Origin of the sequence: Devosia sp. UYZn731 (assembly GCF_040546795.1) — a bacterium.
Taxonomy (GTDB): Bacteria; Pseudomonadota; Alphaproteobacteria; order Rhizobiales; family Devosiaceae; genus Devosia.
Map to the genome: position 1 here is coordinate 109,693 of NZ_JBEPOL010000006.1, position 329,418 is coordinate 439,110.

General features: G+C 62.8%; 331 protein-coding genes, 6 tRNA genes and 3 pseudogenes (1 of these 340 only partly in view). 207 read left to right on the top strand and 133 right to left on the bottom strand.

Features of this window, described 5'->3' with window-relative positions:
* The 3 genes from ABIB57_RS15770 to ABIB57_RS15780 all read left to right on the top strand — a co-directional run.
* Positions 1–796 carry the 3' portion of a M24 family metallopeptidase gene (locus tag ABIB57_RS15770; protein ID WP_354042061.1) on the top strand. Its footprint begins 611 nt before the window's first position, so only the last 796 of its 1,407 coding nucleotides appear in the window; its start codon lies off the left edge, out of view; its stop codon occupies positions 794–796.
* Complete coding sequence (locus ABIB57_RS15775) at positions 796–1,467, top strand: flavin reductase family protein (RefSeq protein ID WP_354042062.1); 672 nt, start codon at positions 796–798, stop codon at positions 1,465–1,467. The genes ABIB57_RS15770 and ABIB57_RS15775 overlap by 1 nt, the downstream gene beginning before the upstream one ends.
* 252 nt (positions 1,468–1,719) lie before the next feature.
* Positions 1,720–2,205, top strand: a complete 486-nt coding sequence (locus tag ABIB57_RS15780; protein ID WP_354042430.1) for an amino acid--tRNA ligase-related protein — start codon at positions 1,720–1,722, stop codon at positions 2,203–2,205.
* A 104-nt stretch (positions 2,206–2,309) separates the two neighbouring features.
* Here ABIB57_RS15780 and ABIB57_RS15785 read toward each other — a convergent pair whose 3' ends face one another.
* On the bottom strand, positions 2,310–3,251 hold the full coding sequence (locus tag ABIB57_RS15785) for a serine hydrolase domain-containing protein (RefSeq protein WP_354042063.1): 942 nt from the start codon (positions 3,249–3,251) through the stop codon (positions 2,310–2,312).
* A gap of 210 nt (positions 3,252–3,461) precedes the next feature.
* Between ABIB57_RS15785 and ABIB57_RS15790 the strand changes: the two genes are divergently transcribed.
* Both ABIB57_RS15790 and ABIB57_RS15795 read left to right on the top strand, forming a co-directional pair.
* On the top strand, positions 3,462–4,022 hold the full coding sequence (locus ABIB57_RS15790; protein ID WP_354042064.1) for a transposase: 561 nt from the start codon (positions 3,462–3,464) through the stop codon (positions 4,020–4,022).
* 76 nt (positions 4,023–4,098) lie between these two features.
* Positions 4,099–4,758 (top strand): transposase, encoded by a 660-nt coding sequence (locus ABIB57_RS15795; RefSeq protein WP_354042065.1) that lies wholly within the window; start codon positions 4,099–4,101, stop codon positions 4,756–4,758.
* A 356-nt stretch (positions 4,759–5,114) separates the two neighbouring features.
* Here the strand turns inward: ABIB57_RS15795 and ABIB57_RS15800 are convergent, their stop codons facing one another.
* The 3 genes from ABIB57_RS15800 to ABIB57_RS15810 all read right to left on the bottom strand — a co-directional run bounded on the left by ABIB57_RS15800 (position 5,115) and on the right by ABIB57_RS15810 (position 8,281).
* The gene (locus tag ABIB57_RS15800; RefSeq protein ID WP_354042066.1) at positions 5,115–5,573 is read right to left on the bottom strand and encodes a GyrI-like domain-containing protein; all 459 of its coding nucleotides are present in this window, start codon (positions 5,571–5,573) and stop codon (positions 5,115–5,117) included.
* Between the two features lie 587 nt (positions 5,574–6,160).
* The gene (locus ABIB57_RS15805) at positions 6,161–7,993 is read right to left on the bottom strand and encodes an autotransporter outer membrane beta-barrel domain-containing protein (protein ID WP_354042067.1); all 1,833 of its coding nucleotides are present in this window, start codon (positions 7,991–7,993) and stop codon (positions 6,161–6,163) included.
* A gap of 72 nt (positions 7,994–8,065) precedes the next feature.
* Entirely contained in the window at positions 8,066–8,281 is a 216-nt protein-coding gene (locus ABIB57_RS15810) for a hypothetical protein (protein WP_354042068.1), read from the bottom strand.
* 744 nt (positions 8,282–9,025) lie between these two features.
* On the opposite strand from ABIB57_RS15810, the gene ABIB57_RS15815 reads away from it, so the two are divergent.
* The 7 genes from ABIB57_RS15815 (at position 9,026) to ABIB57_RS15845 (ending at position 22,234) form a co-directional block, all read left to right on the top strand.
* Positions 9,026–11,428: a glucan 1,4-alpha-glucosidase gene (locus ABIB57_RS15815; protein ID WP_354042069.1), complete on the top strand. Its 2,403-nt coding sequence runs from the start codon at positions 9,026–9,028 to the stop codon at positions 11,426–11,428.
* A gap of 14 nt (positions 11,429–11,442) precedes the next feature.
* Positions 11,443–12,453 carry a phosphogluconate dehydrogenase (NAD(+)-dependent, decarboxylating) gene (gnd, locus tag ABIB57_RS15820; RefSeq protein WP_354042070.1) on the top strand — a complete coding sequence of 337 codons (1,011 nt, stop codon included), beginning with the start codon at positions 11,443–11,445 and terminating at the stop codon, positions 12,451–12,453.
* Between the two features lie 2 nt (positions 12,454–12,455).
* On the top strand, positions 12,456–13,832 hold the full coding sequence (gene zwf / locus ABIB57_RS15825; protein ID WP_354042071.1) for a glucose-6-phosphate dehydrogenase: 1,377 nt from the start codon (positions 12,456–12,458) through the stop codon (positions 13,830–13,832).
* Positions 13,833–13,842: 10 nt separating this feature from the next.
* Positions 13,843–14,523, top strand: a complete 681-nt coding sequence (locus ABIB57_RS15830) for an ROK family protein (RefSeq protein ID WP_354042072.1) — start codon at positions 13,843–13,845, stop codon at positions 14,521–14,523.
* Positions 14,524–15,182: 659 nt separating this feature from the next.
* Positions 15,183–19,724, top strand: coding sequence for an autotransporter domain-containing protein (locus ABIB57_RS15835; RefSeq protein ID WP_354042073.1), 4,542 nt, complete (start codon positions 15,183–15,185; stop codon positions 19,722–19,724).
* A gap of 726 nt (positions 19,725–20,450) precedes the next feature.
* Positions 20,451–20,930: a GNAT family N-acetyltransferase gene (locus ABIB57_RS15840; RefSeq protein WP_354042074.1), complete on the top strand. Its 480-nt coding sequence runs from the start codon at positions 20,451–20,453 to the stop codon at positions 20,928–20,930.
* A gap of 206 nt (positions 20,931–21,136) precedes the next feature.
* Complete coding sequence (locus ABIB57_RS15845; RefSeq protein WP_354042075.1) at positions 21,137–22,234, top strand: DUF4037 domain-containing protein; 1,098 nt, start codon at positions 21,137–21,139, stop codon at positions 22,232–22,234.
* A 318-nt stretch (positions 22,235–22,552) separates the two neighbouring features.
* On the opposite strand, the gene ABIB57_RS15850 is transcribed toward ABIB57_RS15845, so the two are convergent.
* On the bottom strand, positions 22,553–23,422 hold the full coding sequence (locus ABIB57_RS15850) for a LysR substrate-binding domain-containing protein (RefSeq protein ID WP_354042076.1): 870 nt from the start codon (positions 23,420–23,422) through the stop codon (positions 22,553–22,555).
* A gap of 120 nt (positions 23,423–23,542) precedes the next feature.
* Between ABIB57_RS15850 and ABIB57_RS15855 the strand changes: the two genes are divergently transcribed.
* Genes ABIB57_RS15855 through ABIB57_RS15870 form a run of 4 tightly spaced genes read left to right on the top strand, consistent with a single transcriptional unit; the run spans position 23,543 to position 28,969 of the window.
* A complete protein-coding gene (locus ABIB57_RS15855; protein ID WP_354042077.1) occupies positions 23,543–24,493 on the top strand; it encodes an extracellular solute-binding protein in 951 nt (316 codons plus the stop codon).
* Positions 24,493–25,590 carry an ABC transporter ATP-binding protein gene (locus tag ABIB57_RS15860; protein WP_354042078.1) on the top strand — a complete coding sequence of 366 codons (1,098 nt, stop codon included), beginning with the start codon at positions 24,493–24,495 and terminating at the stop codon, positions 25,588–25,590. The genes ABIB57_RS15855 and ABIB57_RS15860 overlap by 1 nt, the downstream gene beginning before the upstream one ends.
* On the top strand, positions 25,587–27,722 hold the full coding sequence (locus tag ABIB57_RS15865; RefSeq protein ID WP_354042079.1) for an ABC transporter permease: 2,136 nt from the start codon (positions 25,587–25,589) through the stop codon (positions 27,720–27,722). The genes ABIB57_RS15860 and ABIB57_RS15865 overlap by 4 nt, the downstream gene beginning before the upstream one ends.
* The gene (locus ABIB57_RS15870) at positions 27,722–28,969 is read left to right on the top strand and encodes an aminotransferase class III-fold pyridoxal phosphate-dependent enzyme (RefSeq protein WP_354042080.1); all 1,248 of its coding nucleotides are present in this window, start codon (positions 27,722–27,724) and stop codon (positions 28,967–28,969) included. Before ABIB57_RS15865 ends, ABIB57_RS15870 begins: the two co-directional genes overlap by 1 nt.
* Positions 28,970–29,537: 568 nt before the next feature.
* Here ABIB57_RS15870 and ABIB57_RS15875 read toward each other — a convergent pair.
* The 5 genes from ABIB57_RS15875 to ABIB57_RS15895 all read right to left on the bottom strand — a co-directional run bounded on the left by ABIB57_RS15875 (position 29,538) and on the right by ABIB57_RS15895 (position 32,220).
* The gene (locus ABIB57_RS15875; RefSeq protein ID WP_354042081.1) at positions 29,538–30,227 is read right to left on the bottom strand and encodes an outer membrane protein; all 690 of its coding nucleotides are present in this window, start codon (positions 30,225–30,227) and stop codon (positions 29,538–29,540) included.
* A gap of 131 nt (positions 30,228–30,358) precedes the next feature.
* Positions 30,359–30,442, bottom strand: a tRNA-Leu gene (locus ABIB57_RS15880).
* Positions 30,443–30,507: 65 nt separating this feature from the next.
* Entirely contained in the window at positions 30,508–31,125 is a 618-nt protein-coding gene (locus ABIB57_RS15885; RefSeq protein ID WP_354042082.1) for a hypothetical protein, read from the bottom strand.
* Positions 31,126–31,199: 74 nt separating this feature from the next.
* Positions 31,200–31,508 carry an AzlD family protein gene (locus ABIB57_RS15890; protein WP_354042083.1) on the bottom strand — a complete coding sequence of 103 codons (309 nt, stop codon included), beginning with the start codon at positions 31,506–31,508 and terminating at the stop codon, positions 31,200–31,202.
* The gene (locus ABIB57_RS15895) at positions 31,498–32,220 is read right to left on the bottom strand and encodes an AzlC family ABC transporter permease (RefSeq protein ID WP_354042085.1); all 723 of its coding nucleotides are present in this window, start codon (positions 32,218–32,220) and stop codon (positions 31,498–31,500) included. Before ABIB57_RS15895 ends, ABIB57_RS15890 begins: the two co-directional genes overlap by 11 nt.
* Positions 32,221–32,490: 270 nt before the next feature.
* Here ABIB57_RS15895 and ABIB57_RS15900 point away from each other — a divergent pair, with 270 nt between their 5' ends.
* On the top strand, positions 32,491–33,846 hold the full coding sequence (locus ABIB57_RS15900; RefSeq protein WP_354042086.1) for an MATE family efflux transporter: 1,356 nt from the start codon (positions 32,491–32,493) through the stop codon (positions 33,844–33,846).
* Here the strand turns inward: ABIB57_RS15900 and aac(3) are convergent.
* The 3 genes from aac(3) to ABIB57_RS15915 form a co-directional block, all read right to left on the bottom strand.
* On the bottom strand, positions 33,830–34,609 hold the full coding sequence (aac(3), locus tag ABIB57_RS15905) for an aminoglycoside 3-N-acetyltransferase (RefSeq protein WP_354042087.1): 780 nt from the start codon (positions 34,607–34,609) through the stop codon (positions 33,830–33,832). The two genes, ABIB57_RS15900 and aac(3), sit on opposite strands and share 17 nt — an antisense overlap.
* A 3-nt stretch (positions 34,610–34,612) precedes the next feature.
* A complete protein-coding gene (locus tag ABIB57_RS15910; protein ID WP_299725112.1) occupies positions 34,613–35,029 on the bottom strand; it encodes a winged helix-turn-helix transcriptional regulator in 417 nt (138 codons plus the stop codon).
* Positions 35,030–35,197: 168 nt separating this feature from the next.
* Positions 35,198–35,767 carry a DJ-1/PfpI family protein gene (locus ABIB57_RS15915; protein ID WP_354042088.1) on the bottom strand — a complete coding sequence of 190 codons (570 nt, stop codon included), beginning with the start codon at positions 35,765–35,767 and terminating at the stop codon, positions 35,198–35,200.
* A gap of 355 nt (positions 35,768–36,122) precedes the next feature.
* Here ABIB57_RS15915 and ABIB57_RS15920 point away from each other — a divergent pair, with 355 nt between their 5' ends.
* Positions 36,123–37,244, top strand: coding sequence for a D-alanyl-D-alanine carboxypeptidase family protein (locus ABIB57_RS15920; RefSeq protein WP_354042089.1), 1,122 nt, complete (start codon positions 36,123–36,125; stop codon positions 37,242–37,244).
* On the opposite strand, the gene ABIB57_RS15925 is transcribed toward ABIB57_RS15920, so the two are convergent.
* Complete coding sequence (locus ABIB57_RS15925; protein WP_354042091.1) at positions 37,234–37,470, bottom strand: sulfurtransferase TusA family protein; 237 nt, start codon at positions 37,468–37,470, stop codon at positions 37,234–37,236. The two genes, ABIB57_RS15920 and ABIB57_RS15925, sit on opposite strands and share 11 nt — an antisense overlap.
* On the bottom strand, positions 37,460–37,948 hold the full coding sequence (locus ABIB57_RS15930) for a CAP domain-containing protein (RefSeq protein WP_354042092.1): 489 nt from the start codon (positions 37,946–37,948) through the stop codon (positions 37,460–37,462). Before ABIB57_RS15930 ends, ABIB57_RS15925 begins: the two co-directional genes overlap by 11 nt.
* Before the next feature lie 490 nt (positions 37,949–38,438).
* Between ABIB57_RS15930 and kdpF the strand changes: the two genes are divergently transcribed.
* The 7 genes from kdpF to ABIB57_RS15965 all read left to right on the top strand — a co-directional run bounded on the left by kdpF (position 38,439) and on the right by ABIB57_RS15965 (position 47,025).
* Positions 38,439–38,528 carry a K(+)-transporting ATPase subunit F gene (gene kdpF / locus ABIB57_RS15935; protein WP_299725096.1) on the top strand — a complete coding sequence of 30 codons (90 nt, stop codon included), beginning with the start codon at positions 38,439–38,441 and terminating at the stop codon, positions 38,526–38,528.
* 18 nt (positions 38,529–38,546) lie between these two features.
* On the top strand, positions 38,547–40,250 hold the full coding sequence (kdpA, locus tag ABIB57_RS15940) for a potassium-transporting ATPase subunit KdpA (RefSeq protein WP_354042094.1): 1,704 nt from the start codon (positions 38,547–38,549) through the stop codon (positions 40,248–40,250).
* An 83-nt stretch (positions 40,251–40,333) separates the two neighbouring features.
* Positions 40,334–42,406, top strand: a complete 2,073-nt coding sequence (gene kdpB / locus ABIB57_RS15945) for a potassium-transporting ATPase subunit KdpB (RefSeq protein WP_354042095.1) — start codon at positions 40,334–40,336, stop codon at positions 42,404–42,406.
* 72 nt (positions 42,407–42,478) lie between these two features.
* Entirely contained in the window at positions 42,479–43,048 is a 570-nt protein-coding gene (gene kdpC / locus ABIB57_RS15950) for a potassium-transporting ATPase subunit KdpC (protein ID WP_354042097.1), read from the top strand.
* A 64-nt stretch (positions 43,049–43,112) separates the two neighbouring features.
* Positions 43,113–45,818, top strand: a complete 2,706-nt coding sequence (locus ABIB57_RS15955) for a DUF4118 domain-containing protein (RefSeq protein WP_354042098.1) — start codon at positions 43,113–43,115, stop codon at positions 45,816–45,818.
* On the top strand, positions 45,815–46,543 hold the full coding sequence (locus ABIB57_RS15960; RefSeq protein WP_354042100.1) for a response regulator transcription factor: 729 nt from the start codon (positions 45,815–45,817) through the stop codon (positions 46,541–46,543). Before ABIB57_RS15955 ends, ABIB57_RS15960 begins: the two co-directional genes overlap by 4 nt.
* Positions 46,540–47,025, top strand: coding sequence for a PTS sugar transporter subunit IIA (locus ABIB57_RS15965; protein WP_354042101.1), 486 nt, complete (start codon positions 46,540–46,542; stop codon positions 47,023–47,025). The genes ABIB57_RS15960 and ABIB57_RS15965 overlap by 4 nt, the downstream gene beginning before the upstream one ends.
* A gap of 25 nt (positions 47,026–47,050) precedes the next feature.
* On the opposite strand, the gene ABIB57_RS15970 is transcribed toward ABIB57_RS15965, so the two are convergent.
* Positions 47,051–47,127, bottom strand: a tRNA-Arg gene (locus ABIB57_RS15970).
* A gap of 194 nt (positions 47,128–47,321) precedes the next feature.
* Here ABIB57_RS15970 and ABIB57_RS15975 point away from each other — a divergent pair.
* Both ABIB57_RS15975 and ABIB57_RS15980 read left to right on the top strand, forming a co-directional pair.
* Positions 47,322–48,131, top strand: coding sequence for a thermonuclease family protein (locus tag ABIB57_RS15975; RefSeq protein WP_354042102.1), 810 nt, complete (start codon positions 47,322–47,324; stop codon positions 48,129–48,131).
* Complete coding sequence (locus tag ABIB57_RS15980; protein WP_354042104.1) at positions 48,128–49,606, top strand: M48 family metalloprotease; 1,479 nt, start codon at positions 48,128–48,130, stop codon at positions 49,604–49,606. The genes ABIB57_RS15975 and ABIB57_RS15980 overlap by 4 nt, the downstream gene beginning before the upstream one ends.
* 9 nt (positions 49,607–49,615) lie before the next feature.
* On the opposite strand, the gene ABIB57_RS15985 is transcribed toward ABIB57_RS15980, so the two are convergent.
* The 5 genes from ABIB57_RS15985 to lnt all read right to left on the bottom strand — a co-directional run bounded on the left by ABIB57_RS15985 (position 49,616) and on the right by lnt (position 54,637).
* Positions 49,616–49,813 carry a Flp family type IVb pilin gene (locus ABIB57_RS15985; RefSeq protein WP_354042105.1) on the bottom strand — a complete coding sequence of 66 codons (198 nt, stop codon included), beginning with the start codon at positions 49,811–49,813 and terminating at the stop codon, positions 49,616–49,618.
* Between the two features lie 91 nt (positions 49,814–49,904).
* A complete protein-coding gene (locus ABIB57_RS15990; protein WP_354042106.1) occupies positions 49,905–50,312 on the bottom strand; it encodes a (deoxy)nucleoside triphosphate pyrophosphohydrolase in 408 nt (135 codons plus the stop codon).
* On the bottom strand, positions 50,309–51,058 hold the full coding sequence (locus ABIB57_RS15995; protein ID WP_354042107.1) for a GNAT family N-acetyltransferase: 750 nt from the start codon (positions 51,056–51,058) through the stop codon (positions 50,309–50,311). The genes ABIB57_RS15990 and ABIB57_RS15995 overlap by 4 nt, the downstream gene beginning before the upstream one ends.
* 1 nt (position 51,059) lies before the next feature.
* Positions 51,060–52,295, bottom strand: a complete 1,236-nt coding sequence (gene argJ / locus ABIB57_RS16000) for a bifunctional glutamate N-acetyltransferase/amino-acid acetyltransferase ArgJ (RefSeq protein ID WP_354042431.1) — start codon at positions 52,293–52,295, stop codon at positions 51,060–51,062.
* Between the two features lie 734 nt (positions 52,296–53,029).
* Positions 53,030–54,637: an apolipoprotein N-acyltransferase gene (gene lnt, locus ABIB57_RS16005; protein WP_354042108.1), complete on the bottom strand. Its 1,608-nt coding sequence runs from the start codon at positions 54,635–54,637 to the stop codon at positions 53,030–53,032.
* 265 nt (positions 54,638–54,902) lie between these two features.
* On the opposite strand from lnt, the gene tsaB reads away from it, so the two are divergent.
* The 5 genes from tsaB to ABIB57_RS16030 all read left to right on the top strand — a co-directional run bounded on the left by tsaB (position 54,903) and on the right by ABIB57_RS16030 (position 57,554).
* A complete protein-coding gene (gene tsaB, locus ABIB57_RS16010) occupies positions 54,903–55,511 on the top strand; it encodes a tRNA (adenosine(37)-N6)-threonylcarbamoyltransferase complex dimerization subunit type 1 TsaB (RefSeq protein WP_354042109.1) in 609 nt (202 codons plus the stop codon).
* On the top strand, positions 55,508–55,987 hold the full coding sequence (rimI, locus tag ABIB57_RS16015) for a ribosomal protein S18-alanine N-acetyltransferase (protein ID WP_354042111.1): 480 nt from the start codon (positions 55,508–55,510) through the stop codon (positions 55,985–55,987). Before tsaB ends, rimI begins: the two co-directional genes overlap by 4 nt.
* Before the next feature lie 89 nt (positions 55,988–56,076).
* On the top strand, positions 56,077–56,469 hold the full coding sequence (locus ABIB57_RS16020; RefSeq protein WP_354042432.1) for a Fur family transcriptional regulator: 393 nt from the start codon (positions 56,077–56,079) through the stop codon (positions 56,467–56,469).
* Positions 56,466–57,272, top strand: a complete 807-nt coding sequence (locus ABIB57_RS16025; RefSeq protein ID WP_354042112.1) for a lysophospholipid acyltransferase family protein — start codon at positions 56,466–56,468, stop codon at positions 57,270–57,272. The genes ABIB57_RS16020 and ABIB57_RS16025 overlap by 4 nt, the downstream gene beginning before the upstream one ends.
* A gap of 102 nt (positions 57,273–57,374) precedes the next feature.
* Positions 57,375–57,554, top strand: coding sequence for a hypothetical protein (locus ABIB57_RS16030; protein ID WP_354042113.1), 180 nt, complete (start codon positions 57,375–57,377; stop codon positions 57,552–57,554).
* A 5-nt stretch (positions 57,555–57,559) separates the two neighbouring features.
* On the opposite strand, the gene ABIB57_RS16035 is transcribed toward ABIB57_RS16030, so the two are convergent.
* From ABIB57_RS16035 to ABIB57_RS16045, 3 genes are all read right to left on the bottom strand, one after another.
* Entirely contained in the window at positions 57,560–57,805 is a 246-nt protein-coding gene (locus ABIB57_RS16035) for a hypothetical protein (protein WP_354042115.1), read from the bottom strand.
* Positions 57,806–57,930: 125 nt separating this feature from the next.
* Entirely contained in the window at positions 57,931–59,238 is a 1,308-nt protein-coding gene (gene pncB, locus ABIB57_RS16040) for a nicotinate phosphoribosyltransferase (protein ID WP_354042116.1), read from the bottom strand.
* A gap of 336 nt (positions 59,239–59,574) precedes the next feature.
* Positions 59,575–60,726 carry a winged helix-turn-helix domain-containing protein gene (locus tag ABIB57_RS16045; protein WP_354042117.1) on the bottom strand — a complete coding sequence of 384 codons (1,152 nt, stop codon included), beginning with the start codon at positions 60,724–60,726 and terminating at the stop codon, positions 59,575–59,577.
* A 135-nt stretch (positions 60,727–60,861) separates the two neighbouring features.
* On the opposite strand from ABIB57_RS16045, the gene ABIB57_RS16050 reads away from it, so the two are divergent.
* On the top strand, positions 60,862–61,206 hold the full coding sequence (locus ABIB57_RS16050; RefSeq protein WP_354042119.1) for a VanZ family protein: 345 nt from the start codon (positions 60,862–60,864) through the stop codon (positions 61,204–61,206).
* 71 nt (positions 61,207–61,277) lie between these two features.
* Here ABIB57_RS16050 and ABIB57_RS16055 read toward each other — a convergent pair.
* Together ABIB57_RS16055 and ABIB57_RS16060 are read right to left on the bottom strand one after the other, a co-directional pair.
* Positions 61,278–61,353, bottom strand: a tRNA-Ala gene (locus ABIB57_RS16055).
* A gap of 139 nt (positions 61,354–61,492) precedes the next feature.
* A complete protein-coding gene (locus ABIB57_RS16060; RefSeq protein WP_354042120.1) occupies positions 61,493–61,903 on the bottom strand; it encodes a TIGR02300 family protein in 411 nt (136 codons plus the stop codon).
* Between the two features lie 194 nt (positions 61,904–62,097).
* On the opposite strand from ABIB57_RS16060, the gene ABIB57_RS16065 reads away from it, so the two are divergent.
* The 14 genes from ABIB57_RS16065 to ABIB57_RS16130 all read left to right on the top strand — a co-directional run bounded on the left by ABIB57_RS16065 (position 62,098) and on the right by ABIB57_RS16130 (position 76,400).
* On the top strand, positions 62,098–62,742 hold the full coding sequence (locus tag ABIB57_RS16065; RefSeq protein ID WP_354042122.1) for a (d)CMP kinase: 645 nt from the start codon (positions 62,098–62,100) through the stop codon (positions 62,740–62,742).
* A 221-nt stretch (positions 62,743–62,963) separates the two neighbouring features.
* On the top strand, positions 62,964–64,649 hold the full coding sequence (rpsA, locus tag ABIB57_RS16070) for a 30S ribosomal protein S1 (RefSeq protein ID WP_502914417.1): 1,686 nt from the start codon (positions 62,964–62,966) through the stop codon (positions 64,647–64,649).
* Positions 64,650–64,666: 17 nt separating this feature from the next.
* Complete coding sequence (locus ABIB57_RS16075) at positions 64,667–65,227, top strand: GNAT family N-acetyltransferase (protein ID WP_354042124.1); 561 nt, start codon at positions 64,667–64,669, stop codon at positions 65,225–65,227.
* Between the two features lie 47 nt (positions 65,228–65,274).
* A complete protein-coding gene (locus tag ABIB57_RS16080; protein ID WP_354042126.1) occupies positions 65,275–65,565 on the top strand; it encodes a BrnT family toxin in 291 nt (96 codons plus the stop codon).
* Positions 65,546–65,878 carry a BrnA antitoxin family protein gene (locus tag ABIB57_RS16085; protein WP_354042127.1) on the top strand — a complete coding sequence of 111 codons (333 nt, stop codon included), beginning with the start codon at positions 65,546–65,548 and terminating at the stop codon, positions 65,876–65,878. Before ABIB57_RS16080 ends, ABIB57_RS16085 begins: the two co-directional genes overlap by 20 nt.
* Positions 65,879–65,942: 64 nt before the next feature.
* Positions 65,943–66,902, top strand: a complete 960-nt coding sequence (sppA, locus tag ABIB57_RS16090) for a signal peptide peptidase SppA (RefSeq protein WP_354042128.1) — start codon at positions 65,943–65,945, stop codon at positions 66,900–66,902.
* 37 nt (positions 66,903–66,939) lie between these two features.
* Positions 66,940–67,221, top strand: a complete 282-nt coding sequence (locus ABIB57_RS16095; protein ID WP_299727988.1) for an integration host factor subunit beta — start codon at positions 66,940–66,942, stop codon at positions 67,219–67,221.
* Positions 67,222–67,252: 31 nt separating this feature from the next.
* Entirely contained in the window at positions 67,253–67,615 is a 363-nt protein-coding gene (locus tag ABIB57_RS16100; protein ID WP_354042130.1) for a lipopolysaccharide assembly protein LapA domain-containing protein, read from the top strand.
* 36 nt (positions 67,616–67,651) lie between these two features.
* The gene (locus ABIB57_RS16105; protein ID WP_354042131.1) at positions 67,652–68,299 is read left to right on the top strand and encodes a phosphoribosylanthranilate isomerase; all 648 of its coding nucleotides are present in this window, start codon (positions 67,652–67,654) and stop codon (positions 68,297–68,299) included.
* Positions 68,300–68,461: 162 nt separating this feature from the next.
* Positions 68,462–69,685: a tryptophan synthase subunit beta gene (trpB, locus tag ABIB57_RS16110; RefSeq protein ID WP_354042133.1), complete on the top strand. Its 1,224-nt coding sequence runs from the start codon at positions 68,462–68,464 to the stop codon at positions 69,683–69,685.
* Positions 69,682–70,506, top strand: coding sequence for a tryptophan synthase subunit alpha (gene trpA, locus ABIB57_RS16115; RefSeq protein ID WP_354042134.1), 825 nt, complete (start codon positions 69,682–69,684; stop codon positions 70,504–70,506). The genes trpB and trpA overlap by 4 nt, the downstream gene beginning before the upstream one ends.
* 595 nt (positions 70,507–71,101) lie before the next feature.
* Positions 71,102–72,079, top strand: a complete 978-nt coding sequence (gene accD / locus ABIB57_RS16120) for an acetyl-CoA carboxylase, carboxyltransferase subunit beta (RefSeq protein ID WP_354042135.1) — start codon at positions 71,102–71,104, stop codon at positions 72,077–72,079.
* A 226-nt stretch (positions 72,080–72,305) separates the two neighbouring features.
* Positions 72,306–74,813 carry a methyl-accepting chemotaxis protein gene (locus tag ABIB57_RS16125; RefSeq protein ID WP_354042137.1) on the top strand — a complete coding sequence of 836 codons (2,508 nt, stop codon included), beginning with the start codon at positions 72,306–72,308 and terminating at the stop codon, positions 74,811–74,813.
* A gap of 294 nt (positions 74,814–75,107) precedes the next feature.
* Positions 75,108–76,400, top strand: coding sequence for a bifunctional folylpolyglutamate synthase/dihydrofolate synthase (locus ABIB57_RS16130; RefSeq protein ID WP_354042138.1), 1,293 nt, complete (start codon positions 75,108–75,110; stop codon positions 76,398–76,400).
* Positions 76,401–76,583: 183 nt separating this feature from the next.
* On the opposite strand, the gene ABIB57_RS16135 is transcribed toward ABIB57_RS16130, so the two are convergent.
* The 3 genes from ABIB57_RS16135 to ABIB57_RS16145 all read right to left on the bottom strand — a co-directional run bounded on the left by ABIB57_RS16135 (position 76,584) and on the right by ABIB57_RS16145 (position 81,393).
* The gene (locus ABIB57_RS16135; protein WP_354042139.1) at positions 76,584–79,298 is read right to left on the bottom strand and encodes a DNA translocase FtsK; all 2,715 of its coding nucleotides are present in this window, start codon (positions 79,296–79,298) and stop codon (positions 76,584–76,586) included.
* Between the two features lie 335 nt (positions 79,299–79,633).
* Entirely contained in the window at positions 79,634–81,031 is a 1,398-nt protein-coding gene (locus ABIB57_RS16140) for an ammonium transporter (RefSeq protein WP_354042140.1), read from the bottom strand.
* 23 nt (positions 81,032–81,054) lie between these two features.
* Complete coding sequence (locus ABIB57_RS16145; RefSeq protein ID WP_046134535.1) at positions 81,055–81,393, bottom strand: P-II family nitrogen regulator; 339 nt, start codon at positions 81,391–81,393, stop codon at positions 81,055–81,057.
* Between the two features lie 265 nt (positions 81,394–81,658).
* Between ABIB57_RS16145 and ABIB57_RS16150 the strand changes: the two genes are divergently transcribed.
* From ABIB57_RS16150 to ABIB57_RS16160, 3 genes are all read left to right on the top strand, one after another.
* On the top strand, positions 81,659–82,882 hold the full coding sequence (locus ABIB57_RS16150) for an FAD-dependent monooxygenase (RefSeq protein ID WP_502914405.1): 1,224 nt from the start codon (positions 81,659–81,661) through the stop codon (positions 82,880–82,882).
* A 255-nt stretch (positions 82,883–83,137) separates the two neighbouring features.
* The gene (locus tag ABIB57_RS16155; protein ID WP_354042141.1) at positions 83,138–83,557 is read left to right on the top strand and encodes an Hsp20 family protein; all 420 of its coding nucleotides are present in this window, start codon (positions 83,138–83,140) and stop codon (positions 83,555–83,557) included.
* Positions 83,558–83,572: 15 nt separating this feature from the next.
* Positions 83,573–83,860 carry a DUF1150 family protein gene (locus tag ABIB57_RS16160; protein WP_354042142.1) on the top strand — a complete coding sequence of 96 codons (288 nt, stop codon included), beginning with the start codon at positions 83,573–83,575 and terminating at the stop codon, positions 83,858–83,860.
* Between the two features lie 221 nt (positions 83,861–84,081).
* Here ABIB57_RS16160 and ABIB57_RS16165 read toward each other — a convergent pair whose 3' ends face one another.
* From ABIB57_RS16165 to ABIB57_RS16205, 9 genes and pseudogenes are all read right to left on the bottom strand, one after another.
* Complete coding sequence (locus ABIB57_RS16165) at positions 84,082–84,549, bottom strand: PTS sugar transporter subunit IIA (protein ID WP_354042143.1); 468 nt, start codon at positions 84,547–84,549, stop codon at positions 84,082–84,084.
* Between the two features lie 46 nt (positions 84,550–84,595).
* Positions 84,596–85,171, bottom strand: coding sequence for a ribosome hibernation promotion factor (locus ABIB57_RS16170; protein WP_354042144.1), 576 nt, complete (start codon positions 85,169–85,171; stop codon positions 84,596–84,598).
* A gap of 403 nt (positions 85,172–85,574) precedes the next feature.
* Positions 85,575–87,083: an RNA polymerase factor sigma-54 gene (gene rpoN, locus ABIB57_RS16175; protein ID WP_354042145.1), complete on the bottom strand. Its 1,509-nt coding sequence runs from the start codon at positions 87,081–87,083 to the stop codon at positions 85,575–85,577.
* Positions 87,084–87,457: 374 nt separating this feature from the next.
* Positions 87,458–88,189 (bottom strand): annotated as a pseudogene (gene lptB / locus ABIB57_RS16180) (LPS export ABC transporter ATP-binding protein); the annotation flags it as partial.
* 23 nt (positions 88,190–88,212) lie between these two features.
* Positions 88,213–88,674, bottom strand: coding sequence for an LptA/OstA family protein (locus ABIB57_RS16185; RefSeq protein ID WP_354042147.1), 462 nt, complete (start codon positions 88,672–88,674; stop codon positions 88,213–88,215).
* Positions 88,671–89,309: a hypothetical protein gene (locus ABIB57_RS16190; protein ID WP_354042148.1), complete on the bottom strand. Its 639-nt coding sequence runs from the start codon at positions 89,307–89,309 to the stop codon at positions 88,671–88,673. The genes ABIB57_RS16185 and ABIB57_RS16190 overlap by 4 nt, the downstream gene beginning before the upstream one ends.
* A gap of 6 nt (positions 89,310–89,315) precedes the next feature.
* Complete coding sequence (locus ABIB57_RS16195; RefSeq protein WP_354042149.1) at positions 89,316–89,933, bottom strand: ribonuclease D; 618 nt, start codon at positions 89,931–89,933, stop codon at positions 89,316–89,318.
* Positions 89,934–90,105: 172 nt separating this feature from the next.
* A tRNA-Leu gene (locus ABIB57_RS16200) sits at positions 90,106–90,190 on the bottom strand.
* Positions 90,191–90,272: 82 nt separating this feature from the next.
* Complete coding sequence (locus ABIB57_RS16205) at positions 90,273–90,635, bottom strand: GFA family protein (RefSeq protein ID WP_354042150.1); 363 nt, start codon at positions 90,633–90,635, stop codon at positions 90,273–90,275.
* Positions 90,636–90,774: 139 nt separating this feature from the next.
* On the opposite strand from ABIB57_RS16205, the gene ABIB57_RS16210 reads away from it, so the two are divergent.
* The 6 genes from ABIB57_RS16210 (at position 90,775) to ABIB57_RS16235 (ending at position 99,897) form a co-directional block, all read left to right on the top strand.
* Positions 90,775–91,758: a complex I NDUFA9 subunit family protein gene (locus ABIB57_RS16210; RefSeq protein ID WP_354042151.1), complete on the top strand. Its 984-nt coding sequence runs from the start codon at positions 90,775–90,777 to the stop codon at positions 91,756–91,758.
* A 165-nt stretch (positions 91,759–91,923) separates the two neighbouring features.
* Positions 91,924–92,673 (top strand): PadR family transcriptional regulator, encoded by a 750-nt coding sequence (locus ABIB57_RS16215; protein WP_354042152.1) that lies wholly within the window; start codon positions 91,924–91,926, stop codon positions 92,671–92,673.
* A gap of 280 nt (positions 92,674–92,953) precedes the next feature.
* Positions 92,954–94,921, top strand: coding sequence for an NAD(P)-binding protein (locus ABIB57_RS16220; RefSeq protein WP_354042153.1), 1,968 nt, complete (start codon positions 92,954–92,956; stop codon positions 94,919–94,921).
* Positions 94,922–95,160: 239 nt separating this feature from the next.
* The gene (locus tag ABIB57_RS16225) at positions 95,161–98,082 is read left to right on the top strand and encodes an FAD-binding and (Fe-S)-binding domain-containing protein (RefSeq protein WP_354042154.1); all 2,922 of its coding nucleotides are present in this window, start codon (positions 95,161–95,163) and stop codon (positions 98,080–98,082) included.
* A gap of 78 nt (positions 98,083–98,160) precedes the next feature.
* Positions 98,161–99,357 carry a class I SAM-dependent RNA methyltransferase gene (locus ABIB57_RS16230; RefSeq protein WP_354042155.1) on the top strand — a complete coding sequence of 399 codons (1,197 nt, stop codon included), beginning with the start codon at positions 98,161–98,163 and terminating at the stop codon, positions 99,355–99,357.
* Positions 99,358–99,462: 105 nt separating this feature from the next.
* Positions 99,463–99,897: a hypothetical protein gene (locus tag ABIB57_RS16235; protein ID WP_354042156.1), complete on the top strand. Its 435-nt coding sequence runs from the start codon at positions 99,463–99,465 to the stop codon at positions 99,895–99,897.
* Between the two features lie 76 nt (positions 99,898–99,973).
* On the opposite strand, the gene ABIB57_RS16240 is transcribed toward ABIB57_RS16235, so the two are convergent.
* From ABIB57_RS16240 to ABIB57_RS16250, 3 genes are all read right to left on the bottom strand, one after another.
* Entirely contained in the window at positions 99,974–100,792 is an 819-nt protein-coding gene (locus ABIB57_RS16240; RefSeq protein WP_354042157.1) for a sugar phosphate isomerase/epimerase family protein, read from the bottom strand.
* The gene (locus tag ABIB57_RS16245; RefSeq protein WP_354042158.1) at positions 100,789–101,958 is read right to left on the bottom strand and encodes a dihydrodipicolinate synthase family protein; all 1,170 of its coding nucleotides are present in this window, start codon (positions 101,956–101,958) and stop codon (positions 100,789–100,791) included. Before ABIB57_RS16245 ends, ABIB57_RS16240 begins: the two co-directional genes overlap by 4 nt.
* A 158-nt stretch (positions 101,959–102,116) precedes the next feature.
* Positions 102,117–103,241, bottom strand: a complete 1,125-nt coding sequence (locus tag ABIB57_RS16250; RefSeq protein WP_354042434.1) for a Gfo/Idh/MocA family protein — start codon at positions 103,239–103,241, stop codon at positions 102,117–102,119.
* A gap of 187 nt (positions 103,242–103,428) precedes the next feature.
* Between ABIB57_RS16250 and ABIB57_RS16255 the strand changes: the two genes are divergently transcribed.
* From ABIB57_RS16255 to ABIB57_RS16305, 11 genes are all read left to right on the top strand, one after another.
* A complete protein-coding gene (locus tag ABIB57_RS16255; protein ID WP_354042159.1) occupies positions 103,429–104,133 on the top strand; it encodes a TetR/AcrR family transcriptional regulator in 705 nt (234 codons plus the stop codon).
* 255 nt (positions 104,134–104,388) lie between these two features.
* Positions 104,389–105,687, top strand: coding sequence for an ABC transporter substrate-binding protein (locus tag ABIB57_RS16260; protein WP_354042160.1), 1,299 nt, complete (start codon positions 104,389–104,391; stop codon positions 105,685–105,687).
* Between the two features lie 4 nt (positions 105,688–105,691).
* Positions 105,692–106,645, top strand: coding sequence for a carbohydrate ABC transporter permease (locus tag ABIB57_RS16265; RefSeq protein ID WP_354042162.1), 954 nt, complete (start codon positions 105,692–105,694; stop codon positions 106,643–106,645).
* A 109-nt stretch (positions 106,646–106,754) separates the two neighbouring features.
* A complete protein-coding gene (locus tag ABIB57_RS16270; RefSeq protein WP_354042435.1) occupies positions 106,755–107,528 on the top strand; it encodes a carbohydrate ABC transporter permease in 774 nt (257 codons plus the stop codon).
* Positions 107,529–107,643: 115 nt separating this feature from the next.
* Entirely contained in the window at positions 107,644–108,663 is a 1,020-nt protein-coding gene (locus tag ABIB57_RS16275) for a Gfo/Idh/MocA family protein (RefSeq protein WP_354042163.1), read from the top strand.
* Positions 108,660–109,748, top strand: a complete 1,089-nt coding sequence (locus ABIB57_RS16280; RefSeq protein ID WP_354042165.1) for a Gfo/Idh/MocA family protein — start codon at positions 108,660–108,662, stop codon at positions 109,746–109,748. The genes ABIB57_RS16275 and ABIB57_RS16280 overlap by 4 nt, the downstream gene beginning before the upstream one ends.
* A 9-nt stretch (positions 109,749–109,757) precedes the next feature.
* Positions 109,758–110,837: an ABC transporter ATP-binding protein gene (locus ABIB57_RS16285; RefSeq protein WP_354042166.1), complete on the top strand. Its 1,080-nt coding sequence runs from the start codon at positions 109,758–109,760 to the stop codon at positions 110,835–110,837.
* Positions 110,838–111,338: 501 nt separating this feature from the next.
* Positions 111,339–112,943, top strand: a complete 1,605-nt coding sequence (locus ABIB57_RS16290; RefSeq protein ID WP_354042167.1) for an OpgD/OpgG family glucan biosynthesis protein — start codon at positions 111,339–111,341, stop codon at positions 112,941–112,943.
* Positions 112,940–113,077 (top strand): hypothetical protein, encoded by a 138-nt coding sequence (locus ABIB57_RS16295; RefSeq protein ID WP_354042168.1) that lies wholly within the window; start codon positions 112,940–112,942, stop codon positions 113,075–113,077. The genes ABIB57_RS16290 and ABIB57_RS16295 overlap by 4 nt, the downstream gene beginning before the upstream one ends.
* Before the next feature lie 40 nt (positions 113,078–113,117).
* The gene (gene mdoH / locus ABIB57_RS16300; RefSeq protein ID WP_354042169.1) at positions 113,118–114,884 is read left to right on the top strand and encodes a glucans biosynthesis glucosyltransferase MdoH; all 1,767 of its coding nucleotides are present in this window, start codon (positions 113,118–113,120) and stop codon (positions 114,882–114,884) included.
* A complete protein-coding gene (locus ABIB57_RS16305) occupies positions 114,877–116,094 on the top strand; it encodes an OpgC family protein (protein WP_354042170.1) in 1,218 nt (405 codons plus the stop codon). The genes mdoH and ABIB57_RS16305 overlap by 8 nt, the downstream gene beginning before the upstream one ends.
* 12 nt (positions 116,095–116,106) lie before the next feature.
* On the opposite strand, the gene ABIB57_RS16310 is transcribed toward ABIB57_RS16305, so the two are convergent.
* Positions 116,107–116,292, bottom strand: coding sequence for a hypothetical protein (locus ABIB57_RS16310; protein WP_354042171.1), 186 nt, complete (start codon positions 116,290–116,292; stop codon positions 116,107–116,109).
* A 165-nt stretch (positions 116,293–116,457) separates the two neighbouring features.
* Positions 116,458–116,532, bottom strand: a tRNA-Gly gene (locus tag ABIB57_RS16315).
* Between the two features lie 198 nt (positions 116,533–116,730).
* Between ABIB57_RS16315 and trxA (ABIB57_RS16320) the strand changes: the two genes are divergently transcribed.
* Genes trxA (ABIB57_RS16320) through ABIB57_RS16335 form a run of 4 tightly spaced genes read left to right on the top strand, consistent with a single transcriptional unit; the run spans position 116,731 to position 119,474 of the window.
* A complete protein-coding gene (gene trxA, locus ABIB57_RS16320) occupies positions 116,731–117,681 on the top strand; it encodes a thioredoxin (protein ID WP_354042172.1) in 951 nt (316 codons plus the stop codon).
* A gap of 9 nt (positions 117,682–117,690) precedes the next feature.
* Positions 117,691–118,359, top strand: coding sequence for an LON peptidase substrate-binding domain-containing protein (locus tag ABIB57_RS16325; RefSeq protein ID WP_354042173.1), 669 nt, complete (start codon positions 117,691–117,693; stop codon positions 118,357–118,359).
* Positions 118,359–118,586 carry a Trm112 family protein gene (locus ABIB57_RS16330; protein ID WP_299746514.1) on the top strand — a complete coding sequence of 76 codons (228 nt, stop codon included), beginning with the start codon at positions 118,359–118,361 and terminating at the stop codon, positions 118,584–118,586. Before ABIB57_RS16325 ends, ABIB57_RS16330 begins: the two co-directional genes overlap by 1 nt.
* A 24-nt stretch (positions 118,587–118,610) precedes the next feature.
* Entirely contained in the window at positions 118,611–119,474 is an 864-nt protein-coding gene (locus ABIB57_RS16335) for a glycosyltransferase family 2 protein (protein WP_354042174.1), read from the top strand.
* Between the two features lie 34 nt (positions 119,475–119,508).
* On the opposite strand, the gene ABIB57_RS16340 is transcribed toward ABIB57_RS16335, so the two are convergent.
* Together ABIB57_RS16340 and ABIB57_RS16345 are read right to left on the bottom strand one after the other, a co-directional pair.
* Positions 119,509–119,823 (bottom strand): hypothetical protein, encoded by a 315-nt coding sequence (locus ABIB57_RS16340; protein WP_354042175.1) that lies wholly within the window; start codon positions 119,821–119,823, stop codon positions 119,509–119,511.
* 295 nt (positions 119,824–120,118) lie between these two features.
* Positions 120,119–120,433, bottom strand: coding sequence for a hypothetical protein (locus tag ABIB57_RS16345; protein WP_354042176.1), 315 nt, complete (start codon positions 120,431–120,433; stop codon positions 120,119–120,121).
* 295 nt (positions 120,434–120,728) lie between these two features.
* Here ABIB57_RS16345 and rpmI point away from each other — a divergent pair, with 295 nt between their 5' ends.
* The 12 genes from rpmI (at position 120,729) to ABIB57_RS16405 (ending at position 135,912) form a co-directional block, all read left to right on the top strand.
* Positions 120,729–120,929 (top strand): 50S ribosomal protein L35, encoded by a 201-nt coding sequence (rpmI, locus tag ABIB57_RS16350; RefSeq protein ID WP_299728768.1) that lies wholly within the window; start codon positions 120,729–120,731, stop codon positions 120,927–120,929.
* A gap of 23 nt (positions 120,930–120,952) precedes the next feature.
* On the top strand, positions 120,953–121,357 hold the full coding sequence (gene rplT / locus ABIB57_RS16355; RefSeq protein ID WP_354042177.1) for a 50S ribosomal protein L20: 405 nt from the start codon (positions 120,953–120,955) through the stop codon (positions 121,355–121,357).
* A 110-nt stretch (positions 121,358–121,467) separates the two neighbouring features.
* Positions 121,468–122,598 carry a phenylalanine--tRNA ligase subunit alpha gene (gene pheS, locus ABIB57_RS16360; RefSeq protein ID WP_354042179.1) on the top strand — a complete coding sequence of 377 codons (1,131 nt, stop codon included), beginning with the start codon at positions 121,468–121,470 and terminating at the stop codon, positions 122,596–122,598.
* A gap of 1 nt (position 122,599) precedes the next feature.
* Positions 122,600–122,890: a hypothetical protein gene (locus ABIB57_RS16365; protein WP_354042180.1), complete on the top strand. Its 291-nt coding sequence runs from the start codon at positions 122,600–122,602 to the stop codon at positions 122,888–122,890.
* Positions 122,887–125,313: a phenylalanine--tRNA ligase subunit beta gene (pheT, locus tag ABIB57_RS16370; RefSeq protein ID WP_354042181.1), complete on the top strand. Its 2,427-nt coding sequence runs from the start codon at positions 122,887–122,889 to the stop codon at positions 125,311–125,313. The genes ABIB57_RS16365 and pheT overlap by 4 nt, the downstream gene beginning before the upstream one ends.
* 122 nt (positions 125,314–125,435) lie before the next feature.
* Positions 125,436–126,128 carry a nucleotidyltransferase family protein gene (locus tag ABIB57_RS16375; protein WP_354042183.1) on the top strand — a complete coding sequence of 231 codons (693 nt, stop codon included), beginning with the start codon at positions 125,436–125,438 and terminating at the stop codon, positions 126,126–126,128.
* A complete protein-coding gene (addB, locus tag ABIB57_RS16380; protein WP_354042184.1) occupies positions 126,125–129,124 on the top strand; it encodes a double-strand break repair protein AddB in 3,000 nt (999 codons plus the stop codon). Before ABIB57_RS16375 ends, addB begins: the two co-directional genes overlap by 4 nt.
* On the top strand, positions 129,121–132,555 hold the full coding sequence (addA, locus tag ABIB57_RS16385) for a double-strand break repair helicase AddA (RefSeq protein ID WP_354042185.1): 3,435 nt from the start codon (positions 129,121–129,123) through the stop codon (positions 132,553–132,555). The genes addB and addA overlap by 4 nt, the downstream gene beginning before the upstream one ends.
* A gap of 81 nt (positions 132,556–132,636) precedes the next feature.
* Positions 132,637–132,960: a thioredoxin gene (trxA, locus tag ABIB57_RS16390; RefSeq protein WP_299746541.1), complete on the top strand. Its 324-nt coding sequence runs from the start codon at positions 132,637–132,639 to the stop codon at positions 132,958–132,960.
* 160 nt (positions 132,961–133,120) lie between these two features.
* Positions 133,121–133,444 (top strand): thioredoxin, encoded by a 324-nt coding sequence (trxA, locus tag ABIB57_RS16395; RefSeq protein WP_354042187.1) that lies wholly within the window; start codon positions 133,121–133,123, stop codon positions 133,442–133,444.
* Between the two features lie 65 nt (positions 133,445–133,509).
* Entirely contained in the window at positions 133,510–135,180 is a 1,671-nt protein-coding gene (locus ABIB57_RS16400; RefSeq protein WP_354042188.1) for a glycoside hydrolase family 3 protein, read from the top strand.
* Between the two features lie 96 nt (positions 135,181–135,276).
* The gene (locus ABIB57_RS16405; RefSeq protein ID WP_354042189.1) at positions 135,277–135,912 is read left to right on the top strand and encodes a LolA family protein; all 636 of its coding nucleotides are present in this window, start codon (positions 135,277–135,279) and stop codon (positions 135,910–135,912) included.
* A gap of 134 nt (positions 135,913–136,046) precedes the next feature.
* Here the strand turns inward: ABIB57_RS16405 and ABIB57_RS16410 are convergent, their stop codons facing one another.
* Positions 136,047–136,853 (bottom strand): undecaprenyl-diphosphate phosphatase, encoded by an 807-nt coding sequence (locus ABIB57_RS16410; protein WP_354042191.1) that lies wholly within the window; start codon positions 136,851–136,853, stop codon positions 136,047–136,049.
* Between the two features lie 135 nt (positions 136,854–136,988).
* On the opposite strand from ABIB57_RS16410, the gene ABIB57_RS16415 reads away from it, so the two are divergent.
* Genes ABIB57_RS16415 through ABIB57_RS16440 form a run of 6 tightly spaced genes read left to right on the top strand, consistent with a single transcriptional unit; the run spans position 136,989 to position 140,879 of the window.
* Entirely contained in the window at positions 136,989–137,666 is a 678-nt protein-coding gene (locus ABIB57_RS16415; RefSeq protein ID WP_354042192.1) for a glutathione S-transferase family protein, read from the top strand.
* Between the two features lie 38 nt (positions 137,667–137,704).
* On the top strand, positions 137,705–137,989 hold the full coding sequence (locus ABIB57_RS16420) for a BrnT family toxin (protein WP_354042193.1): 285 nt from the start codon (positions 137,705–137,707) through the stop codon (positions 137,987–137,989).
* On the top strand, positions 137,979–138,230 hold the full coding sequence (locus ABIB57_RS16425) for a CopG family antitoxin (RefSeq protein ID WP_354042195.1): 252 nt from the start codon (positions 137,979–137,981) through the stop codon (positions 138,228–138,230). The genes ABIB57_RS16420 and ABIB57_RS16425 overlap by 11 nt, the downstream gene beginning before the upstream one ends.
* Positions 138,227–139,360 carry a tRNA epoxyqueuosine(34) reductase QueG gene (queG, locus tag ABIB57_RS16430; RefSeq protein ID WP_354042196.1) on the top strand — a complete coding sequence of 378 codons (1,134 nt, stop codon included), beginning with the start codon at positions 138,227–138,229 and terminating at the stop codon, positions 139,358–139,360. Before ABIB57_RS16425 ends, queG begins: the two co-directional genes overlap by 4 nt.
* Positions 139,360–140,226, top strand: a complete 867-nt coding sequence (locus ABIB57_RS16435) for an NAD-dependent epimerase/dehydratase family protein (protein ID WP_354042198.1) — start codon at positions 139,360–139,362, stop codon at positions 140,224–140,226. The genes queG and ABIB57_RS16435 overlap by 1 nt, the downstream gene beginning before the upstream one ends.
* Positions 140,223–140,879, top strand: a complete 657-nt coding sequence (locus ABIB57_RS16440; protein WP_354042199.1) for a GNAT family N-acetyltransferase — start codon at positions 140,223–140,225, stop codon at positions 140,877–140,879. Before ABIB57_RS16435 ends, ABIB57_RS16440 begins: the two co-directional genes overlap by 4 nt.
* A gap of 161 nt (positions 140,880–141,040) precedes the next feature.
* On the opposite strand, the gene ABIB57_RS16445 is transcribed toward ABIB57_RS16440, so the two are convergent.
* A complete protein-coding gene (locus ABIB57_RS16445) occupies positions 141,041–141,814 on the bottom strand; it encodes an alpha/beta hydrolase (RefSeq protein WP_354042200.1) in 774 nt (257 codons plus the stop codon).
* Positions 141,815–141,988: 174 nt separating this feature from the next.
* Here ABIB57_RS16445 and infC point away from each other — a divergent pair, with 174 nt between their 5' ends.
* Positions 141,989–142,525: a translation initiation factor IF-3 gene (infC, locus tag ABIB57_RS16450; protein WP_354042436.1), complete on the top strand. Its 537-nt coding sequence runs from the start codon at positions 141,989–141,991 to the stop codon at positions 142,523–142,525.
* Between the two features lie 69 nt (positions 142,526–142,594).
* Here the strand turns inward: infC and ABIB57_RS16455 are convergent, their stop codons facing one another.
* From ABIB57_RS16455 to ABIB57_RS16470, 4 genes are read right to left on the bottom strand one after another with little or no spacing between them, the layout of a single operon-like run.
* Entirely contained in the window at positions 142,595–143,497 is a 903-nt protein-coding gene (locus ABIB57_RS16455) for a ribokinase (protein WP_354042202.1), read from the bottom strand.
* Positions 143,494–144,015 carry a DUF1697 domain-containing protein gene (locus ABIB57_RS16460; RefSeq protein ID WP_354042203.1) on the bottom strand — a complete coding sequence of 174 codons (522 nt, stop codon included), beginning with the start codon at positions 144,013–144,015 and terminating at the stop codon, positions 143,494–143,496. Before ABIB57_RS16460 ends, ABIB57_RS16455 begins: the two co-directional genes overlap by 4 nt.
* A complete protein-coding gene (locus tag ABIB57_RS16465) occupies positions 144,012–144,620 on the bottom strand; it encodes a YdeI/OmpD-associated family protein (RefSeq protein WP_354042204.1) in 609 nt (202 codons plus the stop codon). Before ABIB57_RS16465 ends, ABIB57_RS16460 begins: the two co-directional genes overlap by 4 nt.
* Entirely contained in the window at positions 144,621–145,454 is an 834-nt protein-coding gene (locus ABIB57_RS16470) for an arylamine N-acetyltransferase family protein (protein WP_354042205.1), read from the bottom strand. It abuts the gene before it with no gap.
* 98 nt (positions 145,455–145,552) lie between these two features.
* Between ABIB57_RS16470 and ABIB57_RS16475 the strand changes: the two genes are divergently transcribed.
* A complete protein-coding gene (locus ABIB57_RS16475; RefSeq protein WP_354042206.1) occupies positions 145,553–146,068 on the top strand; it encodes a hypothetical protein in 516 nt (171 codons plus the stop codon).
* 3 nt (positions 146,069–146,071) lie between these two features.
* Here the strand turns inward: ABIB57_RS16475 and ABIB57_RS16480 are convergent, their stop codons facing one another.
* From ABIB57_RS16480 to irrA, 3 genes are all read right to left on the bottom strand, one after another.
* Positions 146,072–146,422: a type II toxin-antitoxin system PemK/MazF family toxin gene (locus tag ABIB57_RS16480; RefSeq protein ID WP_354042208.1), complete on the bottom strand. Its 351-nt coding sequence runs from the start codon at positions 146,420–146,422 to the stop codon at positions 146,072–146,074.
* Positions 146,416–146,676 carry an AbrB/MazE/SpoVT family DNA-binding domain-containing protein gene (locus tag ABIB57_RS16485; RefSeq protein WP_354042209.1) on the bottom strand — a complete coding sequence of 87 codons (261 nt, stop codon included), beginning with the start codon at positions 146,674–146,676 and terminating at the stop codon, positions 146,416–146,418. The genes ABIB57_RS16480 and ABIB57_RS16485 overlap by 7 nt, the downstream gene beginning before the upstream one ends.
* 76 nt (positions 146,677–146,752) lie before the next feature.
* The gene (irrA, locus tag ABIB57_RS16490) at positions 146,753–147,199 is read right to left on the bottom strand and encodes an iron response transcriptional regulator IrrA (RefSeq protein WP_354042210.1); all 447 of its coding nucleotides are present in this window, start codon (positions 147,197–147,199) and stop codon (positions 146,753–146,755) included.
* Positions 147,200–147,383: 184 nt separating this feature from the next.
* Here irrA and fabA point away from each other — a divergent pair, with 184 nt between their 5' ends.
* Positions 147,384–147,890 (top strand): 3-hydroxyacyl-[acyl-carrier-protein] dehydratase FabA, encoded by a 507-nt coding sequence (gene fabA / locus ABIB57_RS16495; RefSeq protein ID WP_299728844.1) that lies wholly within the window; start codon positions 147,384–147,386, stop codon positions 147,888–147,890.
* Positions 147,891–147,994: 104 nt separating this feature from the next.
* Complete coding sequence (gene fabB, locus ABIB57_RS16500) at positions 147,995–149,221, top strand: beta-ketoacyl-ACP synthase I (protein WP_354042211.1); 1,227 nt, start codon at positions 147,995–147,997, stop codon at positions 149,219–149,221.
* A 177-nt stretch (positions 149,222–149,398) separates the two neighbouring features.
* On the opposite strand, the gene moeB is transcribed toward fabB, so the two are convergent.
* The 6 genes from moeB to ubiE form a co-directional block, all read right to left on the bottom strand.
* Complete coding sequence (moeB, locus tag ABIB57_RS16505; RefSeq protein ID WP_354042212.1) at positions 149,399–150,136, bottom strand: molybdopterin-synthase adenylyltransferase MoeB; 738 nt, start codon at positions 150,134–150,136, stop codon at positions 149,399–149,401.
* Positions 150,136–150,873, bottom strand: a complete 738-nt coding sequence (locus tag ABIB57_RS16510; RefSeq protein ID WP_354042213.1) for a DUF2259 domain-containing protein — start codon at positions 150,871–150,873, stop codon at positions 150,136–150,138. Before ABIB57_RS16510 ends, moeB begins: the two co-directional genes overlap by 1 nt.
* Positions 150,854–151,306, bottom strand: coding sequence for a dUTP diphosphatase (gene dut / locus ABIB57_RS16515; RefSeq protein ID WP_354042214.1), 453 nt, complete (start codon positions 151,304–151,306; stop codon positions 150,854–150,856). The genes ABIB57_RS16510 and dut overlap by 20 nt, the downstream gene beginning before the upstream one ends.
* Complete coding sequence (locus ABIB57_RS16520) at positions 151,303–151,911, bottom strand: hypothetical protein (RefSeq protein WP_354042215.1); 609 nt, start codon at positions 151,909–151,911, stop codon at positions 151,303–151,305. The genes dut and ABIB57_RS16520 overlap by 4 nt, the downstream gene beginning before the upstream one ends.
* An 86-nt stretch (positions 151,912–151,997) precedes the next feature.
* Entirely contained in the window at positions 151,998–153,536 is a 1,539-nt protein-coding gene (gene ubiB / locus ABIB57_RS16525) for a 2-polyprenylphenol 6-hydroxylase (protein ID WP_354042216.1), read from the bottom strand.
* Between the two features lie 6 nt (positions 153,537–153,542).
* Entirely contained in the window at positions 153,543–154,343 is an 801-nt protein-coding gene (ubiE, locus tag ABIB57_RS16530) for a bifunctional demethylmenaquinone methyltransferase/2-methoxy-6-polyprenyl-1,4-benzoquinol methylase UbiE (RefSeq protein WP_502914408.1), read from the bottom strand.
* A gap of 59 nt (positions 154,344–154,402) precedes the next feature.
* Here ubiE and mutM point away from each other — a divergent pair, with 59 nt between their 5' ends.
* From mutM to dnaA, 3 genes are all read left to right on the top strand, one after another.
* Complete coding sequence (gene mutM, locus ABIB57_RS16535; RefSeq protein WP_354042218.1) at positions 154,403–155,290, top strand: bifunctional DNA-formamidopyrimidine glycosylase/DNA-(apurinic or apyrimidinic site) lyase; 888 nt, start codon at positions 154,403–154,405, stop codon at positions 155,288–155,290.
* A 314-nt stretch (positions 155,291–155,604) separates the two neighbouring features.
* Complete coding sequence (gene rpsT / locus ABIB57_RS16540) at positions 155,605–155,871, top strand: 30S ribosomal protein S20 (RefSeq protein ID WP_299728868.1); 267 nt, start codon at positions 155,605–155,607, stop codon at positions 155,869–155,871.
* Between the two features lie 907 nt (positions 155,872–156,778).
* Complete coding sequence (dnaA, locus tag ABIB57_RS16545; RefSeq protein ID WP_354042219.1) at positions 156,779–158,227, top strand: chromosomal replication initiator protein DnaA; 1,449 nt, start codon at positions 156,779–156,781, stop codon at positions 158,225–158,227.
* A 145-nt stretch (positions 158,228–158,372) separates the two neighbouring features.
* Here dnaA and ABIB57_RS16550 read toward each other — a convergent pair whose 3' ends face one another.
* The gene (locus ABIB57_RS16550; RefSeq protein WP_354042221.1) at positions 158,373–159,215 is read right to left on the bottom strand and encodes an SDR family NAD(P)-dependent oxidoreductase; all 843 of its coding nucleotides are present in this window, start codon (positions 159,213–159,215) and stop codon (positions 158,373–158,375) included.
* A 216-nt stretch (positions 159,216–159,431) separates the two neighbouring features.
* Here ABIB57_RS16550 and dnaN point away from each other — a divergent pair, with 216 nt between their 5' ends.
* From dnaN to ABIB57_RS16585, 7 genes are all read left to right on the top strand, one after another.
* Positions 159,432–160,553 carry a DNA polymerase III subunit beta gene (gene dnaN / locus ABIB57_RS16555; RefSeq protein ID WP_354042222.1) on the top strand — a complete coding sequence of 374 codons (1,122 nt, stop codon included), beginning with the start codon at positions 159,432–159,434 and terminating at the stop codon, positions 160,551–160,553.
* A gap of 7 nt (positions 160,554–160,560) precedes the next feature.
* Complete coding sequence (locus ABIB57_RS16560; protein ID WP_354042223.1) at positions 160,561–160,791, top strand: hypothetical protein; 231 nt, start codon at positions 160,561–160,563, stop codon at positions 160,789–160,791.
* 85 nt (positions 160,792–160,876) lie between these two features.
* On the top strand, positions 160,877–162,007 hold the full coding sequence (gene recF, locus ABIB57_RS16565; protein WP_354042224.1) for a DNA replication/repair protein RecF: 1,131 nt from the start codon (positions 160,877–160,879) through the stop codon (positions 162,005–162,007).
* 101 nt (positions 162,008–162,108) lie between these two features.
* Complete coding sequence (gene gyrB / locus ABIB57_RS16570) at positions 162,109–164,535, top strand: DNA topoisomerase (ATP-hydrolyzing) subunit B (protein WP_354042225.1); 2,427 nt, start codon at positions 162,109–162,111, stop codon at positions 164,533–164,535.
* A 31-nt stretch (positions 164,536–164,566) separates the two neighbouring features.
* On the top strand, positions 164,567–164,899 hold the full coding sequence (locus ABIB57_RS16575; RefSeq protein ID WP_354042226.1) for a hypothetical protein: 333 nt from the start codon (positions 164,567–164,569) through the stop codon (positions 164,897–164,899).
* Between the two features lie 228 nt (positions 164,900–165,127).
* Entirely contained in the window at positions 165,128–167,818 is a 2,691-nt protein-coding gene (locus ABIB57_RS16580; RefSeq protein WP_354042227.1) for a PBP1A family penicillin-binding protein, read from the top strand.
* Between the two features lie 2 nt (positions 167,819–167,820).
* Positions 167,821–168,282 (top strand): GNAT family N-acetyltransferase, encoded by a 462-nt coding sequence (locus ABIB57_RS16585; protein ID WP_354042229.1) that lies wholly within the window; start codon positions 167,821–167,823, stop codon positions 168,280–168,282.
* 6 nt (positions 168,283–168,288) lie between these two features.
* On the opposite strand, the gene ABIB57_RS16590 is transcribed toward ABIB57_RS16585, so the two are convergent.
* Together ABIB57_RS16590 and ABIB57_RS16595 are read right to left on the bottom strand one after the other, a co-directional pair.
* Complete coding sequence (locus tag ABIB57_RS16590) at positions 168,289–169,017, bottom strand: M48 family metallopeptidase (protein WP_354042230.1); 729 nt, start codon at positions 169,015–169,017, stop codon at positions 168,289–168,291.
* 216 nt (positions 169,018–169,233) lie between these two features.
* A complete protein-coding gene (locus tag ABIB57_RS16595; protein WP_354042231.1) occupies positions 169,234–169,719 on the bottom strand; it encodes a DUF2852 domain-containing protein in 486 nt (161 codons plus the stop codon).
* Between the two features lie 158 nt (positions 169,720–169,877).
* Between ABIB57_RS16595 and ABIB57_RS16600 the strand changes: the two genes are divergently transcribed.
* Both ABIB57_RS16600 and ABIB57_RS16605 read left to right on the top strand, forming a co-directional pair.
* Positions 169,878–171,188 carry an ActS/PrrB/RegB family redox-sensitive histidine kinase gene (locus ABIB57_RS16600; RefSeq protein ID WP_354042438.1) on the top strand — a complete coding sequence of 437 codons (1,311 nt, stop codon included), beginning with the start codon at positions 169,878–169,880 and terminating at the stop codon, positions 171,186–171,188.
* A 141-nt stretch (positions 171,189–171,329) separates the two neighbouring features.
* Positions 171,330–171,881 (top strand): ActR/PrrA/RegA family redox response regulator transcription factor, encoded by a 552-nt coding sequence (locus tag ABIB57_RS16605; RefSeq protein WP_299728353.1) that lies wholly within the window; start codon positions 171,330–171,332, stop codon positions 171,879–171,881.
* Here the strand turns inward: ABIB57_RS16605 and ABIB57_RS16610 are convergent.
* Entirely contained in the window at positions 171,878–172,225 is a 348-nt protein-coding gene (locus tag ABIB57_RS16610) for a DUF1428 domain-containing protein (RefSeq protein ID WP_354042233.1), read from the bottom strand. The genes ABIB57_RS16605 and ABIB57_RS16610 overlap by 4 nt on opposite strands.
* 158 nt (positions 172,226–172,383) lie before the next feature.
* Here ABIB57_RS16610 and ABIB57_RS16615 point away from each other — a divergent pair, with 158 nt between their 5' ends.
* Positions 172,384–174,042 carry an MBL fold metallo-hydrolase RNA specificity domain-containing protein gene (locus tag ABIB57_RS16615; protein WP_354042234.1) on the top strand — a complete coding sequence of 553 codons (1,659 nt, stop codon included), beginning with the start codon at positions 172,384–172,386 and terminating at the stop codon, positions 174,040–174,042.
* 176 nt (positions 174,043–174,218) lie between these two features.
* On the opposite strand, the gene ABIB57_RS16620 is transcribed toward ABIB57_RS16615, so the two are convergent.
* The 5 genes from ABIB57_RS16620 to ABIB57_RS16640 form a co-directional block, all read right to left on the bottom strand.
* Entirely contained in the window at positions 174,219–174,680 is a 462-nt protein-coding gene (locus ABIB57_RS16620; RefSeq protein ID WP_354042235.1) for an MmcB family DNA repair protein, read from the bottom strand.
* Positions 174,673–175,854, bottom strand: coding sequence for an MFS transporter (locus ABIB57_RS16625; RefSeq protein WP_354042236.1), 1,182 nt, complete (start codon positions 175,852–175,854; stop codon positions 174,673–174,675). The genes ABIB57_RS16620 and ABIB57_RS16625 overlap by 8 nt, the downstream gene beginning before the upstream one ends.
* Positions 175,851–177,017, bottom strand: a complete 1,167-nt coding sequence (locus ABIB57_RS16630) for an MFS transporter (protein ID WP_354042238.1) — start codon at positions 177,015–177,017, stop codon at positions 175,851–175,853. Before ABIB57_RS16630 ends, ABIB57_RS16625 begins: the two co-directional genes overlap by 4 nt.
* Positions 177,018–177,175: 158 nt before the next feature.
* Positions 177,176–177,727, bottom strand: coding sequence for a response regulator (locus tag ABIB57_RS16635; protein ID WP_354042239.1), 552 nt, complete (start codon positions 177,725–177,727; stop codon positions 177,176–177,178).
* A gap of 109 nt (positions 177,728–177,836) precedes the next feature.
* Positions 177,837–178,715, bottom strand: a complete 879-nt coding sequence (locus ABIB57_RS16640) for a LysR family transcriptional regulator (RefSeq protein ID WP_354042240.1) — start codon at positions 178,713–178,715, stop codon at positions 177,837–177,839.
* A 177-nt stretch (positions 178,716–178,892) separates the two neighbouring features.
* Between ABIB57_RS16640 and ABIB57_RS16645 the strand changes: the two genes are divergently transcribed.
* Positions 178,893–179,114, top strand: a complete 222-nt coding sequence (locus ABIB57_RS16645) for a DUF1127 domain-containing protein (protein ID WP_354042242.1) — start codon at positions 178,893–178,895, stop codon at positions 179,112–179,114.
* A gap of 16 nt (positions 179,115–179,130) precedes the next feature.
* Positions 179,131–180,003: an aldo/keto reductase gene (locus ABIB57_RS16650; RefSeq protein WP_354042243.1), complete on the top strand. Its 873-nt coding sequence runs from the start codon at positions 179,131–179,133 to the stop codon at positions 180,001–180,003.
* Positions 180,004–180,052: 49 nt separating this feature from the next.
* Here ABIB57_RS16650 and ABIB57_RS16655 read toward each other — a convergent pair whose 3' ends face one another.
* The gene (locus tag ABIB57_RS16655; RefSeq protein WP_354042244.1) at positions 180,053–180,409 is read right to left on the bottom strand and encodes a septal ring lytic transglycosylase RlpA family protein; all 357 of its coding nucleotides are present in this window, start codon (positions 180,407–180,409) and stop codon (positions 180,053–180,055) included.
* A 461-nt stretch (positions 180,410–180,870) separates the two neighbouring features.
* Here ABIB57_RS16655 and ABIB57_RS16660 point away from each other — a divergent pair, with 461 nt between their 5' ends.
* The 5 genes from ABIB57_RS16660 (at position 180,871) to ABIB57_RS16680 (ending at position 183,408) form a co-directional block, all read left to right on the top strand.
* Entirely contained in the window at positions 180,871–181,242 is a 372-nt protein-coding gene (locus ABIB57_RS16660) for a DoxX family protein (RefSeq protein ID WP_354042245.1), read from the top strand.
* A 78-nt stretch (positions 181,243–181,320) separates the two neighbouring features.
* On the top strand, positions 181,321–181,827 hold the full coding sequence (locus ABIB57_RS16665; protein WP_354042246.1) for an RrF2 family transcriptional regulator: 507 nt from the start codon (positions 181,321–181,323) through the stop codon (positions 181,825–181,827).
* Between the two features lie 11 nt (positions 181,828–181,838).
* Positions 181,839–182,303 carry a carboxymuconolactone decarboxylase family protein gene (locus ABIB57_RS16670; protein WP_354042247.1) on the top strand — a complete coding sequence of 155 codons (465 nt, stop codon included), beginning with the start codon at positions 181,839–181,841 and terminating at the stop codon, positions 182,301–182,303.
* Between the two features lie 25 nt (positions 182,304–182,328).
* Positions 182,329–182,700 (top strand): DoxX family membrane protein, encoded by a 372-nt coding sequence (locus ABIB57_RS16675; RefSeq protein ID WP_354042248.1) that lies wholly within the window; start codon positions 182,329–182,331, stop codon positions 182,698–182,700.
* 75 nt (positions 182,701–182,775) lie between these two features.
* Positions 182,776–183,408, top strand: coding sequence for a LuxR C-terminal-related transcriptional regulator (locus ABIB57_RS16680; RefSeq protein ID WP_354042249.1), 633 nt, complete (start codon positions 182,776–182,778; stop codon positions 183,406–183,408).
* Between the two features lie 38 nt (positions 183,409–183,446).
* Here ABIB57_RS16680 and ABIB57_RS16685 read toward each other — a convergent pair whose 3' ends face one another.
* Together ABIB57_RS16685 and ABIB57_RS16690 are read right to left on the bottom strand one after the other, a co-directional pair.
* The gene (locus ABIB57_RS16685; protein ID WP_354042250.1) at positions 183,447–184,049 is read right to left on the bottom strand and encodes a dihydrofolate reductase family protein; all 603 of its coding nucleotides are present in this window, start codon (positions 184,047–184,049) and stop codon (positions 183,447–183,449) included.
* A gap of 76 nt (positions 184,050–184,125) precedes the next feature.
* Positions 184,126–184,833, bottom strand: a complete 708-nt coding sequence (locus tag ABIB57_RS16690) for a TetR family transcriptional regulator C-terminal domain-containing protein (RefSeq protein ID WP_354042251.1) — start codon at positions 184,831–184,833, stop codon at positions 184,126–184,128.
* Positions 184,834–184,963: 130 nt separating this feature from the next.
* Between ABIB57_RS16690 and aptA the strand changes: the two genes are divergently transcribed.
* From aptA to ABIB57_RS16740, 10 genes are all read left to right on the top strand, one after another.
* Positions 184,964–186,289 (top strand): omega-aminotransferase AptA, encoded by a 1,326-nt coding sequence (gene aptA, locus ABIB57_RS16695; RefSeq protein ID WP_502914409.1) that lies wholly within the window; start codon positions 184,964–184,966, stop codon positions 186,287–186,289.
* Positions 186,289–187,782 (top strand): CoA-acylating methylmalonate-semialdehyde dehydrogenase, encoded by a 1,494-nt coding sequence (locus ABIB57_RS16700; RefSeq protein WP_354042253.1) that lies wholly within the window; start codon positions 186,289–186,291, stop codon positions 187,780–187,782. The genes aptA and ABIB57_RS16700 overlap by 1 nt, the downstream gene beginning before the upstream one ends.
* A 23-nt stretch (positions 187,783–187,805) precedes the next feature.
* Positions 187,806–189,056, top strand: coding sequence for a Zn-dependent hydrolase (locus tag ABIB57_RS16705; RefSeq protein ID WP_354042254.1), 1,251 nt, complete (start codon positions 187,806–187,808; stop codon positions 189,054–189,056).
* 136 nt (positions 189,057–189,192) lie between these two features.
* Entirely contained in the window at positions 189,193–189,636 is a 444-nt protein-coding gene (locus ABIB57_RS16710) for an endonuclease domain-containing protein (protein WP_354042256.1), read from the top strand.
* Positions 189,633–191,084: a dihydropyrimidinase gene (gene hydA, locus ABIB57_RS16715; protein ID WP_354042257.1), complete on the top strand. Its 1,452-nt coding sequence runs from the start codon at positions 189,633–189,635 to the stop codon at positions 191,082–191,084. The genes ABIB57_RS16710 and hydA overlap by 4 nt, the downstream gene beginning before the upstream one ends.
* 147 nt (positions 191,085–191,231) lie before the next feature.
* Positions 191,232–192,050 (top strand): ABC transporter ATP-binding protein, encoded by an 819-nt coding sequence (locus tag ABIB57_RS16720; RefSeq protein ID WP_502914410.1) that lies wholly within the window; start codon positions 191,232–191,234, stop codon positions 192,048–192,050.
* Positions 192,047–192,943, top strand: a complete 897-nt coding sequence (locus tag ABIB57_RS16725) for an ABC transporter permease (RefSeq protein ID WP_354042260.1) — start codon at positions 192,047–192,049, stop codon at positions 192,941–192,943. The genes ABIB57_RS16720 and ABIB57_RS16725 overlap by 4 nt, the downstream gene beginning before the upstream one ends.
* Before the next feature lie 245 nt (positions 192,944–193,188).
* Positions 193,189–194,034 (top strand): ABC transporter permease, encoded by an 846-nt coding sequence (locus tag ABIB57_RS16730; RefSeq protein ID WP_502914418.1) that lies wholly within the window; start codon positions 193,189–193,191, stop codon positions 194,032–194,034.
* A 29-nt stretch (positions 194,035–194,063) separates the two neighbouring features.
* Positions 194,064–195,056 carry an ABC transporter substrate-binding protein gene (locus tag ABIB57_RS16735; protein ID WP_502914411.1) on the top strand — a complete coding sequence of 331 codons (993 nt, stop codon included), beginning with the start codon at positions 194,064–194,066 and terminating at the stop codon, positions 195,054–195,056.
* A gap of 322 nt (positions 195,057–195,378) precedes the next feature.
* On the top strand, positions 195,379–196,269 hold the full coding sequence (locus ABIB57_RS16740) for a hypothetical protein (RefSeq protein ID WP_354042263.1): 891 nt from the start codon (positions 195,379–195,381) through the stop codon (positions 196,267–196,269).
* Positions 196,270–196,412: 143 nt separating this feature from the next.
* Here the strand turns inward: ABIB57_RS16740 and truB are convergent, their stop codons facing one another.
* The 4 genes from truB to ABIB57_RS16760 form a co-directional block, all read right to left on the bottom strand.
* Positions 196,413–197,315 carry a tRNA pseudouridine(55) synthase TruB gene (truB, locus tag ABIB57_RS16745; protein WP_354042264.1) on the bottom strand — a complete coding sequence of 301 codons (903 nt, stop codon included), beginning with the start codon at positions 197,313–197,315 and terminating at the stop codon, positions 196,413–196,415.
* Positions 197,312–197,722 (bottom strand): 30S ribosome-binding factor RbfA, encoded by a 411-nt coding sequence (rbfA, locus tag ABIB57_RS16750; RefSeq protein ID WP_354042265.1) that lies wholly within the window; start codon positions 197,720–197,722, stop codon positions 197,312–197,314. Before rbfA ends, truB begins: the two co-directional genes overlap by 4 nt.
* Before the next feature lie 31 nt (positions 197,723–197,753).
* Complete coding sequence (locus ABIB57_RS16755) at positions 197,754–198,413, bottom strand: hypothetical protein (protein WP_354042266.1); 660 nt, start codon at positions 198,411–198,413, stop codon at positions 197,754–197,756.
* A gap of 154 nt (positions 198,414–198,567) precedes the next feature.
* A complete protein-coding gene (locus tag ABIB57_RS16760; RefSeq protein ID WP_354042267.1) occupies positions 198,568–199,593 on the bottom strand; it encodes a 2-hydroxyacid dehydrogenase in 1,026 nt (341 codons plus the stop codon).
* 95 nt (positions 199,594–199,688) lie between these two features.
* Between ABIB57_RS16760 and ABIB57_RS16765 the strand changes: the two genes are divergently transcribed.
* Positions 199,689–200,270 carry an SH3 domain-containing protein gene (locus tag ABIB57_RS16765; protein WP_354042269.1) on the top strand — a complete coding sequence of 194 codons (582 nt, stop codon included), beginning with the start codon at positions 199,689–199,691 and terminating at the stop codon, positions 200,268–200,270.
* A gap of 42 nt (positions 200,271–200,312) precedes the next feature.
* On the opposite strand, the gene ABIB57_RS16770 is transcribed toward ABIB57_RS16765, so the two are convergent.
* On the bottom strand, positions 200,313–200,972 hold the full coding sequence (locus ABIB57_RS16770) for an aquaporin (protein ID WP_354042270.1): 660 nt from the start codon (positions 200,970–200,972) through the stop codon (positions 200,313–200,315).
* Positions 200,973–201,217: 245 nt separating this feature from the next.
* Between ABIB57_RS16770 and ABIB57_RS16775 the strand changes: the two genes are divergently transcribed.
* The gene (locus ABIB57_RS16775; protein WP_354042271.1) at positions 201,218–201,646 is read left to right on the top strand and encodes a TadE/TadG family type IV pilus assembly protein; all 429 of its coding nucleotides are present in this window, start codon (positions 201,218–201,220) and stop codon (positions 201,644–201,646) included.
* Positions 201,643–203,313 carry a TadG family pilus assembly protein gene (locus tag ABIB57_RS16780; protein ID WP_354042273.1) on the top strand — a complete coding sequence of 557 codons (1,671 nt, stop codon included), beginning with the start codon at positions 201,643–201,645 and terminating at the stop codon, positions 203,311–203,313. The genes ABIB57_RS16775 and ABIB57_RS16780 overlap by 4 nt, the downstream gene beginning before the upstream one ends.
* Here the strand turns inward: ABIB57_RS16780 and ABIB57_RS16785 are convergent.
* From ABIB57_RS16785 to ABIB57_RS16820, 7 genes are all read right to left on the bottom strand, one after another.
* Entirely contained in the window at positions 203,310–203,954 is a 645-nt protein-coding gene (locus ABIB57_RS16785) for a hypothetical protein (protein WP_354042274.1), read from the bottom strand. The two genes, ABIB57_RS16780 and ABIB57_RS16785, sit on opposite strands and share 4 nt — an antisense overlap.
* Before the next feature lie 47 nt (positions 203,955–204,001).
* On the bottom strand, positions 204,002–204,370 hold the full coding sequence (locus ABIB57_RS26850; RefSeq protein WP_502914412.1) for a YegP family protein: 369 nt from the start codon (positions 204,368–204,370) through the stop codon (positions 204,002–204,004).
* Between the two features lie 34 nt (positions 204,371–204,404).
* Positions 204,405–204,698 (bottom strand): Rdx family protein, encoded by a 294-nt coding sequence (locus ABIB57_RS16800; protein WP_354042275.1) that lies wholly within the window; start codon positions 204,696–204,698, stop codon positions 204,405–204,407.
* Positions 204,695–205,156 (bottom strand): Crp/Fnr family transcriptional regulator, encoded by a 462-nt coding sequence (locus tag ABIB57_RS16805; protein WP_299726451.1) that lies wholly within the window; start codon positions 205,154–205,156, stop codon positions 204,695–204,697. The genes ABIB57_RS16800 and ABIB57_RS16805 overlap by 4 nt, the downstream gene beginning before the upstream one ends.
* Positions 205,157–205,180: 24 nt before the next feature.
* The gene (locus ABIB57_RS16810) at positions 205,181–205,645 is read right to left on the bottom strand and encodes a glutathione peroxidase (RefSeq protein WP_354042277.1); all 465 of its coding nucleotides are present in this window, start codon (positions 205,643–205,645) and stop codon (positions 205,181–205,183) included.
* A 359-nt stretch (positions 205,646–206,004) separates the two neighbouring features.
* Complete coding sequence (locus ABIB57_RS16815) at positions 206,005–206,502, bottom strand: hypothetical protein (protein ID WP_354042278.1); 498 nt, start codon at positions 206,500–206,502, stop codon at positions 206,005–206,007.
* A gap of 78 nt (positions 206,503–206,580) precedes the next feature.
* On the bottom strand, positions 206,581–206,985 hold the full coding sequence (locus ABIB57_RS16820) for a VOC family protein (RefSeq protein WP_354042279.1): 405 nt from the start codon (positions 206,983–206,985) through the stop codon (positions 206,581–206,583).
* 303 nt (positions 206,986–207,288) lie between these two features.
* Here ABIB57_RS16820 and ABIB57_RS16825 point away from each other — a divergent pair, with 303 nt between their 5' ends.
* From ABIB57_RS16825 to ABIB57_RS16855, 7 genes and pseudogenes are all read left to right on the top strand, one after another.
* Positions 207,289–207,621, top strand: a complete 333-nt coding sequence (locus ABIB57_RS16825; protein ID WP_354042280.1) for a hypothetical protein — start codon at positions 207,289–207,291, stop codon at positions 207,619–207,621.
* A complete protein-coding gene (locus ABIB57_RS16830; protein WP_354042281.1) occupies positions 207,618–207,962 on the top strand; it encodes a hypothetical protein in 345 nt (114 codons plus the stop codon). The genes ABIB57_RS16825 and ABIB57_RS16830 overlap by 4 nt, the downstream gene beginning before the upstream one ends.
* Positions 207,962–208,303 carry a hypothetical protein gene (locus tag ABIB57_RS16835; protein WP_354042282.1) on the top strand — a complete coding sequence of 114 codons (342 nt, stop codon included), beginning with the start codon at positions 207,962–207,964 and terminating at the stop codon, positions 208,301–208,303. The genes ABIB57_RS16830 and ABIB57_RS16835 overlap by 1 nt, the downstream gene beginning before the upstream one ends.
* A 10-nt stretch (positions 208,304–208,313) precedes the next feature.
* Positions 208,314–208,628 (top strand): hypothetical protein, encoded by a 315-nt coding sequence (locus tag ABIB57_RS16840; RefSeq protein WP_354042283.1) that lies wholly within the window; start codon positions 208,314–208,316, stop codon positions 208,626–208,628.
* The gene (locus tag ABIB57_RS16845; RefSeq protein WP_354042284.1) at positions 208,625–209,044 is read left to right on the top strand and encodes a hypothetical protein; all 420 of its coding nucleotides are present in this window, start codon (positions 208,625–208,627) and stop codon (positions 209,042–209,044) included. The genes ABIB57_RS16840 and ABIB57_RS16845 overlap by 4 nt, the downstream gene beginning before the upstream one ends.
* 116 nt (positions 209,045–209,160) lie before the next feature.
* A pseudogene (locus tag ABIB57_RS16850) lies at positions 209,161–209,241 on the top strand (HNH endonuclease); the annotation flags it as partial.
* A gap of 57 nt (positions 209,242–209,298) precedes the next feature.
* On the top strand, positions 209,299–209,604 hold the full coding sequence (locus tag ABIB57_RS16855; RefSeq protein WP_354042447.1) for a hypothetical protein: 306 nt from the start codon (positions 209,299–209,301) through the stop codon (positions 209,602–209,604).
* 380 nt (positions 209,605–209,984) lie between these two features.
* Here the strand turns inward: ABIB57_RS16855 and ABIB57_RS16860 are convergent.
* Positions 209,985–210,180, bottom strand: a pseudogene (locus tag ABIB57_RS16860) (elongation factor 4); the annotation flags it as partial.
* A gap of 162 nt (positions 210,181–210,342) precedes the next feature.
* Between ABIB57_RS16860 and ABIB57_RS16865 the strand changes: the two are divergent.
* Entirely contained in the window at positions 210,343–210,768 is a 426-nt protein-coding gene (locus ABIB57_RS16865; protein ID WP_354042286.1) for an OsmC family protein, read from the top strand.
* Between the two features lie 185 nt (positions 210,769–210,953).
* Here the strand turns inward: ABIB57_RS16865 and lepA are convergent, their stop codons facing one another.
* On the bottom strand, positions 210,954–212,759 hold the full coding sequence (lepA, locus tag ABIB57_RS16870; protein ID WP_354042287.1) for a translation elongation factor 4: 1,806 nt from the start codon (positions 212,757–212,759) through the stop codon (positions 210,954–210,956).
* 134 nt (positions 212,760–212,893) lie between these two features.
* Between lepA and ABIB57_RS16875 the strand changes: the two genes are divergently transcribed.
* Positions 212,894–213,367 (top strand): DUF1203 domain-containing protein, encoded by a 474-nt coding sequence (locus tag ABIB57_RS16875; protein WP_354042288.1) that lies wholly within the window; start codon positions 212,894–212,896, stop codon positions 213,365–213,367.
* Positions 213,368–213,401: 34 nt separating this feature from the next.
* Positions 213,402–214,427 carry an extensin family protein gene (locus ABIB57_RS16880; RefSeq protein WP_354042289.1) on the top strand — a complete coding sequence of 342 codons (1,026 nt, stop codon included), beginning with the start codon at positions 213,402–213,404 and terminating at the stop codon, positions 214,425–214,427.
* Between the two features lie 86 nt (positions 214,428–214,513).
* On the opposite strand, the gene ABIB57_RS16885 is transcribed toward ABIB57_RS16880, so the two are convergent.
* Both ABIB57_RS16885 and ABIB57_RS16890 read right to left on the bottom strand, forming a co-directional pair.
* Positions 214,514–214,912, bottom strand: coding sequence for a hypothetical protein (locus ABIB57_RS16885; RefSeq protein ID WP_354042290.1), 399 nt, complete (start codon positions 214,910–214,912; stop codon positions 214,514–214,516).
* A 73-nt stretch (positions 214,913–214,985) separates the two neighbouring features.
* Positions 214,986–215,144, bottom strand: a complete 159-nt coding sequence (locus ABIB57_RS16890; RefSeq protein WP_354042292.1) for a hypothetical protein — start codon at positions 215,142–215,144, stop codon at positions 214,986–214,988.
* A 105-nt stretch (positions 215,145–215,249) separates the two neighbouring features.
* Here ABIB57_RS16890 and ABIB57_RS16895 point away from each other — a divergent pair, with 105 nt between their 5' ends.
* Positions 215,250–216,206, top strand: coding sequence for a LysR substrate-binding domain-containing protein (locus ABIB57_RS16895; protein WP_354042293.1), 957 nt, complete (start codon positions 215,250–215,252; stop codon positions 216,204–216,206).
* Positions 216,207–216,472: 266 nt separating this feature from the next.
* On the opposite strand, the gene ABIB57_RS16900 is transcribed toward ABIB57_RS16895, so the two are convergent.
* Complete coding sequence (locus tag ABIB57_RS16900) at positions 216,473–216,763, bottom strand: GIY-YIG nuclease family protein (RefSeq protein WP_354042295.1); 291 nt, start codon at positions 216,761–216,763, stop codon at positions 216,473–216,475.
* A gap of 306 nt (positions 216,764–217,069) precedes the next feature.
* On the opposite strand from ABIB57_RS16900, the gene mbfA reads away from it, so the two are divergent.
* Both mbfA and ABIB57_RS16910 read left to right on the top strand, forming a co-directional pair.
* Positions 217,070–218,050: an iron exporter MbfA gene (mbfA, locus tag ABIB57_RS16905; RefSeq protein WP_354042297.1), complete on the top strand. Its 981-nt coding sequence runs from the start codon at positions 217,070–217,072 to the stop codon at positions 218,048–218,050.
* 12 nt (positions 218,051–218,062) lie between these two features.
* Positions 218,063–218,863 carry an alpha/beta fold hydrolase gene (locus tag ABIB57_RS16910; RefSeq protein WP_354042298.1) on the top strand — a complete coding sequence of 267 codons (801 nt, stop codon included), beginning with the start codon at positions 218,063–218,065 and terminating at the stop codon, positions 218,861–218,863.
* On the opposite strand, the gene ABIB57_RS16915 is transcribed toward ABIB57_RS16910, so the two are convergent.
* Entirely contained in the window at positions 218,860–219,378 is a 519-nt protein-coding gene (locus ABIB57_RS16915) for a DUF6622 family protein (protein ID WP_354042299.1), read from the bottom strand. The genes ABIB57_RS16910 and ABIB57_RS16915 overlap by 4 nt on opposite strands.
* A 110-nt stretch (positions 219,379–219,488) precedes the next feature.
* On the opposite strand from ABIB57_RS16915, the gene ABIB57_RS16920 reads away from it, so the two are divergent.
* Positions 219,489–220,265, top strand: coding sequence for a LytTR family DNA-binding domain-containing protein (locus ABIB57_RS16920; RefSeq protein ID WP_354042301.1), 777 nt, complete (start codon positions 219,489–219,491; stop codon positions 220,263–220,265).
* On the opposite strand, the gene trhO is transcribed toward ABIB57_RS16920, so the two are convergent.
* Entirely contained in the window at positions 220,262–221,284 is a 1,023-nt protein-coding gene (gene trhO / locus ABIB57_RS16925; RefSeq protein ID WP_354042442.1) for an oxygen-dependent tRNA uridine(34) hydroxylase TrhO, read from the bottom strand. The two genes, ABIB57_RS16920 and trhO, sit on opposite strands and share 4 nt — an antisense overlap.
* A 105-nt stretch (positions 221,285–221,389) precedes the next feature.
* Here trhO and ABIB57_RS16930 point away from each other — a divergent pair, with 105 nt between their 5' ends.
* Complete coding sequence (locus ABIB57_RS16930) at positions 221,390–222,412, top strand: aldo/keto reductase (protein WP_354042302.1); 1,023 nt, start codon at positions 221,390–221,392, stop codon at positions 222,410–222,412.
* 150 nt (positions 222,413–222,562) lie between these two features.
* On the opposite strand, the gene ABIB57_RS16935 is transcribed toward ABIB57_RS16930, so the two are convergent.
* Both ABIB57_RS16935 and ABIB57_RS16940 read right to left on the bottom strand, forming a co-directional pair.
* Positions 222,563–223,453 (bottom strand): NAD(P)/FAD-dependent oxidoreductase, encoded by an 891-nt coding sequence (locus ABIB57_RS16935; protein ID WP_354042304.1) that lies wholly within the window; start codon positions 223,451–223,453, stop codon positions 222,563–222,565.
* A 3-nt stretch (positions 223,454–223,456) separates the two neighbouring features.
* A complete protein-coding gene (locus ABIB57_RS16940) occupies positions 223,457–223,894 on the bottom strand; it encodes an Rrf2 family transcriptional regulator (protein WP_354042305.1) in 438 nt (145 codons plus the stop codon).
* Between the two features lie 114 nt (positions 223,895–224,008).
* Between ABIB57_RS16940 and ABIB57_RS16945 the strand changes: the two genes are divergently transcribed.
* Entirely contained in the window at positions 224,009–224,614 is a 606-nt protein-coding gene (locus ABIB57_RS16945; RefSeq protein ID WP_354042307.1) for a hypothetical protein, read from the top strand.
* Positions 224,615–224,651: 37 nt separating this feature from the next.
* On the opposite strand, the gene ABIB57_RS16950 is transcribed toward ABIB57_RS16945, so the two are convergent.
* On the bottom strand, positions 224,652–225,059 hold the full coding sequence (locus ABIB57_RS16950) for a VOC family protein (protein WP_354042308.1): 408 nt from the start codon (positions 225,057–225,059) through the stop codon (positions 224,652–224,654).
* 73 nt (positions 225,060–225,132) lie between these two features.
* Between ABIB57_RS16950 and ABIB57_RS16955 the strand changes: the two genes are divergently transcribed.
* A complete protein-coding gene (locus tag ABIB57_RS16955) occupies positions 225,133–225,720 on the top strand; it encodes a TetR/AcrR family transcriptional regulator (RefSeq protein WP_354042309.1) in 588 nt (195 codons plus the stop codon).
* Positions 225,721–225,955: 235 nt separating this feature from the next.
* On the opposite strand, the gene ABIB57_RS16960 is transcribed toward ABIB57_RS16955, so the two are convergent.
* From ABIB57_RS16960 to ABIB57_RS16970, 3 genes are all read right to left on the bottom strand, one after another.
* Entirely contained in the window at positions 225,956–227,023 is a 1,068-nt protein-coding gene (locus tag ABIB57_RS16960; protein ID WP_354042311.1) for a DUF2793 domain-containing protein, read from the bottom strand.
* Between the two features lie 207 nt (positions 227,024–227,230).
* Positions 227,231–228,568, bottom strand: coding sequence for an Nramp family divalent metal transporter (locus tag ABIB57_RS16965; RefSeq protein ID WP_354042312.1), 1,338 nt, complete (start codon positions 228,566–228,568; stop codon positions 227,231–227,233).
* Positions 228,569–228,789: 221 nt separating this feature from the next.
* Positions 228,790–229,683, bottom strand: a complete 894-nt coding sequence (locus tag ABIB57_RS16970) for an aldo/keto reductase family oxidoreductase (protein ID WP_354042314.1) — start codon at positions 229,681–229,683, stop codon at positions 228,790–228,792.
* A 92-nt stretch (positions 229,684–229,775) separates the two neighbouring features.
* Here ABIB57_RS16970 and ABIB57_RS16975 point away from each other — a divergent pair, with 92 nt between their 5' ends.
* On the top strand, positions 229,776–230,678 hold the full coding sequence (locus ABIB57_RS16975) for a LysR family transcriptional regulator (protein WP_354042315.1): 903 nt from the start codon (positions 229,776–229,778) through the stop codon (positions 230,676–230,678).
* Positions 230,679–230,693: 15 nt separating this feature from the next.
* Here ABIB57_RS16975 and ABIB57_RS16980 read toward each other — a convergent pair whose 3' ends face one another.
* Complete coding sequence (locus ABIB57_RS16980; protein WP_354042316.1) at positions 230,694–231,299, bottom strand: NADPH-dependent F420 reductase; 606 nt, start codon at positions 231,297–231,299, stop codon at positions 230,694–230,696.
* Positions 231,300–231,437: 138 nt separating this feature from the next.
* Between ABIB57_RS16980 and ABIB57_RS16985 the strand changes: the two genes are divergently transcribed.
* Genes ABIB57_RS16985 through ABIB57_RS17010 form a run of 6 tightly spaced genes read left to right on the top strand, consistent with a single transcriptional unit; the run spans position 231,438 to position 236,658 of the window.
* Positions 231,438–232,604, top strand: a complete 1,167-nt coding sequence (locus tag ABIB57_RS16985) for an ROK family transcriptional regulator (RefSeq protein WP_354042318.1) — start codon at positions 231,438–231,440, stop codon at positions 232,602–232,604.
* Complete coding sequence (locus ABIB57_RS16990; protein ID WP_354042319.1) at positions 232,601–233,377, top strand: ATP-binding cassette domain-containing protein; 777 nt, start codon at positions 232,601–232,603, stop codon at positions 233,375–233,377. Before ABIB57_RS16985 ends, ABIB57_RS16990 begins: the two co-directional genes overlap by 4 nt.
* 49 nt (positions 233,378–233,426) lie before the next feature.
* Entirely contained in the window at positions 233,427–234,443 is a 1,017-nt protein-coding gene (locus ABIB57_RS16995) for a sugar ABC transporter substrate-binding protein (protein ID WP_299723257.1), read from the top strand.
* A 60-nt stretch (positions 234,444–234,503) separates the two neighbouring features.
* Positions 234,504–235,499, top strand: a complete 996-nt coding sequence (locus ABIB57_RS17000) for an ABC transporter permease (protein ID WP_354042320.1) — start codon at positions 234,504–234,506, stop codon at positions 235,497–235,499.
* Complete coding sequence (locus tag ABIB57_RS17005; protein ID WP_354042322.1) at positions 235,496–236,272, top strand: SDR family NAD(P)-dependent oxidoreductase; 777 nt, start codon at positions 235,496–235,498, stop codon at positions 236,270–236,272. The genes ABIB57_RS17000 and ABIB57_RS17005 overlap by 4 nt, the downstream gene beginning before the upstream one ends.
* A 17-nt stretch (positions 236,273–236,289) precedes the next feature.
* Positions 236,290–236,658: a YciI family protein gene (locus ABIB57_RS17010; RefSeq protein WP_354042323.1), complete on the top strand. Its 369-nt coding sequence runs from the start codon at positions 236,290–236,292 to the stop codon at positions 236,656–236,658.
* Between the two features lie 194 nt (positions 236,659–236,852).
* On the opposite strand, the gene ABIB57_RS17015 is transcribed toward ABIB57_RS17010, so the two are convergent.
* Positions 236,853–237,275, bottom strand: a complete 423-nt coding sequence (locus ABIB57_RS17015; RefSeq protein WP_354042324.1) for an organic hydroperoxide resistance protein — start codon at positions 237,273–237,275, stop codon at positions 236,853–236,855.
* Positions 237,276–237,411: 136 nt separating this feature from the next.
* On the opposite strand from ABIB57_RS17015, the gene ABIB57_RS17020 reads away from it, so the two are divergent.
* Positions 237,412–237,879 (top strand): MarR family winged helix-turn-helix transcriptional regulator, encoded by a 468-nt coding sequence (locus ABIB57_RS17020; RefSeq protein WP_354042326.1) that lies wholly within the window; start codon positions 237,412–237,414, stop codon positions 237,877–237,879.
* Positions 237,880–238,010: 131 nt separating this feature from the next.
* On the top strand, positions 238,011–240,242 hold the full coding sequence (locus ABIB57_RS17025) for an ATP-binding cassette domain-containing protein (RefSeq protein WP_354042327.1): 2,232 nt from the start codon (positions 238,011–238,013) through the stop codon (positions 240,240–240,242).
* 142 nt (positions 240,243–240,384) lie between these two features.
* Here the strand turns inward: ABIB57_RS17025 and ABIB57_RS17030 are convergent, their stop codons facing one another.
* From ABIB57_RS17030 to ABIB57_RS17040, 3 genes are read right to left on the bottom strand one after another with little or no spacing between them, the layout of a single operon-like run.
* On the bottom strand, positions 240,385–241,275 hold the full coding sequence (locus ABIB57_RS17030; RefSeq protein WP_354042328.1) for a hypothetical protein: 891 nt from the start codon (positions 241,273–241,275) through the stop codon (positions 240,385–240,387).
* Positions 241,272–242,174 (bottom strand): ABC transporter ATP-binding protein, encoded by a 903-nt coding sequence (locus ABIB57_RS17035; protein WP_354042330.1) that lies wholly within the window; start codon positions 242,172–242,174, stop codon positions 241,272–241,274. Before ABIB57_RS17035 ends, ABIB57_RS17030 begins: the two co-directional genes overlap by 4 nt.
* The gene (locus tag ABIB57_RS17040; RefSeq protein ID WP_354042331.1) at positions 242,171–242,542 is read right to left on the bottom strand and encodes a GntR family transcriptional regulator; all 372 of its coding nucleotides are present in this window, start codon (positions 242,540–242,542) and stop codon (positions 242,171–242,173) included. The genes ABIB57_RS17035 and ABIB57_RS17040 overlap by 4 nt, the downstream gene beginning before the upstream one ends.
* Positions 242,543–242,738: 196 nt before the next feature.
* Here ABIB57_RS17040 and ABIB57_RS17045 point away from each other — a divergent pair, with 196 nt between their 5' ends.
* The 3 genes from ABIB57_RS17045 (at position 242,739) to ABIB57_RS17055 (ending at position 245,085) form a co-directional block, all read left to right on the top strand.
* Complete coding sequence (locus ABIB57_RS17045) at positions 242,739–243,527, top strand: transporter substrate-binding domain-containing protein (RefSeq protein WP_354042332.1); 789 nt, start codon at positions 242,739–242,741, stop codon at positions 243,525–243,527.
* A gap of 173 nt (positions 243,528–243,700) precedes the next feature.
* On the top strand, positions 243,701–244,516 hold the full coding sequence (locus ABIB57_RS17050; protein ID WP_354042334.1) for an amino acid ABC transporter permease: 816 nt from the start codon (positions 243,701–243,703) through the stop codon (positions 244,514–244,516).
* 62 nt (positions 244,517–244,578) lie between these two features.
* Positions 244,579–245,085 carry a CreA family protein gene (locus tag ABIB57_RS17055; protein ID WP_299723145.1) on the top strand — a complete coding sequence of 169 codons (507 nt, stop codon included), beginning with the start codon at positions 244,579–244,581 and terminating at the stop codon, positions 245,083–245,085.
* A gap of 47 nt (positions 245,086–245,132) precedes the next feature.
* Here the strand turns inward: ABIB57_RS17055 and ABIB57_RS17060 are convergent, their stop codons facing one another.
* Positions 245,133–245,444 carry a hypothetical protein gene (locus tag ABIB57_RS17060; RefSeq protein ID WP_354042335.1) on the bottom strand — a complete coding sequence of 104 codons (312 nt, stop codon included), beginning with the start codon at positions 245,442–245,444 and terminating at the stop codon, positions 245,133–245,135.
* Between the two features lie 325 nt (positions 245,445–245,769).
* Here ABIB57_RS17060 and ABIB57_RS17065 point away from each other — a divergent pair, with 325 nt between their 5' ends.
* Both ABIB57_RS17065 and ABIB57_RS17070 read left to right on the top strand, forming a co-directional pair.
* On the top strand, positions 245,770–246,405 hold the full coding sequence (locus ABIB57_RS17065) for a peroxiredoxin (protein ID WP_299723141.1): 636 nt from the start codon (positions 245,770–245,772) through the stop codon (positions 246,403–246,405).
* 128 nt (positions 246,406–246,533) lie between these two features.
* Complete coding sequence (locus tag ABIB57_RS17070; protein WP_354042337.1) at positions 246,534–248,321, top strand: hypothetical protein; 1,788 nt, start codon at positions 246,534–246,536, stop codon at positions 248,319–248,321.
* On the opposite strand, the gene ABIB57_RS17075 is transcribed toward ABIB57_RS17070, so the two are convergent.
* Genes ABIB57_RS17075 through ABIB57_RS17090 form a run of 4 tightly spaced genes read right to left on the bottom strand, consistent with a single transcriptional unit; the run spans position 248,293 to position 250,050 of the window.
* Positions 248,293–248,682, bottom strand: coding sequence for an MmcQ/YjbR family DNA-binding protein (locus tag ABIB57_RS17075; protein ID WP_354042338.1), 390 nt, complete (start codon positions 248,680–248,682; stop codon positions 248,293–248,295). The two genes, ABIB57_RS17070 and ABIB57_RS17075, sit on opposite strands and share 29 nt — an antisense overlap.
* Positions 248,679–249,038: an MmcQ/YjbR family DNA-binding protein gene (locus ABIB57_RS17080; RefSeq protein ID WP_354042340.1), complete on the bottom strand. Its 360-nt coding sequence runs from the start codon at positions 249,036–249,038 to the stop codon at positions 248,679–248,681. Before ABIB57_RS17080 ends, ABIB57_RS17075 begins: the two co-directional genes overlap by 4 nt.
* Position 249,039: 1 nt before the next feature.
* Entirely contained in the window at positions 249,040–249,693 is a 654-nt protein-coding gene (gene msrA / locus ABIB57_RS17085; protein ID WP_354042341.1) for a peptide-methionine (S)-S-oxide reductase MsrA, read from the bottom strand.
* A 33-nt stretch (positions 249,694–249,726) separates the two neighbouring features.
* On the bottom strand, positions 249,727–250,050 hold the full coding sequence (locus tag ABIB57_RS17090) for a hypothetical protein (RefSeq protein WP_354042342.1): 324 nt from the start codon (positions 250,048–250,050) through the stop codon (positions 249,727–249,729).
* A 235-nt stretch (positions 250,051–250,285) separates the two neighbouring features.
* Here ABIB57_RS17090 and ABIB57_RS17095 point away from each other — a divergent pair.
* Positions 250,286–250,375: transfer RNA gene (locus ABIB57_RS17095), tRNA-Ser, on the top strand.
* Between the two features lie 413 nt (positions 250,376–250,788).
* On the opposite strand, the gene dgoD is transcribed toward ABIB57_RS17095, so the two are convergent.
* The 3 genes from dgoD to ABIB57_RS17110 all read right to left on the bottom strand — a co-directional run bounded on the left by dgoD (position 250,789) and on the right by ABIB57_RS17110 (position 253,956).
* Positions 250,789–251,964, bottom strand: coding sequence for a galactonate dehydratase (gene dgoD / locus ABIB57_RS17100; RefSeq protein ID WP_354042344.1), 1,176 nt, complete (start codon positions 251,962–251,964; stop codon positions 250,789–250,791).
* A 68-nt stretch (positions 251,965–252,032) separates the two neighbouring features.
* Positions 252,033–253,193, bottom strand: coding sequence for a mandelate racemase/muconate lactonizing enzyme family protein (locus ABIB57_RS17105; protein WP_354042345.1), 1,161 nt, complete (start codon positions 253,191–253,193; stop codon positions 252,033–252,035).
* A 49-nt stretch (positions 253,194–253,242) separates the two neighbouring features.
* On the bottom strand, positions 253,243–253,956 hold the full coding sequence (locus tag ABIB57_RS17110; RefSeq protein WP_354042443.1) for a GntR family transcriptional regulator: 714 nt from the start codon (positions 253,954–253,956) through the stop codon (positions 253,243–253,245).
* A gap of 201 nt (positions 253,957–254,157) precedes the next feature.
* Here ABIB57_RS17110 and ABIB57_RS17115 point away from each other — a divergent pair, with 201 nt between their 5' ends.
* From ABIB57_RS17115 to ABIB57_RS17145, 7 genes are all read left to right on the top strand, one after another.
* Positions 254,158–255,639, top strand: a complete 1,482-nt coding sequence (locus ABIB57_RS17115; RefSeq protein ID WP_354042347.1) for an ABC transporter substrate-binding protein — start codon at positions 254,158–254,160, stop codon at positions 255,637–255,639.
* 62 nt (positions 255,640–255,701) lie between these two features.
* Complete coding sequence (locus tag ABIB57_RS17120) at positions 255,702–256,661, top strand: carbohydrate ABC transporter permease (protein WP_354042348.1); 960 nt, start codon at positions 255,702–255,704, stop codon at positions 256,659–256,661.
* Between the two features lie 2 nt (positions 256,662–256,663).
* On the top strand, positions 256,664–257,539 hold the full coding sequence (locus ABIB57_RS17125) for a carbohydrate ABC transporter permease (RefSeq protein ID WP_502914414.1): 876 nt from the start codon (positions 256,664–256,666) through the stop codon (positions 257,537–257,539).
* 11 nt (positions 257,540–257,550) lie between these two features.
* On the top strand, positions 257,551–258,648 hold the full coding sequence (locus ABIB57_RS17130) for an ABC transporter ATP-binding protein (protein ID WP_354042351.1): 1,098 nt from the start codon (positions 257,551–257,553) through the stop codon (positions 258,646–258,648).
* 40 nt (positions 258,649–258,688) lie between these two features.
* A complete protein-coding gene (locus ABIB57_RS17135) occupies positions 258,689–259,429 on the top strand; it encodes a ribonuclease activity regulator RraA (RefSeq protein WP_354042352.1) in 741 nt (246 codons plus the stop codon).
* A 53-nt stretch (positions 259,430–259,482) separates the two neighbouring features.
* Positions 259,483–260,610, top strand: coding sequence for a 4-hydroxybutyrate dehydrogenase (gene gbd, locus ABIB57_RS17140; protein WP_354042353.1), 1,128 nt, complete (start codon positions 259,483–259,485; stop codon positions 260,608–260,610).
* An 89-nt stretch (positions 260,611–260,699) separates the two neighbouring features.
* Positions 260,700–261,857, top strand: a complete 1,158-nt coding sequence (locus ABIB57_RS17145; RefSeq protein WP_354042355.1) for a mandelate racemase/muconate lactonizing enzyme family protein — start codon at positions 260,700–260,702, stop codon at positions 261,855–261,857.
* A gap of 525 nt (positions 261,858–262,382) precedes the next feature.
* On the opposite strand, the gene ABIB57_RS17150 is transcribed toward ABIB57_RS17145, so the two are convergent.
* From ABIB57_RS17150 to ABIB57_RS17160, 3 genes are all read right to left on the bottom strand, one after another.
* Positions 262,383–262,607, bottom strand: a complete 225-nt coding sequence (locus tag ABIB57_RS17150; protein WP_354042356.1) for a hypothetical protein — start codon at positions 262,605–262,607, stop codon at positions 262,383–262,385.
* An 81-nt stretch (positions 262,608–262,688) separates the two neighbouring features.
* Positions 262,689–263,855: a hypothetical protein gene (locus ABIB57_RS17155; protein ID WP_354042357.1), complete on the bottom strand. Its 1,167-nt coding sequence runs from the start codon at positions 263,853–263,855 to the stop codon at positions 262,689–262,691.
* A gap of 11 nt (positions 263,856–263,866) precedes the next feature.
* Positions 263,867–264,838 carry an aldo/keto reductase gene (locus ABIB57_RS17160; RefSeq protein WP_354042359.1) on the bottom strand — a complete coding sequence of 324 codons (972 nt, stop codon included), beginning with the start codon at positions 264,836–264,838 and terminating at the stop codon, positions 263,867–263,869.
* A gap of 191 nt (positions 264,839–265,029) precedes the next feature.
* Here ABIB57_RS17160 and ABIB57_RS17165 point away from each other — a divergent pair, with 191 nt between their 5' ends.
* The 10 genes from ABIB57_RS17165 (at position 265,030) to ABIB57_RS17210 (ending at position 276,120) form a co-directional block, all read left to right on the top strand.
* Positions 265,030–266,034 (top strand): GntR family transcriptional regulator, encoded by a 1,005-nt coding sequence (locus tag ABIB57_RS17165; RefSeq protein ID WP_354042360.1) that lies wholly within the window; start codon positions 265,030–265,032, stop codon positions 266,032–266,034.
* A gap of 27 nt (positions 266,035–266,061) precedes the next feature.
* On the top strand, positions 266,062–267,597 hold the full coding sequence (locus tag ABIB57_RS17170) for an ABC transporter substrate-binding protein (protein WP_354042361.1): 1,536 nt from the start codon (positions 266,062–266,064) through the stop codon (positions 267,595–267,597).
* A gap of 63 nt (positions 267,598–267,660) precedes the next feature.
* A complete protein-coding gene (locus tag ABIB57_RS17175; protein ID WP_354042363.1) occupies positions 267,661–268,833 on the top strand; it encodes a M24 family metallopeptidase in 1,173 nt (390 codons plus the stop codon).
* On the top strand, positions 268,833–270,005 hold the full coding sequence (locus ABIB57_RS17180) for a M24 family metallopeptidase (RefSeq protein WP_354042364.1): 1,173 nt from the start codon (positions 268,833–268,835) through the stop codon (positions 270,003–270,005). The genes ABIB57_RS17175 and ABIB57_RS17180 overlap by 1 nt, the downstream gene beginning before the upstream one ends.
* A 48-nt stretch (positions 270,006–270,053) precedes the next feature.
* Entirely contained in the window at positions 270,054–271,034 is a 981-nt protein-coding gene (locus ABIB57_RS17185; protein ID WP_354042365.1) for an ABC transporter permease, read from the top strand.
* A 5-nt stretch (positions 271,035–271,039) separates the two neighbouring features.
* A complete protein-coding gene (locus ABIB57_RS17190) occupies positions 271,040–271,894 on the top strand; it encodes an ABC transporter permease (protein WP_354042367.1) in 855 nt (284 codons plus the stop codon).
* Positions 271,895–271,911: 17 nt separating this feature from the next.
* Positions 271,912–272,856, top strand: a complete 945-nt coding sequence (locus ABIB57_RS17195; protein WP_354042368.1) for a succinylglutamate desuccinylase/aspartoacylase family protein — start codon at positions 271,912–271,914, stop codon at positions 272,854–272,856.
* Between the two features lie 54 nt (positions 272,857–272,910).
* Entirely contained in the window at positions 272,911–273,915 is a 1,005-nt protein-coding gene (locus tag ABIB57_RS17200; RefSeq protein ID WP_354042370.1) for an ABC transporter ATP-binding protein, read from the top strand.
* Complete coding sequence (locus ABIB57_RS17205; RefSeq protein ID WP_354042371.1) at positions 273,905–274,879, top strand: ABC transporter ATP-binding protein; 975 nt, start codon at positions 273,905–273,907, stop codon at positions 274,877–274,879. Before ABIB57_RS17200 ends, ABIB57_RS17205 begins: the two co-directional genes overlap by 11 nt.
* Positions 274,880–274,887: 8 nt before the next feature.
* Positions 274,888–276,120, top strand: a complete 1,233-nt coding sequence (locus ABIB57_RS17210) for a metal-dependent hydrolase family protein (protein ID WP_354042372.1) — start codon at positions 274,888–274,890, stop codon at positions 276,118–276,120.
* Positions 276,121–276,191: 71 nt separating this feature from the next.
* Here ABIB57_RS17210 and ABIB57_RS17215 read toward each other — a convergent pair whose 3' ends face one another.
* The 8 genes from ABIB57_RS17215 to ABIB57_RS17250 form a co-directional block, all read right to left on the bottom strand.
* A complete protein-coding gene (locus tag ABIB57_RS17215; protein WP_354042374.1) occupies positions 276,192–276,722 on the bottom strand; it encodes a hypothetical protein in 531 nt (176 codons plus the stop codon).
* Complete coding sequence (bla, locus tag ABIB57_RS17220) at positions 276,719–277,558, bottom strand: class A beta-lactamase (protein WP_354042375.1); 840 nt, start codon at positions 277,556–277,558, stop codon at positions 276,719–276,721. The genes ABIB57_RS17215 and bla overlap by 4 nt, the downstream gene beginning before the upstream one ends.
* 72 nt (positions 277,559–277,630) lie before the next feature.
* Complete coding sequence (locus ABIB57_RS17225) at positions 277,631–277,912, bottom strand: hypothetical protein (RefSeq protein WP_354042376.1); 282 nt, start codon at positions 277,910–277,912, stop codon at positions 277,631–277,633.
* 267 nt (positions 277,913–278,179) lie between these two features.
* A complete protein-coding gene (locus ABIB57_RS17230; protein WP_354042377.1) occupies positions 278,180–280,240 on the bottom strand; it encodes a prolyl oligopeptidase family serine peptidase in 2,061 nt (686 codons plus the stop codon).
* A 92-nt stretch (positions 280,241–280,332) separates the two neighbouring features.
* Positions 280,333–280,992 (bottom strand): TetR/AcrR family transcriptional regulator, encoded by a 660-nt coding sequence (locus tag ABIB57_RS17235; RefSeq protein ID WP_354042378.1) that lies wholly within the window; start codon positions 280,990–280,992, stop codon positions 280,333–280,335.
* A 77-nt stretch (positions 280,993–281,069) separates the two neighbouring features.
* A complete protein-coding gene (locus ABIB57_RS17240; protein ID WP_354042379.1) occupies positions 281,070–282,068 on the bottom strand; it encodes an aldo/keto reductase in 999 nt (332 codons plus the stop codon).
* Between the two features lie 25 nt (positions 282,069–282,093).
* Positions 282,094–282,750 (bottom strand): Gfo/Idh/MocA family protein, encoded by a 657-nt coding sequence (locus ABIB57_RS17245; protein WP_354042444.1) that lies wholly within the window; start codon positions 282,748–282,750, stop codon positions 282,094–282,096.
* Positions 282,648–283,196 carry a Gfo/Idh/MocA family protein gene (locus ABIB57_RS17250; RefSeq protein WP_354042380.1) on the bottom strand — a complete coding sequence of 183 codons (549 nt, stop codon included), beginning with the start codon at positions 283,194–283,196 and terminating at the stop codon, positions 282,648–282,650. Before ABIB57_RS17250 ends, ABIB57_RS17245 begins: the two co-directional genes overlap by 103 nt.
* A 278-nt stretch (positions 283,197–283,474) precedes the next feature.
* Between ABIB57_RS17250 and ABIB57_RS17255 the strand changes: the two genes are divergently transcribed.
* The 3 genes from ABIB57_RS17255 to ABIB57_RS17265 all read left to right on the top strand — a co-directional run bounded on the left by ABIB57_RS17255 (position 283,475) and on the right by ABIB57_RS17265 (position 285,184).
* Positions 283,475–284,422 carry an AraC family transcriptional regulator gene (locus ABIB57_RS17255; RefSeq protein WP_354042382.1) on the top strand — a complete coding sequence of 316 codons (948 nt, stop codon included), beginning with the start codon at positions 283,475–283,477 and terminating at the stop codon, positions 284,420–284,422.
* Between the two features lie 57 nt (positions 284,423–284,479).
* Positions 284,480–284,692, top strand: coding sequence for a hypothetical protein (locus ABIB57_RS17260; RefSeq protein ID WP_354042383.1), 213 nt, complete (start codon positions 284,480–284,482; stop codon positions 284,690–284,692).
* 174 nt (positions 284,693–284,866) lie between these two features.
* Positions 284,867–285,184: a hypothetical protein gene (locus ABIB57_RS17265; RefSeq protein ID WP_354042384.1), complete on the top strand. Its 318-nt coding sequence runs from the start codon at positions 284,867–284,869 to the stop codon at positions 285,182–285,184.
* 10 nt (positions 285,185–285,194) lie between these two features.
* Here the strand turns inward: ABIB57_RS17265 and ABIB57_RS17270 are convergent, their stop codons facing one another.
* A complete protein-coding gene (locus tag ABIB57_RS17270; RefSeq protein ID WP_354042385.1) occupies positions 285,195–286,094 on the bottom strand; it encodes a LysR family transcriptional regulator in 900 nt (299 codons plus the stop codon).
* Between the two features lie 123 nt (positions 286,095–286,217).
* Between ABIB57_RS17270 and ABIB57_RS17275 the strand changes: the two genes are divergently transcribed.
* The 4 genes from ABIB57_RS17275 to ABIB57_RS17290 all read left to right on the top strand — a co-directional run bounded on the left by ABIB57_RS17275 (position 286,218) and on the right by ABIB57_RS17290 (position 289,705).
* Positions 286,218–287,123, top strand: a complete 906-nt coding sequence (locus tag ABIB57_RS17275; protein WP_354042386.1) for an arginase family protein — start codon at positions 286,218–286,220, stop codon at positions 287,121–287,123.
* 118 nt (positions 287,124–287,241) lie between these two features.
* Positions 287,242–287,568, top strand: a complete 327-nt coding sequence (locus ABIB57_RS17280) for a hypothetical protein (protein WP_354042387.1) — start codon at positions 287,242–287,244, stop codon at positions 287,566–287,568.
* Positions 287,569–287,641: 73 nt separating this feature from the next.
* A complete protein-coding gene (locus ABIB57_RS17285; RefSeq protein ID WP_502914419.1) occupies positions 287,642–288,298 on the top strand; it encodes a L,D-transpeptidase in 657 nt (218 codons plus the stop codon).
* Positions 288,299–288,811: 513 nt separating this feature from the next.
* Entirely contained in the window at positions 288,812–289,705 is an 894-nt protein-coding gene (locus ABIB57_RS17290) for an SDR family oxidoreductase (protein ID WP_354042390.1), read from the top strand.
* A gap of 407 nt (positions 289,706–290,112) precedes the next feature.
* Here ABIB57_RS17290 and ABIB57_RS17295 read toward each other — a convergent pair whose 3' ends face one another.
* A complete protein-coding gene (locus ABIB57_RS17295; protein WP_354042391.1) occupies positions 290,113–291,117 on the bottom strand; it encodes a LacI family DNA-binding transcriptional regulator in 1,005 nt (334 codons plus the stop codon).
* Positions 291,118–291,473: 356 nt separating this feature from the next.
* Here ABIB57_RS17295 and ABIB57_RS17300 point away from each other — a divergent pair, with 356 nt between their 5' ends.
* Genes ABIB57_RS17300 through ABIB57_RS17325 form a run of 6 tightly spaced genes read left to right on the top strand, consistent with a single transcriptional unit; the run spans position 291,474 to position 298,091 of the window.
* Positions 291,474–292,589: a glycoside hydrolase family 172 protein gene (locus ABIB57_RS17300; RefSeq protein WP_354042392.1), complete on the top strand. Its 1,116-nt coding sequence runs from the start codon at positions 291,474–291,476 to the stop codon at positions 292,587–292,589.
* A complete protein-coding gene (locus ABIB57_RS17305; RefSeq protein ID WP_354042393.1) occupies positions 292,589–293,587 on the top strand; it encodes an ABC transporter permease in 999 nt (332 codons plus the stop codon). The genes ABIB57_RS17300 and ABIB57_RS17305 overlap by 1 nt, the downstream gene beginning before the upstream one ends.
* Before the next feature lie 4 nt (positions 293,588–293,591).
* Positions 293,592–294,431: an ABC transporter permease gene (locus ABIB57_RS17310; RefSeq protein ID WP_354042394.1), complete on the top strand. Its 840-nt coding sequence runs from the start codon at positions 293,592–293,594 to the stop codon at positions 294,429–294,431.
* Positions 294,428–295,252 carry an ABC transporter ATP-binding protein gene (locus ABIB57_RS17315; RefSeq protein ID WP_354042395.1) on the top strand — a complete coding sequence of 275 codons (825 nt, stop codon included), beginning with the start codon at positions 294,428–294,430 and terminating at the stop codon, positions 295,250–295,252. Before ABIB57_RS17310 ends, ABIB57_RS17315 begins: the two co-directional genes overlap by 4 nt.
* Positions 295,249–296,148 carry an ABC transporter ATP-binding protein gene (locus ABIB57_RS17320; protein ID WP_354042396.1) on the top strand — a complete coding sequence of 300 codons (900 nt, stop codon included), beginning with the start codon at positions 295,249–295,251 and terminating at the stop codon, positions 296,146–296,148. Before ABIB57_RS17315 ends, ABIB57_RS17320 begins: the two co-directional genes overlap by 4 nt.
* 17 nt (positions 296,149–296,165) lie before the next feature.
* Positions 296,166–298,091 carry an ABC transporter substrate-binding protein gene (locus tag ABIB57_RS17325; protein WP_354042397.1) on the top strand — a complete coding sequence of 642 codons (1,926 nt, stop codon included), beginning with the start codon at positions 296,166–296,168 and terminating at the stop codon, positions 298,089–298,091.
* A 48-nt stretch (positions 298,092–298,139) separates the two neighbouring features.
* Here ABIB57_RS17325 and ABIB57_RS17330 read toward each other — a convergent pair whose 3' ends face one another.
* Positions 298,140–298,400 carry a hypothetical protein gene (locus ABIB57_RS17330; RefSeq protein ID WP_354042399.1) on the bottom strand — a complete coding sequence of 87 codons (261 nt, stop codon included), beginning with the start codon at positions 298,398–298,400 and terminating at the stop codon, positions 298,140–298,142.
* A 366-nt stretch (positions 298,401–298,766) separates the two neighbouring features.
* Between ABIB57_RS17330 and ABIB57_RS17335 the strand changes: the two genes are divergently transcribed.
* On the top strand, positions 298,767–301,844 hold the full coding sequence (locus ABIB57_RS17335) for an AfsR/SARP family transcriptional regulator (protein WP_354042400.1): 3,078 nt from the start codon (positions 298,767–298,769) through the stop codon (positions 301,842–301,844).
* On the opposite strand, the gene ABIB57_RS17340 is transcribed toward ABIB57_RS17335, so the two are convergent.
* A complete protein-coding gene (locus ABIB57_RS17340; RefSeq protein WP_354042401.1) occupies positions 301,841–302,365 on the bottom strand; it encodes a hypothetical protein in 525 nt (174 codons plus the stop codon). The genes ABIB57_RS17335 and ABIB57_RS17340 overlap by 4 nt on opposite strands.
* 317 nt (positions 302,366–302,682) lie before the next feature.
* Here ABIB57_RS17340 and ABIB57_RS17345 point away from each other — a divergent pair, with 317 nt between their 5' ends.
* Genes ABIB57_RS17345 through ABIB57_RS17360 form a run of 4 tightly spaced genes read left to right on the top strand, consistent with a single transcriptional unit; the run spans position 302,683 to position 307,767 of the window.
* Positions 302,683–303,981 carry an ABC transporter substrate-binding protein gene (locus ABIB57_RS17345; RefSeq protein ID WP_354042402.1) on the top strand — a complete coding sequence of 433 codons (1,299 nt, stop codon included), beginning with the start codon at positions 302,683–302,685 and terminating at the stop codon, positions 303,979–303,981.
* Positions 303,982–304,038: 57 nt separating this feature from the next.
* Positions 304,039–304,923: a carbohydrate ABC transporter permease gene (locus ABIB57_RS17350; protein WP_354042403.1), complete on the top strand. Its 885-nt coding sequence runs from the start codon at positions 304,039–304,041 to the stop codon at positions 304,921–304,923.
* Between the two features lie 2 nt (positions 304,924–304,925).
* Positions 304,926–305,756, top strand: a complete 831-nt coding sequence (locus ABIB57_RS17355; protein ID WP_354042404.1) for a carbohydrate ABC transporter permease — start codon at positions 304,926–304,928, stop codon at positions 305,754–305,756.
* Positions 305,757–305,778: 22 nt separating this feature from the next.
* Positions 305,779–307,767, top strand: coding sequence for a LamG-like jellyroll fold domain-containing protein (locus tag ABIB57_RS17360; protein WP_354042405.1), 1,989 nt, complete (start codon positions 305,779–305,781; stop codon positions 307,765–307,767).
* A 46-nt stretch (positions 307,768–307,813) separates the two neighbouring features.
* On the opposite strand, the gene ABIB57_RS17365 is transcribed toward ABIB57_RS17360, so the two are convergent.
* Positions 307,814–308,587 carry a GntR family transcriptional regulator gene (locus ABIB57_RS17365; RefSeq protein ID WP_354042406.1) on the bottom strand — a complete coding sequence of 258 codons (774 nt, stop codon included), beginning with the start codon at positions 308,585–308,587 and terminating at the stop codon, positions 307,814–307,816.
* Positions 308,588–308,701: 114 nt separating this feature from the next.
* On the opposite strand from ABIB57_RS17365, the gene ABIB57_RS17370 reads away from it, so the two are divergent.
* The 3 genes from ABIB57_RS17370 to ABIB57_RS17380 all read left to right on the top strand — a co-directional run bounded on the left by ABIB57_RS17370 (position 308,702) and on the right by ABIB57_RS17380 (position 312,499).
* Positions 308,702–309,787: an ABC transporter ATP-binding protein gene (locus tag ABIB57_RS17370; RefSeq protein ID WP_354042407.1), complete on the top strand. Its 1,086-nt coding sequence runs from the start codon at positions 308,702–308,704 to the stop codon at positions 309,785–309,787.
* Between the two features lie 15 nt (positions 309,788–309,802).
* Positions 309,803–310,837 (top strand): L-idonate 5-dehydrogenase, encoded by a 1,035-nt coding sequence (locus ABIB57_RS17375; RefSeq protein ID WP_354042409.1) that lies wholly within the window; start codon positions 309,803–309,805, stop codon positions 310,835–310,837.
* 63 nt (positions 310,838–310,900) lie between these two features.
* Positions 310,901–312,499, top strand: a complete 1,599-nt coding sequence (locus tag ABIB57_RS17380; RefSeq protein ID WP_354042410.1) for a glycoside hydrolase family 43 protein — start codon at positions 310,901–310,903, stop codon at positions 312,497–312,499.
* On the opposite strand, the gene ABIB57_RS17385 is transcribed toward ABIB57_RS17380, so the two are convergent.
* A complete protein-coding gene (locus ABIB57_RS17385) occupies positions 312,468–313,556 on the bottom strand; it encodes a LacI family DNA-binding transcriptional regulator (RefSeq protein WP_354042411.1) in 1,089 nt (362 codons plus the stop codon). The two genes, ABIB57_RS17380 and ABIB57_RS17385, sit on opposite strands and share 32 nt — an antisense overlap.
* A 221-nt stretch (positions 313,557–313,777) precedes the next feature.
* Here ABIB57_RS17385 and ABIB57_RS17390 point away from each other — a divergent pair, with 221 nt between their 5' ends.
* The 5 genes from ABIB57_RS17390 (at position 313,778) to ABIB57_RS17410 (ending at position 320,406) form a co-directional block, all read left to right on the top strand.
* Positions 313,778–316,159 carry an alpha-L-rhamnosidase gene (locus tag ABIB57_RS17390; protein ID WP_354042413.1) on the top strand — a complete coding sequence of 794 codons (2,382 nt, stop codon included), beginning with the start codon at positions 313,778–313,780 and terminating at the stop codon, positions 316,157–316,159.
* 56 nt (positions 316,160–316,215) lie between these two features.
* Positions 316,216–317,514, top strand: a complete 1,299-nt coding sequence (locus tag ABIB57_RS17395; RefSeq protein WP_354042414.1) for an ABC transporter substrate-binding protein — start codon at positions 316,216–316,218, stop codon at positions 317,512–317,514.
* A 78-nt stretch (positions 317,515–317,592) separates the two neighbouring features.
* Complete coding sequence (locus tag ABIB57_RS17400) at positions 317,593–318,489, top strand: carbohydrate ABC transporter permease (protein ID WP_354042415.1); 897 nt, start codon at positions 317,593–317,595, stop codon at positions 318,487–318,489.
* Complete coding sequence (locus tag ABIB57_RS17405; protein WP_354042417.1) at positions 318,486–319,313, top strand: carbohydrate ABC transporter permease; 828 nt, start codon at positions 318,486–318,488, stop codon at positions 319,311–319,313. Before ABIB57_RS17400 ends, ABIB57_RS17405 begins: the two co-directional genes overlap by 4 nt.
* Before the next feature lie 34 nt (positions 319,314–319,347).
* Positions 319,348–320,406, top strand: coding sequence for an ABC transporter ATP-binding protein (locus ABIB57_RS17410; protein WP_354042418.1), 1,059 nt, complete (start codon positions 319,348–319,350; stop codon positions 320,404–320,406).
* On the opposite strand, the gene ABIB57_RS17415 is transcribed toward ABIB57_RS17410, so the two are convergent.
* Complete coding sequence (locus tag ABIB57_RS17415) at positions 320,380–321,723, bottom strand: NtaA/DmoA family FMN-dependent monooxygenase (protein WP_354042419.1); 1,344 nt, start codon at positions 321,721–321,723, stop codon at positions 320,380–320,382. The two genes, ABIB57_RS17410 and ABIB57_RS17415, sit on opposite strands and share 27 nt — an antisense overlap.
* A gap of 326 nt (positions 321,724–322,049) precedes the next feature.
* Positions 322,050–322,454, bottom strand: coding sequence for a VOC family protein (locus tag ABIB57_RS17420; protein ID WP_354042421.1), 405 nt, complete (start codon positions 322,452–322,454; stop codon positions 322,050–322,052).
* 279 nt (positions 322,455–322,733) lie between these two features.
* Here ABIB57_RS17420 and ABIB57_RS17425 point away from each other — a divergent pair, with 279 nt between their 5' ends.
* Together ABIB57_RS17425 and ABIB57_RS17430 are read left to right on the top strand one after the other, a co-directional pair.
* Complete coding sequence (locus tag ABIB57_RS17425) at positions 322,734–322,949, top strand: cold-shock protein (protein WP_299723032.1); 216 nt, start codon at positions 322,734–322,736, stop codon at positions 322,947–322,949.
* A gap of 131 nt (positions 322,950–323,080) precedes the next feature.
* Complete coding sequence (locus tag ABIB57_RS17430; protein WP_354042422.1) at positions 323,081–323,284, top strand: hypothetical protein; 204 nt, start codon at positions 323,081–323,083, stop codon at positions 323,282–323,284.
* Here ABIB57_RS17430 and ABIB57_RS17435 read toward each other — a convergent pair.
* Positions 323,281–323,742, bottom strand: coding sequence for a MarR family winged helix-turn-helix transcriptional regulator (locus ABIB57_RS17435; RefSeq protein ID WP_354042423.1), 462 nt, complete (start codon positions 323,740–323,742; stop codon positions 323,281–323,283). The two genes, ABIB57_RS17430 and ABIB57_RS17435, sit on opposite strands and share 4 nt — an antisense overlap.
* Before the next feature lie 122 nt (positions 323,743–323,864).
* On the opposite strand from ABIB57_RS17435, the gene ABIB57_RS17440 reads away from it, so the two are divergent.
* Positions 323,865–325,586, top strand: a complete 1,722-nt coding sequence (locus tag ABIB57_RS17440; protein ID WP_354042424.1) for an MFS transporter — start codon at positions 323,865–323,867, stop codon at positions 325,584–325,586.
* A 44-nt stretch (positions 325,587–325,630) separates the two neighbouring features.
* On the opposite strand, the gene ABIB57_RS17445 is transcribed toward ABIB57_RS17440, so the two are convergent.
* From ABIB57_RS17445 to ABIB57_RS17455, 3 genes are all read right to left on the bottom strand, one after another.
* Positions 325,631–325,816 carry a hypothetical protein gene (locus ABIB57_RS17445; RefSeq protein WP_354042425.1) on the bottom strand — a complete coding sequence of 62 codons (186 nt, stop codon included), beginning with the start codon at positions 325,814–325,816 and terminating at the stop codon, positions 325,631–325,633.
* Between the two features lie 35 nt (positions 325,817–325,851).
* The gene (locus tag ABIB57_RS17450) at positions 325,852–326,307 is read right to left on the bottom strand and encodes a hypothetical protein (RefSeq protein WP_354042426.1); all 456 of its coding nucleotides are present in this window, start codon (positions 326,305–326,307) and stop codon (positions 325,852–325,854) included.
* Between the two features lie 65 nt (positions 326,308–326,372).
* Positions 326,373–326,741: a hypothetical protein gene (locus ABIB57_RS17455; RefSeq protein WP_354042427.1), complete on the bottom strand. Its 369-nt coding sequence runs from the start codon at positions 326,739–326,741 to the stop codon at positions 326,373–326,375.
* Between the two features lie 184 nt (positions 326,742–326,925).
* Between ABIB57_RS17455 and ABIB57_RS17460 the strand changes: the two genes are divergently transcribed.
* The 3 genes from ABIB57_RS17460 to phnN all read left to right on the top strand — a co-directional run.
* Positions 326,926–327,630: a DUF1045 domain-containing protein gene (locus ABIB57_RS17460; RefSeq protein ID WP_354042428.1), complete on the top strand. Its 705-nt coding sequence runs from the start codon at positions 326,926–326,928 to the stop codon at positions 327,628–327,630.
* 10 nt (positions 327,631–327,640) lie between these two features.
* Complete coding sequence (locus ABIB57_RS17465; protein ID WP_354042446.1) at positions 327,641–328,777, top strand: alpha-D-ribose 1-methylphosphonate 5-triphosphate diphosphatase; 1,137 nt, start codon at positions 327,641–327,643, stop codon at positions 328,775–328,777.
* The coding region (gene phnN / locus ABIB57_RS17470; protein WP_354042429.1) for a phosphonate metabolism protein/1,5-bisphosphokinase (PRPP-forming) PhnN at positions 328,774–329,418 on the top strand (645 nt) is incomplete at its 3' end. The genes ABIB57_RS17465 and phnN, both read left to right, overlap by 4 nt.

The window sequence follows — 329,418 nt, forward strand, 5'->3', positions numbered from 1 at the left end:
GCAACTGATTTCGATTGGCACGCAGGCCGCCTATCATGTCGCCCGGCCTGGCGTGACCGATGCCGAAATCTATGCTGCCTTTACCTGGGCGCAACTGGCGCGCGGTGGCGAGACTGGCGATGGCTACCAGATCGGCATCAACGAATATGGCACCCATTGCGGCAAGCCCTATGGCCACGTGGTGCGGCCCGGCGACCTCATCAATCTCTACATCTCCAATGTCACCTATCGCGGCTATACGGCCCAGACCGCCCGCATGATTGCTGTCGGCGAGATCACCAAACACCAGGAAGACGTGCTTGCCGCCTGCACCGATGGCGTCAAGCGCGCCGAAAAGCTGATCAAGCCGGGCGTGCTGATCAGCGACGTCAATAACGCGGCCTTCGGGCCCTATATCGAGCGCGGCTTTCTCACCGCTCCCGACGCCCGAACCATGCCCTATAACTGGGCCGCAGCAGATGATGGCGGGCCCCGGCTCATCCAGTCCCAATACGTCAAGGACATTGACTGGGAGGCCCAGGGTCGCACGCTCAACCACGTCTATCCTGCAACCTCCGGCCCGCATAATCCGAACCTGGGCCACTCCGTCGGTATGGCCGGATCGCAGAACAGCTTCAACGTCTCCTCGCACAATTACGACCGGCTCGAAGAAGGCATGATCTTCGTGCTGCACACGCAATGGCTCGAACCGCTATCGGCTGGCTGCAATATCGGCGATTGCTATCTGGTCACTGCCGACGGCTTCGAGAATCTCAGCCGCCATACGCCGCTCGAAACCCACCGGATCGCGGTCTGATGGGCGAGATCAAGGACCACACCCATTTCGACTTTGGCACCCTCACCGAGCGCGAAAAATACAAGCTGCTGATCGGCACGGTCATTCCGCGCCCCATCGCGCTCGTCACCACGGTCGACCGCAATGGCCGGCCCAATGCCGGGCCGTTCAGCTTTTTCAACGTGCTGACGCACGATCCGGCCATCGTGGCGATCGGCGTCGAGAACTATGCCGACATGCGGTTCAAGGACACCGCCCGCAACATCCGCGAAACCGGCGAATTCACCGTCCATATCTGCGATGACGCCATGGTCGAGGAAATGGAAATCTGCGCCATCAAATTCGGGCAGGAGGTCAACGAGCTCGAGCAGGCGGGCCTGCACACTGTGCCCGGCACCATGGTCAGGAGCCCGCGCATCCTCGAGGCCCCAGCCGCCCTCGAATGCCGGCGCTACATGACGCTGGAACTGGGTCCGGCGCGTGAGATCATCCTTGGCCAGGTCGTCGGCGTCCACGTCCGCAGCGACGCGGTCAACCCCGGCAACCTGCACATCGACCAACTCAAAATGGACGCCATCGGCCGCCTCGGCGGCCACACTTACACCCGCACCAGGGACCAGTTCGACAAGGTTACGCAGTCACCCGCGCAATGGGACGAGAGGGTTGGCGTGGTGACGTCCGAAAAGGTGTAGGCTCAGAAGCCGACGCTCCGATCCAGCCTACGTAACCACTAGTTTAGAGCGGCAAAGAAGGATTCACTCGTCTACTACGCCGTGTAGGGAGCCGAAAGGTTCTACCCAGCGACCCGATTAGTTCAGCGCAATCAACTGCATATTGCAAATGCTATCACCTGTTCTGCGCGATCTAAGACCATCGGCGCTGTCGCCGCTTTCCACGGTGCTGCGATAAAGAGGCATTTTGGCGTCAACATCACGCTGCCCAGCCTGCCATTTCCAAAGGTCGCCTTTGAGGAGGCGCGGGACATACTTCGTAAGCCGGGCCACGTACCCGCCAAGCCTGACGATCTAGATGCAGAAGGCGAGCGTATTCTTGCCGAGTATGTGGCAGCGGAAACGGGGCACGAATTCCTGTTCATCACCGATTGCCCGGCAAGCAGTCGAGCGTTCTATCATATGCGCCAGGTTGCCCGTCCCGACCTGACGAAGGGCTTTGATCTTCTGTGGCGTGGGATGGAAATCACGACCGGTGCCCAGAGGGAACATCGCTATGAACGTTTAGTGGAACAGGCCACCGGGCGCGGACTGAAGCTTGATACGCTTTCCGACTACCTTGAGTTCTTTAGATTTGGCTGTCCGCCACACGGGGGGTTGGGCGTGGGACTAGCCCGCATCTTGATGCGATTGCTAAACACCGCCAGTATAAGAGAGGTGACTCTGCTCAGCCGCACGCCGAAGCGGCTGCGTCCCTGATTTGCGGCAACGGACGTATAGGACCGACGGCGCGCCTGGGCGCGCTGTCCAAGAGCCTCATTGCAGGCGCCCGTGTCGTTACGGCTCCATGTGGCTGAGCGTCATTAGCCACCGATCCACTCCTCCAGCACCGCTTCGATCAGGGCAGTCAGTTCTCCCATGGATGCGCCGCTCGACATCGCAGCGATAGCTATGCCGGTGGATGGGCTGCGGACCGCCTTGGCGGCGGAGCCAGTCCACTCGCCGCCATGGATGAAGAGCGATTGTCCATTGCGCCGGCGGAGCCCCAAGCCCCACCCGTAGTCAACCAGGTCGCCGCTGATCAGTTTGCCCGGGGCCGTGACAAGATCGGCGATGCCGAGCGTGTCGCGGTTCTGATGGTGTAGCCATTTCGAAAACGCCCCGGCCGTTGCCCAGACCCCGCCATCGCCCATCGTGAGCGGCTGGCTCGGCCCCATCAGAGAAGCCTGAGGAAAATTGCTGATAGCATGCTCCACAAATCCTATGTCATCCAAACCAAGCGGTTCAAATAGGCGAGTTGTGGCGAAACGCGGGAAGGCGCACCCGGCCGCTCGCGCGATTACGTGCGCCAGTATGACATAGCCGAGATTGGAATAGAGATAGGCTGTGCCGGGCGCGGAGACGAGCTCGGGGAGGCGCTGCAGGGCTGCCAGAACGAGTGCATCCGTCCAGTCACCCTCGGCAGGCTCGACTTGCCCCGCGGCCGGCAGGCCTGCGGTATGATGGGCCAGATGACGTGCCGTGATGTCGCCAGCCCATTCCGGCATGTCCGGAAGGTAGTGAGCGACAGGCAAGTCTGGATCAAGCCGGCCCTCGCGTACCAAGACCGCAGCGGCCGCACCCGTGACCTGTTTTGCGAGGCTTGCTGCATAGAAGCGATCAGTGATGCGGACCAATCTCCCGTCTGGCCACCTCCCCCGTGAGACCTCATCAACCTTGCCAGCGCCATTGCACACAGCGATCGCCAGCGGCACCTCGGAAGCCAAAGCGCTCTGATCAACAAGTCGGGCGAGTTCGTCCACCATCTGACCTGTTTAGCATACGGTGGTGCTCGAACGGCCGGTTTCGGGACTTCTCCATTTATTTTCGAACGGCGGCAATGGGGTCGAGGCTGTGTGAAAACCCATTGATTATGCTATGATCTGACACTGCTTCAGAGGTGCCATATGGGTGGTTTCGTTGAAGGTGCTGACCGTCATCAGGCGAGCTTTCTGCCGGCGTGTCTCGAAGATTATTTGGATGCTGACAACGCGGTTCGCATCATCGACGCTTTTGTCGACGAACTCGATCTGGCCGTGCTCGGCTTCGGGCGTGTCCAGCCGGCATCGACCGGCAGACCCGGCTACGCGCCAGGCACGATGCTAAAGCTCTACGTCTATGGATACCTTCACCAACTGACCTCGAGCCGGAAGCTGAAGCGGGAAGCCGGTCGCAATATCGAGCTGATGTGGCTGACCGGCAAGCTGGCACCAGACTTCAAGACCATTGCCGACTTCCGCCATGGCAATGCTGGTGCGATCCAGATCGCCTGTCAGCGCTTCGTTGCCATCTGCCGCGCCAGTGGTCTGGTCGGTGGTGGCATGGTCGCCATCGATGGCTCACGCCTGCGCGCGGTGAACACACACGAGAAGAACCACACCGAGGGCAAGCTGGCGCGGCGGAGGGCCCATGTTGAGGAGAGCATCGCGCGCTATCTGGCCGAGCTTGAGCAAGCCGACAGTGCCGAGACCGGCCCGGCCACGCCGCGCATCGCGCACCTGACCTATACTGGCATCACTGCGCGGGCGTCTTGGTGAACTCGAGGCCATCGGCCGGCAGCTGGAAGCCTCCCCTGACGGGCAGCTCTCGCTCACCGATTCAGACGCCCGGGCGATGGCGACCGGCAGCGATCACCGCGGCGTCGTCAGCTACAATGTGCAGGCGGCCGTCGACACCAAGCACCATATTGTGGTGGCCAATGCGGTGACCAACCGGGGCCATGGTCGCTCGCATCTGCTGGAGATGGCAAAGGCCGCACATGCAGAGGTCGGCGGTTCCGAGATGATCGCCCTTGCCGACCGCGGTTACTATGAGGGTGAGCAAATCCGCTCCTGCGCGCAAACCGGCATCGTCCCCATGGTGCCCAAGCCCAACACCTCACCGGCACAGGCGCGCGGCTTCTGGGGCAAGCCCGCGTTCGTTTATCAGCCTGAGACCGATGCCTATCGCTGCCCTGTCGGTGAGCAACTTCAGAAGCGCCATACCACTGTTGAGGCCGGCAAGCTCATCAATGTCTATTACAACCAGAAGGCTTGCGGTGCCTGCCCATTCCGCCCCCTCTGCACGACCGGCAAGGAGAAGCGCATCCGACCATGGGAGCATGAAGCGGTGCTCGATGAGATGGAGCGTCGGTTGGAAGCGATGCCGGACGCAATGGCCGTCCGCCGCTGTACCGCCGAGCATGTCTTCGGGACCATAAAAGGCTGGATGGGGGCTACCCACTTCCTAACGCGCGGAACGCAGATCGGCCTCACTTATCCCGGCGAGCGATAGTGGTAAACATCTGCGGCCAAACCCCGGCCCGCAAGACCGCATTCACGCTTCTAAACAATATCGGCGTGCCAATGACCGCTTTCTGGATATTGGCTTTCTGCATTGAACGACAGAAATGGGGTCGGAAGCCGCCAGTCGGCAACGCGCCTATTTCAGCCGTTGAGGCCGAGATTTCGATTTCTCTAAAGCGGTCGGACCGCTCAGGTTCTGGCAACGTCAAGAACGGGGTGGGAAAAAGACTGTCGGCTTTCGGAGGATCGCAAAGGAAAAGCAGACATTGGCAGGTTGACGAATTCGGGGCGGTTCGCCGACTGAGGGCTGCGGGATTTGCTCTCGGATTGGCTTCGAGCCTGTCTTCAGTATGCCAGACCGAATTGGATTTCTATCTTATGGTAGCCAGCCTTTGGCCCGTCATAGTGGTGGTAGAGCTCTCTGCTTTCGCCCGAAAATTCATGGCGAGACGCCTCTATTTCTCGCACAAGGTGAGCATAGCCTTGTGTGAAGAGTGTGCGGATTGGACCTTGATGCATATAGGTCGCCACCATAATTGGCTCCAGATGCAAGAGTTCACATCGGCCCTCGTAGTCCGTGGGTCTGGAGACAGGTCGGCAACACCGCCAGTCAAACAGCGTTTTCCCATCTTTGGGCAGGTTATGGGACAAGAAAATCCATGGACCCGTTCCGATCATCCCTGAGCGTTCAATCTCGAAATCGATCTGAGGACACATTTCGGCTGCAGCGGCTTTCACCTGCGGAATTGTCAAACGGCGGCTTCGGACAAGGACCCAGAGGTCCTCAGTTTCAATGATCTTCATGGCGCACCTCTGGACGCCAAATTACGTGACGCCCAGATTGCTGACAAACCAAACTGCAGTAATTTATACTAAATCTCTGATGTTCATCTGCTAATCTGGAGAATTTTGTCCAAAAATAACGATCATGTGTCCGCTTTTGTGAAATTTTGGTGTTCCTCCCTACGACCGAAATGAGGTCGGAAGCCGCCAGTCGGCAACGCGCCGCATTTCCGGTCGTTCGAGCCGCGTTTGCGATTTCCCGAAAGCGGCCGGTCCGCTCATCCTATTCGAGCGTCGGCAATGGGGTGCCCCATTCCGGCCGTTCAGGTCAGTGCAATCAAGTCCCGAAGCGGCCATTCCCAAGGTGAGCGTCCGGCGACCGGATTGGGGCGGGAAACGGGCTGTCAGCTTTGGTGCGCCGGTCGCAGAAGGAAACATTAGGAGGTCGGCAGTTTTGGGCCGCCGGCGGAGTGACCGCTTTTTGGACACGGCTTTTCGAACAGCGGCCATCGGCGCCTGACGCGCCCCTTTTCAGCCCCCTGTCAGTCCGGACGCCCTGGCTCAACGTCCCCATCGGCAACGTCCCGGCGCTAAAGAGCTGGTGAGAGTTAGAAATTCAGTTTGAATTGCAGGCTTGCCTGCGCGCCCAGCAACTTGCTCGGGGACCCGGTACCTTCTAGGTCACCAATAATCGACCACCTGTCGGCAACACGATGTTCGAGCTGCGCCCCGGCGGATAGCGTCAGGGCAGGCCCCGAGCTTGCATTGAAGCTAACGGGAGTACCAGCGAGCGAGCCGGTCACGACTTGATCGCCATACTGCGTCGAGCCATCGATGCCTATGCGTGGCGTGAGGCGTATGGTGGTACCGGCGTCGCTGTGAAGCAAGAACGGCGTGGCAAGAGATACCTTGGCCGTGAGTTGGTGCACGCTACGCGGATCAATGGTCAGGCTGCCGTCTGGACCGGTTTCACTATACCCCTCGAGGAACATGCCTGCATATTGAAGGCTACCCCGCACTTCCAAGGCTTGCCCCCCCAGATCAAAATCGCGACTCAGGCCAAGTTCGGGCGAGACGAAAAAGCCGTTGTAATCGGCATTGGCCGTAGTCACACCACCGGGCAAGGTGTTGTCGATAACGGACCGCACGCCGCTATAGTGCGTTCCACCCAGAACCAGGGCCATATCGAGCGCGTACTGGTCAAAATGATGCTCACTGTAGAAGCCGGCAAACCCGGAATTTTGCGTGATATCCGCGCTACCAGCCGACGTAGAACCCGTAGCGCCACCCAGGAAAAAGCCCGCCGTGTCCAATTGGGTGAGTGGCATCTCGATCCCGGCTATTAGGCCTCCCATTTGGCTGGACGCCTGCACGCCCGTGGGCAATTCCAGTTTGCTAACGCCACCAAAGAGCTTCAGCCAAGCACTTGGCTGTGCCAGGCTCTGCGATTCATCGAGGAAAGCGAAAGCCTCCGGACCCCGCCGCTCGGCGCTGTAGCCAAGCGGATCGAGCGGCGCGGAATCGCCCGTGGCGCGATTGTTGAGTGAAGAAAAGACGCTATCGAGCAAGGCGTCGACGTCGAGGCCACTGACCTTGGCAGAAGAGGCGTCTGCCGCCACCACCTTGAGAGCGGACTGGTCCACGCTCACGATCAAACCGTTGGCATGGACATTGGCGGGCACCGCTCCCGTGAAGGTCAAAGAAGCGCCCACGCCCCCCTCGATATTGAGTATGCCGGACGCGGCGGCGCCAGAAGTGTAGTTGATAACGCCCTGGATGGATGATCCCGGAAGCAGGGTGAGAATGCTCTGATTACCTTGGAAATCAATGGCACGGCTATTTGTGCCCTGCGCTGAAATCGTCCCACTGTTTGTGATGGAGTCTCCGGTGCCACCGGCAAAGATGCCGATAGCATTCAAGCCGGTGACCGAGATCGAACCGGTGTTTGTCGATGCTCTGTTAGAATTGCCAGCATAAGCGGCAATGCCGATGACGTCGGTTCCGACCGCGGTGATCGACCCCGAGTTGAAAATCTGAACATCGTTGGCTTGCGTCTCTACGCCGTAGGAGGCAGTTTGGTATACCGAAATCGTGCCCGTATTGATAATTGTGCTGTCATCACCGGTAGCAGCTAGGGCTCTGCTGAATTCGGCATCCCCTGTTATCCTACCATTGTTGATGACCACAGAGCGGGCACCATCGGAACTGAGGAGGTAGCCGCCTTCACTCGTTGACGAACTACTGCCGTAGTTTCGGATGATGGAGTTTGCACCGCCGGAATACATAGCGCTCGAAAAGAGCGGACCTATAGCAATGTTTCCGTAGTTTACGAGCGTACTATCAACGCCGTAAGCCGCCATTGCATGGGCGTAAGCGCCCTTCGTTGTGATGGCACCGAAATTCTCGATCGTGCTATTGTCACCATCTGCATGAATGGCCACGGAAAAGTTGCCCGCTGTCGATACCGTGCCATAGTTCGTAATCTTGGTTCCTGCGCCCAGAGCGCGAATGGCTCATGTGTTAAAGGTCGATGTGGAAACCAGGCCGGAATTAACGATCGTTGCATAAGGCCCATTGGCAACGATTGCCTGGACCCCGCCCGCGGTCGTCTTGATCGCACCGCCGGCCTTGACGATGCCGACTTCGGACGCCCCCGCCATGGTTTTGGTGGTGGTGACGGTCTGGCTGTCTTCGATAACGAAGCTTTGGGAATATGCTGATGAAGTCATTGCGATTGTCATCAAGACCGCAGAAACCAAACCCAGAAAGCGCATATATAGACCCCAGACCCGGAGAGGTGTGGCCACCCAACCGTGCATTGCTCACCAACACATTCGCCTTAGCGGGAAAACGGCGATGCGACGATACGGATCTGAGTTTAGGCGCGTTTTTGATCCGGCCACCGTGATCATGACGCGGCGCTCCCGAAGGCCACAATGCCGCAAACAGGATGCGCCCGTTCGCGCCGGACTACGGGTGACAGCGTCCGGCTGCAGATGATGGCGCAGGAAAGCGAGCGCCACCCCGACCCATTCAGAATGGCCTTCGCGGAGCGCGTCGGTGGATGTGTTGTGCCGTTCTGAATGGACAGGAACCCCATCTCCACCCCTGTCGCAACGAGCTGCGTCACCTGACTCTTCGTGAGACCAAAACGCTTCGCTGCCTCCGCGCGACTGGGAAAAGGCAGATCGTCTGAGGCGGCTCGCTGCCCTCGTCGCCATGGTGATCAAGAGATGGGTAGCGTACCCTACGGTCTATGAGCGCCGACAAGGGCGCCTGAACCTTCAAAATACACCAACCAGTGTTGGCCGAAGCGAATTTGGAGCGGTGCGTTCAATGCGTTGCCGACCGCCGTCTGCATCGCCATTTGGGAGCGGCCCGCGCGATCTGAAACTGCGTCCGAAACCGTTTGACCGAGAACCGCCACAATGCGGTACCTTCTGTTAGAGCCACGCTTGCGAACGGATCACGAATTGGCCACGCTTATCGATTTTGCCGCTGGCGCCCCCGGCATTCCGGCTCGTTGGACATCTAGCGCCAAGAGTGGGGTTGGAACCGCATTATCTGCAAGCTCGCCGGTGTGGTTCACCTTGAGCCATGGCATTCTCAACGAGGTTTACTACCCCCGCTGCGACAACGCCTGCATCCGCGATCACGGCCTGCTGATCACTGGCCCTGACGGGTACTTCTCCGAAGAAAAGCGCGACTGTACCACAGTAACGAGCCAACTCGAAGTTGGAGTTCCGGCCTTTCAACTGGTCAACACATCCAATGACGGCCGCTATCGCATCGACAAGCAAGTCATTTCCGATCCTGCCCGCGCCAGTGTGCTGCAGCGCATCACCTTCACCCCGCTGGTGGGCAAGCTGTCCGACTATCTCGTCTATGCGCTGCTGGCGCCGCATCTGGTGAATGCCGGAATGAACAATTGTGCCTGGATCGGCGAACAGCGCGACGTGCCCTTGCTTTTCGCCAGCGGTCGCTCACGCTATCTCGCGCTGGGATGTTCCCTGCCGTGGCGGACGCGCTCAGCCGGCTATGTCGGGCAATCGGACGGCTATCATCAATTGTCCAATAACGGCGTGATTGATCCGCAATATCAGCGCGCCGACGATGGCAATGTGGCCCTGATCGGCGAGATCGGCTTTTCCGAGGGCAAAAATACTGCCGTGCTGGCGCTTGGCTTCGGCCAGTCTGAAACCGAAGCAGGCTCGCATGTACTGGCCAGCCTGCGCGATGGATTTGACGCCGCCTTGCAGGCCTACTCAGCCAATTGGCAGGCGTGGCAGGAGAGCCTGCAACCGCTGGACCGGCAGCGGGGCGGCAAGGCTTATCGCGTGTCCACCGCCGTGCTGGCGACCCATCGTGCGGCCGACCGGCCAGGTGCGGTAGTGGCAAGCCTGTCCATTCCCTGGGGGGCGAGCAAAGGCGATGACGACCTGGGGGGGTATCATCTGGTTTGGCCGCGCGATCTGGTTGAGACCGCAGGAGGATTTTTGGCAGCCGGCGATGACCGGGAAGCGCTGGCCATCCTGCAATATCTGCGCGAAGTACAACTGGTGTCCGGACGCTGGCCGCAAAACCTGTGGCTGGACGGTCGGCCATACTGGTCGGGCGTGCAAATGGATGAATGCGCCTTTCCGATCCTGTTGGCGGACCTCTTGCATCGTCGCGATCATCTGACCGGCAAATTGCTCGATCGCTTCATCCCAATGATCCGGCGCGCCGCAGGCTATATTGTCGCCAATGGACCAGCGACCAATCAGGATCGCTGGGAAGAAGACGGCGGCTATAGCCCGTTCACGCTTGCTGTCGAGGTCGCAGCATTGCTCGCAGCGGCCGACTTGCTCGAACAAAGCGGTGACGCTGCGGCTAGCCAGCATCTGCGCGAAACGGCCGATTGCTGGAACGAGCAGATCGAGGATTGGACCTATGCCGGTGACCCCGACATTTGCGCCGCTGCCGGTGTCGCGGGCTACTATGTGCGCATCAGCGGCAATGACATTACCGACGTGGCGGGCGCCAACGAGGGGCAAACGCCGATCCGCAACCAGATCACCGACAAATCCAGGCTCCCAACGCGCGACGTGCTGAGCCCCGATGCACTGGCGCTTGTGCGCTTCGGCCTGCGCGCTCCGGACGATCCGCGTATCTTGGATACGATCAAAGTCATCGACCGCACCTTGCGGGTGGAGTTGCCGCAGGGCCCGCTCTGGTATCGCTACACGGGCGATGGCTATGGCGAAAATCCTGACGGCAGCCCCTTCGATGGCATTGGCCAGGGCCGCGCCTGGCCGCTGCTGGCGGGGGAGCGGGCGCATTACGAACTCGCGGCGGGCCGCCCTGAAGCTGCCGAAAAGCTGCTTGCGACGCTCGAAGCTTCGGCAAGCGTCGAAGGGCTGCTGCCCGAACAGAGCTGGGATGCGGCCGACGTGCCGGAGCGCGAACTGTTCTGGGGCCGCCCCACGGGCAGCGCCATGCCGCTGGTCTGGGCGCATGCCGAGCATATCAAGCTGCTGCGCTCGCTGGCCGACGGGGCCGTGTTCGACATGCCGCCGCAGACTGTGGCCCGCTATGTGACGCGCAAGACGCCCTCGACACTGCGTATCTGGCGCTTCAACAACCAGCTATCCCACATCCCCCAAGGCAAGATGCTCCGGCTGATCGTGGCCGAACCCGCCATTGCGCATTGGAGCCTCGATGGCTGGAGCAGCGCAACGGACACGCCGACCAGCGAGACGCGCTTTGGCAGCCACGTGCTGGATCTCGACACGAGCTTGCTCGCGCCGGGCGGCGCTGTGGTGTTCACATTCCAGTGGCGCGATGGACAGCGCTGGGAAAACACCGACTTTGAGGTCCACGTCATCGCCAAATAGAACAGGAGTTGCCAATGCAACTGGGAATGGTCGGGCTGGGTCGCATGGGCGCCAATATGGTGCGGCGGCTGATGAAGGCGGGGCATCAATGCGTGGTCTATGACGTCAATCCGCAAAGCGTGGCGGCTCTGGTGGCCGAGGGCGCCATCGGAGCGGCCAGCTATGCCGAGCTTATGGGCAAGCTGACCCTGCCCCGCGCGGTCTGGCTGATGCTGCCGGCCGCCATTACCGGGCGTATCGCGCGCGAACTGGCTGGGCAGATGAGCGCTGGCGACATTCTCATCGATGGCGGCAATTCCTACTACCGTGATGCCGTCGATCTCGGTGCAGAGCTTGGCCCGCGCGATATCGCCTTCGTCGATGTCGGCACCAGTGGCGGCGTCTGGGGGCTGGATCGCGGCTATAGCCAGATGATCGGCGGTTCCAAGGCCGCGGTGGAACGGCTAGACCCGATCTTTGCCGCGCTGGCGCCCGGCGCGGATGGTGCCGGCGCCGTCCCTGGAACCGCGCAAACTGCCGGACAAGGCTATCTGCATTGCGGCCCCACTGGCGCCGGCCACTTCGTCAAGATGGTCCATAATGGCATCGAATATGGCATGATGGCTGCTTATGCGGAGGGGCTCAATATTCTGAAGGCCGCCGATGCGGGCAATGAGACGCGCGAAGCGGACGCCGAAACCGCGCCGCTGCACGACCCGCAATATTACCGCTTCGATCTGGATCTGGCGGCTGTCACCGAAGTATGGCGCCACGGCAGCGTCATCGGGTCCTGGCTGCTCGATTTGACGGCCACGGCCTTGAAACAGGACCCCGAGCTGTCCAGATTCGGCGGCCGGGTTTCGGATTCCGGCGAAGGCCGCTGGACGTTGCGGGCCGCCGTGGAAACCGGTGTGCCGGCGCCTGTCCTGTCCTCGGCGCTATTTGGCCGGTTCGCCTCGCGCGATAACGATGAGTTCGCCAACAAGCTGCTGTCCGCCATGCGCTATTCATTTGGTGGCCACACCGAAAAACCTGAAGGGAAGTGATCATGGCCGTCAAGCGATCCGACGCGTTGGTGGTGTTCGGCGCCACCGGTGACCTGGCGCACAAGATGATTTTCCCATCGTTGTACCAAATGGTACGGCGCGGCCATCTGAGCGAGCCGGTCATTGGCGTGGCGCTGGATGATTGGGACGTCGAGCGCCTGGCAGAGCGGGCACGAGACGGCATCGCCAAGCAGTTTGGCACCATCGATGAAGCGATTTTCGTCAGGCTCAAGGCCCTGTTGCGCTATGTCAGCGGCGACTACAAAAGCGCGGCCACCTTCGCCACGCTGCGCGAAACACTCGGCAAGGCAAGCCGCCCTCTCTACTATCTCGCCATTCCGCCGAGCCTTTTTGGTACGGTGATCGATGCGCTCAAGGCGGTCGGGATTGCCGAGACGGCGCGCTTGATGGTGGAAAAGCCGTTCGGCCGCGACCTGGCGTCGGCCAAGGCGCTGAACGGCGTCCTGCGTGCGGTGTTCGAAGAAGACATGGTCTTTCGCATCGATCATTTCCTGGGCAAGGAGGCCGTCCAGAACCTGATCTATTTCCGTTTCGCGAACGCGTTTCTCGAACCGGTATGGAATCGCACCCATGTCGAAAGCGTGCAGATCACCATGGCCGAGGATTTTGGCATAACCGGGCGCGGCAAATTCTACGACGAGGTGGGATGTATCCGCGACGTAATCCAGAACCATCTGGTGCAAGTGCTGCTGCTGCTCGCCATGGAACCACCAGTCAGCAGCGAGTCCGACGATCTTAGCGACGAAAAGGTGCAGATTCTCAAGGCCATTCGCCCGCTCACCCGGAGAAATCTGGTCCGCGGTCAGTTCAAGGGCTACCGCGACGAGCCGGGCGTGGCGCCAGGATCGACTGTCGAGACCTTCGCAGCCGTGCGGCTGTTCGTCGACACCTGGCGCTGGAAGGACGTGCCCTTCTATATCCGCGCCGGCAAGAACCTTCCCGTGCGCGCCACCGAAGTCGTCGTGCGCTTCCGTCGGCCACCTGTCGCTTTGTTCGACGATGTGCCCACGAGCGACGCCAATTATGTCCGCTTCCGCGTCGGTCCGCAGGTCGGCATCGGCATCGGCGCGCGCCGCAAGGCCCCCGGCGGCGAGATGACAGGCGAGAATGTAGAACTCGATGCTGTCGACGACACGACCGACGACATGATTCCTTATGAAAGGCTGATCGGCGACGCCATGAACGGCAGGCGGCAGTTGTTCACCCGGCAAGACGCTGCGGAGCTCGCCTGGCGCGTGTTCGACCCCGTCCTTGACCTCACAGACCAGCCCGCCCCCTACGCCCCTGGCACTTGGGGACCGGCCGATTCCATGAAGGACTTTGCCCCGCCCGGCGGCTGGGTCGATCCACAACCTTAGGAACTGAACCATGGATGACGAAGCTAAAATCGTCCTCGCCATCGATATCGGCGGCTCGCACGTCAAGATCATGAGCAGCGCTGGCGGCGGCGAGCGCAAAGCCGATTCCGGGCCGGGCATGGACGCCCTAGCCATGGCCGACGCCGTCGAAAAGCTGTCGGAGGGCATGCAGTACGACGTCATCGCCATGGGCTATCCAGGTCCAGTCATTCACAACCGCATACTCGCCGAACCGCACAATCTGGCTCCGGGCTGGATCGGCTTCGACTTTGCCAAGCGCTTCGGCAAGCCCATTCGCATCGTCAACGACGCGCTGATGCAGGCCATCGGCAGCTACGAAGGCGGGCGGATGCTGTTTCTGGGGCTTGGCACGGGCCTGGGTGCCGCGATGATCGTTGACAACGTCGTCCAGCCGATGGAACTGGCGCACCTGCCATACCGCAGCGGTCGAACCTTCGAGGATTATCTGGGCGAAGCCGGGCTGCTGAAACGCGGCCACGCCAAGTGGGAGAAGCACGTTTTCGCAGCAGTGGAACAACTGACAGTGGCTCTCGAGCCCGACTACGTGATGATCGGAGGCGGCAATGTCACGGAGCTGAAAAAGCTCCCGCCAAAAGCGCGCCGTGGCGACAACGCCAACGCCTTCAAAGGCGGCTTCTCCCTATGGCTGGATAAAGACCTCAAGGTTTAGGATAGTATCCAGCAGGCCCCAATAATTTACAGCGAAGCTTTAGGCTAACACGTTTGGGCGTTGGCTAAACTTGACCATATTTTCGTAGACGTGAGCAAGGGCAGGATAGGCATCCTTGGCCCGCGTAAAGGCCGACTGCTGTTGGCGGACCTCGACCAAGCCTGCGTCGCCCTCCGCAGCGCCTGCGCACATGAGAGGGACCACTCCTGTAAAAACTCTCGATATTGATGTCATGCTGACATCTCCTCAATGGCACCGGGAATGTCTAGTTCCAGCATTGAGCGTTTCGAGTTCCAATGACTGAATGGGGTCGGCTACTGACTGGCATTTTGAGGGTGTAAGGCCAACTGACGGCTTTTGGTGGGCCCGTCGGAAAAGCGGACATTACGCAACTTGCATCTTGGGGCTGATAGCTGCCTGGCAGGTTACGCCGTCCAAAGGGGCGATATAGGGCGTTCAGCCAAGGGCAAGCCTTCAGTGTGGAACAGGTACTCTAGGAGCTTTTCGTGGGGGACACGCAGGTAGCTCTTACATTGTGCAAATAGACCGCCTAGCGTCTGTTAACGAATCGTTTCGCAATGTGCGTGACGCCGACGCGGTACCCTCTGGAAATGCTCAATATAGATCGATCGACCGCGGCTCGCGCTAGCTGTGGTGGTGTGGCTGCACGCCGCCAAAACCCGCTGTTCTCGCTGTCGCTTGGCGTGGCTACGGCAGCGCTGCTGGCCAGCGCGAGCGCGGTCGTCGCGGAGGATTTCACCTGGGCGGGCCTGCCGGGTACGAAAGACGTAAATGAGTGGGACGATGCCACCAGATGGCTGTCCCATGGGGTGACTGCCGTGCGGGCTCCAACGGCCGGAGACACCGCGACGATCTCTTCGGGCAATGGCTCGATGGGAACGGAGATGGCAATTGATACGCTAAACCATAGCGGCGGCAATACCGCGATAGGTCACTATGGCGTTGTCAACGTTTCGACGTTCAACCTGAGCGGCGGAACCTACAAGCAGAGTGCGGGAGGACTAGCGCCGATATTTTTGAACGGCCCGCCCGGTATCACCAATGTCTCTCGACTGCTCAACATTACCGGCGGCACGCTGTCTGGCCAGGGCGAAGTCAATATCGCTTCCGGTGGCACGGTTTCGCAATCCGGCGGGACAGTCGCTGGCACCGTAAGCATCACAACGCCGATCTACCAGCAGAGCGGTGGCGCTATGAAGGGCACGGTCAATCTGGACACGCTTTACACGCTCAGCGGCAATGGCTCCCTCGAGGGAAGTGTGCATGGCGATGGCAGCGCCGCAATGATTCAGTCCGGCGGCACAATGAGCGGCTCGGTCGACGGGATCGCCGCCTATACCCAGTCTGGCGGGACGATGGGCGGGAACGTTGCCACAGGCATCTATAGCGTGTCAGGCGGCAGCCTGGCAGGGCGGGTCGATTTCACCGAACTGTTTGCCCTCTCGGGCGACGATACCACGGTCGAATGGATGGACCTGGTCGGAACGCGCGACGCGGTGATGACGCAGTCCGGCGGCACCATGGATGGCCACGTTTACAACGAGTCCAGCGACCACTCTACCGGCATCGCGACCTACAGCCAGTCGGGCGGGACGATGGGCGGCGTGGTCGTTGCCGATGCCTATGAACTGTCGGGCGGCTCCGTGGGCGGGTCCGTCGAGTTTGCCGATCTATTCGCCTTGTCTGGAAACGGCGTTGCGCAGGGCGAACTCCGCGGCGACGGCGACGCGACGATCACTCAATCGGGTGGTAGCATGGAGGCCGAGATCACCGGTGCGGCCAACTACATCCAGTCCGGCGGCACGATGAACAGCACGCTTGCCGTCGACAAGTATACCCAGTCGGGCGGCACCATTGTCGGGACTGTCAATACCAACACCTACGAATTGGCGGGCGGCACCGGGGACGGATTCCAGAACGTCGCCATTGCCAATACGCTGCTTCAGTCGGGCGGCACTTTGAACCGCAATGTCACCGTGCCGATCTTTACCCATTCAGGCGGAGCGTTCTCCGGCACCGTCAGCGCCCAGACCTACAATCTCACCGGTGCACACGCGACGTCGACCGGCGGCAGCATTACCGCGTCGGACCTGTTCAATCTAGCGCCCACCAGCGGTACAGCCATTGTCGATGGCCAGCTCAGTGGCGGCGGCAACCTCGTCAAGTCGGGTGCCTCGCGGGTTGTGTTGACCAATGGTACCAATGATTTTACCGGCGCCGTGAGCGTCAACGCAGGCGTGCTTGAGGTTGTCGACCATGCATTGCCCGACGCAGCGGCGGTCAGCATCGCCGCGGACGCGGCACTGCAACTGACGACCAATGTCGATACGCTGTTTACCGGCGCGATGACCGGCGTCGAAGGCGATCTGATCAAGGCCGGTGCCGCCACGGCGACACTCAGTGGCGCAATCGATCTGGGCGACCTTTGGCTCGACGCCGGCCGGCTCAATATTGGCACTGGCACCTCGACCAATGAGGCGTCGTTCGAGACAGCGGTCATCGCCAGGGATGCGATGCTCTACATCGCCAAGGGCGCGACACTGACCATCCGCCTGCCCAAGCACATCATCAACAACGGTACGCTGATTAATGATGGTACCGTGCACGACGACCTCGACAACAACGGGACTTTTGCGAACAACCAAGCTTACAATGCCAATGTCGCGAGCAATACCGGCCTGATCAACAACAACACGCCGGGCGCATGGGTCGGCAATGTCCTGACCAACGCTGGCACGATCAACAATAGCGTCGGCTCGACCTGGACCGGCACAGTGGTGAGCAATTCGGCCGCCATCAGCAACAATGGCGTATGGACTGGCACCGTCAAGAGCAACGGCGTCCAAGGCGTGGACTCGGGCCTCAACTTCGGCAAGATCATCTACAACGACTACACGGCCCATTGGACCGGCGATATCGAGAAGAATTACGCCTGGATCTTCAACCAAGGTGGCACCTGGACAGGCGACGTGTTGTCCAACAATGGCCAGATCTGGAACGACAATCGGTACGGCGAGATCGGCATCGGCTACTGGATCGGCGATGTCGTCGGCAATGCCAGCATGATTTTCAATGGCGGCGGCGGCGATTGGCATGGCAACGTGCTTGGCAATAGCCGCTACGGCTACATCAAGAACGACGCCCCGGCAGTCTGGGCCGGCAGCGTGTTCGGCAATGACGGGATAATAGAGAATCGCGGCCTGTGGACCGGCGATATCGTCGGCAATTCCTTCGTCGTCATCAACGAAAAGACCTGGAACGGAGCAGTCGTCGCGGCTGGAACGGTGACCTCTGCGGATACCGGCAACGTTCCCAATCGTGGCAATACCGGTCTGCTGATCAATGCGAACGCCGACGCAGTTTGGACGGGAGCGGTGCAGGACAACAGCGGCACCGTGGACAATCGCGGCGGGCGGTGGAACGGCAACGTGCTGGCCAACAACGGCGGCATCGTCAACGGGGCGGGAACACTGAACGGCGTTGCCACCGGCAACTCGACCTGGACCGGCGATGTTCAGACCAATGCGGGCTCGATCGAGAATGCTGCCGGCAGCAGCTGGAATGGCAATGTCCTGTCCAACGCGGGTGCCATCACCTCGAACGGCACCTGGACGGGCAACTTCGCCAGCGCTGGCACGGTCAATGCGCAAGGCATCATCAATGGCGCGTTCAACAATAGCGGGCTGCTGCAGGTGACTGGAGCGCTGTCGGGCATTACTGCGCTGACCAATACCGGCACACTCGACCTGCGCGGCGGGGGTGCCGCGCAGACATTGAGCGTGGGCACCGCCAGTTTCGGCACGGGTTCGACTATTGCGGTCGATGTCGACGGCAATGGCGGCAGCGACCGAATTGTGGTTGCGGGCAATGCCAGCCTTGGCGGCACCCTGCGCGTGGCCGCCGCTACGGGTGCCCATGGCAGCGTGGGTAGCTATACCGCCCTCACGGCCGGCAGCATCACCGGCAGTTTTGACGATGTCAGCACCGACCTCGTTTTCCTCACGCCTCATCTCAGTTACGACGCGACCAACGCCTATGTCACCGTGCTGCGCAACAACGTTGGCTTCGCCAGCACAGGCACCAGCGCCAACCAGCGCAGCGCCGGCGCGGCTGTTGAGGCGCTAGGCGCGGGCAATGCAGTCTACGATGCCCTACTCTGGCTTACGCCGGCGGAGGCTCAGGACGCGTTTGATCAACTCTCGGGCGAGGCCTATGCGTCGGCGGGGAGTGCATCGATCCAAAGCGCCAACATGATCCAGGGGGTGATGCAGTCGCGGATCGACCAGGCATTCGGGGCGCTGGGTGACAGCGGCGACGCCGTTTCCGGCTATGCGGGGGACATTCCTCCGCTTGGCGATACACAGGGCAACAGGAGTGTGTGGGGCCAGATTTATGGTGCCACGGCCAGCAGTTCCGCGGACGCTGCACCGCTCAGTGCTCAGACAGGGGGCCTCGTCGCAGGAACCGACGGCATGCTGGCCGACTGGCGGGCTGGCGCCATGCTGCAACTGGGTGCTACCTCCAGTTCGGTGCCGTCCCTAAATTCGTCCGTCAACAGCACCGACTACGGCGCAGGCGCTTATGCCAGTACGCAATGGGGCGCAACGCAACTCTCGCTCGGCGGGACCTATACGCTGCAAGACACCAAATCGGCTCGAACCGTGGCCTTTCCGGGGTTCTCCGATACTCTAACCGGCAATTACCTGGCTGGCACGGCTCAAGCGTTTGCCGAACTGTCCCATGAATTCGATTTCGGCGCCGTGTCGCTGAGGCCCTATGCTGGACTGTCGCACGTGCGCTATGCGAGCGACGGCTTCATCGAGGCGGGGGGAGCTGCATCCTTGAGCCGGGCAGCGCAGGTGATAGACGCCACGTTTGCCACGCTGGGTGTTGGCTTCGACCACGGCTTCGTGGTTGGCGGGGACATGCTGCTGACGGCTAAGGCATCACTGGGTTGGCGACATGCCTTCGCCAGCGATCCCGACAGCGTCAGTTCGCTCGCGAGCGGACCGGCATTCTCGGTCACCGGTGCGCCTGTGGCCACTGATCTGGCTGTCCTCAGCGCCGGACTAGCGCTGGACGTCAATTCCAGCACCAATCTCGACCTGTCTTATGACGGCCAACTCGGCCAGACCACGCAAACGCACGCACTCAAGGCCACCTGGGCCATGCAGTTCTAGCGATCGCCGACATCATGACACCTGCCACTCGACGCCTAGGCGGCGCCTTTCGGCTACCCTTTCATCATCGAAGATAGCTCGCGCTGCCGCTCAAGAGCAGCGCGAGCGTGACCAGAAACCTGAATTTCGCCGGAGGGATCGCCTAGATTTTTCCCTTGATCGATGCGAGAAAGTCGGCGAGCGCTTCAGCGGCTCGGAGTTCGTCACCTATGCAGGGTCACGTTGCGGCTCGACGTGATGCTCGCGCTGCCATCGGCAAGCGAAAGCTGTGGAATCGGCTCTTCGGCTGGGCTCAACGGTCGCTTTGGCCACGCGGTTGTCCGCGTCCGCTGCGAGCACGACGTCCCGCACCGCCTCTTTCACGAACGATATCTTTGCGGCCGGCAAGACGGGTAGCGTCTCCATCACGCCAAGGTGCGACTGCGGCCGGTATCCCTGCAGACTGCGATCTCGTAGACGTTCGTTCCGCCCCCCCGAATTCGCTAACCGATGTCTGCCTTTCTCGAAGGCTTTCCAGAGGCTGCCAGTCTCTTTCCACCCCGATGTTGTCGTTCGCTGGGCCGGGCGCCGACGTCTGCTTTTGGGAGTTCGCGAAGGTAGGTTGAACGGCCGGAATGGGGTCGGGAGCCGACCGGCACCTGCAGGTTGGTTTCTTGGCTGTCGGATTTTGGGCAAGATAATGGGTAAAGCGGACATCAGCTATTATTTTGGGGGATTAACTGCTGAATGTTTCACGTAAGGACAGCCACTCGGGACGACGCGCCAAACCTGATCGCGGTTTGGCGGGAAACGTGGCCAGCGACATACGCTGCCACCCTCGGTGCCCATGCCGTGGAAGCTATGCTTGACGATCTGGATCGCCACGGAACCGCAAGCCTTTTTCCGCAGGTAGGCGCAGCAGGTTTGTGCCTTCTGGATGGAGACGAAGTCGTGGGGACCGCTATCCATTCTGTCGGTCGGTCCGTGGTCTACCTTTGGGGCATGTACGTCATGCCACGACATCAGCGTTTCGGTGCTGGCACTTTACTCTACCGAAGCGTCCGGGAAGCTGCCGGGGAACAATCCGTCGAAGTTCGCGTGGTGCAGTCCAGCCACCAGGCAGTGAACTTCTATCGGAAACTGGGATTTCAAACGGTTGGACAAGGTGCGACCGAGATCATGCCGCAGGTCAAAGCCGTTTGCCTTACGTTGCGGCACCCCGCCTGAACCATATCCTCGGGTGCCACGGTAGTGGCTCCTTGGTCTTCTGAACTGGCGTGGTTTCCAGACTGACCGCTTCCAAAAGCCGGATATTGAAAGCAGGATGCCGCCGAAGACTGCCTGAGCTATTCTCCTGCGGAGTAACGGGTTTCAGTGGTCTAATTGGTCGGACATAAGACCTTCTGCGCGGCTGCGAGCATTTGGGGGTTGAGATGCAGAGCGGAATGGGACTTAAGCTTTCGCAGCGGTTCTACGAGCAGGTCATCGCACCAACGCTGGAGCGAGCCTTCCCGGCACTTCCTTATGCTGCCGCCAGAATTGGGCTGGGCTCGGAGGTGCTTGGTTACGATACCAAAATGTCTGCCGATCATGACTATGGACCGTGTGTCCAAATCTTCCTGCCGCCGAGCGCTTTTCCCGAGACAGCTCGTGCGGTCATGAAGGTACTGGACAGCTCAATGCCGTTGAGTTTCGACGGGTTCACTGTCCATTATCCCACGGCTACTCGTCCCCAAAAAGGCGAGGCCGGGGACATCCTGGGTTCGGACCACGGCGCCGAGCTCTACACGTTGGCTGCGTGGCGAGACAGATTTCTTGGACCTGACTTCGACAGTAGGCTCTCGCACCTGGGTTGGCTGTCCTACCCAGAGCATCTCTTCCTGATTGTTACCGCCGGTGCTGTGTTCCGCGATGACTTAGGCGAGCTCTCTACAGTTCGCCGGGCGCTTCAATATTTCCCGCGAGACGTTTGGCTCTATAAGATTGCGGCTCAGTGGAACCGCATTGCCGAAGAGCGAGCATATGTGGGCCGCACGGCCGAGGCCGGGGACGAGCTAGGCTCTCGGGTCATTGCTGCCAGAATGTCGCAAAACATGATGCGGCTCGCCATGCTGCTGGAGCGCCAATACGCTCCGTATCCAAAGTGGTTTGGAACCGCCTTCTCCCGGTTGCCGTGCGCAGCGAATCTCGCTCCGCTATTGGAACAAGTTCTATCCGCGTTGGATTGGCGAGAGCGTGAGGAGCACATAATGTCGGCCGTTCGTTTCTTGGCTGAACTGCAGCTCGCCCGGAAAGTGCCCGGAGCACGCGCTCCAGAGGAAGGGGCGTTACTCGATAGGCCGTTCCGATTCATTGACACTGTGAAGCTCTCTGATGGGATACTGGCTGAGATTGACGACGAGCAATTGCGCAGACTTCCCAAATTCGGCGGGGCCGACCAATTTCTCGGAAATTTCGTCTTAGCAGTCCCCTTATGGTCCAGTGTTGCAGCTTCGGCACTGTTCGAAACGGCCCTTAGGTCAGGGCAGTAGCGCATGAAGTATGGAGCGGTTATAGCCTTCGCGCTGTTCGCCAGCTGCTATCTTGATGGCATGGGCATAATTGCGCGATCGGTGGAGAGGTTTTCTTCTTGTCACCCAAACGGGTTTCACACCTACAACAACAGAAAGACCTGTCCACCCCGGTCGTTATCCGTATCGTGCACCTGCCACCGGCAGCTTTCGGGTTCGACCATCTCGGTATTTAAGGTTCGATATGGGGTCGGGAGCGGCCGATCGGCCTTGCGCCCCATACCAGCCGTTCAAATCGAGGCGATCTCTTCCAGAAAGCTGCAATTGCTGGACGAACCGCTATTTGACGATCAGCTGTAGGGACGAGGCAATAAATTCGCGAACGGCGCCCAGTTCGCTGACCTCAGGGTGGACGATCAGGTATTCGGCGGCGTACAGGTCAGCGCCAGTTAGCTTGACGCCGACGAGCCGGGTGTCGTGGCCGAGCTCCTTGTCGAGTACCACCCCAAGGCCCAGGCCAGCCGCTACGGCCTCCTTGACGGCTTCTCGGCTCGACAGGACCAGTTCGGTCTGAATGCCAACTCCCCTCTCCTCTAGGGCTTTCTCGAAAATCCGCTGCGTCATCGAGCCTTGCTCGCGGGTGACGAAAGCCTGGCCTTGGAGTTCGGCGATATCGATCTCGGCGCGTTCGGCCCAATCGTGCACCGCAGGCACCAGCAGCAGTACTTCCTGATCGGCCAGCAGATGGCAAACCAGATCGTTGACTGGAGCCGTGAGAGTGACAACGGCCAAGTCGACACGCAACTGCGCGACGAGTTCCAGCAACAGGCTGCTATTGTGCATGCGCGTATCGATGCGAATTCCCGGATGGGCAGAACGGAAGTGTCGGATCAGCGGCATTGCCACATGGGGACCGCAAAGGCCGATCGCCAAATGGCCAGTGCGCAGATGTTTGCCGTTTTCGAGCCGCGCCGAGACATCCTCCAGACCCTTTATGATCTGGTGCACATGCGGCAAAAGGTCATCGCCATCGGCGGTTAGTTCGATACCGGTACCGCGGCGATGGAACAGGCGGCTCCCCATCGCTTCTTCCAGTGCCCGCACGTTTTGCGTAACGGCGGGTTGACTGATGTTCAGCACATGAGCTGCGGCCGAGAAAGTGCCGTGTTTGGCCACGGCGTGGAAGGCGCGCAGTTGGGCTAGGTTCATTCCGGCTTCACCGTCACATAAGTTTCACTTAAATCGAACATGGTCTGCATACAAGAAACTTATAACGGTTGTGCAACGCCGCCGGCAATAGCCGCACCGGACAATTACAAGGAGACAGTGATGCGCCAAGTTCTTTTCACCACGGCGGCCGCGATCGGCCTGCTGATGGCCGCCAGTGCCCACGCTCAAGACCTGGTGGTCTACGATGCGTCCGAAGACGTTGGGGCGGCATTGACCGCCGCGTTCAGCGCCAAGCATCCCGAGATCAAGCTACAGGTCGTGTCCGGCTCCACCGGGCCGATCGCCGAGCGCGCCATTGCCGAAATGGGCAATCCACAGGCCGACGTCATCTACCTGGTCAATAACGTGGCCCTCGAGCAACTCAAGAATGCCGGCGTTTTTGAACCTTATGCACCGGGCGGCACCGACATCCGCGATGACTTCCGCGATCCGGACGCCTTCTACACCCGCTATTTCGCCACCACCATGTGCATGGTGGTCAATCGCGACCGTCTGGCCGATAAGGGCCTGCCCATGCCGACGACTTGGGAAGACCTCATCAAGCCGGTCTACAAGAATGAAATCGCCATGCCTTCGCCCATGCAGTCTGGCACCGGCAGCACGATCCTCTCCACCTTCGTAGATGCCTTTGGCTGGCCCTTCGTCGAGAACCTGAACGAAAACGTTTACCAGTATTCCGACGGCGGCTCGGGTGGCGCGCAGCTTGCCGGTACCGGTGAAGTCACCATCGGCCTGTCCTACGACACCACCTGCTACGCCACTCAGTCCTCGGGTCGTCCGGTCGACGTGGTCTTCGGCCGCATCACGCCCAATACCAGCGAAGGCGGCGGCCTGGTTGCTGGTGCGCCACATCCCGCAGAAGCCAAGATCTTCCTCGACTGGATGGCCAGCAAGGATGCTGCCAAGGTCTTGGGCGGTCTGGTTGGAGCCACCGCGGTGCCAGGCTTCGGCCTGGTCAACCTTGACGATGTGACGACCTGGACCATGCGCCGCCCTGTCGACATCGAGGCCTTCCGTAAGGAATGGGCCGAGAAGTTCGTCAACAACTGATGCTCGGGCAGACCAAAAACAAGACCGAAGCGCGGATCACCCAACAGGGTGGTCCGCATCTTCGCGTCGAGACGCTTAGCAAGAGCTTCGGGGATGTCCGCGCCGTCGATGCGGTGGACCTCAGCATTGCCCAAGGCGAATTCGTGACGCTGCTAGGCGATTCCGGATGCGGCAAGACCACGCTGCTGCGCATGATCGCCGGCTTCACCGCGCCCGACCGCGGGCGCATCTGGCGGCAGGATGTTGATGTCACCCACGCGCCTCCCGCAGGACGGCGCATGGGGTTCGTGTTTCAATCCTACGCCCTGTTTCCCACCAAGACCGCAGCTCAGAATATCGCCTTTGCGCCCCGCATGGCGCGCAAGCCGCGCGCCGAGGTCAAGCATCGCGTTGAGCAACTGGCGGCCCTGGTGGAGATCGATCGCCTGCTCGACCGTTATCCGCACGAACTCAGCGGCGGGCAACAACAACGCGTGGCATTGGCGCGTGCGCTTGCCGCCGAACCGGAAATCCTGTTGCTCGACGAGCCGATGTCGGCGCTCGATGCACGCATTCGCGCCAAGTTGCGCACGGAACTGCGTGGTTTGGTCGATCGGCTGGGGATGACGGCGCTGTACGTAACCCATGACCAGGAAGAGGCCCTGGCGCTTTCGGATCGCGTTGCGGTCATGCGCGGCGGCCGCATCGAGCAGATAGGGCCGCCGGGCGAGATTTATCATCGACCACGCTCGCGTTTCGTCGCCGAATTCATCGGCACGTCCAACCTGCTGGTCGGCACGGTCGAACCAGGTGGCCTGCGTATCAATGACGTTGTGTGGCCGATGGCGATGGCGGGCAACCGGACCGGTGATCTTATGACGATCTTGGTGCGCCCCGAGCATCTCATGATCGAGCCGCTGGAGCGAAGCGGGGCTATGGCCGGTACGGTCACCGCGACCACCTTCCTCGGCGCCACGCGCCGGCTCACGGTACAGTGCGACAATGGCCTTTATCTGCTGGTCGAAGAACCCTCGACGAACCCGCTACCCAACGGCCGCGTGTTCGTGCGACCCGACCATGCCCATGTGGTCCCGCTGGATCAGGGCAGCACACCATGAATCCGCTCGTGCGCAAGTTGCCTGGCGGCATCGCCGCGACCCTAGTCGCACTCTTGTTGCTGGTCTTCATTGCAGTGCCGGTCGGGCTTGTGCTCATCAAGAGCTTCGACAATAGCGGGCCGTTGCCGCATTGGCGGCTGGCGGCTTTGACGCAGGAAGCGCTGGCCTTGCTGCCAGAGGACCAGCGCCAAGAATCGATCGACAGGTGGGTGGCGGCGTCGACCTTGTCGGAGCGCGTCGAAGCCTCCGCTGTAGCCTATGAGCTAGCCGGACTGGAGCCGTCCTGGAACACGAAGGACCCTTTCGAGCATCAGGCGGCCGCGATCGAAACCGCGATGCTGGCGCTGCCCGCTGGCGAACGCCAGGCAGTGGAAGATGCCTTTCCCGTCGCTCATATCATGCTGCACAAGCGCATCGCCTTGGCCTTTGCCGTCAAAGCCCAGATGCCGCCTGCGGATTTCAACCGGCTACGCGCCGCCACCGACGAGCGCTACGGCTTTGCCAACTACCTGGCGGTGGTCGCTGATTCCTATCTTCGCAAGGCCGCTGTCAACAGCGTGACCCTGGCGCTGATCGCCGTGCTGACGACGGTCAGCATCGCGTACGCCATAGTCTATGGCCTTAACCGCGGTGGCATCGCCAACCCGACGCTCACGCGCAATATTCTGCTCTTGCCACTGGTCGCACCGCCAATCCTGGTTGCCACGGCAACCACCATGCTATTTGGACGACGGGGCCTCATAACCTATAGCCTGTTCGAGCAAACCCTGGGCATCAGCGATGCCGACACCTTCAACGTCTATGGACCGTTGGGCATCATTATCGCCCAAACCCTGTCGTTCCTGCCGACGACGCTTATCGTGCTGGACAACGCGATGCGCCGCCAGGACGGGCGCCTCGAGGAGGCGGCGCTGATGCTTGGCGCGGGACGTCTGGCGCTGTTCCGCAATATTACCCTGCCCTTGAGCTGGCCCGGACTGAAGCGGGCCGTCGTGCTGGTCTTCATCCAGAGCCTTACTGATTTCGGCAATCCCATGATCCTGGGCCGCGATACCCCAGTGCTGGCAGGCGTGATCTACAACGAGATCACCGGCTTTCAGAACACCCCGCTGGCCTCGGCCATTTGTCTGTGGCTGATCGTGCCATCCTTGATGCTCTACCTCGGTCTCGAGCAGTTCGGACGGCGCAAGCGCTACGTCAGCAACGATGCCGGCACTCCCGCCGAACATAAGCAACCAATGGCGGTCAGAGTGGCGTTGAACGGGTTGGCGGGGTTTTTCTGTCTCCTCATCGTGGCGATCTATCTGGTGATGATCCTGGGCTCGATCACCCGTATCTGGGGCGTCGATTGGACCTTCACGCTGGCATATTTTACCCCAGAGGGACTTGCCGCCGGCATGGAGGGCACCGGCTATGGTTCTCGCGATGGCGGCCTGTCCGAGGTCTGGAACAGCGTTCGCGTTGCGGCAATCGCCGCGCCGATCGGCGGACTGCTGGCCTTGGCCATCGGCTACGTGGCCGAACGCTTGCGTCCTGCGGCGCTTGGCGATGCCATTGCCTTTCAGGCACTGATCCCGGCAATCTTGCCCGGCATCATATTCGGCGTTGGCTATGTAATCGCCTTCAACGCGCCGTTCGGGATCAAGCAACTGTCGTTGACCGGCACAGAGGCGATCATCGTCATCAACATCATGTTCGGCAATCTCTATGTCGGGGTCCTTGCAGCCCGCGCAGCCTTGCAGCGCATCGACCAATCGGTGGATGAAGCGGCCGAAAGCTTGGGCGCAGGCATGGTGCGCCGGTTTTGGGAGGTCACCATCCCCATGTTGCGCATCGCTGCCCTGTTGGGCGTGCTCTACGTTTTCATCGATGGGCTGACCACGCTGTCTTCCATCATCTTCCTGGTCAGCGGCAATTCGGACCTGGCCTCCGTTGCCATCTTCAATGCAGCAAGCTCGTCAAGCTACGGCTATGCCGCCGCCAAGAGCGTTGGCCTTCTTGTCGTGTCCGCATTGGCAATGGGCGTAGTGGTGTGGGTCGAACGGAGCACAAGGCGGGCCCATGGCATGGGTGGCGCGGTCTCTCGATCTGACCAGCAACTGAGCGTCGTCGGCGCGGGAGCTGCATTCTAATGACGGAAACGGACACGATGGAACTGAGCCCCACCCTGGTCGACCGCGATGCCGAGGTCTTCTTTCACCAGGATGGGTCCAGCCCCTGCTTCTCGGCCTTGCGCCATGTCTCGGGAAGCTGGATCGAGGACATGGATGGCAGGCGCTACCTCGACCTGCATGGCAACACGGCCCATCATATCGGACATGCAAATCCCGAATTGATCGCCGCGCTCAAGGCACAACTGGACGAACTGACTTTCTCGCCTCGCCGCTACACCAACGAGCCGGCGACCGAACTCGCCGAACTCCTGGTGGCGCAATGGCCGGTCGGACGCGCAAAGGCACTATTCACCACCGGCGGCTCGGATGCCATTGAACTGGCAATGAAACTGGCGCGCGTGGCCACCGGCCGCAGCGCGATTATCTCGCTGGAGGGCTCCTACCACGGTCATGGCTTTGGCGCGTTCGGGCTTTCGCGCGCTATCACCGACCCGCGGCTGGGCAGTTTTCTGCCCGATCGCGTGCACGTCCGCCCCTACTGGAAGCACGGCGCGGCTGCGATGATCGAAGATGTCGCACGCGCCTTGAAGCAGACACCCGGCGGCGTCGCGGCGATCGTGGCCGAACCGATGCGGTCCAATTGCCACGTGCCGCCGCAGGAGCTGTGGCCGGAAATCCGCCGGCTCTGCGATGCGGCAGGCACGTCGCTGATCTTTGATGAAATTCCTTCGGGCTTGGGCAAGACCGGCAGGTTCTTCGCCTTCGAGCATTTTGAAATCCAGCCCGATATGGTGGTCCTCGGCAAGGCACTTGGCGGCGGTATGCTGCCCATCGCTGCGGTGCTGGCCGACGCACGTTTCGATATCGCTCCGGATCTTGCGTTGGGACACTATACCCACGAGAAAAACCCTCTGACGACGCGAGCGGCGCTAACCTGCCTCAAGATTATTCTGCGCGACCAGCTGCCCGCCCGCGCTGCTGCGTTGGAGCAGATCGTGCGGAGCCGCGTGGCTGAACTCGCCAAGAGCCACCCCGTCATCCGCTCCGTCCGCGGCAAGGGCCTCCTCCTCGCCATCGAACTCAACAAGCATGCCTTGGCCGACGTCAGCGAAGATCGATTGCTCCAGACGCTGCTCGATCATGGGATTTCCACCACGACCAAGGGCAATGAGGCGCTGGGCTTCTCGCCGCCAATGACCGTGAGCGAGATGGACCTGCAATGGGCGCTGACTGCGATGGCGACTGCGTTGCAATCATTCCAGTGATCTGTTGGCCGGATGATCGGTGGTGCCGTTTGCTGATGGGCAATCATTGCGCATGCCATTCGGCCGGAGACCCATCGAAGTGAACAACCGCTATCCGCGTTTCGACGCCAATAGCGGACAGACCGCTACCGGCCCCAGATGAGCCATCGGCAAGGCTTCCGCGCAATGGCTGCTTTCCATCGGGGCTGGGCCAACAGCGGACACACCCCTTCCGGCCCCTTTTTAGCCGTTAGAGTAGGGCGCATTAACACGTTGCAATAGCCTGGCAGCTGTCTTGGGGGCAAAGGGAAAGCCCCGCCAATGATACTGGCGGGGCCTATCGGCGAACCTGCAGCGGTCCTCTCGAGGGCCGTGGTTCGTTTGCCCTCCTGCGGGCATGGTTTATTGAGGCCCATCGCACGTTGAATTGGCTCTTTCTCCAACTTGGATAGAATCATTTACTCGATCCATGAACGCCTCGTAGCCAATTGATATCGTTCAATTTTATGGCAATCGGATAGTGCTTTTTCACTTTACTTGGATAAGAGGATTCACTCGCCTACAACAACACTGCCGCCGCAGCTTATTCCTAGAACTTGTAGTTGATGCCGGCGCGGATCAGGCCGAAGCGTTGGGTGGCGTCGATATTGCCGCCGGGCGCGGTGGTGTAGCTCTTGGCCCCGAGATCAACATAGAGATATTCGGCCTTGATGGTGATGTTGTCGGTCGCCGCGGCTTCGAGGCCCGCGCCGATGGTCCAGCCCAGATGGGTATTGGTCTGGGAGGTGACCACATTGGCCGGGTCGGTCAGGCTTACGGTGCTGTTGCCAAAGGCGACGCCGCCGGTGACATAGGGCATGACGCGGTCGAAGGCCATGCCGGCGCGGGCGCGCACGGTGCCAAAGCCGTCGACGCTGGCCTTGAGGGTGCCCGCTGCGCCCAGGTCCTCGCTGTGGCTAATCGATGACCATTGCAGGTCGGCTTCGCCGCCGAGCACGAAGCCACCCATATCGGCATTGTAGCCGGCCTGGGCACCCAAGCCCCAGCCATTGGTGTTGTTCTCGGTGACAACGCCGCCGGCGCTGGGCTCGCGGCTGAGCGTGCCAAAACCGTAGCCGCCGTTCACGCCGGCGTAGAAGCCGGACCACTGGAAGGCGGAAGAGCCGCTATACATGGTGTTGACCGGCGACGAATTGCCATTCCAGCCGAGATCGGCGGCGTGGGCGGTGGCGGTCAGCAGGGCTGTGCTGGTTAGGGCCAGAACGAGTTTGCGCATCATGATTACCTCGGCGTGTACTTCGGCGCCAAAATGCAATGCGAAAATTAACACCGGGGTAACGAACAAGGTTAACGGCGCGCGTTATCGCGCTGGCGCCATCACAAAGTTTTGGTGGAACTATTTGGGTGGAGTGGTGCCCTCCGCCGGACTCGAACCGGCACACCTTGCGATATCTGATTTTGAGTCAGACGCGTCTACCATTCCGCCAGGAGGGCACGAGTGGTTGCATAGCGCAGGCAAAGCCGCGCCGCAACAGGGAGACGACGCAGAATTTATCGCGTCAGACGGGACCGGGCTGATTGTCGAGGCCGCGGCGCTTGCGAATCTCGTCGGGCTCGAAGGGGGCGGCATCGGGGTCGAAATATTGCCAGCCTTCCTGCTCATAGCGGGCTCGGCGCTCGGCGATGTCGACCTGGTTGGAGGCGGCAAAAATGGCCTGCACTTCGCTTTCCCGGTTCTCTTCAGTGCGCACCGATACCACGCTACCGCCGCGACGCACGCCCTCGGCAAACACGTGGGCGTCCTGTTCGTGAATGCCCGAACTGGTGAGGCCGCCGATGACACTGCCGGTGGCCCCGCCCACGGCGGCGCCCGCAACCGCGCCCACGGCGGTGGTGACCAGCCATCCGGCGGCGATGACCGGTCCGATGCCGGGAATGGCGAGGGCACCAAGTCCTGCCAGCAGCCCGCCGGCGCCGCCCAGCAGCGCGCCGATACCGGCGCCGGTGCCCGCGCCTTCGGCGGAAATGCCGTCATCGGCAACGGTCTCGCCAACGGCGTCCTCATAGGTGCTGACCATGAGGGATACATCGTCGCTGCCAAAACGGGCGGCCTCAAGCTCGCGCACGGCCTTGGCGGCGTCGGCATAGTCGTCGAACAATGCGGTAATGGTTTTCATGATGTCGCTCCGCAAACCCAGGACCTAAGAGGTGGGCCTTGTGAGGGGAACGGTCAAGGACAGGTGATGTTCCCTCAGGCGCCCAGCGCCATGCGGAGCAGGAATACCGCGAGGACACCCGTCGCCATGGCGGCGAACAGGTTGCGGGTAATGATGAAGACCAGAGCCGTGGCGGCTGCGGCCAAGGCTTCGGCGGGGCCGCCGGTGGCTATTGCCGGCGCGATCAGCGAGGCCAGCACGGCGCCGGGAATATGGCGCAGCCAGGCAGCGATGAAGCCGGTCTGGGGCAGGCGGTTGGCCAGCAGCAGGCCGCTGGCCTTGATGGCGAAGGTGACCGCCAGCATGCCGGCGATGGCGAGCAAGGCTTCGGGACTAGTGAGCATAGCCGCGCCGCCTTTCCGCAATCGCGCCGGCCAGGCTGCCCGCAATGCCGCCAGCCGGGATGTACCAGCTGCCCGGAATTAGCCGCGCCGAGATGATGGCGACCAGCGCCGCCACCAGCCAGGGCAGCAGATCGGCCTTGCCCTTCCACATGCCGAGCAGCAGCGCGAGGAACGTGGCGGTGAAGGCAAAATCGAGGCCGTATTTGGTGGGGTCGTCGATGGCGGAGCCGATGAGGCGCCCGAACACGGTGGCGACCATCCAGGCGCACCAGACGGTGACGCCGCCGCCGACGAGGAAGGCGATGGAGCCACGGCCCTTGGCCATTTCGCCCACCGTCATGGCCCAGTTTTCGTCGCTGAGCAGCCACATGGCGGCGGCGCTGCGCTGTTCGGTGCCGGGGCGCACCAGTGGCCGCATGGTCGCGGTCAATAGCAGGTAGCGCAGGTTGACGATCAGCGTGGCGAGGATGATCGGGCCGATGGGCAGGGTGGAGGGGGTGGCGGTCCACAGGTCGAGCGCCACAAATTGGGCCGAGCCGGCAAACACCAGGCCGCTCATCAGTACCACTTCAAGGAGGCTCAAGCCCGCCTGCTTGGCCAGCACCCCCCAGACCACGCCATAGGCGGCCACCGAAATGGCGACGGGAATGCAAGCGCGGGCGCCGGCGAAAAAGTGGTCGGGGGTCCAGGCGGGCGCGGCAGGATTTTGCATGGGCTCTGTCTAGCGTCCAGCGTGGCGGCGCGCATCGACAAAGTGTGCCTGGGGCCATGACAAGTGGTGATGCGCGCAATCGGTGGCTGTGATGGGACGCGGTTGACGCTGGCCCGGTCGGGGCGTAGAGAGCCGGTCGTGTTATTTCCAAGCCTTCCGCGCCCGTCCAGCCGGCATTCCGTTTTCGGGGTGTAAACAGGTCCCGGCAGCTATGCTGCATTTGTGGGCCTGTGACGTGACGCGCATTTTTTGAAGTCTTGGAGAGCACGGATGAACCCCGTACCCAAACCGCTCTGGCAGCGGTTTCTTATTTTTCTCGTGCCGTTGATGGCCGCCAATATCCTGCAGTCGCTATCGGGCACGCTCAACAATATCTATATCGGCCAACTGCTGGGCGTGGATGCGCTGGCGGCGGTGTCGGTGTTTTTCCCGATCATGATCTTCCTGATCTCGTTCGTCATCGGGCTCAGCTCCGGAGCGACGGTGCTGATCGGGCAGGCCTGGGGGGCGCACAATGTCGACAAGGTCAAGGAAGTGGCCGGCACGACCTTCACGGCGACTTTTCTGCTGGGGTTGCTGGTGGCGCTGCTCGGCATCTTTTTCACCGCGCCGATGATGCAATTGCTGGGTGCGCCGGCCAATATTTTGGAGCCGGCGACCAGTTATGCGCGAGTGCTGCTGATCGGCATGCCGGGGCTGTTCATCTTCCTGATGGCGACCTCGGTGCTGCGCGGTGTCGGCGATACGGTGACGCCGCTGGTGTCGCTGGTGATTTCGCTGGGCGTTGGGTTGATCGTGACGCCGGCCTTGATCCTGGGCTGGTTCGGGCTGCCGCAGATCGGCATCATGGCGGCCGCGGTGGCGACCATCTCCGGATTTACCCTGGTGCTGGTGTTCCTGTTTTTCTACATGCGGGCGAAAAAGCATCCGCTGGCGCCGGACCGGGTACTGGTGGGGTATCTGCGGATCAATCCGGGCCTGTTCCTGATGGTGCTGCGGCTGGGTATTCCGGCCGGTGTGCAGATGGTGGTGTCGTCGATTTCGGCGATTGTGGTGGTGGGGCTGATCAACCGCTTCGGCTCCGACGCGACGGCCGCCTATGGGGCGGTCAACCAGGTGCTGAGCTATGTGCAGTTTCCGGCGATGTCGATTGCGATCGCGGCCTCGATCTTCGGGGCGCAGGCGATCGGGGCGGGGCAGGTCGACCAGTTACGGGCGATTACTCGCACCGGGCTGGTGATGAACCTGATCATTACCGGGGCGCTGGTGCTGATCTCGTATCTGTTCTCACGACATCTGGTGGCGCTGTTCATCACCGACCCGGCGGTGATCGAGATGACCGAACAGCTGCTGCATATCGTGTTGTGGAGCGTGGTGCTGTTCGGGCTGAGCGCAGTGTTTTCCGGGATCATGCGGGCGTCCGGCACGGTGCTGATGCCGATGGTGTTGTCGCTGGCGTGTATCCTGTGCGTCGAGCTGCCGGGCGCCATCTGGCTGTCGAGCACGAGCCTGGGGCTGCACGGCATCTGGTGGGCTTATGCGGCGAGCTTTTCCACCATGCTGATCCTGCAGGCCAGCTGGTATCAGTTCGTCTGGCGCAAGAAAAAGATCACGGCGTTGATCTGAGCCGGGTTTCCAGCCAGTTCACGGCGAACGCCACGATGGCGGGAGCCGGGACCAGAACCGAGGACGCGGCGCCGATGGTGCCGCGTTTTCCGTTTCCGGTGGCAAGGAAGGACTCCACGATCTCGACGAAATAGTCCTCGGGCAGGCCGTCGGGAGAGTGGGAGGTGTCGAATTCCTCGAACTGGCGCCAGACGGTTTCGCCATTGATCAGCAGCGGGCTTTCGTAGCGGCGGATGCGCTTGTTGGGGAAATCGGCCAGATGCTCGGCATGATGCAGCAGTGTCATGGTGTCTAGCGGCGCACCGATCAGCGTGGTCTTGCCATTGGCAGCGACCAGCTTGCCGAGCGGCGATTGCGGGCCGTAGCCATAATCGAGCGCGTGATCGGCGGTGAACCAGACGGCACGGCCACCCAACGCGGTCATCGAAGCACCGGGATTATCGCTGCGACGGGCGCCGGGCGTAGTACGCAGCAATTCGGGGAAGGCGCCATTGTCGCGGGTGGCGCGGGAAGCCGCCGGGTCGAAAGGCGGGACATGGGCTCGCAGGCTGCGGTCCGGATAATCGCGATCGTCGTAAGCCCAGTCGCAATAGGCCAGCAGTGTTCCGTCCCGGCCGATGACGTCGCCGATGGCTGCGATCAGCGCGTCGGGCCCGCCCAGGATGGGGCCGACCGAGCGCAGGCCGGCATGGGCCAGAACGCTATCGCCGCGCTCGAGGCCTAGCGCGGCGCAGTGTTCGGCGAGGACCTGGCGCGTCCACAAGGCTTAGCCTCGCGCGTAGGCGATCTTGCGCGGAGCTTCGGCGGCGACGGCGGTTTGGCGGTCGTCGTAAATGCTGCGGGCGTCGATGATTGAGCCATGGTGTTCGGCCGACCAGTCCCAGAGCGAATTGATCGGGCCGGTCAGGGTCTTGCCCAGCTCGGTCAGGCCGTATTCCACGCGGGGCGGCACTTCGGGATAGATGGTGCGGGTAACCAGGCCATCGCGTTCCAGATTGCGCAGCGTCAGCGTCAGCATGCGCTGGGAAACGCCGTTGATCGAGCGCTTGAGTTCGTTGAAGCGGATGGTGCCGCTGCGCGACAGGATGCCCACCACCATGACGCTCCATTTGTCGCCGATGCGGTTGAGCACATCGGACATGGCCGTACAGTTGGAAGCCTGGGCAGTGTCTTTGAGGGACATTATCGATGCCTTGGGTTCAAGAGTTTCTTGAACCCCAATATAGTGATGGTTCCTATTCGTGCCTAGGGGGCAAATATGTTCTTTGGTAAGGCATTCCCGTGCGGACGATCCATCCTGAGCTTGGAGGCCGGAAGCAGGGCGGGTGTCCGCACGGGAATGATGGGGTTCCTAGGCCGCCCGATGCTCGGCGGCGTGCAGGCCGACATAGAATTTGAGGTTATCGTCATTGAGGCCAAGCGTTTGCATGACGCCGGCCATGAAGCTGACGGGCGCGGTTCCGGGCGCGGTGACGATTTTGCCGTCAACGACCGCCCTGGGCTGGTCCTCGTAGTGGCTGGCGCCCGCATAGCCGGTCGGGGTCAGGTTGTCGGCGGAATTGCTGGTGTGGTTCACGGTGTCGAGCACGCCCGAGCGCGCCAGCGCCAGCGTGCCGTCGCAGATGCCGCCAACGGTCTTGCCGGCATCGCGCGTGCGGCGCAGCAGGTCGGACAGGTCGGGGGCGCCCGGTTTGGCCCAGGCGTCGCCGCCACAGATGATCAAGGCATCGAGCTGGGCCGGGTCGATATCGGCGATGGCAAGGTCGGGCGTGACCCGCATGCCGCCGGCGGAGGTTACCTGCTGCCCGCCCTCGGTCGCGAAGTGGGTATCGATCTTGTAATAGCTGTGGGACGCGGCGTTCAGCAGGGCGGTTTCCCAATCGGCAAAGCCGGGCGTGAGGATGGTGACGATCTTGGTCATGACGGCGCTCCTGTTTGCTTGTTGACCTCTGGGATAAACGCGCCGGCCGCCAAATCGTGTCAGCAGGGTTCAAAACCCTGTCAGCGTCGGGCTGCCGCATTGAGATCGGCGCCCGCCGCTGCTAAGAGGCTGTTCGTAAATTCTACTCTGGCGGCCATCCGCCGGGCTTTTGTGCGCTTCCGGTGCTCACGTACAAAACGTACGCTGCGCTCCGGGTCTCGAAAATCCCAGCAGCTGACTCACCAGAGTGAATTTCCAAATAGCCTCTAGAGACGCCCGATTTCTGCGATTGTTCCGGAGCCTGATCCTCGTGCAGCTTGCCCGACAGCTTTGTGTTTTTGCCCTTGCGGTGTTTGTGTCTCTTTCCTCCATGCTCGGGCTGGCGCGCGCCAATCCGACGCTGCTGGTGGATATGGACACGCTCGAAGTGCTCTATGCCGACGATGCGGGCCTGCCCTGGCATCCGGCATCGCTGACCAAGCTGATGACCGCCTATGTGGCCTTTGAGGAGATCGCCAAGGGGACGATCACGCTGGATACTCCGGTTGTGCTGTCGCGCCATGCCATCAACCAGGCGCCCAGCAAGTCAGGCCTGCCGGTCGATAGCGCGATGACCATGAAGGACGCGCTCTATGTGATGCTGGTCAAGTCGGCCAACGATGTCGCCATGGCGATTGCCGAGACGGTGGGGGGCAGCGAGGCCGGGTTTGTCGCCAAGATGAACGACGCGGCCGCGCGCATGGGGCTGACGGCGACCCATTTCGCCAATCCCAACGGGCTGGACGATCCCGAACAGCGCATGTCGGCGCGGGACCTCGCGGTGCTGGCGCTTTATATCCGCCAGACTTATCCGCAATACGATCCGATCTTTCGCACCCAGGCGGTGCAATTGGGCGGCAAGGTGCTGGAGTCCGAGAATAAGCTTTTGACCAGCTTTGCCGGCACGACCGGCATGAAGACCGGTTTCGTGTGCGCATCGGGGCTCAATATGGTTGCCACCATCGAGCGCAATGGTCGCCGGCTGCTGGCAGTCGTGCTGGGTGCGTCGTCGGGCCGTGACCGCAATGAGCGGACGGCCGAACTGGCGCTGCGCGGTTTTTCGGGTTCCGCAGCGGGGACCGGGCAATCGGTACTGGGTCTGGTCAACAGCCCCAATGTTGCCCCGGTCAATATGCGCGCGCAGATCTGCGGCAAGGAGGCAGCGGTCTACGTCAAGGCGCAGGAAGCCGCCTTCCCAATGGGAATGAAGGGGCAGCCGAGCTACCTCAACGATGTGATCGCGGCCAATTCCTATCAGGCCACCAATCTGGGCCGGGTGCGGGCTGGTGTTCTGCTGCCACGGCCACGGCCGCCGCATACGACGATCTTTCCGGTGGCCGTCGCCGAACAGTTGGGTGTGACCGCGGATTTGCGGCCAAGCGTGTCAGCGGATGGCAGCGTGCCATTCCCGCGGCCGCGGCCAAATTTCACGAACTAGGCTGCTTGACGATGTCGAAGCGCATGACCTCGCCATCCTGCGTCATGGCGCAGTCATGGCCGTTTTGGCGGCAATAGAGCGGGATATCGATCCGGGCAATCGGGTCCGTGGCCAGCACCACGAGGGTGGCGCCGGCTTCTAGTGTCTCAAGGCGTTTTTCCATCTTGAGGACCGGCAGCGGGCATTTGAGCCCGCGTGCGTCGACCAGGTCCGGCTCAATTGCCAAGGACGAGCACCCAGTAAACGCCGTAGCTGCTGTCGGCGTTGAAGGCGGCGGCGACGCCGGCCTTGGTGGCGTTGGCGGTCATGCCCGCAGCATCGGCGGGATTGTTGCGCCAGCCCGAAAAGGTCTCGGCAAAGGTGGCGTAGCCGGCGCTCAGCTTCATGGTGACGCCGCCGGGAGTCTTGGGGGCAACGCCGGTCGAGGCATATTGGTTGACCAGCGCCTGAGCCGTGCCGTCGAGGCCGCTATCGGGCGCCAGAGCCGGCAGGCCCTGGGTGGCGCGGTAAGCATTGACCATGCCGACGGCCTGGGCGCGATCGAGCGAGGTATTGGGCTGATCCATGCGTGCCGACAGACCCGACGCCAGCGCCATGCTGGTGTTGCCGCCACTGCCGCCCATGCTGCAGGCGGCCAACGTCGTGGCGAGAGCAATGGCCAGGACTGGCGCGACGGCTGATCTGGAAAACGACAAAACGGACACTGGCAAATCCTTGCACTGACATAAGGGGCAGGGGGCGGCCTAGACGCTGATCGAACGCGATCCCAAGTTTAGGAAAGAACGTTCAAAGTCTAAATATTTCGACAATTTCGCTAAATTGCCGGGCTCCCGAGGGATGTGACTAACCGTCTCACTGCGGCGGTTCGATGACGTGTCAGTCGAATGTGCGCGCCACGTTGCCGATCGGGGGGGCGTCATCGGACGTCCCGTCGTGACGATTTCATATATGAAATTCCTATAAAGCAGGCCGTAGCCCCGTCTCGAATTCCTATGCGGTTCGGGTCCAATCTCCACTCGAAATCGAGGCTTCGACCATCGCTGTCCCACCGGCAGCGGGGCAGTGCCGCGTCTGCGACGCAACAAGGAGACACACGGTCATGGACATCATCGTTTTGGGCATAGGGCTGGCATTTTTCGCGCTGGCCCTGGCCTACACCAAAGCCTGCGACAGGCTGTAACGGGGAGAGTGAGCATGCTTGTCGATTACATTCTGGGTGGCGGCGTGACGGTGTTCCTGCTGGCCTACCTGGTCTACGCCCTCGTTCGACCTGAGCGCTTCTGAGCGCCGAAAGACACAATCATGACCCTGATCGGATGGATTCAGATTGCCGTGTTCTGCGGCATCATCATCTTGCTCGTCAAACCGCTGGGCGGCTACATGACGCGCGTTTATAACGGCGACCGCACCTGGCTGTCGCCGGTGATCGGCCCCATCGAGCGGTTGCTCTACCGCGTGAGCGGAACCAGCGAAAAAGAGGAACAGCACTGGACCACCTACGCAATGGCGATGGTGTTGTTCAATCTTGCTGGATTTCTTGTGCTCTACGGCTTGCAGCGCTTCCAGGGCGCCTTACCGCTCAATCCGGCCGGCATGGGGGCAGTGAGCCCCGAGCTCGCCTTCAACACCGCCGCCAGCTTCGTCACCAATACCAACTGGCAGAACTACGGTGGCGAGGCCACCATGAGCTATCTGACCCAGATGGCAGGTCTGACGGTACAGAACTTCGTTTCGGCGGCGACCGGCATGGCCGTCGCGCTGGCGGTGATCCGCGGTTTCTCGCGCAAGTCGGTGAGTTCACTGGGCAATTTCTGGGTCGATATGACCCGGTCGACCTTTTACATCCTGCTGCCGCTCTGCGTGGTTTTGACGCTGGTCTATGTGTATCTCGGCGTGCCGCAGACGCTGGGCGCCTATGTCAACGCGACGACGCTTGAAGGCGCCCAGCAGACTATCGCGGTTGGGCCGGTGGCTTCGCAACTGGCGATCAAGATGCTGGGCACCAATGGCGGCGGCTTCTTCAATGCCAATTCGGCTCATCCGTTCGAAAATCCGGGCGCATTGTCGAACCTGATCCAGATGGTGTCGATCTTCGCCATCGGCGCGGCTTTGACCAATGTGTTCGGCCGCATGGTGGGCAATCAGAAACAGGGCTGGGCGATCCTGGCTACGATGGGCGTGCTGTTCATTGCCGGCGTGGCGGTTTGCTATTGGGCTGAAGCCGCGGGCAATCCGCTACTGCATGCGCTTGGTCTCGAGGGCGGCAACATGGAGGGCAAGGAAGTCCGGTTCGGCATTCCGCTGTCGGCGCTGTTCGCGGTCATCACCACGGCGGCCTCATGCGGGGCGGTCAATGCCATGCATGACAGCTTCATGGCGCTTGGCGGCATGATCCCGCTGATCAACATGATGCTGGGCGAAATCATCATCGGCGGCGTTGGCGCGGGCTTTTACGGCATCATCCTGTTTGTCGTGATCGCCATTTTCGTGGCGGGCCTGATGGTGGGTCGGACGCCCGAATATCTGGGCAAGAAGATCGAGGCCAAGGAGGTCAAGATGGCGATGCTCGCCGTCCTCTGCCTGCCCTTGGCGATGCTCGGCTTTACGGCGTTGGCAACAGTGCTGCCGGCTGGCGCCTCCTCGATCTGGAATCCCGGGCCGCACGGCTTCTCGGAAATTCTCTACGCCTATACGTCCGCCACGGCCAATAATGGCTCGGCCTTTGGCGGGCTGTCCGGCAATACGGGCTGGTACAATATCACCATCGGCATCGCCATGCTGATGGGGCGGTTCCTCGTCATCATCCCGGCCTTGGCCATTGCGGGGTCCCTCGCGGCCAAGAAGACCGTACCCGCATCGGGTGGCACGCTGCCCACCGATGGCACGCTGTTCGTCGGGCTGCTGCTGGGCATCATCATCGTCGTGGGCGGGCTGACATTCTTTCCGGCGCTGGCGCTCGGGCCGATCGTCGAGCACCTCGCCATGCTGGCGGGTCAGACCTTCTAGGCCGGGTCCGTCGCTGCCCCCTGTCCCAATTGTTCGCGGCGATCCGAGAGATCGCGTCGCAGTCATCCATGCTGGAGTTATCCATGAGCCAGTCCAAATCAACGAGTATTCTGGACCCTCGCATTCTCGTCCCTGCCCTGGGCGGTGCCTTCACCAAGCTCGATCCGCGCACGCTGATCAAAAGTCCGGTGATGTTCGTCGTCGCCGTGGTGTCAGCGCTGACCACGGTTCTGCTGATCAAGGATTTGGCGACGGGAGGCGGTAACCTCGCCTTTTCGCTGCAGCTCGTGATCTGGCTGTGGTTCACCGTGCTGTTCGCCAATTTCGCGGAGGCCGTGGCCGAGGGGCGCGGCAAGGCGCAGGCGGAGTCCTTGCGCCGGACCCGCACCGAGACCGAAGCCAAGCTGCTGTCGGGGGATGATCGCACCAAGTTCCGGCTGGTGGCGGGCAATAGCCTGAAGGTCGGCGATGTCGTTATCGTGGGGGCCGGCGATATCATTCCGTCCGACGGTGAAGTCATCGAAGGGGTGGCGTCGGTCAACGAGGCGGCCATTACCGGGGAGTCCGCACCGGTGATCCGTGAATCGGGCGGCGACCGTTCGGCGGTGACGGGGGGCACGCAGGTGCTGTCCGACTGGATCAAGGTGCGCATCACCGCGGCGGCGGGTTCGACCTTCATCGACCGGATGATCGCGCTGGTCGAAGGCGCCGAACGGCAGAAAACGCCCAACGAGATCGCGCTCAATATCCTGCTGGCCGGTCTCACTCTGGTTTTCGTGCTGGCGGTGGTGACCATTCCGTTCTTTGCCAGCTATGCGGGCGGTGCGGTGCCGGTGATCGTGCTGGTGGCGTTGTTCGTGACGCTGATCCCCACGACGATCGGCGCGCTGCTATCGTCCATCGGCATTGCGGGCATGGATCGGCTGGTCCGTTTCAACGTGCTGGCCATGTCGGGCCGTGCGGTTGAGGCCGCCGGTGACGTCGATACGCTGCTGCTCGACAAGACCGGCACGATCACGCTGGGCAATCGGCAGGCGAGCGAGTTCCACCCCGTCCAGGGCGTGACCGAGCAGGAACTGGCCGATGCCGCCCAACTCGCGTCGCTGGCCGACGAGACGCCTGAGGGGCGGTCTATCGTGGTGCTGGCCAAGGAGAAATATGGCATTCGCGAGCGGGATATGGCGAGCCTGCATGCGACGTTCGTGCCCTTTACCGCGCAGACGCGGATGAGCGGCGTGGACCTCGACGGGTCGTCGATCCGCAAGGGCGCGGTCGACGCGGTGCTGGCTTATGTCAGCCTGTCCACCTCCGCCGGTGCCAGCCCAAAAGCCTCGAGCCAGACCATTGCCGACCTGCAGGCCATAGCCGACCAGATCGCCAAATCGGGCGGCACGCCGCTGGCGGTGGTGCGCGACGGCAAGCTGCTGGGCGTCGTCCACCTCAAGGACATCGTCAAGGGCGGCATCAAGGAGCGCTTCGCCGAACTGCGCCGCATGGGCATCCGTACGGTGATGATCACTGGCGACAATCCGATGACCGCGGCGGCGATCGCGGCCGAGGCGGGGGTGGACGATTTCCTGGCGCAGGCGACGCCGGAGAACAAGCTGGCGCTGATCCGCGAGGAACAGGCCAAGGGCAAGCTCGTGGCCATGTGCGGCGACGGCACCAATGATGCGCCAGCCCTGGCGCAGGCCGACGTGGGAGTGGCGATGAATACCGGCACGGTGGCGGCGCGTGAAGCGGGCAATATGGTCGATCTCGATAGCGATCCGACCAAGCTCATCGAAGTCGTCGGCATCGGCAAGCAGTTGCTGATGACGCGCGGCGCCCTGACCACGTTCTCGATCGCCAACGATATCGCCAAGTATTTCGCCATCATCCCGGCGATGTTCCTGGCTTTCTATCCGCAATTGTCCGGCCTCAATGTGATGGGGCTGCACAGCCCGCAAAGCGCGATCCTGTCGGCGATCATCTTCAATGCGCTGATTATCGTGGCGCTGATTCCGCTGTCGCTGCGCGGCGTCAAATATCGCCCGGTCGGGGCGGGGGCGCTGCTCGGCCGGAACCTGCTGATCTACGGGCTCGGCGGCGTCATCGTGCCCTTCATCGCCATCAAGGCAATCGATCTGACCATCACTTCGATCGGGCTCATCTAGCGATGAGGTCGACCACCACACCACGCAACGCTCCGGCTCGCAACGTGCGACCACCATTTCGGGACAATTCCGATGCTTAAGCAAATCCGGCCTGCGATCTTCATGATCGTCATCCTGACCATCATTACGGGCCTTATCTATCCCTTGGGCATGACGGGTCTCGCCCAGGCCATCTTTCCGCACCAGGCCCAAGGCAGCCTGATCGAACAAGACGGGAGGGTGATCGGCTCCGCACTGATCGGGCAGGCGTTTGCCCAGCCGCAATATTTCCACGGCCGGCCATCGGCGGCGGGTGATGGGTACAACGCGGCTGCCTCGAGCGGCTCCAATCTGGGGCCGACCAGCAAGGTGTTGATCGAGCGCGTCACCACCGATGTGGCGGCGCTCAAGGCCGAGAACCCCGATGGGACGATCCCGATCGACTTGGTGACCACGTCAGCCAGCGGACTTGATCCGCATATCTCGCCGGAGGCCGCCGATTTCCAGGTCAAGCGCGTCGCCCAAGCCCGTGGCGTGGATGAGGCCACGATCCAAACGCTGGTGGATCAGCACGTCGAGAGCCCGGTGCTGGGCTTCATGGGCGAGCCCGTGGTCAATGTACTCGAATTGAACCTGGCTCTCGATAGCGCCGCGCGCAAGTGACACTATGAGGTCCGGACGCCGTTCGCGGCGCCCGGACCTGGACGACCAAGCAGAGAACAGGCCAATGCTCGACGACAACCGCAATTCTGACGGAAGGCCATCTCCCGACGCCTTGCTGGAAGGCGCCGAACAGGAAACCCGCGGGCGCTTCAAGATTTTCCTGGGTGCGGCGCCCGGTGTCGGCAAGACCTATGAGATGCTGATGTCGGGGCGGGCCAAGCTGGCGGATGGGGTCGACGCCGTCATTGGGGTGGTGGAAACGCACGGTCGTAAGGAGACCGAAGCGCTGGTGACGGGCTTCGAAATCGTGCCGCGCGCCAGCGTGGACTATCGCGGCCAGAGCCTCGACGAGATGGACATTGACGCCATCCTGGCGCGCCGTCCCAGCCTGGTCTTGGTGGATGAGCTGGCGCACACCAATGCGCCGGGGAGCCGCCATACCAAGCGCTATCTCGACGTCGAGGAAATCCTCGCCGCGGGTATCGACGTTTATACCACGCTCAATATCCAGCATGTGGAAAGCCTCAACGACGTGGTGGCCCAGATTACCGGCATTCGTGTGCGCGAAACGGTGCCCGATTCCATCGTCGACCGGGCTGACGACATCGAGATCATCGACGTCACGCCGCAGGACCTGATCAAGCGGCTGCAGGACGGCAAAGTCTATCTGCCCACCACGGCCCAGCGTGCGGTCGAGAACTATTTCTCGCCCGGCAATCTGACGGCGCTGCGCGAGCTGGCACTGCGCCGCACCGCCCAGAGGGTGGATGATCAACTGCTGACCCATATGCGTTCGCACGCCATTCCGGGGCCATGGGGCGCCGGGGAGCGGGTGGTGGTGTGCATTGATGAGCATCCGCGTGCACCCTCGCTGGTGCGTTACGCGCGGCGGCAGGCTGAGCGGCTGCGGGCGCCGTGGCTGGCGCTGCATGTCGAGACGGCGCGCATTACCACGATGTCGGAGGAGGACAAGGATCGGCTGGCCGCTACCCTGCGGCTGGCCGAACAGCTGGGCGGCGAGGCGATCACCCTGCCGGGGCAGGATGTGGCGACGGAGATCGTGCGCTATGCCAATGCCAACAATGTCACCCACATCATCATCGGCAAACCGCGCAAGCCGCGATGGCGGGAGTATTTCGAAGGCTCGGTCTCGCACGAATTGATCCGACTGGCCGGCGACATCAGCGTGCACGTGATTGCGGGGAGCGATCAGGACCAGGTGGCCAAGCCGCGCGGTGTGGTGCTCGCTGAGCCGCGGCGCTATCAGGTCAAGGCGTATTTGTTCAGTGTCGCCTGCGTGGGTGTGGCGCTGGGGTTCGGGCTGTTGCTCAATCGCGGGCTCAATGTCACCAATGTTGCGCCGGCATTCCTGATGGCGGTGCTGGCCTCGGCCATTTTGGGGGGGCTGCGCCCAGCTCTCCTGGCTTCGGTACTCGGTGCGCTGGCGTTCAATTTCTTTTTCCTGGCGCCGCTCTACACGCTCAATGTCAGCGATCCCGAAAGCGTCATCGCGCTGGGATTTTTCTTCGGCGTTGCGGTGGTGGCCAGCAATCTGGCGTCGCGGGTGCAAAGGCAGGCCTCGGCCGCTCGCCAGCGCGCCAGGACGACGGAAGATCTCTATCTGTTCAGCAAGAAGCTGGCCGGTACGGGCACGCTGGACGACGTGCTGTGGGCGACGGCCTTCCAGATCGCCTCGATGTTGAAGCTGCGCGTCGTGCTGCTGCTGCCCGAAGGGGGCAAGCTCAGCGTCAAAGCGGGGTATCCGCCCGACGATAGCCTGGTCGATGCCGATATCGCGGCGGCCAACTGGGCCTGGGACAACAATCATCCGGCGGGCCGCGGGGCCGATACCCTGCCGGGTGCCAAGCGGCTTTATCTGCCGCTGCGCACTGGTCGCAGTCCTGTAGGGGTGGTCGGTCTCGACAATGACAAGCAGGGACCGCTGCTGACGCCCGAGCAGCAGCGACTGCTGGATGCGCTGATCGATCAGGCGGCGCTCGCCATCGAGCGCATTCAACTGGTCGCCGATGTGGACCGGGCCAAGCTGGCTGCCGAGGCGGACCGGCTGCGCTCGGCACTGCTGACCTCGATCTCGCACGACCTCAAGACGCCTCTGGCGGCAATCATGGGTGCCGCGGGCACATTACGCGATTACGACACATCGATTCCGGAGACGGACCGTGCTGAGCTGTTGACCTCGGTGATAGACGAATCCGAGCGCCTCAACCGCTTCATTGCCAACTTGCTGGATATGACGCGGCTGGAATCGGGCGCCATGGCGCCGAATTTTGCGCTGCACTTTGTCGGCGATATCGTGGGGACCGCCTTGCGCCGCGCCGCCAAGATTACTGAGGAGCATCACGTTCGGGTCGAGCTGCGGCCCGACCTGCCGATGCTGCGGCTCGATCCGGTGCTGTTCGAGCAGGTGCTGTTCAACCTGCTGGACAATGCCGCGAAATACGCCCCGGCCGGTTCGGCCATCCAGATCGTGGGCTGGACCGATAATGGCTCGGCCGTGCTGCAAATCATCGACGAGGGGCCAGGAATTCCGCCGGACGACCTCGACCGCATCTTCAACAGCTTCTATCGGGTGCGCAAAGCCGATCATATCCGGGCAGGGACCGGGCTGGGGCTTTCGATCTGCCGGGGTTTTGTCGAGGCCATGGGTGGCACCATCGTGGCCTCCAACCGGACCGACCGATCGGGCGCCATTTTCACCATCAGGCTGCCGGTCCCGACCGACACGCGCAAACTGGAAGAACTGCCATGACGTCATCCTCGATAAAGATTCTGGTCGTGGACGACGAGCCCCCGATCCGCAAGCTGCTGCGGGTCGGGCTGGGCACCGAAGGCTACACGATCCTCGAAGCCGGAAGCGGCCGGCAGGCCAATGAGCTGCTCGCGCAGACCCGGCCCGATCTGATCCTGCTCGATCTCGGCCTGCCCGACATCCAGGGACACGACCTGCTGGCCAAATGGCGCAATGAGCTGTTCGACCTGCCGATCCTGATCCTGTCGAGCCGGACCGACGAGGCGGGCATCGTCAAGGCGCTGGAGCTGGGGGCCGATGATTATGTCACCAAGCCTTTCGGCACCAAGGAGCTGGTGGCGCGCATCCGGGTGGCCCTGCGCCACCGGCTGCAGCAGCAGGGCGAGCGGGCCCTGTTCCAGGCCGGGGAGCTCAGCGTCGATCTCGTCAAGCGCATCGTGCGGGTGGCGGGCAAGGAGGTGAAGCTATCGCCCAAGGAGTACGATATCCTGCGCATCCTGGTGCAGCATGCCGGCAAGGTCCTGACTCACCAGCACCTCTTGAACCAGGTCTGGAGCGGGTCGACCGACGTGCAATATCTGCGCGTCTATGTGCGCCAGCTCCGCCAGAAGATCGAACAGACCCCCGATCAGCCGCAGTATATCATGACCGAAACGGGGGTGGGCTACCGGCTTCGGGAAGCCGACGAGGTTCCGGCGCCGCACGCGCCGGATGGTGCGTTGTGAGCGAGGCACCGAGCATGCCGATTTCCGAATTCCTCGTGCCGGAGCACGTGCTGGTCGATCTCGCCGCGCCGTCCAAGCAGAGCGTTCTCGAGGCGCTTGCCACCAAAGCGGCGGCGTGGTCCGGGGTTGGGGCCCAGCCTATTTTCACCGCGCTCAGCAATCGCGAGCAGTTGGGATCGACCGGCGTGGGACAGGGGATTGCCATTCCGCATGCCACGGTTGCGGGTCTCGCGGCGCCCCTCGGGCTATTGGCGCGGCTGGCACGGCCCGTCGATTTCGATGCCATCGATGAGGGCAAGGTCGATATCGTCTTCGTGCTGTTGATCCCGGCGACAGATCGCGCAGCCGCGCTGAAACTGCTGTCGACTGCGGCGCGCATCCTGCGTTCGGAAGAAACCCGAGCGCTCATTCGGGCGGCGCCTGATGCGGGAGCGCTCTACGAGGCCATCAGCGAGGCTTATGACACTCAGTTCCCGGGCTAAGTCCTGCCCTGGCGAAAAGTGGTGGTGGTGACCCCGATGAGATTCGAACTCATGACCTTAGGATTAGGAATCCTACGCTCTATCCAACTGAGCTACGGGACCACAACAGCTGGATAGCAAAACTTGGGCGCAGTTCAAACCAGAACTTCGCGCTGGGTTGCGAGGCGGAGCGGCAAAGGGGCAACAGATGGGGACAAACACCCAGGGGCGCTGTTTGGGGCGGCCCATTGTCAACTCGTTAATCCCTTTTTGCCTTATTTGGGTGCATGGTGAACGAATTATTTTTCGGGGCTCCATTGGTCAGGTCCAGCATCGTTCGGTTGGCTGCGCTCGCGGCGCTGTCGTCGGTTTCGGCGGCCGCGCTGGCATGCGAGGACCTGCGCTTCGCGCCGGGCGGCGTCGTCGTGCAGGTGACGGACGGCGATACGGTGGTGCTCGACACCGGTCTTGTGGTGCGCATGATCGGCACGCAGGCGCCCAAATTGCCGCTCGGACGCGAGGGTTTTCCAACCTGGCCAAAGGCCGGGGAAGCCAAGGCGGCGCTCGAGGCCATGGTTCTCAACAAAACCGTCCGTCTGGGCTATGGCGGCGAGGAAGTCGATCGCTACGAACGGGCGCTGGCGCATGTGTTCGTGGAAGCGCCTGGGGGCGAAATCTGGGCGCAGCAGCAGATGGTCGCGCAGGGCATGGCGCGGGTCTATTCGTTTCCCGACAATCGTGCATGTCTCGATCAATTATACGCCGCCGAAGGACGGGCGCGCATGGCCGGGCTTGGCATCTGGAGCGATCCCTATTACAGCGTGCGGGCAGCAGACAAGCCAGCCGATTTGCTCGCACTTGCCGGTCATTACGAGCTGGTCGAAGGGCGAGTGCTGCTGGCGGACCAGGCTGGCGGGCGGCTCTATCTTAATTTCGGCCGGTTCTGGAAAGAGGACTTCACCACGGTGATCGGAGCGCCAGCATTGCGGCTGTTTGTGGCGGCGGGTATCGATCCCATGGGGCTCGAAGGCGCACTCGTGCGAATCAGGGGGTGGGTGGATGACCGGGATGGTCCACGCATCGAAATCACCCATCCCGAACAGATCGAGGTTTTGGCCACACGATGAACCTTCTGGGTGGCATTGCTATTGGGGTGCGCAATTCGGTGCTGGCGGTCTCGCTGCTGGCGCTGAGCGGCTGCACGACCCTGACCAGCACCGGCGGAATTGCGGTAACGCAGACCGGCGATAATCCGGCACCCACAGTGGTGCCCGAAGGCACCGATCCTGACGACGTGGTCATCGGGCGGCGCGAGCATCCGCGCATCATCGCGGCCTATGGGGGGGTCTATTCGGACCGTCCGGCCGAAATCATGGTGGCGCGCATCGTCGGGCGGCTGCTGGCGGCGGCGGACCAGCCCAATGCACAGTTCCAGGTGACCATCCTGGACAGTGCCGAGGTCAACGCCTTTGCGTTGCCGGGCGGCTATATCTATGTGACGCGCGGTATCCTGGCGCTGGCGTCGGACACCAGCGAGCTGGCGGCAGTGCTGGCGCACGAAATCTCGCACGTGACCCTGCGCCATGCGCGGGCGCGCACCAATAGGACGCGCACCACCGAGATCGTCGATCGGGTGATCAGCGGTGTGTTCGGCGGCGAGGCCGGGGCAGACCAGGCGGCTGACCGCTCCAAGCAGTCGCTGGCCGCCTTCAGCCAGAACCAGGAGCTTGAGGCCGACCGCGAAGGCATCAAATATGCCGGCAAGGCGGGCTACGATCCGCAGGCGGCGGCGCGGTTCCTGGGGGTGATGAGCCGCTTCGCCACCTTCTCGGCGGGGCAGAACCAGGGCGAGGGCTTTTTGTCCTCGCATCCCTCGACGCCGGACCGGATCCAAAAAGCCGTCCAGGTGGCGACGCAGATGTTCGGCGCCACGGTCGGCGAAGTGGACCGCGAGGGCTATCTGGCCAGCGTCGCTGGCCTGACCTTTGGCGATAGCGTCTCGCAGGGCTCGATCGTCGGGCGGCGGTTTATCCATAGTGCCAGCAAGTATACGTTCTCCGTGCCGCAGGGGTATACCTTGCAGAATTCGCAGAACGCGGTGGTTGGCGTCGCAGGCGATGGCGAGGCGGTGCGTTTCGACAGCGCCGAAGTCGGCGCCAATGTGGGACTGGCTGACTACCTGAAATCGGGCTGGATCGCCGGGCTCAAGGCCGACAGCGTGACGACGCAGAGCTTTAACGGCGTCGACATGGCGTCGGGCATTGCGCAGACCGATCAGTGGTTCTTCCGCGTCTCGGTGATGCGATTGGATGGGCAGGTCTATCGGTTCATCTTTGCCGCCAAGGCGGACAGCGCGCGGTTTGCCCAGGGTGCCGAGGCGACGCTCAAGAGCTTCCGGCGGACCGATGCGACCGATCTGGCGCAGATCCGCAAGGTGGGGATCAGAATAGTGGTGGCGCGGGCCGGCGACAGTGCCGATTCGCTGGCCAAGCAGATGGCCGGGCTCAATCGCGGCACCGAGCTGTTCTACATCATCAACGATCTGTTCCCTGGCGATCCGATCGTGCCGGGGCAGAAGTACAAGGTGGTGGCGCTGCAATAGCGCCGCTGCCTAGAGACTATTGGCGGCGTTGCCGATGACCGTGGCGGCGCTGCCGGTGCCGCCGGCATAGAGCGCGGTCAGGTTGGTGCCGAACACCACCAGTGTGCTGATGATGGCGACGGCAACCAGCGCTGCTATCAGGCCATATTCGATGGCGGTGGCGCCCGATTGGTCGCGCAGAAATCGTGCAATCGCAGTCCGCAACATGGCTGGCTGTCCCCCGGCTTCGGTCCGGAGCATTTCATCTTTGGAAAACGATGAAATGCTCTCGGTCGTTATCTCGTCACGCTTCCGGCGCTTAGAGAAGGTCGCAGAGCGCGGCGATCAATGGCGCGTCGGCCGGGGGCATGGGGTAGTCTCGCAGGGCCTGCGGCCGCACCCATTTGAGTGCGGTGTGCTCCCTGGCTTGCGGCTGTCCTTGCCACTTCCGGCAGGCGTAAAGTGGCATCAACAGGTGAAAATTCTCGTAAGAGTGACTGGCGAAAGATACCGGAGCCAGGCACGCGGTCTTGGTGGAAACCCCAAGCTCTTCCTCGAGTTCGCGGATCAGCGCGGCTTCGGGCGTTTCGCCGGCCTCGACCTTGCCACCGGGGAATTCCCATAGCCCCGCCAAGGATTTTCCAGGGGGACGCTGGGCGATGAGGACGCGGCGGTCGGCATCGACCAGCGCGCAGGCGACGACGAGCAGGATAGGGTACTCGCTCATTTGCGCCCGCCCGGTACGCGGTAGCTGTAGTCATATTGGTGGCTGTAGCCGAGGCCAGTGTAGAGCGCCTTGGCCACGGCATTGTCAGTCTGCACATTGAGGGCGGCGGTATGGGCGCCCTGGGTCTTGGCCCAGGCGAGGCCCGAATGCATCATTGCCGAAGCCAGGCCCTGGCGACGACGAGTGGCATCGGTCACCACATTGCCGGTCAGGACGATACCATTGGCCACCGCCATGATCGAGGAGGCCACGGCCGCCCCGTCGCGCGTCAGCACGACGCCGACGGCGGGCACCTTGAATGCGGCCAGCAGGTTCTTGAGCCCGGTCATGGTCTGCTCGTTGTAGCCGCGCAGTTGTTGCGAGGCCGCCAGAAACTTCTCATCCAGCACGGGCAGTAATTGAGCTTCCGGGTCAGCCTCGTGATCGCCAAGCTCCATGGCAAAGAGGTGGCTCGGATCAATCTCCTCCCAGCCGGCCTCATCGAGGGTGGCATTGAGCTCGGGGCTGGACAGGGGCGTGATGCGGAAGACGGGATTGAGTTTTCGGATCACCATCCAGGAGCTGGCCGAAATGACGCGCAGGTCGGCGTCTTCGAAGTCGTCCGGATCAAAGCACTGGATGGAATTGGCGCGCTTGGTATAGCCGCCGGCCGCGCGGCGAACCCATGAGCCGTCCCACTTCTCCTCAATGCCAGGCCAAGCCAGGAGGCTCGCCCGTTCGATGGCTTCGGCGTCCGGAATGCTCATTTCAACTCCGATAGTCGCCGTTGATGGTGATGTAGCCGTGGGTGAGGTCACAGGTGTAGACCGTGGCCTTGCCGTCGCCGAGGCCGAGGCTGACGGTCAGTTCGAGGTCCTCGCCCTTCATGTAGGCGCTGGTGGCGGCTTCGTCGTAAATCGGGGCGCGTTCGCCGTCCTTGGCGACGAGGAGATCGCCGAAGCGGATGGCGAGCTTGTCGCGGTCGGCGGGTTCGCCGGCCTTGCCGACGGCCATGACGACGCGGCCCCAATTGGCGTCCTCGCCCGCAATGGCGGTCTTGACCAAGGGACTATCGGCAATCGATTTGGCGATGCGGAAGGCGCTGGCGTCGGAGGTGGCGCCTTCGACATGGATCGACACCTGCTTGGTGGCGCCTTCGCCGTCGCGGACGACCTGGATGGCGAGATCGAACAGCACGTCGCGCAGGGCCTCGCCGAAGATTTCGGCGCGGGGGTCATCGATGGTTTCAATGGGGGTGACGCCATGGGCCTGGCCGGTCGCGAAGGCCAGCAGAGTATCGGAGGTCGAGGTATCGCTATCGACGGTGATGGCGTTGAAGCTGGTCTGGACGTGGCGGGCGAGGAGCGCCTGCAGCACGGTGGCGGCGATCGGCATGTCGGTGAAGACGAAGGACAGCATGGTGGCCATATCGGGCGCGATCATGCCGCTGCCCTTGGCGATGCCGTTGATGCGCACCTGCGAGCCGTCGAATTCGAGCGTGGCGCCGCTCAGCTTGGCGAACGTGTCGGTGGTCATGATGGCCTTGGCGGGGTCCATCCAGGGGGCGTCGCCGAGCCGGGTCGCCATCTGGTCGAGCACGCCGGCGAATTTGTTGGCGTCGAGCGGCTCGCCGATGACGCCGGTGGAGGCGAGGAAGACTTCGGCGGGTGTGCAGCCAATGGCCTTGGCGGCCAGATCGGCGGTGAGTTCGACCGATTGCTGGCCCTTGGCGCCGGTGAAGGCATTGGCATTGCCCGAATTGACGACGAGGGCGCGGGCAGTGCCGCCGGGCAGGTTGGCCTTGCACCAATCGACGGCGGCCGAGGAGCATTTCGACTTGGTGACGACGCCGGCGACAGTGGTGCCGGCATCGAGCGCGACCAGGAGGACGTCGGTGCGGTTCTTGTATTTGATCCCGGCTTCGGCGGTGGCGAAGCGGACGCCTGCGATGGGCGGCAGCTCCGGATAGGTTTTGGGAGCGAGGGGCGAAACCGGGTGGGCCATGGGGCAAGCCTTGTGGGGATTTTTGGTGTGTTCGATGTGCCCGAAAGATGCGGCATTCGCAAGACGGGACATGCCAAGGCACCGCGCGGGATCGCCGGGCGGTTTTAAAAAGGCTGCGGCATGCGGCGAGACGTGCCTCATGGTAATTTGTAGTAGCGAGACATGTCTCGCCGCATGCGATGGGGTTTCTGGCCGCTCGAACGTGGCCTCCATTATTTCAGGAGACGAACGTCGCGCTGGCCCAGGGATCGCGCGACCGCATTCCCCTCCCACCAAACTCCCCACGGCCGTTCGTCGCGAACCCGCAGCCATTGTGGAGATATCGGGAGGGAGGATACGCCGGGAATCTCAGGTGGGGATAAGGGGGATAAGGGGCAGTAATTCCGGGGCAAGGGATGCTCACACCGCACTCGGTCTTCCCGCGGGCTTGACCCGCGGGGCACTGTCAGGTCGCACTGAATTCGGTGGCGTGGCGAGAGGCCCGCGGGTCAAGCCAGCGGGAAGGGCGGTGGCGGGACTAGATCGAGGCCAGCCATATGGAGTGGAGTGGAGTTGGTTTCGGCTGGCTCCACTCGTGGGGAGAGTTCCCCCCACCCTGGCCAGCCGTTCGGGCATAGCCCTCATGGCCTTCTTGTCTCAAATCGCTCCACTGGAGCGATTTGCCCTTCGGGACGCCGCGAAGCCCCTCAAGGGGGAGGGGACGATGGAGCGGATGGATTGGCCTCGTGATGGTGTCACAGCCCCTTGCGCCGCCGCCCTCTTGCCGCAACCACCGAGATCAGCAGCCCCAACCCCAGCGCCACCAGCAGCGGCCAGTACCGCACCTGTGCAAACATGGTGCTCCCTAGGCGCTCATGCGGGCTGACGTCGAGCACTGCCATTTCCTGCGGCGCCAGTTGGGCGGTGATGCGACCAAAAGGGTCGGTGGCGAAGGTCAGTCCGGAATTGGCGGCGCGGATCAGGCTCATGCCTTCTTCCACCGCCCGCAGCCGTGCGTGGTGGGCGTGCTGGGCCGGCCCGATCGAGCCGTCGAACCACGCATCATTGGTGACGTTGAACAGATACGCCGCGTTCGCCGCGTCGCCGAGATCGCCCGAAAACAGGATTTCGTAGCAGATCAGCGCCAGGAACGACGGCGCGCCGGGCAGGCTCATCAGCCGGCGCTTGGCGTCGCCATGCGCCCAGCCATTGGCGCCGGGCACGAATTGCTTGATGCCCAGCTTGGCGAAAAAGTCCTGGAACGGCAAAAATTCGCCGAACGGCACCAGATGCGACTTGTCGTAGCTGGTCGCCACCTCGCCATTGGTGTCGATGGCCAGGATCGCGTTGAACGGCGGCGCCTGGCTGCCATCGGGCTGGTATTGTTCGCGCGGCGCCCCGGCCAGCAGCGTCGTGGTGTCGGGCAGCATGCGGGCAATCCGCGCCAGCGCATCGGGATACTGGCTCAAAAAGAACGGCAAGGATGATTCGGGCCACACCAATTGGGTGATATCGGCTAGGCCCTTGTCCTCGGGCCCGGTCTGCATTTCCGACAACATCAGCAGCTTGTCGATCAGCGCCACCGGATCGACATGGCTCCAGTCGGCATGATCGTAGATCAGCGGCTGGACCAGCCGCATTGCCACGTCGGTGCGCTCAGGTGTTTCCGGCTCGCGCAGTCGGTTAAAGCCATAGCCGAGCTGCGCCGCCAAAATGGCGATCGACAGGAAAAACGGGAACAGCCGCCGGCTCAGCGTGCGCCCATCGGCCGGCCAGATCAGCGCCGGCGTCATCGCCAGCAGCGCCGCCAGCAGGGTCAGCCCATAGACGCCGATCACCGAGGCCAGTTGCATCAATTCGTCCGTGCCAGTCAGCGAATAACCCAGGAGATCGAACGGAAATCCGGTCAGCACATGGCCGCGCGCCCACTCGGCAATGGTCACGAAGGTCGCCAGCGTCACGATGCGCCAGGCACCATTGGACCAGAACAGATGCGCCGCTGCGCTCGCCAGCCCCCAGAAAAACGCGATCAGTGCCGCCAATGCCAGGATGGCGAACGGCATCAGCGCGATCATCACCCCGCCTTCGACGAAGAAAGCGGCGCCCAGCCAATGGAACGCGACCGTGAAATAGCCCCAGCCGAAGGCGAAGCCGATATTGAATGCCGGCCCGAACACCAGGCGCCAGCCGCGCCGGCGCTCGGCGCCGTCAAGGCACCACACCCAGACCGGGAAGGTGATGAAGATCGCGGGCAGGATGAACCACGGCGCGATCGATAGCGCCGCAATCGCGCCGGCAATCACCAGCAGCAGGAAACGCCGCCAGCCATGGCTGAGCATGGCGGTTTCAGCCAGCCAGGTCATGGCGCGGAAGCCCAAAGCGAATCAGAGTGCATCTTGGCAAACTCGCTGTCGGGGGCAGGGGCGTCAAGGCGGGCTCTTCACCTCTCCCTTAGGGGGAGAGGTCGGCTCGCGCTAGCGAGACGGTTGAGGGGGGCCTTTACTGGGTGAGATGGTGGGGAAGGCCCCCTCACCCGACCCAAGAGGGTCGACCTCTCCCCCAAATGGAGAGGTGAAGTGGGGTGCCTTCCGGCTCGACTTGGCGCAGCACTCGGGCTAGAGCGGTGCCATGTCCTTGCCCATCACGCTCGCCATCGATACCGCTGCGCCGCGCCTGCAACTGGCCGTGCTGCGCGGCGATGGCACGATCGATATCTCCATCGACGACATCGCCACCGGCCACGCCGAATTGATCTTCGAGCGCATCGCGACGCTCCTATCGCGCAACGGCCTTGGCTATCCCGACCTCGCCCGCGTCGCCGTCACCACCGGACCCGGCTCCTTCACGGGCCTGCGCATTGGGCTCTCCGCCGCCCGCGGCATCGCCCTGGCCCGCACCATTCCCGCCGTCGGCATTCCGAGCCTTCTAGCGCTGTCGCTATCCGCCAGCGGGCCGTCGACCGTGCTGCTCGATGCGCGGCGCCACGAAGCCTATTTCCAGATGTTCGCCGGGCCGGGGCAGCCCGTCAGCAAAGCCGATATTGTACCCATGGCGATCGCCCAGGCCGCCATCGTGCCCGGAACCACGCTGATCTCCGCCCCTTTCGTCGATATCGCGCTGGTGGCGCTCTATGGCGCCGCGGCCGATCCGACGACCCATCCACCCGAACCCGATTATGTGCGCGATGCCGATGCCAAGCCGCAATCGGCGGCGCGTATCGCGAGGCTCACCCCATGATGAAGCTCTGGATGGCCCCCGGCGGCCTGCATATCGAACCCGGCCAGTCGGGTGATGCGGGCGAGCTCGCGCGCATTCACGCCAAGGGCTTTTACCGTGGCTGGCCACGCGAGGAATTCATCGGCTTTCTCACCGAACAGTCGACGCCGCTCTACGTGGCCTGCGACGCCAAGCGTCGCATTGCGGGGTTCGCGCTGATCCGCCACGCCGCCGACGAGGCCGAATTGCTCACCATCGCGGTCGATCCGAAATGGCGCGGCAAGAAGATTGGCCAAGCGCTGCTGCGCGCCGCCTTCGACGATCTCCTGCTGACCCCGGCCCGCCGCATGTTCCTCGAGGTCGACGAGCAGAACGCCGCGGCGATCCGCCTCTATACCAGCCAGGGCTTTGTCCGCGTCGGCACCCGCAACGGCTATTACCCGCGCCCGGACGGATCGGCCGCCACCGCGCTTGTCATGGCGCGCGATCTTGGATAACCCCGTTTGATGGGGAAGCATTTTGGGGCAATCGCGTGAGCAAGAGCCAGACCGATCCGACGCTTGAAGAAGCCTGCGTCGCCAAGGGCATGCGCATGACCGACCAGCGCCGCGTCATTGCCCAGGTGATCGAGGCCGCGTCCGACCATCCCGATGTCGAGGAGCTGTACCGCCGCGCCTCGGCGGTGGATGATCGCATTTCCCTGTCGACCGTCTACCGCACCGTCAACCTGTTCGAAGAAGCGGGCCTCGTCACCAAGCACGATTTCAAAGACGGTCGCGCACGGTTCGAGCTGATCCCCGACGAACACCACGACCACCTGATCGATATCCGCTCCGGCAAGGTCATCGAGTTCCGCAATGAGGAAATCGAGGCCATCCAGGACGTCATCGCCCGCAAGCTGGGCTATCGCCTCGTCGACCACCGCCTCGAGCTTTATGCCGTGCCGCTGGAGGTAAAAGACAAGGACGGCAAGCCATGATGCTGCTGCGCTCGCTGTTCTTCGTCTTCGTGTATATCCCGGTGCTCATCGTCGTCATCCCGGCGCAAGCGCTGGTCAACGCGCTGCATCTGCCGTTCTGGAACGTCATTCCCCGCTTTTTCCACCGCGTCGGCTGCGTCTTCCTCGGCCTGCGCGTTCGCGTCATCGGCCAGCCCGCAACCGGGCGGGCGACGCTTTTGGTGTCCAACCACATTTCCTGGACCGATATCGTCGCCATCGGCTCGGTTGCCGATGTCACCTTCGTGGCCAAGCGCGAAGTGGGCGAGTGGTTCTTCGTCGGCATGATGGCGCGGCTGCAAAAGACCATCTTCGTCGATCGAACCCGCCGCAGCGATGCCGGCCGCACCAGCCGCGAAATGGGCAGGCACATGGCGGGCGGCAATGCGGTGCTGCTGTTTGCCGAGGGCCAGTCCGATATCGGCACCCATGTGCTGCCGTTCCGCTCGGCGCTGGTGGGAGCCGCCCAGATCGCCATGATCGAGGCCGGCGCCACCGATGTGCTGATCCAGCCGCTGACCATCGCCTATACGCGCCTGCAGGGACTGCCGGTCAGCCGCAATGAGCGTTCGCTGATCGCGTGGGTCAAATCCAAGTCGCTGAAGCAGAACATAGGCGAAATCCTCTCCGGCGGCGTCAAGGATGTCACCGTGGCCTTTGGCACACCGATGGCGCTGGGCGAGGGCGCCGACCGCAAGGCGGTCAGCAAGGCCGCCGAAAACGAGGTGCGCCGTACGCTGGTGGCGCTCAATCGCGGCCGCGATATCCCCGACATCGCCGCCTGATTGCGGAACGATAAAATCCCACCCGTTAAGCCTAACGGCGGCCTCCGCTTGGGCGTTAAGCCTTGGTTAGCTATATGGCTCGCATCGGCAGGGGATGCGACGATGATGGTGATCGGGCAAATATTGGCAATGTGGCTGATCGTCGGCGGGACCATCGTGTGGTTCGTGCGCGACGAGAAGCGCCGTTACGACGCGATCCTCCGCGCCAAGGCCGTGCACTACGCCAAGGCCCCGCATTACCGATACCCCGATCCTGAAGAGCCGGAAATCTTCGGGCTTTAGGCGTTTTAGCCGAGATTCGCCTTGAGCCGCGCCACGATACTGGCGGCCTTTAGCATCAGCGCTATGTCTACGTCGCCCTCGCTCTTGGGCTCGGCGAATTGGGCCCAGACCGGGATGAACAATTCGTGGTTGGCGTCGTGGCCATCGATGCTTTCGCGCAATACGACGCGCACCTTCCCCGTCACCCGCCCCTTGAGGTGGGGGTGATCGTGTTTTTCGGTGACGGCGATATCGATCAATTCATGCGGCAAGTCTTTGGCTCCTGTGGGAGCCCCCGCGCTGAAAACTAGTCGCGGATGGTTCACGCTTCCTTAACGGGGCATGCCGGCCACAAGTTCTCCACAGCGGAACATATTGTCGTCCTGTGCTCGCCGCGTCACACCTTGACGGCGTGTTCCACCCTGCCGGCATCGCCGAAAAGCCGCAGATACCGCTCGATTTCTTCAGGCGTACCAGTGGCCTTGGCGGGGTTATCGCTCAGCTTGACCGCCGGATGGCCATTCGCCTGGCTGACCTTGATGACGATCGAAATCGGATCGAGCCTGGTGTTGAGGTCGGGCGAGCAGCCCTCGAAATCATTGGTCAGGTTGGTGCCCCAGCCAAAGGCCATGCGCACCTTGCCGTCGAAATGCAGATAGGCTTCCTCGATCATGTCGACGTCGAGTCCGTCGGAAAAAATCAGCAGCTTTTCGCGCGGATCGCGCCCGCGTTGCTTCCACCAGGCGATGATGCGCTCGCCGCCTTCGATCGCTGGGGCGCTGTCGGGCCGGAACCCGGTCCAGTCAGCCACCCAGTCGGGCGCGTGCTTGAGGAACGAATCGGTGCCGAAGGCGTCGGGCAGCACGATCTTGAGATTGCCGCCGTAATAGCTCTCCCAATCCTGCAGCACCTGATAGGGCGAAGCGATGAGCTGCTCGTCGGTTTTCGACAGGGCCGCCAGCACCATGGGCAGCTCATGCGCATTGGTGCCCAGGGCCTCAAGATCATTGTCCATCGCCAGCTTGACGTTGGAGGTGCCGGTAAACGCCTCGCCAATGCCTTCCTTGAGCGCCTCGACGCACCAGCGCTGCCACAGGAACGAGTGTCGCCGCCGCGTGCCGAAATCGGAAATCTTGAGGTCCGGTAGCTTTTGCAGCCGCTCGACCTTTTCCCACATCTTGGCCTTGGCGCGGGCATAGAGCACGTCGAGCGCGAATGGGCCGTAATGCTTCATCGCGGCGCGAGAGCGCAGTTCGTTGATGATTGCCAGGGCTGGAATTTCCCACATCGAGGTTTCCAGCCACGAGCCGGCAAATTCTAGCACGAACTGGCCGTCGCGCTTTTCGAGGTGATATTCCGGCAGGCTGAAGGTTTCGAGCCACTTGAGAAAGCCCGGCTCGAAAATCTGCTGGCTGCCATAAAAGCTGTTACCGGCCAGCCAGATCATTTCCTTTTTGGAAAACCGCACGGTCCGGGCGTGATCGAGCTGCGCGCGCAGTTCATGCTCGTCGATTTCCTCGGCCAGCAGCACGCTTTTGGTGCGGTTGATGAGCGAGAACGTGGCGTTGACCTTGGGATAGAGCCCCCAGATCATCTGCAGCATCAGCAGCTTGTAGAAGTCCGTATCGAGCAGGCTGCGCACGATCGGATCGAGCTTCCAGGTATGGTTGTAAACCCGCCGGGCAATATCGGTATACGTCGCCATCGGGATCCCGCCTGCTCAAAAATGCGCCACGCTTTTAGCCTGCTGGGGCAGGGTTGGAAAGCCGGGGAAGAGCCAGAACCGTTCGGTTTGGGGTGAGTGGCCAAAGGTTTCTGGGTCACCAACCTCTCAGTCGACACCCTCCCCCTCGCGGGGAGGGATCAAGGGAGGGGGGAAGTTTGGCCCCAATTTGATATCGTGGCTCCGAACACCCCCACCCTGCCTCCCCCGTCAAGGGGGAGGTGTCTGCCGGCGGATGTGGCTCGATTGAGTTCAACGAGCAGAGGGAACCTTCCTCCTGATCGGGGAGGCAGGGGCGGCGTTCTGGAATGTCGGGATCTACTCCCGTCCCAGCTGAAACGCCTCGAACCGCCCCAGTTCTTCCTCGATCGCCGCCTTTACCTCGGCGCTCTCGTCCTCCAGCCACGTCCATTTTTGCACCAAAAGCTTGCCCGCCGCCCGGTCGGTCTTCAAATCCAGCGCCGCCACGATGCGATCGCCCATCAGCACCGGCAGGGCGAAATAGCCCAGTTTGCGCTTGGCCGCCGGCACATAGGCCTCGAAAATATGGTCATAGCCAAAGAACGCGCTGAGCCGCTTGCGCTGGATGATCAGCGGATCGAACGGCGACAGGATATGCACCAGCTCGGCCGGCGCATGCGTCGCCTCCAGCACTTCGGGCGCCACCCAATGCTGCACTTTGGGCGCATGCTCCAGATGCACGGGCACCAGCAGCTTGCGCCGCACCCGGCTGTCGATCAGCGCCTTGACCGCGCCCTTGCTGGGCGCATCGAGATGGCAGATCGAATCCAGGCTGACCACGCCTTGCGACCTCAGCGCCCGCTCCAGTAGATATTCGGCCACCTGTTTGGCGCTGGGCGGCTTGGGCGGCTTGTCCCAGCCGAAATGGCGCTCCGTCAGCTCATAGCTCTTGAGCATGCCCTGACGGGCGCTGATCGCCACCAGCCCCTGGTAGAACGCCAGTTGCAGCGCCCGCTTGGAGGGCTTGCGGCTGGCCCAGGGGTGATCCTTTTCCACCAGCTCGTCATCGTCGATATCGCGGATGGACAGCGCCCCATCGGTCTTGATGCGCCTAAGCACCTTCTTGATTTCGGCCGGGGTGACGCTGCCATACCAGCCGCCGTCCTTGGCTCGATAGGCCTTCATCGCCGGCAGGAAAAACCGCAGGTCGCGCGTCGGCACATAGGCCAGCGCATGGGTCCAGTATTCGAACACCGATTTGTCCACCGACTGCGCTTGCGTCAGGTGCGCACGCCGATAGTCCGGAATGCGGGAATAGAGGATGTGGTGGTGGCACCGCTCGATCACATTGATGGTATCGATCTGAACATAACCCAGATGCTCGACCGCCAGCCGCGTCGCCTCCGCCCCCTCGCCGAACGGCGCGGCGGTATCCAGCCGCTGCGCCCGCAGCCAGATGGCGCGGGCCACAGCGGGATCGATGGCATGGGAAGCTTTTGCATTGGCCAAGGCGCGACTCGGGTTGAGGATAGCTGGCACGATGTTTGTCCGACAATGCGCTGGCCGGTCAATTTGCAAATCAAGCGTGCGCGATGCGACAGGCTGCCAGTTTTCAGCGGCCCGCGTAGCAGGTATGACAGTGCCATGAACCGAATCGTCATTCTGGCCGCCTGGCTGGCCCTCATCCTCATCGCCATCATGACCGTGGGGCCAATCGACCTGCGCCCGGTCAGCGGCGCCCCGCCGCAATTCGAGCGCGCCGTGGCGTTCCTGGTCGTGGGTTACCTGTTTGCCCTGGCCTATCCCAGGCACATCTGGTGGGCCGTGCTGGTGGTGGTCTGCGCCACCTTCGGGCTGGAACTCCTGCAAAACCTGCGTCCCGACCGCCACGGCCGCGAAGCCGACGCCCTCGCCAAATTCGCCGGCGCCGCCGTCGGCCTGGCGCTCGGCTGGCTCAGCGCCAGGATCATGGCCCGCCGCGCGGGGTGATTCCTAAGCACGCAAGGACGCTGCGCCAAGGCAATGTCCGTCATGATCGTGATGGCAGGGTAAGAAGGAAATGGTGGAGCCTAGCGGGATCGAACCGCTGACCTCTTGCATGCCATGCAAGCGCTCTCCCAGCTGAGCTAAGGCCCCATTCCATGGGTCTTCGACGGGGTATTCCCTGCCGAAGCGTGGCGCAACCTAGTGTAGGCTTCCCGCACACGCAAGTGCCTATTTGACACTTTTTTATTTCCCCGGTTTGAGCCTCAAACCGGGGAAAAATCGTTATGAATCAGCGGTCGTCGTCGCCGCCGACGTCGAAGGCGAGGTCGTCGTCATCGTCTTCTTCTTCGAGGAACACGTCTTCCTCGTCGTCGGCCAGCTCTTCGTCGACTTCGACATCGACGTCCTCGGTATCGGGAATTTCTTCCTCGCCCGAATCTTCGGCATCGGCGTCTTCCAGCGACACGATCTCGGGCGCTGCGACGTCTTCGACTTCCTCTTCTTCTTCCGTCTCGTCTTCCTCGTCAGCGACCTTGCGGACGATGGCCGGGGCCGGCTTGGCGGCCGCTACCGTCTCGAAATACGAGCGCGGATAGGATTTGCCGGTATAGGGCGAAACGATCGGGTCGTTCCCCAGGTCATAAAATTTCTTGCCCGTCTCAGGGTCGGTGCGTTTGGTGCCGCGGTCGGAACTGGCCATCGAGGTTCCTTATATCGTAGATTTCATGGCGGGCGGGGCCCGCTTCGGTCAGTCCGGTTAGGGGGAAACCAGAACCCTGTCAAACCGAAAATGCCCGGCGCCATCCCGGCAACGCTGCCTTGCACCAAACTGGGGAGTGGCGTTAGCGCCCGGCTCCGTGATAGGTCCGCCCCAAATGTGATGGAGGCCACGCGATGATCATCGCTGTCGATGGACCCGCCGCGTCGGGCAAGGGCACGCTGGCCAGCGGACTGGCCCGGCATTACCGCTTGCCCTATCTCGATACCGGCCTGCTCTACCGCGCCGTCGGCCGGGCGGTGGAAGCCTATGAGGATAGCGAACAATTCGAGGAGCGCGCCATCGCGGCGGCGCTGACGCTGGACGAAGGCGACATCGATCCCGAATTCCTGCTCAGCGCCAAGATCGGCACCTTGGCCTCCAAGGTCGCGGTCATCGGCGCCGTGCGGCGCGCTCTGTTCGACTATCAGCGCGACTTTGCTACCCAGGACAACGGCGCCGTGCTCGACGGGCGCGATATCGGCACGACCATCTGCCCGGAAGCCGACGTCAAACTCTTCATCCAGGCCGACAGCAAGGCGCGCATGGAACGCCGCGCCCGCCAGCTCGAGGCCCGCGGCCAGGCCGTTGACAGATACGCCCTCTATCACCAGATAGAAGAGCGGGACGCTCGTGACATGGCCAATCCCAATGGCGGCTTTTATAAAGCCAATGACGCGCACTTGCTCGACACCACGCTTCTCGATATAGAAGCCGCACTCCGCGCCGCCATCGCGATCGTCGATGGGACCATGGCCCGTAAGGCAGAGGCTAGCCTCTAATTTCCTCCTTGCGAACTCGGTCCCCGCCGATCACCCAGCGACAACGCCGGACCTAGATCCAATTCCATTGCCGTTCTGAACGGTTGCTCGTGCGCCGGCTGCTGATCTCTCAGCAGGCGGGCGCCGTTTCTGGCAATGGCTCAACCCCAAACCACCGGCGCTCTGGAGAACTGAATTTGGCACAGCAAACTGTGAGCAAAGAAGATTTTGAATCGCTGTTGATGGACTCGTTCATCGACAACGAGCCCCTTGAAGGCGCCGTCGTCAAGGGCACCGTGGTCGCGATCGAAAAGGATCTGGCGATCATCGACGTCGGTCTCAAGACCGAAGGGCGCATCGCGCTCAAGGAATTCGGCCAGGCTGGCCGCGATGGCACCATCAAGGTGGGTTCGATCGTCGAGGTCTATGTCGACCGCGTCGAGAACTCGCTGGGCGAAGCCGTCCTCAGCCGTGAAAAGGCCCGTCGTGAAGAGAGCTGGGTCAAGCTCGAAGTCATGTACAACAACAATGAACGCGTTGAAGGCGTCATCTTCAATCAGGTCAAGGGCGGCTTCACGGTCGACCTCGAAGGCGCCATCGCCTTCCTGCCGCGTTCGCAGGTGGACATTCGTCCGATCCGCGATATCGCGCCGCTGATGAATGTGCCGCAGCCGTTCCAGATTCTGAAGATGGACAAGCGTCGCGGCAACATCGTCGTCTCGCGTCGTGCTATCCTTGAAGAATCGCGTGCCGAACAGCGTTCGGAAATCGTCCAGCAGCTCGAAGAGGGCCAGGTTGTCGACGGCGTGGTCAAGAACATCACCGATTACGGTGCGTTCGTTGATCTCGGCGGCATTGACGGCCTGCTGCACGTCACCGATATCGCCTGGCGCCGGGTCAATCACCCGACCGAAGTGCTCACGATCGGCGAGACCATCAAGGTCCAGATCGTGCGTATCAACCACGAGAGCCACCGTATCTCGCTCGGCATGAAGCAGCTTCAGGCCGACCCGTGGGATGGCATCGAGGCCAAGTACCCGATCAACTCCAAGTTCACCGGCCGCGTCACCAACATCACCGACTACGGTGCTTTTGTTGAACTCGAGCCCGGCATCGAGGGGCTGATCCACGTCTCCGAAATGAGCTGGACCAAAAAGAACGTCCACCCCGGCAAGATCGTCTCGACCTCCCAGGAAGTCGAAGTCGTCGTGCTCGAGGTCGATCCCGACAAGCGCCGCATCTCGCTGGGTCTCAAGCAGACCCTGGCCAACCCATGGGAAAGCTTCGCCGAGAAGTTCCCCGTCGGTTCCACCATCGAAGGCGAAGTCAAGAACAAGACCGAATTCGGCCTGTTCATCGGCCTCGACGGCGATGTGGACGGCATGGTTCACCTCAGCGATCTCGATTGGCAGAAATCGGGCGAAATCGCGCTCGAGGACTACAATCGCGGCGATATGGTCACCGCCAAGGTGCTCGACGTCGATGTCGAGAAGGAACGCATTTCGCTCGGTATCAAGCAGCTGTCGACCGGCGAGAATTCGTCCTCGGCTCCCGCTTCGTCCTCGGGCGAGTCCACGGCTGACGCCGGCGGCATCCGCAAGGGTTCTGTCGTCACCGGCACCGTGACCGAAGTCAACGAAGGCGGCATCGAAGTGCGCATCGCCGACTCGGACATGACCGCCTTCATCCGTCGGGCCGACCTGTCGCGCGATCGTAACGATCAGCGTCCGGAACGCTTCAGTAAGGGTGAAAAGGTCGACGCCCGCGTCGTCCAGTACGATCGCAAGACCAGCCGCATTTCCCTTTCCATCAAGGCGCTCGAAATCGCCGAGGAAAAGGAAGCGGTCGCCAACTACGGTTCGTCCGATTCGGGCGCTTCGCTGGGCGACATCCTGGGCGCTGCCCTCAAGGATCGCGACCAGAAGTAATCCTGGTTGCTGATCGAATGATCGAGCCCGCGCTGTCCAGCGCGGGCTTTTTTGTAGAAGCCGGGGGGCATATGGATCATCGCGGCATTCACTGGCGGGCCTTGAGCACGCTCGACCTGCCCACGGTCGAAGCGATCGCCGCTGTGGTGCATCCAGATTTTCCCGAAGACACCGCCGTTTTCGCCGAGCGCCAGCGCCTCTACCCCGATGGCGCGCGGTTTCTGGAACTGGGCGGCATTCCGTCCGGCTACATCATCAGCCATCCCTGGACGTTCAAATCCCTGCCGGCGCTGAATTCGCGCCTCGGCACTATTCCAGCCGATGCCACCACCTATTACCTGCACGACCTGGCACTGCTCAACAAAGCCCGCGGCACCGGCGCCGCCGCCATGATTGTCGGCGACATCATCAACCACGCCCGCGCCCAGGACTTCGCCAATATCAGCCTTGTCGCCGTGAACGGTTCCCAGCCGTTCTGGCACAAGCACGGTTTTCGCGTTCTGGATGTGCCCGAGTTGGCCGACAAGCTCGCCACCTACGAGACCGCTGCCCGGTTCATGGTCAAGCCGCTTGTGTAGTTACAAAAGTGTAGTTACATTTGGCCTAGGCGCAGAGGGGGCTATGCGTGGAATTCGAATGGGACGAGAACAAACGACTGCTGAATTTGGCGAAGCACGACGTCTATTTCGAAGACGCCGTGCTTGTCTTTAACGATCCCAACGAGCTGACCCAGCCCGCCAAGACGGTGGATGGCGAGGAGCGGTTCAAGACCATTGGGCGCTTTGGCGATGAGGCTATGCTGCTCGTAATTCATACGCGCCGAGAAGCTTTCGGCGACGGTTTAACCATCCGCATTATTTCAGCCAGACCAGCGTCGCGGGCAGAAAGGAAACGCTATGAACGACGAGAGCCCTAAGTTTGCGCGCTATGTGCCCGGTCCGGTAACGGACGAGCAGGTTGAGCGTATGCGCAAACTGGCCGATTTGCCCGATAGCGAGATCGACTTCTCTGATATCCCCGAGCTGGATGATGCATTCTTCGAGTACGCCAAGCAGGGCACGATGTATCGGCTCACCAAACAGCAAACCACGCTGCGCCTCGATGCCGATATTCTCGACTGGTTCAAGCGCCATGCCAAGGACGGCAAGGGCTACCAGACCGACATCAACAAGGCGCTGCGGGCCTATGTGGTGGCGCAGGAGCGCCGGGCGGCCAAGAAGGCGCCCTGACCGCCGCCTTGCAAATCCGCAGTCGCAGCGCTACCTCCAGCACTCTTAGTTCCGCGAGGCGCCCGTGACCGATCAGCCCGACCCTGTTCGCCCTGTTGACGCCCATGGCGTCGTCGCCGCCGAAACCTATCGCCGCTCGCGCGGTTTCTGGCGCGTGCTGGCATTCGTGGCGCTCGCTATCGCGGTCCTGGCGCTGCTTGGCCGTTTCGCCTTTTCCAATGCGCCCGTGGGCGACCACATTGCCCGCTTGGTCGTCGATGGCACTATCTCCACTGATCCCGCGCGGCTTGCCGCCATCAATGACCTCGCCAACGACACCAGCGTCAAGGCCGTCATCGTTGCCATCAATTCCCCCGGCGGCACCACGGCGGGCGGCGAGGAACTCTATGAGGCGCTCGGTCAGCTCCGCGCCAAAAAGCCCGTCGTTGCGGTGATCAAGGAGCTGGGCGCTTCGGCCGCCTATATGACCGCCATCGCCACCGACCGCATTTTCGCCCGCCGCCTGTCGATCGTGGCGTCCATCGGGGTGCTCTATCAGCACGTCAATGCCGGCAAGCTGCTCGATACTATCGGGCTCGATTTTGATAAGGTGGCCTCCGGCCCGCTCAAGGCTGAGCCTGATTTCAACGAGCCGATGGAAGGCGCTGCCCGCGCCTCGATCGCCGCCTTGGTCGATGACAGCTTCCAGTGGTTCGTCGATGTCGTGGCCGAACGGCGCGGCCTAACCCGCCCCGAAGCCCTGGCTTTGGCCGATGGCCGCATCATGACCGGCCGCGTTGGCGTGCAATCCAAACTGATCGATCAGATCGGCGGCGAGCTCGAAGCCCAGGCCTGGCTCGTGTCCGATCGCAATGTTCCCGCCGATCTTAAGGTGATCACAGCCTATCCGCAGCCCGAACAAGGCTTCGGCTGGCTGGCCAATTTCGCCAACGGGCAGGCGCGTTCCGCGCTTGGTCTGCCTGCCGCAGGCCCCATCACGCTTGACGGGCTGGTCTCGCTTTGGCAGGTTGGCGCGGCGCTCTGAGCGAGGGGCTCAAAACGCAATACGACCGGAGTAGGCGATGATCAAATCCGAACTCGTCGAGAAGCTGGCGGCCGAAAATCCGCATCTGTTTCAGCGCGACATCGAAAATATCGTCAATGCCATCCTCGATGAGGTCGGCGACGCCATGGCGCGCGGCGATCGCGTGGAATTGCGCGGCTTCGGCGCCTTCTCGGTCAAGAACCGTCCGGCCCGCGTCGGGCGCAATCCGCGCACTGGCGAACAGGTCGATGTCGGCGAAAAATATGTCCCCCAGTTCAAGGCCGGCAAAGAAATCCGCGAGCGGCTGAACCGCGAATAGAAGCGCTCGGCGATTAAGGCATACGAAGGCAATGATTAAGCGCATCGTTGGCTGGTTGGTCCTGGTGCCCTTGTGTGCGCTGTTGATCGTCTTCGCCCTGGCGAACCGGCAGTTCGTCGCCCTCAATTTCAATCCCTTCGTCGCCCCCGAAGTGCTGCAGCAACCCGGCTACGGGGTGCCGTTGTTCCTCGTGCTCTATGTCGTGCTGCTGGTCGGCGTCATGCTGGGCGGCATCGCCACCTGGTTTGCCCAGAGCCAGCACCGCCAGCGCGAACGCCATTGGCGGCGCGAGGCGCAGGTGCTCAATGGCGAACTCGAAGCCCTGCGCAAGAGCCAGCGCCAGCCCTCCGCGACGGCCCTCGGCGAGGTCGATGATCTGCTGGAACTGCGATGATCCCCCATTCCCCAACCCCACGAGCCTGACGTCCCCATGGCCGAACCCCTGATCGTCAAAATTTGCGGGATCAAGACTCCGGACATGCTGGAGGTCGCGATCGAGGCCGGCGCCGATATGGTGGGCTTCATGCATTTCCTGCGCTCGCCACGCCATGTCAGCGTCGAGGAGGTGGCCAGCCTCATCTCCGAGGCGCGTGGCCGGGTGCAGACCTGCGTCGTGCTGGTCAATCCCGACAATTCCTGTGTCGCCGAAATCGCCGCCCTCGGTCCCGACTGGATCCAGCTCCACGGCCCCGAAACCCCCCACCGCGTCGAGGCCATCCGCGCCGAGGCCGGCGTCGAGATCATGAAGGCGCTGCCCATCGGCGGCCCCGAAGATATTGCCCATGTGGCCGCCTTCGCCCAGATTGCCGACCGCATCCTGCTCGATGCCAAGCCGCCCAAGGGCGCCGACCGGCCCGGCGGGCTGGGCGAAAGTTTCGACTGGTCCCTGCTCAAGGCGCTTGACCCTGGCCTTGACTTCATGCTTTCCGGGGGCCTGACGCCGGACAATGTCGCCGAGGCGATCCGCACCGTGCGGCCGTTTGGCGTGGACGTGTCCTCGGGCGTGGAAACCGCGCCCGGCGTCAAGGACAAGCGGCTGATCGAAGCCTTCATCCGCAACGCGCGGGCGGCTCAATAGGCCTTTCTCTCCCTCCCCCTTGTGGGGAGGGTGGCCCCGAAGGGGTCGGGTGGGGGTTTTCTTCCATCGCACCGGGGCTATCCCCCACCCTTGGCGCTGCGCGCCGTCCCTCCCCACAAGGGGGAGGGAGACGCAGGAGCCGAAGCATTTATGCGAGGTAACGTGAGTACGACCGGCATCAATTCCCTGCGCAACGGCCCCGACGAGGCGGGCAATTTCGGCCAGTTCGGCGGCCGCTTCGTCGCCGAAACGTTGATGCCGCTGATCCTCGACCTCGAAGCCCATTACCGCGCCGCCCAGGTCGATCCTGCCTTCAAGGCCGAACTCGGCGATCTGTCCACCCATTATGCCGGCCGCCCCAGCCCGCTCTATTTCGCCAAGCGCGTCACCGAGCATCTTGGCGGCGCCAAGGTCTGGTTCAAGCGCGAGGAGCTGAACCACACCGGCTCCCACAAGATCAACAATTGCCTCGGCCAGATTTTGCTGGCCAAGCGCATGGGCAAGACCCGCGTCATCGCCGAAACCGGCGCCGGCCAGCACGGTGTCGCCACCGCAACGGTCTGCGCCAAGTTCGACCTGCCCTGCGTCATCTTCATGGGCGCCACCGACGTCGAGCGGCAGATGCCCAATGTGCTGCGCATGAAGATGCTGGGCGCCGAGGTTCGTCCGGTCACCGCCGGCGCCGGCACGCTCAAGGACGCCATGAACGAGGCCCTGCGCGATTGGGTCACCAATGTAGACAGCACCTATTACCTGATCGGCACTGCCGCCGGCCCACATCCCTATCCCGAAATGGTGCGCGATTTTCAGTCGGTCATCGGTACCGAGATCAAGGACCAGTTCCAGAAGGCCGAAGGCAAGCTGCCCGACGCCGTGGTCGCCTGCGTCGGCGGCGGCTCCAACGCCATCGGGAGTTTCCACGCTTTTCTCGATGACTCATCGGTTGCTCTTTATGGCGCCGAGGCCGGCGGGCACGGCATCGATGTCGAAAACGGCCATGCCGCGAGCATGACCGGCGGCCGCCCCGGCGTGCTGCATGGCAACCGCACCTACCTCCTGCAGGACAAGGACGGCCAGATTCTCGAAGGTCACTCGATTTCGGCGGGCCTCGATTACCCTGGCGTCGGCCCCGAACATTCGTTCCTGCACGATACCAAGCGCGTCACCTATGCGCCGATCACCGACGACGAGGCGCTCGAAGCCTTCCAGCTTTGCACCAAGCTCGAGGGCATCATCCCGGCGCTGGAATCGGCGCACGGTCTGGCGCTGCTGATGAAGGTTGCCAAGACCATGGGCAAGGACCAGTCGATCGTGCTGTGCCTGTCCGGTCGCGGCGACAAGGACGTCGAAAGTGTCGGCAAGTATCTGGGATTGTTGAAGTCATGAGTACCCGTATTGCCACCCGCTTTGCCGCGCTGAAAGCCCAGAACCGCGCCGCGCTCGTCACCTATATCATGGCCGGCGATCCAGACCTGGCCGTGGGCCAGGCTCTGCTGGATATGCTGCCGCAGGCCGGCGCCGATATTATCGAGCTGGGCATGCCGTTTTCCGATCCGATGGCCGATGGTGTCTCGGTGCAACGCGCCGGCCAGCGCGCACTCGCGGCCGGACAGACGCTGCGCGGCGTGCTTGCCATGGTGGAGGATTTCCGCCGCAAGGACGACACCACCCCCATCGTGCTGATGGGCTATTACAACCCGATCTATTCCATGGGCGTCGATGCGTTCCTTGCCGCCGCCGTCCATGCCGGCGTCGATGGCCTGATCGTCGTCGACCTGCCGCCCGAGGAAGATGACGAGCTGTGCCTGCCCGCGTTGGCGGTTGGCATCAATTTCATCCGCCTCGCCACGCCGACGACCGACGATCAGCGGCTCCCCGTCGTGCTCAACAACACGTCGGGCTTCGTCTATTACGTCTCCATGACCGGCGTGACCGGCGCTGCCATCAAGTCGCGCGGCGCGGTCGGCGATGCTGTCGCGCGCATCAAGCACCATACCGATCTGCCCATCGTCGTGGGTTTCGGCATCAAGACCGCCGACGACGCCGCCGATATCGGCAAGCATGCCGATGGCATCGCGGTGGGTTCGGTGCTGGTCGATACGGTGGGCAACTCGCTGCTCGACGGCAAGCCAACCGACAAGACCGTTGGGGCTTTGCGCGATGTGGTGGCGAGCTTGGCGGGTGGGGTGCGGCGGGCGCGGGCGTAAGCTAGGCGGAACCACACTTGGATCGAGCCAGCACACAAGTCGCGACGCGTTTCCTTTTTGCCGGATTGCTGGCATATGGCCTCTCGGGATGTGACACAGCACCGTATCGACCCGAATTGGTTGCCGCATTCCTTGAGGAATTCCCGACGTCCAGGGTCTCAGAAGCCACTACCGGCAAGGGGTGCTTCTTCTTCAGGTTTTCGCTGCCAACACAAGACTTAGAGACATATCTCAAAAGCCGATCAGCAGTTGAAAATGGATGGGTAGCCGCCCCATTCCGCATCCTGGATGACAACGCACATCTCGTCGCGGACAATCACAGCGTCCCGCTAGACTGTACGAGCGACGATAACCAATGGATGCGCACATCCACGAAGGACCGCAGGATTACTACTATCGCGTAGGAGCCGGCGGTCTGACCGGATTTTTTGCGATGCCAGACAGCGGCGACGTAGTTGTTTTTGGCAGCGGCTAGCAGGGTGTTCTGCGGTGCATAGAATGACCCCCGCTTTGCCAAGCCGCACCCACCCTGATAACATTTGCCATAATCGGCGCTTATTTCTGCGCCAACTGGTGTCTTAAAAGGCAAAAGACCATGAACTGGATCGATAACTTCGTCCGCCCGAAAATCCGCTCGTTCCTCTCCAACAAGCGCGAGACGCCGGAAAACCTTTGGGTCAAGGACCCGGAGTCTGGCGAGATGGTGTTCTATCGTGATCTGGAAGCCAATCAGTGGGTGGTGCCCAATTCGGGCTACCACATGAAAATCAAGCCGGCCGACCGGCTGGAAACCTTCTTCGACGATGGCAAATACGATCTGGTGGCCATCCCGGCCGTGCCGGTCGATCCGCTGAAATTCCGCGATCAGAAGCGCTATGTCGACCGTCTCAAGGAAGGCCGCGTCAAGACCGGCTTCGATGACAGCGTCATCGTCGCCTCGGGCAAGCTCTATGGCCGCGACACCACCGTGGCGGTGCAGGATTTCGATTTCATCGGCGGCTCGCTCGGCATGGCGGCCGGGCAGGGCATCATTACCGGGCTCGAAACCGCCGCCAGCCGCAAGACCCCCTTCGTGTTGTTCGTGGCCTCGGGCGGCGCGCGCATGCAGGAAGGCATTTTTTCCCTGATGCAGATGCCGCGCACCACGGTGGCCGTGCTGCGCCTGCGTGAAGCCGGCCTGCCCTTTTTCGTGGTGTTCACCGATCCCACCACCGGCGGCGTCACGGCCTCCTATGCCATGCTGGGCGATATCCACATTGCCGAGCCCGGCGCGCGCATCGGTTTTGCCGGCGCCCGTATCATCGAGCAGACCATTCGCGAAAAGCTGCCCAAGGGTTTCCAGCGCTCCGAATACCTGTTCGAGCACGGCATGGTCGATATGGTGGTGCATCGCCACAAGCTGCGCTCCACCATCGGCTCGCTGGCCGGCATCCTGATGCGCAACGAGGCGGTGGATGAACTGGCCTCCTCGGCCATGACCACCACCACGCGCGTCAGCCTGCGCGATGCCGCCGCGGCAGCCGAAAGCGACGACGACCTGGCCCTGATGCCGCCGGCTGCCCACGCCGAATAATCAGAGCATGATCGGGAAAAGCGGGCGCCGCTTTTCCGAACAGACTGCGGACCGGTAGAAACGCGGAGTTGAGGGCGTCTCGACCAGAAGTCATCAAGCTCCAACCGTCCGAACTTCCTTTACCGGCACTTAATATCGTTTCAGGTACTATTGCGCGCTGCCAAAGAGCTCAGCGCGCATCCTCTTGCGTCGCCGCCAGCCAGCGGCATTCGCGAGGGGGAACTGCATGTTCAAATTCCGTTCGATGTCGATTGCCCGCAAGCTGCCGTTGGCGCTGATCGGCTCGGCCCTGCTGGTCAGTATCGGCGTCGGCAGCGCCAGCTACCTGATCGGCTCGAACGCGCTGCGCGCCTCGGCCGAAAGCCGGCTGCTCACGCTGGCCTCCGAACGCGCCACGCAGGTGTCGACCTATCTCAAATCGGTCGAGGATGACCTGACGGCCACCTCGCGCTCCGAGGCCACCGTGCAGGCCCTGCGCGATTTCGGCGGCGCCTGGCTGCAGTTCAAGGTCAACCCGACCGAAGAAGTGCGCACCCTCTACGTCACCAACAATCCCAAAAAGGATGATCTGGCGGCTTTGGATACGCTGGGCACCACCGGCGCCTATGACGTCACCCACACCCGCTTCCATCCCGGCTTCCGTAGCCAGATCGCTGCGCGCGGCTATCGCGATCTCTACCTCTTCGACCTCAAGGGCTCGCTGGTCTATTCGGTCGACAAGGGCGACGATTTCGGCACCAATTTCGTCACCGGCCCGCTGGCCTCCTCGGCCTTGGGGCAGGTGTTTGCCAAGGCCGTCGCCATCGAAACCCCCGACGATCTGGTGTTTGCCGATTTCGCGCCTTATGCGGCTGCGGGCGGCCTGCCGGCCAGTTTCTTCGCCAAGCCGGTGTTCAATGCCACCGGCCGCAAGGTTGGCGTGCTGGCCATCCAGCTCCCCTCCGAACGGCTCGATGCCGTCATCGGCAACCGCACCGGTTTCGGCGAGACCGGCGAGGCGCTGGTCGTCGGTTCCGACGGGCTGCTGCGCTCGGACTCCATTTTCACCGAAGCCAATGACGCGCTGGTCACCAGCTTTGCCGCCCCCGCACTCGACGAGGCCATTGCGGGCGCCACGGGCGAAGGCACCTCGACGGCCTATCGGGGCGCCGAAATGCTGGTCGCCGCCGCTCCGGTCACCACGCGTGCCGGCAACTGGGCGGTGGTCGCCGTGATGGCCACCGGCGAAGTGCTCGCGCCCATCGTCGACATGCGCAACATGATGCTCGCTATCGGCGCGGCCCTCCTGGCCGTTGTGGCTTTAGCCGGCTGGCTGTTCTCGCGCAGCGTCACGCGGCCGATCACGTTGCTGACCGGCGCCATGCAGGAACTCGCCCAGGGTAATCTCAACATTCGCATCAAAGGCGCCGGCCGCACCGACGAATTGGGCGCCATGTCGCGCGCCGTCGAAGTGTTCCGTCAAAACGGCCAGAAGGTCACCGAGCTGACCGAGGCCGAGGCGGCGCAGTCGATCGCCCGTCGCGCTGATCGTGCCTCAATGATGCAGAGCCTGCAGCGCTCCTTTGGCGACGTGGTCGATGCCGCCATCGCGGGCGATTTCAGCAAGCGCGTCGATGCCCAATTCCCCGATGCCGAACTCAATGGCCTCGCCAAAAGCGTCAATGCCCTGGTCGAAACTGTCGATCGTGGCCTCGGCGAAACCGGCGAAGTGCTGGCGGCTCTCGCCGAAACCGACCTGACCCTGCGCGTGCGCGGCGATTACGAAGGCGCTTTCGCCCGCCTCAAGGACGATACCAACGCTGTGGCGCAGAAGCTCGGCGACATTGTCGGCCAGCTCCGCGACACCTCCGGCGCCCTTAAACGTGCCACCGGCGAAATCCTCTCCGGCGCCAACGACCTGAGCGAACGCACCACCAAGCAGGCCGCCACCATCGAAGAAACCTCGGCCGCCATCGAACAGCTTGCCAACACCGTCGCCGAGAACGCCAAGAAGGCCGAATCAGCCAGCGTGCAGGCCCAGGCCGTCACCAAGACCGCCGAGGCCGGTGGCGCGGTGATGGCGGAAGCCAATGACGCCATGGAGCGGATCACGCAATCGTCGGCCAAGATTTCCAATATCATTGGCCTGATCGACGACATCGCCTTCCAGACCAACCTCTTGGCCCTGAACGCCTCGGTCGAAGCCGCCCGCGCCGGCGATGCCGGCAAGGGATTTGCCGTGGTTGCCGTCGAAGTGCGGCGTCTCGCCCAATCGGCCGCCAGCGCGTCGTCGGACGTCAAGGCGCTGATCGAGCAATCCGCCAATGAAGTGCGCGGCGGCTCGCGGCTGGTTTCAGACGCTGCCTCCAAGATTTCCAGCATGCTGGGCGCCATCCGCGACAATACCGCCGCGCTCGAGGCCATTTCGCGCGATAGCCGCAAGCAGGCGCTCTCGATCGAAGAGGTCAGCACCGCCGTGCAAGTGCTCGACGAAATGACCCAGCACAATGCCGCCCTGGTCGAAGAAACCAACGCTGCCATCGAGCAGACTGAAGCGCAGGCGAGCGAGCTCGACCGCATCGTCGATATCTTCACCCTCGCCGAAGCCCCCGCCCGCGCCCCGTCGCGCCCGGTTGCCGTGCCCCAGCCCGCCGGCGCCCGCGGCATTCAGCAAAAACTCAAAGCCGGCGCTGGCACCTATTTGCGGCGCGGCAATACAGCCACGGCGGTGGACAAGGACTGGAACGAGTTCTGAGGGCAGGGACCGTCCCCGATCTCGATCCCGACGCCAATCCTCCCCCACCCACCATCCTTCCCGCGGGCTTGACCCGCGGGCCACTCTCAACCCGGCACATGCTGCGAGGGGCCCGCGGATCAAGTCCGCGGGAAGAAAGATAGGGACAAGTGCGCTGCGATCTTTGTTGATCTCTTGCTCTGGGGAGCGCCTCATAGCGACGGATAGGGGCCTTCCCTCCACTTCAAAGACCTACCCCATTGAGCCCGCGGCCAATCGGCGCTACCAGATCGCTTCCCTGATCCGGACCTGCCCATGTCGCGAACCGATGCCATTCTCAAGCGCCTTTCGGGCCTCCACCCCAAGCTGATCGATCTGGGCCTGGAACGGCTCGAACGGTTGCTGGCCGATCTCGGCAATCCCGAAGAGCATCTCCCGCCGGTGATCCATGTCGCCGGCACCAATGGCAAGGGCTCTACGGTCGCCTTCCTCCGCGCCATGCTGGAAGCCTCGGGCAAATCGGTCCACGTCTATACCTCGCCCCATCTGGTGCGCTTCAACGAGCGCATTCGCCTTGCGGGCAAGCTGGTGACCAGCCGCCGACTCAATGGCGTGCTGGAGCGGCTCGAAACTGTCAATGCCGGCCAGAACATCACCTATTTCGAGATCACCACGGCGGCAGCCTTCGTGCTGTTCGCTGAAACCAAAGCCGATTATGTGCTGCTCGAAGTGGGCATGGGCGGCACCTATGACACCACCAATGTGGTCAAGCATCCGCTCGGCACCATCATCACCCCGGTCGATCTCGATCACATGGCGTTCCTGGGCAATACCATCGGCAAGATCGCGGTGGAAAAAGCCGGCATCCTCAAGCGCGGCAGCCTGGCCGTAATCGCCCGCCAGGCCGACGAAGGTCTCGCCAGCATCGACAGGGTCGCCCGCCGCCTCGGGGTCACGCCCTTCGTCGCCGGTCAGGATTTCGACGCCTATGAACAGGATGGCCGCCTGGTCTACCAAGACGAAGCCGGGCTGCTCGATCTGCCGCGGCCCAAGCTGATCGGCGCGCATCAGTTCGAAAATGCCGGCGTGGCGATTGCGGCAGTGCGCCATTTCAAGCTGCCGGTCGATAGTGCGGCGATCGAAAAAGGTCTGCAAACCGTCACCTGGCCCGCCCGGCTATCGTCCTTGCAGGGTCCGCTGCGCGACCTGCTCGGCCCCGGCGCCGAACTCTGGCTCGATGGTGGCCACAATGCTCACGGCACCCGCGCCTTGGCCCGGGCGCTGGCCGATATGAACGCCGCCCGCCCGGCGCCGCTGGTGCTGATCATGGGGATGATGAACACCCGCGTGCCCGCCGATGTGCTGGCCCCCTTCGCCGGCATGGCGCAAAAGATCCTGACGCTGACCATTCCGGGCGAGCCCAATGCCCATAAGGCGGCCTTCATTGCCGAGGCCTTGCGCGGTGCGGGCTTCCTCGCCACCGCCAGCCGGTCGATCGACGCGGCTTTGCGCAGTGCGGCGGAAGTGCCCAATGCCCGTGTGGTGATTTCCGGCTCGCTCTACCTGGCGGGGCAGGTGCTGCACCGCAACGGCACTATCCCTGACTGAGGCCGTGGCTGGCGGCACAATGACCGCCTATCACCGGAAAAACTCCTCCCCCTACAGGGGGAGGCTGGGTGGGGGTGCCTAGTGCTCGGCATCAAGGCCGGGGCCAACCCCCACCTTGATCCTCCACCTGATAGGGGGAGGTGTGACTGCGCTATCGGTTCTCGAGCGCAAAGGGCGCCCGGATCAGTCGCTGCCCACCAGAATCTCGCGCTTGCCGGCATGGTTGGCCTGGCTGATGACGCCTTCGCGTTCCATGCGCTCGATCAGGGTGGCAGCCTTGTTGTAGCCGATGGCCAGGCGGCGCTGGATATAGCTGGTCGAAGCCTTCTTGTCGGTCAAAACGATATGGACGGCCTTGTCGTAAAGCTCGTCGCCCGAGCCGGCATAATCGTCTCCACCAGCGCTGTCGCCCATGTCGCCGCCGCCTTCGTCCTCGTCGGCCACGATGCTGTCGAGGTAATCCGGCGAGCCCTGGGTCTTCAAATGCGCGACCACAGCTTCCACTTCGCTATCGGCCACGAACGGTCCGTGCAGGCGCTTGATGCGGCCGCCGCCAGCCATGTAGAGCATGTCGCCATTGCCCAGCAGCTGCTCGGCGCCCTGCTCGCCCAGAATGGTGCGGCTGTCGATCTTGGACGTCACCTGGAAGCTGACGCGGGTGGGGAAGTTGGCCTTGATCGTGCCGGTGATGACGTCCACCGACGGGCGCTGCGTTGCGGTGATGATGTGGATGCCGGCGGCGCGCGCCATCTGGGCGAGGCGCTGGATGGCCCCTTCGATATCCTTGCCGGCCACCATCATCAGGTCGGCCATTTCGTCGACGATAATCACGATATAGGGCAGTGGCTCGAGGTTGAATTCCTCGCTCTCGAAAATCGCCTCGCCGGTTTCGCGATCGAACCCGGTCTGCACCGTGCGGGTGATGACGCGGCCTTCGGCCTTGGATTCGTTCACGCGCTGGTTGAAGCCGTCGATATTGCGCACGCCGATCTTGCTCATCTTGCGATAGCGGTCTTCCATCTCGCGGACGGCCCACTTGAGCGCCACGACCGCTTTTTGCGGATCGGTGACCACGGGGGTCAGCAGATGGGGAATACCGTCATAGATGCTCAGCTCGAGCATTTTCGGATCGATCATGATCATGCGGCACTGCTCGGGCGTCATCTGGTAGAGCAGGCTCAGGATCATGGTGTTGATGCCGACGGACTTGCCCGAGCCGGTGGTGCCGGCGATCAGCAGATGCGGCATGCGGGCGAGATCGGCGATCACCGGCTCGCCGCCAATGGTCTTGCCCAGGCAGATGGGCAGCTTGCCCTTCATTTTCTCGAAATCGGTCGAGGCCAGCATCTCGCGGAAATACACCATTTCGCGATTGTGATTGGGCAGTTCGATGCCGATGGCATTGCGGCCCGGCACTACGGCGACGCGGGCGGAAATCGCGCTCATCGAGCGGGCAATGTCATCGGCCAGCGAGATCACGCGGGACGATTTGATGCCGGGCGCCGGCTCCAGTTCGAACAGCGTCACCACCGGGCCGGGACGCACATTGATGATGTCGCCCTTGACGCCGAAATCTTCCAGCACGCCTTCGAGCTGGCGCGCCATGGCCTCCAGCCGTTCGGGATTGTGCTCCTCGGACGGGCCTTTGTGCTTGGGTTCGGCCAAGAGGCTCAGCGGCGGCAGCTCAAAGCCGAGCGGCGCGTCGAGGAACGAGCCCTGGGCTTCCCGACCGACGCGCTGGCCCTGCACGGGGCGCTGCGGCGGCGCGGAAACGCGCGGCGAGATGCCGCTTGGTGGCGGTGCCGGATGAAAGCGCGAATCGCCGCGCTGATGATGGTTGACCACGGCCGGTGCCGGCACGTCGGGCACGAAAGGCAGGTCGTCGTCTTCCGGCTCGGCCGGATAGTCGAGTTCGGTATCGTCATAATCGCTCGGCGCATTGATGCGCGGCTCGGCGCGGGGCTGCTCGAACGCTGGTTCAGCCGGTGCGTGAATGCGGCGCTGGGTCGGAGCCATCGAGGGCTCCTGGCGACCACCGACCGGCTCGACGGACACATCCATGCCCGGTTCGCGGTCGCTATCGCGCAACGAGGCTTCGTCCTCGCGGCGCTGGGCATGGCTTTCGCGGGCGCGGCGGAACGCGGTGCGCAGCGAATAGCCGGTATGCACCATGGCGCCGAGCACGATATCGACCAGCGGATTGGTCTCGGGCTCATCGTCCGCAACTGCGGGCTGTCCACGGCGGGCTGCGGCGGCCGATACCTTCTGCGGCGCGGCCGAAATGGTGTGGCCCAGGCCCATGCCGATCCAGAACAGGGCCAGCGTCGGAATGGCGATGATTATGGCGAACAGCGTACCCATCAGCCCGCTGACCGGCGCCCCGGCGATCGAAGCCGCGGTATTGCTGAACAGGCCGCCCACGAGGCCGCCCAGGCCCGTCGGCAGCGGCCAGGTGGCGGGCATGGCGATGAAGGACAGCACTCCGGCCGCCAAAAATGTGGAGCCGATCCAGGCCAGGGCGCGCAGCCCCATGCCGGTGACGACGCGCTTGCGCGCCAGCGCCCAGCCCCACAGGGCCGGCGAAACGACCAGCACCAGGGCCGCGAGGCCCAGCGTCTGGAACGCGATATCGGCGATCGCCGCGCCCGGAAAACCCAGCCAGTTGGCCGGCGCCTTGCTGGTCGCATAGGAAAAACTGGGATCATCCACCGACCACGATGCCAGTGCCGCAAGGCATATCCCAACCGCCGCCAGCACGATCAGGCCGACCAGCCGCAGCGGAATATGGATGGCAATGGCCTTGGGCGCGACGGGCGCCGTGATCTTGGCCCGGGGCTTGGGACCACGCGCGGGCATGGAACGCACTTCGTCGAGCATGGGGGTGGGATGTGTCGGCATGGGCGGGCAACAGTCTCTACCGGGCGCGGACGATCCTTGCCCAATGTTGCCCCATGCTAGAAGGCTGGGGTTAATCTCATGCTAACCATCGGTCGCCGGCCCAAGAAAAAGGGCCCGCCGGGGGTTCCGGCAGGCCCTTGTTGTCCGCATTGCCCCTGGGGAGGACTGGCATTGCGGCACTGTGTGGCTCAATTGATCGTGGTGTGCAGCCCGTGCGGTTTTGCGAGTGGGAAGCCTCTGTGGCGGGCCAAGAGGAACACGAGCTGCACGCGGCGATCAATTCTTTTGGGGCTTGAAGGAGCCGGGCGGCGAGTCTCGCCGCCCGGGATATTGGCTTAGCTGTTGTAGGCGTGCTCGCCATGGGTCGCGATATCCAGGCCATCGCTCTCGGCGCTTTCCGCAACCCGCAGGCCGCCGAACACCACTTTGACGATCATCAGCGCGACAAAGGCCACGACACCGGACCACACCACGGCGATAGCCACCGCTTCGAGCTGGATCAGGAACTGGCCGGTCCACGAGTAGGCGGCTGCGTCACCCAGGGCGTAACCGCCCAGCGATGGGGTGGCGACGATGGCGGTGCCGAGCGCACCGACGATGCCGCCGACGCCATGGACGCCGAACACGTCGAGGCTGTCGTCATACTTGAACATCGCCTTGAGCGACACGACCGCCCAGAAGCAGACCACGCTGGCGACGCCGCCGAGCACCATGGCACCCGCAACACCGGCAAAACCGGCCGCCGGGGTGATGGCGACGAGACCCGCAACCGCACCGGTCACGGCGCCCAGGGCCGAAGCATGGCCACGGCTGATCTTCTCGCAAAGGATCCAGACCAGGGCCGCGGCAGCGGGTGCAGTGATGGTGTTGAGCAGGGCGATGGCGGTGAGGCCATTGGCTTCCAGGTTCGATCCAGCATTGAAGCCGAACCAGCCGAACCATAGAAGGCCAGCACCAACATAGGTCAGCACCAGGTTATGGGGCGCGATCGGCTCCTTGAGGTAGCCGAGGCGCGGCCCCAGAACCAGACAGGCGACGAGGGCGGCCACACCGGAATTGATGTGAACCACGGTGCCGCCGGCGAAGTCATAGGCCCCCATCTTGAACAGCAGGCCGCCCGAATACCAGACCATGTGGGCGATCGGGATATAGGAGAAGGTGAACCAGATGGCGAGGAACGCCAGCAGGGCGCCGAACTTCATGCGTTCGGCAATGGCGCCGACGATGAGGGTGGCGGTGATGGCCGCGAAGGTGAGCTGGAAGATCACGAACACCATTTCGGGCAGCAGGAACGCCGCCGAGAAGGTTGTGGTGGTCGAGTCGGGGCCGATACCCACGAGGAAGAACTTCGAGAAGTCGCCGATGAAGTTGGACAGGCCGCTGCCATCGGTCGCGCCGTTGAAGGCCAGTGTGTAGCCATAGGCCACCCAGAGCAGGGCGATCATGGCGAAGCCGGCAAACACCTGGGTCAGCACCGACAGCACGTTCTTGGAGCGCACGAGGCCGCCATAGAACAGGGCCAGGCCCGGCACGGTCATGACGATGACGGCCATGGTGGAGACCAGCATCCAGGCGGTATCGCCCTTGTCGACATGGGGGACGACTTCGGCGGCGACGGCAGCGACTGCATCAGCGGCGGGGGCGGCAGCGTCCTGGGCGAAAGCGGCCACGCTCATCGCCAGGGAGGCGAGCAGTGTCCCCCCGAGTAGTTTTGACGTCTTGAGACCTGTCATTTCTGTTTCTCTCCGAATGACGCTTAAAGGGCGGCCGCGCCGGTTTCGCCGGTGCGAATACGGGTGACGGCGAGCAGATCGAGGACGAAGATCTTTCCGTCGCCGATCCGGCCAGTCTGGGCGCTGTCGCGGATGGCCGTGGACACGGCATCGGCGAGGGCATCATCGACTGCGATCTCGACCTTGAGCTTGGGCAGGAAGTGCACGGCGTATTCGGTGCCGCGATAGATTTCGGAATGCCCCTTTTGGCGGCCATAGCCCTTCACTTCCGTCACGGTCATGCCGTGGACGTCGAGTGAGTTGAGAGCCTGGCGAACCTCTTCGAGGCGTGATGGCTTGATAATCGCTATCACCAGTTTCATGAGAGCCCCTTTGCAATTTGGCGTCAGTCTGGAATGCCCAGATAGACTCAAGACCCGTGCCAAGTCGGGTTTGCTCAAAATATGTCGCTAAAACAAAGAGTTACCGAATAACTAACGCGAGCACTGAGCGCGGGTGCAGAAAGTTGCCTGATTTTTGTGCAGAACTGGCGCGATTTGGGCAATATTGCGGCACGCTGCCCGCGACGCTGACGCGCCTTGCATCGCCCCGCCGGGGCGGCGAAACTGTGGTATTCAAACGAGGCGAATGACCATGCGGAACGAGCGGTTCGATGTGCTGATCGTGGGTGGCGGGCCGGTGGGCCTGACCCTGGCTTTGGCGCTGGCCCGTTCCGCGCGCGGTATTCGCATTGGCCTGGTCGACCGGCGCCCATTGGCAGTGCCCCGCGACAACCGCGCCTCGGCCGTTGCGGCCGGCGTGCGCCGGGTATTCGAGGCGCTGGGCGTCTGGTCCTCCATGGCGGAGGCCGCCCAACCCATCACGGCGATGCGCATCACCGATTCGGGCACCGGCGACCTGTCGCGGCCACTGTTCCTCAGCTTTGCGGGCGATGTCGCGCCGGGCGAGCCCTTTGCCCATATGGTGCCCAATAGCGTCATGGGGCAGGTGTTGCTCGATGCCGCCGCCCCCAGCATCACAGTGATCGCCCCCGCCGAAATCGAGCACTTTGCCGCCGACGGCATTGCGGGCGTGCTGACGCTGGCCGATGGACGCCTGCTTGGCGCGCCGCTGGTCGTCGGCGCCGATGGCGGCCAGTCAAAACTGCGCACCATGGCCGGCATCACCGTGGTCGCCCATGACTACAAGCAGTCCGGCTTGGTGACGACGATCAGTCACGAGCTCTCCCATGATGGCGCCGCCTACGAACACTTCCGGCCCGCCGGCCCCTTTGCCAGCCTGCCGCTCAAGGGCAACCGATCCTCCCTGGTGTGGACCGAGGCCAGCGTCGACGCCCCTAAATTCCTCGCCATGGGCCCGGACGAACTCAACGCCACCATCGAATCGGTCATGGGTTCGACGCTGGGCGCCGTCATCGCCGAAGACAAACTGCAGGCCTTCCCGCTCCACATGCGGATTGCCCGCGAGTTCGTCGCCCCCCGCCTGGCCCTGGTGGGCGACGCCGTCCACGTCGTGCACCCCATCGCGGGCCAGGGCCTGAACCTGGGCCTCAAGGACGTCGCTGCCCTGGCCGAAGTCGTCGTCGAAGCCCTCCGCCTCGGTCTCGACCACGGCAGCGATGACGTGCTGGCGCGCTACCAAAGCTGGCGCCGCCTCGACACCTCCGCCATGGCCATGGTCACCGACACCATGAACCGCCTGTTCTCCAACGAAATCGCCCCGGTGCGGGCATTGCGCGATTTCGGGCTGGGCCTGGTGGATCGCGCCGAGCCGGTCAAATCCGCCATGATCCGCGCCGCCGCCGGTCTGGGCTCCAACGGGCCGCGCCTGCTGTCAGGCCTGCCGATCTAGGCAGAAGATTACCCCTACCCAGCCCCCCTGACAGGGGAAGGAGCCTGCCGGTGTGTTGAACTGGATCAAGTTCCCGAGAGTGGCGCCGTCGTCCCCCCCTCCCAGGGCAGGCTAGGTGGGGGGTGGCCCAAGCACCAGCTCACTCCCACCCCGCACTTGAACCCACCGCACGCTTCCCCATATTCTTCCTTGGGCGCCGGATGCCACTTGTTATGGGTCCGGCCCAGACGTTGCTTGCTATCAAGGACGCCCCTGATGTCGCGTATTTCTGTGTTCTCTGCCCCGTTCCTATTGGGCTTCGATGCGTTCGAAGAGCGGGTCGATCGGCTGGCAAAATCGGCCGATGGCTACCCGCCCTATAATATCGAACGGACCGTCCTGCCCGACGGCACGGAGAAATTCCTGGTCTCGATCGCGGTGGCGGGCTTTGCCGCCAACGAGCTCGAAGTCATGGCCGAGGATAACCAGATCATGGTGCGTGGCCGCCAGAAGGATGAACCCGGCAAGGAGTACCTGCATCGCGGTATCGCGGCGCGGCAATTCCAGCGCTCGTTCCTCCTGGCTGATGGGATGATCGTCAAAGATGCAACTTTAGGGCATGGTATGCTCGTTGTTGCATTGGAGCGCCCGCAAGCGCTGAAGGTCGCCCGCCGTGTAGAAATTCGCTCATTATGAGGAAAGGGCCTGAAAATGTATGAAAAACGCAATGACGAGGCCAATGTCGGTGACGTTATCCATCCGCTCAAGGATCTGACGAGCGCCCAGTTTGCTGCTCTTGGCGGCAACGCCGTGGCCTATGTGCGCGCCATCGGCGGCGATGCGCTGTCGGCCATGATTACCGACGCTCAATTCGACACCGGTGGGCTCTATCAGCTGGTCATGTCCGCCGACGGAACCCCGCTGCTGGTCACCGACACCGAAGACGCGGTCACCGACTGGCTCGGCGACAAGAAGCTGGGCCTGGCAACGCTGCACTGAATTTTCGTAGCGCCTTAGCGCCCCAATACGCTCCACTCCCACCGTTCTGCCCGCGGACTTGATCCGCGGGTCTCCAACGACAAACACCAGCTTTCGAATGTGCGGCGAGCGGCCCGCGGATCAAGTCCGCGGGAAGGGCAGTAGGTGGGAAAGAGCGAGAGCCTGAAACAAAAAACCCTCGGGCTTCCCGAGGGTTTTGCATTTTTGCATATCGAACTAGCCTACGCCGCGTAAGTCGACGCCATCGGTGCCGTAAGCACACCATAGATCGCGTCGCACGATTCAAGCCGGCGCAACTCGTCCAGCGTATGCTCGTTGCGCAGCACGCGCGCCACGCGCGACAGGGCCTTGAGATGATCGGCGCCGGCCCCGGTGGGGGCCAGCAGCATCATCACGATATCGACGGGCAGGTCGTCGAGCGCGTCGAATTCGATGGCCTCGTCCAGCCGTGCAAACACGGCGCACACCCGGTTGAGCCCCGCCACCTTGCCGTGGGGTATCGCAATGCCATTGCCCAAGCCAGTCGAGCCAAGTTCCTCGCGGCTTTCGATAGCCTCGAAGAGTTCCGTCTTGGAGCGTCCGGTGAGTTCAGCAGCCTTGTTGGCCAGTTGTTCGAACAGTTGGCGCTTGGTTTTGACGCCCGTGCAAGTCAGCACGGCACGCTCAGCCAGGATATCGGCCAATTCCATGAATTCAGTCCCGCAATAGTTCTTCTGGTCTGTACTGGTGGGGGACCTAATTTGCCCCCAGAGCCGGATCAATCCAGCCTATATTGCCATCGGAGCGGCGGTAGACCACATTCAGCCCGCCATGTCCAGCATGGCGGAACACCACTACACCGGATTGTGTTAGGTCGAGTTCCATCACCGCTTCGCCCACGCTGAGCGAACGCAGGTTTTTGGTGGTCTCGGCAATCACCGGCGGCGCATAGTCTTCATCCAACTCGTCCATCTCGTCGGACGCGCCCAGCACGGTATATTGGGCCAGCGTGTCGTCGCCATTGGCCTTGATGCCCTTGCCATGGGTCTTGAGTTTCCGCTTGTAGCGGCGCAGCCGCTTTTCGATGTTGAGCGCCATCACCTCATAGGCCGAGGTCGCATCCCCGCCCTGGGCGCTCGATTGCAGCATGGCACCGCTGTCGAGATGCACGATGCAATCGGCCCGAAAGCCAATGCCATCAGGGGTCAAGGTCAGATGCCCGTCATAGCCGCCATCGAAATACTTGGCGACGACGGCGTCAAAATGATCCTCCGCCTTGCTGCGCAAGGTATCGCCAACATCCATGTTCTTGCCGGAAACTCGTAAGGTCATGGGTTCCTCTTTCGCTGTTTTTATCGTCGAAAACCGACGCTTGAGTAGCCGAAAGCCGGATTCCCGCCCTTCGGGATCACGTCACGCTCATACCTCCTGGATATGGGTGTGCCGCTCCCCCGATGCTAGACCCGCTCGGCTAAGGGAGGCAATGCGCATCACCCCGCAAGAGTTCGTTTAAAAGCGTGACACGTTGATGGAAGCGCTTTAGCTTTCCGTTCGAAAGCGGACAGTGCCTCGCTCTGTCTTTTGATGCCTAAAATCAGAACTCGGCGTCATTCCCGCGAAAGCGGGAACCCACTCTTTTTGCCAGCCGCTCTACGAATAGGTTCCCGCTTTCGCGAGAATGACGTCGTGGTTGTAGCGGCACAACGCATCAAAATCGGGACGGGCGAGCACCTCGCTATCCCACCTGCTCCAGATTCTTCTTCTGCCGCCGCCGGATCACCGATGAGGGGATATTCATGCCCTCGCGATATTTTGCCACGGTGCGGCGCGCCACATCGATTCCCTGTTCGCGCTTGAGCACTTCGGCGATGGTATCGTCGCTCAGCACATCGCTCAGCGCCTCGGCGTCGATCAACTGGCGAATGCGATGGCGCACCGCCTCGGCCGAATGATCCACCCCGCCATCGCTGGAGGCAATTGCGGTGGTGAAGAAGTATTTCATCTCGAACAGCCCGCGCGGCGTCGACAGGTATTTGTTGGAGGTCACCCGGCTGACCGTCGATTCGTGCATTTCGATGGTTTCGGCCACCATTTTCAGTGTCATCGGCCGCAAATGGGCAATGCCATGCAGTAGGAACCCGTCCTGTTGCCGCACGATTTCGGCCGCCACCTTCAAAATGGTCTGCGCCCGCTGGTCGAGACTCTTGGTCAGCCAGTTCGCCGTCTGCAGGCAGTCGCTGAGGAAGGCCTTCTCGCCGCTGTCACGGGCCTTCTTGGTCACCGTCGCATAGTAGACGCGGTTGACCAGAACCTTGGGCAGCACTTCGGTATTCAGCTCGATCTGCCAGTCGCCCGCCGGGCCCGGGCGCACGAACACATCGGGCACTACAGCCTCCACTGGCCCCACATCGAAGGCGCGCCCCGGCTTGGGGTCGAGCTGGCGCAGTTCGGCCAGCATTTCATTGATGTCTTCTCGGTCGCAGCCCACCGCGCGCATCAGCGCCGGCATATTGTGGTCCGCCAGCATTTCAAGATTATCCAGCAGCCGCATCATGATTGGATCGAGCCGATCCTTCTCGCGCAACTGCATGGCGAGGCATTCCTTGACCGAACGCGCGAACACCCCCAGCGGATCGCAGCCCTGCACCGCCTGCAACACCGCCTCGACATCGGCCAGCTCGGCCCCGAGCTGGTCGGCAATCGCCTGCGGCTCGACGGCGAGATACCCGGCCTCGTTGAGATTATCGATCAGGTAGCGCGCGATCAGCCGGTCGGCCGGCGTGCGCAGGATCATGTTGGTCTGGTTTTCCAGATGATCGCTGAGACGCGGCCGGGCCGCGACGAACTGGTCGATATCGGGGGCTTCCCCGCCTTCGCTGGCGCCATTGCGGTCGAGCCGGCTCTGCGGATTGAGCTGGTCCTGCCCCGGCTGGTCGGGAAAGACATTCTCGACGGACGTATCATAGCCATCGGCGATCGTGTCGGCGCTCTGGATGCGGTCGCCATGCTCTACCGTGTCTTCGTAGGATTGGCCCTCGGGTGCGCGCTCCGGCGCTTCGGGCGCGTCAGTGTCGGCATCGCCGCCATCCTCGCGCTCCAGCAGCGGGTTGCGCAGCAGCTCGGCATCGACGAAATCGTTGAGTTCGAGGTGGCTCAGTTGCAGCAGCCGGATCGACTGCATCAACTGCGGCGTCAGCGTCAGGCTTTGGGCCTGGCGAAACTCCAGCCGCGGCGAAAGCGCCATGAATGAATGGTCCCTGAGGCAAAACTTTTGGCCGTTGCCAGCCACTTCCCGGCCGGACCATGACTCAATTCGGCGCGAGGGGCAAGCGCGAGGGCAAGTTCCGTGCCAAGTGGGTTGGTGCCGGCTAGCTGTGTCGCCGGTGTTCCTCACGCCGCGGTGGAGGCGCTGCGCCATCGGTCGGCATAGTCCCTCCAACCCGCCGTTCTTCCCGCGGACTTGATCCGCGGGCCTCTCGTCGCGCATGCGGTGTTGAGGGCGGCCCGCGGATCAAGTCCGCGGGAAGGCGGTGGGTGGGGGCGGAATCAGGGGGCGGCAGCCAGATCTTTAAGCAGGGCAGGATGGCAGGGCAGGGCACTGTTGCGCCCAACGCCCCCCTAAATCTCGAAATTCTCACCCAGATACACCCGCCGCGCATCCGGATCGGCGCTGATGGTCTCGGGCTTGCCCTGGATCATCACCTTGCCGCCATGGATCACATAGGCCCGGTCGACCAGTCCCAGCGTCTCGCGTACTGCATGATCGGTCACCAGCACGCCGATGCCGCGCCGCGTCAACTGCTTGACCAGCCCCTTGACCTCGGCCACCGCGATCGGATCGACGCCCGCAAACGGCTCGTCCAGCAGCATGAACACCGGGTCCGCCGCCAGTGCCCGGGCAATTTCCACGCGCCGCCGCTCGCCGCCCGACAGCGCCAGCGCATTGGCGCTGGCCAGGTGGCTGATGGAAAATTCATCGAGCAGCGATTCCAGCCGCGCCTTGCGGTCGGCCTTGCTGCGCACATGGCTTTCCAGCACCGCCATGATATTGCCGCGCACCGTCATGCCGCGAAAAATCGAAGGTTCCTGTGGCAGATAGCCGATGCCCAGCCGCCCGCGCTGGAACAGCGGCAGATGCGTGATCGCTCGCCCATCGAGGTTGATACTGCCGCTATCGGGTTTCACCAGCCCCATGATCATGGTGAACACCGTGGTCTTGCCGGCGCCATTGGGGCCCAACAGACCAACGGCCTCCCCGCGCCGCACCGCGATCGACACGTCGCGCACCACGGCGCGCTTGCCAAAACTCTTGGCCAGGCTATGTGCCACGAGCCACCCGGTCTGGTCGATCCTGGCCTTGCTGACGCTATCGGTCATTGCGAGGTGAACACCCCGGTCACCCGCTTGCCGCTGTCGCCGCCCGTAAAGGTCGACACGTTGGTCGCCATGTTCACCACCAGCTCGCCCGCGCCCACCGTGCCGCCGGAATTGGTCACTAGCACATTGCCGGTCAGGCGCAATAACTGGTCGCTCGGCGTGAACACGGCCTTCTCGCCGGTAGCGTTCTGGTCGCTGGTCTTCAGCTCCACATGGCCCGTGGCCACAAAGGTCTTGATGTCGGTCGTGCCGCCCTCCCCATAGGTGGCCACCACCTTGTCGGCATGCACCAGAACGGCGGGATGGTTGACCACCACATTGCCGGTGAACACCGCCTCATGGCTGGTCTCGGTCACCGTGAAGGTGTCGGCGGTGATCTGCACCTTGTCGGCCGCCACCGCATGGCTCGCCAGAGCCAGGCTCAATCCGACGCCGAACACTTTGGATAACAGGCTCATGGTGCTTTGGCTCCGGGCGTATCGGGCAGGGTGACTGTCGCGGCGGTGAAAGTCCAGACCGCAGTCTTGGCATTATAGCGCAGACCCTTGGCCACCAGATGGGTGCCATCGGCATAGTCCACAACCACCGGCCCCTTGCCGGTCAGCTCCTGCTTCTGCCAGTCGAAGACTGAATTGGCGAACGTGCTGGTGGTTCCCGTGCTTTCCACCACATGCGTGTCGCCCTCAATGATCACCAGCTCCCGCGTCGTGTCCAGGCGCGCCATGTTGGCGCTCAAATCCATGGTCACCCCGTCGGTGCGCACGACATTGATGCTGGCAGTGCTCAAATCCATCACGTCGGTGGCGTTCAGAGCCGCGGCGGCCCGCGTGGCCGATACGCGATAGACCGAGCCGTCATCGAGCACGCCCGAATATTGCGGCGCATCGATGGTGACCCGGTCGCGCGTCACCGAAATCTGCCCCACGCCGAACCGGCTGCCCAGGCTCGACAGATAGATCTGCCCCACCAGCAGCACCAGCACCACCACGCCCAGCAGCGGCACCGCAATGCGCAGCACCCCCACGACCCGGTTGCGCAGCACGAGGCGCTGATAGGTCCGCAGGCGGGGGCCAGTATCGGCGTGCGTGTTCATGAACACTCAGCTATGGGCGAAAATATCTGTCTCATCCCAGCCCAACAGGTCCAGTTCGCACCGCGTCTTGAGGAAGGTGAAGCATTGCTGCGCGATCTCCATGCGGTTTTCACGCTTCAGCATGCGGTCGAGATGGCGCTTGAGGTCATGCAGGTAGAGCACGTCGGAAGCCGCATACTCGAGCTGCGCGTCGGATATTTTCTCGGCGCCCCAGTCCGAACTCTGCTGCTGCTTGGAGAGATCGATATTGAGCAGTTCGCGCACAATGTCCTTGAGCCCGTGCCGGTCCGTATAGGTGCGCACCAGCTTGGATGCGATCTTGGTGCAATAGACCGGCCCCGTCACCACGCCAAAACGGTTCTGCAGCGCCGCCACGTCGAAGCGCGCATAGTGGAAAATCTTGGTCACATCGGGATCGGTCAACAGCTTGACCAGGTTGGGCGCCTCGTTGATGCCCTGTGGCAATTGCACCACATCGGCGCTGCCATCGCCCGGCGACAGCTGGATCACACACAACCGGTCGCGATGCGGATGCAGCCCCATGGTCTCGGTATCGATCGCCACTTCCCGACCGGTATAATTATGAAGGTTCGGCAAGTCCCCGCGATGCAGTCTGATAGCCATGTCGGTCTCGGTGTTGCGTTTGAACCGTGATGGCACAGCATGAAGGCGTTGGAAAGGCGGGAGCACGCTGGTGTGACGCAGGCCCGAAGGCACATCATCGCCCGAAAACCAGAACGCCGACCGGGCGAGTTGCACGGTCGGCGTACTGAATGAACTTTGCAGTTCAAGATATTGGTGCCCAGAAGAGGACTCGAACCTCCACACCTTGCGGTACACGGACCTGAACCGTGCGCGTCTACCAATTCCGCCATCTGGGCAAGCGCGGTGTAACTAGGTTGCCCCGGCGCCGATGTCAACACGCTTTCGCGCGCTATGTGTCGGGGGGTGACGCCAGCCCGCTCAGGCATTGGCGCCGTCCCAGTGCGCGATGCTTGTGCGGTCGATCGGCGGCGCGTCGTCGAGGCAATTGACGTTGATCATGACGAGATCATTGCCGGCCCGATCCTTCCCGCGCGCAAATGATTCGATGCCGCAGGTGCTGCAGAACAAATGCTCGATCTTGTCGGTGTTGAAGCGGTATTCGCTCAAACTGTCCGCCCCGCTGAGCAGGGTAAACTCCGCCGCCGGCACCGATTTCAAAATCCAGCCCAGCCGCCGGCAGCGCGAGCAGTTGCAATCCATCAACCCACTCAGTTCGGTATGGGCGGTGTAACGCACCGCGCCGCAATGGCATTGCCCGTGATAAATCCTTGCTTCGGCCATGGCCTGCTCCTGTGTTGTTCGAACAAAACAAGAACAAACGAGCCAATGAGTCAAGCCCCAATTCCGCCGCGGCCCTCGACAGCCCGCCCGCCCTTGCGCTAGAAGCAGGCCAACCCCTTGCGCCTGCCGGAGCCTCGTCATGGATCGTTTTGAACCGCAACTCGTCACCATTTTTGGCGGCGCCGGGTTCGTGGGTACGCAGGTGATCCAGGTGCTGGCCCGTCAGGGCTATCGCATTCGCGTCGCCACCCGCCGGCCCGATCTCGCCGGTCACACCAAGACGCTGGGCACGGTCGGCCAGATCCTGCCCATCCAGGCCAATGTGCGCAATCTGGCCTCGGTTCAGCGCGCCGTCAAAGGCGCCGATATCGTCATCAACCTGGTGGCCATCGGCTTCGAGCGCGGTGCGCAGAAGTTTTCCGCGATCAACACCGAGGGCGCGGCCAACGTCGCCGCCGCCGCGCGCGATGCCAGGGTCACTTCGCTGGTGCACATGTCCGCCCTCGGCGTCGATACCGCCACCAACAGTCTTTACGCCCAGTCCAAGCTGGCCGGCGAAGCGGCGGTGCTCGCGGCCTTCCCGCAGGCCGTGATCCTGCGCCCCTCGCTGATGTTCGGCCGTGATGACGGCTTCTTCAACATGATGGGTGGCCTCGCCCGCATGCTGCCGATCATGCCGCTGATTTCGGGCGGTACGCGCTTTCAGCCGGTCTATGTGGGCGATGTCGCCGAGGCGCTGGCCATGGCGGCGCTGGGCCAGGTCAAGACCGGCCGCATTTACGAGCTGGGCGGCCCCGAAATCGAAACCCACAAAGAGCTGCTGACCCGCATCCTGCGCGAAGCCGGCCGCACCCCGGCGCTGCTGCCATTGCCATCGGCGGTTGCGCGCCTGCTGGCGCTGCCCCTCGCCATCCTGCCGTTCAAGCCGCTGATCACGGCCGATCAGGTCGAACTGCTCGGCACCGACAACGTCGTCTCCGAAGCCGCGATGCGCGACAAGCGCACCCTCGTCGCTTTCGGCATCACGCCCACCGCGATGGACACTATCCTGCCCACCTATATGTGGCGCTTCCGCAAGCACGGCCAGTTCGACCGCGTCGAAGCCAGCCACAGCGAGATCTAGGCGGCTCTGCCGAACTCGGTTCTGTTAAAACCCCCGGGCCTTGCCCGGGGGTTTCTTTTTGCGTCTGCGCGTCATCTAAAAACAATCGTAAGATATATCTTGAAATCGCCAAATCGGGCGCCCACCTTGAGCGTCAACGCAACCAAGATATATCGGAGACCCATCATGGGACAATATTTCAGAGACGGAGAACCCAATTGGCGCCGGCTTGAAGCCATGGCCCGCCGTGGCTGGGGCCGCTTCGCGCAGGGCGGCGGCGATGGCGAGGGCTTTGGCAATATGGGCGGCAATTTCCGCATCGGCCGCATGCTCGCCTCGGGCGACCTGCGCCTGGTCGCGCTCTATCTGATCGAGCAGCAGCCACGCCACGGCTATGACCTGATCAAGGCGATCGAGGAGCAATCGGTGGGCTTTTACTCACCCAGCCCCGGCATCGTCTATCCGGCGCTGACCTATCTCGAAGAGGCCGGCTACGTCACGAGCCAAGTCGATGGCAATAAAAAGCTCTATACCATCACCGACGAGGGCCGCGCCCATCTGGCCGACAATCGCGAAGCCATCGAATCGACCCTGAGCTTTCTGGCGAAAGCGGGCGAACAGATGAACCGCTTCCGCGAGTTCGCCAAAAGCGACTGGCCGTTCAACCGCGGTGAAAGCGAGCCCGGCGGTCCCGGTCGTGGCGGTCCCGGCCATCGTCATGGCCCCGGACCCGGCTGGCCCTTCGGCCCCGATCGCGACATGGCCGACGTGCTGCCCGAAGTGAACGACGCCCGTCGTGATCTCAAAGCCGCCATCAAGACCGCCAGCGGCAAGAGCGAAGACGTGCAGCGCCGGTTGGCCGAGATTTTGCGCAAGGCGGCGGCGGAGATCAACGGTCTCGCCGACACCCCACGCGAAGACGACGTGGATATCTAAAGCGCCCAAGCACTCGATCGGTCCCCTCCCCCTTGAGGGGAGGGCTAGGGTGGGGGTCGAGCCCACCGCGAACTCGGTATTCCTTGAGGCCTCGACACCCCCACCCTCAATCCCTCCCCTCAAGGGGGAGGGAGGCGGACGAGTCCCGCATTCACGAACGGCCGCAGACCCCCCCAAAATACCGCCCCACACTCGGCGTCTCCCTCCCGCATTGCCACCCCCAAAATTTCCCGCCATGCTCCCCACCTTGCCACTGGCAACTCGTTGAGGGAGAAGCCGCATGAGCCTTTCGGATCGCGCCAAGGCGCTGGGCATGGATCGCCCCATCACCCGCCGTGATTTTCTCAACGGCGTCGCCCTCACCGTCGCCGGCGCGGCCGCCACCACGCTTATGCCCGGCATCGCCCACGCCATTATGCCGGTTCCCTATCCACCAGCGCTGACCGGCCTGCGCGGCCATAGCCCCAAGGCCATGGAGATCATGCATGCCGTGCGCGACGGCACCTTCTGGGACACGGCCCCCAAGCCCGAAAATTCTGGCGAGCACTACGATCTCGTCGTGGTCGGCGGCGGCATTTCGGGCCTCGCCGCCGCGGTCCTCTGGCGCCAGCAGCAGCCCGATGCCAAAATTCTCATCCTCGAAAACAACGACGACTTCGGCGGCCATGCTCGCCGCAACGAATTCACCGCCTCCAATGGCAAAAAGCTGATCGGCTATGGCGGCTCGGAATCGCTGCAGACGCCGAGCTATTTTTCCCCGCTGGTCAAACAACTGCTGGTCGATATCGGCATCAAGACCGAAAAATTCAGCGACTATTACGACCAGTCCTGGTCCGAGGATCGCGACCTCGGCGAATCGGTGTTCTTCCGCAAGGAAGTGTTCGGCACCGATACCCTGGTCAAAACCACCGAACTGGCCGCCGATTGGGTGCGCCAGACCCCGCTCAACGACACCGCCAAGACCAACCTCGTCGAGCTGATCGATTCCCCACCCGATTATCTCCCGGGCAAATCGCGCCAGGAAAAATTCGAAATCCTGTCCAAGACCACCTATGCGGATTTCCTGACCAAGACCTGCGGCTACGATTCCCAACTTATCGCCTATTTTCAGGCCAGTACCGGCGCCTATTTCGGCGTCGGCGTCGAGGCCACCACGGCGCTCGATGCCTGGGGCAATGGCAATCCGGGTTTCGACGGCATGGACCTGGGCGAAGTGCCCTACAAGACCATGAGCCCCTCCGGTCGCCTCGTGCTGACCGATCCAGACGACTACATCTATCATTTCCCCGACGGCAATGCCGGCGTCGTCCGTGCTTTGGTCCGCGCCCTCATCCCCGATGCCGTGCCCGGCACCACGATGGAAGACCTCGTGACCGCGCAGGTCAATTACGGCGTCCTCGACAGCCCGGAAAACACCACCCGCCTGCGCCTCAACGCCTCGGTGGTCCGCGTCGCCCATGATGGCCCGCCCAGCGACGCCACCAATGTCATCCTGACCTATGTCGAAAACGGCGGGCTCAAAACCGTCACCGGCGCCAATGTGGTTTTGGCCTGCTGGCACCGCGTCATTCCCCACATCACCAGCGAATTGCCGCCCGCACAGGTCGAGGCCCTCAACGACCAGGTCAAGGTGCCGCTGATCTATACCAATGTGCAGCTCAAGAACTGGCAGGCCTTCGCCAAGCTGGGCATCGATAGCTTCGAATGCCCCTCAGGCTTCTGGGATGGCGCCAATATCGACATGCCGGTGACCATGGGCGATTACGCTTTCGCCGATAAGCCCGATGACCCGGTGCTGCTGCATATCTCCAAGGTCGTCGTCACGCCCGATCCGAGTATGGGCGCCCGCGACCAGGCCACAGCCGGCCGCTATGCCCTGATGGACCTGACCTTCGAGCAGATGGAATTCGAAATCCGCGACATGCTGGATCGCGCCCTAAAGGCGGGTGGTTTCGACGCCGCTACCGATATCGAGGCTATCACCTGCAATCGCTGGAGCCACGGCTACGCCCTCGAATATATGCGCCCCTGGGACCAGTTCTGGCCCGATGGCCCGCTGCCCATCGAGGCCTCGCGCAAGGGCTGGGGCCGCATCGCCATCGCCAATTCCGATGCCGGCGCCTACGCCTATGCCCATTCCGCCATGGACCAGGCCGCTCGCGCCGTCAGCGAACTTTTGGGCGACAAGGCCAAGCTGGCCGAATTCTCCAAATTCCCCGGCCCACCGTTGGATATGATCGGGCTGTAGGTTTCCCTCACGACCACCGCACCATCGGCTCCATCGTCCCCTCCCGAGGGTCAGGGTGGGGGTGTCGGCAGCTCCGCAATCCGATGGCGACGAGTTCGCTCGACCCACAGCACCCCCATCCCTCCCTAAGGTAGGCAGTCCTCGCTGCGCCCAGAACCCAGTGCCCAACCACACCCAAAAACACAAAACCTCCACAAACCCATTTCGCTGCCCCCAACTAACATGTTAGTCTCCCCGCCATGCAGCAAGCCACCCTTTCCCCAGTCTCTCCGCAACCGCTCGACCGCCAGGCCGCAGGGGAGCGTCTCGTCGCCCGGCTGAAGGGCACTATCACCGCCAATAAGATGATGACCGACCCGCTGATGACCTATGCGTGGTCCGGCGATGCGTCATCCTACCGCTTAATTCCCGCCGCGGTGGTGTTCATCAATTCCGAGGACGATGTGCGCGCCGTCATGGCCGCTGCCCGTGCCGAAAAGCTGCCGATCACCTTCCGCGCCGCCGGCACGTCCTTGTCGGGCCAGGCTGTCACCGATGGCGTCCTCGCCGTGCTCGGCGATGGCTGGCGCACCATGCGCATCCATCCCGGCGCCGACCAGATCACGCTGGGGCCAGCCATCATCGTCGCCAATGCCAATGCGGCGCTCAAAAAATTCGATCGCAAGATCGGCCCCGATCCCGCGAGCCAGGCCACTTGCAAGATCGGCGGCGTGGTCAACAACAATTCGTCCGGCATGTGCTGTGGCGTCGCGCAGAACACCTATCACACCATGGCCCGCCTGCGCATCGTCCTCACCGACGGCACCATGCTGGACAGTGGCGACGAAGCCTCGCGCGCAGATTTCCGCGCCAGCCACGCCGCCATGCTCGACGGCCTCCATGCCCTGCACCATGAAGTGATGGCCGATCCGGACCTCGTCGCGCTCATCCGCAAAAAGTACAAAATCAAGAACACCGTCGGCTATTCGCTCAACGCGCTGGTCGATTATCATGACCCGCTCGATATCCTGATCCACCTCATGGTCGGCTCGGAAGGCACGCTCGGCTTTGTCTCCGAGGTCACCTACAACACGGTTCCCGAGCATCCGTTCAAGTCGACGGCCCTGGTGCCATTCCCCGATCCGCAATCGGCCGGTCGCGCCATCATCAAGCTGGCCAATAACGGCGTTCACGTCACCACCGGCGTCACCGCCGCCGAATATATCGAGCGCCGCGCCCTGGCCACGGTGGAACACCTCGAACCGCTTGCGCCGCTGCGCCCCTACCTCACCGACAATTCTCCCGCCGTGCTCATCGACGTCACCGCGCCCGACGCCACGACGCTCGATGCCGAAGTCGCCAAGGCCGTTGCGCTCCTGGCCTCCGAAGGCGCCACCCACATCGATTTCTCCACCGACGAGCACCGCTCCCACGCGCTTTGGGATGTTCGCAAAGGCTTCTTCGCTTCGGGCGGGGCCGCTCGCCCCAAGGGCACCTCGATGCTCACCGAGGACGTCGCCGCGCCGATCGACCGGCTTGCCGAATTCGTGCTCGACATGCGCGCCCTGCTTGATGATCACGGTTATGACGACGCCATCATTTTCGGCCATGCCCTGGCCGGAAACCTGCATTTCCAGATGAGCGACGATTTCTCCCAGCCCGACGCCGCCCACAAATTCGATATGTTCTCCAAGGCCTTGTCGGACCTGGTCTCGATCCGCTACGGCGGCAGCCTCAAGGCCGAACACGGCACCGGCCGCGCCATCGCCCCCTTCGTCGAAGCCGAATGGGGGAGCAAGGCCTATGGGCTGATGCACCGCATCAAGGCCTTGTTCGATCCGGAAAACCTGCTCAATCCCGGCGTGCTGCTGAACGCTGATTACAAAGTCCATATCAAGCATCTCAAGGTCATGCCGCTGGCCGATGACCTGGTCGACATGTGCATCGAATGCGGCTTCTGCGAGCCGGCCTGCCCCAGCCACCAGATGACCCTGTCGCCGCGCCAGCGCATCGCCGTCACGCGCGAACGCGCGCGCCTGCGCCGCAGTGGCGAAGACCCTGCTTTGCTCAAGCGGCTCGACGACGATTTCCAATATGCCGGCCTCGATACCTGCGCCGCCTGCAATCTCTGTTCGCTGCGCTGCCCGGTCGGCATCGAAACCGGTACCATGATCATCGGCCAGCGCACCGAACGCCGCGGCGACTTCGCCCGCAGCGTGGCGGGCTTCGCGGCCCAACATACAGGCAGTATCGAAAGCGCAATGCGCGGTGGCGTTGGCCTCGCCAACATGGCCAAGTCCGTGGTTTCCGCTCCCGTGGTCGAAGCTGTCACCGAAACCGCCCGCCGCCTCACCGGCAAGCGTGTGCCTCGCATCTATAGGGCGCTGAAGCCTGGCCCGGGCGCGCCAACGCTGCCAGTCGATCGCCAGGATGCCAAGACCACCGGCTTCCCCCTGCCCATCGCACTCTCGGGGCGACCGCGTATCGTCTATTTTCCGTCCTGCGCCACCCGCATGTTCGGTGCGCCCAAAACGGATTATGATCTCCTCTCGGTTCCCGACGCCATGCTGGCTCTGCTGGAGCGCGCCGGCTTCGACGCCGTCATGCCCGACCACCTCAACGGCCAATGCTGCGGCCAGCCCTTCCAGTCCAAGGGTTTTCCCGAACAGGCCGCCAGCGTCGGTAGTTCGCTCAAGACCCAGCTCGATACGCTTTCCGGCGGTGCGGGTGTGCCCGTCGTCACCGATGCGTCGACCTGCGCCAAGCACCTTCGCGAATTCCCCGGCACCGCACCGGTGCTGGACTCCGCCGAATTCCTCGTTAGCCACATCCTGCCGCGCCTCACCATCACCCGGCCCCTGCCGGTGGTCGCCGTGCATCACAATTGCTCGGCCCAGCGCCTCAAGGAGCAGCCCGCCACCGAAACCATCGCCCGTGCGTGCGCCACCGAAATCGCCGTGCTCTCCTCCGTCACCTGCTGCGGTTATGCGGGTGACAAGGGGCTGTTCATTCCGGAATTGAATGAGCACGCCACGCGGTTTGTCCGGCAGGACATACCTGCATCCTGTACGCTTGGTGTGTCGACCGTATCCACATGCGCGTCGGGGCTGAGCGAACAGGCCGGCATCCCTTTTGTGGGGCTAGCGAGCTTGCTGGAATATGTGAGCCGCCCGGTCGCCTGACGGCGGCCGGCGGCCCTCCACCCTTGCCCCACCGGCCCCATCCGGCTACTGAACCCCTTCAGCAAGCCCCGGATCCTCATGACCTTTACCGCCACCATCACCAGTCTGGGCCAAAAGGGCGAGGGCGTCGCCGAGCTTGACGGTCGCAAGGTCTATGTGCCGCTGGCGCTTCCGGGCGAGGTCATCGAACTCGATGCGGAAGGCGATCGCGGGACGCTGGTCTCCATCAGCACCCCGGCTGCTAACCGAATCGCGCCCTTCTGCCCGCATTTCGGTTCCTGCGGCGGTTGCCAGCTGCAGCATCTCGATCGTCCCAGCTACGAGGCGTTCAAGACCGCACTGATCGAAACCCCGCTGCACTTCGCCGGAATCGACGCCAAGGTCGAGCGCTTTGTCGACGCTTCCGGCAATGGCCGGCGCCGCGCCACCATGCATGCGCGCAAGGAGGGCTCCGGCTATATGCGCCTGCGCAGCCATCAGGTGCATGACCTCGACGCCTGCCCCATCCTCGTGCCTGGCCTGTCCCGCGCGCCAGAAATCGCCCGCGCCGTCATGCTGGCCATTGGCGAAGCCGACATTGCCTTCACCGCGACCTTGACCGGGCTCGACGTTGCCGTGCGCACCGAAAAGAAGCAGGCCCGCGCCGAGCGGCTGATGCCCCTGATGGGTCGGTTCAAGCTGGCCCGGCTGGCCCTTAACGGCGAAATGGTGCTGCAGGCGCAGCCGCCGATCGTGGAAATGGGCCGCGCCCGCGTCGAATTGCCGATCGGCAGTTTTTTGCAGGCCACCGCAGCCGCCGAAACCATCCTGGCCGATTACGTCGCCGAGGCCGTTGGAAAGTCCAAGGCCGTGGCCGACCTGTTCTGCGGCGTCGGGCCCTTTGCGCTACGGCTCGCCGAAACGCGCCCGGTCTATGCCGCCGACAACGACAAGCACGGTATCCTGGCGCTCGACAAGGCGCGCCGCTTCACCAAGAACCTGCGCGAAATCACCGCAAGGCCACGCGACCTGTTCCGCGAACCGCTGACCCGCTACGAGCTCGATGCATTCGACGCCGTCGTCCTCGATCCACCCAGGGCCGGGGCGCAAGCTCAGGTCGAGCAACTTTCCATGTCCAAAGTCAAAACCATCGTCATGGTCGCCTGTGATGCCAAGACCTTTGCCCGTGATGCCGCAATTTTGATCGGCGGTGGCTATGGCCTGGAAAACCTCGTTGCGGTGGACCAATTCGTCCACTCCACCCATATCGAGATCGCCGCAACCTTCCGTCGTTGATGACAGTTTGCCGCGCCGACGCAACCGCATCGACGCAAGGCGCGTTTGGCTCCGTCACTAATCAAACGACTGCGTGGGGCGGGCGTTGTTATAATGGAGTATCCCATGCATATCCTCACCAAGACCTTCTCTATCGGCCTGCTGTTTGCGGCCGCTGCCTTGCCGACTTACGCTCAGGACGCCGCCGCCCCGGCTGCGGAAGCGCCAGCAGCTGCGGCTGCCGCCGGTCCGACCGGCACCTTTGTGGACGAGTACGGCACGTCGTTTAAATTTTCGCTTTGCGGCGATGCCGGCACTGACCTTTGCGCCGTGCTGACCACGCTCAAAGGCGAATCGGCGACCGAAGAAAACCTCGCCTTTGTGGGCAAGCAGGTAATGCAGGCCAAACAGACCGGTCCCAGTGAGTGGAAGGGTTCGCTGACCGCCGGTGGCATCAGCGCCGACGCGACCGTCACCCAGACTGGTCCCGACACTGTTGATATCCAGGGCTGCCGCGCCGCAGTCCTGTGCAAGACCTTGGCCTATAACCGCGCATCGTAAGCACCCGGTTTCGCAAGATGAAAAAGGACCCTCGGGCTTGCCCGGGGGTCCTTTTTGTGGTCGCTGCAACCGCCGTTCAGCAGACGCTCGCCACGCGCTCCTTGATCACGGCCAAAACCTCGTCGCCCGGCCGCTTCCACCAATTATCCTTGGAGAAAATCTCCACCTCCTGCGGGCCGGCGTAGCCGGCAGCTTCGATCATGGCGCGGATAGCTTTCAGGTCGATGACGCCATCGCCCATCATGCCGCGGTCGAGCAGCATATCGGTAGTCGGCACCAGCCAATCGCAGATATGATGCGCAAAAATCCGGTTCAGCCGTCCGGCGCGGGCAATCGCGGCGGCCAGGTATGGGTCCCACCATACGTGATAGACGTCGATCGCGACGCCCACATTGGGTCCCAGCAATTCGCAAATATCCAGCGCCTGGTCGATCGTGTTCACACAGGCACGGTCAGCCGCATACATCGGATGCAGCGGCTCGATGGCGATTTTTACGCCCGATGACTGCGCGTGGGGCAGCATCGCCGAGATGCCGTCGGTCACCATTTGCCGCGCCCCGACGATATCCCTGGATGAGCCCGGCAGGCCTCCGACCACGAGTACCAGGCAATCGGCATTCAGCGCCGCCGCCTCGTCGATGGCGCGCAGATTGTCGTCGATCTGCTTTTGGCGACCCTCCGCCGTCTCGGCGGGAAACATGCCACCGCGGCAGAGGCCCGTGACGCGCAGATTATTGGCCGCAACGATTCGCGCCGCCTCGTCCAACCCAATGGCCGCGACCTGATCGCGCCACGGGGAAATAGCCGTAATGCCGGCACGCAGGCAACCGTCCACCGCGTCCCTAAAACCCCAGACTTCGCGCGTCGTCGCCAGATTGAGCGAAATCTGGGTCATGCCACGACCCCATGCACAGCCAGAACCGCCTTCATGCGGGCCACGGCCAGATCCGGATCGCCCAGCACCCGCGCCTTGTCGGCCAGCCGGAACAATTCGGCCAGGTGCTGGATTGAGCGCGTGCTCTGCTGCCCGCCGATCATCGAAAAGTGGTCCTGCAAGCCATTGAGATAGGCCAGGAACACCACGCCGGTTTTGTAGAACCGTGTCGGTGCCGCAAAAATATGCCGGCTCAGCGGTACGGTGGGTTCGAGCAGGTCGAAGAACTCGTTGTTATTGCCGCGTCCCAATGCCGCCAGCCCGGCCGATGCCGCCGGTGCGATGGCGTCGAAAATGCCGAGCAGGGCGTGGGAATAGCCTTGCTCGTCCCCGGCAATCAGCTCGGCATAATTGAAATCGTCGCCGGTATACATTTTGACCGAAGCCGGCAGCCGCCGGCGCATGGCGATCTCTTTGTCCGCCGAGAGCAGGGAAATCTTGATCCCGTCGACCTTGTCTTCATTGGCGGCGATCACGTCGAGGCAGACATCCATGGCCTTGTCGTGATCCGCATGGCCCCAATAACCGGCCAGCGCCGGATCGAACATTTCGCCCAGCCAGTGCATCACCACCGGCTGCTTCACCTGGCTCAGGATGCGGCCATAGACCTTTGCATAGTCGTCGGGGGACTTCGCCGCCGCAGCCAGCGCGCGGCTGGCCATAAGGATGACGCGGCCGCCTTCGCCTTCGACGAACCCCACCTGCTCTTCATAGGCGCGAATAATCTGGTCGATGGTGACCTCGGGTCCCGGCGCCAAATGATCGGTGCCGGCCCCATAGGCGATCAGTGCATCGTCGCGGGTGCGCGCTTCGGTCTGGGCGCGACGGATCAACTCCTGCGCATCGGTCCAGGTCAGCCCCATGCCGCGCTGGGCGGTATCCATGGCCTCGGCGACGCCAAGGCCCAGATCCCATAGCCGATGGCGGAATTTCAGCGTCGTGTCCCAGTCGATCGCCGGGGTGAGCCAGGGGTCGTTGTTGGCCAACGGATCGGCCACCACATGGGCGGCGGCATAGGCGATGCGATTGAAATCGCTCGCCTTGTGTTTGATGAACGGGATGGGGGTTCCGGTCAGAGTGTAGGCGCTGATGGAACGGTCTGGGTTGGGCAGGCTGATGGTCGGCATGATGCGCCTCCGAAAGGCCCCCTCACCCGGCGCTACGCGCCGACCTCTCCCCCAAAGGGCGAGGTGAAGAAGGGCACATTGACTGGTCTTGCGACACCTCTCCCTTGGGGGAGAGGTCGGCCCACTTGGGCCGGGTGAGGGGGCCTTTTTGGCCCCACTTAAAACTCCAGCTTCGGCACATCCAGCCAGCGCCGCTCGGCCCAGCTTTTGAGTCCGAGTTCCGCCAGTTGCACGCCCTTGGCGCCGGCTTCCAACCCGTAAGGCCAGGGCGCGTCTTCGGCGACGTGCTTCAAAAACATTTCCCATTGCGCCTTGAAGCCGTTCTGCGCCGGCCAATTATCCGGCACTTCTTCCCAGTCGGCAAAGAAATTCATCGTCTGCGGCTGATCGGGATTCCACACCGGCTTGGGCGTATTGACGCGATGCTGGGTCCAGCATTTGTGGAGGCCCGCGACGGCCGAGCCATGGGTGCCATCGACATGGAAGGTGACGAGATCGTCGCGCCGCACGCGGGTGGTCCAGCTCGAATTGATCTGGGCAATCACGCCGCCTTCAAGTTCGAACGTCGCATAGGCCGCATCATCGGTATCTGCGGTGAAGCGGTTGCCTTTTTCGTCGACACGCTCGGGAATGTGGGTGGCGCCGAGGCAGGAAACAGCCTTGACCTCGCCGAACAGATTATCGAGCACGTAGCGCCAGTGGCACAGCATGTCGAGGATTATGCCGCCGCCATCGCCCTTGCGATAATTCCAGCTCGGGCGCTGCGAAGCCTGCCAATCGCCCTCGAACACCCAATAGCCGAACTCGCCCCGCACCGACAAAATCTTGCCGAAAAAGCCGCTATCGGCCAACATCTTGATCTTGAGCAGGCCCGGCAGGAACAGCTTGTCCTGCACCACGCCGTGCTTGAGCCCCGAATTGCGGGCTTTCTTGGCCAGCGCCACCGCGACGTCAAGATCGTCGGAAATCGGCTTTTCGCAGTACACGTGCTTGCCGGCGTTCAGCGCCCGTTCCAGCAGCGAGGCACGCATCAGCGTCGTGCCGGCGTCGAAAAACACTGTGTCCTCGGGATTGGCCAAAGCCGCATCGATATCGGTGCCCCAGCGGGCGATATTGTGCTTTTTCGCCAGCTGCTCGATCTTGTCGCCATCCCGCCCGACGATGATCGGGTCGATCACCAGTCGGTTGCCATTGGCGAGCGCGATGCCGCCCTGGTCGCGGATCGCCAGGATCGAGCGCACCAGGTGCTGGTTGTAGCCCATGCGGCCGGTCACGCCATGCATGATCAGGCCTAGCCGTTGTTCCGCCACTGCGTGTCTCCCTTCTTGTAACTAGTTAGTTACTTAGATACACTCCACACAAGCAGAGCGTCAAGACCCGTGCTTAACCCAGCGTCCAGGATTGCCGTCGACGCGGTTGGATTGCTAGGGGATAAGAGATTCGACCGCGAGCAGGGGACACCGTATCGCCATGGACGAGCGCGACAATTTGGGCCTGCCGGAGCCTGACGCGGTGGGGATAACTGCACCGCGCGGTCCCGAGACTGCGGTGCGCCCCCGCGATCCGGAGCGGACCAAGGCGGCGATTCTGAAGGCCGCGCGGGACGAATTTTGCGCCGAGGGCTTCAACGGCGCCCGGGTCGACGCGATCGCGGCGCGGGCCAAGGCGAACAAGCGGCTGCTCTATCACTACTGGGGGAACAAGGAGGCGCTGTATTCGGCGGTGCTGTTCGATGCCTATAGCGAAATCCGGCGGGGGGAGCGGGAACTGTCGCTGGGGCAGTTCGATCCGGTCGAGGCGGTGGGGCGCATGGTGCGGTTCACATTCCGGCACTATCTGGCAAACCCTTGGTTTCCAAGGCTTTTGGCGGTTGAGAACTTGCAGAATGCGCGGTTTCTCAAGCAGCTCAAGGACATCCCGCAACTGCATTCGCCGCTGGTGGCGGAACTACAGGCGATCGTCGAGCGCGGCAGCGCGGCGGGCGTTTTTCGCTCCGATGTCGATCCGGTTCAGCTCTATATCTCCATAGCGGGCCTCGGTTATTTCTATGTGTCCAACATGAATACGCTGTCGGTGATCTTCGGGCGCGACCTTTCGGGCTTTGCCATGGTGCAAGAGCGCGAGGCCCAGGCGGTGCAGATGGTGCTCGACTATCTGCGCACCAAACCGGCGTGAATAACGCCGATGTTCATCCAGCATGCTGGATTTCTTGCTGGCCCGAACCGGGCGTTAACGAGTCCGTAACAGCTCCCCTTTACCTGCACCCCCCAACCGCGTTACACTTCCATACAAGATTGCTTCAGGACGGGTTGACACAGCGCGCCCACTGAACCAAAGTTGTAACCAGTTGGTTATTTAGCGACGGGGAGGTCGCTGGCCACTGTGCCGGTCCGCTCTGCTGGACGGCGAAATTCACCGGGAGGAAACTATATGAGTATCTCTATCGACCGTCGCCAATTCCTGATGGGCAGCACCGCGCTGCTCGCCGCCGCTGCTGCCGGCGTGGGTCCCGCAATGTCGCAGGAAACCCGCATGCGGCTGATCTTCTGGGGCGGCCAGGCCCGCGCCGATCGCACCTATGGGGTGACCGATCTTTATACCAAGGCCAATCCGGGCACGACATTCGACGGCGAGTTCCTCGCCTTTGCCGATTACTGGCCCAAGCTCGCCACCCAGACCGCCGGCGGCAATTCGCCCGACGTGATCCAGATGGACTATCGCTATATCGTTGAATACGCCAAGCGCAACGCCATCGCGCCGCTCGACGAATTCATCGGCAACGGCCTCAACCTCGACGATTTCGACAAGGACCAGCTCGACGGCGGCAAGGTCGATGGCAAGCTCTATGGCATCAGCCTGGGCGCCAATTCGACGGCAATCATGGTCAACACCACCGCTTTCGAAGAAGCCGGTCTTGAGCTGCCGACGCGCGACCTGAGCTATGCCGACCTGCCCGCAATGGCCGAAAAGTGGAATTCGTCCAGCAAGCGCGCCGGCATGAAGCTGTGGAGCGACTATTCGGGCGGCGAGCCGGGCCTCGAAAACTGGCTGCGCCAGCAGGGCAAGGCGCTTTATACCGCCGATGGTCTGGCCGGTTTCACCGCCGAAGACATCACCAACTGGTTCCAGCTCTGGGCCGATCTGCGTGCTGCCGACGTTATAGTGTCGCCCGACGACCAGGCGCTCGACGCGACCGACGCCATCGAAAACACCATGATCACCCTGGGCAAGGCGCCGATCACCTATGCCAATTCCAACCAGTTGATCGCCTTCCAGGCGGTGAACAAGGACAAGCTGACCATGACCAACTATCCGCGCATCAAGGCGGGTAGCGGCGGTGGCCATTATCGCAAGCCATCCATGTTCTTCTCGCTGGGTGCCAGCTCCAAGCAGCAGGCCGAAGGCGCCAAGTTCATCGACTTCTTCATCTCCAATCCCGACGCCGCCACCATTCTGGGCGTCGAGCGCGGCATTCCGTGCAAGGCCTCAACGCGCGACGCCATCAAGCCATCGCTCGACGAGCAGAGCCTGGTGGCGCTGAATTTCGTGTCCAACCTCGGCGATCTGCTGGGTGCCTTGCCGCCATCTCCACCGTCTAATGCCGGTGAAGTGGGCGTCGCGCTCAAGACCAAGAGCCAGGAAGTTGCGTTCGGCCAGCAGTCCCCGCAGGACGCCGGCCCGGCCTTCTTCGCGCAGGCCACCGAAATCCTCGCCCGCGCCAAGAGCTGACCGGATGACCGCGCGCTCTATCCAAGACGCCAATCGCGCTCCGACAACGGGGCGTGCGGTCTCTCCTTCGGTCTGGTCCCAGCTCTGGAGCCGCAATGCAGGCGGCTACCTGTTCCTGCTGCCGTGGTTCCTGGGGTTTTTCGGGCTGACGCTCGGGCCCATGATATCCTCGCTCTATCTGAGCTTCACCAATTTCGACCTGTTGACCGCGCCCGACTGGGTGGGGCCGGCCAATTACGTGCGTATCTTCACCGCCGATCCGAAATTCTCCACCTCGATGCGGGTCACCCTGTTTTTCGTGGTGTTCTCGGTGCCGCTCAAGCTGGCCTTCGCGCTGGGCGTGGCGCTGCTGCTCAATCGCGGCATGAAGGGCCTGCCGCTCTATCGCGCGGTGTTCTACCTGCCCAGCCTGCTCGGCGCTTCGGTGGCCATAGCGGTGCTGTGGCGGCAATTGTTTGCCGGCGACGGCGTGGTCAATGACGCACTGGCGATCTTCGGCATCAAGGGCCCGGCCTGGATTTCCAACCCGAACTATTCGCTGTGGACGCTGGTGGTGCTGTCGGTCTGGCAGTTCGGCTCGCCGATGATCATTTTCCTGGCTGGCCTGCGCCAGATCCCGGTCGACATGTATGAGGCCGCAAGTCTCGATGGCGCCAGCAAGTGGCGCCAGTTCTGGAAGATCACGCTGCCGCTGCTGACGCCCGTGGTGTTCTTCAACTTCATCATCCAGACCATCGAAGCGTTCAAGAGCTTCACGCCGGCCTTCATCATTTCGGGCGGCACCGGCAATCCGATCAATTCGACGCTGTTCTATACGCTCTACCTCTATCAGGAGGCGTTCAGCTTCTTCCGCATGGGCTATGCGTCGGCCCTGGCCTGGATCCTGTTGGCGATCGTTGGCTTCTTCACCGCCTTCTCCTTCCTCACCTCCAAATACTGGGTGCACTATGACGACTGATGTTCAGCGTCTGACAGTTGTCACCGAAAAGCAGACCGCGGCCGTCAAGACCCGCAAGCGCCTGCTGTCGATCCTGGCGCATGTGCTGCTGGTTGGCGCCTCGATCCTGATGCTCTATCCGCTGCTGTGGATGCTCTCGGCATCGCTGCGCCCGGAAAACGAGATTTTCACCTCGACCTCGCTGTGGCCGAGCGCGATCAGCCTCGATTCCTATGTGCGCGGCTGGAACGGCTTGCGGCTGGGTTTTGGCACCTTCTTCATCAACTCCTTCACTATCGCGATCCTGGCCATCATCGGCAACCTCGCGACCTGTTCGCTGGCCGCCTTTGCGTTTGCCCGGCTGGAGTTCTGGGGCCGTGGGTTCTGGTTTGCCATGATGCTGGCGACCCTGATGCTGCCCTATCAGGTGACCCTGATCCCCCAATATGTGCTGTTCCACAACCTCGGCTGGGTGAACACGTTCCTGCCCCTCGTGGTGCCGAAGTTTCTGGCCGCCGATGGCTTCTTCATTTTCCTCATGGTGCAGTTCTTCCGCGGTATTCCCAAGGAACTCGACGAAGCCGCGATGATGGACGGCTGCTCGCCCTGGCGCATCTACTGGAAAATCCTGCTGCCGCTCTCGACCCCGGTGCTGGCGACCGCCGCCATCTTCACCTTCATCTGGACCTGGGACGATTTCTTCGGGCCGCTGATTTATCTCAGCGATATCCGCACCTATACGGTGATGCTGGGCCTGCGCACCTTCGTGGACTCCAGCGCGCAATCGGATTGGGGCGGACTGTTCGCCATGTCCATCCTGTCGCTGCTGCCCATCTTCCTGTTCTTCCTGTTCTTCCAGCGGTTGTTGATCGAGGGCATTGCGACCACGGGGATGAAGCGGTGAGCGATCGTTTCATAACTAGTCCAGTCGCACCGGATAATTTGTTGGTGCCTTCTCCCATCGAGGGAGAAGGAATCGCCGAGACATCGAGCTCTATTTCTGAGGCAAATCAATAGCCATGACCGACCTGAAATTCGCTGCCATCGGCATCAATCACAGCCATATCTATGGCCAGGTGGATTGCCTCAAGACTGCCGGGGCGCAGTTTGTTGCCTTTCACGCCGTGGAAGATGATCTCGCCGCCGCGTTCGGGGCAAAGTTTCCCGAGGCCAAGCGGGTCGCCGATCCGCGCGAAATCCTCGAAGACGGCTCGATCCATATCGTCGTAACGGCCGCCATTCCCGGCGACCGCGCCGCCATTTCCATCGCCGCCATGAAGCACGGCAAGGACGTGCTCTCCGACAAGCCCGGCATGACCACGTTTGCCCAGCTTGAAGAAATCAAGCAGGTCCAGAAAGAAACCGGGCGCATTTATAGCGTCATGTATTCCGAGCACTTTGAAGTGCGCGCCACCGTCGAAGCCGGCAACCTGATCGCGCAGGGCGCCATCGGCAAGGTGATCAACACCGTCGGCCTTGGCCCTCACGCCATTCGCAACAACCAGCGCCCCGACTGGTTCTTCGAGCGTGCCCGCTACGGCGGCATCCTCACCGATATCGGCAGCCACCAGTTCGAACAGTACCTGTTCTTCTCGGGTGCCATGGACGCCGAAGTGGTCTCGGCCAGCGTCGCCAACCGCGCCAATCCCGACAAGCCCGGCCTGCAGGATGTCGGCGACGTGCATCTCAAGACCGCCAATACGTCGGGCTATATCCGCGTCGACTGGTTCACGCCGTCGGGCCTGCCCACCTGGGGCGACGGCCGCCTGACGATCCTCGGCACCGAAGGCTATATCGAGCTGCGCAAATATATCGACATTGCCGGCCAGCCCGGCCAGGACCATCTGTTCATCGTCAACGCGGAAGGCCCGCGTCATATCGATTGCTCCAAGACCGTGCTGCCATACGGCCCGGCCTTCCTCGACGACGTGCGCAATCGCACCGAAACGGCGATGCCGCAGGAGCGCTGCTACAATGCCATGAAGCTGGCGCTGACGGCACAGCAGATGGCGGAACGCGGCACGGAGTGGGCGCAATGAGCGATATCAAGACAGTCGCGATCATCGGCGTCGGCATTGGCCGCAGTCATATCGTCGAGGGCTACATCACCAATCCCGACAAGTTCAAGGTCGTGGTGCTGTGCGATCTCAATGTCGAGCGCATGACCCCAATCGCCGATGAATTTGGCATCGAACGCCGCGTCACCAGTTTTGACGAGGTGCTGGCGATGGACGATATCGACATCATCGACATCTGCACCCCGCCGATGCTGCATTACCCCATGGTGATGGCGGCGCTGCAGGCCGGCAAGCACGTGATCTGCGAAAAGCCGCTGGTCGGCTCGCTCGAGCAGGTCGATGCCGTGATTGCCCAGGAGAAGATTTCCAAGGGCAAGCTGATGCCGGTGTTCCAGTATCGCTTTGGCGACGGCATCGAGCAGGCCAAGGCCATCATCGATGCCGGCATTGCGGGCAAGCCCTATGTGGGCACCGTGGAAACGCTGTGGACGCGCGGGCCCGATTATTATGCCGTGCCGTGGCGCGGCAAATGGGCGACCGAGCTGGGCGGCGTGCTGATGACCCACGCCATTCATCAGCACGACCTGTTCACCTATCTGATGGGCGACATCAAGCGCCTGTTCGGCCGTGTCGCCACCCGCGTCAACGACATCGAAGTCGAGGATTGCGTTACCGCCTCGCTCGAACTCGAAAGCGGCGCATTGGGCAGTTTTACCGCCACGCTCGGCTCCGCCGATGAAATCACCAGGCTCCGGTTTGCGTTCGAGAACGTTACGTTCGAAAGCGACCACGAAGCCTATAATCCCGGCGACAAGGTGTGGAAGATCCTGCCGCGCAATCCGCAGACCAAGGCGAAAATCGACGCGCTGCTCAAGGATTGGGTGCATGTGCCCTCGCGCTTCCAGACCCAGATGGCCCGCTTCCACGACGCGCTGACCGGCAAGGCGGAATTGCCTGTTACCAGCAAGGACTCGCGCCGGGCGCTGGAACTGGTCACCGCATTCTATCAGTCCTCGACGACCCATCAGGACGTCCAACTGCCTCTCGCCGCCGATCATCCCAAATACAAAAGTTGGGTGCCTGCCGAGTTTTTGGCCCGCACTTAGGAGACCGCCATGGCGACCAGCGTCACGCTCAACAAGATCGTCAAGGCCTATGGCGATATCGAGGTTATCCACGGCATCGACCTGACCATCGAGCCGGGTGAATTCACCGTCTTCGTCGGCCCCTCGGGCTGCGGCAAGTCCACCCTGCTGCGCATGATCGCCGGATTGGAGCCGATCACCGGCGGCGATCTGGTCATCGACAACCAGCGCATGAACGACATCCCGGCGGCCAAGCGCGGCATCGCCATGGTGTTCCAGAGCTATGCTTTGTATCCGCATATGAATGTGTACCAGAACCTGGCCTTCGGGCTGGAGACGGCGCGGGTGCCCAAGGCCGAAATCGAGGCGCGGGTGACGCGGGCGGCGGAAATCCTGCAGATCGTGCCGCTGCTCAAGCGCAAGCCCAAGCAGCTGTCGGGCGGCCAGCGCCAGCGCGTCGCCATCGGCCGTGCCATCGTGCGCGAGCCCAAGATTTTCCTGTTCGACGAACCTTTGAGCAACCTCGATGCCGAACTGCGCGTGCAGATGCGCGTCGAAATCGCCAAGCTGCACAACGATCTGGGAAACACCATGATCTACGTGACCCATGATCAGGTCGAGGCCATGACCATGGCGGACAAGATCGTGGTGTTGCGGGCCGGGGTGATCGAGCAGGCCGGCGCGCCGCTGGAGCTCTACAACAATCCCAAGAACCTGTTCGTCGCGGGCTTCATCGGTTCGCCCAAGATGAACTTCCTCACCGCCACGCTCGAAAGCGTCGATGCCACGTCCACGCGCCTCAAGACCGCGGGCGACAGCGTCACCCTGCCGCGCGCCGTCGCGGGCAAGGGCGGCGATGCCGTCACCTTCGGCGTGCGTCCCGAGCACATCACCATCACCCAGGGCCAGGGCATCAAGCTGGCCGACGTGAAGGTCGATCTGGTCGAGAACCTGGGTGGGCAGACCTTGCTTTATACCACCACCGCCGACGGGCAGACGCTGACCATCGTGCTCGAAGGCCAGCGCGAGGCGGCTTTGGGTTCCTCGGTCACCGCCTATATCGATCCGGCCCGCATCCACCTGTTCAATGCCGCCGGGGCTGCCATTTAGACTCAGGCGGTTTCCTGATCTCATGCGGTTCTGCCCTCACAGCTGTTCTTCCCGCGGGCTTGACCCGCGGGCCGCTCACCCGCTTGTGCCCTGCTGATGGTGGCCCGCGGATCAAGTCCGCGGGAAGGGCGGTGGGTGGGATGGATTAAGCCAGGGACGAGCGCTTTAGCAGATCGCCTGAGAGCAGATCGTCCGAGCCGCCTGCCCAAGCCGCCATTGACGAGCCTTCAAAGAGCGCCCGCTTCCAGTCGGCGCTCTTTTTGTCGCACGCGGCGCGGCGCCGTTTTCCCGCCGCATATTATTGCCAAAAGATGAATCACGGGCCCGTGAATAGGGTCTTCAATCGATTTTGTTAGGGCTGGGCGTTTCCAGTTCAAGGCATTTGGAGCGATTGGCTGCCCTTCACAATTTGCATGGCTCCCATGCAACAACTTTTACCCCATTGCCGCGTTGCCATTTTGCCGAAAAAGGTAGTCCGCGTCAGGTCTTGAGTAACTTGTTTTGACCCTCCCCGTTTCCGCTTCACGTCCCAGCCGCCGTCTTGTCCTGCAAGGCATCGGTGCCAGCCTCGCCTTGCTCTCGACCACGGCGCTGACCGGACCCGGTTTTGCCCAGTCCGAGGCATCGGAAAGCTTTGCTTTCAGCTTTGACGATCTGAGCGCGCGCATGCGCGACACGGCCGCGGGTCCCTATGAGCATGCCACCTTCAAGATGCCCGAATTGTTCGCCGGGCTGGACTATGACGCCTATCGCAAAATCCAGTATCGGCCCGGTCGCGGCAAATGGGCCGACCTCAATGCCGGCTTCCAGGTCCAGGCCTTCCATCTGGGCTGGCTGTTCCCCGAGCCGATCAAGCTTTATGAACTGGCGGATGGCAAAGCCACCCCGTTCTCGTTCGCCTCGGCCGATTTCGAATATCACGACACTGCGCTCGGCGCTGAAGCCGCCAAGGTGGATTTCCCTGGTGTCGCGGGCTTCCGCCTCAACTATCCGCTCAATACGCCCGACAAGGTCGACGAGCTGGTCTCGTTCCTTGGCGCCAGCTATTTCCGCGCCCTGGGCCGCGACAATCTCTACGGCCAGAGCGCCCGTGGCCTGCTGCTGAACTCGTGGCTCGAAGGCCCCGAGGAATTTCCGCGCTTTTCCGAGTTCTACCTTGAGCGCCCGACCGCCGGCGCGCCGCTGGTGCTCTATGCCGCGCTCGACAGCCAGAGCGTGACCGGCGCCTATCGCTTCGAGATCACTCCCGCCAATGACGGCGAGCAGGCCACCATCATGGATGTGACCGCCCGTCTGTTTTTCCGCAATGACGTGGAACAGCTCGGCGTGGCGCCGCTGACCTCGATGTTCCTCTATGCCGAAACCAACCGCAATAATTTCGACGATTACCGCCCGCAGGTGCATGACACCAATGGCCTGTCGATCACCCGCGAAACCGGCGAGACCATGTGGCGCGCACTCGACAACGTGGCGGCGCGTGGCGACTCCTATTTCTGGGAAAACAATCCGCGCGCCTTCGGGCTCGACCAGCGCGGCCGCGATTTCGAGACCTATCAGGATGCCGGCGCGCATTACGAACTGCGCCCTTCCGCACGGGTCGAACCGGTCGGCGATTGGGGCCAGGGCAATATCCGCCTGATCGAAGTGCCCTCCACGCTGGAAGTCGATGACAATATCGTCGCCTTCTGGGTGCCGGCCGATCCCGTCAAGGCCGGGCAGGAACGCGAATACCGCTACAAGCTGCTCTGGGGCAATCTGGTGCCCGATGGCAAGGCGCTCGCCTATGTGGTTGAGACCCGTGCCGGCGCCGGTGGCGTCTCGGGCGTCACCAATGCCCATAATTTGCGCAAATTCGTCGTCGATTTTAAAGGCGGCGAATTGGAGAGCTGGAACCCCGAGACGCCACCGGACGTTCTCGCAAACGTGTCCAGTGGCACGATCAAAACATCCACCGTATCCAAGATCGCCGCCAACGGCGTCTGGCGGCTGGTCATCGATGTGGAAGCGTCCGGGGAACCGGCGCACATGGAACTCAAGGCTTATCTTGTCGGGGGCGGCAAGCAATTGACAGAAACCTGGCTCTACCAGTGGAGAGCGGAAGTATGAAATACGACACAGACCTGATTTTTGCCAACGCCCTGCCAAACGCCCCCATGTCCATGCCCAAGCAGCGGCTTGAGCGGCGCCATACAATGATGGCGACCCTGCGCACCATGCTGGCAGTATTGCCCTGGCTGTGACGCACGCTGTTTTTGCCATGATTGACGCCCGGAGCGCGCCATGACAGGGGCCTTTTTGACACGCAGTGTCGCCTTGGGCGCAGCAGCAGTACTGAGCCTGCTTGGCGGCTATGTGTTCCTCGGTTTTGCCAGCACCGGGGGTATCTCGCCGCTCGATGTGCTGCGCACCGCGCTGGTCGTGCTGTCCGGCTTCTGGCTGGTCTGGGGCGGCGCTGCGGGCATTATTGGCCTCTTCGTGCGCCACCGTGCATCATCGTTCGATGCCCAGCAATTGCCGCGCGGCCTGACCGCCATTCTGGTGCCTATATATAATGAGGACCCGTTGGTGACCTTTGCGCGCGTCGCGGCGATGAACCGCAGCCTGCGCACCCTGGGCATTGAAAGTCGTTTTCACATCGCTATCCTGAGCGACACCACGGCGCTGGAAGTGGCCGCCATGGAGGCCGTCTGGTTCCAGCAACTTTTGGCCGAACCCGAGAGTGCGGGACGCATCTTCTATCGCCGCCGCGAGCAGAATATCGGCAAGAAGGCCGGCAATATCGAGGATTTCGTCACGAGTTCAGGCGGCGCCTACGATTACATGCTGATTCTGGATGCCGACAGCCTGATGGAAGGCGCCACTATCGGCGAGATGGCGCGCCGCATGGATGCCGATCCGGACCTGGGCCTGCTCCAGACCCTGCCCAAGATCATCAATGCGCGCTCTTTCTTTGGCCGCTCGATGCAATTTTCGTCGGCCTATCTGTCGCCGGCCTTTTCACGCGGCGCCTCCGTGCTGCAGGGCAATGAGGGTCCCTATTGGGGGCACAACGCCATCGTGCGCGTTTCGGCTTTCGCCGCCAATTGCGGCCTGCCGGTGCTGTCGGGCAAGCCACCCTATGGCGGCCATATCCTGAGCCACGACTACGTCGAGGCGGCGCTGCTGGCGCGGGGCGGCTGGAAGGTGCATCTCGATCCCCATCTGGGCGGCTCGTTCGAGGAAGGCCCGGAAAATCTGGTCGAATATGCCAAGCGCGATCGTCGCTGGTGCCAGGGCAACCTGCAGCATCGCCGCCTGATGTTCGCGCCCGGCCTGCGGCTGTGGAGCCGTTTCATCTTCCTGCAGGGCATCATGGCCTATCTGGCTTCGCCCCTGTGGCTGGTGCTGATGGGGGTCAGCATCCTGGCTGCCATGTTGCCGGAGCCTGCGGCTCGGCCGGCGTCCGAACTGTTTATCGACGGCGTCTGGTCGCTGGCCGCCGGCGTGGCGCTGCTGCTGGTGCTGCCCAAACTGCTGATCCTGATCCGTGGCGTCTTCGATCGCGAAAACCGCCGCTTCGGCGGCACGCTGCGGGCGGGCTCGTCGGTGCTGATGGAAATCATCTTTTCCACGCTCCTGGCGCCGATCCTGCTGATGCTGCAAAGCCGCGCCGTCATGCAGGTGCTGCTCGGCCTCGATGGCGGCTGGCCCGCCACCAAGCGCGCGGAAAACCACCTCGACCTGCGCGATTCTTTCGCCAATAGCTGGTGGATCATGCTGATCGGCGCCGTCACCATGCTGGCGACGCTGGTATTTGCGCCCAAGATCGCCCTGTGGGTTGCGCCCGCCATGTTGCCGGCAGTGTTCGCTCCGGTGCTGATCTCGGTCAGTTCGCGCGTTGCGGCCGGCAAGAAGGCTCCGTGGTTCTTCCTCACCGCCTCCGAGCAGGCGCCATCGCCGGTCATTGCCGAGCATCGCACCATCATGGCGGCCTGGAGCACCCAGGGCGCGCTCGAGCCCATCATCATGGTCGAGGCGCGGCGCGTGGTCGAGCAAGTCAATGCTTGACGCGATCCCGCGTACCTGGGAGCGCATGGGTGCCGGCTGGACCCACCTGGTGACCGACACACCGAGTGTCGATATCGACGGCATTCCGGCCAAGCGCGATGCGCGGCTCGACATGTTTCGTGGCCTGGCGCTGGTGATGATCTTCATCAATCATGTTCCCGGCACGGTGTATGAAAATTTCACCAGCCGCAATTTCGGCTTTTCCGATGCCGCCGAAGCCTTCGTTTTCATGTCGGGACTGGCGGCGGGCCTTGCCTATTCGCCGCGGTTTCGCAACGGCTCGTTCTGGCTGGCCACGGCTCGCGTCTGGGCCCGCTCGCGCCATCTCTATTATGTGCACCTGACCATTACGCTGCTGTCGATTGCCATCTTTGCCGCCGCGGCATTGTGGTTCGGCCAGCAAGACGTGCTGACCAAAAATAACCTGCCGCGCCTGTTCAGCGAACCGCTGGCGACGTGGATCGGCATCCCGCTGCTGACTCACCAACTGGGTTATCTCAATATCCTGCCGCTCTACATCACGCTGCTGCTGGCGACGCCGCTGTTCCTGTGGGTCGGGCTCCGGCGGCCACTGCTGCTGCTCGGCGCCTCGGTGGCGCTGTGGGCCCTTGCGGGCCAGTTCCGGTGGAACCTGCCCAATTATCCGACCCAGGGCGGCTGGTTCTTCAATCCATTGTCCTGGCAATTGCTGTTCGTCACCGGCCTGCTCTGCGGCGCCGCGATGAAGCAAGGCAAGCGCTTCTTCCCCCGCACCAAGCTGCTGTTCGGGCTGACCTTGGCCTGGGTGGTGATCGCGCTGTTCTGGGTCAAGCTGCCCGTGATCGGCAGTGCCGGCATGGCCATGCTCAGCGCCATGAGCAAGGCGGGGCTGCCGTTTTACCTCACCTGGTTCGATAAGACGTTCCTGGCCCTGCCGCGCCTGTCGCATGCGCTGGCGCTGTTTTATGTGGTGGCCTCGATCACCGCCATCCGCCAGTTCGCCAGCGCCAACTGGGCCGCGCCGCTCCGGTTGCTGGGCCGCCAGGGACTGCCGGTCTTCGCCTTCGGCACGGTGCTGTCGATGGCCCTGCAGGCGATCAAGACGCCGCTGGAGAACGATCCGCTGGTCGATGGCCTGCTTTTGGCAGGCGGCCTCGGCCTGCAATTGGGGCTGGCCTGGATCCTGACGCGCACTGCCGAGATGAGTCGCGCCCGCGCCGCCATCGCCTGACGGGCTTCTGCTTCAGCCGCGCATAAGCGTCCGATACAGGGCGAGCATCGCCTGGCGGGCGCCCGTCAGTGCTTTTGCGACATTGTCGGCAAGGCTGGGCGGGTCCTGATAATCGCGCAGCATCCGCTCGGCCCAGCGATAGCCTTCGCGAATGATCAAACGCTCGTCGAGCGGCAAGCCGATGGATGGAACTCTCACGCCAACCTCCTGCGCATGGTTTATGAAACCTTAACGCGGGCAGGTTCGGATGTGTGGAGAAGTTGATTTTATGGTTATCGCCGGGCGGCCCGCTTGCCAGCCCGGAAAAACAAAAAGGGTCCCGAAGGACCCTTTGTCACCAAGCCTTTGCCAGGACTTGGTAGTTGGAGCGGGCGATGGGATTCGAACCCACGACCCTAACCTTGGCAAGGTTATGCTCTACCCCTGAGCTACACCCGCACTCCATTCGCCGCACACTGCCTTGGCACTGCCGCGATGCGCGCCTATATGCCCAATGCGATGTTCGATTGCAACCCATAATCTTGTCGCTTGTCATCTTCCTGACAGCTTGTCGCATCGGGGACTTGTCAGCCTGGGGTTTTGGGGCGCAAAAGATCGCTTCCGACAGTTACCGCACAGCCCCAGAAGGCCCTTTGCATGTCCACTCCGTTCAATGGTGCAGCCGCTCCGGCCGCCAATGCCGTGCCCGCCGGGGCATTGATCAAGAATTCCACCGACGCTGGTTTCAAGGCCGACGTGATCGATGCGTCGCTCGATACCCCCGTGCTGGTGGATTTCTGGGCGCCCTGGTGCGGCCCCTGCCGCGCCCTGACCCCGGCGCTGGAAAAGGTCGTCAACGAGAAGGCCGGCGCCATCCGGCTGATCAAGATCAATATTGACGAGAACCCGCAGATCGCCGGCCAGCTCGGCATCCAGTCGATTCCCGCCGTGTTCGCGTTTTCCGGCGGCCGCCCGGTCGATGGCTTCATGGGCGCCATGCCCGAGACCGAAGTGCGCAAGTTCGCCGAAAAGGTGATCGCCGGCGCGCCCGAACCGGCCCCGGCCGAAGGCTCGTTGGACGAGCAGATCAAGGCCGCCCTGGTCGCCGCCGACGAGGCGCTGGTGGCCGGCGATCTCGGCCGCGCCGCGCAGATTTTTGGCATGGTGGTGCAGCACGTTCCCGATCATGCGGCGGCGCTGCTGGGCCTCGCCAAGGTCTATCTGGCGGCCGGCGAGCCCGACCAGGCCCAGACCACGCTCGATATGCTGCCGCTCGAAGCCCGCATCGGCGCCGACTACACTGCGCTGGTCAATTCATTGCGCCTGCTGGCGGAAGCCGCGGGCCTGTCGGAAGCCGCGACCCTGGAAGCGGCCCTCGCCGCCAATCCGGACGATCATCAGGCCCGGTTCGATCTGGCCGTGGTGCTCAATGCCGAGGGCAAGCATGTCGAGGCCGCCGAGGCGCTGGTGACGCTGCTGCGCAAGGACCGCACCTGGAACGAGGACGGCGCCCGCAAGAAGCTGCTTGAACTGTTCGACGCCTGGGGCCCCAAGGACCCCGCAACGCTCAAAGGCCGTCGCCTGCTGTCGGCGGCATTGTTCTCGTAAGGAGCGCTCATGCTCAAGCGTCCCGCCTCGCCCACCGACCTGCCCAAGAGCGTTCCGGTCTTTCCATTGACCGGGGCGCTGCTGCTGCCGTTCTCGCATCGCCCGCTCAACATTTTCGAGCCGCGCTATATCGACATGGTGGACGCGGCCCTGCGGGGCGATCGACTGATCGGGCTGATCCAGCCCGAGGATACTACCGAGGAAAGCCCCAAGGGCCGCTCGCCGCTGCAATCTATCGGGTGCCTGGGCCGGTTGACGCATTTCGAGGAAAGCGGGGAGGGGCGCTATTTCGTCATTCTGGAAGGCATTACCCGCTTCAAGCTGATGCACGAATTGACGGTGATGACGCCTTACCGCCAATGCGTCATCGACGCGACCGGCTTTGCGGCCGATTTCGAACGCGAATATGGCGAAGACGCCGTCGATCGCGAGCGCTTCGTCAAAATGATGCGCGACTATGCCGAGTTTGCCAATATCGACCTCAACTGGGACGAAATCGAGCGTACGGGCACGGCAGACCTCGTCAATTTCTGCTGCATGGTCTCCCCCTATGGGGCCGCCGAAAAACAGGTGCTGCTGGAAGCCCAGACCCTCGAACAACGTGCCGAAACGCTGATCGCCATGACCGAATACGAAATGGCGCGCGGCGGCAGCGACAAGCCCAATACGCTGAACTGATGGCCCCGCCCGATCCGCGCCATGCGCTAGACGTGAAAACGCTGGAAATGCTGGTCTGTCCGTTGACCAAAACGCGGCTGACGCTATCGGGGGACAAGACCGAGCTGATTTCGGTGGCGGGCCGCCTGGCTTTTCCCATCAGCCGCGGCGTGCCGCTGCTCAGTCTCGATGAGGCGCGCAGTATCGATCCCGACGAGCTGAAACGGCTGACCGCGCCACAGCTCTGAGCCTGCCTGACCTGGAGCTGAGCCGTGGCCGCAAGCAATCCAACCGTCGCCGTCATCACCCCGGCCTTTGCTGCCATGGGCACGCTCGTCACCACGGTCCGCAGCGTGCTGGCGCAAACCTACCCGCATTGGGAACTGGTGGTGGTTTCCGATGACGGGGTGGATTATCTGCGGTTCCTGGCCGAACACGGCATTGCCGATCCGCGCATCAGCCAGTTGAGCAGCGGCAAGGTCGGGGGCGGGGCTTCGGCGGCACGCAACCTGGCGCTGGATGCCATCACTACGCCCTATGCGGCGATTCTCGATGCCGATGACCGCCTCAAGCCGCAAAAGCTGGAACACGCTGTGGCGGCGCTGAAGCACCATGGCATTGTCACCACGGCCCTGGACGTGATGGACGAGCAGTTCAAGCATTTACGCGATGTTGCGGCCGGTCCTGACCGCGAGCTCACGCCCGGCGCGCATAAATGGGTCAACGTGTCGATGGATTCGATGGTGGTGTGGGATCGCGCCAAGGCCGATGCCCGGTACGACCTGGCCATGAGCAACATGACCGACCTGGAACTGCTGCTGCAACTCTATCGCACGGTGCCGGCCTCGTTCCATCTCGGCACGCCGCTGCACGACTACATCAAGCGCGCCGGCTCGATGAGCAATGGCGAAAAGACCGCGGCCGGCATGGTGGCGAGCAAGACCACGCTGCTGCAGCGGCTGGGCAGCGGCTATTACCCGCTGGCGCAGGGTGGGGTCGAGGGCATGGCCGAGTTTCTCGAAGTGTCGCTGGAAGCCGAAAAGCACTACGGGGCGGCGCTTGCCGCACAACCCGGACTACTGTTCGAGGATCACCTGGAGCCGCGTTTGCGGACAAAAAAACAGGCGGCTCCGTGAGGAGCCGCCCGATAATCAGGCCCGATAGGGTCGTTTAGAGCACGTAGAGGGTCACGTTGGTGCCGCTGCCGCTGATGCCGACGACGTCGGAAGCGGAGTAGCCCTGAGCGGCCAGCGAGTTGCTGACATACTTGTTGCTCATGACGCGGTTCTGAAGCGCTGCATTGTCGGTTTCGATCTTGAGGAAACGCGCATCGGTCGGGGTCACGGTCTCGATAGTGGCGTAGCTCGCGTCGCTGAGGGCGTTCAGCGCATTGTATCCGCCCATGGCATCGGCTGGATTGGCATAAGCGGCCGAAGCGCCGATCATCAGGGTTGCGGTCAGGGCGATAAGCTTGAGGGTTTTCATAATGTTATCCTTGGTTGGTGACGCTCGGCTTCATGTCGAACTCATCAGGATATACGCAGGCTCGGCGGGATTCGTTTCAGCATTGAGATGTTTTAATGAACACTCATTTGTGTGCGTTCGAGCTGCAACTATATTGGAAGTGGCGTACGGCCGGCTGGCCCAACGGGGCGGAGCATGCCAGGCCGATGAGCAATTGCTGAAAGACCGCAGGCGGGATCACCTACCGTCAGGGCTCCATAAAAAAACAGGCGGCTCCGTGAGGAGCCGCCGGTGGTCAGGCCTGACAGTTGAATGCTTAAAGCGCGTAGAGCGTGATGTTGCTGCCGGTGCCGGTGATGCCGATGATATCGGACGGCGTATAGCCCTGGGCCGCGACCGTCGCGGAAATTGCGTGGTTCTGGCGGATCAGAGCCTGCAGCGACGCCGTGTCGGTATCGATCTTGAGCGAACTGGCTTCACCGGGGTTCACCTTGAGAACAGTGGCGTAGCGGGCGTCGCTCAGGGCGCTGAGGGCATTGATGCCCCCATGGGAAGTGTGGGGACTGGCATAGGCGGCAGAAGCGCCAGCCAGCAGCGTTGCAGTCACGACGATGATCTTGAGGGGGTTCATGGTAGTCTCCATAGTTTGGTACCGCTCGGCTCTTGTCGAACTCGTGGGCACAACGCGGCAGGCCAGACACAAGTTTCCACATTACCACTTTTTTAGTGAACACTCATTTTTGTTGGTTCATGGATAAACGGTAATGTGCCGGCCAGCTTGGCCCCGCGTCACGCGCTATTGCCTTTGGCTCCCATTCCCCCTATAGACGCCACTTCTCCGGACCGCCCGGCCAACAGGCATGCCGTGGCGGTCTTTGAAAGCGATAGGCCCTCAAGTCTATCTTTGAACACCAAGGACCCGCAAAATGCCCAAGATGAAGACGAAATCTGGCGCGAAGAAGCGTTTCAGTTTCACAGCGACTGGCAGAGTCAAAGCAGGCGTGGCCGGCAAGCGCCACCGTTTGATCAACCATTCGGCCAAGTACATTCGCACCAATCGCGGGACCAAGATCCTGCAAAAGGGTGATGAAGGTCTGGTCAAGTGGTACATGCCCTACAATCGCTAAGAACGCTGAAAGGAAGCTGACATATGTCACGCGTTAAAAGAGGCGTTACCAATCACGCCCGTCACAAGAAAGTTCTCAAGGCTGCGGAAGGCTATTATGGCCGCCGCAAGTCTACGATCCGTATCGCCAAGCAGGCTGTCGAAAAGGCCGGCCAGTACGCGTATCGCGATCGTCGCGTCAAGAAGCGGAATTTCCGCGCTCTGTGGATCCAGCGTATCAACGCCGCCGTGCGGGATTACGGGCTGACCTATGGCCGATTTATCGACGGCCTCAGCAAGGCTGAGATTGCCGTCGACCGCAAGGTGCTCTCCGATCTCGCGATCACTGAGCCCGCAGCGTTCGGCGTGCTGGTCGAAAAGGCCAAGGCTGCGCTGTCGTACCTGGAAAGCGTCGACGCAGTGACCCACGCTCGGGTTACCGCCGCCTAAGTCTATCCTCTGCTGAGGTCAAAAATTGCGCCTTGCGCCACCCCACGAGGGCTGGCGCGGGGCGTTTTTGTTTGCTCTAACCGCCGCAATTGCCAGAGTTGAGAATTACCATGTCCCTCGAGACCCAGATCGACGCCCTTCGCACCGAGCTTGCCGCCGCCATCGCGGCTGCGACCGATGACGCCAGCCTCGACGGCGTGCGCGTCGCCGCTTTGGGCAAGAAGGGCAGCGTCTCGGCGCTGCTGGCCTCGTTGGGCAGCATGGCGCCCGAAGAACGCAAAAGCGCCGGCCCTGCCATCAACGGGCTGAAAAACCAAATTGCCGGCCTGATCGAGGCGGCCAGTGCCGCCCTCAAGGGCGCGGCGCTCGAGGCGCGGCTCAAGGCCGAAACCGTGGACATCACCCTGCCGCTGCAAGCGGCGCCGACCGCGCGGGGCCGCATTCACCCGATTTCGCAAACCCTGGACGAAATCACCGCCATCTTCTCGGATATGGGCTTTTCGATCGCCGAGGGCCCCGATATCGAGACCGACTATTTCAATTTCACCGCGCTCAATTTCCCCGAAGGCCATCCGGCGCGGGAAATGCACGACACCTTTTTCATGAAGCCCGGCCCGGACGGCGTGAAGAAGCTGCTGCGCACCCACACTTCGCCGGTGCAGATGCGCGTCATGCAGCTCGGCAACGAAAAGCCTGCCGCCAGCTACATCACGCCGCGCATGGACCCGCCCATCCGCGTGGTCATTCCCGGCCGCACCTATCGTAATGACAGTGACCAGACCCATACCCCGATGTTCCATCAGGTCGAGGGGTTGGTGATCGACAAGTCGAGCCATATCGGCCAGCTGCGCTGGGTGCTGGAGGAATTCCTCAAGGCCTATTTCGAGGTTCCCAACGTTACCCTCCGCTTCCGCCCCAGCTTCTTCCCCTTCACCGAGCCGTCGATGGAAGTCGACGTGCAATGCGACCGCTCGGGGAGCGAAGTGAAGATTGGCGAAGGCAGCGACTGGCTCGAAATTTTGGGCTGCGGCATGGTGCATCCCAATGTCATCCGCAATGCCGGGCTCGATCCCGACGTGTACCAAGGCTTCGCCTGGGGCATGGGGATCGACCGCATCGCCATGCTGAAATACGGCATGCCGGACCTCCGCGCCTTCTTCGACGCCGACCAGCGCTGGCTCGATCACTATGGCTTCCGGCCATTGGATCTGCCGACCCTGTTTGGCGGGCTGAGCCAGTAAAATGGCGTGGACGGAACGCTGGGGCATTTCGGGCGAGATGGCGCAGGTCGAGCGTGAGCTCGGCCTTGTACCCGGTCGCTATTCCCAGCGTCCGACTGACGAGACCGTCACCCTGCCGGACCCGATCTACCCCACGCAGAGCCAGACCTTCGGCATCGACCTGATGACCGACGAGATCACCGGCAAGGTCTGGAAATACGGCCTCAATGAAATCACCAACGGCGTTTATGCGCTGATCTACCAGCCTGCGGCTCTGCCGCCTGTCGACGCTACCGAAAGCATGTACCCATGAAATTCACCCTCGACTGGCTCAATGACCATCTCGATACCGACGCATCGGTCGACGAGATTTCCACCACCCTGACCACGGTTGGTCTCGAAGTCGAAGGCGTGGAAAACCAGGGCAAGCGCCTCGAAAAGTTCGTCGTCGCTCAGGTGGTCAAGGCCGAACCGCATCCCAATTCCGACCACCTCAATATCTGCAAGGTCGATGCCGGTACGGGCGAATTGATCGACGTCGTCTGTGGCGCGCCAAACGTCGTGACCGGCATGAAGAGCGTCTTTGCTTTCCCCGGCACCTATATTCCGGGCAAGGATTTCGAGCTGAAAGGTGGCGTCGTCATTCGCGGCGCACCCTCCAACGGGATGCTGTGCTCGGCGGCCGAACTCGAACTCAGCAACGACCATGATGGCATCATCACCCTGCCGGAGGATGCGCCGATCGGGGCCAGATATGTCGATTATGCCGGTATCAATGGCGTGGTGTTCGACATCTCGATCACCCCCAATCGCGGCGATGCGACGGGCGTCTATGGCGTGGCGCGCGATCTGGCGGCGTTTGGCATCGGTACGCTCAAGACCACCGATATGTCGCCGGTGCCGTCCAACGGCCCCAGCCCGATCGCGCCGCTGCCGCATCAGTTTGACGCCGATGAACCCAAGGCGATCCGCAAGTTCGGCGGTCGCTATATCCGCAATGTGAAAAACGGCCCGTCCCCGGCCTGGCTGCAGGCGCGCCTGCGTGCCGTGGGACTGCGGCCCATCAATGCCATCGTCGATATCACCAATCTGGTGTCGCTCGGCTGGGGCCGCCCGCTGCATGCCTATGATGCCGACAAGATTGTTGGGGCACCCGTGCTGCGCAATGCCAGGCCCGGCGAGCAGTTCGACGCGCTCGACAACAAGATTTATGCGCTGGACGAGACCATGACGGTCATCGCCGACGACGTTGGCGCCCTCTGCCTCGGCGGCGTCATGGGCGGCATTCGCTCGGGCACCACCGATGAGACCGTCAATGTATTCATGGAATGCGCCAGTTGGGACCCCGAACTGATCGCCCGCACCGGCCGCAAGACCGGCATCATCTCCGATGCCCGCTATCGGCTGGAACGTGGCGTCGATCCGGCGCTGACCGAACCGGGGCTGGAACTGGCCACGCGGCTGGTGCTGGAACTCTGCGGCGGCGAGCCGATGGAGCCGGCGATTTCGGGTGAGGATGTGTTTCCCAACACCGTCGTTGAATTCCCCTTCAACGAGGTCAAGCGCCTGACCGGACTGACCGTCGAGCCATTCATCGCCACCGCGATCCTGTCCAAACTCGGCTTCGAGATCGAAGGCCGTGGCGAGGTGGTGTCGGTCAAGGTGCCGAGCTGGCGTCCCGACGTGACGCAAAAAGCTGACCTCGCCGAAGAAGTCATGCGCATGGTGGGGGTGGATAATATCCCCGTCGAGCCATTGCCGCGCCTCAATCACGTGGCGCAGCGCATGCTGACCACGATCCAGAACCGCCGCCGTATCGCCCGCCGCGCGCTGGCTGCGCGGGGGCTGGATGAGGCCGTGACATGGTCGTTTATCTCCCATGACGAGGCCGTGCGCTTCGGCGGTGGGCAGGAAACCCTGCAACTGGCCAATGCCATCGCCGCCGACATGACCGACATGCGCCCCTCGCTGTTGCCGGGTCTGCTGGCCGCCGCGCGCCGCAACGGCAATCGCGGTCTTGCCGATCTGGCGCTGTTCGAGGTGGGGCAGGTGTTCCTCTCCGATGCGCCTGAAGGGCAACATACCTATGCCACCGGCATTCGCACCGGCACTGCCAGGCTCAACGGCTCGGGCCGGCATTGGGACGGCAAGGCGACCCCGGTCGGCGTGTTTGACGCCAAGGCTGACCTTGCTGCGGTGCTCGATGCGTTGGGCGTCGATATCGACAAGGTGCAACTGCTGGCCGAACCCGCAGCCTGGAGCCATCCGGGCCGGGGCGGGCGCATTGCGCTGGGGCCGAAGGTGACGCTGGGCTGGTTCGGTGAACTGCATCCGGCCTGGATCAGTGAACTGGATCTCGAAGGCCCGATTGTCGCGTTTGAAATTGACCTCGATGCACTGCCCGAACCGCGCAAGAAGCCCACCAAGACCAAGCCGGCGCTCGACCTCTCCGCGCTGATGCCGCTGAGCCGGGATTTTGCTTTTGTCGTCGACAAGGCGGTGACCGCCGCCGTGATCCTGCGCGCCGCGCGCGGGGCGGACAAGGCGCTGATCACCAATGTGTCGGTGTTCGACGTGTTCGAAGGGGTTCATGTCGGCGAGGGAAAAAAATCCGTCGCCATCGCGGTGACGCTACAGCCCAAGGACAAGACCCTGACCGACGAGGAAATCGACAAGGTCTCCGCCGCGATTGTCGGGGCAGTGACAAAGAGCACGGGCGGGGTGTTGCGGGCCTGAGGCTCATCAACCCACGCGATCTGTCTCCCTCCCCCTTGTGGGGAGGGATTAAGGGTGGGGGTCCTTCGCGCTGATGGTCCGGTGTACTGGACATCCCATGTCCCACCCGCTCATATCCCGCCATGGATTCTCCCACCCGATTCCCCGACGTGATGCTGCTGGCTGCGGGCCTTGGCACGCGGCTGCGGCCGCTCACCGAAACCGTGCCCAAGCCCCTGATCCCCGTCGCGGGCATTCCGCTGATCGAGCGCGTCATGGGCAATGCGCGGGCGGAAGGCGCCAAGCGCTTCGTGGCCAATGCGCATTATCTGCCGGACCAGTTGCTGGTGCATTTCGCCGGTGGCCTCAAGATTTCACGCGAGGAAACGCTGCTCGGTACCGGGGGCGGGGTGAAATATGCGCTGCCCATGCTGCATGCCGATCCGTTTTTCGTGATGAACACCGATGCCTTCTGGCCGGCGGGGAGCGATGCCCCGCTGGGGCGGATGATGGCGAAATTCGAGCAGGGCGATGCGGACATCGTGCTGCTTTGCGTGCATCCCGGCCGGGCCACCGGCTTTGCCCGCAGTCATGATTTCTGCCTCGATCCGTTCGGCCGCGTCACGCGCGACTATGGCGCCCCGGTGATCTATGGCGGCGTGGCGCTGGTCGCCAAATCGGTGTTCGCCGATAGCCCTGATGGGGCATTCTCCTTCTATCCGTTGATCGAAGCGGCGCTGGAGCGCGAGACACTGTTCGGCGTTGCGCTCAATGCGTCATGGCATCATGTCGGGGACGCCAAGGGATTGGCCGAAGCCGAGGCCGCGCTGGCATGACGCTGTTCTCCATTGCTCCGCATGCAAAGTTCCTTGCAACGCTGGCTGACCGCGTGCTGGATTGTGCACTGCTCAATGGCTGGGACCGAAGCGGCCCGTTCTGGCTCAGCGACATCACCATCGTGGTGCCGACGCGGCGGGCCAAGCTGGCGCTGGCGGAGGATTTTGCGCGGCGCGGCACCGGGCTGCTGCCCGATATTCGTACCTTTGGCGGACAGGTGGAGGACGAGGAACCCTTCCTGCCGCCGTTCGACCTGCCGGTATTGCCGGGGACTGTTTCGACGCTGGAGCGGCGGCTGGTGCTGAGCTGGCTGGTCTCGGCCTGGGCCAAGACCGCCAAGGGGCAGCAGGCGTTTGCCAATCCGCCCAACGCTGCCGAAATTCTCGCCATGGCGGAATCGCTGGGCGGGCTGCTCGATGATCTCACCACCCAGGATGCCGGCGCCAGCCAGCTCAATGGCATCGTGCCCGATGACCTGGCGGAGAATTGGCAGCAGACGCTGGAATTTCTCAAGATCGTGCTCGGCTATTGGCCCGAGCGGCTCAAGGCCACCAACACCGCCGATGCTGCCCATCTGCGCAATCTGCGGCTCGACCGGCAGGCGGCGGCCGCGGCTTTGGTCTATGGCGACCGGCCGGTGATCGCGGCGGGCTCGACCGGCTCCATCCCCGCGACCGCACGGCTGCTGGCGGCCATCGCCAAACTGCCGCGCGGATCGGTCGTCTTGCCGGGCTTCGATACCGGCATGACCGCGGAGGGGCATGCCGATCTGCTCAACAATGCCAAGAATCCGCACGGCCATCCGCAGTACGGCATGGCCAAGCTGCTGCGCGCGCTGGGCGCCGGCGTCGGCGATGTGATCGAACTGGCCGGGGGCGAGGTCCAGCGTACCACGCTGCTGCGCCGCGCGCTGGCGCTGACGGATGATACGGCGCTGTGGGCCGGGCAGAAACTGACGCAGCCGCAACTGGAGCACGCCATCGGCGGCCTGAGCCTGATAAGCGCCCGCACCGAGGACGAAGAAGCGCGGGCGGTGGCACTCGCGGCGCGCGATGCTCTGGCGCAAAGCCGCACCGTCGGCATCATTACGCCCGACCGTAATCTGGCGCGGCGCATCGCGGCGGAGCTGGGCCGCTTCGGCGTCACCGTCGACGATGCGGCCGGGGTGCCGCTGTTCCATTCGGCAGCGGGACGGCTGGCGCGGCAAATCCTGGCGCTGGCTGTCAAGGACTGCGGCGCGGTCGACCTGATGGCGCTGCTGCGCAATCGTGCGGCGCTCTTCGGGATGGAGCGCGAGCAGATCAACGTGCTGGCCGACAAAATCGAGCTTGGCTTGTTGCGCGGGCAGCGTGCCAGTCCGGGGCTCGGCGGATTGCGGATGCTGCTTGAGGCCAATATTTCGGGCGCCACCAAATATCCCTCCCGGCGCCTCTACGAGACGGACCGGCAGGAGATCAACGGTCTCTTCGCGCGCATCGAGGCGTCTTTGTCGCCACTGCTGGCCCTGCTGGAAAAATCCGAAACTGATTCGGGCCGTTTCGGGGCGGCGCTGATGGCGGCATTCGATGCCGTGGCGGACGGCGCGCAGCTGCCCGGCCGTCGCGAACTGAACGATTGGGCTATCGAGCTTCGGACTCAAAAGGGTGAGGGGCTCAAATTCCCGCCGCGCGGGCTCGATAATGTGCTGGCCGCGCTCATGCTTGGCTTTCAGGTTCGCACCAGTGACGTAAGGCGGCAGGATATTTTCATCTGGGGGCAGCTCGAAGCGCGACTGCAAAATCCAGACCTACTGATTCTCGCCGCCCTCAACGAAGACAAGTGGCCCGAACCGGCGGATCCAGGGCCGTGGTTGAGCCGTGGCATGCGGCTGGCCGCGGGGTTGGAGCCGCCCGAGCGGCAATCGGGCCTCGCCGCGCATGACTTCGCCCAGGCCATGGGCAATGGCGCGGTGATCGTGGCGTATTCGGAGCGGCTGGGCACCAGTCCGGCCATCGCCTCGCGGCTGGTGCAACGGCTGGAAGCGTTCGCGGGCGTTGATGCCTCAAAAGCGATGCGGGCCAAAGGCCAGGTCTGGCTGGAAGCAGCACGGCAATTGGATGGGGTGAGCGATATTCAGCAGGCCACGCCCCCCGCCCCCAATCCGAGTGCCGACCTGCGCCCCAAAAAGCTGTCGGTGACCGAGATCGAGACGCTGATGCGCTCGCCCTACGATGTCTATGCCAAGCACGTGCTGAAGCTCCGGCCGATGGACAAGCTGGGCGAAAGTCCTGATGCACGCGAGCGTGGCAATATCATCCATGACATCTTTGCCCGCTTCGTCATCGAGCGCTGCGACGTGATGGCGCCCGACGCACTGGACACGCTCAATGCCATGGCGGTCGAGGGTTTTGCCGGGCTCGACGCCATCGGCGAGCGTCGCGATATCTGGCTGCGCCGCTTCGATACCGCCGCACGGTTTTTTCTGGAGTTCGAGCGTGAGCGCAATGAGCGGGTCAAGCTGCGGCATGCGGAGATCGACGGTGAGTGGAAACTGCCCAGCGGCTTTACCCTGACCGGGCGCGCCGACCGGGTTGACGAAATGGTCGACGGCACGCTGGAAATCATCGATTTCAAGACCGGCTCGCCACCGACGCCGGGGACGATGAAGGCTTTTGAGGCGCCGCAACTGTTGCTGGAGGCGGCGATGGGGGGAGCAGGTGCGATGGCGGGAATCGGCGGGGCCGATACCAGCGCGCTGACCTATGTGAAGGTCGGGCTTGGGCCCGAGGCCTTCGTGCCTAAGGATTTTACGCTGGCCGATGCGTTCGGGCTAATGGACGCGGCGGACGAGGCCAGCCGGCGCATGCAGCGCCATGTCGATGTCTTCCTGTTTCGCGATACGCCCATGCTGGCGCGCATCCTGCCGCTGCCGAACCAGCGCTTTGCCGGGGCCTATGAGCATCTGGCGCGCATGGCCGAATGGACCGCGATCGACGGCGAGGAGGACGAGCTGTGAGAGGCGAACTGCGCGTTCCCGCCCAGACCGAGGCCAATCAGCGCAAGGCCGCAGATCCGGCTTGGTCGATCTGGGTCGAAGCCAATGCGGGCTCGGGCAAGACCCATGTGCTGACCCAGCGCGTGCTGCGCCTGCTGCTGGCCAATGTAGCGCCGCAATCGATCCTCTGCCTCACCTATACCAAGGCGGCAGCGGCCGAGATGCGGCGGCGGGTGTCCGGGCTCCTGGCGCGTTGGGCGATCATGCCGCCGGCGGAGTTGGAAATCGAGCTGCGCAAGGTGGTGCCCGGCGCCATCGACGATGACCTGCGGGCGCTGGCCCGCACGCTCTTCGCCAAGGCGCTGGAAACGCCGGGCGGGCTCAAGATCGTCACCATCCACGCCTTCTGCGAATCGGTGCTGCATCGGTTTCCGCTGGAAGCGGCAGTGCCGTTCGATTTCAGCGTGATCGAGGAGGAAGAGCGGGCCGGCATGGTGCTGGCGGCGCGCGAAATGGTGCTGGCCAGCGGCCTCAAGGGGGGAGCGCATGCCGAGGCGGTCGAGACGCTGTTCGGCCTGCTGAGCGATTTTTCCATCGCCGAGGCCATCGACGCGGCCTTGGCCGACGGGCGCAAGCTCAAGGCCGTGCTGGCCGATCGAGCCGGGGCCAAGGCGCGCCTGCGGGCGCTGACGGGGTTCGATAATGGACCGGGTAGCGCGCAGATTGCCGAGATGATCGTGGGCGAGCGGCTGGTGGGGCCGGCCGAAGTGGCGCGGCTGCTGGCGATTACCCCACCCAAGGCCGGTGGCAATCGCTTCGAGGATCGGCTGGCGCGGCTCAATGTTCGCCTGCCGACGGCGGCGCACTGGATGGGGGCATTTCTCAAGGACGATGGCACCGTGCCGGCGCGGTTTCCCGTCAAGGCGGTGAGCCTGACCGATCCGGCTTTAGCCGAACTGTTGCTGGCGGAGGCGGAGCGGCTGGCGCATCTGGCGGCGCTGCGGCGCCATGCACTGCTGATCGAGCGCAGCGAAGCCGTGCTCGACGTGGTGGGGGCAATTTCGGACAATTACGAAGCGCGCAAGCGGGCCCGGGCGCTGCTGGATTTTGACGACCTGGTGCAGAAGCTCGGCGACCTGTTCGAAAATTCCGAGCTTGGGCCGTGGGTGCAATACAAGCTCGACGCCGGGATCGACCATATTCTGGTGGATGAGAGCCAGGACACCAATCCCGAGCAGTGGCGCGTCGTGCGGGCGATTGCCGACGAATTCTTCCGTGGCGCCAGCGCCGTGCAGCGGCCACGCTCGCTGTTCGCGGTGGGCGACCAGAAGCAGTCGATCTATTCGTTCCAAGGGGCGGAGCCGGCGCTGTTCGGCGAGACGGGACAATTGTTCAAGGACCTGGCGGCGGACGCCAAACGCGATTTCGCCTGGCTGCCGCTGCATACCAGTTTTCGCACTTTGCGCGGCATTCTGGAGGCGGTGGATAAGGTTTCCGACCGGCCCGATATCCAGGAGGCGCTGCTCTCGACCGAGAAGGTGCATCACGATACCGCCCGCTCAGAACCGGGTGGCACGGTGACACTGTGGCCGCCGCTGCAGCAATTGGCCAGCGTCATTCAGCCGGGCGAATGGCCCACCGAACCGGTCGATGCCGAGCGCACGGCGCCGCGCCAGGTGGCCGAATGCATTGCGGGCGAGATTGCTGGCTGGATCGCAGAGGGGCGCCCGCTGGCCAATCGTGGCAAGGCGGTCAGGGCCGATGACGTGCTGATTCTTGTGCAATCGCGCAATGCGCTGTTCCAGGAAATCATCCGCGCGTTGCGGCGGCGCAATATTCCAACGCCCGGCGCCGACCGGCTCAAGGTGACCGGCCACATCGCGGTGCTGGACCTGCTGGCGCTGTGCGACGTGCTGCTCAATCCCGCCGATGACCTGCAACTGGCGGCGCTGCTGCGCTCGCCGCTGTTCGATATTTCGGAGGATGAGCTGTTCGCGCTGGCACAGCCGCGCGCCAAAAATGAAACGCTGTGGCAGGCATTGCACACATGCATGCTGCCGGAATGTATGGTGGCATTCGAAAAACTGTCGCGCTGGCGGGGGCAGCTGGACTTTGAGCGGCCGTTCGAATTCCTCGCGGCGGTGCTGTATGCCGAGGGTGGGCTCAAGCGGTTTCATGCGCGGCTCGGAACCGAGGTGGACGAGGTGTTTGCCGAACTGCTGGAATTGGCGCTGGGCCACGAGCAGAAGGAACAACCGTCGCTGCAGGGCTTCGTCGCGGAAATGCGCGAAAGAGATGTATCGATCAAGCGCGAGCTGGCCGAGGCTGGTTCGGGCGTGCGGGTGATGACCGTGCATGGCGCCAAGGGGCTGGAAGCGCCGATCGTGATCCTGGCCGATGCGGCCAGCAAGCCGGCCGGCAGGCAGGTCAGCAAGCCGCTCTATGTGCTGGCCGAAAGCCCGGGGCCGCTGCTGATCCATGCCTCGGGCGAAAAGAACCATGTGCCGCAGACCCTGGCGCAGCGCGATATCTTTAAGGGCAAGCAGGAACAGGAATATTGGCGCAAGCTCTATGTGGGGATGACCCGGGCTGAAGATGAACTTTACGTCACCGGGGCGCTGACCGCGGCGCGCGATGCGGGCGGGCAGCTCAAGGGCACCTGGTACGAGGCGATCGAGGGCGCCTTGCGGCCGCTGGCGCAGAGCGTCGTTGATGCCGATGGCAAGGAGAATGCGCTGGTCTATCCGCTGGTGCGGCCGGAGCCGAAACCGGTGGTGACGGTCGAGAATGCCGCGCCGCCGATCGATATCGGCACCGCGCTGCAGCCCTTGCCGGCTTATGCGGCTCCGGTGATCGTCAGTCCCTCATCAGTGCATGTGAGCGCGGGGATGACCGTGTTCGACAGCGCCGCCGAGCGGGTGGCCGATGCCGATGCATCGCGCAAAAGCGGCATCGCGCTGCATGCCCTGCTGCAGCATTTGCCCAAGCTCGATCCAGCCCTGTGGCCGGTTGTCGTGCCCAAGGCCATGCCGGTTCTGCTGCCGACCTTGCCCAGGCAGCACGAGGCCGTGGGTGACAAGGCCATTGCGATCCTGGCGCGCCCCGAACTGGCCCATGTCTTTGGCGTGAGCAGCAGGGCCGAAGTCGCGTTCGCCCTCGACGTGCTGCGCGACGGAGCGCCCGTGCAACTGGCCGGACGGATCGATAGGCTAATCGTTGACGACTCTAGTGTATTGGTGGTGGACTACAAATCCGACGCGGCGCCTCCCGCGGAACCGAAACAGGTGCCACAGAATTATCGAACCCAGTTGGGACTTTATGCGCTGGTTGCAGGTCAGCTGTTCCCCGGCCGTACGGTGCGGGCAGCCATCCTGTGGACCGCATTGGAATCGTTGATGGAATTGCCGCCGGACCTGCTGGCGGAGGCTGCCGTAGGTTTCACCCTTCGGTGACACGACTTGAAGACAGGCTGGACTCGCACCAGCTTTTGGATCACACAGACCGTCGCTTTCAACCCCAAAGGCAAACCCCAAATGACTCAACATGTTTCCGACGCCGATTTTGGCGAGGAAGTCCTCAACTCCAAAGAGCCAGTCCTCGTGGATTTCTGGGCCGAGTGGTGCGGGCCGTGCCTGGCGATCGCCCCCGTGCTCGATGAGCTGTCGACGGAACTGACCGGCAAGGTCAAGATCGTCAAGCTCAACGTCGACGAGAACCCCTCGACCACCGCCAAGTACGGCGTTCGCTCGATCCCCACCATGATCCTGTTCAAGGGCGGCGAAGCTGCCGACATGAAGATCGGCGCGGGCACACCCAAGGCCGGCCTCTCCAAGTGGCTCACCAGCCACGCGGCTTAAGCTTTCCTGATTTGAAATTTTCAAACACCGCCGGATCGATCCGGCGGTGTTTTTGTTGGTGGGTGGGATAGTTCGCACCGACCCGCCAACTTGGAATGTCGTTGCTGTCGCCCCTCTGCGACTCAGCCTAGTCTCCCCCTCCCGCAACCGGAGACACACCATGGCCAACCAAGTGACCGATGCCGATTTTTCTGCCGAAGTGCTGCAGGCGCGCGAGCCGGTGCTGGTGGATTTCTGGGCCGAATGGTGCCAGCCGTGCCTGGCCATGGACCCGATCATGGATACGCTGTCGGTCGAGCTGGCCGGCCGGGCCAAGATCGTCAAGATCGACATCGCCAGCAATCCAGCCATTGTCAGTCAATATGGCGTGCGCGCCATGCCGACGCTGATGGTGTTCAAGAATGGCCAGCCGGTCGACATCAAGGTCGGCGCAGGGCAGTCGCGGGTGCAATTGCTCAAGTGGCTGGAAAGCCACGCCGCCTGATTTGCCCAAGCGTACGTGCCTCTGCTAAGTCTTAAGAAAAACAAAGACTTTGGAGGATTTTCGTCATGGCCCATATCGATCTGACGGCGGCGCCGTTCAATCTCGATGACGATGCGATGGCCTGGGTGTCCACCACCCTGGCCGGGCTGGGGCCGCGCGACAAGCTGGCACAATTGTTTGTGCTGATGGTGCGCGGCGCCCCCGAGAGCTTCCTCGACAGCGTTTTGCGCTTCAAGCCGGGCGGCATCACGCGCGTGTTCACGCCCGATCTCGAGAGCGAAATCGGCCTGGCGCGTGACCTGATGTCCGGCTCGGCGATCCCACCATTGATCAGCGCCGATCTCGAGGGCAGCCGCATGAGCCTGCCATTCGGCACCGCCGTGCCCAACCCGCTGGGGCTGGCGGCGGCCGACGATGTGGCGGCCACCGAGGCGATTGCTACCATCATGGCGCGCGAGGCCCACGCCGTGGGGCTCAACTGGAGCTTTACCCCGGTCGTCGATATCAACGCCGCCTTCAAGAGCGCCATTGTGGGCACCCGCTCCTATGGCAGCGATGTCGACCGGATCGAGCGTCATGCGCTGGCGCAGATCGCGGCGTTCCAGGTCAATGACGTGGCGGCGACGGTCAAGCACTGGCCGGGCGAAGGGTTCGACGATCGCGACCAGCATCTGGTGACCACCGTCAACCCGCTGAGCTTTGCCGAGTGGGACGCCAAATTCGGCCGCCTCTATCGCGCCGCCATCGAGGCTGGCGTGCTGGCGGTGATGGCTGGCCACATCGCCTTCCCGGCCTTCGTGCGTCAGCTCGATCCCGAGGCGGGCAACGAAGCGTTCCGCCCGGCCTCGATCAGCGCCGTGCTGAACCAGACCCTGCTGCGCCAGCGGCTCGGCTTCAACGGGCTGATTGTTTCGGACGCCACCGCCATGGCGGGGCTGGGCGATTGGGGTCCGCGCGACGTGACGCTGCCCGAGGTGATCTCCAGCGGCTGCGACGTGATCCTGTTTTCCGACGATCCCGATGCCGACCTGATGCGGCTGGTCTCGGCCATCGCCGATGGCAGGCTGACCCAGGAGCGGGTCGATGAGGCCGTGACGCGTATCCTGGCGCTCAAGGCCAGACTGGGCCTGCACAAGGCGCAACTGCCGCCCGAGCTTGAAACGGCGCGCGCGGTGTTGGGGGACCCGGCCAGCGCCATCACCGCCCGTTCGGTCACCGGCCGGGTGCCGACCCTGGTCAAGGATACGCAGAACCTGCTGCCGCTGAGCCCCGAGCGGCATCGGCGCGTGCTGGTATTTACCGGCGATATCGTCATGCCGCTGGCGCCCGGACCGGTGGCGTTCAGCGTGCCCGAGCGGCTGCAACGCGAGGGCTTTGCGGTGACGCTGTTTACGCCCGGCACGACCGTCAATCCGCGCGATTTCGATCTGGTGCTGTATCTGTTCGGCGACGAGACGCTGCTGACGCGCAGCAGCATCTTCCTCGACTGGATGAAGCTGACCGGCAACCTGTTCGGCGCCATGCATCGCTATTGGCACGAGGTGCCGACGCTGATGATCTCGTTCGGTTATCCCTATTACCTCTACGACGCGCCGCGGGTGAAGACCTATATCAACGCCTATGGGACAGCAGAACCGCTGCAGGAGGCGGTGGTCGAGGCGCTACTGGGGCGCACGCAATGGGCCGGCAATAGCCCCGTGGATGCGTTCTGCGACAGCGAGCAGGCGCGTTATTGAACCGGGCCTGAACGGAACCTTCCACCTGTTGCCGCAATTGCCTCATAGGTTAGGCTCGACCAATACTCACCCGATACATTAAGGGACCCGATAGTCATGATTCGTCGCGATGCACTGCTGCTTGGCCTCACCGCCGCCCTGGCCTCGACGCTTCCCGCGCTGGCGCTGGATCGCGCGCTGAGCCCCGACGAACAGCAGTTGATCACCGACATCGGCGCCCATAATTCGGCGATCCGCACCATGGTGGGCCGGTTCCTGCAGATCGACACCAATGGCGGGCGCACCGAGGGCACGTTCTTTCTCGAACGCCCCGACAAAATCCGCTTCCGCTACAATCCGCCCAGCAAGGAAGAGATCGTGTCGGTGGGTCGGGGTTTTTACGTGCTCAACCGGGCCGACGAAACCTATTACGCCTACCCTCAGGACTCGATCCCGCTGCGCCAGTTTCTCGGCGACAAGATCGATCTGCTGGCCGCCAACGTGCTCGATGTCACTGATGCGGATGGCTATATGACGGTCGTGCTCAGCGACGAGACCGCCGCCGGCACGGTGCAGGTGTCGCTGATCTTCGATGTCGCCACCATGGACCTCGTGCAGTGGAGCCTGGTGGAGCCGAGCGGGTCGGAGTTGACCTTCTCGCTCTATGACGTCGAAAAAGGCGTCGACATCCCGCGCTCGTATTTCTCGATCCCGGCGACGTATAAGGGGCTGGATCCTTCAACCAAGCGGTAACGCTGGCTGGCTGGCTTCGCGCTCCTCATACACCGGCTTTCCCGCGGACTTGATCCGCGGGCCTCTCGCCGCTTGTGCCGTGTTGAGAGTGGCCCGCGGGTCAAGCCCGCGGGAAGGTCCAGTGGATGGTGGCCTTACTTCCCGAACACGAAAATCGCCACGAGACCCGCGGCGCCGACGATGATCCGCCACCAGGCGAAGGGCGCAAAACCGTAGCTCGACACGAAGTTCAGCAGATATCGCACCACGATCGCCCCGACCACGAAGGCGGCCGCAAAACCGATGGCGATATTGAGCCCTGCGCTCATGTCGATCAGGTCGCGGCTTTTGTAGAGATCGTAGCCGAAGGCGCCGATCATGATCGGCAGGGCGATAAAGAAGGTGAATTCGGCCGCCGAGCGCTTGCTGGCGCCGAACAGCATGGCGCCCACCACGGTCGAGCCCGAACGCGACACGCCGGGAACCAGGCTGAGCATCTGGAACAGTCCGATGATCAGCGCCAGATACCAGGGATACTGGTAGATATCGTCGTAAATGACCCGCTTGGGCATGCGGTCCACGATCAACAGGATCACGCCACCAACCAGTAGGCACGAACAGATCAGCACGGGCGATTCCCATAGCGCGCCCTGGATCACGTCATGCAGCAGAACGCCCGCGATAATCGCCGGCACGCAGGCCAGGATCACCGCCAGCGCGAAGCGCCACGCATAGGCTTTCCCGGTCAGGGCATCGCGGATCAAAGTCACCAGCTTGGCGAAATAGATGGTGACGATCGCCAGGATCGCCCCGAGCTGGATCAGCACGATAAAGGCGGCCGGCTGCGTCAGTCCGAAGAAATGACCGGCCAATAAAAGATGCCCGGTCGAGCTGACTGGCAAGAATTCGGTAAGCCCTTCCAGAATTCCCAGGACGAGCGGCACAAAAAGACCTTGATCCACGTTCAGATGATCCCCTAATTCTGGCTGCTTGGCGCCGCGTAGGCTGCTACGCTCATAGCGTGGTTCGCGCGAGCCGCCAAGAAGCCGCTGGGGCTGACGGCAAAATGTAATAATTTGTAAGAAAGAGCGTGCCGAATGCCCACTCTGCTGCACCATCCTCTCGACCCGTCCTCTCGCCTTGCACGGCTGATGTGCGCTGAATATGGCGTGCCGCTGGACGTGGAGGAGATCAAGCCGTGGCTGCGCGAACCGGGCCTGCTCGAAATCAACCCGGCCGCCACGCTGCCCATCATGATGGGCGAGCATGACGCACCGGTGGTGGGGCTCTTGGCCGTCATCCACGCCATCGAGGAGCAGTATACGCCCAGCGTGGTCGAAGGCCTGATCCCGTCCAGTGCCCCGGCCCGCGCCGAAATGTGGCGGCTGATGGACTGGGTGCTGTTCAAGCTCAATGACGAGGTGACCCGCTATATCCTCGAGGAAAAAATCGCCAAGCGCGACCAGCGCGGCGCGACCCCGGAGCCGTCGGTACTGCGTGCGGCCAAGGTCAATCTCAACGAGCATATGCTGTATTTCAACTGGCTGTTCGCCACCCGCCAATGGCTGGCCGGCAATAGCCTGACCCTGGCCGATTTTGCCTTGGCCGCGCATCTGTCGACGCTCGATTATCTGGGCGATATCGACTGGGGCAAAGCCGGCGAAACCCGCCTCTGGTACTCCCGCATCAAATCGCGCCCGGCGTTTCGCACGTTGCTGAATGATCGGGTTGTGGCGATGCCGCCGCATGTGGGTTATGCGGATCTGGATTTCTGAGCCTGCAAAATGTATATACATTCGTATAGGAATGTGCTATGGAGATTGCGGGCTTTGATTGGAATGTGGGCAATCTTGCCAAATGCCAGCGCCACGGCGTTTCAATTGAGGACATCCAATCGCTGTTCGCCAGGCCTCATGTCATCGCGGAAGATGTGAAGCACTCGATCGACGAACAGCGGTTCCTGGCCATTGGGCGAACCGCGACTGAACGCCCGCTCTTTGTTGCATTCACAACCCGGCAGCAGGGCGGCCGACTGCTGGTCAGGCCTATCAGTGCGCGCTTTATGCACGCCAAGGAGTTCAAGAATTATGGGCGGTAGAAAAGTTCCCGAGTTCAAAACGGACGACGAGGCAGAGGCCTTTCTTGAGCAGGACTTGTCAGACCTTGATTTCAGCCAGTTCAAGCCTTCTCCATTCGAGTTCAAACCGAAGGCAGCGCAATTGAACATGCGCCTGCCATCATCCTTGCTCGAAGCCCTCAAGGGCAAGGCGCAGGAGAAGGGCATCCCCTACACCCGCTATATCCGCCAATTGCTCGAGCAGGATATCGCAGGTCGGTGACGGCGCAGCCACAATCCACCGACAAGCTCATCGCCGAACTGCGTGCCCGTGCCACGGCGCTCGGTTTCGACAGTTTTGGCATTGCCGCCGCGTCGTCGCGCCCCGATCTTCCCGCCAAGCTTAATGCCGCGCTCGATGCTGGCTGGCATGGCGATATGGAGTGGATGGCCGAGACCGCCGAGCGGCGCGGAAGTCCGAATGCGCTATGGCCCGAGGCGCGCTCGATCATCCTGCTCGGTGTCAACTATGGCCCGCAGAGTGATCCGCTGGCCGTTTTGGGCGAACGTGATCGCGGCACGATTTCCGTCTATGCGCGCAATCGCGACTATCACGAAATCATCAAGGGCAAGCTCAAAGAGCTCGCTGGTCTCTTGTCGCGGCGCTCGGGTGCGGAGGTGAAAGTCTTCGTCGATACCGCCCCGGTCATGGAAAAGCCGCTGGCAGAGGCGGCTGGGCTCGGCTGGCAGGGCAAGCACACCGTGCTGGTCAGCCGGGAGTTCGGGTCATGGCTGTTCCTCGGGGCAATTTTCACCTCGGCTGAATTGCCGCCCAGCACCCCGCATGAGGAAAGTTGCGGCTCCTGCACGCGGTGCCTGGATATCTGCCCCACCAATGCCTTCCCGGCGCCGTTCCAGCTCGATGCGCGAAAGTGCCTCGCCTATCTCAATATCGAGCATCAGGGCCCAATTCCGCACGAATTCCGCGTGCCGATGGGCAATCGCATTTATGGCTGCGACGATTGCCTGGCCGTCTGTCCCTGGAACAAGTTTGCCAGCGTCAGCCGCGAGGCCAAGCTGCGCGCCCGTGCCGATCTCGAACGCCCCGCGCTCGCCGATCTGGCGCGACTGGACGATGATGGCTTCCGCAGCCTGTTCGCCGCCTCGCCGATAAAGCGGATCGGGCATGCAAGGTTCCTGCGCAATGTGCTGATCGCGGTGGGCAATAGCGGCGATGCCGATCTGGCGCCACTGGCCGAGGCCCGGCTCGATGCCGAAAACCCGCTGGTGCGTGGGGCCGCCATCTGGGCTCTGCGGCGGCTGGCCCCGGCGCGGGCCGATGCGCAAAGGCTTGCTTCTCTGGGCCGGGAAAGCCACAACAGCGTCAGTCTCGAATGGACCGCGGACCTCTGATGTTTTTCTTTTTCGGCATGGGTTTTTCGTCGAAGGCCGCGGCGCGGGCCATTTTTGCGCATGATGCATCCGCCGTCATCGCCGGCACCTCGCGCACGCCAGCGGGCGCGGCGGCGCTGACGAAACACGATATTTCCGCGCACGTCTTCGATGGCGCCGCGCCGGGTCATACCCTGGGCACCGAATTGCGCAACGCCACCCATGTGGTGCTGTCCATCGCTCCCGACGAGGCGGGCGATCCCGCGCTGATCCATCATCGTGCCGATCTGGACGCCGCGCCGAGCCTGGCCTGGCTCTGCTATTATTCCACTGTCGGGGTCTATGGCGATTTCGGTGGCGCCTGGATCGACGAGACCGCCCCGCTGGTGCCGCGCAATGCCCGCTCCGACCGGCGCGTGCTGGCCGAACAGGCCTGGCGCGATTACGCAGCCGAGCGCGGTGTGCCGCTCACCATCCTGCGCCTTGCGGGCATTTACGGCCCCGGTCGCTCTACCTTCGATAAGCTCGCTGCCCGGACCTCGCAGCGCATCGTCAAGCCCGGCCAGGTGTTTAACCGCATCCATGTCGCCGATATTGGCCGCATCACCGCTTTGGCGGCGGAACAGAAACTGGACGGCACCTTCAACGTGTCCGATGACGAACCGGCCCCGCCCCAGGATGTGATTGCCCATGCGGCCGCCATGGCGGGCGTGTCGCCGCCGCCAGAGATCGCCTTCGATAGTGCCGACCTCACCCCGATGCAGCGCTCGTTTTATGCCGACAACAAGCGCGTCTCCAATGCCGCCATCAAGAGCGCCTTGGGCATCGACCTGCTGTTTCCCACTTACCGCGAGGGGCTCGCCGATTGCCTGTCGAGACAACCATGACCGTTCAGCCCGCAAAATCCGCCCCGCAGCGTATCGTCCTCAGCGGCAAGTATGCCAGGCTTGAACCCATAGCCATCCACCATGCGGCGGACCTGTATGCGGCCTCCATCGGCGAGGGCGTGCCCGAGCGCTATCGCTGGCTGTTCAAGGAGCCGCCGGCAAACCTGGGCGACATGGAAAGCTGGATCAACGACGTCACCCTGTCGCATACCGAAACCTATGTGGCGGTGATCGACAAGGCCAGTGGCCGCGCCGTGGGTCATCAGGGCTGGATGCGCATTTTCCCCGAACACGCCTCGATTGAAATCGGCGGCGTCTATTGGGGCCTCGCCATGGCCCGCTCGCGCGTCGCCACCGAGGCGCTATACCTGTTCGCTCGCCACGCCTTCGACGATCTTGGCTATCGGCGTTTCGAGTGGAAGACCAACAATCTCAACCTCGCCTCCAAGGCGGCCGCACTGCGCTTCGGGTTTCAATACGAGGGCATGTTCCGGCAGGACCGGATCGCCAAGGGGGAGAACCGCGACACGGCATGGTTTTCGATCATCGACGGCGAATGGCCCGCACTGCGTGCGGAATATGAGCGCTGGCTGGCACCGGATAATTTTGGGCCCGATGGGGCGCAGAAGAGCAAGCTGGTGGTGCGGGGGTAGGGCAGACACTTCACCTCTCCCTTTGGGGGAGAGGTCGGCGCGCAGCGACGGGTGAGGGGGCCTTCCCCAAACGCCTGACCCAACAAAGGCCCCCTCACCCGACCCAAGAGGGTCGACCTCTCCCCCAAGGGAGAGGTGACGAAGCGCTGGCGCATAACGTCCTACCCCTCCACCAGCCCCATCACCGCCGCCCGCAGTCGGGCCAAATCCTCCGGCCGGCTTAAGCGATGATCGCCGTCGGGGATCAGCGTCAGCGTCACCGGGTCGTGCAGGATATGGGTCACCAGCTTGATCGCCGCGGCCTGTGGCACATCGGGGTCCTGCCCGCCTTGCAGGATGACCACGGGACATCCGGTCTCGATCACCCCGCCGAACAGCAGGTGCTGCTTGCCGTCCTCGATCAGTTTTCGGGTGATGCGGTACGGCGTGCTGGAATATTGCGAGGGGCGGTCGACATAGCCCAGATTTTGCAGCGACTCATGCTGCTCTGGCGAAAACTCCGGCAGCATGCGCTCATGGGTCATGTCGACGCCGGGCGCGATCAGCACCAGCCCCTTGGTCCGCTGCGTGCCGGCTGCCAGCATCGCCTTGACCAGCAGCAGCGCGATCCAGCCGCCCATCGAGGAGCCGACGATGATCTGCGGGCCGGTGGTGGTGGCGAACACCGCCTGGGCTTCTTCCAGCCAGCGGCTGATAGTGCCTTGCTCGAAATCGCCGCCCGAAACCCCATGCGCCGAATAGTCGAACCGCGTCACCGCAAGGCCCTTTTCGGCGCCCAGCGCGTCCAGCGCCATGGCCTTGGCACCGATCATATCCGAACGAAATCCGCCCAGCCAGAACAGCCCGGGCGACCCGCCGCTGCGCGTTTCCATGGCGATGGCGCGGGCTTCCGAACCGGTTCCAACCGTCAGTGTCGCGCTTTGTATGTTGGGCATAGGTCGCAGCCTCTTTCGATGTTATAAAGCCTAACCAGCGATGGTGGCCCGGCGCGGGCGCAAAGGCGCAACAGGGCGCATTTTGTGCGCGTTTGCCTGTTGACTTATGCCTGCGCTAACACGATTTTATGGCTGATTTCACCATTTGGTTTGTCAATACAAGGAACGTTTGCCATTCGTCGTCCCATGAGACCAGTTGCGCCCCAGAAAGATGGGCCGCCCTCTAACGAAGATATCACCAGTGCCGATGTCCAGCTCATCGACGCTGAAGGCGAGAATCGCGGGATCGTCAACACCCGCATCGCGCTCGCAGAAGCCCAGGAACAGGGTCTTGACCTGGTCTTGATCTCTCCCAATGCCGTGCCGCCGGTCGCCAAGATGCTCGACCTCGGCCGCTTCAAATACGCCGCGCAGAAAAAAGCTGCCGAGGCGCGCAAGAAGCAGAAGGTGATCGAGGTCAAGGAAGTCCAGCTCCGCCCCAATATCGATACCCACGACTACGACACCAAGATGAAGGCGGTCGAACGCTTTCTCGACGACGGTGACCGGGTCAAGGTGACCATGCGCTTCCGCGGTCGCGAAATGGCCCACCAGGACATCGGCATGCAGCTGCTGGTCAAGGTCAAGGACCAGTTCGAAACCGTGGCCAAGGTCGAGTCGCAGCCACGCTCGGAAGGCCGCCAGATGGTCATGGTGCTGGCGCCCAAATAAGGGCTCGCCGCATGAATTGAAAAAGGCAGGCCGCGCGGCCTGCCTTTTTTGTTTGGAAGCATGGTCAGCTTAGGCGATCCAGCCCAGTGCCGTCTCGACTTCGGCCGCCATGGGAATGGCTGGTTGCGCCCCCGGCTTGAGGCAGGCCAGGCTGGCCGCCACCGCTGCGCGCTTCATTGCCGCTTTCAGCTCCAGCCCTGCGTCCAGACCCGCCGCCAGATAGCCGCAAAACGTGTCGCCGGCGCCCACTGTGTCCACCGGCTCGATCGGCATGGCCGCAACGTGGAACAGCGCACCCTTGGTGGCGGCCTTGGCGCCATCGCCGCCCAGGGTCACGATAACGGTCTGGTCGTGCTTAGCTGACCAGTCGAGCATGGCGGCGTCGAGCTCGTCCAAGCCGCGACCGCTGAGCAGTTGGAACTCGGTCTCGTTGGCGACGAGGATGCTTGCCTTGTGGGCCACGCTCGGCGTGCTGTCGAGATAGGGCGCGGTGTTGAGAATGGAGACGAGGCCTCGTTCGCGCGCCAGGTCCAGCGCGCGCTCCGTCGCCGCCTGCGGAATTTCCTGCTGCAACATCACGACACTCCCCGGCGGCAGTTCGCCCAAAGCCGCATCGGCGTCCGCTGCAGTAACCGTACCATTGGCGCCGGGCAGCACGGCGATGCAATTCTCGCCCTTGGCATCCACGAAGATCATCGCAACCGCGGTGGCGCCCGGCGATACCTTGAGACCGCTCAGGTCCACCCCGCCGGCGCGCAGCAGCTCCAGCGCGCTGCTCGCAAAAGCATCGTCGCCGACCGCAGAAATGTGCTTCACGTCCGAACCGGCGCGCCGCGCCGCCAGTGCCTGGTTGGAGCCCTTGCCGCCCGGCGCGGTCGCGAACACGCCGCCCAGCACCGTCTCGCCGGGCTTGGGCAGACGAGGCACGGTGCCGATTTGGTCCAGGCCCGTGGAGCCGAAAACAGTAATCATTTGGCAGCTTTCAAAACAGTGTTCCAGTTGCGCGACGTCCATAGCCGCTTTTTGCCGAAGTGCTTCCAGATCATTTCCATGCCCTGCCCATAGCGGCCTTCGGCGTTGCGAAACGTCAGCACGAAGACCTCGCTATCGGTCAGCTTGACCACTTCGAAATCGCCCGCCACGGCGCAGGGCATGGGGAGCGACCTGGCACCAGAATCGTCCACGAAGGTGACGTAGAGTTTGGTGTCGTCGTCTTCCACGCGACCGGCAAACGGGTCAAGCCCCACGATATCGCGCAAGTGCGCCTGGCTGCGCAGCACGGTGCCGATCTCGAAGCCGAACCGCTGCGCCAGGCTCCTCTCGATGGCTCGGGCGTCCACCGCATCGGCATCGAACAGCACATTGCCGCTGGCCAGCAGCGTCTTGACGTTGTCGAATCCCATCGCGGTGAAGGCCGCCTGCAGGTCGGCGCTCTTGACCTGGCGCTTGCCCAGATTGACCCCGCGCAGAAACGCCGCATAGCGCGTCACGATGCACGGCTCTTGCCCTGGGGATAAATCGTCTCGCCCCTGGCGAGCATCTCCACAAAGGCTTTTATGTTTTTCTCGCGGCCCGCCGCCGTCTTCAGATTGCCGATGCGAAAGCCCAGCGCGAACCGGTTCTGGGCGCTCAGTGTCTCATAAGTCGCCAGCGCCCTGGGCTCTGCCCTGATCGCCTCCATGAGGTCGTCCGGCGTCACCATGGTTTTGGAACTGCCATAGGCCGCGTCCCAGCGCCCGTCCGTTTTGGCCGCCTCGACATGTTTCAGCCCATGCTCGGTCATGCGCCCGTCGGCGACCAGCCGGGCGACATTGTCGCGGTTGATCTGGCTCCAGAGGCTCTTCTTGCCGCGGCGCGTATAGCGCTGCACGAAGGAGACGTCGTCCCAGGACTTGCGGATGGCATCGATCCAGCCCCAGCACAGCACCACGTCGATGGCTTCCACCGCCGTGATCGTGGCCTTGCCGCTGGCCTTCTTGAAAATGCGAATCCACACCTCGTCGTCCTGGTCATGATGGGCCTTGAGCCAATCGTAGAAGGCGTCCTGGTTCGGAAACTCCCGGATTTTTTGCGGATCGACGATGACCGGCGCCATCTATCCGGCCTTGGGGGCTTGGTCGATGATCCGCTGCAGTACTGGGTCCAGCAATTCGGCTGCGGGCAGGCCGAGACCGAACACGCCGCTCAGCGCCTCGCGCAAGGCCTCGACGGTCTCCAGCACCTGCACCGCGTCGGGCTCGCCTGCCGCGCGCACCGTCAGCCGGTTGCCCCCCAGCGTGATCCTGCGGCCGCTGGGCGACAGCGCTACGCCGAGGTCGCGAACGAATTTGGAGCTGGGATCGGTTGATACGAAGAGGTTGGGCGCCGCGCAATCGGCTTCCTGCTGCTCGGCCAGCGTGAATACATAGAGCGTGCGCCAATGCTCGCCGAGTTGCACCTGCAGGTGCCAATCGGGATCGCCGCCGGTCAGCCGATAGGTTTCGTGCGGCGTCGTCTGCTCGATATCGGCGCGCAGCTTCATCGGCGCGGTCAGCCCCAGGCCCCCGAAGCCCACATCCGCAATATAGGTCGTGCCCGCGATATCGACGGCCAGCACCATGTGGGTGGCAGGACGGTGCACGGCTTCGGCATCGGCCCAGACCACGCGCGCCGCCAGGCCTCGTACGGTGAAATCGAGGTCCTGCAGCACCGCCATCAGCAGCGTGTTGTGCTCGAAACAATAGCCGCCGCGCCGTTCGGCCAGCAGTTTCTGCTCAAGGCTCGCCTGATCCAGCCGCACCGGCAGGCCCAGCAGAGGGTTGAGGTTTTCGAACGGAATGGTGGCGGGATGCAGGGCGTGGATCAATTCCAGGGTCGCCAGACTCGGCGCGATCGAGCCCGCAAAGCCGATGCGCTCGAAATAAGCGTTGAGATTGACCGTCCGACTCATCGACCACCCTTGTCGTTGTTTTCGATTGCGCCGCAATATGCTGCAAGCCGACCGGCTTTGTCACGCGGGGCGCGCATTTTGGACCAAGGGAAATCAGCATGGGCATGTTCGACTGGCTAACCGGCAGTAAATCGGCCCCCAGCGGGGTGACGCGCCAGCCTGCTTCCGCCCTGCGCCAGCAACTCCTGGCGATCAACCGCGATACCGCCCCCTTTATCATCCGAGATGGCGCGCCCGAAGGCTGTGACCTCGTGGCCGAATGGAAGATCGTCGATGCCCGCTGGTATGAGATTTTCGCCAAGGCCGGGCTCGAAAAGACCTTCAAGGTGCTGATGAAGTTCGATGAGGCCGGTGGCGAAGTGCGTTCGGTGGATCAGGAATGGAGCGTGGAATGGCGCGCTGGCATCCCCAATCTCACCCTCGCTGTCTCCAGCTTCCGCGGCCAGAAAAAGGAATTCAGCTTCGGCACCGCCTTCGCGTTCAAGGAAGAGGACCTGTCCTTCGGCAAGGTCTACGAATACCGCTTCAAGACCAGCGAAATCAAAGACCCCTTGGTTGCCGTCGCCCAGGCCGCCGGCTGGGGCTGGAAAGGCGTGGCGTTCGGGAAGTTGTGAGGACTATCCGAAGATCGCCGCGAAACGGGCCATAACATCGTCCATGATAGGGCGGGGGACTTGCTCGCCGGTCTTGGTGCCGTTGCGGGCGAGCAGGTCGACGGCTCTGACCTGATCGAGCTGAACAATGCCCGTAGTGGCAATTCCGGCACCCGAGAGACTGACATAGGTGCCGCCGGCGCGCGATGCATTCCCAACGGTCGTGATCGGCGCGACATAGGGCAGGTGCGTCGCATTGTAATCGCGGCTGGTCAGAATGACCACGTAGTGTTTCCCTGTCTGTTCGCGGCCTGACGAGGGACGCAGGTCCAGATGATAGATGTCGCCACGATCCGGCAGCTGTTTTCTTACCAAGTCTCACGCCCCATCGCTGGCGCATCGCTCCACTCGCTATGGGCTTGGCGCAATGGCTCTATACCGGCGGCTTTTTCCTCCGCCAGCAATTGTTTGAGCGAATATTTGGGTTTGGCAGGTTTGGCCACGAGGCTACCATTGGCGACCTTCAGGTCAAATACCGCGCCGATCGACACGCTCATGGTGTCGAGCATTTCCGGAGGGATCGCCAGCATCGCTGAGCCACCGACCTTGCGTAATTTCGCCAGCGCCATGGCCAATCTCCTGTCATGTTATATCAAAATATAACACGACATCGGTCCGTCGGCAATAAAATCGAAAAAGCTACGCTCAGCCCTGAGCCCTGCGCACCCGGATCACCACGTCGACATGGCTCATCACCATGCCGTGCGGCACTTCGGGGAGGGTCTTGAATTCCACGGCCGTGGCCGGGATGTCGATCATGCGCTGCTCGTCTTCGACGTAGAAGTGATGGTGATCGGAGGTGTCGGTATCAAAATAGGAGCGCGAGGCATCGACCGCCACTTCGCGCAAGAGGCCCGCTTCGTGGAATTGATGCAGGGTATTGTAGATCGTCGCCAGCGAGACATTGACGCTGGCCTCGTTGGCCTCGCCATGCAACTGCTCGGCGCTGACATGGCGATGTGGGCCCCCGAACAGCAGTTCGGCCAAGGCGACGCGCTGGCGCGTGGGGCGCAGGCCCGCCATGCGCAGCACGGCCGTGAGGCATGGCTTGCGGGAGGGAAGAGCCCGAACGGTCTGGTTGCGATCTGGCATTGGGTCCTTTGGAACACGAAAAGGGCCGGAAAACTTGCCTTCCTTATAGCCATGCGGCCCCCTGGGCACAAGCGGCGCGGCGCCCCATGGCTGCGGCCAACTGGCACTCACCCACGGGAGGCTTACTTGACCCCTCTGCCGCGCCCCTCTACTAGGGTCGACAAGGGTTAATCGGGAGCTTTGGATGGCGGACCGCGCGAACGCATTTGGGTATGAAGAGCTGCTGGCACACGGTCGCGGCGAACTACCGGGGCAAATGGATGCCCGTCTGCCCGCACCGCCCATGTTGATGTTTGACCGCATCACCCGCATCCAGGCCGATGAAGGCGCCTATGGCAAAGGCTATGTGGTCGCCGAACTCGACCTGCATCCCGACCTCTGGTTCTTCAAGTGCCATTTCATTGGCGATCCGGTGATGCCGGGTTGCCTTGGGCTCGATGCGCTATGGCAGATGACTGGCTTTTTCCTGGGTTGGTCGGGTTCGCGCGGACGCGGCCGCGCCCTTGGCGGAGAGATCAAGTTTACCGGCCAGGCGACCACCGAAAAAAAGCTGCTTGAATATCGCATCGACATCAAGCGCCACATGCGTTCCCCCTTGCCGTTCGGTATCGCCACCGGCACCGTCAAGGCGGACGGCGAGACCATCTACGTTGCCGAAAATCTCAGGGTTGGCCTCATTCCTGTCGCATGAGTGCTGAAAAGCACCTGATATGAGTGCCATGAACTTGATTTGTATAACACAATAAGAGACGCCAGCCTGAAGGCGTCCGGCGGAAGACGGAGCGAGGCAAGCAGATGAGACGGGTTGTCGTCACCGGCATGGGTATCATTTCCTCGATCGGCAATACGATCGCCGAAGTGATCACGAGCCTGCGCACCGCCAAGCCAGGCATTATCGCTGCGCCCGATTACATCGAGCTGGGTTTCCGCAGCCAGGTTCATGGCGACCCTCAGCTCGATCCGTTTGCTGTCCTCGATCGGCGCGTCACCCGTTTCATGGGCAAGGGCGCGGCCTGGAACTATCTGGCCATGCAGCAGGCGATCGCCGATGCGGGCCTGGAAACGGCCGACATTTCCAATCCGCGCACCGGTATCGTCATGGGCTCGGGCGGCACCTCGACCCGCACCATCGTGGAAGCCGCCGATATCACGCGCGAAAAGAAAAGCCCCAAGCGCATCGGCCCGCTCGCTGTGCCCAAGGCAATGGGCTCGACCGCCTCGGCGACGCTCGCCACGGCCTTCGGTATCAAGGGCATCAACTATTCCATCTCGGCGGCTTGTGCGACGTCCAAGCACTGCATCGGCAATGCCTATGAGCAGATCCTGATGGGCAAGCAGGACATCGTGTTTGCCGGCGGCCACGAGGATCTGGACTGGACGCTGAGCGACCTGTTCGACGCCATGGGCGCCATGTCCTCGGACTTCAACGATACTCCGGCCCGGGCTTCGCGCGCCTATGACCGCGACCGCGATGGCTTCGTCATCTCCGGTGGGGCGGGCGTGCTGGTGCTCGAGGAACTGGAGCACGCCAAGGCGCGCGGCGCCACCATCCATGCCGAGGTAATCGGCTATGGGGCAACTTCCGACGGGCTCGACATGGTCGCGCCCTCGGGCGAGGGGGCCGAGCGCTGCATGCGCATGGCGCTGGAAAACGTCAAACACAAGATCGACTACATCAACCCCCACGCTACCTCGACTCCCGTCGGCGACGCCAAGGAGATGGAGGCCATCCGGGCGCTCTTCGGCAACGAGGACAAGTGCCCGCCGATTTCGGCTACTAAATCGCTGACCGGGCATTCGCAGGGCGCCACCGGCGTGCATGAATCGATCTATTCGATCCTGATGATGCGCGAGCGTTTTATCTGCGAAAGCGCCAATATCGAGAACCTCGATCCGGCCTTTGAAGATATGCCCATCCTGCGCCAGCGCCGCGATAATGCGGACCTAGGCGTGGTGCTGTCCAATTCATTCGGGTTTGGCGGAACGAACGCGGCTCTGGTGTTCAAGCACCCGGACGCTTGACGCGGGGCCGCGGCCAAGCATTGATGCATCCCCACCCACTGGCCTTCCCGCAGGCTTGATCCGCGGGCCACTCGCCGCGTGTCAAGAAGCGGGGGTCGGCGGGTGAGGGACGAGGCCCGCGGATCACGTCCGCGGGAAGGCGGTGGTGGGGCGACTGCCTTGCAAAAGCGCAAAGCCCTAAAACGAAAACTCTGAAAACCGCGCGCCCTTGCTGTCGTAAACCAGCACGCGGCCGATCAGGGGTTCGCCGATGCCGGTGATCAGCTTGATCGCCTCCATGGCCATCAGCGTGCCGATCACCCCCGTCAGTGGGCCCAGCACGCCATTGGCCTCGCAGGATGGCAGGTCGTCGTCACCAGCCTCTTCGGGGTAGAGGTCTGTGAATTTTGGCGCCGCGCTGCCATCGGCACGATGCAGGTGCGGCGCGAAGATCGTCAATTGGCCGTCGAACATGCCGACCGCGCCGCTTACCAGTGGCCGGCCCAAGGCCTCGCAGGCAGCGGCCACCGCCCGGCGGGTTTCCAGATTGTCGGAACCGTCCAGCACCAGATCGTAGTCATCCACCAACGTTTGGGCATTGCCCCCATCGATGCGCACGTCATGGGCCACCATGGCCACATGCGGATTGAGCGCCGACGCAAAGGCCACGGCGCTCGCGGTTTTGGCCTGCCCGATGGTGTGGGTGCGATGCACGATCTGCCGCTGCAGGTTGGATAGCGACACGCTGTCATTGTCGACGACGCCAAGCGTGCCAACGCCGGCGGCGGCCAGATAGGCGATGGCCGGACTGCCCAGCCCGCCCGCTCCGATCACCAGCACACGGGCGCGCTGCAGTGCCTGCTGCCCGCCGCCGCCCATGCCCTTGAGCACCAGATGGCGGGCATAGCGGCGATTCTCTTCCGGGCTGAAGGCCATCAGAACTTGAGTGGCACGGCAATGAAGCGCCGGTCGGCCCCTTCGAAGCCAAGCGAATAGACCGACACGATGGCCAGTGCGCCCGGCCCGAGTTCGGGGGCGAATGCCGCCAGGTCGTCGAATGGCGTGATTACGCCATAGAGCCGATAGCCGAGCGGGCACCCGCGGCTTTCAGGCACCGTCTTGTCGCGATAAACCTCGTGGGCTTTTCCATCCACCGTCAGGTTCAACGCGAAACCGGCCTCCCCAGCATCGGTTTCCCCAACGCAGTCAGCCATGCTCAACGTCGCGGCCACGCCTGACAGCGTTAGCTCATAGCTCGCCTCGGGCGCCGCCATGCTGTAGCCCGGCTGGCCGAAGCGGAGCATTTTGTCGTTGATCCCCGCCGCGCCATCGCCATTGAGCGCGATGATATCGACCGGCTCAGCGATGCCCAGCGTGTCGAGCACCGGCCGCGCCTGGCTCAGCGCATCGGCGCGGGCAGCCGCCAGGGTACTGCTTTCATCCTCCAGGCGCACCCGTACCGGAGTGTTCTTGACCCATTGGTCGGTCTGTAGGTCCAGCACATAGACATTGGCATAGGCAAAGCCGGAGCCATCCTGGATGCCGAACTCCTCGAAGGCAAAATACCGCGCATCGTCTGAATAGCCGATAAACCCGATGCCGGCACGGTCTCCCGCCCAAGCCGGCAGCACCAGGACCAAAAGGGCCAAAAGACTAGCGGCCAGTCGAACCATGGCCGCCCTCGCCGCGTTCGGTGCCGTCCAGCACTTCGGTTTCGATCAGCGCCACGGCGCTGACCGGCGCCACCACCATTTGGGCGATGCGCTCGCCCCGGCGCACCACGAATGGGACCGCGCCATGGTTGATCAGCAGAACCTTGACCTCGCCGCGATAGTCCGCATCCACCGTGCCGGGCGAATTGAGCACGGTGATGCCATGCTTGGCAGCCAGTCCCGAGCGGGACCGGATTTGCGCCTCATAGCCATTGGGCAGGGCGACGGCAAAGCCGGTGGGGATCATGGCATAGGCCCCTGGCGCGATTTCCACGGCCTCGTCCGCCGCCAAGGCCGCCGCCAGATCAAGCCCGGCCGCACCCGCCGTCTGCTGGCGGGGAAGGGGCAGGCCCTCCCCATGGGGCAACCAGCGAAGTGCAATAGTGACTGTCATTGCACCCGCACCACGGCATAGAGTTCATCGGGCAAATCCGCCGTGCCATCGATCAGCCCCAGGAACGGGATCATCTGCTCGGCCGATTTTTTGTCCGCCGACAGCGTCATATTCGTGTCTGTCACCTCGAGCCCCGCAAAATGCAGCGTGATGGCGTGGTCCTTGAAGAAGGCCTCGATCATCTGCCTGGTTTCCTCGTCCATCTTGTCGTCGACGCCGATCTCGCTCTTCATGTCGGCAGTCGGCAGGGCGACGCGGACCAGCCCCGGCCCCGCCGGCGTGAAGGTGATGGTCTGCTTCTCATTGCCCATGCTGAGCCCTGCAAACGGGCCTTCCTCGCTCAGCACACAGGTGGCGCTGCCGTCCTTGTTTTCGGTCAGCTCGCCCTTGGAGCAGAACTCGTCTTCGGCCGGCGCCCCGGCTCCGGTCTGGGCGGCATTGGTCTTGACCATGGCGTAAAATTCGGGCGCCATGACCTGGGTCATCACCGCCTTGGCATTGGTCATACTGGTGACGGTGACGTCGACCTTGGCATCGATGCAGCCCGTAAGCCCCGTGGCCAGCAACACAACGCCAGCCAGCCGGCCGGCCCAGTTCAAACCCATATCCCGTCTCCCCAGACACCGGCGCACCGGCCGGCAATCTATGGGGGAGGGCGGTGGGGGGCAAGGTGGTGACGATTGATTGAGACCTAGAGGCGCGTTACCCGCCAGATCATCACGGCCACAAGGATCAGCGCGAGCCAGCCCAGGGCCAGCAGCATCCAGCGTGGGAAGCCCGCTCGATTGTGCTTTTCGGCATGGAAATCAGCCAGTGCCAGTTCGGCTTGCGCCAGAATGACCGGCACCCGCTGCGCCGCATCGGCAAAAATCTTGAGCCCGTCCTTGAGATCGGCCAGCTTGCCTGGCGGGCCCTCTTCGCGCCGCAGCCAATCGCCCACCACCGGTTCCGCAATGGTCCAGATATCCAGCTCTGGATCGAGCGCTCTTGCGACGCCTTCCACCAGCACCATGGATTTTTGCAGCAGCACCAGTTCGGGCCGCGCCTGCATCTGGAACAGGTCGGTAATGGTGAAGAGCTGGCCCAGCACCCGCGCCATCGAAATGTCCTGCGCGGTGCGGCCATGCAGCGGCTCGCCGATCGAACGGATGGCGAGGGAGAAATCGTCCACCGATTGCGCCGCCGGCACATAGCCGATGTCGAAATGGCGTTGTGCCACCATGCGGTAATCGCGTGTGATGAAACCGAAGAGGATATCGGCGAGGAACCGCCGCTCGGCGCGGTTGATGCGGCCCATGATGCCGAAGTCCACCGCCACCACCGCGCCTGTCTTCGGATCGACGAACAGATTGCCCGGATGCATGTCGGCGTGGAAAAACCCGTCGCGGATGGCATGCTTGAGGAAGCTTTGCAGCAGCGTTTTGGCGAGCGCCTTGCGGTCCACGCCCGCCGCGTCCAGCGCTGCAGTGTCGCGGATCGGAATACCGTCCACCCAGGTGGTGGTCAGCACGTTCTGCGCGGTGTGGTCCCAGCTGACGCTCGGGATGACGAAGCCTTCGTCGTCCTTAATGTTTTCGGCAAATTCGCTGATCGCCGCCGCTTCCAGCCGCAGGTCGAGTTCCAGCCGGGCCGAACGGTCCAGCGTCTCCACCACCTGGGTGGGCTTGAGCCGCCGCGTCGAGCGCACCAGCCGTTCGGCCAGCCGCGCCCCGGCGTAATAGCTCTCGATATCGGCCATGAAGCGATGCGCCACGCCCGGCCGCAAAATCTTGACCGCCACGATTTTGCGAGGCCCCTCGGCCGGCACCAGTTTGGCCTGATGCACCTGCGCGATGGAGGCAGCCGCGATCGGCGCGGTGAGTTCGGTCAGTTCGGCCGCCTTGGCCCCCAGCGCTTCGAGCAGAATTGCCGGCACCAAAGCCGCGTCGAACGGCTCCATCTTGTCCTGCAGGCCCGCCAGGTCCGCCGCCACCTCGGCGCCCACCACGTCGGGGCGTGTCGCCAAAGTCTGGCCGAATTTCACATAGGTCGGCCCCAGCCGGTTCAGCGCCCGGTTCAGGCGCTCGACATGGCCGGTGCGCCGCACCGATGGTCGTTCGATCACCCGGCCGAGGCCAATGCCGAAGCGCAATGGCAGCGGCAGGTCGCGCGCCACGATAATCGACAGCGCACCCTCGCGCGCCAGCACATATCCGGCCCGGACCAGCCGGAAATAGGCGGAAATCAGCATCTGGGCCTAAATCTTCCAGCCGGAAAACAGCGCCGCGATATTGCCGCTGAAGGCGGTGTGCTTGGCGCGTTTGAACCCTGCTGTCGCCAGCATGCCGGTAAACGCCTCGGGGGTGGGGAACTTGCGGATCGATTCCACCAGATATTGGTAGGGCTGGGCGTCGCCCGTCACCAGCTTGCCCATCGGCGGGATCACCTGGTCCGAAAACGCCTTGTAAAAGCTGTCGAGGCCTGGCACGTCGACTTGCGAAAATTCCAGCACCATGATGCGCCCGCCGCGCTTGAGCACGCGATGTGCCTCGCTTAGCGCCTGCTGGATACGCGGCACATTGCGAATGCCGAAGGCGATCGTATAGGCGTCAAAGCTGTTGTTGGCGAAGGGCAGTTCCTCGGCATTGGCTTCGACGAAGCTAGCCTGTGCTGGATAGCGCCAGCTCTTGGCGCGCTCGGCGCCGACGCGCAGCATGTCCGAATTGATGTCGCTGACAACGACTTCGGCATAGCCCACGGAGGCGTTGATGATGCGCTCGGCAATATCGCCGGTGCCCCCGGCCATGTCGAGCACCCGATACGGCCGCGAGCCCGATTTGGGCGGCGCCAGGTCCGCCACCATGGCGTCTTTCCACACCCGGTGGATGCCGCCGCTCATCAGGTCGTTCATCAGGTCATAGCGGTCGGCCACGCCATGGAACACCGCGTTGACAAGGCCCTGCTTGTCCTCTAGCGCCACGGTCCGCTCGCCGAAATGGGTGGTTTGACTGCTCTGTGCCATGGCTCGCGCCTCGCCGTTTTGATTTGGCCGCACCATAGCGAAGCGTTATGCGGTTTGCCATGGCGCAAAGCCGCGCAGGTTAGGGGACGTTGGTCATGCCGGAACTGCCCGAAGTCGAAACCGTCCGCCGGGGGCTTGAGCCCTGGCTAGATGGCGCTACGATCGAGAAAGTCACCCTGCATCGCGCCAACCTGCGCTTTCCGTTTCCCGAGGGGCTGGCGGCGGCGCTGGAGGGGCAGACCATCACGGGCGTTGGTCGCCGCGCCAAATATCTGCTGATCGGCCTCTCCAACGGCAAGACCGTGCTCAGTCATCTCGGCATGACCGGCTCCTGGCGCTTTGCCGAACACGGCATCGACAAGCCGCCGCGCTATTATGAGACGCAGCCGGTCCCCAAGCATGACCACATGGTCTGGGAACTGAGCCATCCCAAGCATGGCCCCTCGCACCTGATCTATGCCGATCCGCGGCGGTTCGGGTTCATCGATCTCTATGACGATATTGAAGACAGTCCTTATCTTCGGGGCCTTGGCCCCGAACCCCTGTCCAACGGGTTCAATGGCGACGAACTGACGGCGGCCTTCAAAGGCAAGAAAAGTCCGATCAAGGCGGCGCTGCTTGACCAGCGTGTGGTTGCCGGCCTGGGCAATATTTACGTCGCCGAGGCGCTGCACCGCGCCCATATCCTGCCCACCATTCACGCCGGCACCATGCTGACCGCCAAGGGTAAGGCCAAGCCGGCCATCGAAGACCTCGTCTCGGCGGTGCGGCAGGTGCTGATCGAAGCGATCGAGGTGGGCGGTTCGACCTTGCGGGATTTCCGCAATGCGCAGGGCGGCTCCGGCTATTTCCAGCACCGTTTCGCGGTTTATGACCGGGAGGGGGAGCCCTGTCCCACGCCATTGTGTACGGGGACGGTGAAGCGCATCGTGCAATCCGGTCGCTCGACGTTTTATTGCCCTGTGTGCCAGAAGAAGCCCTAATTCCACCGGTCCTGAAGTCGACTCCCTCCCCCCTTCGCGAGGAGGGGTCAAGGGTGAGGGGACGTTTGGCCCCGATCCCAAATCGTGGCTCCCAACACCCCCACCCAGCCTCCCCCATCGAGGGGGAGGAGTCCCTCCGGTGATTGCGTCGGCTCCGCGCCTAACGCCCCCTGAATCCAGTTGACCTCTCCCCCCCTTTCCCCTATAGACCGCCCGAATGGCGGCTATTCACATGCCGCCGCTTTCATTTTCACCCCGGACGCAGCTCGCCTCAAGGCGATTTCGGCCGGAGGAACGCGCCCAAGAGGACCAAGATGGCCAATACTCCTTCAGCCAAGAAGGCCACCCGCAAGATCGAAGCCCGCACCGCGGTCAACAAGTCGCGCCGCAGTCGCGTCCGCACCTTCATCCGTAAGGTTGAAGAGGCCATCGTTGCCGGCGACCACAAGCTGGCCATGGAAGCCTTGGCGGTCGCCGCTCCCGAGATCAACCGCGCCGCCACCAAGGGCATCGTTCATGCCAATCTGGCCGCCCGCAAGGTCAGCCGCCTGAACCACCGCGTCAAGGCTCTCAGCGCCTGATTGGCTGCTGTGCCAAGGGCGCAGGCCTGCGGGTCTGCTTCCCCCCAAAGGGCTCCGCAAGGGGCCCTTTTTATTTGCCCCGTCACGGGCAAGGTTTTTTCGTTGGCCGTTGTCATGTGACATCAGCGTGACACTGGTCCCGGCTGGGGGTTTACCCGGAGGGCAAGGGTGTTTGTCGTTATCGGTCAACGGCTTAAGGACGAGTATGTCGCAGGTGTACAATGCGGCCCGGTAGCGCGTTAGGAGAAATTGCCGCTAACGGAAAATAAATTTCTTAACCCCATATGACGGCCGCCATGGGGAATATGTGTTGAGTCACAGAGCCTTGGTTTTGTGGGTTTTACACTGAGGCCGGATGGATTTTGACAGACCTCAGAGTCAACCCCCCATTTCAAAGATTCACCAGTTGCAGCCCCAAAATCGAGCCTCTAAAGTGATCTGGTCAGCTTGAGAAAAGACGGCCTCAAGGCACGTTTTGCCAGAGCGGACAGGGTCGTTGTTTGGGGTTTTTTCATAGGGTCGGCAGGGCAGCAATGTCCCGCCAATTGTGCCGATGATGGTTGGAATGACTGCATTTTTGTGCCGTCTGGCCAAGCCCGATCGGTCGCGTATCAAGTAACCGCTGGCCGGGTCAGGCCAGGTTCAAGTGATAGTGCAATACAGCGAACGGTGGCCAAAACCGCCGATGGAATTTTGCGACCCTGTCTCTGGGGACGGGCGAAGCTATGGGCAGGCGGCCAGAAGGCTGCCGGTGATCAATTGACAGCGTCATGCGGTTTTGCGGACCGCCGACCGAGCAATAACGAGGCACAGCACGATGCGACTACAGACCAGCGCTGGAGGCGAGGATTGGAACCGATCCGCTCCCCTCTCCACCACACCGGCAACTAAAGGCGATGCGTCTGCGATGACCAGTTCCGATGATCTCAGCGAAGCCCAGCGTGACCTCTGGAACCGCGTGCGTGCCCGGCTGAAAGCCTCCGTCGGCGAGGACGTGTTCACCTCCTGGTTTGCCCGGCTGGACCTCGAGGAGATCGTTGACGATCTCGCCCATCTGTCCGCCCCCACGCGCTTCCTGTGCTCCTGGGTGCAGTCCAATTATGCCGACCGGATTCTGGAAGCCTTTCGCCAGGATTCCGAGACCATTGCCCACCTGCAGATCACCCTGCGCGTCAATGGCCAGGCCCGCCCGCGCCTGACCCCGCAACAAGCCGAGGCTCCGCAAGCCGATGCGCCCGCAACAGCTGCTGCGCCCCTGGCGCCGGCCATGCCGCGCCTGATCCGCGACAATACCGCGCAAAAAGGCGACGCCCTGTCCGGCAGCGCCATCGACCAGCGCATGACCTTCGAGACCTTCGTACCCGGCGGCCCCAATGAAATGGCGCTCGGCGTTGCCAAGCAGATCGCCGCCGCCGCCGCCAACAATACCGTGACCTTCAATCCGGTCTATATTCATTCCACCGTGGGCCTGGGCAAAAGCCACCTGCTCAATGCCATCGCCCATGCGGTGCAGTCCGCCGATGCGACCAAGAACATCGTCTACCTGACCGCCGACCATTTCATGTACCATTTCATCACTGCCGTGCAGCGCCAGTCGGCGCTCGGCTTCAAGGAATGGCTGCGCCGGGTCGACCTGCTGCTGATCGACGACATGCAGTTCCTGCAGGGCAAGTCCGCCACCGAATTCGGCCATACGCTGGGCACGCTGCTTACCGGCGCCAAGCAGGTCGTGGTGGCCGGCGACGCGCCGCCGCGCGATCTCGAAATGCTCGACGAGCGCGTCCGCTCGCGCCTCTCGGGCGGGTTGGTGGTGCCGATCTCGACCTTCGATATCGACCTGCGCCGCGCCATCGTGCAGCGCCGTGCCGATCAGGCCACCGCCCGCTTCGGCATGCACTTCCCGGTGCCGGTGATCGACTATGTGTCCCGCGTCGTGGTCAGCCATGGCCGCGATCTCGATGGCGCCGTCAACCGCCTCGTCGCCGCCAACCAGCTGACCGGCGAACTGATCACCGTGCCGCTGGCCGAAAAGACGCTTGGCGACCTGATCCGCAGCCATGAGGCGCGCCGCGTCCGCATCGAGGACATCCTCAAGATCGTCTCGCGTCACTATAAGGTGCCGCGCAACGAACTGCTCTCGGCCCGCCGCTCGCGCGATGTGGTCCGGCCGCGCCAGATCGCCATGTTCCTCGCCAAGGCCCTGACTTCGCGGTCCCTGCCCGAAATCGGCCGCCGCTTCGGCGGGCGCGATCATACGACCGTGCTGCACTCGGTTCGCAAGGTCGAGCAGATGATCAAGGATGATATCGAGTTAGCGCAGGAGATTGAGTTGTTGAAGCGCATGCTGGAGGAATAGAGGCTCCAACCCCTCACCCTGACCTTCCGCTGAGGTCTGTCCCTCTCCCACAAGGGGCGAGGGTTGCCGACTGAAACTCTCGGCTCCATCCCTTCTCCCCTCGTGGGAGAAGGTGCCCGAAGGGCGGATGAGGGGGTCTTGCCTCCTACGGCAAATCCCGCCCCATGAATTCCGCAAACTTCTCCTTCCAGTCCGGGTGCCAGCGCGACAGCGCCGGCCGGTTCTCGATGATGTCCATGGCGTTCCAGAAAATCCGCTTGTGGTCGGTTTCGTTCGGCGTTTCCTCGTCTGGACAGAGGATGAAAAACTCGTCCCGACCGATCGCTGCCGCCATATAGTCCACCACCTGTTCCGGCAGCCATGCGCCCGGCCGATGCTCGGCCTCGCCCGTCGTGGTCCAGCCGGGGATCAGCAGATGGGCCGAAACCGCGCTGCCCTCCCGCTCGCGCAAATCCCGCGCCAGGTTCTGCGTATAGGCATTCACCGCCGCCTTACTGGTGTTGTAGGCAGGATTGCCCGGCGGGTTAGTTAATCCCTGCTTGGAGCCGGTATTGACGATCACGCCCGGCCGCTCGGCCCTGAGCATGCCCGGCAGGAAGGCCTGCACCCCATTGACCGGTCCCAGCACGTTGATGGCGAAGGTTCGTTCCCAATTCTTGATCGGATCGAGAATGCCACCCGCGCCGCCGGCAACGAAAAACGCGGCATTGTTCATCAACAGGGTCGGCCGCGCCCAACTGGTCTCGACCGACTGCGCCAGCGCTACCATTGCCGCCGGATCGGCCACATCGAGCACTTCGGCACGAACGTTCTGCGTCCCCACGACCCCGCCCAACTCGGCGGCCGTCTCTGCCAGCTTGGTCTCGTTGACGTCCACCAGCACGATGCGCATGCCTGCCTGCGCCGCCCGCCGGGCCGCGGCCCGGCCGATCCCGCTGGCGCCCCCGGTGATGACGGCGACGCCGCCCGCTGCAAAACTTTCTGACATGGTATTCTCCGGTTCCTGGCTGCTTTGCTGCACTCTAGCCAAAACCGCCGCGCAATGCAGCGCCGGTGCTGGCTCTTTGCGCCCTGCGGTCAAATGCCTGTCGGCAAAATGGCTCCCGCCCTTGCGTTTCACCTAACAAATTGTAAAGGTCTGCCCCCGGCTCGCCGGGTGTTTCCTGTCCGTTTCGGGCAGTCTCGTGTGCAAGGATTTAGGGTTATGAAGGTCACGCTCGAACGCAATCATCTGCTCAAGTCGCTGAGCCATGTGCATCGGGTCGTCGAGCGGCGCAATACCTATCCGATCCTTGCCAACGTGCTGTTCAAGGCCAGCGACGACACAGTCGAATTACGCGCGACGGACCTGGATATCGAAGTCACCGAATCCGTGCCCGCCATGGTGGGCACCTCGGGCACCACCACCGTGCCGGCACACACGCTCTACGAAATCGTGCGCAAGCTCAGCGACGGCGCCGAAGTGCGGCTCGAAACCGATGGCGCCGAGCAGATGACGCTGACCTCGGGGCGCTCGCGCTTCAACCTGCAATGCCTGTCGCCCGACAGTTTCCCCGATTTGAAATCCGGCAATTTCGGACACGAATTCTCCATGCCGGCCTCGGCTTTGCGCGAATTGATCGAGCGTACCCAGTTCGCCATTTCCAATGAGGAAACCCGCTACTACCTCAACGGCATCTATTTCCACACCGTCGATATTTCCAACCAGGGAACCGTGCTGCGCGCCGTGGCCACCGATGGCCACCGCATGGCCCGCGCCGAAATCGACGCGCCGGCTGGTGCCGCCGGCATGCCCGGCATCATCGTGCCGAAAAAGACCGTGGGCGAAGTGCAAAAGCTGCTCGATGGCGCCGATGGCGACGTGGCGGTGGAAGTCTCCGACACCAAGATCCGCTTCAAGGTCGGCTCGGTCGTGCTGCTCAGCAAGCTGATCGAGGGCACCTTCCCCGACTATGATCGGGTCACCCCCAAGAACAACGACAAGCAGATGAATGTCGACCGCGCCGCATTTGCCACTGCGGTGGACCGCGTCTCCACCATTGCTTCGGAGCGCGGCGGCAAGGCCGTCAAGCTGTCGGCCAAGGATGGCCTGCTCGAACTCTCGGTGACCAATCCCGATCACGGCACGGCCAGCGAAGAATTGGCCGTCGAGTTCGAAACTGACGGCTTCGAGATCGGCTTCAATGCCCGTTACCTGCTCGACATCGTCGGCCAGATCCGCTCCGACAGCGCGGTGTTCATGTTCAACGACGCCGGCTCGCCCACGCTGGTGCGCGAAGAGGGCGAGGCCAAGGCGCTTTATGTACTGATGCCGATGCGCGTTTGAGAGCTTCGTGGCACGCCCGCCAGCAGAGACTCCGACCGCTCGTGCGGCCAGACTGACACTCTTCAGCCTGCCGGCTTTTGCTATTGGGGTGGCTCTGATGGTGTTGGGTTATGGCGCCTTCCTGCCGCCGAACCTGTCGGCGATTGTGCGCTGGATTGGCGGAGCGGTGGCGGTGGTGAGTTTTTCGATCGGCTTCGTGGCGATCCGCACGATGATCGCCGCGCGTTCTCAACGATAGGCGACACGGATCTGGCAATCGAGATAGCACTGACCATGCCCAGGCCGACACGCTTTGGATTTGGCAAAATGGTGGATCGACCCTCATGACCACCCGCCATCTCTCCCGCCTCCGCCTCACCGCCTTTCGCAATTATGCCTCGGCGGCGCTTGACCTGGACGAGCGCCATGTTGTGCTGACCGGCCCCAATGGCGCCGGCAAGACCAACCTGCTCGAAGCCATTTCCCTGCTCTCCCCCGGCCGCGGCTTGCGCCGCGCCAGCTTCGATACCGTGCAGGCCCAGGGCTCCGACGCTGGTTGGGCGGTCGCCGCCACCGTGGAAACCGATGATGGTCCCGCCGATATCGGCACCGGCGCCGGCCCCGACGACAGTGGCCGTCGCGTACGCATCAATGGCGCCAATGCCCGCTCGGTCGAGGCGATGAGCGATTACCTGCGCGTACTCTGGCTGACGCCGGCCATGGACGGCCTGTTCTCTGGCCCCGCCAGCGACCGCCGGCGCTTTTTGGACCGCCTGGTGACGACCCTCATCCCCGGCCATTCTGCGGCCGTCAGCGACTTCGAAAAGGCCATGCGCCAGCGCAACAGGCTGCTGGACGACAATGGCGAAGGCCGTTGGCTCTCCGCCATCGAGGCCCAGATGGCCGAACTCGCCGCCGCCATCCATCATGCCCGCACCGATAGCCTGGGACAGCTGCAATCGCTGATCGCCGAGAGCCTTGAGGACGGCAGTTTCCCCGCCTCCCATCTGGCGCTGACGCCGCTGTTCCAGGACCGCCACGAGCCGGTCTCCTCATCGGCGCTGGAAGCCGAGTTGGCCACGCTCTGGGCCGGCTCGCGCGCCCTTGATCGGGCCGCCGGACGCACCATATTTGGACCTCACCGTGTCGATCTGGAGGTTACCTATGCCCAAAAGGGCATGCCGGCGGCCCTGGGCTCGACCGGGGAGCAAAAGGCGCTGCTGATCGGGCTCATCCTGGCCCAGGCGCGCCTCGTCAAATTGCGGACCGCCATCACCCCGTTCCTGCTGCTCGACGAGATTGCCGCCCATCTCGATCCCGACCGCCGCCGGGCGCTGTTCGCGGCCCTCGACCGGCTCGGTACGCAGTGCTTCTTGACCGGCACCGACCCGCTGCTGTTCGAGGCTCTCGGTCCTCGCGCGCAGCCCATCACGGTACGCGATGGCCGGCTCTATCCGGACACCGCGCGCCCCTGAGTCCATCCCCCGCCAAACCGGCCCAAAAGCCCAATTTGCTTGGGGTTTGGCCCCTGTTCCGATAGAACTAGACTCACCGTAAACGAAGCGATTCGAAGCCCATGACCGATACCGAAAAATCCTTGCCCTCCGACTACGACGCCGACAGCATTAAAGTGCTCAAGGGGCTCGATGCGGTGCGCAAGCGACCGGGCATGTATATCGGCGATACCGATGACGGTTCGGGCTTGCATCACATGGTCTACGAGGTGGTCGACAACGCCATCGACGAAGCGCTGGCCGGTCATGCCGATCTGGTGCAGGTGACGCTCAATGCCGATGGATCGGTGACCGTCATCGACAACGGTCGCGGCATGCCGACCGGTATTCACACCGGCGAGGGCATTTCGGCGGCCGAGGTCATCATGACCCAGCTGCACGCCGGGGGAAAGTTCGACCAGAATTCGTACAAGGTCTCGGGCGGCCTGCATGGCGTTGGCGTTTCAGTGGTCAATGCCCTCTCGCAATGGCTCAAATTGCGCATTCGCCGCGAAGGCAAAATCCATGAGATCAGCTTTACCCATGGCGACGCCGATGCGCCGCTGGCGGTGACCGGCACCTATGAGGGCCGCACCGGCACGGAAGTGACCTTCCTGCCGTCGCTTGAAACCTTCACCATGGTGGAATTCGACTTCAAGACGCTGGAGCATCGCCTGCGCGAGCTCGCTTTCCTCAATTCGGGCGTCCATATCCTGCTGCATGATCGCCGCGCCGCCGACCCGGTCGATATCGATCTGTACTATGAGGGTGGCCTCGAAGCCTTCGTGCAGTATCTCGACAAGTCGAAAAGCCCGATCATCGACAAGCCCATCCTGATCATGCACGAGAAGGACGGCATCACCGTTGAAGTCGCGCTGCAGTGGAACGACAGCTACCACGAGAACGTGCTGTGCTTCACCAACAACATCCCCCAGCGCGATGGCGGCACCCACCTTGCGGGCCTCCGCGGCGCGCTGACGCGCCAGGTCAATGGCTATGCGGATACCTCGGGCATTTCCAAGAAGGAAAAGGTCACGCTGAACGGCGACGACACCCGCGAGGGCCTTACATGCGTGCTGTCTGTAAAGGTGCCAGACCCGAAATTCTCCAGCCAGACCAAGGACAAGCTGGTTTCCTCCGAAGTGCGCCCGGTCGTTGAAAACGTTGTCAACGAAAAGCTTGGCCAGTGGTTCGAGGAGCATCCCCAGGAAGCCAAGCTGATCGCCACCAAGGTGGCCGAAGCCGCGGCCGCCCGCGAGGCCGCCCGCAAGGCGCGCGAACTGACCCGCCGGAAAGGGGCACTCGAAATCTCCTCGCTCCCCGGCAAGCTCGCCGATTGCCAGGAACGCGATCCGGCCAAGAGCGAAATCTTCATCGTCGAGGGCGACTCGGCTGGCGGTTCCGCCAAGCAGGGCCGCGACCGCGCTACCCAGGCCGTGCTGCCGCTGCGCGGCAAGATCCTCAATGTCGAGCGCGCCCGTTTCGACCGCATGATCGGCTCCGACCAGGTCGGTACGCTGATCACGGCGCTGGGCACCGGCATCGGCAGCGAGGAATTCAACGCCGACAAGCTGCGCTACCACAAGATCATCATCATGACCGACGCCGACGTCGACGGCGCCCATATCCGCACGCTCCTGCTGACGTTCTTCTATCGCCAGACCATCGAGCTGATCAAACGCGGCCACATCTACATTGCCCAGCCGCCGCTCTATAAGGTCAAGCGCGGCCAGTCCGAGCAGTACCTCAAGGACGAGCGGGCGCTGGAAGATTACCTGCTCTCCACCGGGTTGGACGAAGCGGTGTTCACCACGCGTGACGGCGTCGAGCATGCGGGGCAGGACCTGCTGGGCATCCTGCAGCAGGCGCGTGACATCGTGCATGCCATCGGCAATCTCAACACCCGCTATAATCGCAGCCTTGTCGAACAGGCGGCCATCGTGGGCGGGCTCGATCCCGAAGGGCTGAGCGATCCGGCGCGCATCAATGTCACCATGGAGCGCGTCGCCAACCGGCTCGACCGCATCTCCGACGAGCTCGAACGCGGCTGGACGGGCCTGGTCACCGACGAGGAGGGCCTGAGCTTCTCGCGCACCGTGCGCGGCGTCAGCGAAACCCACCAGATCGATCAGGCACTGCTGCAATCGGCCGATGCGCGCAAGCTGCGCCAGCTCGCCGCACGTCTTGATGAGCTTTATGGCGGCGTGCCCACCCTCAACCGCAAGGGTGAAGTGACGCAGATTTTTGGGCCGGCCTCCCTGTTCAAGGCCGTCACCGATGCGGGCCGCAAGGGCGTGTCGCTGCAGCGCTACAAGGGGCTGGGCGAAATGAACCCGTCCCAGCTTTGGGAAACCACGCTCGATCCCAATGCGCGCACCCTGCTCAAGGTGGAAATCCGCGAAACCGACGAAGCTGACTCCATCTTCACCGCCCTCATGGGCGACCTCGTCGAACCCCGCCGCGACTTCATCCAGGACAATGCGCTCAGCGTGAGCAATCTGGACGTCTGATCGGGCAAAATAAAAGGTATCGGACCCTATGATGCGCACATCGCTGTTCATGATTGCCGTCGTCGCCGCGTTCGGCGCGGCGGTGCCAGCCCAGGCCCAGGATGCGTCCATGCCGCTGCTCCGCGTCTATATCGATACGCCGTATTTCTACGATTTCCTTGCCGATGTCGGGGCGGTCGATGCCAATGGTCTTTATCCGGTGCATGTCTATCTCGAGGGCAAGGAAGTGGGTGAGGCCAACGTGCTCTACAATTGCGCCGAGCATACCTGGGAGCAGAGCCCGGTCGTTGACTGGAGCGGGTTTTCCGGCGATTTCCTCAGCGCTGCACTCTTGAGCTTCGATCACCTGTATTGCGGCAGCTGACCGGCGCTGCCCGGCTTGTAACTGCCGCGCAACACTGCCGATCAACCCGCCGAGACCCCCATAAACCGGCCACATTTTGCCCGGACAAGCGATCAGGACCGCGCTGATGCTGCTGATAAGCGCTCTGCGAAACGGTCGATATGGGCCTTCACGATGCGATAACCTCGGTTTCCTGACTCAGCGGAACAGAGTACAAGGCGCAACAAGGCTGCTTTCAGGGTTCGATTGATGGATTTTCGCATTTCCCCCGATGACCGGGTCGGCGCTCAGGCCAAGCGGGGCAGCAAGCCCGCGCCACAAGCCAAAAGCGGCGGTCGCGATCGGGTCGAACCCTCCATGGGCCAGTCGGTCGGGGTTTTCGTCGATGACGAGCGCTCGGGCGGCGCCGCCACACCACCGCCGTCCAACAAAAAAGCGCCCAAGCGCGGCACTGCCAAGGCCCCGCGCGGCAAAGCCCCCAAGAAGCGCCGGTCGCGCACCGGCGGCTTTCTCATGTCCATCGCCTATTGGGGCTTCATCTTCGCTATCTGGGGCGGCCTCGCCGTTATCGGCGTCATTGTCTATTACGGCATGCAATTGCCGTCCTCCAACACCTGGGCGGTGCCGGATCGCGCCCCCAATATCCGTATCTTGGCCGCCGATGGCCAACTGATCTCCAATCGCGGCCAGACCGGCGGCGAGGCGACGACCCTGCGCGAATTGCCCGCCTATGTGCCGGCGGCCTTCATCTCCATCGAAGATCGGCGGTTCTACGAGCATTTCGGCGTCGACGTGATCGGCCTGGCCTCGGTGGCGCTGGAAAGCGTCAAGGCCGGCGGGGTGACCCGCGGCGCCTCCACCATCACCCAGCAGCTCGCCAAAAACCTGTTCCTCACCCCCGACCAGACCCTGGGCCGTAAGGTGCAGGAAGCCATCCTGGCCGTGTGGCTGGAGCAGAACTATTCCAAGGACGAGATACTCGAGCTTTATCTCAACCGCGTCTTCTTTGGCCACGGTGCGACGGGCATCGATGCCGCCGCCCAGACCTATTTCGGCAAATCCGCCCGCAATCTGACCCTTGGCGAAGCCGCCATGCTGGCCGGCTCGCTGCAGGCGCCGTCACGCCTCAATCCCAAGGGCGACCCTGCCGCCACCGCTGCCCGCCAGAAACTGGTGCTGCAGGCAATGGCCAATGAGGGCTACATCACCAAAGAGGAAGCCGCGGCCGCCCAGATCGATCCGTCCCAGACCGTACGCACCAAGGTGGCGGGTTCGGAATCCTACGTGGCCGATTGGGTCGAAAGCCTGATGCAGTCCTATATCGGCGATGTCGATACCGACGTGATTGTCTCCACCACGCTCGATTGGCGCCTGCAGAAGGACGCCGAAGTCATCGTGCGCGAAATGGTCGCTTCTGAGGGCCCCAAGCGCCACTTCTCCCAGGGCGCGCTTGTCGCCATGGATGTCGACGGCACCGTGCGCGCCATGGTGGGCGGCGTCGATTACCAGGCCAGCCAATATAACCGCGCCGTTACCGCCAAGCGCCAGCCGGGCTCCACCTTCAAGCCCTTCGTGTATCTCGCCGCCATGGAAAAGGGCTATACGCCCGATACCTTGGCCGAGGACGCCAAGTTCGACTACAATGGCTGGAGCCCGCGCAATGCGTCTGGCAAATATGCCGGCACCGTGACCCTGCGCCAGGGCCTGGCCTACTCGCTCAACACCGTCACCGCCCGGTTGGCCATCGACGTGACCCCCCAGGTGGTGATCGATACCGCTACCCGCATGGGCATTTCCTCGCCACTGACCCCGGTCCCCTCGATCGCGCTGGGCACTCAGGAAGTGAACCTGCTCGAACTCACCAGCGCTTACGCGCCCTTCGCCAATGGCGGCATGGGCGTCATCCCCAATGTGATTACCTCGATCAAGACCGTGGATGGCAAAGTGCTGTACGAGGCGAGCAAGGCCGGCCCCGGCCAGGTCATCGCGCCTCATGTGCTGGCCGAAATGAACGACATGCTGGAAACCGCCGTCGAGGTGGGCACCGGCAAGGGCGCCAACCTTAACGGCTGGACCTTTGGCGGCAAGACCGGCACCAGCCAGGAAGCCAAGGACGCGCTGTTTGTCGGCTATACGTCGCACATGGTGACCGGCGTCTGGCTCGGCAATGACAATTCCACCAAGACCACTTTGTCGGGCGGCAACGTGCCGGTGGCGATCTGGAGCCAGTTCATGACCAAGGCCCATGAGGGCCTTGAGGTCAGGCCGATCCCCAACGGCACCTACCAGCCCGATCCGAGCCAGGGCGCGCCGCAGCCCGTGATGGACCCCAATACGGGCCAGCCGATGATCGATCCGAATACGGGTCAGCCCATGGTGCAATATGTCGATCCGGCCACCGGCCAACCGGTCCAGCCCGGTGCACAATTGCAGCAGCAGATCGACCCCGCCACCGGCCTGCCCTATGCCCAGATCGACCCGGCGACGGGCCTTCCGGTCCAGGCCCAGGCGCAAATCGATCCGGCCACGGGGCTTCCGGTCCAACAGCAGCAGATCGATCCGGCGACCGGCATGCCGGTGCAGCAGATCGATCCCAATACCGGCATGCCGATCCAGCAGGTTATTCCCAGCGCCGGCCAGCCGGTGCAGGATGGGACCCAGCCGCAGTATTACGATGCGAATGGGCAGGTCATCCAGGGCTACCAGGTCGATCCCAATGCGGCCCAGCAGCCGACGCAATATGTCGATCCGAATACGGGTCAGACCTATGACGTGCGCACCGATGCCAATGGGCAGCAAATTCTGGTGCCGCCGGGAAGCGTGGGGCAGCAGCCACAGCCACAAGTTTACGATCCCAACGCCCAGCAGCCGACGCAGCAGCAAAGCCCGGGTTCGCAGCGCACCCTGATGGACCTGATCTTCGGCGATCAGCAGAACTAGCGGTGACGGCATCGATCAGACTGGCCCTGGCGCAAGATGTGCCAGCCATCGCCGAGCTGATCGATGCCGCCTACCAGCATTATGTGCCTATTCTGGGCCGCAAGCCGCGCCCGATGCTGGACGATCATGCCGCCCGCACGGCTCGCGGCGAAAATTTCGTCTGGGATGACGATGGCGCGCTATTGGCAGTGATCGCGCTGGCGCAGGAACACCGGGGCGCGCTGCATATCTTCAACATCGCCGTGCATCCCGATGCGCAGGGCCGCGGATTGCTGCGGCAATTGCTGGACTTCGCGGAGGCTAAAGCGCGCGAAAGCGGGCTGCCGCTGCTCACTTTGTACACCAACCAACTGATGACGCGGAACCGCGCCATCTATGCGCGGCTGGGTTTTGTGGAGGTGGGGACCGAAGAGGCCAATGGCTACAGAATAGTCTTCATGCAGCGGCCGGTACTGGCTGCCTGAGTGCCCTCAGGCGCCGTACAGCATCAGCTCGCGCCCATGCGCCTTGAGCCAGGCACGGCCGCGCTCCATATCGGGCAAGGTGCGCTTCACGGTCGCCCAGAACTGGTCCGAGTGGTTCATCTCCACCAGATGTGCCACTTCGTGGGCTGCCACATAATCCAGGACATGCGGCGGCGCGATGATCAGCCGCCAGTTGTAGTTGAGGTTTCCCGTCGACGAACATGAGCCCCAGCGGCTCGACTGGCTGCGCATCTTGATCGACCGCACCGTCACCCCGAGCCGTTCGGCATGGACTGCGGTCCGCGCGGCGAGATCGATCGCCGCCTCGGCCTTGAGCCAATCCACCAGCCGTCTTGCCTGATGCGCCGGATCGCCCGGCACCAGCAGCACCGGCTCGCCATCCACTTCGCTCAGTTCCACGCGGCCGCGCACCTTGCCGGTGCCGATAATGCGATGCACGACCCCGCGCAGCGGCACCGTGCCGCCGTCGCCCAGTTCGACCGCCTCGGGCGCCCGCTTCAGTCGCGCCGCCAGCCAGTTGCTATGCCGCAGCAGGAACGCTTCCGCCTCGACCCATTTGCCATGCGGCGGCAGCGTCAGCACCGGCCCGCTGCTGGGCAACGACAGCCGATAGCTGCGCGCCCGCGCATGGGTACGCACGGCCACGCTAACCATGCGGCCATCGATGGCCAATTGGGTGCTGGTGGGGATTTTGGGCTTGGCTTTGAAAAACACGGCGGCAGGGGACCTTCGGCCGGAGCCGGTGAGAATCATGGAGGGTATTTTAGCATGGAGTTTGTCGCAGTCTCGATCTGTCCCCTCCCCCTCGAGGGGAGGGGAACCTGCTCCGCGTTTGGGAAAGCCCAACCAAAAAAAGGCGCCCCTTGCGGGACGCCCAGTTTCAATCGTTGGGAAACGACTGCCTCAGGAGGAAACTTCGGAAGCCAAGGCTCAGGCGTTGCCGCCGCTGCTCCAGCCACTATTGTTGTCGCCATTGTCGTCGCGCTTGGGCTCGGTATAGCCCTGGCGATTGCTGCGGCGATCATTCATGAAGCGATCGAATTCTTCGCGGTCCTTGGCCTTGTTGAGGTTGGCCATATATTCGTGGAAGTCTTCGATTTCCGCATCGAGCCGGGCGCGTTCTTCTTCAAGGCGACGCAGCTGTTCGGCGCGGTAGTCGTCGAAGGCGGCATTGCCGCTGGACGACTGCGCGTAGTGATGACGGCCGAAGCCGGCATGGCGGTTGCGATTGGGCGCGCACCAGTCGCGGCCCTTGTTGAAATAGGCCTGGGCCTTGTCGGCGGAGCCGCCGAACTTCTCGCCCCACAGGATGTAGGCGAGCACGACGAAGCCGACCGGCCAGAAGAAGATGAAGCCCATGACCATCAGGGCGATGGTGATTGGCGACCATTGAGGTTTGATAAGCGCTGTGTTCATTTCGGTGATCTCTTTCCCAGTCACGATTTATCAAAAGTGGCCCCGGCCCGGGTAGGATCAAGCATGTGCCCAAGGTTTTTTGGTCTTGAAATCCAATACTGGCTTTCCTATGCGCCGCGCCAAAACCAACCCCAAATGAGGAATAAGCCGTGACTTTGATGCAAGCCGACGGTCTGCCGCTGCCCTCGACGTGGCGCCCGCTGCGTCTGGAAACCCTGGTGCTGCTCCGCTGGCTGGCCATCGGCGGCCAGACCATCGGGGTGCTGTTCGTGGCCTTTGGGCTCGGCTTTCCGGTGCCGCTGCCGGCATGCCTGGCGCTGATCGCCCTGTCGGTGGGCGTTAATATCGTGCTGGTGGGCCGTTTCGGTTCTGCCTATCGGCCCACATCGGTCTTTGCCGCCAGCCAGATCGCCTATGACCTGCTGCAGCTCGGGTGCCTCTTGGCACTGACCGGGGGCCTGCAAAATCCGTTCGCCATTCTGCTGCTGGCCCCAGTCTCGGTCTCTGCCACGACGCTGCCGCAACAGGCCACGGTGGTGTTGGGCGTGCTCGCGGCGCTGATCGCCACGGTGCTGTCGGTGTTCCACCTGCCCCTGCCCTGGGATCCGAGCGAAGCCCTGGTCTTCAACCGCATCTATGTTATCGGCATCTGGGTGTCGCTGATCTGTGGCGTCGTCTTCATCGCCGCCTATACGATGCGTGTCGCCCATGAAGCCCGCCAGATCGGCGATGCGCTGGCGGCGACCGAGCTGGCGCTGTCGCGCCGCGAGCAATTGAGCGCGCTTGATGGCCTCGCCGCCGCCGCCGCGCACGAATTGGGTACGCCGCTGTCCACCATCGCGCTGGCCGCCAAGGAAATGCGCGGCGAAGCCCCAGCCGGCAGCGAGCTGGCCGAAGACATCGAACTGATCATCGAGCAGGCGGCCCGCTGCCGCGCCATCCTCGCCAAGCTGCGCAATCTGGGGTCCGATGACACTGATCCCTTTGCCGAAGTGCCGCTGACCGATCTGCTCGCCGAAGTCGCCCGCCCGCATGAAGGTCGCGGCAAGGTCATTGCCTTCGCCTCCGAAAAAGCTGCCGGCCCGCCGCCGGTGTTCCACCGCAGCGTCGGCCTGCTCTATGGCCTGGGCAATCTCATCGAGAATGCCACCGATTTCGCCCGCCAGACGGTGCGCATCGAATCCAGTTGGGACCGCTCGGCCATCAGCGTCACCATCACCGATGACGGTCCCGGCTTTGCCCCGGAATTGATCGCGCGGCTGGGCGATCCCTATCTCACCAGCCGCCCCCGCGATCCGCAGGCCCGCGATGCCCATCTCCCGGGTGGCCTGGGCCTTGGCATTTTCATCGCCAAGACCCTGCTTGAGCGCACCGGCGGGCGCTTGGCGTTCCAGAACATCGATCCAGCCGGCCACGCCCAGGTCCGCATCGTCTGGCCGCGCTCGGCGATCGAGCCGAACGTGCGTTAGCGCTCTGCGACATCCTGCCTCTTGTGACACCGGGTCCGAACCCAGACCTAAATGCTGTGATATCGGCTGTCACAGCCCCGGAGGTTTACCATGGCCCATCTGCATTTTGACGTTTCCGCCACAAACGCTTATGTGAAGTCCATGAGCACGATCGAAGAGCTGTTGGCCACCGACCCGTCCCTATTGTTGGTGGACGATGATGCTGCATTCCTGCAACGGCTGGAGCGCGCCATGCAGCGCCGTGGCTTCGAGGTGCGCATCGCCGCCACCGTCGCCGCCGGGCTTGCCGCCGTGGCCGAGCGCCCGCCCGCCTATGCGGTGGTCGACTTGCGCCTCGAAGACGGCAATGGCCTTGAAGTGGTGCAGGCGCTGCATACCAAGCGCGCCGATGCCCGCGCCGTAGTGCTGACCGGCTATGGCAATATCGCCACCGCCGTGACCGCAGTGAAGCTGGGCGCGGTTGACTATCTCTCCAAGCCCGCCGATGCCGACGACGTCATCAACGCCCTGCTGGCCACCGGCGAGGACAAGCCCGAGCCGCCGGAAAATCCGATGTCGGCCGATCGCGTGCGTTGGGAACACATCCAGCGCGTCTATGAGCTGTGCGATCGCAACGTCTCGGAAACCGCCCGCCGGCTCAACATGCACCGGCGGACGCTGCAGCGTATTCTGGCCAAGCGCGCGCCGCGTTAAGCCACGAACAGGCTCTCGAACCCGCCATAGATCATGCGGGCGCCGTCGAATGGCATCTTCATGGCCTGCATGCGCGCATCGCTCATCATTTTCTGCCCGACGGCGTCGCGTGTCGCCTTGTCGGGATACTCAATCCAGGAAAATACGATCGCTTCGTCCTCCTTGGCCGCCACCGCGCGCATGAAGTCCGTCTGCTTGCCTGCCGGCACGTCGTCGCCCCAGGTCTCGACGATCCGTGTGGCGCCCCATTCCTTGAACAGCGCCGCCGCTTGGCGGGCATGGGCGATATAGGCCTGCTTGTTGGCCTTCGGCACGGCGGCAACAAATCCGTCGACGTAAGTCATTTTCGCTCTCCTCTGCGGTGACACTGTTCCAATGACGAATGAGCGGTCTCGGTTGCGACATCGCTCCGCGCCTATTTTCGGCAAAGCGGTGCGGTCCCCCTTTCGCCGTATTGTCAAAGCGTTAGTCTAGCAATCGCCAAACAACCCGGGAGCCTGCCATGAGCGTCACCCTGCACTTTCACGGCGCGGCGGGCACCGTCACCGGCTCCTGCTATCGCGTGGAGCATCCCAGCGGGCAGTTTCTCGTCGATTGCGGCCTGTTCCAGGGCAATAAATCAGTCCGCGCGCTGAACCTCAAGCCGACACCGTTCGATCCCAAGGCGATCGATTTCCTGCTGCTAACTCACGCCCATATCGATCATGCGGGCCTGTTGCCAAAGCTCTATCGCGAGGGCTTTCGGGGCCCGATGTGGATGACCGAGCCCACCGCCGGCCTGCTCGAATATCTGCTGCCCGATAGCGCCAGCATCCAGGAAAGCGAGGCCGAGCGCGAAACCAAGAAGCTCTCGCGGCGCGGCGAGGAGCCCGCCAAGCCGCTCTACACGCTGGAAGACGCCGAGGAGGCGCTGCAGCATCGTGAGACCACCGGCTATGCGCATTGGATTACCCCCGGCCCCGGCGTGCGCGCCCGCTACTGGAATGCCGGCCACATTATCGGCTCCGCATCCATCGAAGTCGAAGTGATCGACACCGATGGCAAGCCCGTCACCATCATGTTTTCCGGCGATATCGGCCCCGACGAGAAGGTATTCTACAAGGAGCCCGAAGGCCCCGCCGGCTTCGATTACATTCTGTGCGAATCCACCTATGGGGGCCGCGAGCGCGACGATTACACCCTGGTGCAGCGCCGGGAGTCCCTCAAGACCGAGATCAACGAGGCCCTGCGCCGGGGTGGCAATCTGGTGATCCCCGCTTTCGCCGTCGAGCGCAGCCAGGAATTGCTGCATGACATCGGCTACCTGATCAAGACCGGCGAAATCTCACCCCAATTGGTGTTCCTCGATAGCCCGCTGGCCAGCAAGGTCACCAGCGTCTATCGCAAATACGCCAAGATGTTCGATGACGTCGAACTCAGCGCCAGCGAATTGTTCAACGACCCGCGCTTCCGCATCATCGAGGGCGTCGAGGAGAGCAAGGCGATCAACACCATAAGGGGCGGCGCCATCATCCTGAGTGCCTCCGGCATGGCCGATGCCGGCCGCATCCAGCATCACCTGCGCAACAACCTGCCGCGCGGCAATGCCACCGTGCTGTTCGTCGGCTACCAGGCGCCCGGCACGTTGGGCCAGATCATCCAGTCCGGCGCCAAGGAAGTGCGTATCCACGGCAGCCTCGTGCCGGTGCACGCCCGCATCCGCTCGATGGGCAATTATTCCGCCCATGCGGATCATTCCGAACTGATGGCCTGGATCAAGGAACGCCTGCCCGCCCACGGCGCCATCTTCCTGACCCATGGCGAGGACGAGGAGCGCACCGCCCTGCGCGCTGCCTTGGTGACCAGCGGTCTCTCCGGCGATCAGGTCGTTTTGCCCCAGCTCGACGACTTTTTCGAATTGCGCGCCGACGGCATTGCCGCCGTCATCCACCCTGCGACGCCCCGTATCGATCCCGCGCAGATGACCACTGACTGGCACAACCAGTTCGCCGATTTCACCATCCGCCTCAGCCAGCGGCTGAACGGCGTTAGCGACGTGGACAAGTTGCGGGTCATGAAGGAATTGCAGGCGAAGTTATCCGAACTGGGCGGCGATACCACGCCGCCGGTGTCGACATTTGTGCCGCGCGCGCCCAGCGAATCGCAGGCATTCGACGAGTAAAGTTCTCGCTGAACGGGACTGGCCCTGTGGCGCGCATGTTCCCCCACCCGCTCCTTCCCCCGGACTTGATCCGGGGGCCGCTATCAGCGCGGCATGTGCTTTGAGAGGCCCGCGGATCAAGTCCGCGGGAAGGGACGGTGGATGGGGCTATCGTCTTCGATAGACCTTTCGTGCTCTCACTTCGGTCCCGGATCCATCAGCAAATGGATGCGATCCGCCCCCATCCGCGCGAGCTTGATCATCAGCGCCTTGCGCCGCGCCGGGTTCAGGGGTGTGTGGGGACTATCCCGCAAAATCGCCCCGTCATGCCCGTCTGCCACGATCAACCCCTCGCTCTCGGGGAAAATCGCGGCGTCCAGTTCGGGCGGCTTGGCGAAGAAGAACTTGTCGGAAAATTCGCGATATTCCGGCCATTTCCGGTCCACCTGAAAATCGATCAGACTGGATTTGATTTCGACGATCCAGATTTCGCCCTTCGGCCCGACGCCCAAAACGTCGGCGCGCCGTCCATTGCGCAGCGGCACTTCGGCATAGCAGGCCATATCGTAGACCTCGCGCAGCATCCGCATCACACCGCGCTGCACGCGCAGCGCGGTGGCCGATTGGCGCAGGTCGACGATGGGCGGCAGCTCAGCCATGGCTCGATGCGGGTTCGACCCCCGCAGTGACGACCGGCCCCTTGGTGGCCAGCGCCCGGCAGGCGATCAGCCCCAGGATCAGGACTGGCAGGATCACCAGATACGACGAGCGAATGCCCAGATATTCGGCGACGAAGCCGAGCAGCGGGGGCCCGAGGAAGAAGACGATGAACGTCACCTGGCCCAGCGCCGCCACATTGACCGCCGATGGCCGGTCGGTGCGCTGCGCCGCGGCCGAAACGGCCAGCGGATAGACCGCGCTACAGCCCGTGCCCATCATCGCGAAGCCCGCCAGCGCCACCCAATAGACCGGCGCGAAAGCCACGGCCACGGCGCCCGCAATCGCCAGCCCCATCAGCGTGATCGCCACGCTGCGCGGCCCGAACCGGTCGACCACCGGATCGGCGGTCAGCCGCATGGCGGCCATAAAACCCGAGAATAGCGTCAGCCCCAGCCCGCCGGTGAACGGATCGACGGAAAAGACGTCGCGCATGTAAATGCCCGACCAGTCGATGCCCGCGCCCTCGACCAGGAAGGCCGCGATGCCGATCATGCACAGCGGCAGCAGCCCCCAGTGCGGAAAGGCGATTCTGGGGGTATCGCCCTGATGGCCGGTCAGGCGCGCCGGCGCATTGACCATCCCCACCATCATCCAGGTGCCGATGACGAACACCACGCCCACCGCGATCAGCAGATGGATTTCGATGGAGATTCCAGCGCCGCGCACGAATGCACCCAGGAGCGCGGTCACGAAGAACCCGAGACTCCACATGCCGTGGGCCCGGTTCATGTAGCTCTTGCCGAACTGCGCCTCCAGCCGGTCGGTCTGCACGTTGAGGTTGATTTCCAGCGCCCCGGCCAGGAGGCCGGCGACGAATAGCAGGATGAACACGCCCGGCGCCCAGCTCAGCCACGGGATCAGCGCATAGCAGGTCGCGGTGCCCAGTACGGTCACCAATGCCGTGGTGCGCGCACCCAGCCGATCGATCAGCGGCGCCGAAAAGGTCAGCGAAATCAGCGAGCCGATGGCCATGCCGATCAGGGTCAGGCCCAGCTCGCTCTTGCTGACCTGCAATTGCTCCTGCAGGTCGGGCATGCGCGACAACAGGGCCCCTAGCGCGAAGGCAAAGAGAAAGAAGCAGGCGAAGATACGGTAGTGCGGCGCGATTTTCATGCCAGTTTAGCCTTGAACTTGGGAGATAGGGCGCCGGCCGCGAACAGGCTCACCACCACGAGGGGCAGGCCGATACCGAAGGCCCAGCGGATGCCGAAATGCTCGGCCACAAAGCCCAGCAGCGGCGGTCCGAGCAGGAACCCCACGAAGGAAATCTGCGCCAGGGCCGCCACATTGACCGCCGCCGGGCGATCGGTGCGCTGCGCCGCCGCCGACATGGCCAGCGGGAAGATCGCGCTGGTGCCGCAGCCCATCAGCGCGAAGCCCACCAGTGCCATCCATGGCGCATTGGCGAAAAACACCATCAACGCCCCCACGCCAAGCACGCCCAGCAAGATCCGCGCCACGGAGACGGGATTGCTGCGCTCCACGAAGCCATCGGCCAGGAAACGCATCAGCGCCTGAGCGCCGGCGCCCAGGGCCACGGCGAAACCGGCGAGGAACGGTTCGGACTGGAACACATCGCGCATATAGATGGCCGACCAATCGATGCCGGCGCCTTCCATCATCACCGCCGCCATGGTGACGCAGACCAGCACCAGGATAGCCAGGGTGGGCCGGGCAAAGCGCGGGCCTTCATCGGTGCTGCCACCCGTGCGATGCTCGGCGGGCTCGAAGCGGCCCATGATCACGGCGGTGCCGATGAAGATCACCGGCACCATGATCAGCAGGTGCAGTTGCGGCGACAGACCGGTCTGGGCGATCAGCGAGCCGATCAGCCCGGCGCTGAAAAACCCGATGCTCCAGAAGCCATGCGCCCGGTTCATGATGCGCCGGCCGATAGCGTGCTCGACGCGGTCGGCTTCCAGATTGACGATGACTTCGATCACCCCGATGGTCAGCCCAACCGGCAGCAGCAACAGGAACAGCGTCAGCGGCGAGGGCGCCCAGACGGCCAGCGCGTAAAACACGGCCAGCAGCGGCAGCGCCGTCAGCAGCGCGCGGCGATGCCCGATTTTTTCGATCAGCCCACCCGCAAAGGTCAAAGAAATCAGCGTGCCGACGGCGGCGCCGATCAGCGCCAGCCCGAGTGCGCCCTCGGCCACGCCCATGGCGCGCTGAATATCCGGCAGGCGCGGGAAAATGCTGCCCATGCAAAATGAATAGACGAAAAATGCCGCGTAGACCCGCAACTGCGGGGGCATGTCGATGCCGAATTTCATGATTGAAAAGAACTCGCGAACTGGAATTGGAGGCGACGCTAACCGGATTCGCCGCGCGGCGAAACAGCGTCTCAAATGCTCGCAAAATCGTTTATTGCAACGTTGGAATAAAGGCAATTGTCCGTATGGCTACAATTGCGCGCAGGGCCGGCCAGCCCTCACAATACCGCGTAGCTGTCGTCGCGCAACACGTTCACGCCCGTTTCAAAGTTACGCACGATTTCCAGCCGACGGAATTGCCCACCCAGTCGACTTTCGGCGGGCCGGTTTGGCGCCGTCACCCGGTCGCGCCGGTCGGGGCCGAAATAGCTCGAGGTTTCGAAATAGGTCAGGCTCGGGCCGACCTGCCGCCCGATCCGCTCGCTCACCCGCTGCTGGGTGAAGGGCATGGTGATGATGTCGTCGAACCCCAGATTGATGCAGGCCGAAATGGTCTCCGCCGAGGTCTTGTCGGAGAAATAGATCATCGGCGAAAACCGCACGCGCCGGCTCGGACAGAACCGGATCGCCTCGGCGATCTCGCTCAAGCTGGCAATCTGCACTACCGGGGCGAACAGGAAGTAGCAGACCGGCGTGTGATGGGCCTGGTTTTCGGCCGCCTCGATGCCCGCATAGGGCAATACCGCGGCGAACTTGAGAGTCCGCGCGATATCCGCCAAAGCGGCGCCGGCCCCGGTGGTGGGGCCGATGATGAAAGCGGTGGCATGCATTGGTCGCGTCCCCGACCAGTTCTAGTTTCCCGCCAGCACGTTACGCTGGCCATTGCTAAGGGCGCGCTAACAGCCGGCCCCGTTTATCCCCGCAGTCCAGCGCCGCGCGCTATTTGCCCTGATGCAGTGGCCGCTCGCCACCGAATAGCGGCGCGTTCTCGCGCATCAGCGCCGCAATGCGGTCGCCGATGGTGCGCACCGCCAGGCTATGGCGCTCCTCGTGGTGGCTCACCAGCCATTGGTCGGTGCGCAATTCGGTGATGATCGGCGCGACCCGGATCAGCCGCTCGTCGCTGTCGCCCACGAAACACGGAAACACCGATAGCCCCGCGCCCGCCGCCACCAGTTCGCGCACGCTCATAGCATCATTGCCCCGCACCCCGATGCGATCGCCATGATGTGCCTCGATCCAGCGCGCCGAATGGGTCTGCGCCCCGTCCCCCGCCACGCCGACGAACAGGCCCGCCGCCACGCCATTGATCAGCTCGCGACCCGAATAAAGCCCATAGGCGACGCTGCCGATCTGCCGGCCAGCCAGCCATTGCTCGGTCGGTCGCTGGTTGCGAATGCCCAGATCGGCATTACGGCGGCCGATATCCACCTTCTCGTTAGCGGTCACCAGCTCCAGCCCGAACCGGTCTGCCACGGTCCACACCCTGCCGATATGGCGCGATACGAAGGCCGAGGTCCACGGCCCCGCCGACAACCGCACGATACGGTCGCGCAGATTGCCTTCCTTCCACCGCGTCAGCGACAGCATGGCCGCCTCGACATCCTCGGCGCGCGCCAACAGGTCTTCGCCCGCGCTGGTCAGCCGATAGCCCTGTTGCGAGCGGTGAAATAGCGGCTCGCCAATCTGCCGCTCCAGAGCGTTGACGCGCCGGCCCAAAGTGGCGGCGCTGAGGCCCGTGGTCGCCGTCGCGGCACTCAGCCCGCCCAGCCGCGCCACGTCGAGAAACACTCTCAGGTCGTCCCAGCCAAATTCCATTTTTCAATTCTGCAAAGCTCATTGCGTTCCTGACCATAGCGGCAACGCGGCAATCGCGGCAAGTATGTCCCTGCGGCGCGGCAAAGCGCCAAATCATCAGTGGCAAAACCGCATTCTTGAAAAACCGGCCTGATCGCCGGTGCCGGCTTTGCCATGGCCAATCCAGGGAATTCTTCCGTGCTGCAAAACCTCATCGCCCGCTATCGCATCTGGCAATTGCGGCTCGACACCACGCGGTACCTCGAAGACTTCGATGACCGACTGCTGGCCGATATGGGCATCGAGCGCGATGCCATCAGAACCATCGCCCGCTGCAATGCCATGGCCGCCCAGCGCCAGATCCGGAACGCGGCCCCTGCAACCAGGTGCGCCGAGCCCGATTGTGGTCTGGTCGCCTGAACCGAGGAGAACCACAATGCAGATCAACATACTGGGCCCATTCGGTCCCGTCAGCCGCCTCACGCTGGGTGGCGGCGGCATCGGCCAACTCTGGGGCGAGGCGTCGGATACCGACTCGGTCGATACGCTCCGCCGTGCCGTCGAGGCCGGCATCGACCTCATCGATACTGCCCCCGGCTACAAGAATTGCGAGAAGATGATCGCCAAGGCCTTCGGCGGCAAACTGCCCGACGGCGGGCGCATCACCACCAAATACAGCCTGGGCACGCCGCCGCGGGCCGAGGTGTATGATCGCCTGCGGGCCTCGCTCGACGCCAGCCTCGCTGCCATGCTTCTACCGCGCGTCGACCTGATGATCCTGCACAGCGAAATCCGCCCCGACGACTTTGAGTATCCTGCCGGCCAGCCGCCCAAGGACATGCGCTCCACCAGCCTCAGCCTTTATCGCCAGGCGGTGGTGCCCGCCTTCGAGCGGCTGGTGTCGGAGGGCCTCATCGGCGCCTGGGGCATTACCGGTATCAACCACGCGGCGGGCACTATCGATGCCATGTCGTCGGGCCCACGTCCTGCCGTGGTCCAGGCGATCGCCAATCTTATGGACAGTCCGGGCGAAATGAACGGCACTGGCCTCGCGCCGCGCCCGCGCGATGTCATCACCGCCGCCAAAACCCATGGCGTGGGCGTCATGGGCGTCCGCGCCGTGCAGGCTGGCGCGCTGACATCGGGGATCGACCGCCCGGAGCACAGCCCGACCAGCGCCGATTTCGACCGCGCCGCTTCAAGAACGTTGCCGAACTGGATCAGGCGCTCGCTGCCGAACGCCAGGGCCCACTCGATGCCGATCAGGTCGCCGCTATCGACGCGCTGGGATTGCGTCTCTAGAAAATAAATGGGCCGCCCCCAAACGGAGCGGCCCATTCATGATCTGGTATTTTGCGTCAGATTTGTTCGATGCAGACCGAAGTCGTGCCGCGATTGCGGAAGCCCAGCTTGGACGCCGCACCGGCCGACAGATCGATAATGCGGCGGCCATGGTAGGGGCCGCGATCGTTGATGGTCACGATTACCGCATTGCCGGTGTTTTGGTCGGTTACGCGCAATTTGGTGCCGAAGGGCAGCGAGCGATGCGCCGCCGTCATGGCATTCTGATTGAAGATCTGGCCGGAAGCCGAGCGGTGGCCATTGAAGCCGGGGCCATACCAGGAGGCGCCGCCGCATTGGGCAAAGGCACCGGCGGTGGACGTTATCAGGACTGCAGCAGCAAGTGCAGCGGCGAACACGGTCTTTTTGATCAAGCGTCTAGTCTCTCTTCAGTTGTTCCTGAACAGATGCTTAATGGCGGGGCGGGGCCACAATGTGGGCCAACTGCCTCAATCGCCTTTGCGGCCCACTCTGTTGCCAATAGAACGCGGCAAATCGCGTGACGATTGATTAATCTGTCGGCCAAGACTCTGCCGAGCGAAGGATATGAATCTAAAATCAAACGCGATCGGCGATTCAGGCCGATGGATTCCGCCGTCAGCGAAATTGGATTTGCGTCGTGCGACTTTGCGGCAACAGTTCCACGCCCACGGCCTGTATTGGGCAATTTGCGTAGGGTTCCGGCAGAACTTTGGGCTGTTTTGCGGCCGACCAGGTCCGATTAAGGCGCGATTGTGACAACGACAAGCCATCAAAACCGTGGATTGCGGCTTCCGCCCCAGCCCTGCGCCAAGCAATATGGCGCCAGAGTCGCCGATGAGCGACGGGGGACGTCATGACACTTGCTACAACATTCATTCTTATCGGCCGTATCGTCTTCGGCCTGTTTTTCCTGATCGCCGGCCTGCGCAATTTTGCCGGTTTCAAAACGCGCATTCCCTCGAAAACCAACTACGGCTGGGACCTGCCGCCGCCAATCGTCGCCCTGGGCTTTGCCATGCAACTGGTGGGTGGCCTGTCGCTGGTGTTCGGGCTCTGGCCCATTTACGGCGCCGCGCTGCTGATCGTCTTCCTCGTTCTGGCCACGGCGATGTACCACAACCTCTTCCTGTTCCATGGCAAGGAGCGCGATCCGCACCTTTATCTGGTTCTGGTCAACATCACCCTCGCCGCCGGCCTGCTGATGATCATCGGCCTCTCGCTCTAGCTTTTTCGCGGCCTCTCCGCATGGGCTTGACGGCTTCGCAGCATCATGGATATAAGTTATCCACGATAGGAGATATCCATGAAACTCGGTGACGGTGTCGAACAAGCCATCCATAGCGTTCTGGTATTGTCAGGCCTCGCGGCCGACGGTGTCCTCGCCGCCGCGGCTTTGGCCGAGTACCACGGCGTTTCCACCAGCTATCTGCTCAAGCACCTGCAGGCGCTGGCCGGGGCGGGCATCCTGCAATCGGTGCCCGGTCCCAAGGGCGGCTACCGCCTGGCGCGGCCGGTCGCCAAGATTTCCCTGCTCGATATCGTTCTGGCCGTCGAGGGCGCGGCCCCGGCCTTCCGCTGCGCCGAAATTCGCCAGCGCGGCCCGTTCCCCCTGGCGCCGGAATTCTCCAAGGCGCCCTGCGCCGTTAACGCCGCCATGCTCAAGGCAGAGCAGGCCTACCGCGCCGAACTGCGCAAGGTCAGCGTCGCTGATCTGCAAACCGACACCGCCACCCCGCTCGGCGCCGCCATCGACCAGCGCAGTTGCGCTTTCCTTGACCGCCATGAACGGCGTCAACCCACCCCCAACTGAAGGACATTTTTATGCAATCCCGTATCGATTTCTCCGCCGCCGCGCCCGAAGCCACCAAGGCCGTCGCTGCCCTCGACCGCTATGTGGTCAAGAATAGCGGTCTGCCGCACCATCTCATCCACCTGATCAAGCTGCGCGCGTCCCAGCTCAATGGCTGCGCCTATTGCGTCGACATGCATGTCAAGGAAGCCCGCCGCAGCGGTTTGGGCGAGCAGTGGATCAACCTGGTCTCCGCCTGGCAGGAATCCCCGCTTTATAGCGCCGAGGAACGCGCCGTCCTGGGCTGGACCGAAGCCTTGACGCTGCTGGCCGACACCCGCGCACCGGATGCCGATTTCGCTGCCCTCAAGGCGCATTTCTCCGACGAGGATATCACCAAGATCACCGTCGCCATCGGCGCCATCAATGTCTGGAACCGTCTCGCCGTCGGCCTGCGCAGCCAGCACCCGATCGACAAACCCGCCATCGCCGCCTGACCCTTACGAGCCATTGGATACCACCATGTTGACCGATACCAACCTCATCCTGCTGGCCCGGCTGCTGCTGGGTGGCGCCTTCCTCGTCTTCGGCATCCGCAATGTCCGCAATGTCGACGGCCTGACCGCCGCCCTGACGGTCCGTGGCCTGCCCCTACCGCGTGTCGCCGCCATGATCGGCGTGGCTTTGCAGATCGTCGGCGGCGCGCTGACGGCAGTCGGTCCGCTTGGCGCTATTGGCGGACTGGCGCTGATCGTCTTCGTCGTGCTGGCGACGGTGCTGTTCCACAATTTCTGGGATTATTCGGGCCCCGATCGTGCCACCCATGTCAACGCGACCATCATGAACGTGGGCCTCGCCGGCGCCTTCCTGCTGCCCATTGCCGCCGCCTTGTGATCCCAGTCGTGGCGGCCCGGTCGCCATGACCCCCGGGGGGAGGGAAATTGCCCGCCGGATCGGCTAGAATGGGTCATGACACCCAAACGGCAGCGGGGCAGGCCGCCCCATGATGATCGCCTGACCCCCGCCGAATGGCGGGTGGTCCACGCCGCCCAGCACGGCATGAGCAACCGCCAGATCGCCCGGCGACGCGGCATCAGTCTCGATGCGGTCAAGTTCCACCTCGCCAATATCCTGGGCAAGCTCGGGCTCGACGACCGGGAGGCGCTGCGTCACTGGTTCGCCGTGCCGGCCGCCAGCGTCCTCAATGCAAGGAGAACAGCTATGCCCGATGCCGTCCAGCTCGGCCCCATCGGCCAGGTTTCGCGCAGCGTAGCCGATATCGACGTCGCCACCGCCTTCTACCGCGACGTTGTCGGCCTGCCCCATCTCTATACTTTTAGCGATCTGGCGTTTTTCGATTGCGACGGCCTGCGCCTTTACCTGCAACAACAGGCAGACCCGTCGCCGCAGGAATCGGTGCTGTATTTTCAGGTGCCCGACATTCTTGCCGCCCACGCGGCGCTCGCGGCGCGTGGCGCAGTGTTCACCACGGCCCCGCATCGCATCCACACCCATGCCGACGGCACCGAGGAATGGATGGCCTTCTTCGCCGACCCCGAAGGGCGTCCACTCGCCCTCATGGCACAGGCCAGGCCCGCCTGACGCCGAAGCAGCCGCCTTAGCGGCCCGGCCATCTTGCCCTAGCCCTTGCTCACCTTGTAGTCGATGTGCGTCACGAACTTCGTGCTGCGAGCGCCGACCGGCTCGAGCTTGGCCGTCACGCCGTCCAACAGGCGCTCGCCTGCACCGGCGATGAGCGGCACGAGCTTGAGGTGAAGCTGCTCGATGACGCCGGCATTGAGATAATGCCGCGTCGTCGACACTCCGCCGGCAATCGCAATATTCCGCTCGCCTGCGACTTCCCGCGCCCGGGCCAGCGCCACCTCCGGCCCTTCGGTCACGAAATGGAAGACGTTGCCGCCCTCCATCTCGATCGAGGGCCTGGCGTGGTGGGTCAAAACGAACACCGGCGCATGGTAAGGCGGGTTGGGTCCCCACCAGCCTTTCCAGTCCTCTTCCCACACATCCGGTCCGGGCGCGGCCCACATGTTCCTGCCCATGATATAGGCACCATAATTGCAGATGGCGTCGATTTCGGCCCGGTTGTTATCGCCGTCTTCAAACATCCAGCGCGCCAGCTGTCGCGGATCGATAGTGCCGAACGGCCGCTCCCGGCTCTGGTTTAGCCCAGTGCCGAACCCGTCGAGCGTCAGCATCATATGGGCGTGAACTTGCTGGGCCATTTTCTGCTCCAATGCTTAAGTACTTAGCTAAGCGATACGGCGACACTCTCAGATTGTCAAGCGAATGCCTAACTGTCTACGGCTTGCTTCGGGGCGTCAGCCCATACAAGAACAACTGTTCCAAATAGCGCGCCGCATCCTCGAAGCGCCCCTCTCCGCCGCGGCTGGGCCCGAGCACGGCGCGCACCTGCACATCGAAATCGGCATAATGCTGCGTCGTCGCCCAGATCGAAAAGATCAGGTGATAGGGGTCGGTGCGCGCCAGCTTGCCCTCGTCCATCCAGCCCAGCAAAATCCCGGCTTTCTCGTCCACCAGGTTCTTGAGGTCGACCTCGATCATCTCGATGATATGCGGTGCGCCCTGCAGCATTTCGTTGGCGAACAGCCGGCTTTCGCGCGGATAATCCCGCGCCATTTCCAGCTTGCGCCGGATGTAGGAGCGGATTTCGGGGAAGGGGTCGCCATCGGCATCCATCTCGCGCAGGGGCGCCAACCAGGTCACCAAAAGCTCGCTGATCAGCCGGCGATGGATCTCTTCCTTGCGCGGGAAATAATACAGCAGGTTGGGTTTGCTCATCCCCGCCACGTCGGCGATCTGGTCGATGGTTGAGCCGCGAAAGCCGTGCACCGCGAACACTTCGAGCGCGGCCTCCAGGATCACGTTCTGCTTTTCGCGCTGGATGCGGGTCAGCGGGCGCACCTTGGCGCCCACTTTTCCCACTGGCTTGCCGTCGGCCTCGATGGTCGCGGACGTGTCGGCGTTTTTCACCTTGGTGGGAACCATTTTCGCCTTGCGGGAAAGTTTGGGAGTGCTAACATTTTTCCAACTGGTCAAAATTCTTGGGTTTGCGTTCCCACGTCAAGAGCCAATCAACAAGACCAAAAAAGTCATCGACCAATAGGGAGCCAGACACGTGTCCAATTCCAATGCAGCGCCCAATGATCTGAGCGCGTTCTGGATGCCGTTCACCGCGAACCGGCAGTTCAAAAAAGCCCCGCGCATGTTCGTTGCCGCCAAGGATATGCATTATACCACGTCCGACGGTCGCCAGGTGCTCGATGGCACGGCGGGCCTCTGGTGCGTCAATGCCGGCCACGCCCGTCCACTGATCGTCGAGGCCATCGCCAAGCAGGCCGCCGAACTCGATTACGCGCCTGCCTTTCAGATGGGTCACCCCAAGGCGTTCGAACTGGCCAATCGGCTGGTCGATATTGCGCCCAAGGGGCTCGACCATGTGCTGTTTACCAATTCGGGCTCCGAGTCGGTCGAGACCGCCCTCAAGGTCGCGCTGGCCTATCATCGCGTCAAAGGCGAGGGGGCCCGCACCCGCCTGATCGGTCGCGAACGCGCCTATCACGGCGTCAATTTCGGCGGCATTTCGGTGGGTGGCATCGTCACCAACCGCAAGATGTTCGGCACCCTCCTGGGTGGCGTCGATCACATGCCGCACACCCATAACCTGGCCAAGAACGCCTTCACCAAGGGCGTGCCCGAATACGGCACCGAGCTGGCCGACGAGCTGGAACGCATCGTTACCCTGCACGATGCCTCCACCATTGCCGCCGTCATCGTCGAGCCGGTCGCCGGCTCCACCGGTGTGCTGATCCCGCCCGTCGGCTATCTCAAGCGCCTGCGCGAGATCACCAAGAAGCACGGCATCTTGCTGATTTTCGATGAAGTCATCACCGGCTTCGGCCGTCTTGGCACCCCGTTCGGCGCCGATTATTTCGATGTGACGCCCGATATCCTGGTCACCGCCAAGGGCTTGACCAATGGCATTATTCCTATGGGCGCCGTGATGGTTTCGGCCGAAATCCATGACGCCTTCATGCAAGGCCCCGAACACGTCATCGAGTTTTTCCACGGCTATACCTATTCGGGAAATCCGATGGCTTCGGCCGCCGCGCTCGCGACGCTGGAAACCTACAAGCAGGACGATCTGCTGACGCGCGGCACCGAACTGGCCCCCTATTGGGCCGATGCGCTGCATTCGCTCAAGGGCGAGCCCCATGTCATCGATATCCGCAATATCGGCCTGATCGGCGCCATCGAACTCGAACCCATCGTCGGCTCGCCCACCAAGCGCGCTTTCTCGGCCTTCCTCGCCGCTTTCGAGTCGGGCTTCCTGGTCCGCACCACGGGCGACATCATCGCCCTGAGTCCGCCGCTGATCATATCCAAGTCGCAGATCGATGAACTGGTCGATGGCATCCGCGCCGTGCTGAGGAGCATCGAATAATGGATACGATCGAAAACGCCGTCGCCGGCAAACGCTATGTCTCTACCGGCCGCCGGGTGCCCGTCTATAATCCCGCCACCGGCGAACAGTCGGCCGAATTGCCCCTGTCGACGCTGAGCGAACTCAACGACGCCGTGGCTTCGGCCAAAAAAGCTTGGCCGGCCTGGGCCAATACCCCGCCAATGAAGCGCGCCCGCGTCATGTTCAAGTTCAAGGCCTTGCTTGAAGCCAACGCCGATGAGCTGGCCCGCGCCATTTCGCGCGAACACGGCAAGGTGCATGACGATGCGCTGGGTGAACTGGCGCGCGGCATCGACTGCGTCGATTTCGCCTGCGGCATTCCTCAGCTGCTGAAGGGCGAATTCTCGCGCAATGTCGGCCCCTCGATCGATACCTATTCGGATCGCCAGCCGCTTGGCGTCGTCGCCGGCATCACGCCGTTCAACTTCCCCGCAATGGTGCCGATGTGGATGTATCCAGCCGCCATCGCCTGCGGCAATACCTTCATCCTCAAACCCTCCGAGCGCGATCCCTCGGCCTTGATGCTTGCCTGGAACCTGTTCATGGACGCCGGCCTGCCCGAGGGCGTGCTCAACGTCGTCCATGGCGATAAGGAAATGGTCGATGGCATTCTGGACCATCCTGATATCAAGGCCGTGTCCTTCGTCGGCTCGACCCCGATCGCCGAATATGTCTACCAGCGCGGCACCAAGGCCGGTAAGCGCGTCCAGGCGCTCGGCGGCGCCAAGAACCACATGGTCGTCATGCCCGATGCCGATCTGGATCAGGTCGCCGATGCCCTGATGGGTGCCGGTTACGGCTCGGCCGGCGAGCGCTGCATGGCCATTTCGGTGGCCGTCCCGGTCGGCAAGGAAACCGCCGATGCGCTGGTGGCAAAACTCAAGCCGCGCGTCGAAGCCCTCAAGATTGGCCCGGCCACCGACAAGGACGCCGAAATGGGTCCGGTCGTTACCGCTATGCACCGCGACAAAATCCTCGGTTATATCGACGCTGGCGTGGAGCAGGGCGCCGAACTCGTCGTCGATGGCCGCGGCTTCAAGCTGCAGGGCTATGAGGGCGGCTACTATGTCGGCGGCACGCTGTTCGACAACGTCACCCGCGACATGACCATCTACAAGGAAGAAATCTTCGGCCCCGTCCTGTCGGTGGTCCGCGCCAAGGACTATGCCGAGGCGGTCGACCTCATCAACACCCACGAATATGGCAACGGCACCGCCATCTTCACCCGCGACGGCGACGCCGCCCGCGAATTTGCCGACAAGATCGAAGTGGGCATGGTGGGCATCAACGTGCCGATCCCGGTCCCCGTCGCCTACCACTCCTTCGGCGGCTGGAAACGAAGCCTGTTCGGCGACCACTCCATCTACGGCCCCGAAGGCGTGCACTTCTACACCCGCCTCAAGACCGTCACCACCCGCTGGCCCGCCGGCATCAAGGGTGGCGCGGAATTCTCCTTCCCGACGCACAAATAGCCTCAAGTTAGATAGGTAGCCCCATGTCCTCTCCCGGCGAAAATCTTCGGATCAATGGTGACCGGCTTTGGGATAGCCTCATGGACATGGCCAAGATCGGCCCCGGCATTGCTGGCGGTAATAACCGCCAGACCGTGACCGATGCCGATGGTGAGGGCCGCCACCTGTTCCAATCCTGGTGTGAGGCCGCCGGCCTCACCATGGGCGTGGATGAAATGGGCACCATGTTCGCCCGTCGCGAAGGCACCGATCCGTCCCTGGCACCGGTCTATGTCGGCTCCCACCTCGATACCCAGCCAACTGGCGGCAAGTATGACGGTGTGCTCGGTGTGCTGGGCGGCCTCGAAGTCGTGCGCACGCTCAATGATCTGGGCATCAAGACACGCCACCCCATCGTCGTCACCAACTGGACCAATGAGGAGGGCGCCCGCTTCGCCCCCGCCATGATGGCCTCGGGCGTCTTTTCCGGCGTGCTCGATCAGGCCGATGTCTATGCCCACACCGACAAGGACGGCAAACGCTTTGGCGACGAGCTGGAACGGATCGGCTGGAACGGGTCTGAAAAGGTCGGCGACCGCAAGATCCACGCTTTCTTCGAACTGCATATCGAGCAGGGCCCGATCCTTGAGGATGAAGGCATCGACATCGGCGTCGTCACCCACGGCCAGGGGCTCAAATGGTTGCAGGTGACGCTCACCGGCAAGGAAGCCCATACCGGCTCCACCCCGATGCCCAAGCGCCGCAATGCCAGCCTGGGCATGGCGCGGGTGATCGAACTGGTCCACCACACCGCGATGAGCCACCAGCCCGACGCGGTCGGCGCGGTGGGCCATATCGAAGTCTATCCCAATTCGCGCAACATCATCGCCGGCAAGACGGTGTTCACCATCGATATTCGCTCGCCGAGCAAAGCCACCTTGGACGAGATGGACCTGACCATCCGCACCGGCATCGAAGCCATTATCTCGGACATGGATATCGGGGCCGAAATCGAACAGGTCGGCGCGTTCGATCCCGTGACGTTCAACGAGGGCTGTGTCTCTGCCATCCGCAACGCCGCCGAGCGCCTGGGCTATTCTCACCGCAACATCATCTCGGGCGCCGGGCACGATGCGTGCTGGATCAATCGCGTGGCGCCCACGGCGATGGTCATGTGCCCGTGTGTCGATGGGCTGAGCCATAACGAGGCGGAGGAGATTTCCAGGGAATGGGCGAGTGCAGGAGCGGACGTGCTGTTCCACGCCGTGGTCGAGACCGCGGGGATTGTGGAGTGAGAGAACAGGCCGGCCCAGCCGCCGACCTCACCTCGCCCCTCCGGGCGGCTGCGCCCATATACGGCGGGCGACACCTTCTTCACCTCTCCCTTTGGGGGAGAGGTCGCCGCGCAGCGGCGGGTGAGGGGGCCTTTCCTTGAGCGTCCTGAAGACCAAATTTGCTGCTCAAAGCGCGAAGACCCTGCGCGCCAACTCCACTGATGCCGAGCGCAAACTCTGGTCGAGCCTGCGGAGCCGTCAAGTGCTGGGCCATAAGTTCGTCCGCCAGCAGCCGGTCGGCCCCTACATCGCCGATTTCGCCTACCGCGTCGCCGATCTGATCATCGAACTTGATGGCGGCCAGCATGCGGAGTCGGATCGGGACGCAGCTCGCACGGCCGCGCTCGCCCAGCACGGCTACACCGTCATTCGCTTCTGGAACAACGACGTCCTGACCAATCTGGACGGCGTTCTTGAATCCATCGCCGAGCACTTGAACAAGGCCCCCTCACCCGGACTTCGCTTTGCGAAGCCCGACCTCTCCCCCGAAGGGAGAGGTGAAGCGGTGCTAAACCCAGACATTACGGGGAATTTCCCATGACCACAGTCATCAAAAACGGCACCGTCGTCACCGCCGATCTCACTTACGCCGCTGACGTCCTCATCCACGGCGAAACCATCATCGAGATCGGCCCCAACCTCTCCGGCGACCAAACCCTCGACGCCACTGGCTGCTACATCATGCCGGGCGGCATCGATCCCCACACCCATCTCGAAATGCCCTTCATGGGCACCTATTCCACCGATGATTTCGAATCCGGCACCCGCGCGGCGCTCGCCGGTGGCACTACGATGGTGGTCGATTTCTGCCTGCCCAATCCCGGCCAAAGCCTGCTCGAAGCGCTGCAGATGTGGGATAATAAAACCTCCAAGGCCTCGACTGATTATTCCTTCCACATGGCCGTCACTTGGTGGGATGAACAGGTCTGGCGCGAAATGGCTGAGGTGGTCGATCGCGGCATTACCAGCTTCAAGCATTTCATGGCCTATAAGGGCTCGCTGATGGTCAATGACGACGAGATGTTCTCGTCATTCTCCCGCTGCGCCGAGCTGGGCGCGTTGCCACTGGTCCATGCCGAAAACGGCGATATCGTCGCCGCCATGACGCAGAAATTGCTCGATGCGGGCAATAACGGCCCCGAAGGCCATGCCTATTCGCGCCCGCCCGAAGTGGAGGGTGAAGCCACCAATCGGGCCATCGTGCTGGCCGATATGGCGGGCGTTCCGCTCTATGTGGTGCACGTCTCCTGCGAGCAGGCGCATGAAGCCATCCGCCGCGCGCGGCAGCAGGGCATGCGGGTCTATGGCGAGCCGCTGATCCAGCATCTGACGCTGGACGAGAGCGAATATTTCAATCCCGATTGGGACTATGCCGCCCGCCGGGTCATGTCGCCGCCGTTCCGCAACAAGCTGCATCAGGATTCGCTCTGGGCGGGCCTCGCCGCCGGCTCGCTGCAGGTGGTGGCCACCGATCACTGCGCTTTCACCACGGCGCAGAAGCGCAACGGTATCGGCAATTTCGCCAAGATTCCCAATGGCACCGGCGGCCTCGAAGATCGTCTGCACGTGCTGTGGACCAAGGGCGTCGTGACGGGCCGATTGACCATGAACGAATTCGTGGCGGTGACCTCAACCAACATCGCCAAGATTCTGAACTGCTATCCCAAGAAGGGCGCCATCCTGGTCGGCGCCGATGCCGATATCGTGGTGCTCGATCCCAAGCGCGGCAAGACCATCGCGGCCGCCAGCCAACAGTCGGCAATCGACTACAATGTCTTCGAGGGTTTTGAGGTCACCGGCCTGCCACGCTTCGTGTTGAGCCGCGGCAAGGTCTCCATTGTCGAAAACGAGGTCAAGGCCGAGCAGGGCCATGGCAAATTCGTCGCCCGCGAGCCAAAAAACCCTGTGAACCGCGCCCTGTCGCAGTGGAAAGATATCGTGGCGCCCCGCAAGATCGAACGGGCCGGCATTCCGGCGAGTGGGGTCTAAAGGCGGCACTCTGACCAAAATTGAGGCATGCGCCGGGAGGAGCGGGAATAAGTCGGATACAATTCCGGCATCCTGAAACGGCACGGGCCTTGCATTGCTAGGAAATTGACTGGCGAGCGCGCCAGGCTAAATGGGGGGCACAAGCCTTTGTCCGTGACGTCGCCAAATAATCTATCCGGGCCTGCAGTCGTCGTTGCGGCGGAGCATCTCGGCCTGACCTTCGGCACCAATGACGGCCCGGTCCACGCCCTCAGTGACGTCAACCTGACCATCGACAAAGGCGAGTTCGTCTCTTTCATCGGCCCGTCCGGTTGCGGCAAGACCACGTTTTTGCGCACCATCGCCGATCTGGAACAGCCCACTTCCGGCACGCTCTCGATCAATGGCATGACCCCGCAGCAGGCCAGGCAAACCCGCGCCTATGGCTATGTGTTTCAGGCCCCCGCGCTCTATCCCTGGCGCACCATCGAAAAAAACGTCGCCCTGCCGCTGGAAATCATGGGCTATTCCGCTTCCCAACAGGCGCAGCGCATCAAGCGCACCATGGATCTGGTGAACCTGGCTGGCTTCGAGAAGAAATTCCCCTGGCAGCTGTCGGGCGGCATGCAGCAGCGCGCCTCCATCGCCCGCGCGCTGGCCTTCGACGCCGATCTGCTGCTGATGGATGAGCCCTTTGGCGCGCTCGACGAAATCGTCCGCGATCACCTTAATTCCGAACTGCTCAAGCTGTGGTCAGCGACGCAAAAGACCATCTGCTTCGTCACCCATTCGATTCCCGAGGCGGTGTACCTGTCGACCAAGATCGTGGTGATGTCCCCCCGCCCCGGCCGGGTCACCGACATCATCGAGTCGACACTGCCGAAAGACCGCCCGCTCGATATCCGCGAGACGCCCGAATTTCTAGCCATCGCCGCCCGCGTCCGCGATGGGCTGCGTGCCGGGCACTCCTACGAGGAGGTGGTGTGACCCGCACCCTCCCCATTCTCACCGTCCTGCTGGCCATCGTCGTGCTGTGGTATCTGGCGGCCATTGCGATGAACGCGCCCTGGCAGACCGATGTGTATAAGCGCGGCGGGATTGAAAATGTCCCGGCCACTCAATTCGTTCTCGATACCTGGAACCAGGAAAAACCGGTCCTGCCTGCCGCCCATCAGGTGTTGACCGAGCTATGGAACACCACCGTCATGGTGGCGCCCAACAAGCCGCGCAGTTTGATTTTTCACGCCTGGGTCACCTTCTCGGCCACGGGGCTTGGCTTCCTGATGGGCAGCCTGCTTGGCATTGGCCTCGCCGTTTTGATCGTCCATAACGACGCCACCAACCGTTCGCTGATGCCCTGGATCGTCGCCAGCCAGACCATCCCCATCCTCGCGCTGGCGCCGCTGATCGTCGTCATCGGCTTTAATATCTTCACCGGAACGCTGCACATCCCCACCGATCCGGCGCGGCTGATGAGCAAGGCGATCATCTCGGCCTATTTGAGCTTCTTCCCGGTCGCGGTCGGCATGGTCAAGGGCCTGCGCAGTCCCGAGGCGATCCAGCTCGACCTGATGCGCACCTATAATGCCTCCGCCAGCCAGGTGTTCTGGAAGCTGCGCTGGCCCGGCGCCATGCCCTATCTGTTCACCTCGCTCAAGATCGGCGTCGCCGCCAGCCTGGTTGGCGCCATCGTGGGCGAATTGCCCACCGGCGCGGTGGCGGGTCTCGGCGCGCGCCTGCTCGCCGGCTCCTATTACAGCCAGACCATCCAGATCTGGTCGGCTTTGTTCGCCGCCTCGATCCTCGCCGCGCTGCTGGTCATTGCCGTCAGTCTGGTCGAGCGGTTGGTGGGTGCCCGCATGGGGGTGCGTCCATCATGAGCCAGCTGCAATATTTCCTGGCCCTCGTTGCTGGCGGTCTTGCCGCAGCCGCACTGGCCATCAGCTTCGCCTGGCCGCTCGACAGTGCCTTCCTGTTGCGCGCGTTTCTCGTCTTCGGCACCATTTCGCTGGTCCGGTTCTGGCTGCCGTTGGGCCTCTGGCTCGATGGTGCGCTGGCTTTGCTCGGCGCTGTGGCTTTGCTCACCGGGCTGGGCATCTACTCGCCCCAGCCGCCCTTCTTCTGGATGGCGCTGGTGACGGCATGGCTGTTTGCCTGGCTGTTCGCCGAACGGCTGGCCCGCGCCATCCACGAGGGCATCCTGCCCGACCGAGGCTTTGGCCTCCTGATCCCCACCGTCTTCGGCCTTGCCATCCTCGTGGTCTGGGAAGTGGTGACGCGCGGTGCCAACGTGCCCCAGGTGATCCTGCCGCCCCCCTCGATGATCTGGGCACGCATCGCTTCCAGCGTTCCGACGCTCCTCGCCGATTTCCAGCAGACGTTCCTGAAGGCGGTGCTGGTCGGTTATGCGCTGGGCTGTGGGCTGGGCTTCGTCGTCGCCATCCTCATCGACCGTTCGCCCTTCCTCAAGGCGGGTCTGCTGCCGCTGGGCAATTTCGTTTCGGCCCTGCCGATTGTCGGCGTCGCGCCCATCATGGTCATGTGGTTCGGCTTCGATTTCCAGTCCAAGTCGGCGGTCGTGGTCATCATGACCTTCTTCCCCATGCTGGTGAACACCATTGCGGGGCTCAACGCATCCTCGCTGATCGAGCGCGACCTGATGCGCACCTATGCTGCCAGCTATTGGCAGACCCTTTTGAAGCTTCGGCTTCCCGCTGCCGCGCCGTTTATCTTCAATGCCCTCAAGATCAACTCGACTCTGGCATTGATCGGCGCAATCGTAGCGGAATTCTTCGGGACGCCCATTGTGGGAATGGGTTTCCGAATCTCGACCGAAGTCGGCCGGATGAATGTCGACATGGTATGGGCCGAAATCGCGGTGGCGGCTGTCGCGGGATCGCTCTTTTACGGCGTGATTACTCTGATCGAACGGGGTGTCACTTTCTGGCATCCGTCCGTGCGTGGTGCATAGGGCGGGGCTTTAACGCAGGGGAAAGTCGAATGAAGAAATTTCTGATCGGCGCATTGGCAGGGGCGATGACGCTCGCCGCGGGCAGCGCCGCGTGGGCGCAGGAGAATGTGACCCTGCAGCTCAAGTGGGTCACCCAGGGACAGTTTGCCGGCTACTATGTGGCCCAGGCCAAGGGCTTTTATACCGATGAAGGCCTGACCGTCGACATCAAGCCGGGCGGGCCCGATATCGCGCCCGAGCAGGTGATTGCCGGCGGCGGTGCCGATGTCATCACCACCTGGATGGCGGCGGGCCTCGCCGCCCGCGAACGCGGCGTCCCGCTGGTCAATATCGCCCAGCCGTTCAAGTCCTCGGGCCTGCTGCTCACCTGCCGCAAGGACATGGGCGTCAACACCACCGCCGATTTCCCGGGCAAGACGCTGGGCGTCTGGTTCTTCGGCAATGAATATCCGTTCTACGCCTGGATGGCCAAGCTCGGCCTCAAGACCGAAGGCGGCGCCGATGGCGTCGAAGTGCTCAAGCAGGCTTTCAACGTCGACCCGCTGATCCAGAAGCAGGCCGCCTGCATCTCCACCATGACCTATAACGAATATGGCCAGGTGCTGAAGGCCGGCCTCAAGCCCGAAGAGCTGACCGTCTTCAACTATCGCGACGAAGGCGTCGGCATGCTTGAAGACGGCCTCTATGTGATGGAAGACAAGCTCAAGGATCCCGCATTCGTGGCCAAGATGACCAAGTTCGTCCGCGCCTCGATGAAGGGCTGGGAATATGCCCGCGCCCATCCCGATGAAGCCGCGCAGATCATTGTCGACAATGACTCCACCGGCGCCATGACCCTGGAAGACCAGCTCTACCAGGTCGGCGAAATCAACAAGTTGACAGATGGCTCCACCGGCGCCCTCAACGAGGACGACTACCAGCAGACCGTCAACACCCTGCTGTCGGCCGTCTCGCCCGACAATCCGGCCATCACCAAGGCTCCGGTCGGCGCCTTCAGCCATGTCGTGACCGACGGTCTCTAAGCTTTTCGAATATCGCGACTGAAAGGCGGGGCTGATCCCCGCCTTTTTATTGCCCGCGCTCCGCCTCCGGTTGGCTGCGCCTGGTACGGATCAGACGCTCATCCCAAAGTTGCCGCATTTTTGCGCAGGCGGGCAACCAATTCCCTTCACAACGGTTTGTCTCGCACTCTCTGCGTTACCAACAACAAGAAGGGCTCAGTCATGAATTCGATCATTTATCTCGTCGGTCTCGTCGTGGTCGTGATGGCCGTTTTGTCGTTCGTCGGTCTGCACTGAACGCAACGACTAAACCCAAACCACAATCATCCTTGGAGGCACTATCATGGCAATCGATGCCCCGACGGGCGTAACCGTCGTTAGCGGCGCGGCTTCAACTGTGGACGATAAGTCCTATGTGGATTGGCCCGCGATCTTTGCAGGAATTCTGCTGGCTTCGGCCATTTCGGTGGTCTTTATTTCCTTTGGCTCGGCCATCGGGCTGAACTTCCTCGATTTCGACGGTGAAGGCGCTTCCCCCATCTGGGTCGCCATAGCCGCCGCATCCTGGTTCCTCTGGGTGCAGATTTCCAGCTTCATGGCTGGAGGGTATCTGACCGGCCGCCTGCGTCGCCGCCATTTCGATGCCACCGAGCATGAAAGCGACGTGCGCGATGGTGCCCATGGCCTCCTGGTCTGGGCCGGCGCTGCCGTCCTCGGCACCATAATTGCTGTCGGCGGTATCGGCGCGGCTGTCAGCACTGCTGGCAATGTTATCGGCACGGCGACCAATGCGGCCTCCAATGCAGCTAACGTCACTGTCGATCCCAATGCCTATTTCATCGATACACTGTTCCGCTCCAACCAGCCGGCAGCCAATGGCGACATCACTGCCGTTCGCGACCAAGCCGGCCGCATCTTCGCCCAGGCGGCTCTTGGTGATGGCACCATCGCTGCCGATGACAAGACCTATCTCGCCAATGTCGTTGCCGCCAATACCGGTCTGACGCCCGAAGAGGCCAGCGCTCGCGTCGATCAGGTCGCCGCCGCTGTCAACGATGCACGCCTCAAGGCCATCGAAACTGCTCGTATTGCCCGCAATACCGGCATTATCGGCGCCTTCCTGATCGCTGCTTCGCTGCTGATCTCGGCTATTGGCGCTTACTGGGCGGCCCAGAAGGGCGGCAATCACCGCGACGACGAAACCGTCTTCGCTGACGTCTTCCGCCGCTTTTAACGCCCACCAACAAAGGAGAACATCATGCTACGCGGTTTAGGTCTCTGGTTGCTCGGCGTGCCGATCTGGCTGGTTCTGATTATTGTTTTCTTCATCCACCGATGAAGCCAGGGCGGGGAGCAATCCCCGCCTTTTTCGTTCGATCAGTTGAACACGCGTCGCGGCTGGAACTGGCCGAATTGCACATAACCGGTCGCCAGCACCACGCCGGCAAAACTCGCCCAGCAATCATCCACGCTCACGGGCGCACCGGCTCCTGTCAGCAATACCGCATTGCCATGCCGCACCGCCGCCGCCTGGCTTGGGTCCAGCCGCAATTCCGGCACCCCATGCAGCGCCTCGGCCACCGGCCGGATAAAGCCATCGCGCTCTTCTGCAAGTGCGGCTTCCAGTTCATCGATGGTCACCGCGTCGGCGTCGCTGAACGGCCCCACGGCGGCGCGATGCAACATTGACACATGTCCGCGCGTGCCCAACTGCTCGGCGATATCGCGCGCCAGGGACCGCACATAGGTGCCCTTGCCGCAACTCACTTCCAGCACCGATTGCTCGCTGCTATGGCTCACCAGTGCAATCGAATCCACGCGAATCTCGCGCTCCGCCAGTTCCACCACTTCCCCGGCCCGGGCCAGGTCATAGGCCCGCTCGCCATCGATCTTGAGCGCCGAGTAAATCGGCGGAAGCTGCATGATCGTGCCGGTGAACTGCGGCAGGATCGCCTCCAGCGCCGCCTGCTCGGGCCGCACATCGGAAGTTGCGATCACCGCGCCTTCGGCATCGTCGGTGGCGGTTGCGCTGCCCCATTTGACGGCGAAGCGGTAAATCTTGGTGCCGTCCTGCACATAGGGCACGGCCTTCGTGGCCTCCCCTAAGGCGATCGGCAAAATCCCCGTTGCCAGCGGATCGAGCGTGCCGGCATGTCCGGCCTTGGCAGCGCCAAACAGCCAGCGCACCTTGCCCACCGCCTGGGTCGAGGTCATGTCATAGGGCTTGTTGAGCACAACCCAGCCGGAAATGGCGCGTTTGACGCGCTTGGGCGCGCTCACGCCTCTTTCTCGTCCTCGTCACCAGCGGCAAGGTCCCGCTTCACCTTGTCCGAGCGCAACAGCGCGTCGATGCGGCCGGCTTCCTCGAACGTGTCGTCGACGAAAAAGCGCAGCTCGGGCGCGAACTTCAGCTTGATCTGTGGCGCCACGCGGCCAGCGATAAATTTGCGGTGCCGGTTCAGCGCTTCCACGATGGCCTCGGCACGCTGCCCGCCCAGTGGCATCACATAGGCGTTCGCCAGCTTCAGGTCGGGGCTCATGCGCACTTCGGGCACGGTGATGATGGCGCCGCGCAGGGCGTCATCCGCAACATCGCCGCGCGCGAAGATCGCCGCCAGCGCGTGGCGCACCAGTTCGCCGACGCGCAGCGAGCGCTGGTTGGGGCCTAATTTTTGGTCTTTGCTCATTGGCCCGATCTAAGCGCTCGGCGGCTTCGCGTCAATCCGTGGGCGTCAGCGCCGCCTTGTCCTGCAACTGGGTGGCCCGGGCCTGCACCACGTTGGTGGCGACCGGCCAGGTCGATGGGGTTTTGGGATCGAAGCTCTTGCCGCGCCATTCCTGGAACACGATGGCCACGCCATCGGTGCTTTTCTTGAAGCTCATCACCGCCACTTCCCCCAGCCCCGCATAGCCTGTGAGGTCGTCGCGATAGCCGCCGCAGATGAAGCCGAGCGGCGCCAGCGCTTCGCCCTGGTCGGGCTGCAACTGGAAAAACCCGGTGCTTTCCGGTTTGCAGGTGGCCGCATAGCCCGCCATCACCGCCGCGCGGAACTGGGCCAGTGGCCGTGTGGCCCCCAGCGTGATCCGTGCGCCGTAAAGGGTGTTCCACAGCGCCTCGGTCTCGCCCTTGGGCCGCAATTCCACCACCGCTTGGCGATCGTCGCCCACATAGCGGATTTCGATTTGCGATTCGATCGGGCCGGAAGGCTCTTTCAGCCAGTCTGGCATCGGCATGGTCAGATGGTGGCCAAGCCGGTCCAGCGTCAGGGCGCCGTCAGCCTCGGCCAGCGGTGGCTGGCTGGCGTCCTGCGCCCAGGCCGGCATGGCAAGGGCCACCAGCATCAGGCCGGCAAGGGGGAGTTTTGCGTATGTCATCATCAGGCCGTTACCCTTGCCCAGAACTCACCGGCGCGGCGCGCTGCCCCCCGGCATGCCGCTATGCAGCAGAAGTAGGTGCCAAGGCATCGCCATAGCAAGGGGGCACGGATGGGCAATGCCAGATGCCGTCCCCATTGGGTATTTAGCGCAACACTCACGGACGGGCGACACGACCCGGCGCCTGCGGTCCATCGGGCAGGACCCGATGCGGCGGCTGGTGTCCGTCCATAAAGGCACGAATATTGACGATGACGGTCTCGCCCATCTCGATGCGCGCTTCCAGCGTTGCCGACGCCATATGGGCGGTCAGCACCACCTTGTTGGCCTCCGCCAGCGCCAGCAGCCGGCTATTGATGCCGCGCTTGTTCTCGAACACGTCCAGCGCCGCCCCGCTGAGGTGGCCGCATTCGATCTGGTCGACCAGCGCATTCTCGTCGATCAGTTCGGGCCGCGACACGTTGACGACGAAACTGCCCGGTTTCATCCGCGCCAGCCGCTCGGCTGACAGGATATGGAAGGTTTCACGTGTATGCGGGGTATGGAGGGAAACGATATCGACAGCTGCGATCATGGCGTCCAGATCATGCCAGTACGTGGCTTCCAGCGGCTCCTCGACTCCCGGCGGACGCCGGGCGCGAGAAAAATAATGGATATTGAGCCCGAATGCCTTGGCGCGCTGCGCTACCGCCGTGCCGATCCGGCCCATGCCCACAATGCCCAGGGCCTTGCCGCGCAGGCGATGCCCCAGCATCCAGGTCGGCGACCAGCCGGCCCAGACCCCGTCGCGCACCAGCAATTGCATGCCCTCGACCAGCCGGCGCGGCAGTGCCAGCATCAGCGCCATTGCCATGTCGGCTGTATCTTCGGTCAAAACGCTGGGCGTATTGGTCACTGTCAGGCCCGCCGCCAGCGCCGCCTCCACGTCGATATTGTCGACCCCATTGCCGAACTGGGCGATCATCCGCACCGACTTAGGCAGCCGGCCGATCAACTCGGCATCGACGGTGTCGGTGATCGAGCAGACCAGCACGTCCTTGCCCGCCAGCCCGTCGATGATATCGTCGGCGGTCAAGGCGACATCGCCCTCGTTGACATCGGTCTCGAACAACGTCCCCATGCGCGCCTCGATCGTCGCGGGCAGACGCCTGGTGACAAGAATTTTCGGTTTGCTCGTGATCATGCGGTCCGGGACGGGAGGAGGGGCTTGCGGCCCTTTCAGCGACCATTAAGGTTCGTGCGGTAGTGATAGGGCAAATCCAACCCATCTGCAAAGTCATGTTTGAATCCCCCCGAGGCGCCTATTTTGCACGCTTTTGCCGGCAGGCCCTGCGTCCGCTGGTCATGTTGTGCGCAATGCTGGCGCTGGTTTTTCCCGACCCTGCCTGGGCACAGACCAATACGCCCAGCGGCCTGAAGCTGCCGCGCTTCGTCACCACCCGCTCCAGCCCGATCAATGTGCGGGTCGGCCCCGGCGTGAAATACGAGGTCGCTTGGGAATATCTCAAGGACGGCGTACCAGTGGAAATCGTCCAGGAATTCGATACCTGGCGCAAGATTCGCGACGTCGACGGCTCCGAGGGCTGGGTACATCAGAACCTGCTGCAGGGCGGCCGTGCGGGCTATGTCACCCCGCTGATGGCCAATGGCGAGATCATCCTGCATTCAGGCGCCTCCGATGGCAGCAGCACGCGTGCCACGCTCGGCGCGGGCCTCCGCGTCACCATCAAGTCCTGCGACGGCGATTGGTGCGAAGTCACCGCCAGCCAGCAGGTGGCCGGCGAACGTCCCGCCAGCTATTCGGGCTTCCTGCATCAGGAAGAACTCTGGGGCGTCTACCCCGACGAAAAGTTCGACTAGGCAAAATGAGTGGCCGCCGAATTGCTCCGGCGCCCGTTGCGCCTAAACCTTGAGGATCTTGAAGCGGTAAATGGCCCCGCCCAAGGCACCACCGACCAGTGGCGCGACGATGAATAGCCAGAGCTGGGCTAGCGGCGTGCCCCCGACCAGCACGGCAGGGCCGAAGCTGCGCGCCGGGTTCACCGATACGCCCGTCACCTTGAGACCGACGAGGTGGATCGCTACCAGCGTCAGCCCAATGGCCAGACCAGCGAAATGCGGCGCGGCGCGTTCGCCGGTCGAGCCCAGGATCACCACGGTGAAGATCAGGGTGAAGACGATTTCGAAAATCAGCGCCGACAGCATCGGATAGCCGCCGCCATAGCCTTCGCCCCAGCCATTGGTGCCAAGGCCGCCAGCAGTGCTGCCCACAATGGCCCAAAGGATCAGCGCGCCCATCAGCGCGCCGGCAAACTGGGCAACCCAATGCTGCAGCATGCTGGGCAGCGTCATCTTGCCGGCGACGAATAGCGCAAGGCTCACTGCCGGATTGACGTGGCAGCCCGAAATCGGCCCGATGGCATAGGCCATGGCGACGATCGCCAGGCCGAACGCCAGCGCGACGCCGACTGTGCCGATGGCTTCCCCGCCCAGGGCGACGGAGCCGCACCCGATCAGCACCAGCACTGCCGTGCCGAAGAATTCCGCGACAAGCTTGTTCATGATGTCAGTCCCCCAAAAGGGACGCCCTGCCGTATTGGCACGACATACGCTGCGCCCCCTCTCAGATTTGTCATGCAATCGTTAACCCTACGTTAACCATGATGCGGGCCGCTGCCACCGTTTTGCTGCCTGGCCTCCGCAGTTCTCCCATCCGCTTGGCGTGTTGTCCCGCTATTGGGCGATCATCGCGAGGTAAACCTGCGGGTAGAAGGTGGTTGCACGCTTGTCGCGGCGGGAGGCCGGTCATGGAGTCGCTGCTGTCTGGCTGGGTGCGTGACACGCGAGCCACCGCAGCCATCGAATTTGCCATTCTGATGCCGGTGTTCCTGCTGATGCTGACCGGCATGATGGCGTATGGCATCTATTTCGGCGCCGCCAACTCGATCCAGCAATTGACCGCCGATGCCGCCCGCATCGCCATTGCGGGTCTCGACCAGGCCGAGCGCAACAAGCTCGTCGGCGCCTTCCTCACCAACAATGCTGGCGAATACCTACTGATCGACCAGACCAGAGTCAGCTTCACCATCGGCGACAAGCCCGGCGATCCCACGCAATACCGGGTCACGGTGCGCTACGACGCCTCCGACCTGCCGATCTGGAACCTGTACCTCCCGCTGCCTTTGCCCAGTCCGCTCATCACCTATACCTCCGTCATCCGCCGGGGCGGCATATGAGCCTGTGGCGCCGTTTCGGAGCCGATACGCACGGCAATTTTGCCGTGATGTTCGCCGGCACCATTGGCCTCGTGGCGGTCGTCTCCGCCTTGGCGGTCGATGGCGCGTCGCTCTACAATGAACGCCGTGGCCTGCAGCGCAACGTCGACATGGCGGCCATCGCGGCCGCCGCCGACCCCGCCAAACGCCTGAGCATTGCCCATGACGTGCTGGTGGATGCCGGCGTCATTACCGCCGCACAGACCCTGGCTGCCCTCGAAGCCTTGCCGGGGCCAAATCCGCTCCAGGCCGTGCAGGGACATTACGCCGCCGATCCCGCCATCGCGCCGGAGCTTCGCTTCGTCGCCGGCGGCAGCCCCGTCAATGCCGTTCGCGTACAGTTCGAGCAGGACGGCACCCTCTACTTCGCCCGCTCCTGGAGCCCGGTGCCGAAGGTCGGCGCCACGGCCATCGCCACCGTCACCCCGCAGGTGGCGTTTTCCGTCGGCTCGCGGCTTGCCAGCCTCAATGGCGGCATTGCCAATGCGTTGCTCAACAAGCTGCTGGGCACCAGTATCGCGCTGACTTTGGTCGACTATAACGGCCTCGCCAACGTCAAGATCGATGCGCTTTCCTTCCTCGACGCCCTGGCGCTGCAACTGGGCATCACCGTGGGCACCTACAACGATATCCTTGGCGTCAGTGCCGATCACGGTCAGATCAGCAAGGCGATCGCCAGCCTCCTGACTGGCGCGCAAAAGACCGCCGCGCTCAAAATTGCCAATGCGGCAGGCGGCAATGGCAAGGTGCTGATCGGCAAACTCTTCGCCCTTGGCGCCCTCGGCGAAACCAGCCTGGGCAGCGCCGGCAGCAATCTCTTCACCGATATTTCGGCGCTCGAACTGCTCACGGTCAGCGCCGGCCTCAGCGATGGCACCCACCAGGTTGCCTTGGGACTCAGCGCCGGCGTGCCGGGGCTCACCGGGATCGATGTCTCCCTCGCGATCGGCGAGCCCCCGCAGGGCGGGAGCTGGTACGCCATCGGCCCCGAGCACACGGTGGTCCGCACCTCCCAGATCCGCCTGCGCATCGTCGCCAGTCTCAATCTGCAACTCCTCCTGCTGCCACTGCTGGATGTGCGGCTGCCACTCTATCTCGATATTGCCAATGCCGAGGCGACGGTCGCTTCGGCCACCTGCCCGACCGGCACCAACAGTTCGGGCTCGGCCACCATCGCCACCCGCCCCGGCGTCGCCCACCTGATCCTGGGCGAGGTCAACGCCGGCACCTTCGGGGCCTTCAATACCGCGCCGACCATTGGCACGGCGACGCTGCTCAACGCCTTGGGCATCAAGGTCACCGGCCTTGCCCATGCCGAGATCGCCCAAACCGCGCCGGTCAATCTCAGTTTCTCGCCCGCCGAAATCGCCGCCGGCACCGTCAAGACCGCCAAGACCACCAGCTTCACCGGCTCGCTGGTGGGCTCCCTGCTCGGCGACCTGCAATTGACTGCGGCCGGCATTCCGCTGGGCATTATCGGGCCCTTGCTCGAGGCGCTCCTGGCGCCGCTGACGCCGACGCTGGACCTCGTCATCTCGACCTTGCTCGAAACCCTCGGTCTCTCGCTCGGCGAGGCCGACGTGCAGGTCTATGGCGTCCGCTGCACCCATGCGGTGCTGGTCGGCTAGGGACCTTCCTCCGCAACCGCGCACCAATCCAGCGCATTTGGCGCATAGGCCGGACGGTTGCCGTCGATATCGCCCAGCTCGGACACGTATTCGGCCTCCGCATCGTCGGCGCGCAGCCGCAGGTCGACCGGGTTGCAGCCACGGGCCAATTGATGCTCGGCGCTGTCGATCAGGCCGATCTTGTTGCCGTCCGCATCGGTCAGCCAGCCGCGGATCGCCAGCCTCTGACCTTGCGCATCGAAATAGAGCCGCCCCTCGCGGGTGATCTGCGCCCCCATCTCGCCACCCATCATCATATCGGGCGAGCCCGTGCTGACCGCGATCATGTCCAGGCTCCCATCGCCGCGATAGCACCAGGTGGTGAACTCACCCGCAATGCCATCGATAAAGCGGCTGACCTTGAGAGCCGAGGCCATCTGGTCGAGACGGCCATCATAGAATTCGAAATTGTCGCCATAGCCATTGCCGAAATCGCGGTGCCAGCCGATCCAGCTCCCGTCCTGATGGCTAGCGACCTGTTGCTCGCAAGCCTTCCAGTCGGCCTCGAACGCCTTGAGGTCCAGATCGCGCGCGCCCTTGGCGGCTGCGGGCATTGCCAGCAACGCGATCGCTCCCAGGACTAGTCCGACGTGCTTGATCATCATCGTTCCAATACTGGGGGCAGGCGGCAGGTAGGGGGATAAGTTTGCTACGCCTCGTCGACGGTGTCGGCCTTGGGCCCGCGTTCCTGCAGCGACTTGATGCAGTTGCGGGCACTGGACTTGGACTTGTAGGTTTCCGAGCGCACCATGGGCTCGCCATTGGCGGCGACGAAACGCACGAAAGTCTGGCCATCCTTTGAGGCGGCGATTTCGAAGCGGTAGCCCTTGCCCTCTTCGCCCTTAGTCAGGTCGACCACCGCGGCGCCGGGCGCGTTTTTCTTTAGCGAGTCGATACAGTTCTGGGCACTGGCCTTGGACTTGTAATTTTCCGACCAGACCATGGTTTCGGCATTGTAGACGAATTTGGCGATGAACTCGCCATTCTTGGCGGCTGAAATCTTGAACGTGTGTGGCATGACGCGTGCCTCCCTGCTCGCTGATACCCGAAGCCTAACCCGCTTTGACGTGTCCGTCGATATGCCCCAGATGCCGATCGGGATCGATACGGTCCCGCACCATCTGCTTGAGGATTTTCACATCCGGAAAACCGCCATCGCGCTTGCGCTCCCAGATCAATTCACCGTCGAGGCTGATCTCGAAGATACCACCGGTGCCCGGCACGAGGATAACCGAGCCCATTTCGAGGCTGAAGGTGGAGAGCACTTCCTGCGCCATCCAGGCGGACCGCAGCAGCCAGTTGCACTGGGTGCAATAGGTGATGCTGAGCACCGGCTTGCCGCTCATTTTTTGCGCGACTTGGCCATTTCGGCGGGATTGACCAGGCTAGCGAGGATTTCATCGACCAGGTCGAGATCCTGCCGCTTGCCCTGGGCCTGTTGCTGCAGGTCGACCAGATAGGATGTCGTATAATACAGGCGCCGCGCCAGCATGGTGGCGATGTGGATGGAAAATTCCGGGCGCTTGTCCAAAAAGGTCAGCGCATCGGGGATTTCGTACATCGTGGTGGCCGACAGCGCCTTGACGGTGGCGCTGTGGGGCATGTCGAGCAGCACGCTCATCTCGCCGAAGATCGAGCCCGGCTCGTCAATATGGGTCACCTGGGTCTTTTCGCGGATAACCTCGACCTGCCCCTCCTTGAGGATGTAGATCTTGCCCAGCCGCTCGCCTTCGGTGAGAACCACGCTGCCGGCCTTGAAGCTGGCGACCTTGAGACCTGCGCAATATTCCAGAATGTCGGCCATGCTGCGTCCCCCGCTTAGAGTGCTCTATAGCAGCTTGACGATCGGGGCTTCAAGCTCGGCGGGCACCACGGCGGGGGCAAAGCGCGCAGTCACCGCGCCATCGCGACCGATGAGGAATTTGGCGAAATTCCACTCGATGTCTTCGGGGTGGACGGCCTTGAGCCAGCCATAGAGCGGGTTCGTGTTGGGGCCATTGACGTCGATCTTGCCGAACAGCGGGAACGTCACCCCATAATTGATCTCGCAGAACGCGGCGATTTCGGCGTCCGAGCCGGGTTCCTGGCCGGCAAACTGGTTGCAGGGGAAGCCAAGGATGACCAGACCCTGGTCCTTGTGGGCCTGCCAGAGGGCTTCGAGGCCCCCATATTGCGGGGTCAGGCCGCATTTGCTGGCGACGTTTACCACAAGGACGACCTTGCCCTGGTAGGCGGAGAAAGCTTGTGGCGTGCCATCGAGCAGGGGGAGGGTGAAATCGTAAAAGGCGGACATGAAAGCATCCCGGGGAAAATTCCCGAGGATGCTAATCGATGGCGCCGACGAATGCACGTGCGCAAGTGCCGGACGGCGCGAGCCTCCGGGTGCGGGCAGAATAGACGGGTCCCGAGGCGCTTTGCGTCCCTAGGGTTTTAGTAAATGAGACGCAAGGCGCCTCGGGAGGTCGGGGTTTCTGGCCGCTCGAACGTGGTGGCAACCCCCACCGGGGGCACCACGAACGTCGCGCTGGCCCAGAGAGCGGACGACTCCACCCTCCTCCCGGCAGTCTGTCTCGCAACGTTCGTGGCGTCCCCATCCGGGCGAGCAGATGGGCGCAAGCCTAACCCCGCGCCAAAGGGCGGGGATAAGACGAACTACCGGGGTGGCTCCGCAGCGGCTTTGGCGCCGTCCTTGGCGGCCTGCTCGAAGCGCTCGGCAAACGCCAGCACCTGCCGGCGCTGGATGGCGACGATTTCCACCAGATCAGGATGGGACGGCGCATTGGCCTTGGGCCGCAGCCGCGCGATCGGCAGGGCCACTGGCCCATTGACCGACCACACGAAGGCGCCAAGCGCGGGGTCCCAAACCGAATGGCACGCCTCATAGGCATCGAGCGCCGCCAGGGCCTGGCCGAGCTGGGTGGCGAGCCCCACCATATCGGGCGCCGACGCCGGAATGGCACCGGACCCGCCGCTGAAGCGGCGCGTTTCGAACAACAGGTCCTCGGCGAGGCGGCGCGTGATGTCGTCGACCGGGGCATCGGCGCGCTTGTTGGCGCCGGCCTCGGTCTGGCGCAGCATTGTGGCGAGGCGCAGATAGAGCGCCTCGTGCCGGGCGGCGGCTTGGGGGGTGATGGGTTTGATGGTGGCCAAGGCAAAACTCCGCACAGGGATTGGCGGAGCAGTTTATGGCGCGCCGAGCCCACGGGGATTAGTTGCCCATGGTTTGGCTTACGCCGGCAGGCCAAACTTCTGCCGCGCCTGCGCGCTGACCGGGGTGAACAGATTGACCAGATTGCCATCCGGATCGCGCAACAGCGCCGAGCGGTTGCCCCACGGCATGGTGGTGGGGCTCTGTTCGAAGACAAAATTCTGCGCCGCCAGCCGCACGAAATCGGCATCGACATCGTCGGTGAGGAATTCCACGATCACCGACGCATTGGCGGCTGGGCGGGCAATATTTTCGCCGAACAGCGCCAACGTGCGCGTGCTGGCAATGGCCAGCGTGCCGGAGGGCGTCGCCAGCTCGGCAAAATCCTCGGTGAACCAGGTGGGGGTGAGGTTGGTGACGGCGGCGTAGAAGGCAACGAGGGATTTTGGCTCGGCTGTGATGATGCGGAGGGAGACGAGGTTCATGGGAGGCTCCAGGGGTGGTGATGGAGCCGAGGGTAAGGGGTGGGTGTGACGGGGGGTGTCAGGAGGGGGCGCTTCTCCGACTCAGCAAAATGCAGAACAGGGCAGAGGAGCGAATTAGCTAACCAAACGTTTGTGGCGCAACAAAATGAGTCCACAAAAGGTCATATCTAATGGCGTCCACATGCGCTTCCCATACTGCCTAATGTCTCAGAATTGGCCTTTCCTACAGTTATCAACCAACTTTGCTCTGCGAGTCACTCGAGACGTTTGACAAGTTTCGTGAACGTGTGCTTCGCCTTATATATGAGCGAGGATACAGAACTTCTGCGAGAAATACGTGACCTGCTACGGTTAGTGGCGGAGCCTGCACTGGCGGAGCGTGATAAAAAACTTCGAGCGTTACTTCTTCAGGTTGTTGGAGCAAGTAAACTAAAGGCCCAAGCAGTTTTGCTAATGGACGGTACACGCTCTCAAGCCGATATCCGAAAAGACCTTGCAATTGATAAGGGCGCTCTGAGTCGCCTCGTCAAAGCTCTGCGAGAAACTGCGCTGATCGAACCGGACGACACGCATCCGAAGACAGTATTCCCTGTCCCGGCCAATTTCCTGGAAGCATTTAGCGGGGACAATGGATGAGCGAACCATCCGACCCTATGTTGACCGTACTAGAAGAAATGCGGGACCTGCTGCGCCTCATAGCCGAGCCGGCTATTGCGGAGAGAGACAAGAAGCTTCGCCAGTCTCTCCGAGACATCGCTGGGAATGGAAAAGGTAAAAAGTCGAAGGCCGCTCTGTTAATGGACGGCACTAGGACGCAGGCAAGGATCGTCGAGGAATGTGGCATTCATAAAGGGAATCTTAGCGAACTGGTTAGGGCGCTAAGAGAGGCCGAACTCCTGAAAGGTGACCCGAGACAGCCGCAGTTGATGATTTCGATACCTCTTAGTTTCTTCGAGGACGACGGCGGAGAGATGTAATGCCCGACGACGCTTCGGAGGTGATTGAGCTCCTCCAAAAAATTCACGGCCTATTGGAACTGCTGGCGGAAGACAAGATAGCTCAGCGCGATGCAAAGCAAAGAGCGGTTCTGCGTCAAATTGCCGGCGCGAGTCTACCGAAACAAAAGTCGATGCTTTTGATGGACGGCACTCGAACGCAAGTGGAGATTCGTCAAGTCACGTCCTTCAATCAGGGTCACCTCAGCACGCTGGTCAAGACGCTTCAGCAGGCCGAATTGCTTACTGGCGATCCAAAAAAGCCAAACCTAGCGATTACGATTCCTCCGAATTTTTTTGAGAGCAATGCAGACGCAAACTGAGGAAAGACTATTGGAGGTGCTCGTTGACATGCGCAATTGGTTGCGTGTCGCGATACGAGGGCCTGTCAAGGCGGCTCTTGAAACAGCGCTCCCTGACGAAAAATCCCGCGCGGCTTACCAGATGTTTGATGGTAGCACATCTGCTGAGCAGGTGCGTGTCGCCTGCAAAATGAGCCCCAATGCTGTAGTGGCACTTGCGAGCCGCTGCACATCGTTGGGCTTGATGGAGCCTACTGTTGAGAAAAAAAGCATAAGGCTCTTCGACTTGAGCGACTTCGGCTTGCTGGCCTCTACCGCCTCCTCCAAATCTGGTGCGAATGAATGAGCGACGACAAGCGGCCAAAGAAGGATGGCCTAGAAGTTTCCTCCCAGCCAATTCAGGACGAACTGGCCGCTATTAAGGATCGGCTGAGCGCGATTGAGACCATCCAAAGTATTTCCAACGCCGGCGTGGTCAAACAGTATGTTAAAGACCACCTGACGACCAAAGACGCCCGGAAGATTATGGCCGAATGCGAGCAGCCACGCACCAAAACGCATCTAATGACAGTGTTCGGCTACAAGACTAAACCTTCTCTCGATCATCATCTCAAGCCATTGCGAGAGGCTGTCTTACTTCGGGAGAAGATCGAAGACGATGGAACAATCGCCTTCGAATGGAGCAACCTGTTTCGCGGCATGCCTAAGTCCGCAATCAAGTCAGTTCTAGCGGATTCGCCACAGACTCGTGCCACCAAGTGATTAGGTCGAAACCAGAAGAACGTAAGAAATTATCGGTCAAAACTGCCGTGCTCGTCCTGACCGAGGCGGGATATCGGTGCGCGGTGCCAACCTGCCGGGGAATACTCGCTATTGATATGCACCACATCTGGGAGGTCTCGGCCGGCGGGGGCGACGATCCCGCTAACCTGATAGCGCTTTGCCCAACATGCCACGCGCTCTACCATCGGGGAACGATTAGAGAGGAGTCGATCTACGTCTATAAGGCGATGCTAGTGGCAATTACCCGCGCGTTCGATATTGAGGCTATCGATCGGCTCCTATTTCTGGAAGCTTTTGGACAGGATTTTCTCGTAGTTTCAGGCGACGGACTACTTCATTTTGCTCGCCTAGTTGCCGCAGGTCTGGCAACCGCTGAGCAGAAATCAAACAACAATTGGCAGCTAGTGACCTATGTCGTGAACCTTCATGACAAAGGCCGCCAATTGATAGAAGCTTGGAGGCAAGGGGATCGCGAGCGGCTGAGGGTCGCAATGAGTGGACCATTGCCAACTACAGCGACACTAAGTCCAACTAGCTAGCTTCACAACTGGACCGACGCTTGCCGGAACGAGAATATTTTCGATGGGCGGTGGAGGGCTGCGATGGCGAGCGTTTGGCGGAAGGTCGACGGATATTCTCGATGGCAGAACGGAAAGACCGTTTATGTCGCAGGGTATTGGACCCTCGCCGAGGATCGTTCGTCGAGAATGCAGAGTAGCTATCGACACGCATGCCCGAAGTGCGGAGCTAAAATAGTTAGCGTTCGAATGCCCAACAGGGGCTGGGCTCACTTTGAGAGCGCACGAGGGCTGAGTCGCGTGAAGCATCCCTGCTTCACGATTGGTGATAGCCTATCGCAAAAGGATGATGACGATACTGCCGACCTGTTTGAGTAAGGCCCTCACCGGCGCTAGGCTAGTTACTCGTCACCCATCTTCAGCGCCTTGATGAACGCCGCCTGCGGATGTTCACATTCCCATATTGCCGACCTTCGCCTTGCCCTGCTTGTCGAGCAGCTTGCGGGTGGCGTCGCCGCCGTAGCATTTTGCCGTCGAGCCCTTGCGCATGGCGCGGGCGGTTTCGTGGTCGGTGATCTTGCCGCCGATTGCGGCCCGCTCAAGGGATGACTTGGGGACTGGCACCAATCCGCAGTCTCGTCCATCATCAGGGCGCAAGGGCGTGCTGGGGTGGAACGAAGTGCGCGCCTTGGCCTTTGCATTCCTGTCGGGGCGCGGCACGCGCAACGACACCTTTTGTCCAACCAAGGGATTTGTACGATGAAGCGCAGCGCGACGGCGAACTGGACTGGCTCACTGACCGAGGGCAATGGCACGCTGGACACCCAAAGCGGCGCTCTCAAAACCCTGCCCTATACGTTCAAGGGGCGCTTTGTTGACGAAACCGGCCAATCGGGCACCAATCCCGAGGAGTTGATTGCAGCGGCGCATGCGGGGTGCTTTGCCATGCAGCTGGCCCATTTCCTGGCGGAAAACGGCACGGTGGCAACCCAGTTGCAGGTGTCGGCGGTGGTGGAATTGATCCCGGGGACCGGGATTACCAGCAGCGCGCTGACCCTTGTCGGCACGGTGCCCGGCATCGATGCGGCCAAGTTTGCCGAAATCGCCGACAAGGCCAAGGCGGCCTGTCCGGTTTCCAACGCCCTGGGGGCGATTGCCATCACGCTGGATGCGAAGCTGGCGTGATTGGCTGGGGGGAGTCTGAAGGAAGGCCCCCTCACCCGGCGCTGCGCGCCGACCTCTCCCCGAAGGGAGAGGTGAAGAGGGATTGTGCTCGCGGAGAACCTGGGCCCTGCGAGCATAGCTCTCCGGGCCTAGCCACCTAAAATCGCTCCACCGGAGCGATTTTGCGCGAAGGCGCCGGCGACTAGTTACTCGTCACCCATCTTCAGCGCCTTGATGAACGCCTCTTGCGGGATGTTCACGTTGCCATATTGGCGCATCTTGGCTTTGCCCTTTTTCTGCTTGTCGAGCAGCTTGCGCTTGCGGGTGGCGTCGCCGCCGTAGCACTTTGCCGTCACGTCCTTGCGCATGGCGCGGACGGTTTCGCGGGCGATGATCTTGCCGCCGATGGCGGCCTGGATCGGAATCACGAACAGATGCGGGGGGATCAGCTCCTTGAGCTTTTCGCACATGATGCGGCCGCGGGTTTCCGCCACCGTGCGATGCACCAGCATGGAGAGGGCGTCGACGGGCTCGGCATTGACCAAAATGGTCAGCTTGACCAGGTCCCCGGGGCGGTGATCGGCCAGGGAATAATCGAAGCTCGCATAGCCCTTGGAAATAGACTTGAGGCGATCGTAGAAATCGAACACCACTTCATTGAGCGGCAGATCGTATTCCACCATGGCGCGATTGCCCACGTAGGACAGGTTGCGCTGGATGCCGCGGCGGTCCTGGCAGAGTTTGAGAATGCTGCCGAGATATTCGTCGGGGGTGAGGATGGTGGCCTTGATCCAGGGCTCGCGGATTTCCTCGATTTGCATCACATCCGGCAGATCGGCCGGATTGTGCAGCATCAGGGTTTCGCCATCGCGCATGGCGACTTCGTAGACCACCGAGGGGGCGGTCGCGATCAGGTCGAGATCGAACTCGCGGCTGAGCCGCTCCTGGATGATTTCCAGGTGCAGCAGGCCCAAGAAGCCGCAGCGGAAGCCGAAGCCGAGGGCAGCGCTGGTTTCCATCTCGAAGGAGAAGCTGGCGTCGTTGAGGCGCAGCTTGCCCATGGCGGCGCGCAGCTCGTCGAACTCGGAGGCATCGACCGGGAACAGGCCGCAGAACACCACGGGCTGGGCCGGGCGGAAGCCGGGGAAGGCCTCGGCGGTGGGGCGCTTGTCGTCGGTGATGGTATCGCCGACATTGGTATCGGCGACTTCCTTGATGGCGGCGGTGAAAAAGCCGATTTCGCCGGGGCCAAGCTCGCCGATATCGACCAGTTTGGGGGTGAAGACGCCGACGCGGTCCAGCTCATAGGCCGCGTTCGCATTCATCATGCGGATCTTCTGGCCCTTTTTCACCGTGCCATCGATGACGCGGATCAGGACGACGACGCCCAAGTAAGTATCGTACCAGCTATCGACCAGCAGTGCCTTGAGCGGCGCGTTGATATCGCCCTTGGGGGCCGGCAGGCGGGTGACGATGGCTTCGAGCACCTTGTCGATGCCGAGGCCCGACTTGGCGGAGATTTCCACGGCATCGGATGCGTCGATGCCGATGACGTCCTCGATCTGCTGCTTGACGCGCTCGGGCTCGGCGGCGGGCAGGTCGATCTTGTTGAGGACGGTGACGATATCGTGGTTGGCGTCCATGGCGTGGTAGACATTGGCCAGGGTCTGCGCCTCGACGCCCTGGGAGGCATCGACGACCAAGAGGCTGCCTTCGACGGCGGCCAGCGAGCGGGAGACTTCGTAGGCGAAGTCGACATGGCCGGGGGTGTCGATCAGGTTGAGGATATAATCCTCGCCATCGGCCGCGTGATACTTGAGGCGCACGGTCTGCGCCTTGATGGTGATGCCGCGCTCGCGCTCGATATCCATCGAATCGAGCACCTGCTCCTTCATCTCGCGCACCTCCAGCCCACCCGTCAGCTGGATGAGGCGATCGGCAAGCGTGGATTTGCCATGGTCGATATGCGCGACGATGGAGAAATTGCGGATATTTTTGAGCGGCGTTGTCATGAGCGCGCTGATAGCAGACGCGGGACCGCGCGCAAAGATGGTTTAGAGCGGGTTAACAGCGCGTCGTGGTGTCAAAAGCGGGTCGTGGAGCCGGCGCCCACATGGTTGATGGGGCAAAAGCCAGGAGAACGACCATGACATTGCGATTTTTGGGCATGCCGACCGACGTGGCGGCTGCCTATCGGGCGGGGGCACTCGACGCCAACGGGCAGGCGCCGGAGCGGGGGATTTCGGATGGCGACGGCGTGCCGTGCCGGCATTGCCTGAAATATGTGGAGGCCGGCGAGCCCTATCTGACCCTGGCCTATCGGCCGTTCCCGGCGCCGCAGCCTTATGCCGAGATCGGGCCGGTCTTCCTGCATGCCGAGGCGTGCCCGGCCCATGCGCCCGAACACGGCCTGCCAGCGCGGCACCAGGGCGGGAACAACCGGCAGATCCTGCGCGGCTATGGCGCAAACGACCGGATCGTTTACGGCACCGGCATCGTGGTGGCGCCGGACGAAATCGGGGCTCAGGCGGCGATGCTGCTGGAGCGTGACGACGTCGCCTATGTGCATATGCGCAGCGCCACCAATAATTGCTTCACCCTGCGAATCGAGCGCGCCTGACGCAACCGCCGCCAGGGCCGAGCGTTGGGGCCATATGCGGATATCCATTGCACTGCCGATCGCCCTTTTTGCCCTGCTGTCGCTACCGGCGGCGGGGCAGGATATTTTCCAGCCTCTGCGCGACATGGTGGAGGGGATTACCCAGAAGCCCGAGCAGACGCCGCGGCGACCCAAGCCCGTCGTGACCGACGAAGCGCCGCCGATCCCACAACGGCGGCCGGCTGACCTGGGCGGACCCGAAACGCCAGTGGTGATCGAGCCCGTCAAGCCTACGGCGCCGGAGGTGACCAAGCCGGTGCCGCCAGCCCCGCCGGTGGTGGAGCCGCCCGGAGTGAGCTTGCCGCGGGAGCGGCCGGAAGAGCCGGTCGAGGCGCCCAAGCCTGAACAAGCCGAAACGCAGAAGCCGACCGAGCAAGCCGTGCCGCCTGCGGCGCAAGACTTGCCCGCGCAACCCGCGCCTGAGGCCGCGCCAAAGCCGGCGGCAGAAGCCGAGCCGGCGCGGATTTTTCAGACGGCGTGCCCGGCCATGCTGACGGGGCAGGTGGAGGCCAAGGCGCTGCCACCAATCAGCGACGGGCAATGCAAGTCGCAATCGCCGCTATCGGTCACCGGGGTACTGGTGAATGGGCGGATGGTGCCGTTCAACACCGAGGCCGTGACCGATTGCGGCATGGCGACGGCGCTGCCGGAATGGATCGCCGAGGTCGACAATTATGTGAAGGCGCATGACGATACCTCTATCGCCAGCGTGACGGTAGGCACCGGCTATATGTGCCGCAACGTCAACAATGCGGCCGAAGGCAACCTGTCGTTCCACGCCTTTGCTGATGCGCTTGACGTGGTGGGGTTTAAGCTGGAGGACGGTCGCAACGTGACGGTCGAAGAAGGCTGGACCGGCACGGAAGAGCAGGGCAGTCGCATCGTCAAATTTGCCCATGATGCGGCTTGCGGGCATTTTACCACGACGCTGGGGCCGGAAGCCAATGCCCTGCATCACGACCATATTCATGTCGATCTGGGGTGTCATGGCAAGACGTGCACGGCGCGGCTGTGTGAGTAGCGGGACGTCGCAGGAAGGCCATCACCCGGCCCCGCGCCGCCGACCTCTCCCCGGAGGGGCGAGGTGAAGGGGGGCTGAGCGGGTGACTAGTTCCCCGCGTAGAGCGCCAAGACGGCCTCGACATTCTTGCGATCGGCGCTGCCTTCGGCGCAGTCGGGCTTGGTGGCGGTGACGCTGGTCTTGATCTTGTCATAGGCCTCGGTGGCGCCGGTGGCATCAAGGCCGACGCCGGTCTCGAAGCGCTTGCGATCATTGCCCATCTTGGTGGCGACCGGCTCGGGCACGGTGATGGCGCAAATGTCGATCACCGCCTGGGTGGCGTAGATGCCGGTCAGCATATTGGCCTGCTTGGACATGACATTGATGGTGGCGCCGGGCTCGATCTGGATATCGGTGGGCGCCGGCGTCGTTGTCGACGCTTCCTGGGCAAAACCCGCCCCGGCGGTGGCGAGGACAAAGGCGGCAATCGCGAGCGAACGGATCATGGAGCAACTCCTTGAAGGGGGCGGAAGCGGCAGAGCCGTTTCCGAAAAGTCGTTGCCCTCTTCAATGCCCCGATTATGGCCTCAGCACGGCGCAACCGGCCTCGGCGCGCGGATGATAGGCTGGCAGGTCGGCCCAATCGTACAAATTCATGGCGTCGGGATCGACTTGCTGGGTGCGCGCACCGGCGATGAGGCGCCCCACCCGGAGCAGGATCGATTTGAATGGCGACATTTTGTATTCTCCTTCCTGTTCTGCAGCGACCGACAGCGGCCAAAATGGGCTTGTCGCGGCACCATCGCAATGGACAAGGTCGAGCGGCCGCTATAGATAATCTATATGAGCAACCCCTTTCCCATCCCGCTCAATGCGGTTCGCGCTATTGAAATTGTCGCCCGGCGCGGTGCGCTGGCGCCGGCGGCCGAAGAACTGGGCGTGACCGTGGGCGCGGTCAGCCAGCATTTGCGACGGGCCGAGGAGCGGCTCGGCATGGAATTGTTCGGGCGCACGTCCCATGGCCTCGTGCCGTTGCCGGCTTTGCGACAGGCGTTGCCGCAATTGACGGCGGGATTTTCGGCGCTGCAGGACGGGTTGGCGAGCCTGCGCGGCAGTGACGAGGGTGTGCTGAACCTGACGGTGGGCAGCGTTTTCGCCTCGCGCTGGCTGATCTGGCGGATCAACAAGTTCACCGCGCTGCATCCCGAAATCGAGATCCGGCTGACGGTGACGGCGGCAATGCTGGACCTGTCGCGGGCCGATATGGATTGCGGCATCCGCTATGGCGACGGGCGCTGGCCGGGCGTCACCACGACACTGATCGGCGGCGCGGCCTATCAGCCGGTCTGTGCACCGCCCGTTGCGGCTTTGCTCAAGGCGCCGGGTGACCTGGCCAAGGTGCCGGTGATCCAGGATCAGACCTCGATGTTGAGCTGGCCACTATGGCGCTCGGCGGCGGGGATCGATCCCGAACTGAAATTTGCCGGGCCGACCTATTCGGATGCGTCGCTGGCCTTCGACGCCGCGATTTCTGAGCAGGGGGTATTGATTGCCGCCGACATGATGAGCGCCGACGCGGTCAGCGATGGCCGGTTGGTGCGGCCATTCGAGCTGAGCGTGGAAGGGCCGCTGGGCTATTGGCTGGCGGTGACCACGGGGCGGCGGGAACCGCGCAAGACCAGGCTGTTTCGCGAGTGGCTGGCGCAGGAAGTGCCGGCATCGGTGCTGGGTTATGTGCATCAGTCGCGGGGGTCGTCGGCAAGGCAACTTGGGCTGGTGGGGGCGACGGCTGAGGACTGAGGACTGAGGACTGAGGACTGAGGACTGAGGACTGAGGGGAAGTCAGAGGGATTAGGGGGTGAAACCAGCGCTGGTCGGTTTGTCCAATCTGCCGCCACAACCTCGTCCTTCCCGCGGGCTTGACCCGCGGGCCACCCTCAACACGGCGCGAGCGGTGGGAGGCCCGCGGGTCAAGCCCGCGGGAAGGGTGGTGGATGGGGTGGCGACAGTGGGAGCGCGATGGCGGTGTAGTGAGAGTGGCGACTGGATGCGGCGTCGTCGCCAGATCAGCCCAGCGCAATCATCGCATAAAGGTCGTCCCAGTTGGGATTGTCCTTTTCGATGAGCGCGTCCTTCCAGGCACGCGGCCAGTGCTTAATGTTGTGCTCGCGCTGCATTGCGCGATGCATGTCCTGGTAATCCTCGAAATAGACGAGCAGGTGGCATTGATGGTAGCGGGTGAAGCTCGGGACGACATCGTTGCGGTGCTCCCATGCGCGCCGCGGCAGATCGACCGTGGCGCCGACGTAGATGGTGCCGAAGCGCCGGTTTGCCATGATGTAGAGCCAGCCTGCCATGACGTTCAATAAATGCGGCGAGAGGCCCGCGGGTCAAGCCCGCGGGAAGGACGGTGGGTGGGGATATAGTCGAGGAAGGCCGTAAATATCCCTACGGCGCTGCGTCTCAGGCCTCCTTATATCCACGACCACCGTCCTGCCCGCGGGCTTGACCCGCGGGTCTCGGAGCGCAAGCACGAAAGCTGGTGACGAGGATAGTGGCCCGCGGGTCAAGCCCGCGGGAAGGACGGTGGGTTGCTGGTAGCTTGCGCTCCAGACCGAACCACCTTATTCATAGTTTAGAACAATTCTAAACTGTGAGCCGCCATGTTTTCCCTCCGTTTCGATCATCGCCGTGATTTTGCCTCGCTGGACGAGCGGGAAATTCTGGCTTTGGCGGTGACGGCGGAGGAGGAAGACGGGCGGATTTATTCGGAATTCGCCAGCCGGCTGGCGGCGCTCTATCCGGGATCGGCGGCGATCTTTGAGGGCATGGCGGCCGAGGAGGATGGGCATCGGCGGCGCTTGCTGGATCTTTATGTGGAGCGGTTCGGCACGCGGCTGGTGCCGATCAGGCGCGAGGATGTGCGTGGGTTCCTTCCGCGCAAGCCGATCTGGCTATTGAAGACGCTGACGCTGGAGGCGGTGCGGCAGCAGGTTTGGGAAATGGAGGAAGGCGCCTATCGGTTCTATCTGGAAGCCGCCAAGCAGAGCCAGGATGCCGGCATCCGCAAGCTGCTGGGCGATCTGGCGCGCGAGGAGCGCAAGCATGCCGATGCGGCCGACCGGTTGGATGAGAGCGAACTGGGCGCCGAGGGCCGCGGCAGCGAAAAGAGCGAGGCGCACCGCCAGTTCGTCCTGACCTATGTGCAGCCGGGCCTGTCCGGGCTGATGGACGGCTCGGTATCGACGCTGGCGCCGGTGTTTGCCGCGGCCTTTGCGACGGGCGATACGTGGCAGACATTTCTGGTCGGTCTCGCGGCGGCGGTGGGCGCCGGGATTTCCATGGGCTTTACCGAGGCGGCGGCTGATGACGGCAAGCTGACCGGGCGCGGCTCGCCCCTCAAACGCGGCATGGCGGCCGGGGTGATGACGGCCCTTGGCGGGCTGGGTCATGCTTTGCCCTACCTGATCCACGACTTTTTCACCGCGACGGCGATCGCCGTGGTGGTGGTGCTGATCGAACTATGGGCTATTGCCTTCATCCAGAACCGGTTTATGCAAACGCCATTCTGGCGCGCCGTCCTGCAGGTGGTGCTGGGGGGCTCGCTGGTGTTCGCGGCGGGCATCTTGATCGGTAATGCCTGAGAGGTATCGCGTTTGGAAATCCGGACTTTCAGGGGCGCTGACGGCACGAGGGTGTTTTACGGCATAACCGGACCGCGCGATGGGGTGCCGATCGTGCTGTGCCACGGGCTGGCGGCGAATGGGCGGCAGTTCGAGGCCGATGCGCGCTATTTTGCCGGGTTGGGCTACCGCGTCATCGTGCCCGATGTGCGAGGGCATGGCCGTTCGGAGTTTCCGGCGGGCTATACCAGGGCCGGCTTTGCCATTCCGGTGATGGCAGGGGATATGCTGGCCCTGCTCGACAATGCCGGCGTCACCGCGGCCCATTGGGTGGGCAATTCGCTGGGCGGGATCATCGCCTTGCAGATGCTGGGCATGGCGCCGGAACGTTTTTTGAGCCTGGGCCTGTTCGGCACCGCGTTCCGATTGAAATTGCCGGTCATTACCGGCCCGGTGTTTCCGCTGCTCTATCGGGTGCTGGGCAAGGGCTGGCTGTCGGAACTGACGGCCGTCAGCACGACGCGGGAACGCGCGGGGCGCACGCTGATCGCCGAGATGATCGCGGCCTTCGATCCGCGCGTGGGGCAGGCCATTACGGGGCATGTGCGGGCCTATGACCTGACCGCCAACGCGCTGGGCTGGAGCGGGCCGATGCTGATTCTGGTGGGGGGCATGGACCGGGCGGTCAATCTGGTGCTGAAGCCGGCACTCCGGCGGATCGGCGCGCGGGAGAACTGGCGGGTGACCGAGCTGCCCAATGGCGGCCATTGCGCCAACCTGGATGCGACCGAGCAGTTCCGGGCGGAGCTGCTCGGGTTTTGGGCGAGGGCTTAGGCGGCCAGCGGCGCGATGGCCAGCAGGATCCGCAGGCGCAACACGGTGCGGGTGACCAGCATGGTGCTGGAGAACGTCGAGATGGCGGCCATGGCAATGAGGAACGGAGCGCTGGCGGCGAAGGTGGGCGCCATGACGCCGGCGACGGCGCCCACATAGTGGGTGAGGAAAATGGCGAGGATCACACAGAGCGGGGCCCATTCGCCCGCAAGGCGGAGCTGGCCACCGCCCAGCGCGGTGGCGGGATTGCGGCGTTCGAGAACCAGGCCGGCGGCGACACCAGCAAGGGCGCCGACGGCCATGCCGGCGAGGGTGGCGCTCGAAAGGCCGGAGCCCGCAATGGAATAGGCGGAGACCAGCACGAGCGCGGCCGGCAGCAATAGCAGCTTGCCGAGGCCGACACTGCGCGGCTGGGCGCTCTTGAGGCCGCGCCAGACGAGCAGCGCCAGCACGAGCCAGACCCAGGCCGGGGTGTGAATGATGATCTGGGTGATGGCGGTGACGATTGCGGTCATGATGGATCTCGTTTGCTGTGGTCGCCGGACGTGGCGGACTTGTCGGCGGCCGGTGTGGCGCTATGCTTGGAGGCAAGCAAACCAGAATGCGCAAAACGAAAGCCCAGTACGTGAACGAACCGCCCCTGCATTCTGCGCTGCGTGAAATGCAGGCCAGCCTGAGCTCGCCGCGGGCGCTGACCGGCATGGCGGCGGCCAGTGTGGTGCTGGCGATTTCGGGCCCCTTCGATACGCTCAGCCAGTTCGACCTGCCGGGGCGGCTGCTCTATTGGCTGGCCATCGTGGTGCTGAGTTTCGTAAGCAGCCGGGCGGTGGCGCGCGTGACGCTGACTGTGTTGGCGAGCCGGGTCCAACACCCGGTACAGCGCGTCGTGGTGGCGAGCCTCGTCAGCAGCGTTCCGGCGTGGATCGTGGCCTATGGGGTGACGCTGATCGCCTCGCCCGGAGTGCAGGTGCCGCCGCTGCGGCTATGGTTTTATTGCCTGGTGGTATCTGGCGCCATGGCGGCAATGATGGTGGTGATGGCGCGCACCGAGCCGGTAGCGCCTATCGCATTGCCGGCAGCGCCGGAGCCGCCGCCAATCCTGCAGCGGCTAGCGCATCCGCAGCGCGGCAAGCTGCTGCATCTGTCGGTCTCGGATCATTACGTGGATGTCGTGACCGACAAGGGGCATGGACTGGTGCTGATGCGCCTGTCGGACGCAATGCGGGAGACTGGCAACGTCATTGGGTTGCAGATTCATCGGGGCCATTGGGTGGCGTTGGACGCGGTGCGGCAGGTGGTGCGCGCCAATGGCAAGGTGGCGCTGGAATTGCACAATGGTACGCGCCTGCCGGTGAGCCGCAGCTTCATGCCGGCGGCCAAGGAGGCAGGCCTGCTGATCTAGGAGCGCGCCTTGGCACGGGCCCGGTCGGCCTCGATGCGCTCAAGCTTTTCGGCTTTATTGGCGCGGGCCATGGCGTGGGCGGCGTCGCCGAGATGGTCGGTGCCCCGGGCTTTGGCGAGATCGATCTGGTGTTGGCGTTCGGCAGCGGCGGCGTGCTTTTGGATGTCGCCGGCGCAGTGGCGGCAGGAAATGCCGTCCCGGTGGGCGGGATCGGCGCGGTCTTCGGCGGTCAGCGGATGGCGGCAAGCGCGGCAGAGGGTGGCATCGCCGAGCGCCAGGCCATGGCCGACCGAGACACGCTCGTCGAAGACGAAGCATTCGCCCTCGAAGCGACTTTGGGCTTCGGGGACCTGTTCGAGATAGCCCAGAATGCCGCCCTTGAGGTGGAAGACTTCCTCGAAACCCTGGCTGAGCAGGTAGGACGAGGCCTTTTCGCAACGGATGCCGCCGGTGCAGAACATGGCGACTTTCTTGTCGCGGGCGGGATCGAGGTTTTGGGCGACAAAATCCTTGAACTCGGTGAAGCTCTTCGTCGCCGGATCGAGCGCCTTGGTGAAGGTGCCCAGCCCGACCTCGTAGTCGTTGCGGGTATCGACGAGGACGACGTCATTGCGCTCGATCAGCGCATTCCAGTCTTTCGGCTGCACATAGGTCCCGACCGTTTTGGCGGGATTGGCTTCGGGCGCGCGCAAGGTAACGATTTCGGATTTGAGGCGAACCTTCATGCGCAGGAAGGGCATGGTGGCGGCGGACGAGTATTTGATCTCGGCGCCGTCGAGGCGATTGGCGAAGAGACTATCGGTCTGCAAATAGTGCGCGAGCGCCTCGATAGCGTGAGGCGTGCCGGCGACGGTGCCGTTGATGCCTTCGGGCGCCAGGATCAATGTGCCCTTGATATCGCGGGCGCAGCAGAATTTGGCGAGCACCGGCTGGAGCGCTGCGGCATCGGGCAGATCGGCGAATTTATAGAGCGCCATGACCTTGTATGGTAGCTCGGCTTGGGGCAGATTGGCGCTCATATCAAATTGGATCGGGTGCATAGCGCCCGCTTCTAGCATCAGGCCGCGGCCCGCGCCAAGCGGGGGCTTGCCAGCCATCACCGTCAAACCTTTGAGAGGCACACCATGACCTATCGGTCCGATACCGCACGCTATGACACCATGCAATATCGCGCTTCGGGCAAATCCGGGCTGAAGCTGCCCGTGGTGAGCCTGGGGCTGTGGCAGAATTTCGGCGGCACCCGCGACTATCCCAGCGCCATGGAAATCCTCGGTCATGCGTTCGACGCCGGCGTGACGCATTTCGACCTGGCCAACAATTACGGTCCGCCCGCCGGTTCGGCCGAGGAGCTGTTCGGGCAGGTGCTGGCGCGCGATTTCCGGCCCTATCGCGACGAGATGATCGTTTCGACCAAGGCCGGCTATACGATGTGGCCGGGACCCTATGGCGACCACGGCAGCCGCAAGTACCTCATGGCGAGCCTCGACCAGAGCCTCAAGCGAATGGGGCTCGACTATGTGGATATTTTTTATTCGCACCGCTTCGACCCCGAGACGCCGCTGGAAGAAACCATGGGCGCGCTGGCGCAGGCCGTGCGCAGCGGCAAGGCGCTGTATGTGGGCATTTCCAGCTACCCCGAGAAGGAGACGCGCGAGGCCTATCGCATCCTCAAGGACATGGGGGTGGCGACGACTATCCACCAGCCGAGCTATTCGATGATCAATCGCTGGTTCGAGAACGACAACACCATCGACGCCTGCGGCGAGCTTGGCATCGGCGTGATCGCGTTTTCGCCGCTGGCGCAGGGTGTGTTGAGCGGCAAATACAATAAGGGCGCGGTCGAGGGCACGCGGGCGGAAGATCCAAACGGCTCCTTGCGCGCCAATGCGATCGAGCCGCGCGTGCTCGACGCTGTGGAGAAGCTCGGTGCCATCGCCCGCAGCCGTGGGCAATCCATGGTGCAACTGGCGCTGAGCTGGGTGCTGCGGCGTCCCGAAATGACTTCGGCGCTGATCGGCGTGCGCACGCTCGATCAGCTCAAGGACAATCTGGGCGTGCTGAATAATCTCAAGCTGAGCGCGGAAGAAATTGCCGCAATCGACGCGGCGACGGCGGGCGCGCAACTGGATCATAAGCCGCGCTGGTAGGTTCTCTCTTCCTTCTCGCCTTGCGGGTGAGGGGGCCTTTACTGGATGAGGGGCCTTCGACAGGCACCTCACCCAGTAAAGGCCCCCTCACCCGGCCCGCAAGAGCGAGCCGACCTCTCCCCGGAGGGGCGAGGTGAGGAAGGGGTGCCCCTACCCCAGCATCGACTGATGGCACATCACGCCGGCCATGGCGCCGCTGGCGAGGGCCAAGTTGAGATTGGGCATCAGGTTGGCGCTGTCGCCTGCGGCATAGACGCCAGTGAGGCTGGTTTCGTATCTGTCGGTGATCTTGATGTACGGACCCATCGGGCCGTCGACCGTTTCGAGGCCCAGGGCCTGGTGCAGGTTGGACGACGGCGCGCTACGGGTGTGGGCGAACAGCGTGTCGAGTTCGACGCGCGCACCATCGGTCAGCACGACGGCGCTGAGCTTGCCATTGGTGTGCGCCAGTTCGGCGACCTTGCCCTCCACCAGCGCAATGCCACGCTGGGCGAGCTTGTGGCGCTCGTCATCGGGGATGTCATTGCCATCGGTGAACAGCGTCATGCGGTCGCTCCAATCGCGGATCAAATTGGCGCCGTGCAGCGACATGGCGCTGGAATACAGCAGGCCCAGCCGCTGATTGGCGACTTCGTAGCCGTGGCAATAGGGGCACGGCACTACGGTATTGCCCCAGCATTCGGCAAAGCCGGGAAGGTCCACCATCACGTCGGTCTGGCCATAGGCGAGAATGAGGCGCTGGGCTTGCCGCTCCGTGCCCGCCTCATCGGTGACCGCAAAGCCGCCTTCGATGATCCGAGCGGACACGGCTTTGGCCTCGACAATGCTGGCGGTGGGATAGGCCAGCACATTGGCTTCGCCCTTCTGGCGGATGTCCCAGGGGCTGACGCCATCGAAACCCAAAAGGCCTTGGGCCGCATGGGCAAAACGGTTGCGGGGCAGTTTTGTATCGAGCACGGTGACGCGGCGGCCGGTGCGCACCAATTGCAAAGCTGCCGACAGGCCGGCAAAGCTGCCGCCGATGACGAGGACGTGGTCCATTGTTCAAACTCCGGGAATGGTCTTGTGGTCGTGGGCGCTGTTGCGCGCCAGATCGGCCAGGGAAATGCGCTTGAGCCGAGCCGCGAGCAGCGCTTCGGCATCGGCGAGAAAATCGGTCATGACGCGATCGACGGTGCGCACGATGGTGCAGGCGGTATCGCCGGGATCGCTTTCGGCGCGCAGCAGCAGGGTTTCGCCCAAGGCGGCGTGAACATCCTGCAGCGACACCTCGCCGGGTGCGCGCGTCAGCCGCCAGCCGCCATCATGGCCTTTGGCCGAGGAAACGATGCCCGCCTCGCGCAACTCGCCCATGACGCGGCGCACGACGACCGGGTTGGTCATCAGGCATTCAGACAGGATGGTGGATGTTATCGCCTCGGGCTTGTCCACGAGGTGAACGAGTGCGTGCAGGGCGACGGAAAGTCGGGCGGAGCGTTTCATGTAACTGTTAATGTTACATTCATGCGCATTCGTCAACCCTGATTGCCGAAGCGCAATTCCGCCTATGGGGCGTTTGGGCTAGATTGGATCAACACTGCCTCGGGGAGAGTTCCGATGAAAAACCTGCTTCTTGCCGCCGCCGCGCTGCTGGCTTTGGTCAGCCCGGCCTTTGCCATCGATCCGTCGCCCGAAGCGATTTCCAACACCTATAAATCCGGCAAGCCGGTGCATGTCGAGGATGTGCAGGCACTGATGCGGCAAGCGGAAATCTGGTGCTACAACGAGGACAGCGACACCTGCGACTGGGCCGAAATCTATCTCAACGTGGCGAGCGGCCCCGAGGGCGTGGTCTACGAATCCACCAATGCGTGGAACAGCGACACCGACGTGAGCTTTGTCGACAAGGCTCAGTTCGACGACAAGCTGCTGTGCGAATACGGTTATGACAAAGTGCCCTCGACCCGCGCCGTCAACCGTACCGACGGCAGCGTGATTGGCGGGCGCGCGCTGGATGCCTTGCGCGCCGAGGTCTATGCCAACCAGAGCGGCAATACCGACGACTGCTTCGACTATCTCTACCTGTCCTATGACGCGGCGGCGCAGACCATGGCGCTCAAGCAGCGCCAATATGTCGGTGGCGTCATCGACCCATCGCGGGAGGCGGACATCACGCTGCACTTCAACGCGGCCGACGTCGCCGGCCTGACGCAGCGCCCCTAACCGCTGGTGCCGGCGTCGGCAGTGCGATGTCGGCCCCCTATGACTGCGCGGCCAGCCATTCCGGATCAGGCTCGATCGGGGTGATCACATCGAGCAGCACGCCATTGGGGTCGGCGCAGATGAAGTGGCGCTGACCGAAGGGTTCGTCGCGCAAGGCCTGCAACACGGTCACGTTGGGGGCGAGGCGGGCATATTCGGCCGCCGCGTCGGCAACCTCGAAGCTGAGCAGTAGCCCGCTGGTCTTGTGCCGGCCGGCCGGCGGGATCGTGTCGTGGCGGTAGTCCATGATCGCCAGTTCCACGGTGCCGCCGGTGTGGGTGGCGCGCAGATGTACATACCAGGAACTGGCGAAGACGACCTCGAAGCCGAAATGGGTTTGGTAGAAGGCCGCAATGGGGGCGACATCGGCCACGAGCAGCACCGGATAGCTACCGGTCAGGTTCATCAAAGTCTCCTTGCGTTAGCGCTCTATAAATTACAAACTGTGTGTATCTAGTTTTTACATACAGAGTGTTTTTATGCAAGAGGGTTTGAAGCGGACGCAGGAGGAACGGCGGACCGAGACCATTCGGGCACTGCTTGCGGCGGCACGAAAATGCTTTGCCGATAAGGGGTATGTGGGCACGGGCACCCCGGAAATCGTGGCCGCTGCGGGCCTGACGCGCGGCGCGCTCTACCACCATTTTGCCGACAAGGCGGCGCTGTTCGCAGCCGTGGTGGAGGAGGAGCACGCATTGCTCGCCATGGCGATCAACGCCGCCAGTGAAAGCGAGGACGAGCCGGGGCCCGTCAAGGCGCTGATCGAGGGCGGCGACGCCTTTCTCACCGCCATGCAGGATGCCGGGCGGCGGCAGATCCTGCTGATCGATGCGCCAGCCGTATTGGGGCGCGAGGCACTGGACGCCATCAATGCGCGCTATGGGCTGCGTACGCTGATCGAGGGGGTGAGCGAGGCGATCAATGCCAAGTCGATCCGCGACCTGCCGGTCCTGCCCTTGGCGCACCTGCTGAATACGATGTTCGACCGCGCGGCGCTGGCGAATGCGGAGGAGCTGCCGGGCTATCGGAAAAGCATCAAGGCGCTGATCCGGGGACTGAAGATTTAGACTGCTTCACCTCTGCCTCCGGGGGAGAGGAGAGGTGAAGCGAGCGACGTCACGCCTGGGTATCGTTTGCTGCGGAAAAATTCCCCACCCTCGGTTCTTCCCGCGGACTTGATCCGCGGGTCTCTCGTCCCTTGTGCCGGGTTGAGAGTGGCCCCCGGATCAAGTCCGGGGGAAGGTCGGTGGGTGGGAGGCTTGGTGCCTCATTGGGAGGGTGACGACTTAGGTCGGACCAAGCCTACTGCGATGCCAATTCCAACCCCTCAACCCGCTTCGTCAGCTCCTGCACGGCGGCAATTAGGGGGGCGATGAAGGCGTCATACCGAAGACCCTGCTCGCTTTCGGGGTCGAGTGGGTCGGCCTGCACATGGCCGGCGAAATCGGCGCAGCCGAGTGTGTCGAGCACGGCTTTGACCTGCTGGGCCAGCAACCCGTAATGGGTGCGGCGGCCGGGACGCGCGGTGCCATCCTCGTTGCCGCCGACCAGCCAGCGATACGACACCGGCTGCAATGCCAGGATGAAATCGAGGCCAAGATCGGACGGCACGATATCGGTTTTCTGCCGCGCGTCCGAGGTCTGGATGGTGCCGGTGGCGGCCCAGACCGCGGACCAGCGCGCGCCGCTGGCGCCAAGCGTGATGGCATTGTCGGTGGCGGGACGCAGCGGAGCCACGAGGGTGATGCCGCCCGTGGCATTGTCCACCGTCATGGCGTTGAACCAGCTCGAACCATTGGCGCTGACCTTGAGGCGCCAAAAGTCGTCGCCCATCAAGCCCATTTCGGCGCGGCCCGAATAGCCGGTCTGGTAGAGCAGGCTGGCGGTATCGCCGGAGGCCGCCTTGTTGAGCTTGACCTGGTGGCCGTTGCCCGCATGGGTGAAGAGGCTGGAGGCGGCCGCCACGGCGAGGCGATTGGTGCTGTCGGCCCCGGTATTGATGCCCAGGGTTGGAATGCCCGCGCTGCCGTTGGAGGCGAGGGCCCTCCAGGCGCCGGCATCAAACACCAGGATGGCGTGTTCGGCCCTGGCGTAAACCTGCCAGCCCGGAGCGGGATCGTAGAACAGCCAGGCGCCGGCCTGGAAGGCGGCAATCTCATTGTCGTGGCCGGACCAGGCGCCGGTCGCGGACGGTCCGACGATATAGGCATCGCCGAGCAGGGGGGTAGTTGGTGGCGTGGCGATGGTGCGAGATTCAACGACGGGCTGCACGAGGGCGTCGAGCGCCTGCAGCGCCTCGTTGTGGGTCACATGCTTTTGTGCCTGTTGGGGCATGATGAAGGGCAGGCTGAGGCGGGAAGTTTCGTCCATGGGAGTCTCCGGTTGTGGCGGAGAGTCTAGGGCGAGGGCGTGGCGTGGGGATAAAGGGGATGGGTTGGGGCAGCCCGCCACCCCCACCTAGCCTCCCCCTGACAGGGGGAGGGACCGCGCCACTCCTGGAACTCGATCCAGTTCAATACGCCGTCAGGCTCCTCCCCTTCCAGGGGGAGGTTGGGTGGGGGTGCGCGGAGCCTCCACCTAAAGCACGAAGTCGTAGAGCAGTTTCACGTTCAGCGCGGCGATGACGACGGCGATGAACACGGCGATGGCGATGAGCCAGATCGGGGCGACGAGGGCGCCCATCTTGGTCTTGTCGGCGGTGAACATGACCAGCGGGAATACCGCGAAGGAAAGCTGCAGGCTGAGCACGACCTGGGTCAGGATCAGCAATTGCGCCGTGCCGCTTTCGCCGAAATAGATGGTGACCGCTGCCGCCGGAATGATGGCGATGGCGCGGGTGATCAGCCGCCGCAGCCAGGGGGCGAGCTGGATATTGAGAAAGCCCTCCATGACGATCTGGCCGGCCAGCGTAGCCGTCACGGTCGAATTGATGCCGCAGCAGAGCAGCGCGATACCGAACAGGGTGGGCGCAATGGCGAGGCCAAGCATGGGGGCCAGAAGGCTATGAACCTCGCCCAGTTCGGCCACATTGGTCTGGCCGGCGGCGTGGAAGGTGGCGGCGGCCAGGATCAGGATGGCGGCATTGATGCAGAGCGCGAACATCAGCGCGACGGTGGAGTCGATGGTGGCGAACTTGAGTGCCTCCTTCTTCTCGGGAATGGAATTGCCATAGTCGCGGGTCTGCACGATGCCGGAGTGCAGGTAGAGATTATGCGGCATGACGGTGGCGCCCAGAATACCGAGCGCCAGATAGAGCATTTCGGGATTGGTAACGATTTCGGTGGTCGGCGCGAAGCCGCGGATGACATCGCCCCAGACCGGATCGGCCATGGCAATCTGGACGATAAAGCAGGCGGCGATGACGGCGAGCAGGGCCACCACCAGCGCCTCGACCCAGCGGAAGCCGACACGCTGCAGGTAGAGAATGAGGAACACGTCGAGGGCGGTGATCAGCACACCGATTTCCAGCGGAATGCCAAAAATCAGGTTGAGGCCGATGGCGGTGCCGACGACTTCGGCAATGTCGGTGGCGATGATGGCCAGTTCCGCCATGGCCCATAGCACCCAGGCCACGGGGCGCGGGAAGGCATCGCGGCAGGCCTGGGCGAGATCGCGGCCGGACGCTATGGCGAGGCGGGCGCAGAGCGATTGCAGCACGATGGCCATGATGTTGGACACCAGCGCTACGGTCAGCAGCGCATAGCCGAACTTGGAGCCGCCGGCGAGCGAGGTCGCCCAATTGCCGGGGTCCATATAGCCGACGGCGACCAGATAGCCGGGGCCCACAAAGGCGGCGGCGCGGCGCCACACATTGCCGCTGACCTTGACGGTGCGATGCACATCGGCCAGCGAGGCCTCGCCACGGCCCTGGTTCCAGCCGGAGAATACTTTTGGCGCGCGCGCTTCAATGGTCATGGCGCCACCGCGATCGAACGGGCGATGATGGTGGTTTGGCGGGAGGAGAAGGCTTCGACGGCAGGCTGGGCGACCAGGCCCGGGACGGCAAATCTACGGCGATGCATCGAAAACTCCAAACCGGCTCTGCGACATAAGTATTGCAGTTGCAAATGATTTGCAACTGCAATGTCGAAGGGCCGATAAGGTTGCAGATTGTATCTGCGATGACGATGAGACGGTCAGGCCGCGTTGGCGCTCGCCGCGACGCCGTCCAGAGCAGCCATGGTATCAGCCGTCAGGTCGAGATCGGCTGCGGCGAGGTTTTCCCGCAGATGCGTGACCGATGAGGTGCCGGGGATCAAGAGGATATTGGGCGCGCGCCGCAGCAGCCAGGCCAGTGCGACCTGCATGGGCGTAGCGCCAAGGCGCTGGGCAACGTCGGACAAGCTCGAGGATTGCAGCGGGCTGAAGCCGCCAAGCGGGAAGAACGGCACATAGGCGATGCCCTGCCGCGCCAAATCGTCGATTAGCGCGTCGTCGCCACGATGGGCCAGATTGTATTGGTTCTGCACGCAGACGATCTTGGCGATTTTCTGCGCCTCGGCGACCTGGGTGGCGGTGACATTGCTCAGGCCGATATGGCGCACCAGGCCCTGCCGTTGCAGATCGGCGAGGACGGTGAGGGTCGGCTCGATCGAGCCTTCGGCGGGACCGTGAGTGTCGAACATGACGCGGAGGTTGACGACGTCGAGCACGTCGAGGCCGAGATTGCGCAAGTTGTCATGCACCGCTTGGGTCAGTTGTTCGGGCGCGAAGGCGGGATTCCATGAGCCGTCGGTGCCGCGCAGCGCGCCGATCTTGGTGACAATGACCAGCTCGTCCGAATAGGGCGCCAGCGCCTCGCGGATAATCTGGTTGGTGACGTGCGGGCCATAAAAGTCGCTGGTGTCGATGTGGTCGACGCCCTGGGCGATGGCTTCGCGCAGCACGGCGAAGGCCCCGTCACGATCCTTGGGCGGGCCGAAAACGCCGGGACCGGCAAGCTGCATGGCGCCGTAGCCGAGCCGCTTCACACTGCGGCCGCCGAGGGGGAATGTGCCGGATTTTTCGATGCTGGATTCGATGCTGGACATGAGGATCTCCTGGAAAGGACGCCATAGATAGAGGTTGCATCTGTTTTCGATAACCGGACACAATCGGCACGGGTTGTGCGGAAGAGCGAACAATGAAAACCGATCTGGGCGATCTGAATGCCTTCGTGGCCGTGGCGCGGGCCGGTGGTTTTCGCGAGGGCGCCCGCGCCAGTGGTGGCAGCGCCTCCGCGTTGAGCGAGGCAGTGCGGCGGCTTGAAACGCAGCTTGGTGTGAGGTTGCTTAACCGCACGACGCGCAGCGTGGTTCCCACTGAAGCCGGGCAGGGCCTGCTGGACCGCCTGAGCCCGGCCCTGAACGAAGTGGAAGCGGCACTCGACGTGGTCAACGGCTTTCGCGACCGGCCGGCAGGTCTGTTGCGCCTCAATGTGCCGGGCAGCGCGGCGCGGCTGGTGCTGCCGCGGATCGTGCCGCCATTCCTCGCCGCCTATCCCGATATCAGGCTGGAAATCATCACCGAGGAAGGCTTTGTCGACGTGCTGGCCGTGGGCTGCGATGCTGGCATTCGCTACGAGGAGCGGCTGGAGCAGGATATGATCGCGGTGCCGATCGGGCCGCGCACCCAGCGTTATGCGCTTGGCGCGGCACCCAAATATCTCGATCGCCACGGGCGGCCGCAGCATCCGCGCGACCTGCTGGATCATGCCTGCCTGCGCAGTCGCTTTTCCGGCCGGGCGATGGCGCCGTGGGAATTCCATCGTGATGGCGAGGTCGTGCGGATCGATGCCACCGGGCCGCTGATCGTGCAGGCCGGCGGCGGCAGCGACCTGGCCGTCGACGTCGCGATAGCGGGCGGCGGCATTGTGGGGCTGTTTGAGGATTGGCTGCGCCCCCATTTCCAGAGCGGCACCCTCGAACCTGTGCTGGAGCCGTGGTGGCAGCGGTTTTCGGGGCCGTTTCTCTACTATCCCGGACGCCGCCTGGTGCCGGCCCCGCTGCGGGCCTTCGTGGATTTCATCAAGGCATCGGCGGAGTAGCCCCGACGCAACTATTCAGGTCGGAGGCCGGGCGACAGCGAGGTTAAAATCGGGACCCCCATAGAGCTTCTCGAGCCGCATCCACATCGGAACCAACTGCTCCATGGCGCGGCAGGCAGTGAGGTCGCCAAGGTCTAGGATGTTCTGCCACCCGAAAGCGCGTAGCAGTTCGGTGACGTCGGCTTTGGCAGCCTCGTCATTGCTGGCGATAAAGACGCTGTGCGCAGCGCCGAGGCTGGCGGGGTGGACCATCAGGTGGGCGCTGACGCTGTTGAGGGTTTTGACCAGCCGCACTTTTGGGAACGCGGCCTGAATTGCTTCACCCAGTGGGGTGATGATGGGCTGGTCGACGGCTGACTCGTAATTGCCGATATCGATGAGGATTTTGCCATCGATATCGCAGCCGCGCAGGCTCTCTATGGCGTGTTCGCCCGGCATGGCATCGACGATCCATTCGCCGTGGCGAGCCGCTTCTGCGTGAGTGCCCACTTTCAGGCCGAGTTTGTTGGCGTTCTTGCCACCGGGCTCGCGCGAGCCCAGCATGACATCGTGACCCAATGCGGCCAGCTTGCCCGCAATGGTGCTGCCGACTTGTCCTGTACCCATGACACCAAATCGCATGATCGACCTCCTTCGGTTTGCACTCACCAACACGTCACGGCGGCGGGCGTTCCACATCCTCGTTGGGAGACAAGCATTTTTGAAATCCATTTGACATAATAAATCCCCGGTGCAAGTCTCGGCCTTGGAGGGACTGGCATGGTGTTGAGGGGCACAAATCAGGAGCAGGCGCGGCCGTATAACCGGCGCATCGTGCTCGAGTGCATCCGTAGTGACGGGGCGGCAACGCGCGGCGATATCGCCGAGCGGGTCGGGCTGACCGTGCAGACGGTTTCCACCATCGTGCGCGAACTGGAAGAGCAGGGTTACCTGCTGTCGGTGCGCGAGAAACCCAAGGGGCGCGGGCTGCCACCGACGACGCTGCATCTCAATCCGGATGGCGGCTATGTCATCGGCATTTCGGTAACGCCGCTCGGGGTCGATGCCGCTCTGCTGAATCTCGTCGGCGACATGCTGGGCAGTGCGGCGCGCAGTCATCCGCATCCCACCCCCAATGATGCCTTCCGGCTGATCGCCGAACTGGTCGCCGAAATGCGGGCGCTGCGTCCTGACGGGCGCATATTGGGTGTCGGCTTTGCCATGCCCGGTCCGTTCGATGTGCAGGCCATGAGCTTTGTCGGACCGACCACGCTGGACGGCTGGTCCGGCGTGCCGGTGCGGGCGCGGCTGGAGGAAGTTTCCAAACTCCCGGCGTTCATCGCGGTCGATACGGTGGCCGCGGCGGTGGGCGTGCGGCTTTATGGCGAAGGCGCGGGGATGGCGCAGTTCTATTATCTACACCTGGGCGTGGGCCTGGGCGGCACCATGATGCAGGACGGCCTGCCGGTGCGTGGCGCCTGGGGCAATGCGGGCGAAATCGGCCACATCCCGGCGGTGCCGGGCGGGCTGCCCTGCCCCTGCGGCAATGCGGGGTGCCTGGAGCGCTATCTGTCGCTCGACAGTTTCAGCAATCGGCCCAGGGGGCAGAGCCCGGCGGAATGGGTGGCGGCGGTGACGCCGATCTTCCACGGCGCCGTGCGGACGATCGAGAACCTGTTCGATCCGCAGACGATCGTGCTCGGTGGCATCGCGCCGGACGAGCTGATCCAAGCGCTCGTGGCAACGACCGGCAGCCTGCCCACATCCATTTCCAGTCGCTACGACCGCACCACGCCCCGGGTCATCGCTTCGGTGGGGCACCAATCGGTGTTGCGCGGCGCGGCGGCTTTGGCCGTGTCCGGGGTGCTGTCACCCCGGCAGGAGCTGGCAATCTCATCCGATCGCGTGCGCAAGCGCGATCCGTTCAGCAACGGAATGGCCGCATGACCGAAAACCTGCTCGTCCTCGACAATATCACCAAGAACTACGGTGCCGTGCAGGCCCTGCAGGGCGTGTCGTTTTCCATTGCCAAGGGCGAGGTCATCGCCCTGCTGGGCGATAATGGCGCGGGCAAGTCGACGCTGGTCAAGATCATCTCCGGCGGGCTCGAGGCCACCTCCGGCAGCATGACCTTCGAGGGCAAGGAGTTCCGGCCAAAGTCACCGTCGCAGGCCAAGGCGGCGGGGATCGAGACGGTCTACCAGGACCTGTCGCTGTGCACCAATGTGGACGTGGTGGCCAATTTCTTCATGGGCCGCGAGCTGACCAAGTCCATCATGGGCATTCAGGTGCTCGATGAAAAACGCATGGAGGAGCAGGTCGCCAAGGCGATGGCCAGCGCCGGCACCCGCATTCCGTCATTGCGCACCAAGGTGGAGCATCTGTCGGGCGGCCAGCGCCAGGCAATCGAGCTCAATCGGTTCGTGCATTGGGGCGGCAAGCTGGTGCTGCTGGACGAGCCATTCGCGGCCCTCGGCGTCGAGCAGACCAAGCGTGGGCTGGAGATGATCCGGCAGGTGGCGGCGCAAGGGATCGGGGTGGTTATCATCACCCACATCATGCAGCAGGCGTTTCAGGTCGCCGACCGCATGGTGGTGATCCGCCAGGGCGTAGTGGCGGGCGACGTGCCACGCAAACAGACAAACGCGGACGCAGTGATCGGCATGATCACGGGCGAGACCCTTGCCGGTGCCGGACCGGGCATGGGCGCGGGGCAGTAGAATTCCGGTTCAGAGGAGCGACGAATTGAGACACTTGTTGAAATACGGCATGGTTCTCCTGGCCGGTATGGCCGCCTTGCTGCACCCCGCCTATGCCCAGGACAAGGGCAAAGTCTACTACATGGTCCCCACCCTGATCGATGAGTTCCAGACCGGCTCGGTCAGCGCGATCGAAATGTTCCTCAAGCAGGTTGGCTATAGCGTGACCACGCTCAACGCCGACAACAAGACCGACTTGCAGCAGAGCCAGATGAACGACGTCATCGCGCTCAAGCCCAAGGCGATCATTTTGGCCGCCGTGGACTTCAACGCGCTGGCCCCGTCCGTGGAGGCCGCCCGCGCAGCCGGCATTCCAGTGGTCGAATTCGATCGGCAGATTTCCTCGACCATGTCGGACTTCACCTCGGTGGCGGGCACGGTGGAGATCGGCTATGTGGCGGCCGAGCAGGTGCAGCGCCTGCTGACCGAGAAGAATGGTTCGGTGAAGGGCAAGGTGCTGCAGGTGCTGGGCGATCCCGGGGATCCATACACCCTCGACATCCAGAAGGGTTTTGAGGAGCGCATGGCCAAGTTCCCCGAAGTGACCATCATCAGCCAGCCCGCCATGCAGTGGGAAGCCAGCAATGCCGGCACCATCGTGTCGGATCAGCTCTTGGCCAATCCCGATATCGACATCGTCTTCAGCCATGCCGCTCATCTCTCCGTGGCAGCCGTTGCCTCGCTGGAAGCGGCCGGCAAGAAGCCGGGCGAGGTCTATGTGATGAGCTCGAACGGGGCGCCGGTGGCGCTCGACCTGATCCGTCAGGGCTGGATGCAGGTGGAAGTGGAGCAGCCGCTCTACGCCCAGGCCGCCGCCATCGCGATGTTCATGGATAAGATCGTGGCCAAGACCAAAATCGAGCCGGGCGAATACGACGTGCTTGGCCTGAAGTCGACGGTTACCGACGAGGCCTGGGGACCGACCATCAAAATCCCAGGCGCCGCGATCACCAAGGATAATGTCGATGATCCGTCGTTCTGGGGCAATCTCAAGCCGCCCGCAACGCCGGTGACCTCGGTCCCGTAATCGCCATCCGCTCCTCCCGTTCGCGGGAGGAGCCCCCATTCTCAATCAGATGAGTCCGCGATGCCGCCACGCCAACGCAAAGTGCTCGAATTCGTCCTCGATAATCTCGTCTGGTTCATGCTGCTGGCCGTGCTGGCGATCTTCTCGGCCACCATTCCGAATTATTTCCAGCCGGGCATTTTCGCCAACGTCATCGAGCAATCGAGCGTGTTGGGGGTGATGTCGATCGGGCTGGCACTGGTGATCATCGCCGGGCACATGGACCTGTCGGTGGAATCGGTCGCGGCGCTGAGCGCGATGGCGACCGGCATCCTGTTCGCATCGTCCGGCATCGGCATGGGGATCACGCTGACGCCGGGTTGGCTGGTGGTGCCGGTGTCGCTGGTGATCGGCCTCGCCGTCGGCGCAGTCATCGGCGCGCTCAACGGCTATCTGGTGATCAAGATCAAGATGAATGCGTTCATCGTGACGCTATCGAGCTACATCTGGGTGCGTGGCCTTGTCGTGGCCGCCTCGGGCGGACGCTCGGCGCAGAACCTGGCACCGGACCTGCGGTTTCTGGGCATCCAGCGCTTCTTGGGCATTCCGCTGACGGCCTACATCGCTATTCTGTGCTTTGTCGGCTTCTCGTTCATGATGGCCAAGACCCGGTTCGGACGGCATCTGATCATGATCGGCGGCAATGAGGCCGCGGCCTTCCGTGCCGGCATCAAGGTCGACAAGGTGCTGATGATCGCCTTCGTGCTGTCGGGCGCCATCGCGGCGCTGGCGGGGTGGATTTTGGCGATCCGCACTTCGGGGGCCACCGCCAATCTGGGCACCGGCCTGTTGTTCAACGCCTTTGCGGCCGTGGTGATCGGCGGCGTCAGCCTCAAGGGCGGCGTCGGGGCGCTGCCGGGGGTTTATGCGGGCGTGCTGCTGCTGTCCTCGATCAATACGGCGATCAACCTGATGGGCCTGCCGGCGCATTATACCCAGGTCATCCATGGGCTGCTGGTGCTGGCGGCAGTGCTGCTCGATACGCTCAAGCAAACTATTCGAAAGAGACTGGCATGACCGGACGGCTGGCGGGGAAAACCGCGCTCATCATCGGCATGGCGCAGGGCATCGGCAAGGGCATTGCGGAGCGCTTTGCCGAGGAAGGTGCCAACCTGGTGCTGGCCGACTGGGAGGAAGCCGCCGGACGCAAGACTGCCGACGAGCTGGGCGCGCAGTTCATCCATACCGATATCTCCAAAATGGTGGATGCCGAGGCGGCGGTGGGGCTGGCGCTGTCGAAGTTCGGCCGACTCGACATTATCGTACAGAATGCCGGTATCTATCCGTGGCAGTTGATCGAGGACACCTCGTCCGACGATTGGGACCGGGTGATGGGGGTGAACCTACGCGGCAGTTTCCACGCCGCCAAGGCCGCGCTCAAGCCGATGCGGGCGCAGGGTTACGGGCGCATCCTCTTTACCTCATCGATCACCGGGCCGCATGTAACCAGCCCCGGCCATGGGCATTATTCGGCCACCAAGGCGGGGATCAATGGGTTCATCCGCTCGGCGGCGCTGGAATTTTCGGGGTTCGGCATCACCGTCAATGGCGTCGAGCCGGGCAATATCATGACCGAGGGCATGCAGGAGCATCGTGGCGACGCCCATATTGCCTCAATGGTGGCGGCGATTCCGCTGGGCCGGCTGGGCAGCGTGCGCGATGTCGCCAACGCGTTCCTGTTCCTGGCCTCGGACGAGGCCAGCTATATTACCGGCACCACGATCGTGGTGGATGGCGGGCAGTTGCTGCCCGAAGGTAATGATTTTAGGATCGTCCCAACGGGCGTCTAAGCCGCGGAGGACGATGCATGTATTACGCCATTCTGGCCTATCACGAAGAGGGCGTGGTCCAGTCCTGGACCGAGGAAGAAGACAAGGCACTGATGGTCGACCTGCTCGAGGTCAACGATCGGCTGGTCGCGAACAAGCAGTTGGGACCGGCCGCACGGCTTGGCCCCACCCAGGGCGCCGTGACCTTGCGCGGCAAGGGCGCCGGCACGGTCACCGACGGCCCCTTTGCCGAAACCAAGGAGCAGTTGCTCGGCTTTTATGTAGTGCAATTCCCCAGTATCGAAGACGCGATTGCGGCGGCGCGAGATTTGCGGCGCGCCAATCCCACCGCGGTTTATGAAATCCGGCCGGTGATGCTCTATGTGCCCGGGGCGGCGCTGGCTTAGCGGGCAGCCGCCGGTCAGAGAGCCCCCACCCTAACCCTCCCCCTTGAGGAGAGGGTTAGGGTGGGGGTGTCGTGGCATCAAGGTGCCGAATGCAAAGTGATGGGGCGCGGAGGCTTCGACACCCCACCCCCAGCCCTCCCCTCAAGGGGGAGGGAGCAGCTCGGGGCTTGCCGATTGCAGCGACGAGACGAACATCAAACCAGATTGATGGTCACATCGATATTACCGCGCGTGGCCTTGGAATAGGGGCAGCCTTCATGCGCGGCGTCGACCAGTTTGCGGGCGGTCTCGGCATCCAGACCCGGCAGGCTGACGTTGAGGCGGGCCTGGAGCTGATAACCGTTGGCATTCGTGCCGAGATCAACTTCGGTATCGACGCTCAGGTCGGGCGGCAAGCTCACCTTGAGGGCGCGGGCAGCGCCACCGAGCGCGCCGATATAGCAGGCCGACCAACCAGCCGCGAACAGCTGCTCCGGATTGGTGCCGGTGCCATTGCCGCCGGGCGTAGACAGCTTGATATCGAGACGACCATCGGAGCTGGCCGAGGCGCCGTCGCGGCCGCCGGTGGTGTGGGTCTTGGCGGTATAGATGACTTTTTCGATGGCGGTGATGGTCATGGTATTGTCCTTCAGGTTCGGTTGACTACTTAATTATCGTAATAATCATTATCGTGATGCAGCTTGTGTCACAGCCTCGCCGGACGTACAAGCGAGAAAATGCTTATTGCGATAATTATTTCGCCAGGAGGCAGCCATGAGTGCCGTCAGAACCAGCCTTGGGGAGGCCAGCCCACTCTCCGATTTCCTGTGCTTTTCGATCTATTCGGCCAATCTGGCCTTCTCGCGCGTCTATAAGCCGGTGCTGGAGGCGCTGGGGCTGACCTATCCGCAATACATTGCGCTGATCGCGCTGTGGGAAGACGATGGGCAGACCGTCAAGGGGCTGAGCGATCGCCTGTTCCTCGAACCCAGCACGGTGACGCCGATGCTCAAGCGGCTGGAGGCGATGGGCTATGTGACGCGGACGCGAGGGGTCGAGGATGAGCGGATCGTGCGCATCAGCTTGACCGAAGCGGGACGGCTGGCGCGCGAAAAGGGCATTCCGTTTGCCGCGGTGACCGCCAAGGCCTCGGGACTGAACCGGGACGAGTTCGCCATCCTGCAAAAAGGCATCAGCAATCTGCGCAGTAACCTGATGGCAGCGGCCCGAGCAGACGCATAAGCCTGACGCGCAAATAAAATCGCGCCGCATGTCGAAACTGCCTGCCGTCCGTCGTCATCAGGGCAGGCAATTGCCGTTGGTCGGCAGGGCCAGCATCATTGCGTCATGAGCAAGCAGAGCAGGGACACGGCATGTCTGGTTCAATTCTGATCCGCGGGGCGCGGGAGAACAACCTCAAGAACGTGTCGCTGGATATTCCCAAGCGGGCGATCACGGTGTTCACCGGGGTTTCGGGATCGGGCAAGAGCTCGCTGGTGTTCGGCACCATCGCGGCGGAAAGCCAAAGGCTGATCAACGAGACCTATCCGGCCTTCGTGCAGCAGTTCATGCCCCATTACGGGCAGCCGGACGCCGACCTTCTGGAAAACATCTCGGCGGCGATCATCGTCGACCAGCAACGACTGGGCGGCAATTCGCGCTCGACCGTAGCCACCGTGACCGATGCGGCGCAGATGCTGCGGGTGGTGTTTTCGCGGCTGGGGGAACCGCGGCTGGGCTCGCCGGGGCTCTATTCCTACAACGATCCGCGCGGCATGTGCCCCGATTGCGAAGGCATCGGGCAGGTGGCCGCGATGGTTATGTCCGCAGTGATCGACGAGTCCAAATCGCTCAATGCCGGCGCGCTGCTGCCCAAGGATTACGCCGTCGATACCTGGTATTGGGAGATCTACAAGAACTCCGGCCTGTTCGACATGGACAAGCCGATCGCCAAGTTCACCGCCGAGGAGCGGGAGAACTTGTTCAATCTCGATGACGGTCGCAAGATCAAGGTTGGCAAGATCGGGCTGACCTATGAGGGGATTGTCACCAAGCTCAAGAAGGGGCTGGGGAGCAAGGACCCCGAAAGCCTGCAGCCGCATGTGCGGGTGGAGTACGACCGGATTTTCACGCGGGCGACGTGTCCGGCCTGCCACGGCGCGCGGTTGAATGCGGCGGCGCTGGGCAGCAGGGTCAATGGCCGGAACATTGCCGAATGCTCGGCCATGCAGGTGTCGGACCTGGCGGTCTGGGTTGATGCCAAGAGCGTGGGGCCGATGCTGAATGCACTGGCGCTGCGGCTGGAGAACCTGGTCACTATCGGCCTGGGTTATCTGAGTTTGGACCGGGAGAGCTCGACGCTATCGGGCGGGGAAAGCCAGCGGGTCAAGATGGTGCGCCATCTCGGCTCGTCGCTGACGGACATTACCTATGTTTTCGATGAGCCGAGCGTGGGCCTGCATCCCCATGATGTCGGAAGGCTGGCCAGGCTGATGCAGCAATTGCGCGACAAGGGCAATACGGTGCTGATCGTCGAGCATAAACCCGACATGATCGCCATTGCCGACCATGTGGTGGATATGGGCCCGTTCGCCGGCAGCAAGGGCGGCGAGATCGTCTATCAGGGCGATTATGCGGGGCTGCTCACCTCCGGCACCCTGACCGGCAATCACATGAAGAAATACCAGCCCCTCAAGACCAAGCTGCGCAAGAGCGATGGTGTGCTGGAGATCAAGGGCGCCAAGCTCAACAATCTCAAGGACGTGTCGGTCAAGCTTCCACGCGGGGTTTTGACGGCGGTGACGGGGGTGGCTGGATCGGGGAAATCATCGCTGATCCAGGGGTGTTTGCCCAAGGCCTATCCCGATACGGTGATCATCGACCAGAACCTCAGTCGCGGCTCGACGCGTTCCAACACGGCGACCTATACGGGCATCCTCGACACAGTGCGCAAGGCCTTCGCCAAGGAGAATGGCGTCGAGGCGGCACTGTTTTCGGCCAATTCCAAGGGCGCCTGCCCCGACTGCAAGGGACTGGGGGTGATCTATACGGACCTGGCGCATATGGACCCGGTCGCCAGCGTTTGCGAGACCTGCGAGGGCAAACGCTTCACCGAAGAGGTGCTGCAATATCATCTGCGCGGCAAGACCATCAGCGATGTCTACAGTTTCGCCGTGGACGAGGCGGTGGCGTTCTTCACCGAGCCGGCGATTGCCAAGATTCTCAAGGGTCTCGATGATGTGGGGCTGGGCTATTTGACGCTGGGGCAGCCGCTCTCGACACTGTCGGGCGGCGAACGGCAGCGGCTGAAGCTGGCGGCGGAGCTGGGCAAGAAGGGCAATATCTATGTGCTGGACGAGCCGACCACGGGCCTGCACATGCATGACGTGGATACGCTGATCGGGCTGTTCGACCGGCTGGTGGATGCGGGGAGCACGGTGATCGTGATCGAGCACAATCTGGACGTGGTGTCGCGGGCGGATTGGGTGATCGATATGGGGCCGGGCGCCGGTCAGGATGGCGGCACGGTAGTGTTCGAGGGGACGCCCGAGGAGCTGAGCAAGGATAAGGGGCTAACGGGACGGGCGTTGGCGGGGCGGGGGTAACTTCACCTCTCCCTTGGGGGAGAGGTCGACGCGCAGCGTCGGGTGAGGGGGCCTTCCGCAGGCACCTCAACCGGCAAAGGCCACCTCACCCGCCTCGCAAGAGCGAGCCGACCTCTCCCCCGAAGGGAGAGGTGAGCAAGGCTCAGTTATCATTCACGCGGCGGCGATATTCGCTGGCGAAGTAAATCACCACCACTGCGAAGACGGCCCCCAAGCCGGTCTGCACCCAGTCCGTGCGGGCAATTAGGTCGCTGGCAAAGGTCGTAAAACTGAACGGTGCCTCGGTGGTGAACCAGTTTTCGATATAGCCCTGGCTGACCTGGAAATCGGCGCGATAGGACAGGTATCGCCAGGTATGCGTGTGGACGGGGCTGAGACCGCCCAGCACCACCCATTCGGCCACCGCCACCAGGCCCGGCAGCAGCAGGGAGAGCGGAATGGCCCAGCGGCCGACCACGGTCGCCATGGCGCCGACCAGACCGGTGAACGGCAGATACCAGAGGAGGCCGATGACCAGCACCAAAGCCAGGCTGAGCGCGATCTGCACATAGACCAGGGCGATATTGCCCAGGAGGGCCATGCCACCAACGCCGCCGAGCGTGGAGGAGACGAAGGCGATGGCGAACAGCAACAGGGCGCTGAGCAAAGCGGTGGCGTAGATCGTGGCCGGAAGGATGGTCAGCGTCGCGGTCAGCTTGGCCAGCAGCATCTTGAAATCGGAAACCGGCATCGACTTCCAGAACAACATGGCATTGTTGCGCTTGTCGGCCGAAAAGCCATCGGCGGCATAAAAGAATAGCACGCCAATAAGGTAGACGCACCAGGCGGCGCCGAAGGCGAGGAAACCGAATTCGTAGATGCGCGTGGGCGCGGCGGCGAACAGGTAGCCGGTGAAACGGCCATCGACACGGCCGGTGGCAAACGAAATCAGCGTCGGCACGAACATGACCGCGACCAGGATCAGCGGCGCCATGAGAAAGGCGCCGCGATGCTCGATCAGTTCGCGGTGGACGAGGGCGACGAAGGCCTTCATTTGGCGGTCTCCGGATTGGCGGTCGGGCGCTGCATCAGCGCGACGAAAAGGTCGCTGAGGGTCGGGGTCGAGATATTGCCCAGCCCCTCGAGCTGGCTGCGGGGAACGCCATCGAAGATCATCACGGTCTGCCCGAAGCGGGTTTCCTCGTAGACCGGGCCCAGCGCGCGTGCCGGAGCTTGCTTAGTGGGATCATTGACCACGAGCTGGGTGAACTTCTCGTTCACGGTCTCCATCTGCATGTGCAGGATCATCGAGCCATCGCGGATGAACATGATGTCGGACAGCATGAACTCGATCTCGTCCACCTGGTGGGTGGTGATGATCAGGGTGCGCTCCTCGGTCATGTAGTCTTCGAGCAGGCGCCGGTAGAAGCGCTTGCGATAGGTGATGTCGAGGCCAAGGGTCGGCTCGTCGAGAACCAGCAGCTTGGCGTCGATGGCCATGACCACGGCGAGGTGGAGCTGGGCGATCATGCCTTTGCTGAGATGCTTGATCTTGAGGTCCGGCTTGAGGTCGGTGCCTTCAAGGAAGCTCTGCGCCTTGGCCTGGGAAAAGTTGGGATGGATATTGGAGAGCAGCGCGAACAGTTCGCGTACCCGCAGGAAGCGCGGCAGGCTGGCCACGTCCGAGATGAAGGCGACGTTTTCCATCAGGTGGGCGCGGCGAGCAAACGGGTCCTCGCCAAGCACGCGGATGGTGCCCTCGCAATTGGTCAGGCCCAGCATGGCATTGAGCATGGTGGTCTTGCCGGCCCCGTTATGGCCGATGACGCCATAGATGCGGCCGGGGGGAATTTCAAAATCCAGGCCATGCAGGACTTCCTTGCGGCCGAAGGACTTCTTGAGGCCGTGGGCGCTGACGATCGGCGGCACGGTGATGTTGGACATGTCGGTCATTGCTGTGGACCCTGTTTGGCTGGCACCTTGGCCAGGAGCGTGGTGGCATCGAGTTCGAGCGCGGCAATCTGTGCGGCGATGCGCGGCCAGTCTTCGGTGAGGAATTTTTCGCGTTCATGCGCGAGCAACTGATCGCGCGCTCCGGTTTTGACGAACATGCCCAGGCCCCTGCGTTTTTCGACGATGCCGATATCCACCAGGGCTTCGAACGCCTTGGTGACGGTCAGCGGGTTGACCGAGAGCTCCCCCGCGATCTGGCGGACCGATGGCAGGGCATCGCCCTCGCCCACCGCTCCGCGCAGGATCATTTCGATAAGCCGTTGCCGGATCTGCACGAAGATCGGCTGGCTGGTATGAAAGTCATCCATGTGGCTTGCTCTTGTAGTGTGGTGGTTTTGTAGCACACTAATATTGCCTGTCAAGCGGGTTTGTGGCGCTGGCGCCAAAGCGGGGTGCCGGCACAATGGGAGCGGAGACGGGAGGGATTTTGCAACAATCCCATTCCCAAAGCCCGCCTGGCCTGTCTATTGTCGGGCCAAAGAGCGTCCCGGAGCCTGCCATCTCATGAAGTCGAAGTTCATTGCCGCCGCCGCTATCCTGCTCGGCACTATTTCCGCCCAGGCGCAGGCCCTGCCCGATCTGGCCGGTCGCACCATCGTGGCGGTCACCGAAAATGCCTATGTGCCGCTGAATTTTGCCGATCCCAAGACCGGGCAGGGCGTGGGGCTGGAATATGACCTCGTCAACGAGATCGCCAAGCGTCTCAATGCTAAAGTCGACTGGCAGCTTTCGAGCTGGGACGTGATGATCCAGGCGGTGCGCGACGGCCAGTTCGATATCGGCATGGATGGCATCACCATCAATGACGAGCGCAAGGCGCAGATCGACTTCTCCGAGCCATACTTGACCTCCGAACAGCTCATGCTGGTGCGGGCTGACGAGACACGGTTCACCGACAATGTCAGCTTTGCCGCCAATGCCGAATTCCTGGTCGGCGCGCAGGCCGGTACCACCAATTTCTATACCGCCGTTTATTCGGTGCTCGATGGCGATGAGGCCAATCCGCGCATCAAGCTGTTCGACACGTTTGGTGCGTCGGTCTCGGCGCTCCAGTCGGGCGATGTCGATACGGTGCTGATGGATAAGACCTCGGCCAACGGCTATATCGGCGCCAATCCGGGTGCATTCAAAGTCGTCGGCGGTCCGCTCGGCAGCGAGGATTTTGGCTTCATCCTGACCAAGGGGTCAGACTTGATCGCCCCGATCAATGCGGCGCTTGCGTCCATCAAGGCTGATGGCACCATGGATAGTCTGCAGAAAAAGTGGTTCTACGACTACAACGCTGCCCAATAATACCGTTCGTCCCAATGCCTCACTCGACACTCTCCGCCTTGCGGGGAGGGACCAAGGGTGGGGGTATGCTTGGCCCTGATCCCGGATCGTGGCCCCCAACTCCCTCCCAACCTCCCCCGTCGCGGGGGAGGCGCCGTTCCGCGGTTGCGGCCCGCAACGTGGAATACGCCCAATTGACCTATAGCCCTCGCCAACCCTCGATCATTTCCCGAACCCCCTGGTGGCTCCTGGCCATCGCGCTGCTGTTCGTGGTCGGCCTTTGGGCCATCACGGCCGATGCCGGCTATTCGCAGATTTTCCGGGCACTGGCCGGCGGCGTGGTGACCACGCTCTGGGTGGCTTTCTTCGCCTTCGTGGCGGCCATCGTGCTCGGCCTGCTGGTGGCGCTGGCACGTACCTCTCAGAGCCGCGTACTGCGCGAGATCGCGACCTTCTATGTTGAGATCATCCGCGGCATTCCGGTGCTGGTCTTCCTGTTCTACGTCGCCTTCGTGGGCGCGCCCTGGTTCGTCTCCGCCATCAATGTGCTGCTCAATCCTCTGGTCCAGCTCGGTTGGCTTGAGGTCATGACCATCCGCGATTTCGATTTCGTCTGGCGCGCGATTTTGGCGCTGACCGTGTGCTACTCGGCGTTCATCGCTGAAATCTTTCGCGCCGGCATCGAGGCCGTCGATCGCGGGCAAGTTGAAGCGGCGCGCGCGCTTGGCCTGTCGCGCTGGAACACGTTTCGCTTCGTCGTGGCGCCGCAGGCCCTGCGCACCATCCTGCCGCCGCTGGCCAACGATTTCGTCTCGATGATCAAGGATTCGGCGCTGGTCTCGGCCCTGGGCGTCCAGGACATTACCCAATTGGGCAAGGTCTATTCTTCGGGCACGTTCAAGTTCTTCGAAACCTACAACGTGGTGGCGTTCCTCTACCTCACCATGACCATTTCGCTGTCGCTGCTGGTGCGGCTGCTGGAACGCCATTTGCGCGGCCGGCAGCGGTGATCCCTTGCGCAGCGCCCACGACTGCCCATCTATCGTTCGCACCATTCAAGGACCCTGCCGCCATGAACCTCATCGCCCGCATCGCCCTGCCTGCCGCCTTGCTTCTGACGCTCGCCGCCTGTGGCGATAATCGCCAGGTCGGCAATGTCGGCGTCGACTGGACCGGCAACGATATTTCGATCGACGCCGTGGCCGATCCGGAAGTGGCGGGGGTGGTCTGCCATCTGGCCTATTTCAACCGCAGCTTCATCGATCGCGTCAGCCAGGGGAACTGGTTCGAGGACCCGTCCTATTCGGCGCTGGATTGCTCGGTGGTTGGCCCCATCACCATCGGCGATATCGCCACCAAGCCTGGCGGCGAGGAAATCTTCCGCGAAAACCGCTCGCTGATCTGGAAGTCGCTACGCGTCACCCGCGTCTATGACGCCGCCAACAATGCGCTGATCTACCTGGCCCATGCCCGCGAAATCCAGCAGGGAAGTGGCAAGATGTCGCTCTCGGTCATCCCCCTGTCGACCGAGCAGGTGACGTGGACCAATGGCGCGCCGGCGCGTCCTGCGGCACAATAAAAAAAGGCCCGGTTTGCGCCGGGCCTCTTTTCGATCTGAGCAATCAACTAATTGCCCGTGGCCTCGTCCTTGGCCGGGCAATCGGCATCGACGCCCTGAACGGTAGGCGCGCCATCCTTGCCGATGCAGCATGTGCCAGCGGAGTCATCGTTGGTGCTGTCATCGCTGCTTGCGCTCATGGAGTCGTCGGTCGAGTCATTGGTCATCAGCGATTCAGGGGCGCCCATATTACCGGCCGTTTCCCCGCATGCTGTACTTTGCGTTGCATCAGGGGTGGTTGCATCCTGAGCATGGACAGCACCAATCGGGGCAAAGGACAGGGCAGCGGCGGCAAGAAGGGCCAAAAGGGAGGATTTCATTTCGGTCTCCAGTCGATTGGTGAAATGGACTTATGGGTCGAAGTACTGCGGTGGCAACGCACCGCTTTTCCCTTTGGTGGCACGGCGATTGGTCACGAAGCCGTGAGGGTGGCCCAAAGCCTAAACCTGCCGTGCCGGAAAGGACGGTTGCGGCGGGATTAAGCACTGATGCTTTGGCGGCCACGGCCCTTGGAACGCCATGGCGTCTTAACCGCTCAAAACACAAAAGATTTCGCTCCCGGGCGCTTCTTTCGCAGGCTATGGGTACGATATTCTAACATCAACAAGCCGCGTCCCGGCCGGACGAGATAAGGAAGCAACGAGCATGGCGATACTGATTGGCGATACTGCGCCCGATTTCGAGCTGGACTCCACCGAAGGCCCGATTCACTTCTACGATTACATCGAGGGCCACTGGGCGGTGCTGTTTTCGCATCCCAAGAATTTCACCCCGGTCTGCACCACCGAGCTGGGTTATACCGCCAAGCTGAAGCCCGAATTCGACAAGCGCGATGTCAAGGTGCTGGGCCTGTCGGTCGACAAGCTTGAGGATCATGCCGCCTGGGCTAGCGACATTGCCGAGACGCAGGGCACGGCGCTGAATTTCCCGCTCCTGGCCGATACCAAGGGCGAAGTCGCGCGCAAGTACGACATGATCCATCCCAATGCCGACAATACGCTGACCGTGCGGAGCGTGTTCGTTATCGGGCCGGACAAGAAGGTCAAGCTCAAGATCGAATATCCGGCGTCCACTGGCCGCAATTTCGATGAAGTGATCCGCGTCATCGACAGCCTGCAGCTGACCGCCAAGCATCAGGTCGCCACCCCGGTGAATTGGAAGAACGGCGAGGACGTCATCATCGCGGGTTCGGTCAACAATGAAGCCGCCAAGCTCAAGTACCCAGAGGGCTGGAAGGAACCCAAGCCCTATCTGCGGATTGTTCCCCAGCCACGCGGCTGATCGGCCGCATTCGTTTTCTCCCTGACAACTGGGCGGCAGATCGATCTGCCGCCCTTTCTTTTGTGTCGTTTTCACCGCCCTTTAAGGCCGCCGCGCTAGAACGATGCCGGTCCCTGTGGAGCACCTCGATGCTTGACCGGCAAAAGCATGACCTGTTGCCGCTGGCCTTTGTGTTCCTGGCGGCTTTGGCGTTCATTGCGGTCCGCGCCGGCTATCACGGCTTTGATCAGGTCTTTTTCGCCGATAATGACGACGCCATGCGCATGGTCGTGGTGCGCGATTTCCTGTCCGGGCAAAACTGGTTTGATCACGCCCAATACCGCATGAACACGCCGTTCGGCGCCGCTATGCACTGGTCGCGACTGGTCGATCTGCCGATCGCCATTGTCGAACTGCTAGCGCGTCCACTGGTGGGCGCGGCGCAGGCGGAAATCGTCGCCGGCTATGTGTGGCCGTCCATTCTGCTGGCGATCTTCATCTGGCTCAGCGGTCGGCTGGCCCGCCTGCTGGTCGGCGCAGAGGGTGTCCTGCCCGGCATGCTGCTGTCGGCCTTCTCCATCATCACCTTCAGCGAATTCAACTTCGGGCGGGTCGATCATCATTCCGTCCAGATCATCCTGACGCAGGTCGCCGCGATCGCCACCCTCACCGCCCTGCGCCGGCCGGGCGCGGCGATCGGCGCTGGCCTCGCCGTGGCCACGTCGCTGGCGATCGGCATCGAAACCTTGCCGGTGGTGATCGCCGCCGTGGCCATTTACGGCCTCATCTATGTGACATCGCCCGTCCAGGCGCGGGCCGTACGCAATTTCGGCCTGTCGTTCGGCCTCGGCACGTTGCTGCATCTCGGCGTCGCCCTGCCGCCTTCGCTCTGGTTCGTACCGGCCTGCGACGCTATTTCCATCGTCTACGTCACCGCCGCCCTGGCGGTGGGGCTGGGCCTGTCTGGCCTGAGCCTGCTGCCGCTTGGCATCCGACCCTGGTCCTGGCGGCTGGGCGCCGCCGTCATCGCTGGCAGCGCTGCCCTCGCGCTGGTCCTCGTACTGTTCCCCCAATGCCTGGCCGGTCCCTATGCGTCGGTCGATCCGTGGCTGGTGCAGCATTGGCTGGCGGGCGTCGGCGAGGCGAAGCCCTTGCTGGCGGTGCTGAGCGAACAGCCCAGCTACGTGGTGGCGGCGGCCATTCCCACGACGCTGGCCCTTTTGGTCTATGCCTATGCGGCCTGGCGCACGCGCGGTGTCGAGCGCGGCGGCTGGCTGGTCATGCTGGCATTTCTTGCATGCATCGCGGCGGTCGCTTTGCTGCAGGTGCGCGGCATCCGCCTTTCGGTAGCCGTGCTGTCGCCGGCCTGCGGCTATCTGGCGATCGCCGCGCGCGCCAGATACCTGCGCCGAACAACGGCTTTAAGCGTGATTGGATTGATTGGCAGCTGGCTCGGCTTCGCCGGGCTGCTCTGGGCGGTGCTGGTGCAACAGGTCGTGCTTCACCTGCCAGCACAAACGGGCGCGCGGGTCGTCACCTCAGCCGAAGTCGACCGCGACGCGTGCCTGGCGCCCGGCGCCTATGTCGACCTCAGGGGCATGCCGCCCGAACGCATCATGACCCCGATCGATCTGGGCGCCTATGTGCTGCTGTATACCGATCACGCTGTCGTGGCTGCGCCCTACCATCGCAACAACCAGGGCCTGCTCGATACCTTCCACTTCTTCAATGGCCCGATCGGAGAGGCCCGCGCCATCCTCGATGCGCGCGGCATCAGCCTCGTCGTCACCTGCGACGCCCTGCCCGAAATGAACGGTCTTCCCGACGCCGCGCCGGATGCATTCGTCAATCTGGCCCGCGCCAATGCGCTGCCGCCATGGCTTTCCGAGGTCAAGCACGACGGTCCGCTCAGGATCTACGCGGTCCTGCCGCAATAAGCCCGTCCAGCGCCAGTTCTGTCCGGCTCCTGCGCGTCAGGCGCGTCGCAATCAGCCGATGCGCCTCCACGATATAGGCCCGCAACTCGTCCTCGCCCAGCGGCGCGCCAGGGCTGACTGCCACCCATGATGCGCGCGCGAAATAAGGCGCCGGCCGGATGCCGGGCAATTCGATCAGCATGTCGAATGCCAGCTCCGACACCTTGAGCCAGACCTCGCCCGGATCGTTGTCGAGCAGGGCGAAAATCTTGCCGCCAACCTTGGCGACGCTGTCGTCGCGCCATTGATGCACCAGCGTCGCCGCCGGCTGCGCCAGCACGAAGGGTTCGAACCCCGCACGGGTAAAGATCGACGCGCTCATTGGGGTGGCAGCAGGCCAAGCTCGCGCTGCAGCTTCTTGGTCAGGCTGGCCGCCACCACTGCATGCGATCCGGCAATATAGTGCTCGACATCGCCCTTGGGCAGCGCGCCAGGCGCCACCACGACCCACTTGCCCTTGGCAAAATACGGTGCCTGATCCACGCCATCCAGGGCGGTCAGAATCTCAAAGCTGGTTTCGGGCACCTTGAAGACGATGTGTCCGGGCTCGTCGTCCCGCTCGCCCCACATGGCGAACACCTTGCCGCCGACCTTGGCGATCAGCCCGCCCCATTGCTCGACGAACGTGGCGCCGGGCAGGGTGGCAGCAAAGCGCTGGTACTCTGCCCGGCCGATCATGCTAGGCGGCGACGCCGGTGCCGATGGGGCACGTGACGCCCGTGCCCTGCAGCCCGCAATAGCCACGCGGGTTCTTGGCGAGGTATTGCTGGTGATAGGTCTCGGCATAATAGAACGGACCCGCCGGGGCGATTTCCGTGGTGATGGTGCCCAGGCCTTTGGCCTTGAGCGCGCCCTGATAGGCGACGCGGCTGCGCGCCACGATCTCGGCCTGTTCGGGCGTCGTCGTATAGATGGCCGAGCGATATTGCGTGCCCACATCATTGCCCGAACGCATGCCTTCGGTCGGATTGTGCTCCTCCCAGAAGGTCTTGAGCAGGGTATCGAGGCTCACCTGCGCCGGATCGTAGACCACCTTGACCGCCTCGGTATGCCCGGTCTGGCCCGAGCAGACCTCTTCGTAGGTCGGATTGGGGGTCGAACCACCCTGGTAGCCAACCGCGGTCACATAGACTCCCGGCAGCTTCCAGAATAGCCGTTCCGCCCCCCAGAAGCATCCGAGCCCGAAATAGATGGTCTCGGCCCCGGCGGGATAGGGGCCCTTTAGATTGTGTTCATTGACGAAGTGGTTGGGCTCCACCGTCATTTCGGCGGCACGGCCGGGCAGCGCCTGCTCGGCACTGGGAATGGAGCTTGGTTTGCTTTTGAAAAACATCGGTCTTCCTTTCTGGGGCGCAGCGGAACGGCGTCAGATCTGGTCCTGCTGGATATACCGCTCACGCCGCGGCGTCCGGCCCAGCAGGGCCAATAGAATTCCCGGAACTGCGATCACCGCAAATGCGGGGTAGCTCAACAGCGCCGCCATTGTGCCATCCAGCAGATCGGCAAAATACCGGCTATTGAAAAACGCCTGAACTGCCAAGAGGCTCGCCGGATTGACGCTGGTCCAGGTCTCGGCCAGGCTTGTCAGTACTAGGTGGCTGGCGCCCAGCGATTTGGTGCCGTCGATGACGGCAAGCACCAGCGCCAGGCCCACCAGCCAGGTTCCGAGAATTCTCAAGACAAGCCGCATCACAACTTCCTGTGCGCCCGGGACATCGTGAGGTGACTGGTCATTCCGGCCCCTGCCGCGGTTCTTTGTGCCATGGTGTGGGTCCAGGCTACAAGATGGGAGCTGGGCTCTACAAAACAATCCTCTTGTCGCAGCTGTGATCGCTTGCATCCGCAGCGTTTATTCGTATATTGCGCCCGCTCGCCCCGGCCATTGGCCACGCGCCGGACCCTTCCACCGGCCGCCAGAGCGAAGCGGAGAGATGGCCGAGTGGTCGAAGGCGCACGCCTGGAAAGTGTGTAGGCGGGGAACCGTCTCAAGGGTTCGAATCCCTTTCTCTCCGCCATTACTAAGTCATTGAAATTGCTAGCCTGGAATCCGAATTAGAAAATGGATTCTGTAACAGCATCCCGTCACAACAACGGGAGTGTTTGTGTCTTGCCAGGATCGCCCTCATCGTTGGTTCACCGGCTAGGTCCGGTCTAGTGGTTCCGCAAAGCGGTGCCCGTCGACCTGATCGATCGCCTTGTCGGTGTGGTGATCCAAAAGACTACGGCGTCCTGGTGACTTCCAGGCCCGCCTAAGGAGCGTCGAAGGCCCATCGATCAGCATGCAGGGCGATAACCTTGTTGAGCGGCATGCCTGCGTCGTGGCCGGCCCGGGTCTCGATCAGCACCAGAGGGGGTCAGCGGCGCTATTCCCCTTCCCGCTACTGTGCCGTCTCATGGAACACAGCTGTCGAATGTCGGTGTCGCCATCCTACCAATTGGCAATTCGTCCGTCCGCCAGCACGGCGCCCATGGCGGGAATAACTTCCTGTTCGAACGGGTGTTTGGCGGCTGCGACCTCATCGATCTCAATGCCAAGTCCCGAGGCTTCCGGTACCATCCAGCTATGGTCGCGCAGCTGCAGGGGATGGACCGCGCAGATTTCTTCGAACCATGGCACGATGCCGACCGCCTCTTCCTGGATGACGAAGTTGGTTGTCGCCACGTCGAAGTTGAGCGCGACCGCGCCGGCCACCGGGCCCATCGGATTGTGGGGGCAAACACCCATATGGGCGGCCTCGGCGATCGCGGCGATCTTGCGACCCCCGGTGATGCCCATGCAGTGAGCAAGGTCGGGTTGAATATAGGTCACGGCCCGCAGTTGGGCGAGTTCGGCATATTCAACTGGTGTGAACAACCGTTCGCCGGTTGCCAGCGGACAATCGACCCGCCGTGCAATGTCAGCCATGGCTCCCGCGTTGCCCGGCTGGATCACCTCCTCGCAGAACAGCGGCTTGATGGGCGCGATGGCATTGATGTAAGCGATGGCCGCATCGAGTGAATCCGGCCGGCCGTGGAAATCGACCATGATGTCGACGTCATCACCGACTCGCTCGCGTACCGCTGCAGCCAGCTTTTCGGTGTGTCGCACGGCTTTGATCGGCGCGTCATAGCCGCCATAGGGCACGAAACCGAGCTTGACTGCATTGTAACCCATCTCGACGGTTTCCTGCACCGCATCGCAATAGGCACTGATGTCTTCATTGGGCACCTGGAAGCCCACGGCGCCGCGGCCCAAATGGGTATAGACCCGCACCTTGTCGCGAACCTTGCCGCCGAGCAGTTGCCAGACCGGTACGCCCAGGGCCTTGCCCTTGATGTCCCAAAGGGCGTGCTCGATGCCGGACACGGCGGTGAGGCCGATCGACCCCAACGGCCAGAAGCTGAAGCGGGTCATCATGTTGACCAGATGCTCGATGCGCATCGGGTCTTGGCCGATCAAGAACGGCGCCAAATCATCAATGGCGCCCTTCACCGCGCGGGTCTTCCATTCAAGCGTTGCTTCGCCCCAACCATGTAGTCCGGGCTGATCGGTCAGCACCTTGACGAAAATCCAGTTGCGATGGACGGCGTTGACGATGACGGTCTCGATGCCGGTGATCTTCAAGATAATGCTCCTCCGGGAGGCGCTTGGCGCGCTCAATCTGGTTTGGTTCGGTCCTTGAGCGGCGTCAGCTACTCGATGGCATTGGCCTCGAGATATTCGCGGTTCATCTCGATGCCCAGGCCGGGGGCCGGGTTCAGCTTGAGGCTGCCATTGGAGTTGTCGAGCGGCACATCAATGAGGTGATCGTACTTGGACAGGTTCCATTCGGAGGTTTCGAGCTTGTAGAAGTTCGGCACTGTCATCATGACTTGCGCGCCGGCCACCACATTAATCGGCCCTGCGGCATCGTGGGGCGAAACGGGAATGTAATAGGCCTCGCATAGGGCCGAGATTTTCTTGAGTTCGGTAATGCCGCCGGTCCAAGTCACGTCGGGCATGATGTAATCAGCCAGCTTGTTCTCAAGAATGGCCACGAAGTCCCATTTGGTGTGTCCGCGCTCCCCCCACGAGATCGCGGCGTTGACCTTTTCACGCACCTGCTTGAGCGCATTGATGCTCTCGGGCGGACAGGGTTCCTCGAACCAGTCGATCTTGCCGGCCTCTTCCAGGGTGCGGCAGAGCCGGATTGCCGTTGGCACGTCGAAACGGCCATGCGCGTCGATCAGCACTTCGATGTCGGGGCCCGCAGTCTCGCGGATCAGCGCCGTCAGCTCCGCTGCCTCGCGTTCGTCCTTCCGGTTCATCGAGCCATCGAGATAGCCGTCGCGCTGCTCGCGCGCCTGGCCATTGACGATGAGGCCCTGCTGGGGGAACGGGTCGAACTTGAGCGCCGTGTGGCCGGATTTTACGATGTCCTGGATTTCGGCGATGACGCCTTCCTTGGTGGTGAACTTGCGCTGATCCGGGTGCGTATAAAGCGCTATTTCGTCGCGCACGGGGCCGCCGAGCAACTCGTAAATCGGCTTGCCAAGCGCCTTGCCGCGGATATCCCAGAGCGCGATGTCGATGGCGCTGAGGCATTCGACGGCAGCACCCCGGCTGCCCATATAGGTAAAGCTGCGAAACAGCTTGTGCCAGAGGTGCTCGATGCGGGACGGATCTTCGCCGGCAAGCATGGTGTCGATCTGGCGCAGCATTGCGGTTAGCGCGCGATTGGCAATCTTCGTGGTTGTAGTGATCTCGCCCCAGCCGGTGATCCCCTCATCGGTGGTGACCTCGACAAACAGGAATTCGCCCCAATAGGAGGCGGTTGACTTAATCAGCCATGGCCGGACGCCGGTAATCTTCATGATGTGTACTCGCCGATGAAAATGTGAAATCGCAATGTGCTGACGGAATTTAGCCCGCACGTGCCGCGCTGGCGGCCCGCATCTGCTCCAGAATGTGGCGACCCGAACCTTCGACATGGCGCGCCACGAGGTCGGCCGCCTTGTTGGCTTCGCCGACCTTGATCAGGTCGATAAGTTCGCGGTGTTCCCGGATGATCTGTGCACGCCGGGCGAGGGTGAAATTGAACCGACGGCTCACCGATCGCAGGACCTCGCGATGCTTCCACCACAGCTCAGCGGCGTGGCGGTTGTAATGCCGCTGGTACATGAGCGTATGAAATTGGGTATCGAGGTCGCTGTGCTTGATCGGGTCGGCAAAATTGTTGGCTTCGATCTGCTCTTGCAGCGCCTCTAGCTCTGCAATGTCGGCATCTGTAGCCATCCCTACGAACCAGCGGGTGAGAACCGGTTCGATCACGACGCCGATCTCGTAGATGTCCCGGATGAAGTCCTGATCGATCGGTCGAACACGCGCGCCACGATTGCGGTGAAAGACGACGAAACCTTCGCCGCGCAACAGCTGCAGTACCTCGCGAACCGGGGTTGCAGAAGTGCCGTGACGTTTTGCCAGTTCGGTGACAACCAGGCGCTCGTTGGCCTTGAGACGTCCCGAAATGATGTCCTCGCGGATGACTTTGTACAGCAAGGCAGCAGAGTCGGTGGAGGCGCCGATCGGATCGATGTCGCCTGGGGGCGCCGCGCTGTAATCGCTCAAATCAACCATCATGAAGCCCTTACGAGTGTTCCTCTCAAGCTATATCGTATGTTGTCAGGGTCAAACAATATACAATCTGACTCGGTTGACATACAATTCTGGTTCTGCAACCGTTAGAGTGGCGGTGGGAGAAAAACAAAAAACAACCTCCGCATCAGAGGTGGGACTCGCGGCGCTACGGCCAGCGGTCACAAAATTTGGAGGAATTCGATGACGAGTCTTGATCTCGGCCGCGCGTTCGGCCGCGGCATTGCTGTGGCTGCCATCACGACATTGATGATGTCGTCGGTATTTGCGGCTCCCCCGGTCGACCTGAGCAAATGGTCGCCCGAATACGTTCGATCGATTGCAGGCACGGAGGATTTTGACACTGCGGCCGATTGCGGCAAGGTCACTCCCCTGGACTACAAGGGGCACCTGACGTTTTGGTACCAGGGCGTGTTCGAGGGCGACCCCGACCTCTTGCGCCAGTATTATGCGGATTTCTTCGAGACCTTCCGCAAAACCTACCCCAATATCGAGCTTGATGAGCAGGCGCTGACCTATAACGATCTGCTCGACAAGTTCCGCACGTCGCTGCTTGGCAACGCCGCGCCGATGGTCGTCCGCCTGCAAATCCTGGGCGGCGTCGAATTCGCCTCCAAGGGCTATCTGGAAGAACTCAAGCCCGAGGATGTCGGCTATTCGACCGAAGATTTCTGGCCGGGTGCCATGAAGTCCGACATGTGGGAAGGCAAGACCTACGGCATTCCCACCAATAACGAGACCATGGCATTCATCTGGAATGCCGACGTGTTCAAGCGTGCGGGCCTTGATCCTGAAAAGGCGCCGGCCACTTGGGACGACGTGGCCAAATATTCCAAGCAGATCCACGACACGTTGGGGATTTCCGGCTATGGCCTGGTCGCCCGCAAGAACGCCGGCAACACGCCTTATCGCTTCATGCCCCAGCTTTGGGGCTATGGTGGCGGCGTATTCGACGAAGCCACGGCGAACCCGACCTATTCAAAGGTTGAACTGAACAGTCCTGAGAGCAAGAAGGCCTTGCAACTGGCCTACGACATGTATGTCACCGACCAGTCGGTTCCGGTTTCGGCACTGACCAACCAGCAGGCCGACAACCAGCCGCTGTTCCTCGCTGGCCAGCTCGGCATGATGATCTCGCACCCATCCGACTATAACGTGATGCTGGATCTGCAGAAAAAGGCGACCGGCACCGACCAGGCGACCGCGCAGACGGTCATCGACAATATGCGCTATGGCCTGATTCCCACGGGTCCGGACGGCAAGCGTGCCGTGGTCTTTGGCGGCTCGAACATTCACATCGTCAAGCCCGAATATGTCGATGGCGGCGTGGTGGACGAACCGGCAGCCAAGGCGATGATCTGTTTCTGGACCAGCCCTGAATGGTCGCTGAAGATGGCCTATGCGGGCTCCAACCCCGGCAACCTGAATGGCTTCAAGACCAAGTGGATGAAGGAGCGTCTGGACACGATCAAGTTCCTGGATGTGACGACGTCCATGTTGCCCTACGGCGTGCCGTTCCCAGCGCTGCCCGAAACGCCCGAAATCATGAACGTCATCGTGCCCGACATGCTGCAGAACGCCCTGACCGGCGCCATGACGGTCGACCAGGCTGCCGATGACGCGGCCAAAAAGGTCGAAGAGGTCATGAGCGGCGGCGGTCTCTGATCTGTCTCGCAAGCCAGACCGGCGGCTTGCCGCCGGTCTTCTCCCGACAGTTGAGGTGTTCAATGACTGCAGTGACAAGCCAACCGCACGCTTCAAGGCAAAAAGCCTCCAAGCGCCCAAACATCTGGCGGCAAGTCTGGGCCAGTCGGGCCGACTATTTATATGTGGCGCCCGCGATCCTGGTGATGCTCATCGTGATCGCCTATCCGATTTACTACACGTTCGATCTGTCGTTCTTCAAGACCCCACCCAGCCTGCAACTGAAGGACAAGATTTTTGTCGGACTGGACAATTATAAGTCGATCCTGACCAGTGACGTGGTCTGGCGGGTTTCCATCAACACGATCATCTGGACCGTCGCCTCGACGTTCTTCGCCTTCGTCCTGGGGCTAGGATGTGCGCTCGCGCTGCACCGCGACTTTTTCGGACGTGGCGTGTTACGCGCGATCCTGATCATCCCATGGGTGATCAGCGCCGTCGCCGCGTCGTACATCTGGAAATGGATATTTCATTCAGATTTCGGCGTGATCGGCGCCATCCTGGTCGGCCTTGGCCTGACCGATCGTCCCCCCAATTTCATCGACAATCTCACAACCGTCCTGCCGTCATTGATCGTCGTCAACGTGTGGCGCGAATTCCCGTTCGCCATGATCATGCTGATGGCCGGCCTGCAAACCGTGCCCGAGCAGTTGCTGCGTGCCGCCACCATCGATGGCGCCGGTGCCTGGCAGCGATTCTGGCACGTGACGTTCCCGCATCTGCGCGGCGTGTCGACCGTGACGTTTCTGCTGCTGGCGGTGTCGAACTTCAACTCCTTCATCATTCCCTGGATCATGACCGGGGGCGGGCCATCCAACGCCTCCCATATCTGGATCACCCATATCTACGAGCTCGCGTTCGGCCGCCAGCGCTGGGGGTCGGCCGCTGCATATTCCGTGTTGTTGTTCCTGATCCTGATGACGCTAGGCTACTTTTACGTTCGGGCCCTCAGTGGCAATGACAGAAGGGATGGAGCGGCATGAGCATGACCTCCAAAACAGTCGCTCCACGCTCGCGCAACTCGATTGACGGGTGGCGCTGGTTCGGCCGCATCTTCCTCGTGCTGATGCTGCTGTACACCGCTCTGCCGATGGTCTGGATGTTGCTGACGTCGATCAAGTCCGGCTTTGCTGCCATGCAATTTCCGCCGCAGTGGTGGCCCAGGGAGCCGACCCTTGCGAGCTATACCAAGCTGCTCGATCCGACCAACAGCGTCGGACAGGACTTCCTGCGCTTCTTCTGGAACAGCATATATGTCTCCACTGTCACCACGATCCTGTCGGTCATCGTGGCCGTACCGGCGGCCTATGCGTTCTCCAGGTTCACCTTCCCGGGGCGCAAGTTCCTGTTTTTCGCCGTGCTGCTGCGCAACATGTTTCCGGCGGTGATTTTCCTCGTCCCGCTGTTCATCCTGATGCGTTTTCTTGGCCTCGTGAACACCCACGGCTCGCTGATCCTGACCTATCTCACCTTCGGCCTGCCGCTGGCGATCTGGCTGCTCAAGGGGTTCTACGACAACATCCCCGTCCAACTCGAACAGGCCGCCCGCATCGACGGCGCGACCCGTTTCAAGGCCTTCGTGCTGATCGTGATGCCGCTCTCGGTGCCAGGCATCATCGCGACGTCGATCTACTCCTTCATCGGGGCCTGGAATGAATACATTTTCGCTTACACGTTCCTCAACAAGAACGATCAACTGACCCTGCCGGTCGGCATTCAGCGCTTTTTCTCCGAGAACACCACCGACTTCCCCGGACTGATGGCGGCCAGCTTCATCATGAGCGTGCCCGTCGTCGTGCTCTTCCTTGTGCTCCAGCGCTATTTCGTACGTGCCCTCACCGAAGGCGCCGTCAAACACTAAAGGTTGGTTTCATGGCCCACGTGGTCCTTAAAGATCTGGTCAAGACCTACGGCGACTTCAAAGCTGTCAATGACGTGTCATTCACCGTCGAAGACGGCGAGTTTGTAGCCCTGGTCGGTCCTTCCGGATGCGGAAAAACGACGACGCTCAACCTGATCGCCGGATTGATCCCGATCACCTCGGGGGAAATCGCGATCGGCGAGCGGGTGGTCAACAATCTCGACCCCAAAGACCGTGACATCGCCATGGTGTTCCAGAACTATGCGCTCTATCCGCAAAAGACGGTCTTCCAGAACCTGGCTTTCCCGTTGCAGATGCGCAAGCTGCCGTCCGCGGAGATCGACCGGAAAGTCCGGGAAGCGGCGCGCGTGCTGGACATGACGCAACTGCTTGATCGCAAGCCGCGCGAACTATCAGGTGGACAGCAACAACGCGTGGCCCTTGGACGCGCTTTGGTGCGCGATCCGGCGGTGTTTCTCATGGATGAGCCGCTCTCCAACCTCGACGCGAAACTGCGGGTGCAGATGCGCTCGGAGATCAAGCGGTTTCACCAGGACCTCAAGGCCACCATCGTCTACGTCACGCATGACCAGTTGGAAGCCGTGACCATGGCCGACAAGATGGCCGTGATGAATGGCGGTTTCCTGCAGCAATACGACTCGCCGGCCCAGGTCTTCGCCCATCCCGTCAACATGTTCGTCGCCAGCTTTATCGGCAGCCCGGCGATGAGCCTCATTCCCCTGGAAGCCTCCACCGCAAACGGCAACCCGGTGCTGCTGGGTGCGGAAGGCTGGACCATGGAACTGTCGCCTCGCAACGCCAGAAGGGTGCAGAGCGCCAGCACGAAAAAAGTCGTGCTTGGGGCGCGCCATTCCACGATCAAGTTGCATAAGCAGGCAGTCCCCGGCGCCGTTCCGGCGCGCGCCTATACGGTTGAGCCGACGGGTGACGTGACCTTCGTGCAGGCGCTGTTGTCCGGCGCCATCGTCAACATCAGCGTGCCCCCGTCGGTGATCGTGGCGCCAGACGAGACCATCTGGCTCGAGTTCGCTCAAGACAGCATCTACCTATTCGATGGTGCAACAGAAATGGCGCTCGACGCAGAATGAGCGGCCGTGGCGCCGATGCTCCCTTTAACCGAGGTTTGACATGACCCAGTCCAATGACATTACGCGACCGCCAAAAGAGATGATCGACGCGCTTAAGGAAATTGGCGCCGCGACTGTCGCCGGCACCCTTGGACATATGGGTTTCCGCAACCCGCACATGGTCGGCCCGGTCGCGCAGAACCGTGGGCGCTCGATCGTCGGGCCGGCGCTGACACTGCAATTCCTGCCCCAGCGGCCCGATCTGTTCAACGAAGGCGAATACGCCGATCCCGAGACGCAGTTGCATCGGCACGTGCTGTATCATGCGCAGGAGGGGGACGTTGTCGTCGTCGATGCGCGTGGCGACATGAGTTCGGGCGTGTTCGGCGATATGATGTCGACCTACTTCAAGGGCCGTGGCGGCGCCGGCATCGTGATCGACGGGTGCATGCGCGACCGGCCCAATGTGGACAAACTCGATCTGCCGACTTGGCTGCGCGGGTGGACGGGCAACTATCACGTCCAGACCAGCATCTATCCGAACGCCGTCAACGTACCGATTGCCTGCGGCGGCGTCACGGTTATTCCCGGCGACATCATCGTGGCGGACGACGACGGGGTTTGCGTGCTTCCAGTCGCCATGGCGCAGGCCGTGATCGACGAGGCTCAGAAGCACCACGAGTGGGAAGAATTCTCGCGTATCAAGCTGATGGAGGGCGCACCGTTGCAACGATACTACCCGCTCCACCCCGATGCCAACGATGAGTACCAGGCCTGGAGGAAGGCCAACGGGATTTCCTGACGGCGGGAGCCCCTGCCAAATATCGGCACTCGCCTGAACTGAGGTCGCCCGACATGAGCCTTATCAATTATCTGACCACCATCGAGTTCGGCGCGGGCGTCCTCGACACGCTGCCCCAGCATCTTCAGGCACTCGGTATCACCCGTCCATTGCTGGTCAGCGATCACGGACTCGCAGGCACTGGAGTGGTCGAGCGGGTGCGCACGCTTTGCCCGGCGGGCACCCCGGTTTTTCTCGACGTGCCATCCAACCCCACCGAGGAGGCTGTGGTCGCTGCCGCGGCGATGTTTGAAGCCGAGGCCTGTGAAGGGATCGTGGCATTGGGGGGTGGCTCGCCAATCGACTTGGCCAAAGGTGTCGCCTTGCTGGCCAGCCATCCCGGCCCCCTGGAGCAATATGCCATGATCCTGGGGGGATTGGACCGCATCACGGCCAGTGTCGCGCCGGTCATCGCCATCCCGACGACGGCAGGCACCGGCGCCGAGGTTGGCCGCGCGGCGCTGCTGACCCTGCCGGACGGGCGCAAGCTGGGCTTCATCAGCCCGCACCTGATCCCCCGCCGGGCGATTTGCGACCCTGAACTCACGCTTGGCCTGCCGCCCAAACTGACGGCCGCTACCGGACTTGATGCCTTCTCGCACTGCGTCGAGACGCTGTTCTCCCCGCGCTACAATCCCCCGGCGGAAGCCATTGCGCTCGATGGTGCGGGCCGTATCTGGCGCGCCATCGAACGCGCGGTCACCCATGGCGGCGATATCGAGGCGCGCACGGAAATGATGATGGGCTCGCTCCAGGGTGGCCTCACCTTCCAGAAGGGATTGGGCGCGGTGCATTCACTGTCTCATGCGCTGGGCGGGCTCAAGGCGGTGTCCCTGCATCACGGCACGCTCAACGCCATCCTCATGCCCGAAGTGCTGCAGTTCAATGCCAGTGCGGCGCCACACAAGCTGGCGCAACTCGCCGCGGCCCTTGGCCTGCCGGCCGACACCGACGTGTCGGAGGTCCTGCGGGCCCTCAATCGACGACTGGATATTCCCGCTGGCTTGCGAACGCTGGGAGTGACCGAGGCCATGCTGGAAACGGTCATCGCCGGCGCCCTGGCCGATCATAGCCACGCAACGAACCCCAGGCCGGTATCGGCAGCGCAGTACCGCGCCATCTTGATGAAGACCATGATCTGAGCCCCCGTCTCTCCGAGCCCTTAGCCTTGCTGCCCGGCAGGGGCAGGGTGCCCAATTGATCAGAACTGCTTCAGTGCGAGGATAGCCCTTTGAAAATCACATCCGTCAGGACCGCGGCAACGAGCGGCCATTGCATGCATCTATGGGTTCGCATCGAGACTGATGCGGGCATTACCGGCCTGGGTGAATGCGTGCATGGCGGCCATCAGGCGATTGCCATTATCCAGCGCGAACTGGCCCACAAACTGATCGGGCGCGATCCGTTCGCCATCGATGCCATCTTCGAGGACCTGCGCCGCAGCCTGGTGTTCGAAGGTGGCTTCGCCGGGGCGCTGATCACCGCGCTCACCGGCATCGAGATCGCGCTGTGGGACCTCAAGGGCAAGGCGCTCAAGGTGCCGATCTACGAGCTGCTGGGTGGCAAGTTCCGCGATGACATCCGCGTCTATTGCGATTGCGAGGTCTCGCCCGGGATGAACATGGGTGAGGTCCAGGCGGTGGTAGACCAGGTGCTGGAGGCCGGCTTCACCGCGCTCAAGGTCGATCTGGATATCCGCGCCTATGGCCACACCGGCAGCGAGACCGGCTGGTACGACAAGGACAAGTTCAACATGACTCCCAACCGCTGGGAGCATGACCGCATGGTGGAACTGGCCGGAATGGTGGTGAAGGCCGCCGGGCCATCGGTGGATGTTGCCGCCGATCTGCATACCAGGCTCGACAAGCACAGCGCCATCCGCCTGGCGCGCGATCTGGAGCCGCTCAAGCTGATGTGGCTCGAAGAGCCGGTGCCGCCTGAGAATATTGACGTGATGGCTGAAATCACGCGCAGCACCTCAACCCCGATCTGCGCTGGTGAGAACCTTTACCTGCGCCATGGCTTCCGCAAGCTGCTTGAGCAGCAGGCAGTCGACATCATCATGCCGGACATTCCGAAATGCGGCGGATTGAGCGAGTGCCGCAAGATTGCCGAGATGGCGGACCTCTACTCGATCCCCTTTGCTCCCCATAACGTATCATCGCCGATCGGCACGATGGCATCGGCTCAGGTGTGCGCGACCGTGCCAAATTTCCTGATTCTTGAGTTCCACTGGTTCAATCGCGACTATTGGTCGACCGTCACTGATGGCGGCGAGATCATCAGGAACGGCAAGATCGCCATGAGCGACCGGCCAGGAATCGGGCTGGAACTCGACGAAGAAGTGGCAGTTGCCCATCAATATCCTGGGACCACATGGTTCCAGTGATGATAACCTGTGAGGCTGGGTCAGCCCCACGCCACTGGCTGCAGCTTCCCGAGCCAGAAGACCGATAACTGCCGCTAATAGAGCGTTTTTCTGTAGTCGATTTCGAGGTCGGCATCGATTAAGCAAGAGACGTCCGAAGCATGTCAAGTCAGGCATCGGACAATGAGCTTGCAGTAACGCGCCGCTTCGAGCAGCGGGATTGAATTGATCAGCACGGCCTGGTGAGGGACAAGTTGGCCCCGATAACCGCAGTTCGGCAGGCGCCGCACGTGCGGCGATGCCTGCCAGCGGGACAGCGTTGTCTCCACGTCCTCGGGTGGAGGCAGTCAAGCGCGAACGACGGATTTCGGGAAGTCGCCTTATCTGGCTCAACGGCCGGAACTGGCGCGTTGTCGAACGGCGACCTCCAACCCCATTGCGGTCGTCCAGATTTGTGCTGGAGATCTAAAAGCGAACGGCTTACTCGCGGGCCCGGCTTGAGCCGGATTTCGATCGACCGGCCGACAACAGGATGTCGCCAGCGTGTCAGTGCTTTGGCACGCGCAGCATGCCGTCCAGAACAACGATCTGGTCGGTCCCTTGCTGCTCATGGCTCATGTTGGCGACAGCATCGTGCGTCCCAACCCACAAATCGTCCGGACGACTGTCGATACCAGTCGAACGATTGAGCGGTGGTATATGTTCGCCCTTTCGATGCCACCGCATCACATCCTTGAGCCAGATGACGGCGGCATTGACCTGCTGTTGCATTGGGTCTTCTCTTCCGCTCTAAACGAATGTTTCGCCCCTGCGAAGCGGCTTGTGGGGATCACGATCGACTGTTCCGCCTGGTCAACGCCAATAGCGCGCCAAAGTCGTTGGTGTGTGCATGTTGCCATAAATGTAGGCCCAGAACTCGGCGCGCCGCTCGGGCGGAACCGTTTGCCAGACTGCATGCACTGCCATCTCGCCTCCGTAGTAAGCGAAGACAAACGGCGCCCGCAGGTCATGGTGAAGGAAGGCGAGGCGCGATCGGGCAGTGACCGGGTCCTGCAGGCCTTGCCCGGCGACGATCGGGACGATCTGGTCCGGCGTCATGCCCTGCTGATGCATCATCCAGGCGGCATTGCAGCGTAGTGCACTGCGCAGGCGCTGCAGTGCGACGCCCATCTCGTCTTCGGGGCCCTCGAGCCAGTCGAGGAATTCCATACCATTGTCGGCGATCCCCTCAAACAGCGCACTGCTGGCCGAACTGGTGACCACCTGGGCCCCGTCGAGCGGCATGCGGCCATCGGCGACCATTTCCTCGCGCAGCTTCATATGCACCAGGTGACCGGGGAACACTTCGTGCGTCGCCAGGTGCTTCAACGAAAAGCGCGTGTAGGGGAAGTCTAGGTTGAGCAGCACCTGGCGGGCGTGGAAATCGCAATAGGCCGAAAATGGCACCTGGGTGACGCCGACCGGCTCCATCCATTCATTCGCCATGGCGGGAAACATCGTCGCTACTGTGCGGTCGCGGGCCTCGTGGATGAAGTCGCCGAGAACGCTGAGCACCTGGTCGGTCGGCAGGCGGGCCTCGGCCTCGTAGCGGGCAAAATCGTCTTCCAGACTACCGCCGCCATAGCCCAGTACGTCCAGTTTTTCGCGGATGGTGTTGCGATAGCCATCCAGTTCGGCCTGAGGAACCAGCTGGGTTTGCACGCGGATCTGACGGGCCACGCGATCGGCAAAGCTGATATCGCCGCTTTCGAATGTAGTCACCAGCGCGAGCAGTGAATCAATCATTTCGGCGAGGTAGCCGGCCCGCATGGCGCTGTCGGCGTCAGCGGGCAGCCGAGCCTTGAGCGCGTCAAGCTTTGAGCGGGCCTCAACGTAGTCCGCCAGCGCCGTCGGCGTTATTTCGGCCATGGCAACCGGGATCAGGCCTTCCTTGTCGAGAAAGCCATCGCTGCGCGGCGTGCGGCGATACAGGGCGTCGATACCGGCGGTTAGTTCTGCCAGTTCGATATCGATGGTCATTGCCAAAACTCCTACTGATGACCGGCTAGCGGCTTGGGATTATACGGGGCTTCGAGCTCGGCAACGTCTTCGGCGGTGAGGCGAACATCGAGCGCCGCGATGGCGTCATCGAACTGGTACAGCTTGGAAATCCCGATGATCGGAGCGGTGATGGCCGGGCGCGAGGCCACCCATGCATAGGCGATCTGGGCTGGCGGTCGACCATGACGCCCTGCCACGCTGCGCAACGCGGCGACCACAGCGTCGTCCTGCGCCTTGGAGCGATCATAGAGCGCCGAGGCGGTCTTGTCGGTCTGGCCGCGGGTGGTGTCGCTCGCGGCGCGGGCCGCCAGGCGACCACGGGCCAGCGGGCTCCAGGGAATGACGCCAATGCCTTCGGACAGGCAAAGCGGCAGCATTTCGCGCTCTTCCTCGCGATAGATCAGGTTGTAATGCGGCTGCATCGACACGAAAGGCGCCCACCCATTGGCGCGCTGTAGGCCGAGCGCCTTCATGAACTGCCAGGCATGCATCGAGGACGCGCCGAGATAACGCACCTTGCCGGCTCGCACCACGTCGTTGAGCGCATCCAACGTCTCGTCGAGCGGCGTGTCATAGTCGAAGCGATGCAACTGGTAGAGATCGATATAGTCGGTGCCCAGCCGCTTGAGGCTCCCATCGACAGCCTCGAAGATATGCTTGCGCGACAGGCCCCGATCGTTGGGGTCCTGGCTCATCGGATTGTAGAGTTTGGTGGCCAGGACCAGCTTGTGGCGGGGCACGCCGGACAGCGCTTTGGCGACCACTTCCTCGCTGGCGCCAGCCGAATACATGTCCGCCATGTCGAAGAAATTGATGCCCAACTCCAGCGCCTTAGCGATGATCGGACGTGAGGCCGCCTCGTCGAGCACCCACGCTGCCCATTGCGGCGAGCCGAAGGTCATGCAGCCCAGCGCCAGTCGAGAAACTTTCAGGCCCGTCCGGCCAAGGTTGATATAGTCCATTAGTACACGTAACTCCGCAATTGTCGCAGGTCTATGGATTCCAATGCCTTGAGAATGCCGGTGAACACCGCGTTTTCAGTCATTATCTGCACATAAAAGCGCCGGATGCAAACTATGTACAAAAAATTCTCATGCCTCTTGCCGTATGCATTTCTCGTCGCTACGGTTGGTGTATCAACTTGGTAGTACACATGTTTGCGATAGACGCGTCCAGCATCGACAAATCGCTCCCAGTGCCGGTGGGGACGCAGCTGCATGGCCTGCTGAGTTACATGCTCGCCTTCAGCGACATGCCCTACGGCACCAAGCTGCAGTCGGTGCGCCAGCTGGCTGCCGATATCGGCATCGCGCCCATGACGGTTAGCCAGGTCTACCAGCAGTTGCGCGACGAGGGCCTGATCGAGGTCCGGGCTGGTCTGGGCGCATTCACGGCCCGCGATCCCGGCAAGGTTCCCGAGGATCGGCACCCGATCAATGCATTGCGCGGTGATATCGATTCCATCATCGGCAAGGCCGAGAGCCTGGGCGTATCACCCATGGCGCTGGTGTCGATGATCAATGCGCGGGCGCACATGCGCCGTCCCTCGGTCGGGCTCGGCATTGTCTTCGTCTGTATCTTCGAGGGCCCGGGTCGCGACTATGTTGAACAGGCCCGGCGCGCGCTTGGGCCAAGCGATACCATCGACTTGGTGACCATCGACGCCATTCGAACAAGTGGTCCTGAGCGTCAGGCCTGCATTGCGGCCGATCTGGTGGTGACCTTCAGCCACCGCGAGGCCGAGGTGCGCTCGCTGGTGAGCGGCGCCGATGTCCTGGGTCTCCGCATGCTGCCATCACAGCGCACAAGACAGAACCTGGCAGGGCTTGATTCACGGGCTCGCGTGGCAGCGGTGACCCATTTCCAGGACTATATCGCGATCATGCGACCCAGCGTTCGCGAGTTTGCGCCGCATGTCTCTGACATTCGCGTCACCTGGTCCTCGGCGCCCGATCTGGCAGAGATCATCAACTCATGTGATGCAGTGGTCTACGCCACCGGCGCCGATCACATCATCCAGCTCGCGCCTCCCAATGTGCAGTGTTTCGAATATCGCCATGCGCTCGATCCGAGCGCTCTCGAAATCATTTTGGCGCCCCGTCTTGCCGAGCTTCGACAGGCCAAGGCCGGCCAGGATGTGGACCGCATAACTGCGTAGTGCATCTTCTAATCAAGGGAACAGGGAATGAAGAAACTAATATTGGCCACCACAGCGCTCGTCGCCTTGGGTTTTATGCCAGCACAGGCCGTCTTCGCGCAGGATAACACATTGGTTGTGGGGACCGATGTGGATGCCGGTACGCTTGACCCGCGCTTAACCCGTGACACGACCGCGTCGCGCACCGCTGACCTGATCTATGCGGGCCTGGTGCACATCACGCCGAGCCTGGAAGCCGTCCCGGACCTCGCCGAAAGCTGGGAAAATCCCGACCCGCAGACCTTTATCTTCAAGCTGCGTCCAAACCTGACCTTTTCCGACGGCAGCCCGCTGACCGCCGATGACGTGGCGTTCACCTATACCACGCTGACCAACCCAGACTTCAACGCTCCGGCGCGCGCGCTCTATTCCCCGATCACTGCCGTCGAGGCCATTGATCCGCTCACCGTCAAATTCACGCTGAACGCGCCTTATGCGCCGCTCCTGAGCTATCTCGACGTCGGCATTGTGCCCAAGAAGTTGGTCGAAGGCGGTACCGATATCGCCCTACACCCGGTCGGCGCCGGCCCAATGAAGCTGGTGTCGTGGAACCGCGGCAGCGAGATCGTGCTCGAGGCCAATGACGCCTACTGGCGCGGCGCACCGACTATGGACAACGTCACCATCCGCATCATCGGCGACAATTCCGCCCGCTCGCAGGCCTTCGAGGCCGGCGATCTGGACGTTATCCAGTCGCCGCTGGCGCCGCAGGACATCGAGCGCCTGGCTGCCGATGATCGCTTCGGCCATGTCATCATGGCTGGCCTTGGGGTGAACTACATCAACTTCAACACCAAGGACCCGCTGCTTGCCGACCCCAAGATGCGGCAGGCCTTTTCGATGCTGATCGACCAGGAAACCATCGTCAACGACATCTATCAGGGCGTTGACCAGGTCGCCCACTCGATCATCCTGCCCTCGTCCTGGGCCTATTCCGACACCATCAAGCAGCCCACCTTGAACACCGAAGGCGCCGTTGCCCTGTTCAACGAACTCGGCTGGACTGACAGCAATGGCGACGGCATTCTCGATAAGGACGGCGCCGACTTGGCGGTGACGCTGGCCACCCACAGCGAAGACGCCAACCGCGTGCAGACCATCGAGTTCATGCAGGCGATGTTTGAAGCCGCCGGCGTCAAGGCCACCGCCCAGATAACCGACTGGCCGAGCTTTTCGACCAATTATGTGCAGCAGTCCAAGCACCAGATCGCGCTGCTCGGCTGGCTCAACATCGTCGATCCCGATCGCCTTATGTTTGCGCAGCTGACCACCGGCGGCTCGACTAACTGGGGCGGCTATTCCAATCCCGAAGTCGATGCCCTGCTGCAGGAAGGCCGTTCGACACTCGATCAGGCTGGCCGCGCCGCCGCCTACCAGAAGGCTGCGACGATCTTGGCCCAGGATCTGCCCTATTACATCATCTCCGCCCAAGGCTATCAAATGTTCTACGCCAAGGATTTGCCGGTCGAGGTCCAGGCCACGCCGCGCGGCAATCTGCGCGGACTGATCGGATTCACCGACTAACCTGACCCACTGACCGGCCGGAGCCGACGGTTCTGGCCGGTATTTCTTCCGGGGAGTGTTGAGATGAGTTTTACCCAGCGCCTGGGCACGGATTTCTACGTCAGGGTCCACCGCGATATCCGCACAAGGATGGCCGCCAGCGGCGTCGATCTGCTGCTGCTCGATAGCAATGACGATGTCATCTACACGACCGGCTTTTCTCACTATACGACCGAGCGCCCGGTGGTCTTCGCCATCACCCAGGATGGCGCCTGGCTCCTCATCCCCAAACTCGAGGAGAGTCACGCCGCGCATCAGGATATCGCGGCCGAGCCGATCGTCTATTTCGAGTTTCCCGGTATCGACCCGGCCTTTGCTGTGCTTGGTCGGGCTTTGCCTCAGGCAAATGGCACAGTGGGCCACAGCCCCGCCATCTCTGCCGCCCGCATTCCTCAGATCCAGGCGGCGTTTCCAAATGCGAGGGTCGTGCCCAGCAATATCGTGCAGCAGATGCGGCTACGCAAATATCCCGAAGAGATCGTGATGCACCGCGAAGCGTCGCGCATCTCCGATGAAATGGTGATCGCCGGCGTTGGGCTGATCCGTGAGGCCATGCGCTCGGGCGGAACTTTGCCTTCAGAGATCGAAATCGAATCCTTCGTTTCGCGCCATGCCATGAAGATCATGTTCGACGAGCATGACGACCAGATGCTGGTCCAGGGCCTGGCCTCGGGCCTGGTCTATTCCGGTCCGCGTTCGGCCTATCCCCACGGCATGCCGACCGGCCATCCGGTCAAGCGCGGCGAAAGCATCATTCTCTCGCTTGGATGCCGCGTCGGCGGCCGTGCAGCCGAGAGCGAACGCACGTTGTTCATCGGCGAGCCGAGCAAGGAGCAGGAAGGTCACTATGCTGTGGCCTATGAAGCCCAGCGCATGGCGACGGCCGCGCTAATCGCCGGCCATACCTGTGCCTCGGCAGATAATCTGGCGCTGCAATTCATCCGCGACAGCGGCATGGAGGAATATCTGCTGCACCGCGTCGGGCACGGCATGGGCATTATGTTCCACGAGGCTCCCTGGGTCGAAGGGGGCGACCAGACCATTCTGGAGCCCGGAATGATCACCTCGTCGGAGCCGGCGATCTTCGTGCATGGCTTTGCCGGCTATCGCATTGCCGACACCGTACTAATCACGGAGCTGGGGCCAGACAGCATGACCCACTATCCCCGCCGGCTCGCCGACGTGGTCATTGCCTGATGGCTTTCCTGCAGCGGCTCGGTCCTGAATTCTACGACAAGGTACAGCGCGATATCCGCGCGCGCATGGCGGCGGATGGCATCGACATGCTGCTGCTCGATGCAGCCGATGACGTGCTCTACACGACCGGCTTCGCTTTCCGCCCCAACGAGCGGCCCATCGCCCTGGCGCTCACTGCCCAGTCGGCCTTTCTGCTCATCCCCGAGCTGGAACGCGACTATGCGCTGAGCCAGAATGCTGCGGCCGACAGCGTGGTCTATTTCGAGTTCCCCGGCGTCGACAGGCCCTTCGACGTGCTGGCACGGGCCACGGGACCGATCCGGGGCACGATCGGGCATGGCTTTGGCATGTCGGTCGGGCGGGCGACGGAACTGGCCGCGACTTATCCGCAAGCCCGGATTGTTGCGACAGGCATGGTCAGCACGATGCGGCAGATCAAATATTCCGAAGAGGTCCGGCTGCACCGCGAGGCGGCGCGGATTTCGGACGCTATGGTCGCCTCAGGGGTGGACCTCGTGACCCAGGCCTTTCGCACGGGCAAGCCGCTGCCGAGCGAAATCGAACTGGAACGTCATGTCGTCCGCCATGCGCTCGATATGATGGCCAATGAGCACGAGGATGTGCTCCATCTCGCAACGCTGGCAGGCGGTCTGATCAATGGCGGGGTCAAATCGGCCTTTCCGCATGGCATCGAGAGCGCTCGTCGCCTTGAGCCCAACGAGATATTCATCCTGTCGCTTGGCTGCCGGGTCGGCGGCCGGGCGTCCGAAAGCGAGCGCACGTTCGTTCTGGGCGAACCGAGCCGGGAGCACGAGACCTATTATCGTATCGCCCAGGAAGGCCAGCGGATCGGCACGGCGGGGCTGATCGCCGGCCAGACCTGCGCCTCGGCCGATATTGCAGCGCTGAACTACCTGCATGGCGCCGGCATGACCCCCTACGTCAAGCATCGCGTCGGCCATGGCATGGGCGTGGCGTTCCACGAAAGTCCATGGGTTGAAGCCGGTGACCAGACCGTGCTGCAGGCCGGCATGGTCTGTTCCAGCGAACCCGGGCTTTATGTGCCCGGCGTCGGCGGTTTCCGCCTGGCCGATACGGTGTTGGTGACACAAGACGGGCCGGAGAGCCTCACTCTATATCCCCGCGACTTTGACGCGATCGTGCTCGGATGAGGCACGCCCCCATCCGACAGACCCCAGTCAAGGAAAGGAGCTGACGCTATGCTTGCCTATGTCCTACGCCGGCTTCTGCTGCTCATCCCGATGGCCATTGGCATGGTGATCGTGACCTTTTGTCTGCTGCTGATCATCCCGGGCGATCCTGCGGCGGTGCTTTTGGGCCAGGACGCGACGCCCGAAGCCATCCTCAACCTGCGCAATAGTCTCGGGCTGAATGATCCCTGGTATATCCGCCTGTTCGACTATTTCGCCGCGCTGTTGCGGGGCGATATGGGCCGCTCGATCTTCCAGAACCAGGCGGTTTCCGAGATCATCATGGGCCGCCTCGGGGCAACCATCGAACTGGCTGTGGTCGCGCTGATCCTTGCCACTATCATAGGGCTGACGCTGGGCGTCGTGGCGGCCATCCGCCAAGGCTCCTGGATCGATACCGTGACCATGCTGTTCGCCCAGATCGGCGTTTCCATGCCGGTCTATTGGCTCGGTCTGCTGCTGATGCTGCTGTTCGCCGTGCAACTGGGCTGGCTGCCGGCCATCGGCCGCGGCGTTCCGCTGCCGGAAGCCTTCCTTGCTGCCATCACCGGCCGTCCGCAGGTCTTGTGGGATTCCCTGACCCATCTGGCGCTTCCCGCTCTGGCGCTCGCCGCCAATTCGGCCGCCATCATCTCACGTCTCGTGCGGGCCTCCATGCTCGAAGTGCTGCGCGAAGACTTCGTGCGCACCGCCTATTCCAAAGGCCTGCGGCAGGGCAGGGTGGTGATCCGCCACGCCTTGCGCAATGCACTGCTGCCAGTGCTCAGCGTCATCGGCCTGCGCTTTGGTGCGCTGCTGGGTGGCGCTGTGCTGACCGAATCCATCTTCGCCTGGCCGGGTCTGGGCCAGCTGACCATTGCCGCCATCTCTCAACGCGATCTGCCGCTGATCCAGGGCATCGTGCTGACCTTCGCAATCGTCTTCGCGCTGGTGAACCTTGTGGTCGATCTTCTATATGCCGCGGTCGATCCGCGCATCCGGCTCGGGTGATGTCCATGCGTTTGCCCAAAGCCCTCACCAATACCTCGCTGGTCGTCGGTGCGCTGATCTCGTTAACCATCATCCTGCTGGCAATCTTTGCTCCCTATGTCTCGACGCACGGCATCGAGCAGATGGACATGCGCAACCGCTTCGAGGGGCCGACCCTCGAGCATATCCTGGGCACCGACAATTTTGGACGCGACCTCTGGTCCCGCCTGGTGTTCGGCGCCCGTATCTCGCTGACCATTGCCGTCATCTCTGTCGGCGTCTCGGCGGTTATCGGCACCACGGTCGGTCTCGTCGCCGGCTATTTCGGAGGCTGGGTCGACCTGGTCCTGATGCGCATCACCGACATTTTCCTTGGCTTCCCGGCCATCGTTCTGGCTCTCGCCATAGTCGCGGTGCTCGGGCCTGGCATCATGAACGTGTCGCTGGCGATCATCGTCGTGGCCTGGACCGAATATGCCCGTGTCGTTCGCTCGACCACGCTCGTGTTGCGCGAACAGAATTATGTGCAGGCGGCTCGCGCCATCGGCGCCAGTCCGGTCCGGATACTCTTCAAGGAAATCCTGCCCAATGCCATCGGCCCGATCATCGTACTGGCCTCGCTGGGCCTGGGCACGGCGATTATCTCGGAATCGGCGCTGAGCTTCCTCGGCTTCGGCCTGCCGCCACCGGCGCCGACCTGGGGCTGGACGCTCTCCTACGGCACCCGTTTCATGCGTGACGCGCCGTGGCTCTCCATCATCTCGGGCGCGACCATCATGGTCACCGTGCTCGGTTTCAATCTCCTCGGCGATGGATTGCGGGACGTTCTTGATCCCCGCCAGCTGTCCCGCGGCGGGGCAAAGGCCGGAAAGGCCAAATAACCTAAAGGAATATCTCTATGGTCAAGACCATCAACCAGCTTCGGCCCAAGTTCACTACCAATGCCGACGGCAGTGATGCGGTGCTGTTCATCCATGAACTGGTGGGCGAGGAGGATGGCCCGACCATCGGCATTTCGGCCTCGATCCACGGCAACGAGAACACCGGCAGCCAAGCCATTCTCGAGATGTTCCATCTGCTCAAGGACATGCCGCTCAAGGGCCGTATCCTGCTGCTGCCGGTCGCAAATCCCTCGGCTTTTGCCGTCAACGAGCGCTACGCTACCATCGACAAGGTCGATCTCAACCGCCAGTTCCCGGGCAATCCCAAGGGCACCTACAGCCAGCAGCTGGCCCATGCGCTGACGCAGGAATATCTCAACGTCATCGACGTCCATATCGACCTGCATTCGGGCACCGATCGCCCGACGGTCGACTATGTCTATATCTGGAACGACGAAAAGCTGTCGCGTGCCTTTGGCTCCAAGCTGCTGTACCGCCCGGTCGAGAACAAGCAGGGAACGGTGTTTGGCGGCACCACCAAGTCGGTGACTATAGACACCCGCAACATCCCGGTCGCGGTGATCGAGCTGGGCGGCGGCATTGTCGACCAGTCGCCCTATATCAAGCGCACTGTCGACGGCGTGCTCAACATGCTCAAGGTCACTGGTTCGATCCCCGGCGAGCCGTGGGACAATCCCAAACAGATCGTCGTCACCGAACTGGCCGGCATTCGCCCCACCCAGGGCGGTTTCATTGAGCCGCTGTGCCCCCCCAATGGTGAGACCATCCCCGGCGACCGACTGCTCGGCCGCGTCGTCAGCCCGTATAATTTCGAAGTGCTGGAGGAGATCAAGACCCCGTTCAAGAACGGCGTGATGATCATGCAGCATCTCACCCGCAACGTGGTGCAGAGTGGCGACTATGCCTTCATGGTCGGCAATCTGGACGGCGCAACCGACTGATTTCAACAATTGCCGGCCCGACCCCTCACGACCCGGCATGCGGAGACGATGGCGATGAGCCAAACAACGACGGACACTCAAGCGCCGATCCTGGCGGTTTTTGATCTCGAAATCGAGATAAGAGGCGCGCAGGGCTCGTTCGCTGTCGTCTCCGACATGAGCTTTGAGGTGCATGCCGGGGAAACCCTCTGCATCGTCGGCGAGAGCGGTTGCGGCAAATCCATGACGGCACTGTCGCTGCTGCGCCTGCTGCCCGATGCCGCCAGCATTTCCGGTGGCAGGATCTTGATCGATGGCGAGGATTTCCTGGCCATGAATCAGCGCCAGGTCGAAGACTTCAGGGGCGAAAAGATCGCCATGATCTTCCAGGAGCCGCTGACCGCGCTCAATCCGGTGCTCCGTATCGGCGAGCAGATTGCCGAATCCGTGCGTCAGCACCGCAGGTGCAGCCGCAAGGAAGCCGACCAACGCGCGGTGGACGTGCTGCGCATGGTGCAGATGCCCGATCCCGAGCGACGCACCACGCAATTTCCCCACGAGCTTTCAGGTGGCATGCGCCAGCGCGCCATGATTGCACTGGCGCTTGCCTGCGATCCCAAGATCATCATCGCCGATGAGCCCACCACGGCGCTCGACGTCACCATCCAGGCGCAGATCCTGGGACTGATTTCTGATTTGCAGAGGCGGCTGGGTACGGCCCAAATTCTGATCACCCACGATCTGGGCGTGGTCTCGGAAGTCGCCGACCGGGTTATCGTCATGTATGCCGGCCGCAAGGTCGAGGAAGCCTCGATCTATGACCTCTTCGACCGGCCGTTCCACCCGTATACGATCGGCTTGATGGGCGCGGTGCCCGGCCGCGGCGCATCGAGCCAGGCGGGTGACCGGCTAGCCGATATCGCCGGCACCGTGCCGCCGCTGTGGGAGCTGCCCAAGGGCTGTGCCTTCGCGCCACGCTGCCCGGGTGCCTCGGCGCGCTGCCTCGAAGAGCGCCCGCCCTTTACCGAAAAACGCCCCGGCCATTGGGTCGCCTGCTGGGAGCACGACGATGCAGTCTGATGCCACGCCACTGCTCAGCGTCGATAACCTCGAAGTTCATTTCCCCATTCGCGCCGGCGTGCTCCAGCGCCAGGTGGGCACGGTCAAGGCCGTCGATGGCGTCAGCTTTTCACTGGGCCGCGGCGAAACGCTGAGCCTCGTCGGCGAAAGCGGCTGCGGCAAGACCACCACTGGTCTTGCCCTGATGGGTCTGGTCAAGCCGACCGGCGGGCAGGTCCGCTTCGACGGGCATGAGATCAAGGGCTTCAATCGCACCGCTCTCAAGAGCTATCGCCGGCGCATGCAGATCGTCTTCCAGGATCCTTTCTCCTCGCTCAATCCGCGCCACCGAGTGAAGGACATCATCCGCGCGCCACTCGACGTGCACAAGATCGGCACGCCGGCCGACCGCGACGACCGCGTCGCCGAACTGATGCAGCGCGTAGGCCTGCGCTCCGACCAGGCCGACAATTTTGCCCACCAGTTCTCGGGCGGCCAGCGCCAGCGAATCGGCATTGCAAGGGCACTTGCGCTCAGCCCCGACGTCATCGTCTGCGACGAGCCGGTTTCGGCGCTCGACGTTTCGGTGCAGGCGCAAATTCTGAACCTGCTCAGCGACCTGCAGCGCGATCTCGGTGTGTCCTATCTCTCGATCTCGCACGACCTGGGCGTGGTGGAATTCATCTCCCACCGCGTGGCGGTGATGTATCTCGGCAAGATTGTCGAGATCGCGCCCAAGACGCGCATCTTCGCCGATCCAGGCCATCCCTATACCGAGCTGCTGATGCGCTCGGCACCGTCGCGCGATCCGCGCAATCGCCACAAGTTTTCTGCCACCAGTGACGATATCCCGAGCGCCACGCGCAAGCCTTCCGGCTGCCCGTTTAATCCACGTTGCCCCCTGGCAACCGACATCTGCAAGCAGGTCGAGCCCCAGTTGACCGCCCGCGACGGCGGCGCCTTGGTTGCCTGCCACAATCGTTGAGACAAACCATGACCACCTCTTATCTGTTCACCGGCGGCCGCATTCTCGACGCCGAGGCCGGCACGCTGCGCGACGGTCTGGACGTCCTCGTTTCGGGCGACAGGATTGTCGCCGTGGGCACCGCTCTCGACATTCCTGCCGATGCCAGGACGATAGATCTAGCCGGCCGCACACTGATGCCCGGTCTGATCGACTGCCATGTCCATGTCGTTGCTGAAACGCTCGACCTCTGGGGTAACATGACTGCGCCCGCCTCGCTGTCGGCGCTGCGCTCGGCGCGCGTCATGACCGAAGCCTTGCAGCGAGGCTTCACCACGTTGCGTGATCTCGGTGGCGCTGACTACGGCCTGGTTCGTGCGGTCAATGAAGGCCTGCTCGACGGCCCGCGCCTGGTTATCTGCGGCAAGGGGCTGACCACGACCGGCGGCCATGCCGACCTGCGTCCTCGCACCGATGACCGGCCGGGCCTGCTCTCGGACCGCCTGGGCTCGATGGGCCTGATCGTCGATGGCGTCGATAACGTCCGTGCGGCTTGCCGAACCATGATAAAGGAGGGCGCCAATTTCATCAAGGTGATGGCTAATGGCGGCGTGTCCTCGCCAAATGATCCCATCCACTCGATCCAGTATTCGCGCGAGGAAATTCTTGCCATGGTCGAGGAGGCCGAGAACGCTGGCCTCTATGTCTCGGCCCATGTCTATACCGACCAGGCCATCGCCCGCTGCGTCGAACTGGGTGTGCATTCCCTGGAGCATTGCAACCTGATCGAGCCCGAGACGGCGCGGCTGGCGGCGGCAAAGGGCTGCATCGCGGTGCCGACGCTGGTGGCCTATGACGCGCTGGCCATCGAGGGCGAGGCTCTGGGTCTCGGCGCGGCAGAATTCGCCAAGATCGAAGTGGTGCGCAGCGGTGGTCTGCGCTCGCTCGAGGTAATGCGCGATGCCGGCCTGCCTATGGCTTTCGGCTCCGACCTGCTGGGCCAGTTGCGCAAGTATCACTGCATGGAATTCGAGCTGCTCGCCAAGGTGCTGACACCAGCCGAGATCATCCGTTCCGCCACCACGATCGGCGCGCGGCTGTGCCGGCTGGAGGGCCAGATTGGCGCGGTCGTTGCAGGAGCCTTTGCCGACCTGCTGGTCGTCGATGGCGACCCGCTTGCCGACATCACCCTGTTGCAGGACGACGGCGCCCACATCCCAACCATCATGGCCAACGGCCGCTTGGTCAAGCACCTGCACTAGCCGGCTTGTCGAGGCCCGGCATTCGCAGCACAAACATCGGTGTGACGCTGGTCGAGCGTATTGATCACTTCCTATTTGGCACAGTCTATTTGGGCGCCCTGGTTTCGCTCGAGGCACGCACACTGTGCCTCAAAGACGGCGGCTTCCTGCTGCGTCAGCTTGTTTCCACGCTCCAGCAGATCAAGCTGCGCGCGACAGAGTTGGCCCTCCACGGAGAGACGGGCAGGGTCGCCCGTCGGACGTGCCTGCCCGACGTCATGGCAGCGAAACGGCAGGAAAGTGCTCGCGGCACCAGCGTTCATCATAGCAATGGTCAGGGCATTGGCCATGTCGAGTTCCTGGCTTGACTGCGCACAGATGCTGGGCGGAGCCGCGCAGCCACTCTCAATGAAGTTTTCGTTCTGTGCGATGAAGCTGTGATTGAGGTTGTCCGAGCCGAAGAAGCCGAGCGCCTTGTCCCAGCTTTGCCGGTAAATTTCGCACTTCGTCCGCTGCCAATCTGACGAGTCTGGACCGGGCTGCGCGGTACTGGCTCCAGGCAGGATAGCGGCGACGGCCATCACTGTGGCGGCAAGCTTTTGTAAACGGGCGAGCATTGTCATGGCTGGTCACGCCTTGCCACGATGGCGCGCCCGAGTTCAGCAATCGCCTCATTGCGATCGTCCATCGAAGCGTCGGTCTGGGTGATGAAGATCGCGGTTACAATTGGCGCTGCATCGCCTGGCCATAGGACGGCGACAATACCGCGCGTCCCATTGCCTCCAGCACCAGTCCGGTCGCCGATGGTCCAGTGGTCTGGTATGCTGGCGCGGAGTAATGGCCCACCAACCTCGTTCGATCGCATCCAAGAGTTCAGCATGTTGCGCTTGGAGGCCGCAAGAGCATCGCCCAGCACAAGCGCGCGCAACGTTGTCGCAAACGCTCTTGGCGTGCTGGTGTCGCGATCGTCACCAAGCGAAGCCTCGTTGAGGTCTGGTTCCCAGCGATCCAACCGGGTTGTGAAATCGCCGAGGTCGCGCACGAACTGAGTGACCGCTTGCGGGCCGCCGATAGCCTCCAAAACCAGGTTTGCCGCGGTATTGTCACTGGTGCGCATCGTTGCGTCGCAGAGCTGGTAGGGCGAAACTGACTGGCCCACCAAGTCTTTGGTCACGGGAGAATAGGTCTGCAGCTCACCCACCCGCATGATTGGCGCATCGGCTATATTGCTTTTGAGCAGCGCGGCGCAGGCCAGAACCTTAAATGTGCTCGCCATCGGGAAGCGCTGGTCCGCCTTATAGAGCGACCAGGAATCGTCTGCCGTGTCTAAAATCGCAAATCCGACCTCAGCCCCAAGGCGCGTCTCTATTCCACGGGCGACGTCGGCGAGATGGTCATCGGCCTGCACCGCTGTGCTGAGGAAAAAAGCGAAAACGAATACGGGAAGAGAAAAATTCATGACGATCTCTTGGTTCCTTTGAGTTGGCCGCGGAGCGGTTCTATGCGTCTGTGGCGGGTTTCTAATCTGCCACTAAGGCGTCGGATGCGTGTTTGCGCCTGTCGTCGGAGCTTTTCCCTCCCAGTGCACGGCCATGAAATTGCTGTCGCTGTTCAGGATGGCAGAAGCCACGTCAGGGTCGCCGCCCTTGCCGGTTTCGGGGTCGGCACCGCACAATCTGAGAAACAGCTGCCGATGGGCGACGGCGAGGAAATAGTCTTGCTGAGGCGGGAATTCATCGGACGAAATGGCCTTCAGGCCCTTGTCCGCTTCTCGTCCGACATCTCCGATCAGCGTGACGATCTTGCCCATCATCACTTTTTCCAAACGGCTTATGAGTTCGACTGACTGGCGTTGTTCGGGTGTGAGCACAGGGCAATGGGTCATTGGATATGTCCATGATAGATGGCAGTTGGGATGGTACGAACGTCGGATGTGCCATTGCAGCCAGCGGCGAAATGGTCGAGGGGCGGACTTCGCCCGCGCCCCTCTTGCCCGAGCAGCGGTCCGGAAGCTGACTACGGCAAAACCGGACTTGGAGGTCATGCCGCTGCGCGGGTGTTGGTGTCGTGATCGAAATGACTACGGCGTCTTGGTGACCTCCAGGCCCGCCCAATAGGCGGCGAACGCCCATTGGTCGGCATGCAGGGCGATGAGCTTGTCGAGAGGCATGCCGGCGCCGTGGCCGGCCCGGGTCTCGATCCGGACCAGGCGAGGTTTGTCGCCCAGGTCCGTCGCCTGCAGCGCAGCCGTGTATTTGAAGCTGTGCCCCGGCACGACGCGATCATCGGTATCCGCCGTAGTCACCAGGATTGCCGGATAGTCGTGACCGTCCGCGATGTTGTGGTAGGGCGAATAGGCAAGAAGGTTTTCAAAATACTCCGCTTCGGCAGGGCTGCCAAAATCGGCGATCCACAAGGCACCGCCCGTAAACTTGTGGTAGCGCAGCATGTCCATCACGCCGACGCCGGGAAGCGCGGCTGCAAACAGGTCGGGTCGCTGGTTGGTCACCACGCCGACCAGAAGGCCGCCGTTGGACTCGCCCTGGACCACTAGACCATCCTGTGACGTGATCTGTTCGGCCTTGAGGAATTCGCCGGCGGCGATGAAGTCGTCATAGGCATTCTGCCGGTTTTCAAGCTGCCCGGCCTCGTGCCAGGCGCGACCATATTCACCGCCGCCCCGGATATTGGCGATTGCCAGCACGCCGCCTTGTTCGACCCATGCCATCTGCATCGGATTATAGATCGGCACCATCGAGAGGCCGAAGCCGCCATAGGCATAGAGCAAGGTCGGCGACGGCTGGGTGACGCCTCTTTTGCGCACGACAAAAAGGGGTACACGCGTCCCGTCCTTTGAGCTGTAGAACCGCTGTTCGACCACGACGTCATCAAAATTGGCTGAAACCTTTGGTTCGGCCCAAGGCGTGTAGGTATTGGCCTGCACGTCATAGTGATAGACGGTGATGGGCGTGTCGAAGGTGCTGAAGTTGAAGAAGGCTTCGTTGTCGGCAAACTTGCCCTTGAAACCACCGGCGCTGCCGATGCTTGGCAGTTCGATGACGCCATCACCCTTGCCATCAAGGGTGAAGCGCCGAACTTCCGTCTTGGCGTCAACCAGGTAAGCCGCCACCAGGCGCCCACCCATCAGTGCGGCACTGTTTAAAACGGCATCGTCCTCAGCCACCAGGTCTGCCGCCTGAGGTTGGGCTTCCGCCATGTCGAAGACGACGATTTTCCCGCGCTCGGCATCCCGGTTCGTGGATGCGTAGATCAGGGTATCGACATTGTCGATCACGCCCCAATCTGCGTTCAACTCGTCCACCAGGAAACGTGGCGTCCAGTCATCGCTGCTAAGGTCGACCACCGCCAGCATGTTGGCTCCCGCGCCGGGCGTGGGCGAGATGGTCAGATAGCGCCCGTCGGCCGTGCGACCGATCGGCGCGAGATTTTCCGGGTGATCCGGATTCGCATAGATCAGCCGATCCTCTGACTGCGGCGTGCCAATGGCGTGGAAATACACCGCGTGATTGGCAATTGCCGCCCCCGCGATAGCGCTATCGGGTTGGGGGAAGCGGGCATAGAAGAAGCCGGAGCTGTCGGGCGCCCAGGCGATGTCGGTGAAGCGGGCCCATTGCACGCTATCCTCGAGCACGGTGCCGGCGTCGATATCAAGGACGCGGACGGTTCGCCAGTCGGTGCCGCCCTGCTGCACCCCATAGGCGATAAACCTGCCATCGTCGGATGGCGACCATTCAGCCAAGGCATCGCCACTGTCCGCCGACCACTTATTGGGGTCGATCAGCGCTTTTGCCGCGCCGTCGACGCCCGCCCGCATGTAGAGCGTTGGCTGGTTTTCCTGGCCGGAGTTGCGCGTATAGAAATACCGATCGCCCCGTTTGACCAGCGCAGAGACCTGTTCGTAGTTCAGCAGGGCCGCCATGCGTTCGGCGAAGATGGCGCGACCCGGCAGGTTCGCCAGATAGCGCTGGGTCAACGCGTTCTGTACCTCGACCCAGCCGGCAACCTGCGGGTCGCTGCGGACGTCGTTTTCCAGCCAGCGATAGGGATCGGTGATGGTATGGCCGAAATGCTCCTCGACCACAGGTATCTGCTGTGTTTGGGGGTAGACGATTGGGGGCATTTTTGTCTCCGATGTTGGCTGAGCGGCCACGGAAGCGGGAATAAGCAAAGTCAGGGCGAGAACGGCCCGCGAAATAGGCATGAGAATCCTCGTCAGGGCCGGATCTGGGTTGGATCGGGCGCAGACTGGTTGGGCTTGCGCAGCGGCAACGGATCGCAGAACGGCAGGGTGCTGGCGGCTCGGATGGCGCGGGCCATGCGGGACACCACGTCCGCTAGCGTGAACACCTCGCCACGCTCGATCGCGGCCAGGCTGATGTCCTCGTCGACCACCCGCATGGCCGCCGAAACCGTCGCAGCGCAGAGGCGAATGTCGAAATCGTCGGGCGATCGATCCAGCCGGGCGGCAATGATGTCGACCAGTCCACGTTCCCCAAGATGGGACGCCATGAGCCATGTCGCTTGTAGGTCGGGCTCCTTTGGCAGGATTGCGACTAGCCGCACGATCAGGATGCCGTCCTGGATGTCGCTTTCGGACTGCCGGTCGAGGGCAAAAACCTCCGACAGGTGATCTTCGATCGAAATCAGTCGGGACCAGCCCAGCATGTGCTGGGTGAAGCGCAGCGCCGATTGCGACAGCAGTGGCTCGACGCAGCTCTCCTTGGTCCGGAAATGGCGCCAGACGGTTCGCTCGGACACACCGGCAGCGGCGGCTATGTCCTTGCCGCTCGTTGCGGCCACGCCGTTGGCAAGGAACAATCTCGCCGCAAGCCGGGCGATAGCGAGCCGTGTTGCGTCGTGGTCGATGGGCATTGACGATCCGGGTGGCAGTTACTGCATTGTTTTGGCAGTAACTGCCAAATCAGGCCAGAATGAGGTCACGCGTTTCGCTAGCTCCCGAGCGACCAGCCCGGGTATTCGATCGGTAACCGGCTGACCGCATCGAGTTGGGTCATGTCGTCATCATCCAGCGCGATCTCGGCCGCCTGGATGTTTTCCTGCAATTGATCGACCCGCTTGGCGCCGATCAGGACAGTGGAGACAACCGGCTGCAGCAACAGCCAGGCGATAGCGATCTGCGCCGGACGGCGACCATGTTTGGCGGCGACGGTCTTCAACGCCTCGATCAGCGGCTCCCCGCGAACCCGATTGATGGGGGGAAAATCCAGCTCTGTCTGCCGGCCACCGGCACTATCGCTACCCGTCGAGTATTTGCCGCTCAGATAGCCGCCGGCCAGCGGGCTCCAGACCATGAGGCCGACCCGTTCTGAGGTGAGCAGCGGCACGATCTCGCGCTCGAGGTCGCGCCCAACGAGGGTGTAATATGCTTGCAGCGAGGTGATCGGTGCCAGGTTGCGGGCGGCGGTGATGCCGATCGCTTTCATGATCTGCCACGCTGCCCAATTCGATAGGCCGATATAGCGGACGTCACCGGCCCGAACGAGCGTATCGAGCGCGTCCAGCGTCTCTTCCATCGGGGTCATGGGATCAAAGCCGTGCAACTGGTAGAGGTCGATATGATCGAGACCGAGCCGCCGCAGGCTGGCACGGACCTCGCTCATGATATGGCCGCGGGATGCACCCTGCCGGTTCGGGCCTTTGCCCATCGCGCCTTGCACTTTCGTCGCGATTGCGACGTCTTCCCTCGGCACGCCCAGGTTTTTGAGCGATTGCCCGAGAATCTCCTCGCTGCGCCCACTGGCGTAGATATTTGCCGTGTCGAAGAGGTTGATACCCGCATCGAGTGCCGCCTTGACGAGGATATCGGCCTCGTCCTGTCCGAGCTTGCCGACCTGCCCCCACAATCCTTCGGTGCCACCAAAGGTCATGGCACCAAACGAGAGTTCCGATACGAAAAGTCCACTGTTTCCAAACTTGCGCATGCGCATGGCAGTTCTCCTTGAGAAGAGGGCGTCAGGCCAGGTTTGCCTGCCGCTGACCGGTACGTGCTGCCTGCTCGATGGCAGCTACGAGGCGGCTATTGTGCAGGGCGTGGGCAAATCCTGGCGTGGTCCAAGTGCCGGTGCTGAGGTCCCGCGCCAGCGAGGCATAGACTTCGCCCACATTGATCGATGCTCCGTTCCAGATATCGGCTGCCGTCGGGCCGGTGCCGGAGGCAATCGGTGCATCGGCAGCTTTGAACGCGACACTGGACGACAGCGCCAAATCACCGACCTGGGCGCCTGCTGGATGATTGCCGGTCAGCCGCAGCCATCCGTCGGTGCCGCGGATCTCGAACGTAAAACTTGCCTGGCCGGGCGACACACCGGCCAGTATCTGGACCGATACCGGAGTGCCGCTGGCGGTCCTGGCGATCAGGTCGAGATGGTCGGGGATTTCCCGGGTCGAGCTTTCACCCGTGTCAATGATCTCGATCTGCGGCCACAGCAGTTCTGTGCGAGCGTCCACCTCGTCGATATCGCCCAGCACCGCTTCGATAATGTCGAGCACATGGCCCGCAGTGATGGTCATGAAGCTGGCGCCAGAAGCCAGCTTGTTGAAATAGTCGTAAGCGCTGGGAGATTGCGGACCATAGCCGAACGTGGTTGCGCCAACGCGGGCCGATAGCAGCCGCCCGAGCTTTCCGGACGCCACCATTTCGGCAGCGCGGCGGGCGGCAGGATATGTCGGCCCTGCAAGCCGATCGCCGTGTGCAGGCCTTTGGCGGCAGTGGCCATTTCCTCAGTCTCGGCAACGGTGGCACCAAGCGGGGACTCCGAATAGACGGCCTTGCCCGCGGCGAGCGCCGCCAGGACCAGGTCCTTGTGGGCAGGGACTTTTACGGCGACCGTGATGACATCGATGGTTTCGTCAGCGATCATGGCATAGGGATCGGCGAACCACTGCGCTGCGCCGAAGGCCTCGGCGGCTGCCTTGGCGCTTTGCTCGCGGCGTGTGGCGACGGCGGCAAGGACCAGCCCGGGCTGCGCCTGCAGGGCAGGGATATGCGATGCGCCTGCCCAACTGGCGTGCGTATCGGCGCCAATGATCCCGACGCGAAATTTTTTGTCCGACATGTCTTTATGTTCCAGTTTTCAACAATCAGGCGCCGGATCGCGCCATTGCTGGGAACATAGTGAGGGGTCGGTCGGTGACCCTATGCAGATCCGATCAGGGACTTGCCTGCTTCTCTCGTTCGTCTGCGCCGTCCTCGTACGCGTCTGCGCTTGAGAGGATTGAGCGCGCCCTTGATAGGATATGCATAGCGGTCGATATCGATGAATGATGATCTGGATGAAGACGGGCAGAGACCGGTCAGCCGAGCCAAAACCCCGCAACAAAGGACGTCGGTATCATGAAACCGCAGTTCACCGATCTGCTGACCGTCATCGAGCGCTACGCCCGATATGACTACGTGACACCGATCCCTGGCCTGAAGGTCGGCCGTACCGATTTTCCCACGGAAGCCTCGCACTCGATCTACCAGCCATCCTTTGGCCTGGTGGCGCGTGGCGTGAAGGAAATGATGGTCGGAGAAATCCCCTTCCGCTATGCCGCCGGTGAATCCTTGTTGTGTGCCGCCGATGTCCCCGTGACCTCGCAGGTGACCCAGGCGAGCCCTTCGGCGCCCTATCTGGCGATCCATCTCGATCTCGATCCTTCCATCGTAGCAGAACTCCTGCGCGAGCAGTCGGGCCAGCGCACGGTGGCGCCCGACATCAAGGTTGCGGGCAAGCATGCGCTCGATCCTGCCTTGGTCGATCCGCTCATCCGCCTGCTCTCGCTGATCGAACGGCCTCAGGATATTGCCGTCATGGCGCCGCTGATCCGGCGGGAGATCACCTGGCGGCTGCTGCACAGCGAGCATGGCGCGCTGCTGTCCCAACTTGCCTTTGCCAACGGCCATGCCGCCCGGATCGGGCGAACCACCGCCTGGATACGCGAGAATTTTGCGGCTGCACTGTGCATCCCCGATCTTGCGGCGCAGGCAAACATGAGCGTTCCGAGCTTCCACCGGCACTTTAAGGCCGTGACATCGATGACGCCGGTGCAGTTTCACAAGCGGGTCCGACTGCAGGAGGCGCGCCGGGGGCTGTCAGGAGCCAGCACGATCTCGGCCGTGGCCTATGATGTCGGCTACGAAAGCATTTCGCAGTTCAACCGGGACTACCGCCGCCTGTTCAACCTGACGCCGAGCGATGACGCAGCCGCGCTGCGCGCCACGCTTAGGGGCGAACCTGATCCTGCCCGGCCAATGCCGTCCGGTTGCGGATCACCCCAGTTGCCGTCTCAATTGAACTGAAATCTGGGCGCGGGCACTCCGGCGCAAGTCTAGTCGGCATTTCTCAGGGGTTAAATTATGAGCTTACTTCAACCGGTATCGGCCCGTGCCGATAGCGCACGTCGTCGCGTCCTGACGATGTCCTGGGTCATCGCCTCCATCTCGGCCGTTGCCTTGCCTGCCGCCGCGCAGTCATTCTCGCCTCCCGTTGACACGTTCAACTCGGCGGGTGTCGAAATCAGCGTCAGCCCGGTTCAGCAGATGAGCATTGTGGCACACGACCTTCCGTGACCCGACGCTGAATTGTGTCTGCCTTGCGGTCGAACGTGCGCGGGGGGGGGGGAGCGCGTGTTCGAGCCTATCGAAGCCTATGCTCCAAATGCCGGCAATGATCGCTGCGATCGGTAAATCACGAAACAGTCCAAGTCTTGATGCGCTATGGCGCGTGGTTATCCAGGAGACCACATGCACAGATTTATTGCTTCTACGGCCCTTGCCCTGCTGTCGGTGAACCACGCCTTTGCATCCTCTGACGACGCATGGGCTCAGTTTACCGTCAAGGTTGAACAAGGATGTATCGAGGCGACGAAAGGCCTCGTCACGGATGCCAAAATCGTGGTCGATCCTTTCGGCAGCGAGAGTTTCGGCCTGGCAGTGGTCACCGGAACGTCAGGGAGCGGCGCCGCCTCAAGCATTATTTGTGTGTTCAACAAGCAAAGCAAAACCGTGGAAATTGGCGGCGAACTGGACGTCACGGTCGAACCGACAGATCCGGCGTCATGAACGGCTTTGGCTAAGATAGACGAAGCCCGACTGCGAAGAGGTCGATGAACTGGCGAACCCTGGGATCGAGCAGCCGACGGTCTGGATAGACGACGTTTACGTCCACGGACTCGGTTGTTATTTCTGGCAAGACGGGGATAAACCGGCCTGCTTCCACATCGTCCGCTACAAGAAAGCTTGGCATCAAGGCAATGCCGAGGTTGCGCGTGACGGCGTTATGCAGCGCTTCTCCGCTATCGAGTCGCAGGCGGCTGCGAACCTGTAGTGTCGTCCAATGCCCACTCGTATCCGCAAAGCGCCAGCGTTGCCTCTGCCCGCGACTGGCGAAGGAGAGACAGAGATGGTTTGCCAATTCTTCCAAACGCGTTGGCGCTCCATGGCGAGCGACATAATCGGCCGACGCCACCAGTAGGTAACGATCTCGGGCCACGACACGCGACACTAGACGGCTATCGACAGTGGTGCCGCCAAAACGGATGACGACATCGAAGCCTTCCTCGACCACATCGACCAACCGATCTGTGAAACTTGCTTCGATCTGGGTCGCGGGCCACTGAGCCAGGAATTTCTCGATGAAAGGCATAAGCACCCGCTGACCGTAGGCATGTGGCGCGGACAGCCGGAGGACTCCGCGCGGTATACCGGTGGGGCTGACCACGCTGGCTTCAGCCTGATCAACAGCCTCCACAATGCGCAAGCCATGAGCGTGAAACGAACGGCCTTCATCGGTGAGGCTCAAGGCCCTGGTGGTTCGATTGAGGAGGCGCACGCCGAGCCTGTCTTCGAGACGCGACACGGCCTTGCCGGCAGCGGAGCGGGTCAGGCCCGAAGCCATCGCACCGGCCGAAAAGCTGCCTGTCTCTGCCACTGCCATGAACACGGCAATGTCGTTCAGATTTGCCCCGGCCACCACCCCTCCGCCACGCTGAGAATTCTAGCCTTCTGTGTATCCGCTTATTCCCCAATGCGCCATGGAACGCGACTACAACGATCGCTACATATCGCACGTCGTATAAATTATGGAGCTGGCTCGATGAAACCCCAAACAACGCTTCGTCTGCTCTTCCCGCAATGGCAAGGCGGAGGCAATCCGTCGTACATGCTGGGCGCAAGACTCTTGGCCTGGCTTGCGCCGGAGGCCGACGGCCCTGTCGAAGAAGTGAGTGTCGCCGAACCCGACGGGAAGCCCCTGGATGTCTTAGACGGCGTACTGGCGCGCGACGCTGTGTTGGCCCAGCTCCATGACGCCCGCCGCCGGATCGACCGGCATCAGCCGGGCCGCATCGTAGTGCTCGGCGGAGACTGCGGCGTTGATCTGGCCCCTTTCGCCTATCTCAACCAGCGTTACGAGGGCGATCTTGCGGTCCTATGGATCGATGCTCATAGCGACCTATTTTCCAACAGGGTTCTGCCCAACTCGAACGCGCACGTGCTTGGCAGTCTGATGGGACAGGGAGATCCGGAATTTCTTGCGGCGGTGAAAATCCCGATCAAACCCGGCAATGCCATGATCGCCGGTTGGCGCAAGCTTCCCGAGAAATTTGCCGAACTGCAGACGTTCGAGGATGAACTCGCCGAACGCCTGCACATCCAGAGGGTCGGTCCGGAAGAGCTTGTTGGTACCAGCGAGCCGGTGCTGGCTTGGCTACGCGCGACTGGTGCCAAGCACCTGGCGGTGCATTTCGACCTCGACGTTCTGGACCCCACGCTTTTTCGGTCGCTCACGTTTTCCAAGCCTGGCGAGCCTGCGCCGACGGAAAACGACATCCAGGCCGGTCGCATGACCCTCCAGCAAGTTGTCGGATTGCTGAACGATGTCGCCAGGGAAGTGGATGTGGTTGGCCTTGGTATCACCGAGCATATGCCGTGGGACGCGATTGCTCTGAGTGAGGCGCTTTCAGAATTGCCGCTTATTGGCAACGCTCGGGAACAGGGTTGAAGATCGGTACGCTAGACCGGCCGTCTCACATTGAGATTGCTATCCCGTTGGGCTACGTTACCGCCGCGCCGTGCGTACATCTGAGATCGCGGTGACCATAAGTACCGAGGCGACATCGATGCGGCTACCCGCCGTTCTCCTGCTAGCGCTGTTCTTGGTCGGATTTGCTTCACGGCCAACAGTGTCTGCTGCGTTGACGAACGGCGATGTCCTAATGCACCATCTCGGTATCGTGCAGGTTGTGGGCACCTCAGCGATGCTCGAAGCGAGCATCGCTGACAACGGCGCTGCCTCCATCTCTGGCTGCGTGAGCCTGGGCATCATGCCGGACACGTGCGAGATCGCCGTTGTGCACAGAGAGGCCCTATCAAGCGCTCCCTATGTCGTGGCCGAGCCGACGAAGCCAAGCTATGAGATTCTGCGACCTCCAAAATCCATCGCCTGAGAGAGACAAGTTCACCAACTGATCCCTGCTCTGGTTCGGCGGCCTTCGGCTGCCAGGATGGAAAATTATGAATATGCTTTTGACGCGCCGGCACTTCGTGCTCGGGGCCAGCAGTCTCGCCTCGCTGGCACTGGCCGGATGTGCGACTTCCACACCGCACCCCGTTGACCTTCCGCCGCAGATCCCCGCAAATGTGCGGGAGATGTATGCGGCCCTGCCATTGGAGCGGTTTCCCATACCGTCGGCGCAGATCGCCCTGGTCGATCCGCTTTACTGGCGACAGGAGGTTGCGAACACGACCGGCGAGGCCGCCGGCACCGTGGTCGTCGATACTCCAAACCGACTGTTGTACTGGACCATGCCCAATGGCCGAGCGATGCGCTATGGTGTCGGGATCGGGCGCGACGGCTTTGCCTGGGCTGGCCGAGCCCGTATCGCCTACAAGCGCGAATGGCCGCGATGGACACCCCCAGCCACCATGATCGAGCGTCAGCCTGAGCTCGAGCGTTATCGGCATGGAATGGAACCGGGGCTTGACAATCCGCTTGGGCCGCGTGCGCTCTACATTCACAATCGAGAGGGCGATACGCTGTACCGTATCCACGGCAACATGGACGCCCGAACGATAGGCCAGGCGGTTTCCAGCGGCTGCGTGCGTCTGCTGTTCCAGGATGTCATTGATCTGTACCAGCGAGTTCCCGACGGATCGCCGATCGTCGTGATCCAATAGGCTTTTTGCAGGCCGGCTGATCGTCGGCCTGCTTCATTTTATAGAAGGCAAGGTGGCCATCACCCATCGTAGCCGTTCTGAGCATGCCGCGCGACCTCGCTCCGGGCGTAGCGCCCGCTCCCAGGCCTGCTGGCAGCCAGGTTGCACGATACGCCTGTGCGCCATTGCGCGCGATATCCCGACATATCTTCGGTGGGATCGTCCGAGACTTCCCGCAATCACCCGGATGGCAAGTGTTGCGAAGTTCGGTTGAACCCACCGGCGGAAACCGGACGCCCCAAGGTTCGCATAAAATGCGTCTGGAACGGTGGCGTTGGAATGCGATGTGGATCGGCCGCTCCCGGCCGGTTCCTGCCCTCCCTGCCGCGCCCCGCGAGAGCCCAGCCTTCCAGTAGGGTCTAGGCGCTAACGGTGAAAGCCGCCCGCCCATTTTCGGCGAGGCCGTTTGGCAGGCCTGGATTTGGAACCTGAAGGCCGCTTTCACATTCGTCATGGCAACACAAGGAGTATGCCATGGCCGACCGTCTCACTATGCAGGACCCACGCGAGCAATACCCCAAGCCGCCATTCCCGAAGCAGCCCCAATCCGCGCCTGGCCTCGCACGGCGCATGGACCCGGCGCCGGATCATGGCGAAGAAAGCTACTCAGGTACAGGGCGTCTGAAGGGGCGCAAGGCCCTGATCACCGGAGGAGACTCGGGGATCGGTCGTGCTGCCGCCATCGCCTATGCGCGGGAAGGGGCCGATGTGGCCATCGCCTACTTGCCGAATGAGCAGGCCGACGCCGACGAGGTGATCAAGCTGATCGAGGCGGAAGGCCGCAAGGCTCTCGGCCTGCCCGGCGACATCAAGGACGAGAGCTGGTGCAGAAGCCTCGTTAAGCTCACGGTCGAAGCTTTCGGCGGATTGGACATCCTGGTGATCAATGCCGCTCGACAGCAGTTTCGAGAATCAGTGGCAGAGGTGAGCACCGACGATTTCGACCAGACCATGAAGACCAACCTGTACGCATTGCACTGGATTGCCCAGGCCGCCACGCCGCATCTGCCACCAGGAGCTGCAGTCATAACCACCGCCTCCATCCAGGCCTACGATCCGTCGGCAATCCTTCTGGACTATGCAACCACCAAGGCCGGCATCGTGGCCTATACCAAGGTGCTGTCGCAGCAACTGATCAAGAAGGGCGTACGCGCTAATGTGGTGGCGCCAGGTCCGTTCTGGACCGTACTGCAGCCTAGCGGCGGTCAGCCGGACGAAAAGGTAAAGAAGTTCGGCGAGCAGACCGATTTTGGTCGACCTGGTCAGCCCGTGGAGCTTGCGCCTATCTACGTCCTCCTTGCCAGCCAGGAAGGCAGCTATCTCAACGGCGAGGTCTATGGCGCCGTTGGCGGCGGGGGCGTTGCTTAGTTGAACCTAAAGCGCGGCGACGGAAGGCCGTCGTCGCGTTCATGCTCGCAGTTGTTGGCGCTACCCGGAGAGGGCAAGAAGCGGCCGACGTCACCAAATTACCTTGATGAAGTTCAGAAGCACTACTCCGACATCGGCGGTGCAGTCTTTTGACGGTGTTACGACAAATCTCAGACTGACAGATGCCATTCAGGCCTGGATGCTGTGCGCGTCGCCGCCCTCATGAACGACCTGGTCACCGTTAGTCTGCCTTCTGGCGGCGACGCGCAGATTTCCATGCTCGAAGCGGAAGGCATTAAGAGGATTCTTGGGGGTGACGGCTCACTCACAATACAAATAAACCCGGTGAGTTTGAGAGCGCCACTGGCAAGCGCATAAGACGAGGGGGCTACGTGTGCCGCGGGTGGTCAGGCACTGTCATGCTGTTGCAGTTCACACTGCAGCACTTCCGAGCGAGGGCCGCCGCTGTAAGTCCCGTTCAACCTCTCGATCAACATGGTGCTGGCGCGATGTGCCAGGGCCGAAGGGGCGACGCCAACCCTGGTCAAGGTCGGGCGGGCATAGCGCATTTCGGGTTGGTTGCCGAATACCGCGACCGCGATATCCTTGGGTACGACCAAACCATGGTCATAAAGGCGCGCCAGCCCCGCAATGGCCATCAGGTAATTGGCGAAAAATATCGCGGTGGGCATGGCATCGCGATGGTTCGCCACCAGCCAGTCGACCGCCGCCTCGCCCGAGGGCGCCAGATAGGTCCCCTCATATCGAAGGCTCGGATCGGCAGCGGCTCCGGCATCCGCCAGTCCCTGCTCGAAGCCGTCCGCACGTGCCATGGCCTCCGAGAAATAGGATGGCCCGGTGACATGGGCGATGCGGCTGTGTCCCTGGCCGACCAGGTATCGGCCCATGGCCGCGCCACCGCCGAAATCGTCGGCCTTGACGTTATCGACCGCCTGGTTCGGCAGGTCGCCGATAAACACGGTTGGCATGTCGAGCTTGAGCAAGACGTCATGCATGCGGTGCAACGCGAAATTGCCCACGATCAGGCCATCGACGCGCTTGTTGCGAATCTGGCGCAGATATTCGCGATTGTGCTCCTGGGGATGCCCGCCGGGCACGTCCGAGTTGAAGATCATGGTGTCGAGTCCGATGGCCTCGAGATCGGTTTGCGCCGTCTTGACCAGCTCGGTGTAGAACGGATTGAGGATATCGGGGATCAGCAGCGCCACGATGTTGGTGCGTCCCGTGCGCAGACTTTGCGCCTGTGGATTGGGCGAATAGCCCAGCTCCTCCACCGCCGCGAGCACACGCGCGCGCAGGTGCGGGGATACGCGATCGGCGTGGTTGAGCACATGCGAAACCGTGGTGCGCGATACGCCGGCAAGCTCGGCAACTTTTGAAATCGTCGTCATGACTGGATCGCTACCATTGAGAAAATCGGTTTGCAAATTGATTTGTGAATGCATTTGCAAAACCAAATTTGCTTGCTATGGTGACTGTGCCGAACGGGTTCCGTTCGCACGTAATGGGTTGAGGTGCGCTTGAATCGGTAGTCAAGCCGGCGGCGCGCAGGCCATTGGGGAGAGAGCAATTGCCAACAATCGACGATAGCGCGTAGCCGCGCGGCTCGCCAATCCTCAGCCAAAATCACGAGATGCCGAGCCCGCGCGTCACGCGTCGGGGACGGTCCAATTTTGCCCATGCCGTGGCCTGGTGCGGGCCGTGTTCGCGATCGGCTGCACTTTGCCCGCTTTATACGGAACATCAGATGAACGCCCCCTTTTCTGGTCTCGACCTCAATCTCGGCAATCTCTACCGACTCTCGGACGCCAAGACCCGCTCAATATCGCCGGAGAACTTTACCGGCGCCAAGGGTAAAGGCGGCATGGCGACCGAGGGCACCGGCAAGAGCCCCGCTCGCGGGCTGGGGCAGGGTTGGAAAGTGTCGCCGTCGATCGAGATCGCCGCGGGTGAGAATCGGCTATTGGCCGATATCGACGGACCCGGCGCGATCCAGCAGATCTGGTGCGTGGTGTCCAATGTGCGCTGGCGCAACCTGATCCTGCGTATCTATTGGGACGACCAGGAAACCCCCTCCGTCGAATGTCCGCTGGGCGACTTCTTCGCTTCGGGTTGGAACAGGTTCGCGCAAATTTCCTCCCTTGCCGTCTGTGTCAATCCGGGGCGAGCCTTCAACTGCTACTGGCAGATGCCGTTCAAGAAGCACGCCCGCATCACGCTGGAAAACCGCGATCCCGATGAAGCGGTGATCCTCTATTACCAGATCAATTACGCGCTCTCCGACGTGCCGGAAGACGCAGCCTATTTCCACGCCCAGTTCCGCCGCACCAATCCGCTGCCGTTCAAGCAGGATTACACCATTCTCGAAGGGGTGAAAGGCAAGGGGCACTATGTGGGCACCTACATGGCTTGGGGCACCAATAATGCCGGCTGGTGGGGCGAGGGCGAGATCAAGTTCTTCATGGACGGGGACGCCGAATTCCCCACCATCTGCGGCACCGGGACCGAAGACTATTTCTGCGGCGCCTACAATTTCGATGGCGGCGTCATCGATCCCAACATGACCAGCGCCTATCGTGAATACACCACGCCTTATGCCGGCCTGCCGCAAGTGCTGCGCCCCGATGGCGTCTACCAGAGCCAGACGCGCTTCGGCATGTATCGCTGGCACATCACGGACCCGATCCGTTTTGACGATGACCTGCGCGTCACCATCCAGGCGCTCGGTTGGCGAACTGAAAAGAAGGATCGTCGCTACCTGCCGCTGCAGGATGACATCGCCTCGACTGCCTTCTGGTATCAGACCCTGCCGACCGCGCCGTTCCCCGAGCTGGCGCCAGCCGATTATCTCGAAGTCATCTGATGAACCTGCTCCGCTATATCGCTGGGCGGCTGGTGGTCTATGTCCTCGTGGTCATCTTCGCGCTGACGGTGCTGTTTTTTGTGCCGCGGCTGGGTCCCACCGACCCGGTCGAGGCCATGTTGGCCAAAGTCGCCTCCCAGGGCGCCTATATGGACGCGGCGCAGGTCGATGCGCTGCGCCAGTCGCTGGCCGATACCTTTGGGCTCGATGGCTCGCTTTGGGATCAATACGGCGCTTTCATCAAGCGCATCGTCTTGACCGCCGATTTCGGGCCCTCGCTGTCAATGTATCCGACCCCGGTGATGGAGCTGATCCGCAACGCCCTGCCGTGGACGTTCGGGCTGCTGCTGAGTTCGACTTTGATCGCCTGGGCGTTGGGCAATTTCGTCGGCCTGCTCTCGGGCTGGAAGCCCAACAGCACCAGTTCGCGGGTGATGGAAGGCATCGCCATCTGCCTTTACCCGATCCCGTATTACATCCTGGCACTGCTGCTCTCGATCCTGTTTTCCTACATCTGGAAAATCTTCCCGCTGACGACGACGATCCGCGGCGCGCCGTGGAGTTGGGAGCTGATCGCCAGCGTGGTGTGGAACTCGTTCCTGCCGGCTATGTCGATCGTCATCGTGGTGTTCGGCTGGTGGGTGATCAGCGTCAAGGCGCAGACCACCGCGCTCAAGGAAGAAGAGTTCGTGCGCTATGCCCGGCTCAAGGGCTTGGGCGACGGCCGCATCCTGTCGCGCTACGTGCTGCCGAACGCCATCCTGCCGCAGATCACCTTCCTCGCCTTGCAGATCGGGCTGATGTTCAACGGCTCGCTGATCACCGAAATCCTCTTCGATTACCCAGGACTTGGCCTCTTGATCTACACCGCCGTGCTGCAGGGCGACTTCAACCTGCTCATGGGCACGATCAGCCTGTCGGTTATCGCGGTGGCCACCGCCACCATGATCATCGACCTGATCTACCCGCTTCTCGATCCCCGCATCCGGCACAGGTAGCATCATGGCAAAGTTCCTCGCTGATGCCCCGTTCCGCCTCTATCTCGGCGTGGTCCTGGTCATCGTCTTCATTATCTTCGGCGGTATCCTGCCGTGGTTTGCGCCCGGCGATCCGCTGGTCTGGTACACCGCCCCGCGCAACCAGAACCCCAGCGCCGCCCATTGGCTGGGTACCACCAGCCTTGGCCAGGATGTGTTCTGGCTGCTGACCTATGCGCTGCGCAATTCGCTGATCCTTGGCCTGATCGTTGCCGGCTTCTCGACGGTGATCGGGGTGTTTCTTGGGCTGGCGGCCGGTTATGCGGGTGGCTGGCTCGACCGGGTGCTGTCCTTCTTCATGGATGCACTGCTCTGCATTCCGACACTCCCGATCCTGATTCTCATGGCGGCATTGTTCGGTGGGCAATTGGCGCTGCCAATCATCGGCTTTGCGCTGGTGCTGTTCAACTGGCCCTATCCGGCGCGTCAGGTCCGCGCGGTCGCGCTCACCATGCGCGAGCGCGAACTCGTCAACGTCGCCTGGTTTTCCGGGGAATCCAGCGTGCGCATTCTGGTGCGTCACATCTTCCCCTATATCGCCGGCTGGTCGGCGGCCAACTTCATCAACACCGTGCTGGTGGGCATTTCCACCGAGAGCGCGCTGGCCGTCATCGGGCTCTCCAGCGCGCAACAGGCGACGCTCGGCACCATGATCTACTGGGCCATCAACTATCAGGCCTTGCTCGGCGGCAAGTACATCTGGATCGGCTCGCCGGTGCTGGCCATCGTGCTGCTGTTCATCGGCCTGTTCTTGGTGTCGTCGGGCGTGTCGATGCGCTCCTCCGCGCGGAGGATGAGCATATGATCACGGTCGACAACGTCACTGTGGGCTACGGAACGACAGGCTTCATCAAGGCCGTCGATCAGGTCAGCCTGACCATCAACGACAACGAAATCCTGGGCATTGCGGGGGAATCGGGCTCGGGAAAGTCGACGCTGATGCGCGCGGTCTACGGAGACTTCTCCACCGGCCTGCGCATCCAGAGCGGCACCGTCACCGGGCGTTTCGAGGATGCCCGCACCGGCAAGGTCATCGAGGCCCCATCTAGCCAGTTCGCCCCGCTCTGGTGGGACCAGCTCAGCTACATTCCGCAAGGCTCGATGAGCGTGCTCAACCCGCTGATGAAAATCGAGGCCCAGGTCGTCGATGGCCTGCCGGCGCGCGAAAGGCAGGGCGGCAGCCGGGCGCTCCGCCAGCGCATCGCCGATTTTCTCGCCGGCTTCGGCCTCGAGGAAACCGTGCTCGATGCCTACCCGCACCAGCTCTCCGGCGGCATGCGCCAGCGCGTGCTGGTGGCCATCGCGGCTTTCGTCAATCCACTTCTCATCCTCGCCGACGAGCCCACCACGGCGCTCGACGTCGTGGTCCAGAAAAAGATCCTGCTGATGATGGTCGAAATCCAGCGCCGCCAGCGCAATTCGCTGGTGCTCGTCTCCCATGATCTGGGTGTTCACTACCAGATCACCGACCGACTGGTGATCATGTACCAGGGCCGCATCGTCGAGCAGGGGCCGACCGCCGAAGTCTTCGCCAATCCCCAGCACGATTACACCAAAAACCTGATTGCCTCGCTGCCGCGCCTCCACGGCAAGCGGGCGGTCGAAGCGGTGGGAGCGCCCGCATGACCGGCACTCCCATCCTCGAGGTGCAGAACCTCACGCGCGCCTATCGCAAGGGTGGCCTGTTCGGTGGCACGTCGTTCAAGGCCGTCGACAACGTCTCGTTCACCCTGCCGGCCGAGCCACAGGTGTTTTCCATCGTGGGCGAATCGGGCTCAGGCAAGACCACCATTGCCCGGATGATCCTGCGGCTGGTCGAGCCCAGCGAAGGCAGCATCAGGCTGCTCGGCCGGCCGCTTTCAGGCAAATCCAGCGAGCGCATCGACAACACCGAATTCCGCCGCTTGGTGCAGCCCATTTTCCAGAACCCCTTCGAGGCCTTCAGCGCCTACCTGCCGGTGGAGTTCTATCTCCGTCGCACCGCGCTGAACCTGAAGATCGCGCGCAATGACGCACAGGCCGTCGAGGCGACCGACATGGCGCTGAAATCGGTGGGCCTGAGCTATGAGCGCATCCGCGGCAAATATATCCGCCAGTTTTCGGGCGGTGAATTGCAGCGCATCAGCGTGGCGCGGGCATTGATCCCCAAGCCGAAACTGATCGTTGCCGACGAGCCGGTGTCGATGGTTGACGCCTCGCTGCGCATGTCGATCGTCAACCTCTTCCGCCAGATCGTGGAAGAGCAGGGGGTCTCGTTCATCTACATCACCCACGACCTGTCGACGGCCTATTATCTGTCCGACCAGGTCTCGATCATGAATACCGGCCGCGTCGTGGAAAGCGGCGCGCCCACCGAAATTCTCGACAATCCGACCCAGGCCTACACGCGCGAGCTGATGGCGGCGATCGCCACCGTCGGCCAACGCTGGGGCGAACTTGCCGATATCGACCGCAAGTTCGGCTACGCCGACACGAGGCAAAAGAGTGCGTCAACGCACCAGATCATCAATCACAACGCTTAATGCGACAGGAGGAACCCATGACGACACCCCAATTCCCGAAACGGCCGAGACGCAGCACCCTGATGGCCGTGGCGCTGGCGATTACGCTCGGCGGCACGATGCTCACTACCGCCACCATGCCCAGCTTCGCCCAACAGATGACCGATGTCGGCACGCCACGCGCCGAGACGCTCATCGTCGACATGCTCAATGCTCGGGTGGGCAACCCCACCAACATGAACATGTACCAGCAGGGGGTGACCATCAATCAGGGCTACCACCAGATGGCCGGCGCGCTGCTCTATGACATCGATACCGCCAAGGGCAGCCAGATTCCCGATCTTGCCGCCGAAATGCCCGTGGCCAATGCAGACTTCACCGTCTTCAAGGTGGCGTTGCGCCAGGGCCTGACCTGGAGCGACGGTCAGCCCTTTGGCGCCGACGACGTGGTATTCACCGACCAGATGATCCGCAATACGCCGGCGCTGTCCTACAGTTCCGCCTATGCCGCCCAGATCGCCTCGGTGACCAAGGTGGACGACAATACCGTCGAGATCACCACCACCAAGCCAACCCCACGGCTCGCCATCGTCTTGGGTTCGGTCATCTACGGCAATCCGTTCCACGTCGTGCCCAAGCACATCTGGGAAAAGGAAGATCCGGCGACCTTCACCAATTTCCCGCCGGTGACTATCAGCGCCTACAAATACAAGGACAGCGATCCGAACGGCACCTGGTTCCTGTGGGAGAAGCGCGAGGACTGGCAGAATTCCGATGTCGGCCAGATCGTCGGCGAGCCTGCGGCCAAATATGTGCTGTTCCGCAGCTATGGCACCGAAGAGCGCCGCGTGCTGGCCATGGCCGCTAACGACATCGATATCCTGACCGACATTTCGCCGGAAAGCCTGGATATCCTGCGCAGTCAGAACCCCAAGATTCACGCCTGGTTCAACGATTTCCCCTATGCCAACCTGGACGATCCGTGCGAGCGCGGCATGCACTTCAATACGTCCAAGGCGCCCTATGACGACGCCAAGACGCGCTGGGCCCTGGCTCTGGCCATCAACGCCGAACAGGCCAGCATCGCCACGTTCTCGGGCATGTTGCGCGCCTCCCCGCTCGCCATTCCGCCCACCACCGTGCTGATGGACACCTATCATAAGCCGATGGCCCAATGGCTGGCCGAGTTTGCGCTCGAGGACGGCTACAAGCCGTTCGACCCCGACTATGCCGTGCGCCTTGGGGAGCGGCTGCGCTCGGAAGGCGCGACGGGCATTCCCGAGGACGCCGAGGCTTTGCGCAACCTGCTCGGCGTCGGCTGGTGGAAACATGATCCCGATGAGGCCACCAAGCTGCTCAAGGAAGCCGGCTTCACCAATGACGGCGGCCCGTGGCTGAAACCCGATGGCACGCCGTTCACCATCAACATCCTCGCGCCCGCCGATTTCGAAGTGGAATCCCAGCGTCTGGCTTTCGCCGTGGCCAATGAGTGGACCCAGTTCGGCGTGCCCACGCAGGTGCAGCAGATGCAGGCCGGTGCCTTCTTCACCGCCGAAAATACCGGGGATTATGAAGTGGGCTCCTATTGGGGCTCGTCCTGCGCCATCACGCCGGACCTCTTCGTGCGCATGGAAGGCTGGCACAAGGACTATGTGCGCCCCAACGGCACTCCGTCCTCGTCCAACCAGGGTCGCTATGTCGATGACGAACTCAGCGCCATGATCGACAAGTTGCGCACGATCCCGGCCGACGATCCGCAGATCGTGCCGCTGGGCACCGACATCCTCAAGGAACTGGTGCAGGGCCTGCCGGTGATCGAAATGTTCGGCACGTCCAAGTTCGTGCCGGTGAACGAGACCTATTGGACCAACTATCCCTCGGCCGAAAATTACTATGAGGGGCCGTGGTGGTGGTGGAGCAATTTCAAGTTCATTGCCGCCAAACTGAAGCCAGCCGCCCAATAAGCCTTGGAGGGGAGGCCATTTGCGGCCTCCCCTTTCGATGCCCCCGACTTACTGGCGGAGCGCCGATGGCGTTTGGCTCATCGGGGCGCGGTAAAGGAGGACGCGCCCCTCCTGGCCGTCGCGTTCCGTGTACGAAACCTCGGCGAAAATGTTCTGCGGCTCCCCCAATAGGTAGAGCTTGGTGCGCAGAACCCGTTCGGCGGCGGCGATGGGGTGGGCAGCGACGGTCCTGACCGGCTTCTCAAAACCGATCCCGCCCCCGGCGCCGACGTACCGCGCCACAAAAAAAGTATAAAAGAGATCGGCCATTCATATCCTCGGACGCGAACGATCTATCTGTTGTGTAATCTTGTCAGGCCCGCATGCTTGCCGATAAGGCGCAGCTCTGTGCTTGCGGCGAGATCGGATTGGTCCAGACAGGCCCGTATTTGCGGCCTTCCAGAGCCCCTCTGATGGCTCTTGCAGCAGGCAAGCGACTGCCGTCGCAGCGCGGCGCGTTCACCGCAATCGTAAAGTAGTCGAGGAAGCGGCTGCTGTTTGCGGCGAACAGGCCGCTTCCTCGATAGTTTGGCGCCGTGGAGGTTCGACGCTGCGATTGTTCGTCACCGTAGGGCCCTGGCGTCACGACGCCGTCACGCCGGTAGATTTGCGTCGTGATTTACTCGTGATTTTTTTTTGTTTCTGCTAGCCTCAAATTGGCAAAGAAGGAACCGAACACGGGCCATGGGTTCCCCCCACCTCTATCTCAGGCTTCTAGGACCGTTCGAAGCGCGACACCGCGATGGTCGCCTGGTTGAGTTTGATCTCAAAAGAGCCCGTTTGCTGCTTGCCTGGCTGGCGCTACGACCCAGGCAGAGTGGCAGCCGGGAGGAGATCGCCGCCTTGCTGTGGAGCGAACGCAGCGAGGCGCAGGCCCACCAAAGCCTTCGGCAGACCCTGGCCATCATTCGGCGGGCGCTGGATGACCAGGCCGGAGAAATCCTCAGGATCGATCGGGAAAAGGTGGCATTTGCCCCCAACGCGGTGCAGTCCGATGTCGCCACGCTGCTGCGTCTTGATGCCGATAGCCCCATTGAAGAGTTGGAGTTCTCGGTCGCCCAATATGGCGGCGAGTTCCTTGAGGGAATGAGCGTCCGCGATCCCATCACCGAGGAATGGATACACAGCGGCCGCGCCGAACTTCGCGGTATTGCGGTCAAGCGCTTCGAATGGCTGCTTGGCGCCTATTCGCGCTCCGGAAACCACGCGGGCGCCGAGCCAATTGCGACGCGCCTGATTGCCATCGATCCGCTGGCCGAGGAGGGGCACCGTGCGCTGATGCGGGCCTATCTGGCCGCGGGCAAGCGCGCCATGGCGCTGCGGCAGTACCGACGGTGCCGGGATATACTGGCGCGCGACCTGTCGGTCGAACCGGCGGCCGAGACGAAGGCGTTGATGCGGATCGCCGCGGAGCCGGCCCCGAACGACCTGAGCAATTTATCGCCTTTGCTGCAGGATCAATTCCTCGGCCGGCCGCACCGGGCGCACAACCTTCCCCGGCAGATGACCTCCCTCGTGGGGCGGGACAGTGAATCGAGCGAAGTGCTTTCTCGCCTGCGCCGATACAAGTTGGTCACGCTTACCGGATCGGGCGGTGCGGGCAAGACGCGCATCGCCATCGACGCGGGCCTTCGGCTCATTGGCACCTATGCGGACGGGGTCTGGCTGGTCGAACTGGCCTCGATTGCCGATCCTCAACTGGTTGGCGAGGCACTGTGCGGAGCATTGGGGGTGCCCCTCGCGGCGGATCGGCCCGCCCTCGAAAGCGCCATCGCCTATCTCAGCCAGAAAGAGGCGCTGCTAATCCTGGACAACTGCGAGCACCTGGTGGCCGCGTCCGCCCATCTGGCGGAGGCGCTGCTACGGGCTTGCCCGTCGATCTCGATCCTTGCCACCAGTCGTGAAAGCCTGTCGGTTGTCGGCGAAAGCCTCTATCGCGTGCCAAGCCTGGCTTTTCCGTCCCGCACCGAGGCCATAACGCCGGCTGCGGCGCTCGCCTACGCGGCCGTGCAACTGTTCGTGGAGCGCGCCGCTGCCATTGTCGAGGGCTTCGCGCTTGATGAGGTAACGGCGCCGGCTGTCGCAAGCATCTGCAAGCAGGTCGACGGCATCCCGCTGGCCATCGAGCTGGCGGTCGGCCGTCTCAAGATGATGCGCGCCGATTGGCTGGCCGCCAACCTCAGCGAGTCCTTTCTGACCCTGCGCGGCGGGGCTCGGGCGGCGCCGCCCCATCACCAGACCCTGCGAACCATGCTTGACTGGAGCTACAACCTGCTTGGCGCGGACGAACAGACGCTTCTGCGCCGGCTTTCGGTTTTCGCGGGGGGGTGCACGCTGGCGTCAGCCACACAAGTGACGAGTGGCGATCCGGTGTCCGAACATGCCGTGTTCGACCTGCTGTCGTCGCTCGTGGAGAAGTCGCTACTGACTGCGGACCTGTCCGAGGCCGAGCCGCGCTATCGGCTCCTGGAGACGACGCGCGGTTACGCGATGGAGAAGCTGCGCGAAATCGGTGAGCCGGCTCGGCAGCGAGAACTCGCCGAGTACCTCATTCGCCGCCTGAGCGAGGCAGGCGAGAGCTGGCCCGCCATGCCAACAGTGACCTGGCTGGCCCGGTATGAACCCGAAGTGGACAATTTGCGGGCCTCGCTTGAATGGTCCTTCGGTCCTGGAGGAGATGTCGTCCTCGGCGTGGAACTCGCCAGCTACAGCATTCGCCTTTGGGATGAACTCTCGCTGTTCCGCGAGCGCGGTCGCTGGAGCGAAACCGCGATGGCAAATCAGGATGAAAATACCCCTCCGGTGATTGCCGCACGCCTCTGCCTGGCCAGAACCTCCAACAGCGCCCATGGCGACAATTCCGGCTTTTTGTTTGCCGATCAAGCGGTCCAGTTGTTCCGCTCCGCAAACCGTCCCCTTGACCTGGGGGAGGCCTTGGTGCGGGCTGGCGCTACGCTGCTGACGCTGGAGACAATCGGCAAATCGATCCCCTACCTCCAGGATGCACTGGCGATCCTGGAGCCGCTTGGGCCAACCAAACCCCTGGCCAACTGCCTGCGGTCCACCGGCGTGGCCGCCTATCTGGGCGGCGACTTCGCCACGGCGCGCACCCTGATTGGCCGGTCCATGGCGGTGTGCGGCAGCGTTGGCGACACCAGAGGCGCCGCCAGTGCGCAGATAGCGTTGGCGGAACTGGATTTCGGTGCCGGCGATATCGAGAACGCCATTGACGGTATTCGGCGCATGTTGGGCGGTCGGGGCCACAACCGTCGTCAGGCAACCCTGGGCTTCGGCAATCTGGCGGCTTACCTGCTGGTTGCCGGTAGCACTGAGCAGGCTTGTCAGGCAGCGCGTGAGAGCCTGGCGGGAGCCAGGGCCCTTGGTTGGTCCGCCGCAATTGTGCGTGCCGCCGAAGACATGGCGCTGGTGGCGGCCTTGGGTAGCGATCCCGATCTGGCGGCCCGCCTTCTGGGTTTTGTGGACGCGTTTTACGCGCGAGGCACCGCAAGCCGGGAGCTGACGGAGCAGATCGTCAACCAGCGTTTGACCGCGGAGCTCACGCGGCGCCTTTCGCCCGATCGCCTGCGCGGCTTGTTGGAGGAAGGCGCCCGATGGACCGAACAGCAGGCAGCCGAGGCAGCCGATGCCGCGGGCCTCGACCGCTTGCCGGAACCTGCCGACAATCCAACTGTCCGCAACGCCTTCGGGGCCTAGGGCTGGCCCGGCGAGCAACCGCTCAGCGCAAAGAGGTCCATGGCCAGAGCCCGCGGATTGGCCGCAAGAAATGCCGTGTCCCAAAGCAGCGCGTGGCCGAAATCGGCCAGCAGAAGCGCCCGTGGGGCCATCATCTCATCGTCGTCGATGAGGCCGACAGTACCATTGCCCACGGAATAGACAGTGCCATACCATAGCCGGCAGGCCCCGGGGTTTTCAGCGGTCGTCGGCTCCGCGCATGTCTTGTCAATGAAACCATAGGGCCGTGAATTTCGCCCGGCAGTCCAGGTGATCTCGCCGGCAAAGCCCTGCTTGAGGTTGGGAAGCCTCAACTCGAACACGCCGGAGGTCATGATGCCATGCTCGGCAGTCTTGGGATGGAATGCCAGGACCGCCCCCGAACTGGCCTCGGTATAGATGCCGTGGTCGAGCGGGCACTCGGCCGCGACGGACGCGCCGCCGAGCAAAAGCCAGCCCACCGAAACCAGCGACTGCAATGGCGAATGAAACGGGCGGCGCATATCAATCCTGACGGGGAGTTCGTTCGTTCCGGCCCAGGCCGGGCGCGCATCCCGCGCTTGCCGAAGGTCCCCTATCGTGGCGCGGTTGAATGGTGTGCCGGCAGCCCATTCAGTCCCGGTTCAGTCGCCGCGGTCGACGCGGATTGAGCCACGTCGCCCCTTGTCCTTGCGGCAGCATGTGATGCGATTTGCATCAGAAATATCATGCCGAAAGGGAGGATGTGCGGCTGTCTTGACGGCTCCATCTTTCCGATATACCGATATATCAGTATTTAGGTCACGGACCAAATACCTGTCCAAGGGAGGATCGATCCGTCATGTCAAAGTTTCGTAGTCTGCGTATGTTGGCCCTGGCCGGGGTGGCCTTGCTGATCGCCCAGGGCGGCGCAATGGCCCAGACCGTCACGCTCAATCTGTGGTCGGAGCTGTCGGCTCCGCCCGAGTCCACCGTGCTCAATAAAGCCGTCGAGATGTTCAACGCCGCCAATCCGGGCATCGTCGTCAAGCACACCTCGTTCGAGAACACCGCCTATGAGACCGCATTGCGCACCGCCTTTGCGGGTGGCACGCCGCCCGATATCGCCGAGGTCAATGCCGGCTCCAACGCGTTTCAATATGCCCAGTCGGGCCAGCTCATGGACCTCACCGACTTCGTCAAGCCCATCGAGCAAAAGCTGCGTCCGGGTCTTGAGACCATGTACCAGTATGACGGCAAGTCTTATGGCGTGCTCTGGGGCCTCAAGGTCGGCAACGTGCTCTACTACAATCCCGTCATGTTGAAAGAGCAGGGCATCGATCCCGCCTCGCTGTCCACCTGGGAAGGCTTCATGGCGGCCAGCCAGAAGTTCCTCGATGCCGGCATCACGCCCATCGCCTTCGGCGACCGCGACCAGTGGACCGGCAACCACTACTTCAACCACATCCTGCACGGCATCCTGACCAAGGACGAATATGACCATATCGGTCTGCAAACGCTCGACCCCTCGATCACGTCGGCTCTCAAGTGGAGCGATCCCAAGGTCGTCCATGCCTGGGAAGTCTACAAGGCCGTCGCCGATGCCGGCTACTTCACCCCCGGCTATCTGTCGGACGACAACGACACGGCGGCGGGCTTGTTTTTCGCCGGCCGGGCGCCGTTCTACTCCACCGGCAGCTGGGGCGTCGGCATGGCCAAGGCCAATGGCGCGCAAAACGTCGCCCTGACGCTATTCCCGCCGGTGGCCGATAGCCCAGAGCCGACCGCGATCGTCACCAATTCGCTGCTATTCACCATCCCCACCACCACCAAGGATGCCGAGGCGGCCAAGAAGTTCCTCGAATTCCTGACCAGCGAGCCCGTCCAGAAGCTCTATGTGGAGGAGAATTTCGATCTCAGCCCCTACCAATATGACAGCTCGGGCTGGACCATGGACCCCATGCTGCGCCAGATTGCCGGCCTGCTCGACAATGCCCAGAATGCCTCGCCGTTCCTCGACATGATAGAGGACGTCAAATGCATGCAGGAAAACGTCAACGAGGCTAACGTGGCGATCCTGACTGGCGATCTGTCGCCCCAGGAAGCTGGCGACATGCACCAGAAATGCGTCACCGACCTGCGCGCCGAGCGCGGCTGGTAAGCTTGACGACGGCGGCCGCCTCAGCGGTCGCCGCCCCCCGCCTGATAGGAGAGTGCCGTGGCGCGCCCTGGCCGGACCAATTTTCACATCTGGCTGCTGCTACCGGCCTTTGTCTTTTACACCGTGTTCTGGATCGCCCCGGCGCTGATCGCACTCCTGTCCAGCTTCACGCAGTGGAATGGCATCAGCCTGGGCTCGATCCGCTGGGTTGGACTGGCCAATTACCTGCAACTTTTCGACGATCGCTGGTTCTGGAACGCGCTGCGCAACAACCTGCTGTTCGTTGCCGTGGTGCTGAGCTCGATCATCATCCTGGGCATGACCTACGCGCTCATCCTCAATGCCAAGCCGCGCGGGCACTCGATATTTTCGACCATCTTCTTCATCCCCATCGTGCTCTCGAGCGTCGTCATCGGGCTGCTGTTCACCCAGATGCTGAGCCCGACAGTGGGGTTGGTCGGTCCGGCACTGGCCGCCATGGGCGTGCCAGGCGTCGAGCAACATCAATGGCTGGGCGACAAGAGCACGGCCCTGCCCATGGTGATGCTGGTCTATATCTGGCGCGAGCTGGGCTTTGCCATCCTGCTGCTGCTGGCCGGCCTGCAGACCATCCCCAATGACTATATCGAGGCGGCGCGCATCGACGGCGCCAGCCCGTGGAACATCACCCGCCATATCACCCTGCCGCTGATGCGGCCGGTGCTGACCGTGGTCATCGTGCTGGTCACCACCAACGCCTTCCTGCTGTTTGACCTCGTCATTGTCATGACCAATGGCGGCCCCTTCCACGGCTCCGAGGTGCTGAGCGTCTTCATGTACAGCCAGGCCTTCCTCAAGGGGAATCCCGGCTATGGCACGGCGATCGCCATGATGCTGTTCGTCATCATTCTCTGCGTCAGCGGCCTTCAGCTTGCTTTGAGCGGGCGCGGACAGAGGGCCTGATCATGTTCAAATCCCTGCCGCTCCTCGTCCGCGTCTTCGCCTATATCCTGCTGGTTGCCCTGGCGGCGTCTGTGGTTCTGCCCTTCCTGTGGATGGTATCGACGGCGCTCAAGACTACTGGCGAAATCAACCAGTCCCCGTTCTCGCTGCCCGCAACGCCTAATTTCTGGGTGTTTGTCGATGCCTGGGTGCAGGGCGACTTCACCAGGCTCTATCTCAATTCGCTCGGCATCACCGTGGTGGCGGTGGCGGGGCTGCTGGCCTTCTGCAGTGCGGCCGGCTATGCGCTGGCTCACTTCGAGTTTCGCGCCAAGGAAGCGCTATTCATCTATTTCCTGGCCGGCATGATGATCCCGCCCCAGGTCATCATGGTGCCAAGCTTCAAGCTGATGGCGACACTCGGGCTCATCAACACCTATGCGGCGGTGATCCTCACCTATTTCGCCTGGGTGCCCTTCGCCATCTTCTTTTTCCGCGCCTATTTCAGCGGCATCCCCAAGGAATTGGCGGAAGCCGCGCGCGTCGAGGGCGTGTCGGAGTGGAACATCTTCATCCGCATCATGCTGCCGCTGGCCAAGCCCGCCATGGCCACTGTGGGCATCGTCTACTTTATCTGGATCTTCAACGATTTCATGTGGCCGCTGATCTACCTCAACGACCAGTCGCTGCGCACCGTGACGCTGGGCATGATGGCCTTCCAGGGCAGCCACGCGGCGCTAATGAACCTCAAGGTCGCGGCGCTCATCATCGCCACCGGCCCCCCGCTCGTCATTTTCCTGATCTTCCGTCGCCAAATCCAGAACGGCCTGATCGAAGGCGCCCTCAAGGCGTGATCTGCTAATCCAAGGACTTTTCATGCCTCAGACCACACCTTCGGACATGGCGTTCCGCTGGAGCGCCGCCGCCGAACAGCCCGATTTCGTCCGCCACGGCCACGCCGTTCCGGCCGCCGGGCTCGACACTGCCGCAGCGCTCAACTTTGACGGCTTCTCGGCCTATGTGGCGGCGCCGCCCCCGGGCGCATTGCCCGGCGCTTTCCACGTAGCGGCCAACGTCGCCCTCGCGGCCTACCCTTGGAATGTCTGTCCCATCCTTGACGTGCTGACCCTCGAGCGCGATGGCGGCGAATCCGGCTTCAGCGTCGGCATCGATGACCGTGGCCGGCCGCGCTTTGCGCTCGTCACCCTTTCGGGCCTACATGTGGTCAATGGCGAAACCGCACTGAACCTGCACCAGTGGCATCGCTTGGTCTTCGCCTTCGAGCCGGAAGTCGCGCTCTCCATCACGCTCGATGGTGTCGAGATCGGCCGCACCAGCATTTCCGGGCGTTACCGTCCATCCGAAGCCGCCCAAGCTCTGATCGGCCGCACACGGCATGAGATCATCCCCACCGGCCCGATCCGCCCCTATGCGCATCTGCCGATCACCGTCTATTTTGACGGCCTCATCGAGGGCATAGCGGTCGGTTCCGGCCCCGCGCCTGCCACAACCGCAAAAGTTGAGGGCAGGGCCGACATCGCGCCGCGGCGCCTGCCTACCGGTCCCGCTGGCGCCGGCCGCTTCGGCGCGACTTACGAACACCTCAAATACTACGATGGCTGGGATCGCCGCTGGCGGGTCGGCGAGCATCCCGACGTCCTCGTGCGCTTCGATAAGGCCGACTATCGCGTCGTGTTCTGGCGCGGCACCAATTACATCCCCTGCTGGGTCAGCGGCGACGGCATCTGGTACACCAACGAGTTCAACGAAACCTGGGGCAATGGCGCCACCGGTTGCGCCGAGCCGATGTCGGACAAGCACTGCGCCTATTCCCATGTGCGCATCATCGAGAGCCATGATGCCCGCGTGGTGGTGCATTGGCGCTACGCGCTGGTCGACGTGCTCGACGTGCGCCCGCGTAAGGATCTGGTCAGCGGCTGGAGCGATTTCTCCGACGAAGTCTACACCATCTACCCGGACGGCTCGGCCACGCGCTCGATCACGCTGCATTCCACCCAGCCGATGGAGTCGCACGAATTCCAGGAATCCATTGTTGTGCTCGGCCCCGGCCAGCGCCCCGAGGATGTGCTGGAAATCGAACCCGTGACCCTGGCCAACATGGTGGGGCAGTCGCACACCTACTCCTGGGCCAACGGGCGACCGCGCCATCTGCCGGAGCCGGCCCGCGCCAATATCGCGATGATCAACACCAAGTCGGCGCAGCGGCCCTACATGATCGTGTCGGACGCGCCGTGCCTGACGCGTGATGATGGCGCGCAGCCGGGGCCGCTATTCCCGCCCTATTATCACGAGACGCTGAGCGAGGGTCAGAGCTTCCCCTGGTGGAATCATTGGCCGACCAGCGATATTCCCTCGGATGGACGGCGTGCCGTGGCGGCCGACCGGGCCTCGCATTCCTCGGTACTGACCGGGTCCGAATGGGCCGACTACAAGGTCACGCCCACCTCGCGGCAGCGCGTCATGCTGCATGGCCTGACGACCCGGAAGGCCGAGGACCTGGTCCCGCTGGCCGCCGCCTGGCTGTCGCCCGCGCCGATCAACGGCCTGAGCGAAGGCGCGAGCGCAGCTTTCGATCCGCTGGAGAAGGCCTACCTGCTGTCCGGCTCTGCAGAATTGTCCTTCACGCTGCAGGCCAGCGAAGCATCGCCCGTCATCAACCCGGCCTTCGTGCTGCAAGGCTGGGCGGCGGGCGCCACGGAGATGGTGATCGATGGCCAAGTGCGGCCCGAGGGCGAAAATCTGCGCGTCGGCTGGCGGCATAGCGCCGAGCGCAGCGACCTTATCGTCTGGGTGGAACTATCGGCGACGGTCCCGGTCGCCGTGAGCTTCCGGCCGCGACGTTAGCAGAGTCGGCGGCGCGGACCTCCACCCGCTCCGCCGACCTGCTCCACTAAGCGGAAAAGCGCTCGAACTCTTCCAGCAAGGGGCCCATCTCTGGGGCAAACAGTTCGGCCCGTTCCGCCATGAGATGACGGATGGTGAGGAACACGCGGTCGAGGTGGATCTTCATCGCCTGCGCGGCGCCGTACTCATCCCCGGCGCGGATCCCTTCCACGATGGCTCCATGCTCGGCCAGCACAATGGTCATGTGATTGGGCTCGGGCATCTGCAACCGGCGAACCCGGTCGAGCTGCGCCTTGGCACCGGTCACCAGCCGCCAGATGCGCTGGGACGCCCCATGCTCGCAGATGAGTTGATGCATGGCCTCGTCCTGCTCGTAGAACCGGTCATAGTCCCGTTCTTGGGCCAGCGTACGCTGTTGATGCATGTTGAGATCGAGGCGCGCGAGGAATTGCTTGTCGACGCGCCGCGCCGCAAACCGCACGACCTTCATCTCGAGTGCGTCGCGCACCAACTGGCCTTCCAGCACGTAGCGCAGGTCGATCGGGGCGACGAAAGTGCCCGCATTGGGACGCACGTCGACCAGGTTTTCGGCATGCAGTTGCAGGATGGCCTCGCGCAGCGGCGTGCGCGAAATCTGCAGCTCCTCGCAGATTTTCTTTTCGTTGATCGCCATGCCGGGCGGCATGTCCAGCGACACGATCGCCCGCCGCACCAGCTCATAGACCTGCGCAGTCTTGGGCAGCGCCTGGTTGATATCGGCAACCGAGAAGCTGATTGAGCTCGCTATGTCGGTGGCAGCGCTCAGTCTCGGCCTTGGCATGGGCGGTCTCGAACAGATGGATCAGATGCGTCACTCTATCCGGCGCGGAGAACATTGACACTACCGATATAGCAATATACCGATATATCAGTTTATTTGGCGATGGTGGCCGCAATGTCCGACCTGCAGATTTCCGGCCTCAATAAATCCTACGGCACCGTGCCGGTGCTCAAAGGCATCGATCTTTCGATCCAGTCGGGTGAGTTCGTGGTCTTCGTTGGCCCGTCCGGCTGCGGAAAATCGACGCTGCTGCGCATGATCGCGGGCCTCGAAGAGATCACCGCGGGCACAATTTCCATTGGCGGGCAGGTGGTCAACGACATGCCGCCGGCCGATCGCGCCATCGCCATGGTGTTCCAGTCCTACGCGCTCTATCCCCATATGAGCGTGCGCGACAATATGAGCTTCGGCATGCGCATGGCCAAGGCACCCAAGGCCGAGATCGACCGCCGCGTGAATGCCGCCGCCGATATGCTGCAACTCACCCCGCTGCTCGAGCGCCTGCCCAAGCAGCTTTCGGGCGGCCAGCGCCAGCGCGTCGCCATCGGCCGCGCCATCACCCGCGATCCCAAGGTGTTCCTGTTCGACGAGCCGCTCAGCAATCTCGACGCCGCTCTGCGCGTGGCGACCCGTATCGAAATCGCCCGGCTCAAGCAGTCCATGCCCGAAACGACGATGATTTACGTCACACACGACCAAGTCGAGGCCATGACGCTGGCGGATCGTATCGTGGTGATGCGCGCCGGCCAGATCGAGCAGGTCGGCACCCCGCTGGAGCTTTATCACAATCCGGCCAACCAGTTTGTCGCCGGCTTCATCGGTTCCCCGGCGATGAATTTCGTCGCGGTTACCCCCGCTGCGGGCGGCCAGGTCAAGTCCAGCTCGGGCGATCCGGTGGCTCTCCCATTTGCCTTTCAGCCATCCGGCGCGCTGATGCTCGGCGTACGGCCCGAGGATCTGGTGCTGACCACCGGCTCGGCGTTGGTGCGTGGCTCGGCATCCATCATCGAGAATCTAGGGGAGCTGGCCATTGCCTATGTAGATGTCGGCGGCGCCGAACCGCTCATCGTCAAATTGCCGGGCGACAGCGCCTTGCGGCAGGGCGATACTGTAGCGCTCCGCGCGCCGCAAAGCCGGCTGCACCTGTTTGGCGCCGATGGCAATACTCTGCGTCCCGCCAGCGCGCAGGCGGCAATTTGAACCGAAAGTAGACCTATGAAAGCCTTCGTCCTTCACGGCCAGCGGGACCTTCGCGCCGAACTGGTCCCCACCCCGATACCGGGCCCCGGCGAGGTTCTGGTGCGGGTAAGGCGGGCAGGTATCTGCGGCTCGGACATCCACTATTTCGTGCATGGCCGCGTTGGCAGCTTCGTGCCCAAGCGCCCCTTCATCCTGGGGCATGAGATTGCCGGCGAGGTGGCCGAACTCGGCCCCGGCGTCGATGCGGCACTCGGCGGCAGGCGCGTTGCGGTTGACCCGTCCATCCCCTGCGGCGCCTGCGCGTTCTGTCGCGAAGGACGCTACAACCTCTGCATCAACATGCGTTTTTACGGCTCGGCCAGCGCCGATCCCCATGTCGATGGCGGCTTTGCCGAATATGTGCTCGCCCCGGCGGCCAATTGTCATGTCCTGCCCGATGGGATCGGTTGGGCGCAAGCCGCAATGACCGAACCCTTGTCGGTCGCCGTCCATGCGGTGATGCGCTCCGGCGGCGTAGCCGGCAAAAGCGTGCTCGTCACCGGCGGTGGCGCCATCGGGCAGTTGACGGCGCTGGCGGCACGGGCATTCGGCGCCTCCACGGTGGTGCTGGCCGATATCGCCGCCTTTCCGCGGGACCTGGCGGTCCAACTCGGCGCCGACGCCAGTCTCGACGCGGCAGACCCCGACGCGGTCGGACAGGGCTTGGGCTTGGTCCCAGGCGGCTTCCACGTGGTGTTGGAAGCCTCTGGCGCGCCGCCGGCGGTTTCGCTCGCCATCGCGCTGGCGCGGCGTGGCGGAACCATCGTGCAGATCGGCACGCTCCCGGCCAAGGTCACCGCCCCGCTCAACACCATCATGGCGCGTGAACTGAGCTATGTGGGCTCGTTCCGCTTCGCCAATGTCTTCGGCATCGCTCTGGATTTGATGGCCTCGGGCCGCGTCGATGTCAGTCCGTTGGTCAACGCGGTGATGCCGCTCGACGAGATGGCGGCCGCCATGGATCGCGCCATCGGCAAGGATGGCGTCATCAAGGTCCAGGTCGAGCCATGACTCTGGGCCCGATGCGGACCCGCAGTCTCGCCCCAATCGCCTCGTGACAGCCTGAGGACCCCCATGCCACTGGTCACCAATCCTATCCTGCCGGGCTTCAATCCCGACCCGTCCATCCTGCGTGTCGGCGATGACTATTACATCGCCACCTCCACCTTCGAATGGTATCCGGGCGTGCAGATCCATCACAGCCGCGACCTGGCGAACTGGACGCTACTGACGCGGCCCCTCAACCGCAAGAGCCAGCTCGACATGCGCGGCAACCCCGATAGCTGCGGCGTGTGGGCGCCCTGCCTCAGCCATGACGGGAGAAAGTTCTGGCTGGTCTATACCGACGTCAAGCGCAAGGACGGCTCGTTCAAGGACACGCATAACTATATCGTCTGGGCCGACAAGATCGACGGGACGTGGTCCGATCCGGTCCACATCAATTCCTCCGGCTTCGACCCCAGCCTGTTCCACGACGATGACGGCCGCAAATGGTTCGTCAACATGCTGTGGGATCACCGCAGCCGGCCCAACATGTTCGCCGGCATCCGCCTGCAGGAATACGATCCGATAGCGCAGGTCCTCGTAGGACCGATGAAGACGATCTGGCACGGCACGGAGCTGGGACTGACCGAGGGCCCCCATCTCTACAAGCGCAACGGCTGGTACTATCTGCTGACCGCCGAAGGCGGCACCGGCTACGATCATGCGGTGTCGCTGGCGCGGTCGCGACAGATCGACGGTCCTTACGAGACTCATCCGCAAAAACATATCTTCACCGCCAAGGATGCCCCGCTCCATCCCCTGCAGCGCACCGGGCATGGCGATTGGGTAGAGACCCCCGATGGCCGTCACTACATTGTCCACCTGGCCGGGCGGCCCATCACCCAGAAACGGCGTTGCGTGCTGGGTCGCGAGACCACTATCCAGGAAGTCGAATGGCGTGACGACTGGCTCTGGCTCAAGGGCGGCGGGGTCTTGCCGCAGCTCGTGGTCGATCTGCCTGGCGTCCGCGACGACGCCCTGTTCTGGGCGCCGCGACGCTACGATTTCGATGCCGGCCTGCCATCCGATTTCCAATGGCTGAGGACGCCGGCGCCGGAGCGGATATTCGTCGTCGCCGAAGGCCGGCTGCGCCTGTTCGGGCGTGAATCGATCGGCTCATGGTTCGAGCAGGCGCTGGTCGCCCGGCGCCAGACCCATTTCGAGTACGACGCCGAAACCCTGGTCGATGTGTCGCCGACCGACGAGCGGGTGATGGCCGGTCTCGTGGCCTACTACCAGCGCTACAATTTCTATTATCTCGCGGTCACCGCCGATGCAGACGGCAACCACGAACTGCTGGTCATGAGTTCGGAAAGCAGTTTCCCCGATGGCAATCTGCGCTTTCCGGCCGAACCGGTCCGGCTGCCCCAGGCGGGTCCTGTTCGTCTGGCGCTATCGATCCGCAATGGAAGGCTGCAATTCTCCTACGGCCTTGGAGTCGACGGCGATCTCGTTCCGGTGGGCCCCCAGCTCGACGCCTCGCTCCTGTCCGACGAGGGTGGCGCATATGGCGTCGACGGCAGCTTTACGGGGGCTTTCGTCGGGGTCGCGGCCAATGACCTCAACGGCGCGGCCACGCCCGCCGACTTCAGCTATTTTATTTATGCGCCCCATCGGGTTGATCGCTAGGCGAGGGCGGGGTGTCACCCGCCTTGACACGCGGCGCCATCGAACTGCCGCGCGCCACGAGGCGGGGCGTCACCACAAAATGCTCGGCCTGCGTGCGGCCCTTGATGCGCTCGATCAAAAGCCGCGTCGCCTGCCGGCCGATTTCGCGGCCAAACTGGTCGACGCTGGTCAGGTTGTTCTGGGTAAAGGCGCAGGGCGCTGCATTGTCGTAGCCGATGATGCCGATATCGTCGGGCACGCGGAAACCCAGGGCGCGCACGGCGCTGAGCACTTCGAGCGCATAATAATCGGCCCAGCCGAAGATGGCGTCGGGCGGCTCCGGGCTTTCCAGCAGGGCGCGAACCGTCGCCGTCACATCGTCCAGCCCGTCATCGGCCGAGGCAATGCGGATCTCGTGCTCGGCAAAGCCCACGCCCCGCAGGGCATCGGCAAAGCCCCGTTCGCGCTTTTGCGACACGTCCGCCGACATCAGGTCGTTCCGTCCCAGCGTGATCATCGCCGGTCGCCGGTAGCCCTGCGCCAGCATGTGTTCCGCAACGATTGCCCCGCCCCGCACGTCATCGTTGTTGGCTGAGTCGAACGACTGAGCATCGGGCGCATGGTGGCCGATGACGACGATCGGAACTTCGCTGGCGATGCCTTCTAGATCGCCGGTCGCCATGCGCTGGCCGATCATGATCAGGCCATCGATCTGCCGATCCACCATGGCGTGCACGATGGCGCGTTCCACCGAGGACGACCCCCGGCCGACGCCAAACAGCGGCAGGTATTGTGTCCCGGCGAGCCCATCATCGATGCCGTCGATGAGATCGGGAAAGAACGGATTTTTCATATCGGCCATCAGCACGCCGACCGTATAGGTCTGGCCCCGCATGCCCCGAGCCGCCGAGTGCGGGCGATAGCTGAGCTTGTCCATGGACTGGCGCACCTTGAGGCGCATTGCATCGCTGACCCCATAGGCGTCGCGCAGGACTTTGGAGACCGCGGCGACCGACACGCCGGCATCCTCGGCCACGGTACGAATCGTGACCCGCTCGCTCTTTTTTCTCGGCGCCATGTTCCCGTCTGTCCTCCGGACGTCACAGTTAGCAGGGGTTGCATTCGTGGTCGATTCCCACATTTCGCCGCCCGTATTTTTTCTCTTGTGGCGAATTTGGTCCCGTGCTTAGATTGTGTAGAACGATACACGTAGAACGATACACGCGCAATGACATGCACCCGTTATGGGTGTCGCAGGAGAAGCCGGCTAACGGCTCGTCCGCTCTGGGAGGATTTCTGATGAATGACGCGTCGCCCATCCGGGCCGCAACAGCCCTGTCCGCACGTCCAAAGGTCAACTGGACGGCGCAGATGGTCCGCCCCCTGTCTGACGCAGGCGTTGAGACGCCGGCATCGTTCCTGCGCAAGAGCTTTGCCGTCGAGGGCGCCGGCAATGCCGTGCTGACCATCAGCGCGCAGGGACTGTACCGGGCTTTCATCAACGGCCAGCGCGTCGGCAATGACCTGCTGACGCCCGGCTGGACCGCCTATGACCAGCGCCTGTCCTACCAGACCTACGATGTCGGCGCACTGCTGCAGGCTGGCGATAACGTCATCGATATCTTGCTGGCCGATGGCTGGTTCCGCTCGCAGATGATGTGGGGCGAGGCGCCGATCTATAATACCTGGGGCGATACCATTGCGGCGATTGCCGAGCTGCGCGGGGGCGACGGCAAGCTGCTATTGTCCACCGATGCCACCTGGCAGAGCGGCGAACTGCCGATCCGCAAGTCGGGCATCTATTTCGGCGAAATTTACGATGCCGGTTTCACCCCGACCGTGACAGCCGGCAGCGAAGTGGTGCCGTTCGATCAGGCGCGACTGGTGGAATATGAGGCGCCGCCGGTGCGTGAGCTTGCGGCGCTGGAGCCGGTCGCCAATCACACCGACGATGCAGGCCGCCGGGTCTATGACTTTGGCCAGAACAGCGGGGGCTATGTGGCCTTCACGGTGCGCGGCCATGCCGGTGCGCGCGTCATCGTCGAGCACGCCGAAATCCTCGACAAGGACGGCCAGTTTTACAACGGCAACCTGCGCACTGCCGCCGCCCGCCTCGAATATACGCTGAGCGGCAAGGGCGACGAAACCTATCGCCCCACCTTCACCTTCCAGGGCTTCCGCTATGCCCGCGTGACCATCGAGGGGCAGGCCGAACTGGTCGATATCGTCTCGGTGCCGATCAGCTCGGTGCATGAGCTGAAGGCCGGGTTCACCTCGGGCAATGCGCTGGTCAACCGCCTGTTCCTCAATACCGTCTGGTCGCAGCGCGCCAACTTCATCGAAGTGCCCACCGATTGCCCGCAGCGCGACGAGCGCCTGGGCTGGACCGGCGACGCACAGGTGTTTGCCGGCACGGCCTGCTATCTGGGCGAGGTGCAGGGCTTCTTTCGCAAGTGGATCCGCGATGTGATGGCCGACCAGCGCGAAGATGGCGCGGTTCCCCACGTCGTGCCCGATCCCACCCGGCTAAAGCCTAAGGATTATCCGGGCTTTTACGGCTCGACCGGCTGGGGCGATGCCATCGCCATGGTGCCGTGGCAGGTCTACCTGCACTATGGCGACACCGCTTTCCTCGCCGAAACCCTGCCCGCCATGGTCAAGTGGGTCGACTTCGTCTGGTCGATCAGCAATGGCCCCATCGTCAAGCCGCCGCGCGCCTGGGGCGGTCGTGGCTTCACCTTCGGCGATTGGCTGCAGCCCAGCGGGCCCTCGGCCAAGCCGCTGCCCACCATCAGCGATGATGCGGCGGCGACCATCTACCTGTTCAAGACTTCCAGCATGGTCGCCCAGATTGCCGGCATCGTCGGCGACGAGGCCACGGCGTCCCGCATGGCCGATATCGCCGGCAAGGTGAAGGCGGCGTTCGCCGGTGAGTTCATTACTCCCAAGGGGCGCGTGGCCGGCGACGACCAGACCTCCTATGCGCTGGCCTTCGTGCATGGGCTGATCCCGCAAGAGAGCCAGGACGCCGCCAAGGCCTATTTCAGGAACGCCATCGACCGCACCGACGGCCGTATCGGCACCGGCTTTATCGGCACCCCGGCGCTGCTGCCGGCTCTGGTGCAGATAGGTGAAATCGGCCTCGCCGCCGAAGTGTTCCTGCAGGAAAACGTGCCGGGCTGGCTCTATCAGGTCCGCAAGGGCGCGACCACGATCTGGGAGCGTTGGGACGCCATCCAGGAAGACGGCTCGATCTACAATCCGCAGATGAATTCCTACAATCACTACGCCTATGGCGCCGTATGCCAGTGGCTGCTCGAGGGCGTGGCCGGGTTCCGTCCCGATGCGGCGGCTCCGGGCTTTGCCCACATCGTCTTCGAGCCGACCATCCTCGATGGTCTGTCGCCGGTGGCGGCCCATCACGATAGCCCCAATGGGCGGATCGAGGCGGGCTGGACCGTCGATGGCGACCGTATCCGCTACCGCTTCGTGGTGCCGGCCGGCGCCACCGCCACGCTGCGCCTGCGTTCGGAATACCGCGACGCAGTGCTCGATGGCGCCTCGGTGGCCTCGGGTCAGGACGTCAGTTCCGGTCCCGGCGAGCACATCGTCGATTTCACATATTCGGTGCCGCCGCGGGAGGTTCATGGCGGCCCGATGAGTCATTCACGCACGCCATGACGGGCGGCACAATCGAAGTTGCCCGGGCAAAACCGGGCCAAATGGGAGGAAACTACATGCGCTCTAGATCCACCTTCACCCTGCTTGGGGGCTTTGCCGCCGGCCTGATGCTCTCGGCAAGCTTCGTCGGCACCGCCATGGCACAGGACGTCACCCTGTCGTTCCTGGTCGACAATACCGATGCGTCTACCGTCACCGTCGCCCAGGCGCTGGCCGACGCCTTCACGGCAAAGAACCCCGGTGTCGCCATCGAGGTCGAAACCCGTCCGGGCGGCGGCGAGGGCGACAATATCGTCAAGACGCGTCTCGCCACCGGCGAAATGGCCGACGTGTTCCTCTACAATGCGGGCTCGCTGTTCCAGGCGATCAATCCGCAGCAGAACCTGATGCCGCTGACCGCCGAGCCCTTCGAGGCCAATGTCATCGACACCTTCCAGAAGACCGTTACCGCCGGCGGCGACGTCTATGGCGTGCCCTTCGCAACCGCCATGGGTGGCGGTGTGATGTACAACAAGAAGATCTATGCCGATCTGGGCCTCACCGTTCCCAAGACCTGGGACGAGTTCATGGCCAATAACGAAAAGATCAAGGCGGCCGGCAAGGTCGCGGTGATCCAGAGTTTTGCCGACACCTGGACCAGCCAGCTCTTCGTGCTCGGCGACTTCTACAACGTACTCGCCTCCGAGCCCGATTTCCCGGAGAAGTACACCGGCAACCAGGCCAAGTACGCCACCGACGCGGCGGCCATCAAGGGCTTCGAGCGGCAGGAAGCCGTGTTCAAGGCCGGCTACCTCAATGAGGATTTTGCCGCGGCCAAGTTCGATGACGCCATCCGCATGCTCGCCACCGGCGAAGGCGCTCACTATCCCATGCTCACGTTTGCGGCCGGTAGCGTGGTCACCAACTATCCGGAAAACCAGGCCGATGTCGGCTTCTTCGCCCTGCCGGGTGACGACGCCGCCCATAACGGCCTGACCGCCTGGATGCCATCGAGCCTCTACATCCCCAAGACCACCGAGCATGCCGATCAGGCCAAGGCCTTCCTCGCCTTCGTCGCCTCGACCGAAGGCTGCGACGTGCAGACTGCCGCTGTCGGCGCCACCGGTCCTTACATGATCAAGGACTGCACCCTGCCGGCCGACGTTCCGGCCGTGGTGGCTGACCTGCTGCCCTACTTCCAGCGCGATGGCGGCACCGCTCCCGCGCTCGAATTCCTCTCGCCCATCAAGGGCCCGGCGCTCGAGCAGATCACCGTTGAAGTGGGCTCTGGTATCCGCTCGGCTGCCGACGGCGCCGCGCTCTATGACGAAGACGTCAAGAAGCAGGCCCAGCAGCTCGGCCTCGCCGGCTGGTAATCTGTTAGGTTTGATCGGAAACGAGGCCCGACCCCATGGTATATGGGGCCGGGCTTCGGCGACCGGGAGGAAGAATACATGAATGAGGCGACCGCCGCCGCGCCGCGATCCAAGCGACGCACCAATTCCGCCTATCCGAGTTGGTTCTACCTGCCGGCTGCCATCATCTATGCGGCGCTGTTCCTGTTCCCCACTCTGGCTTCGCTGTTCTTCAGCCTGACGCGCTGGACCCTGTTCGACGCTACCTTCATCGGCTTCGACAATTTCGTGCAGTTTTTCCGCGAGCCCTTCCTCGTCAAGGGCCTCGTCAACACGCTGATCTATGCGGTGATGACCTCCGGCCTCAAAGTGGTGCTCGGCTTCCTGCTCGCCGTACTCCTGACCAGCCAGATCATGGCGCGCGGCTATCTGCGCTCGGTGCTGTTCTTTCCGGTGTTGGTGTCGACCGTTGGTGTCGGCATCACCTTCACCGTCATGATGCATCCCACCACCGGCGTCATCAACGAGACGCTGGGCCTGTTTGGCATCAAGGGGCCGGGGTGGCTGACCGATCCGAACCTGGCGCTGTTCTCGGTGGCTTTGGTCGACGTGTGGAAGGGCGTCGGCCTCGCCACCGTCATCTATATCGCCGGCATCGTCTCCATACCGCAGGAATATTACGAAGCCTCGCGTATCGACGGCGCCAATGCCTGGGACAATTTCTGGAACATCACCCTGCCGCTGGCCAAGCCCGCGACGGTGACGGTCATCATCCTCAGCCTGATCGGCGGCCTGCGCAGTTTCGATCTGATCTGGGCCATGACCAAGGGCGGGCCGGGCTTTACCTCCGACGTTATCGCCTCGGTGATCTACAAGCAGTACCAGGCGGGCTTTTATGGCCTATCGACCGCCGGCAACGTGGTGCTCTTCATCATGGTCGCCATCATCATCATCCCGCTTTCGGGCTTCCTCAACCGCCAGGGAGACGGAGCGTGAGCTTTCTGCGCCGCAACTGGGTCGGCCTGCTGGCCATTCTCGTTTCCACTATCGTCTTCCTCGTTCCGTTCGCCTTCATCCTGTTGACGGCGATGAAGGACAAGCGGCAGTCCTCGCTGCGCGAATTCTCGCTGCCGAATGGTTTCCACCTCTGGGACAACCTCGTCGAGGTGATCCAGACCCGCAATTACATGCTGCTGACCGCCTTCGTGAACAGCGCTATCCTGACCGTGGCCAGCGTGACGCTGCTGGTGATCTTCGCCGCCATGGTGGGCTTCGTTTTGCAGCGCAAACCATCAAGGTGGACCGGGCTGGTCAATTTCCTGGTGCTGGCCGGGCTGATCATTCCACCTGCGGTGGTGCCCACAATCTGGGTGCTGCAGGGGCTGGGCATGTTCAAGACCCTGCACGGCCTGATCTTCATCGAAGTGGCCTATGGGCTCAGCTTCTGCGTGCTGCTGTTCAAGGCCTTCGTCGCCACCATTCCGCGCGAGCTGGACGAGGCCGCGATCATCGATGGAGCCAGCCCATTGCGGCTGTTTTTCGAGATCGTGCTGCCGCTGCTGCGGCCCGTGGTGATTACCGTGATCCTGGTGCAATCGGTGGCGATCTTCAACGATTTCACCAACCCGCTCTATTACCTGCCGGGCACCAAGAACGTGACCGTGCAACTGACGCTCTACAATTTCCAGAGCCAGTACAACACGTCCTACAACCTGCTGTTCACCAATATCCTGCTCATCACCATTCCGCCGCTGATCGCCTTCCTGTTCTTCAACCGCCAGATAGTGGCGGGCATGACGGCCGGCGCGGTGAAGGGATGAGCATGCCAAAATTCCCGCAAGGAGAGACCACCCCATGGCTTCGGTAACAATCGCGGATGTGCGCAAGGCCTATGGCACCGCCCAGGTGTTGCACGGCATCAATATCGATGTCGCCGATGGCGAGTTCGTCACCCTGGTCGGCCCCTCGGGCTGCGGCAAGTCCACGCTGCTGCGCATGATCGCGGGGCTGGAAGATATAACCAGCGGCGAGATCAGCATTGGCGACCAGACGGTGAACGAGCTGCCGCCCAAGGCGCGCGACATCGCCATGGTGTTCCAGAATTACGCGCTCTATCCGCATATGACCGTCGCCCAGAACATGGGCTACTCGATGAAGCTGCGCCGCGCCAGCAAGGAAGAAACCGCCAAGGCGGTGGGCGAGGCAGCGCGCATCCTCGATCTGGAACCGCTGTTGCAGCGCTTCCCCAAACAGCTTTCGGGCGGTCAGCGTCAGCGCGTCGCCATGGGCCGCGCCATCGTGCGCGATCCAAAAGTGTTCCTGTTCGACGAGCCGCTATCCAATCTCGATGCCAAGCTGCGCGTGCAGATGCGCGCCGAAATCAAGGAACTGCACCAGAGGCTGCAGACCACCATCATCTATGTGACGCACGACCAGGTCGAGGCCATGACCATGGCGGACCGCATCGTCGTCATGCGCGATGGGCGCGTGGAGCAGATCGGCCGCCCGCTCGACCTCTATGACAACCCGGCCAACAAGTTCGTTGCTGGCTTTATTGGCAGCCCAGCGATGAACTTCATCGATGGTAAAGTGACCGATGGCCTGTTCCTGACCGCCGATGGCACTAGCCTGCCGCTGCCTGCCACGTCAAAAGCCGCCGAGGGCACTGCCGTCACCTACGGCATCCGGCCCGAGCATTTCCGCGTCGATCCCAACGGCTTTGCCGTCCGGGTGCAGGTGGTCGAGCCGATGGGCTCGGAAACCCAGATTGTCGTCCGCCTCGGCAGCAAGGACCTCACCTGCCTGTTCCGTGAGCGCGTCGCGCCCCGGCCGGGCGAGACGCTGACGCTGGCAGTTGATCCCGACCAGGTCCGCCTGTTCGATGCCTCAAGCGGCGCCGCGCTTCAGGCCTGACGACGCCGCTTCCGCCGGCGGCAAGGGCAGGCCATAGCGCTCGCGCACCGTATCGCCGGCATAGTCCCGGCGATAGACGCCGCGGTCCTGCAGGATCGGCACGACCTTGTCGACGAACAGCTCGATATCGTCCGGCGCCCGCGGTGGCTGAATCGTATAGCCGTCCACCGTGCCGTCGGCCCACAGGTCGATCAGTCCGTCGGCAATCTCCTCCGGCGTGCCCAGCAGCAGCCGGTGCGCACCCTCCGAGCGCCGGACCGCCTGGCGCGCCGTCAGCTTCTCGTGGCCCAGCAGGTCCGACAGGCCAAGGCCCATGCCCACGGCCAATTGCCGGTTGGGGTCCGGCACGAACCGCTCGGCATCGAGCACCGCGTCGGGATCGAATGTCGCCAGATCGAACCCGTGATCGGTCGCGAACCGCTTGAGCAGCCCATCTTCCGAGCCTGCGCCGCTGAACAGCTCGTGCTTGCGCAGCGCCTCCTCACGGCTATCGGCGATGATCGGCACCAGCCCCGGTACGATCTTGATGCTCGACGGATCGCGCCCATAGGTCGCCGCCCGATCGCGCACCTTCTTGCCGAAGGCCTGCCCGGCCGAGCGCGACAGCACGTTGCAATAAATGATCTCGCCATGCCGGGCTGCGAGGTCAATGCCGCCCTCCGAGGCGCCGGCCTGCGCAATCACCGGATGCCCCTGCGGCCCGCGCGGCACGTTGAGCGCCCCCTTCACCGAGTAGAACGCGCCCTCATGCTCGATGGGGTGGGCGCTGCTGGCGTCCCAGAACAGTTCGGGCGGCACCTCGCCCTCGCGGTCCTCGTCCCAGCTGTTCCACAGCGCCTTGCACACATCCAGGAATTCCTGCGCCTTGGCGTAGCGCTCGCTGCGCGGCGGCAGCGGCGCATTGCCGAAATTGGCGGCGACCGCGGGGTTGAACGACGACACTATATTGATGATCAGCCGCCCGCCCGAGGTAATGTCCACGCTCTGCGTGCGGCGGGCGAAATTATAGGGCGAATTGTAGGTCGAGGAGGCCGTCACCACCACGCCGATATCGGGCACCTGCGCGGTCAGCACCGCGGACAGGATCAGCGGATCGAGCGTGTGAAACGGCCGCCCCTTGGGGTCGGTCATCAGCGCCGGGTGATCCGAGAAGAACACCGCGTCGAACCGGCCGCGGTGGGCAAGCTGCGTCAGCCGCGTATAGTAGGCCGGATCGTTGATGTCCGCCCGGCTGCCACTGCGATAGCGCCAGGCATTGCCCAGATAGCCGGTGGTGTTGATGCCGACATTGAGATTGAGGCTACGCTGGAAAGTCATGGCACGCTCTTGGCTGATTTGGCGAAGGAGCGGCCTGCGCCGCATCGGACGCATCGGACGCATCAAATTATTTAGTCTACCAACTTACTCAATATACAGCGAGGGTTCGCTTTTGCCCGGACGATGGACTATGGCGGAAAACTATTCCGCCTGCCGGCGCGTGCCCACATGGCCCGGCAAGACGTAGGTTATGTGGACCGTTGCGTCAGGCCGGAGCGAAAATGGTGACTTTCGAGTACCGGAGCGCAGCGTACCTTGGTACGTGAGCACCGCAAGCGCAGGAAACCGTCCTTTGCGGCCCGGCATCATCAAACTGGCCACACGACCTAGCGTGGGTCCCAGGCGAACTCGATCCGGCACCCGCCCGGCTCGCGGATCATGCAATGGATTTTGGGGCCACCGCCCGATGGCTCGGGCGAAAATTCGACCGTGACGCCGTCCCAGTCCGACACCAGGGAGAATAGCGTCTCCAACTGTGCCAGGCTCGCCAGCTTCAACGCCAGATGATGCAGGCCCACATTATGTTGCCGGTCGAAGGGCACGAACATGCCGCCATCGGCAACCTGCCACAGCGTAATCCGGCTTGTCCCGTCGCTGACGAAGGCTGCGGGATAATCCGGCTTGCCCCCGATCAAGTTCCAGCCCAGGCAGCCGGTGAAGAACGCTACCGACGCCTGCAAATCCGAGACCGTCAGCCCCACGTGATCGATGCCGATCGTCAAAGCGCCCATTGCCGCCTCCCCTGTTTGCCTGCCATTTCAGCGCATTGGCCGCCCGAGGCAAGGGGAATGTCGCATCGCTACCACAGCCCGTTTCTGCAAGCGCCTTTACTTCGCCGCAAAAGGGGCAGATAAGCATCCCTACGTTTTCAGCCATCGTCGGCTGCCTGATTGCCGGTTCGCCGGCCCCCTGGCTCCCTTCTTTACTTTGCGAACGTTTAGACCCCTTTGGCATGTTGCCATTGGACACTCGCTCGTTCGCTTCTGCTTCGGGCTATCAGGATTAAAATCATGGCCACCATCAACGGTACCGTCAAGTTCTTCAACACCACCAAGGGCTTCGGCTTCATTTCGCCTGAAGGCGGCGACAAGGACGCATTCGTCCACATCTCCGCCGTCGAGCGTTCGGGCCTGCAGGGCCTGTATGAAGGCGACAAGGTCACCTACGAACTCGAGACCGGCCGCGACGGCAAGATCTCGGCAACCAACCTGACCCTCGTTCAGTAAATACGAGACGCCGCGCTTTTCAGCGCCGGCACATTGAACAAGAACGGCGCCTTCGGGCGCCGTTTGCATTTGGTCTTCTGGGAACCAACGGCTCGGGCTAGTGTTGCTCCGGCGATAACCCGGAGCCCATCGTGAGCGATCTCAGCCCGATACCCGATCTCGACGAAGACCTCATCAGTGGCCTCGATCGCTTCATTGCCCATCGCGCCCAGGACGGCGCCGGCCATCTGAGCCGCAATGACGCCATCAACGCCATCCTGCGCGAATGGCTCACCGAACAGGGCCATATCGAGCGCCAGCCCGACGATCCCGAAGACCTGGAAGACCCCAGTTAGCTCGGCTCTGTGCCCTCATCGTCCCGGGCCGCGGCGGCCCTGACGGCAGCAAACACCTTGAGCGCCGCCTCGATCTCCGCCGTGCTGAGCCCTTCGAAAGTCTGCAGCCGGAACGCGGCCAGCTCGACCTCGATTTCCTTGAGCTTGATCGCGCCCGCCTCCGTCAGGTCCAGCAGATTGGCCCGCCTGTCCGTCGGGTCGGGCACCCGCACCACCAGCCCCGCAGCCTGCAATTCATCCAGAATGCGCACCAGCGAGGCGCCTTCCATGCCGCAATATTCCGCCAGCACGTTCTGGCGCACCTTGCCACCCAGCCGCCCGATCCACAGCAGCGGCCCGGCACCGGCCTCGGCTACCCCATAGCGGGCAACCTGTTCCCGGGCCAGCTTGCGCCACAGTCGGGCAGCCACGACCATGTCGGCGGTAAAAATGCGCAGCAGCTCTGCAAAATCGCTCATGTTAATTAGTTAGCATCCTAGCTATATACAGTGTCACGTTATCATACCGACGCACGTCCGCGGCTGCCATCACAAGGATAGAACGGCCCGACCGGACGCGACACGCCATCCATGTTGAAATCATGTCGAACCCAGATACAAGTGCCGCCCATGGCGATCGCCACAAGTGGATCGTGCTGAGCAATACCACGCTTGGCGTCTTTGCCGCTTCGGTCACCGGATCCATCATCCTCATCAGCCTGCCGGCCATCTTTCGCGGCATCGGCCTGCAGCCGCTCGATCCCGGCAATACCAATACCCTGCTCTGGACCATCATGGGCTATATGGTGGCCACAGCGGTGCTGGTCGTCACCTTCGGGCGGCTCGGCGACATCTACGGCCGCGCCAAGATCTACAATTTGGGCTTCCTGATTTTCACCCTGGCGTCGATCGCGCTGAGCTTCATGCCCACCGGCGATTTCGCCGCCAGCTATCTCGTCTGGATGCGTATCATCCAGGGTATTGGCGGCGCCATGCTCACCGCCACCTCCACCGCCATCCTGGTCGATGCCTTTCCGCCCCATCAGCGGGGTCTGGCGCTCGGCATCAACACCATGGCCATCATCGGGGGCCAGTTTATCGGCCTGATCGCGGGCGGCCTGTTGGCCGATATCAACTGGCGGCTGATCTTCTGGGTCAATGTCCCCGTTGGCGTCATCGGCACCATCTGGGGTTTCCTTAGCCTGCGCGACAAAGCCGCGCCGCAAAAGCGCGGTGGGCTCGATTGGTGGGGCAATATTACCTTCGCCATCGGCCTCGTGCTGGTCCTTGTCGGGGTCAATGACGGCATTCAACCCCATGGTGCCGACCTGATGGCCTGGGGCAGCCCCAAAGTGCTGGCCGAATTGCTGATCGGCATCGCCTTCCTCGTGGCCTTCTACGTCATCGAGCGCCGCGTCAAGCGGCCCATGTTCGATCTCAACCTCTTGCTCATCCGCCCCTTCGCCGCCGGCATTTCGGCCAGCCTCCTCACTTCCATTGCCCGGGGTGGGCTGCAGTTCATGCTGATCATCTGGTTGCAGGGCATCTGGCTGCCGCTGCACGGCTATAGCTTTGAATCCACCCCGCTGTGGGCCGGCATCTTCATGCTGCCACTGACCGTTGGCGTGCTGCTGTCGGGTCCTGCCGCCGGCATCCTGTCGGACCGCTATGGCTCCCACCGCTTCGCTGCCGGCGGCATGGTGCTGGGCGCCGCCACTTTCCTCGGCCTGATGCTGCTGGGCGCCGATTTCCCTTATCCGGTGTTCGCCGCATTGCTCTTCGTCAATGGCGTGGCCTCAGGCCTGTTCAGCGCGCCAAACGGCACGCAAATCATGAATGCGGTTCCAGCTTCCGAGCGTGGCCAGGCTTCGGGCGTGCGCGCCACCACCATGAATGCGGGGCAGGTGCTCTCCATCGGCGTGTTCTTCACGCTGATGATCATCGGCCTCGCCTGGAGCCTGCCAGCGGTGATGGAATCCCGCCTCATCGCCCAGGGATTGCCCGCCGATGTGGCCGCACAGGTTGCCTCGGCCCCGCCGGTCGCCAGCCTCTTCGCGGCTTTCTTAGGCTATAATCCGATGGGCGAACTGATCCCCGCCGCCGCGCTCCACGCGCTGTCGGCCGATCAGGTGGCGGTCATCACTGGCCAGCATTTCTTCCCCGAATTGCTGTCGGGCCCGTTCATGGTCGGCATCAAAATCGCCTTCTCGATCTCGCTGGTGCTGTACCTCGCCACGGCTTGGGCCTCGTGGTGGGGCGGTTCGACCCGCAAGCAGGAAGTCGCCGAAGAACGCCGCATGGTCGTGACCGAACAGGCCGCCTGACAATCGGGCCGGCGGGGCTCAGCCCGCCGGTCTCTTATCGATTGTTATCGGCGGCGCCGCAGTGTCAACATGGCCAGCAACGCAAAAACCACGCTGGGCACGATCCACAGCGCTCCGCCGGCAATCAGATTGGTCCCATCCGGCATAACGCAACTCGATGCCGCTGCCTCGATACAGTCGCGGTGAAACCAGTAACGCGTCAGGAACAGCCAGAAGAATCCGGCCGCCATGATGGACATCAACGCCGTGGGAACAAACCGCCTGGCTAATCCGTCGTGCAGCTGACGGCGCCGTTCACCCTGATGTTCTGCGGCACGCCGTTCACCTCCACGCCCGCGTCGTAAATGTCCAGGACATAAGTGCCCACATAGCTGCCTTCGTCGACCGCTTGGGTCTTGATCATCAGATCCGCGTAGCCATACGGCCCGTTACCCCGGTGCGGCACCGAGATTTCGAAATACACCACGTCGCGGTCGATCCATATCTGGTTGGGATTCTCCCGCGCAAAATGCAATTGCCGCAGGTCGGGGGCGACGTTCGCAATCTGTGCCACCAGCTCGCCAGCGATGTCCAATATTCCCGCCCCGAAATCGCGTCCCATGCTGATGGACAGCTCGAACCGCGCCGGTCCCGCCCCCGAATTGCAGGACACGCCGCCACTGGCAAAAGCCGGCGCGGCGCCAAGAACGATGATCAGGCTGGCGAGAACGGGCAGGCGCATGAAATCTCCCAAGGGTTAGTCCGGACGGGAGCACGGTCATCCGACAGCGCTCCCGTCCTGATCGTTTACTCGCCGGCTGGCAGTGTCACGGGCCATTCGGCCTGGTAAGGCTCGATGCGCACGGCGTCATTGGCCATGATGGAAATCCAGTTGGTCGGCGCTTCGATCAGCTCGCCCGCATCATTGCGCGATACCACATACTGCCAGGCGGCCAGTTCGCCGCTCGCCACCAGCATCTTGCCGACGATACCGGCATTGAGCCCGCCTGCTGCGGTCAACTGGCTCTCGGTCAGCCCGATGATGACATCGTCCTTGTCGGCAGTGACGACCTTGAACAGCACCATGTCGCTATCGGCAGCGAAGGCGCTCGAGGCACCGGTCAGCAGCATGGCGGCAAGAGTGGCGCCGAGGACGACGCGACGGGACAGTTTCATTTGAATTCTCCATGAATGCGGCGTGATCGCCGCTTGGCCGCCTTGCTAATGGGGGCAGCCTTCATGTTGCCTGAGCGCCGCGTTCATCGCCCTTTCATCTGCCGGGCGACAGGAGCGACGGCCAATTCGCTCTACTGTCACATAAATCAGCTAGCGGCTGCGGATCGACTCAACGGACGCCCCCATGCGCTGCGCCATCTGCTTCACCCCGCCGGCCGACGATGCCTTGACGATCGCGGCCGCGCGGTGGCTGCGGCGCGATCCCTATACGGGCGCGCGCATCGCCTGGCCGGTCGAGGGCCTGGTGGAAACCGACCATGCTTTCCTGACCGCCGCGCCCCGCCGTATCGGCTTTCACGGCTCGCTCAAGGCTCCGTTCCGCATCGCCATCGAGCACGAACTGAGCGACGTGCAGACGGCGCTCGCCAAATTCTGCCGCCGCGTCCCGCCCATCACGGTTGACGCCATGCGCATCGTCCTGATCGAGAACTTTTTTGCGCTGGTCCCCACCGAGCCGAACCCCGAGCTGCATGAACTCGCGACCGATTTCGTCACCGTGTTCGACCAATACCGCAGCCCCACCTCCGATCTCGACCTGGCGCGCGGCGATATCGGCCGCCTCAATGGCCGTCAGTTCGCCAACCTGATGGCCTGGGGTCATCCCTATGTGCTGGACCAGTTCCGCTTCCACATGACCCTGACCGGCCCCATCGACGAGCTGGAGCGCGACTATGTCGCCCAAATGCTGCGCCGCCATTTCGGCACCCTTGCCGATGAACCGCTTTGCATTTCCCAGGTAGCGCTGTTCGTCGAACCGGAGCCTAATGCGCCCTTCCTGATCGATTCCATCCACCGCTTCACCGCCCAACAACAACGCAAGACTGCCTGATCCCATGACCCTGACTGCTGAAACCGTGCTTACCAATGCCCGCATTGTCCTGGCCGACGACGTCATCACCGGCTCGATCGTGCTGCGGAACGGAAAGATCGTCGAAATCGGCGATAGCTCCGCCACGGGTGAGGATATGGATGGCGATTACATCATCCCGGGCCTCGTCGAACTGCATACCGATCATCTGGAAAACCACTACGCGCCGCGCCCCCGTGTGCGCTGGAACCCCATCGCTTCGGTGCAGGCGCATGACGCCCAGGTCGCCGCCTCCGGCATCACCACCGTGTTCGATGCCCTGCGTGTCGGCACCGACGAGCAGGCCGATATGGGCAGCGCCGAAATGCGGGTGCTGGCCGAGGCGATCACCGCCGGCAAGGCCGCCAATAGGCTGCGCGCCGATCACTTCATTCATCTGCGTTGCGAGGTCTCGGCCCCCGATTGCCTCGAGAACTTCACCGCCCTGCAGCACGATCCACTGGTGCGCCTGGCCTCGCTGATGGACCACGCCCCCAACCAGCGCCAGTTCGCCAGCTTCGACGCCTACAAAATCTACTATCAGGGCAAGCTCAAGATGAGCGACGCCGCCCTTGCCGAATTCTCGGCCCGCCGCACCCACGATTCCGAGACCTATGCGGCCCCCCATCGCGCCGCCATCGCCGCATTCTGCCGCGACAACGGCATCGTGCTGGCCAGCCACGACGACGCTACGCTCGGCCATGTCGATGAAGCCATCGCGCAGGGCATCGACGTCGCCGAATTCCCCACCACGATCGAAGCCGCTCGCGCCTCCCACGATGCCGGCCTCGCCGTGCTGATGGGCGCGCCCAATGTCGTGCGCGGCTCCTCCCATTCGGGCAATGTCTCGGCCCGCACGCTCGCCGAAGCCGGCATCCTCGATATCCTCTCCTCCGATTACATCCCCTTCAGCCTGATCCAGGCCGCCTTCACGCTGGGCGACTCGGTGGATTCCATCTCGCTGCCCCACGCCGTCCGTCTCGTCACCAAGCATCCGGCGACCGCTGGCGGCCTCGACGATCGCGGCGAAATCGCCGCCGGCAAGCGCGCCGACCTGGTGCGCGTCCGGCTCGATGACAGCATCCCCATCGTGCGCACCGTCTGGCGCGAAGGCCAGCGCGTCATATGAGCGGGGTTTTCGTCGCCATTGTCGGCCCCAGTGGCTCGGGCAAGGACACGCTGATCAATTTTGCCCGCGAGCGTCTTGCCGACCGGGCCGAATTCGTCTTCGTCCGCCGCGTCGTCACCCGCCCTGCCGATCGCAAGAGCGAGGATCATGACAGCCTGAGCGAGACCGAATTCGCCGCGCTGGAACGTTCCGGTGGCTTTGCGCTGGCCTGGCCCGCCCACGGCCTGCGCTACGGCCTGCCGGCCTCCATCGATGCCGATATCGATGCGGGCAGGGTGGTGATCGCCAATGTCTCGCGCCAGATCGTCGGCGAGATCGAACGGCGCTACGCGCGCACGACGGTCGTGGCGCTCTCGGCCAGCCCCGACATCATCGCCCAACGCCTCGCCGCCCGTGGCCGCGAAGACGCACAGGCCATCACCGCCCGCCTCGCCCGCATGGTCGACGCTGATGCGCTCGGCCCCACCACGGTCCGCCTCGACAATTCCGGGCCCTTAGTCATTGCCGGCGAACGCCTCGTGGACATTTTGCAGGAAGCGGCGCAGCGGGCAAATCAATCGGGTTCGGGCGACAACAAATCATCCGGCGGAAGCGCGTCCAAAAATGGCAATTCGGGCGGCGGCAACAAGTCGTCTGGAGGC

Bases quoted from the DNA above. Each gene is read 5' to 3' on its own strand.
- ABIB57_RS15775 (WP_354042062.1), top strand. From the start codon at position 796: ATGGGCGAGATCAAGGACCACACCCATTTCGACTTTGGCACCCTCACC.
- ABIB57_RS15785 (WP_354042063.1), bottom strand. From the start codon at position 3,251: ATGGTGGACGAACTCGCCCGACTTGTTGATCAGAGCGCTTTGGCTTCC.
- ABIB57_RS15795 (WP_354042065.1), top strand. From the start codon at position 4,099: ATGGCGACCGGCAGCGATCACCGCGGCGTCGTCAGCTACAATGTGCAG.
- ABIB57_RS15800 (WP_354042066.1), bottom strand. From the start codon at position 5,573: ATGAAGATCATTGAAACTGAGGACCTCTGGGTCCTTGTCCGAAGCCGC.
- ABIB57_RS15810 (WP_354042068.1), bottom strand. From the start codon at position 8,281: ATGACTTCATCAGCATATTCCCAAAGCTTCGTTATCGAAGACAGCCAG.
- gnd (WP_354042070.1), top strand. From the start codon at position 11,443: ATGCAACTGGGAATGGTCGGGCTGGGTCGCATGGGCGCCAATATGGTG.
- zwf (WP_354042071.1), top strand. From the start codon at position 12,456: ATGGCCGTCAAGCGATCCGACGCGTTGGTGGTGTTCGGCGCCACCGGT.
- ABIB57_RS15830 (WP_354042072.1), top strand. From the start codon at position 13,843: ATGGATGACGAAGCTAAAATCGTCCTCGCCATCGATATCGGCGGCTCG.
- ABIB57_RS15840 (WP_354042074.1), top strand. From the start codon at position 20,451: ATGTTTCACGTAAGGACAGCCACTCGGGACGACGCGCCAAACCTGATC.
- ABIB57_RS15845 (WP_354042075.1), top strand. From the start codon at position 21,137: ATGCAGAGCGGAATGGGACTTAAGCTTTCGCAGCGGTTCTACGAGCAG.
- ABIB57_RS15850 (WP_354042076.1), bottom strand. From the start codon at position 23,422: ATGAACCTAGCCCAACTGCGCGCCTTCCACGCCGTGGCCAAACACGGC.
- ABIB57_RS15855 (WP_354042077.1), top strand. From the start codon at position 23,543: ATGCGCCAAGTTCTTTTCACCACGGCGGCCGCGATCGGCCTGCTGATG.
- ABIB57_RS15860 (WP_354042078.1), top strand. From the start codon at position 24,493: ATGCTCGGGCAGACCAAAAACAAGACCGAAGCGCGGATCACCCAACAG.
- ABIB57_RS15865 (WP_354042079.1), top strand. From the start codon at position 25,587: ATGAATCCGCTCGTGCGCAAGTTGCCTGGCGGCATCGCCGCGACCCTA.
- ABIB57_RS15870 (WP_354042080.1), top strand. From the start codon at position 27,722: ATGACGGAAACGGACACGATGGAACTGAGCCCCACCCTGGTCGACCGC.
- ABIB57_RS15875 (WP_354042081.1), bottom strand. From the start codon at position 30,227: ATGATGCGCAAACTCGTTCTGGCCCTAACCAGCACAGCCCTGCTGACC.
- ABIB57_RS15885 (WP_354042082.1), bottom strand. From the start codon at position 31,125: ATGAAAACCATTACCGCATTGTTCGACGACTATGCCGACGCCGCCAAG.
- ABIB57_RS15890 (WP_354042083.1), bottom strand. From the start codon at position 31,508: ATGCTCACTAGTCCCGAAGCCTTGCTCGCCATCGCCGGCATGCTGGCG.
- ABIB57_RS15895 (WP_354042085.1), bottom strand. From the start codon at position 32,220: ATGCAAAATCCTGCCGCGCCCGCCTGGACCCCCGACCACTTTTTCGCC.
- ABIB57_RS15900 (WP_354042086.1), top strand. From the start codon at position 32,491: ATGAACCCCGTACCCAAACCGCTCTGGCAGCGGTTTCTTATTTTTCTC.
- ABIB57_RS15910 (WP_299725112.1), bottom strand. From the start codon at position 35,029: ATGTCCCTCAAAGACACTGCCCAGGCTTCCAACTGTACGGCCATGTCC.
- ABIB57_RS15915 (WP_354042088.1), bottom strand. From the start codon at position 35,767: ATGACCAAGATCGTCACCATCCTCACGCCCGGCTTTGCCGATTGGGAA.
- kdpF (WP_299725096.1), top strand. From the start codon at position 38,439: ATGCTTGTCGATTACATTCTGGGTGGCGGCGTGACGGTGTTCCTGCTG.
- kdpA (WP_354042094.1), top strand. From the start codon at position 38,547: ATGACCCTGATCGGATGGATTCAGATTGCCGTGTTCTGCGGCATCATC.
- kdpB (WP_354042095.1), top strand. From the start codon at position 40,334: ATGAGCCAGTCCAAATCAACGAGTATTCTGGACCCTCGCATTCTCGTC.
- kdpC (WP_354042097.1), top strand. From the start codon at position 42,479: ATGCTTAAGCAAATCCGGCCTGCGATCTTCATGATCGTCATCCTGACC.
- ABIB57_RS15955 (WP_354042098.1), top strand. From the start codon at position 43,113: ATGCTCGACGACAACCGCAATTCTGACGGAAGGCCATCTCCCGACGCC.
- ABIB57_RS15960 (WP_354042100.1), top strand. From the start codon at position 45,815: ATGACGTCATCCTCGATAAAGATTCTGGTCGTGGACGACGAGCCCCCG.
- ABIB57_RS15980 (WP_354042104.1), top strand. From the start codon at position 48,128: ATGAACCTTCTGGGTGGCATTGCTATTGGGGTGCGCAATTCGGTGCTG.
- ABIB57_RS15985 (WP_354042105.1), bottom strand. From the start codon at position 49,813: ATGTTGCGGACTGCGATTGCACGATTTCTGCGCGACCAATCGGGCGCC.
- ABIB57_RS15990 (WP_354042106.1), bottom strand. From the start codon at position 50,312: ATGAGCGAGTACCCTATCCTGCTCGTCGTCGCCTGCGCGCTGGTCGAT.
- ABIB57_RS15995 (WP_354042107.1), bottom strand. From the start codon at position 51,058: ATGAGCATTCCGGACGCCGAAGCCATCGAACGGGCGAGCCTCCTGGCT.
- argJ (WP_354042431.1), bottom strand. From the start codon at position 52,295: ATGGCCCACCCGGTTTCGCCCCTCGCTCCCAAAACCTATCCGGAGCTG.
- lnt (WP_354042108.1), bottom strand. From the start codon at position 54,637: ATGACCTGGCTGGCTGAAACCGCCATGCTCAGCCATGGCTGGCGGCGT.
- tsaB (WP_354042109.1), top strand. From the start codon at position 54,903: ATGTCCTTGCCCATCACGCTCGCCATCGATACCGCTGCGCCGCGCCTG.
- rimI (WP_354042111.1), top strand. From the start codon at position 55,508: ATGATGAAGCTCTGGATGGCCCCCGGCGGCCTGCATATCGAACCCGGC.
- ABIB57_RS16020 (WP_354042432.1), top strand. From the start codon at position 56,077: ATGCGCATGACCGACCAGCGCCGCGTCATTGCCCAGGTGATCGAGGCC.
- ABIB57_RS16025 (WP_354042112.1), top strand. From the start codon at position 56,466: ATGATGCTGCTGCGCTCGCTGTTCTTCGTCTTCGTGTATATCCCGGTG.
- ABIB57_RS16030 (WP_354042113.1), top strand. From the start codon at position 57,375: ATGATGGTGATCGGGCAAATATTGGCAATGTGGCTGATCGTCGGCGGG.
- pncB (WP_354042116.1), bottom strand. From the start codon at position 59,238: ATGGCGACGTATACCGATATTGCCCGGCGGGTTTACAACCATACCTGG.
- ABIB57_RS16050 (WP_354042119.1), top strand. From the start codon at position 60,862: ATGAACCGAATCGTCATTCTGGCCGCCTGGCTGGCCCTCATCCTCATC.
- ABIB57_RS16060 (WP_354042120.1), bottom strand. From the start codon at position 61,903: ATGGCCAGTTCCGACCGCGGCACCAAACGCACCGACCCTGAGACGGGC.
- ABIB57_RS16065 (WP_354042122.1), top strand. From the start codon at position 62,098: ATGATCATCGCTGTCGATGGACCCGCCGCGTCGGGCAAGGGCACGCTG.
- rpsA (WP_502914417.1), top strand. From the start codon at position 62,964: ATGGACTCGTTCATCGACAACGAGCCCCTTGAAGGCGCCGTCGTCAAG.
- ABIB57_RS16075 (WP_354042124.1), top strand. From the start codon at position 64,667: ATGATCGAGCCCGCGCTGTCCAGCGCGGGCTTTTTTGTAGAAGCCGGG.
- ABIB57_RS16085 (WP_354042127.1), top strand. From the start codon at position 65,546: ATGAACGACGAGAGCCCTAAGTTTGCGCGCTATGTGCCCGGTCCGGTA.
- ABIB57_RS16095 (WP_299727988.1), top strand. From the start codon at position 66,940: ATGATCAAATCCGAACTCGTCGAGAAGCTGGCGGCCGAAAATCCGCAT.
- ABIB57_RS16100 (WP_354042130.1), top strand. From the start codon at position 67,253: ATGATTAAGCGCATCGTTGGCTGGTTGGTCCTGGTGCCCTTGTGTGCG.
- ABIB57_RS16105 (WP_354042131.1), top strand. From the start codon at position 67,652: ATGGCCGAACCCCTGATCGTCAAAATTTGCGGGATCAAGACTCCGGAC.
- trpA (WP_354042134.1), top strand. From the start codon at position 69,682: ATGAGTACCCGTATTGCCACCCGCTTTGCCGCGCTGAAAGCCCAGAAC.
- accD (WP_354042135.1), top strand. From the start codon at position 71,102: ATGAACTGGATCGATAACTTCGTCCGCCCGAAAATCCGCTCGTTCCTC.
- ABIB57_RS16125 (WP_354042137.1), top strand. From the start codon at position 72,306: ATGTTCAAATTCCGTTCGATGTCGATTGCCCGCAAGCTGCCGTTGGCG.
- ABIB57_RS16130 (WP_354042138.1), top strand. From the start codon at position 75,108: ATGTCGCGAACCGATGCCATTCTCAAGCGCCTTTCGGGCCTCCACCCC.
- ABIB57_RS16135 (WP_354042139.1), bottom strand. From the start codon at position 79,298: ATGCCGACACATCCCACCCCCATGCTCGACGAAGTGCGTTCCATGCCC.
- ABIB57_RS16140 (WP_354042140.1), bottom strand. From the start codon at position 81,031: ATGACAGGTCTCAAGACGTCAAAACTACTCGGGGGGACACTGCTCGCC.
- ABIB57_RS16145 (WP_046134535.1), bottom strand. From the start codon at position 81,393: ATGAAACTGGTGATAGCGATTATCAAGCCATCACGCCTCGAAGAGGTT.
- ABIB57_RS16150 (WP_502914405.1), top strand. From the start codon at position 81,659: ATGACCATGCGGAACGAGCGGTTCGATGTGCTGATCGTGGGTGGCGGG.
- ABIB57_RS16155 (WP_354042141.1), top strand. From the start codon at position 83,138: ATGTCGCGTATTTCTGTGTTCTCTGCCCCGTTCCTATTGGGCTTCGAT.
- ABIB57_RS16160 (WP_354042142.1), top strand. From the start codon at position 83,573: ATGTATGAAAAACGCAATGACGAGGCCAATGTCGGTGACGTTATCCAT.
- ABIB57_RS16165 (WP_354042143.1), bottom strand. From the start codon at position 84,549: ATGGAATTGGCCGATATCCTGGCTGAGCGTGCCGTGCTGACTTGCACG.
- ABIB57_RS16170 (WP_354042144.1), bottom strand. From the start codon at position 85,171: ATGACCTTACGAGTTTCCGGCAAGAACATGGATGTTGGCGATACCTTG.
- rpoN (WP_354042145.1), bottom strand. From the start codon at position 87,083: ATGGCGCTTTCGCCGCGGCTGGAGTTTCGCCAGGCCCAAAGCCTGACG.
- ABIB57_RS16185 (WP_354042147.1), bottom strand. From the start codon at position 88,674: ATGAGCCTGTTATCCAAAGTGTTCGGCGTCGGATTGAGCCTGGCTCTG.
- ABIB57_RS16190 (WP_354042148.1), bottom strand. From the start codon at position 89,309: ATGAACACGCACGCCGATACTGGCCCCCGCCTGCGGACCTATCAGCGC.
- ABIB57_RS16195 (WP_354042149.1), bottom strand. From the start codon at position 89,933: ATGGCTATCAGACTGCATCGCGGGGACTTGCCGAACCTTCATAATTAT.
- ABIB57_RS16205 (WP_354042150.1), bottom strand. From the start codon at position 90,635: ATGGCCGAAGCAAGGATTTATCACGGGCAATGCCATTGCGGCGCGGTG.
- ABIB57_RS16210 (WP_354042151.1), top strand. From the start codon at position 90,775: ATGGATCGTTTTGAACCGCAACTCGTCACCATTTTTGGCGGCGCCGGG.
- ABIB57_RS16215 (WP_354042152.1), top strand. From the start codon at position 91,924: ATGGGACAATATTTCAGAGACGGAGAACCCAATTGGCGCCGGCTTGAA.
- ABIB57_RS16220 (WP_354042153.1), top strand. From the start codon at position 92,954: ATGAGCCTTTCGGATCGCGCCAAGGCGCTGGGCATGGATCGCCCCATC.
- ABIB57_RS16225 (WP_354042154.1), top strand. From the start codon at position 95,161: ATGCAGCAAGCCACCCTTTCCCCAGTCTCTCCGCAACCGCTCGACCGC.
- ABIB57_RS16230 (WP_354042155.1), top strand. From the start codon at position 98,161: ATGACCTTTACCGCCACCATCACCAGTCTGGGCCAAAAGGGCGAGGGC.
- ABIB57_RS16235 (WP_354042156.1), top strand. From the start codon at position 99,463: ATGCATATCCTCACCAAGACCTTCTCTATCGGCCTGCTGTTTGCGGCC.
- ABIB57_RS16240 (WP_354042157.1), bottom strand. From the start codon at position 100,792: ATGACCCAGATTTCGCTCAATCTGGCGACGACGCGCGAAGTCTGGGGT.
- ABIB57_RS16245 (WP_354042158.1), bottom strand. From the start codon at position 101,958: ATGCCGACCATCAGCCTGCCCAACCCAGACCGTTCCATCAGCGCCTAC.
- ABIB57_RS16250 (WP_354042434.1), bottom strand. From the start codon at position 103,241: ATGCATGGCGTGACCGGCCGCATGGGCTACAACCAGCACCTGGTGCGC.
- ABIB57_RS16255 (WP_354042159.1), top strand. From the start codon at position 103,429: ATGGACGAGCGCGACAATTTGGGCCTGCCGGAGCCTGACGCGGTGGGG.
- ABIB57_RS16260 (WP_354042160.1), top strand. From the start codon at position 104,389: ATGAGTATCTCTATCGACCGTCGCCAATTCCTGATGGGCAGCACCGCG.
- ABIB57_RS16265 (WP_354042162.1), top strand. From the start codon at position 105,692: ATGACCGCGCGCTCTATCCAAGACGCCAATCGCGCTCCGACAACGGGG.
- ABIB57_RS16270 (WP_354042435.1), top strand. From the start codon at position 106,755: ATGCTCTATCCGCTGCTGTGGATGCTCTCGGCATCGCTGCGCCCGGAA.
- ABIB57_RS16275 (WP_354042163.1), top strand. From the start codon at position 107,644: ATGACCGACCTGAAATTCGCTGCCATCGGCATCAATCACAGCCATATC.
- ABIB57_RS16280 (WP_354042165.1), top strand. From the start codon at position 108,660: ATGAGCGATATCAAGACAGTCGCGATCATCGGCGTCGGCATTGGCCGC.
- ABIB57_RS16285 (WP_354042166.1), top strand. From the start codon at position 109,758: ATGGCGACCAGCGTCACGCTCAACAAGATCGTCAAGGCCTATGGCGAT.
- ABIB57_RS16295 (WP_354042168.1), top strand. From the start codon at position 112,940: ATGAAATACGACACAGACCTGATTTTTGCCAACGCCCTGCCAAACGCC.
- mdoH (WP_354042169.1), top strand. From the start codon at position 113,118: ATGACAGGGGCCTTTTTGACACGCAGTGTCGCCTTGGGCGCAGCAGCA.
- ABIB57_RS16305 (WP_354042170.1), top strand. From the start codon at position 114,877: ATGCTTGACGCGATCCCGCGTACCTGGGAGCGCATGGGTGCCGGCTGG.
- trxA (WP_354042172.1), top strand. From the start codon at position 116,731: ATGTCCACTCCGTTCAATGGTGCAGCCGCTCCGGCCGCCAATGCCGTG.
- ABIB57_RS16325 (WP_354042173.1), top strand. From the start codon at position 117,691: ATGCTCAAGCGTCCCGCCTCGCCCACCGACCTGCCCAAGAGCGTTCCG.
- ABIB57_RS16330 (WP_299746514.1), top strand. From the start codon at position 118,359: ATGGCCCCGCCCGATCCGCGCCATGCGCTAGACGTGAAAACGCTGGAA.
- ABIB57_RS16340 (WP_354042175.1), bottom strand. From the start codon at position 119,823: ATGAAAACCCTCAAGCTTATCGCCCTGACCGCAACCCTGATGATCGGC.
- ABIB57_RS16345 (WP_354042176.1), bottom strand. From the start codon at position 120,433: ATGAACCCCCTCAAGATCATCGTCGTGACTGCAACGCTGCTGGCTGGC.
- rpmI (WP_299728768.1), top strand. From the start codon at position 120,729: ATGCCCAAGATGAAGACGAAATCTGGCGCGAAGAAGCGTTTCAGTTTC.
- rplT (WP_354042177.1), top strand. From the start codon at position 120,953: ATGTCACGCGTTAAAAGAGGCGTTACCAATCACGCCCGTCACAAGAAA.
- pheS (WP_354042179.1), top strand. From the start codon at position 121,468: ATGTCCCTCGAGACCCAGATCGACGCCCTTCGCACCGAGCTTGCCGCC.
- ABIB57_RS16365 (WP_354042180.1), top strand. From the start codon at position 122,600: ATGGCGTGGACGGAACGCTGGGGCATTTCGGGCGAGATGGCGCAGGTC.
- pheT (WP_354042181.1), top strand. From the start codon at position 122,887: ATGAAATTCACCCTCGACTGGCTCAATGACCATCTCGATACCGACGCA.
- ABIB57_RS16375 (WP_354042183.1), top strand. From the start codon at position 125,436: ATGGATTCTCCCACCCGATTCCCCGACGTGATGCTGCTGGCTGCGGGC.
- addB (WP_354042184.1), top strand. From the start codon at position 126,125: ATGACGCTGTTCTCCATTGCTCCGCATGCAAAGTTCCTTGCAACGCTG.
- trxA (WP_299746541.1), top strand. From the start codon at position 132,637: ATGACTCAACATGTTTCCGACGCCGATTTTGGCGAGGAAGTCCTCAAC.
- trxA (WP_354042187.1), top strand. From the start codon at position 133,121: ATGGCCAACCAAGTGACCGATGCCGATTTTTCTGCCGAAGTGCTGCAG.
- ABIB57_RS16400 (WP_354042188.1), top strand. From the start codon at position 133,510: ATGGCCCATATCGATCTGACGGCGGCGCCGTTCAATCTCGATGACGAT.
- ABIB57_RS16405 (WP_354042189.1), top strand. From the start codon at position 135,277: ATGATTCGTCGCGATGCACTGCTGCTTGGCCTCACCGCCGCCCTGGCC.
- ABIB57_RS16415 (WP_354042192.1), top strand. From the start codon at position 136,989: ATGCCCACTCTGCTGCACCATCCTCTCGACCCGTCCTCTCGCCTTGCA.
- ABIB57_RS16420 (WP_354042193.1), top strand. From the start codon at position 137,705: ATGGAGATTGCGGGCTTTGATTGGAATGTGGGCAATCTTGCCAAATGC.
- ABIB57_RS16425 (WP_354042195.1), top strand. From the start codon at position 137,979: ATGGGCGGTAGAAAAGTTCCCGAGTTCAAAACGGACGACGAGGCAGAG.
- ABIB57_RS16435 (WP_354042198.1), top strand. From the start codon at position 139,360: ATGTTTTTCTTTTTCGGCATGGGTTTTTCGTCGAAGGCCGCGGCGCGG.
- ABIB57_RS16440 (WP_354042199.1), top strand. From the start codon at position 140,223: ATGACCGTTCAGCCCGCAAAATCCGCCCCGCAGCGTATCGTCCTCAGC.
- ABIB57_RS16445 (WP_354042200.1), bottom strand. From the start codon at position 141,814: ATGCCCAACATACAAAGCGCGACACTGACGGTTGGAACCGGTTCGGAA.
- ABIB57_RS16455 (WP_354042202.1), bottom strand. From the start codon at position 143,497: ATGATTACTGTTTTCGGCTCCACGGGCCTGGACCAAATCGGCACCGTG.
- ABIB57_RS16465 (WP_354042204.1), bottom strand. From the start codon at position 144,620: ATGGCGCCGGTCATCGTCGATCCGCAAAAAATCCGGGAGTTTCCGAAC.
- ABIB57_RS16470 (WP_354042205.1), bottom strand. From the start codon at position 145,454: ATGAGTCGGACGGTCAATCTCAACGCTTATTTCGAGCGCATCGGCTTT.
- ABIB57_RS16475 (WP_354042206.1), top strand. From the start codon at position 145,553: ATGGGCATGTTCGACTGGCTAACCGGCAGTAAATCGGCCCCCAGCGGG.
- ABIB57_RS16485 (WP_354042209.1), bottom strand. From the start codon at position 146,676: ATGGCGCTGGCGAAATTACGCAAGGTCGGTGGCTCAGCGATGCTGGCG.
- irrA (WP_354042210.1), bottom strand. From the start codon at position 147,199: ATGCCAGATCGCAACCAGACCGTTCGGGCTCTTCCCTCCCGCAAGCCA.
- fabA (WP_299728844.1), top strand. From the start codon at position 147,384: ATGGCGGACCGCGCGAACGCATTTGGGTATGAAGAGCTGCTGGCACAC.
- fabB (WP_354042211.1), top strand. From the start codon at position 147,995: ATGAGACGGGTTGTCGTCACCGGCATGGGTATCATTTCCTCGATCGGC.
- moeB (WP_354042212.1), bottom strand. From the start codon at position 150,136: ATGGCCTTCAGCCCGGAAGAGAATCGCCGCTATGCCCGCCATCTGGTG.
- ABIB57_RS16510 (WP_354042213.1), bottom strand. From the start codon at position 150,873: ATGGTTCGACTGGCCGCTAGTCTTTTGGCCCTTTTGGTCCTGGTGCTG.
- dut (WP_354042214.1), bottom strand. From the start codon at position 151,306: ATGACAGTCACTATTGCACTTCGCTGGTTGCCCCATGGGGAGGGCCTG.
- ABIB57_RS16520 (WP_354042215.1), bottom strand. From the start codon at position 151,911: ATGGGTTTGAACTGGGCCGGCCGGCTGGCTGGCGTTGTGTTGCTGGCC.
- ubiB (WP_354042216.1), bottom strand. From the start codon at position 153,536: ATGCTGATTTCCGCCTATTTCCGGCTGGTCCGGGCCGGATATGTGCTG.
- ubiE (WP_502914408.1), bottom strand. From the start codon at position 154,343: ATGGTGCGGCCAAATCAAAACGGCGAGGCGCGAGCCATGGCACAGAGC.
- mutM (WP_354042218.1), top strand. From the start codon at position 154,403: ATGCCGGAACTGCCCGAAGTCGAAACCGTCCGCCGGGGGCTTGAGCCC.
- rpsT (WP_299728868.1), top strand. From the start codon at position 155,605: ATGGCCAATACTCCTTCAGCCAAGAAGGCCACCCGCAAGATCGAAGCC.
- dnaA (WP_354042219.1), top strand. From the start codon at position 156,779: ATGACCAGTTCCGATGATCTCAGCGAAGCCCAGCGTGACCTCTGGAAC.
- ABIB57_RS16550 (WP_354042221.1), bottom strand. From the start codon at position 159,215: ATGTCAGAAAGTTTTGCAGCGGGCGGCGTCGCCGTCATCACCGGGGGC.
- dnaN (WP_354042222.1), top strand. From the start codon at position 159,432: ATGAAGGTCACGCTCGAACGCAATCATCTGCTCAAGTCGCTGAGCCAT.
- recF (WP_354042224.1), top strand. From the start codon at position 160,877: ATGACCACCCGCCATCTCTCCCGCCTCCGCCTCACCGCCTTTCGCAAT.
- gyrB (WP_354042225.1), top strand. From the start codon at position 162,109: ATGACCGATACCGAAAAATCCTTGCCCTCCGACTACGACGCCGACAGC.
- ABIB57_RS16575 (WP_354042226.1), top strand. From the start codon at position 164,567: ATGCGCACATCGCTGTTCATGATTGCCGTCGTCGCCGCGTTCGGCGCG.
- ABIB57_RS16580 (WP_354042227.1), top strand. From the start codon at position 165,128: ATGGATTTTCGCATTTCCCCCGATGACCGGGTCGGCGCTCAGGCCAAG.
- ABIB57_RS16595 (WP_354042231.1), bottom strand. From the start codon at position 169,719: ATGAACACAGCGCTTATCAAACCTCAATGGTCGCCAATCACCATCGCC.
- ABIB57_RS16600 (WP_354042438.1), top strand. From the start codon at position 169,878: ATGCAAGCCGACGGTCTGCCGCTGCCCTCGACGTGGCGCCCGCTGCGT.
- ABIB57_RS16605 (WP_299728353.1), top strand. From the start codon at position 171,330: ATGAGCACGATCGAAGAGCTGTTGGCCACCGACCCGTCCCTATTGTTG.
- ABIB57_RS16610 (WP_354042233.1), bottom strand. From the start codon at position 172,225: ATGACTTACGTCGACGGATTTGTTGCCGCCGTGCCGAAGGCCAACAAG.
- ABIB57_RS16615 (WP_354042234.1), top strand. From the start codon at position 172,384: ATGAGCGTCACCCTGCACTTTCACGGCGCGGCGGGCACCGTCACCGGC.
- ABIB57_RS16620 (WP_354042235.1), bottom strand. From the start codon at position 174,680: ATGGCTGAGCTGCCGCCCATCGTCGACCTGCGCCAATCGGCCACCGCG.
- ABIB57_RS16625 (WP_354042236.1), bottom strand. From the start codon at position 175,854: ATGAAAATCGCGCCGCACTACCGTATCTTCGCCTGCTTCTTTCTCTTT.
- ABIB57_RS16630 (WP_354042238.1), bottom strand. From the start codon at position 177,017: ATGAAATTCGGCATCGACATGCCCCCGCAGTTGCGGGTCTACGCGGCA.
- ABIB57_RS16635 (WP_354042239.1), bottom strand. From the start codon at position 177,727: ATGCATGCCACCGCTTTCATCATCGGCCCCACCACCGGGGCCGGCGCC.
- ABIB57_RS16640 (WP_354042240.1), bottom strand. From the start codon at position 178,715: ATGGAATTTGGCTGGGACGACCTGAGAGTGTTTCTCGACGTGGCGCGG.
- ABIB57_RS16650 (WP_354042243.1), top strand. From the start codon at position 179,131: ATGCAGATCAACATACTGGGCCCATTCGGTCCCGTCAGCCGCCTCACG.
- ABIB57_RS16660 (WP_354042245.1), top strand. From the start codon at position 180,871: ATGACACTTGCTACAACATTCATTCTTATCGGCCGTATCGTCTTCGGC.
- ABIB57_RS16665 (WP_354042246.1), top strand. From the start codon at position 181,321: ATGAAACTCGGTGACGGTGTCGAACAAGCCATCCATAGCGTTCTGGTA.
- ABIB57_RS16670 (WP_354042247.1), top strand. From the start codon at position 181,839: ATGCAATCCCGTATCGATTTCTCCGCCGCCGCGCCCGAAGCCACCAAG.
- ABIB57_RS16675 (WP_354042248.1), top strand. From the start codon at position 182,329: ATGTTGACCGATACCAACCTCATCCTGCTGGCCCGGCTGCTGCTGGGT.
- ABIB57_RS16680 (WP_354042249.1), top strand. From the start codon at position 182,776: ATGACACCCAAACGGCAGCGGGGCAGGCCGCCCCATGATGATCGCCTG.
- ABIB57_RS16685 (WP_354042250.1), bottom strand. From the start codon at position 184,049: ATGGCCCAGCAAGTTCACGCCCATATGATGCTGACGCTCGACGGGTTC.
- ABIB57_RS16690 (WP_354042251.1), bottom strand. From the start codon at position 184,833: ATGGTTCCCACCAAGGTGAAAAACGCCGACACGTCCGCGACCATCGAG.
- ABIB57_RS16700 (WP_354042253.1), top strand. From the start codon at position 186,289: ATGGATACGATCGAAAACGCCGTCGCCGGCAAACGCTATGTCTCTACC.
- ABIB57_RS16705 (WP_354042254.1), top strand. From the start codon at position 187,806: ATGTCCTCTCCCGGCGAAAATCTTCGGATCAATGGTGACCGGCTTTGG.
- hydA (WP_354042257.1), top strand. From the start codon at position 189,633: ATGACCACAGTCATCAAAAACGGCACCGTCGTCACCGCCGATCTCACT.
- ABIB57_RS16730 (WP_502914418.1), top strand. From the start codon at position 193,189: ATGGCGCTGGTGACGGCATGGCTGTTTGCCTGGCTGTTCGCCGAACGG.
- ABIB57_RS16735 (WP_502914411.1), top strand. From the start codon at position 194,064: ATGAAGAAATTTCTGATCGGCGCATTGGCAGGGGCGATGACGCTCGCC.
- ABIB57_RS16740 (WP_354042263.1), top strand. From the start codon at position 195,379: ATGGCAATCGATGCCCCGACGGGCGTAACCGTCGTTAGCGGCGCGGCT.
- rbfA (WP_354042265.1), bottom strand. From the start codon at position 197,722: ATGAGCAAAGACCAAAAATTAGGCCCCAACCAGCGCTCGCTGCGCGTC.
- ABIB57_RS16755 (WP_354042266.1), bottom strand. From the start codon at position 198,413: ATGATGACATACGCAAAACTCCCCCTTGCCGGCCTGATGCTGGTGGCC.
- ABIB57_RS16760 (WP_354042267.1), bottom strand. From the start codon at position 199,593: ATGATCACGAGCAAACCGAAAATTCTTGTCACCAGGCGTCTGCCCGCG.
- ABIB57_RS16765 (WP_354042269.1), top strand. From the start codon at position 199,689: ATGTTTGAATCCCCCCGAGGCGCCTATTTTGCACGCTTTTGCCGGCAG.
- ABIB57_RS16770 (WP_354042270.1), bottom strand. From the start codon at position 200,972: ATGAACAAGCTTGTCGCGGAATTCTTCGGCACGGCAGTGCTGGTGCTG.
- ABIB57_RS16775 (WP_354042271.1), top strand. From the start codon at position 201,218: ATGGAGTCGCTGCTGTCTGGCTGGGTGCGTGACACGCGAGCCACCGCA.
- ABIB57_RS16780 (WP_354042273.1), top strand. From the start codon at position 201,643: ATGAGCCTGTGGCGCCGTTTCGGAGCCGATACGCACGGCAATTTTGCC.
- ABIB57_RS16785 (WP_354042274.1), bottom strand. From the start codon at position 203,954: ATGATCAAGCACGTCGGACTAGTCCTGGGAGCGATCGCGTTGCTGGCA.
- ABIB57_RS26850 (WP_502914412.1), bottom strand. From the start codon at position 204,370: ATGCCACACACGTTCAAGATTTCAGCCGCCAAGAATGGCGAGTTCATC.
- ABIB57_RS16800 (WP_354042275.1), bottom strand. From the start codon at position 204,698: ATGAGCGGCAAGCCGGTGCTCAGCATCACCTATTGCACCCAGTGCAAC.
- ABIB57_RS16805 (WP_299726451.1), bottom strand. From the start codon at position 205,156: ATGGCCGACATTCTGGAATATTGCGCAGGTCTCAAGGTCGCCAGCTTC.
- ABIB57_RS16810 (WP_354042277.1), bottom strand. From the start codon at position 205,645: ATGTCCGCCTTTTACGATTTCACCCTCCCCCTGCTCGATGGCACGCCA.
- ABIB57_RS16820 (WP_354042279.1), bottom strand. From the start codon at position 206,985: ATGAACCTCGTCTCCCTCCGCATCATCACAGCCGAGCCAAAATCCCTC.
- ABIB57_RS16825 (WP_354042280.1), top strand. From the start codon at position 207,289: ATGAGCGAGGATACAGAACTTCTGCGAGAAATACGTGACCTGCTACGG.
- ABIB57_RS16830 (WP_354042281.1), top strand. From the start codon at position 207,618: ATGAGCGAACCATCCGACCCTATGTTGACCGTACTAGAAGAAATGCGG.
- ABIB57_RS16835 (WP_354042282.1), top strand. From the start codon at position 207,962: ATGCCCGACGACGCTTCGGAGGTGATTGAGCTCCTCCAAAAAATTCAC.
- ABIB57_RS16845 (WP_354042284.1), top strand. From the start codon at position 208,625: ATGAGCGACGACAAGCGGCCAAAGAAGGATGGCCTAGAAGTTTCCTCC.
- ABIB57_RS16865 (WP_354042286.1), top strand. From the start codon at position 210,343: ATGAAGCGCAGCGCGACGGCGAACTGGACTGGCTCACTGACCGAGGGC.
- lepA (WP_354042287.1), bottom strand. From the start codon at position 212,759: ATGACAACGCCGCTCAAAAATATCCGCAATTTCTCCATCGTCGCGCAT.
- ABIB57_RS16875 (WP_354042288.1), top strand. From the start codon at position 212,894: ATGACATTGCGATTTTTGGGCATGCCGACCGACGTGGCGGCTGCCTAT.
- ABIB57_RS16880 (WP_354042289.1), top strand. From the start codon at position 213,402: ATGCGGATATCCATTGCACTGCCGATCGCCCTTTTTGCCCTGCTGTCG.
- ABIB57_RS16885 (WP_354042290.1), bottom strand. From the start codon at position 214,912: ATGATCCGTTCGCTCGCGATTGCCGCCTTTGTCCTCGCCACCGCCGGG.
- ABIB57_RS16890 (WP_354042292.1), bottom strand. From the start codon at position 215,144: ATGTCGCCATTCAAATCGATCCTGCTCCGGGTGGGGCGCCTCATCGCC.
- ABIB57_RS16895 (WP_354042293.1), top strand. From the start codon at position 215,250: ATGAGCAACCCCTTTCCCATCCCGCTCAATGCGGTTCGCGCTATTGAA.
- ABIB57_RS16900 (WP_354042295.1), bottom strand. From the start codon at position 216,763: ATGGCAGGCTGGCTCTACATCATGGCAAACCGGCGCTTCGGCACCATC.
- mbfA (WP_354042297.1), top strand. From the start codon at position 217,070: ATGTTTTCCCTCCGTTTCGATCATCGCCGTGATTTTGCCTCGCTGGAC.
- ABIB57_RS16915 (WP_354042299.1), bottom strand. From the start codon at position 219,378: ATGACCGCAATCGTCACCGCCATCACCCAGATCATCATTCACACCCCG.
- trhO (WP_354042442.1), bottom strand. From the start codon at position 221,284: ATGAGCGCCAATCTGCCCCAAGCCGAGCTACCATACAAGGTCATGGCG.
- ABIB57_RS16930 (WP_354042302.1), top strand. From the start codon at position 221,390: ATGACCTATCGGTCCGATACCGCACGCTATGACACCATGCAATATCGC.
- ABIB57_RS16935 (WP_354042304.1), bottom strand. From the start codon at position 223,453: ATGGACCACGTCCTCGTCATCGGCGGCAGCTTTGCCGGCCTGTCGGCA.
- ABIB57_RS16940 (WP_354042305.1), bottom strand. From the start codon at position 223,894: ATGAAACGCTCCGCCCGACTTTCCGTCGCCCTGCACGCACTCGTTCAC.
- ABIB57_RS16945 (WP_354042307.1), top strand. From the start codon at position 224,009: ATGAAAAACCTGCTTCTTGCCGCCGCCGCGCTGCTGGCTTTGGTCAGC.
- ABIB57_RS16950 (WP_354042308.1), bottom strand. From the start codon at position 225,059: ATGAACCTGACCGGTAGCTATCCGGTGCTGCTCGTGGCCGATGTCGCC.
- ABIB57_RS16955 (WP_354042309.1), top strand. From the start codon at position 225,133: ATGCAAGAGGGTTTGAAGCGGACGCAGGAGGAACGGCGGACCGAGACC.
- ABIB57_RS16960 (WP_354042311.1), bottom strand. From the start codon at position 227,023: ATGGACGAAACTTCCCGCCTCAGCCTGCCCTTCATCATGCCCCAACAG.
- ABIB57_RS16965 (WP_354042312.1), bottom strand. From the start codon at position 228,568: ATGACCATTGAAGCGCGCGCGCCAAAAGTATTCTCCGGCTGGAACCAG.
- ABIB57_RS16970 (WP_354042314.1), bottom strand. From the start codon at position 229,683: ATGTCCAGCATCGAATCCAGCATCGAAAAATCCGGCACATTCCCCCTC.
- ABIB57_RS16975 (WP_354042315.1), top strand. From the start codon at position 229,776: ATGAAAACCGATCTGGGCGATCTGAATGCCTTCGTGGCCGTGGCGCGG.
- ABIB57_RS16980 (WP_354042316.1), bottom strand. From the start codon at position 231,299: ATGCGATTTGGTGTCATGGGTACAGGACAAGTCGGCAGCACCATTGCG.
- ABIB57_RS16985 (WP_354042318.1), top strand. From the start codon at position 231,438: ATGGTGTTGAGGGGCACAAATCAGGAGCAGGCGCGGCCGTATAACCGG.
- ABIB57_RS16990 (WP_354042319.1), top strand. From the start codon at position 232,601: ATGACCGAAAACCTGCTCGTCCTCGACAATATCACCAAGAACTACGGT.
- ABIB57_RS16995 (WP_299723257.1), top strand. From the start codon at position 233,427: ATGGTTCTCCTGGCCGGTATGGCCGCCTTGCTGCACCCCGCCTATGCC.
- ABIB57_RS17000 (WP_354042320.1), top strand. From the start codon at position 234,504: ATGCCGCCACGCCAACGCAAAGTGCTCGAATTCGTCCTCGATAATCTC.
- ABIB57_RS17005 (WP_354042322.1), top strand. From the start codon at position 235,496: ATGACCGGACGGCTGGCGGGGAAAACCGCGCTCATCATCGGCATGGCG.
- ABIB57_RS17010 (WP_354042323.1), top strand. From the start codon at position 236,290: ATGTATTACGCCATTCTGGCCTATCACGAAGAGGGCGTGGTCCAGTCC.
- ABIB57_RS17015 (WP_354042324.1), bottom strand. From the start codon at position 237,275: ATGACCATCACCGCCATCGAAAAAGTCATCTATACCGCCAAGACCCAC.
- ABIB57_RS17020 (WP_354042326.1), top strand. From the start codon at position 237,412: ATGAGTGCCGTCAGAACCAGCCTTGGGGAGGCCAGCCCACTCTCCGAT.
- ABIB57_RS17025 (WP_354042327.1), top strand. From the start codon at position 238,011: ATGTCTGGTTCAATTCTGATCCGCGGGGCGCGGGAGAACAACCTCAAG.
- ABIB57_RS17030 (WP_354042328.1), bottom strand. From the start codon at position 241,275: ATGAAGGCCTTCGTCGCCCTCGTCCACCGCGAACTGATCGAGCATCGC.
- ABIB57_RS17035 (WP_354042330.1), bottom strand. From the start codon at position 242,174: ATGACCGACATGTCCAACATCACCGTGCCGCCGATCGTCAGCGCCCAC.
- ABIB57_RS17040 (WP_354042331.1), bottom strand. From the start codon at position 242,542: ATGGATGACTTTCATACCAGCCAGCCGATCTTCGTGCAGATCCGGCAA.
- ABIB57_RS17045 (WP_354042332.1), top strand. From the start codon at position 242,739: ATGAAGTCGAAGTTCATTGCCGCCGCCGCTATCCTGCTCGGCACTATT.
- ABIB57_RS17055 (WP_299723145.1), top strand. From the start codon at position 244,579: ATGAACCTCATCGCCCGCATCGCCCTGCCTGCCGCCTTGCTTCTGACG.
- ABIB57_RS17060 (WP_354042335.1), bottom strand. From the start codon at position 245,444: ATGAAATCCTCCCTTTTGGCCCTTCTTGCCGCCGCTGCCCTGTCCTTT.
- ABIB57_RS17065 (WP_299723141.1), top strand. From the start codon at position 245,770: ATGGCGATACTGATTGGCGATACTGCGCCCGATTTCGAGCTGGACTCC.
- ABIB57_RS17070 (WP_354042337.1), top strand. From the start codon at position 246,534: ATGCTTGACCGGCAAAAGCATGACCTGTTGCCGCTGGCCTTTGTGTTC.
- ABIB57_RS17075 (WP_354042338.1), bottom strand. From the start codon at position 248,682: ATGAGCGCGTCGATCTTTACCCGTGCGGGGTTCGAACCCTTCGTGCTG.
- ABIB57_RS17080 (WP_354042340.1), bottom strand. From the start codon at position 249,038: ATGATCGGCCGGGCAGAGTACCAGCGCTTTGCTGCCACCCTGCCCGGC.
- msrA (WP_354042341.1), bottom strand. From the start codon at position 249,693: ATGTTTTTCAAAAGCAAACCAAGCTCCATTCCCAGTGCCGAGCAGGCG.
- ABIB57_RS17090 (WP_354042342.1), bottom strand. From the start codon at position 250,050: ATGCGGCTTGTCTTGAGAATTCTCGGAACCTGGCTGGTGGGCCTGGCG.
- ABIB57_RS17105 (WP_354042345.1), bottom strand. From the start codon at position 253,193: ATGAAGATTACCGGCGTCCGGCCATGGCTGATTAAGTCAACCGCCTCC.
- ABIB57_RS17110 (WP_354042443.1), bottom strand. From the start codon at position 253,956: ATGGTTGATTTGAGCGATTACAGCGCGGCGCCCCCAGGCGACATCGAT.
- ABIB57_RS17115 (WP_354042347.1), top strand. From the start codon at position 254,158: ATGACGAGTCTTGATCTCGGCCGCGCGTTCGGCCGCGGCATTGCTGTG.
- ABIB57_RS17120 (WP_354042348.1), top strand. From the start codon at position 255,702: ATGACTGCAGTGACAAGCCAACCGCACGCTTCAAGGCAAAAAGCCTCC.
- ABIB57_RS17125 (WP_502914414.1), top strand. From the start codon at position 256,664: ATGACCTCCAAAACAGTCGCTCCACGCTCGCGCAACTCGATTGACGGG.
- ABIB57_RS17130 (WP_354042351.1), top strand. From the start codon at position 257,551: ATGGCCCACGTGGTCCTTAAAGATCTGGTCAAGACCTACGGCGACTTC.
- ABIB57_RS17135 (WP_354042352.1), top strand. From the start codon at position 258,689: ATGACCCAGTCCAATGACATTACGCGACCGCCAAAAGAGATGATCGAC.
- gbd (WP_354042353.1), top strand. From the start codon at position 259,483: ATGAGCCTTATCAATTATCTGACCACCATCGAGTTCGGCGCGGGCGTC.
- ABIB57_RS17150 (WP_354042356.1), bottom strand. From the start codon at position 262,607: ATGCAACAGCAGGTCAATGCCGCCGTCATCTGGCTCAAGGATGTGATG.
- ABIB57_RS17155 (WP_354042357.1), bottom strand. From the start codon at position 263,855: ATGACCATCGATATCGAACTGGCAGAACTAACCGCCGGTATCGACGCC.
- ABIB57_RS17160 (WP_354042359.1), bottom strand. From the start codon at position 264,838: ATGGACTATATCAACCTTGGCCGGACGGGCCTGAAAGTTTCTCGACTG.
- ABIB57_RS17165 (WP_354042360.1), top strand. From the start codon at position 265,030: ATGTTTGCGATAGACGCGTCCAGCATCGACAAATCGCTCCCAGTGCCG.
- ABIB57_RS17170 (WP_354042361.1), top strand. From the start codon at position 266,062: ATGAAGAAACTAATATTGGCCACCACAGCGCTCGTCGCCTTGGGTTTT.
- ABIB57_RS17175 (WP_354042363.1), top strand. From the start codon at position 267,661: ATGAGTTTTACCCAGCGCCTGGGCACGGATTTCTACGTCAGGGTCCAC.
- ABIB57_RS17180 (WP_354042364.1), top strand. From the start codon at position 268,833: ATGGCTTTCCTGCAGCGGCTCGGTCCTGAATTCTACGACAAGGTACAG.
- ABIB57_RS17185 (WP_354042365.1), top strand. From the start codon at position 270,054: ATGCTTGCCTATGTCCTACGCCGGCTTCTGCTGCTCATCCCGATGGCC.
- ABIB57_RS17190 (WP_354042367.1), top strand. From the start codon at position 271,040: ATGCGTTTGCCCAAAGCCCTCACCAATACCTCGCTGGTCGTCGGTGCG.
- ABIB57_RS17195 (WP_354042368.1), top strand. From the start codon at position 271,912: ATGGTCAAGACCATCAACCAGCTTCGGCCCAAGTTCACTACCAATGCC.
- ABIB57_RS17200 (WP_354042370.1), top strand. From the start codon at position 272,911: ATGAGCCAAACAACGACGGACACTCAAGCGCCGATCCTGGCGGTTTTT.
- ABIB57_RS17205 (WP_354042371.1), top strand. From the start codon at position 273,905: ATGCAGTCTGATGCCACGCCACTGCTCAGCGTCGATAACCTCGAAGTT.
- ABIB57_RS17210 (WP_354042372.1), top strand. From the start codon at position 274,888: ATGACCACCTCTTATCTGTTCACCGGCGGCCGCATTCTCGACGCCGAG.
- ABIB57_RS17215 (WP_354042374.1), bottom strand. From the start codon at position 276,722: ATGACAATGCTCGCCCGTTTACAAAAGCTTGCCGCCACAGTGATGGCC.
- bla (WP_354042375.1), bottom strand. From the start codon at position 277,558: ATGAATTTTTCTCTTCCCGTATTCGTTTTCGCTTTTTTCCTCAGCACA.
- ABIB57_RS17225 (WP_354042376.1), bottom strand. From the start codon at position 277,912: ATGATGGGCAAGATCGTCACGCTGATCGGAGATGTCGGACGAGAAGCG.
- ABIB57_RS17230 (WP_354042377.1), bottom strand. From the start codon at position 280,240: ATGCCCCCAATCGTCTACCCCCAAACACAGCAGATACCTGTGGTCGAG.
- ABIB57_RS17235 (WP_354042378.1), bottom strand. From the start codon at position 280,992: ATGCCCATCGACCACGACGCAACACGGCTCGCTATCGCCCGGCTTGCG.
- ABIB57_RS17240 (WP_354042379.1), bottom strand. From the start codon at position 282,068: ATGCGCATGCGCAAGTTTGGAAACAGTGGACTTTTCGTATCGGAACTC.
- ABIB57_RS17250 (WP_354042380.1), bottom strand. From the start codon at position 283,196: ATGTCGGACAAAAAATTTCGCGTCGGGATCATTGGCGCCGATACGCAC.
- ABIB57_RS17255 (WP_354042382.1), top strand. From the start codon at position 283,475: ATGAAACCGCAGTTCACCGATCTGCTGACCGTCATCGAGCGCTACGCC.
- ABIB57_RS17260 (WP_354042383.1), top strand. From the start codon at position 284,480: ATGAGCTTACTTCAACCGGTATCGGCCCGTGCCGATAGCGCACGTCGT.
- ABIB57_RS17265 (WP_354042384.1), top strand. From the start codon at position 284,867: ATGCACAGATTTATTGCTTCTACGGCCCTTGCCCTGCTGTCGGTGAAC.
- ABIB57_RS17275 (WP_354042386.1), top strand. From the start codon at position 286,218: ATGAAACCCCAAACAACGCTTCGTCTGCTCTTCCCGCAATGGCAAGGC.
- ABIB57_RS17280 (WP_354042387.1), top strand. From the start codon at position 287,242: ATGCGGCTACCCGCCGTTCTCCTGCTAGCGCTGTTCTTGGTCGGATTT.
- ABIB57_RS17285 (WP_502914419.1), top strand. From the start codon at position 287,642: ATGCTTTTGACGCGCCGGCACTTCGTGCTCGGGGCCAGCAGTCTCGCC.
- ABIB57_RS17290 (WP_354042390.1), top strand. From the start codon at position 288,812: ATGGCCGACCGTCTCACTATGCAGGACCCACGCGAGCAATACCCCAAG.
- ABIB57_RS17295 (WP_354042391.1), bottom strand. From the start codon at position 291,117: ATGACGACGATTTCAAAAGTTGCCGAGCTTGCCGGCGTATCGCGCACC.
- ABIB57_RS17300 (WP_354042392.1), top strand. From the start codon at position 291,474: ATGAACGCCCCCTTTTCTGGTCTCGACCTCAATCTCGGCAATCTCTAC.
- ABIB57_RS17305 (WP_354042393.1), top strand. From the start codon at position 292,589: ATGAACCTGCTCCGCTATATCGCTGGGCGGCTGGTGGTCTATGTCCTC.
- ABIB57_RS17310 (WP_354042394.1), top strand. From the start codon at position 293,592: ATGGCAAAGTTCCTCGCTGATGCCCCGTTCCGCCTCTATCTCGGCGTG.
- ABIB57_RS17315 (WP_354042395.1), top strand. From the start codon at position 294,428: ATGATCACGGTCGACAACGTCACTGTGGGCTACGGAACGACAGGCTTC.
- ABIB57_RS17320 (WP_354042396.1), top strand. From the start codon at position 295,249: ATGACCGGCACTCCCATCCTCGAGGTGCAGAACCTCACGCGCGCCTAT.
- ABIB57_RS17325 (WP_354042397.1), top strand. From the start codon at position 296,166: ATGACGACACCCCAATTCCCGAAACGGCCGAGACGCAGCACCCTGATG.
- ABIB57_RS17330 (WP_354042399.1), bottom strand. From the start codon at position 298,400: ATGGCCGATCTCTTTTATACTTTTTTTGTGGCGCGGTACGTCGGCGCC.
- ABIB57_RS17340 (WP_354042401.1), bottom strand. From the start codon at position 302,365: ATGCGCCGCCCGTTTCATTCGCCATTGCAGTCGCTGGTTTCGGTGGGC.
- ABIB57_RS17345 (WP_354042402.1), top strand. From the start codon at position 302,683: ATGTCAAAGTTTCGTAGTCTGCGTATGTTGGCCCTGGCCGGGGTGGCC.
- ABIB57_RS17355 (WP_354042404.1), top strand. From the start codon at position 304,926: ATGTTCAAATCCCTGCCGCTCCTCGTCCGCGTCTTCGCCTATATCCTG.
- ABIB57_RS17360 (WP_354042405.1), top strand. From the start codon at position 305,779: ATGCCTCAGACCACACCTTCGGACATGGCGTTCCGCTGGAGCGCCGCC.
- ABIB57_RS17365 (WP_354042406.1), bottom strand. From the start codon at position 308,587: ATGCCAAGGCCGAGACTGAGCGCTGCCACCGACATAGCGAGCTCAATC.
- ABIB57_RS17370 (WP_354042407.1), top strand. From the start codon at position 308,702: ATGTCCGACCTGCAGATTTCCGGCCTCAATAAATCCTACGGCACCGTG.
- ABIB57_RS17375 (WP_354042409.1), top strand. From the start codon at position 309,803: ATGAAAGCCTTCGTCCTTCACGGCCAGCGGGACCTTCGCGCCGAACTG.
- ABIB57_RS17380 (WP_354042410.1), top strand. From the start codon at position 310,901: ATGCCACTGGTCACCAATCCTATCCTGCCGGGCTTCAATCCCGACCCG.
- ABIB57_RS17385 (WP_354042411.1), bottom strand. From the start codon at position 313,556: ATGGCGCCGAGAAAAAAGAGCGAGCGGGTCACGATTCGTACCGTGGCC.
- ABIB57_RS17390 (WP_354042413.1), top strand. From the start codon at position 313,778: ATGAATGACGCGTCGCCCATCCGGGCCGCAACAGCCCTGTCCGCACGT.
- ABIB57_RS17395 (WP_354042414.1), top strand. From the start codon at position 316,216: ATGCGCTCTAGATCCACCTTCACCCTGCTTGGGGGCTTTGCCGCCGGC.
- ABIB57_RS17400 (WP_354042415.1), top strand. From the start codon at position 317,593: ATGAATGAGGCGACCGCCGCCGCGCCGCGATCCAAGCGACGCACCAAT.
- ABIB57_RS17410 (WP_354042418.1), top strand. From the start codon at position 319,348: ATGGCTTCGGTAACAATCGCGGATGTGCGCAAGGCCTATGGCACCGCC.
- ABIB57_RS17415 (WP_354042419.1), bottom strand. From the start codon at position 321,723: ATGACTTTCCAGCGTAGCCTCAATCTCAATGTCGGCATCAACACCACC.
- ABIB57_RS17420 (WP_354042421.1), bottom strand. From the start codon at position 322,454: ATGGGCGCTTTGACGATCGGCATCGATCACGTGGGGCTGACGGTCTCG.
- ABIB57_RS17425 (WP_299723032.1), top strand. From the start codon at position 322,734: ATGGCCACCATCAACGGTACCGTCAAGTTCTTCAACACCACCAAGGGC.
- ABIB57_RS17435 (WP_354042423.1), bottom strand. From the start codon at position 323,742: ATGAGCGATTTTGCAGAGCTGCTGCGCATTTTTACCGCCGACATGGTC.
- ABIB57_RS17440 (WP_354042424.1), top strand. From the start codon at position 323,865: ATGTCGAACCCAGATACAAGTGCCGCCCATGGCGATCGCCACAAGTGG.
- ABIB57_RS17445 (WP_354042425.1), bottom strand. From the start codon at position 325,816: ATGGCGGCCGGATTCTTCTGGCTGTTCCTGACGCGTTACTGGTTTCAC.
- ABIB57_RS17450 (WP_354042426.1), bottom strand. From the start codon at position 326,307: ATGCGCCTGCCCGTTCTCGCCAGCCTGATCATCGTTCTTGGCGCCGCG.
- ABIB57_RS17455 (WP_354042427.1), bottom strand. From the start codon at position 326,741: ATGAAACTGTCCCGTCGCGTCGTCCTCGGCGCCACTCTTGCCGCCATG.
- ABIB57_RS17460 (WP_354042428.1), top strand. From the start codon at position 326,926: ATGCGCTGCGCCATCTGCTTCACCCCGCCGGCCGACGATGCCTTGACG.